Below are 461,373 nucleotides of genomic sequence, written 5' to 3'. Positions count from 1 at the left end.
ATTGCAACAGCAACACCGATGTTAATATTTCCGTGGTGAATGATTTTATCTGCTTTCCAACTAGAATTCACTTGCGGGTGTTTTCTTAAAGCCATTGCTGTTGCTTTAATAATCATATCGTTAAATGAGATCTTGGTATCTGGCAACGAGTTAATTTCTTTTCTGGCCATCATCGCTTTATCCATGTTGATTTCGACGATCAAATAATAATGCGGCGCTGTGAATTTACTTTCCGAAAGACGTTTTGCAATAATATTTCTTACTTGCGAATTCGGTGTTTCAGAATCTTCACCCTGAACGAAATTCGCAACTGGCGTTGGAGCTACCACTGCAGCAGAAGTTGAAACTTCTTGTTTCGGTTGTGAAGCCGCAGCAAAACTTGGCTGATAATTTTCAATGTCTTTCTTAACAATTCTGCCATTTTCACCAGTTCCTGTCAAGGAATTGACATCGATTCCTTTATCTTCAGCCATTTTTCTGGCTAAAGGTGAAATCCCTAATCTTTCAGTTGAAGCAGTTTGAACTGGAGCGGTTTCTTTTTCTGTACTTTCAGAAGCAGCGACTTTTTCTTCTGGATTTTCAGCCGTAGGTTTTGACTCTGCTTTTTTAGATCCACCTGATGTAAGACCAGAAACATCTGTTCCGGCAGGTCCGATGATTGCTAAAACCGTATCAACGGGACTTGCTTCACCCTCGTCAACGCTGGTGTGCAATAAAGTTCCATTGACTTCAGATTCGAAATCTTGTACGGCTTTATCGGTTTCAATTTCTGCTAAAATATCGCCCTCTTTTATCGTGTCACCAACTTTGAAATGCCATTTAGCTACTTTGCCTTCGGTCATGGTATCAGAAAGCCTCGGCATATTGATCACTTCAACATCGGCAGGAATTTCTGCAGAAGATTCTTCAACCGCTGTAGATTTTTCTTCTTTTGTATTTCCTTCGTCAGTTTTCTTTTCCTCTTTCTTTTCAGCAACCTCTTCTTTAGCTTCCCCACCTTTTAAAGCAGAAATATCTTCACCTTGCTCGCCGATAATTGCTAAAACAGAGTCAACAGGAGACGCTTCGCCTTCTTCTGTTCCGATATACAATAAGATTCCGTTTACTTCTGATTCGAAATCTTGGACGGCTTTATCAGTTTCGATTTCTGCCAAGATATCTCCTTCTTTTACCTCGTCTCCAACTTTCTTGTGCCATTTCGCCACCTTACCATCCGTCATCGTATCTGAAAGACGGGGCATTGTAATCACTTCTGCCATAATATTCTATTATTTTTAGATTCAATAAATGAAATCTGACTTTAATAAAAATCAGATTTCAATTGAATTATTTTAGTTATTTTCTAATTTATTGATGAAGGGATAATCTTCCTGAGCATAGACGTAGTCATAAACTTTATCCAAATCCGGGTACGGAGAATTTTCCATAAAGTCAACGCATTCTTCAACAAATTCTCTGGATTTTTCCTCCAGCGCATTTAATTCATCTTGGGTTGCCCAGTTATTTTCTAAAATTCTTCTTTTAACGATTTCAATAGGATCGTCTTTCTTATATTCAGCAACTTCTTCTTTTGTTCGATAAGCTTCTGCATCAGACATAGAGTGTCCTCTAAAACGATAAGTTCGCGCTTCGATGAAAGTGGGTCCGTCTCCTCTTCTTGCTCTTTCAATAGCTTCAAAAGCAGCTTCAGCAACTTTTTCTGGATCCATCGCATCTACGGCAAGACAAGGCATTTCATAACCCAGTCCTAGTTTGTAAATATCTTCGTGATTTGCAGTCCGTTTTACAGAAGTACCCATAGCATAGCCATTATTCTCAACTACAAAAACTACTGGAAGCTTCCAGTTCATAGCCATGTTAAAGGTTTCATGCAAGGATCCTTGGCGAGACGCACCATCACCGAAAAAGCAAATGTTCACGGCTTTTCGGTCGTAATATTTATCTGCGAAAGCAATCCCAGCTCCCAAAGGAATCTGGCCACCCACAATTCCGTGACCACCGTAGAAGCGGTGTTCTTTGCTGAAAATGTGCATTGAACCACCCATTCCGCCAGAAGTTCCTGTAGCTTTACCACACAATTCTGCCATAATTCTTTTCGGATCTACACCCATCGCCATAGGATGAATGTGACAACGGTAAGCGGTAATCATACTGTCTTTGGATAAATCCATGGCATGCGTAAATCCTGCTGGAATCGCTTCCTGGCCGTTATATAAATGTAAAAATCCTCTGATTTTTTGTTTAAGATAAAGAGAACGGCATTTGTCTTCAAACCTTCTCCACATTGTCATTTCTTCATACCACTTCAGGTAGATCTCTTTCGAAAATTCTTTCATGTGCTAACTATTGCTTTTTAATATCAGCATGCAACCGATCGGTTTCATGTTTGTTGGAAATATTTAGCAAAAATAATAAAAATCTTTGTCTTTATTGGTAGCATAAGAAAACAAAGTTCTTATTTTAGTCATTTAAAAATATTACTTTTGAAACCATAAATTATTTCATGCTAGAAAACCCCTCTCCGGTCGTTTTAAAAATTTCAAAATTTATCTCAAATTTTTTTAATCCAATGAATTCGTTGGTCATTTATTTCATCATTTTTAGTATCAGAAATTTCACATTGGTAGAAGCAGCAAATAATTTTTTACCTATTTTATTAATAACGATCATTCCTATATCGTCCTGGATCATCTACAACGTTCGGACAAAAAAATATACCGACATTGATGTTTCTGATCGTAAACAAAGAAAAAGCCTTTACTTTTTTATCGAGGGTGCGATGATTGTGTATTTGTTTTTTGTCTACTTAAGATATGAAAGAATAGATATTGTTTTACTTTTTTTATTAATACTTTTCATCGTTATGCAAATAAGTAATTATTTTATTAAAAGTTCGATGCATATGGCCTTTAACCTATTTATCGCCGCCTTATTTTTTACCTTAAGTCCCCTATTTGGTTTTGTTTGGTTAGGACTTTCGATTATTATTGGGCTTAGCAGAATTATTTTAAAAAGACATAGTCCTGCAGAAGTTCTGAGCGGCGCCCTACTGGCCAGCATTGTATCTTTTATTTATCTTTACGTACATATTCAATTTCAATAATACATTATGAAAATAAGTCATTTGACTCCGGGCGAAGAACTCTTAATGAATGTTTTATGGCGACTCGATTCCGCTTATATGCGAGAAATCATTGAACAATATCAGGAGCCGAAACCGCATCCAAATACCATTTCTACTTTTTTAAAAATACTCGTTGAAAAAAAGTTTCTGACGACCGAAAAAGAAGGTAGAATTTTTAGATACAGCGTTGCGATTCCTTTCGATGATTATAGGAAATATTTAGTACATCTTTTTTTAGAAGATTACTTTAACAACAATGCTGCAGAAATTGTCAAATTATTAGTGGAGGAAAATCTTTTAAATTCAGATGATCTTCAGCAATTTTTTGAGATAAGGGCTACCGTTGTTCCACATCAAATAAAGGAAGAGGAATCAGATTTGAGTGATTTTATTAAAGATATCACGGCGACAAAGAAGAAGAAAAAGAAAAAAGAAAAGGGCGAAAAGAAAAAGGATAAAAAAAAGAAGAAATAATTATCTCCTCCTCTTGTGCTACCAACCTCACTGGATTATTTACTTGGCAGAAAAACAACCATAATTTTAAAGACCAAATTAAATAGATGCTCAGTTAAAATTATAGAATAATAAACAAAAAAAAGCGATCTTAAAAAAGATCGCTTGCATTATTCAGGTAAATATTACCAGTTAGAACCGCCACGGCTTGAACCACCGTAACCACCTCCACTTCCACCACGGCTTGCACCGCCGCTTCCGTAACCTCCACCACTACCGCCTGAACGGTTGTTGTCAAAGCTTCTTCTTGGCTTGTCTTCTCTTGGCTTAGCTTCAGAAATGTTAAGTTCTTTACCGTCCAATTCTTTTCCGTTTAGAGCTTCGATAGCGTTCTTGCCATCTTCGTCGCTCATTTCTACGAAACCGAATCCTCTCGATCTTCCAGTTTCTCTGTCTGTGATAATTTTGGCAGACGATACGTCACCAAATTCTGAAAATAAATCTTGCAACGACTGTTCTTGAGTTGCATAGTTGATGTTTGAAACAAAAATGTTCATCTTAAAAAAAAATTAAATTAATTAATACTGTTGAAATTATAAATGAAATTCAACAATTGATGAACAAAAATTGATTTCAGGATATAAAAACAGGTCAAAGTTACAATTATAAATTAAACTTGCAACTTTTTGCTGAACAAATGTTAGAAATACCCCTTATGTAATTGTTATTGAGCATTTTAAATTTCAATTAATTAAATGACAGATTTATCAGAAACATCTAAATCGTTAACTAAACTTAGATTTTCATACGGATTATCATTAAATGCGTTCGAAAACTGTAACGTTTTTTATAAAAAAAAGCTATCATTTGCATAATATGTATAACTTTGATTCAAATCTTTAACTATGAAAAAAATAACTACTCTATGTTTTTCGCTACTATCAGCGTACTTACTATCACAATTTACAAGTCCTGGCACAGGGGTTACTTATAATTTGAATTCTCTCGCCGCAGCGGCACCCACCGTTTTGGTCAATAGCGGCACTGGATATCAAATGACCGCAAATATTACGATTGCCGCAGGTGACTTCTTATTAATGGATGAGAACACTATTTTAAAAATGGATGCTGGGGTTCAGCTAACGATTGGTGGCGTTTATAACACAACAGCTACCGATTTTTTGATCACTGCAACAAATCCTGCAGCCATATTTAAAGGAATTAGATTAGAAGAAGGTTCGGACGCAACTTTTAAAAACACCATCCTGGAATATGGTGGTGGCTTACAAGTTTTAACCACTACATTTTTAATGGATAATTGTACGGTAAGATATTTTAAATCAGGTTTAGTTTCAGGCGCTGCCGTTAATTTCTCCCGAGGAAATCCGGTTGTTACCAATTCTAAGTTTATTGAGAATGATTTACCAGCAGTCGGCTCAGGCGGAAATCAATCGGTTGCTTTAGAATTTACAAATAACTATTTGTCTGGAAATACAAAACTAAATTCAAACCGTCCGCAAATTAATATGGGTCCGAGCGGTTCTGCTGGAGTTACTAAAGTTTTGAACAATACCATTATTGGAAATCGAGCTTTAACCAAAGTAGGTGGAATTTCTGTTTCTTCTCTTTTAGGTGGAGTTAATAAAGTTTTAATTGACGGAAATACCGTGACTGATAACAGATATGGAATTACCGTTGCAGGGAATAATTCTACGGGAACGATTTCTAATAATATTTTGACCAACAATAATTCTGAAAATAATCCAGCAACGGGAGGAAGCGGAATTTCTATAAATGGAAGTGGCGCAGTTGGCACAGGACTTAAAATTGAAAAAAATCAAATCCGCGGTCACATCTGGGGAATTACGGTGATTGGGACTTTTAGTGCAGATTTGGGCGGCGGACCATTGGGAAGTGTGGGCGAGAATGTGTTCAAAGACAACGGAAATGGAGGAAATCTCTATGCGCTCTTTAATAATACTGCAAATCCAATCAGCGCAAAGAATAATTGCTGGAGAGAAGGTGAATTGTCTGATGATGGCATGGTAGAAGCAGTAATTTCGCACGTTGTTGATGATCCTGCTTTGGGAGAAGTAACGTTTACACCGTATTTGTGCGGAATTCCGTTAGCATCGGTAGAAACTAAAAATCTACAAGCGAGCATCTATCCCAATCCAAGCAATGGAATATTTACTTTAAGTGCAGAGAAAGCTGGAAGTGTAATGATTACTGATATTTCGGGGAAACTGATTTATTCGGGAATTGTCGTAAAAGGCAAAAATAGTATTTCTGTAAAATCTCCCGCTGGAGTTTATTTTATGGCTTATGAAGCTGAAGGAAAGAGACAATCGACCAAATTGATTATAAAATAGTTCCTCTATAAATAAGATATTAAACTCATTTTGTTTTAATACAGAGTGAGTTTTTTTATAACCAATAATTAATCTTCAATTTTGACCAACACCGCGACCCGGCTTGAGTGGAAATCCTTTTTTTCTGCTTTGGCATTGGCGCTGGCGGAAAAAAAGATTAGGAACGGAAGACGGAATTGTTCGCCCAAAGAAGAATATTTCACTTATTCGCAAAGTTTTGTAACCTTTTGATACTTGGTGTCGTATAATATAATGCAGTCCTAAAGTAGACTGTTTTACTAAATGAGACAATTAAAAATTACCAAACAGGTTACCAACAGAGAAACCGCCTCTCTCGACAAGTATTTGCAGGAGATTGGAAAAGTTGATTTAATTACGGCCGACGAAGAAGTTGACTTGGCCCAAAAAATCCGCGCAGGAGACACGATAGCGTTGGAAAAATTGATTAAAGCCAACCTGCGATTTGTGGTATCTGTTTCTAAACAATACCAAAACCAAGGACTTTCCCTACCCGATTTAATCAACGAAGGAAATTTAGGTTTAATGAAAGCGGCGAAAAGATATGATGAAACCAGAGGTTTTAAATTTATCTCGTACGCGGTTTGGTGGATTCGGCAGTCGATTTTACAGGCTTTGGCAGAACAGTCTAGAATTGTAAGATTGCCATTGAATAAAATTGGATCGATCAATAAAATTAACAAAGCCTACGCCCATTTGGAGCAGGAAAACGAAAGACCTCCGTCCCCAGAGGAGTTAGCGGAAGTTTTGGATATGAGCGAATCTGACATTAAGGAATCAATGAAAAACTCCGGAAGACACTTGTCGATGGATGCGCCGTTGGTTGAAGGTGAAGATTCTAACTTGTATGATGTTTTGCGTTCTGGTGAATCACCAAGTCCAGATAAGGATTTGATGTTGGAATCATTGCAAATTGAAATAGAAAGAGCACTACAAACTTTGACTCCACGTGAGGCAGATTTGGTACGTTTGTATTTCGGTTTGAACGGAAAACATCCGATGACTTTGGAAGAAATCGGTGAAACTTTTGATCTTACCAGAGAAAGAGTTCGTCAGATTAAAGAGAAAGCAATTAAAAGATTGAAACACAATACGAGAAGTAAAATTCTTAAATCGTATTTGGGTAAATAATATTTTTAAAGAAATATTTTGATAAATTTGAGCAGGTGTTTTTAACATCTGCTTTTTTTATTTAAAATTATGAAAGTTATTAAAACCTTCAAATTCGCCGCTAATTTAGAATATGTTCACTCCGTTTTGGAGGAGCAGAAAATAGCCCATTTGATAGATTTGGAAAACTTGAGTATTTCATCAAATGAATTTCAAGAACCAAAAATTATTAAAATTATTGAAAACTTAAAATTAGATGAAAACGAAGTTGAAATCGATGAGAATTTTCAGAATGATTATGATGACTGGCATAAAAACAGTCTAAATCCCGGACACTTTATGGGTGGAAGAATTCCCTTTTTTTATTGGAACAAAAAAAATTATCCCTTTCTATTATTCACCATATTTTTCGTGCCGATTGTTGCAATTATTTTACTGATTTTTTCAGAAGGCAAATGGGGTTTTAAATTTGATTTCGTAGGAATCTGCACTTTCTTATTTTTTGTGTTCGTCGCAGTATCTATGATTGCTCAATGGATTAAATATAGAAAAAATCTGAAGTAAAAAATTCTAAAAATTACAAAGTTTCAAAGTTTTTCTTCGCCAATTCTTTCCGAACTCTGCTCAAACTTTCTGGAGTAATTCCCAAATAGGAAGCGACCATCCACTGTGGCGCACGAAGTAAAATATCCGGATACATTTTGATGAAACTCATGTAGCGTTCTTCGGCCGTATCAGCTAGAAGGGAATTGACGCGGTTCTGCAAATTTCGGATGTGCTTTTGCAACAGTAAATCATTTTTTTCAACGGTATGTGGATAGTTCTCCATCAATCTTTTGAAAAATTCGTGGTTTAAAAGCAATACATTCGAATCTTCAACTGCTTCAATATAATAGCGGGATTTATGGCTAAAATAGGTAGAACTGCGATCCGAAATGAGCCAATTCTCTGGCGCAAACTGAATGATGTGCTCTTTTCCATTTCGATCCAAAGAATACATTCTCAACAAGCCTTTCTCCACAAAAAAAGTATCGTGGCAAATTTCACCTTCCTGCAGTAATAATTCTCCTTTAGTAACTTCTTTCACAGTATAATAAGTACTACACGTTGCGACGGAACCCATTGGCACTTCGAGAATTTCAGACAAATAGTTGGTAATATTTTCTAATGACTCCATTGAAAAAATTTAAATAAGATTTACAGAAATACTCTGATGGGAAGCATCATTCACTGCTACTCCGTTTTCTAAAACAATCATTTGGGGACTTTGATGATGGACGTTAAAATCTGCAGCAATTTTATTAGAAACATCTCGATGTTTAATAAGGTCCAGGAAGTAATATTCCACCTCTTTATCGGAACCGGCAACTTCTTTTTCAAAGTTTTTCAAGACCATCTTACTAATTTGACATCTGGTAGAATGCTTGAAAATAACCACTTTCTTTTCCTTTGACATTTCGGCCGCTTGCTCCAAATCTTCTTTCGATTCAAGATGTTTCCAGAATGTAGGCTCTACCGGTGATGATTCTGGCGAATCACTGCCACCAAATAATTTATTTAAAAAACTCATATTTATTTTTTTCTAATATTAGACAAAATGATAATTTCCTGCTTACCAGTTATGCTCCGCCTTCAAATTTTGAATATGCGCAAAATGATGGTTACAATGCCAGGCATAGAAAGCTAAACTTTCTCGCAACGTTATATTTCGATGCTGTTCAGGATGATGAAAGGTACTTTCAAATTCCCTATTCGTCAATGATTTTAATTCAAAAACCCATCTTTTGTGCAGACCTTTCAGGATTTGCAAAGCTGGTTTAATGTCCATATTAAAACTGTCTTGCAATTCAGCCCATTGGGTCTGATCCCAAGGTTTTACCGTCGGATTATTTTCAGTGAGCGCCAATTTAAAACGAATATAGCTATTCATATGACTGTCTGCTAGGTGATTTACTAACTGGCGAACGGTCCAGCCACTTTCTCGATATTGCGTGTCTAATTGTTCATTCGTCCAATTCCCAACAAGATTTTTCAACTTACTCGGGAATTCCGTAAGCGTGGTTATATGTTTGTCGATGTCTTGATCAGAAATCTTGGTTGGATCTTGAAATTTCCCAATCGGGAATTTTTTAAATTCTAAATTGTCCATTTTAATTATAAATTTTGACGATTTGGCGCATCCGTTTTTTTGGCTGAACTTTTGCGCTTTTGTTTTGTAAATTTACTAAAAAATAAGTTGAATTCGATACCCATCGAAAAATTTAAGAATATGAAAAAAGCCCTAATTATCGTCGATATGCAGAATGATTTTTGCGAAGGTGGTGCACTTGCCGTTCCTGGATCCAACGAAATTATTCCATACATCAATCTGTTGATGGAAGAAAATGAATACGAACAAATTATCCTCACCCAAGACTGGCATCCGGCTGATCACAAGAGTTTTGCCAGTAATAATGGCAAGAAGATCGGCGACAATATTATTCTGAACGGTATTCCGCAACATATGTGGCCAGATCACTGCGTTCAAGGCACTTTTGGTGCAGAATTTCATAAGGATCTTAACCGAGATAAGGTCACGCACATCATTCAGAAAGGAACCAATGTTGACTTTGACAGCTATAGCGGATTTCAAGATAATAATCATTTTGTGAAAACAGGTTTAGATGATTTCTTGAAATACCACGACATTCAGCTGGTTGAAATCGTTGGTTTAGCCTTAGATTTTTGCGTAAAATACACGTGTCTGGATGCCGCTAAATTAGGTTATGTAACTTGTTTGCACTTCAATGGAACGAGTGCAGTCAACGTAAAACCTGATGGTGGAAAAAATGCGATTTTTGAAATGGTCCAAAATACGGTGACCGTTTTAGGCTAGACTATTTTAACTCGTTACGATTCAACTTCTCATTTTTAATGAGAAGTTTTTTTGTTTGCCGATTCAGTTTAAAAATTTTATTTTTAGCAAAATATTTACTTTGAAAAATATCATTCTATTTTCGTTTCTATTCTTAATCTTTTCCTGCGTTTCGGTAAAAAAACACAACGAAAAATTAGAAGTTCCGATTTCTGTGAAGGATTTGAAAAATGATGTTGATTTCACTCAGCGAAAATTAGAGCAACTTCACCCAAATCTTTATTGGTTTATCACGAAAGAAGAACTGGATTATCAATTTGACAGTCTAAAAGTAACCATTCAAAAACCATTAAAACCCAATGAATTTTATCAGAAACTCGCACCCGTTATTGCAAAAATAAAAGAAGGACATTTGAGATTATATCCTTACGATAAACGCCTGACCAAAAAAGAAATCAAACATCTTAAAAATCAGAAAGGCTTATTGAACCGATATAATTTCATAGTTGAGGACAACAGAATTTTCGTGAAAAATAATGTGGATAAAATTCCCAATATGAACGTGGGAACTGAAATTCTGAAAATTAAAGATATTCCAATTCATGTATTACTTGTAAAATATAAACCACTTATTAATAGCGATGGAGACAACACGACGTTTCAGCGATATTCGATGGCGCGGCGCTGGCCTTCTTTTTTTACAGCTGAATATGGAATTTTGGATTCGGTGAAGATCGAAGCTCAATATAAAGATGTCGTAAAGACTTTTTATATCCAACGTGAAAAAATCACTAAAGAAGAAAAAGAAAAGACCAAAAAAGAAAATAAAAAATTGACGAAAAGCGAAAATGGGAAAACCAAAGACTATAATATTATTAGTAAAAGCTTTAATCGTGATCTACAATTTCCGACCAAAGACTCGACGATTGCGTACATGAAAATCAAGACATTTTCTGGAACTTATTCTCGTAAATTCTATAAGCAGAGTTTTGCCTTGTTAAAAAAGTCGCCCGCAAAATATTTAATTCTAGATGTTCGTGATAATTTGGGCGGATCACTTTCAGAAATTAATAATCTGTATTCTTATTTTGTTACAGAAGATTTCAAATTCATCAAAGACATGGAAGTTACGTCGCGAGCATCGATGTTTCATGCCACTTATTTTAATGGTGTTCCAGTTCTGGCGAAACCGATTGCGGCTTTAACTTATCCGCTTTATTTGGTCGCCACCGCTCTATCTGTTAAGAAAAAAGACGATAAATTTTATTTAAGGAACAACGGACTTTTCTCCCTAAAAAAAGCCAAGCCCAATCACTTTCAGGGAAAAATTTATGTTTTAATAAATGGAAGTAGTTTTTCCGCCTCGTCAATAATTTCTTCAAAATTAAAAGGCGACAACAGAGCATTTCTCGTCGGTGAAGAAACAGGCGGTACGAATGATGGAACCGTTGCGGGCAGATATTCAACAGAAAAGTTACCCAGTTCAAAACTCAGATTGCCAATTGGACTAATGCTGGTTCAGCCCAATATTGCATTTACAGAAACAAAAAAAGGAGTTGTTCCAGACAAAGAAATAATTCCAACTTTACAGGAAGTTTTGACGAAAAAAGACATTCAATTAGAATGGATTATGGAGGAAATTAAGAATGAATAGACGATTGACTATTTCTCGGCAATTTCTTTAATCGCATTAAGTGCTCTGGGGAAACTGTTCGTGAAATAAGTGATGTATTCTTCTTCTGTATTAATAGTTACCGTTAATTTTGTCCCGACCTCAGTTTCAGTCAAATCGTATTGTTCAATAGCGTTCTCATCATAAGTTCGTTCCTGACGTACACCATCCAAAACTTCGCCATAATGCTTAAAGTGCATCGATTTTAAAGGAGTCATCTTTTCAACCACCGCAAACATACCATGTTCTCCAGGGGACAGAAAAAGAATTTCATTTCCTTCCTGAAGTTCACCTTTATAATAAGAACCTTTAATAAAAGTGGACGTCCAATTTCTGTAATTTTCATCTTCCCAAAGAACATCCCAAAGCTTTTCTGCAGACGCATTGATCTCAATTGTAAACTCTAATTTTTTCATCACCTTTTTTTATTTATAAGTTAGTTGAAGAAAAACCGCTGATTGATGACTGAAGTTACGGTTCGTCGTTAGCTGAAACTTCGTAAACCATCTTTAATTTCATCAAAAATAAAACCAAAAACAAAGAAACCCTCGATTGGAGGGTTTCTTTATAAAATATTTAGAACGAATTAGTTCTGATGAACAACGCTTAAAATTTCAAGTTTTTTTGCACCTTCTTCGAAAGGCCACTCGATTACGTCACCAATTTTGTTTCCCACCATCGCTAAACCAATAGGCGAAAGAATTGAATATTTTCCTTTTTTTACTTTTTCTTTTGAAGCGTCTACTAAGAGATATTTCTGCTCTTCATTGGTTTCAACATCCTTCACATTAACTTCGCAATTGATGGTTACCACATCGGTTGGTAATTCTTTCCGCAAAACTTGCTGGGCAGATTTCAATTGATCCAGTAGAATTTGTTCTTCCTGTAGGGTTGTTTTTCTTCTTCTTAAATGTTCTTTAATAAGATCATAGATTCCGGTTGTTAAAACGATATTTTCAGACATAATGTATTGTTATAAAAATTGGTTAATGAATACTTTAAATAAAATTCAGCAAAGAATAGCAAACTCTAGATTAGTGTTTGTATTCTCAAAAGTGTGCGTATTCGTAAATTAAAATTGAGGAGTATTTGTGGCGGTCACTTACCCTGTCCTGAATCGCGACAGGGCAGATTAGATGAACTCTTTCGATCTTTTCAGAAAGTTGTCATCAAGACGATAAGCGAAGAACAGTGACTTTCCATCAGCGAAGTTATTCTCTAAAAAAAAGTAAATTGGTTTCATGCTTAACTTGGTAATCCACTAAAATACCACATATATATTGGCTTTCCAAAGACTTAACAATTATTAACCTTTGACTTTTATAAAAAGCGGTTTCAGCGAATTTTATGAAACGTAATCTGTTATTTGGTGGAAATTTTTCGGCTCAGCTATTGAAGCTTATTAGAATTCAAAGATAAATCCAAAGTAAGGAATCGGAGTTGACCGATCACTGTCACCCGTTTCTAAAAGATAATATTGTTGATCTTGCGGATCAGTTGGATTGGCGACAATTCCATTATTATTCGCATCACGTTGTAAATTAACCACCGGCAATCTGCTCGGATTTTTAGACCCGTAAGCATTAACAATATCTAAGTACGCAGTGAACTGCCATTTTTTGAAAACCCATTTTTTTTCAGCTCTCAAATCTAATTGATGTGAAAGATTTCCGCGCATTGAATTTAATAGACTAAAATCTTGCAGTGGTCCATTTGCAATATTCCAGATATTAACCAAAGAACTTCTTTGCAAATCGTAGGGAGTTTCTGGCAAGCCAGATTGCATTCTAAATCTGGCTCCCAAATTCCAGTTTCTGTTTAAATATTTTCCAGCTGTGATTGCCACGATATGTCTGGAATCCCAACTCGATGGCAGAAGAGTTCCCGCTGCATTCGAGAATTTTGAGTAGCCGAAAGTATAAGCCATAATTCCATAGAAATTATTAACTGTCCTTTTCTGAGCTAAAAATTCTATACCAAATGTTTCGCCGAAACCTCTGGAATCAACCGGTTCGTTCCCGACTACGCCAAAATTCGCACCCACATTTGCCAGTGAAATCTGGTTGCGTAAGGAGAAGGGATAGTTTTTATACTTCTTGTAATATCCTTCCACGGTCAAACGAAGATTATTTTTTCCATTATATTCTACTCCACCCACGAGGTGAGAATTGCGGACATAGCTCAAAGTATTTTTATTGCTTAAACTACCATTTTTCATAAATCCTAAAGCCGTGTAAGAAGGAAGTTGGTAATAAATTCCCGTATTAAAATTGACAGCAAACTGAGGATTTATTTTATAACTTAAAGAAAAACGAGGTGAGAATTGGTCTAAAGGATTTTGAGTATTTTCATTATAATCGCTTGCATCAAAACGGATTCCTGCCGAGAGCTGAAGTTGGTCTGCGAAAAACTTCTTGGCAGTTTGGGCGTAAACTCCATATTGAAAAACATTAATCTCGGATAAAACATCATCAAAATTGACCGCATTTTGCGTTACATTTTTGATTGTCGAATTATTATAATATTTGGAAAAATTAATATTAGTTCCGGTGCTGAACTGATAATCGGCCCAAGTAAAATTACGATCAAAACGAATTTTATTTTCACTCTCCTGCGATTTGTAATCGTACAGTAAATTCTGGGGAGTTTCTATATTTCGATAATATTTTACTGCTTGATTATCGAGCATGTTTCGGCTTAAAGTTAAAAGCCAGTTGCCATTTTCAGCTAAGTGTCGGTATCCTGCACCAACCGTGTAATTCCACTGCGGAGAAACTGGAAGTTGATCGATTAAAGTTAAATTCGCTAAGGTCGGATCTGCATTTTCATTAAATTTAAAACTGTCTTTAGCACCTAAACCCAGAAAAAACAACTCGTCACCAGAATTGAATTTTTTAGAAACCTTAAAAGTTCCATCATAGTAGCTGGGTAGAAAAGGCAACCCAATCGCTTTAAACAGCAATTGCAAATTTGATTTTCGAACACTAAAAAGTCCTGTCCAGGATTGATCTTTAGAAAGCGGGCCATCCGCCATCAACTGCATATCATCTAAGCCTACAACTGCTTTGTAACCCAGTTTATCTTTTCGAGCTTGCTTTAAATTAAATTCAAACAAAGAAGAAAGAGCACCATTTCGACTAGCTGGAAATGCGCCGCTGTAAAAATCAACATCTTTAATAAAGTCAATGGTGATAATTCCTCTAGGTCCACCAGAAGCGCCTTGAGTTTGAAAGTGATTGATAATTGGAACTTCTATTCCGTCGATATAAAATTTGTTTTCCGCAGAACTTCCTCCTCGGATGAAGAGATCATTTCTAAAAGTTGCGGTACTTCCAACTCCAGGAAAACTTAAAATCGCTTTGGAAACATCACGCGTCGAACCAGCATTTTTCTGCACTTCTTCGCTGGTAATATTTCTAAGAGACAAAGGACTTTCAGCCGTAGTTTTATATTGCTTTTTGGTAATAATTACTTCATCAATATTTTTTGCAATCTTTATTAAACCAATTGAAAAAGTAAGATTTTGATTGGGAACAATATTGAGGTCGTTTAGAAATCCAGATTCGTAGCCTTCTGATTCAATTTCTAAAGTATAAACTCCTGATTGTATTCCAGAAATAGTGATATTTCCAACTCCAGAAAACTCCTGTTGAGTCTTTTCAATTTTAATAATAGCCGTAAGTGATTTTTTAGTGAAATCATCGAAAACATTTACATTAATACTACCACTTTGCGCCGACATAAAGATTGAAAACAGTACTAGAAAAAAGGAAACTTTAGATTTCATAAAAATATTTGGGTAAAATTACAATAAGCGTCCCAATTGGGACGCTCATCATCTTAAAAAAAAAACTACTATGGTAATAAAACTTTGTCTATGGCGTGAATAATTCCGTTGCTACACTGAACATCTGTTAAGATGATATTTGAAACTCGGTTATTCGCATCAGTAATTTTTGCGCCTCCAGTGGTTGTGATGGTGAACATTCCTCCTTGGAACGTGGTTACCGGCATATTATTCGTTAAAGCAGTTGAAGCTACATTTGCTCCCGCTACAACGTGGTATTTTAAAGCATTTTCTAAAAGTGTTTGTGGCACGGCAGCTAAATTAGCTAAACCCGTTTCTGCAAGCAAAGAAGCAAAGGCAGCATTTGTAGGTGCGAAAACCGTAAATGGTGAACTCGCTGTTCCTCCTAAAATTGAAACAAAATTCGGCATATCACTTCTTGTTAAAGCCGCAACTAAACTTGTAAAATTTGGATTGGCTAAAGCATGAGTTACTATGGTTGGTAAACCAATAACTGCGTCTGTTTTATGGATAATACCATTAGTTGCTAAAATATCTGCAGCGGTAACGTTCACCATTCCATTAATTTTTACGCCTGAAGATTTGTTGATGAACATGCTTAAGTTTCTTGTTGCAGATGCGCCACCTTTCGCTAACGTGGAAACGTAGCCTGTCGCAATTTCACCAGAAGTAACTCTCGCAGCTAAGACATGGTTCAATAAGATTTCTTTCAAGGCTGCAACTGGAACATCATTTAGAGATGCAAAACCATTCGCCGTTAAGAAAGAAGTGAAAGCTGCGTTTGACGGAGCAAAAACAGTAAATGTTCCTGTTGCATCTAATGTTGCAGCAAGTCCTGCTTTATCAATGGCGGCTTTTAATGAGGTTAATTCTGCATCACGTGAAGCAATCGCATAAATAGTTTGACTCATTACTGGTTCGTCGTCGTTGTTTGAGCAACTAACGGTTGCAAATCCTATAGCAAACATTACCGAAAGGATTTTAATTAATTTTTTCATAATAATATTTTTTTTGTGTCATCAAATATAGAAAGTATTTTTACTAACTAATTAAATTTAGTATATTTATTTACCAATATATCTTATTTATGAAATCTATACAAGGTTTTTTAGGAGGATTTAAATGAAAAGCCCTACAAAATTTGTAAGGCTTATTTAAAAATATGATTTACAAATTTTAAAGCAGAAGATTTTCATCGACGATATTTGGCAATGTCACTTTTAGATTCGGTTCTATTTCCATCGCACGCTTAATTGCGAATATTGCGCCGTCATTTCTAGCCCAACTTCTTCTAGAAATTCCATTATTGACATCCCAGAAAAGCATTGATTTTAATCTGCGGTCGGCATCTTCACTGCCATCGAGTAGCATTCCGAAACCGCCGTTGATCACTTCGCCCCAACCAACGCCGCCGCCATTATGAATTGAAACCCAAGTCGCGCCGCGGAAACTGTCACCAATAACATTCTGAATCGCCATATCTGCCGTGAATCGAGAACCGTCATATATATTAGAGGTTTCCCGATACGGAGAATCAGTTCCTGAAACATCATGATGATCCCGGCCTAAAACGATTGGCCCAATTTCTCCTTTGTTAATAGCTTTATTAAAAGCTTCGGCAATTTTCATACGGCCTTCAGCATCGGCATAAAGGATTCTGGCTTGCGATCCAACGACCAAATTATTTTCTTGTGCTCCTTTAATCCAAGTAATATTATCCTGCATTTGTTGCTGAATTTCAACAGGAGAATTTTTCATTATTTCCTCTAAAACTGCGCAGGCGATTTCATCAGTTTTTTGAAGATCTTCTGGTTTTCCACTAGCACAAACCCAACGAAACGGCCCGAAACCGAAATCAAAACACATCGGTCCCATAATATCTTGGACATAACTAGGGAATTTAAATTCTCTACCTAAAGTTGGATGGTCCGACATTACATCGGCGCCTGCTCTACTCGCTTCCAGTAAAAACGCATTTCCGTAATCGAAAAAGTACGTTCCTTTTCCGGTATGTTTATTAATTGCTTTGGCATGTCGTCTTAATGTTTCCTGAACTTTTTCTTTAAATAAATCAGGATTTTCAGCCATCATTTTATTGGCTTCTTCAAAAGAAATCCCAACTGGATAATATCCGCCAGCCCACGGATTATGAAGGGAGGTTTGATCGGACCCAATGTCGATATGCAAATTTTCTTGGTCAAATTTTTCCCAGACATCAACGATGTTTCCGAGATAGGCCAGTGAAACCGTTTCTTTATTTTCTTTTGCTTTTTGAACTCTTGCAACCAAATGGTTTAAATCCTCATGAACTTCATCAATCCATTTTTGCTCGTGCCGAATTTTAGTAATCTTAGGATTTACTTCTGCACAAACCGTAATACAACCTGCGATATTTCCCGCTTTTGGTTGTGCACCGCTCATTCCACCCAAACCTGAAGTAACAAATAAGCCACCTTTAGTCTCTTTTTTGATTTTCCGAAAAGCATTTAAAACGGTGATGGTGGTTCCGTGCACAATTCCTTGTGGACCGATATACATATAACTTCCAGCAGTCATTTGTCCATATTGCGAAACTCCTAAAGCATTCATTTTTTCCCAGTCATCAGGTTTAGAATAATTTGGAATGACCATTCCATTAGTCACAACAACTCTCGGAGCTTCTTTATGGCTCGGAAATAATCCCATCGGATGTCCAGAATACATCGTTAAAGTTTGCTCATCGGTCATCTTTGACAAATATTTCATGGTCAAAAGATATTGTGCCCAATTTTGAAAAACCGCACCGTTTCCGCCATAGGTAATTAGTTCATGCGGATGTTGCGCCACCGCGTAATCCAGATTATTTTGAATCATCAACATAATCGATTTAGCTTGCTCCGAGTTGCCGGGATATTCGCCAATCGGTCGAGCTTTCATCTCATAATCCGGACGAAAACGGTACATGTAAATTCGTCCATATTCATTTAATTCTTTTCTAAATTCTGATATTAACTCAGCATGAAATTGAGGTTCAAAGTATCGCAGAGCATTTTTAAGCGCTAATATTTTTTCCTCGTCCGAAAGAATGTCTTTCCGTTTTGGAGCATGATTAATTTTTGTGTCGAAAGGTTTGAGAGCGGGAAGTTCACTAGGAATTCCTTGTTGGATTTGTTGTTGGAAGGTCATGATAAATTCAGATTTTTGAATTAATCTTGTCATAACTCTGAAGCTTGACAAGGTTTTTGGCTACGAAACTTTAAAGATATTCAAAATAGAAAATACAAAGCAAAGAAAAGCGGGAGGAAAGTTTTTTCAGCTTACACTTTCAAATTAAAAAACCTTACTCAAAAAGTAAGGTTGTATTCATTAGGATAAAAGATCTTCGTTGGTCTCCTCGTGATTATCCTCGTTATCACTCAGACTGTAAAAGTTATTTTCTTCGTCTTCAGACCCAATTTTTTCCATCGCATCATCGGCACTTGAGCCAGGAACATCTAAATTATCTCCCAATCTTTCAGGCTGAATGGCTTCGTTTTCAATGGGATTGCCGTCTCCATCTAGTGAAATATGTTCTTCCTGATTAAAAATATCTTGGTCAGAACTGTAGTTCATCTCTTTCAAATTTTCATTTTGCTCATTAAGGTTATTTTCTGGTGTCATAATATATGTATTTAGTGTTATTTTTATGCGACAAAAATGATTCCATTGCAATTGAACACAGTCATTTTTATAAAATATAACGTTCAATCATCGAGCAAAAAATCTATATTTGCAGGTGTTATTTCAATACTAAAGGTGAATCGTGTGAAAATCACGAACTGTCGCGCAACTGTAATCCATTTGGAAAGTCAGATCCCTTCGTTGAAATTCTAAAAATGCTTTCGCGATTTGAAGCAGAAAATTTATTGACTTATCTGTCAGTTTTTTCTGTTCATTTCAACTATTAATGTTTTAATTCAATTACAATGAACTACGAAGAAAAAATTCAAAATTCTGAAACCAAAGTTTTTAAAGTTGTTTTCCCGAATATTACCAATCATCACAACACCATGTTTGGCGGAACGGTGATGGAAATGATGGATGAAGTGGCTTTTATGACCGCTACCCGATTTGCCAAAAAATCTTTTGTGACCGTAAGTTGCGATCGTATTGATTTTAAAAAACCAATACCTGCCGACACGCTGATCGAATTAATTGGCAGAGTTAAATATGTCGGTAACTCTAGTTTAAAAGTGAATGTACAAGTTTTTGTTGAGCAGATGTATGATGAAGTAAGAGAGCGCGCGGTTTCTGGAGATTTTACCTTAGTTGCAATTGATGCATATAAGAAACCTGTGAGGATTTTCCCAAAAGATTAAAAAAAGTCATCAAAAAAATTCCACTTTACAGTGGAAATTTTATTTTAAAGATTTTTATAAATCGCCTTCGAGGGCTTGGTTCTTATTGTTTTCCCAGGCGTCATCATAGGCTTTCTTCTGATTTTCCCAAGCCTTGGGTGGAACTGCATTTTCAGCATCTAGCGGTCGATCGTTGATAATTACTTTATCACTCTCGTTGCTTTCATCTCGAATTACCCGATCGTTCACTCCTTCAATATTTATGATTCTGCTTTCATTTTCTTCTTTATTTTCCTTCTTATTTTCCATGATTTACTATTTTAAAGTTAATTCTAAAACTAAAACAAATAGTATTCCGCAGTCAGTCATCAACTTTATATAGTACTTTCGAATTTTTAAATTAGGTTCAAAAAATTTTAGTCTAACGCTCTTTTGCAAGCTGATAACTAATCTCCACTTCGTCCTAAAAAATCAATAACTTTCTTTATTATTCCCAAAAACTTCTTAAATATTATCATTAAATTTGCCCTGATTGATACTATGGAAAAAAATATAAAAAAGACTACGCCTAAAGCTGCTGAGCAGAATAAAACCCTTTCTAAACCCCGCATATTTTTCGGAATTTTGTTTCTGGTGACGTCGGTTGTGGGCACCCTTTCTTTCATTTCTTATTTAATGAACTGGAAAGCAGACCAAAGCCAAGCCGGAAATATGCTCGACAAAACAATAAATTCATCAAATATCTTTGGGAAAATCGGTGACTGGCTAGGCAACCTTTTTATTTTTGACAGTATCGGCGTTGCAGCATTCTTAGTCGCCTTTCTTTTCTTCGTTTTTGGTATGATGATTTTAAAGAAAAATTATTTTAAACCTTGGAAAACGATTGGTCATTCCCTCTTTTTCATCTGTTGGCTTCCTATTTTAATGGGTGCAATTACCCAAGGTGAAGGCGTATTGAGTGGCGTTTATGGATTTCAAATTATGGATTTCTTGAATTCTGTCATTGGATTTGCAGGCTTGTGGACAGTTATTTTAGTAAGTATCGGTTTATATTTTATTCTGGAATTTAATCTTCGACCAAGCAGTATTAAATCCAAACTGAATAATTTAAACGATAATACTGTTGGTAGAATTAAAGGAATGATGCCGCGTTCAGCCGAAAATTTTGACGCAGATGATGATCTGGAAGCTTTACCAAATGAAGAAAACCAAAACATTACTGTTTCTGAAACGGCGGTGAAGCAAACTTCCGTGATCAATGAAATCGAAACCATTAAAACTCCTAATCAAACATCATTTGAACAAGACGACCAAAAAATAGCAGTCAGTTTAAATCCCATTCCAACTGCTCCTGTGATTGCTCCCTCAATTGATGATATTGATTTCAAAGTTGAAGTTGCCAAAACAATTGACATTGTTGATGAAAGTGATCGGAAGTCACAGGAATTAGTTGATAAGCACGGATATTACGATCACAAACTAGAATTGGGCAAATTTCAAATGCCAACCATCGATTTATTACGTGATTACGGAAATGAAGAAATTTCGGTCAATAAAGACGAATTAGAAGAAAATAAAAATAAAATTGTTGGGTTGTTAAAGAACTTTAATGTCGGTATTGCTGAGATTAAAGCTACGATCGGACCCACGGTTACCCTTTACGAAATTGTTCCTGAAGCTGGAATTAGAGTTGCTTCCATCAAAAAATTACAAGATGATATTGCGTTAAATCTTTCTGCGTTAGGAATTAGAATTATAGCGCCCATGCCAGGTAAAGGTACAATCGGAATTGAAGTTCCAAGAAAAAATCCGTCGATGGTTTCAATGAGAAGTGTGATTGCTTCTCAGAAATTTCAAAATTCAGATATGGATTTGCCAGTGGTTTTTGGTAAAACAATCTCTAATGAAATCTTTATGGCCGACTTAGCAAAAATGCCTCACTTATTAATGGCTGGTGCAACCGGACAAGGGAAGTCTGTTGGGATAAATGCAATCTTAACTTCATTACTTTATAAAAAACATCCAAGTGAATTAAAATTCGTGATGGTCGATCCTAAGAAAGTGGAACTTTCTCTTTACTCAAAAATTGAAAGACATTATTTAGCAAAACTTCCCGATGGCGAAGATGCCATTATCACTGATACGCACAAAGTAATTAATACTTTGAATTCGCTTTGTATCGAAATGGATCAGCGTTACGATCTATTGAAAAATGCTTTCTGCAAGAACATTAAAGAATACAATAAAAAGTTCACAGAACGTAAATTAAATCCTGAAAACGGCCATCGTTATTTACCTTACATCGTTTTGGTAGTCGATGAGTTTGCAGATTTAATCATGACCGCCGGAAAAGAAGTTGAACTGCCAATCGCAAGATTGGCGCAGTTGGCAAGAGCAGTTGGAATCCATTTAATTGTAGCGACGCAAAGACCATCTGTTAATGTAATTACAGGAATGATTAAAGCTAACTTCCCTGCAAGAGCAGCGTTCAGAGTGATTTCCAGTGTAGATTCACGTACAATTTTAGATTCGCCTGGCGCCGATCAGTTGATTGGTAAAGGTGATATGCTTTACTTTAATGGAAATGAAATTATGCGTTTGCAGTGTGCTTTTGTAGATACCCCAGAAGTAGAAAAAATTGCCGACTACATTGGCGAACAAAAAGGATATGCCAGCGCGTACATGCTTCCTGAATATAAAGTTGATGAAACAACTACAACCGTTGGAGCTTTTGATCCTAATGAAAAAGATGTTCTCTTTGAAGATGCAGCGAGAATTTTAGTTTCTACCCAACAAGGATCTACTTCAATGCTTCAAAGACAATTGAAACTAGGATATAACCGTGCCGGCCGAATTATGGATCAGTTAGAAGCTAGCGGTGTTGTAGGTGGCTTCAATGGCGCAAAAGCGAGAGAGGTGTTAATCAGTGATTTAAATTCTTTGGAACAGTTTTTGGAAGAATTGCGGAAGTAGCTCAAACTTTAAACAATAGTTTAACTTTAAAGCTAATCAATCATCCAAAATAAAAAAAGAATGAAAACGATATTGAAAAAAATCTCCTTTGGACTGCTGGTTGTTGCGACAACTGCAAGTTTTTCGGCTCAGAAAATTGATGCGAAAGCAAAAACGATCTTAGATGGTGTTGCTAACCATTACAAAAGCAAAGACAATGTTTATTTTAAATTCGTCTACGGAACGGGGACTGGCAAGAAAGTGACCAAAACCGAACCTGGTATCTTCTACTCTGCCAAAGATCAGTATAAACTGAAAATAATGGGTACAGAGCAAATCTTTGACGGAAATAAAATCTATAATATTTCTGATGAAGACAAAGAAATCACCGTAGCAAAACCGACTGGAAACGAACAAATGTTTTCACCGCTTAATTACATTGAACAATACAAGAAAGGATACAATGTAAAATATGTTGGAAAGTTAATGGTGAACGGTGTTAATTCGGATTACATCAAATTAACTCCAACGACCAATAATGGCATTAAAGAAGTAAACCTTTTTGTCAATGCGGCGAAAAAGCAAGTCGTAAAAATTGAACAGTTTTCAAAAGATAATGCGGTCTCTGTGATTGGCATTAGTAATTATAAAGAAAATCAGCAATTAAATCCGACAATGTTTACGTTTGACAAAAATCAATATAAAGATTATTTTGTTACTGAACTTTAAACCACAATAAGTCCCTATAAAAAAAGTCACAAAGGAAATTATTCTTTTGTGGCTTTTTTGGTAAATTTGACCCATGATAAAAAAACTCGACGGTTACGTCATCAAAACTTTTTTCGGCCCGTTTCTTTTCATCTTCAGTGTGTTGTTCTTCATTTTTGTGGTGAATATCATCTGGATTCGATTAGCGCAATTTACCGGAAAAGGTTTGAGTTACTGGGAAATTCTAAGATTGCTTTCCTACCTTTCAGCAATTGTGGTGCAGTTGGTTTTACCGCTAACAATTTTGTTATCCTCGATCATGACCTTTGGCGATTTTGGGGAACGTTATGAGCTTGCGGCCATGAAAGCTGCCGGCATTTCGTTGACCCGAATTATGTTGCCGTTATTCTTCACTACCCTATTCTTTTCTGCTTTTCTCTTTTTCTTTTCCAATAATGTGGTGCCCGACTTTCAGCGGAAGGCAAAGAATATGCTATATAACATCGCTGCCACCAAGCCAGCCTTAAATTTTACACCTGGTCAATTTCTTCAACAACTTCCAGGATATAGTGTCAAATTTGATAAAATAACCGGTGAAAATGGTGAGAATTTAACGGGAGTTTTTGTCCACAAAATGGCGACTTCGTTTGAAGATCAACAGTCAATCGTTGCAGAAAGCGGAAAATTCGTCTCTGCTGATAATCCCAACTATTTGAAACTGGTTTTATTTAATGGCCATATTTATGAAGATCAGTTAGGAAATGTAGACTATAACGCCCGCTTAAAACAGCCTGATCAAGCGATAAAGTTTGATACTTTGGTTTCTCATTTCAATATTTCTGATATCATTGATAAAGCAATCGAAGCTGAAAGCATCACCGACGACTACTCTTTTCAAAATATTGTGCAGCTGAATTCAACAATTAAGGACACCAAGAAAAGCAACAACGACATTATGAATAATATGACTTACGAATTGGTGAGTCAAACCAATAGCTATGTTAGCTATGTTGATAAAACTAAAGTGAAAATTCCAATTGTGGTGCCTGTGAAAATAGACACTGTGAAAACTCAAAAGAAGCAGCAAATGCTTTATTCAGCTTATAATAAATTAGAAAACATCAAGCAATCAACTTTAGGAAAAAATTCCCAACTTAAAGATATGCACGCTTATTTTGCACGGGTGGTAATGCATCAACAAAGAATGGTTTCTTACTCTGTAACCTGTCTTATCTTCTTTTTGATTGGTGCCAGCTTAGGCTCAATTATTCGTAAAGGAGGTTTAGGATTACCAGTTGTGATTGCGATTGTGGTATTTATACTTTTCTATATTCTGAACCTCACTGCGGAAAATATCGCCTGGGCTGGAAAAATGGATCCGTATCTCGCGGCGTGGTTACCAAATATTATTCTGTTCCCCTTCGGAATTTGGTTGACTTATAAAGCCTTAACCGATTCGCAACTCTTTGATATCGAAAAATACAAATCGCTGTTCAAACCTTTAATCAATAGATTTTCTAAGAATAAAGAGCACGAAAGATACCGATAGTATTTTAGGACGACAATAATTAAAGGATGGGATTACTCATCCTTTCTTTTTGTTTAGAATTATTGCGAGAGATTCCCTTACTAGAAATAAATAGTTTATCTCAACATGTAGACAAAAAAAGTTTATTGATTCCATTCAATAAACTTTTTTAATTGGGGTTAATGATTCTTAAATCATTCTTTAAACTACTTCAAATACTTGGTAATTGATTCGCTCGTCGGTTTTGTTGTACTGATAAATGAGTCGATTAAATGTCCGTTTTCATCAATGAGGAACTTGGTGAAATTCCATAGAATTGCGGTGTTTTTAACGCCATTCAAATCTTTCTCTGTAAGATATTTAAAGATCGGCGCGGTATCATCACCTTTCACTGAAACCTTTGCGGCCATTGGAAAAGTAACTCCGAAATTTTTCTCACAAAATGCGCCTATTTCTGTATTACTACCTGGTTCTTGTCCACCAAAATTATTCGCTGGAAAGCCAATCACCACTAATTTATCTGAATAATCCTTTGACAATTTTTCTAGATCGGCATATTGTGGAGTAAATCCACATTCAGAAGCCGTATTAACCACCAAAATTTTCTTTCCCTTGAAATCTGCAAAGTTAATTTCTTGTCCTTCCAAGCTTTCTACTTTGTAATCGAAAATGGATTTTTCCATATTATTCTCTGTAGTTTTTGTTTTCGAAACATCGTTTTTCTGATTTTTACAACCTTGTAAAAATGCTCCTGCAGATAGAAGCAGTATAAATAATTTTTTCATAATTCTTAAAATTTAAAAGTACTTGCTGGAAACACTTTATTGGTTTCTATTTTGTTCAACATCATCACATAATCGCTGTCTTTCTTAGCGGAAGATGATTCAATCCTGTACGGCATCATCAAAGATCCGACCGTTCTAAAATCTGAATAAGCTAAAGTTTCGTCTTTCTTAAATTCTTTCAGAAGCATATAGGTTTTCGAATCGAAAAAGTAAAGGGTTTTATTCACATTCTTGGTCAGCTCAACTTTGTGGCAATAGATATCACCCATTTTTTCTTTACCCAGATATTTCGCTTCAAATCCCTTATTTTCCCAGTCGATGAAATCATTATCAAAACTCTCAGCTATGTAATTGGGATACTCCTGGGTTTTGTTGGTCGCGTAATTCATCGCATATCCTTTGCTTCCGTCATACCCTTCCACGGCAGTTTCCTTTTTGCCGATCGTAATCGTAGTTTTAGTAAGATTAGGTCTTTGCTGATAAATTTTAATGGGATATTCATCATTGATTCCTAGAGTGACTTGTCCTTGAAGTAAAACGGAATTCAAAAGTTTCCAGTTGTTTAATCCGCCTGTTAATTCTATGTTTTTATCAATAATTTCCTTGGCAGTTTGCGCTGAAACGATCGATCCTATTCCTATTAATAATACTAAAAATAATTTTCTCATATAATAAAATTACGCTTGTGAAGCGTTCTTTGTAAATTAATTTACCCTAAAAACACTGCTCTTTTTGAACAGGTTTCAAATATATACTTTTTGAAATGAAAAGTTTATGACTTTAGGATGGTTATTGATTTTTTAACCAATTTTAAGAATGTTTATCCTACTATTTGAACAAACACAGATTAAAAAGTAGAACTGTTTTTCAAAATCAAACGGGCTTTTTCTAAATCCGCAGGAACATCAATTCCAATGCCGACGAAATCGGTTTCAACCATCTTGATTTTCATTCCATATTCTAAATAGCGAATACATTCAATCTTTTCCGCAATTTCTAAAGGTTTCATTTTTAGATTTGCAAAATTCACTAAAGCCTTTTTCCTAAAAGCATAAACGCCGATATGTTTAAAATATTCTGCAGTAGAAGTTGTCTCTCGCGGATACGGAATCATCGATCGGCTGAAATAAAGGGCAAATCCTTGACTGTCAGTAATCACTTTCACGTTATTGGGATTTTCTATTTCCTCTATTTCAGTGATTTTTATCTTTAAAGATGCCAAGGAGATTTGTTCCTCTTTATCGTCATTGAAAACAGAAATCAATTGTTTCAAAGGTTCAGTTTTTAAAAAAGGTTCATCACCCTGAACATTCACTACAATATCGCACTCAATATTCGCAACTGCCTCTGCGATTCGGTCGCTGCCTGTTTCATGCTCGCCGGTCATGACTGCGTTACCACCAATAATCCGGATTTCATTAAAGATAATTTCGGAATCTGTGGCGACGAATACTTCATCAAATAAATTCGTATCAACGACATTTTGATAAGTGGTTGCGATGACGGATTTTTCACCCAAAATCTGCATCAGTTTTCCAGGAAATCGACTGGCCTCATATCGAGCGGGAATAACAGCAATAATTTTCATCTAATCTAACTAGGAAAGTTTGGTTAACGCGGCTTCTAATCTAGGCAACATATTTTTGATTTCTTCTAAAGAAACTCCGCCTGCCGAAGCGCGGAACCACGGCATATCGCGCGAATTTCCAAAAGCTGAGAAAGGAACTAAGGCGATTCCAGCTTCTTCAATTAAGTAAAAAACAAGATCAGAAGAATCTTTGATCACCACACCATCAGGTTTTGTTTTACCGATATAATCCAACTCTATGGTAAGATAAAGTGCGCCCATCGGCTGAATGCTTTCCACAGAAAAGCCTTTGTTTTTTAAATTCTGAATTCCATTATGAAGAACCGTCAGACTTTCAGCAATTTCTCCTTTAAAATGATTGACAAATTCATCAACTTTTTCAGGATGATTTAATAGAACCGAAACTGCTTCTTGTTCAGGTTTTGGCGCCCAAGCCCCGATATGGCCCAGCAAGGATTTCATTTTATTGATGATTAAAGCTGGTCCGAAACTCCAGCCTACTCGAATTCCAGTAGCTGCAAAACATTTAGAAGCGCCGTCAATATAAACGGTAAATTCTTTTAATTCAGGATATAAAGAAACGGGATCGAAGTGTTCATCCTTAAAAGTAAGCATGGCATAAATCTGATCATACATCAAATACAGAGGCTTTTCATCGTCACCACGAGTTTTGTTTTCCTCGATGATCATTTCGCAAATCTCGGCCAGTTGCTGTTTGCTAAACATGGTTCCAGTCGGATTTAGAGGGGAACAAAGCGCAATAAGCACGGCTCCTTTTAAATGAAGTTTTAAATCTGCTGCGGTTGGTAGAAAATTATTTTCCTGAGTTGTTTCAACTTCAATTTTCTGGGCTTCAGTCAGATAAGCGTAATGATTATTATTCCAAGATGGAACGGGGTAAATTACTTTATCATCGGGATCAACAATTGTTTTGAACGCGGCATAAATTAAGGGCCTGGAACCTCCAGCAACGAGAATATCATTTTCAGAGTAATCTAAATTCCAGCGATTTTGGATATCTGTTGAAATCGCTTTCCGCAAAGATAAAAGTCCGTTGGCGGGCGGATAATTGGTTAGATTATTTTGATAGGCTTTCTGAACTTCCTCCTTTAAAAAATCAGGAATCGGATAGATGTTAGAGTTTAAATCGCCAATAGTCAAGTTTGCAATTTCAGCACCTTGCGATTTCATGTCATTGACTTGATTTCCAATTTTGATGATTTCGGAGCCGATAAGATTGGCTGCTAATTTAGATACTTTCATAGATGAGTTTTAATGAAAAATATAAGACCTATAATTGGTCGATTTAGTTTGAATCAAATTTACAACTTTTAAACAAATTTCATTTGACTTTCCGACCCAAAAAACAGAGACCATTTAGTGACATATACTACAAGAAAGGTTTATGATCTAGTTCTTAAAAATAATTTCACCCAGTTTTATCTTAAACTTCTCACCTTCTTCATAAACTATTTGAAGTGTTTCATCACTTGAGATTTTAGTAAATTTAATATAGATAAAAATGAATTTAAAAATTTCGCTTAAAATTGAAAATTAAAACTTTTTTATTAGATTTGTATGCAGTACGTTTAAAATAATTGCAAAATAAATTCAAACTAGATAAATTAACATGATCGAAAATCAACCCTCGGATTTGCCATCAAATCAACCACCACTTCCTATTAAAAAATCTAGAAAGGGATTAATCATCACCTTAATAGTAGGCTTCATACTGCTTTTAATAATAGGATTTTTAGTTAAAGATAAATTTAACCAAACAACGGTTTCGAATGAGTATGTTGTTGCTGATGTTGAATCAATCTTTTCGGCGCCTGCTTATGATGAGATTCATTATAATTATAAAACCTTTATTTATCATTTCTTAGATGTAAATAATTATTTAGATGGTACTTATTTTATGACTAAAATCCCAGACCGGGCGAAGAAAGTTTTTGCGTTCGGTAATTTTACAGATGATGGCCAGGATATAGATGATATGGCGGTTATTTTAGAAAAAAATGATTTTAAAAGTTCTAAACTTGTTATTTTTAACCGAAAAGGTGAACTGTTGTTTATTGAAGATTACGATAATGAACTACCTGTAATCAATTCCTTTCCAGCTGGGTCAAAAATATTTTTAGAAGAATCTACCTTAATTAATGCACCAACCAGTGGTTTAATCGTTCAGAGAGAATCGAGCAAATACGTAGTTATTTACGATAAAAAATCTAAAAAATTTAATTCGTATTATCAGTATACCGAAAATGATATTAATAATCAAGAAGAAGAATATGTCGATCACGGCGATTATGACGACGAGGTAGAGGAAAGTCAACCAAAACCGCCCGCAGCAATAGTAGAACCAGTAAAAGTTAAAAAAGAAACAGCCCAAGAACCACCTGAAAATCCAGTTGAGACTGAGGAAACAGCACTTTAAGTTGAAAGGCTAAAACCATAAAAAAGTTCTGTACGAAAACGTGCAGAACTTTTATTTTTGTAAAGCGACCATCTGAAAATTATTTAATTTTATTTAAACCATCCCAAAATTTTAGAAAATGTTCTTTAACAGCAACAGGTAACTTAGAAAAATTAGCGCTGAAATGATTTTGGGAAAATTCGTCCTCGGCAGAAATCCAAACTTCGTAGGCTGTGTTTTGGTATAAAATCATTCCTATTACCTTCTCTACTTTACTTTCAGGTCCAGATTGGTGTTGATCGATGAGCGAAAGACTTTCGTAATTTCCATCTTTATCAACGTCGGAATAACTGGCTCGATTGTCAATGAATGCTAAAGATTTATTAATGGGATGCGTCAGTTTATATTGGAACGATTTAATAAACTCATTTCCTTTTTTGGTGAATTTCTCAATGAATAGCTCATCACGGTCTGCACCAGAGCGATTCTTCGAAACCACAAAATAATTTTCTGTGTTCTTGTCATCAATACCAACTGCATATAATTTCCGATCTCCTGAAAAAGGCAAATCTGATTTTGTTAAATTTTGCGAAAATTTCGATGTAATCATACTTACCTGCGCATTCACAAAATGAAAGATTGCAATAAAAAATAAAAATGACAAACTTTTTTTCATAATAAAATAGATTAATTTCAAGTTGTTGATATGCCTAAAATTCATTTCTTGGCAAATAAAAAAGCAGAGATAAATTATATCTCTGCCTTAAAGTTATCAAAATTATCTGAACCCTACAGTTTCAAATCTTCTTTTACTTGATTAATTTTTTGACCCAAAAGAGCCGCTTTTTCCTTGAATTCTTCTTTGGAAGCAATTTGATCTTTTACAGAAACGTAGAATTTAATTTTCGGTTCCGTTCCAGATGGACGCACGCAAACCTTTGTTCCATCTTCTGTGTAATAAATCAATACATTCGATTTTGGAATATCATCCATCACCGATTTCTGGTTTTTAGATAGATTTAAAGAAGTTTGTTCCTGGAAATCTTTTACGATGGCCACTTTAGAACCTGCGATTTCTGCTGGTGGATTTTCTCGGAAATCTTTCATCATCTGAATGATTTCTTCAGCCCCAGTTCTCCCCTTTCTCACTACGTTGACTAAACCTTCATAATACATTCCGAGGTCTTTGTAAATCTCGATCATATATTCAAACATGGTTGTGTTGTTCGCTTTACACCAAGCGGCAATCTCGCAAGCTAATAATATTGATCCACAAGAATCTTTATCGCGAACGAAATCTCCAGTCATAAAACCGAAACTTTCTTCGCCACCACAAACAAATTTTTCTTTGCCTTCGAAATCACGGATCATTTTTCCGATCCATTTAAAACCAGTCAAACCGATCTTACAGTCAACCCCGAATTTTTCAGCAATATCAATAAAGATGTCGGAGGTTACAATCGTAGACCCGATGAATTCTTTACCCGTAATTCTTCCGGCTTTTTTCCATTGATCTAAAATATAATAAGTTAAAATGGTATTGGTTTGATTTCCATTCAGTAACTGCATTTCTCCATCTAAATTTCTAACGGCAATTCCCAATCGATCTCCGTCTGGATCAGTTCCCAGAACGATATCACCGTTGGTAATTCTGGCTAAATCCATCGCCATTTCCAAAGCAGCTGGTTCCTCAGGATTCGGTGAAGCTACAGTAGGGAAATTTCCACTTGGAATCATTTGCTCTCTTACCAAATCAACTTTCTTAAAGCCTGCTTTTGCTAAAGCTTGCGGTACAGTTGCATACGTTGTTCCGTGGATAGAAGTAAAAACGATATTCAAATTATCTCTGCCAACATCTTGGTAAAGGGAATTTTTCATACAAGCATCGATGTAAACATCGTCTTGTTCTGGTCCGATCCATTCGATTAAATCATCGTTTCCATCAAATTTAATTTCATTGAATTTTACCGAATAAACTTCTTTGATAATATTCTCATCATCTGGTGGTACGATTTGCGCACCATCATTCCAATATACTTTGTAACCGTTATATTCAGGTGGATTATGAGAAGCAGTTAAAACAATTCCAGCGTTACAATTTTTATCTCTTACCGTGAAAGAAAGTTCCGGCGTTGGTCGGTGTTCTTTGAATAATAAAACTTTGATTCCGTTGGCAGTCAAAACATCTGCACACATTTTACCAAATTCTTTCGAATTGTGACGAACATCATAGGCAATCGCTACTTTAATTTCTTGATTAGGGAACGACTCATGAAGATAATTCGCCAAACCTTGCGTGGCTTGTCCTAAAGTATATTTATTTAAGCGATTGGTTCCGACGCCCATAATTCCACGCATTCCGCCAGTACCAAATTCTAGCTCTTTGTAGAAAGAATCTTCTAATTCATCAGAATTGGTATCGATCCATTCTTGAATCGTTTTCTGGGTTTCTTCGTCGAAAGTGTCTGTTAGCCAGAGTTTTGCTTTTTCTAAAGTTGTCATATCAATATTTTTTATTTCTAATTTAAATTTATAAAAACTGCTCTACTTTAAATTTTATTCTAATTCTTGGTGTTGAACAGTTGCGGTTTCTTCAATTTTAATTGCGCTGATCGGATCATTGTAATAGGTTAGTTTCGCTGTGTTTTTAACCGCTCCTTTTAAAGAATCCTTCACATTAACTTCTGCATAATTTCCGTTTTTAGACTCTATTTTTAAATGATCAATCATCCAATATGGAGCGATTAAACTGGCAGTGTCGGAGATTTTCAAAATAACGTCTTTTGTTTTACCTAAAAAATTCGCACGACTTTTTTCAGTCATATCAATTTCTGCCCTTCTGGAATTCACCGATCCTATAAATTTAGCGCTATTTTTTAGATTAAGTCGAAAGTTATCAGTCTTAATTTCGCTGGAGATGTTCAATTCCGACGTTTGCGTCATTGAGACTTTTTCTAAATTATACTTGGAATAAATAGTAACGTTATAGAAATCGACTCCTTCTGTTTCTCGGCTTTCCGTAATCGATAAAGTTTTATCTTTAACTTTAATTTTTAAATTATCACCAACATTTTTATAGGTTTCTACATTGACAAAACTGCTGTCACTTTTAATATAGAAAGCTCGGAATTTCCCATCCAAATTAAGGTTGACAAATTCTTCAACTTTAATATCCTTGCTTATAATTTCACCTTTTGGAGAAACTTTTCCGCAAGAGAACAAGCTGAAAATAAGTCCGACATATATTAAATTCCTCATTACTAAAATTTATCAAATATGAATTGTGTTGTTGCCAAAACTTTTACCAACCAATTAAATCACTTCCTCAATGTGGTAATTCTCATGTTGACGATTTGTTCTGATAATCATCTCTCCTAAAAATCCTGCGATGAAAAGTAAAGTTCCTAAAACCATCATGGTTAAGGCAATAAAAAACCAAGCGTTATTCGTTAATAAATGTCCGTAAATTCCTTTTGAAACATCGACCAATTTCGAAATTCCCAGCCAAATTGTTGATAAAAATCCGACGATAAACATAATGGTTCCCACGGCTCCAAAAAAATGCATCGGACGTCCACCAAACCTGCTTACAAACCAGAGGGTAATTAAATCTAAAAATCCACGCACGAAACGCTCGGTTCCGAATTTAGAAGTTCCGTAAGGTCGCGCCTGATGTTGAACTGGCTTTTCAGTAATCTTTCTAAAACCCGCATTCGCAGCTAAAACTGGAATATAACGATGCATATCTCCATAGACATCGATGGATTTTACGACTTGTTTTCTATAAGCTTTCAACCCACAATTAAAATCATGTAATTCTACTCCCGACAAATTTCTCGCAGCCGCATTGAATAATTTCGATGGAATATTTTTAGTCATTACATTATCAAAGCGTTTCTTTTTCCAACCTGAAACAATATCATAACCTTCGTTTTTGATCATGTCGTATAACTCTGGAATTTCTTCCGGAAAATCTTGTAAATCAGCGTCCATTGTGATAATTACGTCTCCACTTGCGCGCTCAAAGGCGGCGTGTAAAGCTTGTGATTTACCATAATTTCGGGGAAATTTGATGCCTCGAATTTGGTGATGCTGCACCTTTAAATTTTCGATGATACTCCAGGAAAGATCGGTGCTGCCATCATCTACAAACCAAATTTCATAGGAAAGATCATGATTAGAACAAACTTTGTCAATTCTTGAAAAAAGTTCTTCAAGAGATTCTTGCTCGTTGAGAAGTGGAATGATGATGGATAAATTCATTAATTGTAAAATGTTATTGAGACAAAATTAGGGGTTTATTCCTTGGAAGCACTATCTGATTTGATGATTAAAATCAAAGTTCCGTTCTACTTCTAAAGAAACTTGCAAAAAAAGTAGATAAAATAACGTAAAAAATAAGGATCGCCGCGAAATAATAACTAAACTGCCGAAAGCTGAATAAGTCTTTATCTTTAGTCATTTCAGGAGAAATACGCAGTTTATTTTGTGCATATTCCTTTTCTAATTCTGCTTTTTGCTCATCTGTTTTTAGGATTGGTTTAGTCGTATTGTACTCATTATCCATTTCGGTCTTCTGTCTTTCAAGATATTGGAAGTTTAATAAATCTTTTGCTGCCGGGTCTACAAAGTTTAAAAATAGGAACATGGTCATTATCGATAAAAAACCACCAACAAACATTGGTTTAAAAGCTCGTCCGAAAATTTCTGCAAATCCCATTCTCACGCCTGTTTTTCTAATTAAATGTACAGAATAGTAAGCACCCGCCAAATACACGGTTGGCATCATAAAGGAGTTCAAAAGCATAGTATTATCAAAATAATCGGTATTCATTCCGAAAAAATACATGGCGAAGAAGATAACCATTGTGGTGATAAACAGCGTAAAACCAATGGTGTAGACATTTTTGTTCATATTGAAAGTAATAATTTTTATAATTTTAAAGTTTAGAATTTTGAATTTTGAATTAAAGGCGTATATTTGCAACGGCAAGTCCTAAACAACCAGCTCCTGAGACTCCTCCAGGGTGGGAACGCAGCAAAGGTAATCGGTTGTAGCGGTGTGATTTAGGTAGCTTGCCATTTTTTGTGCCTTATAGTCTCGTATTTTCATATCACTTATCGTTTCTTCTTTTATTTAATCGTCTCCACTTTTTCAAAAACGATCCTCTCTATTAAACCTTTACATCGATCTCCTACTTAGAAAAGTTTCCTATTCTGCTCTATTCAATTTCGAATTCCTCTCCCAATTTTGGTAAAGTAAATTCAATATTTTTTTCTGCAAACAGTCGGTGTGCTTTTTCATGATTAATTGTAATCGGCGGAAAAGTGTCGAAATGACACCCAATCACTTTTTTTGCTTTCAGTAATTCCGCCGCCGCAAAACTTGCTTTGCGCGCACACATTGTATAATGTGAGCCTACCGGAAGTATGGCCAAATCAATTTTCCCAAATAACTTCGGAAACATTTCCATATCCGCCATTACTCCAGTATCACCAGAGAAATAGATATTTTTGCCCGGATATCTAAAAATATATCCGCACGGTTCGCCGCCATAAGTTCCATCAGGAAAAGAGCTGGTATGACTGGCCGGGACCATTGAAATTTTTAAATCCTCAACCTTCGCCGAACCTCCGAAATTTATATCAATAGAATTAGGATGAGCAAAATAACCACAAATCTCAGGTTGTCCAATCACCGAAGCTTCGGGATAATGTTGTAGAACTTCTTTCACATCAGCAATATGATCGCCGTGTGCGTGCGTGATCAGTACGTAATCAATCTTCTGTGCAACAATATCAAAACCAGATTTTTCTTTTTGAAAATTATAAAAAGGATCTGTTAAAATATTTTTTCCTTTATAAGTGAACAAAAAACAGTTTTGTCCGAGAAATTTTATTTTCATTTTCAATTCATTAAAAATTTAATTAAAATAATTTAAGCCAGCCGCTACTAAAACGGCCATGGTTAAAGTAATAATTCCAACTTGTTTCAAGAACGGATCTAATTCTTTTGGTTCTTTTACTTGCATAATTTTTCGTCGCAACCCAGTCATAGGAAGCATGAGAATGAAAAAGATAAAAGCATAATATTTTCCTTGAGTGTGTAGACCATTCATCATCATAAAGACCAACATCACCAATAAAGGCAGCTGCAATAGAACGATTTCATAAACCATCGCTTTTTTAAATCCCAAGCGTAACGCCAAGGTTTTCTTTCCGCTCGCTGCATCACTTTCGATGTCGCGCATATTGTTCAGATTTAAAACCGCTGCACTCAATAGACCTACTGCAGTTGCAGGTAAAAGCATATCCCAGTCGAAATGTTTGGTGAAAAGAAAATAACTTCCACAGACCGAAACCAAACCGAAAAAGATAAAGACCATCATATCGCCTAATCCTAAATAACCGTACGGTTTCTTCCCAATCGTATAGCCGATCGCAGCCAAAATACAGGCGATTCCTAAGCCCACAAAAATATAAAACTCGTTCATTAAGTTTTCTTTGAAGAAAGCCAGATAAAGCAAGGCAATCGTAGCAATTAACGATAAAATAGAAAAAAGAATTACAGCATTTCGCATTTGTATTGCGGTAATTCTCCCTGAAGCTACGGCTCTTTGTTCTGCTTCTGAAACGCGCAATTGGTCGGTTCCTCTAATTCCGTCGCCGTAATCATTAGCGAAATTTGAAAGGATTTGGTATAATAAAGTGACGACCAAAGCCATCGCGAAAATTCGCCAATCCCAAGTTCCATTATTTTCAAGAATTCTCCATCGTGCGATAAAAGAACCTAAAATAATTCCACTCATCGAAAGTGGTAATGTTCGCAGTCGAGCTGCTTTAATCCAATCAGTCATGTATTTTTTTAATGAGTAATGAGTAATCTATAATGAGTAATTTGGAGCGATGAATTATTATTCATTGCTCATTACCAATTACTTATTTTAAGATATCCAGTTATTATCTCCGAAGTCAGGTTTTCTTTTTTCAAGGAAAGCATTTCGCCCTTCTTTTGCCTCTTCGGTCATATAGGCTAAACGGGTTGCTTCACCAGCAAAAACTTGCTGACCAACCATTCCATCGTCGGTTAGATTCATGGCAAATTTCAACATTCGAATCGACATCGGTGACTTTCCTAGAATCTCTTCAGCCCATTCGTACGCCGCATCTTCTAATTCAGCGTGCGGAATTACAGCATTCACCATGCCCATATCAGCAGCTTCTTGAGCAGAATAATTTCGTCCAAGGAAGAAAATTTCTCTGGCTTTTTTCTGTCCAACCATTTTTGCCAAATAAGCCGAACCATAGCCACCATCAAAACTGGTCACATCGGCATCGGTTTGTTTGAAAATAGCGTGCTCTTTACTCGCTAAAGTTAGATCACAAACAACATGAAGAGAATGTCCGCCACCAACTGCCCAACCATTCACAACAGCAATTACCACTTTCGGCATAAAGCGAATTAATCGCTGAACTTCTAATATATTTAATCGGTGTCTGCCATCTTCGCCAACATAACCTTGCTCGCCACGTGCTCGCTGATCGCCACCGCTACAAAAAGCGTGACCCCCATCTTTCGGGCTTGGACCTTCACCAGTTAACAAAACAACGCCTACCGACGAATCTTCGGAAACGTGGTAAAAAGCATCGTATAATTCTGAGGTTGTTTTGGGGCGAAATGCATTGCGCACTTCCGGTCTGTTAAAGGCGATTCTTGCGACGCCACCTTTTTTCTGGTACGTAATATCTTCGTATTCTTTGACGGTTTTCCAGTCTGTCATTTTGCGTAAAATTTTGCGTAAAGATAGGTAATTTTAGCAGGGTTGACCAAATGAAAACGGGTCGAAATTGGGGAGATTTAGTGGTTTTGAGGAGCAAAAAGATTTTCGTTTTCATCAAGGACTCCACCCGCCTTCCGCTGTATCTTTTTTTCGTCGTGCCTCCTCAAAAAAGGATGTCGCTTCAGTCGGGGCTAAAAGACAAGAATTTTCTATTTCAAAGATTTTCGGAGAGTAACCTATTAATTAGAATTTGTGAAAGATTAGTCATCTTTCTAGTCTATGCGCTTATAAAAAAATCTTCTAGGAGGATAGCGTTCCTACGGAACGATTTAAAAACTACATTGCTATTTCCACAGAGATGTAATTTCTCTGGAATCAAGTTTATATCAACTGGAAAAATTTATAATAATATTTATCTTCAGAAAAAAGATAGAGGCTAATGGTGGTATGTTATTCAGTACGTTTCTGAGATCGATAAAAATCGCGCTTAAAGCAGATTCAGCTTTAGCAACTTGAATCTATGGTAATTTAAAATCGTCCTCTGAGATCTCATCATTTTCTTCCAGAACTTTTTCTGCGGCTTCAAAGTCGCGTTCACTTACCAATAGATAATAGTTTTGTGACATTGGAAATACTGCGATATTGTTCACGTATTCATTTTTGATATAGCTGGGAATTTCGCGGGAAGCGAGTTTGGTTTTGGCAACTTCAATTTCATACAAGTACGAAGATTGAAAAATTGGAACTAATTCTGACATATTTTCTTTTTTGGAAAGTTAGTTATTTTTTCCAAACCAGCAGATGCAGCAAGAAAAATGAGCATTAATTTTCTATTTCAACCAAAACAGTTTTTTCGTCAACTACAAACGCAACCGTAGTTATTTGCCGCAATAATATTTGCCAATATAATTTTGAAAGAAAGCTAGGAAGAAGTTTTAGCCACGATCGCAACGGCATCCTTTTTTGAGGAGGCACGACGAAAAAAAGATATAGTGGAGAGCGTGACTGGTTTTGAAAGAAGCAAAAATAAGGTTGCTCCCAGCAAAAAGCACTACTAGTTACTCCACTTTTTTCCTGTTGATGTACCAATACACGGGAACTCCCAATAAAATGAGGATGAATCCTGGCCAGGTATATTGAGGTTTGAAGATGATTAAAAGGGTGCAAAATGCAGCTCCGATGAGTAAATAAATAATTGGCGTGATTGGATATAGCCATGTTTTGTACGGTCGTTCTAAATTAGGCTGTTTGATTCTGAGCCAAATCACTCCGAAAACGGTGACCATATAAAATAATACGATGATGAACGAAATCATATCGAGTAAATCGCCATATTGCCCGGAAAGCGCAAGAACTGACGCCCAAAGTCCCTGCATCCAAAGGGATCTTCCCGGAACACCATTTTTATTATTTTCTGCGGCAGATTTAAAAAACAAATTTCCTTTGGCCATGGTTTGAAAAACTCGCGCTCCTGCTAACACCAATCCATTGATGCAGCCAAAAGTTGAAATCATGACTAAAACCGCCATAATGATTGTACCTGTGCTGCCGAATATAACTTCGGAAGCAGCTACGGCAGGACGGTTGGTATTGGCGAAAGCGATTCCGTCGCGATCGAGTGCGTGTAGGTAAACGAAATTGACAAAAAGATATAAAACCATTACCACAGAGGTCCCGAGAACCATTGCTTTTACGACATTTTTCTTAGGGTTTTCAATTTCGCCAGACATAAATGTTACGTTTTCCCAGGCCACAGAACTAAACACAGAACCGACCATGGCGGCGGCAATTCCGCCAAGGAGCGTAATACTTCCGATGGATTTCCAACCGCTTGATTCTAGAGAATTCCCATTTTCGACGCCAAAATCCTGAAAAGCATTCCAGCCAAAACTCATATTTGAAGCCCACTGGGAATCTTTCACCAGAATTACTCCGAAGATAATGATGGCTAGAAGAGCGATGATTTTCGAAGACGTGAAAACATCTTGCAGAATTTTTCCATTTTTTAATCCTTTAGAATTAATGTAGGTCAGCAACATGATAATAGCAATCGCTAAAATTTGAATCCAGGTGATTTTGAAACCACCATTTTGAAAAAGCGGCTGGGCATCATTGAGCGCTGGAACTAAATAGGCGGTAAATTTACCGAAAGCCATTGCCACGGCGGCAATCGTTCCCGTTTGGATGACGGTGAACAAACCCCAACCATACAAAAAACCTGGCATTTTTCCAAAAATCTCTCTAATGTAAGTGTACTGCCCACCCGCTTTTGGAAACATTGCGGAAAGTTCGCCGTATGAAATTGCGGCAGCGACCGTCATAATTCCGGTAATGACCCAAACTGCGATCAGCCAATAACCGGAACCTAAATTCCGCATCATATCTGAGCTGACGATAAAAATTCCACTCCCGATCATAGAACCCATGACCAACATCGTGGCGTCCCAAAGTTTGAGTTTTTTATGCATACCTTATTTAAGATTAATGAAGGGATAATACTTCCTAATTTATTTTTAAAAAATTATAAATACTACACTGTAAATTTTTAGTTTAGGAAATGAAACCTTATTCCGATTTTAAGTTTGAAAGCGGTAAATATATAAATTTTCTGCAAAGAATTTTAAAAATTAATAACAACAGTTAATCAATTAACATAAATTATTGATTCAGAAGCAATTCGCATTTAAAAATTTTATCTATTTTTGTAAAAATTAAATCAATGAAAAAATTAGGTCTTTTATTATCATTCCTATTTTGTACGGTAGCTTTTGCACAAAATTCGGAGGCTAAAAAAGTTGGTCCACCAGAAGGCATGGCAATGGTTGGCGAAAGTTATGGCGCCGGAGTATCTGCAAACTCGGAGAAATCTGCAATTAGCGTCAAGAAATTAGATCAGATATTAAAGAAATCTGCGAAAGTTGAAAATGTCGCCATTAAAGGAAAAGTAGTTAAAGTTTGCGACAAAAAAGGCTGCTGGCTAACGGTGGAAACAGCTAATAAGGAAAAGTTCTTTGTAAAGATGAAAGATTATGCTTTTTTTGTACCGACGGCCTTGGAAGGTAAAACGGTAATTTTGGAAGGAAATGCCGAAACAAAAGTTACTTCGGTTGACGAGCAAAAACATTACGCGGAAGACGCTAAAAAATCTCAAGCCGAAATAGATGCGATCACTAAACCACAACAAGAAACCAGATTTATGGCGAGTGGGATAAAAGTCATTGACTAAACCGCACACCCATAAAAATATAAAAGCGAAGTCGAGTGACTTCGCTTTTTCTTATTCTATTCTAAAATCTACTTCTTCATCTAGTTTAGGAAATTTCTTCTCTGAGACAAAATTTTTCCCAGTACAATTAATTTCTACCCAGCCTTTCTTTTTACCAATATCTCCCACTTCGACCACAATTGGAGTGAAAGAAATTTCATTCGCATCCGGCTTTATTTCTTCTTTGTATTGTACAGCGATATCTAAAATACACTCAAAATCAGTATTCAGCTTGACATTTCTGTAAATAACATCGAAATGTGATTCTATGTTTTCAGGGATTTCTTGATAGGTTTCCCAACCATCAGTGGCACCATTTAAGGTCGAAATCGCCAGCAATCCCTCGTACAATGCGAACGTATAGTATTTTCGAGTTCCAGTTCTTTGATAATCATTAGGGAAATGACCTCCTTCAAACAAAATTGTTGGAATGCCGATTTTGGTAAAATTATCTCCTGTCGAACTAGGATAATGCTCATCTGAATACCTCGCAATTTGATTGGGAATTTCGATCTTCAACTTTTGATATATTCTCGAAATTACGGCCATAGCTTTCTTTCTCGTTTCTGAAATAGTTCTTTCATGGTCCTGAGATGGCGCTAAAAAAGATAAGGTGGCAGGGTGGACTCCGTCCGTACTAAAAATTGTTCGCTGCTCATGCAGGTTCAAGGCATAATGATAAGTTCCATTTTTCGCCAGCTCTTTTAACAAAGGAAACTCTTTACTCGATTGTTTAAGGAAATCTCTGTTAAGATCAATATCTAGTCCGTTTCGTCTGGTCCATTTCTCTGAACCATCTGGATTAAGCATAAAAATAAAATCCAAACTTATTTTTGAGAATAAATGTTCTTTCAGATCTGGTTGTCTTTTAAAGATCTCCAGCAAATCCAACATCGCATGAGTCGAATTAGATTCATTTCCATGCATCTGAGACCAAGCGAGGACTTTTATCGGTCCATTTCCCAGACTCATTTTGTAAATCGGATTTTCAAGATAAGAAGATCCGACCTTTTCAATAACCTCACTGTAATTCGTCTGTAGGTAATAAAATAATTTCTCTGGGGAAATATAGCGGTTTGGGAAGTTAGGGTTCTGATGGTAAATTACGTTTGACGACATTCTTATTTATTTTACAATTTCCAAATTTAGAATTTTCTTTTCTAAAAACGCAATTAACTTTTGTAAATTGATTAAACAGTGTTGATTGCCAGAATGTCTGTTGATTAAATTGTGGATTGCGTTATTTTTAATTACTATTTACAACTTGTTATATTTCAGTGATTTAAAGTATTTAGCTCAATCTAAGGTTCGCACTTGGTTCAAGTGAAAAACATAAGCTTTTTCGCCATTTGGTGGTAATAAACACAAACACTGGTTTTTATTTTTGATAGACGCATCTTCTGTTATTCACAAATGTAAATTACTGAACAAGTACGTATTTTGATTATATTTGCGCTTTACTATTATATGACAAACGAGAGTATTTTCTTATTAGGTTTCATCCTCTTCATCTTTATTATCCTGGCGTTAGATTTAGGATTGTTAAATAAAAAATCTGACACTGTTTCGATGAAACAAGCTGGATTGATGAGTTTCTTCGTCGTGGCACTTTCTATGTGTTTCTATTTTGTTCTCACTAACTACGGTCACCTACTCCATGGTATAGACAGTATCGAGAAACTTCAACAGATCGTTTCTAAACATCATCATCCTGTAAAGATTATACCTGGCGATTTGGGAAGTAGTCTTTATTTATACAATCAAAATCTCGGACTTGAATATTTAACGGGGTACGTAGTAGAATACGCGCTATCAGTTGATAATATCTTTGTAATGGTTCTGGTCTTTACCGCGTTTGGCGTGGCTCCAAGAAATTATCACCGCGTGCTGTTCTGGGGAATCCTGGGAGCGATTGTAATGAGATTTATTTTCATTTTCGTAGGTGCAGCTCTTATTCAGAAGTTCGAATGGATTATGTATGTGTTCGGAGCTTTCTTAGTATTTACAGGGGTTAAGATGTTCTTCAGTAAAGACCACGACGAAAAAATTGATACTCAAAAACATCCCGTAGTAAAATTCGCCAATAAGTATTTTAAGGTACATAACCATTTTGTGGGTAATAAATTCTTTGTGAAAATCAATGGCGTTAATAAAATGACTCCTTTATTTCTGGTACTTGTGATCATAGAATTTACCGATTTAATATTTGCAGTTGATAGTATTCCGGCGATTTTCTCGGTGACTAAAGATCCTTATATCGTCTTCTTTTCTAATATTTTTGCCATCATCGGCCTACGATCTATGTTCTTTCTATTAGCTGGAGTTATCGACAAGTTCAGATTCCTACAGGTAGGATTGGCAATTCTTTTAACCTTTATCGGATTGAAGATGTTGTTCCATGAATATCTCGATCAATTAGGTTTTTCAACTACCGATTCACTTTTCATTATTGTCGGAATTCTAGGTGGAAGTATCTTCCTTTCCTTGGTATTACCAGAGCAGAAGAAAGATCGAAAATTAAAGTATGATCCTAAAAATGATGATCATTTACGAAAGTAATTTAGGAATGTAAATACTCAACAACATTATCTATCAATTAGTTATCACCTCATTTTACTTTTGTAATTGAGGTGATTTTATTTTAGTTTACTTATGTAATTTATATTTGTAAAATATTATTTACATTTGTAATATGGATTTAAAGGAAAGAATTTCTAAAGTAATCACCTACGCTGAATTATCACTGTCCGAATTTGCAGACGAAATCGAAGTACAGCGTTCGAGTATCTCTCATATTACTTCTGGGCGGAATAAACCATCACTGGATTTTTTAATGAAAATTAAAAGACGCTTCCCCGAACTCGCATGGGAATGGCTTATCGAAGGTGAAGGGGAAATGTTGAAAACAGCCGTTGAGCCTAATGAAATTAAGGTTGAGCCGGAAAAACCTAAACCAACATCACTACCCGATTTATTCTCGTTAATAAATGATGAAGCCTTTGGAATTACTGAATCTGAGGATACAATCATTAGTAACGTTCCACAGGAATCGAATTTGGCTGAACAAGTAGTTACAAAGGAGAAAATAATGGATTCTCAGCGATTAGAGGTTGCTGATTTAGAAAAGAAGATAGAGTCAATTGATAAACAGGAAGTTAAACTTAAAAGAATCGTTCTCTTCTATGAAAATGGTAAATTTGAATCTTTCGAACAGTGATTTGAGACTTCCGACATTAAAATCAAAAATAACAAAAAAATTTAATTTTGTATATTTGAGTCTACCCTTTTTAAACGGACTAATATGAAATTGGCTGACCTCGCAAAAGAACTTAAAATTCCTACGGATAGTTTTATCAAATTTATCCAGGATTTTGATTTAGAGCTTTCCGAATGTATAACCACAAATTTTGACGTTAAGGATGACTTCGCACGATTTGCAAGAGAAAATATTACTTTCTTAAAAAAGTATTCAGAAGATTTAAACCAAAACAAATCGATTGAAGAGATTGCCGAAAACATCGATCAACCGACCAATAAAGTTGCAGAGATTATTAAGAAAGATAAGCCAAAGGTATTTGATAACGGCAAATACAGATCTTCTGTTTCTAGTTTTGGTATTGATAACCAACTTGGTGGCAACTACAAATTTATTTATAACTATTTTGGTAAAAGTACGCCACTGGCAGAACGTGAATTTATCGGTTATCGGGATGTTTTTTTCTTTATTTCTCAAGCGTTAGAACCCTACCTCAATAGTGGTTCATTACAAGAATGGGGAATCCATAAACCAGCCGGCATTATTGTATATGGTCCGCCGGGAAGTGGTAAAATATTTTGGGCTAATAAAATTGCAGAAATCATCTCCTACGATTTCAAAGAAATTAAAAAACACTATTTAGGAACTACATTGGTCGATAATCAGAAAACAACCTTTAATGATTTTCTGATTCAGATGATGAAGTCGGACAACGTCCTTCTTTTATTAGAAGATTTCGATCAGTTAATGCGTGAACGCAATGAAGAGCAATCGGTAAAAAGTTGTGATGAAGAGAGCAAAGAATTAATCCTTCACTATATCAGCCATTTTGAAAGAGAAAAAATACTGATGGTTGGTGCTGCCAATTCATTGGCAAATATTGACAAAGAGCTACTCGCTCCGGGAAGGTTTGACGTTTTAATCCCCGTTTTTCCTCCGAATATCAAGGAACGTTCAGAAATGCTTCTACATCATATGACCGAAAATCTTGCAGATGAGGCTTTGTTAATGAAGATCTTAGAAAACAATAAAGCACATCGACTGCCCTTCTGGTTGGAGGTTTCTAAAAATATGCGCGCATTTTCTAATACCATGCTCATTGATTTTACCCAAAGCTTGAAGAAAAGAATTAGAAATGTCTATTTAAAAGATCAAACTCTGCCTATTGTAATTACCCAAAAAATGCAAGATGCTTCTTTACGAGACGCTTCAAAAAAATTAACAAGTACTTACTTAGAGCAAGTAGATCAGTTTCTGTTCGATGTTTCCCTGAATAATTATGATGATTTTAAGCAAAGAATTGACGCGCTGAGAACTGAATTAGAACATTATAAAATTGTGGATCTGCCAAAAAAACCAATCGGATTTACTCATACCGACGAAAAAAAGTCATAAAAATAACCCACTTAATTCAATGAGTTATATATTTAGATACTAGAATTTTTAATTCTTTTTACAATTCTAAAGGTTTTGAAACGCCTATCTCATAAACATTTGCTTGCTTTAGATATTTTGAGCGTTCGCGGGAAGTTATCGATTCGAATTCATTATTTTTCAAAACGATGATTGGATCTTCCGAGATTTCAATCTCAGCATTTGCGATATATTTTTCTTCTGGGCTGTCGTCATTCAAATCTGCTTTTCTCTCCTGCAGTTGATCCGCGTAGTCTCTAAATGCTGGATCTGCGGAATGAATAAATTTGTATTCTGGACCTGCTTCTACAAAATAATGCAGTTTTTGAGAAATCAAAGATGCTTCGTTGGTTAGTTGTGGATTATCATTTCCATCTTTAAATCCAACTTCTACTAAATCACCTAAACTTTGAGCAGCATAATTTTCTGCGTCTTGAAATGTTGCGAAACCTACAACGATCTCCTTTTCGTCCATTTGATATTTTACTAGTTTTTCCTCGTTAAAAGTTTCCATAATTTGTTATTTTTTTAATTAGGTAAAGGATATCAATAACATTGCCATTAAAACTGATTAATAGAAAGTTTAACGGTATTTTAAGAAATTTCCTATCTTTGAAATCTTATCAAATTTATTATGAAAAAAATCCTCTTCTCCATTTCTATTTTAACATCAGTCTTGTATTTCTCTCAGGAAATAACTTTAGATAAAATTTATTCCGGTTATTATCGAGGCAAAGGAATTTCAGGAATTTCATCACTTAAAAACGGCGAAAATTATGCGATCATCGAACCAGGTGGAATTGCAAAGTACTCCTATAAAACCACTCAAAAAGAAGGAAACATCGTTGATGGAAAATTCCAGTCTTATATTTTTAATGATGATGAGTCAAAAATCCTTTTGCTAAAAGAAAGTCAACCTATTTACAGACATTCTTTTTTAGGAAAGTTTGACGTTAAAGATTTAAAATCAGCAAAAGTTTTAACTCTTAATAATGGAAATTTTGTACAAGAGCCGACTTTCTCGCCAGATGGAAGTAAAGTAGCCTTTATTGCTGATAACAATTTATTTTATCAAGATATTAATTCGGGAAAAATTACTCAAATCACGACCGATGGTAAGAAAAACTTTATCCTTAATGGATTAGGTGATTGGGTGTATGAAGAAGAATTCGGACATGCTAAATTATACGAATGGACAAAAAATTCAGACGCCATCGTTTTTGTAAAATCAAACGAATCTGAAGTTCCTGAAATGTCGATTCCGATTTATGGAAAACAGCTCTACCCTTCTGAAATGCGTTTTAAATATCCTAAAGCGGGAGAAAAAAATTCAGTAGTTTCTGCTCAATTGTATCGTTTAGATTCGGCTAAAACGATGGTCTTAAATCTAAGCAACTATAAAAATTATTACATTCCTGACGTTTATAAAACTGCGAAACCTGATGAAATCATTTTGATTACGTCGGAAAGGTTGCAAAATGCTTCTGATGTTTTAAAGGTAAATACAAAAATGGGAACCGTTACCAAACTATTCACCGAATCTGATAAAAGATGGATCGATACTGATAACGTAACCTTGGAATTCTTAGCTGACAACTCATTTATTTGGGGCGCAGAACGAGATGGCAACCGTCATCTTTATTTATACGATCAAAACGGAAAACTGAAAAAACAAATCACCAAAGGAAATTGGGAAGTAACCAATTACTACGGTTATAATCCGAAAACCAAGGAAGTTTTCATTCAAACAACTCAAGAAGGAAGCATCAATAAAGTAGTTTCGAAAGTGAATATCGATACTGGAAAAACTACCTTACTTTCAAATGCTTCCGGCACCAACAGTGCCAACTTCAGCCAGAACTATAATTATTTCATTGAAACATCCTCTTCTGCCGCCAAACCTTTCACTTATGTTTTGAAAGATGGCTCAGGAAAAACGATGAAGGAATTACAAAATAATGAAGAGCAGCTGAAAAAACTTCAGGCTGATAATATGGTTGTTAAAGAATTTATGACCATTCCCAATGAAGTTGGAGATCAGATGAATGCTTGGGTAATGAAGCCAAAAGACTTTGACCCGACTAAGAAATATCCTTTATTTATGTTTCAATATTCTGGTCCAGGTTCTCAGCAGGTGACCAATTCCTGGGATCAAGGAAATGGTTTATGGTTCAACCATTTGGTTCAGCAGGGATATATCGTTGCTTGTGTTGATGGTCGTGGAACGGGTTATAAGGGAACTGAATACAAAAAAACAACTTATCTTAATTTAGGAAAATTCGAAATTGATGATCAAATTGCTGCTGCAAAGTGGTTTGGAAAACAATCATACATCAACAAAGACAGAATTGGGATTTTTGGTTGGAGTTACGGTGGATATATGGCGAGTTTGGCCTTGACAAAAGGAGCAGATGTTTTCAAAACCGGAATAGCGGTGGCACCAGTTACAAACTGGAGATATTACGACTCCATTTATACCGAAAGATTCATGAGAACTCCACAGGAAAATCCAGGTGGATATGATGATAATTCACCCACAACCTACGCAAATTTACTTAAGGGCAAATACCTTTTAATCCATGGAACTGCTGACGATAATGTTCATTTTCAGAACGCTATGGAATTTTCGGAAGCTTTAATTCAGAACAACAAGCAGTTTGAATTCATGGCTTATCCCGATAAAAACCACGGAATTTACGGCGGCCAAACCCGTCCGCAATTGTACCAGAAGATGACTAATTTTTTACTAGAAAATCTTTAAATAAAACAGCCATAAGGAGCTCTCAAACTACCAATTTGGGGGCTTTTTATATTTAAACTAAATAATATATATTTGCTCAACTTAAACTTTAAAAATGGAACAAAAATCAACCAGCAAACATCCTAAAGGTTTACCTTATCTGTTTTTTACAGAAATGTGGGAACGTTTTGGCTACTATCTAATCCTCGGAATCTTCGTTCTATATATGATCGACAGTGAAAAAGGAGGTCTTGCCTTTAATGATAAAAGTGCAGATGATATTTTCGGAACTTTTATCGCCCTTACTTATCTTACTCCTTTTCTTGGTGGTTTTTTAGCTGATAAAGTTTTAGGATATATCAAAGCAATTTATATCGGGGGAACCTTGATGGGTTTAGGATATTTGGGTGTTGGTTTATTCAAAGAATTACCATTATTCTACGCTTCATTAGGACTTGTAATTCTAGGAAATGGTTTCTTCAAACCAAGTATTTCTACCTTGTTAGGAAACCTTTATAATGAAGAACCATACATCGCAAATAAAGATGCGGGATACAATATTTTCTACATGGGAATTAATATTGGCGCCTTTATTTGTAATATTATTGCGGCCTTCATGCGTAATAAATATGGTTGGGGACCAGCCTTTATGACAGCAGGAGTCGGGATGTTTATTGGGTTATTGGTTTTCACCTTGGGTAGAAAGCACATTTTACAAGCTAATATTTTGAAACCATCTCAAGAAGGTGACACCAAAATATCTGACGTTTTATTAAAGGTTTTCTTACCAGCGATCGTTGCAGGGGTAATTGGCTGGATGATTCCCGGAAATGTTTTCGGAACCGATTCTACTGACGCCTTCATTTTTGCCTGTATTCCCGTGATCTACTTCTACATTATGCTTTATGTAAAAGCTAATGCAGAAGATAAAAGACCTATCGGGGCTTTGCTTGCTATTTTTGCAGTGAGTTTAATGTTCTGGGCAGTATTCAAACAAAACGGAACTGCACTGACTCGTTGGGCAAACAATTATACCGATCGCTCTATTCCAGCGCCTTTGATTGAACCATTAAGAGCCATTAATTTAATTGATGGAAAAGATGGCGTACAAGGTAAAACTTACGAAATGAAAGAGGTCTCAGCGTATGATGATCAATACCGTACCAAGAAAGATGAAGCCGGAAAACCAGTAAAAGAGCAAGGTCAGGATATTTATTTTAGAAATATTTCAGAAACTGAACGGGCTAAACTCGAAGCCAAGCCGAGTCAAGAGGTGGCTCTTTACAATACCGAATTATTCCAATCGATTAATCCAGCCTGGGTGATTATACTCACGCCAATTGTCGTCGGCTTCTTTATGTTCTTGCGGCGAAAAGGAAAAGAACCCACCACTCCGTCCAAAATTGTTTTAGGACTATTTATCTCCGCCTTATCCTGTTTGGTAATGGTAGGAGCCGTGTATGCCGGGGACAATGGATTGATTAAAGTATCTGCCATCTGGTTAATAGCGTCCTATGGAGTTATTACGTTGGGAGAATTAATGCTTTCGCCGATGGGACTATCGCTTGTGTCAAAACTTTCGCCACCGCGACTTACAGCTTTAATGATGGGAGGATTCTTCTTATCAACATCAATCGGTAATAAATTATCCGGTGTCTTAGCTAGTTTTTGGTATGAATACGACAACAAGGCGTATTTCTTTGTCGTCAATTTTGGTTTGTTGTTAATTGCAACCATTTTAGGACTTTCAATTTTGAAAAGGCTTAATAAAATTTTGAAAGAAAAAGGGATTAACTAAAACCTTTGATAACTAATTATCTTGAAAGTGCTGTTAAATTCAGCACTTTTCATGTTTAATTTGAGAATATCCTTTCTCCTAAAAAGAAAAAAAAACTATATTTGTTCCTTAATCAAAAACAACAATTAAAAAAAATGGATACAACACAGCCTCAACAGGGACATCCGAAAGGATTATACACTCTGTTCTTTACTGAAATGTGGGAGCGATTTTCCTATTATGGAATGCGTGCGCTACTTACAATTTTTCTAACCGCAGAGCTGGCAACGGGAGGTTTCGGCCTAGACCGTGCTGAATCTTTATCGGTTTATGGAGTTTTTACTGCTTTAGTTTATCTAACGCCTATTCTAGGAGGTTGGTTTGCAGATAAAATTTTAGGTCAAAGAAAATCGATCTTAGTTGGTGGTTTAGTGATGGCGATTGGTCAGTTTATGTTGGCAGCAGGTTCTTCCATTGAATTGTTACCAGATCTTGAAACCAGAAAAAACCTTTTTTATCTAGGTCTAGGAGTTTTGATTTTAGGTAATGGTTTCTTCAAACCAAATATTTCTACGATCGTTGGAGATTTATATGATAATGATGATCCTCGAAAAGATGGTGCTTTTACCATTTTCTACATGGGTATTAACATTGGAGCTTTTCTTTCTCCTTTCGTAGCGGGAACTTTAGGCGAAAAAGTGGGTTGGCCTTACGGTTATTTTGCGGCAGGTTTAGGAATGCTTTTAGGTGTTCTTTGGTTCTACGCACGTAGAGGAACTCTTGGCGACAAAGGACTTCCACCAGGATATAAAGAAAAAGGACTGACTGATCTGGTAGGAAAAGACTGGAGAGATGTAATTTTATACACCATCGGAAATGTCGCGTTCGTTATTCTAATTATGTTCATTTGGAACCACTCTTCCGAACTCATTCATACCATCATGGTTTGGGTCTTGGGAATTGCTGGAGTTGGATTTATTGGAATGTCCATTTTTAAAGGGACCAACGGTTCTACAGAATGGACCAGAGTATTTGTAATCTTAATTCTTGCCTTTTTCAACATCGTTTTCTGGGCAGGATTCGAACAGGCTGGAGGAACATTTAACCTTTTCGCACAAGAAAATACAGATAGAGTTGTTGGTGGATTTGAAATCCCAACGACTTGGTTTCAAAACATTAACCCTATTGTGATTGTGACCTTGGCTCCCCTATTTTCAATCTTATGGGTGAAATTAGCAGCTAAGAAACTAAATCCAAGAACTCCTGTTAAATTTGCAATGGCAATGTTTATTGGAGCGATTGCTTTCTTTATCATGACTCAAGCACAAAACAGTGCAGATGCAGGAAATATTGTTAGCCCAATGTGGTTGGTAGTTGTTTACGCACTCCTAACAGTGGGAGAATTAATGTTATCACCAATCGGACTTTCTATGGTGACTAAATTATCTCCAGGAAGCATCACGTCAATTATGATGGGTGTTTGGATGGCCAGTTTTGCTTTAGGTAACTATTTAGCGGCAACTTTAGAGCAAATCTTAACGACGTACGATTTTGCTTTATATCCTTTTATTACTTATTTAATGTTGGCTTCAGGAGCATGTTTATTATTGCTCTCACCAATTTTAAACAAGTTTATGAAGGGAATTCACTAAGAATTTTTCAAATAAAAATATACCAAAACCATCGATTATTCGGTGGTTTTTTTTAATTTCGTGTGGTCAAATTAATCTAAAGTCCATTCGCTACTTTGATTGATTACTTTTTATACTCATTTTCACAATTTAAAAATATGAATCTAACTCTCGAACAAATTCAGGATTTCAAAGGAAAATATCCGAAACAAATTTGGTCACTCTTCTTTTCTGAAATGTGGGAACGCTTCTGCTTCTACGGAATGCGGGGAATGCTGGTGTTTTTCATGATTTCCCAACTGAATCTTGCCGAAAAGGAGGCTAATTTACAATACGGAGCTACACAAGCTTTTGTATATGCGTTTACCTTTGTAGGTGGTTTGTTCGCAGATAAAATATTGGGTTTTAGAAAATCTTTATTTTGGGGAGGATTTTTAATGATCATTGGAAGTATGATTTTGGCCGCCAATCCACATGACTATTTTTTCCTTGGAATTTCATTTACGGTGGTAGGAACTGGTTTCTTTAAACCAAACATTTCTACCATGGTTGGAAAACTTTATAAATCAGGTGATAATAGAACCGATGCAGGTTTCTCTCTCTTTTATGCGGGTATCAATCTAGGAGCTTTGCTGGGAGGTTATCTTTGTATCGCCATTGGTAAAGGTGAATTATTCGCTCACTTAATTCCAGAAGGACTTCATTGGAATGTTGCGTTCGGGCTGGCTGCTGTGGTAATGGTGATCAGCTTAATTAATTTTGTTTTTACTCAGAGAAGTTTAGGTCCGATCGGACTTCAGCCTAAAAAAACATTAGCGAACGGCGAAGAAATAGATATGGAAAAATGGAAAGAATACGGGGTTTACGCCTTGTCTTTAATTTTCATTCCGATGATTATGGTGATGGTTGCTAAAACCGAATACACCGACTATTTTATGTATACCGTGGGACCTTTGACGTTAATTTATCTATTTTATGAAATGTCAAAAGTCAACAAGCCAGAGCGAAATAAACTTTTCGCGGCTTTAATTTTTATTCTTTTTTCGATTGTATTCTGGGGAATTTACGAACAAAGTGGTGGTTCCCTGAGTATTTTCGCTGCTCATAATTTAAATAATGATTTACTAGGATTAGATCCAAATGGAGTTAATAATTCTGGAGGTGCATTTTTCATTTTACTAGTTGCAGTTCCAATCGGTTTGCTTTGGATCTGGTTGAGTAAAAAGAAATTAGAACCTAATACCATTATTAAATTCGGTTTAGGATTCTTGTTCTTGGGCTTAGGATTTTATGCGATTTATGCGACTAAGTTTTTCGCCAGTATGGCTGGAGTGACGTCACTCAGTTTATTTACGATTGCACTCTTTATAATAACGCTGGGGGAAATGTGCCTCTCACCTATCGGTCTTTCAATTATGACAAAACTTTCTACCCAGAAATTACAGGGAATGATGATGGGAATGTGGTTCTTAGCATCTGCTTATGGCCAATATGTGGCGGGATTAATTGGTGCCAACATGGCCACCGCCCGCGACGGGTCTTCAAATCTTGAAAAACTGGAAGCATATACTTCAGGTTATAAGGATTTAGGTCTATATGCCGTGATTGCGGGAATCATTTTAATAATAATTTCTCCATTAGTTAAAAAACTGATGCAAGAAGTACGGTAATATTTAACTTGGTACGACTTTAGCCATTCACTCAAAATGAAAAAAATAATCCTTTTATTCTCAATATCCATAACATTTCTGGCTTCCTCTCAGGTGAAGTGGATGACCTTGGGAGAAGCAATGAATGCACAGAAATTAATTCCAAAAAAAATATTGGTCAATTTCTACACAGATTCTTGCACTACTTGTAAAACCATGGATAAAGGTACGTACAGCCAGCCAGCGATTGCGTCTTACATAAATGACAATTACTATCCTGTAAAATTTAATGCGGAAGGAAGCGAAGATTTAGAAGTATTCAACAGAACCTTCACCAATTCGAACTTTGCAGAGGGGAAGAAGAAAAATTCCATGCATGATTTTACCAAATACATGAATGTTAATGCAATTCCATCTGCCGTTTTTTTAGATGAAGCTGGCAATCCAATTACCATTTTGCAAGGTGCATTAAGTGCGAAAGAATTAGAACCTTATATCACATTCATTGGTAATGACGACCTAAAAAAGGTTACTACGCGAGCTGATTGGGAAAATTACCAGAAGAAATTTAAGTCAACCATTAAGGATTAATCGCCGAAATCTTAGAAGAAATCAGATGACTTTCAATTAACTTTGGAAGTCTTTTTTATTTTAACGAAATTCGCTGCATCCTACGATCAAACCATAAAATTAGATATTGACTTTAGAAACTTCCATAGAATTTTTAAAGGGAATCGGTCCCGAACGAGCTAAATTCATAAACAATGTTTTAGGATTTTCCACGGTCGAAGACTTTCTCACCTTCTACCCTTTGCGATATATTGACAGAAGTATCGTTCACAAGATTGGCGATTTAAAAACAGAAACCGTTGCTGAAATTCAGTTTAAAGGTAAGATTTCAGACATCAAGGAGGTTGCTTATGGCAAAGGTCAAAAGAGAATGGTAGCCAAGTTTCGCGACGATTCCGGAACGCTGGAATTAGTTTGGTTTCGCTATACAAAATGGATGAAAGAACAGATTCCGCTGAATCAAGAAATGTTCATCTTCGGAAAGATCAATGAATTCAACGGTCTTTTCTCAATGCCGCATCCAGAAATTGAAATCGATGAGAAGAAAGCTTTGTCAGGAACTCTTCTCCCGATTTATCCAGGCAGTGAAAAACTCGCCAAGAGAGGCTTGAACAATAAGTTTTTTCAAACGGTTACTGCAGAAATTGTGAAAAATCTACCAAGTTTAGTTTCTGAAAATCTTCCCGATTCTTTAATGAAAAAATTGAATTTAATCGGAAGAATTCCAGCTTTATACAATATTCATTTCCCAAAAGATTTCCTTCATTTTCAACACGCCGAAAATCGCGTAAAGTTTGAAGAGGCCTTTTTCTTTCAGCTAGGCTACGGTTTAAAAAAGCAGCATCATAAAGCATCTGTTGTCGGAAATCCATTTCCCAAAGTAGGCGAACATTTCAATCAATTTTACAATCATTGTATTCCGTTCGAACTGACCAATGCTCAGAAGAGAGTTTTAAAGGAAATTCGAAACGATATGAAAAAACCCATTCAAATGAACCGTCTTCTTCAGGGCGATGTTGGCTCGGGAAAAACAATGGTCGCGCTGCTTTCAATGCTGATCGCTTTGGATAATGGTTTTCAAAGTTGTCTGATGGCACCGACTGAAATATTAGCACAACAACATTTTAATTCAATTCAGGAACTTTTGGCGACAACAAAAATCAAAGTCCGATTGCTAACTGGTTCTTCAAAAACTTCAGCTAGGAAGATAATTCATCAGGAACTTTTGGATGGTGAACTCTCAATTTTGATTGGGACGCACGCCGTTTTAGAAGATATCGTTCAGTTTAAAAATTTAGGATTGGCAATCATTGATGAGCAGCATCGATTTGGTGTCGCCCAACGCGCAAAATTATGGGCGAAAAATAAAATTCCACCACATATTTTAGTCATGACCGCAACACCGATTCCAAGGACTTTAGCGATGAGTTTTTACAGCGATTTGGATGTTTCGATCATTGACGAATTACCAGTTGGCAGAAAACCCATTATCACGGCGCATCGAAGGGACAAAGATCGCTTATCGATTTTTAGATTTGCGAAAGATGAGATTGAAAAAGGCCGGCAAATTTATTTCGTCTATCCTTTAATTGAAGAGTCAGAAACTTTAGATTATAAAAACCTGCTGGAAAACTTTGATCATATTCTAGAATTTTACGAAGGATTTAACGTTACCATGCTTCACGGCAGAATGAAGCCCGCTGAAAAAGAAGCCGCTATGCAATATTTCGCTTCTGGAAAAGCGCATATCATGGTTGCTACCACGGTAATTGAAGTTGGCGTCAATGTTCCTAATGCTTCAGTAATGATTATTGAAAGTGCCGAGCGCTTTGGTTTGTCACAGCTTCATCAACTGCGTGGCAGAGTTGGTCGGGGCGCCGAACAGAGTTATTGTATTTTAGTAACTTCTGATAAGCTTTCCAGTGATAGCCGAATCCGAATGAAAACAATGGTGGAGACCAATGATGGTTTTAAAATATCAGAAGTTGATATGAAATTGCGTGGTCCTGGCGATATTTTAGGAACCCAACAAAGTGGCGTGGTCGATTTTAAAAAACTAGATTTAATTACGGACGGAAAAATTATTAAAATCGCCAAATCGACCGTTGAAAAAATACTTAAAAACGACCCGCATTTAGAAGATCCAGAAAATTTTGAATTGCGAACTTATTATTCCAAACAATACAAAGGAAAAAATAAATGGAGCCGGATTTCTTAGCAGCGTAAAATTACCATCTAAATAATCTGAAATGCATTGATTTTTAATTATTTTGAATACTTTTGTTCTCTATGAAAAAACACATTTCGCTACTCTTTCTATTTGTAGTTTTAAACCTATTTTCGCAGTCTACAATTACCGTTTTAAAAACAGGCGAAAGAACGCCTATTCCAAACGCAACGGTTTCTTGCAAGGGAAAACTTTTAGGGAAGACAAATGCCCAAGGAATTTTAAGCTTTCGAACAAAGTGCGAAAAAGTTGATGTCAAAGCGGCTGGTTTTTATGAAGATGAAGCGGTGGTCGATAAAGTGATGGAGCTGGGACTTTCTAAAACAGACCCCAAAACACAATCGATTGAAGGCGTGATTATATCAGACAAAAGTGATCCGCGCGCCTTGGCAATCTTGCAGAAGGTAAACGACAATTTTAAAAATAATTCACCTCATAGTTTAGATTCTTATTCGTTTAAATCCTACGAAAAAATATCTTTTGATTTTGATGAAGACAGTATTAAACAGTACAACCAATATCTGAGTCATCGATTGGATTCTTTGAAGTTGTTGCCGACACAGACTCAATCTGTGGATAAAAAGAAAGATTCGATAGAGAGTGTGAACGTGATGAAATTAATGACCACCAGTAAATTATTTCTCTGGGAACGCGCTGCGCAGTATTCATATTCAGAAAAATACGGTGAAAAGATTAATATTTTAGACAATCGTGTGGCTGGATTGAAAGAGCCCGTCTACGAAATGATGGCTTTGCGCTCTAACCGAAACAAAATTCCAAAAGAAATACAAGAAGAAAACCGTACGCTTTACCGCTATTTTTTAACGGATAGTATTGACATTGAAGGTCGTAAAAATTATGTAATTCGTTTTCGACAGGCAGATTACAAAAATCCGATTCAGAAAAGAAAATTCAACGGTTATATCTATGTTGATGCAGACACTTACGGTCTAAAAAAGATTGAAAGTAACAGCAAGAAAAAGAGCGAAGGTTCAATTACCAGTACGTGGAAACCAATCGATAATAAATGGTTTTTATTGAAAGAGAATTTTAAAATAAAGATGGGCGCCACCGTTTTTGATGGCAAGAAAAAGGACAAAAATAAAAAAGATGATGCCGAGGAAAAAATGAAGCAAAAGTTTGGCAACTATGTTTTCATCATGGCGGATTATTTCGATTTTAAAACTTCAATTGAGCAAAATAAAAAAGATTTCTCGGGTTATTCGATATCCGTAGAGAACTCCGATGGAGCAATCTTAGATCAATACCGCACCGATTCTTTAACTGATCGTGAGAAAATGACTTACGCCAAAATAGATAGTGTTGGAAAAAAATACAATCTCGATCAAAAATTGAATGTGGTTACGGGTTTTCTGAAAGGAAAAATAAGAGTTGGCAATGTAGATTTCGACGCTCTTGAGATCTTGAAATACAATCAGTATGAAGGATTTCGGCTAGGCGCAAATGCTAAATTAAATGAAAGATTCAATAAATATATTTCGCCTGATGCTTATGTCGCCTATGGCTTTAAAGACCGCGCTTGGAAATATGGTTTGGGCGTTGACCTCAAAACAACCTTAGCAAAGACATCTTTTTTTAGAGTAGAATATTACAATGACGTTGATGCCGCTGGCAGATTTAACGAGAATCTGTGGAACTTTAAAATGAAAATTAACAACTCGGGCGTTGATTTAAATAACGATCGATTTTATCATTTTGAAGGTTTCAAAGTTTCCTACGAAAATGATTTATCCAATACTTTAACGTTGCGAGGATCCGTAAAGAAAGACAAAGAAGAAGCTAAATTTGATTATAACTATAACAATCTTGGCAGCAGTTTTGAAAATTTCGCGACTCAATTAACATTGAAATATTCGCCGAATTCTAAAAGCATGATGACACCGTCTGGAAAATTGACTTATGAGCAGAACTATCCTGAGTTTTATTTCAATTATGAACAAGGTTTAAAATCACTGGGTGGAGATTTTAATTTCAGCAGTTTTGACGTTTTGGTTCAGCACAGTTTTAAAACAAAACTGGGTGTGACTGGCGCTCGTTTGTATGGGGGATTAGTTATTGGTAACGCTCCTATCTGGCATCAATTTGCAATTAATGGTTTAGGAAATGGAGAAAACTCGCTAAATTTCAACTTTACTTCTTACCTTGGTTTTGCAACGATGGAAGGTGGAAAATACTATAATGATAAATTTATAGGTTACTACTTAACGCACAGAATCCCTTATTACTTTAGCACCTTCGGAAAGAAAATTTCAAGCTTTGATATGGTTTACAGAGGAATTACAGGTGACATGAAAAATCCTGAAATTCATGATTTTGAATTTGAAAAACTTAATCATTTTTACCAGGAGATCGGCTTAGAAGCCAATAACTTCTTGGGAAGTCCTTTCAATCTAGGTTTCTTCTATCGCGTCGGATATTACTCCACTCCTATGTTCAAAGAAAATTTTGCCATTCAGCTAAAACTCAATTTTTTAGGATTTTAGGAATGAAAAATATTCAGATTAAAGCAAGCTCTTTTTTTGAATTGCTGAAGCTTAAAGATACTTCAATGTGGGAAATTTTCGCGCAGATGATTGATGGTGACCAAAAAGAAATTATCTTTCTGGATGAGGAAGAAAAACTTCTTTTCACTTATTTATTGCCAGATAATCTCGCTCGACTCGAGGAAGACAGAAAAGAGTTTGCCCAGGAATATTCTGAAAAACTTTCAGGATTGAACTAATTACTTATAAAGTGATCAATCGTTTTCTTAGTGGCGGCAACATCGTGAACGCGTAAAATCTTAGCGCCTTTTTCTAACATTTTTAGATGCAGTTTTTGCGTTTCTTCTTCCACATCTAAAGGTGATTTGCCTAAAGGTTTATAAATAAAAGACTTTCTGGAAATCCCTGCTAAAATCGGAAATTGGCCAAAACTTAGCTGATTGAATTCCTGAATGAGTTGATGGTTTTGCGCTACCGTTTTACCAAATCCAAACCCAGGATCAAGGATGATATCTTTAATTCCAAATCCTCTCAACAACTGAATTTTTTCGGAAAAGTAATGATTGAGCTTTAAGATAATATCGTCATCAATCAATTTTTCGTGCATTGAGTGGTAAGAGCCGTTCACATGCATTAACACGTACGGAAGTCCAGTATAGGCAACTGTTTCATACATTTCATCATCGTACATTCCGCCGGAAATATCATTCACCAAATTGATTCCTTCCTTAAAACCAAACTGCACCGTTTCTGAAAAAAAAGTATCTAACGAAATTAGAACGTGGGGGAATTCTTTTTTGAGGCTTGAAATGATCTTTCCGATTCTCAAAATTTCGTCTTTTGAATCTAAAAGTTGAGCGTTCGGTCTGGTCGATTGAGCGCCGATATCGATAATAGTCGCACCTTCACCAATCATTTTTTCTACCTGAACGAGCGCTGTTTTTTCAGTATTAAAACTTCCTCCATCTGAAAAAGAATCTGGGGTGACGTTAAGAATGCCCATCATTTTCGGTTGGGATAAATCGATCAATTGCCCACGACAATTCAGGGTTGAAAAGTGCAACGATTCAGGTTGTTGGGTATTAGCATTCATCTGACAAAAATACGATTTCTGACAAGTATCAACCGAAAACTCTCAATCGAAATTCTTATCTTTGAAAAGTTTAGAAATCTTATGCAAAAAACATCAAAACAGTTCGACGACGTTATAAAGAGCTGCCGAAATTTATTCAGCAATAAATTATCAGATTACGGAGCTTCGTTTCGGGTTTTACGAACTTCTTCATTAACCGACCAAATTTTTATAAAAGTTAAAAGCTTGCGTAACTTCCAAACAACGGCTGTTTCTAAAGTTGGAGAATCGGAAGAAGAAAATTTTATGGCAATTGTGAACTACTCGATTATTGGTTTAATTCAATTAGAGAAAGGTTTTGCAGACGATTTTAAACAAGATAGAAATGAAATCCTAGAGCTGTACGACAAATTTGCGCATGAAGCAAAAGAGTTGATGCTTCGGAAAAATCATGATTATGGAGAAGCTTGGCGCGAAATGAGGATCTCTTCCATCACAGATTTAATTTATCAGAAAGTTCTGAGAACAAAACAAATCGAAGACAATGCTGGAGCGACTTTAGTTTCGGAAGGAGTTGACGCCAATTATTTTGATATGCTGAATTACGCAGTCTTCTGTCTCATCAAGTTTTCCGAAGAAAAAGAAGTTTTTAAACCCACTATAATTTAATAACATGTTGAAAAATGTACTGAGGATTGTTATTGCTTTAATTTTTATTGCCTCTGGTTTTGTAAAAGCTGTGGACGCAGTTGGCTTCTCCTTTAAACTGGAAGAATATTTTTCTCCTGCCGTTTTCAACATGCCTTTCTTTGAAAAGCAGGCTCTGATTTTAGCAGTATTGGTGGTGGCTTTCGAATTGATATTTGGATTTTTCCTGTTGATCAAAAGTCAGTTAAAATTTACATTGTCAATGCTAATTGCCTTGTGCGTTTTCTTCGCGTTCCTCACTTTCTACTCCGCCTATTTCAATGTCGTAACCGATTGTGGATGTTTTGGAGATGCATTAAAAATGGAGCCTTGGCAAAGTTTCTGGAAAGACATTGTTTTACTAGTTGGTCTGTTAATTCTTTATTTTCTTTACCGAAATGAGTTTAATGAACCAGAAGAAAAAACACCCTTTAAAAAATACCTTTCTGCCTTTGCCTTTTTAACCATGGTTTTCGTGATCAATTGGGGAATAACGCACGAACCAATTATTGATTTTAGAGATTATAAAATAGGAACTGATTTAAATATTGAGAAACATAAAATAGCCAAAGATCCCTCGGAATTTAAAACCTATTATTCTCTCAAGAATGAAAAATCAGGTGAAGTTCTAGAAGTTAATCAGGATGATTACGTTAATGACAAAAAATATTGGGAAGAAGGTTCACCCTGGATTATTGATGAAGCGAAGACCAGTTCAAAATTAGTAAAGCAAGGTTATGAATCGGAAATATCAAAGTTTAAACCAGAAACTGCTGATGGAATTGACATGACCGAAGAAATTTTGAAAGCTCCAAAATCAGTCTTGATTTTTGCTTACGACCCCAAAAATGCGAACATCAATATTTTAGCTCAGGCAGAAGCGAAATTAAGTCAGCAAAAAGACGCGCTGATTCTAGGAGTCTCAACAGATCCAAATACGTTCAAAACCATTAATAATGCGATGATGGACGGAACTGCTATTAAAACAATTGCCAGAAGTAATCCTTTTGTTTTGACTTTGGAAAAAGGAAAAATTGTGGATAAACGTTCAGCAGAAGATTATATTAAACAAAAAAATTAAAAGATAATGAATCAAAACCAACACAAATCTAACAAGTCAATTGCCGGATATCATTTACTGATGATTCTTTCAGCAGTTGATGGTGAATTTGCACCAGCAGAAGGAATGCTTATTCAGGAATATCTTGCAGATGAATTTCCTTTTAAAATAAATTTAGACAACGAGCTCGATGCAATTGCGGTTTTACAGGCAGAAGAGTGGAAAGATCATTTTGAATTTCATGCGCATTGCTTTTTAGACGATTCGACTGAAGAGGAAAGAAAACACTTCTTGCAGTTTGCCAAAAGTCTGATAAAAGCAGATGCAGAAGTAACGGAGCGTGAACATATGTTCTACATGCTTCTTAAAAATATTTGGAAACTTAATTAAATAAATCATTTTAAAATGAGAAAAAATATCGTTGCAGGGAACTGGAAAATGAATAAGAATGTGATTGAAGCACAACAACTGATGTTTCAATTATTAGAGTATAAAAAGAAGAATACGACCAACTGCGAAGTTTGGATTGCGCCACCAGCAATGTATTTGATGATGGCGAAAGATGTATTTTCTCACAATGAAATCGGTGTTCTTGCGCAAGACATGAGCGAATATGAAAGTGGCGCTTATACGGGAGAAATTTCGGCAGATATGCTGGAATCCATCCACGCAACTGGAACCTTGATCGGACATAGTGAAAGAAGACAATATCACGGTGAGACCGATTCTCACTGTAACGTAAAAGTGAAATTAGCTTTGGATAAAGGGTTAACGCCAATTTACTGTAATGGTGAAACGCTGGAGCAGAGAAAATCTGGTCAACATTTAGAAGTGGTAAAATACCAAATTGAAGTTGCACTTTTCACTTTAACAGCTGAAGAAATTAAAAAGGTCGTTATTGCGTACGAACCAGTTTGGGCCATTGGAACGGGCGAAACTGCTTCTCCGGAACAAGCTCAAGAAATTCATAAACACATCAGAACTTTAATCGCTGATAAATATGGAAAAGATATTGCTGATGAAATTTCGATTTTATACGGTGGTTCTGTAAAGCCAGATAACGCGAAAGAAATATTTTCTCAACCAGATATCGACGGTGGTTTAATCGGCGGCGCTGCTTTGAAAGTGGAAGATTTTGCAAAAATTATTGAGGGATTTAACTCTTAATCCTCACCCAAACTTCCTCTCCAAAAGAGAAGATCTTTTACAAAAAATGCGTCTCAACTTTGAGACGCATTTTTCAGTTATATGTTTAAAAGAAACTTATTTCTTTTCCGGCTTTTCTACTTTTCTTTGCAGAACTTCGTCAATCATTCCGAATTCTTTGGCTTCTGGTGAAGTCATCCAATAATCTCTCTCAGAATTTCTTTCTACCCAGTCATAATCTTGTCCAGAATGTTCAGCGATGATATCGTATAATTCTTTCTTCAATTTCAACATTTCGCGCAAGTTGATTTCCATATCGGTTGCAACACCTTGCGAGCCGCCACTTGGCTGGTGAATCATCACCCTTGAATGTTTCAAGGCTGAACGTTTTCCTTTTTCACCTGCAACCAAAAGAACTGCACCCATTGAAGCTGCCATTCCTGTACAGATTGTCGCAACATCCGGCTTGATGATTTGCATGGTGTCATAAATTCCCAATCCAGCATAAACGCTTCCTCCAGGAGAGTTAATGTAAATCTGAATATCTTTCGACGCATCAGAACTTTCTAAGAACAGTAACTGTGCGGTTACGATATTCGCAACTTGATCGTCGATTCCGGTTCCTAAGAAGATAATTCGGTCCATCATCAAACGTGAAAAAACGTCCATTTGAGTCACGTTCAATCTTCGTTCTTCCATAATATAAGGCGTTAAATTGGTCGGTCCATACATTCCCATATATTGATCAGTCGCCAATCCACTGTTTCCTAAATGTTTCACAGAGAAATCTCTGAAATCTTTTTTAATATCCATTTATCTATTTTTTTCGTTTTGTAAATTACAATTTCTGTTCCTTAAAATAACTATGCCCTTTTGTCAGTTGTCGGTTTAATTTCATATTGATTTCATTTAAAAGACTTTTTAAAATCATGATTCTTTTAACCAGTTCATAATACTCATCTGGCTTTTCATCCCGCACTGCATCTAAATTTCTGACAATATCATAAATCATTTTTTCAATGAAATGACTTTTATGAATCAGAATATCATCCTCAATTTCTGCCTCTAATTTTTCACCGGGTTTAGGTGGGAAAATATTGCTTTTTTCCCAGTTACTCAGTTCTTCGTCTTCCAGAATGGCGCTTGAAACTTTAGAGACAATGGTTTCATCCATTAAAGTTAAGAAAAAATTGCTTTGTATAATCTCATTATTCGCCAAACCAATTTTTAATTCTTCGATTATTTTCTGATTAATAGGCGATTGTGGCTCGTAATCATCTTCATTAAAGTGACTTATAATCTCCTCAATAACCGTAATTTTAAAAGGCTGATTATCCGCATGCGATTTTTCTAAAATACGATCTCCGAAGTTGAGCATGTGTTTCACTAATTTCTCCTCCAGCTCCAATAATGGATTTACAGAAATGGTGCTTAATGGAACGATTTCAAGTTTCGTCTTTAGCTGCGGCTCGGCTCTTTGTTGCGGCGAGAATTGTTGACTTTGAAGTTGTTTCTGAACATTCAATTCATTAAAAAGCGATTGTTCTGAAATGCCAAATTTATTGGCAACTTCCTTTAAATAAACTTCCTGCTTTAAAGCATTCTTCACAAACGCCACCGACTTTACGATATCCCGAATAGATTCCGCTTTCTTAATGGGATCATCGCCCGCTTCTTTTAATAAAATTTCTGCTTTGAAATCGATGAAATCTTTAGCCTGCGTTTTTATAAAGTCTTCCACATAATCTTGCGGATGTTTTCTTGAAAAAGAATCAGGATCATCGCCATCTGGAAAAAGTAAAATCCGAATATTCATTTCTTCGGCGAGCAACAAATCGATACTTCTAAAACTCGCTTTAATTCCAGCTGGATCTCCATCGAAAAGAATGGTTACGTTTTCGGTTAATCTTTTAATCAACTTGATTTGATCGACGGTTAAAGCAGTCCCAGAACTGGCCACGACATTCTCAATTCCGCTTTGGTGCAGCGCAATAACATCCATATAACCTTCTACTAAAAGACAAAGGTTTGCTTTGGAGATGGCTTGCTTTCCCTGACTTAGACCATAAAGGACACTTGATTTATGATAAATTTCCGTTTCGGGAGAATTTAAATATTTGGCAGTTTTAATATTATTTTTCAGAATTCTCGCTCCAAATCCTAAAACCCGTCCTGAAAAACTATGGATCGGAAATAAAACCCTTTCCCGAAAACGATCGATTCCGTTTGGCGCATTTTCCGGAAAAATAGACAGTCCAGATTTCTCCAGAATATCGCTGGAATATCTTTTATTTAAAGCAAATTCTGTAAAAGCATTCCGCTGTTCTGGTGAATATCCCAACTGGAATTTCTTAATAATATCATCCCTAAGTTCGCGCTCTTTAAAATAAGAATAGGCGATTGTCCGTCCCTCTTCGGTTTCGAAAAGTTGTTCCTGGAAAAAATCGTTCGCGATCTCATGAATTTTGTAAAGCAGTTCTTTATCGGTCTGCGCTTGCTTTTGCTCTTCCGTAAGTTCCCGTTTGTCCTCTTCTATTTCTATTCCATACTTTTGAGCCGCATGCCGCAGTGCTTCAGGGTACGTGAAATTTTCAATTTCCATTAAAAATGAAATGGCAGTTCCACCTTTTCCAGATGAAAAATCTTTCCAAATTTGCTTACTTGGCGACACCACAAAACTCGGTGATTTCTCATCATGAAACGGACTTAACCCTTTAAAATTCGAGCCTGCTCTTTTAAGTTGCACATATTCGCCGACGATTTCCTCTACCCGAATGGCAGAAAATATTTTATCAATTGTTTGCTTAGAAATCATTTTGTAAAAATAGGGAATAAGTTTTTCTTTTCCTTACTATTTTGGGCGTATCCCTCGTTTCCATCGCTCAGCGCTGTTAGGGCTTCGAGCCCTAACAGCGCTTTCCAGCCACATATCGGGTCGGGCTCTTCATTACAAGTCCTCAGTCGCCGCGATCCGCCGAGGCGGATCGCGCCTCCTTCCGGGCTTTCCATTGCGATCCCTTACGCAGGGGAAGAGCTAGGTGGAACCCCAGTTTTAAATTTTGAATGCTGCATTTTGAATTACAAAATCGTAAACTAATTTTTAAAGTTAGTTATACATTCCTGCATTAAATTCCTTATTAAAAATTGCCGATTCAAAATTTAATAAAAAAGTTAATTTGCCAGTCGCTTGGCATGCCCCTACGAAAAAATTCAATAAATTTGACCAACCATTTCTTTAATAATGAAAAAACTTCTACTCGCCTCCATCGTCACTTTTTCACTGATGGTAACGGCCCAAAAAAATTACGTTCTCGTGATTCACGGTGGCGCCGGCACGATTCTTAAATCAAATATGACCGATGAAAAAGAAATCGCCTACAAAGCGAAATTGACTGAAGCCTTAAAAGCTGGATATGCAGAAATTCAAAAAGGAAATACGTCCATCGATGCCGTTGCGGCTTCCATTATGATCATGGAAGATTCACCATTATTCAATGCAGGAAAAGGAGCCGTTTTTACCGCTGAGGGAAAGAATGAACTCGATGCTTCTATTATGTATGGAAAAGATAAATCAGCCGGTGCGATTGCTGGTGTTCATACCATTAGAAATCCGATTAAAACTGCCATCGCCGTGATGCAAAAATCTGAACACGTCATGTTATCAGGACTTGGTGCCGAACAGTTTGCAAAAGATCAAAACCTAGAAATTGTTGATCCAAAATACTTCTGGACGAAAGAGCGTTGGGAAGGTTTGCAAAAACTCAAACAGAAAGAACAGTCGACTTCGACAAAAAAAGTCTCCCAAAACACCTTACCTAACTCTTACGAAATCGATCAGAAATTCGGGACTGTTGGTGCGGTTGCTTTAGATAAAAGCGGAAATATTACTGCCGGAACTTCAACAGGTGGAATGACCAATAAAAAATATGGTCGAATTGGCGATGCTCCAATTATCGGTGCTGGAACTTATGCCAATTCTCAAGTCGGCATTTCGGCCACAGGTTGGGGCGAATATTTCATAAGAGCAACGGCAGCCAGAACAATTGCGGCGAAAATGGAATTTCAAAATAAGGATATTAAAACTGCTACTCAAGAAACCATTGACGAAATCGAAAAAATGGGTGGCGATGGTGGCTTGATCGCTTTAGACAAGGACGGAAATATCGCAATGCCGTTTAACACTGCGGGAATGTATCGTGGCGCGATTACGGAAGCTGGCGAAATCATGATTGAAATTTACAAATAGTAATGGAATTCAAAATTGATCAATTGGAAGACTGGCAAAAAGTCATTGACGAAATTCTGCCCAAACTTGAGTATAACATTCTCTTGCTAAAAGGAAATCTAGGCGCTGGAAAAACTACTTTCACCCAATTCCTTTTAAAGAATCTTGGCAGCGACGATGATGTCTCCTCTCCTACTTATGCGATTGTAAATGAGTATGATACTCCAAAAGGAAACGTTTTTCATTTCGATTTATACCGCTTGAAAAGTGCAGATGAAGTGGAAGATATCGGCATGCATGAATATCTTAATAATGCTTTTCTGTCCATCATTGAATGGCCAGAAGTTTATGAAGACGAACTCGCTCATTTTCCCCATCACGAAATGACTATCGATAATAACGGTGAATATCGACGGGTTAAGTTCACTTCAATTTTACCCTTTTAATTATCAAATCATCGTATCTTTGCCTCCTGATTCTTTCGAATTAGCCGTCTTTTATCAAAACTTTTAAAATGAGTCACACCCACGTTTTTACGCCTTTTTCTGAGCAGGATTTATTGCCACAAGAAGAGAAATTAGAAATCGTCAAAAAAGGAAAACAATTCAGCATAGGAATTCCTAAAGAAACTTGCCTTAATGAACGTAGAACTTGCATCACTCCTGATGCCGTACAAGTTTTGGTAGCAAACGGACACCATATTATCGTGGAGGCTGGAGCTGGCGAAGGTTCTTTCTTTACCGATTTGCAATACTCTGAATCGGGTGCAAAAATCACTCAAAATCCGCAAGAAGCCTTCGAACAGGATTTAGTTTTAAAAATCAATCCGCCGACTACCGACGAGATTGAAATGCTGAAAATGAATAGCTACTTGGTTTCAGCCTTACAAATTAATCTTCGTGATAAAGAGTATTTTAAAAAACTGGGCGAGAAAAAAATAAATGCCATCGCTTTCGAATTTATCGCTGATGAATACAAGCAATTGTCCTTAGTCAGATTGATTGGCGAAATCGCAGGAAGTATTTCTGTACTTTATGCCGCAGAATTATTAGCACTTTCGAACGGTTTAATGTTAGGCGGAATTACAGGAGTTCGCCCAACGGAAGTGGTGATTATCGGTGCTGGAATCGTTGGTGAATTTGCGACCAAAGCCGCTTTAGGATTAGGGGCGACCGTAAAAGTATTTGATAATTCTTTATCGAAACTTAGGCGGTTACACATGATGGTTGATGGCCGCGTGCCAACTTCGATTATCGATCCGAAAGAACTGGCGAAAAGTTTAAAAAGAGCTGATGTAGTTATTGGCGCTCTTTCAAAGTTAAGTGCCGTTCCGATTGTGACCGAAGATATGGTCATTGGAATGAAAAAAGGAAGTGTCATTATTGACGTGACTATCGACAACAGAAAAATGATCGAGACTTCGGAAGTAACGGATATGGAAAATCCTTACACCATTAAACATGGCGTTATTCATTGCGGGTTGCCAAATCTAACGTCAAAAATGCCGCGTACGACGACGAAAGCCATTTCTAATTTCTTCCTTTCTTATCTGCTTCATAATGATGAAGAAGGCGGTTTTGAAAATATGCTCGTTCACAAAAGTGAAATGAAACAGTCTCTCTATATGTATAAAGGTCGGCATACCAAAAAAATAATCTGTGACCGTTTTGATCTGACGTATCATGATATCAATCTTTTAATTTTTTAAATGAGAAAAATCAAATTCTTCTTACTGGGATTAATTCCCGGACTTATTTTAGTGTTTTTTATTCTGAACAAAAAAGGAGCAAGCTGCAGTGGATATCTTCCTAATTCCAGAGTGATCGCAGAATCTTTATCAAAAGAATTTACCTACTCTGAAAATTTCAAAAAAGAAATGGACCTGTGGAAAATCGATGAAAAGTTTTTAAAAGACAGTATCATGACAAAAGGCTATGTTGATTTCGACAGAAGTGATGCGCAAAAAAAACCGTGTCCAAGTTATATTCTTTTTTATCCAAAGAAAAATCCGCGCTATGAAATTGGATTTGAAAAATGTAAAGAACAATCAAACTTTCAAAGTCTTCTTAAACTAAGATAATCTCTTTCTTCTAAAAAAATTCATATGAAATTAACCATCATCGGTACTGGTTTAATTGGTGGGTCCATCGCCTTAAAATTACGTGAGAAACACTTTGTTGATTGCGTTTATGGCGTTGACCAAAACGAGCAACATTTAGTTGAAGCAAAAGAATTGGGTATTATTGACGAAGGTTCGACTTTAGAAAATGCGATTCAAAATTCTGACTTAATTATTCTGGCCATTCCAGTTGATGGATCCAGAAAATTATTGCCAACAATATTGGATTTGGTCAATGACAATCAAACTGTGATGGATGTTGGTTCTACAAAAGGTGGAATCGTAAAGGGAGTAGAAAACCATCCAAATAGAAATCGTTTCGTGGCTTTTCACCCAATGTGGGGAACAGAAAACTCTGGGCCGAAATCGGCGATATCAGATAGTTTCGCGGGAAGAGCCGGCGTAATTTGCGATCAAGAAGATTCTGCACCAGATGCTTTGAAAATGGTGGAGGAAGTTGCAGAAACCTTAGGAATGAATCTGTTGTATATGGATGCAGAAGGTCATGATATTCATACGGCTTACATTTCTCATATCTCGCATATCACTTCTTACGCTTTGGCGAATACAGTTTTGGAAAAGGAACGCGAAGAAGATACCATCTTCCAATTGGCGAGTTCCGGTTTCTCGAGTACAGTTCGTTTGGCAAAATCTCATCCAGAAATGTGGGTCCCCATTTTCCGTCAGAATAAAGAAAATGTGTTGGATGTTTTAAATGAGCATATTACGCAACTTCGGAAATTTAAATCTGCGCTGGAAAAAGATAATTATGAATATTTGGAAGAGTTGATTCGGAATGCGAATAAGATTAGGGGGATTTTGAGGTAAACTTAAATCCAATTTTTTTCAGAACAAATCTGCATTCAACCTACCTTTTTTAAATCTTAAGTATCCAAATTTTACGATTTGATAGATGAGAAAGCCCAGTGGCCCCAACATGAAAGTAAAGAGCAAACATGGAATGATGGTCAAATGTGGAATACCCAATTTTTGTGCATCTTTCAAAATCCAGGATCCTACAAAAAGATCGAAGGCGAGAAAGTGATACCAAATGGCACTACTACCCCACGCATCACTGTTTTGGAGCATCTTAACAATCCCGTCTAGAGAACCGAAATCCATAAAGTCTACTTTGCCAAAACTGGTTATGATAATGGCGCCGTAAACGATACTTAGTATGATCGTAAGGGCAAAAGTAGCAGTGATTTTACGTGTTACTTTCCATTTCGGAGCAACAATCATTAAAATCCAAACTAATAAGACGAGATTATTTAGGATCTGGAAAAGGATTTCAGGTTTCATTGGTTTAGAATTTAAGTTTTTACTAATCTAGAAAAATTCCTATAATATTGACACTTCTTTCAAAGTTCTTTCGAAGAAAAGCAAATCTTTATTCTAGCCCGGATGGAAACGACATCCTTTTTATTTTTTCAGAAAAAAATAAAAAGATACAGTGGACAGCCGGACGGGTATTCGAGAAAGCTAAATTCTTGACGCTCCTAAAAATCAGAGCGGAAAATTTAACATTCAGCCACGTTAACCGCAATGGCCAGACCGCCTTCCGAGGTTTCTTTGAAGCGATCATTCATCCCTTGAGCGGTTTCCCACATCGATTGAATGACCTCGTCTAGAGTCACGCGCGCTTTGGCAGGATCAGATTCTAAAGCGATATTGGCTGCGGTAATTGCTTTCATGGCACCCATTGAATTTCGTTCGATACACGGAATTTGAACCAAGCCACCAATCGGATCGCAAGTCATGCCGAGATGATGTTCCATGGCAATCTCAGCCGCCATCTGAACCTGACCTGGAGTTCCGCCCATAATCTCTGTGAGACCAGCCGCAGCCATCGCAGAGGAAACGCCAATCTCAGCCTGACAACCGCCCATCGCTGCAGAAATGGTGGCATTCTTCTTAAAGAGTGTTCCAATTTCTCCAGCTACCAAAAGGAACCGGATGACATTTTCGTCACTTTTAAATTCGGTGAAACATTGAGAATACATTAGGACGGCGGGAATGACGCCACTTGCACCGTTGGTTGGAGCCGTAATAATTCGGCCAAAATTGGCATTTTCTTCGTTAACCGCTAAAGCAAAACAGGAAACCCATTTGTTGATATTGGTGAAACTCAAATCGGCATCGACCAAATATTGGTACCATTCATGAATATTTTTGTAGACATTTTTGCCCAATAATTTGGTATTTAAACCTGCTGCACGTCGGGTAACATTGAGCCCGCCAGGTAGAATGCCTTCTTTATTGACGCCTTTATAAATACATTCTTTAATTTGCTGCCAGATATAAAGAGCTTCTTTTTCGGTTTCTTCTTTGGTACGCCAGGATTCTTCATTCAGGAAGACGAGATCTGAAATCTTATCGAGCTTTAACTTCGCAATATTTTTATCGATGTCTTTCCCGTTATGGCAAGGATATAACGTTCTGGTGCAATTGTTTTCGTAAGAATGTTCGTCTTGTGTTGCAATAAAACCGCCGCCAACAGAATAGTAATCTTGTGTCATTTCTTCCCCATTTTCGAAAACGGCTTTGAAAATCATTCCGTTCGGATGAAAGTCAAGGGATTTCTGTTTATTTAAAATCAAATGATGTCCGTAAATAAAAGGGATTTGCTTTTCACCGTTGAGATTAAGTGTCTCTGAAAATTTGATGTAGGCTACTTTCTCATCTATTTTTGATGTGTCAATAAGTTTAAAATTTTCGCCAGAAAGCCCAAGCATTCCTGCGATATCAGTTCCGTGCCCGATGCCCGTTTTTGCCAGTGAGCCAAAAAACTCGACGAACACTTCTTTAACATCTTGAAGCTGGTGATCTACTTTAATTTTTCTAATAAAACTTTCAGCCGCATTCCACGGTCCCATCGTATGTGAACTCGAGGGTCCGATGCCGACTTTTATAATTTCAAAAACACTGATTGACTCCATTACTTTTTTTGTACGAAATGTTGATTTAACCTGATTGACTCAAAGACAAAGATAATTCTATTTTTGAGATTTGGTGAAGCGAATTATGAATGAAATAGGTTTTTTAGATTAACAATAATTTAATGAAAGGGCGAAGTGTTTTTTTTAAAAGGTGATGTTTTGAAGTCGTTTTCAGGTTCGTTATGATGTTAAACTTTGCATAGGATTTCTGCGCACGGATTCCACAGATTTACACGGATCAAAAACTTTCTGTTCATTTGAAATTCTCGAAATTAGATTGAGGAAATTCTAGCAAGAGAGAAATCTTGTAGGTTTTAGCTAAAGAAAATTGATTCTCGACTTATAAAGTTGCGTAATTAGATCGTTACATTTTTTATAATCTGTAAACATTCGTGAAGTCTGTGCTTCAAAAATATTATTTGAAAATTTCATTTAAAATTTTGGAGACCTGTTTTGGTTTGGTAGCCGGGAAAAGATGGGTTCCATTCTCGACCACGTAATCAGGTTTTGAATATTTAATCGGGAAAACGATGTCTCTGCTTCCTAGTATTTGAATCACTTTTGGATTTTCATCAAATTTCCAGGCGGAAACTTTTTCGATACTCCATTTTAAAAAGTGTGCATCTCTGACGGTAAAGTATTTCATCAGATTCGGATTTTTGGGATCAACGATATTTCTGGCTACTGAATAAACCGCGGCAGATTTCACATTAAACATGATCTCTGGTAGGAACCTTGGGATTTTAGAAATTTCGCCAAATTTAATGAACCGGGATTTCTCTTTGTCAGATTTAATGCTGCCCATAATTACGATTTTTTCGGCAGATTTTATTTTATCGATTTCCTGAACGATGATGCCACCAAAGGAATAGCCAAGTAAGGCAAAAGGTTCGGAGTCATCGATTCGATCAGCCATTCTTTGAACATATTCATAAAAATCTTCTTTAATTTCGGGCATCAACCAATCTAAAAAAACGACTTCTAATTCTTTGGGGAAAGTAATTTTTTCTAATACTTTAAAATCGGCTCCAAGTCCACTGATGACATACAATTTCATCCTTCAAAAATAGAAAAAAGAGCAGACAATGCTGCTCTTTCTGTGCTAATATTTTGTTAAACTTATTTAGCCGTAACATTAATAATCATATCGATATCATCATTGATAATAATGTCTTTTGCTGCAGAAGCAAAGGAAATTCCGAATTTCTTTCTGTCAAAACTAAACTTGTCTGAAACAATATTTAAAACGCCATTTTTCATAGTAATATTCGCTGGAAAAGCGACAGGATTTGTTTTATCTTTTGCCGTTAGATTTCCGTAAATCATGAAGGGAAATGCTTTATTATTATTCTTTTTAACGGAAGTAATTTTATAAGTCGCAGTGGGAAATTTCTCTGTATCAAAAAAATCGCCGATTTTCAACTGATTGTTTAGTCTCGCTTGATTTTCACCTGACAAATCAGTTGCATTAATACTGGTCATATCTAAATCAAAAGTTCCACCTACGATATTATTTCCTTTCATCATCACGTCGCCAGCGGTTAAATTAAGCACTCCGTTATGCGTAGATGCTTCGGTTTTTATCAGTTTATAACCAAACCACTGAACATTGGAATTGGAAACTTTCTTGGACTGACCAAACATCATTCCTCCAGCCAAAAGCGCCACTGCTACTAAATTTTTCATATTTTTTTAATTAAATTTTCAAGTGCAAAAATATCGAAACATTTAGCAGGATGCTCTTGATGTAAGATAAGAAATGCCTATTTCCAGGAAGTTTTCCATCATCTAGACTATTTATAGATAACTTTAAGCTTCAGTGTACTTTCAAATGACTGTGAAATTCTTAATTAAATTTTGGTTAAAAGAATTTTAATTGAAATATAAAAACTCCGCTGATTAGCGAAGTTTTTAAGTATCAGTAAGTTTAATTATTTTTTATAAAAAGCGGCGTATAAAGCCGCTCCATTGAGAATTGTTTTCTCATCCTTAACCAAATAAATTGGAATATCTTTTAGAATATTCTCCATTTTATCGCTGATGATGAAGTTCTTATAAAACTTTTTGTTATTAAGGAAATCTTCCAGCATAACTGGAATTTCTCCGCTTAAGTATAATCCGCCAGTTGCTTTCATCTTGAGCACTAAACTGTTTGCCTCGCGAGCAAGGAAAACTAAAAATGTTTCAATGGTCATGGTACAGATACGATCTCTTTTCTGGATTGCACCTTGAATAATGGCTTGTGTAAAATTACCGGCTTCTATTTCTTGTGTCAACCAATCGGGTTGTACTTGTCGTTTTACATCTCTTAGGAATCGGTAAACGTTAAACAGTCCACCTTTAGAAAGCACAGATTCCCAACTTACAATTCCGTATATTTTTTGAAGAAAAGAGTAAAATTCAACTTCGTCATTTGTACGTGGAGAGAATTCAGAATGCCCACCTTCTGTGGCGAAAGGTCTTAAAAAACTTCCGTCCCAAAATAAAGCTGCTTCACCCAATCCGTCTCCAGGTGCCAAAAGCACGGCATTGCCAGGCGTGAAATTGCCTGAATCGTGAATCGTAACCAAATTTTCGGCTGCGACCTGTTCTAATCCATACGCTGAAGCTTCCAAATCATTAATTAAAAACACTTCACTTACTGAGGTTTCATTTTTAATGTCCTCAGCATCTAATGCCCAAGACAAACGTTGTGGAGCACTTTTGCCAGCGAGGACTGGTCCCGGAACAGCCACTGCAATTTTTGAAATATTTTCTAGGGAATGTTCGGTAATAAATTGATTGACGATGGCCGAAAAAGAGCTGAATTCGTTGGTTGAATACGTATTTTCTATTTTGGAGAAAATCTTTTTATCTTCCGTTGCATAAAGGCCAATCACTGTTTTTTCATCCCTAAGATCGGCAGCGATCAAAGAGATGTTGTCATTTGTTTCAGTGCCAATTCCGGGTAAAAAAAGTTCGAATTTATTTTTAGTGTCCATGTTGTAATGTTATCAACCAAAGATAATAATTGTTTTTAAAAAACCGCTTAAAAACAAAAAAAAACCTCCTCTGTTGAAAGAGAAGGTTATGATATTTATGCAAAAATTATTTACCTAAAGGAATGTTGTAACCCACACCTACACCGACTGCGCCAGCGCTATATTTTTGATTAGTCAATTCTCCTTTATCTCCAGTGAAAGTCTTTTGATAATGTAAAGAGAAGTTCCAGTCTTTGTTATGATATCCTATTTCTGGTTTGATGTAAAGTCCACCATCTGGTCTTGCAGTATTGGTAATATCGTTTGCAGCAACTTTGTCATCACCAACGATAAATCCGTAACCAATATCAGTTCCTAAATAGAAACCCATTTGTTTCGGGTAAACTCTAATCAATGCAGCTACTGGAACTACACCAAAATCGTTGTTATCATAACCGTTGTTTTCTTTTCCGAAAAAATGGCTATAACCTGTTGCAATACCTAAACCGAAACCTGGTGTGATTAAATTTTGGTAAGAAAGGTCTACTCCTAAATTACCACCTGCGTTTTCTGCAGGAACGGCAAGTCCACCGTGGATTCCTACTTTAAGCATGTTCGTCATGTCTGCACTTTGTGCGCTTAATAATCCTGCGCTCATTACTCCTAAGGCAAGAATTGTTTTTTTGATTGATTTCATAATTCTAAATTTTTAATTTTACTTCGAGGTTACTTGTCAAAATCGTGCCAAAATGGATTTATTTTGTGCTTAAAATTCTTCCATTATTTGCAAATTATTGATAATCAAATAATTAGCGAATACAATTAATTAAACGCACATTTAGATTTTAAAAAGGATTATATCAATCCGTGTCATTGAAACATTATAAATTACACAAAAAAAGAGCTGATTTATAATCAACTCTTTTAACTTCACGACAAAATAATGTTAAATACTTTCCAGCGATTTCTGAACGTCAGCAAATCCGCCACCATTATAAATATCGGACATATTTTCAGATTTAAAGAACTCTAACGCTTTACCGCTTCTGTTTCCGCTTCTGCAGAAAAAGATTTTCGGACCTTCTAACTGCATCACCTCTTCTTTCCGGTCTTGAATTTCGCCTAAAGGAATGTTAAGGGCAGATTCTATCTCACCATCCATTTCCAGTTCCATTTGTTCACGAACATCGACTAAATGGTAGTTTCCTGTTTTTAAAACTTCTTCTATTGACATATTTTTTAATTTAATGGTTATAAATATTTAAGTCACAAATTTATAAAATATTGTTAGTTTTGCAATGCAATCTATGTTACAAAGTCCAGAATTTAATTCAAATTTAATTAAAGCCAAAGCAAAAAAGTTTGGTTTTCAAAATTGTGGAATATCACGAGCAGATTTTCTGGAAGAAGATGCTAGACCGTTTGAAAGTTGGCTGAAGCATAATTACCAGGGAGAAATGTCTTACATGGAAAATTACTTTGACAAAAGACTGGATCCACGACGGTTGGTTGAAGGTTCTAAATCAGTTATTTCACTCTCCTACAATTATTTTCCAGAAAAAAATTTGGCTAATCTGGGCAACCTAAAAATTTCTAAATACGCTTATGGTGAAGATTACCATGAAATTATAAAGGAGATTTTGCGTGAAATGGTAGCTGAGTTAAAGGATGAAATCGGAGATATTGAATGTCGGGTTTTCACCGATTCCGCCCCGATCTTAGAAAGAAGTTGGGCCAGAAAATCGGGAATTGGTTGGGTCGGGAAAAACGCCAATCTTATCACCAAACAAACTGGATCCTTTTATTTTTTAGCCGAAATCATTTGTGATTTAGAACTTGTGGAAGATTATGAAACGACTGATCATTGTGGTTCCTGCCGAAAATGCATCGACGCGTGTCCAACCGATGCAATTGTTGCTGACCGCGTGATCGATGGAAGCAAATGTATTTCTTACGCAACCATCGAATTGAAAAATGAAATTCCCGCTCACTTTAAAGGTAAGATGGAAGACTGGATGTTTGGCTGCGATATTTGCCAGGATGTTTGCCCTTGGAATCGTTTTTCAAAGCCGCATCAGCAGGAAAAATTTAAACCTAATTCTCTGCTTCAAAATCTAGAAAAATCTGATTGGCAAGAACTCTCACAGGAATTATTTTCAGAAATATTTCGAAAGTCTCCCGTAAAGAGAACGAAATTTGCAGGGCTGAAAAGAAATATAGAATTTTTGACTGATTCTAAAACCTCTAACTTTTAACAATCATTATTAAAGCAATGATGAAATCAAATTTAAAAAAAAACACATTTTGAAAAAAGCATTCTCAATTATTCTGAAAAGTTTAGCTGCAATTCTGGGCTTGGTTCTACTCTACGTAGTTCTTTCTTTGGTTATTCCGTATATTCCAATTCAAAAAAAGGCGACTACCGAAATCGCAAATATTCCTATTTATATTTATACGAACGGTGTCCATACTGATATTGTAATGCCGATCAAAACTGACCAAATTGATTGGAGCACCAAAATCCTATTTGATAATACGACTTCTAAAAGTTCGGATTTTAATTATGTCGGCATTGGTTGGGGCGACAAAGGATTCTATTTAGACACACCGACATGGGCAGAACTAAAAGTTTCCACAGCATTTTATGCAGCTTTTTGGCTGGGCGATTCGGCGATGCATACCACTTTTTACAAAACAATGAAAGAAGGAGCTGACTGTAAAAAAATGCTGCTTACCAAAAATCAGTATGCAGCATTGATTGAATTTGTAGATTCTAAATTTGACAAAGATAGTTCAGGACAAAATATCTTAATTCCTACAGACGCGGTATATTCTAAGGACGATGCGTTTTATGAAGCCAAAGGAAGTTACAGTTTTTTATACACTTGTAATACTTGGACCAACAACGCTTTAAAAGCAGCTGGCCAAAAAGCTGCACTTTGGACCCCGACTGATTTTGGAATATTTCAGCATTATAAATAACGTTTTTCACTTCTTTAATAAGGGAAGGATAATTATTTAAAGGTTATAAATACTGGCTAATTGGTCTAAAGAATAAATTTTTCTTATTTTAAAAACTTTGTAAATACATCTCTATTACATGCAGCGATCTCATTTCTACATTTTACTGATTTTAAATTTTCTGTTCGTTAATACAATTTCAGCACAGACCATCAATTCGAAAACTGATTCTTTAAGAGTTGGTGTGGCTGGGACTGCGCCATTTGTTTTTACGGAACGTGGAAATTCTGCGCCTCAAGGAATTTCGGTTAGTATTTGGGATGAAATTGCAACAGATCTTGACTGGACTTATCAATATAAATCTTACAAAACCGTTAATCTTGCCTTAGATGCTTTGAAAAAAGGAGACTTGGATTTGGTTGTTGGACCAGTAACCATTAACTCTCAGAGGTTAAACGATTTTAGATTTTCACAACCGTTTTATCAGTCAAGTTTAGCTATCGCTTATAAGCAAGGTGAATTTAGTATCTGGAATGTTTTCAAACTTTTATTTAGCTTTAAATTATTATTAGCAATAGGAATCTTTCTTGTTATTCTGGGAATCGTTGGTACTTTACTGTGGCTTGCAGAAAGGAAAGCATCGCCCGAACAGTTCTCCTCGAAACCTGCAAAAGGAATTGGCAGCGGAATGTGGTTAGCAATTGTAACCATGAGTACAACTGGTTATGGTGATAAAGCACCAGTAACATTGATGGGTAGAATAATTGCAGGAACTTGGATGGTTGTATCGATTATTTCAGCGACCTCGATGATTGCAGGAATTGCGAGTGTTCTTACCTTCTCTAATTTTCAGTCGGTTGACATTAAAAATATTGAGCAATTAAATGGAAAAAAAGTCGCAACCATTTCAGGTTCTCCTTCTGTTACTTTTTTAAAGGAATATAATATTAGAATAAAACCGACAGAGACTTTAGCTGAAGCGATAAAAATGCTGAATGCTGAACAAGTTGATGCTATTGTTTACGACCGGCCGCAGTTGATGCACTACATCAATACGCACAAAGATGATGATTTAGAGCTTGCCACCGCAGAATACTATCAACAAGGTTACGGCTTTGCTTTTCCCAAAGAAAGTAATTTAGTTTTCCAAGTCAATAGAACGCTGTTAGAATTATCGGAAGATCAGCAAATTTCAGAAATTATTGAAGAGTATTTGGGGAAACCAAAATAATTTAAATTAGATGTAGAAATAAAAAACCTCTGTGAATCAATGATTACAGAGGTTTGTAGTACCCGGCACCAGAATCGAACTGGTACATCTTGCGATACTAGAGTTTGAGTCTAGCGCGTCTACCAATTCCGCCAGCCGGGCGTTTAAATTGGAGTGCAAATATAGAATTAATTTTTTAAGAACAGGAAATTTATTTACTAAAATTTCAACAAAACCGTCGTGTTCATCACTAAAACTAACTAACTATTTGATTATCAAAACTGCAATTCTAAACCATCATAGGCGAGATGAACATTTTCTGGCAGTTCAAATTCTGTTTCATCATGCATTCCTAAGTGATGAGAAATATGAGTGAGGTACAATTTCTTTGGTTGAAGCTCTTCAAAGAGTTCTAAAACCTGCGGCAAAATAAAGTGCGCGGGATGCAATTCTTCTTTACGAATGCAGTTTAGAATAAGAACATCCAGATTTTTTAATTTTTCTTTTTCATCATTATTAATGAAGCTAGCATCGGTAATGTAAGCAAGCTTTTTAAATTTAAAACCAAGAACGGTAATTTTAGAATGCATCACCTCTATCGGATAAATATCATTGTCCAAAATATTAAAATCACCTGTGATTTCCTGTAAATTAAAAGAAGGCGCACCAGGATATTTAATATCCGCAAAAGCGTAAGGGAAACGGGATTTCACTTCGTCACCTACTCTTTTATTCGCATACAGATCGATGTTCTTTCTATTTTTAAAGATGAGCGGTCGCAAATCATCCAAACCAATCACATGATCGTTATGCTCATGTGTTAATAGCACCGCATCGATTTGCTCTTCTTTGTTATCGAGCATTTGCAACCTGAAGTCAGGTCCACAATCAATCAGAATTTTCTTACCGAAATCGGTCGTGATTAAAGCTGATGAACGGAATCGTTTATCTTTTAAATTTAATGACGAACAAACGTCGCAATGGCAGGCAATAACGGGAACTCCTTGAGAGGTACCCGTTCCTAAAAATTTCAACTTCATTTTTTTTGATGTTGGCTTTATTTTGGTAAATTTACAAAAAATTAGACTTCACTGTGATTCAACCGAAATTAACACCCAAGCAGAAAGCCTTAGCGATCAATCTGGACCAAAACATTTACGGCACCTTTGCCGAAATTGGAGCTGGTCAGGAAACGGTACGCTATTTTTTCCGAGCAGGAGGCGCCTCTCGAACCATCGCAAAGGCGATGTCTGCTTATGATAAAGACTTTAGTGATGCGATTTATGGTAGAGAAGCCAAAAATAGATACGTCACTCAAAATAGATTGCGCAAAATGTTGCGCTATGAAGTTTCGCTAATCGAAGAACGCGTCTCCCGCGAAACTTGTCCTGGTCGAAAATTTTTCTCTTACGCCAATACCGTCACCACGATCAACTTTGATAAAACAATGAAAGGTCATGGCTGGATTGGATTACGGTTTCAGTGTCATGAATCTGAAGATTATAATGAAATCGTTTTACATGTAAAGTTTAATGAAAACGATGCGACTTTACAACAAGAAACCTTAGGAAGTCTTGGCGTTAATCTTATATATGGAGCTTTTTACTATTTTGACAATCCACGAATTTTAATTAATTCTCTTTTTGATGATATTTCAAAAGATAACATAGAAATCGATATGATCGACTTCAGCGGACCAGCTTTCACCTATGTTGACAACAGATTAATGAGTCTGCAGTTGGTGAAAAGTGGCATGACGGACGCTGTTATTTTCAATTCAGAAGGAAACAATATGTTGCCCGCCGATATTTTGTATAGAAAAAATATTTTCGCCGTCCGTGGGAGCTTTAGACCAGTGACTTTGGTGAATATTGATATGTTTGAGAAAGGCCTCGATTTATTTAAAAAAGATTGGGGATGCAATGAAGCAGAAACCGAGGTTCTATTTGAAATCACGATTGCCAATCTAAGAGCAGCGGGCGATATCGACGAAAGAGATTTCCTAGACAGAGTCGATATTTTGGGTAAATTAGGATACACGGTGATCATCTCAAATTTCTCAGAATACTATCGTTTGATTGATTATTTCGCACCTTATACCAATGGAAAAATTGGCGTTGCGATGGGCGTTAATAATATGCTCGATGTTTTTGATGAAAATTATTATGAAAATCTTTCTGGCGGAATTTTGGAAGCGTTTGGTAAGTTTTTCAGAAAAGGGATGCGTGTTTATCTCTACCCGTATAAAGATCCAGAAACCCATGAACTACTGACTGCCAACAATCTAAAGGTTGCCGATAGTTTGAAAGAATTGTATAAATATTTTAAACTCAATAAAAGGATAGTCGATATTAAGGATTATAATCCCGATTATTCTGAAATCTACTCCAGAATTATCCTTGATAAGATTTCGAACCATATTCCAGGTTGGGAAAAAGAAGTTCCGGAAGGTGTTGCGGAATTGATTAAAGAACGCGGAATGTTCGGTTACAAAGAAGAATTAAAACTCAAAGAATTTATTTAAAAATAAAAAAATGTCTGAAATAAAAAAACGTCTTTCCATTATTTTAGAAAGCCCAAAAGATAATACGGAAGAAAAACTTCAAAAAATTTGTGCGTTGTTAGATCAGGAAATCTCCTACTTCAACTGGACAGGATTTTACTTTAAAAACGGTGATAAAGAAGAATTGATTTTAGGACCTTACGTCGGCGCACCGACAGATCACACGATTATTCCTTACGGAAAAGGAATTTGTGGACAGGTTGCTGTTTCCAATGAAACCTTCGTGGTTCCAGATGTTCATGAGCAAGACAATTATTTAAGCTGTTCTATCGATACCAAAGCAGAAATCGTAGTTCCGATTATGAAAGACGGTCAAAATCTTGGTCAGATTGATATTGACTCTCACAAAGTAGATCCGTTTACCGATGAAGATCGTGAAATGTTAGAATGGCTTTGTGCTGAAGTTGCAAAAATTATGTAATCAAATTTGATTTATAATAAAAAAAGTGTGGATTTTTAGAAGTCCACACTTTTTGTGTTTATAAGGAGTTTTTTATTCTGCTAAATCTACAATTCCTTTTCCATCTAGACGATAAACCGTCCATTCATTCATAGGTTTTGCCTGAAGAGATTCATAGAAATCGATAGCGGGTTGATTCCAATTGAGAACCGACCACTCCATTCTGCCGCAGTTTTCTGCATTTGCAATTTTCGTAAGTTCAATCAGCAAAGTTTTCCCATATCCTTTTCCGCGGTGTTCTGGCTCGACGTAAAGGTCTTCGAGATATAAACCGGGCTTTCCGACAAAAGTTGAAAAATTATAAAAATACAACGCAAATCCAGCCGGCATTCCATTTTCTTCACCAATAATGACGTGTGCGAATTTTTTCACAAATATATTTTCCTGAAGCTCTTCTACTGAAGTCACAACTTCATTTTCCATTTTTTCGTAAACGGCTAGTTTTTTAATAAGATCAAAAATTACTGGAGTATCTTCTGGAGTGGCTTTTCTAATCGTGAACATTTCTTTTAAATTTTAGAAATCAAAGTTAAGGTTTTTGAAAGAATTTAATTTGAAGATCCACTCGTAACTAGCCCAGATTGTAGCGACATCCTTTTCTGAGGAGGAATGACGAGGAAAAGATATAGCGGAAAGCGGGATTAAGCTCCTAAAAAAACCTCCGAAAAAAATTCGAAGGTTAAATTAATTATTGGTAATTACCTATTACTTATATTTCGGTATTCATATCCCAGTTTTGAAGATAATCGTGAACGTGTTTTAGGAACATTCCTCCCAAAGAACCGTCTACTACACGGTGATCGTAAGAATGTGACATGAACATCAAATTACGGATCGCAATCACATCGCCGTCTTTCGTTTCCAAAACTGCAGGTTTTTTCACAATCGCACCAACGGCCAGAATCGCAACTTGAGGTTGTGGAATAATCGGCGTACCCATTAGGTTTCCGAAGCCTCCAACGTTGGAAATCGTGTACGTTGCACCTTGCGTATCTTCGGGTCTCAATTTTTTATTTCTAGCACGGTAAGCCAAATCGTTGATCGCTTTTGCTAAACCTGAAAGAGAAAGTTGATCTGCGTTTTTAATAACAGGAACAATTAAATTTCCGTCTGGAAGTGCCGTTGCCATTCCGATATTGATGTTTTTCTTTTTGATGATTTTATCGCCATCTACAGAAACGTTGATCATAGGGAAATCCTGAATTGCTTTCACAATTGCGTGAACAAAAATTGGCATGTAGGTCAATTTCTCGCCTTCTCTCTTTTCGAAAATATCTTTGTGTTTCGTTCTCCATCGTACGACATTGGTAACGTCAGATTCGATGAACGACGTAACGTGCGGCGAAGTGTGTTTGCTTTTCACCATGGCATCAGCGATGATTTTACGAACGCGATCCATCTGGATTACTTCGTCACCCTCATTTAATTTAATTGTCGCAGAAACTGGAGCGGCGGCTTGTGGAGCCGGACTTGGAGTTGCTGCAACTGAAGGCGTAGAAACCGCTTGCGGCGCTACACGAGAAGCTCTGTTGGCAACAAATGATAATATATCTTCTTTGGTAATTCTTCCGTCTAAACCGCTTCCTTTAATAGATTGCAATTCGTTGTCAGAAATTTTTTCGTTTTGTGCGATTGATTTTACTAATGGTGATAAATATAAATCGGAACCTTCGAAACCGGTAGCAGCTTTTGCGCTTTCCATGGCTGCTTCCAAACCTTTTACAACGTCGGAATCTACATTTGGAATTTCAGTTTTCACTTCTTCCGCAGATTTTGGTTCTTGAGGCTGATCTGCAACTGCATCACCAGCGCCGGCAACTTCTAAAATTGCAATGGCTTCACCAATTTTTGCAACTTCATCTTTCTGTTTCAGGATTTTAATAATTTTCCCCGAAACTGGAGTCGGAACATCGGAATCAACTTTGTCGGTTGCAATTTCTACAACGGAGTCATCTTCCTTTACGGAATCTCCCTCATTGAACATCCAACTGATAATCGTCGCTTCCATCACGCCCTCTCCCATCGATGGAAGTAGTAATTTATATTCTGCCATTTTATATTTCGATTTTCACAAAGATAAAAAATTTTCCCATTAAGAAAAAACGAATTTTTAGGGCATTTTTTTGATTTTATTTCAATAATTAAGTTTTCTATTTTTACATTTGTCTAAATATTTATCTTAATGAAAAACCTGCATATCGTAGCCTTATTCCAATTCAAAGAAAGTGATTTAATGGACGCTTTGGAATTACTGAAAAAATTAGTTTTCGAAACCCGAAAAGAAGAAGGTTGTTTACAGTACGACTTGATTGAAGACAACACGAATAAAGGAGTTTTCTTTATTGTGGAACTTTGGGAAAGTGACGAACATCACCATCAACACAATGGCACAAATCATTTGATGAACTTCAGAAATCAATCTGCGTCGATGTTAGAGAAATCAGCACAGGTTTATAAAGGTTACAAAACGTTTTAAATCATGAAGAAGGTTTCCTTATTATTGGTCTTATTTTCTGTTTTCGCGTTTTCTCAAAAATATACCAAAGCAGAAATTTCACGTATTACGGAAGGGAATATCGATTCGGCCTTGACTATTTTTCAAACGTCAGATTCTTTGCAGCATAAAGTTTTACTTGATCAGTCAATGGATGCAAATCCAAAAGATAAATACACAAAGATTTTAGTCAACCGAATGAAACTCGCACTTCTTTCTACAGGAAGCGGAGTTGGAATTGCTGCACCACAAGTCGGAATCAATCGAAATATCACTTGGGCAAAAAGGTTTGATAAGGACGGAAAACCTTTGGAATATTTTATCAATCCAAAAATTCTCTGGCGTTCAGAAGTTTTGAATCTAGGTCCGGAAGGCGATTTATCCATCGAGGTTTTCAGAGATTATTTTTATAGAAGTCAAGTGATTCAATTAGAATATTTTGATTTAGACGGAAAGAAACATACTGAAATTGTGGAAGGTTTCACGGCAATTATCTTGCAGCACGAGATCGATCATCTTTCGGGGATTTTAATTTCTGATAAAATTGAAAATCAGAAAATGAAAAATTTCGAGAAAGTGGAATTCTATAAAGAGATAAAATAGAAACTAAATATTTCTTAAAACGCAAAATCTTTTAACCGCAAAAGAGGCAAAAGATTCTGAAACTTCCTACTAATAATTAATAACAAAAGGTTGCAAAAAGTAAAATTATTCACCTTTTGCAACCTTTTGAACATTCTATTAAAATGAAACTTTTGTGTCTTTTGCGGTAAAGAACTTTTCAAACACTAAATAATCTGCGCTTCAAAAACGTCACAGAAATATCTTTTGATTTTCTCTTTAATTTCAGCCAATTCGTCTGTTGAGAATTCTCTGTCTAATTCTCTTTGCAAAGAAGTCACGCCTTTATCCTTAATTCCACACGCAATAATATATTCGAAATAGCGCAAATCCGTACTTACATTCAACGCCAAACCGTGCATGGTTACCCATTTCGAAGTCTTCACGCCCATCGCGCAAATCTTTCGAGCATAAGGTTTTCCAACATCTAGCCAAACTCCCGTTTCACCTTCACTTCTCTCGCCAGTCAAACCATATTCAGCAATCGTGCGAATAATCACTTCCTCCAAATTCCGCATATACAAAAAAATGTCAGATTTGAAATTATCCAAATCCAAAATCGGATATCCTACAATCTGCCCGAAACCGTGATACGTAATATCTCCACCCCGATTCGTTTTTACAAAAGTCGCATTAATTTCTTCTAATTTTTTTGCATTCGCCAACATATTATGTTCGTCTCCCGATTTCCCTATCGTGTAAACATGTGGATGCTCTACAAACAATAAATAATTCGGAGTTTCTGACTGTTCATCATCAGTTCGGTTGCGATTCTCCAGTTTCAAATCGATGATTTCTTTCATCAATTTTTCCTGAAATTCAAAAGCCGGTTCATAGTCCATCAACCCTAAGTCCTGAAACAGCAAAGTTCTATTCTGTGTGCTTGTCATTTTATTTTCTATTTTTGGGCAGTCCCCTCTCCAACGCTTTTCCAGCCGCTTGGGTCGGGCTATTCGTTACAAAACGAGGTACAAGTTTCGACGATTCAAATAAAAAAAATATTAATTTGAGTCAATCTTTGGTTCGTTCCTCACCAAAGGATTTTCACTTCTATCCTTATTGCAGGATTCCGCTTCTAAATCCATTTTGTTTTTTTACAACGAATTTATTAAATTAGAAACTTCATATAAATCCTTAATGAATACTAAAAATATATTTCTTACTCCCTTTGCTAAGTGTAACGCCTTTGCGCCCTTAAAAAAGTACGAAGAACAGTAAATTTATAATCAAATCTTTGCGCCTTTGCGTTAAAAATTTTCATTTTAATTAATCGCTATATTCTATTGTGCTTTTAAGATTTCCACTCGCAAATTTATAAAATTAATTTATTATGCTACGAATAAAATTTTCTCCTTTTTTCGCCCAGTCATCATTATTCAGCAAAATATTCACCAAAGCAGTTCCGATAATTCCACCATCTGCTTTTTCGGTAACCTTATCAAAATCAGATTTATTTTTAATTCCAAACCCAATCATGACTGGATTTTTCAAACCTAAATTCGCCAGTCGATTCAGATATTCTTCATTGTTGATTTCTTTCGCCTCATTCCCTGTCGTAGAAGAACTTGAAACGGCATATAAAAATCCGGAACTTAAAGAATCCAGATATTTAATTCTTTCATCGGAAGTTTCCGGCGTCACCAAAAAGATAAAATTAAGATTGTATTTCTCTAAAGTAGAGCGGTAGTTTTTGTCAAATTCTACGGGGGGCAAATCCGGAATAATCAAGCCAGAAACTCCAGACTCTTTACATTCTTTACAGAAGGCTTCAAATCCAAAACTTAAAACCGGATTAATATAGCCCATCAAAATAATCGGAATTTTCATTTCTGATTTCACCGATTTCAATTGGATAAAAAGTTCCGCGATGGTCATTCCATTTTTTAAGGCAATTTCATGAGCTTTTTGGATAACAGGTCCATCTGCAACCGGATCAGAATACGGCATTCCGATTTCGATATAATCAGCCCCGGAATGTTGGATTATTTTTAAAATTTCAGTCGTGTCTTTCAATTGGGGAATTCCCGCGGTGAAATATATATTGAGTTTCTTTTTCATTTTGATTTTGATCATTTATAAATTAAATAAGTTTTCAATCAGAGCGCAGACTGCAGCCCGACTTGAACGAAGCTCTTTTTAATTGGTGGCTGAGCTTGTCGAAGCCAGCATTTAAAAAAGCGGAAGTGGAAGGCGGAAATGTCTGCCCAAATAATTATTCTATAATTTTGAAAGATACGTTTCCATATCCTTATCGCCTCTTCCACTCAAACAAATCACCACAACTTCGTCTTTTCCAAAACTTTTCTTTTCTAAAACCGCCAAAGCATGCGCAGATTCCAAGGCCGGAATAATTCCTTCGATTTGGGTTAGTTCAAATGCTGACTTCAAGGCTTCTTCATCGTTAATACTAAAGAATTCTGCTCTTTTATTAATGGATAAATTAGCGTGAAAAGGTCCAATTCCAGGATAATCTAACCCTGCAGAAATCGAGTGAGGTTCGATCACTTGTCCATCAGCAGTTTGCATCACCAAACTTTTACTGCCATGCAAAACACCCAATGTTCCTAAGAAAGTAGTCGCCGCAGATTTCCCAGAATGAATTCCAAAACCACCCGCTTCGGCCGCAATAATTTTCACACTCGGTTCATCTACAAAATGGTAGAAAGTACCGGCAGCATTACTTCCACCACCAACGCAAGCAATAACCACATCTGGATTTTCACGGCCACTCTTTTCCTTTAATTGCCATTTTATTTCTTCGGAAATAACACTTTGAAACCGCGCCACCAAATCCGGAAAAGGATGTGGACCGACCACACTTCCAATAATATAGTGCGTTGTCGTAGCATTGTTGATCCAATCTCTTAACGCTTCATTCACCGCATCTTTCAATGTTTTCGATCCAGAAGTTGCAGGGATAACTGTTGCGCCCAACATTTTCATTCGTCCAACATTTGGCGCTTGACGAGCAATGTCAACTTCGCCCATGTAAATAATGCATTCTAATCCGAGCAAAGCACAGGCGGTCGCAGTCGCAACGCCGTGTTGTCCAGCGCCAGTTTCTGCGATAATTCTTTGCTTTCCTAATTTTTTAGCAAGCAAGGCTTGACCTAAAGCATTGTTGATTTTATGTGCTCCAGTGTGATTTAAATCTTCTCTTTTCAGATAAATCTGAGTGTTGTATTTCTTGCTTAGATTTTTAGCGAAATATAATGGTGTTGCACGACCTACGTAATTCTTTAAAAGATCTTGATATTCCTCTTGGAATTCTTCCGACTCTATGATTTCTAAATAATTATGTTGTAGTTCCTCTACATTAGGATATAACATTTCCGGAACAAAGGCGCCACCAAATTCGCCGTAATAACCATCTTCATCTGGATTTCTGTATGTTTTCATCTTATCTTTTTTATCATTTCTCAACTTTTTAATCGAGAAGGTTTTTAAATTCTTTTATTTTTTCTATGTTTTTATTTCCAGGCTCTACTTCAAATTTTGAATTGATATCTAAGGCAAAAGGTTTTTGTTTCAATAATTTGAGATTTTCAATATTTTCTAGAGAAACTCCACCGCTTAAAAAGTATGGCTTGGTGATTTCTAAATTATTTAAAATTTGCCAGTCGAAAGATTTTCCTGTTCCACCAAATGCTTTTGAATCGGTATCAAATAATAAATAGTCGACGGTTGATGGTTGATGGTTGATGGTTTTTTGTAACACCTCAATATTGTGATTTCCAATTCTTATGACTTTTATAATTTCTATTTTCTCATTTAATTTTTTTCTTAATTCGCAAATAAAATCACTGCTTTCATCACCGTGAAGTTGAATATAGTTGAGTTTCGCTTTTTCAGATATTTTTATAATTTCACTTACACTTTCATTTACAAATACTCCGACTTTTCCTGGATGATTAATTGATTTCATTTCTTCCAAAGTCAAAGAATTTAAAACATAACGAGGGGATTTTTCATAAAAAATAAATCCCAAAAAATCTGTCTTTAAAGAAATTAATTCTTCTATTTGATCTATTCTTGTTAAACCGCAAACTTTTAATTTCATATTAAGTTTTGGCTAAAGCCGATTGAATTTGTAAATTTTGTAATCGGGCTAAAGCCCGTTCCTATTAAGAATATTTAATGTCAGTTTATATGCTGCTACTTATTCAATAATTATCTAAAATAATTCGTGAAATCGTGGCTTTTATTTTTTAATTATCTTTATAAACTCTTCAAAAGCAATTCCGGGATTCGCATTTCGCATAAAATATTCGCCCATCAAAAATCCATTAAACCCTTTTTCTTTTAAAAATTTGAAATCCTCTAATGAATAAATTCCACTTTCGGCAATTGCGAGAACTTCTTTTGGCAAAAGGTTTTTCAAATTAACAGAATGTTGCAAATCAACTTTGAAATCTTTGAGGTTTCTATTATTAATTCCTACTGAATCAATGTTTTTATTGCAGTGGTTTAATTCTTCTTCAGTGTGAATTTCCAATAAAACCTCTAATCCTAATTCATGAGATAATTGTGTAAATTCCTGAACTTGCGTTGGAGAAAGACAAGAAGCGATTAATAAAATAACATCTGCTCCATTTGCTTTCGCTTCATAAAACTGATATTCATCAATCATGAAATCTTTTCGCAAAATAGGAATCGAAATTTCATTTCTTACTTTCAAAATATCTTCTAATTTTCCTCCAAAAAACTCTGAATCTGTTAAAATTGAAATTCCACTCGCTCCACATTTTTGATATGATTTAACCACTTCTAAAACATCAGCCTTATCGTTAATAATTCCTTTACTGGGCGATTGTCTTTTAAATTCAGTAATGATTCCACTACCCGACTTCACTGATTCTTTTAAAGAAAAAGTCTTGCGGTTAAAAAGTGCTACATCTTTTAATTCTGGTAAAGAAATCTGCCTTTTCGCTTTCGAAACTTCCTGCTTTTTTTGTTTAATAATTTTATCGAGAATATTCATTTTTAAGCAATTAAAACATTTAGACAATTCAAGGCTTTTCCCTCCATTAAACTTTCTTTAGCCATCATTAGGCAATTTTCGTAATCACAATATTTCTCTGTATTCTTCAAAGCCATAGCAGCATTGGCTAAAACAACAGCGTTCTGTTCATACGTTCCTTTCCCCTCTAATATAGATTTAAAAATCTCCGCTGCTTCGTCAATACTGTTTCCTCCGAAAATAGTTTTTGGATCGATATTTTTAAACTGCAATTCTTCCGCTGAATAAATCTTCTCTCCGTATTTATCAATCATTTTTGTATCGCTGGTCAAACTGATTTCGTCGTAACCATCTAAAGCATTTACGAGCAAAAAATCAGCATTTTTCTTCTGTAATAAATATTGGTAAATCCGGGCGATTTCCAAATTCGCCACACCAATCATGGTATATTTTGGTTGAGCCGGATTAATCAATGGTCCCAATAAATTAAAGAAAGTTTTCAGTCCAATATTTTTACGCATTGGTGCGATTGATTTCAAGGAAGTATGGAAAATCGGTGCATGTAAATAGCAGAAATTACCATTTTCTAAATCACTTTTCAACTCTGCTTCAGTTTCTTTAAAGCGGTAACCGAGAGTTTCCAAAACATTTGACGCGCCACTAATTGTTGAAGCCGCATAATTTCCATGCTTGGCTACTTTTTGTCCAGTTCCTGCAACAACCAAACTCGCCAAAGTTGAAATATTAAACGTGTTTTTTCCATCTCCACCTGTTCCAACAATATCGACCAAATCATCCGTTCCTAAATCTATTTTCGGTGCCAATTGTTGCAGGGCTTCGGTAAAACCTTCCAATTCCGCCAACGTAATACTTCGCATCAGGAAAACGGTAACGAATGAAGTTACTTCAATTTCGTTAAAAATATTCTTTGAGATTTCCAAGAGAATCGATTTTGCCTGGGATTTGCTCAAAGTTTGGTGGTCGAATAAATATTGTAATATCTCTTTCATTTTAATTCTGTAAAAAATTTTGAATAATCTTTTTTCCGTGCGGAGTTAAAATACTTTCCGGATGATATTGAACTGCTTGAACATCGTATTTTTTGTGCTGTAAAGACATGATCATTCCGTTCTCATCAACTGACGTAATTTCTAATTCTTCGGGGAAATTTTCAGGATTGACAGCCCAACTATGATATCTTCCAACTTCTAAATTCTCGGGTAAATCTCTTAAAAGTCGAGCATCTTTTTTGATGGTTTGGGCATTGGTTGCAACGCCGTGATATATTTCTGTAAGATTAATTAAACTTCCACCGAATGCTTCTGCAATCGCCTGTTGACCAAGACAAACTCCCAATATCGATTTCGTTGGTGCGTATTTTTTAATCAGTTCAATTAAGATTCCGGCTTCACTTGGAATTCCCGGACCTGGAGAAAGCACGATCTTATCATACTTTTCGATTTCCTCTAAAGTGATTTCATCATTTCGGAAAACATCTACTTTTCCCCCACTAATTTGCTCAATCATTTGAACTAAATTATACGTAAAACTGTCGTAATTATCAAAGACTAATAATTTCATAATTGTATGTTCTTAAATTGATTCGGCTTTTCTAACAGCCATTTTCAAAGCATTCAGTTTATTATTCACTTCCTGCAACTCATTTTCCGCTGTAGATTTTGCCACGATTCCAGCACCGGCTTGATAATAAAGCGTATTATTTTTACTTAAAAAAGTTCGGATCATAATCGCCTGATTGCAACTTCCATCGAAACCGACAAAGCCGATACAACCGCCGTAAAACGAACGCGAAGTTTTCTCATACGAGTCGATTAATTCCATCGCTTTGTATTTTGGCGCACCGCTCAAAGTTCCCTGTGGAAAAGTAGTCGCAATCATTTCGTAAGGATTTTGATTTTCTTCAACATCGGCCGTAACTTCGCTTACCAAATGAATGACGTGAGAAAAAAACTGAACTTCTTTCAACTTGGTTACTGTTGTATTTTTACCGCAAATGCTTAAATCATTTCTCGCTAAATCAACGAGCATCGTATGTTCTGCATTTTCTTTCGCATCTTTCTTTAATTCTTCGGCGGCTTCTAAATCTTTTTGAACTTCACCTGTGCGTTTGAAAGTTCCCGCAATTGGATGAATAATCGCTTTTCCATCTTTAATAATCAATTGGCTTTCTGGACTGGAACCCATTAGTTTAAAATCTCCGTAATCGAAATAAAATAAATAAGGAGAAGGATTGATATGTCGCAAAGCACGGTAAACATTAAATTCATCGCCATTAAATTTCTGTTCAAATCTTCGACTCAAAACCAATTGGAAAACGTCACCACGGAAACAGTGCTTTCTTGCGGTTTCTACCAATTCTCGGTATTCTTGATCTTCAAGATTTGACGTTTCGTAATCGGTAATTTTAAAAGGAAAAATTGGTGCGTTTTTCTGATTGATGAGATTTTCAATTTCGATCGTGTTTGATTTTAAACCGTCAATTTTATTTTCGATAATAAACATTTCATCGTTGTAGTGGTTGATCGCAATTATATATTGATACAAACGATACCGCAACAACGGGATTTTATTTTCTTCCGAAAGTTCTTTAAATTGAATATTTTCAAAGAAAGGTATCGCGTCATAACTGGTATAACCAAAAAATCCCTGTGCAGATTTTCCAATTTCTTTGGAAGGCTCTCCACATACAAAACATTTTGAAAAATCATTCAGCAACTCACTTAACTTTTCTTTTTCTAACGCAATTTTTTGCGGATTGCCTAAAGGAAATTTGAGTTCTGCCTCGTCGTAATTTCTGATCTCGATTCCCGCAACAGCGTTGATGGCGATGAATGAAAAGTTATTGTCGGTATTTTGATTTCCGGCACTTTCCAACAAGATCGTGTCGCGAAATTTATCCCGCAGTCGAAGGTAAATTCCGACCGGTGTGAAAAGATCACTCATCACCGATTTGATGGTTGTTTTTATGTTGACAGTTTGATTAAATTGCATGATATTTTTTAAAAATTTAAATAAAAAAAAGACCTTAACGAGTCACGTCAAAGTCTTTTTATATGTTTTTACAAACAGAATACAAGATTTGCTTCAGACCCTTATGAAGTTTGAATGATGCCACCAAGTAATGTTTGTGATTGTTTTCATTTGAAAATAATTATTTTTCTTAAAGGTCAAATGCAACGCTTACTAATATGGTTTTTATTCTTGAAAAGATCGACCCAGCGTTTCATTAGGGCAAATATATAAATGTTTTTCTAATCTGCAAACATTATTTTTTAAATTTTTAAACCGTGGTTGTTTGAAAAAAAAACAAGAAGTTTGTATAAATAAATTATTATGAAAAAATTATTAGCAATTGCCTTTGTTGGCGGATTATTGATGGCAAGTTGTTCTAAAAAAGAAACAGCAGCAGAGACGAACACCATGTTAAGCGAACCAGAAACTCCAACCGTAGAAGCCCTGCCGACTCCTGATTCAGCAGCAGTAATAGAGCCAATGGCAGCAGATTCAACATTGATCAAACCCTAGTTAAAAAAATTAGCAGTCCGTTTGAGACTGCTAATTTTTTATATTTATTCTTCTACATTTTTCAGCGCCATTAATAATTGATAAGCGCCTTTGGTCACAAATTTCTTACTTTTATTTTCTTCTTTAAAGTTTAAAAGTTCCGTAAAACCATTCTCAGCATTTCCAATTTCGACCGGAAACATTTTAAAAGTTTTAGGTTTGATTTCTTCAAAAACATACTGCTTTTCTTCCCAAGTAACGATGGCATCGTCGGGAATTACAATTCCCTCTTCAGAGTCCGCTTCCATCTCTGCATTCATAAAAGTTCCCGGAATTAAAGAGGAATCTTTATTAACAAAACGACAATAAACCAAAACACTTCGGTCTGCAGAAAAGTCCTTACCGATGATGGAAACACGGGCTTCATATTTCTTTTTGGGATTTTGATTGGTGTAAGCGTACACTTTTTGCCCACCAGAAATCTTGTTTAAATCTTTTTCAAAAACTTTTAAAACCAAATGAATATCACCAGTATTAATGATATCAAACATTTTTTCCATCGGCGAAACGAATTGTCCAATATTGACATTTACCGTAGAAATATATCCTGAAATAGGCGAAGTCACCGCAAAAGTGCGGCGAATATTATTTGCGTTTAAGGAACCGGGATTTATTCCCATGGCAGTCAATTTCTGGGCGATTGCTTTCATCATAATGTTTTGATTTTGACTTTCATTAAAGGCTTTTTGGGTCACCTTATCAGAACTGGCTTTGTTTTCATTCAAATCTTTTTGTCGGGAATAATCCTGTTGTTCGAATTGCAGATTTGATTTGGCCAACAAATAATCCTGCTGAAGTTGCACCAATTCTGGATTTTCTAAAGTTGCCAAAGTCTGTCCTTTAGAAACATAATTTCCAGGCATAAATCTCGAAACTCGCACGTAACCTCCGCTTGGTGCGGAGACACTCGCCATTCCTTGTGGCGGAACATCGATCTGTCCGGTGAGCATAATTTTATGCGCGATATCAAGGTTGTTTAAAGTGTTGGTTTCAATACCCGAATTTTTGATTTGTAAATCAGTTAAAGAAACCTGATCTCCCACGACGGTTTCGACCTCTTCCTGAACTACTTCTTCTTTGGAACAAGAAAAAATCATAAGGCTAAAAAATATAATCAGTGTTTTTTTCATTTTAAAAATTTTGTTATTCAGAATCACCGCCAATCATTTTTGAAGTGATTCCTTTTCGATTTGTATTTTCTGAAATCGCAATTCCACCCAAGTGTAAAAGAACAAAAATTGGCATCCAATAGACGGCCAGTTTGTGGGTTGTTTCTGCTAAATCACTTAGCGATTCTGAGCCAAGTTCAAACTTCAGAAGGCTTCCGGTTATTATTTGGACAGCAATCATTGCATAGAATCCAAGATAAATAAATCCCTGAAATTTTTCTTTACCGGAAGTGATTTTTGAAAAAGGATTTGGAAATTTAATTCCTTTTACAATCATGTAAATAATTCTTATAATAAATGCTATGGTTACGACATAAGCAGCGTAAACATGCCACTCGAACATCGGATCCTGAACAGAATGAACGATGGTTCGAAGACTTTGTTTATCCAGATTTAAACTTTGAATTTGAGCATTTTTATTAACTGCTGCAGAAATTACGGTTTTGCTCATCCAAACAATTCGGAGAAATCCCGTGGTAAATAACACCAACATAAATATTGCGAAAACCCAGTGGAGAAGGCGATGTAAGACGGTATATGTTTTCATTTTGAAAATATTTAATTATTGTTGAGTTAAATTATTTAACTCAATTATTTTTGCATTCAGTATTTTTTGAGTGTCGATGAGTTTGTTTTGAATGTCTAAACTTTGATTGATTAAAATGGACCATTCCAGGTAATTAATTTCGCCTTCGTAGTATAAACGGTTGGCCGTTTTCATAATGGTTTCGGCATTTTTCAAACCTTTTGATTTGTAATAATCAGTTTCACTTTTTAGTTTTTCATATTCACCAAATAGCGATGCATATTGATTTTTAAGACTTCTAGATCCTAATTCATAATTATTTTCAGCAATCAACTGGTTGATCTTCTGGCCTTCAATTAATGATTTCTGTGCTCCATTAAAAAGTGGAATTCCAACGCCAATCATGCCGGAATGAAAACGTGCAGACCTTTCATAAAATTGGTCATCTGCGCCTGTTCCGTACATGCTGGAATTGTTATAACCAATATTAAACGTCGGCAAAAGTTTGGATTTCTCTGCATTTAATTTGGCCAGTTCTATCGCTTTCTGCTGTTCCAGTTGTTTTAAAACGATGTGATTTCCAGCATATTTTAAATCTTGATTCGGACTATTTATTTCATAGAAATTTGAATTTTCGTTTGAATACATTGTTTCATCATTGATCAGATAATTGAACTGATAAAGGGAAACTTCACGATCTTTCTTCAGATTTGCCAACTGAATTTCTGCTTGACTTCTATAATTTTCTGCCGTGGTTTTTTCCAGAATATTACTTTCTCCTTTTTTCAGTCGAAGTTCGGCGCGTTTATAATAATTAGTATAAATGGAATCGGCTCTTAACAAGAGTTTTTCCTTTTCATCCTGGTAATTGAGTTCGTTGTAGATCATAGCGACCTCGCGTTTCAAATGCCATCTTTGGACATCTAAAGTCAACATTGAGTTTTTCCATTCTTCCATCAAAACCTGTTTTTGACTGTTGTAAAAACCCGGCAATCTAAAAGTTTGATTTACTGAAAATTTATTATCGGTGTAAGCGGAAGCAAATTGGCCGATTTCTCCGGAAACATTTAAGGGATCAACCACGGCGTAAGACTTTTTAATCTTGTCTTGATATTCGATTCGAAGTTGTCCGCTTTTTAAATTGAGATTATTTTTAAAGGCTTTTTCGTACGCTGATTCCAGAGAAATCGGCGTTTGCGCTTTCAGTTGAATGGCGATCAAAACTGAAAAGGCTGTTATTATTTTTATTAGTTGTTTCATTCTTTTAATTTAAATTAAAGTCTGTTGATTATAGCGAGCCTTGCAGCCCGACTTGAGCGGAAATCCTTTTTGTGTAGCAAAGCGGAACAAAAAGATTGGGAGCGGAAGGCGGAAATGTCTGCCCCAAAAAAACTACTCGTTGTAACCATCTTCTTCGTCTGTTATTTCTTGAATATTTTTACGTCTGTCTGGGAAATGTTCTTCGAACCAAATATAGATTAAGGGCAATAAATAGAGCGTGAGGAACGTGGCCAAAAGCAATCCGCCGATGACGACTGTTGCTAAAGGTCGTTGCACTTCTGCGCCTTCACCCTGACTTAAAGCCATGGGTAAAAAACCAAGTGAGGCAACCAAAGCCGTCATTAATACTGGACGTAATCTGGTTCTTCCACCAATCTTTACGACGTCTTTTAGATCAGAATGTTTTAATTTTTGTCGATTAAATTCTGCAATTAAAACAATTCCATTTAAAACGGCAACTCCGAAAAGTGCGATGAAACCGACTCCGGCGGAAATACTAAAATTCATTCCGCGAATCCAAAGTGACAGAATTCCGCCAATCATTGAAAGTGGAATTGCGGAGAAAATGAGCAATCCATATTTTACAGAATTAAAGGCAAAATAAAGCATCAGTAGAATCAGCAATAAACTTAACGGAACTGCAATCATCAAACGAGATTTCGCATGTTGAAGATTTTCAAAAGTTCCACCATACGAAATTGAATATCCCGGTGGAAGTTTAAATTCTTTCTCAACAACTTGCTGCAAATCTTCGACAGTCGACTGAATATCTCGGTTCCTGACATTGAATCCAACGATGATTCTCCTCTGCGCATTTTCACGTTGAATTTGATTGACACTTTCTTTCAGTTCCACTGAAGCAACGGTGCTCAACGGAATTTCTGTTCCAGTTGGCGTCGCGATTAATAGATTATTGACATCATCGACATTCTTTCTTTTCTCGCCGTCTAAACGAACAACCAAATCGAATTTCTTCTCGCCTTCGAAAACCGAACCTGTCGATTGGCCCGCAAAGGCGGTGTTGACGATATCGTTGACGTCTTCTACATTTAAGCCGAATTGGGAGAGCGCTTCTCTTTTGTAAGAAATTACGATTTGCGGCATTCCAGAAATTGGTTCTACATAAATGTTTTGAGCGCCCTTGATCTTCTTGGAAATGTCGCCTAACTTTTCGGCGTATACTTTTAAAGTATCCAAATCTTCACCATAAATTTTACAAACAACATCTTGTCGGGCGCCCGTCATTAATTCGTTAAAACGCATAGCGACAGGATATTGGAAGGAATAGGTGACACCCACTAAATTTTTCTTTAATTCGGCGGACATTTTTTCAGAAAGTTCATCATAAGTTTTCGCGGAGGTCCATTCTTTTCTCGGTTTCAAAATGATCATAATATCACTCGCATCAATCGGCATCGGATCGGTTGGGATTTCACTACTTCCTGTTTTACCAACAATCTTTTCGATTTCTGGGAACTTCTTCATTAAAATTTTCGAAGACTGCATTACGGCGTCCGTGGAAGTTTTCAAATTACTTCCCGGCAAAACTCTGGTGTCTACGGCGAAATCTCCTTCTGGCAGTGACGGAATAAACTCGCCACCTAATCTCGACATGATGAAAAGCGAAACGAAGAACAAGCCAACCACGCTAAAGAATACCAAATTTGGAATTTTTAAAACAAAGTTTAAAGTTCGGTGATAAAACGATTCAAAAATGGACATCATTTTATCTGAAAAGTTTTTCTTCAGATTTATTTTTTTAGATAAAAATAAAGAACTCATCATCGGAATGTAAGTCAGGGATAGAATGAAAGCACCAATCAGAGCGAAGATTACGGTTTGTGCCATTGGTTTAAACATCTTTCCTTCGATACCTTGCAAAGTTAAAATGGGTAGGTAAACAATCAAAATTATGATCTGACCGAAGACCGCAGAATTCATCATCGAACTGGAAGAAGTATACACTTCGCGATCCATAAATTCCTGTGAAATCTTCTTGTCTTGAAACTTGGTTAAATGTTTGAATCGATGCAGAATGGCTTCAACAATAATCACCGCACCATCGACAATTAGTCCGAAATCCAGCGCACCTAAACTCATTAAATTCCCAGACACGCCGAAAATATTCATCATGATAATCGCAAAGAGCATTGCTAAAGGAATCACCGAGGCTACAATCAAACCGGCCCGCATATTTCCAAGGAACAAAACTAAAACGAATATGACGATGAGCGCTCCTTCTAATAAGTTTTTGCTTACGGTACTGATGGCGTTATTCACCATTTTTGTTCGATCGAGAAAGGCATCGATTTTCACTCCTTCCGGAAGCGTTTTCTGAATTTCGTCAATTCTGGTTTTCACGTCTTTAATGACTTCATTGGAATTTGCTCCTTTCATCATCATCACGACGGCACCAGCAACTTCACTTTCTCCATTGTACGTCATCGCACCGTAACGAATCGCTTTTCCGTATTGAACCGTTCCGATATTTTTAATAAGCACAGGTGTTCCATCACCTAGATTTTTAACAACGGTATTTTCAATGTCAGAGATTTGATTCATCAACCCTTCCGTTCTGATAAACAAAACGCTGGGCCCTTTTTCGATATAAGCGCCACCCGTGTTTTGATTGTTTTTTTGCAAGGCATTAAAAACTTCGGTAATCGTAACGCCCATGGATTGTAAAATGGCTGGATTTACCGCGACTTCATATTGTTTTAAATAGCCACCAAAACTGGCGACATCTGCCACTCCTGGCGTACCAAGCAATTGTCGGCGGACGATCCAATCCTGTATCGTCCGCAATTCCATGGGATCGTAACGGTGTTCAAATCCTTTTTTAGGCCGAACAACATATTGATAAATTTCACCTAAACCCGTGGAAATCGGCGCCATTTGGGGAACACCCAAACTGGTCGGAATATCTTTCGATACTTGCTGAAGTCGTTCGGCAACTTGTTGACGAGCCACCAATAAATCGATATCATCCTGAAAGACAATCGTAATTACCGATAAACCAAAGCGCGAAAAACTTCGCATTTCTTTGATTCCCTGGATATTATAATTGATCTGTTCTAAAGGAAAAGTAATAAACCGTTCCACATCTGGCGCGCCCAAACTTGGCGAAACCGTAATGATTTGAACCTGATTATCAGTGATATCAGGAACTGCATCGATGGGAAGATTTCTGAGTTCGAACAATCCATAAATAATTAAACCAAGCGTCATTAAAATAATGATCAGTTTATTCTTTATAGAAAATTCTATAATTTTATTAAGCATTTTCTTGAATTATGAGCGCTGTTAGCGCTTAAAGCCCTAACAGCGCTGTGGTTAATTATTCTCTTCATCACTTTTGGAAGTAGTACCATTCCCCTCAAAATTTCGATAGTCGAAATCTTGACCAGTTCTGATTTCAGTGTGTTTAATTTCCCCGCCTGTTGTTCCCACTTTCTGACCAAAGAAGAGACAAACTATCGCAAGTATTCCCACCACAAAGGGAGCATATTTAGAGATCACTGAATTTTTAAAACTAAGAATAAGAGCAGCCAATGAAATTCCTCCTAAAAAGTACGTTAGGATTGCAAAAATTTCAGAAATATCCGCATGTTTTTCAATAAGGCTTTCGGATAGACCAGCAATTTTTGTGGCAGAGTTTTCTGCGTTTTCACCAGTAACCATCGCTGCAATAGAAGTAATGGCTCCTACTATAAAAATGATGTAGGCGTTTCGTTTGGTAACTTCGGATTTTGTGAAAATTCCGATAAGGAGTATCATGAGTCCTACGATAGGAAATATGATTGGCAGATGGTTCACGACCAAATGCAAATGTAATTCATCCATTTTTTTTTGAATTTAAAATTAAAGTTTAGGTTACGTAAAATGAGTCAGAATCTTCAGATACGACACGATAATACTTTACTATAAGTAAGAATTAGATTTTAGGAGGTTCCCAAATCTGTTGAAATACGCAAGGATAGTATTTTTCAGAATAAGAAAAATTTTTGGAATCATCAACAAACACCAGATTGCGGTGCAAACTGATTGTCGCTTTTTCAGGCGGAATATTTAAAGTAATTGAAATTCCTGAAAAATCATGAGTTTTAAAAGGAAGTTTCATATCCTTAAGATAGTCGCTGTCCTTGATTTGCTCGTCGATATAATGCATTTTAAAAAAAGCAAAAACCGACATTTCTCCATCAAGAGCTTTATGAGAAATGTAATGTTCAATAAGGTTTGGTAATTTAGATAGCTGTCTAACCTCTGTAAAAGTGCAGAGATAAGTTAAAATAAATAAATAGATAAACCATTTTTTCACAGTTCAAATTTACTGAAAATTGTCCATAAAATCGATTTATTAAAAGATTTGGAATCAATACAAATAGAAATCATGTTTTTCAGCTACAAAAGCACTTAAAAATACGATCTCATTTAAAAATATAAAAATGGAGCTCATCATATTTCCACATGATTTCCAAGGTTCTTTTCTTCACTAAAAATTTACTAAATTCGCACTCTTAAAATAGCAAGAAAAATGCAGTTATCAGAACAGGAAATCATCAGAAGAGAAAAGTTACAATCCCTAGAAAAAATGGGTATTAATGCTTTTCCAGCCGAAGAATATAAAATTACAGATACTTCTAAAACCATCAAGCAAGATTTTGTTGAAGGTAAAAAAGTTACGATTGCAGGGCGATTGATGAGCCGTAGAATTCAGGGGAAAGCAAGTTTTGCTGAACTTCAGGATTCAGAAGGTAAGATCCAGGTTTATTTTAACCGTGACGAAATCTGCACTGGCGAAGATAAATCGCTTTACAACGATGTTTACAAACATCTTCTGGATATTGGTGATATCATCGGAATTGAAGGTGAGTTATTCAACACGCAAGTTGGAGAAATGACTGTTAAGGTGACCAACTTTAATCTTTTGAGTAAATCTTTGCGTCCATTACCTTTACCGAAAGTGGATGCAGAAGGAAATGTTTTTGACGGCTTTAATGATCCTGAACTTAGATATAGACAACGATATGTTGACATGATTGTGAATCCGCAAGTAAAAGAAGTTTTCATTAAAAGAACAAAATTGTTCAATGCGATGCGAACTTATTTTAATGAGGCAGGATACTTTGAAGTTGAAACTCCGATTTTACAGGCTATTCCAGGTGGTGCTGCGGCGAAACCTTTTATCACCCATCATAATGCTTTAGATATTCCTTTATACTTAAGAGTTGCCAATGAATTATATCTGAAAAGATTGATCGTAGGAGGATTTGACGGTGTTTATGAGTTCTCAAAAAACTTTAGAAATGAAGGAATGGACAGAACGCATAACCCAGAGTTTACGGCCATGGAAATTTACGTTGCTTATAAAGATTACAATTGGATGATGGATTTCACCGAGAAATTGTTGGAATTTTCAGCGATTCAAGTGAATGGATCTACAGATTCAACGTTTAACGAACATACGATTAACTGGAAAGCACCTTATCCACGAATTTCGATGACCGAATCGATTCAACATTTTACTGGATTTGATATTACCGGAAAGTCTGAACAAGAACTTTTTGATTTTGCAAGATCAATCGGGGTTGAAGTAGACGAAACGATGGGGAAAGGAAAATTGATTGATGAAATTTTTGGCGAGAAATGTGAAGGGAATTACATTCAACCAACTTTTATTACGGACTACCCTATTGAAATGTCGCCTTTGACAAAGAAACATAGAAGTAAAGAAGGATTAACGGAACGTTTTGAATTAATGGTTTGTGGAAAAGAAATCGCAAATGCTTATTCAGAATTGAATGATCCAATCGATCAAAGAGAACGTTTCGAAGCGCAGATGGAATTAGGTAAAAAAGGCGACGACGAAGCCATGTTTATCGATCAGGATTTCTTGCGTGCTTTGGAATACGGAATGCCACCAACATCAGGTTTAGGAATCGGTATGGACCGTTTAATTATGTATTTAACCAACAATCCATCCATTCAGGAAGTTTTGTTCTTCCCACAAATGAAACCTGAAAAAGCAACACCAACGTTCGAATTAGATGAAGATGAGAAATTGGTTTTGGAAATTTTGAATGCTTCAGATGAACCAATGACTTTAGGTTTAGTTAAAGTGAAAAGTGAACTTTCTGGCAAGAAATGGGACAAAGCGGCTAAAAATTTGACAAAATATAATTTGGTTAAAGTAGAGAAGATTGATGATGTGGTTTGGATAAAATTGGTCTAACAAATTTTAGAAATGATATATAGAAACCGTTATTTTCGAAATTATATTAATTTAAATTACACTTGTAGAAAATAATTAACTAAAATATTAAATTTTAGGTAGCTAATTCATAAAACTTTAGTAAATTTATTGTTAAAATAATGCCTCATGAAAAAATTATATTTTTTATTAATTTTAGTTTCTTTTATACCTTTTTTAAAAAGTCAAAAGATCAATATTGATCCAACCTATAATATTTCTTCAACTGCTACGGATATACCGCATTTTGGTAATGGTGGCGAAGTCTATAATTTTCCTGAACAATTTGAAAATAGAGTGATGCGATTTACACCAACTGGAAATTTTGATCCAAATTTTGGAGTAGATGGTTACCTCAGTCTTCTACCGCTATATACACATTCAAATATCGAGATAACTTCCTCAGGAATTTATACCTTACAATACGGCAGTCAAACCTCAAATACAATAGTGAAATACACTTTATTTGGTACTATAGATACTAGTTTTGGTATAAATGGTAGTGGACGAAGCGCGGAATTATTTACGCTTAATTCGGGAATTGTTGCTCAGAAATTGATTGTTAATAGTGATAATTCCATTTATGTACTAACAACTGGAAATCGTATAATAAAAATTTTGCCGACGGGATTAATAGATTCCGAATTTGGAACTAAAATTTTCAATTACAATGTGACATTATTACAATCGAATGACAATTCTTTGTTATTAAGATATAATAATCTCAATAAGGATATTATTACACGATATACTCCACAAGGGAATTTGGATATCAGTTTTGGAAATTCTGGAGAACTTATAATAGAAATACCAGTTGGTTTTGTAGATATTTTTACCAATAAACTTAACGAATTTTTTATTTTAAACAGATCTGAAGGTATTCACAATATTACTAAGTATACAGCAAATGGTAAAGATCTTAGCTTTGCAACTAACGGAACTTTAAGTCTTAATTATTCTTCGCTATTTCCTGGTAGCAACATTTTTGGATTAAGTAAAATAGATTTTGATTCAAATAATAAAATCCTCTTGTTTGGAACAATTAGTTATACATATGGTCAATTTGCGGGAATGATTTTACTTCAATACAATGTTGATGGTCTACCCAATAATACTTTTAATGATAACAAGAATTATTTTATGACACCGGAACAATCTAATCAGGTCCCATATCGCAATTTCAAAATTATTGACGACAACACATTTTTATTACTTTACCTACAAAGTTTTGCAGCACCTCGAAGTCTCCTTAACGTTTCTAAATACCTGAGAAGTGATGCACTAAATACATCGGAATCTAATGTGATAAATAAGGTAGAAATTTATCCTAATCCAGTGGCAGATTTTGTAAATGTAAAAGTGAGTCCTACTGAAAAATTAAAGAAAATAAATATATATTCGATAGATGGTCGGTTGATCTTCACATCTACAGAACTAAAAAATAATTTGGAATTTTTATCACCTGGAAATTACATCGTTGAAATAATTACGAATAGAAATAAATACAGTCAGAAACTTATTAAAAAATAAATTTCAAATTAACTACTTGAGTAGAAATTATAATGAAGCTAATTTGTACAAAATCGAAAACTAAAACTAGAAATATTATTTTAACAAAAACAGTCTAAATCCCTCCTCCATAAAAATAGAAATCCTCAAATTTTTGAGGATTTTTTTGTGTAATAATACCCTAATTTTATGACTTTATTAACTTTCGTAGTCGGGCCAAATTCAGTATATTTGTGGGTCTTTTGAATGGGAGACTCAACACTCCCTTTCCAGCAAAAATTTAATTAAAACAAATTGATAAATTCAAAGCCAACTGGCTTTGATGAATAACAAGATTATGAGTCAAAAAGAATATACAGCAAGTAGCATCCAGGCGTTAGAGGGAATGGAACACGTAAGGTTGCGACCTTCGATGTACATCGGGGATGTTGGTCTTAGAGGTCTCCATCATTTGGTGTACGAGGTAGTAGATAACTCTATTGATGAAGCTTTGGCAGGACATTGCGATACTATTTCAGTGATCATCCACAAAGGGGAAGCAATTACCGTAAAAGATAATGGTCGTGGTATTCCAGTAGATATGCACGAAAAAGAGCAAAAATCTGCCTTAGAAGTCGTCATGACGAAGATTGGTGCTGGTGGAAAATTCGATAAAGATTCTTATAAAGTTTCTGGTGGATTGCACGGTGTGGGTGTTTCGGTAGTGAATGCACTTTCTGTTTCGTTAATTGCCACTGTTAATAGAGACGGTAAAATATACCAGCAAAAATTTAGCAAAGGAGAGGCACTTGCGAGTGTTGAAGAAATTGGAACAACGGATGAAAGAGGAACAGAAGTTTTCTTTCAGCCCGATGGTACGATATTTCAGGAGTTAGTTTATAGTAACGATACTTTAGCAAGCAGACTTCGCGAATTATCTTATTTGAATAAGGGGATTACAATTACCTTAACAGACGAAAGAGTTGTTGAGGAAGATGGTTCCTTTATGCACGAACTTTTTCATTCCGAAGGCGGGTTAAAAGAGTTTGTAGAATATATCGACGGCAACCGTGAAAGCATTATGAATAACGTCATTTTCATGGAAGGTGAAAAAGATAATATTCCAGTGGAAGTTGCGATGAGATACAATACTTCTTACAATGAGAATTTGCACTCTTACGTCAACAATATTAATACACATGAAGGCGGAACTCACCTGGCAGGTTTTAGAAGAGCTTTAACAAGAACTTTGAAGAAATTTGCAGATGAGCTTGGACTTCCTGCAAAAGAAAAAGTCGAAGTTACGGGTGATGATTTCCGTGAAGGATTAACTGCCGTGATTTCTGTAAAAGTAATGGAACCTCAGTTTGAGGGACAAACCAAAACGAAATTAGGGAACTCCGAAGTTTCTGGTGCAGTTGATAAGATCGTAGGAGAAATGCTAACCAACTTCTTAGAAGAGCATCCTAACGAAGCAAAAATTATTGTACAAAAAGTAGTTCTTGCAGCAAAAGCCAGACAAGCAGCGAAAAAAGCAAGAGAGCTTGTTCAACGTAAATCGCCAATGGGAGGAAGTGGACTTCCCGGAAAACTTTCCGATTGTTCATCTAAAGATCCAGCGATTTCTGAACTATTCTTAGTCGAGGGAGATTCAGCAGGTGGAACGGCCAAGCAAGGAAGAGACCGACATTTCCAAGCAATCTTGCCTTTACGAGGTAAGATTTTGAATGTTGAAAAATCAATGCTTCATAAAGTTTACGATAACGAGGAGATTAAAAATATTTATACAGCTTTAGGAGTTTCGGTAGGAACTGAGGAAGACAGCAAAGCTTTGAATATCGCCAAATTAAGATATCATAAAATTGTAATCATGTGTGATGCCGATATTGACGGTGCTCACATTGCCACATTAATTATGACATTCTTCTTTAGATATATGAAGGAATTGATTGAGAACGGATATATTTATATCGCTCAGCCACCTTTATATTTACTGAAAAAAGGAAGTAAAAAGATTTATGCCTACAATGAAAAGGAGCGTGAAGAAATTACTTTGGAAATGGCTCCGGACGGAAAAGGCGTAGAAGTTCAACGTTATAAAGGTCTGGGGGAAATGAATCCAGAGCAACTTTGGGACACGACTTTGAATCCTGAACGCCGTACTTTGAAACAAATTAGAATCGAAAGTTTAGCAGAAGCTGACAACGTATTTTCTATGTTAATGGGAGACGAAGTTCCACCAAGACGAGCATTCATCGAGAAAAATGCAATCTACGCAAAAATTGATGTTTAATTTTAATTAAAATAAATACCAAAAGCTGTTCAATTAATTGAGCAGCTTTTTTTGTAGACTGTAGTTAATACCTTTATTTTGCAACAGAAAAATTTCCTTAAATTTACGCTATGAAAGAAATTGTCGGCCTATCCCTTATAATATCCCTAATCTTTGTTGGTTGCGACAAATCAAAACCCAATGCCGAAAACACCGAAAAAATTACGGTGAATAATGAGGCAACTTTTCAGCTAGATTCAATTAACGTTAAAGACTCTTTAAAAGTAGATCAGAATCTTACCGTAGTATTTGAGTCGAAAATATTGGTGTTCCCTACCCTAAAAAACAAAACGCTACTAGACTCTATTTATGCGCCAAAGCAAATTCAATTATCGGACTATTCTAAGGCAAATTTAGCGGAAGCGAGCAATAAGAAAAAGTCAGAATATTATGAAGAACAAAAATCATCTTTAAAAGATTATAAGCCTGAGTTCGCGCAAAGCTGGTTTACTCATAGCGATATGAAAATGTTCTCAAAAGACAATAATTTTCTGACTGTTCAGTACACAGGTGACGGTTATACAGGTGGAGCGCACGGCTATTATTATGAAAATTACAAAGTTTTTGATTTGAAAACCAACAAAACAATGCAGTTAGCCGATCTTATTACTGATCCAGGTGCTGCTATTTGGCAGAAAATATTAATGGATAATTTCATTCAAAATGATGGCGATAAAGGACAAGTCGATATGTTATTAGTTGATCAAATTCCGTTAAACTCCAATTTCTATTTTGATAAAGAGCATCTGTATTTCCTTTACAACCAATACGAAATTACGGCTTATGCTGCTGGCCCTGTTCTCATAAAAATCCCTTTGGCTGATATCAAACTACTATTAACAGATGATTTTATTAAAAGGCAATCATTATAAATTTTAATAAAGCAAGTTTAATCACTTGCTTTTTCTATTTTTACACTCCATGAAAAATGTAGCTTTTATTATTAATCCTTTCTCGGCCAATAAAAATTATCAGCCTTTTTTAGCTTCTCTTCAAAAACAGATTGAAGATCCTTGCTTTTATATCTCAGAATCAACAGCCGGAACTGAAAAATTCATCCAAGATAATTTTGACTCCACGGATATATTTGTGGCCGTTGGCGGTGATGGGACGATTTCTTCCGTCGCAAAACAGTTGATCAACACGGGTAAAGTTCTCGCCATATTTCCAGCTGGCTCGGGAAACGGCTTTTCAAATGAAACTAATTTTACCAAAAATTTAGATGAACTTTTGATAAAAATTAAAGCAAAAACTTTCCGAGAAATCGATACTTTTAAGGTGAATGACCGACTTTCAATTAATGTTTCCGGAACAGGATTCGACGGAAAAGTAGTCAAGCAGTTCGAGAAAACAAGCAGAGGTTTTAAAAATTACATCAAAATTTCGGTTGCAACTTTCTTTAACTACAAACCAATCAATGTAAAATTTTCCGCTGAAGAATTTAAAAGACACGACGGTGATTATCTCATGGTAAACATTGCTAATACCCGCCAGTTCGGCAACAACGCTTATATTGCGCCCCACGCTAGTACCGTAGACGGTTTGGTTGAAATGGTATTGGTGAAAAAATTTACCTTGATACAAGGCGCTGCTTTTGCATTCCGAATGTTTACCAAAACATTAAAAGAAAACGCCTACGTGACTTTTCTTTCTGTACCAGAAATTACTTTTACAGTGGATACAAAAGATTGGCATTTAGATGGAGAATACAATGAAATAGACTCTCCGATTCATATTAAAGTATTGCCGAAAAGTTTGAAGATTTTAATTTAGATTTAAGTAATCTACACTTAAGAAATCTGTTCTTGCAAACCCTTTTTATAAGTTTCCAAAGCCCTCACTCTGGCAAATTTATGGTCTACAATTGGTGCGGGATAATCCTTCGTTCCAAATTCTGCAACCCATTTTTTGATGTATTTAAAATCGGGATCAAACTTCTTCTGCTGCTCTGCTGGATTGAAAACTCTAAAATAAGGCGCCGAATCACAACCGCTCCCTGCACTCCACTGCCAGTTTCCGTTGTTGGCAGATAAATCATAGTCTAATAATTTCTCCGCAAAATAAGCTTCCCCAATTCGCCAATCCATTAATAAATGTTTGGTAAAAAAGCTGGCACAAACCATTCGCACGCGGTTATGCATAAAACCAGTTTCATTTAATTCACGCATTCCAGCATCTACAATTGGATATCCGGTTTTTCCGTCTTGCCATTTTTTGAGCAACTTGTCATCATACAACCAGTCGATATTATCATACTTTCTTTTGAAAGATTCATGCACTACTTTTGGAAAATGATAAAGGATTTGCATAAAAAATTCTCGCCAAATTAATTCCTTCAAATAGGTTTCATTGAGCAGCCTTCCCTCCGCAGCGAGTTTGCGAACGCTAATCGTGCCGAATCGAAGATGCACGCTCATTTCAGAAGTTGGCGTGGTGGGAAAATTACGGGTTTCGTGATAAGTTTTTAAGATGCTGCGATCAATTTTCGGAACTTCAAATTGATAACCAGTTTTCTTGAATCCAATTTTCTCCAGCGAAATATCTTGTTTTTCAACATCAATTAGATGTGACAATAATTTTTCACTGCTGTAAAATTCAGATTCTTTCGAATTGTATTTCAGCAACCATTGTTTCGAATAGGGCGTGTAGATTGTATAAGGCGTTCCATCAGACTTTAAAATATCATCTTTATGATAATGAACCTGATCCTTGAAAGTATAAAAGTCTATTTTTTTCTGATTTAAAAAATCCTTGATTTCAAGATCTCTCTTGATTGCCGAAGGTTCATAATCTTCATTACAGATAACGCTTTCCACGGAATATTTTTTAGCAAGTTCTTCAAAAACAGCTAATGGTTTTCCATGTAAAATTTTTATGGACTTTCCCGACTTCTCTAAATACTGATTTAAAACCTGCAAAGTTTGGATGATAAAATCCACTCTTTTATCTTCCTTATTTTCTAATTTTGAAAGAATCTCCGTATCAAAAATAAAAATAGGCAAAACGTTTTCAGAAGATTCCAAGGCTTTAAAAAGTCCATGGTTATCTGCCAATCGCAAATCTCTTCGAAACCAGAAAATAGTAACTTTATGCTTCATTATTAATCAACTTCAACAAAATGCTTGGACTTTCGTTACGCAAATTGGTATACAAGGTTTGATGAAAAGTGTTTAATTTCTTTAAAGAATCCAATAAATTTTCTTTCTCATATTCATCTAATTTTCCACACATAATCTTTGAAGCAACCGTGATGTCTTTCATTGATTCCTGAAACACTTTCTTTCCTTTTTCGGTTACTGAAATGCGCGTACTTCTTTTGTCTTCGGCATCAGGACTTTCAACGAACAATCCGTTTCGGACTAATCTCTTAATAATCTCAATGCCCGATTGTTTTTCATGCGCATTTTTTTCAATCAACTGCATTTTCGTCAAAGATGGATAATCCATTAACCTGAACAAATACGTAAAATCCTCGTTGATCAAATCGGGATGATTTTCGAGGGATTTTTTAATTAAATGTTTAGAATATCTGCCCAACATAATAACCTGTTTGGCGATTTCATTTTCAAGATCAAAAACTTCCAAATCAAATTTACCAGTTAAATTTCTAGGCGTTTCGTTTTCGTAAGCTTTCTCATTTAAATAAAGTCGAAAATCTTCCAAACTGGTTTGGGTGTTCGATTGTGATTTTTGAAAAGTATCTACTTCTGTTAAGATATCGATGATTAAATTTAATTCCATATTGGTTATTTTTTTATTAAAGTTTTATATTTCCTAAACCACCGTCAAGGCCAATAATTTGTCCCGTCATCCACGAACTTTTATCAGATAAGAGAAACTCAACTAATTGAGCACTATCGTCTGGAGTTCCAATTCTTTGCAGTGGATGTCTTTTTGCCGAAGCTATTCTTTTGTCATCAGTCGACAGTAATTGCGCGGCTAAAGAAGTATCAGAAAGCGAGGGTGCAATCACATTAACTCGAATATTTGCCGTCGCCAATTCTGCAGCTAAGCTTTTAGCAAATCCTTCAATGGCCCCTTTACTGGCCGCGATCGATGTATGAAATGGCATTCCTAATTTTGCAGCAACAGTTGAAAAGAGGACAATACTTGCTGATTTCGATTTTTTCAAAGCGGGCAAACATTTTTGAATCACTCGTACCGCACCCATAAAATTTTGATTAAAATCTGCCAGAAAATCTTCTTCTGTTAACCTGTTAAATGGTCTTAGATTAATAGAACCTGGACAAAACACCAACCCGTGTAATTCCTCTGGCAAATTAAGATCAGTCAAATCATCTTTAGATACATCCAATTCGAAAAACTGAGTTCCTAAAAGTTCTAATTCCGGCGTTAGATTTCGTGAAATCGTGAATAGATTTTCATCGCTCAGCAATTGAGCAGAATGCAAGCCGATTCCTTTTCCAGCTCCAACAATTAATATATTTCTCATACTATTTTAAACTATTATATTTTATTTCTTTTGCATCTTTCGCTACAATATTTAACACTTTCCCAATCTTTTTCCCATTTTTTTCGCCAGGAAAAAGGTCTGTCACAAACTGGGCAAATCTTCTGAGGAAGATGTTCTTTCTTACTATTTTTCAAATTGAATTATGGTTTTGCATACGGCAACTGATCTAAAAAATCACTATCGTAATACGCATCTAATCCACCGCTCAATAACAAATCTGTAGGATCAACTAATCCATCTTTAGCTAGTCGATCTTTCGGCAGATGCACACACTCAATCTGGCCTATAACCATAATGGTTTTATTGATTTCAATATTTAAAATTTGCTTCAATTTCAACTCTACTTTAATCGCTGACTCTTTCACAAAAGGTGCAAGACATTGTCCTAAATATTCTGGTTTCAAGCCAACTGCCTCAAATTCCGACTCCTCTTTCTGATATCTTGCTGATGTCTGATGCGCTTCTTTCAGCCATTTTTTATGCACAAAATTTAAGGTATAACTTTCCGATTCTTTGATATTTCGCAAGGTATCTCGTTCGACAGAATCGGGTCTCGAAATAAATCCCAACAATGGCGGATGGGCACCCAAATGAATTAACGAATTAAAAATGGCTACATTTTCCTGACCGTCATTCGACTTTGTACCAATCAAAACAACCTGACGAATTCCAGCTAAAGAATTAATGAACTTCGTTCGAAAAAGCTTTTCTGCTTTCGAAATTTCATCGGCTGTCATTGACACCATTTCTACCTCATTTTGCATTTATCTCTTACTAATTTTATTTCCTGAAATCATTTTTTGTCGGCTACATTTAAACCGGTCAATTTCATTATTTCTCTTAAACAAATGTTTTTGACTTACTCCCGAATTGACTCGAGCGCGCCATAAATTAAAAGAACTTCTTTTCAGTTCAGCCCTCATTAAAGCGATTACATCTTTTTCTGCCAAAGAAAACTGATATTTAATTGCTTCAAAAGGGGTTCGATCTTCCCAAGCCATTTCAATAACTCGGTCGATTTGTTCAATGGTTAAATCCACTTTTACTGAAATTTTTTATAGTTGTTAATGATAATATTATTCGCTTTAATGTCGTGCATTAAATTGTATAAGCCAAAAAATGTACGGTTCATATAAATAAAATGACGCGATCCACGATTGGCATTTCTACCTTTCATCTGCGTATTCTTCGCATATTTCTGGCCAAGTTCGGCAATGGCTGCAAAGAATTTCCCGTCAGAGAAATTAAAGTTTTCTTCTTGGAAAGGCGTTGTGAATAAGTACAACAATTCGTAAAATATTTCAGTAAAAAATTGTTTCTCATCTTCAGAATCATCTAAACGGATGATTTCTAATTCCAGCAATTTAGCATCTAAAAATTCTTTATTATCCAAGTTTTCACGAACCGCCAATTCAAAATAAGGAATGTAAAAATCTTGCGGAATGGTTTTCATGCATCCAAAATCAATCGCAATTAAAGTTCCTTCAGGAGAAACTAAGAAATTTCCGGGATGCGGATCAGCGTGCACTTTTTTCAAGTGATGAATTTGAAACATGTAGAAATCCCAAAGCGCCTGTCCGACTTGATTGGCTAATTCTGGATCCTTATTTTCTGCACAAAAAGTGGAGAGATGCTTGCCATGCATCCAATCCATGGTGATAATTCGATCATTTGAATATTCTGAATAGTAATCTGGAAAAGCCAGATTAGGCAAGTTTTCACAACTTTTTCTGATTTCTAAACTTTGGTTGATCTCTAAAACGTAATCTGTTTCTTCTAATAATTTATCCTCAACTTCTTTGAAATACTGATCAGAATTCTTTCCTTTAATATTAAACATCTTCATGGCAATCGGTTTTACCATCGCTAAGTCAGATGAAATAGAATCTGAAACTCCCGGATATTGAATCTTAACCGCCAACTCTTTTCCATCTTTCATCGCTTTGTGAACCTGACCAATACTGGCCGCGTTGGTAGAATTTGGTTCGAAATGATCGAAAAGTTCGGTCGGTTTTTTTCCGAAATAAGTTTTAAAAATCTTGGCTACCAACGGCGCTGACAAAGGGGGAACTTGAAACTGCGATAAAGAAAATTTCTCCACATACGCTGCTGGTAAAATATTTTTTTCCATGCTGAGCATTTGGGCAACTTTCAAGGCGCTTCCTTTCAGCTCTTTCAAACCGTCATAAATGTCAGTCGCATTATTTTCATTAAGCGTATTCTTGGCCTCTTCTTCGGTTTTCGTAATTTTATCTCCGTAATATTTCAAATAGTTGACGCCAACTTTAGCGCCTGTGGAGATTAATTTACTGGCTCTTTGGATTTTGCTTGTGGGTATTTTATCTAATGTTTTCATTATTTGTTTTTTACTTTTTCATTAAAAAGAAATTTTCCTAAATCGATTAACTTCTTTAATGGTTTTATTTCGAAAAGTTCAAAGCTTGTATCAACTGACTTCTCGATAAAAATATCTGTTTTTTCAAAGTTTGGACTGGTATCATCAAGCCAGAATTTTAAAGTAGCCATGAAGTGACCCCAATATAATTCCTCGATTCCCTTATTTTTATAGCGCTCCATCTTTTCCATTCGTTCATTAACATTATCCATTAATGGTTCGGAAATATTTAATGACTTAATAAACAGTTGGAACTCCTTTTTAAGAGACCACAATTTTTTCAAATTATCCAGATTATTTTTATCGGAAGCAATCAGATAGATTACGAGACTTCGATTCAGCGTTAATTGCTCAAAGAAAGTATAGTAAAAAGAAAGCAGTTTTGTTTTGGGATGCTCGTGGTAGTAATTTTCTTCAGCCGTGATCAAAAGCATACTTTGGTCCATAAAAAACTTTAAGTAATCTGCTTCCAGTTGATCGAAGTTGGCGTAGAACGAATAAAATTCGGCTTCACTAATTCCATGGTCATCGCAGAACGTAAAAACATTCAGCGGCTTCTTATTATTTCTTAAAACGTATTTTGAGTAAAGATCTAAGATTATCTCCTGTGTTAATTCAGTATTTTTCATATCTTGGTTTGTAATTAAAGTACAAATTTAGTAAAAAAACTTTCTATTTACAAAATAAAAGTATATTTTTGTACCATTATTTAAAACATGAAAAAAGTTGTCATTATCGGATCTGGATTTTCCTCACTTGCTTCTGCCTGTTACATGGCTAAGGCAGGCTATTCTGTTCAGGTTTTAGAAAAAAACGAACAGTTGGGCGGTCGGGCTTCTTTGCTCGAAATTGAGGGTTTCAAATTCGACATGGGCCCGAGTTGGTACTGGATGCCAGATATTTTTGAGCGTTTTTTCGCCGATTTTGGAAAAAAAGTTTCTGATTATTATGAGCTGAAAAAATTATCACCAGGTTACAGAGTAGTTTTTGGGAAAGATGATTACATCGATATCTCTGATGATCCCGAAAAAATCATCGCAAAATTTGAAGAAGTAGAGCCAGGAAGTGGCAAGCATCTTCGAAAATTCATGAAAGATGCGCGCGAAAATTATGAGATTGCCATGAAAGATTTGGTTTATAATCCCGGAAAATCGCTTTTAGAATTAGTAAGTATTGAAACAGCGACACGATTAAATCTATTTGTTCAAAATATTTCGCAGACCGTTCGTAAGAATATTAAGAATCCAAAACTGCAAAGCATTTTAGAATTCCCAGTTTTGTTTTTGGGTGCAAAACCTCAAAATACGCCAGCCTTTTATAATTTTATGAATCATGCCGATTTCGGTTTAGGAACTTGGTATCCGAAAGGTGGTTTCAATGCCGTTGCTTTAGGAATGGTAAAATTAGCGAAAGAGCTAGGTGTTGAATTTCACATTAATCAAAATGTAACCGAAATTCAAGCTGAAAATAATAGAGCAACGAGCGTAATTACCACAACTGATAGTTTTGAGGCTGACTTGGTTATTTCAGGAGCAGATTACGCGCACACTGAAAAGTTACTAAAGAAGGAGGAAAAAAACTACACTGACAATTATTGGCAAAAGAAAGTTTTTGCGCCATCGTCCTTCTTATATTATGTGGCATTTGATAAAAAAGTGCCAGAATTGCAACATCACAATTTGTTTTTCGATACCGATTTTGGGCAACACGCTGTAGATATTTATGATGAGCCAAAATTGCCCACCAAACCTTTGTTCTACGCAAATTTCTCTTCAAAAACAGATTTAGACCTTTGTCCAGAAGGAAAGGAAGTTGGTTTTTTCTTAATTCCGGTGGCCGTTGATTTAGAAGACAATCAGGAGATCCATGATCGATACTTCGATTTGATAATGGACCGCGTGCAAAAAAATATTGGCGTAGATTTACGCAGTTCAATTTTATTTAAGAAAAGTTTTGGCGTTCAGGATTTCAAAGAACGGTACAACTCTTGCCGCGGTAATGCTTACGGCCTTGCCAACACTTTATTGCAAACTTCTATTCTACGACCAAGCATCAGCAATAAAAAAATTAATAATCTATTCTACACGGGTCAATTAACCGTTCCAGGACCGGGTGTTCCACCAGCTTTAATCTCCGGAAAAGTAGTTACTGATTATATTCTTCAACATCAAAACAAAATATTCTAACCATGAATAATTTAGAAATTTTTAACTCGTTTTGCGGACAATCCTCCAAAATGGTTACTGAAAAATACAGCACCTCGTTCTACAAGGCGTCTTCCTTATTTAAACCAGAGATTCGCCAACACATCTATAATATTTACGGATTTGTGAGATTGGCAGATGAGATTGTAGATACTTTTCATGATTACGATAAAGCTGGTTTGATGGATGATTTTGAAAAAAATTATCATACAGCCAAAGAAAAAGGAATCTCGCTTAATCCCATTCTGCACTCGTTTTGTCTAACTCAGCGGGAACAAAAAATTCCGCAAGATTTGGTAGATGCTTTTTTGCATTCCATGAAGATGGATTTGAGTGAAATTAAAGATTTGAGCGACGATAAATACAACGAATATATTTATGGTTCAGCAGAAGTTGTTGGTTTGATGTGTCTTAAAGTTTTTGTTGACGGAAACGTTTTAGAATATGAAAAGTTAAAACCTTACGCTCAAAGTCTTGGTGCCGCTTTCCAAAAAATCAATTTTTTAAGAGATATCAGCGCAGATTTTAATGATCTGAATAGGACTTATTTTCCAGGCGTCGATTTTAAAAACTTTTCGGCTGAAGATAAGATCGGTATTGAAAGAGATATCGCGCAAGATTTTGCCCATGCAAAAATTGGTATTAAAATGTTACCGATTTCAAGTAAATTAGCGGTGTTTATGGCGTATAAATATTATTTTAATTTGTTTAAAAAAATTAGAAACACCAAACCAGAATTATTATTAACCAAAAGAATTCGTGTTTCTAACGCTCGAAAAATGTATCTTTTCGGCGAAATGATTCTAAACAAAAATTTGAACCTTCTTTAATGAAAAGACTCGGAATATTATTACTCATCTTAATCTCCAATGTGATGTTCGCTCAGGATTTACAAGAATATAGAAAATTGCTGCAAACTGGTGAGAAATCAGAACGTGCCGCAAAAACTTTGATTGACAAATCAAATACGGCTTACCAAACTACAAAAGAACCAATATTTGCGGGATTTCTGGCGGTTGGGAAATTCTTTATGGCAAAGCATGCTTTCAACCCGTTGAAGAAAATGTCCTATTTTAATGATGGTAAAAAAACCATGGATCAGGCTTTGAAAATGGATCCAAGTAATTTAGAAATTCGCTTGATGCGCTTAATTACGCAAGAAAGCGCTCCCGCAATTTTAGGCTACAACCATCAAATCAAAGAAGACCGAACTTATTTGACAAGAGAATACGTCAATGAAGAGGACAAATTTTTAAAATCATACATCAAAGATTACTTAAAATTATAAAATGGAAATTCTAGGATATATTGCACTTACAGCTGTTGTTGTTCTCCTGATGGAAGCAGCAACCTGGTTTACTCATAAATTTATAATGCACGGCTTTGGCTGGTACTTGCACGAAGATCATCATCAACCTGGTTACCCGCATGTATTTGAAAAAAATGACGCTTTCTTTATCGTTGGTGCTATTCCCAGCATTCTTCTTTTTTGGTTTGGAACCAGAGGTGGAATTAATTATTTATTTTTTATCGGTTTAGGAATTTTAATTTATGGAACTCTGTATTTTCTAGTTCATGATGTGCTAATACATCGCCGTTTTAAATGGTTTGATAAAACTTCAAACTGGTATTTAAAAGGTCTAAGAAAAGCCCACAAGATTCATCACAAACATTTAGGCAAAGAAGAAGGTGAATGTTTCGGAATGCTCTATGTCCCGATGAAATATTTCCAGGAAGCTAGAATGACAACTATTAAAAAATAAACCTGCCTTTCTTACGCGTTTGTTTTCTTGATACTTTAAATAAAAACTCAAAATCACTTAGAAGCATTTATTTTTAAAAAAATTGCTATAGACGATTATGTCTTCTAATTAAATAGATATTGACAAAATCACAAAATCTCTCCACGATAAATGAAAATTAATCTGACCAAACAATCCGGAATTTATACCTTGACTTCAGAGCAAGTCTTACCACTTTCATTAGAGAAAGCTTGGGAGTTTTTTACGTTCCCAGCGAACTTAGATAAGATTACGCCACCAGAAATGGAGTTTAGAATTACCAACAATCCACCAGCTAAAACATATAAGGGGCAAATTATCACTTATAAAATTGGAATTTTGCCCGGCATCAGTTCCAACTGGATTACAGAAATTACGCATTTGGAAGACAAAGAGTTTTTCGTGGATGAGCAGCGGTTCGGACCGTACGCAATGTGGCATCACGAACACCATTTTAAAGAAATTTCCGCCAATGAGGTCATGATGACAGATATTGTGAATTATAAACTACCGTTGGGGATGTTAGGAAATTTAGTTGCCGGAAAATTAGTAAACAATAAAGTTAAATTCATCTTTGAAAGTCGTTATAAAATCCTTAAAAAATTCCTGACCCCATGAAAATATTACTTACAGGCGTTACCGGTTACATTGGCAAAAGACTTCTGATACAGTTATTAGAAGAAGGTCATCATATCGTTTGTTCTGTAAGGGATAAAAATCGGTTTGGATTGAAATTATTTAAAGATAAAATAGATCAGATCGAAGTTATTGAAAATGATTTTTTAGATGAAGGAACTTTAAACAATATCCCGAAAGATATTGAGGTTGCCTATTACTTAATTCATTCCATGTCTTCTAGTGACGGTGACTTTAAAGAAAAGGAAAAAACTTCCGCGGATAATTTCAGAACAGCCTTAGAAAAAACCAATGTAAAACAAGTTATTTTTCTAACTGGAATTATTAACGAGGAAAAACTTTCAAAGCATTTAGAATCCCGGAAAGCAGTAGAAAAAGCTTTGGCTAGTTCAGTTTATGGATTAACAAGTCTTCGAGCTGGAATTATCGTTGGCTCCGGAAGTGCCTCCTTTGAAATCATCAGAGATTTGGTCGAAAAGTTACCAGTCATGGTAACACCGAAATGGCTGAATACCAAATGCCAACCGATTGCGATCAGAAATGTCATCCAGTTTTTAGTCGGCGTTCTGGGCAAAGAATTTACCTACAATGAGAATTATGATATCGCCGGAACCGACATTGTTACCTACAAACAAATGCTGCTTCAATATGCGGAAATTCGTGGATTGAAAAGAACTATTTTCATAGTGCCGATTATGACGCCCAGACTGTCTTCTTATTGGTTGTATTTCGTGACTTCCACCAGTTATTTTCTGGCTGTAAACTTAGTCGACAGTATGAAAGTTGATGTTGTGGCCACCAAAAATAATCTAGCAGAAAAATTAGATATTCATCTTTTTTCTTATCATGAAGCGATTCGTTTAGCCTTTGATAAAATCAAACAAAATGATGTTTTATCAAGTTGGTTCGATTCCTTTTCAAATCAGTTTCACAGTCGTAAAGTTTGGCAATATCTGGAAGTTCCCGAAGAAGGTTGTTTCAAAGATATTCGCAAAGAAAATGTAGATGATCCTGAAAAAGCCTTTGATCGCGTTTTTAGTATTGGTGGCAAAACTGGTTGGTATTACGCCGACTTTCTCTGGAGAATCAGAGGGTTTTTAGATAAACTTTTCGGAGGTGTTGGTCTAAGAAGAGGCCGCCGAAATATGAGTGATTTAGAAGCTGGAGATTCTGTTGATTTTTGGCGCGTTTTGTATGCCAACAGAGATGAAAAACGTCTATTGCTTTTTGCTGAAATGAAACTCCCCGGCGAAGCATGGTTAGAATTTACCATAAAGAATGGCGTATTGAAACAAGAAGCTACTTTTCGTCCGCTCGGATTATCTGGCAGATTATATTGGTATTCTGTTTTGCCTTTTCACGGCTTAATCTTTAACGGAATGCTGAAAAAACTGGCGGGGAAATAATTATTCTACCGCCACAGAGTCATCACCACGACCGTCTGCAACCGCCACTGCATTTCCATCTTCATCGATAATAATGAGTTCGGTTCGTCCGATTTTCGAAGTTCTTTCGATTTTATAATTATTTTTTTCTAAATCTTTAATGGTCGTTTCAGGGAAATTAGTTTCTACCAAAACGGATTCAGGCAACCATTGGTGATGAAATTTCGGCGTATTTACAGCCATATTCGGACTTAATTTAAAATCTACAATATTGACAATCGACTGATAAACCGAGGTTGGAATTGTTGTTCCGCCTGGAGTTCCCACAATAATATAGGGTTTAGAATTCTTCATCACAATCGTCGGCGTCATCGAACTCAACATTCTTTTTCCGGGTTGGATCGCATTTGCTTCTCCGCCAACGGCACCAAACATATTGGGAACGCCTGGCTTAACTGAAAAATCATCCATCTCATTATTTAATAAAAATCCACCGCCTGAAACCACAACTCTACTTCCATAAAGTCCGTTCAACGTCGTCGTAACTGCAACTGCATTTCCTTCTTTATCGATAACTGAAATATGCGTAGTTTCTGTCGATTCTTTGGGCTGAGCAATAATTTTCCCAACCGCAGAACTTGGAGTAGCGCGATTCATGGTGAAAGTCTTCCAGCGGTTTTTCAAATAATCATCAGAAATTAATAAGCTGGTTTGATCTTTAATAAAATCTGGATCGCCCATATATTCTGCCCGGTCAGCAAACGAACGACGTTCTGCTTCAACCATAATCTGAACGGCCTGTGTAGAATTTTGTTGGAACTGTTCTACCTTTTCGAAATTACTCATCTTCAGCATTTGGGCTAAAAGAATTCCACCACTTGAAGGCAATGGCATCGACACAATTTCGGTTTCTTTATAAGTAAATGAAAGAGGTTTTCTTTCGACAACTTTATAATTTTTTAAATCATTAAGAGTCACAATTCCGTTTCCACGTTTCATTTCATCTAAAATGAGCTGAGCTGTTTTTCCCTCATAAAATCCTTTCGCACCGTTCTTTTGAATTAATTTTAAAGTTCCAGCTAACTCTTTTTGAATTAAAAGATCGCCTTGTTTCCAAAGTGTTGATTTCTGAAATGCCGTGGTGTTTTTATTATGGAGCTGAAAATCTTTTTTAAATGTATTCAGTAAGCTGGCTTCTTTCTCGGTCACTGAAAAACCTTGTTCTGCCAAATCAATCGCCGGCTGAATCAATTTTTCCATCGGTAGTTTAGCATGTTTCAAAGTCGCATAAAATCCAGCTACTGATCCTGGAATTCCGACGGCTAAATGTCCATTTTGAGAAAGATCGGTATTCGGATTTCCTTTTTTATCCAAATACATATCTCGGAACGATTTCGCAGGTGCAGTTTCCCGAAAATCAATGGTGAATTTCTCACCCGAGTTTTTCACGCCAACTAAAAATCCGCCACCCGCAATATTTCCAGCTTGCGGATAAACTACTGCTAAAGCATATTGGGTTGCAATTACCGCATCGTAAGCGTTTCCACCCATTTTCATAATCTTTGCGCCCACTTCACTCGCCAAAGGATGTGCAGAAACAACCAGACCTTTATTCTTCGTGTGAATTTCTTTAACAATATTGATATCGGTGAACTGTGCAAAAGCAAATTGGGATAGTAATACGAAAGAGAGTAATAGCTTTTTCATGTATAAAAAATTTTATCAAAAATAAGAATTTAAAATTTATAGAATCAAAAAGAAATCTATTTATGTATTAAATAACAAATAGATGATTTTACTAATATTTATATACTGAATTTCTAAAAATATTATATATTTGACTAAGGATTTCCCCATTTAATGAATAAATAAAATAAAACCATGAGAAAAAATTACTATCAAGCCTTATTTTTAGGGAGTTTGTTAACATTTACTTCTTCCTATTCATTTGGTCAAGAGAAAGACTCTGTAAAAACCAAAAATATTGATGAAGTCAACTTGACAGTTGGGTCCAGAAATAAAAATCGCGTTGCAACTGATACACCAGTGCCCATCGATGTAATCAACATCGCCGCGCAGGGATACCTAAGCCCGCAGACGGATTTGAATCAAATACTAAATTTTGCTGCACCATCTTTTACTTCAAATACAACAACCGTTGCAGATGGAACAGATCATATCGATCCTGCTCAGTTGCGAGGTTTAGGACCTGATCAGGTTTTAGTTTTATTAAATGGAAAAAGAAGACACACCACGGCTTTAGTCAATATTAATGGAACGCCCGGCAGAGGATCGGTCGGAACTGATTTAAATGCAATCCCAGCTTTTGGCATTGAGCGATTAGAAGTCCTTCGAGATGGGGCTTCAGCACAATACGGCTCCGACGCAATTGCAGGAGTAATTAATGTCGTTATGAAAAAAGCAACTAATCAGTTAACGGCAGCGCTTACGGCCGGAAGCTTTAATTCAAAGGGATCGAACGATCACAATGGCGGTTGGGACGGCGGCAAGTACCAAGTGGATTTAAACTACGGGACAAAAATTGGTTCTGAAGGATTTATTAATTTCACGGGAAGTTTAATGACACGGGATGATACACGGCGGGCCAATCCCAGAACGGGAAACATATTTAATGCTTATAATGCCGTCGAGGAAAGAGCCTTGCAGGGCGGCGTTAATATTTCATCCTTATTTTCTAATATCAACAATACCCCTAATACTCAGCAAATTATTAGCGCAATTCATCAATATGCAGCGGGTATAGATTATTTTACGGCAGCGCAACAAACGGCAATTCAAAATGCCAATACCATCGCAGACTTACAGTCTAAACTTGGTTTTGATGTTACCGAAAATGAATTAGCCTACAGAGGTATGTCAAGAGAAGATTACAACATGAGAGTTGGCCAATCTAAATTGAAAAGCGGACAATTGTATATGAACTCAGAATTTGCACTAACGGATGGCATAAAAGGGTATGCCTTTGGAGGATATTCTTATCGAGATGGAAATGCAGCCGGTTTTTATAGATTGCCCAATCAATCTAGAACGGCAACATCAATATATCCCAATGGCTTCTTGCCAGAAATTGCCTCAGATGTTATTGATCTTTCCTTGGCTGGCGGAATCAAGGGTAATTTGGGAAAATTCAATTACGATTTGAGTAATACCTTTGGCAGAAACTCCTTCGATTACACCATTAAGAACACTGCGAATACGAGCATGGCTTACCCGAGTAAAACAGAATTTGATGCTGGCGCACTCGCCTTTTCTCAAAATACCATTAATGCCGATTTCGATACCAAGGTCGATGTTATGCAAGGCCTAAACTTAGCTTTTGGGGCGGAAGGTAGATTTGAAAATTTTAAAATCACGCAAGGTGAAAGAGATTCTTATGCATTGTATGATATAAATGGACTGATCCAAAGCCCTAGCACCGCAGGGAATTTAAAACCAACTGATTTTTTTGGAAGCACGAGGCCAGGAGGTGCGCAGGTTTTCCCTGGCTTTCGACCAGAAAATGCAGTGAGCAAAGATAGAAATTCGTTTGCAGTATATTCGGACAATGAGCTTGACATCACGGATAAATGGTTATTAAGTGCAGCGTTAAGATTTGAGAATTTCTCTGATTTTGGATCCACTTTCAATTATAAGTTAGCTACCAGATATAAAATTACGAACAACATCAATTTGCGAGGTGCGCATTCTACAGGATTTAGAGCGCCATCTTTACATCAGATTTCTTTCAATTCCACGTCCACGCAGTTTGTAGGTGGGACTGCTTTTGAAGTTGGAATTTTCACTAATGACTCGGAGCTTGCTAACTTATTGGGAATTACAAAACTAAAACAGGAAAAATCTGCGAGTTACTCTGCAGGATTTACCGCTAAAATTCCGCAGGCAAACTTGTCATTAACCGTCGATGGATATTATATTAAAATTAAAGATCGAATCACTTTAACCGATCAGTTCTCACCTACTCCAGTTACTCAAGCTGAGTTTACGAAAGCGGGAGCTACTGCGGCTGCTTTTTTTGCAAACGCAATTGATACTCAAACAAGAGGTATTGAAGGAGTTATTTCCCAAAAACTTAATTTTTCTAAATTCAAATTAAATAATGATTTTGCTTTAACGGTTTCAAAAACAAATAGAATTGGCGACATTCATTCTTCTGCTAAATTAAAAGCCTCTGGTCAGGAATCCCGTTACTACTCGGAAACCAGTCGCGTTTATTTGCAGGAATCGATTCCAAGATTTAAAGCCTCTTTGATCAATACAGTAGAATTTGACAAATTGAGTTTTTTAGTAAAGAATGTTTATTTTGGAAAAGTAACCGATCCTAATACTGTCGATGTGAATGGAAACGGACAGATTGATGCTATCGTCATCAATGGTCAAGCCATAGAAAATGAACATCCAGTTTGGGGAGGAAAAGTGATTACTGATTTATCGGTAGCGTACAAGTTTACGAAACAAATCAGCTTGACTCTTGGGGCAAATAATATTTTTGATATTTATCCGGATTTAAATTACGGACCAGTTTCTGCAAAAAGACCGGCAAGCGTTGATGCCAATGGAAATGTTGTTTATTCTGCAAATGCAAGCAGCGTTGATCTATCAAATGCCAACCAATTTGTCTATTCCCGAAACACTTCTCAGTTTGGTCAAAATGGAAGATATCTTTTTTTGAGAGCTAATTTAAGTTTTTAGGAAAATAAATAATAGGTAAAACTGCTTTGCAATTTGTGAAGCAGTTTTTTATTACGCTCACAATTGATTTAGAAACCAGGTCTTGCGACCCGACTTGAATGAAGCTCATTTTTTTAGCGTGGGAAATGCAAAGGCAAAAAATAGCGGGAATGGAAGGCGGAAATAGTCGCCCAAAAATTATTTGTGATTACTATTTCTTTTGAGAGTCGATTTTCTTAAATTTGCGTCAATCTAAAATCTAAAAATGAAATCCCAAACTGAAAAAATTCTTATCACCGGAGCCCTCGGACAGATTGGCACCGAACTTACCAATCGATTAGTTGAAATTCATGGCGCCGAAAATGTAGTCGCTTCAGGATTGGATCGTTGGGATAAAAATCTTACTACGGCAGGATTTTATGAGAGAATGGATGTTACCAATACGCAGCTAGTTCGCCAAGTCATCAAAGATTATGAAATTACAACGGTGTATCATTTGGCTTCATTACTTTCTGGCACCTCGGAAAAACAGCCGCTTTTTGCCTGGAAATTGAATATTGAACCATTGCTACAATTTTGTGAAATGGCTAAAGAAGGCTTGCTTCAGAAAATATTCTGGCCGAGTTCGATTGCTGTTTTTGGAACTGGGATTCCGAAAGAAAATGTAGGACAAGAAGTTGTTTTGAACCCAACAACCGTTTATGGAATTTCTAAAATGGCGGGCGAAAAATGGTGTGAATATTACCATACGAAATTTGGTGTTGATGTAAGAAGTATTCGTTATCCTGGGTTGATTTCCTGGAAAACGCCCGCTGGTGGTGGAACAACAGATTATGCCGTAGAAATTTTTTATGAAGCTGTGGAAGAGGGAAAATACACTAGTTTTATTTCTGAAAATACGGGAATGCCGATGTTATACATGAATGACGCGATTAAAGCAACGCTTGATTTGATGGCTGCTCCGAAAGAAAACCTAACGGTTCATACTGCTTATAATCTGGGTGGAATGTCTTTCACACCAAAGCAATTAGCAGAAGAAATCAAGAAAGAAATGCCTGATTTCACCATCGATTATAAACCAGATTTCCGTCAGGAAATTGCCGATTCTTGGCCAGCCTCGATTGATGATTCGGTTGCAAAAAAAGATTGGGGACTTTCTTACGATTATGGGATCACCGAAATGACGGAAGATATGTTGAAAAATCTTAAAATAAAGTTGGCGAAATAATCAACTCAACAAAATTTAATACCATCTGCAATATCAAAGGAATTACACCCAGTGATATTGCAGATTTTTTTTTATAATTTCACATCCTAACTTTCACTATGATTTTATTAACGTTTAATATTTTTAATACAGATCGTGTTTTTAAAAACACCTCCGCGCTGAGTGGTGATGAAATGTTGGAAATAACGATTCAAAATACCAAAGCTATTTTGAGAAGTTTGGAAAGTCAAGGAATTCTAGCGACGTTTTTCATAGAAATTTCTATCATTCCGAACATGCAGAAATTGATTAAAAAAATAATTAATGAAGGACATGAAATCTCCTTCTACAATATCGACTCAAGTTTAGAAACGATTGAACTTCATAAAAAGAACACCGAAGATTTAATTGGCAAACAAATTCGCGGAATCCGCATGAGATTAAATGACTTTGACTTAAACGACCTTCATCATTTGCGTTTTACTTATATCACTCTTGAGGAAGACACCACACTGATTTTTCCCTTTAAAAGGTTTGAGCGAAAAGCACCGTTCACAGAAGAAAATGGCTTGAGTATGCTGCATGAAAGTATTTCTCCCTATTCACAAATTCCCTACAGTGATTTTATTTTCCAGGTAATGCCAAATTCATTTTACCAAAGCATGGTGATTGAAACCATTAAAAAAGATGAATTTGTTTTGGTTTATGTAAACTCTTGGCAATTTTCAGATTTTGAAAAATATCGATTTGAAGTTCCTTTCTACAAAAAATATAATTCCGGTCAAAAACTACACGATAAACTGGATCATTTCCTTCGATGGATTAATGAAGAAGCGCTCGCTTTTTCGCGGGTAAAAGATTTTATTTTCTAAAATTTAGTTCTAAAATTACAATTTTTTACAATCCTTACTTTATTCATAAGTATTTATCAACAGTGTAGATCCATGCAACGAAGGCTTCTTCAAACAAGTTGAAGACTAAACTTTGGATGTTGAAAGCTTAACTGTTTCTAATGCGAATAAATTTCAGGTCAAAGTAAATTGGCTTCTGGAGTTTATGTTGTTAACATACAAACTGAAGAAGGAATTCATCTGTGAAAGTTGTTAAAAAATAATTACAATTGATTTTTACAAAAGAAGGTTTGCTCATTGCAGACCTTTTGTTTGGTTTAAATTAATGACCGTTTAAGTTAAAAGAACCGTTGAAAAATTATATTTTTGCAGGATGCGAAGTCTCTTTATCCTTGTTCGCCAATCCATCAAAAAATCTTTTGATAACATTCACAACGAAAAATTGAAGCACAATTTGCTTCAGGCCATTCCGTTTTGGATTGGTTCATTTATCACTGGAATCTTCGCCGTCTTCTATGCCCAGCTTTTTCAATGGGGAGAAAATCTGATGCATGCCATGATGAACTGGCACAGTTGGCTCATCTTCATTGTTGCGCCAGTTGCTTTTGTATCGTCGTGGTGGTTGGTCAAGAGATTTGCGCCGTATGCCAAAGGAAGCGGAATTCCACAAGTGATGGCCGCCGTGGAATTAGCCAATCCGAAGGAACATTACAAAATTTCTCGATTACTTAGTATTAAAATTATTTTGTTCAAAGTTCTTTCTTCTATTATTTTAGTGATAGGTGGTGGCGCGGTTGGGCGGGAAGGTCCGACCATACAAATTGCTGGATCAGTCTTTCGAAAAGTCAACGAATATCTGCCGGACTGGTGGCCAAAGATTTCTAAGAAAAACATGATTATGACTGGCGCCGCAGCTGGACTTTCCGCAGCCTTCAATACCCCACTTGGCGGAATTGTGTTTGCGGTAGAAGAACTTTCAAAAACGCATATTAATTATTTCAAAACGGCATTATTCACCGCGGTAATTATTGCGGGTTTAACCGCTCAAACTTTTGCCGGTTCGTATTTATATTTGGGATATCCTAAAACCAGCGACATCAGCATGATGATTATATTTCCAGTGATTTTGGTCTCTGGAATTTCGGGAGTTTTTGCCAGTCAACTTTCTCGACTTATGCTTGGAATCAGCAATTGGAAAAAAAGATTAAAAACAGATCTTTCCAATGTTATTTTCTTAGTTATTTCGGCATTAATCATCGCATCACTAGCTTACTTCATCAACCAGGAAATTCTGGGTTCAGGGAAAGGAATTATGCAACGGGTTCTTTTTACGGAAAATAAAAATGAAGCTTGGTATATGCCGCTGTTTAGAATGCTTGGTCCTGCTTTATCATTTACTTCTGGTGGCGCGGGTGGAATTTTCGCGCCAGCTTTAGCAGCCGGAGCAAGTATGGGCGCGGTCGTAGCGGGTTGGATTAATTTAACACCGCACGAAACCAATGTAGTTATCCTAGCAGGAATGGTTGCTTTTCTGACTGGAATCACTCGTGCACCATTTACTTCTTCAATTATTGTTTTGGAAATGACCGACCGCCACAGTTTGATTTTCTATCTCATGCTCGCCGGTATGGTTTCGTCGCTCATCTCTGTCTTGGTAAGCAAACACTCGCTCTATGACCAATTAAAAGTGATGTATCTCCACGAATTACGCAAATAATCAGGAGCCACAAAACCGTTTTTTCTTACCCATTCACACCCGCTCTCCACTATACCTGTGTGCCGACAGGCAGGTCTTTTTTTCATCGTTCCTCCTTAAAAAAGCATGTCGTTTCGATCGGGACCAGAATTAGGACAGTGCTTCCTAGTTTTCAGACGATACTATTTAAGCAGTAAAACATGTTTTAAAATACTAAAATATCCAGTCAAATATTTATGTTTCTTTTGTATTTTGTTTTTAGAATGTCAAGGTTTTGTATCTTTATTCGCTGTTGAAAAATTGAAGTTTTTGCTATTCAACACAAGAATCATGACGAAGGTTTAATATTAATTTTATGCTATGAAATCTAAAAAACATTTCCTAACCGTCCTCGGAATATTTCTGATTTTACCGTTGATGAAGGCACAGAGTTTATTGCCAAAACTTCAAAAATTATTTGGGCAAGAAAATGTCATTTATGTAGACTCAAGTGCTTACAGAGAATATTATAGAATTAATATTCCACAGCTGATCGATCACAATGATCCTACAAAAGGAACTTTTTTAAATAGAATTTTATTAGGTTTCAATGATGACTCAGCTCCCGTGGTCATGGAATCTGGTCCTTATGGCTTTTATCCTTTTCAGGAAAAGATCACCTATAAAACTGAACTTACCCAACTGCTCGATGCCAATCAAATTATCGTGGAGCATCGCTATTTTGGTAAATCAATTCCAGATTCTACGTCCCTCAAATATTTGACTTATAAGCAAACCAGTGATGACTTTCATTATATCAGGAAAAAACTTAATACTATATTTCCAAAGAAATGGATAGCAACTGGACACAGCAAAGGTGGTGATGCTGTTTTCGCCTACAAATATTATTATCCAAATGATGTAGAGGCAACTGTTGCGTATGGTATTTCGACGACACTTGCGGCAGAAGACATCCGTTTTCAGAATTATATCGCTACACAAAGAAGTACAGAAGATGGAAAAAAAATATTTCAGGATCAACTCTATCTTTTAAAGAATAAGAAGCGATTATTACCTGCTTTTATCAAATTCAATGAAAAGGTGCAAAAATTATTCAATATAGATTATGGAACTTATGATGCAGAAACAATGTTTGACTATGCTGTTCTGGATTTGGATGCTTGGTTATGGCAAACCTTTGGCAATTATGATTCATTAACAAAACAGCTGACGACAAACGATAAAGAGCTTCGGGAAATGGGCATCCAGCCAGAAACTTCGTTAATAACATTACAGGATAAGCTCGTTTATTTTTTAGATTTAAGCGCTTTGGAACAGAGAAGTAAAACGCATCTCTATCAAGCTTTTTCTGAAGGCGGATATTATGGTTATGATGAAAGACCATTCGCGAAATATTTAAAAAACAAAGATTATCCACTTTCATTTTTTGCGGACGAGAAAACGAATTTTGACCCAACTTTTCGTCAGGGACAACAGCAGTGGGCAGCCACGGACATGGAGCATTTTATGTTAATTATAGGTGATACCGATCCTTGGGGAATTTGCTGTCCTATTCCTTTTCCCAAAGATAAAGACAATTTGAAATTAGTATTGAAAAATTCCAGTCATTCTACCAAATTAAAAGATTTTGATTCAGCTACCCGAGAAGCGGCTTTACAAAAATTAAAAAGTTGGTTAAAGTCAGAATGATGTAATGAATTTAGTAAGGGAAAAGTTTATTTAACAATTAAATATTTCCAAAATCGACAATAAGTAATTCATGATAACGGCAACTTTCTGTAATGGGAAAGATAAGCGATCATTGGCAGAATTGAATCTGAGTTCAAAATATAAGTTAATCTATAATAACTTACTGTCTAAATAAGTAATTTCTTAGGCTCTATCGTATAAAAATCAGGTTTAATCCATTCGTTTTCTTGCATGTTAAGAAAAGAAGTTATATTTTTGCACCTCGAAATAATTAACAATATTAATTAACATTATGAACAATTACGAAACTGTTTTCATTTTAACTCCCGTTCTATCTGACGCACAGGTGGAGGAAGCAGTAAAAAAATTCGAAGACTTATTGACTTCAAACAATTGCGAAATCGTTGCCAAAGAAAACTGGGGACTAAAAAAATTGGCGTATCCAATTCAATTAAAAAAGAATGGATTCTACACTTTGATCGAATTCAAAGGTGAAGGAACTGTAGTAGCAGATTTAGAACTTGCGTACAAACGTGACGAAAGAGTAATCCGTTACCTTACTACAAAACTTGACAAACACGCGATCGAGTATGCGGTAACAAGAAGAACGAAAGTGAAAACTGCGAAAGTTTAATTTTAACCCTTAAAACAAGAAAAGACATGGCAATAGATGATATGGCTAAACAAGCCTCAGCAGGAGGAGAATCTGAAGTGAGATTTTTAACTCCGCTTGACATTAATACAAAATCTGATAAGAAATACTGTAGATTCAAAAAATTCGGAATCAAACATGTTGATTATAAAGATCCTAACTTCCTTCTTCAGTTTGTGAACGAACAAGGTAAAATTTTACCAAGAAGATATACAGGAACTTCTTTGAAATACCAAAGAAAAGTATCTGCAGCGATCAAAAGAGCTAGACACTTGTCAATGATGCCTTACGTGGCGGATCTTTTGAAATAAGACCAATAGATAAAAGAATAAAGAGAGAAACTTAATTTCGATTAAGTTTCTTTTTTAAAACTTTTGTTGCTGATTTATAAAATTAATTCTAACGATTTTTAGATATAAGAAATTCTCTTTTTCTAAAACAAAAACGGACAACAACAATGGACATTATCCTAAAAAAAGACGTAGAAAACTTAGGACTTGAGTTTGATACAGTAAGTGTAAAGCCTGGTTATGCAAGAAACTTCTTGTTACCACAAGGTTTAGCGCTTTTGGCTACGCCAAAAAACAAAGCCTCTTTAGCAGAAACTCTTGAAGCTAGAAAAGACGAAGAAGCTAAATTAGTTGCGGCTGCAAATGCAATCGTAGAACAATTGAAGAAAACAAATATCACTATTGCAACCAAAGTTGGTTCAGGTGACAAATTGTTTGGTTCAATCAACAATGCTAATCTTTCTGAAGAATTATCTAAAGTAGGGGTGCAAGTTGACAAAAAATACATCAAGATTCCAGGGAACAACATTAAGAGAACTGGTAAATCTACTGCCGTAATTAGACTTCACAGAGATGTAGAGTACAGTTATGAATTCGAAATTGTTTCTGATGCTCCACCAGTGGTAGAAGCTCCGAAACCAGTTGCGAAACCTAAAGCAGTTGCTACGGAAGAAGAAACTCCAGCTGAAGAAGCCTAAGAGTTTTTGAAATATTTAAAATCCGTTATCATTTAGTTGATAGCGGATTTTTTTTGGTTTAAAGGGAAGGGGAATTTTGAATGGTGAATGGTGAATGGTGAATGGTGAATGGTGAATGGTGAAATTTAAAACATAAAGAATCCTGAGAAAGTAATCTTGCCTAACCTTGTCAAGGTTTTAAACCTTGACAAGGTTGATTTTAATTAGAGTTTAACAGAAGGCCAATACCACTTCAAAAAGACCCTAATTAGAAAGAGATACTCCACTCGCTGATGGTGTCGTTTCAATCATTTCATTCTTTAAGTTCTTCTAAGCCAAAATACTTTATAAATCCAATCGATAAATTAATCATAAAAAAACTTCAGAAATTAATCTGAAGTTTTCTATTTATAGAATTGCGTTCTATTAAGAAATATTAATATTTCGCAACTGGTGTTTTTACATTTCCTAAAATATCCGGGAAGTAGTAATCGGCCAGATGTTCGAATTCATCTCCGCGCATAAACATGCTTGCATCAACTTGATTGTAAGACGATTTACCAGCAGCTCCAATAAGCTCATTACAGGTACGCAAGGTGTTTTTGTGGAAGTGATATACTCTTTCACTCTTATCGGTAACGTCTAATCCCTTAATCAACATTTTATCTTGAGTGGCTACTCCAGTCGGACAAGTATTGGTATTACATCTTAAAGCCTGAATACAACCTAAAGCGAACATAAATCCACGTGCGTTATTACACATATCGGCTCCCATCGCAATGGCTCGTAGAATATCAAGCGATGTCAATACTTTACCACTTGCAATAACTTTCAATTTATCTCTAACGTTGAAATTATTTAAAGTTCTATTAACGAAAATTAAAGCAGGTTCTAATGGCATCCCAACTCCATCAGAGAATTCTGGCGGCGCAGCTCCTGTGCCACCTTCGGCTCCATCGATGGTAATAAAATCTGGATAGATTTTAAGGACATTCATCTGAGCACAAATTTCTTCGAACTCTCTGGTATCACCGATACATAATTTGAAACCAACTGGTTTCCCACCTGACAAATCTCTCAGTTCTTTTACAAATTTTAATAAGCCTGCAGCATCAGCAAAAGCAGAATGCGAGGGCGGAGAAATTATGGTCATTCCAGGTTGTACGTGGCGAATAGCCGCAATTTCTGGCGTATTCTTAGAACCTGGTAAAACACCACCGTGTCCTGGTTTTGCACCTTGAGACAGTTTTATTTCAATCAATTTTACTGCAGGAATAGAAACATTTTTGGTAAATATTTCCGGTGAAAATCGACCGTTATCATCTCTACAACCGAAATATCCGGTTCCAATCTGCCAGCATAAATCACCACCTTCTAAGTGGTAAGGCGAAATTCCACCTTCTCCCGTATTATGGAAGAAACCTCCCTTTTTTGCGCCACGATTAAGTGCCATCTGAGCACGATCACTTAAAGATCCAAAACTCATTGCTGAGATATTAAAAATAGAAGCGTGATACTTTTGGGTACATTGGTCGCCACCCAACCATACTGTTGGTAATTCTTCGGAAGCTGACTTCGCATAGATGGAATGTTTTATTCCTTCGTATTTTCTATTATTAATTTCGAGTTGTGTCCCGAAAGGCACTGTATCACTAATGTTTTTAGCTCTTCTGTAGGCCGCAGAACGTTCGTTCCGTGGGAAAGGTTTTCCGTCGGTCTCTCTCTCAATGAAATATTGTTGCATTTCTGGTGAGATTTCTTCGAAGAAATATCTGAAATAACCTAATACCGGGAAGTTACGAAGAATAGCATGTTTGGTCTGGTAACTATTATACAGTCCCAAAGCGTAAATACAAGTAAGCAGAATCGGAATCCAATAGTGCGTTTTTATCAATATTGATATTACCCACGTTATCACCAGAAGTACTAGGCCCCACCTAATGAATTTTTCTCTCATTATAAATTTTTTATTTAGTGCCCCAAAAATAATAATAATAAACGGACTAAAAAAACCACTTTCACTATTTTGGATGAACCTTCAATGGATACTTTCTATATTACTTATTCCACTGAATTTTTTGCGTTTTTACCTGTTCAGAATCGGTCCCAATCATGATATCAAACTCCCCTGCTTCCCAGTCATATTTCAAAGCATTATTATAAAATTTTAAATCTTCGGGAGAAATTGCAAAGATGATTTTCTTGGTTTCCCCTTTCTTTAAAAAAACTTTCTGAAAGCCTTTTAATTCTTTTACAGGTCGCGTGATACTTCCGACAATGTCTCTGATGTACAACTGAACCACTTCTGCTCCATCATAATTACCAGTATTGGTAAGATTAATAGAAGCTTGAATCTTTTGATTTCCTTTTGGATTCAAATTGGAAACTTGGATCTCTGAATAATTAAACTGGGTATAACTTAAACCAAAACCGAACTGATAAAGCGGCGTGTTGCACTCATCCATAAAGTTGGAACGAAACCTTTCATATTCACATTTATCTGTGTTTTCTTTGCTTAAAGGTCGACCCGTATTTTTATGATTATAGTACAAAGGAACTTGTCCCAAACTTCTTGGGAAGGTCATTGGCAATTTTCCGGACGGATTTACTTTACCAAAAAGCACATCGGCGATAGCATTCCCGGCTTCACTTCCAGAAAACCAAACATTTAAAATGGCATCCGGCGTGTCTTTAATATTGGTTAGAGCTAGAGGTCTTCCCGTAAATAATACGACAGCAATTGGTTTTCCAGTTTTCTTTAATTCATTTAACAAATCAACTTGGGATACCGGAATATCAATTTCAGTTCTTGAGGAAGATTCGCCACTCATTTCAGCACTTTCACCAATCGCTAAAACAATTACGTCTGATTTTTTAGCAATATCAATGGCTTCTTTTAACAACACTTCTTTTGAACGATTATCACGGTCGGTCAATTTACCGTGAGCCGCGTAAATATTTTCTAGTTTTTCGCTGTAATCGATGTTTGATCCTTTCGCTGAAAGAAACTTGACCTCTTTTCCGAAATTATCCTGCAATCCTTTCATCAAAGAAATTGCTTTCGCATGGTCAGCACCAACGCTCCAGGTTCCAGTCATATTAAGAGAATTATTAACCAACGGCCCAATAACGGCAACGGTTCCTCCTTTTTTCAATGGTAAAACCTGATTATCATTTTTCATTAGTACCATCGATTGGGCGGCAGTATTTCTGGCAGCAGCTCTATTTTCTGCGCTAAAAACTTCCTTCTTCGCCAACGCTACATTTCCATATCGGTAAGGATCTTCAAAAAGTCCTAAATCATATTTGGCATCTAGAATCCTTTTAGCTGCAAGTGTAATTTCGGCTTCTGTTACTTTGCCTTCTTTTAAAGATTTTTTTAGCGTTGTTAAAAAACCTTCGCCGACCATATCCATATCGACTCCAGCTTTTAAAGCTAAAGCAGAAACTTGCTGCAAATCTCCCATTCCATGATCGATCATTTCATTGATCCCAGTGTAATCACTTACGACAAAACCATCGAAACCCCACATTCCCCGTAATACATCGGTTTGTAACCATCTGTTTCCCGTGGCTGGAATTCCATCGACTTCATTGAAGGAAGCCATCACGGTGCCTACTCCTGCGTCTATTGCTGCTTTGTATGGAGCAAAATACTCATTGAACATTCTGAGGTGACTCATGTCGACCGTATTATAATCTCTACCCGCTTCTCCAGCTCCGTATAAAGCGAAATGTTTCACACACGCCAATATGGTATTGCTTAAAGACAAATCCTTGCCTTGATATCCGTAAACCATGGCTTTTGCGATTTCACTCCCGAGGTAGGGATCTTCACCAGAACCTTCGGAAACACGTCCCCATCTTGGTTCGCGAGAAATATCAGTCATCGGAGAAAAAGTCCAAGAAATACCATCAGCGGTAGCTTCTCGAGCGGCAATTCTAGCGGATTGCTGAATTAAATCCATGTCAAACGAGGCTGATAATCCCAACGGAATTGGAAAGGTCGTTTCATAACCGTGAATGACATCCATTCCGAATAGGAGTGGAATTTTTAAACGGCTTTTTTCGACTGCAACTTTTTGAACGGCTCTGATTTTTTCAGCTCCTTTGATATTGAAAAGTCCACCGACCAATCCTTGTTCTATTTTTTTACCAATATCAGAGCTTTGGGCCAAACCAGTCGTAAAATCTCCAGCACTTGGAAGATTGAGTTGTCCGATTTTTTCATCTAAAGTCATTTTCGCCAGCAGTGATTCTACAAAAGCTTTTTTGTTGGCTTTATATTGACTGGTCTGGAAAGACTGCACTGGCTTATTGACCATATCTTGCCCGATGACCAGACTCGATAAAGCTATGGCGGCGAGTAAAACTAATTTTTTCATTTTAATTAAATTTCGTTTATTTCTTTTCTTTATTTTTCTTTTGAGCAAGCATCCATTCGTACAACTTCGGATTCGAGTACGTGGAATCCCAAGAATTGTGATTATCATCTGGAAAAATGGTAAGCTCTATATTTTTATTTACTTTTTTAATTTCCTGATAAATTTCGATAGAATTCATGGGCGACACAATATCATCATTTCCACCGTGAAAAATCTTCATCGGCAAATCTTTGTACTGTGAAGCACGAACTTTCATCAACCGATCGACTGGAGGACAGACTGCAACGACTGCAGAAAAAAGTTCGGGATGTTCCATGGCTAATTTCAAGGTTCCCCAACCACCCATGGATAAGCCTGTGAGCATAATTCGGGAATCATCAATTTGATATTTCTGCTGAATTTCTTTGATTAAATAATAAACTGCTTCGGTATCCCACCAAACATCTTTCGGACATTGAGGTGCTAAAATAGCGACTGGTTCTGGAAATAAATTTTTGTAGGTAAAAGGACTGTGTGCTTTTACCAAATATAAATTGTCTCCTCGTTCCCCTGACCCATGCAGAAAAACCATCAAAGGAACTTTTCCCTTCCTATTTTCTGGATAGTCCAAAATATAGGAAATCTTTTGTTCCTTTTTTATTTCCTTTTTGAAATCAGCTTTAATTTCTTGGGCTGTCGTATTGAGAAACAGTCCGAAGAGAAAAAAGAATATATATTTTAATTGGTGTTTCATATTTTAATATTTAAAATAAATCTCTAGCCCCGATTGCAACGGCATCCTTTTTCTTTTTAGCAGTGGGAAAAGCTTTGGCAAAAGAAAAAGATAAAGTGGAAAGCGGGATTTAGCTCCTAAAAATTATTACACTAGGTTCTATTTAATGTTATATTTTGTCGATTTGAAATTCAATTTTTTTAATCCCTCTTGAATTTCGGGCGCATTCATAAAAAGATTCCAAAGCAATCCTGTTCGATAATTTTCGATCATCGGTGAAATTGTTCCCTGATCGATGGCCAAATATCTCGGGGTAAACCAATTGTCATAATGAATAGAAGTAGCATCGTACGGACCCGCAGAGCCGATAAATTCTGGTTTCTCTGTATACAGAAATCTTAAAAAAGCCATCGATTCTTTTGGTGTATAAGGAAAACTACTTAGCGCCGCAGTGGGATTAATAACTCCATTATCATTGATGGGTGTATGAGCGGTATAGCCCACGGAACCGTCTTTATTTCTGGTATATCCAGCAGAAAGTCCCCAATAATTGGAACCATATCCTGCCCAATTATTAGGATTTTCAACGCAATATTTATAATCAATCAGCACGTGATTTTTATTAAGATCGAAATAATTGGACACGTATTGATCAGACAAACCTGTAGGATCCAGACCAAGATAAGAATATTGCGCCCAAAAAAGTGGCCCGCCATATTCCTCTGCACCATTGTGCTTGACGTACATTGATAATTTATACTTTGTTTGATTAGTGGTGTACGTTCCGTTTCTGGTCCAACCTTGATCGTACGTTTCAGCATCGATTGAATAGGTTGGCGAAGATGCTGCTAAAATATAAGTTACTAAAGTTTCATCATATCCTTTTAAAGGGAAATTCATATCCCAGCCATAAGTTGGCGACCAGTGCCAATAGAGCGTTTTCTCACCGCCTTTGGTGTACCAATTCCACTCCACTCCTTTCCAGAGGTTGTCCATTTTTTGGGCAAGAATTTTCTCTTCTTGATTTCCATTTTTAAAGTATTCTCGCACTGAAATAATTCCTTGGACTAAAAAGGCGGTTTCGACGAGATCACCGCCATTATCTTTTTTACCAAAAGGAACTGTTTTGCCAGTTTCGCCATTAATCCAATGCGACCAAGCGCCATGATGTCGATCTGAATTTTCCAGAAAATCTGCCATGGTTGTCAAGCGCTGCACCGCTTCTTTTCGGGGAACAAATTTTCTTTCAATTCCAACAATAATGCTCATCATACCAAATCCTGAGCCTCCAGTTGTAATGATATTTTTATTATTTTGTGGATAAATATTGTCTTCATGATAGCGTTCTCTAGCCAGCTTAGAAGTTGGTTCGGCATAATCCCAAAAGTACTTCAAAGCGTCTTGCTGTACTTTTGTCATTAGTTGTTCGTCAGTCGCCTTTCTTAAATCACCTTTAAATGTTACTGGTCGTACACTTTCACATGATAGTAAAGGTAATAAGAAGAGGATGACAATTAGAACTGCTTTTTTCATAGATACTTTTTATCGTTTTAAACTTTGATTTTTAAATCCTTAAAAAATTAAAATCCGTGTTGGGTAGAATGAAAACCCAGTTTTACTAATCCTGCTTTTACATCAGGAGCATTCATAAATAAATTCCACAAAAAAGCTGATTTATGATTTTCGATCATGGGGGAAATTGGTCCCTGATCGATGGCCAAATATCTTGGGGTCAGCCAATTGTAATGAACTGAATACGCATCATAGGGTCCAGCTACACCAACATATTTAGAATAATTTTCATTATAAAGAAAACGTAAATAATTCATACTTTCTGTAGGAGTGTAAGGCAAACTTGAAATGGCAGCTGTGGGAGTAATTAAACCTAAATCATTGCTTGGCTGATGCGCTGAGTAACCAGTTGTCCCATCTAAATTACGGCTATAACTCGCAGTTAAACCCCAGTTTTTGGCGCTGTAACCAGCCCAGTTTTTCGGATTCTCGATAGCGTATTGATGCATTATTTTAGCGTGATTCGCTGTAGCGACTCCGTAATTTACATAGTCATCTGTCAATCCGCGAGGATCTAATCCCAGGAAAGAATAATGCGAGAAAAACATGGGACCTACAGTTCCCGAAGCTCCATTATGATTGACAACTAACGGTATCCCGTATTTTGAGGCAGAAGTTTTAATGGTTCCATTTCGAGCCCAACCTTGTTGGTAAACCGATTTATCAATAGTATAAGTTGGTGAAGCTGCAGCTAAAACATAAGTGATTAAGGTTTCGTCGTACCCTTGCAATTTTAGATTCATTTGAAAATCATAATTCGGGGACCAATGCCAATGTAAAACGTTTTGATTTTGGGTGTACCAGTTCCATTCTACCCCTTCCCAAAGCGCATCTGCCTTTTGCGAAAGTGCAATTTCAGAACTAGTCATAGAATTTTTAAAGTATTCGCGGATGCAAATTAAACCTTGCACCAGAAATGCAGTTTCGACTAAATCTCCACCATTGTCCATGGTACTAAATGGGAGAACGCTTCCAGTATTTCCATTAATCCAATGAGGCCAAGCGCCATGAAAACGGTCGGCGGTTTGCAGAAAATTCAGTGAGGTTGTCAAGCGAGAAACCGCTTCCGCCCGGGAAATATATCCATTTTTAATACCCACCAAAATAGTCATCAAGCCAAAGCCAGAGCCTCCCGTGGTAACCACCGATGCATCGAGACCAGGATTATCGGTATGGTAACGTTCTCTTGCTAATTTCGAATTTACCTCAGCATAATCCCAAAAATATCTGGTGACTTCTTTCTGAGTAATGTCGATAATTTGGGGATCGGTGTAAACGGTAGCTGTTGGAGGTTCAACTGTTGGCGGTGCAATAACTAATTCTCTATCTCCACTAGAACAACTGCCACAGCTTAATGCTATGGCAGTTGCTAGATAGATATTTAGATTACTAAATTTCATCTATTTCTTTTTGGTAAACAAAGTCTGAACTTCTGCTGCAGACAATGGTGTAGTGTACATTCTAAACTGGTCGATTCCGCCAGTCCAAGAATTTTTTAACCAATCATCTCCATTACTTGCGATTTCGTCTGGCGTAAATTCCTGAGGTCCCGCCCCAATTTTCAAACCTGTGATTTTCGAAGGTTCTAAGACAACGTTGCCGTGACCTGCCCATTCCGATGTTGTTTTTGGTTGACCATCTACATATAAGGTCATTACAGAAGTGCTACCATTATAAACAAATGCTAAATGATGCCAGTTTCCATCAAAAATTCCGGCGACAAATCCTGTTGGAGCCCATGGAACCCATTCGAACCATTTTTCATCTGTTTTGTCCTTAACAAAAAATTTAACAATAGGTTCAGCTACCGAACCTTCAGTTAGTAAAAACATTGAGCCACCAGACCAGTGGTAATTATCAACGGCAGGCATGCTGAAAACATGATCTGTTTTCATCACACTTTTTTTTGTCCAGACAGAAACGGTAAAACTTCCGGCATTTTGTGCAAAGTCGTTGGCATTCGAGTACTTGATATATTTATAATTCGCACCTTGTACGCCTTTACCTTTTGCTCCATCCATTGAAGCTAAAGGATTATCATTTGGAAATTTCGCTTTGACACTGTCCACGGCATTCATCAAAGGATTGTTTGTAGTTCCGTCAAAAGCGACGTAAAACTTCAAGGGTCCGCCCGGAGCGTTAATATCCTTCGGATAATCAGCATCTAATTCAGGTCGATCTAAATTTTGACATGAGATTGCCAAAACAGATAAACTGAATAGACTTATTATTTTTATTAATTTATTTTTCATTGTAGTCGTAATTAATAGTTAGGATTTTGAATAAGTACTCCTTGAGATTTATCAATCGCCCCTTGAGGAATCGGGAAATATTTATTTCTGTCCGTATACCCAAGTGACGCTAAAACAGTGTTGGCATCTTGCCATCTTACAAGATCATAAAATCTTTCGAACTCCATTCCAAACTCGACACGTCTTTCTTGCTTGATTGCATTTCGCAGGCTTCCCTGATCGGCAGCGGTGGTGTTAGACAATCCAGCTCTTGCCCGTATTTTGTTCAAATGCATTGCAGCAGTCGCAGATTGTCCCAATTCATTTGATGCTTCGGCTGCAATTAGTAAAACATCCGCATATCTAATGAATTTAATATTTTCCCAATAATTCTTACCAGTTGCATATTTCACTCTTTCTGCAGGTCTCGTATATGCTTTTCCGTTCCAATACTTCTGGGCCAAGGGAGGTGAATCAGGTAATACGAGATTTGGTGAGTTATAGATATCTGGTCCGCCTGACACTAATATGCTTGTTTTTTTACGTAGATCACCAGGTTCATAAGCTCCAACTAATCCAAGAGAAGGAACATTGAATCCCCAGCCTAAGTCCCATTCACCAGATCCTCTCACTCCTTGTGACTCGAAGAAATTGTTGGTGTATTTCTTAGGAAAGTCATAAGTCATCTGAACTTCAAAGATTGATTCCTTAGAATTGTTTCCATCTAAAGTGAACTCTGTATCATATGAAGGATTTAGCATATAAACATTTGAATTAATGACTGCATCCGCAAACTGTAACGATTTAGTATAGTCCTTCTGATAAAGATATAATTTTGCTAACAGCGTGTTGGCTAGCCCAGAAGTTGCTCTTCCTAGATAAGCACTTGGCCACTGTCCTGGCAATATATCTTTGGATTCCAGTAAATCTTTAATAATCTGTGCATCAACTTGGGCGATGGTATTCTTAGCTGCAACCTCATCTGCCGGCACATCAATTGTTTTTAAATTAAGGGGCACTTCACCATAATCTCTTCTCAATTCAAAGAAACAATATGCACGAATTACCTTGGCTTCAGCGACGTTGATCGCAGTTCCAGCTGAAGTATCACCCGATTCTGCAGCATCGTTAATGAGTTCGTTTGCATCGTAAATAATTTTATAATGACCATTCCAGTTTCCACCGATATGTCCATTGGAGGCGCTGTAGGCAAAATTATTAAACACATTTCCGTCTGCAGCTGCGTCCGAAGCGGTGCTTCCCTTTTCATTATCATCAGCACGAATAGCGTGCGTCCAAACATATGTAAAATCACTTACCCCTCCTTGTTCTCTTAAGCCGGCATATAAACCGAAAGCTTGCGCTTCAAATCCACCAACTGTTACCTCATCACCAACAGGTCTTCCCTCAGGTTTTAAATCTAACCAGTCATCTCCACAACTTTGAAAAGAAATGGCCGCAACAGATAGCGCTCCTGTCAGCATTATATTTTTTAATATTTTATAATTCATTTTGTAATTTTTTAAAAGGTTGCATTGATACCTACACTTGCAATTCTTGGATTCGGATATCCACTGTTATTGTATCCATATTCCACTGCGCTACCACCAAACTCTGGCGTAAAACTGTTGACGTGATCCCATGTTTTAAGATTTTGCACGTTGACATACAGCTTAAGAGCCTGTAACTTCAAGCCAGAAATTAAATCTTTATTAAAATTATATCCTGCCTGAACATTTCTGATTCTGAAGAAACTTCCGTCTTCAATCATGTAGTCAGAAGGAAGAGCGTTATAGCCAGATCCTGTATAACTTCTCGGTTCCCAGTTTGATGTTCCTGGTCCGGTCCAACGATCCATTCTTTCCTCTCTATAATTGAAAGGTGCGAAGGAACTTCCATTGCCCCAGCTTCGATATACTTCATTTCCATAAACACCGTAGAAATCTGCATTTAAAAACCAGCCTTTATAATCTCCACCTAGACTGAATCCGTAAGTGAAATCAGGAGTCGGATCTCCAATTATTGTTCGGTCATCTGCTGAGATTTTACCGTCTCCATTAAGATCACGGTATTTAAAATCACCTGGAGCAACATCACCAATTGTAGAAGGTGCATGTCCTAAGATATCCGCGTAAGATTGGTAAATTCCTTCAACCTGATAGCCGTAGAAAGATCCAATCGGCGAACCTTGCTGATAAATAGATGAACCAAAATAACCGATATATCCATCATTAAGTGTTTTTAAAACTTCAGTTTTAGTGGTCGTAAGATTCCCATTAAAATAATAGGTGAAGTTTTCTGCAATACGATCTTTCCAACCTGCGGTAAATTCAAAACCTTTGGCCTCAATGGATCCTGCGTTTAAAAAGTAATCTGGATTACCATCAACTCGATTTAACAAATCTTGCGTTTGTTTATTATAGTATGCAGCATCCAAGGATAGTCTCCTATTGAGCATCATCGATTCGAAACCGAATTCGTAGGATTTTAAATGTTCCCATTTCAAATCAGAAGCTTCTTCAAATTCTTTAATGAAAGCAGGATACAAGTTGCCGTTGAAAACTCCCGTTCCACCTTCTACATAAACAGGATACCCAAAGTAATTGTAGAAAGAATTCTGATTTCCTAAATCACCATAAGAACCTTTCACTTTTAAGTAATTAAGAAAAGTAACATTCTCCATGAAAGATTCTTTTGTCACTTCCCAAGCTCCACCGACTGCCCAAAAGGTATCAAATCTATTGCCTGGAGCTAAAGCTGAGGATCCATCTCTTCTCAATGAAGCATTTAATAAATATTTATTTTGAAAACTGTATAGCGCACGTCCAAAGTAAGATACATTTCTTCTTTTGCTCTGCCCGGTGTTTAAAGTCTTGGTCGTAGAATCTACAAAATCACTATTCAAATACCAAAAACGTGGATTGTTTGGAATTTGCCCCAAAGGATTTGATAGTCCTCCTTTCGCACTACCTGACATTGAGTTGGTGTCTAAACTGATGGTTTCAAATCCTGCCATCAAAGTTAAATCATGGGAGCCAAATTTGTTTTTGTACGTTAATAGTTGATTTTGTTGAAACTCAATAAGTCTATTTTCATACTGACTTACGCTTGTTAAAGCCTGTCCGTCGGCGAGAGCCTTCGTATTAGTCTCTGGTATATAAATATTGAAAACTGGTTGATATCCGCGACCGAAACCGCTTGCATAATTCACGAAGAAATTAGATCGAAACGTAAAATTATTAAAGAAATCAAATTCCACATACATATTAGGATTGAATTGTAAATTCCTATTAAGTTGCGTATATCTTCTTCCTTCCACTTGTGCTAAAGGATTTGCAATTTGGGCAGCACCGATTTCCTGTGGTAAAGAATTATAAAGTCCATAAAACTCGCCAGGTATCATATTAATAGGCGATACAACTGGTGTTGCATTTAACGCTCCGCTAAAGCCACTAAGTTGTGGCAATTTGGCATATGATCCAGTTAAACCAAACCCAGCACGAAGTTTATCGCTAATCTTTAAATCATCATTAAATTTAAGCGTCATTCGGCTGTAATCTTCAAATTTAATCGAACCTTCTTCTTCGTGATAACCAAAAGAGAAACTGACCCTATTTTTATCGCTTCCATTCGAAATCGTTACGTTATGCTGACTGATGATCCCACCTTTTTTTGCGATCTGATCGATCCAATTGGTATCTGCATTAAAAATATTGAATTTGTCGTAAGCTGGTAACCCTTGATTAGCTAAATCTTCATTATAAAGAATTTTGAATTGTTCAGCATTTGTAATATCTGGTCTGTTATCCATCGACTTCACACCAAGAGATGAACTTAAGTTGACCGTCGTGCGTCCTGTTTTTCCTCTTTTTGTAGTCACAATAATGGCTCCGTTTGCGCCTTTATTACCAAAAATTGCCAAAGACGATGGATCCTTCAAGATTTCCATTGATTCAATATCCGCTGGATTTAAAAAATCAATGTTGTTGGCAAATACTCCATCTACGATATAGACAGGTTGTGTCTGTCCGATTGTGACGGTACCTCTAATTCTAACATCTGCTTGCGAACCAGGCTGACCCGAATTTACAATTGATAGACCAGCTACTTTCCCTTGTAATGAGTTTACGGGATTTGCGGCAGGTTTATCATTAATCTCTTCTCCACTAACCTTTGCGATGGTCCCAGTAAGATCCCTCTTTTTTGCAGATCCATACCCAATAACAATCACTTCCTCAATTTTTTGTTCTTTGAGCGTAGTGTCTTGTCTCACCTCTTGTCCACTCACGCTGATACCGAAGTACATCGCTGCGATTAAACAAGGAAACCTTAAATTACTGTGTTTCATATATTAAGTTTTATTTTTTTCTGAGCATTGCGGCCTCTAACACTTTGTCCTTCATCTCTTTCAAAGTTATAAATTAATTTTTACAATGTTAAGAATAATATAATTTTTTATAAAAAATGTTAATAAACTTAATAACCTCAGTTCTAACTTTTATGGCGTGCTATTTGACTGTCGTAAAACTAAAATCATTTGAAATGAGAAGAAATACAATATTATTGGCAACTATGGCCATTGCAACCATAGGGACAACTACCCAATCTTGTTTGGCAATAGCGACATCCAGCGTCGGACTAACTGTTATAAAACAAATTCTTTTAGGCGGAATTAATAAAGGTTTAAATATCTTCAGTAATAAAGACAGTTTTCTCGCCAATCAATTAATTGATGCTGCGCTACCACAACAATTAAAGGATATTAACAGTACTTTGCAAAAAGTAGGGTTGAACAGCTTGGTTCAAAAGGAGAAAGATTACATCGCGAGAGCGGCCGCCTTCACTGTTGATACGTCTAGACCAATTTTAAACAATGCGGTAAATTCTTTAACTGCCGAAGACGCGACCAGAATTATACAAGGAGGAAGCGGTGCTGCAACAAAGATTCTAAGAGAGAGAACCTCTGAGCAATTAATGGCTGCAATCGCACCAAAAGTAGATGCGAAACTGAATGAATTCGGATTGGTGCAGACTTTAAATTCGGCTTTGGCAGGAACCAATATCTTAGGAAGTATTTTTGGTGGTCAGAACAGTAATAATTTAGCGACGAACGCAGTAAGCAGATTCGCCGCTCAGCAAATGGTGAACGGACTTTTTAATATTATTGAGAACCATGAGCAACAAAATTCAACCACTATTCTGAACTCCCTTGGTGGAATGAAATAATAAATAAGTATCTTTACTATCTTTAAAATCCGGTTGAATCCGGATTTTTTTTAACCAAAAAAAAAAGAAAATGGCTAACATCATTGAAAACGAAGATCATAAAAGCCCTGAGGACTTCTACGTTTCTTTACAAGAAAAATTAACAGTTAATCATAATTTTCCAGAGGATTATCTTTTCAAATTCATCATCACCAATGAAGAAAAAAAGATCACTGAGATTTATCGAGTTTTCGACGATATGAAATTTACACTCTCTACCAAAGAAAGTAAAAATGCAAAATATGTCTCTTTAAGTATCAGCGCTTTTGTTTTAGATGCTCAACAAGTTATTTCAATCTACAAGAAAGTGGGCGAAATAGAAGGCGTAATGTCCCTTTAATATCATGAATATATTAATCACTGGCGGAACAGGCTTGGTCGGAAGATCATTAGTTGAAAAGCTTAAAAGTAATCACCACAATGTAAGAATTTTGACGCGCTCAAAAAGCGAACGGGAAAACGAATCTTACTGGAATGTTGCTGAAAAAGAAATCGACGACAAAGCTTTCGACAATTTAGACTGCATCATTCATTTAGCGGGCGCTAACATCAGCGAGCGATGGACTGATGACTATAAAAAAGAACTATACTCGAGTAGAATCGATTCTGCAAATTTACTGCTTGAATATTGTCAAAAAAAAGAGATTCATTTAAAATCGTTCATCTCTGCGTCGGGTATGAATTATTACGGAACTTTTACTTCTGATCAAATTTTAACCGAAGAATCTGGCGTTGTAAAAAATGATTTTCTTGCAAAACTGTGTGTGGAATGGGAAAAGGCTGCAGATCAATTTTCACAAATTGCGGATCGTGTTGTTTGTTTAAGAACATCTGTCGTTTTATCTAATGAAGGTGGCGCGTTTCCACTATTGAAAAAAACAGTCGATTATAATATCGGTTCGGGAGTTGGAAGTGGTGAGCAATGGATGAATTGGATTCATATTCATGACTTAGTCGATATGTTTGTAATGGCAGCTGAAAACTCAAAACTCAACGGGAAGTTCAATGCTGTTTCTGATGAAATCCCGACGAACAAAACCTTTATGCAAAAACTGGCGAGAGCTTCGGGTAAAATTTTTCTGCCTATCAACGTGCCTAGTTTTGTGTTGAAACTGGTTTTTGGGGAAATGAGTTCGATTATTTTGGAAGGCACTCGCGCAGATAACAAAAAAATCAAATCGCAGGGATTTGATTTTAAATATTCGAACCTTGATGAAGCGTTAACTGATTTGGTAAAAGATAAAAAATAAATTTATTAGAAATATTCAACACTTTACTTTTCAATAAAGAACTTTACATTTTCTAGCGGACGGCCAATCATAGCGACTGATCCTTTAATGATGATCGGTCTTTGTATAAGCGATGGATTTTCCAGTAACATTTGAATCAATTCATCATCACCCAGATCTTTACCGGAAAATTGATCTTTGTAAATTTTCTCATTCGTTCTCACCATATCTTTCACTGGCAAGTGAAGCTTTTTCACAACCGTGCGAAGTTCCATTTCACTCAACGGCTCATTAATAAAATCGATGATTTCGAAAGCCACGCCGTTTTCATCTAAATATTCTAAAATACCGCGACTTTTCGAGCAGGAATTATTATGAAGAATTTTAATCATTGTAATTAATTTTAGAAGGTTAAACCTAAAAATTAGGAATTATTCAAAAAAACATGATTGTTAATTCTTCCTTTACAAAAAAGCGAATTAGAACAATCCGTGCAATTCAGTTTCAATTCTTTCCAGAATTAAACCGAAATCTTCAGGTCTTTCTACGAAATCTAAATCATCAACTTCTATGATTAATAGCTTTCCTTCGTGATATTCAGAAATCCATTTTTCGTACTTCTGATTGAGTTTAGAAAGGTATTCGATGGAGATCGAAGCTTCATATTCACGACCTCTTTTGTAAATTTTCTTAACTAAATTAGGAACGTCAGATTTCAAATAAATCAGCAAATCGGGTGCCGAAACAAAACTCTTCATCAATTCAAAAACAGAAGAATAGTTCTTAAAATCGCGATCTGTCAACAAGTTCATATCGTTTAAGTTTTCAGCGAAAATATGAGCGTCTTCATAAATGGTGCGATCTTGAATAATGTTTTTCCCACTATCACGAATTTCCTTAACTTGACGGAATCTACTTCCTAAAAAATAAATTTGAAGGGCAAAACTCCATTTGCTCATATCGGCATAAAAATCTTCCAAATAAGGATTATGATCTACATCTTCAAACTGCGCTTGCCAACCATAATGTTTTGCCAACATGGTGGTTAATGTAGTTTTACCAGCGCCAATATTTCCTGTAACAGCAATATGCATTTCTAAATTTTATTTAAGGGATCAGTAATTTGTATTCTTTACTTCGTAATAACCTTTCTGAATTAGAAGAATTATTATTTAAGCTCAGACTCTTTTGCGATTGGGTAAAGATAAAGTTTGTTCTCTTTGATAACAAAATAAGCAGCAGAGTTTTTATCCACAATTTGAGAATTCTCCTTACTAAAAATTGTTTCTAAAGTGTCGGCGTTTAATTCCTGAACGGTAGTTTTAGAAATAATTAAAATTCGATCGTTCTGCCGACGTAGTTTTCTGCCCTCCTGTAAAGGAAAATCAGCAATTTTTTCTGCTTTCAAGGTGTAAACTGCCAATCGATCTTTAAATAAAAAATAAATCTTTTTTTCGAAAACCAGAAAATCAAGTATTGGATCAAAATCGATATTAAAGGAATAGCTGTTGACAACGCGATCATCTCGAAAATTAAACTGAACAAGTCGTTTGGTGCTTTCATCAAGCAACCAAGCCTGTTGCAAATCTTCTACATAAGCTTTGTTAATAAATCCAAATTCCTGACGAAAATTAATGGTTTGGATTTCATTTAAATTTTGATCGAAAAACTTCAGCTCCTGCGCGTTTTCAGAAAATGAGGAAATGTTCAGAGGATTTTGAACCGACTGAATTCGGAACGGTAAGGTCAGCATCAACTTGGCTTTTTGCAGGCCAAGCGAATCGTATTTGGTAAAACTGAAATCTTGATTTTTGTAGAGATAGATATTGCCGTAATCATCGGCGAACAGATCTTTGGCAGCACTTAATCTTAAAGTATCAAACGCCATCTTTTTCTGCGCAGAAAGGGTGCAAAATAAAAATAAAGATAATATTTTACAAACTTTCACCATTTAATTATTTTATAGCAACCTCATAAATTGTCGACCATAACTTTCCTGTCACCAACATGTTTTCTCCTTTGAAAGCGATTCCGTTTAGTGTATTTTCACTATCCACATCGGTGTATTTTTTGGCAATGTCGGTAAAATCAAATTTTCCTACCACTTCGCCATTCGCTGGATTTATTTTTAAAATAATCGGTTTGTGCCACACATTAGCATAAAGGAAACCTTGGTGATATTCCAGCTCGTTGAGTTGGTCAAAAGCTTCCGTATTTCCAGCTACAGAAATGTATCTTACCATTTTAGTAGGATCAGAAACATCCAGAAAATAAATATTTTTTGTTCCATCTGAAGCAATGAGATTTTTACCGTCGTAAGTCAGGCCCCAACCTTCGCCCATTACGTTTGGATAAGGAAATTCGCTTAATAGTTTTAAAGTGCTTTTATCGTAAATAAAACCTTTTTTATTTCTCCAAGTCAATTGGTAGATTTTATCACCTACAATTGCACAACCTTCCGAAAAAACATCGGCTGCCTGAGCCGTCTGTGCAATCGGAGTCGTTGTTCCTAGATTATATTTCCAAATTCTAGACTCCCCTAGCTGGCCATCTGATTCATAAACTGTATTGCCTTCTATCTGAAAACCTTGTGTAAAACTACCAGGATTGTGTGGATATTCTTTTATGATTTCATACGTCAATTGAGCTTCTGGATTTTTCGCAAAAACATTGATTGTCGCATCTTGATTCAGGATTTCGCCACCTTTTTTCTTAATATTAAAAGTGACCGGATTATCACCTAAAGTGAAAAATGCTGGATCTACTATTAAATTCGAAGTTTCTTTATCGCCGAAACTAATGGAAATGCTCTCCGCATTTTCAGTCACTTCTTTCGGAAGTTCTAAAGCGTCACCGAAGTGATATCCTTTGCTTTCCATTGATAGGTTATAGTCATTCAAGGTATTGAGAATCTCCTTGTCCTTATTACAAGACGCAAGAAAGAGAAGTGCAAAAAGGAGTGAAATAATTCTAAGTTTCATTACGTAAATTTTTCCAAAAATACTGAAATTTACTAACATTGACGGAGCCAACTACTAAAATCGAAAAGGAAGGACATAAAATAATAATTACATTTGCTTTACTTATATCGATTAAAATGAAAAATATATCTGCTTTCCTCTTATTTATTTCTGGAGTTTTATCGGCTCAGCAATTTACCAAACAAGATACCTTAAAAGGTTCTAATACTGAATTTAGAAATTTCTGGGATGTCAAAAAATATGAAATTACGGTAGAGCCGAAGTTTGAAACTAAAGCAGTTTCGGGGACAAATAAAATTACCTTCGAAATCATTAAAGATGTGACCAATCCTGTATTTCAAATCGATTTACAGCAACCGATGAATTATAAAGTCATTGATTCTGACGAAAAATTATGTTCTTCAAAAAGGGAAGGCGACTTTATCTTCATTGAAACAAAAAAAGAATATAAGAGAGGCGAAACACATTCTTTTACCATCCAGTTTTTTGGAAATCCAATCGTTGCTAAAAAAGCTCCGTGGGACGGTGGCTGGGTTTTTCAGAAAGATAACCAAGGAAACCCCTGGATGTCGGTTGCACAAGAAGGAATTGGCGCCTCGGTTTGGTTGCCGATAAAAGATATCTGGAGTGATGAACCTGATCAGGGAATGACTATGAAAATCATTACGCCTAAGGATTTGGTTGGGGTCGCCAACGGAAGGTTGATTTCTCAGACCTCCGAAAAAGATAAAAACACCTTCACTTGGGAAGTTAAGAATCCCATTAACGCCTACTCTATTGTTCCTAATGTCGGTAAATACGTCAATTTTAAAGATACTTATGACGGCGAAAAAGGAACGCTCGACTTAGACTATTGGGTTCTAGATTATAATCTCGAAAAAGCAAAAAAACAATTTCAACAAGTAAAACCGATGATGAAAGCCTTTGAATATTGGTTCGGGCCTTATCCTTTTTACGAAGATTCTTACAAATTAGTCGAAAGCCCTTACCTCGGCATGGAGCATCAAAGTTCCGTTGCGTATGGAAACAATTATGAAAATGGTTATTTAGGGAATGATGTTTCTGGCAGCGGGGTTGGCTTGAACTGGGATTTTATTATCATTCATGAAACGGGTCACGAATGGTTTGCCAACAACATTACCGCAAAGGATAAAGCAGATATGTGGCTTCATGAGAGCTTCACCAGTTACTCAGAAACTTTGTTCGTCGAAAAGTATATGGATAAAAATTCCGCAGAGAAATATGTAACTGGAATTCGGAAAAACATCAACAACGACGAACCGATAATTGGCAAGTATGGAGTCGGAAAATCTGGAGGTGGCGACATGTATTATAAAGGCGCCAATATGCTGCACACCATTCGCCAGATCATTAATAATGATGAAAAGTTCAGACAAATATTGCGAGGTTTAAATAAAGATTTCTACCACAAGTTGGTGACGACAAAAGAGATTGAAGATTATATTTCCAAAAAATCAAGCATTGATTTCTCGTCTGTTTTTGATCAATATTTAAGAACGACTCAAATCCCAACTTTAGAATATTCACAAACTGGAAACCTCTTTAAATTCAGATATGATGCGGGCGTGAAGAATTTAAAATTACCAATCAGAATTAATGGAAATCAAGAAATCAACCCAACGGAAAAATGGCAGACAATAAAATTGAAATCAGCGAATCCTGTTCAGTTTGATGTCAATTATTATATATATTATTCTGAAGAAAAATAAATTTTACTGTCGATTTAAAAACTTTAATAATACAAAAAATGCCGCTATTTTTAAAAGCGGCATTTTCTATATCAATCAATTATTATCTGGCATTACAGTTTAGAACATCTGAAACCATCAACCGTTGACTACCCGTATTTGCGGGAACGCCAACATCATCTGAAGGAATATAATTAACCGAACTTAGTGTCGCTGGAACATATATTCTTACGGTCATTTGGCGGTATCCATTTGGTTGGTAAGAAGTCCAGTAACCATTTGGATGAAGTCCCCAACTTCCACGATCAACTTCTGATGTTATCGGATTGACGCCTGTAAGCAAAGCCAATCTTTCTAATTCCGAATAACTCGACGAAGAAGAGCTGAAGAAGTTTCTTATTTTATTTTCAGCCTCTAAAATCACCTGAATCGGTTGAGGCAGATTGCTTTTTGCTTTAGACATTACACTTGCGGGTATAAAATCTAATCCCATTTTTGATAGTTTCAGCAAATCCCCTTTGCTCAAAAGTCGGGTCGCAACCAATTGCAAATCTGGACTCATATTTTTGAAACTTGATTTTGCAATGACTCCCCAAACCAAAGCCTGCACTTTTTCTTGCGGAATATCCTGATTTTGATACCAGTTCTTTACTAAGGAATTAATGAGCTCTTTCCGCGGCCCCTTCAAAGGTGCATACAAATAGCCATCGCCTTTGCTGGGTGCGTAGGTTCCCGCATGCATACAGAAACTTTTAAGTTCGATGGTGTAAAAGCCAGGTTTCAAAACATAGCCTTCGGCTGCGGAAAAATTAACATTACAAAGATTAGTGTATTTTTCATTTTTACCGAAGTCGGTCTTTTTAACATCGATTTTATTACAATCTTTAAAATTTGTGGTGATCGCTTCTGTGGTAATCGCACCGATTACTTTTTCACCGACTAAATTAGCGGCTTTGTCTTTTACTTTATCTTTTAAAAGATCAAAAATTTGAGCATTCCCGAGGATCGATCCGGCCAGGAAAAAAGAAAGGATTAACTTTTTCATAATCAATTAGTTTTTAGGTTATTCCTACGAATTTATACAATTTAGATTGAAATTGTTAAGAATAACGGAGGGTCTTTTAACCCTAATTGATTGAAAATATTTCTTTGAAAATAAAATTTAAGGATTTTTCATACTTATTCTAAAAGTAGTCCCGACACCTACTTCAGTTAAGGCGATTTTAATATCCCCACGGTGGTATTCTTTAATAACTCTTTTCGCTAACGATAATCCTAAGCCCCAACCTCTCTTTTTTGTGGAATATCCTGCTTTGAAAACATTTCGAGCCTGATTTCTCGTCAGCCCCGAGCCAGAATCTTTAATATCAATAACAATGTTTTTGGCTTTTTCGTAGAGTTCGATTTCCAGGCGACCTTCTCCTCGCATGGCATCCACCGCATTTTTCACAATATTTTCAATCACCCAGCTTAGTAGAATTCGATTATGTGGAATCAGCAATTGTTCTTTGGGAAGAATCAGCATGAAACTTACTTTCCTGGAAATTCTCGATTTCAGATAATCGTAATTTTGTTGAATGGTTTCGTTGATATTAAGATCATTAAGTTCGGGAACAGATCCAATTTTAGAAAACCTTTCCGAAATAGTTTTCAGGCGATTGATGTCGTTTTCAATTTCCTTTACACCAACACTGTTTTCGTTTTCCATGCGCAGAATTTCAATCCAACCAATCATTGACGATAATGGTGTCCCAATCTGATGGGCCGTTTCTTTAGCCAAACCCGCCCAAACATAACCTTCATCAGTTTTTTTAATGGTTCGCAAAAACCAAAATGAAAAGAAAATATAAGCCAAGATTAATGAACCTAATATATAAGGTGAGTACCGCAAATTATTGAGTAAATCTGAGTTGGTATAATAAACATATTGGTTATTTCCATCTGGCATTTGTAATTCAATTGGTCTATATGAACTCGCCATTCTATTAACCAGCGCCACCATTTTCTTCGGATCATTCTGAATGTTCATTGGAATATTTCTCTGAAAATCCACACCCAGCGGTTTTTTATCCTTGTCCGTAACAATTACAGGAATGGTATTATTGGTTTTATTAATCTGTAAAATTAATTCCAAGGTCATCGGATCTTCGATGATTTCATTTTGCTGATATTTAATCGTCGTTGCAAAAAGCTCAATTCTTTTAATTTCTTCTTTACGCAAATAATCGATTAGAACCACCGAAGCCACAACAACTGCTGCGACCGCGACAGTAAGTAGAATATAAATAATCCAGTTATTGAGTTTGGAAAAAATTCCTCTTTTCTTCATTAAAATTTTATTTTAAAACATTCAGAACCTGATACAAAGCATCACTGCTATTCCCGCCTTGATAATTATTGATAATGATCGCGAATACGTATTTTTTACCGTCCTTAGAAGTATGATAACCCGCGAAAGTTTTGGTGTTTTTCATCGTTCCACTTTTCATTTTCATGCCGTTTCCTTGCGTTGGGAATCCATCAAAAAACTCATTAAACCAAGGTTGTTTTTTACTGTATAATAAAGACTGAACTTCCGCTCTGGCAGATACATAATTTTGCGGTGAAAGTCCGCTTCCATCAGCAAAATTAATCATTGCCGAGTTAATTCCTTTCGCTTTCCAAAAATCTTTCAAGTAAGAGATTCCAGCATTAAAACTGCCTTCATTTTTTTTTTCTTTTCCTAAAGTTTTAATTAAAGTCTCTCCATAAAAGTTCACACTTTTTCGCATAAACCAAAAAATTATTTTATCTAAAGTCGGCGATTGATACTCTAGCAAAAGATTACTTTTAGGCGCAGAAGAGATTTTCTCACCAGTAATTTTCTGCTGCGACGTTGACGTCACTTTTCCCATAAATTCAATTCCAGCTTCCTGAAACCAGTTTTTTATTTCGTGCCCTAAAGTAAAAGGTGGATTAGGCGTTGCACCCGAAACAGTCATCGCTTTAGCCGGCAATATACCATTGATATAGGCAACATCCGAGTGAGGCGCAGTGAATATCAGACTTTGATCCGAACTTCCACCAGTTTTAATTTCATTCACCCAAGTCACATTCGGTAAGTCAATATTTAAATTTTTAATTTCGCCGCCGGCCATTTGCATATCAAACTGATTTTCGCGCCAGTTGACGCCCCAAACTCCGGCGCCATAATAATTTCCTAAATCGTTCCACGCCCAGCCGCCAGGTATGGTTTGAAAATCGAAGTACGAATCATCGATGATTAAATCGCCAACTATTTTTGAAATACCTTTTTCCTTGATAGACTGAATTAATTTTTGCTTAAAATTTTCAGGTTTGTAACCGTCATATCTCCAGCTTCCCAAAGTGGGATCACCTGTAGAAGTGATGAAAAGATTTCCCTCTAAATTTCCGCCAGAAACTTTTCCTGAATAAGAAGCAGTGGTGACATATTGAAAATCGTTACCCAAAGTTTCCAAAGCCGCCGCGGCCGTAAATATCTTTTGCGTCGATGCGCTGGATAATCCTTTATTTCCATTATTTTCGTAAATGAAATTGCCATTTTCATCAGCCACATAAATCGAAACATTTGCGGAATAGGCTGGCGCAGATGCTAATAATTTCTTTGTCGCCGCATCTAAATTCTGCGCAACGTTCTGCGTAAAATATAATTGAGAAATCAATAGAATGAAAGGCATCAACTTCTTCATAATCACTTTTTTATTTTCAAATATAAAGAAATAAAAAATTTAATGTTTGAAAAATTGAAGAGTGAATTGAATTACGTTTTAGAATAACACAACAACCATCAGATTAACTTGCATAATTCACATTAATTTCGTAAACTTTGTACCATAACTTTAAATATAAAACCAATGGCATCAATTATCACTGGCTTATTTAAAAGCCAAAGTCAAGCGGGAAACCTTTCCACCGATTTACAAAATGCAGGTTTTCAAGATTCAGATTTCATCATCTACCTGCATGATGAGGAAGTTACCAAAGAAATAAAAACTTCCATCTGGCAGTATTTTTTTAAAGACAAAACCAAACTTGAAGATGACAGTTTAGTCGTTAGCGTAAAAGTAAAAACTGCCGACCAGATTGAGAAGGCTAAGAAAGTATTTGCCTTTCATCATTGCATTCATCAGAACTATTTTGAGAATATTAAATTCAGTGATGCTCTGTCACTAGATTACTTAAAGAGAATTGTTTCTCTTCGGGCGAAAGCAGAAATTTACAAATCGCCGCGTCTTCATTATCGCGGACAATCTACCGGGATGAATGCCGAAGTCCTCTTTGGAAATTCTAAAGTCGACTAGAGATCCTCATTATAGCGGTATTATTTCAACCAAAAATGTCCCTCTAAAGTCTAAAAATCTTTACACGATTTTTTTGATTTAACCCGTGGTATTGCACTTTTTTTCCTTATTTTCGTGACCTAATTGGCTCTAACAAATGGTTTACGATTTAGAACAGGAAAATAAAGAAATTCTCGCACGGTATAAAGATCTGATCACAAATACCTACCGCAATTTGGATGAAGAAAAAAATAAACTCATCCGAAAAGCTTTTGATATTGCCTTAGATGCTCACAAAGACCAGCGAAGAAAAACGGGCGAACCTTATATCTATCATCCGATTGAGGTTGCAAAAATCGTGGCCAACGAAATCGGTTTGGGCGCAACGTCCATTGCCTGTGCGCTCCTTCACGATGTGATTGAAGATTCTGATTACACCTACGAAGATCTCAACAAAATATTCGGCAAAAAAATCGCCGACATTGTAAATGGTCTGACCAAGATTTCGGTCATGAACCATCAAAACATTTCTATACAATCTGAAAATTACCGTAAACTTTTATTAACCCTGTCGGAAGATTTCCGTGTTATTTTAATTAAAATTGCGGACAGGCTTCACAATATGCGCACGCTGGAAAGCATGACGCCCGAGAAGCAAAAAAAAATAGCTTCAGAAACGGTTTACATTTATGCGCCTCTTGCCCATCGTTTGGGTTTATACAACATCAAATCTGAACTAGAGGATTTATCTTTAAAATTTAATAATTCCGAAGTTTATCTGGATATTTCTGGGAAGTTAGAAGTGGCCAAAGAAAGTCGCGAAAAATATATTGAAGAATTTAGAAACGAAGTTTTCGAACAGTTAGAAGATGAAAACCTTAATGTTTCGATCAAAGGTCGCGCAAAAGCCATTTCCTCCATCTATCGGAAAATGCTTAAACAAGGCGTTTCCTTTGATGAAGTTTTCGATAATTACGCCATTAGAATTATTTATAAATCAGACGCAAAGAACGAGAAATTTCTTGCCTGGAAAATATATTCTATCGTTACCGACCTTTATCACAGCAATCCTCAGCGAATGCGTGACTGGATTTCGCAACCGCGTTCTACCGGTTATGAAAGTTTGCATCTTACGATTTTGGGTCCCGACAAAAAATGGATCGAAGTTCAAATCCGCTCCGAAAGAATGGACGATATCGCTGAAAAAGGTGTGGCGGCTCATTACAAATATAAAGAAGGATTTCGCCAAAGTTCTGATGAAAAAAACTTTGAATTATGGGTAACCGAAATTCGCGAAGTTTTAGAAAATCAAGAATCCCTTTCTACTACAGAACTTCTGGATGACATTAAACTTAATTTATACTCAAAAGAGGTTTTCGTCTTTACGCCAAAAGGAGAAGTCAAGATTTTACCAATCGGCTCCACGGCGCTCGACTTCGCTTTTTCTGTTCACTCAGATTTAGGCACAAAATGTTTGGGCGCGAAAGTCAACGGAAAATTAGTTCCCATTTCTTATGTTTTGTTAAATGGCGATCAAGTCGATATTTTATCTTCTCAAAATCAGAAACCAAAATTAGACTGGTTAGATTTTGTGGTAACGTCAAAAGCCAAATCAAAAATAAAAGCCATTCTGAATTCAGAAAAAAACTTTTTGGTTGATGAAGGCAAGGAAACTTTGCAAAGGAAAATGCGTCATGCGAAACTTCAATTTAATGATGAGGAGCTGAACAAAATGCAGAAGTTTTTTGATTTGAAAAGTTCACAGGAGTTATTTCTGAAATTTCAAAACGGCGATTTAGATATCGGTGATATTAAAAAATATACCGAAGGCAAAGGGATCTTCAGTAATATTATGCAACGGTTCCGCAAGTCGCCGACTAAAAATGATGTGTTTACAGAAGCTCCTCAAACCAATCTAGACATGATTGTTTTTGGCAAGGACGAAGAAAAACTCGATTATTCTTATGCAAAATGCTGTACCGTAATTCCTGGCGATCGTATCTTCGGCTTCATCACGATTTCAGATGGAATTAAAGTTCATAATGATGGTTGTCCCAATGCCATCAACCTGCGTGCTCAGTACGATTATAGAGTCCTATCGGCAAAATGGGTGAATGAAGAAAGCTTTAAGAACAGAATCAAAATCGAAATTGAAGGTCTCGATCGAATGGGAATGATCAACGATATAACCGCCGTCATCAGCAACAATATGAACATGGATATGAAAAGCATGTCGATTGAATCGAACAATGGCGTCTTCTTAGGAAGCATCAATCTGGAAGTCAGAAATAGAAGCCAGCTCGATGAAACTTTCAAACAACTCAAAAACATTAATGGTGTTTCTCGTGTAAAACGAATGTAATCACACCTCTAAATAATCTTTATGCTTATAACGACCTATTTCAGAAAATTCCTACACAGTTCCCAATCCTCAGGATTTCTACTCATACTTTGCGTGCTCATCTCGCTATTTGTCGCAAATTCTTCGCTCGGAGTTGCCTTTCAAAATTTACTCGATACTAAAATCGGTACCGATATCTTTCAACTTAATTACTCGCTAAGCGTTTGGATAAATGATGGCTTGATGGCCATTTTCTTTTTGCTCGTCGGTTTAGAAATTAAGAGAGAGATTGTTGAAGGTGAACTTTCCACTTTCAAATCAGCTTCTCTACCAATTATCGCGGCAGTCGGCGGAATGGTTGTACCAGGCTTAATTTATTATTTCTTTAATAAAGGAACTGAATATGCAGATGGCTGGGCAATCCCGATGGCAACTGACATTGCGTTCTCGCTCGCGATTATCTCGATGTTGGGGAAACGCGCGCCGTTATCTTTAAAAATATTTCTTGCCGCCCTCGCCATTGTAGATGATTTGGGTGCAATTATGGTTATCGCGATCTTCTATACCGACCAGCTTCATTGGGATTATTTAGGACTGAGTGCTTTAATGGTGGTGATCCTAATCTTACTCAATGTCTTCAAATTCAAGAAACATATTTTCTACATCATCCCCGGACTTTTCTTGTGGTATTTCATGCATCATTCGGGCATCCACGCTACGATTGCGGGAGTCTTACTTGCCTTCACAGTTCCGACAAATGTTTCGGTGACAGAAATTTCACCTTTAGAGAAAATGGAGCAGAAATTACATTTGCCCGTCAACTTTCTCATCATGCCGATTTTCGCTTTATCCAATACCAATATCACCTTTAAAGAAGGCATGGTCGATGGTCTTTTTACCAACTTCGGCTACGGAATTATTTTCGGATTGGTCTTTGGGAAAATCATTGGCATCAATCTATTTTCCTGGATTTTCATTAAACTAAAAATCAGCGATCTGCCCGATAAAAGTTCCTGGTCTCAAATGCTGGGTGCTGGTTTATTGGCAGGGATTGGATTTACCATGTCGATATTCATCGCTCTACTTTCCTTTAAAGGCCATGCCGAAATTCAAGATGAAGCCAAGTTTGCCATCCTGGTAGCGTCCATTATTTCTGGAATAGCAGGTTTTACTTTGTTAAAGTATATCGGCAAGAAGAAAGAAGTTTTAGCAGAATTGGAAGATTAAGAATTAGTCTTTTCTTCCTCTTTAAAATAAAACACCCTTAATTATTTCTAATCAAGGGTGTTTTTTTTGTTTTAAAGTTACTTATTCGACCTTAATATGATGGCGTTCATCAAGCTCATCAGCATTAATAATCAAATCAGAATCGAACTTTAAATCATTAGCTGTCATTTCTTCCGCGATCATTTTATCAACCCGAACTTTCTTGATGGCAATATTCAATTCGTTTCCTAAAAGAATCAAAATGATATTGATATTCACCCAAACCATCACCAAAATAATCGTTCCGATCGATCCGTAAAGAACATTATACCTAGCAAAATTTCTTACATAAATTGCAAAGAAATACGTCAGCAATACAAATAAAATGGTAGTTAAAATTGCTCCTGGAACGGCTTGTTTGAAAGTCGTAATCTTCAAACAACCTACCCAGTAAAAAAGCGCCAGTAAAATAAAATAGAAGATAGGAAAAGAAATAAATCCAATTATTTTCGACATATTATTCACCAGCCAGGAAATATTAATTTCTGGCGTAAATAGTTTCAGCACCACTTCACTGTAGTAAACTCCTAATAAGGAAGCCAGAATCAGCAAGATAAAAGCAATCGTAATCAGGAAAGCCACAAAAAATTCCTTAACAAGGCCTCGCTGTAAGTTGGTGTTAATATTAAATCCGTTAATCAACGAATGTGTTCCATTAACCGCAAAAACCATGGCAAACACAATGGTCATATTGCTAATGTTTTTAATATTCGGCATAATGAAACCCTGAATATATTCGCTCACATCGCTTTGCATATTCGCAGGTAAGATGTTCTGCATGGCCACTTCGAAAATATAAAACTGCAATTTATCGTAATGCGGAAGATATGGTAGCAGTGAAAGTAAAAAGAGAATAAAAGGAAATAAACTTAAAAAGAAACTCCAGGAAATACTTGCGGCACTTCGTCCGATTTGCATTTTGAAGACACCTTGCCCATAAATTTCAAACATTTTCCAAAGAGAAATCCCTAAAAAGGGAATATGAATCTCATCCAGAAAGTCTTTTATTTTGATGATGAAGTGTGGAGTTTTAATGCCCATTAATTTATATTTGCAAAACAAAGATAACAAATGCGAATTAATTTAGTGTGCATGGGCAAGACCGATGATAAAGAAATAGCCAATCTGGTTAAATATTATCAAAATCGCCTGCCCAAATATTGGAATTTTGAAGTCCTCGAAATCGCAGATGTCAAAAACGCCAAAAACCTCAGCCCCGATTTACTTAAAAAAGAAGAAGGGAAATTGTTTTTAAATCTAATAGAAAATTCAGACATCGTTGTCCTCCTTGACGAAAAAGGCAAACAGTTTAGCAGCCGGGAATTCGCCACCAAAATTGATGCTTGGATGAGCTCTTCCGTAAAAAAAGCAATGATTATCGTGGGTGGCGCTTATGGTTTTTCCGCTGAAATGTACGAACGCGCCAATGAAAAAATGTCGCTGTCAAAAATGACTTTCACCCATCAAATGATCCGCTTATTTTTTGTGGAACAAATCTATCGCGCCGACCAAATTCTGCAAGGCAAACCATATCACAACGATTGATGCAGGGGTCATTGGTGATGTTTGATTAATGATAATTGATAGCTGATAGTTGATCGATAATCGATGATAGGTAATTCGCTTATTTTCAAATGTTCAACTTTAAATTTTAAAATCTAAAATTTAAATACGACCACCCGCAACTTTGATACGACCACCCGCAAAGCTGATACGACCACCCGCAACTCTGGTACTGCCACCCGCAAAGCTGATACGACCACCCGCAAAGTAGATACGACCACCCGCAACTCTGATACTGCCACCCGCAAACCTGATACTGCCACCCGCAAACCTGATACGACCACCCGCAAACCTGATACGGTCGCCTGCAAGTCTGATACGACCACCTGCAAACCTGATACTACCACCTGCAAATAGAATACTACTACCTGCAAACTAGAAACTCCTACCTGCAACGCTGAAACTACCACCTGCAAACAGAATACTACCACCTGCAAACTAGAAACTCCTACCTGCAAAAACAAAACGCGAATCTCGCACCTCGCATTTCGCTCCCCGCACCTCGCAAATCAAACGTCATCATAATGCTTAATGGAAAGTATTTTTATTCGTTATCAAATCAACACATAATCAAATTATCACATTAATTTTTTCGTATTTTTGTCTCATGAGTTTAGATTTATCGCTTCGAACAGTTACGGTCATGCGCTACATTCTGCCTTTGCGAGAAGGTGGTTCTTTGCCCGCACTTGCCGAGGCTGATGACGATTTCAAATATGTTTTAAAATTTCGGGGCGCCGGTCACGGTGTCAAGATGTTGATTTCCGAATTGTTGGGTGGGAAAATCGCTCAGGTTCTCGGTTTACCAATCCCCGAATTGGTTTTCGCCAACCTCGATGTAGATTTCGGCCGCACTGAAGCTGATGAAGAAATCCAGGATCTACTCAAGTTCTCCGAAGGATTAAATTTAGGATTGCATTTTCTCTCCGGCGCCATCGCTTACGACCCTTCTATTAAAGTCGATCCGCTCTTAGCTTCCAAAATTGTTTGGTTAGATGGCTACATTACCAATATCGACCGCACTTTTAAGAATACCAATCTCTTAATGTGGCACAAAGAATTGTGGGTGATTGATAACGGCGCTTCCTTATATTTTCACCATTCCTGGATGAATTTTGACAAGAGCGCGCTCACTCCTTTCACCTATGTAAAAGACCATGTTCTTCTTTCGCAAGCGACCCTTCTTGATGAAGCAGATCAAATTGCCCACTCGGTTTTGACTGATGATATATTACACGAAATTGTAGAGTTAATTCCCCTAGAATGGCTCGACTGGAAAGATACCGACGATTCGCCGGCTCAAATAAAAGAAGTGTATTTCAATTTTCTGAAAACACGCCGCGATTATTCTGTCAACTTTTTAAACGAAGCCAAAAATGCAAGAGTCTAAAATTTACGAATACGCAGTAATCCGGCTCGTACCGAAAGTGGAGAGAGAAGAATTTTTCAATATCGGACTCCTCATGTTTTCTAAACGCGAAAAATACATCCGCTTTGAATTCCATCTCTGCACCGAAAAATTCAAGTCGATGAACCCTGAAATAGACTATCATGATATTTCTCAAAATCTAGAAAATTTTAAACACGTGGCAAGTGGACAAAAGGAAGGCGGCCCAATCGCCCTACTCGATATTCCCGAAAGATTCCGCTGGTTGACGGCGGTTAGAAGTTCGGTCATACAAACTTCTCGTCCCCATCCTGGTAAAACACAGGATTTAGACAAAACTTTTGAGCGATTGTTTCAGGAATTGGTCAAGTAAAATGTAAGCTTGCTTTAAATTTCCACCTTCTTCGAAATCATATCTTTATTACTTTAAAATCGATATGAGTATAATCTCTTTATTATTATATAACTGAGATCTATTTCTGGTTACACTCCAGCTCAATATCCTTATCGCGTCCCAAAAAGGACGAGTTGCTCTACCATTCCGCTTCTATAAATCTTATTTCTGACGTGAATTACATAAATAATAGTTCAAGTAAAATTCTCATTTCATCAATCAACTTTTAAACTCCAACTCGATCACATTGATAGTCAAAAGATCAGTTCCTTTTATTCTCCCTTTTTTTCTCTCACCTAACTATTTATCATCTGAAACCAAATTACGGTGAATTCACCCTACGAAAAACCGTGTTTAAACCCATGTTTTCTATTTTTAAAACCCCAATTTTTGTAGTGGGAGAAATTACTGTTCTGTAAAATGCTTAAACCCATACAGAAAAGATGACGGACATTCATCACTAATATTTAAAAATAATAACACAATGAAAAAACATTCTTTACTCTTAAAAATTAATCTGGTATTTTTTCTCTGCTGTGCAGGAATTTACCAAGCGCAACAAACAACCCTGGCAGCAGGCGGAACCGTGCATTCTACGGCAGGCTCGCTTTCTTATTCTGTGGGCCAAATATTCTACGAACCCCAAAAGACAGCAACCGGAGAAGTAAATCCCGGTGTTCAGCAACCCTATGAAATTTATGTATTAGCAACTAGCGAATCTTCAGTAAATAAGAACATCACGATTTACCCTAATCCGGTGAAGGATTTTCTAATTGTTGATTTTAACGCTGAAAAGTTAGAAAAATCCTCTTACCAACTATTTGATGGTACTGGCAGAATAATCAGCAAAGGAGAATTGAAAAATTTGAAAACTGAAATTAACACTTCCACTCTTTCTTCAGGACTATATATCCTCTCCATTTCGAGTGATGAAAAAAATATAAAAACCTTTAAAATAATTAAAAACAAATAACCATGAAAAAATCATTACAACTCTTCGCATTGCTTTTCTGCATGATCATTTTTGCACAAGCACCAGAAAAATTTTCTTACCAAGCTGTTATCAGAAATGGATCTGGCGTTCTAATACAGAATGCTCCAGTTGGCTTGAAGATCAGCATTCTTAAAACTTCCGTCACAGGAACAGTAGTTTATTCAGAATCACAAACTGCCACAACCAATTTAAATGGACTAATATCTATTCAGGTTGGATCAGGCACCCTAATTAGTGGAACAATTGCTGGAATCGACTGGTCTGCCGATTCCTATTACATTAAAACAGAAGTCGATCCAAGTGGAGGAACAACTTATTCGATTGCAGGAACTACACAATTGTTGAGTGTTCCATATGCCTTGTATTCAAAAAATTCTGGAAGCGGCTCAAGTTTCACTTTGCCTTATGTTGGAACAGCTAATAATGCAGCATCACTTCTTCAAGTAACAAACACTGGAGCAGGAAGTTCCTTGGAAGGCATCAATAATTCAGTAACTGATCAAATTTCTGCTGTGAAAGGGGTAATAAATTCTACAACTCCGGGAGCTTACTCTACAGCGGTACGAGGCGTTAATAATGGAACAAGTTCTTTAGGCATCGGTGTTTGGGGGTCCCAAGAAGGTAGCGGGTTTGGCGTCTATGGGGTTACTCCGGCTGGTTATTCTGTATTAGGCTCTACCCAAACAGGAACCGCTGGTTACTTTACGTCCAATGATACCGGTAAAGCTTTGGTAACTGAAGGACCTATACGATTCAGTAATATAGGAGCAGGTGCTGGCAAAGTGTTAACCAGCGACGCTTCAGGAAATGCAACGTGGCAAAATGGAGGTGCGGCAAAAGTGCATTTAAGTTCAACGGGCGGAAGTTCACAATCAACACCAAGTGGTATTGTTACAGTTGTCAACACGTGGTTAGGTCTAGACGAGAGCGGTGGCGCAAATTATAATGCGACAACCGGAGAATATACCATTCCTGTTACAGGATATTACGCTGTAAAAGCACAGATTAGCTTTTCATCTTCAAACACAATAGCAGGAGCTCAATCCAATGTTAGAATACAAGTAGATGGAAATACCGCAAAACAAACTTATACAAATAATGCGGTAATAGGACAATTTCACACTGATGCTTCGGTTAATTTAGAAAAAACTTTTACTGTGGGACAAAAGGTACGCATCGCAGTAGTACAAAATGGCTCCGCAACTAATAATTTATTTCCACCCGCAACTAATTTCAGCATTCATTTAATTCATCAATAAATATTTTAAAATTAGACATCATGAAAAAAATAATAATCACCACAACACTTTTGCTAGGAACAGTTTTCATCTACGCTCAAAAGGCTGAGCCTGTAAGACAGGTAAAAGAATATACCACAAGTACCGAGGATCCTCATAATCCTCTGGTAAATGGTATTCCGTACAACCAATACAAAGCCCAAGTACAGACAGAGGAGAAAAATAGTGCTGCAGCAGAAGTAAAAGCACGAAAAGAAGCAGTTACGAAAAAATTAGAAATTCAGAGAAAAATTGAAAATGCTACCAGCGAACAAAGCGTGCAAGAAAAAAAATAATCATTAAAACTAATAATCAGAAGAGCTTTCCAATAGAAAGCTCTTTTTTTTATTTTAAATTTTAGTCAACTTCGCAAATTTCAGAATCAAATTCTTCTCGCCTTCATGCTGAAATTTAACTTTTGCTTTAATGTTTTGTGCATCAGTACCATCAAGGAAAATAACTTCTCCCACGCCGAAACGGTCATGACGAACACGATCACCCACTTCAATATCTTGGGAAGAATTTCCGCTTGGATTTATAATTCTTGCCGTAGCTACCGGTTTTAAATTCTGCGGGATCGGAGCTGGTTCATTTTTCTCGATGGTTTTCTTGGGATCTTTCTTTTTAAAGAACCGAGGTTCACTATTATCATCGTCAAAAATGCTCGATTTCAAACCTGAATTATTCATGAAACGACTTTCGGTGGCCGGATTGATGAACTCTAAATATTGCTCATCAACTTCACTTAAAAACCTCGATGGTTCTGCGCTCGTAATTTTCCCCCATTGAAAACGGGAAACGGCGTAGGTAAAAAAGACCTGCTTTTCGGCTCTGGTTAAAGCAACATAAAAAAGCCTTCTCTCCTCTTCCAACTCTTCTCGTGTTGAGGAACTCATAAAACTCGGAAACAAGTTTTCCTCCAGACCAACAACGTGCACCACTGGAAACTCCAGCCCTTTGGATAGATGAATGGTCATCAAAGAAACCTGGTCGCCATCTTGATTTTTATCCGTTTGCGTATCGGCGGAAAGCGCAATGTTCTCCAAAAAGCTCGAGAGTGACGCGTCGCCATCTTCTAACTGTTGCTGTTCTTCGATAAAACCTTGCATCGAGTTCATCAACTCCTGAATGTTTTCTACTCGCGAAATTCCTTCCGGAGTTTGATCGTCTTTTAGAAATTTTATGACTCCACTTCGCTTGGCAACTTCCATAGCGACATTGTACGCATTTTCAGTTTTTAACATGACCTGAAATGCTTTAATCATTGACCAGAAATCAGAAAGCTTGGTTAAGATTCCATTATTCAATTTTAAGTTGGGCGCATAAAAACCGAGATTGTCTAAGACTTGAGTAACTGCAATATTCTGAGAGTCTGCAAAAACAATCAGTTTATTTTGGGTTGTTTCTCCAATTCCACGTACGGGATAATTGATAATTCTAGACAATGCTTCAGAATCATTTTCATTGACCAACAGACGCAAATACGCGATAAGATCTTTTACCTCTTTTCTTTGGTAAAAAGATAATCCACCGAAAACACGATACGGAATATTCTTTCTCCTCAGCGCATCTTCAAAGGCACGGGTTTGAGAATTGGTACGGTATAGAATAGCGAAATCAGTAAATTTTTTCTGGTCAGAATTGTGCTGTTCCCAAATATTAGAAGCTACAAAATTAGCCTCATCAGCATCGGAAAGAGAACGGTAGACTTTTATTTTCTCGCCTTCTTCATTATCACTGAAGACATTTTTTTTAAACTGCTGTAAGTTTTTAGAAATAACAACATTAGCAGCATTAACGATATTTTGAGTCGAACGGTAATTTTGTTCCAAGGAAACGGTTACGGCATCAGGGTAATCTTTTTTAAAGTTTAAGATATTGTAGATATTCGCACCACGGAAAGAGTAAATAGATTGCGCATCGTCTCCCACTACACAAATATTTTCAAATTTTGAAGCTAATGCTTTCACAATTAAATATTGGGAATGGTTGGTATCTTGGTACTCATCGACTAAAATATACCTGAAACGATCTTGATATTTGGCAAGAACTTCGGGAAACCTCGTTAACAGTTCATTGGTTCTTAGCAATAAATCATCAAAATCCATAGCTCCATTTCGGAAACAAACATCCACATATTTTTGATAAATTGCACCGATGCTTTTCATATTGGCACGCTCATCAGCTTCGATAAGTTCGGGATTATTGAAATAGGCTTTTACGGTAATAAGATTATTTTTGTAAGAAGATATTCTTGCCTGAACTTTTTTCGGTTTGTATAAGTCACCATCGATATTCAATTCTTTTAAAACCTTTCTGATTACATTTAGAGAATCTTGGGAATCGTAAATCGTAAAGTTGGACGGAAACCCAATATAGTGCGCCTCAGATCGTAAAATCCTGGCAAAGACAGAGTGGAAAGTTCCCATCCAGAGAGATCGCGCTTCACTTTGACCCACAACTTTTGCAATCCTTTCCTTCATTTCTTTAGCGGCTTTGTTGGTGAAAGTTAAAGCCAGAATATTAAAAGGATCTACCAAATTGGTTATCAAATGGGCGATACGCATGGTGAGCACGCGCGTTTTACCAGAACCTGCTCCAGCAAGCACCATCAAAGGTCCTTCAAGAGATGTTACAGCTTCATATTGAGGTTTATTGAGTCCTTTTAAATAATCCATTTGCATAATAAATTGAGTTTCAAATTTACGGAAATTTTAGAGAATTACCTTATAAACGCAGTGTTGACGGAAACGCTAATAATACTTATAGAAAAATTAGAATGTACAAAGGAAAAGGCACAAAAATTGAAGAACTGTTAATTACAAATCAACAAAACTAAATTCCATGTCAGAAAATATACTATCTCTTGAGGATGTAAAATTCCTCGAAATTCTACATACTAAATTCGGTTTACAATTCATTCGATGTGATGATTCTGGAGTGAAGATTAATAATGAGCAATTGATTGCAAAAGCTACCTCGAATCAATCATTTGATAATATGTTTTATCTCTCTGAAATTACTAAAAAATTAAAATATAGACTTAATTCCAATTTCCAATTAAACTTCTCGACGGGACTTAATTTCCATGTCGAAAGAATTTAAAAACGGACTAAAACTAAAAAAGACAATCTGATTAAGTTGTCTTTTATTTTTCAAGAACTGAGGTAATTAAGTTTAGTTATAATATCTTCAATCTCAAATGGTTTCGCAATAAAGTCATTGGCGCCCGATTGAATGGCCGTTTGTTCTAAGCCTCGGCTCGCAGACATCATCAAGACTGGAATGTTTTTAGTGTCGATATTATCTTTTAGTTTTTTACAAATGTCTCGTCCATCCTCACCCGACAACCACATATCTAAGATAATGATATTTGGCTTATTGCTTCTTTGAACGTATTTTAAAATTTCGGAGCCGCGTTCAAAAGTATTTACTTCATAACCTTCAAAATCTAACATTGTTCCCAAAGAATCCAGAATGGCAATATCATCATCAACTATAAATATTTTTTTTGAGTTCATTTTTTCTATTTTAAGATTTTACCTGAGGCAAAGAAAAACTAAAGGTTGACCCTTTTTCAAGAACACTCTCTACCCAAATTTTACCATTTGACCTCTCTACAATTTCCGCAGAGATAAACAGGCCCAACCCAATTCCAGGAAAAGTGTTTCCATCATCTCCACTTACCCGATAATATTGCTCAAAAACCCTGTCTTTTTTATCTGCCGGCATTCCGATTCCAAAATCTTCCACAGAAAACTCTACATTCCCATTAGCTTCAATAATTTGGACGATGATTTTATCCGTATTCGGAGCGTATTTAATTGCATTCGAAATCAAATTGGTCATTACCTGACCCACCCTGTCCCTGTCAGCAAAAACCATACCCACAGATTTTGTTTTAAATTCAATTTGGTAAGAGGTAGACATTTGCTGATCTTCAATTATTTCTAATGCCAATTTTTCAAAGTCAAAATCTTCTTTATTTAAATGGATTTTGCCCGAATTAATTTTTGTTACATCTAATAAGTCACCGATTAAAGAAGTCAGTTTTACGATCTGTATATCCATTTTTTTGGCAACTTCTGCATTTTTCTCATCGCCAGTTTTTCGCAACATACGTTCTAACACTTGTGCATAAAGCTTTAATGAAGTTAAAGGAGTCTTCAATTCATGGCTTGCAATACCTAAAAAAGTATCTTTCTGCGCAGACAGTTTTTTAAATTCATCAATGTTCGTACTGGCTCCAATCCATTGGAAGATATTTCCCTCATCATCAAGAACTGGTGTAGCTCTATTTAAATACCAAACAAATTTTTCTCCTCTGCCATCATAAATCCGGAATTCCAACTCAAATATTTTTTTCTCTACTTCAGCAAGAGCCCAAATTCGCTTTAAATTTTGGAAATCTTCTTTATGAATAACTTGTTCAAAATCGAGATCTGCGATTTGTGCTCGACTTCTATTTAATAAAATCTCTAAATTTTCATTAAAATAAATAAGTCGTCCATCAGTTCCCGTCGTCCAGACAATATGAGGCATGGCTTCTGCCAAATCTCTATATTCTTTTACTGCTCTCTGGGCTTTCAAGCGCGCTTCAACCAACTCAGTCACATTCATCGCCATATTCCAAATTGCGTAAATCTCGCCACTCGCATTATGGAGAGGACGATAGGAAATACTGTAATAATAACTCTGCAGCATATCATCTACAACTAAATCTACCTTATCTTCAGTAGCAATGTAGGGTTTGCCAGTCGTAAGAACATCTCTAAGAATTTGCGCGAATGGCTGTCCATCTAACTCGGGTATTGCATCTTCTAATTTTTGACCGATGACCGCCCTGGTTTTTCCCCAGCTTTTTAACATTTGATCATTGGCGAAGGTGACAATCAAATCCTGTCCTGTGTAAATTGCTGTGGAATAATCTGAAATCTCCATCAGTTCGCGAAACAGCAATTCATTTTCCTTCAATTTAAGCTCAGTAGAAACCTGTTCCGTAACATCGATTGCGACGACCGAAATTCCTGTAATTCTTTCTGTATCAAATATCGGCGTATATATAAAATCGAAATAGTAAGTCTGAAGAACACTATCTTTTTCAATTAGTGTCTTTATTTTAGAACCTTTAAAAGTAGTTCCAGTTTGGTAAACTTCTCTCAGAATTTTCGGAAATTCTTGATTGGCTATTTCTGGTAGCGCTTCCAAAATGGGTAAGCCAATAACTTCTGATCCTTTCTGCCAAAATTCTAAACACAGCACATTTGCAGTTAGAACAACGTGATCTTCCCCCATGAGCATCGCTAGACCAACAGGAGCCTGACTGAAAAGAATAGACAAAGATTCCAAATTAATGGCATTATCAAAGAAATTTTTCATAACCACAAACTTAAATAAATTTAAGCTGATATCAGATTTTTTTGCTTTAGCTCAACTGCTTATTAGTAATAAAATAGAATTGCAAAAAGTAAAATTGGGATTTACGTCTCATTTTAGATTTTTAAGATGATGTTTCTGGTAAATATTAAAAAAATACGTTATATTTGCACACTAAAATTCAGAACAAAAAATGGGCACAATATTTACATTATTCATGGTTCTTATCATGATTGCGAGTATCTTACTAATCATTATGGTAATGGCGCAAAATCCAAAAGGTGGCGGTCTTTCAGGAACTTTCGGCGGAACTTCTTCTGCTCAGTTTGGGGTTCAACGGACCAATGACTTTATGGAAAAAGCGACCTGGACTTTAGGAGTTATTATTGTAGTAATGATATTGTTAAGTGTTATTTTAACAGCAAAACCTACTAAAAGTTTCCAAAACGCACCAGCGAGAAAAGAAGCGCCAGCGCCGCAAACTGCTCCTGGAGCAAACTCTGTAACAATGCCAATTCCAACTCCTGCGCCAGCAGATAAATAGAAGAACAATTTTTATTAAATAAAAAAGAGATATTTAGTTGAATATCTCTTTTTGTTTGCTCTAAAAAGCATCAATCATTAACTTTTCTGAAATGTTAAATGGTGTTTCTTCCAGTAATCATCTTGATCTTTGAAAAATAAACATGCTATCCAAGAATCTAAAGTCATCATTTCTAAAGGTTTGGAATTAATATCTTTAAAATTTGATTTGAAAAATTCTGCGTCAACTTTTAATTGATTCCGATCTAAAATCATAACATTAGCTTCAGAATAAAAAGGATAATTGCGTATATCTGAATTGGTTGTTAAGAGTTTTTTGCCAGATGCTAAGGTTTCAAAAGTACGCATAGTTAACCCAGCTTGAAACGGCTTATTGATATCTAAAACGGAGCAAGACTCTGCATAAATAGCGGCAATCTCGGAGTGTTTCAACTTTTTAAAACTCAATTTCTTTAAATTGAATTTTTTTAAATTTTGGTCAAACACTTTCTTTAATAAAAACGCTGCTTTGCTTGGTGCGTAATAGTAAAAATAAGTTTTTAGATTTTGCGCATCACACATTTTTCTGAGTTTCTCACCTATCAAATATCGATCGGTATGCGCGCTGCCGATAAATACAACATCATATTTCAATTCAACATTTTCAGCAACTTTATGATAATCATTAATAAAGAATAAGGGTCTAAAATGCAAATCATACTGTTTAGCATCTTGGGGTTCGAAAGTGAAATTTTTATTAAAATAGGGAAATAGTTTCAAGAATTTAGGATACTCTTGTGCTGTATCGTAAGAATAAAAAATCATTTCTGCTGAACGATGCAAGACTTTAAATTTATCTAAAAAAATTAATGGGATTGTTTCGCCTTTTATTAAGAGAAAAAAATCATAATCTCGACTAGCAGTTTGCTTTAAGATTTTTTGATAATAGGATTTTATTTTTTTAAAATAAAAATTTTTGTTAACTCGAATAATCCCTTTTGACAATATAGAATCAGACGGTCGTTCATTAAAAAAATCAACTTCAGCGCCTAATTCTTGGAGTCGATTTGTTATTGCTTTCTCATACCCAAAAAAGTTGGCGGATAGAAATAGTATTTTTTTACCGCTTAAATTCATGATTTTAAAAATCCTTTATTCTTTAGTTCTTCAAGAGATTGGTCAAAATGATTGTCAGTCCGTGGTTGCTGAAGAACCCAGTTTGTAAATTCCCGAATTCCTGTTTTAAAATCCACTTTTGGCTGGAAATTTAAAAGTTGTTTTGCTTTTTCTAAATCCGCAAAATTATGTCGAATATCGCCGATTCTAAAATCACCTGAAATTTTCACAACTGTATCTTTTTCATAATTAGTAACCAACTGGTTTGCAACCGACAAAACAGTAGTTGCAACGCTTGTTCCCACGTTAATTATTTCATTATTAGCTGTTTCCATTTCTAAACTCCTGATCGTTGCATCAACCGTATCATTAATATTGATGAAATCTCGAGTCATTAATCCATCTTCGAATATATTTAGCGCTTGGTCATTTAGAATCTGTGTCGAAAAAATCGATAAAATGCCTGTGTAGGGATTAAGCAATGACTGGCCGACACCGAAAACGTTTTGGTAGCGGAGAATGACATAACTAATGCCGATGGATTCACAAACAAATTTTACCATCTGTTCTTGCTGAAGTTTTGTTAGACCGTAGAAAGAAGTCGGATGTAACGTTGTATTTTCGTCTGTGGCTGAAGGTTTTAGAAAACCTCCCTTTTCATCAATCATTTCAAAATTCCCCTTCTCCATCATTGCAACAGATCGGCTTTTGGGATAAACGGCTTCTGATTTGGAATCTATATATTTTCCTTCGCCATAAACCGCTCGGGAAGAGGCCAAGATTAACTTTTTAACAGAATTCTTTTGATTCACTAAAACATCTAACAACAATGCGGTTCCCGAAACATTAACTTCATTGTATTTTTCAAGGGAATACATTGATTGTCCGGTCCCCGTTTCTGCGGCTAAATGAATGATGGCATCCTGTCCTTTTATTCCTTTTTCGAGATCCGTTTTGTTGGTTACATCACCTTTGATAAAAATAACTTTGTCTTTAATACTTTGATACAAAGCAGAATTATCCGGATTTGGACCATGGATTTGTTCTGACAAATTATCTAAAACCGTGACGGTATAACCAAGATCATTAAGTTTCAACGCGAGGTTACTGCCAATAAATCCGGCGCCACCGGTGATTAATATATTTTTCAAACTTAATAGTTTACTTTTTCCCAAGTTTGGGTTTCTAAATTATACTTTTTTACAATTTTTGCAGGAACACCTACGATCACGCAATAGTCTGGGAAATTTCCTCTTACAACAGCGTTTGCGCCGACGATACATTGTTTTCCTAAATTTGTTCCTGCCATGATTGCTGCCCCCATTCCAATAAAACAGTTCTCTCCTATTGTCGTATTCTTAACAGTAATTTTCTGATTGACAACATGTTTCCCTATTTCAAAATATTCGTGGTCGATATTGGTAATGAATACATTTGCTAATATTAATGAACTTTTTCCAATTTCTAATTTTCCAGCAGAAGTGATATGAACATTCTGAGAAATTACGACATCATCCTGAATTACGACACTTCCACCATCTTGGGTTTCTATTCGTAAATGGGGAAAAATTCTAACTTTTTTTCCTATAAACACATTTTTAATTCCTTTCAAAAAAATAGGCTTACCAAGATACGAGGGCATTCCCATTTTTCCGAAAAAAGGACTATATAAAAATGCCCTTAAACCCCAAAATAATTTATAGATCATAATTTCACTCTTAAGGGGCGTACCCAATATTTCATTTTTGAAATTACAAAATAAAACAGATATTCCCCAAAGTTAATCCGTTTCGTTTGATACATTTCCGAAATATTTTTCTGAATCCCGTTTTCCATTTCCTTTAAGTTCGCAGAAAGTCCTGAAACTCCAAATGATTTCTTACCAGCACCAGCAATAGCTAATTTTTGAGGCAACAAGTACATTACGTTATTCTCTGAAATTCGCATCCAATAATTGGCATCTTCAGAATATTTTTGCGAGTCGTCGAAAAAGCCGGTATTGTCAAGGATTTTTCTTTTGAAAACTGCTGTAGAAGTATGGCCAGTAACTTTTAGTAAAAGTTTGTTCAGATTTATTTTAACAAGCTCAACTTCTAATTCAATTTTATAAGGAAATTTTATTTTCTCATCATTCCATAAAGATGTGATAAAATCGATACCTAAATTATCATCAAGCAAATATTTCATTTGTAGTTCAATTTTTGTCGGTAACCATTCGTCATCAGAATCCAGTAAAGCAATATAATCACCCTTGGCTAATTTTAACGCAGCATTTCTGGCGTTAGATACTCCACCGTTTTTTTGATTAATTAATTGAATATTTAAAGTTGGATTTTTTTCAATATAAGATTTTACAACCTTTAAACTATTATCTGTCGAACCATCATTCACAACAATAATCTCAAATTTTTCTAGCGGAAAAGTTTGATTTTTTACAGAATCTAACGCCTTACAGATAACGTTTTCTGCATTGTACATGGGAATAATTACTGAAATCAAGATTGGTGAATCATTAAATTAAGATAAAGTTTTGAACGGTCTAAAGTAAAAAATTTAGAACTTATAATTATTGTTGCTCATTGTAAGGCAAGCGATTTTGAATGGATCTACCTAAAGAGATTTCATCGGCATATTCTAATTCATCGCCCACGGAAATTCCACGGGCAATAGTTGAAAAACGAACCGGTGAACTTTTGAATTTTTTATAGATATAGTAGGCCGTTGTATCGCCTTCCATCGTTGCACTTAAGGCAAATATCAATTCTTTAACAATTCCATTTTCTAGTTTTTTTTCTATGGAAGAAATATTAAGTTTGTTAGGACCAATTCCTTCCATGGGTGAAATTTTACCGCCGAGAACTAAATATTTGCCACGAAATTTTCCGGTGTTTTCAATGGCCATTACGTCGCGAACGTCTTCTACCACGCAAAGTAATTCTTCCGTTCGCTTGGGATTAGAGCAGATTTCACAAACTTCGGCATCAGAAAAATTATGGCAATCTTTGCAATACAGAATTTCGGTGACCAACTTTTTCAGTGAATCACCCAAAGTGATCGCTTGACTCTCTGGTTGTTTGAGCAGATGTAAAGCCAAACGCAAGGCTGACTTCTTGCCAATTCCCGGTAACCCTGATATTTCATCTACGGCTTTTGCTAACACTTTACTCGGATAATCCATTTCACAAAAATAAAGTTTAATAAGTGAAGGTACAAGTTTCGGAGATTGTATTACCTTTAAAAAAAATACTAAATGGTTTTAAAAAATCTAAATTATCCGCTTGATTTTAAGTTCAAAATCACTACTCTATCAAGTGATTTTAACATTACAGATAATACTGGAAATTATGTTGCTTATGTGCGTCAGAAGATGTTTAAACTTAAAGAAGATGTAATTGTTTTTAATGACGAATCAAAGTCGGAAGAACTTTTTAGAATTAAGGCCGATCGCTGGTTAGATTTTAATGCAAGTTATTCCATTAACGATCTCATTAATAACAAAAACTTCGGTCGATTATCTAGAAAGGGTATGCGCTCATTTTGGAAATCTCATTATGAAGTTTTAGATGAAAACGATCAACATAAATTTAATATTAGTGAAGATAACGCTTGGGTAAAAATCATGGACGGCATGGTTGGCGAAATCCCAATTGTTGGCATGTTTAGCGGTTATTTTCTAAATCCTTCTTACACTGTAAAAGATGCACAGGGAACAGAATATTTTAGATTAAAGAAAATGCCTTCTTTATTTGGTAGAAGATTTCAGTTAGACCGATTGAAAGATATTGATGATCAAGATGAATCGTTAGTAGTTCTATCATTTCTGATGATGGTTTTGCTAGAAAGATCACGTGGTTAGAGTAAACAAAATTTAAAGATAAAAAATGAAAAATATAATAATGGTCGCTTCAATGCTGATGTTATTTTCGTGTCAAAAAGAAGGACAAATTGCCGAAGCAATTGGTGTGAGTAAAGATTCAACTTATGTAGAAGTCGATTCAGCAAACATTCAGACCCCAGAAAATTTAAATCAAATCAAGCTCGAAACGTTTGGTTTCCCAGCCGAAGTGAATGGTTGCTCTTGCTATTTTGCAAAAAACAAAGAGGATTTTGAAAACGAAAAATACATCTACATTGATGATTACGGCAACAATGCATTTTTAAAAGTTGCTGGAAATACCGTAAAAATTAAAATGAAAGAAGGCGATTTTGATCCCGATAACTTTAGCAAATTCATTAAGAACGATGACTTTTCGGTCACTATTCAAGGGAAAAAAGTAAACGAATTGGAAGAAGTCATGATGTTTCAAGGAACGATGACAGTTGAAAATAAAAAGGGAGAAAAAACCATCACGCCAATTTATGGCGAATGCGGCTGTTAAATAGTCTTAAAATTAAAACATAGCGCTTTTGAAAATTTCAAAAGCGTTTTTTTATTTGTATTTTTGAATTAAATAAATTTGAAAAATGGAATTATCACAACTCGAACCACAAATCATCTGGAAAAATTTTTCAGCCTTGAATGCAGTTCCGCGTCCCTCAAAAAAAGAAGAGCAAGTAATTGCTTTCATCAAACACTTTGGAGAAAAATTAAACTTAGAAACTACGGTTGATGAAGTCGGAAATGTCATCATCAAAAAACCAGCAACGGCAGGAATGGAAAATAGAAAGCCTATCGTTTTGCAATCTCACCTCGATATGGTTTGCCAGAAGAATAGTGATGTGAACTTCGATTTTGAAACACAGGGAATTCAGATGGAAGTTGATGGAGATTGGGTAAAAGCGAAAGGTACAACTTTGGGTGCGGATAACGGATTAGGCGTTGCTTCTATTATGAGTATTTTAGAAAGTAACGATCTTGCACATCCCGCTTTGGAAGCACTTTTCACCATCGATGAAGAAACAGGAATGACGGGAGCTATCGGTTTAAAACCAGGACAATTGCAAGGCGAAATTCTGCTAAATTTAGATACGGAGGAAGACGACGAAATCGATATCGGCTGTGCTGGTGGCGTTGATGTAACCGCTTCACAAAATTATGCATTAGAAGATTCCACTGGTCAAATCGTGAAAATTATCGTTAAAGGTTTGCAAGGCGGGCACTCAGGCATGGATATCCACAAAGGTTTTGGAAATGCCAACGTGCTTTTAGGTAGACTTTTATATACGGGACTTTACAATCAAAATATTCAGTTAATCTCAATCGATAGTGGTGGATTGCGCAATGCGATTCCACGAGAAGGAAACGTGATTTTATCCGTAAGAAATTCTGTAGAATTCATTGATGGAGCGAACACTCTGAAAGCGGCGATCATGGAAGAATTTGCTTCTGTTGAAAAAGATTTACAAATTAATATAGAAACTTTTTCAACTCCCGAAAAAGCAATTTCTGTAGAAGATTCGAAAAAAGTAATACTTGCTTTGAAATCTGCCCATAACGGCGTTTACAGAATGTCACCAGATGTGGCTGACTTGGTAGAAACCTCCAATAATATTGCGCGGGTAGAATTAAAAAATGGAGAGCTGAAGATTTTAAATCTTTCAAGATCGTCGGTTGATTCTAACAAATATGCCGTGGCCGAACAGTTGAAATCGGTGTACGAATTAGCTGGAATGGAAGTTGAATTTGGCGGATCCTATCCGGGTTGGAAACCAAAACCTGGTTCTGCCATCGTACAAGTTATGGAGAAAATTTACGAAAAGAGTTTCGGCGCAAAACCGCAAGTCGTGGCCTGTCACGCTGGTTTAGAGTGTGGAATCATCGGCGCTAATTATCCGGACATGGAAATGGTAAGTTTCGGACCTACCATTCGCGGGGCACACTCGCCAGATGAGAGAGCAAATATTCCGTCTGTTCAAAAATTCTGGGGATTTCTAAAAGAAATTTTAGCAAATATTCCAGCAAAATAGATATTTAAATAATATATTCTTAAAAACAAAATACGCTTGTCGTGTTTTGTTTTTTTTATCTTTAAAGTCAATCATTCAAAAGAAAAATTATGGAACTGAACTTTTACATGTTCAACATGCAGAAACTGCTGTTCATCGTTCAGGAATTGCATCATCGAGGTTATGAAAAAGTTAGAGTTATTCCATCTTTATCAAATACAGGTCTAGCTTGGCGTTGTTCGCTGATTTGTACAGATGATGATAGGAAAGAGAGCATACCTGCCTCAACTTGGATTCAGAAGGTTTTAAAAATTGGAGAGGAATCGGACGAATCAATCAAAGATTTAACGGATGTCATGGAACGTGATTATCCCAAGTTTTTTAAAAAGTGCCTCGGTAAAAATTCGCTTTATACAGAATGGTATAGTCAAATGCTGAAATCTTTAGAGAAAGATGAATTGCCGTATGCATTTGCAGATTATTTCGGACCAACGAATTATTGGAAAACTTCTAACAACAAGAAAATTTATACGCTACCTAATGAAGAACAATATTATTAATGAATAGTAAAAAATAACTCATTTTAAGCCATAAATATTATTGTACAACTTTTGCTGATAAGTCTAATTTTTAAAGAGAGAAAATAATGAAAGGTGATTTTTTACTACGGTACTTTTATGAGCGAACTTTTCCATTTCGCATATTCTTCAATTTAGTTTTTTCGATTAAAATCTGGTCATTACCCAAAATATTAATACCACCAATTTTTCGGTCGATCAGTGATTTAACTCCTGTGTGAAAGGTAATGGTCTTTGCGATAATTGCCGCTTGTTTTTTATTTTTCATGATTTTATATTTTTTGTTTAAAAATTCTTATTGGTCGCCAAAAATTTCTTTCTAAAACTATTAGGACTTTCTTGAGTGATTTTTTTAAAGTATTTCCCAAAGTGTGATTTATCTGAAAAACCCAGTTCAAAAGAGATCTCTGTAACCGATAAATCAGTGTTTAGTAAAAATCTTTCTGCTTCTAAGATCACGCGGTTTTGAATCACATTTTCTGCAGAAATATCTAATTTTTCTTTGATTAAAGCGTTCAGATAATTGGCTGAGATCGTCAGTTTTTCGGAATAGTCAGATGTTCTCTTCAGTTCTTTAAAATGCGTTTCAACCAAGCTTTTGAACTGCTCGATGTAAGTACTTTTTCTACTCGTTTTAAAATTAATAAAATCTGCATTATCGGTTTTTCGAATGTACTTCAGCATTGACGCCTTTAATAATAGACAGATAATTTCTTTGCTCAAAACTTTCGGATCGCTAAATTCTTTCTTTATATCGGTGATTCCAGTTATAAAGTTAGTCAGGTCATTTTTGGCGAAATCTGTTAATGTCGGCAATTGCGAAAAAGCCGTATCGTCTTTTATTTTTCTATTTCCGGTATAAATCAAATTATAAAATGAACGGGTGAAAAGCACAGCTTCTCCAGTTAAGTTTTCAACATCGGCAAATCGAAATACCTGATTGTAATTGACAAAAAAAACCCGTCGTTTTTTGAGTTGATGCACTTCATGATCAATCATTAAATTCCCGGAACCACTTTCTATTATTAATAAAGTGTAGAATTTTGTTTTAAAGAAATCCTGTCTGTTGATAAGGTCTGCTAAAGTTGAAAGTGGCGAGAAGACAAATTCTCCCTCGAAAGAAAACGGACGTTTCAACGAATTAATCGTCATCGTTTTGATTAATGAACTGGCCATAAAGAAGTCTGTTTTATTATTTAAACAAAGATAAAACAAACCATTTTAAGAGGAATTAATTAATTAGTAGTACTTTAATTCAGACAAATAAATTCATCAGCTCTGCTATCGAAAGGCACGATTTCAGAATCTACCATTTTGTCGACATAATTAGAATTCATAGCTCGAAGAACTGCCATATAGTTCATACTAAAATCAATGGTATGGCCAACTTCAAGGTTTTCTGTATTTTCTCCGAGATCCAAAATTAACATATCCGAACTGGCTCCTATAATCTCAATTCCGGGAATAAGCGAGGCGATATCTCGAAGATCGATATCAAGTAAACCAACATCTACAATAGCTCGGAGCGAAGATTTCCCTTTCTCGTCATCTGAAAAAGTTGGAGTTTCACCTGTTAAATTAGTGCCAGCGGTTCCAGACGGAATTGTTGGTTTTTGCTGCATTTCTATAATTTCTGCGGTCAAGGTAAAAACATCTTGGTACATTCCCGTCAACACCGAATCTTTATAAACATTCGTTCCGAAAAACAAGGTTTCGCCAATTCGGAAATGGTTGATTCCCAAAGGAATTTCTTTTTTAAAAATCAAAGGAATAGTCACCGAGGAACCACCTGAAATATAAGGAATCTTGTGCCCAGAGTTTTCTTCGATTATCTCTTTGAAACGGTTCAGCTTATAGAGTTTTTTCTCATCGGGCAAAATACCATTTAAGCAATTCAAGTTCGTTCCTAAGCCCACCACTTCGATATTGGGTAAAGCCAAAACCTCATCATAAAACTGCATTAGATTGAGCGCCATGATTCCTTCCCGAAGCTCGCCCATTTCTACCATGAGCACGACTTTATGAACTTTATTTTGTTGAACCGCTTCATCAGAAAGCACTTGTAAAGTGGCCATTTCGGTATTAAAACTTACATCTGCAAACTTTACGATACTTTTTGCCAATCTTTTTGCCGGAGGTTTAATATAGATGGTTTGCGTTTTAGGCGAAAGCTTTTTAATCGTTTTCAGATTGCTCAATCTGGAATCACAAATTTCTTTGTCAGACAAATTCAACAAAACCTGTAAAAAATTTTCGTTTCCGCATAAGAGTTTAGCTACGATGGCCCACTCGATTTCATTTTCTGCAAAAAGCTGATTCAGCACTTTGTAGTTATGGCGGAGTTTTGTGGAATGTAAGGTAATGTATGACATTTTATTTTTTTAATCTCATCTCGAGATATTTACTGGTAAAGCCCAGTTTTTCATATAAGAATTTCGCAGGATTATCGGGTTCGCAATGCAACGCCATATCGCCCTCTGAAAGATCAATTGCAGTTTGCATCAACTGTTTTCCAACGCCTTTGCCTCTCATATTTTTATCGGTCGCGATATATACCAAGATATTTTCTGGAATATAGCCGTCCATGCCGGTTTTGTTAATAATTACGGCGCCGACCATTTTTTGATTTTCAGAATGAATGGCCGAAATCACCATGCCGCCAGGTTTATTATTTTTACCAAAGGCGTAATCAAGGCATTTCTCGATGTCTTTTTTAGGATCGCCATATTGTTCTAAACTTTCAAAAAGAAAGTTGATAACATCACTTTTAATTTCGTCGGTGGCAATATGATCTTGAGAATAAGTATTTATGGTAATCATGTTTTAATTTTATCCGGGAATCGGCATGGTTAAGTCATAGCCCATATCCCGATCGGTATTATTTTTAAGTCTATCTAATTTTGATTTAACGATTAGTAAAGGAATATCAGTACTGTTAATCATTTTTTTAAAGAAATTATCGGCCATAAATGATTTCCAGGAATCTTCGTCTTCATCAGCCAAAATGATAATGTCACTTTGTTTCTCTATTGCTGCCTTTGCGATAATTTCAGCATTATCATGAGACAGTTGAAATTCCGATTCATACTCTGCTGAATTCAGGCTTAAAGTATTCTTCATTTCAATATAATCCTTTTTGCATTCTACCATTTGATCGATATCTCCCACGCCTAAAAGATTGATATCCCCATTGTTCTTGTCAGCGAGCAATATAGAAAGATCAGCTTTCTGATCAAGTTCATGCTTCACTCTTACGGGGAAAAGAATTCTTTTAAAGGACGTTTTTTTAAAGCTCTCTGGAATTAAAAGAATGGAACAATTGGCATTTAGAAGAACGTTGTAAGAATTTGATCCTAAAATAAATCGCTTAACATTTTGTTCACCCGAAGTTCCCATTACCACCAAATCTACCTGATCGGTTAAAATCAAATCATTAATGCTGTCTACAATGCTTTCTGTGCTAATTTTAGTTTCTAGGTCTAAATTATATTTCTCGTTTAGATTTGTTTGCAGTTCATCTAATTTAGTTTTCGCGAGATCCATATTTTCCTGAATCAACTCTGACCCAATGACTTGTTTGCCACCGCGACCCACCATATAATAAGTATTTATGGTATGCACTACAATCAGCTTTGCCTGATGTCGTTTTGCCATTTCTGCTGCAACATTCAAAGCGTTGTTTGCTAAGTTGGAAAAGTCGGTCGGCAGTACTATAGTTTTGATTTCGGTTTTCATCTTCATGGTTTTAACTATTCATAAAATTTCTCAGTGCAAAACTACAAAGAGCAAACTGAAAAGAGTGTGCGTTATACTCCCAAAGGTGGTATTAATTACTTATTGCTAAAAAGTATTTCGTACAATATTACAGATTTTTGAGGCAAATTTAGATTTTACGTGCAAAACTTTAAAATTAAAAAAGCCGGAAAAAAACTTTCCCGACTTTTATCTTGTAAGTAATTGAGGATCACTTAAATTTTTTTAAAGGTTATACTTTAAGTCCGCCTTCTCTTCCGCCGTCATCATTTTTGCTTCCAGTTACGGCCGCAAAAACCATCTTTGCCATGGCAAAAACTTTATTATCTTTCGTTTCGTAGTAATAGCCATCCTGCGGACTGACGCCGATAACGGTTACGCGTGGATCATCTTTTCCGTCAAACCACGCATCGGCAAACTCGCTGTAATACTCATCGATAAGAGCGCGATCTTGCGAGATCTTCGCTGTTCCTTTAAGGAAAACATATTCGTAAGACGAATTATTCTGAAAGTACAATTGAACGGTCGGATCTTCCAGAATGTTTTGGTTATGCGTGCTGTCAATAGCGCTGATGAACCATAAAGTTCCATCTTCATCAGCTGCCTGCAAAGACATCGGGATGCTGTGCGCGTCTTTTCCAACCTTAGTAGTGAAAAAACAGATTCCTGCTTTCTCTGTTAGTTTTTTAATTTTTTCGATAGCTTCTTGTCCGCCTAAATCTTTGTGTGGTGATTGTGCTTGTCCCATAATTTGTAAATTTTAATGTTTTGGTTTTTATTGAAGGTTTCTTTACTTCATGATCTTTTAAAATCATCCAAGTAGATTCTTAAAATTAATATCAATTTTTAGTCCAAAATCTTACCAATAATTAAATTTACACTTATTTTAATACCATTAAACGTCTATTTAGACTCTTAAAAGATTCAAATAAAAAGGCCGAAAGAATAGTCCTTCGGCCTTAGTTTCATTAGTAATAACAAATCTTACTCTACAATAATTTTCGCAGATTGTGTTTTAGTGGTCACAAAATAAACACCTTTCGATAATTTATTCAGATTTACCTTTTCCTTGTTATTAACGTTGTTAATGGTTTGTAACAATTGTCCACTCAAACTATAAATCTTCACCGTTTCATTTTTATCAATTCCGCTCATGAAGAATTGATTGTTTTTCACAGGATTTGGATAAATAATTAATTTTTCAACTGGCTTCACTACTGCATCTGTTGCTAAACCAGAATAGCAAGTCCAAGTAAGGTTATCGAACGATACACGATTGCTCGTCGTTTCGTCAATCAATTCAATGATGATATTTCCTTCTACATTGATATTCTCAATCGTTTGGGTTTTGGCTGTTTTAGAATAAGGAATTAAACCTTTTGCAACCCCATTAATTTTCAGAATATAATTGCCAGCATTATCGGCAAACGGTAAATAAGTTTTCACTGAAAGATTACCAATACCGCCTGAAATAGTAGATGATGTTAATGAACCTTTTTTAAGACAAATTGCTTTGTTAGTTTCACCATCAATAAAGATCTGCTTATCTGTTCTAGCCATGGTAGCATTCCAGACAATTCCGTTGCCAGACCAAGTTCTGTCACCGTAAGAAGATGCTGGTGGCGTTCCTCCTGTAGATTGTACGTTTTCAAAATCTTCTGTTCCACAAGTAGTTGTGGGACCGACCGGACCTGCGTCTGTAGTGGCAACAATCGAAACACTATTGGCTGATCTATTTCCCGCAGCATCTTTTGCAACTACGTAAAATAGGTAAGCGGTTTCAGGAGTTAAACCTGTTACAGTTGTTGAAGGTGAACTTACATTTCCGAAAAGAACACCATCTTTATAAACATCATATCCAGAAACGGCAATATTGTCTGTAGAAGCAGTCCAAGTTAGAGAAACGCTCGAAGTCGTAATTCCTGTAACAGCAAGGTTAGTAGGAACGGTTGGTGCTTCAATATCAGTCGTGCCTCCACCATTGAAAGTGTCTGGCCAAGTGTTTACGGCAGCAGGACCGCCCCAAATTACGGTTGCCAAATACGGATTGTCGATAAATGGATTTCTGTTTTTCTGAACGCCTGCGACCACATTTTGTCTTTGCATTTCAAAAGCGGAGACCGGATCTTCAACATTCCATTTTAGTAAGATATCTGAGAAATCTGCGGAATAAGTGTAGGGACTCATTGCCACATTTTTTGGCAAACAGCGGTTATTATATCTAACGTACATATACATAATAATTCTCGCTACATCACCCTTCCACTCGTCACCTGGATACCAACCTCCACGAGAGGTTTTGTACGCCATAGGCCCTTCTCCATCATCAAACGAAAAACTCGATCTGTTACCATTTAAAGTTATATCAGCCGGACGAAGATGGTGGCCATCAGCTCCGGGACCAGAAGTTCCTAGTTTCGGAGTTCCTTTTGAATTCGGATAAACGTGTTCCCGATTCCAAGATCCACCTTTGCTTCTACTTCTCGTGTGAATTCCGGAATCTTGCGATCCGTAAACCAAAAGAATGTTTCCAACTACATCTGGATCTGCATCGCTGGTCTCCATCAAAGTTTTCAACTCACCATAGGTAATAACCTTGGTATGAGTTGCTGTAATTAATGTTGCTAAATCCTGTTTCAGTTCGTTTTGGGTTTTAGTAAAATCAACGTTAGCATAATAAGCCGGAGCAGATTGTGCGAACACGAAAAACGAAATGATACTCGCTAAAAAAGAAATTTTTAATTTCATGTTATAATTATTTAAATGTATTTGCTATATTTTTATTTTGATAAAATAGATGAAGTGGATTTTCCTTTAAGATCATTAAAGCCGGTTTTTCAAACTCAAAAAAAACGATCTCGTCAAAAATATAAAGGGTTGCCGAGATATTTTCTTCTAAGACTGAAGATGAAATCTCAATTGCGATTCCTTTTTCTAATTCTTCAGCGGTGAAATTGTTTTCCTGGTTCCAGTCAAAATGATTTGCGGTAAAGGACAAGACGCTTGTCCACAATCCGGGATGGTCTTCACCTGCACCCACAAAAAGCCGATTATTCTCGGGATCAATTTCAATCACATAAAGTGGTTTCTTTTTTCCGCCGACATTAATTCCTCTTCGTTGGCCTAATTTGTAGTTTTCTAAACCTGAGTGACCGCCGACTAGAAAACCATCAAAAAGAGAATAACAATCTAACCGAGCTTCCCAAATCAACTTTTCTCTCTTCGTCAAAAACACATGTCTCTTTACACTGTAAAGTGGAGAATTGTTTGGGATTTCTACGATTTGTCCTTGGGTCGTCATTCTAAAAAGCTAGTTATTTTTTTCCTTTACAGAACCTGCTACACTACTTCTATCGCTTAGGGTCGGCTAAAGTAATTATTATAATTGAAGTTTAAAGTAATAAAAGTCAGTTTTCTAACAATACCGTAACGAAGCCTACTCACAGCAATATTATCAGCAACGTTTTATTTAAAAATTATTATTAATGCTAATTCTACACAATATTTTGTAACTTACTAAGTCTCCGATTTGGACAGGAACTTTTTACAATCCATCAAGCTTAATGAGTCTTTTTTAAAGAAAATGTTTTTCTGATATGATTAATTCATGACGTAACTGCCCGTATTTTTAACCCATGACCTTCCAAATTTTAAATATTAAAATAAAAAAACGATGCATGAGTAAACATGCATCGTAATTTCTAAGTTTTAAAAGACGGTTGTTTTGTGAACGAAATTATTAAAGAATAAATCGCTTCGTCAGCTTTTCACCTTTCGGAGTTGTAATCATTAAAATGTAAACTCCTTTTGGTAACCCAACCGTAGATACTTGGTCTGACTTGCCACCTTGACGTACTAAACTTCCCGTCATGCTGTACACGGCAAAACTGTTTGAAGTTTCATTCCAACGCACTGCTTGATTAGCGTTATCCACATAAACCATCAAACTATTTTTAATCGTAGTTGATTGCGTACTCAATATGGAGAATGGTAAATCATAAAAATCAATTGTTAAATTATAATCACCCGTGGTGTATAACAAAGCCAAATTCTTAATTTCATCATTGATATTGGTCATATAACGGCTTCCAACTAAATCACCTTTGGCAGCATCGCCTTGTACTTCAAAGATAATATCTGTTTCACTTTTTGCAACACGTAAAATATTGTACCCTTTTCCTGAAACTAAATGTTTACTGACATAAGTATAAGTTGGCTGACCATCATTTAAGTAAAGATTAGGAGTTAAAGCTTCACCATAAAGCAAAGGCGTAAAATTCACCACATTTTCTCCTAAAGAAAGTTTGGTTGCTTTTTTAAACTGTCCTAACTTATCGTAGTGATTAATTTTTCCATAAGAAAGATCGTTTACTACTTCTAATTCTGGCATTCCGAAAAGGTAATCGTAAGAATCACCTGCTGGAATACGGTTGAAGTTTAAAGAAAGTAATTCTTCGTTATAGAACGCTGGAAATTCATAAACAGACGCCCAATTCTTAACATCGAACATTTTGATGCTTCCAACTTGCTCATCAGCGCCAATGTAAAGTCCAATTTGATCATCATGTCCTGGCAGTGGCTGCAATTCAGTACGTCCGATAACATTATCTTCTAAGCTTCTGATTCTTGCTCCACTCTCATTTCCGACAAAATAATGATTCCATTCACTGTCGCCCAGTAAGTCAAAATAAGAGATGCTGTATAAAACTTCAATTTCATCATCATCATTAAAGGTATGATCCGTAATATCATATTTTCCGTAGCCGTAAAACATTCCAAACTGAGCCGCCGGAATAGTGTATGGTTCGTCTGGATAAGAAGTTCTGATATCTAAAGAAATGTTTTTCTTTAAATTCAAATCAAAATCATAAATACCAACAATCAAATGATTGTCTGGAAAAACTTCAAAAGTATCATTGTCGATAAATAGTTTTTCATAATGAGCTAAAACCAACGACGGTACTCCTTTTACATCCATAAAATTAACTGGCGAGCCGGACATAAAGTTTAAGAGATCAAACGAAATCCCCATGCTTTTGTCTAAAGTGAAATCGTCTAAGTTGTAATTCGTAACCAGCATTTCTTCCTCCGCGTCATGAAAAGTCATTATTTTTACGCCACTTGCAGCCGAAACTACTTTCGCACCGTAGCCATCAAGTGTTGCACGTTTAACTCCGTCTTCAGTTACCACGAAAATTTCGTCCAGCTGACTTTCCGGTCCGCCGTTATTTTCAAAGTGGTGAACATAAATAAAGAAATTTCTTTTGCCTTCTGCGTCATAAAAATAATCTTTGAGTAGGGAAAAATTATTCGTCGATTCCGGCAGAGCGATGGTGAACGTTTTTAATACATTGATTTCAGCATCGAGCAACTTTACAGTCGCCTTAGCATCAGCTCCGTAATTGTAATTGATTTGAAAAAGCTGCTTTTCTTCCTGAGAAACAGATTGTACCTCGCCCCAAAGTTCCGTATAAATACTGGCCGACGGAGTGGCGCCCTTAGAATTTGGATTGGCATTTACAACCGCTCCTTTTTCTGATGGGTTCCCCATAAAAAGTGTGGCACGGTTAATTTCACGATTGCGTTTAAAATCCTTAAGCGATTTTTTCTTTTGAATTAAAGACGTCTGCGAATCTTTAAGGGCGATTGTTGTTTGAGCGGTAGTGAAGAAAAAACTTCCCACAACCAAAACAGAACATAATAATTTTTTCATAAATAATTTTTAATGGCCTAAAACTAGGCAAATCAGCTGAGGTACGGAAGGCTTAGACTTTCAAAATGCACGAATTTTACAATACCTTAATTAAATGTAACACCCTGACTTTATAGCTTTTTCATCAAACCGCTCTGGTATTTTAAGAGTTTAATCATTTAAAGTAAAAAACAACATTATCGTATCAATTTTATTAAAGTTATTTTAGTTTGTCCCTATTTTTTAAATGCTTTCTTGGTCGTCAACTTGAAAGTTTAATATGATAAGGCCGAAATCGCTTCCATTAAAAATCATAATGACAAATAAATTTATACTCACCTTAACCCTATTATCGAAATTAAAGAAGCCGCGTACACCTTTAAAATTTACCGTAAATTGCACCTAAAATAAATATGATGATGAAATTAAATAAAGTTGTGCTGTTACTGGCGCTGAGTTTTGTACTGACATCCTGCATCATTTCTACGGCTGCGAAAATTGTAACCACCACCGCGAAAATAGGAATCGGCGCAGTGAAGGGAACGGTAAAAGGAGTAAGTTGGGCGGTTCGAAAAGCAGAAGGGAAAATAAACGAAAACCTCTTAAACGGAACTTGGAAAGTAGTGGGTGTTTATAATGGAAGCTTCGACCAATATGCACAGGATGCCGATCCAGCAAATAATTTCACTCCGGAATGTGGTGATTCTATGGAAGTGATCGAGTTTAAATCTAAACGGGGAAAGTTTCTTCCTATTCATTGCCAGACTGAAAAGGTAGATTGGATCAAATACAAATTCGACTTTGGTCGTAATCCACAGACCAAAAACAAAGAAAACTATTTCAAGTATAATTCCAGCAATTATATTTCCATCATTGATGTGAATAGTAAAACGATGGTATTGGAAGGTAACCTGATGCAAAATTATGCTCTCACAGGTGGTAAATTATATCTTTTTGAAAAAGTAAAATAAATAGCGGATTACTTTTCTCGCGGAAACAACTCTGTAATCAGTCTTACAACAACAATCTTTGTATATTTTAGGGGGCTGTAAATCGTTAATTTATTTAACAATTTAATGGCCTCTATCACGATATTTTAGTAATCTTTGTGATTTTTCTTGCGAGAGATTATTTAATTTCGTACCTTTTCAGATAATCTCAAAATAAAACAAAGTATATGGCGGATTCTTTCACAAAAAAAGAAAACATTAAGAAAAAACTTCAAAAGAAAAAAGAAAAGGCGATGCGTCGTGAAGAACGCAAAGAAATTAATGACAAAGGAAAAGAGCTTGATGACATGATTATGTATGTAGATGCAAACGGTCAATTAACAAGCACTCCTCCAGACAGAAGCAATGATGAAGGTGTTGATCTTAGCAACATTCAGTTGGGTGCAGCGCCAATTGAAGCGGAAGAAATTATAAAAAGAGGGACCGTTACTTTTTTCAATGAAAAAGGATATGGGTTCATTACTGAAGAAAAAAGCAAAGAGAACATTTTCTTCCACAGCAACAACTGTACAGAATTGGTTAAGAAAGGAAACAGAGTTTCATTTGAAATAGAAAAATCTCCCAAAGGATTTTCTGCGTTTGATATCAAAGTAATCAAATAGTCAACTAAAAAAATAATAGAAGCTTCGCGAGAAGCTTTTTTTGTTTCTACTTTTAGGGAATACCAAGTATTTTACTGCCTATTCTCTTATTTTTGAAAAGTTAAGGGTCCATTTATTTTTCGCTATTTCAACTTGAAATTCATTTGCTCACATTTACATTGAGAGATAAACGGTCGGAAATAGCCTGTTCCAATTTCAACTAAAAACATTTTTTCTAGCGCTTGCCGCTTATACATCCAAGCAACTTCACCTTATGTTTAAAACAACTCTGAATAAAGGAATATTTATACCCAGTATTCTGTTTATTTTACTCGTATCCCTTGTATCCGTTCTATATCCGGAGATGGCTGATAAAATTCTGAACCTCATTAAGAATTTTATTTTTGTCAACTTTAACTGGGTTTATGTCTGGGCAGTAACTTGTTTCGTCATCTTTTTGATTTACCTCATGTTCAGCAAATACGGTAAAATACGGCTGGGTGACAATGACAGCCGGCCAGAACATTCTTTCTTTTCTTGGGTTGCGATGTTATTTTCAGCCGGAATGGGAATCGGACTCATGTATTTCGGAGTCGCCGAACCTATGCAACATTACACCGCTGAAGTTTTTGGATTAGAGCATTATGTCAATCGGGCAAAAAACGCCCAACTCTATACTTTTTTTCACTGGGGAATTCACGCCTGGGCCATATACGGTTTGGTTGGCTTGGCACTCTCCTACTTTGCCTACCGTCTTAAACTTCCTTTATCCCTACGAAGCTGTTTTTATCCTTTATTAAAAAACAAAACCGACGGAGCCTGGGGAAATTTAATTGATGTCTTTGCCCTCTGCAGTACTTTTTTCGGAATTACCACCACTCTAGGTTTTGGCGTTGTGCAGATTAACTCAGGTTTACAGATTTTAAATATCGTTCCCGACACCAACTTTTTGTATCAAATTATGATCGTTGGAGTTCTAATTTCACTAGCCATCATATCCGCGCTTACGGGGGTGGACAAAGGAATTAAAATATTAAGTAAAATTAATGTAATGATGGTTGCCGGTCTTTTACTGTTTGTTCTTTTATTAGGTCCAACTGTTTTCCTGATTGGTAGCTTTACCGAAGGATTGGGAAATTACATCAACAATTTTTTTAATCTTACTTTTGCCACTCATGCCTACGATCCCGCAGAATTACCCTGGTTTTATGACTGGACGATTCTCTATTGGGCTTGGTGGATTTCCTGGTCGCCGTATGTAGGACTATTTATCGCCAAAATATCCAAAGGCAGAACCATCCGCGAGTTTGTGGTTGCCGTTTTACTTCTTCCTTCTTTATTCAATTTTATCTGGATGACCGTTTTTGGCAACAGTGCCATCTGGTTTGATGTCAATGTTGGCAATGGCGCTCTGAGTGCGCTAGCTGGCGATCCTGATGCCCTCATGTTTCGGTTTTTAGAATACCTGCCTTTTTCCACCGTTGCTAGTTTTATGACCATCCTTATTGTCATTATCTTTTTTGTGACCTCTGCAGATTCGGGCATCTTTGTAATGAATAATATCGCCACTAAAAATGCCGTTAAATCTCCGAAATGGCAAACCATTTTATGGGGAAGTTTACTGGCTGTCTTATCATTACTGCTTTTAAATGCTGGCGGTTTAAAAGCCCTTCAAAGCATGACGCTCATTACGGCGTTACCTTTTTCGGTGATCTTAATTTTGTTTATTATCAGTTTGGTCAAAGCGCTGACCATTGATCAGGAATATTACGACCGCAGTTTTTCCAAAGCCACGGTGCCATGGTCTGGTCGATTATGGAAAGAGCGTTTGAAACAGATTGTGGCTACCAAAGATCGAGCATCGATTGACCATTTTGTCAATACCGTAGTTAAAGAAGCCTTCACTGAACTTCAAGTTGAATTCGCCGACAACAACATTTTGGCCAGCCTGAATCAACAGAGCAATCCAGCTAAGATGGAACTTGAGATTAAGTACGATCAAATCAACAATTTCGTCTACGGTGTAGAAACAACCGCCAAAAAAGTCTCTCACTTTTTAGTCGATGAAGACAACCTGCCCGAAGTTCAGGAAAAAGGAGCCTTTTATCCAAAAGCTTATTTTGGCGATACGCGCGAAAGTTATGACGTGCAGTATTTTACCAAAAATGAATTGATCTCTGATGTCCTTAAGCATTACGACCGCTTCCTGGATATTGTGTCTGAAGAAAGAAACGAAATGTTTATTCGCACTGATTCGAATGAGAAGGCTGGGTAATGGGCATGGCTGTTTAACTGTTTCCAGTTTGCCTAAGTTTACAATTAAATAGTATTAAAAGTTTTAAATCTACTTTAGGTTTGTTAATAAGATGATTGAATTCTTATTAATGTGTTCACCTAAGGTTCATTTATCACGAAAAATTCACTATTTTTAAGGTGACGCAAAGCACAAGATATCGAAAACATCAACTTAAAAATAAACACGCCCATTATGAAAAAACAAACAGTACACAACCTTATTATTTTAGACGAAAGTGGTTCAATGGAAAGTATCAAAACCCTTATCATTTCTGGCTTCAACGAAACGGTTCAGTCGATTAAAGGTTCTCAAAAGAAATTCCCCGAGCAAGAACATTTTATCTCGGTGGTAAGTTTTAATAATCTTGCTAATAAATTGCTTCACTTTATAGATCCTGTTGACAGACTTAATGAAATTGATGGCGAGCAGTATCAGCCAAACGCAGCTACTCCACTTTTTGATGCCATCGGATTTGCAGTCACGAAATTACACCAAGTCGTAAAAGATCAGCCGAACTGCAATGTCCTGGTGACCATAATGACGGACGGTGAAGAAAATGCCTCCAGAGAATATTCCGGCAAGCAGATTAAAGAACTCATCGAAAAGTTAAAAAATGAAAAATGGACCTTCACTTATATCGGCACCGATCATGATGTGGACAAGATTGCACTTAATCTTTCCATTACCAATACTTTGATCTTCGAGAAAAACGAAGCCGGCATTAAAGATATGTTTGTGAAAGAAAGAAAATCACGCGATATGTATTATTCGAAAGTTCAAAAAAATGAAGACACCAAAGATAATTTCTTTGAGGAATAGAAAGTGAGGTAAGCGTATAGATTACAGCCCGGATTTTGAATCTGGGCTTTTTTATTGATTTTAAAATAAATATATTTGTGTAAATAAAGATTATGAAAAGATCCAAAATAACTCTTCTTGCGCTCGCATCTGTACTTCTATTCTCTTGTACAACGCAGCAAAAGACCGCGTCTCAATCAACTCCACAAGAACAGAGCGCTCAGACCAAAGGAAACAGCATCGACCGTTTTGCCGACATCGAAGTGCTAAAATATCAAGTTCCAAGCTGGCCTGACTTAACATTGAAAGAAAAAGAATATGTGTATTACCTCAGCCAGGCGGGTTACGCCGGTCGAGATATTAGCTATGATCAGAATTACAAACACAATCTGAAGATCCGCCGCGCCCTGGAAAACATCTATCAGAATTACAATGGTAATAAAGATACCGAAGATTGGCGCAATTTCGAAATTTACCTTAAACGCATATGGTTTTCTAATGGTATCCATCACCATTACTCCAACGAAAAAATCAAACCTACGTTTTCGAAAACCTACTTTGAACAGCTCTTAAAAGCGAGCAACACCAAATTGGATGTAAACGTGGCTGATATCATTTTTAATACTATAGATACCAAAAAGGTGAACTTGGATTTGAGCAAAGGTTTACTCCGCGGGTCAGCTGTTAATTTTTACGGAGACGGTGTCACCTCTGATGAAGCTGAACAATTTTATGCCAATATGAAAAGCCCTGATGTCAATCGGCCGCTTTCGACCGGATTAAATTCCAAGTTGGTTAAAGAAAATGGCAAACTCGTTGAAAAAGTTTGGAAGAGCGGTGGCATGTATGGTGCGGCTATCGACCAGATCGTCTATTGGTTAGAAAAAGCCAGAACAGTTATCGAAAATCAAAAACAGGCGGATGCTTTAGCATTGCTTATTAAATATTATAAAACTGGTGATTTAAAAGCTTGGGATGATTACAACATCGCTTGGGTGGGAGCCACAGATGGTAATATCGATTATAACAACGGCTTTATCGAAGTATACAGCGATCCTCTCGGTCACAAAGGTTCCTATGAAAGTGTAGTTCAGATTAAAGACTTTGACATGTCACGAAAAATGGAAGTTCTTTCTAAAGAAGCACAATGGTTTGAAGATCATACGCCGCTAATGCCGCAACACAAGAAAAAGAATGTCGTCGGCGTCAGTTATAAAACAGTGATTGTTGCCTCAGAATCGGGCGACTCCTCACCGAGCACACCAATTGGTGTTAACCTTCCGAATGCCGACTGGATCAGAGCAGAACACGGCTCAAAATCCATCTCTTTGGGGAATATTATTGATGCTTACAACATGGCTGGCGGGTCAGGTCGTTTAAAGGAATTCGTCCATGATGAGGAAGAACTTCGTTTGTCTGAAAAATATGGCGAACTCGCAAGTAAGCTGCACACTGCCTTGCATGAAGTAGTCGGTCACGCTTCGGGCCAAATCAATCCGGGTGTGGGAACGCCGAAGGAAACATTGAAAAGCTACGCCTCTACCATGGAAGAAGGTCGCGCTGATCTCGTAGGTCTATATTTTCTCTATGATCCCAAGCAGCAGGAACTTGGTTTAGTAGACGACTGGAAAGCGTTGGGAAAATCAGCCTACGATAATTATATCCGAAATGGCTTGATGATGCAGCTGGTCCGTTTAGATCCCGGTGCCGAGATTGAAGAATCCCACATGCGAAACCGCCAGTGGGTTAGCGCCTGGGTTTTTGAGAAAGGTCAAAAGAACAATGTCATTGAAAAAGTAGTGCGCAACGGAAAAACTTATTTCAACATCACCAATTACGAAAAGCTACATGATTTATTTGGTCAGCTCCTGCGCGAAACGCAACGCATCAAGTCAGAAGGTGATTATAACGCGGCAAAAAACCTGGTTGAAAACTATGGCGTAAAAGTAGATCAAGCCATTCACAAAGAAGTGCTGGCGCGAAATGCCAAATACGACGAAGCGCCGTACCGTGGATTTGTCAATCCTTACATTACGCCCGTAAAAAATACGAGTGGTAAAGTCACCGATTATGTTTTAAAATATCCTAAAACCTTTTCGGAGCAGATGTTACAGTACGCTAAGGACTACAGTTTCTTACCGGATAATAATTAGCTTCGATAAGCTCAGCTACCTCGACAAGCTCAGCTACCACGACAAGCTCAGCTACCACAACAAAAAAGCCACTGAGAAGTGGCTTTTTTGCTTGGCTTGGTTTCGATATTTATTCATCCGTGGCTTCGACAGGCTCAGCCACCGACGGGATCTCAGCCATCGAAAAAAGAAAATAACTCCTGGGTAGAAATCTAGCGCGGTGCCTGAGCTTGTCGAAGGCATAGCAACACTGGCTTCGACAGGGATTTCAGCAGTGGTTTCGACAGGCTCAACCACCAATAGTATATCAGCCATCACAAAACAAGCAAATGTTTCCTGGTGCCTGAGCTTGTCGAAGGCACATCTATAATGGTTTTCAACAGAAAATATATCTGTGGTTTCGACAGGCTCACCACCGAGAGGATCTTATTCATTATACAATAAGAAAATATTCCCTGGTGCCTGAGCCTGTCGAAGGCACATTACTATTTACCACTTTCTTTATTTTTAGACAGCAGCGGCAAATCATCAGGTCTATTCTCAATCAGCGCTTCCTTCTTTTTACGGCTCCAACCCTGCACTTGTTTTTCCCTATAAAATGCCTCCGCAATATTTTGATATTCTTCATAATAGACCAACACGACTGGGAGTCTTTTTCTCGTGTGATTAGCACCTTCGCCGTTTTGATGTTGTGCTAATCGCAATTCAAGATTTATGGTACTACCGGTATAGTAACTATCATCAACACATTTTAAAATATACATATATCCTTTAGCCATAATAACGTGGTGTTTAATAATAGTGTGGTTTCGACAGGCTCAACCACCGAGAAAGTCACAATATAATATAGGTCCCAATAGTCGCGGCGATTAAACCCATCGCGGTGCCTGAGCCTGTCGAAGGCACATCAATCGTGGTTTCGACAGGCTCAACCACCGCGAAGCACCTCACCCACCACCTCACTTTCTCCGAAGATAGTTCTCATGCAAGAATTCTTTAAAGCCACGCACTTCATCTTCCAAGGCATAGCCGCCGCACCAATGAGTGTACCGATTATAGAGTAAAGCTTTTAAAGAAAGTGGAATTCCATCTTCCTCATCATAATAGGGCAAGACATCTCGCTTATACTCAAGTAAGCGCGGAATGTCCTCTGCTCTCTCTGCTGCATTTTCGACCCACATTTTTTCGTAAGACCAGAAATTAGGCTGCGCACAGGATTTCGGACAGTCTGCTTCCCCTTTAAAGTATTGGGTCAATTGAAGGAGTGGATTTGTATCAGACATAAGGATTTGAAAGCTAAGGTGTTAAAATAAGGTAGTAGGTTCTAGCGATTGATCTAAATTGACCGCCACCAGGTCTGCCTCATGATTCGGAAAAGCAAAATCCTGAATAGCTCGATCGGTCAGCCATTCTTTTTCCATGGCTTTGGTTAAGACGATGGGCATTCGGCGTTTGATGTTGTGAATCTCCGTCATTAATTCATTGGCTGCCGTGGTCACGATCGAAAAAGTGGTTAATTGTTCGCCACTTTCCTGATCGGTCCAAGTTCCATAGATGCCACCCAAGGCAATGAGCTTCGTATTGGGTAAGGTTAAAAAATGCTTCTGTTTTACTTTTCCTTTGCCGTCCAGCCATTTCCATTCGTAAAAACCTTTTACTAAAACCAGACAGCGCTTTTGATAATTATTCCGATAGCTAGGTTTTTCTGCAATGGTTTCTATTCTGGCATTTAAAGTTTGTTTCTGGATGGATCTGTCTCTAGCCCAAGACGGAATTAAACCCCAATTTGCCGCCGTAGCCACCGCAGGGTTTTCATCTAAAATAACAGCAACCAAGGGATGACTGTAGCCATTCAAAAAAGGTTGGGCTTCAAAGTCTTTTCCTTCATAGCCAATGTTGTACACGTCTTTAATTTCTTTTTTAGTGAGGGTGGAATCTACGTAATAACACATAAGTGAATCTATTTTATGAATAATTAAAGATAATTAAATCCCACCTTTTTATAACAAGTTTTCTTTGAACTTATTTTTCATTATCCTCTTTTCGCAATTTGCCGGATAAACATGCAGGTTGACGCGGTTTAGTAAATCTTTACATAAAATATCCTAAAGGTATTTTGGAATAAATTTAACAATATAATATAAATTTTAGTTTTTTAATTGACAAAAATTAAAGAGAGAGAGAGAGAGAGAGAGAGAGAGTCAGGGAATAGTTAAGCGCGACTAATAATTTAAACACCTTGTGACATTTCTCCGTCTTATGCAAGAATAATAGTTGAAATTTTAGATTCCACATTTTTGAAATTTTTGTAAAGACTTTACAAACTGCCTCACCATATACAAATAGTGCAAGTCAATTATTATTTATATTTATATAGATATCTCTAATGGCAATGTTAATTTCAAAACTTTATCTAATAGTAATTCTCTCTAAAAGATTTATTTTCCTTCTTTTAATTTTTAACTTTCCTTTTTTGTCATTAAGTTTTAAACCGTATTTAAGCATATTGTCAATTAACAAATTTCATCTTTCGCAACAAATAATTACTTATTTTTATATCTTTAGAAATAATTGATATTCATCTTAAAATATATGTCCACAAAATTTTTCACCAATGTAGATCATAACACTTTATTCAATAAATTTAAAGGAGTTTTTGATAATAATAAAGATATAGAATACTTTGATGCCTTGGTTGGTTACTTCCGCTCATCGGGCTATTTTAAAATAAGACCGCTCCTTAATGATGTTCCAAATATTAGAATTTTGGTAGGTATTAATGTAGATCATATTTTATCGAAGTTTCAGTCTAAAGGTCTGCTGTTTCAAGAAGATGCTGATCAAACTTTAAAGGAGTTTTTATCAGATATAAAAAAAGACATTCAAGAAGCCAACTATTTCGCAGATGTTGAAAATGGTATTCTACAGTTCATAGAAGATATATGCAATAAAAAGATAGAAGTTCGCGCACATCCTTCCAAAAAATTACACGCTAAGATATATATTTTTAAACCCGAAAATTGGAGTGAGCACAAAACAGGATCTGTAATTACTGGCTCTTCTAATCTTACAGATGCTGGTTTAGGTGGTAGTGGAGAAAAAGATTTTAATTACGAATTTAACGTAAAATTGCAGGATTTTGATGATGTGAAATTTGCGAGTGATGAATTCGAAAGTCTCTGGTTAGAAGGTATTTCTATTCTTCCATATGACATTCAAAAAGTAAAAGAAGAAACTTATCTGAATGATGATTTTACACCTTTTGAAATTTATATCAAATTTTTAATAGAATATTTTGGTAAAAGTGTGGAATTTGATCCCAATTCTATTACTGATTTACCGGAAGGTTTTAAGCGGTTGTCTTATCAAATAGACGCAGTAAATCAAGGATTTCAATTATTAGAGCAGCATAATGGCTTTTTTTTAAGTGATGTTGTAGGCTTAGGAAAAACTGTTGTAGGAACGTTGATTGCTAAAAAGTTTTTTTATAGTAACGGATTTCCGACGCATATTTCTAATATTTTAATCATAGTTCCACCTGCATTAAAGAATAACTGGGTAGAAACTCTTGATAAATTTGGACTTCAAAACTACCGTATAATTACCAACGGAAGTTTGCATAAAATCACCAATCCTACAAAATATGATCTCATAATTGTAGATGAGGCACATAAATTTCGGAATGATACTGCAGACGCTTATAACGAATTACAAAAAATTTGCAAAGCGACCACCAATCGCCGTTTGAAAGATGGCTCTTTTGCCAAGAAAAAAGTAATGCTAATTTCTGCGACTCCGCTTAACAATAGACCTGCAGATATTGCCAACCAGATTTATCTTTTCCAGGATTCTAAAGACAGCACGCTGGAAGTTTCCAATTTGCAGCATTTCTTTAGACTTCGTATCGACCAGTACGACAGATTAAAACAAGAGACAGACGTTAAAAAAGTGCAGGATGGCGTGAAATTAATTTATGAAGATATTCGGGAAAAAGTAATAAAACCGCTGACTATTCGGAGAACAAGAACTGATTTAAAAATTCACGATTTGTATTCCGAAGATCTCCAAAAACAAGGCATTGCATTTCCAGATATTGAAAAACCACGGAAAATTTTTTACCAATTGGACGAAGATTTAGATCAATTATATGATCATACAATGAGGCTTTTAAGCCATCCGGAAGAAGGAATTAAATATTATCGGTATCAAGCGATTCGATATTTAAGAGAGCCACAACGTAGTAAATACAAAAATGCTGATGTTGCCTCTTTTGCCCTCGCAAAATTAATGCGTACTATGCTTGTAAAGAGAATAGACAGTAGTTTCTACGCATTCAAGAAATCTTTGCAGAGATTTACTGATGCTACAGAGATGATGCTGCAGATGTTTGAAAATGGGAGAATTTACATAGCCCCAAATCAGAATGTAAATGAATATATGATGGAGGGCAAAGAAGAAGAACTAATTGCAAAATTGACAAATCTTCAATTCACAGATCCTACGATAACTATTTGTACACCAGAAGATTTTGATCCGGAATTTTTAAGAGGTTTACAAAAAGATTTTTCTTTAATGAAACCTTTGAATGACAAATGGCAAAAAGTAAATGAAGACCCAAAATTTGATGAATTTCTTCTTCGTATAAAGACGGAATTAATGAGCAAAGAAATTAACCACAGCAAAAAACTGGTTATTTTTTCTGAAGCAAAGGATACTACTAATCATTTAAAAGCCAAATTGGATGAAGCGGGAATTGAAGGCGTACTCGAAGTAACAAGTGAAAATCGAAACAAAGTGGATCACATTGTTAAAGAAAATTTTGATGCTAACATTCCCACAAGTCAGTACAAAAGTGATTATAACATCATTATTGCTACAGAAGTTTTAGCCGAAGGTATTAATCTGCACCGCTCCAATGTAATTGTAAATTATGATACACCCTGGAATTCTACAAGACTGATGCAGAGAATTGGTAGAGTAAACCGTATTGGCTCTGTTGCGCCGAAAGTCTATATCTACAACTTCTACCCGACTGCAAAAGTAAATGACGACATAGAACTGGAGAAAAAAGCAATTATGAAATTGCAGGCTTTCCATTCTGCTTTGGGCGAAGACAGCGAAATTTATTCACCAGATGAAGAAACCCAATCTTTTGGTCTTTTTGAAAAAGATGTAGATGAGCAGAAAGATGAACGCTTGGCTTTCCTTATGGAATTAAGAAAATTCAAGAGTGAAAGTCCTGAAGAATTTCGAAGGATAAAAAATATTCCTGTACGGGCAAGAGTTGGGAGAAACAGAAAAATATTAGATAATACAACTCTCTGCTTTATGCGTAACCATCGCAGAGATGCATTCTACTGGATCAAGGCTAATAACAAAATAGAAGAACTGTCATTTGTTGAAACGGCACATGAATTTAAAACCGATCCACCAGAAAAAGCAATTCCACTTCCTGATTTCCACCATGAGCAAGTACAAATTGCTCACCAGGATTTTGAAGAAAAAGTAATGGCAGATATCAGTACCAACCAAACAGTAGATGCTACACAAGGTCCAAATGAAAAGCGTGCCAAACATTATCTTGGAGGCTTTCTTTCAATCCCCTTTCTTACAGAAGACGAAAAAATAAAAATCAGGACTGCACAGAAGGCAATATCAATGGGCAAGTTTCAAAATTTACAACGGGAAATAAATAAACTGAAGAGAGATACCACAAAAATTAGAATGAAACCTGTAGAACTAGTTGATGCTCTATTCATAATCATCAACGCTTATCCGTTGGAAACTATTTTACAGGAAGAAGAAACTGTGATAACCATCAATGCTTACGACCAATACAAACCCGAAATCATTATCTCGGAATCTTTTGCTCACAAAAAATAATCTATGGAAATTAAAGAACTAAAAAAACTGCTGCAAGAGCCGTATTCAAATGCCAATTGGAAAATTTTATTGACCCACGTTTTTACAAATGTTGATTTTTTGGCAAGACCAAAAATAATTCCCACCACTGATTCCCGTGTGAAGGAACTGAAACAATACGGAACTGTAAGATTATCTGATGGTAAAAACCTGGCGCTTTTTGAGTTGACTTTAAATGATAATGTAAATCTTATCAACAACCGTGTTGGCTTAAATGAGCTGGTCAATAAACACATTGACCAGTATAATCATCATGGAATACTTTCTATTTTTGAGCAAGGGAAAGAAGACTACAGATTTACCTTTACCGCAAAAAATACCGAGTTTGATGAAGAACAAGGCTTTGTAAATACTTTTACAGATACGAAACGTTTCACCTATATTCTGGGAGCCAATGAAAGTTGCAGAACTGCTGCGGAACGCTTTGATACTTTGAGCAAGATTCCGAAAAAAACCATTGAGGAAGTAGAAGACGCTTTCAACGTGGAAAAATTGAGCAAAAAATTCTTTAAAGAATATATTGAACAATTTGACAAAATGGTCGATTTTCTTAAAAGTAAACCTACCTATTTTCAAGCAGTTTTTAATGGTAATGAAAGTACTGCCAGAAATTATGTGAAGCGTTTTATGGGAAGACTGGTCTTTCTAAAGTTTATCCAGAAAAAAGGTTGGCTTGGTGTTCCTACATCAGAAAGTGGTTGGGAAAATGGAGATTTTCAGTTTTTAGAAAATCAGTTTAAAAATTTTAAGCATAAAGAAGTTTTTGTCAGTCAGTTTCTAAATCCGCTTTTCTATGAAGCTTTAGATGTAGGCGATAGAACAAATGACGAATTTCAAAACCGCGGTTACAAAATACCGTATTTGAGCGGTGGTCTTTTTGATAATGATTATCCTGTTGAAAATCGCGTAGATTTTGAGGTGAAATATCTTACTAATTTATTTGATTTTTTTGAACGATACAATTTCACCATCGATGAAAATGATCTGCACGACAAAGAAGTAGGAATTGACCCTGAAATGCTCGGTCATATTTTTGAAAATTTGCTGGAAGACAATAAAGACAAAGGTGCATTCTACACACCGAAAGAAATAGTTCGCTATATGTGTCAGGAATCTCTGAAAGAATACCTGAAGACGCATTTAGAAAAAGTAAAACTCTGGCCGAAATCTGAAGAAAAAAGCAGAGAACTCACGGAAAGTATTGCCAATTTTGTAGAGAAAAAAGAAACTTCTGCGCTCTTAAAATTTGATCGAGAAATTGCCATTGCTTTGCGGGATGTTAAAATCTGTGATCCAGCAATTGGTTCTGGTGCGTTCCCGATGGGATTGCTGAATGAGATCTTTACGATGATGAAAAACCTTCACGAAGCAAGCCCGGACATAGTGGGAAAGGTCTGGAACATGAAGGATGAAAAATGGCAACCGAATGTGGTAAAAGAAAACATTATAAAAAATTCTATCTATGGTGTTGATATAGAAGCCGGCGCTGTAGATATTGCGCGTCTGCGTTTTTGGCTGTCTTTGGTTTTAGAAGAGCAGGAGCCGAAACCATTGCCGCATTTAGATTACAAAATAGTGGTGGGTAATAGTTTGGTAAGCAAACTGGGAGATACCATTATAGATATAGATTGGGATGCAGATGAAAGAACAAAAGGTCTCTTTGAATCTGACTTTCTGGAAAACCAAAAAAATATTTTAAATAAAATTACAGAGAAGCAGATAAAAGCCTTTGATCCCAATAGTGATGATGAAAAATTGAGTATAGAAATTAAAAATTTAAAAATAGATCTGCTCATAAACCAACTATCATTACTTATTGAAAATACCGTACTTCATAAACCGCCAAATCCTGCAGATAAAAAATTTAAAGAATTGAATGCTATTTGGCTTGATGTGCAAGGATGGAAAAAGCAGATTAAGGAACTAGAATATTTGAAAAAGCAAAAAGATAAAGACTTACAATTTTTTGACTGGCGTTTAGATTTTGCTGAAGTGATGAACCCAAAAATTAATGAAAATGCGGGTTTTGATATTGTGATTGGAAATCCGCCATACTTAGGAGATAAGGGACATAAGGAAGTTTTCAGACCAGTTATGCAATGTCAATTTGGTTTTAAATATTACAAAGGACAGATGGATTTGTTTTATTATTTTTTTCACAAAGGAATAGATTTACTTAAATCTAAAGCGAATCTACACTTCATTACTACTAATTATTTTATAACTGCAAATGGAGCGATTAAATTAAGAAAAGATTTTAAGGAGAGAACATCTATCAAAAAAATTATCAATTTCAATGAACTTCGAATTTTTGAAACTGCTCTTGGTCAACATAATATGATAACTTTTTTAACAAAAGAATTTGCACCTAAGTCAATTGCAGAAGTATATGTCTCGAATGGTAAGCAATTATTTAACTTGAAAACAATACGCAAATTCATTAATAAAGAATTAGAAACTGCAAATTATTATTCAGAAAAAAATGAAAATTTATATGAAACAGAGCAGAATTATATAAGGTTAATTGCCAATAATGCAACAGAAAATATAAATGAAATATTCTATAAAATTAAATTAAATACATACAATCTTTCTGACAAATTTTTTATAAACGCGGGAATTGGTGTAACAATCGGAAAATTATCATCAAAATATATTATAGATTATCCAGATTTAGATATAGAAGCAGGTGATGGTGTTTTCGTGGTAAATCATAAAGAAAGTAAATTTATAGAAAAAGACATTTTAAAACCTTTCATTAAAAATAGTGACATTGAACATTATTTTTACAATTTAAATGAGGATAAATTAATTTATCTTACAAGACTCGATAATATTGATGATTTTAATGAAACAAAAAAACATCTTTTAAAATTTATAAAAATTTTAAAAGATCAAGTTATTTCTTATGAGGAAAAATTTCCGTGGTATGCTTTAAATAGACCAAGGACAAGAGATATATTTGATGATACAGATAAGATTGTTTTACCCTATCGAGCAAAAAATAATTATTTTGCATATTCAAATGAGCCAGTTTATGGAAGCCGTGATGTACTTTATATTCGGAAAAAAGAAAAATCACAAAACATAAAGAGTTTATTGGCATTATTAAATTCCAAATTAATTTACTTTTGGCTTTATCACAAAGGAAAAAGAAAAGGTGAAATTCTAGAGATGGTTCAAACGCCGATTTCTGAAATTCCAATTCCAAAATTTAATTTGAAAACTGAAAAGATATTAGAGGAAACAATTAATCTTATACTAAGTGAAAGAAAAAATTCTCAAAAAATTTGCAATTTTAAATCAAATATTGACAATCTTGTTTACAAAATCTACAATCTTACTTTTGAAGAAGCGCTTATAATAGAACCGGAACTAGAAGAGCGTTTGAGCGAAGCAGAATATAACGCGTTAGTAATTTAAAAATGGTAGAGAACACAGACTTCAGTTGGGTAAAAACGCACCGTGAAATTGTACGATATCTTAAAGAAAATCAGCACAACCAACTTGAATTAATAGAACTTCTAAAATTTACGGGCATCGGTCCGTTCGATAATGATGTAGATGACAAAGGCAATAAAACTGAACTTATAGAAATTGATCCTTTCACGTTTTTCTTTTTCATTTATAAATATGGGCAACCCAAAAGATTAGAATTTTTACAGAAAATTGCAGCAGAGTTAAACTTAGAAAAGCCTACTGGAGATTTTGGTATTCCCTCCGCAAACGCGCAAAAACTATGGTTGTTTCCTTATGAACGAAACAGAAATAATAATGAGATTGAAAGACTTTGGATCTTTTTCTTCGCCGCACTAGAAAGTAAAATCACGAATGAACTTTTTGCCGATGTGATTACAATTGCAGGTGTTGGATTGGCAAAAATTACAGAAGGTTTATTTGATGTAGATCCAGAAATTTATTTCCCCATCAATGCGCCGACAAAATCATATTTAAAAGAAATTTTAAAAATTGATCCAGAGTTTAAAACTTTTATAGAATACGAAAACATTTTAAACCAGATTAAATTAATAACGGACAAATCATTCTACGAATTATCCTACGACGCTTGGTTATGGAACAGCACACAAAGCAAAGATGAGAAAATATTCAAAAAAACAGTAGCGAAATTCAGCCCAAAAGAAATCAATTTCTATTTTCAGTTTTTAGAAAAGATTGTCACGGAACTGAATTTAGAAAGTGGTGATAGCAGAATTGTTTTTAGTTGTGGGAAAAATTATTTAAATTTTAATATCGGTCAGCGTTTTGTGTGGCGATTGGAACCAAAAAAAGGTTTAAAATACCATATCATCACCGATAAAAAAATGGCTGAAAATTCAGGTAACTTTGATGGCAAACCAGAACATTACTATTATGTTTTCAGGGAAGAAGACAAACTAGCAGAAGTAAAAGAATCTTGCTTAGCAGCAAGTAGTATAGAATTAGCAAGAACTCAGAAATCTGGCTATAGAGATCATAACAATAGTAGTTTTGAGCAAGCCGTTTTTAATAAAATTTTCAGCTCGCAGTTTTTAGAATCAAAACCTATGAAAGAAGAAACATTAAACCAGATTTTTTATGGTCCACCCGGAACAGGTAAAACCTACAACACCATTTCCGAAGCTTTAAAAATTGCCGTACCACAATTTTATAAAGTTCATAAAGACAACAGAAAAAATCTGACGGAGCAATTTAAAAATTTACTAATTACAGATTGGAAAAATACAAATGGTCAAATTGCGTTTTGTACTTTTCACCAATCTTTTACTTATGAAGATTTTGTAGAAGGTATTAAACCGGTAACTACTATTGACAAAAATATAAACTACGAAATAGAACCCGGTATTTTTAAAAAAATCTGTGATTTGGCTGAAGCCAGTAAAAGCACAAAAAAGATTAAAACTGAGGGTAAAATAGATTGGACAGACGACCATTTCCGGCAAGCATCATTTTTCAAAATGAGTTTGGGCGAATCTACCAAAAAAGAAGATACCGAAATTTATGAATTTTGTAAAACAGAAAATTACGTAGCCATCGGTTTCACAGAATCAGATCTCACCGGAAAAACCGAAACGGAAATTAAGGAAATCTGTACCGACGAAGATTTGCAATCTACAGCGGGAAGCCAATTGAGCACCTTCATTCACGGGATGAAAAAAGGCGATTACGTGCTCATAGGAAATGGAAATTCTTTTGTGCGCGCATTAGGAAAAATAGTTGGAGATTATGAATTTCATGAAGATTATCCAACTTCATACAAACATTATAGAGCAGTAGAATGGGTTTTTAAAGACGAAAGCATCCCAATAGAAGAAATTTATGATAAACAACTTCGCCAGCAAACCATTTATAGAATAGACCACGAAAAAGTAAAAAGAGACTTTTTCGTAAAAGACGGCGCGTCAAAACCTAGTGAAGACGAAGAAGTAAAACCTTATGTTTTAATAATTGATGAAATCAACCGCGGAAATGTAAGTGCTATTTTTGGTGAGTTAATAACTCTGATAGAAAAGGATAAACGTTCAGGTTCCGATGAAGAATTGCAAGTAGTACTTCCCTACTCCAAAAAAGTTTTTAGCGTGCCTGATAACGTTTATATCATAGGTACAATGAATACAGCAGACAGAAGTATAGAAGCATTAGACAGTGCATTAAGAAGACGTTTTAATTTTACTGAAATTCAACCAAAAACATATTTAATAAAAGAAATTTTACAAGATCGATCGACTTGGAATTTTATTGATCTTCAGGAAGTTTTGGAAACCATTAATAAAAGAATTACTGTTTTAATTGATAGAGAGCATCGTATCGGACATTCCTATTTTTTAAAATTAAAAGATGCATCTTCTGAAGATTTTGGAGGAATGCTGAAAGCGGTATTTTTTGAAAACATTATTCCGCTAATGCAGGAATATTTCTTTAATGATTATGTAAAAATAGGTATGGTTCTCGGAACAGGTTTTTTTGAAGAAAGTGTTCCCGAGCAACAACTGTTTGCAGAAATAGAAGATAGTCTAGAAGATGATTACAGCGACGTAAAGATTTATAATTTCAAAGATTTAACTTCAATTTCTGATACAGATTTTATAGTTATTTTAAATAAATTACTTAATAAATAAAATTGAAAGCGCCTCTCCAATTTTTCGAATATGATAAAGTATCCTGGAAAGGAAAATGGGAAAGAGATGTTTTTTCCAAAGATCTGTTTCTTGCTTTTGAAAAATACTACACTGCAAATCCGGAAACTCCTTTCTTTGAATTAATACCCTATGGCGTAAGATTTAAACAATACGTTGGTGCCATCCAAATTGGAAAGACTACTATAGAAATTTTGCCAAAAGTAGGAAAGGAAGGAAACGAAAAAGTCTGGCAAAGTATTCTTCTCGATATGCTGAAAACCTGCAATCTGATGCAGGCTAAGCAAACCGGAGAAGCACACTTAAAATTGAAATCTAATTCTGTACTTGAATTGTATTATGAACTCTACCTCAATGAAATAGAAACTCTTATAAGAAATGGATTTATAAAAAAATACCAACCAATATCTGGACAGATGAAAACGCTTAAAGGCGCCATAAAGTTTTCAGAAAACATTGCTAAAAATACTATTCATAAAGAGCGGTTTTACATCAGACATTCTATTTATACCAAAGATCATCTATTACATCAGATTTTATTTGAAGCATTACTTATAATAGAATTGCTATCTAATTCATCTTTGTTAAAAGATAGAATTGGCAGATTAAAAACAATTTTTCCAGATGTAAAAACTTTGAAAGTAAATCCTACTCATTTTGGAAAAATAGAAATTTCCAGAAAGCATATTCCTTACCAGCAAGCCTTGACTATTGCCAAACTGATTTTACTAAATTATAAGCCAGATATACAATCAGGAAGAGAAAATTTGCTGGCTATTATGTTTGATATGAACGTCCTTTGGGAAGAATACATTTTCAAAATTTTGAAAAAAAACCATTCTAATGAATTTCAAGTTTTGGGCCAGAGTAAAAAATTATTCTGGGGAAAAAATCAGAAAATAAAACCAGATATTGTTCTTGTAAATAAAATTTCTAATAAAGTATATGTGATAGACACCAAGTGGAAAGTGCTTAAAAACAGCAGACCAAGTGATGAAGATTTAAAACAAATGTATGTTTACAATCACCACTGGGCAAGTCATCAAAGTATTTTATTATACCCACAATCTGTAAATCAACAAAACAGAACAGGAAGCTTTGCGTTACCTATGGATTCTCAAGAACATCACTGCCAATTGGCTTTCGCTGAGATATTAAAAAATGGAAAATTAAATAAAAATTTATCAAAAGAAATTATTGATTGTGTAAAATTGTATTGAAATCAATTGCAGTACGAACACTACAAAAAAACTCCACTTTCACAAGAGGAATTTACTTTTAAAAAAATAATCAATTCCAGATCTTAACTGTTTTAATCTATACTTCACTGTGCTCTTTACCGCAGCACTTTATATTTCACTTTCAAAATCCCCTCTTTCAAATTCCCTATTTTTTTAAAAGCACCCTGACTCAGATCAAAAGCTCTACCCGCTTTTAAGGGACCTCGGTCATTGATCGTTACCATTACTTTCTGTGAATTTTCGATATTGATGATTTCTACTTGGGTACCGAACGACAGGCTTTTGTGGGCGGCGGTCATTTTAGCATGTTTGTACACCTCGCCGCTGGCCGTTTTGTTACCATTAAATTTGTTGGCGTAATACGAAACCGTAGTCGTTTGATAAGAAGAGCCAATGTTGCCTCTGTTGGCGCCACATGAATATAACGTAAGACTCAGCAGGACTACAAATAAAATCTTGAGGGTTTTGTTAAAGGCAGATGGGTTGATCATTTTTCTTTTTTCCAGTAAGGGGTGAAGATGAAAGTTCGTTTGATTATCTTAAAGCTTGCAAAAATACTTATTTAAAATTCAGTAGGAAACATGCTTGGCAAAGTTGATTGCCCTCTTGTTTACTAATGGTAAGACTTAGTTTAAACTTACTTTTTTATTTTTAGAGGCTTGTTTTAAACCAGTGAAAACACGAGTTACCCCACAAAAAAACTCCACTTTCGCAAGTGGAGTTTCGTGTTACAATAGAGTAATCAAGCCGAGATAGGGACTGTTGCACGCAACCTTTTGGGCGACGTTGTTAAAGTACATCCAGACATGAACGTCTAAGCCAGCTAAATAAGGCGGCAAAATGATTTGCGCGGCCAAATCTGCGCGGGTTGCTATCGCTTGGTACATTTCGAAAGTGCCCGCAATTTCATTGTAACAAACCACATTGGCCACATCCGTAGCACTGGCGTTTCCCTGCAAACTGTTGTCTTCCCAGGTGAAATGTAAAATTCTACCCACGGCCGGCGTCGCCTCCAAATTCTGGAACCCTGCCAATTCTCCCTTGGTGATCAGGATTTTGTTGTAAACCAAAGAAGGTTCGTCTGCCACCACCACCAAAGCGTTGTTCAGCATGTAAGAGGCCGCCAGATTCACTTTAGATTTTACACCACTGCTCACCCCAAAATATTGGTTCTGGATGGCTTTGAGCGGTTGCAGAAAACTAATCACCAGGGTGAACTTTTTTTGTTGCAACACTTGAGCCTCGGTTGGTTTGCGGTCGCTTTTTTTGGGTCTGCTCCGAATGATGTCTTTGCCCCGAAAGTTGGCGCCCACAACGGTGCCTACTGTTCCACTGAATCCTCCTAGGATTCCTTTTGTAATTGTAGCCATAATACTATTTTTTATGATTATTAGAACGAAGATAAATCAGAAACTTCCTCTTTTCCAAGGACTTGCGAAACCTGACCGCTTTTGACAGGTTTTGACAGATTCTGACCGACTAGTCGCCACTTCCTTCGACACTTGTTCGGGTCTTCTTCGAGTATTCTTCGGAAAAAAGATGTTTTTGTCGAAGGATGGTCGAAGAAAGGTGGGAGGAAGATGGGTAATCAATTATCATTGATGATTGATAAATGATGATTGATCAATCATCATTAATAATTTGGGGAGGTGATTTTGTGGTCAATAAAAAAGCCCTCAATACTTGAAGGCTTTGTTGAAATAAGAGCGGGGATAAAATACTTTCCCACCTATTTTTCAGAAGGGAATCTTTTTAGATTTCCGCAAACGGTGCAGAGCGCTGTCGCTCAGATTAAGGAGTCTTTTTAAATCGGCATTGTCGTAAAACGTTTCCTCTTTTGGCTGAGGATTGTTAAGATGCTCTAAAATGTGGGTTAAAAGGTTCAGCGTTTTTAGGAGCGTTACCTCATTTTCTTGGAAAGGGTCATCATTTGTTTTCATGAGTTCAGTTTTTTAATAAAGGTTAATGGTTGTGTTTTTTTAGCAGTTGAAATGATGCTGCATTTAGAGGTTACAAGGTGCAAATAAATTGAAATAAGTTCTTCAGCGTTTTCACGGTATTTTATAAGGTGAATAGACCTTAATTTTAATTTTGTTTGGTACTGGGGTTTTAGTTGTCTGTAGCTCGGGTAAATGCCTGGTTTACAATGCTTTTTTAACGCAAAGGCGCAAAGATTTCTTTACAATTGCGATGTTTTGCGGGTGTTTTTAAGGGCGCAAAGGCGTTTCACTCAGCAATGGTTGTGAAGGATTTTTGACATGGTTGAAAGTTGAGAAGTTCTGAATAATGGGATGTTTCTTAACGCAATGTCGCAAAGATTTCTTTACAATTGTGATGTTTTGCGGGTGTTTTTAAAGGCGCAGAGGCGTTTCACTCAGCAATGGTTGTGAAGGATTTTTGACATGGTTGAAAGTTGAAAAGTTCTGAATAATGGGATGTTTCTTAACGCAAATATTTCTTTACAATTGTGATGTTTTGCGGGTGTTTTTAAAGGCGCAAAGGCGTTTCACTCAGCAATGTTCGCAACTGGTAAAAAAACTTACCCAGTAATAGTAGTTTTGAGTCAGAAAAAGAATCAGCTTGGTGTGCTAGAATTTAAAAATGAAAAATAGGAATGTAAAAAGGTTTTAGTGGAATTTAAAAAAAAGATTATAATTGAACGCTTACTATAATTTCATTTTTCCAATTCATTAATTTATCGGGCGAACTGTAGCCAAGGAAACGAAAGTTGGCAAAATACGCAATGCCGTTTCCTTTTAAAGTAGGTATTTACTTTAATTGTTTCAATCCCGCCGTAAGAAAATGTTTAATGGGTAACACGCTGACAATTTTAAGGTCATCGATCAGGGAACTTTCATTGGCCAAAAATTTTAAAATCCTTTCTGGCGAACGCTTTGAAAACATCATGGCGAAAATTTCTTTTCCTTCCATTTTATCAGAGAGAAGCACTTCCAGTAAAGTGCGGTCATACCATTCATACCTTTTGTCATTAAACGTTTTTTGAGGACTCGGATTAATTTCCGCTCTTAAATTGCTAACGATTTGTGCCGTATTCTTCTGAACAAACTGAAAAGTATAGCCACTACTCGCCTTGGTGTAGCCGCCGGCGGTGCCAATATTGATAATGCGATTAAAAGCATCACTGTTCCGCTCAAACTTGGCCAGCGACATCGGGATGATTCCAAACTCAGTATGGGTAATTTCGTAGTCGCTGATTTGAAGATTATTATTAATATAATGCGTCAAAGCCGTTTGATAGTCTTCTTTGGGCAAAACACTTTTGCTGAATAAGGTGTACTCTACCAACGCTTCTGTAGAACTCGTGGGCAGCACATACATGAAGGTTGCGCCATGTTTTTGATCTAAAGTAAAGTCCATTAACGTCCCAACCTTTGAATCAAAAGTGTCTTCTTTCGTTTTAATAACCCAACCCGTAAAATGTTGAAGTAATGAATTTTCTTCGGTAATCTTTGGATTAAATAAAGACGTTGAATTGAATAAATATTCTGATTGATAAATATGCTCCTCCGTTTCTACAGTTGCCTCAGTTTGGTCTGCTGTAATCCCTTTTATATTTTCATTTTTAAAAGTCACATTTTCATAACCTGTTGCATACGAAAGGACAAAGTCATAAAAATCTTTTCCCTGTATCATTTTGTAGCGATACTTTTCTAACTCAAATTGTCGGGTAAAGTTTTCATTTTTAAAAATCAAAGATTTCCATTCGTGCATAACCACCGATTCAAAAAGACCTTTCCCTTCTTCCCAAAAACACCAGGTTCGATCGTTTTCATTTTTCTGAACTCGATCAATCACCAGGATTTTTTTAGATTGTAAAACCGGATCAACGAGCAATCGGTAAAGCAAACTTAACCCAGCACACCCAGCGCCAGCAATGATATAATCGTATTTGAGGTCGTTGTTCTTCATGTAAAATTTTGATCTGAGCTGCTATTCATTAAGAGAATTTTCGAAAATAATTGGCTATGGTTGAAGATAGACTTTTGCGGGTTTGAAACTGTAATAATTGTTTTAGAGTGCGTCATTTATTTGCCGATGCAAAATTTTGAGAAGATATTTCCCAAAACCTCATCATTCGTAAACTCCCCAGAGATCTCACCCAACTGCTCCAGCGCATTTCTCAACTCATACGCCAACAATTCGGTATGAATCCCAGAACTCACCGCTTCCTCCACCTGCAAAACAGATTGCAATGATTTCTGCAACGCATCAAAATGCCTTTGATTCGTAATGATCACGTTGCTTTCCTGATCTTTCAAGTTCTCCACGTAATCAACCAAAACGGTTTTTACGGCTTCAATTCCTGTTTGATCTTTCGCGGAAATCCTCAACAATTCATCACCATAAGCTGGAAACAATTCTTGGGTTAAAGCGGTGTCAAATTCGTTAAAAGCTTCGGTCTTAGCCAAATCCACTTTATTATGAACCAAGACGATTTTCAAATCTTCGCGGTGAAATTCCTTCACAAAAGCAATCACTTCTTCCGTCGTAGAATCCCGCTCATCGTAAAGATACAACAGCACTTTCGCCGAAGCAATTTTCTCCTTCGCTTTCGTTACGCCAATTTTCTCAATGATATCGGTTGTTTCCCGAAGTCCCGCCGTATCCACAAACCGAAAAGCCGTTCCTTTCAAATGAATCACTTCCTCAATCGTATCGCGTGTCGTACCGGCAATTTCAGAAACAATGGCTCTTTCCTCTTTCAACAACGCATTCAAAAGCGTTGATTTTCCCGCATTCGGTTTCCCGATAATGGCGACTTCTACTCCATTTTTCAGCGCATTTCCGTATTGGAAACTCTCAATCAAAGCGCTCAGTTTATGGCGCAGGTTGAGCAGCAGTTTATTCATAGCGGTCCGGTCCGCAAATTCCACATCCTCCTCCCCGAAATCCAGTTCCAGTTCAATCAGCGACGTAAAATTCAGCAAGTCATTTCTAAGGATCGAAATCTCATTCGTAATTCCCCCTTTCAACTGATTCAAAGCCACTTTCCGCGACGCCTCATTTTCCGAAGCGATCAAATCAGCAATCGATTCCGCCTGCGCCAGATCAATTCTGCCGTTCATAAAAGCACGCATGGTAAATTCCCCGGCTTTCGCCAGTCGCGCCCCATTCTTCACCAAAACTTCCAGAATTTTCTTGGCAATATGCGGCGAACCATGAAAAGAAATCTCCACAGAATCTTCTGCCGTAAAGGTTTTCGGCGCTTTAAAAACCGAAACCATCACCTCGTCAATTACTTCATCGTTGATGGTTGATCGTTGATGGTCGATTGATCCTTGTTCATCATTCATCAATGATCGATCATCATTCATAGTTACCTCTTGGCTCTTATCCACGATATATCCATAATGAATGGTGTGCGTTTTCACCTCCTCCAGATTCTTACCTTCAAAAATTTTAGCTGCAATTTGAAAAGCTTCGTTACCCGAAATTCTTATAATTCCAATAGCTCCAACTCCGTTTGCCGTGGCGATTGCACAAATAGTATCTTGATTTAAATTCACGTTCATGTTGCAAAATTACGGAATTATTCCTGTCGCGATAGCTATCGGGATTAGGAGCTCCAAGATTTCGTCTCTTTTGAAGACCCGTCTCGCTGGTAATTTATCGTGAGCTTGTCGAAGGACTATATCTTTTTTGTTCCGCCTGTCGGCGCAACAAAAAAGGATGCCGTTTCCATCGGGGCTAGAATGAAAGATGGATTTTCCTTTGGAGAACTAAATTCCCGCTTAATTAAAAATAAATCAATCATTTAAGTCTTTGAAAGCCATTATTTTGTAAATTAGTTTGACGAAACAGAGGATGATTTAATTTAACTAAAAGGTTAATGATTTTCTGTTTTTAGTTTTGACAAATCTCCGCAGATGGTCAAAACCTCCCTTTAATAAAAACTAAAAACCGAAATCATGAAAACAACTAATTTATTTATTTGCTTGCTCTTCTTTGCAAGTTTTTCATTCGCACAGGATGTCAACATTCAAAACAAAATGAAGAAGTTTGACAAAGAAATGGAGAAAAACCTCAAAGACTGGAATATTCCAGGAGTTGGGGTCGGGATTGTCAAAGATGGAAAACTGGTTTTTGTAAAAGGCTATGGCTATCGGGATTACGAAAAAAAATTACCGATCACCGCCAATACTTTATTTCAATTAGCCTCCAACACCAAATTATTTACGGCAACAGCCCTCGGATTTTTGGTCAATGAAGGAAAATTAGACTGGGACAAACCCATCAAAACTTTTGTCCCCGCTATTGAATTCTATAACAATGATCTTAATAACACTATTACCCTTAGAGATATGCTTTCCCATCGCACGGGAGTCACAAGACATGACATGATCTGGTATAAATCTGATTTTACACGAAAAGAATTTTTTGAGAAATTAAAGTATTTAGAACCCTCCCAACCGTTACGTCAGGGATATCTTTACAATAATTTAATGTATGCTTCGGCTGGGCATCTTATTGAACTGGTAGAAAATAAAACGTGGGAGCACTATGTTCAGGAGAAAATTTTGAAACCTTTGAAAATGAACAGCACCGTTTTTAGTATTCCCGAAATGGAAAAGCAGAGCGATATTTTTGTTCCCTACAATGAAAAAAGAGACACCACTATCCTCTACAAAATAAATTATCTCAGCGAAACTGAAGGTTTGGGTCCAGCCGCCTCCATCATTTCTAACATCAACGATCTGTCGCACTGGCTTTCTGCATTGATGAATAAAGGAATTTATGAAGGAAAACAAGTTATTCCGGAAGCGATTGTTAAAGAAACCATGGAACCTTCAATTGCCTTGCACAACTACAGTTTGGATCAAGGATTCACAGAAGTTTTGAATCCGGTTTATGGAATGGGACGACAAACAGAAGCTTATAGAGGTCATCAGTTAGTGCTTCATGGAGGACATTTAAATGGAATCTTTTCTCAAATATCCTATATGCCACAGGATAATATTGGCGTCATTCTTTTTGTAATCGGCGAACACAGCATGAGTTATAATTCCATCAATTACAATATTTACGAACATTTATTGGGACTTTCAACTACACCCTGGAGTGAAAGAGGTTTAAAAAGCCGAGATGCGCGTAAAAAAATAGCAAAAGAAGGAAGAGCAAAAGCAACAGTCGGGCAAATTCCTAATACAAAACCTTCGCACCCACTCAATGATTATTTAGGAAATTTTGAAAATAAAGCCTATGGTATTATCAACGTCTCTCAAAAAGACGCAAAGATGATGTTTACCTTCCATAATATAAAACTTGCCCTTAATCATTTTCATTACGACCGTTTCGACACCATTAATGATGAAGAAGACGGTCTTTATTCACTTAATTACCAAACCAGTCCCCAGGGTGACATTGATCGTTTTATTATTTCACTAGATGAGGGAGAAGTTACTTTTACAAAAAAACCAGATGAAACTTTAAATACCGTTGAGATCCTAAGTAAATACGCGGGAAAATATAAAATAGCGACCAGTACTTTAGAAGTTATTTTAAAAGATAAAAATCATTTGTTCATGAAAGGTGCGCCGGATATTGAGCTGATTCCCTACCAACCGAACATTTTTAAAATTAAAGAATCTGCAGAGATCACCATAGAATTTATTATGGAGAACGGCAAAGTGAAATCGATGGTGCAAAAGGACGCTTCAGGCCAATATGAGATAATGAGAGATAACAGTCAGTAATTGATGTATTTTAGCAGGACAAGAATTAATTCAGACAATGAAATCAAATCTTTTATTAATATTTTTTCTAACCTTCACTTCTTTCCTTTTTGGACAAGATGCCGAAAGAATCGCTGCTGTTCGCAAAAAGGTTGAAGCCATCAATACGGAAAAAAGTTATCAGATCAAAAAATTAGATAACGACTATTTTGTGAACGTAAAAAACGAAGCCACTGATGGCGGACAAGAACTTTCCGGTTATTATAAAAATGGAAAACTGAAAAAAATTGTTTACAGTGTCGGTCTATCTTACGGATTGAAAACCTCCGAATATTTCTTTTCCGACGATGAATTAATTTTCGTTTTTGAAAAGCAAGATCAATTTGCAGCTATAAAAGATAAATCAAATCAAGTAACTGGCTTGAATCACACAAAACCCGAACCGGTCTACACAGCTCGATTTTATTTTGAAAACTCCAAATTATTTTCAATCAAGCAAACTGGAAAAGAGATCTTCACCAAAATGGATAAGAAAAGTAAAGAGGCAGAACTTTTAAAAGACTGTAAAATTTTCCGTCTTGAATTACAGAAAGCAAAAAGCAGGTAAAAGCGTATAATTAAAAAGCTAAATCAATATGAATATATTTAAATCCATCATCAACAGCATCAAAACGTTTGGTAAAAATACCGGCACTGAAAAACGCAGAGATCGATTTACTGCAAAGCAAATTCAACTGGAAGATTTAGCTCAAGAACTCAACCTGGTCCTGGAGGGAAAAACCGACTTTAATTTTATTGGAATCACTGCAAATGCATACGACAGTCTCTTTTTCGTCCGGAATGATCAGAATTTTAATGTAGAGTTTAGGGCACTTAAAAAGATTCAGCGTCCTTACTTAGAACCATTAGAAAAATTTGCTTCGAAACATAATATCAATTTTGAAACAGAAAAATTAGATAAAATCCCCTATTTAAGTCTAAAAACAAACACGAGTATCACAGAAACGGTCGATTTAGCAAAACGGATTCAAAAAAAAGTTTTTGGAAATACGGATAGTACAAAATACAAAGTGATTCCTTAACGATAACTTATGCTGACAGACCTTATCTAACTTTCTGAAACGACGCTCACGCTGCAACTACACAAATATTTATGTTTAAGCGGAACTGTTGACACCAATATTTACTTTGTGAAAAGTGGCAGTTTAAGAATCTTTGTTTCGGATGACAAATACGAAGATCAAATCATTAGGTTCGGCTATACCAACCATCTAGTGGTTTCGCTGGATTCTTATCTCACCGGAAAACCGTCCGTATTTTCTATTCAGGCTTTAAAGAAAACCGACCTCGAGTCATTACCAAAAAGCAACTGCAGGATTATTTGAACCGCGATCATCATTCGGTGATATGGAATAATATCCTAGAAAATCTCGTCTTGCAACAAATGGAAGGGAGCTTGATTTGCTGACGAGTTCACCAGAAGAAAGATACCAGCGCGTTTTGAAGAGAAGTCCGCAGCTTTTTCAGGAAATTCCACACCGATATATTGCAAATTATTTGCGGATGAGTGCCGAAACATTATCTAGGCTCCAAAAACATTGACTTCAATCAAGATTTAAAATGTTCTTTTTACCCACCTTTGTCTTAAACTAGTTTGATATGGACTCGGAAAAATTACTTGATCACCTTTCTGAAAGAGCGAACGGCTTTCGAGCGGTTGCAAAAAAACTAAGCCACTATGATTTACCGCAATTGAATTGGCGACCAAGCCCAAATTCGTGGACGATCTTAGAATGTTTGGAACACCTCAATCTTTACGGCGAATTTTATCTGCCTCAAATCGAACGAAAAATAAACACTTCCAAAACTAAAAGTGAACTCCATTTTAAACCCGGTCTCTTAGGGAACTATTTTGCCCAAAGTATGTTACCCAAAAAGAATGCAAAGAAGATAAAGACCTTCAAAGCCAACAATCCTATGCACCAAAAAATCGACAAATCTACGATTGAAAAATTTATTATACAGCAGAATCAATTATTAAATCTTCTCCAGGATTCTAGGCAAGTGAGCTTAAATAAAATAAAAATTACAACCTCTATTTCATCCTTAATCAGCTTAAAATTGGGAGATACTTTCCTGTTTTTAACCAATCATATTGAAAGACATTTAAACCAGATCGACAAGCTGGAGTTGGAATTTAAAAACAACGAACACCGTTTTAGCGAGCAAAAGAAATAAAATTAGCAATTCCATTTCTCTCTAATCGCTTTGAAATTTTTTATCTTTAAGCCAGAAGAATAAAGAATGAAAGCAATCCATATCACAAAATCCGGTGGACCGGAAGTTTTACAATTACAGGAAACTCCAAAACCAATACCTGCAGAAAACCAAGTTTTAATTAAAGTAAAAGCTGCCGGAGTCAATCGGAGCGATATTATCACGAGAAAAAACACCGACACTTACGGTAAAGGTTCGCCAACCACTTTAATTCCGGGCTTAGAAGTTTCCGGCGAAATCACAGAAATCGGTTCAGCCGTAACTGATAAAAAAGTCGGAGATAAAGTCTGCGCACTCATTGCAGACGGCGGTTATGCAGAATATGTGGCGGTTTATAGTTCTCACTGTCTTCCTATCCCAGAAGGTATCAGTTTAACCGACGCAGCGGCAATTCCGGAAACGGTTTTTACGGTTTGGTTCAACGTCTTTCATTTGGGCAAACTTCAACCTGGTGAAAAATTATTGATCCACGGCGGAACGAGCGGCATCGGAACCATGGGTTTGCAAATGGCAAAAGCGTGGGGTTGCAAAACTTACACCACTGCCGGAAGCGAAGACAAGATCGATTTCCTTCAGAAAATGGGCGTTGACAAAGTCATCAACTACAAAAAAGAGTCATTCGAAGAAATCCTCAAAGACGAGAATATCGATGTCATTTTAGACATGGTCGGTGGAGATTACACCCAAAAGAATCTCGAAATTCTGAATAAAAAAGGCCGCCTTTGTTACATCAACGGTATGAAAAGCATGGACGTCAATATTAATCTGCGCACCATTATGGCAAAGAATCTCACCCTCACCGGAAGTTTTCTAAAACCCCAAACCGCCGAAGTAAAAACCCAGATCGCCAAAGATGTCGAAAAAAATATCTGGCCAATGTTTCATTCAAAACAGATTCTTCCAATCATATACAAAACATTCCCCCTCGCAGAAGCTGCTGAAGCACATCGCCTGATGGAAGGCAGTGAACATATTGGGAAGATCTTGTTGACGGTGGGTTGATGTGATGATTTGGTGATGTGCTGATTTGATGATTTGCTGATGTAGCGATAAGTTGACGTGCCGATGTGATGATGGTGCAATTGAAAATGAGACTCTTACTAAAACTCTCTAGTTAAAGAAACGATTTTATTTCAACTCAAGTTTCCTATTGAGGACAAGATAAATACGAAAGTTTAGGATTAAATTTTTAAATAAGTTTTTAGTCTAGATTTTTTGATTCACTTATGTTTTCAAGAGTTAAAATATCATTTACTTTGGAGAATAAAGCTAATAAATAGATGAAATATATTGGTCCAGATTATTAGATTTCAACCGTAAAAAGAAATATTCCTTGTCTTCAAGTTTCTCCGAATCTAAACAATACTTAGGAAGTTTTACGGCAGAAGATAACAATAATCGCTTGTGCAAGAAAATTATTAATCTTAATGTATATTCTATAGATAAATAAGGAAGTATTGAATACAAATTATGAGTAAAAAAAAGTAGACAGGGTTGCGCCTACCTACAAGGAATAAACATAAAACTCTGCTTACAATAGTTCAGACAAATATTTAATAGTATTTTGAAATTAACATAGTGTCTTTCGTTTCAAGACAAAAGAATAAGATAAAACTTATCTCTTCTTAATCAAATCAATCTCTTTCTTTAAACTCAAAAACATATCCTTCACCGTCATCATATCCAAAGTCTCCGTCTCGAATTCTGCCGTGTTAATACTACACGCATATTCCCAAATTTCCACCAACTCAGCAAGTTTAATATCATAAGGTTTGTACAGTGGATTATCAGAACTCACCATTATGTTTCTTGATGTTTTCTTTTTAAACCTTTTATAAACCACCCCTTCATTTTGGGTAATGAAAATATAAGTTTTATTACTTTTCAAATCACTCACATTTTCCACATATTTCCCCACGATAAACGTTCCGTTTTTAAATGGCGGCATCGAATCTCCACTTGCCGGAAAAGCCCTGAATTTCCCGTTGCGCAAAAAGGGTAAGGAAATCGTTTGCAACTTTTCAATATATCCTGGATCGCTGTAACCTTGCAGATAACCCATTTGGGCTTTTTCTGGAATAATTTCTATTTTATTTTCCCCTTTTTCATCTACCGTTATGGGAAAAATCGTCCGGTTATCTGGAAGTTTCATCATCTTTTCTAATGAGTATTTACTCAAGTCCAAACCGACCAATAAATCAATGCTGATTCGGTAATATTTAGACAGACGAATCAGAATTTCGATGGGTGGTTCACTGGAGCCATCTTCATATTTTGCGTACCGTCCGCGCGTGATGAGAAGGTCGTCGGCAATTTTTTGCTGGGCATATTTTTGCTGACCTCTCAGATGGCGCATGTTTTCTGATAAAACTGACATTGCTATAAATTATAGCAACAAATATACAAATTTTTGATATAAAACGTACTAAGTTTGTACCCATGAATCGAGCAATTGCACATATGGATTTAGACACTTTTTTTGTGTCTTGTGAAAGGTTACAAGAATCAAAACTAGAGGGTATTCCTGTCATCATTGGTGGTGGTGATCGAGGAGTAGTGGCTTCTTGTTCTTATGAAGCACGTCGCTTTGGGGTGCGTTCAGCGATGCCAATTAAGATGGCCTTGAGGTTATGTCCAGAAGCCAAAGTAATTCGTGGAGATTACGAAAAATATTCAAAATTCTCCAAAGAAGTCACCAAAATTATTCAGGAAAAAGTTCCGATTTTAGAAAAAGCCAGCATCGATGAATTTTATATGGATTTATCTGGCATGGATCAGTTTTTTGGGTGTTATCAATGGACGAAGGAAATTGCAGATTCCGTTACGAAAAATACAGGTTTGCCAATCAGTTTTGCTTTGTCCACAAATAAAACGGTTTCAAAAATTGGTACCGGAGAATCGAAACCTGTCGGAAGATTAGATATTCCGGCTCAAAATATCAAGCCATTTTTAAATCCTCTTTCCGTTCGAAAAATCCCAATGGTTGGCGATGTTACTTTTCAATTGCTTTCCCGTGTTGGAATTCGAACCATTCAGACTTTAGCCGATATGCCCGTTTTAGTCTTGCAGCAAATGATAGGTAAAAACGGTGGCGAACTTTGGAAGAAAGCCAACGGAATTGATTTAACTCCAGTGGTTCCTTATTCCGAAAGAAAATCACTCTCCAGCGAACATACTTTTACCAATGACACCATGGATATTTTAGAATTGAAAAGACTGATTTCCAGCATGGCTGAATCATTGGCTTATCAATTAAGAAAAGAAAAATGGCTGACTTCTACCGTGGTTTTAAAAATCCGATATGCAAATTTCGATACCGAAACCAAACAGTGTAAAATCTCTTACACTTCTATTGATCATACTTTAGCCAGAGTTGCATTAGATTTATTTGAAAAACTCTACACGCGAAGAATGCGACTGCGATTGATTGGTTTGAGATTTACGAATCTCGTTCACGGAAATTATCAAATGAATTTATTTGAAGACAGCGAAGAACTGATGAATCTTTACCAAGCCATGGATCGCATGAAAAATCGTTTTGGCAAGAATGCTTTGGGAAGAGCCTCGGGGTTTGAATTAGTATCTTAAAAAGTAAAATTTTTTTTTAACCATAAAAAATATGGAGTTTATTTTCCCAGACAGATTTTGCTGAATATCTAAGTTTGCATAACTGGCAAATTGTCTAATGTTAGCTATTAGAGTGAAATCATTCATTCCAGCTATGATGGAAAGTACACGGATAAACTGCAATCATTTTCGCTTAAAAAATAAGCCAGATGATCATAATAATCTTCTGTTAATTTTGTCCATTTTAACAGTTTTTTTTTAACCCTTCTGATTATTACCAAACTTTTTACTCTTTGTAATTTTTTGTTTAAGGATTTAAGGTTCATTAAGATTTCCTACGATAATTGGAAACTAATGTTTGCTTTTGAGCATGTGCTTCTCATCTTAAGCTAGTGTGGTTAAAAATCAAATAGTGAAGTAGTAAAATAAAACTTTTATTACTTTGTGGTAAAATTTTTTACTACATTTAAATAAAAAATTGAAGAATTCAAATTGCGATACCGAAGTCATCATCATTGGCGGTGGTTTAGCAGGTTTAACAAGCGCGATACATCTCACAAAAATGGGTTGTAAAGTAATTGTTATTGAAAAGAATTCTTATCCAAAACATAAAGTTTGCGGCGAATATATTTCCAATGAAGTCCTTCCCTATTTCGATTGGCTTCAGGTGAATATTGAAGAATTAAAACCGACGCATATTTCAACATTACAGTTTTCATCAGAGTCTGGACGAACGATTGAAACTAAACTTCCGCTCGGCGGATTTGGAATTAGTCGCTATGCTTTGGATTATGCACTTTATTTAAAAGCCATTTCACAAAACTGTGAAATTACAGAAGATCAGGTAAATGAGTTGATTTTTAAAGATGATATTTTCGAAGTTTATTTGGCTTCAGGAAAAACTTTGACCTCGAAAGTAGTTTTAGGTGGATTTGGAAAAAGATCCAACTTAGATTTGAAAATGGAACGCCCTTTCTTGAAGAATAAATCGCCGTGGTTGGCGGTGAAATCTCATTATCAGGGAGAATTTGCAAATGACGTTGTGGGATTGCATAATTTTAAAGGTGGTTATTGCGGCGTGTCAAAAGTTGAAAACAATTTGCTCAACATTTGTTATTTGACTAATTTTAAATCGTTCAAGAAATATAAAAATATTGAAGAGTTTCAGGAAACGGTCGTTTCGCAGAATCCGCATTTAAAAAATATTTTAGAAAATTCTCAATCGGTTTTTGAAAAACCTTTGACCATCAGTCAGATTTGTTTTGAGAAAAAAGAAAACGTAGAAAATCATATTTTAATGATGGGCGACACCGCAGGACTAATTCATCCTTTATGTGGAAATGGAATGGCGATGGCGATTCACAGCGCTAAATTGGCTTCAGATCAAACGATAAAATTTTTGTCAGACAAAATTTCACGCGAAGAAATGGAACAAAACTATTCTTCAAACTGGAATAAAAATTTCAAACAAAGATTATGGTATGGCCGAATTTTAGGCAGCACTTTTGAACATTCAAAACTCTCGGAAGTTTTGACTAATTTAATAACCTATCTTCCCTTTCTACTTCCTATCATTATTAGAAAAACACACGGAAAAGAAATCAATATGACTCAAAACTAATGGCTTTAGATACGACTTACAGGACAGATTTAGAAGAATCGATGGACGATTTTTCGATGGACAACGATGGATTGGTAACCGCTTTGGATGATATTGCGCGAATCAATCAATTATTAGGTGGAAACGCAGTGACCTTAGACGGAATTAAAAAACTGATCGAAAATATTCCCTCAAATGAAACCATTACGATCATGGATTTCGGTTGCGGCGGCGGCGATATGTTGCGAATGCTTTCTAAGTATGGCACTCAAAACAATTTAAAATTTAACCTGATTGGTATTGATGCCAATGAAGCCACGATTCGACACGCGGAAAAATGCTCGACCGAGTTTGACAATTTCACCTATCTCGCCGAAGATATATTTCTTTACGATTTTTCAAAATATAGTATAGATATCGCCCTAATTACGCTTACTTTACATCACTTTAAAGATGATGAAATTCTAAAGATCCTTCGAACTATTTTGAGTTTGGTAAAAAAAGGAATCGTTGTAAATGATTTGCAAAGGAGCAAACTGGCTTACCGTCTTTTTCAAGCCATTATTTTCGTTTTCCGCCTGGAGAAAATGACCGCAAACGATGGCCTGATTTCCATCCTTCGTGGTTTCAAAAGAGTGGATCTAGAGAAATTTTCATCACAATTAAGTTTAAAAAAACACAGCATCAAATGGAAATGGGCCTTCCGTTACCAATGGATTATTGAAAAATTATGAGTGTAAAAATAGTTACGGTTGCCAAGCAACTCCCAAAATATTCCCGGAAAACTTCCGAAGTTTTACCTTTCCTAGATCAATGGTTGGTCAATCAGGATAGCCGTTTTGTGCGTAAAGTCAAAAAGATTTTTGAAGGTGCCGCTGTTGATGAAAGGTATTCCATTATGGATCCAATCGAAGTTTTCACGGCAACATCTTTTGAAGATAAAAATGATATTTACGCCCGTGAAGTAGTTTTATTAGGTGAACAGGTTTTAGATAAATCTTTAAAAAAAGCCAATTGGGATCCGCAATCTTTGGATTATATTATCACCGTAAGTTGCACCGGAATTATGATTCCGTCTCTCGATGCTTATCTCATTAATAAATTAAATTTACGTCAGGACATTGTTCGTTTGCCCGTTACCGAAATGGGTTGCGCTGCGGGTGTTTCAGGAATTATCTATGCAAAGAATTTCCTTCAAGCTAATCCCGGAAAACGTGCCGCGGTGATTGCAGTTGAAAGTCCGACTGCGACTTTTCAATTGGAAGATTTTTCCATGGCAAACATTGTGAGCGGTGCGATTTTCGGTGACGGTGCTGCTTGTGTTCTTTTATCATCAGAAGAAAATGCGGAAGGTCCAGAAATCTTAGCCGAAGAAATGTATCATTTTTATAATAATGAGCATATGATGGGTTTCAAACTGACCAACTCTGGGTTGCAAATGATTTTAGATATTGAAGTTCCAGATACGATTGGCGAACATTTCCCAAATATTATCCACCCGTTTTTAGCAAAACAAAATTTAGAAATTAAAGATGTAGATTACCTTATTTTCCATCCTGGTGGAAAAAAAATTGTGCAAATGGTTGAAGGTTTGTTTTCAGAATTGGGGAAGAATATCGATACCACGAAAGAAATTTTAAGACTTTATGGAAATATGTCGAGTGCAACCGTACTTTATGTTTTAGAAGAAATTATGAATCAAAAACCGCAGAAAGGCGAGAAAGGTTTAATGTTAAGTTTCGGTCCCGGTTTTTCTGCACAGCGAGTTTTATTGCAATGGTAAGAAGATTTGAAAATACTAATTATTGGGCTTTAATCTTGGGCGGAAGTTCAGGATTAGGTTTAGCTTCTGCCAAAAAATTAGCTTCGGAAGGAATGAATATTTGCATTATTCACCGGAATTCTCGGGCTGAAATGGAAAAAATTAATAAAGAATTTGATTTATTTAAAAATGAAAATATAAAGTATTTCACTTTAAATAAAGATCTACTAAACTCTAATATACAACAAGATATATTATTTCAACTAAAAAACACTTTAGGTATAGACGGAAAAATAAAATGTCTCTTACACAGCATCGCTAAAGGAAATTTAAAACCAATGATAGGGAATGAGGGCGAAAGTTTATCAACAGATGATTTCTCGATTACTCTTCAAGCGATGGCGACCAGTTTATACGACTGGACGAAACTAATTTTCAATGAAAATCTGTTTGCTGAGGATGCAAGAGTTCTCGCGTTTACCAGCGAAGGTAGCTCGAAACCAATCAATAACTACGGTGCAGTATCCGCGGCAAAAGCTGCATTGGAAGCGATCTCTAGAAATATCGCTTTAGAATTTGCGCCTTTTGGTTTAAGATCAAATTGTATTCAAGCTGGAGTGACGGATACGCGTTCTTTACAGATGATTCCGGGAAGTGAGGAAATAAAAGAACAAACCAAAAAACGAAATCCTTTTAAGAGATTGACCACACCCGAAGATGTGGCAAACGTCGTCAGTTTATTGTGTTCAGACGAAGCTGCGTGGATTAATGGTTGTGTGATTCCTGTTGATGGTGGCGAACATTTGAGTTAAATGAATATCGCAGAAATTTTAGAAAAATTACCGTACACTACTCCATTTTTATTTGTGGATGATTTGGTGAACGTTGACGAAAATGGCGTGACGGGAAATTTCACTTTTAAAGAAGATTTAGATTTTTACAAAGGTCATTTTAAAAATAATCCGATTACACCGGGAGTTATTCTAACCGAAACCATGGCTCAAATTGGATTAGTTTGTTTAGGGATTTTTCTGATTGGAAACGATTTGACTGAAAAAAGTCAGATTGGTTTAACATCAACTGATATTGAATTTCTGAAACCCGTTTTTCCGGGAGAAAAAGTTACTGTGATTTCGGAGAAAATTTATTTTAGGTTTAATAAATTAAAATGCAAAGTGAAGATGCTGAATGAAATATCAGAAATCGTTTGTGAAGGAACGATTGCCGGAATTATTAAAGTCAATTAGAATGGAAAGAAGAGTTGTCATCACAGGTTTAGGAGTCGTTGCACCCAATGGTGTTGGTTTGGAGAACTTTCGTTCTGCTTTGAAGGAAGGTCGCTCTGGAATTCAGTTTGATCAGCAATTAGCCGACTTGCAATTTTCCTGTCAGGTTTCTGGAACTCCACCAATTGATAAAGAAAATTTAAACGAATATTTCACCGATTTAGAATTACGGAATTTTAATTCCACTGGAATTATGTACGGCGTAATTGCTGGTTTAGATGCCTGGAAAGATGCTGGATTAGAGCCTTCACAAGACGAAAATCCAGATTGGGACAGCGGAACCATTTTCGGTGCCGGGACATCGGGAATTGAAAAATTCCGCGAAAGCATTTATAAAATCGATGCGCTTCAGACCCGAAGATTAGGAAGCACCGCCGTTTCGCAAACCATGAACAGCGGAATATCTGCATATCTCGGTGGGAAATTAGGTTTAGGAAATCAAGTGACCACCAATTCTTCTGCTTGTACCACAGGAACCGAAAGTATTTTAATGGCGTTTGATCGTATAAAATCTGGAAAAGCAAAACGTATTTTAGCCGGAAGTACTAGTGATTCCGGTCCGTATATTTGGGCAGGTTTTGACGCGATTAAAGTTTGTAATTATAAATCGAATGACGATCCAGAAAAAGCCTCTCGACCGATGAGTGCTTCTGCAGCGGGATTTGTTCCTGGAAGTGGCGCTGGTGCTTTAGTGATTGAAGATTTGGAATCTGCTTTGGCAAGAAATGCAAAAATTTATTGTGAGATTTTAGGTGGAAATCTCAATTCTGGAGGTCAACGCGGCGGTGGAAGTATGACGGCTCCAAACTCTGTGGCCGTTCAGAAATGTGTGAAAGATGCTATTAATGATTCCGGAATTGAGGCCAAAGACATCGATTATATCAGTGGACATTTAACTGCAACTTCAAAAGATGCTACCGAAATTCAAAATTTATCAACTGCTTTAAATCGTTCCAGAAAAGATTTTCCTTATATCAATTCATTAAAAGCGTTAACTGGTCATTGTCTTTCTGCGGCGGCAAGTGTGGAATGTGTGGCGACGGTTTTGCAACTGTCTGGGAATTTCATAGCTCCCAATATTAACTGCAAAGATTTAAATCCAGAAATTTCCGCAATCATTGATGCTGAATGTATTCCACACCATTTAATCAAAAAGGAAATTAATATTGCTGCAAAAGTAAGTTTTGGTTTTGGCGATGTGAACGGATGTATTATCTTTAAAAAATATTCTTAATAAATTTCAATATAAAACATGGACAAGGACGAAGCTATTCAAAAATTAAAAGAAATTGTAAAACCTTACGTTAAAGAGGCGAACCTTTTAGATAACATCAATGAAGACACCGATTTCATCAATGATTTAAATATCAATTCTGCTAATTTGGTCGATGTCGTTTTAGATGTGGAAGAAGTTTTTGATATTGAAATTGATGCGGATTCTATGGAGAAAATGCGCGACGTAAAATCTGCTTTGGCCGTAATTGAAGAGAAATTAGCTCTAAAGTAATTTGTAAAATTCCTTTTTATCTGTTTTTTGCGCAGCTCTTTATTTATTAATTTTAAGATTAAAATATAACGGTAAATTAATGCTAATTTTAGTTTAATTAAAAGTTATCCACATTTCCACAAGGAACAAATAAACTTGTATAAGCAATAACTTTTCTTTATTTTCGTTGATTAAATGTGGAAAGCATTATCGGAATTCTTACTCTGATTAATCTTCCTAAAACTCTCCGAAAATAAGGATTAAATGAATTCAAAAAAAATATTAATTGCTACGGCAATTTTCTATTTCGGCTTATCCGAGGCGCAACAATCTCAATACTTTAGCGACCGCGAAAACTACCGGTTCAACCTCGCAGAAAACCTTTACCAAAATAAAATTTACAACGCTTCTCAATTTGAATATGCAAGACAGTATTTCTATAATGAAACGCTATCAAATTCAAAAAAAGAAGCAGCACAGTTTTTCGATAATGTGATCGGCGTTATTTTGCGCAAGAATCATGCGGAACAAGGCCTCGATGCATTCATCAAAGAATATCCTAACTCGGCGTATTTTGCTCAGGCTAACTTACCGTTGGCTGATTTTTATCTGTCTCAAAAAGATTTTGATAAAGCCTTGGTGACTTTACAAAGCGTTAATCAATATCAGCTTTCAAAGGAAGAAAACACGCAGTATATCATGAAACTTGGTTATGCCAAATTCATGACGGGTGATTCTCAAGGCGCGATCGAAGCTTTAGATGAAGCTTATAAATCTGCAGAAGGTTCCGACAAAAATGATATCGGTTATATGTTGGGACATTTGTATTACGCTGATGGACAAAACGATAAAGCCTTTAATTATTTTGATGAAATTAAAGATAACGAGAAATATGCACGCGTTGTAAAACCGTATTATGTTCAGTTATACTTCAATGATAAAGACTATGACAAGGCAATCGTAAAAGGAAATTCATTGTTGAATGAAAATATTTCTACCGATTATAAAGCGGAAGTTCACAAGATGATTGGCGAAAGTTATTTCATGAAGGGCGATTACGATTCTGCCTATCCACACTTGAAAATATATTTGGACAGTAAAGCCAATCCGTCAGAAAGTGATTTGTATGAAATGGGATTTGTTTCGGCACATTTAAAAAAATATGACGAAGCGGTTTCTTACTATAATCAGTTATTAAACAGTAATTCAGCAACGTCTCAAAATGCTTATTATCAATTAGGTAACGCTTATTTGGAAGTTGGAAAGAAGCAGGAAGCGCTTTCTGCGTTTCGGTCTGCTTATCAAATGACTTATGATGCGAAAGTTCAGCAACTTGCTCATTTACAATACGCTAAACTAAGTTATGAATTAGGAAATCCGTTTGAATCGGCTTCAAATGTTATTCAAAATTATATTTCAAAATATCCTAATAGCCCGGATACGAAGGAAATGAAATCACTTTTGGTGAAATCTTATTTATATTCAGGAGATTATAAAGGAACGTTAGCGGCGATTGATAAAATGCCGAATTCTACACCTGAAACTGATAAAGTTGATCAGGAAGTTTCTTATTTAATTGGAACGGAAGAATTTAACAAAGGAAATTTAGATGCTGCTGAAAAGTACTTTCTGCGAAGTTTAGAATTCAATATTAATAAAGAATTTAATTCAAGAGCGTTGTATTGGTTGGCACAAACCTATTATTTAAAGTCGAATTACCCTTCTGCGATTGTGCGTTTCGAGAAATTACAATCTGAAAATTTCCCGGAAAAGCAACAGTTGAATTATGATTTAGGATACGCGTATTTTAAATCGAAGAAATTTGACAAAGCAAAACAATACTTTTTAGCCTATTTAAAAGATCCTAAACCAGAATTTAAAAATGATGCAGAACTTCGTTTGGCAGATACTTATTACGCCAATAATGAACTGAATGAAGCAATTGCAATTTACGATAAATCGGATAGTGCTGATGATTACACCATGTTCCAGAAAGCAATGGCTTTAGGTTTTAAAGGAGATACGGTAGCGAAGATTTCAGAATTGAAAAAGTTATTGACGCAATATAAAAATTCAGAGTATTTTGATGATGCTCAATACGAGATTGGAACTGCTTATGCGGCAAACGATGATTATAAAAACTCTAATGATTATTTCGGTCAAGTTATTAAAACAAGCAATGACAAAGATTTAGTCGCAAATGCCCAGATTTATCGCGCTCAGAATTACATCGATCAAAATGAAGATGCAAAAGCTTTAACTGAATTAAAGTCTCTTGGAAATCAATATAAAAACACCGCTTTTGCAAGTAAAATCGTTCTAGCAGCTAAACCTATTTTCATTAAAAAAGGAGATGTTTCGGGTTACGAAAATTTTGCCCAAAGTTTAGGCGTACGAATCGACGCTTCTGAAATTGATGAAATTAACGTGAATCGCGCGAAAACTTTCTACGCCAGTAAAGATTACAAAAATGCCATTCCACTTTATGAGAAATATTTAACACAGAATCCAACGGGTGATGGCTTGTATCAAGCGCAATATGAATTGGGTGAAAGTTACTTCCAAACTCAGAATTTGACGAAAGCGTTATTGGTTTTACAGGAAGTTGCGCAGGTTCAGAACGATTATCAGGAAGATGCACAAACGAGAATTACGCAGATTTATTTGGCACAAAATAACTCCAACGAAGCGAAAAAATATTTGATCTCCCTTTCAAATTCAACAAACATCAACGTAAAGAACTTCGCTAATGTAGAATTAATGAAGATTTACGCTGACGAAAAAGATTTCAGAAAAGCAGAAACGTTGGCAGATTTGGTGATTCAAAATCCAAAAAATTCAGCTTCAGTTAATGAATTGGCAAGAGTGATTAAAGCCAGAAGTTTAATGAACAATGGAAAAGAAACGGAAGCAAAAACTGCTTACACAGCTTTAGAAAAATCATCAAATACGGAAGTGGCCGCCGAAGCTTTGTATGCAAAAGCCTTTTATCAGAATAAAGGTAAAGCCTTTAAATCATCCAATGAAACGATTTTTAAACTGGCCAACAATTATGCTTCCGAAGAATATTGGGGCGCAAAATCTTTGGTCTTAATGGTTAGAAATTATATCGGCTTGAAAGATAATTACCAGGCGAGTTATACCGCTGACCAGATTATCGCCAACTATGGTGATTTCCCAGAAATTGTTTCAGAAGCAAAGGATTTAAAAAAGCAGATTAAGAAATAGATTTTTAAATAGCCTACTTCGAATTTTAATAATTAGTAAAGAATGCCAGCAATTGGCAAAACTCATCAACATGAATAAGAGAATTCAACATATATTTTTAATCGGTCTGCTATTTTCCTCGACCGCAGTTTTTTCACAAATCAAAGATGAAACATTGATTCTGGATCGTAAACGCGAACCAGAAGTGAAGAAAATCGAGAAGAAAAAAACCTCGATCGAAGCAGAAAAAAATTATCCGCCCGAAGAAAAGTCTGCAAATCCGCCAGCTTACAACATCACGAATGTTCCTGCTTCGTCAGATTTCAAAACCTCTTTAATTCAAGGAGAAGATATTTCGCCCAAGTTTGAAGCAGAAAATCAGAACAACTATTTCCAGTTGGGAATGGGAAATTACGGGAAAATTCTAGCTGATGGATTAATCTCAACCACTTTAGAAAACGATATGGAAGTTGGTGCAGATGTCCATTTCTTGTCAACTAATGGTTTGAAAAAAGTATATGACTGGAATTCAAAACAAAGTTCTGCTAACGTTGGTGCATTTTTAAACTCTTATGGAGAATTAGGAAAGTTCAGTGTTAATGCTGATTACGGTTTAAACGATTATAATTATTACGGGATTTATGCCTTAACGCCAGCATCTTCAAATGTAGATTTACGGCAAAAGACTAATCGTTTTAAAGTCAATGGATACTACGATTTCTACTCCAATGAAATATTGAATGATGTTCGACTTAAATCTTCTTTCTTGAGTGACCATTTTGGTGCAAAGGAAAGTCAGGCTGAAGTTTTGGTAAACCTTTCAAAACATGGTGTAGAATTTCCAAGTTTTGATGATGTTCGTTTTAATGCTGATTTCGGAATAAAACTAGAAACGGTAAAATCGGATTTCGATTTGCTCGAGAAAAATTCTTCCCAATTTTTAAATGCGACTTTAGCACCGAAAATGACTTTCTTTAAAGGAGACTCTTACTTAATGATCGGGTCAGACTTTTCATTTTTAAATGCTAAGAACTCCAATGTACTTTTAGGTGACCAAGTGAAAAATAATAAAACGTACTGGTTTCCAAAAGCTGAAGTACAGTTTGCAGCTGCCGATGAATTCAAATTCTACGGCGGAATTACGGGAGGTTTACATTTGAATTCTTACGCTGATTTGCTGGAGCAGAATCCATATTTGGTTTCAGATCAGGAATTACGTGCGACCGAAACGAAATATAAATTCTACTTTGGATTGCGTGGTGATATTGATCAGCAAATTAAATATGATTTCAGTGCAGGTTTTGGAAAGATGAATGACATCCTTTTCTTTAAGGCCAACGATTTATTTAATTACGATGTTGATTATAACCGTCCAGCATATGATTTTGCCAATACTTTTTCTTCCGTTTACGACAATGGAACGGTGAGTGAAGCCAAAGCGAGTATTCAGTATTTCCCTTTAGCGAATCTATCTTTGGATGCGGAAGTTAATTTTGAAAAATATAATTTGGATAACAATGACAACATCTACTACAAACCTTTAATTAAAGCGAGTTTAGGTGGTAAATATTCGATGTTGGATAAAAAATTGAACTTGGGTGCGAAAGCAATTTTTGGATCCGATCAAACCACCAATTCATTTGAGTTGAATAATGATGGCATCAATCCGAACAGTTATATCTCAACCCAGAACATAAATAACAAAGTTGGTGGATTTGCTGATTTAAATTTGTCTGCAGAGTACAAAGTTCACAAAAATTTCAGTATTTTCGCACTCGGAAACAACTTACTCAATACCCAGTATCAAACTTACAAAGGTTATAAAGTTTTGGGAGCACAGATTGTGGGAGGAGTGAAGATTTCTTTTTAGATATAAGCAATGAGTAATAACTAATGAGTAATCTAAGATTGCTTACTACTTATCATCCATTACTCATCTAGAAAATGGCTGCGTAGTTCAACTGGATAGAATATCAGATTTCGGCTCTGATGGTTGCAGGTTCGAACCCTGCCGCGGTCACAAAGAAAGGATAAAATTAATTTTTTATCCTTTTTTTATTTGAGAATAATTGATTATAATATTTCGCTAGTTTCAAACAGAACAATAAAAAACGGCAAACCTTATTAAAGATTTGCCGTTTTTGCCTGTAATTAAATCTCAGAATTGATTTAATTTTCTATATAATTGATGTGTTTCTATTTAATCCGAAATTAGTTGTTGGTCACAGCAAGCTGAACTTCAATATTATTTCGGGTTGCGTTGGAATAAGGACAAACTTGATGCGCCTGGTATACTAATGACTGAGCTTCTTCTAAAGTAACGCCAGGAACATTTACGTCTAATTCAACAGCCAGACCGAAACCGCCGTTTTCAATTTGACCGATGCTCACTTTTGCTTGGACTGTAGTTTCGCCAGTTGACATCTTTGCTCTTTTGATAACCAAATTCAAAGCGCTGTCGAAACAAGCTGAATAACCTGCTGCAAAAAGCATTTCTGGGTTTGCAAAGTCATCGCTTCCTCCACCTAAAGCTTTTGGAGTTCTCACATCCAATTCAAGAATTCCGTTTTCACTTTTAACGTGTCCGTCTCTTCCACCTTTTGCTGTTACGCTTGTAGTATATAATGTTTTCATTTTTTGTTTTCTATAATGTTTAAAATTTTGTCGACCGTAGCTTTGAGTCCCAGAAGATCATCTTCTGAAAGACTCAGTTTTTCTGCCATTTTACCTGGAATTGAGCAAGCTAATTTCTGCAAATCTCTTCCCACTTCAGTTAAAAAGACTTCCACTACGCGTTCATCTTCTTTTTTTCTTTTTCTTTCTAAGTAGGATTTTAACTCTAACCTTTTTAGTAAAGGAGTCAAAGTTCCACTGTCCAGAAATAATTTTTCACCAATTTGATTAACGGTCAATCCTTCATTTTCCCAAAGCACCATCATCACCAAATACTGCGGATACGTAATATCCAGCTCTTCTAAAAAAGGCCGATACATTCCCGTAACTTCTTTTGAAATTACATACAGGGGAAAACATATTTGGTTTTCTAATTTTGGGGTATCTTGATTTTCCATTATTTAAAATCAAATCATTAATTGAAATAATTATTTACTGATAATAAATTCCTCCATCGGAATTCTTACTTTTTTCATGTGAGACAAATAATCTTTTTCAAGATCTCTGTAGCCAAGATATAATAAGGTTACACTTTTCAAACCCAATTCTTTCAAGCCTAACATCTCATCTACAACATCGTTGCTAAAACCTTCAGCTGGTGTACTGTCAATTTTCAATTCAGCAGCTTGAGCCATGGCTAAACCTAATGCAATATATGTTTGACGAGCGGTGTGTGCGAAATGTTCTTCTGCAGTCTGACCGTTGTACAACGTTTTAATTTGATCGGTATAACTTCCGAATCTTCCTCTTGGCAACTCTCTTACGTCGGTATGATGATCGTAAACTTTGTCAATTTTCTCATCTGAATAACTATCCCAAGCGGCAAAAACCAAAACTTGCGAACAGTCTTTCATCACTTCTGGATTCAAAGCTCCTTTAACCATCTTCTCCTTTAACGCCTGATCTTCGACTACAATAACTCTGAAAGGTTGTAATCCTGAAGAAGTCGGTGCTAATCGTGCTACTTCTAAAATTTTATTTAAATCTTCTTGTGAAACTTTTTTAGAAGAATCATAAGCCTTTACAGCATGTCTCCAGTTTAAATTTTCTATTAATGACATTTCTTTTTATTTTGAACTGCAAAGATAGTAAATAATTATATTGTGCGCAATTAAATTTTGCATTATTTATTTTATTGAGTTTTAGAGAACATTTTTATTAAAATTGATTCTACTTTTAGAATATATTTTTTAAATTTGTGTACACACAAATGACTGATATGAAAAGATTTACCTTTTTTCTGCTTGCCCTATGCGGTATTCAGATATTTCCCCAAATTACGATCACAAAGGATTTTACCTTTGGAAACAATAGCATCTTCGAGACGAGTTTTGACCCAAATCAAACAATACTTAGCAACAATACGATTATCCTGCCCGATCATTCTATTTTGCAAATTGTAAGTGTTATAAATAACGACTACATTTTAAAACTTAGTCCGAGCGGTAATTTGGACCCTGGCTTTGGAAACAATGGCAGACTTGCTTTAGGTGTTAACAATTTCGTCAATGCTGTTGTACAAGGTGATAAAATCATTGTCTATTTCGGACCAAAGTCTTTGGATCACAGCAATTATTTGGATTCAAAAATTGTAAGATTACACAGTAACGGAAGCTTAGATATAACCTTTGGGAACAATGGAGTTTTGAATGAAATTACTGAGAGTACGCATCCGCAAGCATTGAGTGTTTTGGTTTTACAAGATCTTAGTTTAGTAGTCACCAACTCTGCCGAAACGTATCCCAAAAAATTTACGATGAATGGAGAATTAGATACCAGTTTTGGTAATAATGGTGAAATCAATTACAGCTATCACTTTCCAATCGGGCAGTTTTCAAATGGAAAAATTGCAACCTGCAACGTGAATTCTCTCTCTTCCTCTTTGTTTTCATTTTTTGATCTGAACTCACTCTCCTCAAATACTGTTTTAGATTTAAATAACTATTCCTGCCACCAAAACAATGGTTTTCCTATTCAGAATAAAACCAACAATTCTACCAGGATAACTTCAGATGGAATGGCCTATTCTGTATTTGAGTATCAAAACTACCCGCTTCCAGATTTTAGCAGATTGATTGTAATGAGAGATGGACAATTAGATTCCAGCTTTAATGGTGCTGGTTTTATAACTTCACAAAATGATGAGCAGTTTTTAGATGCCAGTTCTGCAAATAGTTTATTTTTGACGTTAAATCAAAAAGCGAATCAGCAATCATTGACCGCCTACTCTGCTTCGGGAGTATCTTTGAAAATCAACAACCAAAGTGAGTTCTCACTTTCGTCTGGAAATGAAATTGAAATGAAAGACAATTATATTCTGGTGAATTCAATAGTTCCCGATGCTAATCAAAACCTGGTGAAAATGAAAATTGAAAAATTTATCATGGTTGATGAAAGACTTTCTGTCGCAAACAATTCCCTTAAAAATATAACAGTTGAGAATCCGGTAAAAGATTTTTTAAGAATCAGCAACGCTGAAAACGCCGACCGTTTTGAAATTTATGATATGCAGGGTAGAATGATTTTAGCCTGTAAAACGCCGGAAAACATGAACACCGCAAACCTTACTAAAGGTCTTTATCTCCTTAAAATTTATTTTAAAAGCGGGGAACATTTTTCCCAAAAAATAATTAAAAATTGATAGCTTGTATTTTGCTCCACAAAAAAACCGTCTGAACATTCAGACGGTTTTAATATTTTAGAGGAAAAATTTTTAGCTCATTTTCTTAGCATCAGCTACGAATTGCGCTAAACCTTTATCTGTTAAAGGGTGATTCAATAAATTAAGAATAGAATCTAAAGGCGACGTAATGACGTCAGCACCGATTTTCGCACAATTGATAATGTGCATCGGCGAGCGGATTGACGCTGCAAGAATTTCTGTTTCAAACATGTAGTTATCAAAAATAATTCTGATTTCTTCAATCAGATTCATTCCGTCAACTGAAATATCATCTAATCTTCCTAAGAACGGAGATACATAATTTGCTCCCGCTTTCGCAGCCAATAAAGCTTGACCAGCAGAGAAAATCAAAGTACAGTTGGTTTTAATTCCTTTGTTAGAAAAATATTTAAGGGCTTTTATACCGTCTTTGATCATCGGAATTTTTACCACAATGTTCGGGTGAATCGCAGCTAATTCGTCGCCTTCCTTAATCATTTCCTCGTAAGTAGTGCTTAGAACTTCGGCAGAAATATCACCGTCAGCAATTTCGCAAATGGTTTTGTAATGGTTTAAAATTGCTTCTTTTCCACTGATTCCTTCTTTGGCCATTAACGATGGATTGGTGGTAACTCCATCCAAAATTCCTAAATCCTGTGCTTCTCTAATTTGATCCAGATTAGCCGTGTCGATAAAAAATTTCATATTACTTTTTGTTTTAGCAAAGATAAGATTTTCGGCTTCAACTAAAAAGTTTTCTAAAAGACAAAAAGTGAATACTGATATAATTCAATTATCAAATTCTCAGAGATAGAAATCGATTCTAGTTTCTATTCTTCAACAAAATCCAACCTTGTCGCTGCTCCGTAATTTGCCTTACGGCGTCAAACCAGGAAACCACATACCAATATGTAGAAGTTGGCAAGGCTTGACCATTGTGCTTCCCATCCCACTCACTTTTACTGGGATTAGTTGACTCGAAAACCTTGGTCCCAGTACGATCCACAATCACAATAGACACCTGTTCCATTTTATCTAAATTTTCAATTTTCCAAACATCATTTTTCCCATCACCATTGGGCGTGAAAGCATTATTGATTTTGATAAAATAAACGGTTTTAGGCGGACCAAAGCAGCCGTTTTCAGATTCAACTTTAATAATATATTTCGGCTCTGTAGGATTCTGCAAAATAGGAGAACGTTGCCTGATTTTGTTAAAATGATACCAATATTCTTTGTCACCACCTTCTGCAATGACTTCTATGGAATTATTAGTCTGATTAATTTTCACGATTTTAGGTTGATTACTATCAGATGGTGTAAAAATATATTCTGTGATACAACCATTTGCATTGGTAGCTTTTATTTTATAAACCTGTCCAAATAATACGTCTTTATATTGAACCGAAATTGAATTCCCACTTCCTAGTAAAATTCCTTTCGGATCCAGCCATTCTATTGAGCTGAAATCTGCAAGATTATCAATCTTCAATATTAAGTCATCATTATAACAAAGGTCTACTTTTCCTGAAAATTCAATTGGTGTTGAATTGTTAATTTTGAAACTTATCGAAGATTGATTTTCACAAAACAAGTCACTGAAAACTTTTACAGTAATGGTTTTACCATCAGTAATTTCATATTCAAAATTATCACTTGAAATAGTACTTGTATAAATTAAATTGGATCCATCAAAATAACTAAATGTTGCACCAGTCTGGTTCGTAGTAAATTTATCCTTGAAAGAATTGGAAGCTAGATTTACCTTTATCTTTCCGTCAGAATTTTCATCAAGATCATCACATAAGATTTCGAGCGGTGGACTCAAAAGGACAAATTTATTTGAGATTATTTCGTAATCAAGTTTCAGTGGAGGAGAACAAGTTCCATTCTGTATTTCTATGTAAGGAATACCTCTGGAAATATCGTAATTCATAATGTCTGGACCCAAAATCTCAGCGCGATTCCTATCAAAATATTTAACGGTTGGAATTTGACCGAATGTATTACTTTCGATAATATCAAAAACGTCTCTTATTTCTAAATTGACCAGTGAGCTGCCGCAAGCCCTTCTTCTTAACTTTGACTGATAACCAGCTATTGTTGCGGGACTTACGTTTACTCGCAAGACAATATATTCAGATGGAGAAAAACAGGAAGGATCAGCTCTATTAATTAATTTAGCATAGATGAAATAGTCGCCTGTTTTAGCAGTCCAGAAATATCCACTTAAATTTAAATTGGGATTCGTAATTGGCGATGACTCTACAGGACGAATTTCACTATCATCCGATTTATTGTAAAATTTAATATCATATAAATTGAGAGGGTCTAAAAGTGTTTTAATATAATTAAAATCAAACCTGTTGGAATTTGTATAGGAACCTTGACACCTTTGCTGCATAGGAACTGGCGGAACATCAATAGTTGACCCGAGATTAAAAGTAACACTGGTATTTGTTGAACACGCAGGTGAAGGAAGCACAGATGTTTTTACATTTACCACTCTAGTGACATTCACAGCAGTACCATCTTCCACTGGACTTCCATCGCTATATGTAAAGGTGTAATTATATGCAGCATCAGGAAATCTAGCTTCAAAATTATTTTTGAGATCAAAGCTTGTTGTAGAAAAACAAACAGGAATAGTAAGTGTACTTGGAATTGACACAAAGTTTATTTTTACAACAATATCTGTTTCGCAATAGGGAGGTGGTTGCGATTTTAATTTTCTTCGTATCGTTATTGAAACAATCTTATTTTTAGGTACTTCATAATTCGCCGGGTTAGTAACTAAACCATTACTATCAAAAAAATCAACATCATATTCTTCAAAAGAAGACGGTGCGGAATATTGTGGATAAAATTCGGTGTAAAGATTAACAAATTTAGAACTGGCTGGGCTGGCTGTATTGTCACAGACAACTAATTGATTTTTTATTCTAGGAGGAAAGAACTCTTTAATTTCGATTTTGTTACTGCCGGTGCAGCTTGTACCGTCTGGCTTGATAGGAACTGCGTAATATCTATCAGGAGTAGATAAAGAATTTAAAATCCATTGTGTCACTGGAAATAATGATAATGATGAAGGGTCTCCCTCACGATACCATTTATAAGTTAAGCCTGGATCAGGTGAAAGGATATTAAGAATTATATTACAACCTCGTATACTTTTTTCGATGACAGGAGTACGAACTTTTCTAAAAATAATTTGACCTGAAACAACTCCGCCATCTTGGTTACCATCATCATCCAGATAGGTTACTTCTAATTTTAAAATATCGCCATCAGAAGGAACAAAATCGTTTAAACTATCAGAATTAGTTCCAACCGGCACACCATTATTTGTCCATGTAAAAACGGGTGTTAGATTTTGATTGGGTGTAAATAAGGTTGCAGTTCCTTCACTTTTCCAAGGACCATTGTTATAATTATATACGGTATTCGGATGTTCAGGAACCTTAAATCTTGATGCATCATCATTTTGAATTCCGAGAATTGCATTATAAGTAATTTCACTTTTATTATTCACGTATATTACTACTTTACCATCTTCTAATAGTAAAACATAACTGTAATATCCTGCGCTCGAAATACCGCCTGTACCATTCGTTCTAATTTGATTTTGAAATGAAATCATCAGTCCATTAGTATCTATGATCTCAGGTCCCGTTTCTGACTTTATTGGAACAACAACATTTTTGTATAAATAAACAACGGAACCATTGGCAGATTTAGGAACCAAGTCGGTATAACCAAAAAATATTTGAGCTAGATTTAATTCTTGTGCTGGATTGGCCTTGAAAACTTTATTGTAATCCGTTGATGGTAAATTACTGTATGTATTATAACCAGCAACTCCGCTAAAAGTACGATCAGTATAAACAGTATTATTTTTTAGATTTTCTAAATCTACGTCACTCGTGAAAACCAGTCGACCATTACTTCCCATGACCACTTTCGTATATGTTTTGCCATAGAAACTAAAACTAAATCCAATCGGAACTGATTCACTGAATTTGTCTGCACCTGAGGAAGGAAAGTTAATTGGAATCGACCCCGCTGAAAGATCAAAATCACTCGCATAAACTCTGGTCATCTTATAATCTCCCGTTGAACTTGCAACCGCATCAACTTTTAAATTAAATTTTTCTCCATTGCAAAAATATTGTTCGTTTGGATATACCACATCGTCCGCCGGATTATATAACTGAACCGCCTGTCCAAATCCAAGCATGGATAAACAAAAAAACAATAAAAAATAAAACTTCTTCATCAAATCAAATTTTGTCAAAAATACGTTATTTATTAAAACATCATTTTAACCTATTTTAGTATAAAACTGATGAAAAATAATCCTTTTTAAAATTTTCTGCTACATTTGTGCAAACTTACCATTAATGATTAACCAACTATTTCGAAGAAAACAATATAAAGCAAGTAATCACTCCTCTGGACTAGTACGCGTTTTAGGGGTCTGGGACATTGTCTTCTTTGGTATCGCCGCCATTATCGGGGCCGGAAGTTTCAGCTCTTTGGGTGAAGCGGTCTTCCGTGGCGGACCTGGTGTCATCATTTTGTATATCATTTGTGGTTTTGCCTGTGGCTTTACCGCTTTATGTTATGCAGAATTTGCAAGTCGTATTCCGACCGCGGGATCCGCTTACACGTACGCTTACGCAAGTTTTGGCGAATTGATCGCTTGGATTATTGGATGGGCTTTAATCATGGAATATTCATTTGGAAATATTTACGTCGCGTTTTCCTGGTCAGATTATTTTTCAAGTTTCATGGGCAGAATCGGCGTTTTTATTCCGGAATATTTAACGACCAGTTATCCAGAAGCAAAGAAAGCTTTCGAAGCTGGCTCTGGAAATCTAGGCTTGGTCAATGCCTGGAAAAACGCACCCCTTGTTGGCAATTTAAAAATTATACTTGATGTTCCTGCTTTGGTCATTAATGGACTTATAACCTGGCTGGTTTATCGTGGAGTTCGAGATAGCAAAAACTTTAATAATGTTTTAGTTATAATGAAATTGGCAGTTATTGTTTTGATTATTCTAGTTGGAGTCGCCTATGTAAATGTTGACAACTGGATGCCTACAAACCCAGCAACCCAAGTTGCTTCCTTCATGCCAAATGGTTTTACTGGCGTGATGACCGCAGTTTCTGGCGTTTTCTTTGCCTACATCGGCTTCGATGCGTTGAGCGTCTTATCTGAAGAAACCAAAGATCCCCAGAAAAATCTACCGCGTGGAATGATTATCTCGCTCGTTTTATGTACCGTAATTTATATTATTTTGACTCTAGTTTTGACTGGAATGGTTGATTATAGAAAATTTGAAGGCGTCGGTGATCCACTCGCTTTCATCTTTGAAAAATCAAACGCCAATCTTCCCTGGATGGAATTAACGGTTTCGTTTGTCGCGATTATTGCGATTACCACTGTGTTATTGGTCTTCCAAATGGGACAGCCGAGAATCTGGTACGCCATGAGTCGCGATGGATTAATGCCGAAAAAATTCATGACCATTCATCCAAAATACAACACGCCGTCGTATGCTACGATTGTAACTGGAATCGTGGTCGGCGTGCCCATCTTGTTTACGGACAAATCGTTTATCTTAGATTTTACAAGCATCGGAACCATCTTCGCCTTCGTGTTGGTTTGTGGCGGAGTTTTACTATTGCCAGCCAAAGAAAAATTACCAGGACGATTTCACATGCCTTATTATAATTCCAAAATTATATTTCCCATTTTATTTTTAGGAGGATTGACCTTCTTCTATTTTTGGCAACCTTCCTTTTTCCAGAACTTAATGGATTGGAGTGATCCTGTAGAAGGTGAATTTAGAATTTCAATGTTCTTTTATATCATCCTCAACTTGGGACTTTGTATTTTAGCTTTTATTAAAAACTTATCGCTGATTCCATTAATGGGTTTAAGTTCTTGTCTCTATCTTTTAACTGGAATGACGCACGACAATTGGTTCTGGTTCGGAATTTGGTTCGGAATTGGCTTGGTCATCTATTTTTCATATGGATATCGAAACAGCCAGATTCATAAGGAAATGAACGGTGATTTAAATTAAGGAAGAATGCAAAACAGAATCAAATCATTTAGCGAATTTTATCAATTTTACTTGTCAGAACATTCCAAGCAATGGACCAGAATTTTCCATTTTGTCGGAACATTTTTAGTGTTTGCTGTTATTTTCTATGTTGTAAAATCAGGCAAAGAAAGATTCTTCTGGTATCTCCCCATTTTTGGTTACGGTTTCGCATGGTTCAGCCACGCCGCGTTCGAAAAGAATCGACCGTCAACATTTAAATATCCGTTATGGAGTCTTATTTCCGACTTTAGAATGTTCTTTGAATTATTGATCGGAAAGCAAAAATTTAAGTCGTAATTCTTAATAAACCGCTTTAAAATAAAGTCATAAAAAAATCCGTCTCGCATTAAACGAGACGGATTTCTATTGAGTTTTAAATTTACTTTTCGTAAATCTGTTTGTAATATTCGTCGGCCATACGGTCAGAATTAAAGGCGTGTTGCACATCATCCATAGCATTATGCTGCACTTTTCTCCATTCATCCGGACGGTCGTAATACATTGGAATAATTTCGTTTTCTAAGATTTCATACAACTTATTAAGGTCATAATTATCTTGGTCATAAACGCTCATATTCTCATAGTCTGCTTTTGGAACCGTGAAAGAGTTAATACCGTGTTTCGTAAACTCAGGAATCCAACCATCGTCGGTTGATAAGTTAACAGAACCATTCATCGCCGCACTCATACCAGATGTTCCAGACGCTTCTCTTGGAACTCTTGGATTGTTTAACCAAAGATCTGATCCTTGCTTCATCGACTTACTCAAAGCCAATTCGTATCCAGTAAGCACTGCTACGTTTTTGTAATTTTTGCTCGCCTCGACCAAACCATTAAAAGTAGAAATCGCTGCGTAATCCATTGGATAGGGTTTTCCTGCCCAAATAATCTGCACCGGATATTTCGGATTATTCAATAATCTTTCAAATCTTTCTTTATCGCTTAGCAATAAATCGGCTCTTTTATAACCAGCAAATCTTCTAGCCCAAACAATGGTGAAAACATTCGGATCATATAAATTTCCGGTCTGATCAGCTACAATTTTGAAAAATCTTTTCTTTAAATGTTTCTTTCTGAAATCGAACAAAGTCGCATCGTCTTCGTCTTTTGACTGGTACAAAGGTTTATCGGCCCAGTATTTAAATTCCTGTGCATTGGTAATTGCTTTAATCTCGCAGATTTTAGAATATTTACTCCACATCTGATTCGAAACAACCCCATGAAGTTGAGAAACTCCATTAGCAACTCTTGCCATACGCAAAGCACAAAGGGAATGATTAAAACGATCATCTTCCACGCCTTCAATTGATTTCACCTCATCAATCGATAAGCCTGAAAAGTAAGACATATCGTGACACATGGAAATATTATGTTTTTCATTTCCAGCTTCTTCTGGAGTGTGCGTCGTAAAGACTAATTTCTCTTTCACTTTCGCTAAATCACCACCGAATTTTTTCAACAAATAAAATGCTGCTGGCAATCCGTGCGCTTCATTCAAGTGATACACATCGCGTTCGATATTCATCATATCTAAAAGTTTCGCGCCTCCTTTTCCTAGTAAAACATATTGAGCAAGTTTCGTTGATTCATTGGCATCGTACAAACGGTGCGTAATGGTTTTCGAAATATGGTCGTTTTCGGCTACGTCAGTCGATAGTAAAAACATCGGTGCAGTATGGAAAGTTTCGGGAGCTAAGTAATAGACCTTTACCCAAACTGGCGCAGAGTGAATTTCTATCTGAAATTTAATGCCTGTATCTTCCAAGAAAGAATACATTTTACGCGTCCAAGTTGGCTGTAACGTTTGATCGTGATTTCTGGCTTGGTCATAATAACCGAATTTCCAAAGAATTCCTATACCGACAAGGTCTTGTTTTAAATTATAAGCACTTCTCATGTGCGAACCCGCTAAAAATCCTAACCCACCAGAATAAATCTTAAGGGCTTGATCAATTGCAAATTCCATCGAAAAGTAAGCTACTTTTTTGGAGTAATCTGGGTTGATGCTATATGGCATCGTAAAGTTTTTAAAGTCCATTCTATTTTTTTAAAAGTCAACTGCAAATGTATTGATTTTAAGCTTTGTAGAAAATTTATACGCTTTAATATATCAAAAGACTGTCTTATCTCATTAGGTTTAAAATAATTCTGCGCTTATTTATGTTATTTCCTATTTTATATTGACTTCTCACTTTTTAAATAATTGATACAAACGTTTTTGTTAAAAGTAAAAATCCAATATTTAATGTTCCTGCATATTTTTGTAAATTTGATTGTCTCTTTTTTATTTAAAAATTTCAAAATGAAAGATTTATTCATTAACCGATTTCAATACTATAAAGAGTTGGGCGAAAAAACTTTCAATCAAGTTTCCGACGATCAGTTATTTTGGAAATACAATGAAGAAAGCAATTCCATCGCAATTTTAATGCAACATCTTTCCGGAAACATGGTTTCCCGCTGGACTAATTTTTTAACAGAAGATGGCGAAAAGCGTTGGCGAAACCGAGATTCAGAATTTAAGAATAGAATCTATTCCAAGATCGAAATGCTGGAAATCTGGGCTAAGGGTTGGCAAGTCTTATTTAAAGCTTTAAATCAAATAGAAGAAGAAACCTGGACCGAAACCACAATAATTCGTGGAGAAAAACACACCGTCTTGGATGCGGTTCTAAGACAACTTGCGCACTATTCTTATCATGTAGGTCAAATCGTATTTATCGGAAAGATGGTCAAAGATGACGAGTGGAAAACATTATTCATAGAGAAGAACGATTCCGAAAATTTTAAAATTGAAGTATTGAAAAATCAAAATCAGTTTGAAATTCAGGAAAATTCTTCGCCAGTTTGTTACGCAAAAAGCGATGAAGTTCGCGACGATTATAAAATTTAAGATTTCTGACATAAGTCACTTCTGACATAAGTCACCACCGTTTTTTAAAACATACTGTTCGATGTTCCTAATTTTATCTCATTAAATTTTAGAACATGAAAACAAGTGGACCTCAGAATCTCGACCAGGTTTTATCGGATTTAAAAACGAAACAAAATCTAAGTTTCGAAGATGTTTGTGACCTGCTTTTTACTTTTCAGTTCAAAGATTTCGAAGAACTTTTTCAAATCTCTACCGTAGAAATTCCTGAGGGAACTTTTGTACGAATTCCCGTTTATCATGACGAATTCGTGGCCGCACTTAAAATTTGGGGCGTCAATACCTACTCCGCAATACGCGATCACAGTAATTACGACGCAAAAATTAAAGTTTTGAAAGGAAGCTTAACTGAAGTAACGTATCGCGAAAATTCAAACTTTATTGAGTACGATTCCAAAGCCACGGCCAGAACGGGAGATTTATTAATGGATGAACAGATTGATATCAATTCCATCATTAACAATTCGGACGAAATCTCAATCAGCATTCACGTTTACAGAACACCAAAATTGCAATTGGACGGCGTTCGGATTTTTGACACTGAAAACCGTAGAATCGCTTACTTATCTAGCGAAGCAACAGCTTGTTCCTGGAACTTACCGGAAAATAATTATCAGAAAATAATACAGATATAGAATTAGCTTATTTCATTTTTAAATTGAATTGTTTGGAAAAAATCGCATCGCAGTGCGGTTTTTTTCATTTCTAAAGAATCAATTCGGCTAGAAAAAAAATAATCTTAAATTTGCACCAGTCAATTATGGAAAATTTACAATTAAAAACCGCCGCTTTTCATACTCTTGGTTGCAAACTTAACTTTGCAGAAACCTCCACCATTGCCCGCCAGCTTACTGGCGCTGGTTATGAGAAGGTCAGTTTTGATGAGCCCGCAAATGTTTATATCATCAACACCTGTTCGGTTACGGAAAATGCGGACCGTGAATGTAAGTTTCATGTAAAGCGTGCAATGAAAGCCAATCCAGAAGGCTTAGTCGTTATTCTAGGTTGTTACGCCCAATTAAAACCAGAAGAAATTTCGAAAATTACCGGCGTGGATTTAGTCTTAGGTGCAAAAGAAAAATTCAATATTTTGAGTTATCTCGATGATTTACAGAAATCTGAAAGTCAGGGAATTATTCATTCCTGTGAAATTGATGAAGCCGATTTCTTTATCGGAAGTTATTCCATTGGCGATCGAACCCGCGCTTTTCTGAAAGTTCAAGATGGCTGCGATTATAAATGTACCTACTGTACAATTCCTTTAGCAAGAGGAATCTCTCGTTCTGACACCATAGAAAGCGTCGTAAAGAATGCGACAGAAATTGCCGCAAAAGGAATTAAAGAAATTGTACTTACTGGTGTAAATATCGGAGATTATGGCAAAGGTGAATTCGGAAATAAAAAACACGAACATACTTTTCTGGATCTTATTTCTGAATTAGATCAAGTGGAAGGTATTGAAAGAATTCGGATTTCTTCGATTGAACCGAATTTGTTGAAAAATGAAAGTATTGATTTAGTAGCGAAAAGCAAGCGATTTGTGCCGCATTTCCATATCCCCTTACAAAGTGGAAGCGATGATTTATTAAAAATCATGAAGCGACGATATATGAGTGGTTTGTACGCTGATCGTGTCGCAAAAATCCGGGAAGTGATGCCTGATTCCTGCATTGGTGTTGATGTTATTGTTGGATTTCCTGGCGAAACAGAAGAGAAGTTTTTAGAAACCTATAACTTTCTGAATGAGCTGCCGATTTCTTATCTGCATGTTTTCACTTATTCTGAACGAGAAAATACCGAAGCCGTAGATATGGAAGGTATCATTCCAATTCCTGAAAGAAAAAGACGAAATAAAATGTTGCGGATTCTGTCGGAAAAAAAGAAAATGGCTTTTTATCAAACGCAAATAGGCAAAACGCTACCGGCACTTTGGGAACACGAAAACAAAAATGAAATGATGTATGGATTCACAGAGAATTATGTTCGCGTTAAAAAACCATTCGACATCAACTCCGTCAATCAAATTGAATTCCTGGAACTTAAAAAAATAGAAAGCGACGGGACCGTTTCAGTCCTCGCCGCTTTCGAAAATTTCTTAACTAAAGTGTAATTAGTTGGTTACTGGTTGAGCCTCACCCGTTGGTAAACTTTGAAATAATTCCGGGAAAAACATCAGCAGGATAAAATAAGAAATAATGGCGATAACAACAGCAGCAATTCCAATGATGACAACGGGTCCAGGTTTATTTTTCTTAGAGGTTTCCATAATTTTAAGATTTAATGTTTGTTATTTGCCATCAACTTTCACACCAGCCTTCTTTGGTGTTTCGGTCTGCGCTTGTACCAGCTTCATTTCTTGAAAGCGTGGTTGCAGAATTTTTGCAATGAGACCTGTCCAGCCAGTTTGGTGTGACGATCCTACTCCACGGCCAGTGTCGCCGTGAAAATATTCATAAAATAAAATATAATCCTTAAAATCTTCATCTTCTTGAAACCTTGGATATTGTCCATTGAAAGCGCGTTTTCCATTTTCATCTTTCAGGAAAATATTAGATAATCGTTTTCCCAAAAACTCTGCAATTTCATTTAAATTCAAATAGATGCCGCTACCAGTCGGACATTCAATTTTAAAATCTGGACTATAATAAAAAAAGAAACGTTGCAGACTTTCTATAATCAGAAAATTAACCGGAAACCAAATAGGACCACGCCAATTGCTGTTGCCGCCAAACATATAACTGTCACTTTCTGCCGGCAGATATTTCACCTTATAATCAGTTCCATCTAAATTAATATGAAAAGGATTTTCTTCATATTCCTTTGATAAAGCACGAACGCCATAATCGCTCAAAAACTCTTTTTCATTGAGCATTCTCTCTAGAAGTTTCTTCAACCGATGACCTCTCAACAAAGAAAGCAAATGTTTAGAATCCTCGCCTTTTACTTCCCAATGGGAAACTAATGCTGCCAGTTCTGGTTTGTTTTTTAAAAACCAGTCCATTCGCTCTTTAAATTTTGGAAGTTTGTCCAGCATTTCATCATCAATAACTTCTACAGCATACATGGGAATTAAACCAACAATAGTCCGGATTTTCAAAAGTTTATTTGTTCCATCTTTTAAAGAAATTGCGTCGTAAAAAAATTGATCTTCTTCATCCCAAAGTCCAAATTCACTTTCGCACATGCAATCTAAAGCATGGGCGATATGCAGGAAATGTTCAAAGAACTTTGTCGCCATATCTTCATAGACTTCATTATACAAAGCCAGTTCCATGGCGATTCTCATCATGTTGAGCGAGAACATGGCCATCCAACTTGTGGCGTCGGCTTGTTCTAAATCTTCACCAAAGGGTAAATTTTCGCTGCGATCAAAAATACCGATATTGTCTAAACCTAAAAATCCACCAGAGAAAACGCTGTTGCCGTTGTGGTCTTTTTTATTGACCCACCAAGTGAAGTTCATCAGGAGTTTTTGAAAGACTCCCTCTAAAAACAGTAAATCTGGTTTGCCGTTTTTAACTTCATCAATTTTAAAAACGCGAAATGCTGCCCAAGCATGAACGGGCGGATTTACATCACTGAAATTCCATTCATACGCAGGAAGTTGGCCATTCGGATGCATAAACCATTCGAGCGTTAGCAGTTTCAATTGTTGTTTGGCGAAATCAGAATCGATGATGGCAAAACTTAAGGTATGAAAAGCCAGATCCCAAGTCGCAAACCAAGGATATTCCCACTTATCCGGCATCGAAATAATATTCATAGAATTGAAATTCTCCCATTCTGTGTTTCGGATATTCCTGCGGGATTTCGGTGGCGGAATCTCGGCAGGATCACCTTTTAACCACTTCTCAACACTGTAATGATAGAATTGCTTACTCCACAACATTCCCGCAAATGCTTGTCTTTGAACCAGCTTTTCATCATCGTTTAAAATTCCTTTTTGCAAATCTTTGTAATAATCATCAGCTTCGGTTTTTCTTTCGGAAAATATTTCTTCAAAATCCTGAAAAGGTTTTGCTAAATCTTGATCGCATAATCTGAATTCGAAAACCTGAGTGGTTTTTCCAGCGATTACTTCATCAATAACGAAGGAGGCCTTCGTTCCCGTTTTTCCCGAATTGACTGCTTTATTATTTCCATTAATTATAAAATCATTAATTCCATCTTTGCAAAACTTTCCAGCATTTGCAGAATTGAATAATCGTTTATTGTTGGTTTCATTGTCGCAAAACAAAACATCAGAAGATTGTTTTGCATAGAAATTTTTTACAGCTAATTCCTTGTGATCAATGGCAATTTGCGAAGAATTATTGGCGTTCAATTGAGGGCGGTAATAATCATAACCCCAACTCCAGGAATTCCGAAACCAAATCGTCGGCAATAAAATTAAAGGTGCATCTATAGCTGATTTATTGGTAACCGTAACTTTAATTAAAATATCTTCAGGTGAAGATTTCGCGTATTCTATAAATATATCAAAGTATTCATTTTGGTCAAAAACCCCCGTATCGATTAGTTCATATTCAGGATTTTCTTTCCCAGCCTCTGCATTTTTTTCTAATAATTCTTCATATGGAAAAGCATTCTGTGGATACTTGTAGAGCATCTTCATATAAGAATGAGTCGGCGTATTGTCTAAATAATAGTAATATTCCTTTACGTCTTCGCCGTGATTTCCCTGCCCGTTGGTCAAACCGAAAAATCGCTCTTTGACCATCTTGTCTTTTTTATTCCAAAGACCTAAAGAGAAAACCAACAGCTGCATATCATCGGATATTCCGCAAATCCCTTCTTCTCCCCAACGATAAGTTTTTGCTTCGGCAGTATCGTGATTGGTATAATTCCAGGCGTCACCATTGGCGCTATAATCCTCGCGAACCAAGCCCCATTCGCGATTGCTAACGTAGGGACCCCACTTTTTCCAAGCGATATCGGGTAATCTTTTATTCTCTTCAATCATCTTATTTGAATTTAAAGGGATTTATTATTTACGAAAACTTCTACTAAAAAAAGTTTGCGAGTCTAGCTAAAATCCGCGCCCCGGCTTGAATGAAGCTCTTTTTAGTATTGCCTTACAAAATCTTCAATTACAAAAACAGTCTTTTGCAATACTAAAAAAGCGGGAATGGAAGATGGAGATTGGCGCCCAAAAAGAATTAGCCATTTTCAGAAAAACTTTCAAAAGTCGTCATTCCACCATCGATAAAAATACTGGCGCCCGTAATATAATCAGCCATATCGCTGGCTAAAAAAACCGCTAAATTGCCAATATCTTGCGGTTGACCAATCCGATTATACGGAATTAAAGTTAGCAAAGAATTCAGTTCCTCAGTTGTTTGCCAGGCATTTTTATTAATAGAAGTTTGAATCGCGCCGGGACAAATGGAATTCACCCTGATCTTATCGGCTCCATATTCTTGCGCTAAAGTCTGCATTAGCATTTTGATCGCACCTTTACTCGAGGCGTAATTGGCATGACCTGCCCAGGGAATAAGCTCATGAACAGAAGAAATATGAATGATTTTGCCGCAAGCTACGGATCGAGTTAGATCGATTCCTCTCCTTAGAAATTCCTTAATTGCTTCTCGCGCACACAAAAACTGTCCTGTTAAATTAACGCCGATCACGGCATTCCACTGATCCAAAGTCATCTCAGTAAATTTAGAATCTTTTTGGATTCCGGCATTATTAACCAAAATATCGACAGTTCCGAACTTCTTGATCACGCTCTGAAACATGATAATAACTTCATCTTCTTTGGAAACATCGCATTGGCAAACCATTCCCATTCCACCATTATCAGTGATTTCTTTTAAAACCGCAGTTGCTTTATCCAAAGAACTTTCCGACGGATAATTGATCACCACGGTTGCACCAGATTCCGCCATTGATTGCGCAATTCCGGCTCCTATTCCACTGGACGAACCTGTGATGATGGCGACTTGATTTTTAAGAGAAATTTCCATAACATGACTTTAATTGTTACAAAAAAGAAAGGAAGTATCGAGCCAAACCTAAAATTTACCGTGAGATTTTACTACCTATTTTAGTCATGGTACACGTCTTCATACATTACGCCTGCTTCAATTCTTACTGGCAGAAAATTCTCAGCGGGAACAATCGGACAACTGTAATCGTAGGCATTATACGCACAAAGTGGATGATAGGATTTGTTGAAATCTAAAATAATGGTATCACCTTTAGGAATTTTTAAGTCCATGTATTTACCGCCGCCGTACGTTTCTATTTCATTGGTGGCATCTCGAAAAAGGAGAAAAAGATAATCTTCGTAACCGGCTTGCTTCATTAAACCCAGACTTTGATAAATTGTTAAAGTTAATTCCTGACCATCTAAAATAAATCTGGCTTTCCCGTACTCTTGGTAAGGTTTTGTCCTGCCGGAAGAAGTCTCAATTTCAAAGGGAACTGCATTTTCAGTTTTGGTCAGTTTTGCAGAAACCCGATATTTTAAATTCGCGGGGAAGAACGGATGCTCTGTGAATTTGGTGAAATTATCTCCTCGTAAAGGCGTTTTTTTCGGATTGGTGAACTCGGCGTTCAAATCTTTCTGAAATTTTTGAATCTCAGAAATCAGGGCTGTTTTTGACTGTGACGCACAGGAAGTCAACAACAGACCAACCATTAAAATAAAGAACTTTTTCATTTTTTAATATATTTCTTTCTGACGGATTCATAATGGCTTTCATCAGCAGAAACATAAAAAGGCATCTCTATAAAATTTTGATCACGGTACATGCCGAGGTGCAAATAAACTGGTGTTGTACTTTTTTCTGTGGTAATTTTAAAATTTAAAACATCCAAAAAATCTTTAGGAGATTTAGTAGTGTGAGCAGAAACCAATTTTTCAACTTTTATTTTACCATTTTTGTAATGAAGATAATTACAACTTCTCTTCAAAGAGTCTGCTGATAGTTTTGCCTGAAATTTCTTGGAAATATTGAAACCTTCAAATTCAGAATAGTCTTTATTATCGCATTTATTTATATAGGCTTCAACAAAATCCATGGCAACCGCTTTTCTTTCTACGCTCATTTTGCTTAACGGAACGGCTGTATAGCGAGACTTATAACGCGTATCACAACTTCCAAATAAAAAAGGAATCAGCAGGAGAAAATAAATATTTTTCATTTTAATTAATTTTTACTTTATAAACATCAGTGGTATTTCTCTTAATGTTCTTGACCCAAAATCCACCATCTTCCGGAATCTCTTCTTTTAAATCGAAAGTCTTGCATTCTTTGGGCAACCCAGAAAAAACCAACGTAAACCAATAATCCTTCATGGGTGGAACTTCCGTCCAATATGGGAATAGTGAAATATTCTCGTGGTGAATTAAAGTGCTCTTATGCTGCAAACTTTCATCAAGTAAAAAAGTAGAGGACCAAATCCGAATCAGCATATCTGAAAACATTGTTCTGGGGAAACAACAGTGCACGATCACCTGCTTTTCAATCTCCACTTTGGGTTGAAGAGCTTCCAGAAGTTCTTGCGAAATTTTGGGTTTGGTAATGGTTGTCATTTTAAACAATGTTGCGTCGGTATATTTTAATAATCGAGTTCGAGTTTCTCTTTGGTGTACTTTCTACTCTGCTCTGTAAGGTCGGGATTTTCAGATAGCTTTTGACCATAGGTCGGAATGATTTCAATCAACTTTTCTTTCCACTCGTTCTCAACTTTATCTGGAAAACATTTTTCTAAAACCTGAAGCATGGCAAATGCTGCGGTAGAAGCTCCCGGCGAAGCACCCAAGAGAGAAGCAATGGTTCCACTTTTATTCACCACGACTTCTGTCCCGAATTCTAATTTACCACCTTCTTCGGCGTTTTTTTTGATGATTTGAACTCTTTGTCCTGCAATCTTTAATTGCCAGTCTTCTTCTTTAGCATCTTTTACAAACTCCCTTAAATGCTGCATTCGCTGCACTTTGGTCATCGCGACTTGTTGTACCAGATATTTGGTTAAAGGTAAATTGTGCCACCAAGCGCCAAACAGCGATCTGATGTTTTTCATATTCACACTTTCGGGTAAATCGAGGTAACTGCCTTCTTTTAAAAACTTGGTTGAAAAACCGGCAAATGGTCCAAACAACAAAGCTTTCTGACCGTCAATAATCCTTAAATCTAAATGGGGAACGCTCATCGGCGGCGCATCTACGCCAGCTAGCGTGTAAACTTTTGTCTGGTGCTTTGCAATCAACTCTGGGTTGTGCGTTACGAGCCATTCGCCAGAAACCGGAAACCCACCATAGCCTTCACTCTCGGGAATATCAGTACTGTCGAGCAAGGGAAGTGCATAACCACCAGCTCCAATAAAAACAAAATCGGCGGTGATTTCAGACGATTTTTGATGCAAGCGGTCTTTCACTTTCAACCACCATTTATCATCTGGTCGTGGATCAATATCTTTCACATCGTGATATAAGTAAACATCAACATTAGAATCTTCGGCTAAAAAGCGACCCATTTTTCGGGTTAATGTGCCGAAATTCACATCGGTTCCTAAATCCATTTTAGTGGCTGCGAGAACTTCTGTCTCTTTTCTTTTGCTCATTATTAAAGGAATCCATTCTCGAAGTTGGTCGTGATCAACCGAAAATTCCATTCCTTTAAACAAATGTGACTGAATCATTTTTGCATGGCGCTTTCGTAAAAACTCAGAATCTCCTTTGCCAAAAACCAAACTCATGTGCGGACAGGAATTAATAAAATCTTTGGGATTATCGATATAATTTTTAGAAATCAAATAAGACCAAAACTGTTTTGAAATTTCAAACTGTTCTGCAATAACTTCTGCTTTAGAAATATCGATGGAGCCATCTTCTCTTTGGGGCGTATAATTAAGTTCACAAAAAGCAGAATGCCCTGTCCCAGCATTATTCCAGGCGGCCGAACTTTCACGGGCAAATCGACCGAGTCGTTCGAAAATAATAATTTTGAGATTGGGATCTAGTTCGTGAAGCAATGTTCCGAGTGTGGCACTCATAATTCCACCACCGATTAAGACGACATCGTAGTGAGCTTGAAGAGGTTTATGATTGGCTGAGGTAGGCATATTTCTATATTTTATAATGACGAATTTCGGGAAAACTTTTATTCTAGAACGAATAAGGTTTGTTAAAATTAACTTCAACTAAAGATTCAACCACGCTTTAAACATGATTAGTACAATATAAAGAAGATAATTGAAAGCCTAGTCTTAAAGAGCAGAATTCGGGATTACATAAAAATAAACCGAAATAAAATGACAGAAAGTTCCGAGTAAAACGAAGAGGTGAAAAATGGCGTGGTTCAGTTTCAGTTTATTAATACTGTATAAAATTGCACCGATGGTGTAGGCTATTCCGCCCGAGATTAACCAAAGCAACCCATTAAAATCAAGACTCTGCAGTAAACTTTTGGAACTGAAAATAATCAGCCAACCCATGGCGAGGTAAAGAATGGTCGATAGAATATCAAACCGACCCGTGTAGAAAATTTTGAAAATAATTCCGACTAAGGCGATGCTCCAAACAATTGAGAAGATGACATACCCTTCTGTTCCATTTAATGAAACCAACACAAATGGCGTATAACTGCCCGCAATCAAGACATAAATCGCAGCATGATCGAAGATATTAAGTCGATATCTTATTATAGGATTTTCAGAATAGTGGTAAAGCGTGGAGGCTAAATAAAGAATAATCATACTCAACCCAAAAATTGGAAAGCTTATTATTGCCCAGATATTCTCCAGCTCGAGCGCTCTGAAAATCAACAATACCAAGCCGATTACACTCAGTATTAAACCTAAAAAATGAGACCACACGTTCAATTTTTCTTCTAAATTAGAATAAGTATGAATGGGATATTTAGTCTCGGGCTTCATTAGCTGAGGAGTAAAGTCAATTTTTTAAATTCAGTTTCTGCATTTTTTTCTTCGTACAGAATACGGTAAATCGTATCAATTATTGGTGTTTCCAATTTCTTCTTTTTCGCTGTATGATAGACTGAATCTGCAGCGTAATATCCCTCTGCAACCATATTCATCGACTGAATGGCTGATTTCACCGTATATCCTTTTCCGATGAGATTTCCTAAATTTCGATTTCTGGAAAACAATGAATAAGCGGTTACCAATAAATCGCCGAGATAGGCGCTTTCATTAACATCACGCGGAACTTCATAAACTGCTTCTAGGAAAATTTCCATTTCACGAACAGCGTTAGAAACGAAAACGGCGGTGAAGTTATCACCGTACCCTAACCCACTGGAAATCCCGGCTCCGACGGCGTAAATATTCTTTAAAATGGCACTGTATTCATTGCCTAAAATATCTTTGGTAGAATGCACATTAATAAAATCAGAAGAAAATAAATCGTGTAATATTTTTGCAACATCGTCTTCTGCCACAGCAATTGTAAGATAAGATAGTCGTTCCATGGCAACTTCCTCTGCGTGACACGGCCCAGCGATGACGGCCTGATTACGGAAGCCAATTTTGAATTCATCCCGAAGATAATGCGCCACGACATCATTTACTTTCGGCACGATTCCTTTAATTGCCGAGACAAAAATTTTATTCTCATAGTTGCACGTCATTTTATCCATGGCATCAGACAAATAGATGGACGGCGTTGCTAATACAACTACTTCACAAGCCGAAACCAATTCGTTGATATCCGTCGTTACCTTGAGTTTTTTTTGATCAAAAGAAATGGAAGTTAAATAATTAGGATTGTGTCCGCGCTGCTCGATTGCCCCTTTTACATATTCATTTCTCACACACCAGTGAACCACTTCGCAATTTTCGACCAACATTTTCACAATTGCAGTGGCAAAACTACCACTTCCCACTACGCCAACTGAGGTTTTGTTCGTTTGCAATTTTGGGGCTTTCTTTTTTGTCATAATTAAAAACTTAAATGCTGTTCGAAAGTATCTGAACAGGTGAGAATCATTACTACAAATATATTAAAGCTTTCTGAATCCTGCGAACAATAATTTTGCAATAAATGTCAGGCGGAGTTTGAATACTTTTATTTGGAAAAAATCGTTTTTAAAAATATTTAATACATTTGCACTCGTAATTTTTTAAAAACCAAGCCTTTAATAATGAAAAATTTCTTAAGCAGTAAAAAGAATATCAATTTAATTCTAGGGATATTAGCCATGGTTATTTTTGGCCAGTCCTTATTCATTGGTAAATTATACGCTGAAAAAGACGATAAATCTTATCAAGTCAACTTAGTTCCCATTAAAACCGAAAAAGACAGCATCGATTATTTGGAGATGAAAAACAATCTGATGTTAGTTGACAACACCGTCAGAGAGTTAAATTCTTTCTTAGCTTCCAAAAATCTATCGGATGGCAAAATTGAAATGCTCGCCAAAGACAGTATTTCCAATGTTGTTTATTTAGCAAAACAAACCAATCGTTACAGCCAGTATTTAATGGATTTACAAACCAAATTGCAGCAAGTTCCTTTGGGAATCCCTACAGATGGTTACATCTCTTCGCAATTTGGAAAAAGAAAGAATCCGTTCCCTGAAAAAGTAATGCTTGCTTCGATAAGTCCTTTGAAAGCAGAACCACAATACATTGAGATAAAAGATAGTTTAGGAAATGTGATTAAAAAACCTGCTACATCTACTGTAAACACAGCAACTCTTAGTCAAAATAATGCTCCTGCAGAAAAAGATCAATATAAATTTCACAAAGGTTTAGACATCGCTGTTGCTCACGGGTCAGCGGTGAGAAGTGCAGCCTCAGGAAAGGTAATTTTCGCTGGCGTAAAAGGTGGTTACGGAAATTGTGTCATCATTTCACACGGAAACGGTTTAGATACACTTTACGGACATCTTTCTGCGATTTTGGTCAAAGCAAATGATGTTGTAAAAGTAAACGACGTGATTGCTAAATCTGGAAATACAGGTCGTTCTACGGGACCTCATCTTCATTATGAAGTTCACAAAAACAACACGCCGGTTAATCCGAAACTGTTTATGAATTTATAAAAAAGACCGCTTAAAATATTGAAACGCTTCCGAATTATTGGGAGCGTTTTTTTTACGACGATTTTGCAATACTACTTGGAGGTTTAAAGAAGCTTAATTTAAGATATCGCAGATTGAATTTAAAAAATCACTTATTTTTTATGTGCTAAAATTTACTCAAATTTGCAGCTCGCCCAAAAAATGAAGTTGACCTATGATTTTATGTATTGCTGAAAAGCCAAGTGTTGCTAGAGATATTGCCAAAGTTTTAGGAGCAGATGTTCCCAAGCAAGGCTATTTCGAAGGCAATGGTTATTGGGTTACCTGGACGTTTGGACATCTCTGTACGCTGAAAGAACCGCATGATTACAGTGCGCACCTTAAATCCTGGAATTTATTTACCCTTCCGATTATTCCCGATCCGTTCGGAATTAAGCTAATAGAAAACTCAGGTGTTGAACGACAGTTTAAAATCATTGAGAAATTGGTTTTGGATTGTGCTGAAGTTATTAACTGCGGTGATGCGGGGCAAGAAGGAGAAGTCATTCAGCGCTGGGTTTTGCATAAGGCGAAATGTAAAAAACCAATGAAAAGATTGTGGATTTCGTCATTGACGGAAGAAGCCATTAAAGAAGGATTTGCTAATTTAAAACCTGCTGAAGACTATCAAAATCTCTATCTGGCCGGAAATGCGCGCGCGATTGGTGACTGGCTCTTGGGAATCAATGCTACCCGATTATTCACCCGAAAATTTGGCGGAAATAAAAGCGTGCTTTCAATTGGCAGAGTTCAAACGCCGACGCTGGCAATGATAGTTTTGAGACAGAAAGAAATCGACGCATTTACAACGGAAGAATATTGGGAACTGAAAACCAAATACAGAGATGTTATTTTTAATGCAGCCATCGACCGTTTAAAAACGAAAGAAAAAGCAGAGAAAGGATTAGAATATCTAAAACAAAATCTTTTTGAAATTATCTCTTTTGAAATTAAAGAAGGAAAAGAAAAGAATCCACGGCTCTTTGATTTGACGGCTTTGCAAGTTGAAGCCAACCGAAAATTTGGTTTTTCCGCCGAGAATACCTTAAAGTATATTCAAAGTTTGTACGAAAAAAAACATACGACTTATCCGCGTGTTGATACGACTTACCTTTCCGAAAGTTTGCATTCAAAGATTAGTGGTATTCTGCAATCAATGAATTTTTATTCTGAGTTGACCGCGCCACTTTTGACGCAAGCGATTCCCAAATCGAAAACCGTTTTTGATGATGCTAAAGTCACCGATCACCACGCCATTATTCCGACGGAAATTCCACCTTCGTCCAATTTAAGTCGCGAAGAAAAACTGATTTATGATTTGGTGGCGAAACGTTTTATCGCTGTTTTTTATCCGGAATGTAAAATCTCCAATACTTTAGTAGAAGGTCAAGTTGGGACGATTCCCTTTAAAACAACTGGGCGACAAATCCTGGAATTAGGTTGGCGAGAAGTTTACCTTAAAGACAAAAAAGAAGACAGCGAAAAAAAGGAGAAGGAGGAAGAGCAGACGATTCCGGAATTTAAAGCGGGTGAAAAAGGGCCACACAAACCTTTAATTCATCAAGGAAAAACAAGTGCTCCGAAAGCTTATACGGAAGCTACTTTATTGCGCGCCATGGAAACCGCGGGGAAACAAGTGGAAGACGAAGAACTGCGCGAGATGATGAAAAGCAACGGCATTGGCCGACCATCTACCCGAGCCAATATTATTGAAACCCTTTTCCGAAGAAAATATATCGAGCGGAAAAAGAAAAACATTTTTGCAACTTCAACTGGTGTAGAATTGATTGACACCATTCAAGATGAATTATTAAAAAGTCCTGAATTAACAGGAGAATGGGAATCTAAACTTAGAAAGATTGAGCGTGGAGAATATGATGCGACTCAATTTAAAGAAGAATTGATAGCGATGGTAACCAACTTAACCAGAACAGTCATTAACGAAAAAGCGAAAGTGATTTCTTTTCAGGAAGAAGTAAAACCGAAAGAGAAGAAAGAGACAGCGCCCCGGAAAATTGTAGCGATTGTTTGGGAGGAAGAAGACTGCCCAAAATGCAAACAAACCAAGTTGATGAAAGGCAAAACCGCTATTGGTTGTTCCAATTATAAAGGCTGTGGATTTAAAGTTCCTTTCCTTTTGTTTGGAAAGAAACTCACTGAAAAGCAAATTCAGGACATCATTACCAAAGGAAAATCTTCAAAACTGAAAGGATTTACAGAACATCCCGAGGGTTTAACGGAAGGAGTTTTACATTTAACTGACGAATCCGATGTTGAATTAAAAGCAGATTAGTAATCGCATTCGTAGTTTTAAATTTCAGTTTATTTGAATTTATTACCTTTGCACCCAATAGGTTTAACCTAAGCGTTACCCATTAAAACATACAATTTTAATAAGAGGATTTGAAATCCTTGATAACAATTATCTCATGACAATAGACAAAAATCAAGTCGTAGCATTACATTACACGTTGAACGCCCTGGAAGAAAATGGTGAAAAAACTTTCATCGAAACTACAGAGGCTGAAAATCCTTTTACCTTTTTATACGGTGTCGGCATGATGTTGCCCAAGTTTGAAGAAGAACTTCAAGGTATGGTTGCAGGCGACAAGAAATCATTTACCATCGTTCCAGAGGAAGGATATGGCGAAAAAATTGAAGAAGCAACAACGCAATTGCCCGTAGAAATGTTTGCTGACTCAGGAATGCCACCAATTGGTGCGATGTTACCTCTTCAAGACGCTCAGGGAAATCATGTGAGCGGTATTGTTTTAGAAGTTTCTGAAGAAACGGTAACTGTAGATCTAAACCATCCAATGGCTGGAAAAACGTTGCATTTTGATATTGAATTAGAGTCTACCCGACCAGCAACAGAAGATGAATTGGCTCACGGCCACGTTCATGGAGCTGATGGGACGGAAGTTCATTAATCACCAAATTTTTTTATAATAGCTGCGATTATTTCGCAGCTATTTTTGTTTATCAAAATGAGTTTAAAACAAAACTCAACTCTATGGTTTGCATAATATCTAAAATTATCAGGATATTTTTATAAAATTTACAATAAATAACATTTCATTTTTAAAGATAATTTAAGTTGAAACCTTACCACTTCCTCTCATTAATTCGATGTTATTAATTAATTTTCAAAGTAAAACCCTTTAAATATCAAAAAATGATATTTACATCAATATCGTTAAAATATTTTCGGACTGACATTTGCAACGCTAACTATTAACTATAGAGATCATTACTTTTTTCTTTACCAGAAACTTAAACGATGATTTTCAATCTTTAGAATTAAATTTTAACTACTAAAATAAAACAATATGAAGACAGTACTAGCCTTAGCTCTTGCAGCAATCGTAACAAGTTGTGCACCCGTGTCGAACACCGTAACTCCTACGGCAGAAACCATTAATAAGAAATGGGAATTAATCTCCTTAGAAGGAAGAGAAATTACGACCAGCAAACCAGTGTTCATCGATTTCGACGCCAATAATAAAATTACTGGATTCGCTGGATGTAATACTTTGAACGGAAATTACATGGTAAAAAATGGAACTCAAATTAACTTTACCCAAGTTGCGAGTACCAGAATGATGTGCGCACCGTATGATATGAACGTTGAAAAAGAGGTAATGGACGTATTGAAAACTGCTGATAACTTTACGCTAAATAACGGTCAACTAATGCTGAACGTAGGAAGAAGAGCACCTCTTGCTGTCTTTGCTGAGATGAGTAAAGATCCGGCCTTAAATACTTATTGGAGCTTGAAAGAGTTGAACGGAAAAAAAGTAACGATGGTTCCTAACCAAGAAAAAGAGCAAGGATTTATGTTGAGAAGCGGTGGTAAAATCACTGGTTTCGCAGGCTGTAACTCTTTCAGTGGTAACTATACGCTTTCTGGTAAAAACACCATTACCTTTAATCCTAACATGGCAATGACGAAAATGGCTTGTCCGGATGTTAAACTGAATGAGCAAACCTTTGCTAACATCTTTAAAAATGCCAACAATTATCAAGTGAAAGATAAAATGTTGATTTTGAAAGACGCTGGAAATAAAGTTTTTGCCGTTTTCGAAACGAACTAATTTGAACAGAATCTTCACTAGGCAGAACCAATATAGAAACCTTGAACATTCCTGTTCGAGGTTTTTTTAGTTTAATTTATAGCGGGAAATGATTCGAATTAAAGTTAAGCATAGCAGTTTCATCAAAAATGCAAAACCGCTTCCACTAAAATCTCGTATTTTTAAGTATGCAAAAAATTATTTATCTCCTGCTCGGGTCTTTTCTCATGATGAGTTGGCAGTCTCAAAAATATAAAGATATCGTTTACAGTTCTTCCAAAAATGCGGAAGATTTGAAACTCAACATCTTCGTTCCTAATAATCCTACAAAGAAAAAATTACCCGTGCTTATTTTTGTTCACGGTGGCAATTGGAACAGCGGCAATAAAGATCAGTACGGTTTCTTTGGCAGAAATTTTGCCAAGAAAGGCGTGATTACAGTAATGCCGGAATATACTCTAAGTCCGAAAGCGAATGTAGATCAAATGACAACACAAATTGCAGCTGCCGTAAAATGGGTGCAGCAAAACATTTCAACTTACCAAGGAAATCCTGATCAGCTTTTCGTGACTGGACATTCCGCGGGCGCGCAATTGGGTGCTTCCGCCGTTTTGAACCCAAAATTTGGGATTGACTCTAACTCCATCTCAGGAATCATTTTAAATGATGGCGCTGGGATTGACATGAAAGATTATCTAGAAAAAATTCCACCAACATCCGAAGATGACTATCTGGCGACTTGGAGCAACAAGCCAGAAAACTGGTATCAAGCGTCTCCCATTAATTTTCTGGATGAGAAATCGCCGCCCTTTTTAATTTACGTCGGTTCAAAAACGCACGAATCTATAACTACGGCCAACAAACATTTTGTAACGAAACTGAACAAATTTCAACCTGATGTTAAACCGATCATGGTCAACAAAAGTCATATTCCTATGATTTTGCAATATTTTTTTCCGTGGAGCAATCGTTTTGATGAAACCGTTAATTTCATGAAAAAGAACAGCAAATAAAACTTTCTTACAAAGTCATCCAGAAAATACTTCCGCCGTTTTCTTCACTATCCAAACCGATTGAACCTCCTTGTTTTTCAATAAAATTCTTGCTGATGGCTAAACCCAAACCAGTTCCGGTCTGATGATCTTCTGGAATTTGAAAGTACCGGTCAAAAACTTTGGAATGGTATTTCTGATCGATTCCTTTACCAAAATCCTGTACAGAAAACTTGACTTTATCTCCAATTTGATCGGTGACGATAATCACTTTTTGCCCGACTTCAGAATGTTTGATCGCGTTCGTTAGGAAATTATTTAAAACCCAAACGGTTTTATCAAAATCGGCTTTTATCGCGTCCTCACTCTTAGTCTTCAGGTTAGAGATCAGTTTAATTTCTTTGTTCTCCGCAATAATCAAGTTATTACTGACCGCGGTTTTCACCAAATCAGAAACGTTGCAATCTTTAATATTAAACCGGATATTTCCACTTTCGGCTTGAGATAAATTCAACAGCTCACCCGTAATATTCAGCAATCTTTCGCCATCTTCTTCAATGCTTTTCAACAATTCTTTCTGCTGCTCATTCAAATTTCCGAATTTTTCATTCTTCAATAATTGCGTGCCCATTTTCATCGAAGAAATCGGTGTTTTTAATTCATGAGAAACGGTCGCGATAAAATTCGTTTTCGCAAAATCCAGTTCTTTGTAAGCCGTAATATTTCTTAGTAAAATTACTTTACCCGCATCTTTCTTCTCAGTTTCACCGGTCGGAATAATACTGATCGGAATGATTTCCTGTTCAAAATAACTTTCTTTGTTGTCGGCGAAAATTTTCATCGGTACTTCTAATTTCTCTTCCGCTCCAGCATTACGCAACAATTCCCTCAGCAAATCATTATTCACAGCAATGTCTGCGGCAGATTTCCCAACGACATCTTCCCGAAATAAGCCAGAAATTTTCAGCGCTTCTTCATTAATAAAGTTGATTTGATTATTTTCATCCAACCCAATTACAGGATCATGCATATTGGAAATCAACATTTCGACGCGTTTTTTATCCATCAACTGTTTCGACAAACTGCTGCTTTGATATTCTTCCAACTTTTCTGCCATCGAATTAAAGGAGTTGGCTAAGTCTTCAAACTCTTCACTTCCTTCGAAGTTAACACGTTCATGATAGTTTTTATTGGCAATCTGCTTGATACTTTCCGTTAATTCTTTAATCGGCCGCGCGATGTTATCCGGAAGATTAAAGAGCAACGTAAAGGCGATAATGAAACAAATGGTTCCGAGAGAAATTACCCAAGTCGTGGCAGTCTCCGCGGTTTCAATCGCCGTATCACTTTTCTGCACAATGGCCGTCATATTCAGACGCATAATATCCACCAAATCATTTCTGATCAATTTTTCACTTTCAATATTGGGTAATTGCTGATAATTTTGAAAGTGGGAAACTAAACTTTGATAAGAATCTTTTTCACCCTTTTCGGTCAGATTTTTACTTTCCAGGACGAGATTATTCTTGAAGATTTCAGTTTGCGTACTGTCTGTATCGATGCGATCCAAAGCCAATATCATATTTTTAGAATATTCCAATGAGTTATAATTGGCAATCAGAATTTTTTCTGTGTCAGATTTTTGCTTGTAGATGTTCAACGCACTTACAACGGATAACAGGACAATCATTAGAAATAATAATCCTACACCGAGCGTGAGTTTGGTTTTAATTTTCATTTGATGAAAGAAATTATATTTTTAAAATCGTATTGCGACCTTCTTCAGGAAAGAATGATGATATCCACTTTTTCATTCATCATCTTGGTGACAAAGTTATGAAACCAATTGAGGCGAAAAACCTGTTGAAAAAAATTATGATGTGGTTTCCCAATGCAAACCGTGGTGATTTTATTTTCTTGCACATATTCCAGAATCGTGTCCGAGATTGAGGCGCCGTTTTTCTTCACCACTTGAGCACCCATTTCTTGGGCGAAATTTAAGTTGTGAATCAAATATCTTTGTTTGTCTAAAGCAATTTTATCTGCACTTTCCTTCGGTAATTGAACGTATAGAACCGTCCAGCGACTGTTGTAATAACTGGCCAATCGTGCCGTTTTCCGAATTACCGCTTTGGCCGTTTTTTCATTGCTGCTAATGCAAGCTAAGAATTTTTCCGGTCGTGTATTGACCGATTTGGTGACTTCTGTTTCAACTTTTTTCTCAACGTGCGTGGCGACTTCCTTTAAAGCCAATTCCCGAAGCTGCAGAATATGATCACTTTTAAAAAAATTATTCAGGGACACTTCAATTTTGTCTGCAGGGTAAATTTTCCCTTCTTTTAGTCTAGCAATTAATTCGTCACCCGTCAAATCGATATTCACAACCTCATCCGCCAATGCGAGAACTTTATCGGGAACCCTTTCTGTGACTTCGATGCCGATTATATTTTTTACGCTTTCATTTAAACTTTCGATATGCTGAATATTCACGGCACTGATGACGTTAATTCCTGCCTCCAAAATTTCTAAAACATCCTGCCATCTTTTCTTGTTCGCGCTTCCTTCTACGTTCGTGTGCGCCAATTCATCAACAATTACAATATCGGGATGGTCATTAATAATCGCTTGAACATCCATTTCCTCTAAATATTTTCCTTTATAAAAAATAGATTTTCGTGGAATTATAGGAACACCTTCTACCAAAGCAATCGTTTCAGCTCGAAGATGCGGCTCGATATACCCAATTTTAATATCAATTCCATGCTTCAGCAACGAGTGTGCTTCCTGTAACATTCGATAAGTTTTCCCCACGCCGGCGCTCATTCCGATATAAATCTTGAATTTGCCGCGTTTGGATCTTTGGATAAGTTCTAGAAAATGTTCAGCTGAAGACATTGATGATTTGTTACTATTATATATGAGTTGAAGCTTTTTCAGTTTCAAAACCAGGCTGAAAGACTTGTGGTGATAAAGAAGTTCGTGCTTTCCGGCAGATTATCTTTCATAAAGATAGCGTCTTTGGAAGAAAATCCACGCGCTTCTGTTCGCCACAATATATTTTTATGAATTTCATGATCGATGTTTATGGAATATCCGAAAGTTTGAAAGCCATTAGGAGTCGAGGTTCCGATAATTATGCCTTTTTCATCATTAAAATATTCTACTCTTCCACCAATTTTCGTCTGATCGGTAATCGCATATCGCAGCAATAAATTCGGAGAATACCAGGAATTGTATTTCTCGCTTCCTTTTGCATTTTGCTCTGCACCGAGGTCAAGACCTGCGATACCAGACCATTTTTCGCCGAGCGTAAAGTTTGCATACAAATCGTGGAAATAGCGCATTCTTTTATCATCGGTCGGTTTATCATTTCCGACAAATGAACTGCTGTTCAAACTGAAATTATCAGAGAATTTATACGACAACTGATGTCCGAAAGCTAAAGTCTGATTTCCTTCTGGTCGAGCGATTCTTTGCCAGCCATTTAAAACCAAGCCACTTAAGAAAAATCTACCGTTATCTGAAGTGTAAGAAATCTTCGCTCCCGTCTCAAAGTACGGAGAATTTTCAGCGGCAATACTTCTGGTTAAAGTCAAATTATCTTTTCCGATCGCACTTTCCCACCCGATGTGTGAAGGCATTATTCCAGCATCAATCCAGATATTTTTCGTTTTAGAAACCTTGAAACCAATGTTAGCTTCATTAATGTGTTTCAACAAATCCTGTTCTGCAGCCAGATTATCCTGCGGATAAGCTCCCGCCATTAAAGCCAAATTAGCGCGCATATTCTCTGTCGCATAATTCGCTTTCACCAAACCTAAATTCAGATTAAATTCGTTGTGGCGATTGTAGGTATAAAGAAAAGGTTGGCGAATATGATTATCCGGTTGATGGAAATCGTAGGTGTAAAATATTTCGGCGTAACCGGAAAAAGTAACTTTTGGAACTGCAGTTTCTATTTGTTCCTGCGCATTGAAAATTCCAAAAACCAATAAAGATGCTGATAAAATTAATTTTTTCATTATTTATTTTTTAGATGTTAGAGTTTAGATTTTAGATTTTAGAGCTTAAATTTTAAGGTGATCTATTAAAGTGAATTACAGTTTTTAAAATTATTGTTAACTATTTCTGTTAATTACGTCACATCTTTTATCTTTCATCTATTTTCTTTCTCTACTTGTATTATTTAAGATTCTCCAGAGCTGCATTCAATTTCAGCACATTCACCTTTTGAGGAGCAAAGAATACAATGTTCTCCGCTGCTGAATTTTCAGCAATTAAATCCTTCACTTTTTCAGTGGATAAATTTCTGGCTTTGGCTACTCTATCGATTTGAAATTCGGCTGCCGCTACAGAAATATTAGGATCTAAACCACTTCCACTTGCGGTAATTAAGTCAACAGGAATTTTAACTTCGGTCATCGTTGGATTAACCATTAGTAAAGTGTCGATTCTCTTTTGAACCTGCTCCAGATATTCCGGATTGTTTGGTCCTTTGTTACTCGCACCACTTCCGGCAGCGTTGTAATCTACAGCTGACGGACGACCATGAAAATACTGTGGAAGCGTAAATTGCTGTCCGATATTGGCGTATTGTTTTTGACCCTTCACCGTGATCTGATTTCCGAGTCCTTTATTCGGAACTACTTTTCCGATTCCAAAAACGACTAACGTATAAACTCCGATTACTGCGACCATTCCTAAAGTAAGGACTAAAGCTGGTCTGATATATTTTTTCATTTTTTAAAGTTTTATTTTAAAATTTACATAAAGACGGTCACCACCATATCGATCAGTTTAATACCGATAAATGGGACGATAATTCCGCCGAGGCCGTAGATAAAAAGATTTCTTCTCAACAACGCACTTGCACCGATTGGTTTGTATTCAACGCCTTTCAACGCCAACGGAATTAAAAAAGGAATAATGATCGCATTAAATATTACCGCTGATAAAATGGCACTTTGTGGACTGTGCAAATTCATAATATTTAAAAATTGCAAAGCCGGAATAAACGTGATAAACAAAGCTGGAATAATGGCAAAATATTTGGCAACATCATTCGCGATGGAGAACGTGGTTAAAGTTCCACGCGTCATTAAAAGTTGTTTACCGATCTCAACGATCTCAATTAATTTGGTTGGATCATTATCTAAATCCACCATATTTCCAGCTTCTTTTGCAGCTTGAGTTCCACTATTCATCGCCACACCTACATCTGCTTGCGCTAAAGCCGGTGCGTCATTTGTTCCATCGCCCATCATGGCAACGAGTTTTCCACTTTCCTGTTCGCGTTTGATGTAGTTCATTTTATCTTCTGGTTTCGCTTCGGCAATGAAATCATCAACACCCGCTTTTTCGGCGATATATTTAGCAGTTAAAGGATTATCTCCTGTAACCATCACGGTTTTCACCCCCATTTTACGCAACCTTTGGAAACGTTCGTTCATTCCGGTCTTGATGATATCCTGCAATTCGATTACGCCCAGTACTTTATTATTTTTGATAACAACTAACGGAGTTCCGCCATTCCCAGCAATCATTTTAACGGATTCTTCAATCTCTGCGGGAAAGTCATTTCCCGCCTTTTCAGCAATCTGCTTGATAGAATCGAACGCACCTTTTCTGATTTGGGTGTCCCCGAAATCTACTCCAGAACTTCTGGTTTCAGCCGTAAATTCTATAAAAGTTGGATTCTCTACAATCAGATTTTCCGGCTTTAATGCAGCCAACTCCAAAATAGATTTTCCTTCCGGGGTTTCATCTGCGAGTGAACTTAATGCCGCCGCTTTCACAAACTCGTCCATTAAAAGTCCATTGGCAGGATAAAACTGAGTGGCTTTTCTATTCCCTATTGTTATTGTTCCTGTTTTATCTAAAAGTAAAACATCGATATCGCCCGCAGTTTCTACGGCTTTCCCTGATTTTGTAATCACATTGGCACGCAAGGCTCTATCCATTCCGGCAATCCCAATCGCTGAAAGTAAACCGCCAATAGTTGTTGGAATTAAGCAGACGAAAAGGGAAATAAAAGCGGCAATCGTAATTGGAGTTTGAGAATAATCTGCAAATGGTTTCAGCGTTACGGTTACGATGATAAATACCAAAGTAAATCCGGCTAATAGAATAGTTAAAGCAATTTCGTTGGGTGTTTTCTGACGCGATGCACCTTCGACCAAAGCAATCATTTTATCTAAAAAACTTTCACCAGGTTTGGTATTGACTTTCACTTTAATTCGATCCGACAGAACTTTTGTTCCACCCGTAACTGAAGATTTATCTCCACCCGCTTCGCGAATTACCGGTGCACTTTCTCCTGTGATAGCACTTTCATCGATGGTTGCTAAACCTTCAATAATTTCTCCATCCATTGGGATTTGATCGCCGGCCACACAAAGGAAGATATCGCCGAGTTGCATTTGAGCAGACATTTTCTGAACCGTTTCTACGTCGAAACCGCGTTTATTTTCTACAATTAATTTGGCCGGCGTTTCTTCTCTTGTTTTTCTCAAGGTATCTGCTTGTGCTTTTCCACGTGCTTCAGCGATGGCTTCTGCAAAATTTGCAAATAAAACCGTGAGAAAGAGCGTAATAAATATGGTGAAATTGTAGCCGAAACTTCCCTGACTTTTTTCTCCCATTAAGGTCCATAGCGAAACTACGAACATTACAACTGTTCCGACTTCCACCAAAAACATAATTGGGTTTTTGATCATCACGCGTGGATCCAGCTTGATAAAAGACTGTTTCAGCGCTTCATTGACTAAATCCTTTTGAAAAAGATTTTGCGTATTTTTTGTATTCATTTTTTATAATTATCAAAAATTATTTGGTGATCGAAGTCAAATATTCAGCGATCGGGCCTAAGGTTAATGCTGGGAAGAAAGCCAATGCTGCGATCAATAAAATCACGCCCAAAGTCATTAAACCAAAAGTTGGCGTATCTGTTTTTAAAGTTCCGGCACTTTCTGGTATAAACTTTTTCTGAGCAAGGAATCCAGCAATGGCAACCGGTCCGATGATCGGTAAGAATCTTGCGAGAATCAATACGACTCCAGTTGAAATATTCCACCAAGGTGTATTATCGCCCAATCCTTCGAACCCTGATCCATTATTCGCGGAAGCTGAAGTAAATTCGTAAAGCATTTCACTAAAACCATGAAAGGAAGGATTATTTAAAGTCGCCGTTCCGAGCTCCGGTTGATAAGCGGTCAAAGCCGTTCCAGCCAATATTAAAAAGGGATGAAGTAAAGCAATCATCATCGCGATTTTCATTTCTTTAGCTTCGATTTTTTTACCTAAAAACTCTGGAGTTCTTCCCACCATCAAACCACTGATAAATACAGCTAGAATAATGAAAACGAGGTAATTTAAAATCCCAACACCGACTCCACCATAGAAACTATTAATCATCATCGCCAGCAACATATTCATTCCTGAAAGCGGCATATAACTATCGTGCATAGAATTTACGGATCCTGTTGAGATCACCGTTGTTGCAATACTCCAATAAGCGGAAGCTGATGAACCGAACCGAATCTCTTTACCTTCCATATTCCCTAAAGAAATATTAGCGCCCATTTCCTGAATTGCAGGATTTCCGGCATTTTCAAAGGCAACGTTCATGGCCATTAAGGATAAAAATCCAATTGACATAACCGCAAAAATAGTCCAGCTTAATTTTCTTCTTTTTATAAAAAATCCAAAAGCGAAAACCAGAGCGAAAGGAATCAACATTTGCGAAACCATTTCTGTAAAGTTGGTAATGTAAGTCGGGTTTTCTAAAGGATGAGCTCCGTTGGTTCCGAAAAATCCACCACCGTTTGTTCCCAAATGTTTGATCGGCACAAAAGCCGCAACTGGACCCGTGGAAACATCCACACTTTGACCTTCCATATTGGTAATTGTGTCTTTACCATTGAAAGTCATGGGCGTTCCATTAATCAATAAAATAGAACCGACTACAATTGAAAGTGGTATTAAAATTCTGGTAACCGATTTCACGAAAAAGTTAAAGAAGTTTCCTAAAGTTTCACTCGTTTTTTCTCTGAAGGCGACAAAAACATGCGCTACCGCAGCCATTCCAGTTGCAGCGGTGGTAAACTGTAGAAACATTAAGTACAATTGTCCCAAATAACTTACGCCCGATTCCCCGGAATAGTGCTGCAAGTTACAGTTCACTAAAAAGGAAATTACCGTATTAAAAGCTAAATCAGCACTTTGACTTGCGTTATTGTCTGGGTTTAAAGGCAACCAACTTTGATTCATGAAAATTAACATTCCTAATAAGAACCAAACAAAATTGATCGCCAATAAAGCCATCATATTTTTTTTCCAGGTCCAGCCTTCTAAAGGATTGATGCCCGAAAGACGAAATAAAAATTTTTCAATTGGATGAAAGATAAAATCCAAAAAGGTTTTTTCGTTACCGTACACTTTAGCAATATATTTCCCGAGCGGAATTGCTAAAACCAAGGTGACAACGAACATGAGGACGAGTCCCAGTAATTCTATATTCATTTTGTATTAATTTAAAATTTTTCGGGTTTGATTAAGACGTAGCAGATGTAACCAAATGCTGCGAGGGAAAGCACAAATAGGATCCACATAGTTTTAAATTTTATCAAAAAAGTTAATAGATTTTGCCAGCAGGAAAAAGATTCCGATTCCAACAGAGAGTAAAATGACGGTCAACATTGTTTAATTTTTTAAGGGTTTAGTGGCTTTATGCCAAAAAGGAATCCACCACTTATCAGACAATTGATAGTCAGTCCGTTAGGATACTTTTGACTGTTTTTTAAACAAGAAAAGCCTATCATTTTGATAGGCTGATTTCTCAAATTGAGAATTTATTTGGTTGGAAAAGCGCGGAATTTCTTAGACGCAAAGACGCAAAGGATCTTTGCAATGCTATAAAGGTTATGAATAATTTAGTGCGAAAAAGCATTTGACTTCGTCGAATCTGCGATTTCACTAAGCAAGGTTCGCTATTGCTTTAGAGTGAATTTTTTAGAAAATGAAAAGAAAGAAATTACTATTTCATTTGGTATTCCTCCAGTTTCCGATACAATGTCGCAATGCCGATGTCCAGGAGGCGCGCTGCCTCGGCTTTGTTCCCTTTCGTATAACTCAGCACTTTCAGAATATGATCTTTCTCCACAGAAGACATAGCGAAAGTATTCGCACTTTCGGCGGTCGGTAAATTTTCGGCAGAAAGTTGATTATTTTCCATTAAAATCAGACTTCTTTCAAGCGTATTCTTTAATTCTCGAATATTTCCTTTCCAGGAATTGTTCTCTAATTTTTTGTAAAAATCTTCGGAGACACTGATATTTTTCAAATTCATTTTTGTGGAAAATTTATCGATGTAAAATCGGGTTAGATCTCGAATATCCGCTTTTCGTTCGCGCAACGGCGGAAGGTGAATTTCAAAAATATTTAATCGAAAATAAAGATCTTCGCGGAAATTTCCAAGGCGACTTTCTTCTTTCAAATCACGGTTAGTCGCCGCAATCAAACGAAAATTAGAATTGGAGATTTTGATATCTCCCATTTTGATGAACTCTCCACTTTCTAAAACGCGCAACATTTTAGATTGCAGTTCCAAAGGCATTTCTCCAATTTCATCTAAGAATAAAGTTCCATTCTGTGCTTCTTCGATCAATCCTTTTTTATCGGAAATCGCGCCAGTAAAAGCTCCTTTTTTATGGCCAAAGAGTTCACTTTCCAAAACATCTTTCCCAAAAGCCGAACAGTTGACCGCCATGAACTTCCCGTTTTTTCGGGAACTTTCATGATGAATAGCATGGGCAAAAACTTCTTTTCCCGTTCCTGTTTCGCCCGTTAATAAAACAGCAGTTTCAGTAGTCGCTACTTTTTCTGCGAGCATCTTGGAATACAAAAAACTTTGCGATTTCCCAATAATATTCGAAAAATCGGTTTTGGAATTCGCCTTTTCAAGCTGCATATTTTTGACGTTGTCTTTTACTTTTTCCAAAGCTTTAGCAACCAGCGGAATGATTTTTTCGTTATCGTCGCCCTTCACAATATAATCGTACGCCCCGTTTCTCATCGCTTGAACGCCATCGGGAATATTACCATAAGCCGTCATCAAAATAATTTCAATATGCGGATATTTGGTTTTAATTTCTTTCACCAGATCAACGCCGAAACCGTCTGGCAATCGAACATCACACAAAACCAAATCGATTGGGTTATTCGCCAACATATTCATTCCCGAACGCGCGGAAGAAGCTTGAAAAACTTCGTAGCCCTCGTTGGTGATAATCATTCCCAAAAGTTTGAGGAGTTTTAATTCGTCGTCGATGATTAATATTCTTGCGGTCAAGGTTGGATGAATTTTAAATTTGAATACAAAAGTAGGTAAAGATTTGTATGATTCTCTCAAGTATTGTTTCTCGAACATTTTGTTTCGTAAAAATAATCCTCATCAAGTATTCGGTGGCATATGCAGAAAAATGTAAATTTGAACAAGCGCTCCTTTTAACAATCAAAAAAATGAAAGATAATCCCATCAGTTTTACCCAAGGTTTACAAGATTCTATATTTAAATATTGGAATAATTTTGTCGAATCTCTACCGCGTATCGCTTTAGCAGTACTCATTTTATTCATCTTTTATTACGTTGCAAAATATATGTCTGCGTTGATAAAACGGAGATTTTTAAATGCGGAGCACGACCCTCTTTTTGTTAACTTCCTCAGCAAGACTGCAAAGGTCGTTCTTATCATTGTCGGAATTATTTTCGCTATGCAAACAATGGGTTTAAGTGGAATTGCCAAAGGTTTACTGGCTGGTGCCGGAATTTCTGCTTTTATTTTTGGGTTCGCCTTTAAAGACATTGCCGAGAATTTTTTGGGTGGATTAATATTAGCCTTCAACAGACCTTTCAGTTTAGATGACACCATCCAAATTCGAGATTTTACCGGTCATGTTAAAGCCTTAAACTTTCGAACAACCCACATTAAAACTTTTGATGAGAAAGATGTTTTCTTGCCCAATTCAATTGTCGTTAAAGAACCCGTAACTAACTTTACGCGGGATGGTCAAATTCGATTAGACTTTGTTGTTGGGATTGCGTATGAAGATAATATCACGGAAGCAATTTCGCTAATCTTTAAAACTATTAAACCGACGGCGACTATGATTAAAGAGAAAGAGCCTTTTACAGTAGTAGAAGAATTGGCGACAAGTACCGTCAATCTGCGCACCTATTTCTGGGCCGACACCTTGGATTATAAAAAAGGAGTTTTGGAAATTAAAAGTGAAATCATCAGACTGGTCAAAGAAGTGTTGATGCAAGAAGGCTTTTCACTTCCGTCTGATATTCAGGAAATTAAATGGTACGATTCAGCCAAACCTTTTCCGATTGATATTTTAAATACGAAAAGCGATTTCCCTCTTAACCCATAAACAGCATCAAATGAGTTTCAGCAAGTGGCTTAGAATTTATTACCATAAAATGATTGAGAGTATCGCTTTCTATCCGGCACTTATCGCGGTGGGATTTTTGGTGCTTTCGTGGGGAATGTTAATTTTCGATTTTTCTGATTACGGCAAAGAAATAAAATCAAACCTCAGCTGGTTAAGTTTAAAAGATGCAAGCACAGCCCGAACGATTATTTCAACGGTCGCGGGCGCTATTATTTCGCTTACGGTTTTCAGTTTTTCAATGGTGATGATTGTCTTAAATCAGGCCGCATCGCAAATGAGCAATCGCGTGCTGAACAGCATGATTGAAAATCGGTTTCAGCAAGTAATTCTGGGGATTTATATCGGAACCATTGTCTATGCTTTATTTTTATTGAGTACGATTCGGGATATTTCGAGTGGGATTTATGTGCCCGCTTTCAGTATTTATCTGCTTCTTTTGTTGACCGTTATCGATATTTTCTTATTTATTTATTTTTTAGATTATGTCACCCAAACGGTGAAATATGAAACGGTTATTGATCGCGTTCGTAAACAAACATTTAAAACAATGGAAGCTGATTTTAAAGAAATAAAGCAGGAAGAAAATCCTTGGCAAAATCGAAATTCCGTTCAAATATTAGCTCAGAAATCAGATTATTTTCAAGGTTTTAATCACAAAAAGTTGCTGGAATTAGCAGATCAACATCAATTTAAAATTAGCTTTCTTTTTCCGCAAGGACAGTTTATTTTAAAAGGAACGCCATGTATGAAAGTATATAGTGATGAAGTAATTGATTCCGAAATAACGAAAGAAATAGCAGATTGTGCTGATTTTTTCACGGGTCAACCGATTGACCGAAATGCAGAATACGGATTTCGGCAATTAGCAGAAATCGCATTGAAAGCTTTGAGTCCGGGAATTAATGATCCAGGAACTGCAGTTTTATCCATGCATGCGCTCTTTGCTCTTTTTGAATTTAAAATGTATAATCAACTACCTCAATTTATTTTTACTGCGGAAGGTGACCAAGTGATTCAAATTCCCTCCGCTGATTTTGCGACGCTGTTTGAACAATGCCTGCAACCGATTTGGAACTACGGAAAAGACGACGATTATATTCAGACCACTTTTTTAAATATGTTGGAGCAGTTGAAAATTCAAGATCATCAGAACAAATATGTGAATTTACTCGATTCGTGGACGATTAAAGTTCAAAACCGCCGTGATCAGATTTCAAATTAAAGAAAGAGAAATTTACCTTAAGATTTCTCAACCTTGACGAATGTATTTTATTACCATTAAAGTCAATTCCTAAGAACTCTACTGAGTTTTCATCAACGACTTTTCAGGAAAAGCTCCCTTCTTTTAATCTTAAAAGTTCTATTTTAGCGCTTCCAAAAACGCTTTATGACGCACGCTGATTTTATTAAAAGAACCCTCAACATTTCCGACCAAAGCATTACTGCCACGCTAAAACTATTGGCGGAAGACTGCACCATTCCTTTTATTTCGAGATATCGAAAAGATGCCACGGGAAACCTTGATGAAGTTCAAATTGAAGCTATTTTCAAATTGAATAAACAGTTTGAAGAAATCAAAAAGCGAAAAGAAAGCATCTTAAAAACAATTGAGGACCAAGGAGCTCTATCTTCAGATTTGCGACAAAAAATTGAAAAAAGTTTTGATCTTCAAGAGTTGGAAGATTTGTACTTGCCTTACAAGAAAAAGCGAAAGACCAAAGCAGATGCCGCAAAAGAAAAAGGCTTAGAACCTTTGGCAAAGATGATCATGAGTCAGAATATTCAAGATCTTCAGCATTTAGCATCCAGATATTTTAACGATCAGGTTTCTACTGAAGAGGAAGCATTGCAAGGTGCGCGCGATATTTTGGCGGAATGGATTAATGAAAATGGGTATGTCCGGAAAAATCTTCGCCGGTTATTTCAAAGAAAAGCGCTGATCACTTCAAAAGTGGTCAAAGCTAATAAGGAGGAAGCAGCCGCTCAGAAATTTTCACAATATTTTGACTGGGAAGAAAGTTTGAACAGAATTCCATCGCACCGATTGTTGGCGATGCTGCGTGCAGAAACAGAAGGTTTTGTAAAAACAAAAATAGAAATCGATAAAGAAGAAGCACTTGACTTTATTGAAAACGCCCTCATTACTTCCAATAATGAATGCGCTGATCAGATTTCTTTAGCTATTAAAAACAGTTATAAAAGGTTGCTGGAGCCTGCCATTTCAAACGAAGCATTGCAAGAAGCTAAAGAAAAAGCAGATCAAAAGGCCATTGAAATTTTCGCCGAAAATCTGCGTCAACTTTTACTCGCGCCACCTTTGGGTGAGAAAAGAATTCTGGCCATTGATCCCGGATTTAAAAGCGGCTGCAAAATCGTTTGTCTGGATGAGAAAGGAGATTTACTGCACAACGAAACCATTTACCCACACGCTCCTCAAAATGATGCGGGCATGGCGATGAAGAAAATTCGGTCGATGGTCAATGCCTATCAAATTGAGGCAATTTCGATTGGGAACGGAACGGCCAGTCGCGAAACGGAATTTTTCATTAAAAAAATTGGATTTGAAAATCCACCGCAGGTTTTTGTAGTTTCAGAAGCTGGAGCTTCCGTGTATTCGGCGAGTAAAATTGCGCGCGATGAATTTCCCAGTTTTGATGTGACGGTTCGTGGCGCGATTTCAATCGGACGACGATTGTCGGATCCGTTGGCAGAACTGGTAAAGATTGATGCGAAGTCCATTGGCGTCGGACAATATCAACATGATGTCGATCAATCGCAACTCAAAAACGAACTGGATTCTACGGTGATGAAATGTGTGAATTCAGTCGGAATTAATTTGAACACGGCGAGTAAATCTTTATTGAGTTATGTGTCTGGAATCGGTGAAAAGATGGCGGAAAACATCGTGACTTATCGTGCTGAAAATGGAGCATTTGAAGATCGTAAACAATTAAAGAAAGTGCCACGGTTGGGAGAAAAAGCCTATCAACAAGCCGCAGCTTTTATTCGAATTACGCAGGGTAAAAATCCTTTAGATAATTCAGCGGTTCATCCGGAAGCGTATGCGATTGTCGAAAAGATGGCGAAAGATTTGGAACTGAAAACAGAAAACCTCATCGCCAATAAAGAACAGATTAAAACCATTAATCCAGAAAATTATATTACCGAAACAATCGGTATTTTAGGAATCAAAGATATTTTAAAAGAGCTGGAAAAACCGGGATTAGATCCACGAAAATCGGCTAAAGTATTTGAGTTTGATCCTTCTGTAAAATCCATTAAAAATTTAAAACCCGGAATGATTCTACCTGGAATCGTGAATAACATTACGGCTTTTGGTTGTTTCGTAGATGTTGGAATTAAGGAAAGCGGCCTCGTTCATATTTCGCAACTCAAAGAAGGTTTTGTGTCGGATGTGAATGAAGTGGTGAAACTGCATCAGCACGTTCAAGTGAGAATTGTAGAAGTTGATGAAGATCGAAAAAGAGTGCAGTTGAGTATGATTTTGTGAAGCTTTTCTATTTACTTTTCAGTTGATCTGGGATGTCGGTGGTGACAAAATCAATACCTTGCTTTGTTAGTTTTTCGAATGTTTCAACATCGTTGACCGTCCAGGAATTGGTTTTTAATCCAAAAGTTTTTGCCTCAGAAATCCAAGTCGGATTGTTCAGGAAAACTGAATAATGATAATCTATACCGTCTAATTTTTTTGCTTTTATCTCTGAAGGAGAAAGATCTCCATTCAAATAGTGAACTTTAAATGTTGGTTCCAATTCTTTGATCCGTTCACAAATATTTAAACTGAAAGAAATAAATTCGGTCTGTGATTCCAAGTTCAGGTCTTTAACTGTTTGAATTGTTTTGTAGACCAACTCATTTTCCTTCTCTGTGGAATTAGCTGGTTTCAGTTCTACGAAGAGTTTTAAAGATGGTTTCTTCTTCCCTTTTTCTAAATATTCCTTCAAAGTTGGAATATTCTCACCATTTTTTAATTTTTGGTTTATCAATTCCTCAAAATTGGTTTCCGAAATTCCCATATCGAAATGATGCTCGTCGTGATTGATTATCAACACGCCATCTTTCGACATTTGAACGTCAAACTCCGTCCCATAAATCTTTAAATTTTGCGCATTATCTAAAGCTTGAATCGAATTTTGTACGGTTGGAGGATTCGTTTGCCAATATCCCCGGTGTGCGATGAGTTGAGGTTTTACTTGCATAGTACACATTTGAAATAAAAAGCAACAAAAACAGGCAAAACCTACTTTTGTTGCTCTTAAAAGAAAATTAATTTTTCTCGAGTATTTCACAGGAATTTCAGTTACGGATTTGTGGAGAAGATGGAACCGTTGGCGATTAACGCTCTTCTATTCATTTTTAAAATATCTCGCACCCATTCTGCAAAATCTTCGGGTTGAAGTACAGTGTCTGGATTTCCATCGGTCAAGCCACCTTGAATTGACATATCAGAAGCGATGGTACTTGGCGTTAAAGTAATGACGCGGATATTCTGTTTTCTCCATTCCGCCATCATTGATTGTGATAAAGAAACGACGGCCGCTTTCGAAGCTGCGTATGCTGACATATTGGGTCCACCTTTTAAACCAGCTGTTGAAGCTACATTGACAATGTCTCCCGCTCCTTTTTCTTTTAAAAATGGATAGACTGCTTTTGCCGCATAATAAACCCCGAAAAGATTGGTCTTAATGACTTGTTCCCAAGTTTCCGTCGGCATTTCTTCGATGCTTCCGAAGTCACCGATCCCGGCGTTATTGATTAGGATATCTACTCCACTTAAATCCTTAGCTAAATCTGCAATTCCTTTTTGTACGGCAGATTCTTCGTCCATGCTGAAGATGGCATATGAAGCTTTAACTCCTATCGCTTTCAATTCTGCCACGGTCGCCTTTAGATTTTCTTCATTTCTACCAGTAATGCCAATATTCACGCCTTCTTTAGCTAGAAGTAAAGCCACGGCTTTTCCCAGTCCTCTGCCTCCACCGGTTACGATGGCGTTTTTTCCTTTTAGATTCATATTCCTTATTTTTTAGAAGACAAATTTACGGAATCGGATTTTGGTTGGTTGTTGAGAGGTTAAAAAATTCCTGATTAATTGAAATTTTTTTTAACGCAAAGGCGCTAAGAATTAATTTAAATGCTTCTAAATAATTACGAGCGCAAACCTGCCTGCCGGCAGGCAGGGGCGTTTCATTCAGCAAAGGTTAATTGTTCTTAGCTGTGGTCAAAGTTGATTTTATTATAAGAACTTATGGAAATTTGTGCAAGCTATAATTACTATTAAAGTGAAAATATTTATTCCTTGTTTTTATATTTTGCGCGGGAAATAATTTTTTCTAATTCACGGTCGATGAGCATTTGGGCAATGATTCGGGAAGAATATTGTTGGTCTTTATTTTCTGCCAGGTTTAATTTTAATTTTTCTTCTGAAATATCCACGCGATAGAGAATTACAAGTAAACGGTTGAAATCCGTTTGGATCAACTGATTGATAAACTGACTCAATAACTCAAATTGAGCCTCATAAGATTGTTCCTGAACATTCTTATTTGAAAGCTCGAGTTTGGTGACAACAGTTGATAGTGCGAGTTCTTTTTCCATTTAGCCAGATTTTAAAATTACTGTCATCAATTTAAGCAACATTTTAAGAAAGAGAAAGCGCGGAATTTTTTAGACTCCCGCGCCTTAAATTAAGTTTTAATTGAAGTCAATAAATAAAATTCGCATCAATTATTGAAACTTTTATTTACATTTATTTTTAATAAAATCATACACCAATCGCACGGCCACGCCAGTTGCACCACTTTGACGATAGCCTTTTGCCTCTTTCACAAAAGCGGCGCCGGCAATATCTAAATGAATCCAAGGATAATCGGTGAAATGCTCCAGAAATTTTCCCGCCGTCGACGCACCACCAATCGGTCCCCCAATATTTTTCAAATCGGCAATATCTGATTTCAATAATTCTTCAAACTCTGTCCAGAACGGTAATTGTAATAATCGCTCGTAAGTAGTTTCTCCGGAAGATTTCAGCTGCGTAATATTTTCTTCATTATTTCCAGCCATAGCAATTCCCAAGGAACCCGTAATGGCCGCCGAAGCTCCGGTTAAAGTCGCCATATCAATAACCAGTTCAGGGTCAAAGCGTTTTGCATAAGTTAGCGCATCAGCCAAAACCAGACGTCCTTCTGCGTCGGTATTTTGTACTTCAACCGTAGTTCCATCCATCATGGTGATGATATCGTCGACCACCAAAGCATCAGACGAAATTTTGTTGTCCGTTGCTGGCACCAAACCGATGATATGATAAGGTAATTTGTTTGCTGCGGCGGCGGAAATAATCCCGACCACCGCGGCGCCACCCGCCATATCGGATTTCATGGACGTCATATTTCCACCGACCTTAATGGAATAACCACCCGTATCGAACGTAACGCCTTTGCCCACTAAGACCAAGGGATTTTCATTCAATGCATTTTCTGGTTTGTAATGAAAAGTGTTAAAAGTTGGCGGCGTGCTAGAACCTTGATTGACGGCTAAAAGTCCGCCCATTTTCAAGGCTCCAATTTCTGCCTTTCCTAATATTTCTGTTTCAAAACCGAATTGTTTTCCTGCTTTTATGGCGTATTCTGAGAATTTCAGCGCATCCATAAATTGGGGCGGTTCATTCACCATCGTTTTTGTAATCGAGACGGCTTGTGCAAGTTTTTGTAATTCAGTCAAAGACTTTTGATCGATGAATTTCGGAGAACAGAAAATTTTAATCTGAAGTTCTGATTTCTCTTTTTTATACTTAGAAAAACTGTAGCTGCTCAGAAGCAAACCTTCAAGAAGAGCGACTCTTTGATTTTCATCTAAATCCTTTACATCATTAATGTTGACCTCTTTACAATTCTCATTTTTCAAAGCCTGAAAAGCCGAAGCTCCCGCCAATCTTAAACTTTCAAGATCTGTTTTTGGAAGAGCGATTAAAAAATTTTGAACCTCGCCATTGGTGATGATTACTTTATTTTTCTTTTTTTCGAAGGCTTCTGTAATCGATTCGCCCACCGTTTTTGGATATTGGTTTGAAACCTCATCATTTTGATTAACAAGTAATTCTAACTGATTAGTTTTTATATTATCGTTTTGTGAGTTCGATATTAACTCTGCGTTTAAATAATTATTTATCATTTTTAATTCTTTATTTTATAATTTAAAAGGTGCTGCGTCGCAACAATTATCAGTCTTCAGTAAATCAAAAACATACTAATTTAACTGGATGCTCAATATAATTGATAAACTTTTTAAATCAAAGTTTTTGCGCAAGTGTTTTCTAACGGTTCTTGTTTTCTTAAATCCGTAATGAAAATAAAAAAGGTCAGTAAATAATCACCAATCTTTTTCTAATGTTATTTTAGATAAAGCATTCTGAAACAATTATCCTTTCAATAATTGTGAAATCTGTTCAACCACGGCAGTTGGATGCGCCCCTTGATGTAAAGAATCAGAGGCAACTTTAAAGACTAGAATCTCCAATCCCAGTTCTTTTCCTTTCTGTTCAATCGTAGTGATGAGGTCGTTCATTTCAATTTGATAACCACTCATCACGAAATTTGAATGAATTTTTCCCGCGATTTCAATATCGGTTTCTCCAAATGCTTTTCCGACAATGATGGGAAAAAGAAACTGTTCCTCTACCAATTCTTCATCAGCAATTGGAAATGATTTTAAAAACTCAGGATAATTAAATCTTGTTTTTGCGCTTGCCAGAATATATTCGGGTACGAGATCTATTTCTTCATCTGATAAATGGCTTAAAGTGTCGGTATTCTCTTCATCGTCTTCATCTTCTTCTAAATCTTTTTCATCTTGTATTTCAAAATCTTCATTGATTTCGTCAAATTCATCTTCGTCTTTCTCTTCAAAAGTTTCATCTCCTGAATCGAATTCATCCTCTTCCGAATTATTAAGATTTGAAGTTGACTGAATTTTCTTCATCTCTTGCTGAACTAATTTGTAAAAATCATCAAAACGGAAATTATATTTTTCATCGAGTTCTTTTAGTTCCTCTTCTACTTCTTCCAAAAGCTCAGCATCTTCTTCAAAGATTTCTTCCTCCGTTGCGATGTCTCGAAGCCAAATTTTATCGCGTTGCAAAATGCTGTATACTCTAAAAATAACTTCCTCAGCTTGTTTGCGATCTTCATCCTGAATGAGAATATCAAAGGCTGAGAGGTTTTCGAGATAGAAGTTTTTATCGATCATGGTTGGATATTTCTTCATTAAAATTGAAGAGGCAAATTTAAAGAAATGAGTTGGAAAAGTTGATCTTAAAAGTATTTTTATAAAATTTTAATATTCTTTATTATGAGGAATAACCCCTCTAATTCCACCTCGTGGATTTTCAACATCGCCTTTATACCTCGGAATTACATGAATATGAGAATGCCAAATTGTTTGTCCCGCATCTTCATTTATATTTATTCCAATATTAAAACCCGTAGAATCATATTTTTCTTGTAGAATTTTCTTAACCTTATTGACAACAATCCAACAAGCAGTTTGCTCCTTAAACGTTAAGTCGAAATAATTGGAAACCAGTCTTTTCGGAACAATCAAAGCATGTCCCTTTGAAACTGGGAATTTATCATAGAAAGAAAAAACAGTCGCAGTTTCAACGAGTAATTCTCTGGTTTCCTCTCCTATCAAAAATGGACTTAAATCTGTATTTCCTTTATTTAAAGTGGTGTAGGATTCATATTCGTAGATTTCACAATTCTCATTCTTAAATATTGTGAAATATGGAAGTTTAATAATACATTGAAATGTTTCTTTCTTATGAATTTTATGAACTCTAAAACCTTCATATTGAATATCTCTTCTGACCGAGTAATACGCCTTTCCATTTGGTTTAAGTAAACTTGAAACATTCATTAAAACTTCGGCTTGTTCTTCTGGAAGCAGAACATTTAGAACATAAAAACATAAAATGGTGTCAAATTTTTCGGTCGGGAAATTTGGAAAATAAAAAGGATCGTAACCAATAATATCAAAATCTTTCTCTTTTAAAAGTTCTACATCTTTACCAATACCACATCCGAAGTCAAGAATTTTTCCCAGTAATTTGTCTTGTTTTTGGAGAATGCGAGCAGGGTACGAAAGTGATGTTCTTTCAATTGCGGTTAGGTGACTATTTAAATTACGTTTTATATATTCCATGGCTCATAACCTCTTGTTTCAATAAAATATTTTGATGTTCTCAAAAGTTGGTTAAATGCATTATTTTGCCAATTACTGGTAAGACTATTCCCTAACAGTGTAATTTGAATTTCCTCCAAAAATCTTTGTTCTTCTGCATTATGTATAATTTCCCAATAATGAATAATTACCTCTTTCTGTTTTGTAATTAATTCAGATGATGGAATTTTGTCTCTTTTCTTATTATTGATTGTTGATTTTGCTGGCAGTAAATTCCAAAGGTCATTGTTTTTCCAAATTGAAAATGGAATAACATGGTCAATATCGTAATTACTAATTTTAATTCCTGTCCAAACGCACGCTACAACTCCTGATTCTCTTAAAATGGACTTATATAATTGTTTAGAACTAGAAATTTCTCTTTCTGTAATTGGACTTTTAAGAATTTCTGATATTATTTTTTCAGAACTTAATGTTTTACCACTTGCATTCACCGAAAATTCAGCCCATTTAAATAATACATTATCCGATCCACTAATAAAACTTCCAAGAATTTTAAATGCTTCAAAATATTTAGTAGGAATTGAAAAAGTGCCGCAACCTTTAACAAGCCAATTAGAATTCTGAACTTCTGTGTTTCTTAATGTTGAGTTTGTTTGGTAATTGTATATGGAATAATAACTTTTATTAATCGAATTCCCAATGAACTTCATTGGATTTATCACGATATTCCTTCTCAATTCTTTGACTAATTCATAAAATTCGGAATTAACTTCTTTACTAATACCTTTAACTCTAAGATCATTATAAAAGGCAGATAAACCACCATATCTGTTGTAATAATTTATTATCGGAAGAAATTTATCTTGAAAAGCGAGTTTTGAATTCTTACCATTTATTTGAGGAAGTAAAATAGAACTATCCAAAAGTGGATAATAGTAGATCATCCATTTTATAATTAGTAAACCTAATGGAATTTCTACCGTTTCCGTCTTGACTTTAATGAAAGGAGAATTTTCTTGAATTATGTCTATAGTTCCTCTTAATAAAGCAAATTTATACGTAGTCGATTTACTATCTCTTTCAATTATTTTACTGATGTTGATAAAAGTTTCTTTCATTTAGTAGAATTCATTATAATAATATAAAACATTCAAGCTTCATGTGTTCTCACAACAATATTACAATTAAAATGTTAAAATAAATTTGTCACTCATAAATGTTCACAAGAATATTTTTAGTACGAGTCAGAAGTTACAGTAATGTATAAAAAAAAAACACCTACCTCACGGTAAGTGCTTCTGTTCCAATCTTGTGGCCCCACCTGGGCTCGAACCAGGGACTTGCTGATTATGAGTCAGCTACTCTAACCAGCTGAGTTATAGGGCCTAACTTTATTTCCGAAGAAATACCGTCTCAATTGGTTTGCAAAAATAGCGTTTTTTTGAAATAATCAAAATTTATTTGGGGTTTTTCCTGAGAAAGTTGTGGAAAAAATTGGTTTTAGGTTTTGTTTGAAGGAATATTAGAATAATGCAAATTCCTATTTAGCGCAAAGTTCGCGAAGTATCTTACCATTATGATGAAAATATTATGACTATTTAGGACGCAAAGGCGTTTCACTCAGCAAAGATCACAAGAGATTTAAGGTACATTGTTTACTTGAGCAAGCAGTTGATAAATAGACTGACTAAAAAATTCACTATTCACTATTGACCATTCACACTACTTGACTATTCTTACTATTTACTTGGCTCTTCCCCTTTCTCTTGACACAACTCGATTAAAATTCCGTTGGTGGATTTTGGGTGTAAGAAAACGATGAGTTTATTGTCGGCGCCGTCTTTCGGTTCTTCGGAGATGAAAATAAATCCGGCGGCTTTTAATCTTTCGATTTCTGCGTAAATGTCTTCGACACCAAAAGCGAGGTGGTGAATTCCTTCCCCGCGTTTGTCTAAAAATTTGGCGATGGGACTTTCTGGATTGGTGGCTTCGAGCAGTTCAATTTTAGATTCTCCGAGTTCGTAAAAGGAAGTGGTGACTCCTTCTCTTTCTACTGATTCTTGTTTGTAGTTTTCTTTGCCTAATAGTTTAGCGAATAAGTCGTCGGAAGTTGATAGTGATTTTACGGCGATACCGAGGTGTTCTAGTTTCATGATTGATGGATGATGAGTGATGAGTAATGAGTAATGAGTAATGAGTAATGAGTAATATTAAAATTTATTTGGTAGAATGAAAAATCGAAATATAAAAACTTTAGATATGATCAATTTTTGAGTTAATAAATGGTTTTCATTTTAGATCGGGTTTGCGTGAGGGCGGAGGGCATTGTTGGAGCTCTTTTTCGGCGGCTGGTTTGGCGGGGGCAGAAAAAAGCGACTGCCCGTAGACCGACCATTTTTCGGAGCTGGATAAGAGCGTTGGCAAAAAATGGGCACGCCCAAAATAATTCAAACAAAAGTAGTAAATTTGCGGCATGAACGAAAGCAACAGACAAAGAAAAGTCGCCCAAGTTATTCAAGAAGATTTTGCTGAATATTTCCGTAAACAAGCTTCGGAAAGCAAACAGTCTTTTTTAATCTCGGTTTCTGATGTGAAAGTAACGGCAGATTTGAGCATTGCCAAAATTTACCTGAGTATTTTTCCAACAGAATACCGTAAAGATATTATGAAAGAAATTCTGGTTAATAAAGCGCAGTACCGCAATTTTATCGGACAGAAAATGGGCAAGCAGGTTCGGATTATTCCAGAACTGAATTTCTACCTGGATACGACTTTGGACGACGTGGAAAAAATTGAAAAAGAATTGAGAGGCGAAGGCGATAATCCAATCCTTTAATCTTTAGTAAAACGTTATTTTCTTTTGAAAAACACCTCATTTTATATCGCTACCCGCTATTTGCTGGCTCGAAAAGGAAGCACGGCCGTCACTTTCATTACGTGGCTGGCAGCTTTGGCGATGTTGGTTGCCGTAGCCGCAATGTTTATCATCATCTCTGTTTTTTCGGGACTTGAAGATCTGAATCAAGATTTAATTGCCAATCTGCACTCTGATCTTACGGTGAAAAATAAATCGGGAAAAGTATTGCAGAATATCGACAAAGCCACTAAAATCATCGGTGGAAATAAGGAGATTGCTCACTATTCGAAAGTGATTGAAGAGAAAGCCTACTTGCGTTTTCGCGAGAATGGCGATATTGCCAATTTGCGCGGCGTAGATTCGGCCTATATTTTCGTCAACCCCATTAATCAAAATATTTTATACGGAACCTATCCAAGTTTTAAATTTTCCAACGAAGTGCTGATGGAAAATAAACTCAACAACCGACTAACGATTCCCGTAGGTGAAGGAGCGGATTATGCCACGATTTTGATGCCGAAACCGGGCGTCGGAATGATCAGCAAGGAAGAAGATATTTTCACAAAACGCGAAATATTTGTGTCGGGTATTTTTCCTGGAAACGATCAACTTGATAATACGATCATCGCGCCGATTGAGTTGGCTCGGGAACTTTTGAATCTGCCCAAAGATGCTGCGTATCAAATCGTAATCAAATTAAAGGACGCCAATAAAGCAGATGAAGTAAAAGCAGATCTTTCCAAATTGCTCGGCAAAACCTACGAACTAAAAACCAAGAAGGAGGAAAATGCTGCTTTCTGGAAAATGATCAATACTGAAAAACTATTTATTTATTTAATTTTTGCGCTCGTAATTTTCATTACCACGTTTAATCTGGCCGGAGCAATTACCATTTTGCAACTCGATAAAAAAGAGCAGGCGAAATCATTGATGTCAATGGGAATGAATTTAAAATCTCTGCGAAATGTTTATTTCTACACGGGACTTTTGATCGTATTCTTTGGGATCATCAGTGGATTGATTGTAGGAACCATCATGTGTTATGTTCAAATCAACACTGGCTTCTTTAAGGCCGGAAGCAATACCGACTTGGCTTTTCCGGTTCGGATTATCCCACTTAATTATGTGATTGTAAGTGCAACGGCAGGAGTTTTCGGACTCTTTGTCTCCAGACTTTTCTCGAAAGTTAACAAAAGTCACTTCAAAGCCAATTGATCTTCCAAACTTATTTGGGTAACTTTGTGCTTCGAATTAAATGACTCCAGAGCAGCGGTTTACTGGACCTTATTATTTTCTAAATTATCATTAAAAACTTCAATTTAAAATGAAAAAAATATTTACTTTATTTATTTCCCTTACAATTTCAACCTCTTCTTTCGCTCAAATTCCTGCGGGATACTATGACAGTGCTGCGGGTTTAAGTGGCTACGAACTAAAATCTGAACTCTACGGAATCATCAGTGCTGGTGCTTTGGATTTGGGCTATGGAAGTGGCTCAGGTGGATTATGGCAAACTTACTTCACCTCTGATGTTGATAAATATTACGAGAATAACGGATCAGTGTTAGATATGTATTCTGAAAATCCAAGCGGCCCAGATCCTTACGAATACAGGCTAGGGCAATCCTATAATGGCGGAAATCAGTGTAGTACCGTGGATTTCACTGCTGAAGGAAAATGCTATAATAGGGAGCACAGTTTGCCTAAATCTTATTTTGGTAATGCGACTCCAATGGCCAATGATGCGCATTTCGTTGTTCCTGCTGACTTTTTTGTCAATCAACAACGGTCGAATTATCCGTATGGAGAAACTGATTCTCCTACCTGGACTTCAAAGAATGGCAGTAAACTTGGCGCGTCGAGCTTTCCTGGATATTATGGAACGGTCTTCGAACCGATCAATGAATTTAAAGGTGATTTCGCCAGAATGCATCTTTATTTTATAACGAGATATCAAGACAAATTACAGAATTTCGATCGATTTTTTCCACAGCTTAATCCTATAGATGGAACTACGGATCGTGGCTACAAGCAATGGTACATTAACTTGATGTTAAAGTGGGCGGCCCAAGATCCAGTTTCCCAGAAAGAAATTGACCGAAACAACGCCATCTACGACAGGCAAAATAATAGAAATCCCTTTATCGATCATCCAGAATGGGTGAATATGATTTGGACATCTACCCTTTCCAGTCAAGAAACCGCTGCTTTAAATAAAACTATTTCTATTTATCCGAATCCAGTTAGAAATGGGGAATTGCATCTGGCTGGTTATGGGTTAGACACGACTACTTCGGTTCAGATTTATTCAATGGAAGGGAAATTAGTTCAAACTGTTAATCAAAACTTTAAAAATTCTAAAAAGATTATTCTTCAGAATTTACCGAAAGGAGTTTACTTCCTGAAAGTGAATGCTCAAACTTTAAAATTTATCGTTCAATAAGCCGATCTAAATTTTCAATGGTTGAATCTTCGAAAAGGTTCTACTGTTGAGCTTTTCAAAGGTTATGCTCTGAGTTTTATAGTCACTCAAAACCGTCCAATTATATTTTGGCTAACTTTGCTATTTACGTAAAACTGCTTGTAATACAGCAGTTTTGCTATATACGCTATTTTCTAATCTTACTAAAAATTATTATTCGACAATGAGAAAATTTTTTACTTTACTACTTGCAGTCGGCATTACCAGTTCTTTGGTTGCCCAAATTCCAGCTGGATATTATAACGGAACAAATGGATTATCTGGTTACGAATTGAAAACAAAATTAAATACGATCATTTCTAACGGTTCTAAAGATTTGGGCTACGGTGCTCTGTGGAAGACTTATGCTACCTCAGACGTTGATAAATACTATGAAAACAACGGAACTTTGCTCGATATGTATTCTGAAAACCCAACTGGTCCAGATGCTTATGAATACATCATTGGATCGGTCGCAAATGGTGGAAACCAGTGTGGGTCTGCGAATCAGAATGTTGAAGGGTTTTGCTATAATCGCGAACATTCTTTACCACAAAGCTTTTACGGAAAATTAGCCCCTATGGTTAACGATGCGCACTTTGTGATTCCGTCTGATTACTATGTGAACAGCAGAAGAGAAACCTATTCTTTTGGCGAAACCGTGGCACCAAGCTGGACGACTACTAATGGAACTAAAGTGGGACCTTCTAATTTCCCAGGATATAGCGGAACGATTTTCGAACCAATCGATGAATTTAAAGGCGATTTGGCCAGAATGCACCTTTTCTTTATCACGCGTTATGAAGATAAACTTCAATCGTTTTCAGAATATCATAATGCGCAGAATCCCTTGGATGGTACGGTAAATAGAGGTTATAAGCAATGGTATATTAATTTAATGCTCAAATGGGCAGCGCAAGATCCAGTTTCGCAGCGAGAAATTGACCGTAATAACGCTATTTTTGCCAGACAGAAAAACAGAAATCCTTTTATCGATCATCCAGAATGGGTGAATATGATTTGGACTTCTACCCTTTCAACAACTGAAGTATCTTCGTTTAAGAAATCACTTTCGGTTTATCCGAATCCGGTAAGAAATGGACAGTTGCATTTGTCAGGATATGGTCTGGAGGACATTTTTCAGGTTCAAATTTATTCAATGGACGGGAAATTAATTCAAACGGTTCAGCAGAATTTTAAAAATTTAAATAAGATCATTCTTAAAGATCAATCAAAAGGAGTATATATTTTAAAAACAGAAAATCAGTCAGTGAAATTTATTGTTCAATAACTTTTACAAATCATACTACACACACCGGCGCTTAGAAAAGTGGCCGGTTTTTTTAATGGATTCTGAAACTATCTCAATCGATAATTTAATTGATTTTTACTTTAGAAATGATTTTTCAGTCTAATACTTATCATACTGCTTCGCTTTCTAATGAATAAATTTTATCTAAATTTGTTGACCTAATTCAATTAAGATTATGAAAAAGATTACTACTTTATTGCTTGGACTCTTGTTTACACTAACATTAGCACAAGCCCCCGCAAATTATTATAATGGCACCGCTGGTCTCGAGGGCCCTGCTCTAAAAACAAAACTCAGCCAAATTATCACGGCCGGCGCCCAGGATAAAGGGTACGCTGGACTTTACAATGCATACCCAACCACAGACACCGATAGTTTCTATGAGAATGACGGCTCTGTCCTCGATATGTATTCGGAAGACCCCACCGGTCCAGATCCTTACAATTATCAACACGGGGTGAAAAAGTGCGGCGATATTGGAGCAAATGAAGGTGGTTGCTATAACAGAGAACATATTATTCCACAAAGTCTTTTCAGTCAAAATGCACCTATGGTCTCAGATATTCATCATATTCGTCCAGCTGATGGAAAAGTTAATGGTTACCGAAGTAATTATCCTTTCGGTGTAGTGAGCAATCCTTCAAGAATATCATTAAATGGAAGCAAAGTCGGGACTTCAGGTTCTGCAGGTTACGGTGGTACTGTGTTTGAGCCGATTGATGAGTTTAAAGGTGATATTGCAAGAATGGTTTTATACTTCGTAACTAGATATGAAAGTAAACTTTCAACATTTAATACCGGTAATTTATTAGGTGGTTCACCGTTCCCAGGTTTGCAAAGTTGGGAATTAGAAGTAATGAAAACTTGGGCCGCTAATGATCCTGTTTCCGATTGGGAAATCGTACGCAACAACGGGTCTTATGCTTTTCAAAAAAACCGTAATCCATTTATCGACAATCCACAGTGGATTACAGACATTTGGGGTGCAGCTCTAGCGACCAGTGAAAGTAATGCTGCAAAAACATCTTTAATTTTATATCCTAATCCTGTGAAAAACGGAGAATTAAATGTGAAAGGAAACGATTTGAATAAAATTGAAACTGCTAAAATCTTTGACGCCACAGGAAAACTAGTTCAAACGATTTCGCAACCTTTTAAAAACGGAAATAAATTAAATCTTAAAAATTTACCAAAAGGCGTTTACATTCTGTATACAGAACAAGCAACTTCTAAATTTATGGTAGACTAAATTTTTAGCTCACTAGTCCTGAAAAATCGATACAGATTATAGGGCAAAAATAAATAATTAAACCAAAGCAAAAACATTTTTGCTTTGGTTTTTGTTTTTATAGGTTTTCATTTTTATTGTTTCTTGGTCGTGCATTTGATTAGGTGTTAGGTAGTGATTAGAAAAATGAGGACGTACTTCATTTTAAATTTCAATTGATTCATCTACAATTCTTCTTCTTAATTTGGTCTCTACATTATATTTATCGATGTCAAATTCTTGTTTTAAAATTCCATTAATTCTTTCTGCCACTGCATTTTCATAAGGATCTGAGTTCTGGGTCATACTGCACTTAATATTGTTCTTCTCCAGTAATTTTTGATTCATTTGAACAATATTGAAGAGCACGATCTGAATGGTGAATGAGTAATCCTAAATTCACTTTTTTGTTTTTTAAAGCATTCTTCAATGCCAGTAAACTACTTTGCGTATTCAGTTTATCAGCAACATGATGGACGACTATTTTCTTGGAATAAGCATCTGCTATTAGACTTAAATAAGTCGGATTTGATCTGCTTCCAATATAAGTAATGTCTGCAACCCAGACCTGATTAGGTTTGTTAATCTGATAATCCAATATTAGGTTTTTATGTTTTCTAAATCGATGATGCGAGTTGGTGGTGATGTGATAACTTCTCTTTGGAATGATCAATAAATTATTTGCACGCAGAATATCAAAGAATTTATCTCTACCTACTTTCAATGATTTCAGTGGCTTCTTTAACATGAAGTTTAATTTCCTGCCTCCAAGATGAGGCTGCTTAAATCTGAGTTCTTCAACCATCTCAACTACTTTTACAGCAGTATCAGTGCGCTCTACACTACGTTTCTCACTTCGGTAATAGACTTGTCTATTAATACCGGACAATCCACAGATAAAGACTAAAGTTTCTTTTTCTGTTCTGCGGAAGTTATTGATTGTACGGCTGCGGAGTTTTTTCGTACGTCAATCTGGTATTCACTTTCCGCGATATTAATCATCATATCGAAGAAAATAACCTTCTTATCGGCAATGTAGGCTTCTCTTTCCAGTAATGCTTTTTGTTTTTCAAGCAGTTTTACTTCGACCTCCAATTCCATAATTCGTTGTTCAGGAGTTTTTTGCATAGAATGAGGTATTTGATTGTCCCAATCAAAGTTACCATATTTTCGGAGCCAAATTAATACGGTGGAGTGAGATTGAATTCCATATTTCTTGGTACACTCTTTAATCTCCAATCTACCAGCTTCAATTTCTTGTACAATCTGGAGTTTTAAACTTAAACTGTAATCTTTCTGTGTACGCTTTACATAAACGCTTTGTGATAATTCTTCCATAACGATTGTTTTTTGTATATCGCTATTTCAGGACGGGACAAGCTATTAAATTAAACCGGCACTTTTTGAAGTTGTCGGTTTTTTTTATTTTAAATTTGAATTGACAAGGAATATTTCCCAGAGTTTATCCTTTTTTTGATTCTGAAAAAGTCAGCAATCTAATACTTATCATGCCTCTACAATTTCTGGTGGATAAATATGGCCTAACTTTACTTTTCCAATTTTAATACTATTATGAGAAAATTTAGCATTTTATTGCTTGGCTTATTGTTTTCAATAACATTAGCGCAAGCACCTGCCACTTATTATGATGGCACCACAGGCTTAACTGGAGCCGCTTTAAAAACAAAACTCAGCCAAATTATTACCGCCGGAGCACTAGATAAAGGTTATGATGGTCTCTGGGATGCGTATGCTACCACAGACACTGATAGTTTTTACGAAAACGACGGTTCTGTTTTAGACATGTATTCTGAAAATCCGACTGGTGCCGATCCATACAATTACAGACACGGCATCAAGAAATGTGGAAATTACAAAAATGAAGGTGACTGTTATAACCGCGAACACGTTGTGCCGCAAAGTTATTTTGGCAAAAGCAGACCTATGGTTTCCGATCTTCATCATATCCGACCAACTGATGGAAAAGTAAACGGCATGCGAAGCAATTATCCGTTCGGAATGGTTGCCAATGCTTCTTACACTTCCGCTAATGGTGGGAAAGTAGGATCTTCTGTTTCACCTGGTTTTGGTGGAACGGTCTTCGAACCAATCGATGAATTCAAAGGAGATATCGCCAGAATGGTCTTGTATTTCGTCACCCGTTACGAATCAAAACTTTCTGGATTTGGTGGACAAAACATGTTAGGAAACACTCCTTATCCTGGATTACAAGAATGGGAAAAAGTGGTGTTGATGACTTGGGCTGCTCAAGATCCTGTGTCAGCCGCTGAAATTGTAAGAAATAATGCGTCCTACGTATTCCAAAAAAATAGAAATCCTTTTATTGATCATCCAGAATGGGTGGAGCAAATTTGGGGAACGCAGGTTGTTGACAACGAAGCTCCTTCTACCCCAACGAATTTGGCGTTAATTTCTACGTCTACTTCGTCAGCAAAATTATCTTGGACGGCTTCTACAGATAATATTGCGGTAACATACTATAAGATTTTCGTAGATGGAACTTTTCACAGTAACGCTCCAACTGCCACAGCAACTGTTTCAGGTTTAGCCCAAGGCACAACTTATACTTTCAATGTTGCAGCTGCAGATGGTGCTGGAAATTTTTCGTCGCAAAGTAATACCGTAACCGGAACAACGCTTATTGATAATGAAGCACCGTCTAATCCAACCAATTTGAGCGTTCTTTCCGTAGGAACAAACAGTATCGAAATTCAATGGACTGCTTCAACGGACAATATTGGTGTAGAATCTTATGACATCAATGTGAATGGACAATTAATGGGCTCCACCAATTCCACAACGACCAATGTTGCCAATTTAAATCCTTCGACCACGTACTCTATTTATGTTGTAGCAAAAGATGCTGGCGCAAATATGTCGGGACCGAGTAATACAGTAACTGCAACAACCAATTCGATTGGTTTAAACTGTGGTGAGGAAAATTTTGAGACCATGCCAATCGGACCATCCACCTACTCCACGTATAACTGGACAAGCAATGGAATTTCTTGGACTTCTGAAGATTCTAGAACCGACGAAACATTGAACGGCAGAGCAATTATGATCAGAGATGGATTCTTGACGGCGTTATCTGCACCGAATGGAATTGGGAATCTAACAGTAACTACTCAACGTAAATTCAAGGGTGGAACTGGAACTTTCAAAATTTTCATTGATGATGTTGATACTGGTAAAACTATTCCATACGGAGATGCAATAACTACTACAACTGTTACGGGAATTAATATTTCTGGGACCGTAGAAATTAGTTTGGTCAATAGCAGCACTTCTAACAGAGTGATGATCGATGATATGAAATGGACTTGCTACGATGATGGTTTAGCCACGGGAGAAACTGCGGTATCAAATTCTAAATTAAGTGTTTATCCGAATCCGGTTAAGAATGGTGAATTGAACGTTAGCGGAAAAGATTTAACGAACATTGCAACTGCTCAGATTTTTGATTATAGTGGGAAACTGGTTCAATCCATTTCACAACCATTCAGAAACAGCAACAAGATTATGCTTAAAAGCTTACCAAAAGGAGTTTACATTTTGAAAGCAGGCACTCAATCTGCGAAATTCATTATCCAATAAAAATTAATATTATAATTGTAAAGACTGGTGGTTTTCATCAGTCTTTTTTTTAATTTTGAACCATGGATCAGCAAATCAAATTAGGCCTTATCGGGAAAAATATTTCCTACTCTTTTTCTAAAAATTATTTTGAAAACAAGTTTAAAAAACTATTTCTTAAAAATCACACTTATGAGGTTTTTGATTTAAATGATATTGCTGATGTTGAGCAAGTGTTCAATAACCAAAATCTGACTGGACTAAATGTGACCATTCCATTTAAAGAAAAAATAATTCCTTACCTCGATGAACTAAGCAATGAAGCTGAAAAAATTGGCGCGGTCAACACGATTCTCATTAAAGACGACATTAAGAAAGGATTTAATACGGACGCTTTCGGGTTTGAAAAAACCTTGCTCCTACATCAAAAAGATATTCATCAATCTGCTTTAATTTTAGGCAATGGTGGCGCAGCAAAAGCGGTAAAGTACGTTCTGGAGAAACACGACATTCCCTACCAAATTGTTAGCAGAACTGGCGATTTAAATTTTGAGAATCTTACCAAAGAAATGGTTGCTGATAATCTTTTGATCATCCAATGTACACCCGTTGGAACATTTCCCAATGTGGAGGATAGTCTTGATTTTCCCTTCTCTGACTTGACTTCCAAACATCTCATCATCGACCTCATTTACAATCCTGAGTATACCTCTTTTATAAAAATGGCTGCTCAAAATGGATCAAAAACCGTGAATGGCTTTTATATGCTTGAACAACAAGCAGAAAAAGCCTGGGAAATTTGGAATGTTCAAAAAAAATAAGTTAATTTAGTGCACGGTTTATCATCAAAAATAGACTACCGATCAATTTAATAAAAAGACTGCTATGATTACAGAAGATTCACTTTCTGAGAACCACGAAAAAAAACCTGAACAAGAAAATATTTTGGATCAAAACCCCTTAGAAATTCCAAGTTCAAAAGAAGATGCGCCACCTGCAGAAATGGAAGAACCTGCGGTAGAAGAACCGCAAGAGATCCCAGAACCACAGACAGATCCAGAGGACGAGATTCCGGTTTTGGGAGAAGTACTTTTAGAAACAAGCGCAGAAACAGGTGAACCGAAAATTGAGGAACATCACGATGAAAATAAGTTGATCCTCGAAGAGGTTGCTCTGGAATTAAGTCCAGATGAAGAACTTCCTCAAGATAATGTATCGGCTACTCCAGAAACTACAATTGAGCAAGAGGTAGTAACTGAACAGGATGTAGTAGAAAACAATACACCAAAGCAGGATGATCCAGAAACCATTAATCAGCCTGAGCAAGAATTAGGATCGCCAACAGAGGAATCAAAATCTTCTGATAATTTAGAAAAGTCAGAAATTCACACTGCTGCTTCCGATAAAAAACCTGAAAGCCACCAAAATCGTCACGAAGATGAATTAGAAAGCATCGACTCACTGTCGTTGGCAGAAGTTCTTGCAGCGATGGAAACCATCGTAAATAAAGAGGATGCTGGAGCGCACTTCAGAAAATTCAATCAGTTAAAGGAACAGGCGAATCACTTGATCCACGACCAGACGGAGGATTTAAAGAACAAATTTGTAGCCGCCGGAAATCCAGTCGAGCTTTTCAGCAATCAACATCCTTCGCAAGCTAAACTTTCGGGCATCTTGCATATCTATCGAGAAAAGAACGATGAATACCACAAGAAGCAAGAAGAAAATCATCATAAAAATTTAGAACACCGTCAGTCGATTATTGACAGTTTAAAAAACCTCTATACCAATACTGAAGCAGGAACCAATCTTTTCAAAGCGATTCGCGAAATTAAGGAAGACTGGAAAAACGCGGGGCAAGTTGCAAAATCGGAATTCAAATTACTCAATAATAATTATTTCCATCATCTCAATCAGTTCTATCAAATGCTTGATATGAACAAAGAATATATGGAGCAGGAATTTGCGCATAATTTAGAAAAGAGACAACACATTATTGAAAGAGCCAAAGAGTTGCAATTAGAACCGTCCGTGCAGAAAGCGCTGAACGAATTGCAATATTTACATAAACTTTGGAAAGAAGAGGCAGAACCAGTTGCAGAAGAATTTAGAGAAAAAACCTGGGATGAATTTAAAGAAATTTCGAATAAAATTCACGACAGAAAATCAGAACTGACCGAGCAAATCGAAAAGGAACAAGCTGAAAATCTGATTCGCAAGAATGAGATCATCGAAGAAATTAAAAAGATGGCTGGTGGGGAAAAAGAAACCAACCACAATTATTGGCAAAACTCAATTAAAAAGGTGGAAGCTTTGCGGACTGAATTTCTCAGATTAGGAAATGTTCCGAGAAAAGTCTCCAATCAAAACTGGAATGATTTTAAAGATCATCTTCGTAATTTCAATGTTAAGAAAAATGAATTTTACAAAGGTTTAAAGAATTCTCAGCAGACCAATCTTGATGAGAAATTAAATTTAATTCAAACGGCAAAAGACAATATGCTGTCTGAAGATTGGGAAACGATTGTTCCGCTCTTTAAAAAATTACAGGAAGACTGGAAGAAAGTAGGACACGTACCAAGAAGCATGACCAACAAAGTTTGGGACGATTTCCGCGAGGCTTGCAACACTTTCTTTAATAATTACAGAGAAAAAAATAATACGGCAAACGATAACTGGAAAGAAAATTTCAAAAATAAAAAACAACTTCTAGACGAATTAAAAGAAATCGGTGACGAAGAAGGAAGTGTTGAAAAAATCGAGCAGATTAAATCGAAATGGAATAGCATCGGTAAAGTACCGAGAGAGAAAATCAATATCAATACAGAGTTCAATAAAACGTTGCGTGATAAATTGAAACTGAACAAAATTCATGAGTACGATCTAAGAGAAGAAGGACTTTCTGAAGATCAGGTGACTGACAAGGCGCGCAAAATTAAAAATCAAATCGCCGACTTAGAAGCGGAAATCGTGAAGATGGAAAATAATCTTGGCTTCTTCAGCAACTCATCAAGAGACAATCCATTGTTAAAAGAAACTTTTCAGAAGATTGATGATAAAAAATCACAACTCGAAAGCATGAAACAAAGTTTGCACAGTATTCTTATCGGAGATAATCAATAAATATCATGTTAAAAAAAATATTCGTACTCCTATTTATAAGTACTTTATCAATTGTTAAAGCACAGGACAACGTGCCAGATTTACTTTCTATTCCTGGACCGATTGAATATGATGGAACCGAATATTTTTTGTCTTGGAGCAAACCAATGTCGAAGACTTTGTTTCGGCAGCAATATTTACCTATTGATGAACGAATTGAAGACTTCACCCAACTCCTCGACTTCTCTTTTTTTAATAAAGAAATCGAGATGGAATTGGCTGTTCGTCAAAAAGTAGAAGGAATTCAAGAAAGAGGGAAAAAAGATAAATTTGCGAAAGTCAATGTTATTGAAAGTCCAGATGGTGCAGAATATATCGTCGATTATTTTATTTCTGAAAGTCCTGAGAAAGGCGATTCTTACATTGAGTATAATGTGTATCGTTTCAAGAATTATACAAACGGAACCGATAAAAGCTTCCTTATTTTGGCTCATGCAAAAAGAATGTATGGCGATTTGAAATCGTCTGCGAAATCTCTGGCCAGACAGCGAGATCATCTCATTACGACAATGATTGAGTTTAAAATTCCAGAGATCAAGATTGCACCACAAAATTAATATTAAACCTTAAAAATTAAACACTCGGCAACTTGTTGGGTGTTTTTTAATTCAGATGAACTACGAAAATTACATCCAACGCTGTCTTGACCTCGCTCACAAAGCCTTAGGTAAAACTTATCCGAATCCTTTGGTGGGCTGTGTTATCGTTCATAATAATGTCATTATCGGCGAAGGTTTTCATGAAAAATCAGGTCAAGCTCACGCTGAAATCAACGCGATCAATAGCGTGAAAAATCCTGACCTGTTAAAAGAATCTACAATTTATGTTTCATTAGAACCTTGCGCGCATTTTGGAAAAACACCGCCCTGCGCTGATAAAATTGTGGAAATCGGTTTTAAGAAAGTGGTCATCGGAACTTTGGATTCTCACGACAAAGTGAATGGTAAAGGAAAACAGATCCTAGAAGATGCAGGAATTGAATTCTTTTCAGGAGTTTTAGAAAAAGAATGTCGGGAATTAAACAAACGGTTTTTCACCTTTCATCAAAAACGAAGACCATTCATCATTTTAAAATGGGCCGAATCAGGCGATAGTTTTTTAGATAAAGATTTTAAACCAACTCAGATTGGCAATCCCTTGACCAAGCAATTCGTTCATCAATTAAGAAGTCAGGAACATGCTATTTTAGTGGGAACTCAGACTGCTTTAACAGATAATCCCAGTTTAACAACGAGAGAGATTGTTGGCCGAAATCCGATTCGGATTTTGATTGACTTTGATTTAAAAGTTCCTATAGATTTTAACTTATATAATGATGAAGCGGTAACAGTCATTTTTAATTCAAAGAAAGAAACAATCGAAGAAAATATCACTTTTATTAAACTAGAAAAAGAAAATTTCCTGGAAAACTTAATGGCGAAATTATTTGAAAATCAGATTCAGTCGGTGATCGTCGAAGGTGGCAGTTTTACCTTGCAACAGTTTATTGACCAAAATCTTTGGGATGAAGCCATCATCATTAAAAACGATAAACTTCATTTGATGCATGGAACGAAAGCTCCAATATTGAGTTCTGATATTTTTGAAACCAAGCAGTTTAGCGATAACAAGATTGAATTCTATAAAAATTCTCACTAATGGAATTTTCCTTTGACACCATAAAGTCACCTGTCGAAAACATACATCTTAAGGAAAAAGGCAGCAAGTTTATTGGCTTTTCCTTTCCCGTAGAAAACGAAAGCGAAGTGAAGGAGGCGTTGGGAAAAGTTAAGGAAGAACATCCAAAAGCGACGCATCACTGCTACGCTTTTCGTTTAGGAATTACGGGTGAAAACTATCGGGCGAATGATGATGGCGAACCTTCAGGAAGTGCGGGCTTGCCGATTTACAATCAGTTACTGGCGAACAATGTTACCCAAATTCTGCTCATCGTAGTTAGGTATTATGGCGGAACAAAACTGGGAGTTTCCGGTTTGGTGAAAGCCTATAAAGAAACTGCAAAATTGATTTTAGAATCCTGCGAAATTATCACCAAAGAATTACAATCTGAGATTGAAATTCAATTCGACTTTAATCAGCAAAATGTCATTTTTACTTTACTAAATAAGTTTGAGGCAAAAATAATCGATTTTAAAACCGAGGAAACCTGCACCATTTCAGCAAAATTAAAAACTTCTGAAAAAGAAAACATCTCAGATCAATTATCTGAGATGCAAATTATTTCGTTCGAATTCTTGTCATAAAGTTGAAAACTACCAATCCGTCTTTCATCTTTATTCTATCATCTTTTATCTTTTTCTAATCTCTTCTTCCCATCAACATCGACGCCCAATAAAGAAGTTGCGCCAATGATCCAAGCGCTGCGACCACATAGGTTCTAGCCGCCCAAGTTAAGGAATCCTTCACACCAACATATTCTTCAGTTGTTACTGTTCCAGTATCTTTCAACCATTTCATGGCGCGATTACTTGCATCGTATTCTACGGGTAAAGTAACAAAAGCGAAAAGTGTCGTAACAGCAAAAAGAGCAACACCAATCGCAAGGACCGTTGTGTTTCCGTTTGGATTTTCAATTGTTCTGGTAGCTCCCATTAAAACGATACCACCGATCAGCACGAACTGCATTAAATTAGAACTGATGTTGACCATCGGAACTAATTTTGACCGAAGTTTTAACATTGAATAACCTACAGCGTGTTGAACGGCGTGCCCGCATTCGTGTGCTGCAACTGCCGCTGCGGCTGCGTTTCTCTGCATATAGACACCCTCTGATAAATTTACAGTTTTATTTGCAGGATTATAATGGTCAGTTAATTGGCCAGGAACTGAAATTACTTGTACATCATTAATATTGTTGTCTCGTAACATTTTTTCTGCGACCTCTTTACCCGACATTCCATTTCGCAAATGAACTTGCGAATAATGTTCGAATTTTGCTTTCAATCTGGACGAGACTAACCAGCTGACGAGCATTGAAACCCCGATAATTACATAATAACCAATCATTTTTTTATTTTTTTCTAAATTAAATATCTGCAAAGTATCAATAAAAAACGTGCCAAAGTTTTTAGTTTTGGCCGAATGAATTATCTTTGTTTTTTCAAACTAATATTGATGAATGTGATTACGATTCTTGAAGTAAAAACCGATAATGATTTAAAAAATTTCATCAAGTTTCCGATGAAACTTTACAAAAGTAACAAAAATTATGTCCCGCCCTTAATCAATGATGAAAAAAACATTTGGGATCGTAAGGAAAACGCGGCTTTAGACTATGCTGAATTCAAAAGATATCTGGCTTATAAAGACGGAAAAATCGCTGGTAGAATCGCGGTAATGATTAATCACAAAGAGGTTAATGAATTGAACATTAAAAAGATTCGTTTCGGTTGGTTCGATTTCATTGATGATTTGGAGGTAACAAAAGCTTTAATCGGAAAAGCCATTGACTACGCGAAAGAAAAAAACATGTCGAAAATTGAAGGACCGATGGGTTTCACCAATTTAGATAAATCTGGAATGCTGACTTTAGGTTTTGATAAAATCGCAACCATGATTGGATTGTACAACTTTGAATACTATCCTGAGCATTTGGAAAAATTAGGTTTAGTTAAAGAAAAAGAATGGGTAGAATTCGAATTGGATTTCCCCGTAGTTTTATCTGAAAAGGTCCAGAAATTTAGCAGTTTGATTGCTGAAAAATACAAATTGAAAGTCTTAGAATTCAATAATAAAAAAGAAATTTTACCATATGTAGAACCGATGTTTAGGTTGTTGGATGAAACTTATAAAACCCTCTCAACCTACACTCCGATCACCGACGAACAAATTAAAACTTACAGAGATAAATATTTTAATTTTATTGATAAAGATTATATCGTTTGCATTGTGGATGAACATGATGAACTAATTTCATTTGCTATCACGATGCCTTCTTACTCGAAAGCACTTCAGAAGGCGAATGGCAAGCTGTTTCCGTTTGGATGGTATCATTTTTTACAGGCCGGAAAGAAGAATCTGCGCGCTAATTTTTATCTGATCGGAATTCACCCAGATTATCAAAGACGTGGGGTAACTTCTTTGATTTTTAAAGAGATTTGGCGTAATTTCAGTAAAAAAGGCGTGAAAATTTTGGAAACAAACCCCGAACTGGAGGAAAACAAAAGCGTACAAGTTCTTTGGCAAGATTATAATCCCGTTAATCATAAACGGCGCCGCACCTATTCGATGGAAATTTCAACCGATACTAATTTATAGGCTAATGAAAAAGCAACTTTATATTTACGCAGCGATGATTGTCGCATTCATCTTGTATAACCAGTTTTTTCAAGTGGAAGATGCGCGAATAAATGAAGGCATCAACATATTATTTGCCAGTATTTTATTTCTTTACATCGGTTATCTGGCCTACTTGCTTCTGAAAAGAATAAAAGATACCACCAATAAGTAAGCACTTAAATATTTTCATCTTAAACTTTCTGTGCAAACAGAGATATTTACGGGTTATAATTTTTTCTATATTACATAATTCCTTAAATTTGCAAGATTAAGAAAATAATGTTAAGATGAATCTTCCCGAAAATTATATCCCGATTATTATTCAGATTGCAGTCGCTGCAGGCTTCGTTTTACTCTCCATTTTAGGAACTCATTTTTTAGGACCGCAACAAAAAGCGACGTCTTTGAAAAAGAATGAAGCTTTCGAATGTGGTGTAGAAGTAGAAGGAAATGCACGTACGCCGTTTTCTGTAAAGTACTTTCTAACAGCGGTGCTTTTTGTTCTGTTTGATATCGAGATTGTCTTTTTCTACCCTTACGCGGTGAACATCCGTGAATTTGGAGTCGAAGGTTTCTTCGCAGTTCTTACCTTTATCTCGGTCTTTTTCCTCGCTTTCATCTATGTTTGGAAACGTGGCGCACTTGATTGGGATAAATAGTTTTTGAGTCTTTAGTAACTTTAAGAAAATTAAAATGTCTGATAATAAACCAGTAATTAGAATGGACGGTGAAGCGCCCGAAGGTTTTGAAGGAGAAGGATTTTTCGCCACCAAACTCAGCAGTGTGATTGGGATGGCAAGAAAGTTCTCGCTTTGGCCTTTACCATTTGCCACTTCATGCTGTGGAATTGAATTCATGGCGACGCTTAATCCTACTTTCGATGCCTCTAGATTTGGAATGGAAAAGAACTCTTTTTCTCCCAGACAAGCAGATATGTTAATGGTTTGCGGAACCATCTCGAAAAAATTGGGTCCTGTTTTAAAACAAGTTTATACCCAAATGGCAGAACCAAAATGGGTAGTTGCAGTTGGCGCTTGCGCTTCTAGCGGTGGAATTTTCGATACCTATTCTGTGTTGCAGGGAATTGATAAAATAATTCCCGTTGACGTTTACGTTCCTGGTTGTCCGCCAAGACCAGAGCAAATTATTGAAGGCGTGATGCAGGTTCAAGCTCTTTGTGAAGGCGAAAGCATCCGCAGAAGAGATTTACCAGAGTATCAGCAATTATTAGCATCTTACGATATAGATTAGTACAAATGACGAATGAATTTGTTTTAGAAGCCATTAGCAGAGAATTTCCCGATAGCGTAATTTCGAATGAAACCTCTTACGATTTTTTAACTTTAGAAATAAAGAAAGAAGATATTAAAAAGGTAATTCATCATTTGAGAGATTCTTCGCTGCAATTTAATTTCCTGACGGATATTTGTGGAATTCACTATCCTGAAACTCCAGAAAAAGAACTAGGCGTTATTTATCATCTTCATAATATGATGGATAATTTCAGAATTCGCCTGAAAGTATTTATGCCAAGAGAAAATGCGGAAGTTGATTCTATGACAGAACTTTTCGCTGGTGCAAACTGGATGGAAAGAGAAACTTTTGATTTTTACGGAATTAAATTTAAAGGTCATCCTGATTTAAGAGTCATCTTGAATATGGAAGATTTAGGCTATCACCCAATGTTGAAAGAATATCGTTTAGAAGATGGTTCTAGAACCGATAAGGACGATAAAATGTTCGGAAGATAAAAATATAGATGATGAATGATCATTGATTATTGCAATCAACTGTCACCAATTAATTATCAATTATGAAAGACAACGCACTCTCCAATATACTCAACCAACACGATGCTAAGGAACAGATTGACGGTCAATTATACACCTTAAATCTTGGACCGACGCACCCTGCGACACACGGAATTTTCCAGAACGTCCTGACCATGGACGGTGAGAGAATTTTGCATGCAGAGCAAACTGTGGGTTACATTCACCGTGCTTTTGAAAAGATTTCTGAAAGAAGAAACTTTACTCAGATTACAACTCTAACTGATCGAATGAACTACTGCTCAGCGCCCATTAATAATTTGGGATGGCACATGACTGTAGAAAAGCTGATTGGTTGCAAAGTTCCTAAGCGTGTAGATTACATGCGCGTCATAATGATGGAATTAGCACGAATCACCGACCATTTAATTTGCAACGGAGTTACCGCAATGGATGCCGGAGCGATTACAGGTTTAACTTACCTTTTCTCGGAAAGAGAGAAAGTCTATGAAATGTATGAGGAAATTTGCGGAGCGAGGTTGACGACCAACATGGGTAGAATTGGAGGATTTGAACGAGACTTCAGTCCAAAATTCCATGAGTTATTGACTAGTTGGTTAAAGACATTCCCTGTCGTATGGCAAGATTTCTGTGATTTAAATGAGAGAAACAGAATCTTTATGGATAGAACTATAAAATCTGGACCAATTTCCGCCGAACGTGCTTTAAGTTATGGATTTACAGGTCCAAATCTAAGAGCTGCAGGCGTTGATTACGATGTTCGAGTTGCTTCTCCTTATTCTTCGTATGAAGATTTTGATTTCATTATTCCCGTAGGAACTTCAGGCGATACTTACGACCGTTTTATGGTTCGTCAGCAGGAAGTTTGGGAAAGTTTAAAAATCATCGAACAAGCCTACACCAATTTACCAGAAGGACCTTTCCACGCAGATCTTCCAGATTTCTATCTGCCAGAAAAAGCGGATGTTTACAACAATATGGAAGCTTTAATTTATCACTTTAAGATTGTAATGGGTGAAACGGAAGTTCCCAAAGGCGAAGTCTATCACAGTGTTGAAGGTGGGAATGGTGAATTAGGATTTTATTTAGTGAGCGATGGTGGAAGAACTCCTTACCGATTACACTTTAGAAGACCTTGCTTTATTTATTACCAGGCTTACCCAGAAATGATTCAAGGTGCACCAATCTCAGATGCGATTTTGACTTTGTGCAGTATGAATGTGATTGCAGGTGAATTAGACGCCTAATTAGAATTATAAATTTCGGATGATCATTTTTAAAATAATCCGAATTCCTAAGATAATATTTAAAGTTTTAGAATTCAAAATTCTAAGATTTAAAATTTAAAATTTAAAAAAACGTGAGCGAAACGATTGCTTTTACACCTGAAACATTAACTCAGGTTCATAAAATTACCGCAAGATATCCGGCTGAAAGAAAAAAATCAGCTTTGATTCCAGTTCTTCATTTAGCCCAAAAAGAATTTGGTGGTTGGCTGCAGGTTCCAGTAATGGATTACGTAGCTGAACTGTTGGAAATAAAACCAATTGAGGTTTACGAAGTAGCAACTTTCTACAGCATGTTCAACATGAAACCGATGGGAAAATTCGTGTTGGAAGTTTGCCAAACGGGCCCTTGTATGCTGAATGGTAGCGATGAAATCATCCAACACATTAAAGAAACCTTGAATATCACTGCGGGTGGAACTTCTGCTGATGGCTTATTTTCACTGAAGACCGTAGAATGTCTTGGCGCTTGTGGCTACGCTCCGATGATGCAAGTCGGGAAATTTTATCATGAACATTTAACAAAAGAAAAAGTAAACGAGATCCTGGAACTTTGCAGACAGGGAACGCTTGCTTTGGATTAATTTTTAAGAATAATGAGTAAAAAACTTTTACTTAAAGACGCCCATATACAAGGAATTCGCACCTACGAAGTTTACCGCAAACAAGGTGGTTACGACGCGGTGGAAAAAGCCTTCAAAATGACTCCTGACGAAATTACGGAAGAAGTGAAAACTTCTGGGCTAAGAGGTCGTGGTGGTGCTGGATTTCCGACTGGAATGAAATGGAGTTTCCTGGCAAAACCTGAAGGCGTGCCCAGATATTTAGTCGTAAATGCCGACGAATCTGAACCGGGAACTTTTAAAGACCGCTACTTGATGGAATTTATTCCTCACCTTTTAATTGAAGGAATGATCGTTTCCTCATTTGCTTTGGGTGCAAACACTGGTTATATTTATATTCGTGGCGAATATGCTTGGATTGTGGCGATTTTAGAGGAAGCCATAGACGAAGCGAAAGCTGCCGGATTTTTAGGGAAAAACATTTTAGGAACTGGTTTCGATTTAGAAATTTACGTTCATCGTGGCGCCGGCGCCTATATTTGTGGTGAAGAAACTGCCCTTCTAGAATCTCTGGAAGGTAAAAGAGGAAACCCTCGTTTGAAACCACCCTTCCCTGCTGTGAAAGGTCTTTGGGAATGTCCGACTGTTGTAAACAACGTAGAAACCATTGCTGCTGTTGTCCCAATTATCAATATCACTGGTGCTGAATATGCGAAGATTGGCGTTGGTCGTTCAACAGGTACTAAATTAATTTCGGCTTGTGGAAACATCAACAAACCTGGCGTTTACGAAATAGACATGACCATTACGGTTGAAGAATTTATTTATTCTGATGAATACTGTGGCGGAATTCCGAATGGTAAAAAACTGAAAGCCTGTATTCCAGGTGGTAGTTCTGTACCGATTGTTCCTGCAAATTTATTGTTGAGAACCATTAATGGTGAACCTCGAATCATGAATTACGAATCCCTTTCTGATGGTGGTTTTGCTACCGGAACGATGATGGGATCGGGTGGATTTATCGTTTTAGATGAAGATCAATCCGTTGTGAAACATACCATGACCTTGGCCCATTTCTACGCACACGAAAGTTGCGGACAGTGTACTCCTTGTCGTGAAGGAACGCCTTGGTTGTATAAGATTTTGAAAAAAATTCATAGTGGTGAAGGAACTTTAAATGATATTGATTTGTTGTGGGACGTTCAGAGAAAGATTGAAGGAAATACGATTTGTCCACTAGGTGACGCGGCTGCTTGGCCCGTTGCTGCAGCGATTCGTCATTTCCGTGATGAGTTCGAATGGTACATTGACAATCCAGAAAGCCAAACAAGAAATTATGGTTTAGCAAATTACGCTGATCCAATTCCGGTGGCTGTAAAAGCAGAGTAAGAAAGAAGTTTTATTTAGAAGATATAAGGAGTAATATGCTCTTTTGGACATGAAGAAAGTAGTATTTTTAGTAGCATTAGTTTTAGGATTTAGTTTTGGCTTTGGTCAAGATGTAAAACTTAAAAAAGAGCCTTTAACGAAAAAAGGGCAAATGCTTATTTTTTGGGGATGGAATCGAGCGGCCTTCAGCAATTCAGATATTCATTTTAAAGGAGATGGTTATGATTTCATTTTGCATAAAGTAGTTGCGCACGATCGCCCTTCTGACTTTTCTTATTATAACTATTTTAAGTTAGATCGAGTAACCATACCGCAAACCAATCAGCGATTTGCTTATTTTATTAAAGATAATCTAGCAATTGTTGCCGGTGTTGATCATATGAAATATGTAATGGATCAGGATCAAACGGTAAAGTTCTCAGGAAAAATTTCAGATCCTGCTTACGCGACGATGATACAGAACGGACAAGTTAATTTGGCAGATGAAAAATTCTTACTTTTTGAGCACACCGATGGATTAAATTACATCAGTTTTGGTTTAGAAAAATATAAGAACATTTATAATAAAAAAAACTTTGATATTGTTTGGAGTTACGGTGGCGGTTTAGGGCCCATGTTTCCCAAAAGCAATGTCCAGTTATTTGGTAATGAAAGAAGCGACCGCTTCCATGTTGCAGGGTTTGGTTTAGACGGTAGAACGAGTTTGAACTTTGTTTTCTGGAAACATGTTGTAGCGAGAGTAGAAGCAAAAGGCGGGTACATCAATATGTTTGACATTAAAACCACTGTAAATAACAAACCCGATAAAGCAGAACAAGATTTCGTTTTCGGACAAGTTACTTTTGGAATTGGATATACCTTTAATACAAAAAAATAATAAATTCATTTTTGAATTCATCTATAATGAGCGAAGAAATTAAAAAATTCAAAATAACCATCGACGGACAGACGACTGAAGTTGTGCCGGGAACTTCTATTTTGGAAGCAGCCAGACAAATCGGTGGTAAATCAGTTCCGCCGGCAATGTGTTATTACAAACCGTTGGAAAATAGTGGCGGTAGATGCAGAACTTGTTTGGTAGAAGTATCTAAAGGTTCTGATGCTGATACGCGACCAATGCCAAAATTAGCAGCAAGTTGCAGAACAGCCGTGATGGACGGAATGGAAGTTAAAAATTTGACTTCTGAAAAAACGCAAGAAGCAAGACATGCCGTAACCGAATTTTTATTAATCAATCACCCTCTGGACTGCCCTATTTGTGATCAAGCTGGAGAATGTCATTTGCAAGATTTAAGTTACGAGCACGGTTTAGAAAAGACAAGAACAGAATTCGAAAGAAGAACGTTTGAGCCTGAAGATATTGGTCCTAATATTAAATTGAATATGAACCGGTGCATCCTTTGTGCAAGGTGTGTTCTCGTGGCAAATCAGTTGACAGAAGGTAGAGAACATGGAATTTTATTCCGTGGCGAACATGCTGAAATCTCGACTAATTTAAATAAAGCCTTAGAAAGTGATTTCATCGGAAACGTTATTGATGTTTGTCCAGTTGGAGCTTTAACAGATAGAACGGCAAGATTTGCGAGCAGAGTTTGGTTTACAAAGCCAATGAACGGAACTTGCGAATGTACCAAATGTGCAGGAAAAGCCGTAGTTTGGATGAAAGGTGAAGAAGTTATTAGAGTAACTGCCAGAAAAAATCAGTACGACGAAGTTCAGGATTGGATCTGCGACGACTGTAGATTTCATAAAAAAGATTTAAAGTTATGGACGATTGAAGGACCACGTCATATCGATCGCCATTCAGTGATTTCCTTGAATCACTACCAAAAACCTAAAAACATGATTAGTCTTTTGGATAATCCAGATGCAAAAGAACTGAGCGATAAAGACGAGAATTAATTATGGAGTTACTTACTTTTAAGATTATATTAGTCGTTGTACTTTTCACCGTATCATTAGGTATTGCCGCCTATTCGACGTGGGGTGAAAGAAAAGTAGCAGCGATTCTTCAGGATAGAATTGGTCCGAACAGAGCTGGTCCTTTTGGGATTTTGCAACCGTTAGCAGATGGCGGTAAACTCTTTTTCAAAGAGGGATTCGTGCCACAAGGTGCTGACCGTTTTCTGTTTTATGTCGGTCCTGCCCTAACCATGTTTATTTCCTTAATCACAGGAGCCGTTATTCCTTGGGGAAAATCATTAAACATCGGTGGAAATTCTTTTGATGTTCAAGTTGCCAATATTGATGTTGGTGTTTTGTACTTAATAGGAATGGTTTCTATTGGCGTGTACGGAATGATGATCGGCGGTTGGGCTTCTAATAATAAGTATTCATTGATTGGAGCCATCCGTGCTTCATCGCAAATGATTTCTTACGAATTGGCAATGGGGCTTTCGCTTCTTTCTATTATTTTAATGTCAGGAAGTTTAGATTTACATTTCATTACGAGTTCTCAGGGAACTGGGAAACTCTGGGGTTTCATTCCAGCAGACGGAATGAACTGGAATATTTTCTATCAACCCTTAGCTTTCATTATCTTTTTCATCGCTGCCATGGCCGAAACCAACCGTCACCCTTTTGATTTACCAGAATGTGAATCGGAATTGGTTAACGGTTATATGACCGAATATTCTTCAATGAATTACGGACAATATATGTTTGGTGAGTATGTGAATATGTTTATCTCTAATGCCTTAATTGTAACTTTATTTTTCGGTGGATTTAATTATCCCGGGATTAGCTGGGTTGCTGAAAACTGGGGAGAAAACATTGCCGGCACCTTAAGTATCGTTGCGATGTTAGGGAAAACCGTTTTAGGAATTTTAATCTTCATGTGGATCCGTTGGACCATCCCAAGATTTAGATATGATCAATTAATGCATTTGGGTTGGAAAACCTTGATTCCATTAGCTTTAGTGAACTTAGTAATTACGGCCGCCGTAATTGTTTTCTTCGCAAATTAATTAAAAAAGAAGTTTTAATGCAATACTGAAAAGTGGCGCTAAAACCCATCAATATGAAACTGACAAACAGATCAAAAGTAGTCTCGAACAAAGAGATGACTTTTATGGAAAAATTATACCTCCCGGAAATCTTTAAGGGAATGGCGATTACTTTAAAACATGCGATAGCGGGCCCAAAAGGAAAAGTTTATTCTTATCCTGAAGTCAAAAAGCCGATCGCAAAAGTTTGGCGCGGGCAACACGTTTTGAAGCGTGATGAAGAAGGCAGAGAAAGATGTACTTCTTGTGGCTTATGCGCCGTGGCTTGTCCTGCAGAAGCAATTACCATGATTTCGGCCGAAAGAACCAAAGATGAAAAACATCTTTACCGAGAAGAAAAATATGCCGAGGTTTATGAGATCAACATGCTCCGTTGTATTTTCTGTGGAATGTGCGAAGAAGCTTGCCCGAAATCAGCGATTTACATGACTGACCGTTTGGTGGATGTAGAAACCAACCGTGGAAGTTTTATTTACGGCAAAGATAAATTGGTTGAAAAAATCAATGAGAGAATTGACATTACCGCTCGTCAAAGTGAATTGCAAAAAAAATCAGTGAAATAATATGGAACAAATTATCTTCTTCTTCGTTTCATTTTTGGCGCTGGTCAGTGCGTTCTATTTTGTCTTTGCACGAAACGCGATGTACGCTATTTTATCACTGATCGTGACGTTCTTTTCAATCGCAGCTCTTTATATTTTGTTGAATGCGCAGTTCCTTGGGATTGTTCAAATCATCGTATATGCTGGAGCCATCATGGTTTTATTCCTTTACATCTTAATGATGTTGAATTTGAATAAAGAAGATGAAAGCAAAAAGAAAAACCTTTCGAAATTTATCGGCGTATTTACGTCTGGATTATTATTGGTCGGAATTTTAGGCGCTTTTAAAGGTTTGAATCAAAAAACATTTGCCGGCGATGTAGATACTTCAGTTGGGTTGACGAAAAACCTCGGGAGATTATTGTTTAACGAATATGTTTTGCCGTTTGAGTTGGCTTCCATCCTTATTCTTGCGGGAATTGTTGGAGCAGTTTTAATTGGTAAAAAAGATTTATAGAATTATGGGAGAAGTAAATTCATTTATACAAGTAGTTCCGCTGGAATATTTTATTATTCTAAGTTCTGTATTGTTTTGCCTTGGTGTTTTAGGCGTGTTGATTCGCAAAAATGCCATCATCATTTTAGGTTGTGTAGAACTGATGCTGAATTCTGTAAACCTTTTGCTCGCTGCGTTCTCTTCTTATAAAGGAGATGGAAACGGGCAGATCCTGGTTTTCTTTATCATGGTTGTGGCAGCGGCAGAAGTTGCAGTTGGTTTAGCAATTATTGCCATGTTGTACAGAAATACCAAATCGGTAGACATTAGTATTTTTAATAAATTAAGAGGATAATATAGGATGGAAAATTTAGTTTACGCGATTATACTTTTGCCACTTGCAGGATTTCTGTTCAACGGATTATTTGGAAAAAAACTTCCGAAAATGTTGGTCGGAACTGTTGCCACGGCGGTGGTATTTGCCTCATTTATTATTGCTTTGAGTTTATTCTTCAAATTTGAGGCAGATTCGCAACCCTTAATTGTACGAGCTTTCGAATGGTTTAGGATTAGTGGAATTCAAGTGAATTTTGGGTTTCAAATCGATCAGCTTTCCTTAATGATGGTGATGATTATCACTGGAATTGGTTCTTTAATCCACCTCTACTCTATTGGCTACATGGCCACTGACGAAGGTTTTCATAAATTCTTTTCTTACCTGAACCTCTTCATTTTTATGATGTTGCTGCTGGTCATGGGAAGCAATTATTTAATTCTTTTCATCGGTTGGGAAGGTGTTGGACTTTGTTCTTACTTACTGATTGGATTCTGGTACAAAAACAAAGAATACGGTGCAGCAGCTAGAAAAGCTTTCATCATGAACCGTATTGGTGACTTGGGAATGATCATCGGAATTCTGATGATTGCAGCTCAAACCAACGCCATCGATTATCTTTCCGTTGCTCAAATTTCAGGAAAATTCGAATTAGATTCAACAATAATTATTTTTATCACTGCCAGTTTATTTATTGGAGCAGTTGGTAAATCTGCCCAGATTCCACTATTCACTTGGCTTCCTGATGCGATGGCTGGACCAACTCCGGTTTCAGCATTGATCCACGCGGCTACAATGGTAACTGCTGGAATTTACCTGATTGTTCGTTCGAACTTTCTGTTCTCGCTGGCGCCAACGACTATGGACGCGATTCTGTTCATCGGATTATTAACCGCTTTGGTTGCTGCGTTTATCGGTCTTCGACAAAATGACATTAAAAAAGTTTTAGCCTATTCTACCGTTTCGCAATTAGGATTTATGTTTGTTGCAGTCGGTATTGGAGCCTATACGGTGGCCATGTTCCACCTGTTAACTCACGCCTTTTTCAAAGCTTTATTATTCTTAGGTTCAGGTTCTGTAATTCACGCCATGAGTGGCGAACAGGATATGAGATTCATGGGTGGTTTAAAGAAAAAAATTCCAATTACGCATATTACATTCTTTATCGGAACATTGGCGATTTCAGGATTTCCCTTCTTTTCCGGAATGATTTCTAAAGATGAAATATTAGCGAATGCTTTTGGTAAAAGTCCTTATGTCTGGGTAATTCTTTTCATAATTGCAGCCATGACAGCTATTTATATGTTCAGAGCCTATTACTTAACCTTCCATGGTGAGTTTAGAGGAACTGATGAACAAAAAAGTCACCTGCATGAAAGTCCTTTAAGCATGACGATTCCGTTAATGGTTCTTGCTGGATTATCAATTATCGGAGGTTTCATTAACCTTCCGCATTTTATTGGTCAAGGCAATTATGCAAAATTGGCAGATTGGCTCCAAATCATTTACGTTTATGATGTTGAATTGGCTGAAGTGCCTTTCATGACCGAGATGATTCTTTTAGGATTAACTGTTTTAATGTTTTTCGTAGTTTGGTTCGTTGTTAAAAACATCTACGTCGATAAGAAAAAAATGGCTTCTCCAGATGAAAATTATACCGGTTGGGAAAAACTGTCTAACAGAAAATTATATATCGACGAATTGAACAACGCAACTTTTGTGAAGTTTATCGAAGGTTTGGGAGTTGGTGGAAACATGTTCGACAAAGGCGTTCTGAAAAGATTTGTGGATTACATTGGTACCGGTGCAGAAGATTCTGGAAGAGCTGCCAAGAAGCTGCAGAATGGAAATGTAGAGAATTACGTTCTCATCATGTCTTTGGCCATCGGAATTATCTTATTTGTTAACTTTATATTACAATAGTAAATGTCATACCTATTATTAACATTGCTGCTATTACCTCTCGTAGGTTCAGTCTTGGTGTTCGCGTGGAAAAATCCCGCCAGTAAATATCTCGCATTAGGAATTGCATTTGCACAAATGTTCTTGACCTTTTACATGCTTTCGAATTTCGACTATAAACCTACCGTTGATGGTGTTTTACAATACGAAATCAATTATCCTTGGTCCAGTTATATTAAGAGCAACCTTCATTTCGGGATTGATGGAATGAGTATGTTGATGTTATTATTAACCAACATTTTATCACCGCTTATTATTCTGTCTGCGTTTAATGAAAAACCAGGTTATAGAAATACCTTCTACGGTTTAATATTATTAATGCAGTTTGGTTTAGTCGGAGTTTTCACTTCTTTAGATGGATTATTATTCTATATCTTTTGGGAAGTAACCTTAATTCCAATCTGGTTAATCGCCGGAATTTGGGGTCAGGAAAACAAAAAAATTCAATTTACGACGAGGTTCTTTGTGTACACCTTTGTAGGTTCCCTATTTATGTTGATTGGTTTAATCTACGTTTACAATCACTCCGCTTCATTTGCGTTGACTGATTTGTATAATGCCGATTTAACTTCAGGTGCGCAGACGGTGATTTTCTGGTTTATCTTCTTTGCCTTTGCCGTGAAGTTACCGATTTTCCCTTTCCATTCTTGGCAAGCTGATACGTACACCTATTCACCAACACAAGGCTCTATGCTACTTTCGGGGATTATGTTGAAGATGGCAGTGTACGGTTTACTCAGATGGTTACTACCGATTACGCCAGAACCCATTTTAGGAATTTCCGGACAGATTGTTTTGGTCCTCGCAATTATCGGCGTGGTTCATGGTGCTTTAATAGCCATTATTCAAAATGACTCCAAACGACTGATTGCTTATTCTTCTTTATCTCACGTTGGATTAATGACCGCCGGAATTATGGCTTCAGCAATCCTGACGATGAAAGGAACTTTAATGATTCAAGGTGGTGAAGGAGCTTTAGTGCAAGCTTTCGCTCACGGGATTAACGTTGTTGGTTTATTTTACTGTGCTGATATTCTTTATAAAAGATTTAAAACCAGAGACATTCGTCAAATGGGAGGTTTGGCCAGAGTTGCTCCGAAATTTGCAGTTTTATTCATGATTATCTTATTAGGATCAATCGCAATGCCTTTGACTAATGGCTTTGTAGGAGAGTTTATTTTAATAAAATCAATTTTCGATTACAGTATTCCTGCAGCCGTAATTGGTGGGACAACTATGATTTTCTCGTCCGTTTATCTTTTCAGATTCTACGGTAAAGCCATGTTTGGCGAAGGTGATGACGAAGTTTTAGCAACAGCAGGTGATGTAACCGGCGTTGAGTTTACCGTTTTGGCGAGTTTGGTTGTTTTTGTAATCCTCTTGGGAATCTTCCCGCAACCGATTATCGACATGGTGAACAGTTCATTGAAGTTTATTTTTACTTCAATGATGAATTAAGAAAAATTAATAATTAAGAAATAAAGAGATCGAGACCAAGGGTGAAAATCTGAAATCTCAAATCTATCAATCTCAAATCTAAACTAAATGAGCGTTTTAATAATTATATTCCTTACCGCAGTTGCCGCATTGTTTGCAGGTGTTTTTGAACAAGGAAAATTCTCCAGATACATTGGGATCTTGGGACTGATGATTGCTTTTTACGTTAGTTTCTTACCGGAGCTTTCGTTCTTCAACCAATTTCAGCACATGTATGAGTTTGGAGCAAATGCAGCTTTGTTTACTAAAATTGCCATCGTAACCACCATCCTTATTTTCTTTATCGCTGGGTTTGCCTTTAGCAATCACCGAAATCACCAGTCAGAATTGTACGCCTTAATGCTGTTCTCTTTGTGTGGAGGTGTTATTTTATTTGGTTTCCAAAACTTAGTAACTTTATTTTTAGGAATTGAAATCCTATCTATTCCGCTTTACGTTTTAGCAGGAAGTAACAAAACAGACCTACGTTCCAACGAAGCTTCAATCAAGTATTTCCTAATGGGAGCTTTCGCCACAGGATTCCTTCTATTCGGAGTTGCCCTAATTTACGGAAGCAGTGGAAGTTTTGATTTATACACGATTCATGAATTTGCGATAAACAATCCAAAAAACTTGATGTTCAACTTAGGAGCAATCTTAATGTTGGTAGCTTTAGCTTTTAAAGTTTCTCTGGCGCCTTTCCACATGTGGAGTCCAGATGTTTACCAAGGTTCGCCTTCACTGATCACCGCATTTATGATGTCAGTGGTGAAAATTTCTGCCTTCTTCGCTTTCTTTAAATTGATGACGATTGGATTTATCGGTATTAATGGAGAATGGATTAATATCATAGGCGTTTTAATCATCATCACTTTATTTTTGGCAAACGTTATGGGATTGGCACAAAGCAACGCCAAGCGAATGTTGGCCTACTCTTCCGTTTCTCACGTTGGTTATTTAACATTGATTTTTTACGGAATGAATAGCCTTTCAAGTTATAACTTGGCTTTCTATTTATTTGCTTATTCACTAGCGACCGTTGGTGTCATGATGTGTTTAATCTGGGTAGAAAAATTGAAAAGAGAAACTTCTTACAATGCCTTCAAAGGCTTGGCGCATACCGAACCAATTTTGGCCGTAGTTGCAACGGTCTCCTTATTATCAATGGCCGGGATTCCACTAACAGCAGGATTCATGGGGAAATTTGCCATCTTCGCTCAAGCCATCGACAAATCTCCATTCTTGGTTTTGGTCGCGGTTTTAGGCTCCGCAATTTCAATTGCTTACTATCTTCGTTTGATCATGGTGATGTTCTTTCCGAAAGAAAGCAGTTTCAAAACTTCAGAAAAAGTTTCGATGACTTACAATATAGTAGCGGTTTTCATCATCTTCGCGCTAGTTGCGATGGGTGTTTTCCCAGATTTGTTTGCAAAGCAATTCGGTTTATAACATAACTATAAATAATATCAAAACGCAATTCTTAGGAGTTGCGTTTTTCTTTGTTAAAGGAATAGGATCATATTAATATCAGCAATACAATAGCATTTTTCTTAAGTATATTATTCTAATTTGAATAAAAAATTGGTTTTATAATTTTTACCTAAATTTGTTTTCAACCAAATAAATTATTAATTATGAAAACAAAAATTACTTTTTACAAAAACCGAAATCATTTTACAAAAACCATTTCGGAGCGGATGTTAACCAAAAGAATCTTCTCCGTACTATTAGGAATAATAATGATGTTTGGCTTCAGCATTAAGACCAAGGCACAATCAACATTAGTCGTTCCAAACAGCAATGAAGGCAGCGCATTCATCGGACCTTTTGGAAATGCTGCACGACAATTACAATTTATCATCGACGATTCTTTGTTAACTTCCCTGCTTGGGAAAAACCTGACATCTATTTCATTTCGCTTGCCTGCCAGTACTGCCGACGCATGGCCAGCAACAGCTTTGACTATGGCTGCATTTGATATTTATTTAAGTAACAGTGTCGAACCAGCTAATCGGCAACTTGATTTTGCTGCCAATGTTGTGGGTACCCAAACAAAAGTAAGATCGGGAAGTTTGCCTATTGCTGCAGGTGCTTTAACAGTCGGATCTAATCCGAACGACTTCAGCTTTAAAATTACATTCAGCAGTGCTTGGCAATATAACGGTGGAAATCTATTGATTGAAGTACGGCACAGCGGAACTGGTATATCTTCGAGAAGTGTTCACGCTGTTTCTACAAGTTCAGCAGGTTATGGCACGTTGTATTCTGCGCTTTGGCAATCTACGGGAAACGTTAACCAAGGGAACTTTATCTATGTGGAAATTACGGCAGACGGTCAATTGGGTGCAAGTTCAGTGAAAGTTGGAGCCAGTCCAGTTATTTACCCTAATCCTGTAAAAGATACGATGTATGTAAAATCTGACAAAGAATATACGTCTTATTCAATCTATAATATGACTGGACAAATGATTGCTTCAGAAAAAGCTTCCGGAAAGTCACCGATGAACGTGGCACGTCTTCCAGTTGGTCAATATTTATTAAAGTTGACTGATAAGAGTGGAAATACAGAAGTTACTCAGTTCATCAAAAAATAGCTTTTCTACTTTTCTATAAGATGCCACCTGATCTAAGATTTTGGTGGTATTTTTCTTATTTAAAAATACGCAGCAAACAATATTTAATCATTTGATTAATTCATTTGTTTAAATCAAAATTTTAATTCTATCTTTGTTAAAGAATTATTAATGATGACCACAACAGAACTTTCCACGGAAGACAAAATCTTACTTGCTGCCTCCAAGGTTTTTACTGAAAAAGGATTCTCGGGCGCGCGAACCCGTGACATAGCAGAAGAGGCTGGAATTAACTTGGCGCTTCTGAATTACTATTTTCGAACCAAAGAAAAATTATTTGAACAAGTGATGAAAGTAAAAATCGTTTTGCTCTTCGGACAAATTATTCCCATCGTGACGAATGAAAAAACTTCCTTGGATGAAAAGATAGATTTAGCAAGTGCAAAATATTTTGATATTCTAACCAAAAATCCGAACCTTCCTATTTTCGTCTTAAGTGAAATTCAGAAGAAAACTTCTGACGTAAAATCAATTCTTCCTTTTGAAAAAGTTTTGAATAATTCTTATTTGATGCAGCAGATTAAAGAAAGAAAATCAGAGGTGAATCCTTTTCATTTCCTACTAAATTTCCTGAGTATGACTGTTTTCCCTTTTTTAGGAAAACCAATTCTACAATCTTTCGACTTAATGAATGACGCTGAATTTCAACAATTCGTGGAAGAACGAAAAACGATGGTTCCGATGTGGATCAAGATGATGTTGAATTCCTAGCGAACCTCGCTGAGTTTAACGCCCTTGCGTTCGTAATTAGTTTAATAATAATTAAAGAAGATTGCGCTCCTTGCGCTTAAAAAATTAAAATGAAAATTTTAAAACTCATATTCCTCCTACTTTTCTTCTCTAGCAATGCCCAAACATTGACTTTAGAAGAATGTTACGATTTGGCCAAACAAAATTATCCGCTCATTAAAAGACACGATTTAATTGCGAAAACCAAAGAATACAACATTCAAAATGCAGCAAAAGGTTGGCTTCCACAAATCCAAATCGTGGGACAGGCAACTTATCAAAACGATGTCATTCAGTTTCCTATTCAACTGCCCAATATGAACATCGAACCTTTAAGCAAGGATCAGTATAAAGTCTATGCTGACGTTCAGCAAAACATTTACGACGGTGGAATGATTGCCAATCAAAAGAAAATGGCAAATATTAGTTCTGAAATAGAATTACAAAAAACAGAAGTCGAAACCGATCAATTAGAAATGAGAATCAACCAGATCTATTTTGGAATTCTTCAAACCGATGAGCAACTTCAACAAACAGAACTAACCAAATCTGACTTATCAAGCGGACTAAAAAAAGCCGAAGCGCAATTAGAAAACGGCGTCATTTTCAGAAGTAATGTTGATGTGTTGAAAGCACAAATCATTAATCTCGACCAGAAACAATTGGAACTTCAATCCACGAAAAAAAGTTTCTTGCAGATGCTTTCTCTTTTCATTAATAAAAATATTGAGGAAAATACCACTCTCGAAAAACCAGATAAAATTCTGATTCAAGATGAAAGTAAACGCGCAGAACTAAAACTATTTGATTTACAAAAACAAGGTTTAGAACAGCAGAAGGCAAATATCAATTCCAAAAACCTTCCAAAACTCGGAGCATTTTTTCAAGGTGGTTACGGGAAGCCGGGATTCAATATGTTGAAAAATGAATTCGATTTATTCTACATCGGTGGCGTTCGTTTAAACATTCCCATCTCTGGATTTTACACCAAGAAAAATGATTTGGCTTTGGTTGGACTTCAACAACAGGAAATCGAGGTACAGAAAGAAAACTTTCTTTTCAATCAGCAGTTTCAAACCATTCAAAACAACAACGACCTCGATAAAATCCAGCAGTTGATTAATAAGGACAATGAACTCATCGAATTACGTGAAAGCATTAAAAACGCTTCGTTAGCACAACTGGAAAACGGCGTTATTACAAGCAATGATTATTTACGTGAAGTGAATGAACTTGACCGCGCCAAAAATCAAAAAATAACCCACGAGATCCAATATCTGTTAACCCAGTATAATCTCAAAGCACAACTTAATCAGTAGTTGGTAGTTGAAAGTTGAAAGTTGAAGGTTGAAGGTTGAAAATTAAATAAAGAACTCTTTTAAAAAAAATACGATGAAAAAATATATTTTATTTGCAGCCCTATTTTCTCTCGCTGCCTGCAATAATTCCGATAATAACTACGATGCTTCCGGCACTTTCGAAGCGGATGAATTGATGGTTACTGCCAAAGCGAATGGAACGATTCTACAACTCAATGTAGAAGAAGGTCAGCAATTAACACTCAATGAAAAAGTCGGAGAAATCGATCCAAAGAATGTGGAACTGCAAAAAGAACAAATCATCGCCAGCATTGATGCCATTGAGCAAAAAACCAATTCTGCCCTTCCGCAAATTCAGGTTTTACAATCCCAGATTTCTGGACAATCTGCCAATGTTTCTATTTTACAGGAACAACTTCAAAATGCCGTAAGAGAAAGAAACAGGACGGCAAATTTGGTGGCTAAAGATGCCGCCACAAAAAAACAACTCGATGATGCCAACGGACAAATAAAAGTGCTTCAGAAACAGATTGCTGCCTCCCAAAGTCAGTTAAATATTTTGCAACAGCAGATTTCCACCACCAAAGAAAATGTCTCCATTCAAAACCGCGCCATCTTGAGCGAAAGAAAACCAACTCAGAAAAAGGTGGAACAAATCGATGGACAGTTGAAAAACAATACGATTGAAAGTCCAATCTCTGGAATGGTTTTAACCAAATATTTGAACCAAGGCGAGTTTGCGACGGTTGGGAAACCAATTTTCAAAATGGCTGCTTTGGATATCATGACTTTAAAAACATTTATCACTGGAGATCAGTTGCCCCAAATAAAAGTGGGTCAAAAAGTAACAATCCTAATAGACGCAGGCGAAGGAAAAACCAAAGAACTTCCTGGCGAAGTTTATTGGATAAGTTCAAAAGCCGAGTTTACCCCAAAAACCATCCAAACCAAAAATGAAAGAGCCAATTTAGTGTACGCCGTAAAAATCCACGTAAAAAACGATGGCTATTTAAAAATAGGAATGTACGGCGACGTGAAATTTTAATATTTAAACCACAAAAGTCACAAAAGATAAATGCTTTAATAGATATAACAATAACTTTTTAAAGCCCACAAAATATTTTCGAAGTTATCTTTTTAAAACTTTAAGCGTAATAAGTTCCAACTATAAAAAAAACTTTTGTGACTTTTGTGGTAAAAAAAAATTTCAGTTAAAACAGAACCAAAATGAAATCAATTATCGTCAACAATCTCACCAAGACTTACGGTAAAGCAAAAGAAAAAGTCCTCGCGGTAGACGACGTGAGTTTCGACGTCAACCCTGGCGAAATATTCGGATTGATTGGTCCCGACGGATCCGGAAAGACTTCCATTTTCAGAATGTTGACCACGGTTCTTCTACCCAATTCTGGCTCTGCTTCAATTGAAGGTTTTGATATGATCAAAGATTATAAAGAAATCCGGAAAATTTTGGGATACATGCCTGGACGATTCTCACTCTATCAGGATTTAACGATTGAAGAAAATTTGGAGTTTTTCGCCAGCGTTTTTAATACCACCATTGCAGAGAATTATGATTTAATCAAAGATATTTATATTCAAATCGAACCTCTTAAAGATCGCAGAGCCGGAAAATTATCGGGTGGAATGAAACAGAAACTGGCTTTATGTTGCGCTTTAATTCATAAACCGAAAGTCTTATTTCTGGACGAACCAACTACAGGTGTAGATCCCGTTTCAAGAAAAGAATTCTGGGAAATGCTACAACGTTTAAAAAAGCAAGGCATAACGATTGTCGTAGCCACACCTTACATGGATGAAGCTGCTTTGTGCGATCGAATCGCCTTAATTCAAAATGGTAAAATACTTTCGATAGAAACTCCAGCTACTATAAGCAATTCCTATCCTGATTTACTTTTTGAAGTGAAGGCAGGACGAACAGCCAATGTATTGCGCGCTTTGGAAAAGTTTGACCAAAAGAAAAATGTTTACGCCTACGGAGAATTCGTGCATTTAAGTTTGGAGAAAAATGAAAATTTCAACACAACAACCGTCATTGAATATTTAAAAAAAGAAGGATTTGAAAATATAGAAATCAATCCTATAAAGGCCAGTATCGAAGATAGTTTCATCCGTTTATTATCCAACCATTAAAATGACTTCCAACCATCCAAATATTGCCATAAATGCAGAAAACATCACTAAAACTTTTGGGGATTTCACTGCGGTGGATCACATCAGCTTCGAGGTCAAAAAAGGAGAAATATTTGGTTTTCTTGGTGCTAATGGTGCTGGAAAAACTACGGCGATGAGAATGTTAAGCGGACTTTCTATTCCCAGTTCTGGCACAGCTACGGTTGCAGGTTTTGACGTTTATAAAGAAACGGAGAAGATTAAAAAGAGTATCGGTTATATGAGTCAGAAATTTTCTTTGTACGGTAATTTGACCGTTAAAGAAAACCTCAACTTCTTCGGTGGAATTTATGGAATCCCACGAAAAGATTTAAAAATAAAAAGGGACGAACTTATCAAAGAACTGGGTTTAGATAATGAAAAAAACAAACTTGTTTCCCAATTGCCTTTGGGCTGGAAACAGAAACTCGCTTTCTCTGTTGCAATTTTTCATGAGCCGCAAATCGTATTTTTAGATGAACCAACGGGCGGCGTTGATCCTGTTACCAGAAGGCAGTTCTGGAATATGATTTATGATGCGTCCGATCGCGGTATTACCATTTTCGTAACCACGCATTATATGGATGAAGCCGAATACTGCGACCGGGTTTCAATCATGGTAGACGGAAAAATCGCTTCTTTAGATACACCTGCGAATTTGAAACAACAATTCAATGCAAAAAGCATGGACGATGTTTTTTATGAATTAGCACGCGGAGCGAAAAGATCTGATTAGTTGAGAGTTAATAGTGGAAAGTTGAAAGTGAAAACCAAAATGATTAAAAGTAGAAATTATGGAAAATAATACGGTAGCAGAGAAATCGATAGTTTTTTCAATTCGGCTGATTAAAATTTATAAAATATTGACGCAAGAAAGGAAAGAATATATCTTATCAAAACAACTATTAAGAAGTGGAACTGCGATTGGTGCAATGATTAGAGAAGCAGAACACGGACAATCAAAAGCAGATTTTCTAAACAAAATGAATATTGCATTAAAAGAAGCCAATGAAACTGATTACTGGTTGCTCCTACTCTACAAAGGCGAATACCTTAATGAAAAAGAATATAATTCAATAACAGAAGACTGTACAGAAATTTTAAAAATGCTCATAAAAATAGTAAAAACGACAAAAGAAAATTTAGGCCGGCATTAATTGTCAACCTTCAACTTTCAATTGTCAACTAAATAAATGAAACAGTTAATCACTTTTGTAAAAAAAGAATTCTGGCACGTGCTGCGTGACAAGAGAACTTTGCTGGTCCTTTTCGGAATGCCGATTGTGCAGGTTTTGCTCTTTGGTTTTGCTTTAAGTACGGAAGTGAAAGACACCAAAATTGGCGTCATCGATCAGGATAAATCCCAAGCCTCCATCGAACTGATTTCAAAAATCGCCGCTAATCAATACTTTGATATCGACCAAGATTTGAAATCCATCAATGAAGCAGAAGATGCTTTTAAAGGTGGAAAAACAAAAATGATATTGGTCATTCCAGCGAAGTTTTCTCAAAATATGAGTAGTGGTAAAAAAGCCCAACTCCAACTCATCACCGACGGAACCGACCTTAATATGGCAAACCAAGTTTATAGTTTCATGTCGAATATTATTATGGATTTTTATGGACAACAAGCGATTCAATCGAATTCCGGCGTCCAGCCAGAGATCCGAATGCTCTACAATCCGCAACTCAAAGGCGCACCCAATTTTGTTCCTGGTGTGATGGCTTTAATTCTTTTAATCATTTGCGTCTTGATGACCGCCATCGCAATTGTCCGCGAAAAAGAAATGGGCACCATGGAAGTCCTACTGGTATCACCAATGAAACCGTACATTATTATTTTAGCCAAGGCAATTCCCTACTTTATTTTATCGATTATTATTTTGATTTCGATTCTGATTTTAAGTGTGACCGTCCTCGATTTACCCATCAAAGGAAGCCTGCTTTTACTATTTTCGATCAGCATCATTTTCATCATCACCAATCTTTTACTGGGAATCGTAATATCAATCGTCACCGATAGCCAGCAAACCGCGATGTTGATTGCTTTAGTCGGAACCATGCTTCCCACAATTATGCTCAGTGGCTTTATGTTCCCGGTCGAAAATATGCCAATGCCTCTACAAATCATCGGCAACGTCATTCCCGCAAAATGGTATTATGAAATTGTCAAAAACATCATGATCAAAGGAACTGGCTGGGAGGTGGTCTGGAAACACGTGTTGGTTCTCATCGGAATGATGCTCGTGTTATTCTTTATATCGGTCAAAAGATTTAAAATAAGATTAGAGTAGATAAAAGATAATGGACCGCTTCGCTGATAGATAAAAGATGATAGGCAGTATTCGAAAATGTAGAAAAATGAGAATAATTTTTTGGGCAGACAATTCCGCCTGAGTTTACCCTGAGCTTGCCGAAGGGCTCCCGCTTTTTTTATTGTTGGCTTAGTTTCGACAGGCTCAGCCACCAATAAAAAAGAGCTCTCTCGTCCTTAAAGACGAGAGGCTGCAGGTCTGTTATAAATTGAAAAGTACGATCAACATACGAAAGGCACAAAAAGCCTTTGATAAGCGAAGCGCCTTTGCGCCCATAAAAAAAGAGTACAAAAAGTATAAAACCCTTTGCGGCCTTTGCGTTTAAATAGATTTAAAAAAAAATGTTTAGAACATTATTCATATTGATCAAAAAAGAATTCCTTCAAATATTCAGGAACAAATCGATATTGGCTATGATTTTCGTGATGCCAGTGATTCAATTGGTCATTCTTCCGCTAGCAGCAAACTATGAAATAAAAGACATTAAAATTGCCGTCGTTGATCACGATAAATCGACTGAATCCCGAGAATTGATTCGGAAAATTACCGCTTCAGGATATTTTAAAATCATGCATTATGGTGAGAATTACAATGATGCTTACCAAGAAGTGGAAAAAGATAAGATTGATTTAATTTTGGAAATCCCAAATAACTTCGAGAAAAATTTAGTTGTTGAAAACAAAGAAAAAGTTTTGATCGCCATCAACGCGATTAACGGAACAAAAGCTGGACTTTCCGCTAGTTATTTGGCTCAAATTCTGCAAAGTTATAATCAACAAGTGCAATTAGAAATGAATCCCGATCTGGAAAGTGCGCAACAAATTTCAGGCTTAGAAATCGTACCGAAATTTTTGTTCAATGAAACCTATAACTATCGACTTTCTTTGGTTCCAGGAATTTTAGCTTTTTTAGTCACTCTGATCGGCGGCTATTTAACCGCCTTAAATATCGTAGAAGAAAAAGAAATCGGTACCATCGAACAGATCAACGTTTCACCAATTAAAAAGCGAGATTTTATTTTAGGGAAACTAATACCGTTCTGGATTTTGTCCATGGTTGCTTTTTCCATAGGACTTTTGGTCACCATCTTCGTCTATAAAGTTCAAATGCAGGGCAGTTATCTGCTACTCTACGCGTTCATTTCTGTTTACCTTATCGCGATTTTAGGCATGGGACTTTTGGCCTCGGTTTACAGCGACACGCAACAGCAATCGATGTTCATGGTCTTTTTCTTTATGATGATTTTCATCTTAATGAGCGGATTATTTACCCCAACCGAAAGCATGACCGATTGGGCAAAATATATCGCCTATTTAAATCCTGTAACTTATGGCGTAGATGGCGTGCGCTTAATAATGTTGAAAAACAGCGGCTTCACGGATTTATTACCGCACTTCGGATTCATAACAGCTTTAGCTTTTATCGTGATTACTTGGTCTGTTTTACGTTATCAAAAGACGAGTTAGAGATTAGATTTTAAAAGCAAATTATTGTTTCTGCCTTCAGACCGAATTAAATAAAAGTATTCGTTTAAAAATAGTGAGACTGATCCAAATCATAAGAAATTGAATTTTATAAACCTTATATTTAAATACTTATAATTATGAAAAAAACAATACTTCTGGTCTTTCTCATCCTCTTTGGATTGGTGACGCTTTTTATGAGCAGTTCAGTGCTTTTTGATTGGTTCGGAATTCGAGCAAAAGAAGGAAATTATGTTCCGCTGGTTGTCTGGGCAAACTGGATTTGTGGAATTCTTTATTTAACAACTGCATTTGCAATTTTAGCCAATAAGTCTTGGGTGAAAATACCGCTTGTAGTTTCTTTAATCGTTCTCGTTCTCGCTTACATGAATTTATTTACTCACATTACTACTGGAGGATTGTACGAAACAAAAACCATCGTAGCAATGGCTTTCCGAATCGGCGTAACCTCCCTATTTTTATATATAACAACAAAAATTTTTAAAAAATGAAAAAGATTATTTTATCAGCGCTATTGGGTTTAGCAATCGTAGTTTCTTGCGATAAAAAACAGGAATCAAAAACTGAACTTTCAAGTACGGAGCAAATCGCAGTGGAAGATAACGCGAAACATGATGAGGAAGAAAAATCTGATGACCATGATGAATCTGTGAAATTGCAGCTCAATGACGGCGCAAAATGGGCGATGAATGCAGAAATGAAACCGTTCATCAATGAAATGGAAAGTCAAGTGAAAGCTTATGATCCCGTCAACGGCGATTTTAAAATGCTGGGGAAAAACCTGAGCGACACCAATGACAATTTGATAAAAAGTTGCACTATCAAAGGAACGCCGCACGATGTTTTGCACGCCTGGCTAATGCCTCACATGCAGGAAATTGACAAATTGAAAAAGGCAGAAAACAGAGATGATGCGAATCATATCGTGGAAGAATTAAATGAATCAATGGAGAAATACCACAAGTATTTTAACTAAATAATTAATTCATAAATCTTAATAAACCTTCAGAAATCTGGAGGTTTATTCATTTTTCTTAGCTTCTTCCCAAAGTTCATCCATCTGCTCTAAACTTAAATCGGCTAAATTTAGATTTTTAGCGAAAGCCAGATTTTCCATTTTCTGAAATCTGTTGATAAATTTATTATTGGTTCGTTCTAAGGCTGTGTCGGGATTTATGCCAGAAATTCTGGCGTAATTAACAAGTGAGAAAAAGACATCACCTAATTCCTGTTCTTTTTTATCCAAATCAGTTTCGGCGTGAAATTCTGCCAGTTCTTCATCCACTTTTTTCCAGGCATCTTCAGCGTTGGCAAATTCAAACCCGATTCCTTTTACTTTATCTTGAATGCGATAGGCTTTTATTAAACTCGGCGTTCCTTTGGTCACTCCAGAAAGCACTGATTTGTTGCCTTCTTTCAATTTCAGTTTTTCCCAGTTTTGTTTTACTTCTTCTTCATCCTTAACCTCTACATCGCCATAAATATGCGGATGACGGAAAATCAATTTTTCATTTAATGAATTGATGACATCTGCAATATCAAAACTTCCCTTCTCAGACCCAATTTTCGCATAGAAAACCAGATGTAATAAAACATCGCCCAACTCTTTTTTAATCTCCGGCAAGTCTTCATTAAGCAAAGCATCCGAAAGTTCATACACTTCTTCCAAAGTCAAATGACGCAGTGTTTGTAAAGTCTGCTTTTGATCCCAGGGGCATTTCTGCCGTAAATCGTTCATGATATCGAGTAAGCGATTGAACGCGTCGAGTTGGTCTTGTCTGGAGTTCATAAGTGATAGATGATTGGTGATGGATGATGGATGATAGAACGTAACGCATTGCTAACAATGGCGGTAGGTCTTAAAACAAAAAACTTTGTCAAAGATTTAAACTTTGACAAAGTAAATTTAAAAAGAAAAAGGAAATTATCCCATTTTTCTATGCGTACTCTTCTGTGCTGATTTAGCAGCTGAAGTTGATGCTTTTGCTTTTGGAGTCGTTGTTTTATCAGCTTTCGTCGCCCCTTTTTTAGAATCGATCGAATCGGTAATTGAAGGTTCTTCCGCCGCTGATTCTTCTGATTTTACAAAACTTTCTGGAGTAATATAGCCTGCTTTGTGAAGGATGTTATACCATTGTGCTAATTTTTTGATGTCGGAAACATACACTCTTTCATTGTCATAATCTGGCAATGATTTGGTCATAAATTCTCTTAATTCTGCATCAGTCGATTTGTGAGAAATAGTTTCTTTGTAGTCAAAATCTTTAGCTACGTTTTCGAAAACTTCAAACAAAGGAACTTCTTTGTCAAACGTAAACATCGCGATATTATCAAGCAAACTTACTTGCGAGGAATTAGAAATACTTACTTTTTTCTTGGTTAATACATCTTCGATGATGAAACCATTTTTCAACTGCGAAATCAATTTGTAAAGTCCTGGTTTCCCGGAAATTGAGATTATCTTTTCTAACTGCATGTTTTTATTATTTGTTTGAATTTAATATTTATTTTATTCCAATCTTAAATTGGATTTATTTCGGAAAACGCATTTTGTAAGTCACCGAAACATCGCCCTGTGAAATCTTCATTAATTTTCCTTTGACTAATTTTTTCTTTAAAGAACTCAAATGATCCGTAAACAAAATCCCTTCGATATGATCGTATTCATGCTGAATTACACGCGCTCTCATATCAGAAAAAGTGTCGGTATGTTTAACGAAATTTTCGTCATAATATTCGATTACAATTGTTTCTTTTCTTTTTACATCTTCGCGAACATCGGGAATGGACAGACAACCTTCATTAAATTTCCATTCTTCACCCGATTCTTCTAACATTTTTGCGTTAATGAAAACCTTCTTGAAATCTTTCAGTTCATCGGCGATATCTTCATAATCTTCATCTTCTGCCAAGGGCGAAACGTCTACGATAAACAGACGAATATCCAAGCCGATTTGGGGAGCTGCCAAACCAATGCCATTTGCACTGTTCATGGTATCGAACATATTTTCCACCAAAGTTTTTAACTCGGGATAATCCTTGTTAATTTCATGGCAATGCTTTCTTAACATCGCATCTCCAAATGCTCTTATCGGTAATATCATCTTTGTATTTGCTCTAAATAATTTTGCAATATGATGGTTGCACTCACTTTATCAATCAATCCTTTTTCTTCGCGCTTCTTCTTACTCTTACCACTTTGGGAGATAAAGAAAGAAGCCATTTTCGAGGTAAATCGTTCATCAAAACGGGCGACCTCAACTGTTGGAAATTCAGTTTTAAACTTTTCTATAAATTTTAAAATATGAACTTCTACTTCATTTAAATTTCCTTTTAAATCGGTAGGAAGTCCGACTACAATCTGCTCCACTTTATTTAAACTGAAGTAATTTTTTAAAAATATAAAAATTTCTTTGGTGGGAACGGTTTCCAAACCACTTGCAATGATCTGCATATCATCGGTGACTGCAATTCCGCACCGCGCTCTTCCATAATCAATTGCTAATATTTGTGACATCGTGTGCAAATTTAATAAAATTTTGTTGAAATGATTTTGTGAAGGTTTACATTTTTTTTACAAGGTCTTATCAAAATAATTTATAATTTTAATGTTTTAAAAAACAGAGCGCATGAAAACTTTAATTCTCATCAGGCACGCAAAAAGCGATTGGCCAGAAAACACTGAAGATTTTGACAGACCTTTGGCGGAGAAAGGATTTCACGATGCTGAGAAAATGTCCCACTTTCTGAAAAACCAGAACATCGCCATTGATAAATTCTTTTCAAGTCCCGCTTTACGCGCTCTTACGACTTGTGAAATATTTAATAAAAAATATGAAATCGAGATCGAGACGATCGCAAAACTTTACAATGCATCGGATACTAATTTCGAAAATATCACCCTTGGCTTAGATGATAATTTAAATCATGTCGCTATGTTTTCTCATAATAATGGAATCTCCAATTTTGCCAATAGCATGTCGGAAGATATGTTTATGTTCCCAACTTGCGGCGTGGCCGGATTTCAAATTGAGTGTGAATCCTGGGCAGACTTTCACGACGCCAAGAAGAAATTAATTTATTTTCATGAACCGAAGAAGATTTAAACATATTTTAAAAACATAAAAAAAACCTCATCAAAATAATTTGGTGAGGTTTTTCATTTTCTAAAAAATTCGTTTATTTCGTTCTCTGTAAATCCAGATCTTCAAAATCAAAACTAAAATCAGTGATATCGGAAATTGGTTTCAATCTCATTCCTTCTGCTTTTCCGTTTTCATCTAAATTAAAATTTACAAAAGCATCGGCATCATAACTTCTATCATCCCATTTTGCAATCATTACGTTAGGAGAATATGGTAACAACTCTCCTTTTAATCTTGGCGAATTCTTACAGAAAATTCTGAAACTATTTCCTTCTTTTGAAACCATTACATCACCAAACCATGGATCAGTATAAGTTCCGGCGATCTGTTCACTTTTAATTTGGCTATTTTTATCTTTTTTAAAGGTGTCAGATTTTGCGAAAACTTCTTTCTTTCCTTTGGCATATTCCGCTTCTATTTTTGCCATTCTTTCGCCATACAATTTCAGCCAGTTTCGATCTGCAACTCCTAAATACGCATCTTTCACAGTATTAGTAATGGCACTGAAAGCTGCGCCACTTTGTTGATTGGTCAATACGACAATCCCTAATTTCAGGTCTGGAATTAAAGTAAATTGCGTTACCGTTCCAATCAAACCGCCAGTATGATAAACCTGTTTGTGACCTTTCACATCGGTTACAAACCAACCTAATCCATACCCGTTAAAATTGGTATCGTACGGATTTTTTAAAGCCACTGGCGTAGAAATCTGGAGATTCCACAATTGCTGAATCTGTTTATCGGTGACAAGTTTCTTTCCGTCTTTCGTGGTAAAACCATTTACTAAAAACTCTGCCCAAATGTTCATGTCTTTAATATTGCTCATAATTCCACCCGCTGCATTTCCGGTTTCATTCCAGTCATGAGGAACTTGAATCACCTTGCCATCAACTGGCGCGTGCGCATCGATAATGTTCGGAACATTGGCTGCTTTTGCTCTGTTGTAACTTCCGTAACTAGACGTCATACCAACTGGTTTCAAAATTCTTTGTTCAATAAATTCTGCCCACGAGAGTCCAGAAACTCTATGAATCACTTCACCTGCAACAATGAACATGATATTGTTATAATCCAAAGTACTTCTAAAAGAATTTTCGGGTTTTAAATATCGAACGTTGTGAATAATATCATTGACAGTCAGCGGCCCACCTTCCGGAAAAAACATTAAATCACCTTGTCCTAAACCAAGGCCAGCACGGTGCGTTATCAGATCTTTGATGGTTACTTCCTGAGAAACATAAGCATCATTCATTTGAAATTCGGGAATATATTTGGACACTTTATCATCAAATTTTAATTTTCCTTCATCGGCTAACATTGCCAAAGCAGTCGCTGTGAAACCTTTCGAATTAGAGGCAATCCCTACTAAAGTTTCATCGGTCATCTTTTGATTATTGGTAATTGATCTTACGCCAAACCCTTTGGAATAAACCACTTTCCCATCTTTTATAATTCCTACGGAAATTCCTGGAACGTCGAATGTTTTTAAAGTATTTTGGATAAGTTCGTCGAGTTTCTTTTCTTCAATCTGCGAGAATGCGAAGACTGATATCAGAATAAAAAGTAAGCTGAATTTTGTTTTCATTAGATTTTGATTTGCACGAAGATAGAAAATTCTGGAAATATTTCATAATCATTAAGTCGAATAGATTACCTTCTATTACATAATTACTACTCGCCTCCTAGCTCATTATTGTTGTCAGCATTTCTAAATATGTTATATTTGTTAACTTTTGTGGTTAAATTTAAATATAGCTAATGATTTTAATTGTCGATGATTCTCCGGAAAACATTATATCCTTGAAAAAGGTTCTTGAGAAAAATGATTTCGAAGTAGATACCGCTTCGTCTGGAGAAGAGGCTTTGAAAAAAATTCTGAAAAAGTCGTACGTTCTAATTATCCTAGATGTTCAAATGCCCGGCATGGATGGTTTTGAAGTCGCAGAAGCGATTTCTGGCTACAGTAAAGCCAAAGAAACAGCCATCATCTTTCTTTCTGCCGCAACTGCAGATGTAACGTTAATCACGCGTGGTTATTCCTCCGGTGGTTTAGATTATATCAGCAAACCGGTTGATATGAACATTCTTCTTTTAAAAGTGAAAACCTTCTATCGAATTTATGAGCAAAGTCGCGCCCTGAATGAGATGCAAATAACATTGCGACAGGAAATTGAATTCCGAAAAGAAGCAGAGCGCAAGAAAGATGAGTTTATAAGTATTGCCAGTCATGAACTGAAAACTCCGATGACAAGTATCAAAGGATACATTCAGTTATTAGAAAGGAGTTTGGATAAAAACGATAAGGAAACCATACGAACGCGTCTGCATAAGGTACAGAACCAAATTGAAAAATTAAATTTACTCATCGCCGACCTCTTAGATATTTCTAAAATTGAAAGCGGAAAATTAAAGTTCAACAAACAGTATTTTTCTTTTGACGAAACGCTGGACCACATTATTGAAATAATGCAGCAATCTAATCCTCAAGTTAAAATTGTGAAAAACGGTTGCCTCTCGCGTGAGGTTTTTGGTGATGAAATGCGGATCGAACAAGTCATTATTAATTTTATAACCAACGCGATCAAGTATGGTCCCGATGGTGAAGAAATTCATATCAGTTCAGAAGTGCGTGACCAGGAAATTCATTTCTCAGTAAGAGATTTTGGAATTGGCATGTCTGAAGAACATCAGCACAAGGTTTTTGAAAAATTTTATCGGATTGAGGAAACCTCTGAACGTTTTCAGGGACTGGGAATCGGACTCTATATTTGCCAGGAAATCATTGACCGCCATAATGGAAAAATAGGCGTTAAAAGTACAGCTGGCAAAGGATCTGAATTTTATTTTAATTTACCATTATCTCCTGAAAAGGAAGCAATCAAAATATTATCATGAGTTTTAAAAGAAATCTACTATTTGGACTCGGCTTATCACTCGGCCTCTTACTTATAAGTTCCTTCGCGTCATTCTTTAGCATCAAAAATTTAATTGAAAGCTCACAGATGGTGCGAAAAAGCAATACCATTATTAAAGATCTCGACCATCTTTTTTCTTTAGTTAAAGATGCTGAAACTGGCCAACGTGGCTATCTTTTGACGGAAGACATTGCTTTTCTTGATCCTTACACCAAAGCAAAGGAAAAAATTTCGGGAGCCGTAAGTGTTTTATCCTCTGAAATTTCTGGTACACAAGCGCAAAATCAAAATTTTGATTTATTAAAAACGAATGTTGAAGCACGCGTGGAAATATTAGATCGGAATTTAAATGAGAAAAAGCAGAAAAATGCAGTAACAACTGCGCAACTTTTAGCGGGGAAAAAGCATATGGATCAAATCCGTACCTCGATTGAAAGTATGCAAGCTGAAGAAAAAGCTATTCTGCAAACCCGTACGGAATCCTTGAATAAACTTGCTTCTTATACTCCATTACTGATTATCTTTTCAGCCTTGCTGGCGATTACGATAACGCTTGTGTTTTTCCGCAAAGTTTCTCAGGATTATAATGAGAAGAACAACCTTACGGATGAACTTAAAGATAAAAATGAAGAAAGTGAAAATAGACTTGCTGCCATTGGACAAGTAGCCGCTCAGATTTCTGCTGGTGATTATAACATTCTACTGGATCGGAATGCTAAAAAAAACCTTGGCAGTATTGCCGAACCGCTTAATAAAATGGCTCAATCACTTCAAAATTCTTTTAATTCATTAGCGGAAAAAGAATGGCTAAGTTCAGCTATTGCGCAAGTGAATGACCGTACGATTGGCGATAAAAACACGGCGAAATTGGCAACAGATATTTTGGCGAGTATCATCGAACACACCAACGGTAACGTCGCGGCAATTTATCTGCAGAAAGAAGATAATCATTTACATCTCAAAGGTAGTTTTGCCATGGAAGGCAACGGCACGAAAAAAGTGTTAAAAGTTGGTCAAGGTATTGTGGGTGAGGCTTTTCGTTCTGGTAAAAAAATATTGGTTGAAGACATTGCCGATAATGAATCAACCATCAGTTATGCCACGGGAAATACCAAACCGAAAAATATTATTGCGATTCCAATTACCAGATACAATATGCCGTTGGGCGTTATTGAAGTGGGATCAACCACTGAATTTACGCCACTTCATTTAGAATTTCTCCAGGCGACCGCTGGTAATATCGGTTTGGCATTTTACAGTGCACAAAGCAGAATTAAAATGCAGGAATTGTTAGAAGAAACTCAGGCACAGTCGGAAGAACTTCAAACGCAGCATGCAGAATTGGAAAACATCAACGCAGAATTGGAAGCGCAGTCGCAGAAACTACTCGCTTCAGAAGAAGAACTTCGGGTTCAGCAGGAAGAATTAATGCAAAGCAATCAAGAGCTTGAGGAGAGAACGAGTTTATTGGAAGAAAAAAATGTTTTGATTGAAGAACGAAACATCGATATTCAACAAAAATCAATTGAGCTGCAGCAAAGCACCAGATACAAATCTGAGTTTTTAGCGAACATGTCTCACGAACTACGTACTCCTCTTAATTCAATTTTATTGTTATCAAAATTGATGACCGAAAGTGATGATCTAGATGAACAATATGTGGAGTACGGAACGGTAATGCAAAGTTCTGGTCAAGGATTATTAACTTTAATCGACGAAATTTTAGACCTTTCTAAAATCGAATCCGGTAAAATGACCTTAGAAATAAATGAAGTTCCTTTAGAAATAATAACTTCAGATCTGCGAATGTTGTTTAAACCAATGGCCAAAGAAAAAAACCTGGATTTAATTATAACAATTGAGCCTGAAACTTTAGCAACGATAAATACGGATAAACTACGATTAGAACAAATTCTAAAAAATCTTTTGTCCAACGCCATTAAATTTACCTCGGAAGGAAGCATCAAACTACAGATCTCGAATGATGACTTGAAACAGAAAGTTTTATTTACGGTAATCGATACTGGAATTGGGATTGCCGAGGACAAGTTGATGATGGTTTTCGAAGCCTTTCAACAAGCAGATGGTTCTACACAACGCAAATATGGCGGAACGGGATTGGGACTTTCTATCAGTCGCGAACTCGCAAGATTGCTCGGTGGAGAAATCAATTTAAAAAGTACAGAAGGCGTAGGAAGCCAGTTCACCCTAATCGTACCTGTAGATTTTGAAGACGCAGAAATTGAAGAACCTCACCTGGAATTAGAAAAAGTAATTTATCCTGTCGTAGAAGTAGAAAAGCAACCAGAACGATATATTTCTAAATTTATTCCAGAAGCAATTGATGATGACCGAGAAAATATCGAAGAAGGAGACAAGATTATTTTGATCATCGAAGACGATACGGCTTTTGCAAAAATATTATTGAATTTTGCGAGATCTCGAAATTACAAAGTGATTGCTACCGTGCGCGGTGATATCGGTATTGAATTGGCGCAACACTATAAACCGCTGGCGATTTTACTCGATATTCAATTGCCAATTATGGACGGTTGGCAGGTGATGGAAGCCCTGAAATCAAATCCGGTTACCAAACCGATTCCGGTTCATATTATGTCCTCCATGAAATTTAAGCAAGAAAGTTTATTGAGAGGCGCAGTGGATTTCATCAATAAGCCATTTGCTTTGGAACAAATGCAGGAAGTTTTCAAAAAATTAGAAAACGCTTTAGTCCGTTCGCCTAAAAAAGTGTTGATTGTAGAAGAAAATGAACAGCACGCCAAAGCTTTAAGTTACTTCCTAAGCGTTAATAATATCAATACCGATATTGTCAATAATGTGGCAGAAAGTATCGACGCACTTCACAACCAAGAAATCGATTGCGTAATTCTGGATATGGGAATGCCAGATAAAAATGCCTATGAAACCTTAGAAACCATTAAACAAAATAAAGGATTAGAGCATCTGCCTATTATTGTGTTTACTGGGAAAAGTCTTTCTAAAGGAGAGGAAAATCGCATAAAAAAATATGCAGATTCTATTGTAGTAAAAACAGCCTATTCTTACCAACGTATTTTGGATGAAGCCGGTTTATTCCTTCACATCGTAGAAGAAAAAAATAAGAAAAAACAAGATCAAGTAAGAGGTTTCGAAAACTCGGGAGAATTAAGAAATATTCTAAAAGATAAAACCGTATTATTGGCTGATGACGATGTTAGGAATATTTTCTCATTAACAAAAGCGCTCGAATTGCACGGCATGAAAGTACTTCCCGCCATGGATGGAAAAGAAGCCTTAAAAGTTTTAAATTCAGATTCGTCAATTGATATTGTTTTGATGGATATGATGATGCCAGAAATGGATGGTTATGAATCCATCCGTGAAATTCGAACTTTACCTCAATTTAAAAACTTACCAGTGCTAGCCGTTACATCAAAAGCGATGATGGGTGACCGTGAGAAATGTATCGCAGTTGGTGCCTCAGATTATATTTCAAAACCTGTCGACATTGATCAATTGGTTTCTTTATTAAGAGTTTGGTTATACGATAAAATGTAAAATTCACATTATGAATAACGAAAGAGAAATTCTCATCATCGATGATGACAGCAGAAATATTTTCGCGCTAAGTGCCGTTTTAAAGTCGAAAAAATTCCGCTGCGTTTCCGCTATTAGTGCTCATCAAGGTTTAAAAATGCTTTCCGAAAACAAAAACGTGGGTATCGTTTTGATGGATATGATGATGCCCGAAATGGACGGCTATGAAGCGATTGAGAAAATGAAAAACGACACAGACTTGAAAGACATTCCCATCATTGCGATCACCGCCCAGGCAATGACTGGCGACCGTGAAAAATGCATTGAAGCTGGCGCTGACGGCTATATTTCTAAACCAGTTGATGTGGATGAACTCGTTTTGTTACTCAACCAATTAATTGATTAATAGTGCATTCTACAGATCATATTGACGAACATATCGAAACGCTTCTTTCTGATGTTTTGGAAATTTACGGTTACGACTTTACGGGATATTCACGTGCATCGCTGAAACGAAGAATTGTTCGGCTTTATGAATTAGATAATTTTGTGAGCTTCGCAGAATTTCAATATAAGATCCGCTCAGAACCATCCTATTTCAAAAGGTTTTTGGAACAAGTAACCATCAATGTTACTGAGATGTTCAGGGATCCCGAATTCTATAAAACTTTAAAAACGGAGATTCTACCAAGACTTGGAACCTATCCTTTTATCAGAATTTGGATTGCTGGTTGCAGTACGGGTGAAGAGGCCTACTCTGTAGCAATCTTTTTAAAAGAACTCAATCTTTTGCACAAATCGCTTATTTATGCGACAGACATTAACAGCGCAGTTTTAGAAAACGCAGCGCAGCAAATGATTCCTTTAAGTAAAATAAAATTATATACGGAGAATTATATTGCGGCTGGTGGACGAGAGCAGTTTTCTGATTATTATACCGCCAATTATTCTTTGGGTAAACTCAACGATGATTTGAAAACAAAGATTATTTTTTCCACCCACAACTTGGTTTCTGACAATTCATTTAATGAGTTTCAGCTTATTTTATGTCGGAATGTAATCATTTATTTTGACCGAGAATTGCAAACAAAGGTCTTCCAGTTATTCGATAACAGTCTGGAAAAATTTGGCTATCTCGCTTTAGGAACAAAAGAAAGCTTAGATTTTTCTGCTGTTTCGAAAAACTTTGAGCGACTTAACTCCGATAAAATCTGGCGAAAAATTCATTAAATGAAACACTGTGAAGCATTGGTTATAGGTGGATCTGCCGGCAGTTTGGATGTTCTTTTAAAAGTACTTCCGGACATCGACCCTGTTTTACCATTTCCAATTATCGTCGTACTTCACCGTAAATCTGGGCAAGAAAGTTTACTGACGGATCTGTTAAGCAGTAAAACCAAATTGACGGTCAAAGAAGTAGAGGAAAAAGAAAAACTAGTTGGGACGACTTTATATATCGCACCGCCCGATTACCACTTACTCATCGAAAACGACAAAACTTTTTCGTTAGATGCCTCCGAAAAAATTAACTTTTCCCGTCCGTCTATTGATGTCAGTTTTGAGAGCGCTTCCCAAGTATTTAAAGAAAATCTTGTATGTTTGTTACTTTCTGGAGCCAATAGTGATGGCACGAAAGGTTTACAAAAAGTGAACGAAAAGGGTGGCAGTGTGATTATTCAAGATCCCAGCACTGCAATTGTACCGTTTATGCCCGAATATGCAATCGAACACGTCGCCAATGACGCAATACTAAATCCAAAAGAAATGGCCAATTATATAAATCAATTACCACGATGACTGAAACTATAGCATTAAAAAAGTCTAAAAAGATATTTATTTTTGATGACAACTTAGAGATTCTAGAGTTGTGTACAGAAATTTTAGAAGATCTCGGCTGTCAAGTCAACACTTCTGCGACCACCAATTCAATTGAAAAACAAGTGACGGAATTTATGCCTGATCTTATTTTTATGGACAATTGGCTCCCCGATATGAGTGGAATTGAAGCGACCAGATTGTTAAAAGCAAATTACGATTTAAAAAACATTCCAGTTATTTACTTTTCCGCCAATAGCAATATTAGTGAACTGGCAGCGGAAGCCGGTGCCGATGATTTTATTGCCAAACCTTTTGACATCGATCAGTTTGAGAATATTGTTCAGAAATATGTTGGGGGAATATATTAGTCGCAAAAGATATTTTTATTTTTAAATCCACTATTTAATTTCAACTATTTAAAGGAATTGCAGTTTAAATAAAAACGCCCAATCTTAAAGATTGAGCGCTTCTTTTAACCAATTACTTTATCAACTACTATTTCTCTAACAATTCCAATCTTTTTTGAAGTTTTTGAATTATTTCTTCCTGTGCTGTTAACTTAGCATCTAACGCTTTCAGCACAATTACAGTCAATCCAGCCATGTCGGAAAGATTATATCCAATCATCGGTTCACCCAATTTTGACGGACTTTGGTCGATTGTCATTTGAATTGAATTAGGAAGAGTTTGCGATATAAACCCTAAATGAGATTCAGGTCTGCTTTGTTTATTCTCCCAATTGTAACGGTAAGTCGCGGAAGAGATTTTACGTAAATCTTTAAGATAAGTATCGTAATCTGTTTCAGTAAGATATTTAACCTCCTTTTTGGTTCTAATATCACTGGAAACAGTGAAGGCTGAAGCGAACACAGGTCCATAACCGATACCGTTTGAGTCCGACACATTTAATCCACCGGTTGACCTGCCATAAAGTCCTGCTCCGGCAGATCCTAAGGCGGAAGAATTTAACATAATTCCAGGATAAGTTCCAGAACTTGCATTGGTTATGGTAAAATTTGCCTTCATTGTGCCTCGCTCACCAGAAATTTGTAAAAAAGAATCTGGAGTAATCGTCCCGATTCCGACTTGACCATCGTTATCGATGGTCATTTTAGGCACTGCCATAATGGTTAGATGAAGACTTCCTGCTGCATTACCAGCACCCGTTCCGAAATCAACGTCCTCATTTGCACCAGAATAGGAACCAAAATATCCTCTATAATTATTACCTTCATAAATTGCATTAAATGCCTGGCTACTAGGACCGAAAAAACTTGTATAGCTAGGGGTTGCAGGATTTCCAATATTTACAGACCCTGTTGATTCTGAAATTATAGAATTTCCCCCGGTTTTGGGACCGGTAAATTTAATTAGATTATCAGTCGTACCAGAGATTGTGCCTCCACCTGAATTTAAAGCATAAGGAACGCTTAATAATTGACTTGTTCCTGCAATACTATAGCTCGTGCCTCCAGCAGGATCAATTTCTGCTTTAAGAAAGTAAGAATCTGCATTCCAGTCTATAGCTGCGATAGTTCCGCTTATAACGGAGCCATTACCAATTTGCACCGAAACCAACCCATTCGAATTAGTGAGTGCCGTTTGCGTTTCAGCATAAACTACAGTTCCGGTATTGGTTGTTTTCAGAATACTGATTTTCATCCCAACATTCGCATTGGTAATTAAGGCATTAGAAGCGTTTCTGATAACTGCCTGATAAGAAAATTTCTGTGGCGCTTGTGCGTTCAAAATAACGATGCACAGCAAAGCTAGAAGTTGTAAAGACTTTTTCATGATTTTAATTTTTAATGATTTTATAATTTTTAATGATTGTTCCATTATCTAAGATGGACAGAATATAGGCTCCAGCGGAAAATGAAGAAGTATTAATTTCGTTTTTGAGATCTTTCAATTCTCCCCTTTTAATTGATTTACCACTTATATCAAAAAATTGATAACTGCCTTTTTGTAGTTTTTCAGAATTAAAGTCTACAATCAAAAAATCTTTCACCGGATTAGGGTAAACTGTAATTTTTTTATTAGTTGCATTTTCAGTGGTACTTAATACAAAAATCTCATAAGGTTGTTGTATCCCTTCCGTAACTTTCACCGCCGCATTTTCGTAACTTTGATAGGCAACTTGTCCCACAGAATACGACATAGATCCCGCGGCAGATTGTGCAGTATCGCCTGTAGATAAAGTTGTTTGTTGCGCATAACTACAAACAGCACTTGTAAATAGTAGCAATACAAAACTGTGTAGCAATTTACTTTGTAATAATTTTTCCATAATTTTTTGTATTTATAATTAATGGTAAAATTAAAAAGTAACTGTCGGATTTTTAGTAGCGATATAACCCTAATTTTTTGCGGAAAACACCTATTTTTCAATTTGAAATAATGGAGTCTATGATCTTTAAAAATTAACAGGTAGACGAAAAAGTTTTAAAAAGACGCCCATCAGGGAAAATGTGGAGCAGCAAAAATAGTTTGATAGATTTTTTAGGATATAATTCTTAAATTTGTTTCAAAGTAAAAAAGTACATGGAAACTAAGAAAGAATTTTTCCTCGAGTGTTATAAACTCGGCATCATCAAATTTGGTAGGTTTACGCTGAAATCGGGCATTGAAAGTCCTTTTTATGTGGATTTACGTCCACTTGCGTCGGATCCTAAAATACTAAAACTACTCGCCAATTATCTGTTAGACATGCTTCCACTGGATAATTTCGATTTGATATGTGGTGTTCCATATGCAGCTCTTCCGATGGCGACGGCCATGTCGCTGGAAAGTTATCTCCCGTTGATTATCAAACGAAAAGAAGCCAAAGAGTATGGTACTAAAAAAATACTGGAAGGCATCTATACGCCTGGCCAAAACTGCTTGTTAGTCGAAGATGTAGTTACCTCAGGAACTTCTTTACTGGAAACCATTCCGGAAATTGAAAATGAAGGAATTATAGTTTCGGATATTGTAGTGGTATTGGATCGCCAACAAGGTGGGAAAGAACTTTTAGAGAGCAAAGGTTTCCGTGTTCATACCCTTTTCACCATTTCTGACGTCTGTACCATGTTAAAAGACGAAGGTCACCTAACTGATGATGAAGTGGGAAGAATCAACGATTTTCTTGCTGGCAATGTCGTTAAATTCGAAGAAGAAAAACGACTTTCTTACGAACAGAAACTAGAGATTTGTGATCATTCCGTTGCGCAAAAGTTATTGGAAATTGCCATTGAAAAAAAATCGAATCTAATCGTTTCCGCAGATGTTACTTCCACGCAGGAATTATTGACGCTGGCTGAAAAAGTTGGTCCACACATCGTTGCTTTAAAAACTCACATGGATATTATTCTTGATTTTGACTCTGACGCAACCATCTTACCATTAAAAGATTTAGCGACCAAATATAACTTTCTGCTAATGGAAGACCGCAAATTTGCAGACATCGGAAACACACAGGAATTACAATTCTCTTACGGACTTTATAAGATTTCAAACTGGGCAGATCTTGTGACTGCGCAAGTAATCGCTGGCTACGAATCGCTAGACTGTTTCAGAAATGTTGGCGTTGTTGCCATTTTGGGAATGTCGTCTAAAGGGACTTTGACCAATACGAATTACCGCGAAGAAGCAACTAAAATTGCACTCTCGCATCCCAATGTTTTTGGTGGAGTGTCTCAAAATAAAATTCCAAACGAATTGCTTTTGTTTACACCAGGAATTAACGTTGCCGAAGCTGGCGATGGGAAAGGTCAGCAATACAATACGCCAGAACACGCTTTCAACGAATTGGAAACTGATTTCATTATCGTAGGACGTGGAATTTACAAATCATTTGACGCCGAAAAGTCTGCCTTGAGTTACAAAATTGCTGGCTGGAATGCTTATGAAGGAAGTTTGTAGATTACATTCTCTTAAATAAAATATGCTCTCGCAGATTTTGCAGATGGCGCAGATTAATACTGTAAAAACCTGTAAAATCTGCGGGAGTTTTTAAAATCTCTCTAATCACCTTTCTCGTTATTTATTGAATAATGAATTACTTAAATAAAATTAAAATTTGTCTAATTTAATTTTACTGTTTCTGTGTTTATTTCTAGGATTCATTCTCAGAAAAACAAAACTCTTCCCAGAAAATGGACATCTTGCGTTGAATTCTTTTGTGATCAATATTTCACTTTCGGCGCTTTCTCTCTATTACATTCCAAAAATCACCCTAAATCTGCAGGTGATCTTTCCGGTGATGGTTCCCTGGCTTAACATTATTTTAGCGGTATTATTTTTTGGTTTTCTTGGTAAGAAAATGAAATGGTCGAAAACGTTGATTGGTTGTCTAATTTTGTGTGCAGGGTTCGGAAATACCTCTTTTGTCGGCATACCCGTAATTCAATCATTGTACGGCGAAAGTGGTTTACAAACCGTGATGCTCGTGGATCAGCCTGGTTCTTTCGTAGCACTTTCAACCTTGGGAATTACCATCGCTAATTTCTATTCGGGTGAGAAAAATTCATTCTTAGAAATACTTAAAAAGATATTTAAATTCCCACCCTTTATCGCTTTTTTAATTGCGGTCATTCTGAATTTATTAAATGTTAATGTTCCCGTAGTCATTGATGAAGTTTTTGAAAAATTGGGAGCCACAACCGTTCCACTTGCTTTGGTTTCGGTCGGCAGTCAATTGAAATGGCAAAAATTAGATCATGATGCAAAACCTCTGTTCTGGGCGTTATTATTTAAATTGATTTTATTTCCGGCCTCTATTTTCATTCTTTACTTTATAATTTTAAAACAAAGAGGCGAGGTCATCGAAATTTCTTTTTTAGAATCTGCCATGGGTTCCATGGTGACTGCAGCCATCATCGCCGCGGCTCATCGGTTAGAACCTAAACTTTGCAACCTCATCTTGGGCGTTGGGATTCCATTATCGTTTATCACCTTAACCATCTGGTATTTGGTCATGAAATATTCTGGTTTTTTGGGAATTTAAAACACATCGTAAACATTCACAAAATTGCACTTTATTACCATAGCTCAAGATTCATCATTTTGAACTTTCTTATCTTTGGTACTTAATAAAAAGAAAAAGTTATGAAAGTAGATATTTGGAGTGACATTCGTTGTCCGTTTTGTTATGTTGGTAAAAAGAATTTTGAGAAAGCCTTAGCGCAGTTTCCAGATAAAGACAAGGTAGAAGTCACTTGGCATAGTTTTCAACTCGATCCGGAATTAAAAACACAACCAGACATCAGTTCTTTAGACTATTTTAAAGAGGCAAAAGGAATTACTGAAGCAGAAGCCAAAGGCATGTACGAAAACGTTTACAGAGCTGGAAAGGAAGCAGGAATTGAGTTCAACTTTGATCATCAAAAAGTAGCCAATTCTTATCGGGCCCATCTTTTATTACAATTAGCTGCGACAAAAAACTTAGCTAATGAAGCAGAAGAAGCGCTGTTTAAAGCCCAATTAATTGAGGGAAAAAACATTGATGATGAAGCTATTTTAATTGAAATCGGGAAATCGATTTCTTTAGAGGAAAATGAAATCAAAGAAGCGCTAATTTCTGATGATTTCGGGATGGATGTAACGCGAGATATGATGTTGGCTCGACAAATGGGAATTAGCGGCGTACCGTTTTTTGTCATTAATGATAAATATGGCGTTTCTGGCGCGCAACCTCCAGCAGCATTTTCAGAGGTTTTAGAAAGTTCTTGGAAAGAGTTTTCAGCTGGAGATAAAGGCTTGCAGATCATTCACACCGGTGATAGTTGTGATGTTGATGGCAACTGTGATTAATCACTTTTAGATATAATTCAAAAACTTCCGGATCTGCTGATTTCGGAAGTTTTTTTTTAATAACGATGAAAAAGGAGGTCTGAAAATTGCATCAAGAACCCTTAAATCAAAACAATTATGAGTAGAGGATTTGTAAAAGAAGATGATCAGGAAGAGATTCCACTGGTTCCGCCCCGAGCAGACTTACCAGCAGGAACAGAAAACTTTGTGACTCAAAATGGAATGGATTCTTTAATGGGAGAAAAGGATAACTTATTGCGCGACCAAGAAAGTCTAGATTCTTCGCAAGAGAAAGAATACCGAATTTCCTTTAACTATATCAATGCGAAACTTCAATTGTTGAATGAAAGAATCAGCTCCGCGAAAATAATTGATCCTACCAAATTACCTCAAGACGAAATTCACATCGGCGCCACTATTACCTTTAAAAATGTAGAAAATAAGGCAACTCAAACTTTTCAATTGGTTGGTGTGGATGAAGCTAATATTTCCCAAAAGAAAATCTCGTTTATTACGCCTTTAGCAAAAGCTTTGATGCACAAAAAAGTGGGGGAAAAAGCCGAATTAAATTTAGGAGATCGAAAAAATATTTTTGAAATTTTAAAGATTGAATATTAAATAACCCGTTATCAAATCGTCTTCTTACTCGTCAATAGTTGTACAATCAAAATAATTCCAGAGAATAACAAACCTACAACTGAAACTCCGGTCCAACCAAAGTACGTCCAAGCGAGGGAACCGAAACTTGTCCCAGCCGCCCCACCTATAAAAAAGCCAACCATGTAAATCGTATTTACTCGATTTCTAGCTTCTGTATTTTTAGAGAAAACGATATTTTGATTAGTAATATGAACGCCTTGAGCTCCCAAGTCAATCAATACAACGCCAATGATTAATCCAATGATGGAATGTGGCGAAACTAAAAATATCAACCAAGAAGCAATAATTAAAATTGCTCCGAAGATGATCAATTTGCTTTTCTTCACTCGATTATTTAATTTTCCCACCACAGTTGCTCCCAGTGCGCCCGCAATTCCGAATAACCCAAATCCACCCGCAATCGCGCTTCCATAACCGAAAGAATCTTCCATCAGAAAAACAAAAGTAGTCCAGAAAGCACTTAAACTTCCGAAAGCTAAAGCTCCACGCAAAGTTGCGAGTCTCAACGTAGGTTCGGTCTTTAAATAAAACCAAAGCGACTTCATTAATTTCACGTAACTCTCGCCAAACTTGGGCTGAATCACAGGCAATTTCGCATTCAACAAAAAGAAAAGCATCGTCATCAACCCAGCTGCGCCATAGAAAACGCTGCGCCAGCCAAAATATTCGCCAACCAATCCACTCAACACGCGACTTCCTAAAATACCGATTAATAACCCACTCATGACAATTCCAATCGCTCGTCCGCGACCTTCATCATTGCTAAGATGCGCAACCATTGGTACAAATAATTGCGGAAGTGTAGACGTAAACCCAATGAGAAAACTGCTGATAATTAATAAGGATAAAGACTGCGAAAGTGCGGCTCCTAAAAGGGAAAGCACGAGAATTAAAAAATTTAATCTGATGATTTTCAAGTTACTTACTTTGTCGCCAAGCGGGATAATAAACAGCAAACCCATGGCATAACCAATCTGCGTAGAAAGGGCAACGTTGCTCACCTCAGAATTTGTTACCTTCAAACTGGTCGCAATATCGTGCAGCAAAGGTTGGTTATAGTATAAGTTGGCCACGACCAAACCAGCCGAAATGCTCAAAAGATAGAGCAAGGAATTGGGTAATTTATTATTCATGAAATGTTGAGCACAACTATTTTTTAACAGAGACTGCAAAACTAAAACTTCTCAACAAATAAGCGACCTATTTTTTTATCGTATTCTTTAATGAAATAAGATGACGCAGTCTATTGCTAATTCTACAAAGGCAGATTTGCGTGTTATTGCAAAGCATGAAATCTTTTAATGGACGTTGGTTTAAAAATATATTTTGCGGTAACTGTTTGCGGCGCATCTATGTCAAGTTCATACCATGGTGATATCTGAGGACTTTTATGATTGACCAATATATGAACATCCTGCGCGGGCATATAACTTTCAGCCAAAATATATAATTTTTTTCCAGCTTGGTTTCGAGCTACACCCACGATAATAACCGAATGGCCGGGACTTCCAGGTTTGATCAGAAAATCACCGGACCGAATGTCCGCATTATTTGTCACTGGAACAGATTCCTCATTTAAAGAAATCGTACCCGCATATCTGAAAATTACTTCCAGATATTTCTGAAAACCCTCATAGGAATCATCTGAGATTTTAGTTTTGACAAAACTCACTTTTTTTCTCACTTCCTTTGTTCGAAATCCTATTTTATAATCGTCCCAGGCGAAAAACTGTCCGTCGGTAAATTCAAATCCGATATCATCAAACTTTTTATGGAGCCAAAGATATTCCGCGTAGAGCCGAATCCAGGCATCAGCGCATTGCTGCAAATCTTTTTCACCTACCGTAATTTTCAGGAGCGCAGCATGATGATTCTGCTGATCCACGGGGATTTTTGTAAAATCTCTGACGGGAAGATTCGGTGGATGAAGTGGGAAATTAGAAAGAAATTCGCTGAAGCTCCCAGGTTGCTCGTTTACCCAGGAGAAACCCTTTGGTGGCTGAAAGCGCGTGCGAATGGTCGATTTAGCTGGATCAATATTCAACACTCGTGTAGTTTCAATAACTTGGGAATAAGTATTTTGAAAAAAGAGCACCAGCATTAACAATCCAAATCGTTTCAAATGGGAAAAATATTTAATAATTTATCAAAAATAGTTAATATTTCTAAATTGCGAGTATTAGCATTACTTTTTAAAAAACATCATTATATTTGAGCCACGTTTGCAAATGAAAAGATTCTCTACTGTCCTCCTCTTTCTCTTATTTTTTGTTGGGGTTTCTGCCCAACAGGACACCATTAATATTTCTGCTAAAATTACCGAAAATAGTAATATAGTTTCCGTAAGTCAAGAAATAATTTACTACAATAACACCGATTTACATTTAGAAAAAGTAAAGCTACTTAATTGGATTTCGGCCTACAAAAATAGAAATACTCCACTCCTTTCCCGAACCCTACAAGATCGTAGTAATGAACTTTATTTCGCGGACAGTGCAGAATTAGGTAGCACTACGGATTTACTGATTAAAATTGGCCAAAAAGACTGGCAAAGTTTTTCTGGCTCCGAGGAAAATATTTACGTTCCTCTACCGAAAAAATTAGAACCTGGCGAAAGCGTTAAAATTTCTTTACAATATCATTTGCAATTGCCGCAGAAAAAATTCACTGGATATGGAATTGAGACAGATAAATTATCACTTAAATATTTCTTTCTCGTTCCTGATTCGTTTGAAGATGGAAATCAAAAACCTAAGTATTTTCGCAATATAGAAGAAAACCAAAGTCCTGGAAATTATTGGACGATCAATTTCGACTTGCCTGAAAACTATTTCGTAGAAAGCAACCTGGTACGAACGGAATTCAATTCTTTTGAAGGAATTATTAGTAAAGATCCTGAATTTTTAATTTCATCCAAAAATGGTGATCAAATAATTACCCACGTTGACGGTGAAAAAATTGAAATCGATTTCGGTTATCCTTTAACCGTAACTGAAAGACAAAGACTTGAGTTTTATCTTCCTTTGCAACTTCATTTCATCAAAAATAAAATTGGAGAGCTGCCAACTAAAATTTTTATTACCGAAAAGTTTCGGAAAGATGAAGATTTTATTGGTATCGATGATGTGCAATTTTGGATTTTTAATTACAAACTTTTTAGGAATAATGAGCAAACCGATCTTAATTATTTCAGTATTTTGTCAAAAGCGATTATTCAAAGAAAAGTAATTTTTGAAAAAAGTGACGATCATTGGTTGGTGAACGGATTAAAAACTTATTTAGAAATTCAATATCTCGATCGGTATTATAAAGACCGAAAACTCTTGGGAGATTTACCAGATAATCTTAAAGTATTTGGTTTAAAGCCATTGAAGTTTTTCCGACTTTCAAAGCTGGAATTGAGCGAAAGATACGGACTTGCTTACCAATATATGGTGACGCAAAACTTGGATCAAAAAATTGGCGAACCTTTCCAAAACTTAAGCAACTTCAATGCTACAGCGATTAGTCATTTTGAAACGGGAAGTCTCTTCTCCTTCATCGCCGAAAAAATGGGTAGTGAAAATTTTGATGATTTTTTAAAGAATTATTTGACTCAATATTCTGGAAAACCTGTTGATCAAAAGAAATTTTTAGATGAATTGACTTTGGCGTCTGATTATTCGTCCGACTTTTTAGAAAATTTTATTCAAAAAAAGAATCGGGTCAACTTTCGCTTAAAACGGTATAAAAAAACCAGAGATGATTTTCAGGTGAAGGTCATAAAAAACACCACTGAAAGAATTCCCTTCAAAATTGAAACTGAAGAAAAATCAGGTGAAAAGCAGACTTTTTGGTTTGATACCGACGCCTCCACAAAAACAGTTGAGTATAACATACCGCAATCTAATGCAGAAAAAATAATCATCAACGACGGTTATATTTTTCCAGAAAAAAACTTTCGTGACAATTATTTATATACAAAAGGCGTTTTCTCAAATACCAAAAAAATAAAGTTTAAAGTTTTTAAAGATATCCCGAATCCTGAGTACAACGAGATTTATTTGAATCCGCGGGTAAGTTTCAATGCTTATGATAAATTTCTGATCGGACTAAATTTTAAGAATGCGTCTTTATTTGAGCAAAAATTCAGCTATTCCTTTACGCCTTATTATAGTTCTGGAACAGGCAAACTCGCTGGTTCTGGTGGGGTTTCCTACTCGTTCCAACCAGCGAATAGTTTTTACCGGAGTTTAGACTTGGGAGTTTCCGGTTCTCATTTTCATTATGATTACGATTTAACGTATCGGAAACTTGGAGCTTTTGTTGGGCTTAGTTTTGCTAAAAACCCAAGATCAGACATAGGTAGAAGCCTCGTTTTTTCTTATAATTTTTTAGAAAAAGACTTAGATCCGAAAATGATTGATCAAACGGAATATCGAAAATATAATTTATGGAATGTAGGTTATGGTTATTCAGATCGGTCCATCATTCACGAAAAATCGTACAATGCTAATGTTCAGTGGATGGAAGATTTTCAGAAAATTTCTACCGAATGGGCGTACCGATGGGAATTTGCGAAAGATAAAAAAGTTAGTCTTAGATTTTTCGGAGGTTACTTTATTACCAATAAAACCAAAAACAATCTGTTTGATTATGGAATTTCAAAAGTTTCTAATTATGCCTTTTCTTACGGATTATTAGGACAGAGCGCAACTTCGGGCGTTCTTGCACAGCAGTTAATTTTAGCTGAAGGTGGCTTCAAATCTTATTTGGGATCGACCGCCAATCAATGGATCACGTCGGTAAATGCTGATACACACGTTTGGCGTTGGTTTAATGTTTATGCAGATGCAGGAGTTTACAAAAACAAAAATCAAAGCGCCGACTTTATTTGGGATTCTGGCGTGAAAGTAAAAGTGATTCCTGATTTTCTGGAAGTCTATTTTCCCATCCAAAGCTCTTTAGGATTTGAACCCGCGTTTAAAGATTACGGGCAAAGAATTCGTTTTACTTTAAACTTAAACTTCTCTGCCATTACAAGCTATTTCAGAAGAGGTTGGTTTTAAAGCTGTTCTAATTACTTTTATAAATTACCATATTAAGCTTCGTTTCAGATGAATTTGCCTGCTCTAGGTGGTTGTGTTCGCCGTAGAATGATAGCTGACTTAAATCCTTCAGAACGCGAAGTTCTTAAATGAAAAGTCGATTTGTTATATCACAAAAAAAGCGACTCCAAATTGGAGTCGCTTTCACTTTTTATTATGAAGAAGTATTAGTTCTTCATTACTTTTCTACTCACTTTTGCAGATCCGTTGTCAACAGTTACAATGTACATTCCTTTTGTTAATTTAGAAGTATTGATTGATTGTCCGCTATCGATTCTGTTTGAACTTACTAATTTACCTTCAGCAGTAAAAATGTTTACCGTTGCTCTTGCTGGAAGAATAATAGTTAAAGCATCACCTACGTTAGTATTCATTTTGATTTGTTTATCAAAAGAAGTTACATCAGTTACCGCCATATTTGCTTTGTCCATCAATGAGAAATCATCGAATTGCGCCACAGTAGCAAGTTTATATGCTCTAACCGCAACATCAAGAGTTGTAACATCTGGTCCTGCGATCATTTCAGCAGTGTATTTAGTCCACGCTGCTGCATTAGGCAAGTACCCATTATTCGTACGGAAGGCATCTCCCGTTCCGTCTTGCGGAGTTCCAGCAGTATAAACTACAGCGTTAGCAGCATCTTTGTAAACACTCCATAATCTGGTATCAGTGTCATCACCAGCTGATTTGTACCAGAAAGAAATAACATAAGTTTTACCAGCAGTAACTGCTACATTTTGATAAAATCCTGTTGTCGCTGCCGGCATCGAATAACCAACTGAATTGCTTCCAGTGTGAGCATCAGTTGCAGATAATGTTGGCGCCGTATAAGCAGGACTGCCTCCAGCTGCCCAAGGTGCTAAACCAGCTTCAAATCCTGGATTAGTCAATAATTCTTGAGAAAATGCAGTTGAGGTAATTGCAACAACTCCTAAAATAGTAAATAATTTTTTCATTGTAATAAAATTTAAATGTTTATAAATGTTTTAATACTTCAAATTTACGAAATTGTTTATCAAATAAAAAATTTCATAAGTTAAATCATGTTTTATAAAAAAAAGATTACCGTTTCCAGTAATCTTCTATTATTATGATTTCTAAAAAATTATTTTTTGATAATTTTCTGAGAAACTGCTTTTCCGTTTACGGTAGCAGTTACAACATACATTCCTTTAGCTAAAGAAGAAACTTCTAAAGAAGTATTTTCAGTAACTGATTCAGTTCTAACAACTTGCCCATTCATGTTTAAGATTTGAATGTCTGCTTTTGCAGAGAACATCAATGTATTTCCTACTACGGTGTTTTTAACCAAGCTTGCATTCTTAGCGTTTACGTTACCAACAGCAAGAACACCTGCTTCTGTCCAAGAGAAGTTATCCAACGTAGTTTGTGCACCTGTAACTTTAATTTCAATAGTAGTACTTTCTGATTTATTAATGTCAAAGCTATAATCATAAATAGTAGTGCTTGCTCCACTAGTACCACCAAATCCTGCAGTGGTGTTAACTAAAACTCCATCGACAGAAACCTCTATTTTTCTAACAGTTGCTCCTGTAAAGGCTTTCCTATATTGGAATTTTAAATTCCCAACTCCATTAGGAAACAATATAGAAATTGTTCCATTTTTATTCAAAAGAGCGCTTTGTCCAGTAATTGCATCACCATTTCCAGCAGCAAGAATTTTACTAGTAGTTAAAGACCAAGTGGTAAGATCTTGCCCAACAAAATTTATTGCTTCGTAAGCTGTACCTGCCGTTGGAGTTCTAGTTTCGAAATTTTCTGCTCCTTGCGCATTAATTGAAGCAGCCAAAATAACAGCTGCGAATAAAGAATAAAATTTTCTCATGTTTATAAAATTTAATTATTAATAATTTCTAGCGCAAAAATACGGCGTTTTTTACTAATTCCCTAATTTTAAGATTAATTAAATGTTAAATCTGCACCAACAATTTTAAAATAAGTTTTTCGTTACTTTTACACAAAGGTTTCGCAAGCGTTTTGATTAAAAAGATACTATCCTTATTTATCTATCTATTTGTATTAAGTTTATTTAATGCTCAGATCTTCACGTGGCAAAATCCCAATATCGCGAAAGATTCTCTTAAAAAGGATTCCATCCTTACAGCCAAAATAAATCAAGATGTTTTTACTAAAGACACTCTTGATTTTATCAGAATGCCGAACAAGGTTATTATTGATGAAGGAGTTCTAGTTAAGAATACCCGATCGCAAATTCTTGGTGATCTAAATTCCAAAGGTTCTATTATAAGAGGAATTACGTTTGGTAATAATCAAGGACAAAGTGTTCAAAGTTCGATGGACTTGCAGGTAACGGGGAAACTTTCAAAAGACGTTTCTATTCTCGCCTCTATTTCCGATCATAATCTGCCCATTCAAGCAGATGGTTATACGCAAACGCTGGAAGAATTTGATAAAATTTATCTTCAACTCAACATTAAAGACCACTCAATTCTGCGCGCCGGACATTTAGATTTGATTGATGAGAAAACTTACTTCGGTCGTTACCAAAGGCGAAGTATGGGTTTAGAATATCAAACGCAATTTGGAAAAGAAAATAAAACCTTTGCCAATGTTTCTGCTGGCGTAGCAAGAAGTGAATTTCATCGCATACGTTTTCAAGGCGTGGAAGGCAATCAAGGCCCTTATCGCTTAAATGGCAAAAATGGAGAACAGTTTATCACCATTATTTCTGGGTCTGAGCAGGTTTTTATCGACGGGATTTTAATGAAGCGCGGCGAAAGTCAGGATTACGTCATTAATTACAATACGGGCGAAATTACCTTTACCAGTTTTCGGCCGATTTTCAAACAAAACTTTATTACCATTTCTTATAATTACACCAACCGAAATTACACCCGATTTTTAGTCACGGGCGGCGTTCAACATGAAAGAGAGAAAGTAAAATTTGGTTTCAATTGGTTTATGGAAAACGATAATAAGAACGCGCCACTTTCTTTAAATCTATCCAAAGAAGATGAACTCATTTTGGCCAATGCCGGCAACAATACCGATTTAATGTATGCACCATCTGGAACAGTTTCCGAATATGATGTGAATAAAATCCTGTATCAACTCATTCAAAATCAAAATGGAAATTACTACGAATTCTCCAACGACCAGACTCAAACATTATATCAAGTTGCGTTTACTTATTTCGGCGATAATTTAGGCGATTACCGTTTGAAGCAAACCACCAATAACGGACGGGTTTTCGAATATGTTGGTCCAAATGCGGGAACTTATAAAGCGGTGCGGAAATTACCTCCGCCTCAAAAAGCCCAAGTTTTTTCTACTAATGGAGAATTTCTTTTAAAGGAGGGAAAAATCGGAGCAGACTTTTCTTTGAGCAATTACGACATCAATCTTTTCTCCTCCAAAGATGCCAACCAAAATATCGGTTACGCCGGGCGCGTTTTTGGGAACAAAACCTTTACTAAAAACAACTGGAAAGGAACGCCGAGTTTTGAATATCAACATATCAATTCCCAGTTTCATATTTTAGATCGAATCAATGATGTGGAATTTTCACGGGATTTTAATTTGGCTCAAGAGTTTAATCAAATTACGCAAAACCGCCTCATTTTTAGTTTTTTGAATCAATGGAAAAACGCTTCCTTCTTGAATTATAAAATCAACTATTTAGATGAGAAAGATTCTTACACAGGAATAAAAAATGATATGGATTTTGGCTGGCTTAAAGGAAAATTTGCTACTAAAGGAAACTTATCCTATCTCAACACCAAATCTACTTTTCAAAACACTAGATTTATTAGAGGTGGTGTCTCTACAGAATATGCCGGAAAAAAGGGAACCTGGGCCGTCGGTGCGAGTATGGAAGAGAATTTGAAAAATTACAACCAAACCGATTTGCTTGATGTCACGAGTTACCGTTGGAAAGAAGTTTTCGTTCAGAGAAAAATTGGCGATTCTACCCGAACAAAACTTTTGGCGAAAATGTATCTGCGAGATAATGATTCAGTTCGGAATAACACCTTACAAAATAGAAATCAAATCCTAGGTTTCATGGCGGAAAGTCAAATTATTAAAACAGAGAAAACTACTTTATCTGCCCTACTTCACTATCGAAAATTCTTTGAGAAAACCGACGATTTAATGGAAACTTATAATCAGGATTTCATCGTTGGAAACATGACGTATCAGCAACAGCTCTTTAATAATGGAATGCGTTTGCAAGCATTTTATGAACTAGGAAATGGACAGGAAGCGCAACGGGAATTTCAATACATTAAAGTTACAGATGGACAAGGAGTTTACAAATGGACCGATTATAACGGCGACGGAATTCAGCAAATCGATGAATTTGAAATCGCAGAATACGCAGATTTGGCACAGTTCATACGAATTTACACCAATACAGTAAATTATATTCCATCTAATAAAAATAAAATGCAGTTGGCTTTGTTTGTTAATCCTTCCGTCATTTTCAATTCTGAAAATCAATTTCTAAAAAGGTGGAATTTCAATGTTTCCATAAATTCTCAAAATTCTTACTTTAAAAAAGAAAAAGTTTTTGTGCTCAATCCGTTTGAAAAGAATGAAGATCAAATTCTGAAAAACCAAAACATTTTGGCTTCGGCACAATTTAATCCTACCGACAAATCGGGATGGAATGGTAATTACCGTTTCATCGCCAATAACAATCTAATCAATGCCAATTTTAGCAATGAGGAACGCACGCAAGTTTCCCACTTTCTTAATGTCGGACATTTTTTTAGCAAAGATTTCCGCATTGATTGGGAGAATTCGTTTCATGATATTCATAATTCATCTCAACTTTTTAACAGCAGAGATTATCAACTGCAAAACGTAGAAACCAAACCAAAAGCTACTTATAAATTCACCGAAGCGATTCAGACAGAGCTTTCATCGGCATTTCGTCAGAAAAAGAGAATTGATGGTGAAGAGTATTTAAAGACGTTTAACCTTACCGGAAGTTTGCAATGGGATTGGCGAAAAACATCCGTGCGCGGAAATTTCTCTTTTATTAATAATGATTTTACGGGAAACAATTTCTCAATTGTGGGAAATCAAATGCTCGATGGTTTGAAGCCAGGGAAAAATCAAGTCTGGTCCCTATTTTTGCAGCAAGCCATCAACTCATTTATTCAACTGAATGTGAATTACGAAGGAAGAAATTCGGGTGAGCGAACGATTCACATGGGTTCGATGCAGGTGAAAGCAAGTTTTTAGAAATATTAATATTTTGCCACGAATGCACGTATATTTTTAAACTTTTTTTTTAAAACTTTCAAAAAATTCACTCTTACGTTTGAGGCAGAAATTGCACAAATTAAAATTTAACCATTAAGGCTCATTGAGGAATTAAGAGAATTAAGATTTCCTTCGGAAATTGAACTGCACAAAAATTTTATGACTTTTTAGATTACAAAAAACCAGTTTAAAAATTCACCATTCACTATTGACCATTCACTTTCTTTCTTGGCTCTTTTTACTTTTTACTTGGCTCTTCTCAATCTTCATAGATCACATAGTTCGCTCTGATTTTCTGGAAATTTTCTAAATCATCTTTCCAAGAATCTTTAATTTGAGACGCAGATTTACCTGCTATGATTTGCTTTCTCAATTCATCGGTTCCCGCTAATTTATCGAAGAACAAATTCTTTAAAAAGAAATCCTGCTGAGGATTTTTATAGTCTTTATAAGCTTTCAAAAGCCAGTCTAAATTCAAAGCTTTTAAATCTTCTGGATGCTCTGAGAGATTCTCGCCGTAACATAATTTTCCATTTAAAAAAGGATCCTTCGCGCCAGCAGAAGGTTTTGGTGTAAATTGATACGGCAAGTTTTTAGTCCACGGAGAACCATAGATCTGAAAAGGCAAACTCGTGCCGCGACCGACAGAAACCTGCGTGCCTTCAAAGAAACATAAACTCGGATAAAGGTTGATAGCTATGTCATTTGGTAAATTAGGCGATGGTTTATCTGACATCTCGTAGCGTTGCTTTTTGTGATATCCCAACATTGTAATCAACGTATATTTAGCTTGAATTCCTTTATTTAACCACTTTTCACCGTTGACCATTTTTCCATATTCGCCCATCGTCAAACCGTATACGACAGGAATATTGTGCATTCCGACAAAGCTTTTCCACTGGTTTTTTAAAACCGGTCCATCAATATATCCGTCGTGTGGATTTGGACGATCGAGAACAATGACTTCCACATTATTCTCTGCAGCTGCTTCCATGACGTAAGTCAAGGTAGAAATATACGTGTAAAAACGCACACCGACATCCTGAATATCAAACAGCACAATATCAATTCCTTTTAATTGCTCGGGTTTTGGTTTTTTATTGGATCCATAAAGTGAGACAATCGGAATTCCAGTTTTGGTGTCTACGCCATTTTTCACATGTTCGCCTGCATCTGCATCTCCGCGGAATCCATGTTCAGGAGCGAATATTGATTTTATTTTAATGTTATTTTTAACCAAAAAGTCAACCAGAAAAGTTTTATCTTTCATCAATCCAGTCTGATTAGTGACGATTCCAATAGTCTTATTTTTTAATAAGGGAAGATAGAGTTCCGGACGGTCAGCGCCTGTTTTAAAACAGTTTTTATCGAGGTTTTGCGCAAAACTCATTTGGCAAAAACCAAAATAAATTAGCACAATCAGAAGTAAATCTTTATTTTTGAGCTTTAAAATCATACGATTGAATTTTCCGTTATATTTTTCCAAAAAAATTGCATTTTCCAAAGATAATAAAAATAATCTCTCACGGATTATTGTCTTTATTGGTCGGCTATCCGTCGCCCTCGGCGTCATTGTTTCGCTCATTACGGTTTCTACCGGAGTTGGTTCGAAAAAAGCCATAAAAGAAAGAATGGCCGATTTCTCGGGGCATATTTCTATTAAATCTAAAGCCTCCAACAATTCTTACAACTCGTCAGTTTTGAGCAATGATGGCCTTCAACTTCAAAAAATAAAAGCCCTACCCGATGTCGCTACGACTCAAAACTATATTGCCGTAAGTGGTATTTTACGAAATGAGCATAATTTCGCGGGCATCATTTTTAAAGGAGTCGATCAGGATTTTGATTCTGCTCGATTTCAAAAATTTTTGGTAGAAGGACATTCGCCAAAAATAACAGAAAAAGGATATACGAGTGGAATCGCCATTTCGAAAAAACTGGCCAAAGATCTTCACTTGGGAATTAAAGACAGCATCGTTGCGATCTTTTCAAAGGAAAACCAAAGTCCGCTCTACCGAAAATTTGAAGTTGTTGGGATTTATAAAACCGACATCAAAATGATTGATGACGTATTCATCATCGGTGGAATGAATCACGCTCGCAAAATTCAGGGCATGAATGATACGGAAGTTGGTGGAATCGATGTTTTTTTAAAGAACATCAATTACATCGACGAAGATGCGCCAAAAATCGATCAACTTGCTGGTTATAAAAATTACACCGTTAAAGCCACCGATGAATATCCGCAGATCATGGATTTCATTGCGATTTTCGACACTAATATTGCGCTTATTATTACCATTATGTTAATCGTCGTTATCATTAATATCATCATGGTTTTATTGATTTTAATTATCGAAAGAACAAATTCAATCGGAATGCTAAAAACCTTGGGAGCGACCAATGGACAAATTCGCGCAATCTTCATCAACTACACTTTGCTGATCATGATTCCCGGCTTAATTATCGGAAACATAATAGGTTTAGCGTTTTTATTCCTTCAGAAATATTTCGGCATCATCACTTTAAATCCAGAAAATTACTATCTGAGTGTGGTTCCAGTTGAAATCAACTTCTTGCACATTTTATTAATCTCTGGCGGAATCCTGATTGTCTCAGGAATCTCACTAGTTCTGCCGAGTTATTTGATTAGTAAAATTTCTCCTGTAAAAGCCATCAAATACAACTAAGGTACCGTCAAAAAAAGGCAGTAAGAAATTCTAGCCTCGATTGCAGTGATATCTTTTTCTTTGCAAAGGCATTTGGCGAGGAAAGAAAAACATATAACGGAAAGCGGGACTGAGTCTAAAAGAATTCCTACTTTTGTGGCTCTAAAATTTACTTTAATGAAATACGCACAAAATATTCTTGAAACCATTGGAAATACGCCACTTGTGAAACTTAATAAAGTTTTGGGTGAAGATTTTCCAGCGTTGGTTTTGGCAAAAGTAGAAACCTTCAATCCAGGAAATTCTGTAAAAGACAGAATGGCTTTGAAAATGATTGAAGACGCAGAAAAAGATGGACGTTTGAAACCGGGTGGAACCATTATTGAAGGAACTTCCGGGAATACTGGGATGGGCTTGGCTTTGGCTGCAATCGTGAAAGGTTACAAATGTATTTTCGTGACCAATGCAAAGCAATCCAAAGAAAAAAATGATATTTTAAGAGCGGTTGGTGCAGAAGTAATCGTTTGTCCGACAGATGTTACACCAGATGATCCGCGTTCTTATTACTCTGTTTCTAAACGTTTGGGTGAAGAAACTGAAAATGGTTGGTATGTGAATCAATATGATAATTTATCTAACCGTACAGCACATTACGAATCTACCGCGCCGGAAATCTGGGAGCAAACGGAAGGTAAATTAACACATTTCATGGTTGGTGCGGGAACGGGAGGAACGATTACGGGTTGTGGAAAGTTTTTCAAGGAAAAGAATCCGGAAATTCAAGTCATTGGTGTTGATACTTATGGTTCAATTTTGAAAGAATTTCACGAAACTGGTGAATATCATCCAGACAACGCCTATTCCTATATTACAGAAGGAATTGGCGAGGATATTATTCCTCAAAACTTTGATATGTCAGTCATTAATCATTTTGAAAAAGTAACTGATAAAGACGGTGCAGTTTACGCTCGAAAACTGGCAAAAGAAGAAGGGATTTTCTGTGGCTATTCCGCCGGAAGTGCGATTGCTGCATTGATCCAAATGAAAGATCAGTTCACCAAAGATGATGTGATTGTAGTTTTGCTACACGATCACGGTTCCCGATATGTGGGGAAAATCTACAATGATGAATGGATGAACGAAATGGGTTGGTTGTAAAATTTTAGGGGCGTGCCCTTTATAAAAATATCCGTAAAAGTAAACTTTTACGGCTATTTTTATAAAGGTCGGTATCCGGTTCCCAATCTTTTTTTTGCCTTCGCTTCTGCCCTTGCTAAAAAAGGATTTCCACCTCCTCCCTCACGCAAGGTGGATCACAAAAGTTCCGTCAGTTTTTTGGTCAAATTTCTGCGGGAGAACTGTTTAATATTTTGAGTTTGCGAATGTGTAGTTCCAGATTTCCATTCTTCAAATTTCTGCAATAAAAACATTTTTAATTCTGATTCATCATCATAGGCAAAATGCTTTCCAGCGTTCGTTTCTTCTAAAATTTTCTTGACATCGCTTTCTTTCGGACCGAAGGAAATAATCTGTTTTCCGGTGGCTAAATATTCAAATATTTTTCCGGGAATAATTCCTTTTGAACTGTCATCAGGAAAATTGGTTATTAAAAGTAAATCAGAATTCGCCATTTCCAGATTCGCCTCTGAGTGAGAAAGATAACCTAAGTTATTCATCGAATTTCTTAATGAAGTTTGTTCAATTTCATTTAAAATTTTATCATCAATTCTACCGACAAACTTTAACTGAAAATCATTTTTAAAGTCTTCATTTTCAGAAACCAGTTCATTTAAAACGTTCCATAAAGCTTTAGGATTTCGCAACTGTTCCAAAACTCCAATATAACTTAGGGTAAATGTCGAACTCTTTTGCTCGATCTTTTCGTCAACCACATATTGATCAAAACCATTAGTTATACAAAAAGCATTTGCTCGTTTCTTTCTGAAATTTTCAGCATCGGCGAAACTTGTGGCTAAAGTAATATCAGCAGTTTCAAAAACTTTCTGCTCAAGATTTCCGTGTTTTTGATCTGCAGATTTCGTCAGTTTCAAATGTTTATAATAAGAAATCTCAGTCCACGGATCTCTGAAATCGGCAATCCATTTTAAACTAGGAAACTCTTTCTTTAATTCCAAACCAATCAAATGCATTGAATGTGGTGGACCAGTTGTGACAAAAGCATCAAACTGGTTTTCCTTTAAATACGTTTTTAAATATTCTACGGAAGGTTTCACCCAAAAAACGCGGGCGTCAGGAATGAAGAAATTTCCACGCACCCAAATCGAAAGTTTTGATTTCCAGGATTGATTCTTACCGACATCAAATTGTCCGGCTTTGAATTTCTTATTGTCTTTACCGAATATTTCGGCTAATTGATACGGCTCCCAAATCTTGGTTTTAATAATATCTAAATCATCAGAAACTTCCTTTGTCAAAGTTTCATCAATAATCGGATAACTCGGATTTTCAGGAATAAAAACAGTGGGGTTCCAACCAAAGTCGGGTAAATATTTCACAAACTTCAACCAACGCTGAACACCCGGACCACCCGCAGGCGGCCAATAATAGGTGATGATTAATATTTTTTTTTTTGGTTTCATCTATTATTTGATGGGAATTGAAAACCGTAAAATTACTTTCAAAAATTACAATTTAAATCATTGTAAATGCATAATTGAAATTAAAACCATTAAGAGATTAAGAATAATTAAGACTTCATAATTAAGTTCTTAATGGTTTATTTTAAAGATAAGTTGAATGTTTATTTTGCAGTAAAAAATCAATCCTAACAATCTGAATTTCTCACTGGTTCGTTTTCTGCCGCAACAGATTTTCTATTTTTCCACATCCACCAAATTCCCAAACCACTCAACAGCAAAAATAACCCAAACGAAATCATCGAAATAATTTTCCCTTTTGCAATAACCTCTGGGGCAAAAATCATTTTTATCGAATGTTTTCCGGCCGGAACATAAACAGCTCTTAACAAATAATCTGCTTTGATGTAAGGAACTTCCTGGTCGTCAATAAACATCTTCCACCCTTTTGGATAATAAATTTCCGAGAATACTGCTAATTGTGGCGTTTTCGATTCAGACGTGAATTCCAGTTCGTCGGCTTGGTATTTTTTTAAATCTAAAAAGGCGGTAGAGTCTCTCTGCAATGGTTTTCCTTCAAAATATTTTTGATCCTCTTTCGCAATGACGGCAACTCTTTTATTATCAATCATTCCAATCTGATCCAATTCTTCATTGGGAGAATTCACGAATTTCAATTCAGAAACAAACCAAGCATTTCCGTTCGCATCCGCATTCGTAGCACCTTCTGGGTTTTCTGGATTTCCAAAAATCATATACTTGGTGTTCAGCATATTCAGAATTCGTGGAACTTTCACGGTATCCATTTTACCAAAATATTCATTAATCAAATCATCATATCTCCTCAATTTCACAGCGTGATAACCACCAACAGACGATTTAAAATAAGAAGTATTGGTCTCATTGAAAGCGCCTAAAGTTTGGTTATAAATACGATAATGACCTTTGTCTTTTTCAGCAATAGTTTCCAACGTCTTATTCATGTTGGCGTTGTCTAGCAAAGATTTTAAATTCGCATTATCACCGACTTTCTGCATCAACAGTTCTGAATTTTCCGTTTGGAAAGGATTTTCTGTAAATGATTTATCAATGAAATTATCATTGTTTAGATATCTTTTATTAACGCTCCACAAATCAAAGAAACTGACCAAACCAATAATGATAATCGCTATATTTTGAGTGACTTTATTCTTTAAACTTAAAAATAAAACTCCAGCCGTAATCGCTACAAAAACAATCGCCTTTATTGCATCAATGCTGAACATCTTAAATCTTTCATCTACCAAAAACTCCAATAAAAATGGCGGAAGATAAGTCTTTTCTGTAGAGGTATAAAACCCTAAAATGGATTTCCCAAAAACCAGTAGTAAGACCGTAATTCCTAAAACTGCAGAACTTACATAGATCAAAATTTTCTTCTTATAATCTTCGGTCAATATATTTTGCGTCGATGTTTCTGTCTTTTCATTTGAATTAAAGAAACGGTATAATCCAACAATCGCTATTAGCGGAAACAATAATTCAACAACAACTAAAATAGAACTTGGCGCTCTAAATTTATTATAAAAAGGAAGGTAATCAATGAACAAATCAGACAGTGGTAAAAAGTTACTTCCCCAAGCTAAAAGAATGGTCAAAATGGAGGCTCCTAAAATCCAGTATCGATACTTCTTCCAACCAAAGAAAAATCCTAAAATTGCCAGAAAGCAAACGACCGCACCTTGGTAAGCAGGCCCAGAAGTTCCCGGCTGTTCGCCCCAATACGTAAGTGATCCGAAACCTTTGGAAATTCGATCCATTTCTTGCTGTGAACCTACATTCTCTTGAACCAACTCCTGAACTTTCGCCATCATTTCTTGCGAACCTTCTTCATTACTAGATCCACCCATTAATCGGGGAATAAACAAATTCAGAGTTTCTAATTTCCCATAACTCCACATCAACATGCTTTCTTTATCCATACCAGATTGGTCGGCGGAATGCTTTTCATTATCCAGAATTTGTTTCCCCCGAACCGTTTCTCCTATGTATTCTGAATTCGCCATAATCCGTTGAGAATTCATTCCAACTCCCAAGACAAATGCCAGAGCCAAAACTCCCGTTGAAATACCAAAATGTTTCCAATCGGTCTTTCCCTTAAACGCGCGAATTAATTCTGATAAGAATAAAAAGCCCAACGCAATGAATAGATAATAGGTCATTTGTGGATGATTTGCCGCAACCTGCAAGCCCATAAAAAGAGCCGTTACAATAAATCCAATCACGTATTTTTTGCGGATATACACCAAAAGTATTCCGGCTAAAAGTAGTGCGAAATAAGCAACCGTGTGTATTTTACCATTATGTCCGGCAGCAAGTGCGATATAAAAATAAGTAGAAAGTCCAAAAAAGGTGGCGCCTAAAAGTGCGTATTTCCAATTTCTAACGGCGACTAAACCTAATAGAAAAAAACCTGAAAAAAGAAGGAAAATATAATTCGCCGGCTTCGGTAAAAAGTTAAGTAGATTATCAATATTTTTAATAACATCACCTCGAAACTGCGCGCCCATTTGGTAAGTTGGCATTCCACCAAACATCGAATCGCTCCAATACGTTTCTTTACCATGTTCAGCACGGTAATCCAAAAGTTCTTTGGCTCCTCCCTTATACTGCACAATATCATGCTGGAAAAGTTGCTTACCGGTCAACACAGGATTGGCATAAATCACCGCCAATAAAATGAAAACCACCAGGCTTCCGATAATGAAAATTAAGTTTTTGTTTTTTAACATCTTTAGGTTTATTATTGAGAAAAACCCTTTGACATCGTCAAAGGATTTACTTATCTTTATTTTTCTTTGGGTTCTTTAACCTCTTCGTAATCGACGGTTTCTGCATCCCAATGGATTTTGGAATCCAAATTTTTACTGGTTTTCTGCTGCGTTACATTCTCGTCATTTCTCGGCTGTGGAAATTTAAAAATCTTCTTAAAAAACATTCTTTTTAAAAAATTCCAAACAAAAAAAATGATTACCGTGGTTAGAATTAATTCTAATATATATTTCATTTCTTACTTTTGATAACAGATCAAGTTGGTGTCTAAATTAATTATTCCAATCTACTTTTTTGGGTTGACAACCACTGTTGAATTCGAAACTGACTTCATGGTTTGAGATTGTTTGCCATCTGAAAGCGTTTCTGTCTGAGTCGTTTTCACAGAGATGTTCTGGTTCTTCACCCAACCTGTTTTTTGGTCCAATATAATTGTTCCATTTTGCGACAGTTCAGAACTCATTGATCTGGTGACGCCTTCTTTCGTCTGTTTATCCGTTTTTTTAGGAATTCCACCTGCGACAGAGATTTGTGCGATTCCATCACCCACACTTTTCAACGTATAAGTAGTGGTGAGCTTAATTTTTCCATCTGGAGTTGCATTTTCACTTTCAGACCATTTATCACCAATCTTGGCTCCTTTTGCTGGAATTAAAACCAGATTTTTGGAGAATTGGTCCTTCAACATCTTCTCGTTAAAACTCTGTTTGAAACTATTGATAAAGCCAGCTTTGTCTTTCTGATCTTTAATTACGGTTCCAACAGAAGCCGCAATTTTATTATAAATCGTATCGAAACCAGTAATCGAGATCACTTTTCCGGTTTCAGTCATTTTCAAATTTAATTTATTTCCAACCAGAGCCTTATTGACTTTCCACATCATTTTCAACTGCTCATCTTTCGGTTCTGCTTGCTTGGTATCAACAGCAGCCGTTTTTCCGTTGGCTGACTGAGAATTTCTTTTTCCGGTTAAGTTGATGGTAATATCATAAACGCCATCTTTGAAATCATTTACGGTAAACGACATTTCGTCGGTCATTTCGCTGGTTCCACTTTGCGATTTCCCATCAGGCGCAGTCATCGTTTGAACGTCTTTTTGATACGTCACTAAAGGATAGGTTTCCCCCTTCTCTAATTTAAAAGTTTGCTTATAAACTCCCAAAGAATCTTTAATTGCAAAAATTTCTGCTTGCGGCGTTTCTACTTTTAATGAATCAGTACTGGTTACAGGAACTTCTACGGTGATTGTTTTCCCAGTTTCGGGATCTACTTTGGTTACTGTTTTGGTGTCTTTTTTACAAGCTACCAAGGTTATAGAAAGGAGCGCAATGGCTGTGAATTTTTTCATTTACTGATTTTTCTGAATTTTAATTAAAGTAGATTTTTAAAGATTTTCATTTTTAAAAACGATTGACAAATTTAAGTTAATTATTTCTGATGGTTTCAAACATTATCTATTTTTAACATCCTTTTAGAAATAAGCCAATCAGATGAATTGGTAAGGATTTCCTCTAATAAAACTTGAAAATTATTTTTACTTAAATTTGCACTTCATCTTTCAAATAACGAATAGTATTAATAGAAATAATATGCAAAATCCACTTCTTGAATCTTTTTCAACACCTTACCAATCGGCACCATTTACTGAAATTAAAGAGGACCATTTTCTCCCGGCATTTCAGGAATTAATAAAAGTTTCTGAAATGGAAATTGATGAAATCGTTGGAAATCAAGAAGAACCAACTTTTAAAAACGTGATTGAAGCCTTGGCTTTTTCAGGTGAAAAACTAGAAGTTGTTTCGGGTATTTTCTTTAATTTAAATTCTGCGGAAACCAATGACGAAATTCAGAAAATTGCTCAGGAAGTTTCGCCACTTTTAACTGAATTCTCCGCCAAGATTTCTCAAAACTTACCTCTTTTTGAAAAGATAAAAAAAGTCTTTGACGAAAAAGAAAAATACAATCTGAATGAAGAACAGAAAATGCTTTTGAACGAAACTTATAAAGGCTTTGTAAGAAGCGGTGCGCTGCTGGATGACTCTGACAAAGAAAAATTCAAAAATATCAGCATTGAATTATCCAAGAAATCACTTCAGTTCGGACAAAATGTTTTAGCGGAAACCAATAACTATTTCAAACATATTACCGATGAAAAAGAATTAGCCGGAATTCCAGACGCCATTTTGGAACAATATAAAGAAGAAGCGAAAGAGAGAAATCTCGAAGGTTTTGTGGTGACTTTACAATATCCAAGTTTTCTTCCTTTAATGACTTACGCTGAAAACCGGGAATTGAGAAAAAAACTCGCTTTAGCAAACGGCAAAAAATCTTTTCAAAACAATGAATTCGACAACCAGAATTTAATTAAAGAAATCATCTCTTTAAAACAGGAGAAAGCAAAATTATTAGGTTACGAAAATTATGCAGATTATGTGTTGGAAGAAAGAATGGCAAAATCTCCTGTACAGGTAAAATCATTTTTAAATGAACTTTTAGAAAAGGCAAAACCTTACGCCGAAAAAGAAGTAGACGAATTGAAAAAACTCGCCAAGGAAGATGGAATCGAAGAAATGGAGAGTTACGACCATACATTTTACGCTGAAAGATTACGCAAGCAGAAATTCGATATCGATGATGAAGAACTGAAACCTTTCTTTCAATTAGAAAAAGTTCAGGACGCCGTTTTCGGATTAGCAAAAACATTATTTGGGTTAGAATTTAAAGAAACAACTAAAGTTCAAAAATACCACGACGAAGTAAAAACCTACGAAATTTTCGAAGACGGAAAATTTAAAGCCCTACTCTACGCTGACTATTTCCCCAGGAAAGGAAAAAGAGCAGGCGCCTGGATGACGAGTTTTAAAAGTCAATCCATTAAGAATGGAGAGAATAACCGTCCGCATATTTCTGTAGTTTGCAACTTTTCGAAGCCAACTTCTGATACGCCAAGTTTGTTGACTTTCCAGGAAGTGACGACCCTTTTCCACGAATTTGGTCACGCTTTGCATGGTGTTTTAGCAGACACCACTTATCCGAACCTGTCGGGAACGTCTGTGAAATGGGATTTTGTAGAACTTCCGTCACAGTTTTTAGAAAACTATTGTTATGAACCTGAATTCTTAAAAACCTTTGCGAAACATTATCAAACCGGCGAAGTTTTACCTGATGAGAAAATTCAGAAAATTTCAGATTCCAAGAATTTTATGGAAGGTTATCAAACTTTAAGACAAATCGGATTTGGACTTTTAGATATTTCTTATCATTCTGACTCCGAAAAAGTTGGTGATGTGAAAACCTTTGAAGTGGAAGAAACCAAAGCAACCAATCTTTATCCAAGTAATCCCGAAACGATGATGAGTACCAGTTTCTCCCACATTTTCCAAGGTGGATATTCGGCGGGATATTATTCGTACAAATGGGCGGAAGTTCTTGATGCTGATGCTTTTCAATACTTTAAAGAAAACGGAATTTTTAATCCAGAAATCGCGGCGAAATATAAAGTTTTGCTTTCTTCAGGCGGCACTAAAGATCCAATGGAATTGTATAAAAACTTCAGAGGAAGTGAGCCGAAAGTAGAAAGTTTATTAAAAAGAGCTTTCGGATAAGATGGACAAAAAAGAGAACAGCATTCCCGCGATTCGATTAATGCGAGATTCAGCAGGAGAAAGCTTTTTTGAAACTGGAAAAGTACGTACGCACGAAAAAATACAGTCAGCTGAATTTTGGTTCGCCAATGAGATCGATTCCTGGCAAGTGGGAACTCACCTTGCACCGCGTAAACAATTCGTTGTCACTTTGAGTGGCAAGTTAGAATTCACAACCAGCGATGATAAAAACCTTTATCATAGAACCCGGAATCGTTTTGTTGGCAGAAGATATCGATGGCGAAGGTCATACTTGGAAAATGATTGACGGTCACGAGACGTGGCATCGAATTTACATTCCCATCATCGAAGACGATGAAACTTATTTTGTGAAGGATTAAATTTAAAAAATAAAAGAAGGGTTTACTTTAACAGTAAACCCTTCTTTATTGATTTATAATATAGTTTAAACGTTAGATTTTTTCATAGCAGCATTTCGAGCCTTCGCTAAAATCGGAATTGAAATCGCACCCAAAACCAACATGATTACGAGTTGCATGGTGTGTGAGATGAAGGCGTATGATAGACCTACTTCGCCACCTTCTGCAGGATCTTTACCCATCGACAGGAACAATGCCATGATTCCGAACTTTAAAGCTAAATGAAACGCGCCAATACCGCCCGAAGCGGGAACCATCATCCCGAGCGTTCCGACAACGATGATAAAGAAACCATCAGCGAAAGTGAACTGCGAAGTTTCAGGTAGCGCGAAACAGACTAAATAAGCCGCCAGATAATAGCAGATCCAAATCGCTAAAGAATAGGCGATGAATTTTCCCTTCTGTTTCATTTTAAAAATGGAAGTCAAACCATGGAAAATTCCCTTCCCGAAATCAACCACCTTCTTATAGATAGCGAACTGCTCTAATTTTTTTCTAAGAAGGAAAAACAGCACGGAAATCACCACAACTACGCCGGCAACAATGTATAGGTTTGAATTGGACGATTCTGTAACAGTCTTTTCTTTTTGGGCCGTGATATAATTGTAGAATTCGAGAATCGCTTTGTATTTAAAAATTAAAGTCAAACCCAAAAATAACATCATACACATCAGATCGACAACTCTTTCTAAAATAATGGTTCCAAAAGATTTCTCGACTGGAACTTTTTCAACGCTGAACAAAGCGGTTGAGCGAGCTAATTCGCCACTTCTAGGTATGGTTAAATTCATTAAATATCCAAAGGCAATGGTCCAGAATGAGTTAGCATTTGAAATCTGATATCCCATCGGTTCTAATAAAAGATTCCATCGAATAGCGCGGAACCAGTAAGCCAGTATTCCAAATATCGAAGCTATGAAAACCCAGAGGTAATTGGCTTTTGCAAAATAGCTGGCAATCTTTTCAAACTCCATTCCCTTTAAGGCAAACCACATGAAAAGAGCAGCAATTGCCAATGAAATTGCAACGGTTAAAAAAGTTTTAAAAGGATTTGATTTTTTGATCTGTTCCAAAGTCAAAAATTTTTAGATAATTAGGTAAGAAGATTGGTTTGCTCATTCGGGAATATAATTTTCGGCTGAAAAGTTTTGGCTTCTTCAGGAGTCATTTGAGCATAGGACATAATAATGATGATGTCATTTTTCTGTACGCGTCTGGCCGCGGGTCCATTCAAACAGATTTCACCCGACTTTCGTTTACCTTTAATTGCATACGTATCGAACCGTTCACCATTGTTAACATTAACAATATAGACTCTCTCGCCGACAATAATTCCCGAAGCATCCAACAAATCTTCGTCGATAGTGATGCTACCGATATAATTAAGGTCGGATTCGGTCACCCGAACGCGGTGTATTTTTGATTTAAATATTTCAATTAACATGGCGCAAATTTAATTATTTTAATCAAAGGTGTGAAATTAATTTTACCTTATCCTATGTAGTAGCAAATGTCATTACAAATTTTACAAAAAAAGGATATTTAAAATCCGTTTTTTTTAACGATATTCAAATACCAACTTGAAATTATTATAAAATTCAATAATTCGCAATTACAAATCCTAAAATTTTATTCGTGTCAAATAACGATAAATATTGAGTTTGGTAAGATTGTGATACTTGCAAACCTTGATTAAAGAAGTATTAAAGAATTATTTTTTTCTTGAAAAAGAAGGAATTTCATTGAATATTGATTAAATATATGTAAAAAATTTGCTCAATATGAAAAATGTTTTATATTTGCTTGTATAATCGAACTAACCTTAATTAATAAATATTATGAACAAGTCTGAATTAATCGACGCTATCGCAAAAGATGCGAGCATTACTAAAGTTGCGGCTAAAGCTGCTCTTGAATCTTTCATTTCTAACGTTACTACAACATTATCACAAAAAGATGGTAAAGTTTCTCTAGTAGGTTTCGGAACTTTCTCTGTAGCTGAAAGAGCTGCTAGACAAGGGATCAACCCTGCTACTAAAAAACCTATTAGCATCGCTGCTAAGACCGTTGCAAAATTCAAAGCAGGATCTGAATTATCTGACGCTGTAATGGGCGGTATGAAAAAATAATCTACTGATTATATTAAAATTAAAGTCCCGATTATTCGGGACTTTTTTTTATGGAGCTAAACGGGAAATCTTCCAGTCAAAATCGGCTTGCAATTCATAGATGATTCTATCGTGCAGGCGATTCGGACGACCTTGCCAAAATTCTATCTCGTAAGGTTTTGCTAAATAACCACCCCAATTTTCGGGTCTGGGAACTTCTCGGTTTTCAAATTCTGTTTCAAGATCTGTCAATTTTTCTTCAAGAAATTCTCGGTTCGGAATTACTTGGCTTTGGGGCGAAACCAAAGCTCCTAACTGACTTCCTTTCGGACGCGAATGAAAATAACCATCGCTTAGATTAGATGCCTGTTTTTCTAAATCTGCTTTAATGATAATTTGACGTTCTAAATCGGGCCAAAAAAAATGTAGACAGGCTTTGTGATTGCTCTCAATCGCTTTTCCTTTTCTGCTGTCGTAATTGGTATAGAAAATAAAACCTTCCCAAGTAAAAGATTTCAGCAGAACCATCCTTGATCTTGGACACCCATCTTCCTCAAGCGTCGAAATTGCCATCGCATTCGCTTCAGATATTTTGGAATTCTGCTCAGCATCTAAAAACCAGTCTCGAAATTGTTCCATCGGGTTTTCTTTAATTTGGTTCTCCAAAAGTTCGCTTCGGTCGTAGATTTTTCTTTTGTCGTGCAAGTTTTCCATTAAATTTTTGTTACATTTGGTCAAAGGTTGTTCAATAAAACTGATCTATCAGATGAATTATTCATACAAAGGTAAAATTTTAATTTCCACTCCCGATATTTCAGGGGATATATTTTCTCGCTCGGTTGTTTTAATAGTAGAACATAATGAAGAAGGAGCGTTTGGCTTAATTCTGAATAAAAAGAATGATAACATGAGTTCCAAATTGCTGGAGCTCTTCGGCTTTCAAGTCGCTGTTTATGATGGCGGTCCAGTTGAAAACGATAAGACCTTTTTTATCTGCAAAGGCCAAAAAGTATCGGAAGAATATTTAAAAATTGACGATGAATTTTATTTAACCGAAGATATTGAAAACGTGGTTTCATTTATCTTAGAGCATCAGATGTCGGTTAATGATATGAAAGTTTTTTCCGGCTATTCTGGCTGGTCGGCTCAGCAATTAGAGGGAGAAATTCTGAGAAAGATGTGGACTCCGGTTGATGTTTATAACCTGGATTACACTTCGCCTAATGACCAATTTCTGTGGAAAAACATTATGCAAAATCTTGGCGGCGAATATCTTTTGTGGGCAAATGCACCGGAAGATGTCTCTATGAATTAAATTTCAGGTTGTTGATTTTAGGCTATAGGTAGTGGTTATGCAACCTCTTCAGCTATCTATGAAACTTACTAATTTGTTAAGTTCTATTACATTTTTCTTATACCAACATTTTATTTAGCGCTCATTTTGCTCGAGCACATGCACCTGTAAAACTTTAACAAAACTTTAATATTTCACCGTATAATTTAAGCCAAACTGAACCGTTATAACAGTAAGTAAAAAAACTAAAAAACCTGGTCAAGGGCTTTATTTAAAGGCTGTTGACTGGGTTTGTCAATTTAGGTCGAAACTCCTTTTCCACTGTTCCACCATTTCTGAGAACCGTTCCTTGCCAAAAGATTTATTTCGAATCTTGGTCACAGAAAATATTCCTTTTAAATCAGAAATCATCAGAATCTCCTCTGCTTTCTGGGATTCAAAAGCTATCATCTCTGACTCCTGAATTTGGGCTAAATTATTTTTATGAACGAAGGTCACAAAGTTCTCTAGCAATGGCGAAATATAGGCACCCTCGCTTGTCTTGGGGATCTTAATTACCTTCTTTTCCAAAAACAACAGGTTACCGTAAATGCTTCTGGCAATTCTTTTATTGGGATTCAGAAAAATCACATCATCCAAATCGTTTTCTTTCGCATAAATTTCAGCATAGATATTTTCGGGACAGTGAACATGAATACCACTTAACACATTGCTGTTCACGCTGATTTCCTTCAATAAATCAATTTCAAAATCACCCTGAATATTTAGTAGATTCTTTATTGGTTCGACTTCGAAATAATAGGAAATTCCACTTTTTGAAAGTACGCTTTGATCCGTATTTCTATAGACGTAAAAATGAATAATACCCTCTTCTACTCCTTCGTTCAAAACTTTTTCCGCAAATAAATTCTCGAAAAATTCCAGGGTGTAAGACAAAGGAATCGCCATTCTCATTTTACGCATCGAAGCCATTAAATAAAAATAGCATTCTTCCGCCATAATCAAATGAGATTTACGTACAAAAAAAGAAACCCGCACTGAATCACCATATAGAAAAGCGCGGTTATAAGGCTGGAACTGGTCTGAAGCAAAAGATAATTTCACAATAGGATGGATTTTTATAACAAAAAATGAACGATAAATCGTTCATTTTATATTTAGATTAAAAAAATTAGGATGCGCCTAATTTCAATTTCAAATTTTCTACTAAGTTTTCCCAATACAGGCGGTTTTCTTCCTCGTCGCCAGCATCGCAGAAATCGGTAACATTAAGAGCCAAATCATCGGTAATATCATCAATTACGATCGTCATTTCGAAATAGTTTTTCGTGCCTTCATCTTCTTCCCAACGAAAACGCACAAAGCTTTCTGGCTTGTAACGAATAAGCGTCGCTTTCTCTTCGGGACCGTTGCTCCAACTAAAATAAAAGTCATCTCCTTTTTCCACCACATCGTCTGCAAACCACTCAGCAAGTCCTTCTGCGCTCGCCATATATTCGTACAAAATCTCTGACTGACAGTGCATTGGAAACTCATATTGCACTTTCGCTTTCGCCATATTATTACTATTTTTTAATGAGTCGCAATATATAAATTAATTTCTAATATACGCTATATATTCAATGAAATCCTCTTTGTCAGTAAGGAGCAACAAAATTATATTTTTTCGCCAAACCCGTCCCGCTGTCCGCTCTATCAGCGATTGAGAAAAACTTGCATAAAATTCATGACATATATCATCGCGGGGTGCCGCTTCCATCGGGGATAGAAGAAAAGTTAGTTGATATGTTCAAGGAATTACCGGCGCAAGTCTTAGGTGGAAATCTTTACAATCAACGATCGTAATTTGAATATTTTAAATTCATAAAGAATATTGTAAAAGTTGATTTTATCTAAGGTAATATTGATTTAAAATTAGGAGAAGTTATGTATATTTGAGAATTAGTGCCAATTTTACACACTTGCAAATAAAAGAATTAAGAACCTTTAAGAATGAGAAAAATAGATGAACTGTAAAAATTGTGACACTGAACTACATTCAAAATTTTGTCCTGACTGCGGAAATCCCTCAAATCTTAAAAGAATAGACGGACATTACATCATTCACGAGATTGAACATGTGTTGCATTTTGAACGTGGAATTTTATATACCATAAAAGAATTGGTCTTGAACCCAGGACAAAATATAAGAAACTACTTGTCTGAAAATAGAAGTAGACTTGTGAAACCAATTATCTTTATTATTCTCACTTCATTAATTTATTCCTTTACCATTAACATTTTTCATATTGAAAAACAATATATCCAATTTGATGGTTCAGGTACTGACTTGTCAACATCAAAGAAAATTTTGGTGTGGGTACAGGGTCACTATGGATATGCAAACATTATAATAGGTATACTCATCGCCTTTTATACAAAGATGTTTTTCAAAAAATATAAATATAATTTTTTTGAGATCTTAATTGTTATGTGCTTCGTTTTGGGTATTTCTATGTTAATTTACTCATTCTTTGCTCTGGCTGAAGGCATTACCCATTTTGAAATTTCTCAAATAGGTGGGATAATGGGTGTGATTTATTCTACATGGGCAATTGGTCAATTCTTCGGAAAAGGCAAATTGCTTAATTACGTTAAAGCGCTATTTGCTTATATATTAGGATTGATAACCTTTACAATTTTGGTAGTAATTATAGATGTATATTAATTGACTTGGTAATTAAAAATTAGAAAATGAGTAAGAAAAAAAATCCTAATATCACAACATGAAAGTACTTATTCTATCCTGCTTAATTGCAATCTGTAATCTGGGGAATGCACAAGATAAAAGTCCTCAGCTTATTAAAAAAGGAGATTTTCCCGAGGGAATTTACATGACCATGAATGATGTGATTAACAAAAAGCCCTCTTCGACGGAGGAAATAACGCTCAAAATTTCAGATAAGTTTGATTTTATCAAGCACCTACCAGACAAAGCATTTTTCTATTTCAAAGCAACCGATAAAAAGGTAAAACTACCCTTAGCCCTTTCCTACAAGGGAGAAATGTATTTTCAAACCTATAGAAAATACACCAACAAAAAAGACAAAGGCTATGATCCTGATGAATACTCACGATATTGCAAAGTCACCAGTTATGGTAGATTTTTATATTTTGAAGAAAGCATGCGAGGACTTTGGTCTAAAGCATTTTTGGGTAATTTGAGTCCTTTAACCTATTCAATGGCGGGAAACGTAAAAGGAATTGTTCTAGATTTTGATAATAAAGAACTTAACATTTTAAGAGACTGCGCGGATCTCAATGACTTTTTAAAACAACATAATATTTTAGATAAAAAATGTACTTCAGACGAATTTACAATTGGAGATTTAAGAACGGTCATTGATGAAATTAACAACTCGCATTGAGTAAAAATAGTTTGTTGCAGTTTTAGCTGCTCCAATCATAGAAGTAAAAGAACAAGCATTTTAAATTATATGAAAGAAAACATTAAAGCATTCATTAAAGATATCATCCCTATCGTGGTAGGGATTTTAGTTGCGTTGTGGATTAACAACTGGAATGAAAATAGAAAAGATAAAAATTACCTTGATCAAATAAGCTCAGCAAGTAATAAAGAATTAACAGATACCAACCAGGATATCAAAGAAAATTTATTATTACAAAAGTCTTATATTGACAGTATTGACGCCTACTTAATAGATGATAAAATATCTTTACTTGATATAACCCTGAAAAACAAGGGGATTTATGTGCCAACCATAAAAATCAATTCTTGGAAAGCGATTTCCAACTCAAAGATTGAATTGCTGGATTACAAAAAAATATCAGCTTTGGCAATGATTGAAGAACAAAAGGAAATGCTGAAAATGAAAAGTATGCGATTGGTCGATTTTCTTTATGCGAATCCCAAGGAAACTGGAAAAGATAAAAAAGAGTTTCTGAAAATACTGATGTTAGATATTATCGGCACAGAAGAAAGTATTCAAAAAGATATATCGAACATTATAACCAACTAAATGCGATTTCACTTATGAGTTCCAACAAAGTTGAAATCATTAATTTTTCTGAAGAGCAAAAAGAGGCAATAAAAGTTCTCAATTACGAATGGCTGGAAAAATATTTTAAAGTAGAGAAGAATGATATTATTTCCCTTTCAAATCCCAAGGAAGAAATTATCGACAAAGGCGGATTTATTTTTTACGCCAAACTCAATAATAAAATCATTGGCACTGCTTCCTTATTAAAGAAGAGCGCAACTGTTTTTGAATTAGGAAAAATGGCGGTTTCACAAAAAGCGCAGGGTCATAAGATCGGCACTCTTCTGCTGGAACGCTGCTTGACTTTTGCAAAACAAAAACAAATCAAAACACTCGTTCTTTATTCAAATACCCAATTGAAATCTGCACTTCATCTTTATCGCAAATACGGTTTTTCTGAAGTCGACCTAGAAGAAGGACTTTACGAGAGAGCGAATATTAAAATGGAGAAACATTTATAAACAAAATCTCTTTTAAATTAATTTAAAAGAGATTTTACATTTGGCTAAACTAAATTTAATTCCCGTTTAATACATCAATTATAATGTCACAGCCTTCTTTGATTTCCTCCAAAGAAATGGTGAGTGGCGGTGAAATACGTAAATATTCATTTCGATACAATTGCCAAAAAACAATCAATCCTTTTTCCATGCAGCGTTTTGCAACTTCCAAAGTAAAATCGGGTGAACCGAGATTTACGGCTAGCATCAACCCTTTGCCATTGACATTTTTTATTTTAGGATGAACCAAGAGTTCTCGGAACAAATTTTCTTTTTCTTGGATTTCATTCATTAAATTACTTTCAACAACTTCATGCAAAGTCGCATGACTTGCTGCAGCAATCAAGGGATTCCCACCGAAAGTCGTGATGTGTCCCAACTTTGGCGAATGTGACAATGAATGCATAATTTCCTTGGAACTCATAAAGGCACCAACTGGAACTCCGCCACCCATTCCTTTTCCCATTACTAAAATATCTGGAACCATTCCGAAATGTTCGAACGCAAAAAGTTTTCCTGTTCGTCCAAAGCCTGGCTGAATTTCATCCAAAATTAATAAAGCACCAACTTCTTCACATCTCTTTTTCAGATTAAAAAAATAGTCTGATTCAGGAACTAAAAATCCAGCTGCGCCCTGAATTGTTTCTGCCAGAACACAAGCTGTCTTTTCGGTAATTTTAGAAAAATGATCTTGGTTATTAAACTCAATAAAACTCACCATCGGCAAAAGCGGACGAAACTCCCGCTTGTGATATTCATTCCCAGAAACAGACAAAGCGCCGTGTGTATTTCCGTGATAAGAATCGGTCATCGAAATAATTTCTTCTCGACCGGTGAAACGTTTGGCTAACTTCAAAGCACCATCAATCGCTTCCGCGCCAGAATTGACGAGATAGGTAACTTCTAAAGGTTCAGGTGTCGAATCTGCCAAAAGCTTGCACAATTTCACGGGCATTTCCTGAGCGTACTCACCATAAACCATTACATGCAGATATTTCTCAGCCTGAGTTTTAATAGCTTCCACAATTTTAGGATGAGAATGTCCCAAAGTATTGGCAGAAACTCCGGCTACGAAATCTAGATATCCGTGACCGTTTTTTCCATAGATATAAGAACCTGAAGCTTTTTCTACTTCGAAACCGGCGGCGAATTGAGTAGTTTGTGCTTGATATTTAAAAAAATCTGTTTGCATTTTAAATCAATGTTTGTTAAAATCTGGTGTTGCGCCCCGGCTTGAGTGGAGCTCTTTTTGCGAAACGAAGTGGAGCAAAAAAGCGGGAACGGTAGACGGATTAAGGCGCCCAAATAAAGCAATTACTTACGCGTACGCTTTGGTTTCTTGGCTTCCTCCTTGGCTTTTTCATCATCAATGGATTTCTGAGCAGCGTTGTATAATGTGTCGTCAGATTCGTATTTGGTCTCTTCGTAATCGGGGGAATCGCTGAAAATATCTCGCCAGGTTCGGAGTCGATCTTTGGTATTCCAGTTGAAATCTGGAAAAAATCGTTTTTCGCGTGAAATTAAACTCATCGGATAAGTATCGATATCTGCCCCAATATTACAGGAAATGATCTGAACTTTTCGCTCTTCAAATTCAGCTTCAATGGTGCCACATGTGGAAAGCGAAACCCCGAACCTTTCCAGTTCTTTGGTCTTTTCGTTCTGATCGTCGGCGTAAGTAATTGCCTGGGCATTGCCGATCACTTTGGCGAGCGAGATTTCGTTGTTGGTGTAATATACCGTCATCAACTTTCCTTTGACTTGGTTGAACTCATCTTTCAAATTCAAAGAATCTGCTTTACTGATGGCGAACGCATTTCCGATAACGCGTAACGAGTCGATAAATTCTTTTTCGGTATCAAAATAGGCTTCAATTTTATCGCCGTTGATTTGTTTTTCGCCACTCCAGGCAATTGGTTTCCCATCAAGATGCATAATTCCATCGGTTTCATTAAAACTTAAAGAATCGGCTCGTAGCTGAATATTGGTCTTAAACATTCTTGCCTTTTTATAAGCTCGCAGAAAACTTTTTTTCTTGAGAGGATTGGTAGCATCAATTTTCTGATAAGCCAAAATTCTCTGGGCTGAAAAGTACATCGAATCTTTCTCCAATATCTTTACGGCGTAGGGTTTATCCGTCATCATGGCTGAATCTTTTTTCTCGTAGATCTCACCGTAACCGCCTTTCATATATCGCTTTTCTAAAGGATCGCGCAAAGTTACATTGCCCTTTCCTGTACCGAAACCAGTGATTTGGTTAAAGTATAAATCGTCGCCAGTCAATATTTTTCCATTATAATGAATGCGGGAATTTTTCTTCAAATAAACTTCCTTGGAGTTCATGTTATAAGTTCCTTTCTCGGTATAAATTAAATTGCTGGGATTTTTTTTATTGGTGATAGTTGTAGCGCCATTAAAAGTTGCCGTATTGGTATTTTGATTTTGAATGATGTTAACTCCATCCACAATATATTCCGCGTTGTCAATCTTCACATTACCTGTAAAGTCGATTATCCGGCTGTTTAAATCGTAGGTTGCTGCTTTGGTATACATCACATTACCATCTTTCTTGATGGTTCCGCCTGTGTTAAAATAGGCTTTATTGGAAAGTCGGTCGTAATAAAGAATTTCTGTCTCAATGGTTTGGCCTGGATCGACCAGCAGAACTTTCTTTCGGGCAATTCCTTTTTGGGTATTGCCATCATATTCCATTTCACCGGAAGTAATGACTGAACCATCTGCATTCTGCAATTTTACGTTGCCGATCGCTTTTACAAAATTCTGATCTCGGTAAAATATAACCTCATCAGCGGTTAGAATTGAACCTTGATGGGAGAATTGTACATTTCCCGAAAAGAATGGATTATCATTATACTTTCCGGTTACAATACCAAACTCATCGGAGTGAATTAATTTTACTTTTTCACCTGCCGGAGCTTTTTCAGTTTGATTAAAAAAAGGATCTTTTACAGTAGGTGATTGAGGTTGCGTAGGAATTTGCGCAAAAAATTTAAGGCTGATAAAGAGAAAAAAAACGAGGAGTTTTTTCATTAATTCTTTTTGGTTCCGTAAAAATAAAGTGAATGCGAATCAATATTTACGCCAAATGTTTCCTCAATTGAATCTTTAATTCCTTGAATTCTGGGATCACAAAACTCGATGATTTCCTGAATAACTTTATCTGAATCCTTACGGTAAATCACTAAATGATCGTGTTGTTTATCGAAATACGATTTTTCGTAAGAGGAAGAAGTTAATGTTTTTTCACCAAACTGATGTTTTCTAATTAACCCTGCATCTAGAAAAATTTCGATGGTGTTGTAAATGGTCGCTTTGGAAACGTGGTATTTTTTCTGCATCATTAATAAATACAAATCATCAACATTAAAGTGATGTTCCATATTATAGATTTCTTCCAAAATCGTGTAGCGTTCTGGTGTATTTCTAAAACCTTTCTGCTGAAGATATTGCCTTAAAACCTCTTTGATTGTTGAAATGTTGAGTTCCCTTTGTTTAGCGTCCATTAAAAATAATTATATGCAAATTTATCGAATTTTTAATTAATGTCAGTTAGCCAGAATTCCTCCTGTTCTTTGTACATTAAGAGTCATACCGATGGAAATCTACCTGCTTAATTTTATTGGTTATGATTTTTTGATCTAACAGCGGCGCAGATTCTACGACCACGTTATGAGAAGAAATTCCCCAAGCTTTAAAGTCATCACTGCCAATATATTTAACGAAATTATAAATATTGAGCGTGATTTTTTCTTTAACGGTTAACAAAGTGTCATTGATATACGTATTGTCAATAATCACATATTTCAAATCAGGCGGCACATTATAATGACGTAGTGACGGGTGACTGCTGCGGGATGGAATGCTTCCCTCCTGCATCATGTCTTCCAAAACCTGATCAAAGTAGTCGTTGATTCGGCGATCTATTTTAAATCCTAGCATAAAATTAATCCGATAAATGGTTCCCGGCATAATTTCATCAATGGTATATTTAAAAGTGTAGGGATCCTCTTGATTGCTGATATTAAGAATGAAATAATGATCCGCGCGTTTCGGTTGCTTCCGCATGATTGAGTAGATAATCTTGGCTTCAACTTCATCTGGTCTTTTTGCGCGACTTAAGAAAGCAAGATTGGTCGCATATTTCGGGATTGTTTCATCCAATTTTAATTCTTTAATAACGGGAACGTATTTATCTAACTTTACAAATTTGATAAACTTGGCTTTTATCAATCTTCCGTTGTACCAAGCGTACATACACACGGCGATAAATCCTCCCAAAACCATTGTTAGCCAACCACCATCGAAAAATTTAATCACGTTGGCGTAGAAAAATCCTAATTCAATAAATAAGTATACGGTTACAAATCCGATGGCAAAAACTTTGGTTGCTTTGTTTCTACTCAGCCAGAAAAACAATAATGTCGTGGTCATTAACATCGTTATGGTAATGGTTAATCCATAGGCAGCTTCCATCGCTTCTGACTTTTGGAAATAGATGACGACAATAAAACAGAGGAACATCAAGCCCCAGTTGATTCTGGGAATGTACATCTGACCTTTGACTCCTGATGGATAATCGATTTGCTGATTCGGCCAAAAGGTAACCGACATGGCTTCTGAAAACATGGTAAAGGAACCTGTAATCACAGACTGACTCGCAATAATCGCAGCCGCTGTGGCTAAAATAACGCCGGGAAGAATTGCCCATTCCGGCATAATTCCGAAAATGGGATTGACTCCTTGGGAAACAGAATTAGGATTATCTAATAACCAAGCACCTTGACCCAAATAATTTAAAATCAGCATCACTTTCACAAAAATCCAGCTGACTCGGATATTCTGTTTGCCACAATGTCCCAAATCAGAATATAGAGCTTCCGCCCCAGTTGTACAAAGGAACACAGCGCCCATGATGACAATCGCACTTGGCGAATGCGTAATCAATTGATAAGCGTAGTAGGGATTAAAAGCCTTTAAAATTTCGAAATGATCAACAATATGGATAGATCCGAATATTCCTAAAACCAAAAACCAAAGGACCATCACGGGTCCAAATAATTTACCAATAGAGGCCGTCCCAAACTGTTGAACAATGAATACAATTGCTAAGATCACAATGGTAATGGCAACGACTGGCGTGTTCGGTGAAAATATCTTAAGCCCCTCTACGGCGGACATAACTGTTAAAGATGGTGTAATAATACTATCTGCCACCAAGGTTGAGGCGCCAATAATCGCAACTACATACAACCACTTTTTCTTGAGCTTTTTGACCAATGAATATAATGATAAAATTCCGCCTTCCCCTTTATTGTCAGCTCTCAAAGCAATGATCACATATTTAAAGGTGGTTTGCATGGTGAGAGTCCAGATGATACAAGAAAGAGCACCTTCAATATATTCGTCGAACGGTAAATTTCCAGTTCCATGTCGGGCGTTCACAATCGCTTTCATTACGTACAGAGGCGAAGTTCCGATATCGCCGAAAACGATTCCCAGAGAAACTAAAACACCTACTGCGGTGAGTTTCTTGGTATCAAAATTTGATGAAATAGTCTGTGACATTAATTGTAGAAAATTTTGTCAAAGGTAAATCATTATTGAACTTTTTATGAAAGTATTTATAAATGAAAAAACTCCCTTTCGAGAGTTTTTATCTATTATGCTTTGATGTATAAGGCGTTTTTAATTTCCTCTTTTACTTTTTCTAATTTCGGGAACCATTCGGCAAAGAGTGGCGCTGAATAAGGCGCAGGAGCATCTGGCGTGGTGATTCTTTTAATTGGTGCATCTAAATAATCAAATGCTTTTTGCTGAACCATATAAGTGATTTCAGTTGAAATAGAACCAAGTGGCCAAGCCTCTTCCAGAATAACCAATCTGTTGGTTTTTTTCACGGATTTCAAAATGGTATCATAATCTAAAGGACGCACGGTTCTTAGATCAATTACTTCTACAGAAATTCCTTCTTTTTCTAAATCCTCGGCAGCTTGCATTGCCATCTTCATAATCTTACCGAAGGAAACCAAAGTTACATCAGTACCTTCTCTTTTAATGTCGGCTTTCCCGATTGGGATATAATATTCCTCTTCTGGAATTTCCATTTTGTCACCATACATTTGCTCAGACTCCATGAAAATTACAGGATCATTGTCTTGTATCGCACTTTTCAATAAACCTTTTGCATCATAAGGGTTAGATGGAACTACTACTTTCAAACCTGGACAGTTCGCAAACCAAGATTCTAAAGCTTGGGAGTGTGTTGCTCCTAATTGTCCGGCTGACCCAGTTGGACCACGAAAAACAATCGGGCAATTCCATTGGCCACCGCTCATTTGACGGATCTTAGCAGCATTGTTAATAATCTGATCGATTCCGACTAAGGCGAAGTTAAAAGTCATATATTCTACAATCGGCCTGTTTCCGTTCATGGCTGCACCGATAGCGATTCCAGAAAAACCCAGCTCCGCAATCGGAGTATCGATTACTCTTTTGGCTCCGAATTCATCCAGCATTCCTTTAGAAGCTTTGTAGGCACCATTGTATTCTGCTACCTCCTCGCCCATTAAGAAAATGGATTCGTCTTTTCGCATTTCTTCACTCATTGCCTGTGCAATCACCTCTCTAAAAGTATATTCCTTCATGATTTATTAAAAAATTAAAGTACAAAAGTAAAGATTTTTTCGCTAATTATGGCACATCATTGCATTAAAAAAGCATCTCCGAAAAGATGCTTTGTTATAAATTAATAGTCAAAAACTATTTAACTGCTTGCCAAGTCTGTGTTCTTCCGATTAAGGCAAATCCCACATAACCTCTTACATTCAGTTTATCGCCATCACGGCTGATGTTACATTTGTAAGTTTTTCCAGTTTTAGGGTCAGTGATTGTTCCACCGGAATATTCAGAACCATCTTTCTTCATTCCACGCACAACCTCCATTCCCAAGATTGGTTTGTTTTTCCGATCGTCTTTACAATCCGTACAATTGGCATTGGCAGGTTTGATCAAAAGCTGAATCACTTTACCATAGTATTTACCATCTGCTTTTTTGGTAATTTCTACAATTGATTTAGCTTGTCCCGTTTCATCATCGATGGTTTTCCATTTTCCTTCGATTTGGGCATAAGAAAGTGTTGCGAATAATAAGGCAACGAAACTGAAAAGTATTTTTTTCATTTTAAAATTGTTTTAATTTTTGGTTTGATAAAAGTAATTAAAAAAAGTTAAACAACAAATATTTAACTATTCACTTCATAATACACAAAAGTATTGCCAAAGTACTAAAAGTTAAACAAAAGTTTAAGTATAAAATTGATTTTATTGTAATTGCCGATTGATCACGCGGTTCATATAATCTTGATACCAAGCTTTGCTCAAAAGAATTCCCCTCTCGATTTCAGGGTTTTTTACTTTGTTAATAAGGTTTTGTTCTAACCCTTTATCATCAATTTTATAAATTGCCGTCACCTCTTTTCCATTAAATAAATAAATGTAATTACCAATCATAAATTGTTCGTTGATGGAATCGGAATTAATGATCATATAATCCTCTTTCTTTTCCGACACTAAACTTCGTCCCCAACTTCTAATTTTTTTATTATAACCCATTAAATCTGCTAAAGTTGGATAAATATCTATTTGCTGAGCAGGTTCTGTAATTTCTCCAGTTAATTGATATTTTGGATTAGGTGAATAAAACATAATCGGAATCGCAGACCGATTCACTGCCTTTTCATATTCTGGATAGCCAACCTGATTAGTGTGATCAGCTACAAAAACAAAAATCGTATTCTTAAACCAAGGCATTTTCTCGGCTGTTTTAAAAAATTGCTTCAAAGCAAAATCAGTGTAGCCAATCGGTTCATGAATTTCAAGTGGTCCTTTTTTAAATTTACCTTGATACTTTTCTGGAATTATAAAGGGATGGTGAGAAGAAACAGAAAATAAAGTTGCCATAAAAGGAGACTTTTTGGTATCCAATGTTTTCGCAAAATATTGGAAGAAGGGTTCATCCCATATTCCCCAAATTCCATCGAACTCGGCGTCGTTATTAAATTCTGTTTTTCCGTAATAATGTTTAAAGCCTAAAATATTTCCGAAACCTAAAAAACCCATTGATCCATTTGGCGCGCCATGAAAGAAAGACGTATCGTAACCCATATCATTCGAAACCGAAACAATCGACTGAATTTTCTGATTAGAAAAAGGCGAACTCGTAAAAGCATCTTTCAAGGTTGGAATACCTGCTAAAATAGAACTCATGCCGTGAATAGACTGTCTGCCATTCGCATAAGCATTGGTCGCAATTAAACTTTTCGTGGCTAAACTATCAAAGAATGGCGTGTATGAAACGAAGTTTTTAATTTTAGAATCTTTATTAAAAGCACCCGAATATTCTTTTCCAAAACTTTCTAGGATAAAAATAACCACGTTTGGTTTCGGCTCAACTTCGTCGCGATTGTATAATTTATAAGGATGAAGGTTTTCATCAATGAACTTTTCCTCCACAAAATGAACTTCCTGAAAATTATTGGTATTCAAAGTTCTGAAAAATGAAAAGACACTGTTCAGCACCACATTCGCTTGAGCCGGTTTGGTCACATGCCGATTCGCATCAACCAAATTAATTGGACGTGTTGAATGTTTGAAATCTCCGCGAATTCCACCTACAACGAGTAAGGCAGTCAAACATAAAGTTAAGATCGAAAAAATAAAGTAAGGAATTAATTTTACGGGCTTTTTAAATTGAACGCGAACTTTTAAATAAAGAAAAATCCACAATATCATTAAACCTACAAAAGAAACAATCACAAAAGGATGTTCCATAACAGAAGTAATAAACACTTTGCCAATATTGCTTTCATGTTGTGCCACGTTCATGGCAGCGGTGGTCAGTCTAGCTTGTGAAAATTTGAAATAAACAAAATCGCCGAAATTCATTCCGTACGAAATCCCGTTGATAATGAAGTAGAGATAAAACAAAAATTTCTGATAAACTTTCTTCGTATTAATCACAATCGGAATAATACTCAACAAAATGAAAAGCGAATTCACGTACAAAATCGCAGTCGTATCAAAGGCAATTCCACGATAAGCCAAATTCAGATATTCTGAAACACTGTCAATTGGAATTAAATTTTTATTGAAAATCCAAAAGAGCAATCGCGCAATTTGATAGAAAAAAAAGGCGAGGAATATCCGATACAACAAAGCAATAATTTCCTGTATTCTAAATTCTTTCATTAATCACTGGTTCAAATTAGAGATGCAAATTTACAATATTTTAGAACTTTAAGAAATAAGCTATTCTCTTCGAAAACCGTTCGACTTCATTTTAATAAAAACCTTACTTTTGTCCTTATGAACTTTATCAAAAACAATTTGGCAAACGCTTTCACGCTGGGAAATTTATTCTCGGGAAGCATTGGAGTTATCCATTTAATTAATGGTGATTATCAAACCACTGCGATCTGTATTGTCATTTCTTTAATCTTGGATTTCTTTGATGGATTTATAGCACGAGCCATGAAATCGAATTCTGAACTCGGTGTTCAACTGGATTCTCTGGCCGATATGGTAAGTTTCGGTTTGCTGCCTGGAATTGTAATGTATAAAGCTTTAGAGCCATTCGGAAATCAGTTGTTGGGACTGGAACTTCCTTTTGAAATTAAATATCTTGGCCTTTTAGTTACTTTATTTTCATGTTTAAGATTGGCCATTTTCAATTTAGATGATGAGCAAACTTATTATTTTAAAGGCTTAAATACGCCATCAAACACCATTCTCCTTTTCGGTTTGTACTACGCTTTTTTAGAAACCGAAAGTTTTAAAATTCTATTTGAAAATCCATTGATATTGCTATTGATTACTATTGTTTCATCCTGGCTTCTGGTAAGTCCGATTAAAATGATTTCCTTAAAATTCAAATCGATGGAGCTAAAAGATAACTATCCGAAAGTCGCTTTGTTAATCGGTGTTATATTGCTTCTAATCATCTTTAAAACGGTCGGAATTCCCTTAGCGATGTTGTACTATATGGTGGTTTCAGTGGTTTTTCAAAAACAATTGTCGAAATAAAAATATAAAATTAAATGAATTTAAAATTACATAAACCGCTCTGTGTCTTCGATTTAGAAACCACTGGCGTTCAAGTTGCGAAGGACCGAATCGTAGAAATTTCTATTTTAAAAGTTAATCCTGATGCTTCCCGAGAAAGCAAAACCTGGTTGGTGAATCCCGAAATGCCGATTCCACCAGACTCTTCTGCGATCCACGGAATTACGGATGAGAAAGTAAAAGACGCGCCAACTTTCAAAGATATCGCCTCGAAAGTTTTGGATATGATTTCGGGTTCAGACTTGGGTGGATTTAATTCAAATCGTTTTGATGTTCCGCTTTTGGCTGAAGAATTATTACGAGCAGGATTAGATTTCGATTTAGGCAAATTCAAACTAGTCGATGCCCAAACCATTTTCCATAAAATGGAACCGAGAAATTTGACCGCAGCTTATCAATTTTATTGCAAAAAAGATTTAGAAAATGCCCATTCAGCAGAAGCGGATGTTCTAGCGACGTTCGAAGTTTTAGATGCACAAGTTGGACATTACGATGATTTGCCAAACGACATCGCTGGCTTAAGTGAGATTTCTTCGCACCATAAATTTGCGGACTTAGCTGGATTTATCGCTTTTGATAAAGAAGATCACGAATGTTTCACTTTCGGGAAATATAAAGGTAAAAGAGTGAAAGAAGTTTTCCAGAAAGATTTGGGTTACTATGGCTGGATTCAGAACGCTGATTTCCCTTTGTATACTAAGAAAGTTTTGACGGGAATTCAATTAAAAAGTAAGTTCTAATTCTCCATCAATAAAAACGCTCACTTAACCTTGTCAAGGTTTTGGATCTTGACAAGGTTACTTTAATAAAATTAAAACTACCAAAATGAAAATCATTTGCATAGGCCGTAATTACGCAGAACACGCTCAAGAATTAGGAAATGAAATTCCGGAAAGTCCCGTTATTTTTATGAAGCCTGATACGGCAGTTTTAAAAAAAGGAAGTGATTTTTATATTCCGGAATTTTCCCGTGATATCCATTACGAACTAGAATTGATTTTGAGAATATCTAAAGGTGGAAAATATATTCAGGAAGAAAATGCCGATAAACATTATGATGAAATTGGCTTAGGAATCGATTTTACGGCGAGAGATTTACAAAGCCAATTAAAAGCGAAAGGTCTTCCTTGGGAATTAGCGAAAGCTTTTGATGGCAGCGCGGTTGTTTCAGAATTTTATAAAAAAGAAGATTTTGACATGAAAAATATCAATTTCTCTTTACTTAAAAATAAGCAGGAAGTTCAAAACGGAAATACGTCCTTAATGCTGTTCACGCCAGAGAAAATTATCACATTTGTTTCTCAGTACTTTACGCTGCGAGTCGGCGATTTAATTTTTACAGGAACGCCAAAAGGCGTGGGTAAAGTTGCAGAAAACGACGTATTGGAAGCCTATCTGGAAGACCAAAAAGTTTTTAAATTAAGAATTCAATAAACGCTTTCTTGACGGTCTCAGTTAATAATTGTAACTTTCATCAACAAAATTAAACATCATGACAAATATTATTTTACCTGTAGATTTTTCGGAAGATGCGACCGAAAAATTAGTTCAAGGAGCACTGAAATTCGCAAGGGAAATCAGCGGAAAAATATGCCTCATTCACGTAGCTCCGACCGATATCGGTTTCGCTATTGGCGATATGGGCTTTCAATATTTCCCTGAAATTGAGCAAAACGAAATCAAACATGAATTGGTTCAGCTGAACACATTGGAGCAACGCATTATCGCACAAGGTGTAGATTGTGAGCATTTGCTTAAACAAGGTATTGCAGGAGATGTTATTTTAGAATACGCCAAAGAAAAATCGGCTGGGTATATCGTAATGGGTTCTCACGGACGTAGCAATATGTACGATGTTTTCGTGGGCAGTTTAACCAAAGAGTTGACGCGAAGATCGCCGATTCCCGTATTGGTTATCCCAATTCACTAACTGAATTATAGATACACAAAATCCCGAAATTGTAGAAATTTCGGGATTTTTATTGTAAATCAGCTATCAATTATTTACTTTCTTTCTCATAAATTTTCGGATCGTAATAAGGATGATTACCTTCTGTTGGCGAAAAATACTCCTTATCTTTATTACCGCCTAAAGTTGTTACCAAAATGTAACACCAATACGTAAATAAAGCAGAGGCAATTAGAAACAAAACCCAGTTTACAACGTTTCCGGCGGCTTCAAAAAAACCGAAAGACCACGTAAACACATCACTTAAGAATAACCAGAAAGACGTCATTATTTTCCTTTTTTAAATTAACTTTGCACAAATTTATAAAAAATGTTTCGATTACTTTCAAAAGAAAGCAACATATTTTCAGTCCCGGTGTATATTGGGATTCTTCTTTTAATTGTAATTAGCTTTAACTTTTTAGAATTCAACAGCTTAGAGGTTATCTCAGCGTCAATAACTTTTGCTGGTGTGGCCTTAGGGTATTTTTGTTTTAGTGCAATTGCTCTGAATTATCAGACTCATTTGCCTCTTTTTTTATATACCGCCTTTATTTTCGCTCTTTATCCTGGTGATTTAGATATCGGCATTGCTGTTTCGCTTTTCACCAATTCAATTATTCTTTTGCTTCTGACGAATGATAATGTATCTAGTCGAAACTTTTCTTACATTTTGGTGGGTTCCATTTTGGCTTTCAACTTTATCTTTCTTCCGACGACCTGGCCAATGTCTATTTTTGTGATTTTTCATATTATCGGAACTTCAGACCGAATTGGCTTGCATGTTTTCAGATTATTTTTCGGAATGCTTTTGATTGTGCTCTCCTACTTTGGGATTGCTTATTTCCTAGCTATGAATTCTTGGAATCCCGCTTATTTTCCTTTTACCGGGTTTAAGCCGCAGCCTCATTTAGATAATCTTTTGTGGCTGAGTCCGATTGCTGTTTTATTGATTCATTCTGTGATGGATCATTTCCGGAACTATAATAAGAAAAGTCCGACCAGCAGATTCAAATACACTTTTTTAATGGTTTTTTCTTTAGCTCAATTGATAACAATTGTACTTTATATGGGGAAAACTTTTGAATATTTACTTTTACTAGCTTTACCCACTTCCATTATCATCAGCCGAATGCTGCGGTTTTCTAAAAAATACTGGATGCAGGAATTTGGTTTATGGCTGATCATTATTTCACTATTTATTTTTAAGATGACCACTTATTTTAATTTTTTTTAATACAACGACATGATTCAAATTGACGATAAATTAATTTCTGAAGATATCTTTTCTGAAGAATTTGTATGTAACCTCAGCAAATGCAAAGGCGCTTGCTGCGTAGAGGGCGACGTGGGCGCACCTTTAGATGAAAATGAGACTTTGATCCTTGAAAGAATTTTCGATCAGGTAAAACCCTATCTTAGACCTGAAGGCGTTAAAGCAATTGAAGAGCAGGGAACCTGGGTTCGCGATCCTAATGACAATGATTACGTAACTCCAATGGTGGAAGGCAAAGAATGCGCGTATGTAATCTTTGATGAAAAAGGAATTACGAAATGCGGTATTGAAAAAGCCTATGAAGATGGCGCAGTAGATTGGCAAAAACCAATTTCGTGTCACCTCTATCCTATTCGTGTTGATGAGTATAGAACTTTTACCGCCCTGAATTATCACAAATGGGAAATCTGCAGCGATGCCTGTGCTTTAGGAAAAGAATTGAAAGTCCCGATTTACAAATTCGTGAAAACGCCTCTTATCCGAAAATATGGTGAAGAATGGTACCAAACTTTATGTGATGCTGCCGACGAATATAAACTGGAATACGGTTCTTAGAAAATTAATACCTTTAAATAAAAATGCAGGAACATTTTGAAGTTTTAGATATTTACAAAGCCATTATCTCTTTAATTGCGGGATTAATCCTGGGCTTCGAGCGCGAAATGAAAGATAAATCAGCAGGTCTGAAAACGATTACGATCATCTGTTTGGGTTCTACCCTATTTTCAATTATTTCCTACAAATTAGCCGGAACTGGTGACCCAACCAGAGTTGCTTCCTACATTGTAAGTGGAATTGGATTCTTGGGAGCCGGAGTTATTTTTAAAGAAGGGTTCAGTGTTTATGGATTAACTACCGCAGGAATTATCTGGATTGCCGCCGCGATCGGAATGTCAATTGGTTTTGGTGAAATTTATATTGCGTTTACTTTCCTGATTGCCGCGTTGATCGTTATTTACGTGGCGAAACTCTTAACGAAATATTTTTTGGCTTATCATCACAATAAAATTTTAAAGTTTACCATTGCGCAAGATTCTTTCGCTTTAAAAAAAGCAATCCTCACCGACATTAAAAAAATATCCAAAGTAGCTTATCAAATCGCTTTCGAGAAGAAAGAGGATGTTTTATTGGTCACGCTGGATTTGCATATTACAACACGACAAATTGAAGTCCTAGAATCGTATCTCATTAATAATGAAAATATCGAATCGTTTAATTATTAATTATTTTTTAAACACAGATGACACAAATGATTTCACAAATGTCACTATAATTCAATAAGAAAAACACTGTGTAGATTTGTGTGATTGGTGTAGAATATTTGTGCAATTAGTGTTTAGAATTTAAACCAAAAAAATCCGTCTCACATTACTGCGAGACGGATTCTCTTTTATGAGAAACTTTAATTATTTAAAGTCAGCATCTGAAACATCTTTGTTCAAAACGAATTCAGTAACGGTCATATCGATATTTTGTCCCATGGCAGAAATCTTCATCGCTTTGGGAACTTTGATTCCATCAACGGTCATATAATCTGTAATGGTCATGTCACCTTGCGGTGTAGTCGACTTCATCAACAAACCTGTCTGCGTATCGAAATAAGATTTACCTTCTTTCCCAGTAAGAACATAAAAATCCTTTCCGTTTTCAGCAACTTTTTCCACGCTTGTGTAATCTGCAGCATCCATTGATAATGCGGTAAACAATTTTGCAGTTTTCATTTTATCAGTTGCCGCAGCTGGAAGATCCATTTTTTGGCCACCTTGCATTGCATATCCTTTTTCACCATCAAAAACAGTCATGGATTCTTGACCCATCACGCTTTGAGTTGCTTTGGATTTGTTGCCCATTTTCTTTTCAGAAACTTTAATTTCCATTCCACCCATCATCATGGTAGAATTTGATTTAATAGATTTCACCGCTTCTAATTTCGCTTTTCCACCAATCGCAGCAACATAAGTATCGATTACTTGTTGAGGAGAAACGGCAGCTTTAACAGCTGGAGCAGCATCTTCTTTTTTCACATTCGCTTCCCAACCATCTTCTGGCATTAAGGTCGCTACAATTCTATCTTTAGACAAATATTTCTTGGCAACATCCTGAAGATCTTTAACGGTCAACGCTTTTAATTTCGCATCGTAATTTAAGATTTCATAACGGTCACCACCTTCTAGTTGGTAGTTAGAAATATTGGATAACCAATAACCATTGTCTTTCAGGTTTCCTCTATCGTCATTCAATTCTCCTTCTTTAAATTTGTCAAGATCTTTTTGTTCTGGACCTTTATCAATAAATTTCTGAAGTTCAGCAATTGCACTTTTCGTCAATTTGTCAGCATTCTCTGGACCACATGGGAACTGAAGACTGAACTGATACATTCCATAAGGAACTTTCACCATTCCACCTCTGGCGCCACCACCATAAATTCCGCTTTCTTCTTCACGTAATTTTTCAATTACTTTAATGGTTGCTACTTCACCTAAAGCGCTTAACGCTAAACTTTCTTTTTCAGAATAAGGCGCTTCCCCGGCGTAGCTGATCACCACTAAACTTTTCGGATCTTTTCCTTTTTTATACACTTTATTAAAGCTTCCGGTCATCGCACGATATCCATTGTCTTTAAATGAGGTCGCTTTTCCTTTTGAGGGAAGACTTCCTAAATATTGAGTTGCATATTCTTTCAACTTATTTTCATCCAGATTTCCAACAAAATAGAAATGGAAATTTCCAGCGTTGGCGAATCTTTCTTTATAAATGTCGTAAGCTTTCTTGTAATCAGCTTTTGCCCAATCTTCAGTTAACGGAACAACGTTCGTAAACCTTGGATTTTTCTGCTGTAAGAATTTCGAATATTCATTAGAAAAATAAAATTGTGGATTAGAAAGTAAATTCGCCGTCATGGCAGATTGCTTGTCTTTGTACGCTGTAAACGACGCTGGATCATTGTTCAAACCTGTGAAGTAAGAATAAATCAATTCCATCGCGGTTTCCAGATCTTTCGCGGTTGTTTTCCCATTTACTCCTTCTGTTAAATTTCCGATGAAAGGCGCAACTGTTACTTGTTTTCCAGCTAAATAATTACCGATGTCTGTTTTCGAATACCCATTAACTCCGGCTTCTGCTAAAGCAGGAAACACGAATTGAGATTTTACATAATCAGCATCAGAAACCAATGAACTTCCACCTAAACTTCTACCAGTGAATACGATTTCGTCTTCTTTGAAATCGGTTTTCTTGTAGGTTACTTTTACGCCATTATTTAAAGTTAACGTCGTAGTTCCTAATTTAGAATCAGTTTCCGTTTTAACAATTTTACCAGTCGATTTGAAAGGTTTCAACAAATTAGCAATATTCGCTTTCTCTTCATAAGGAGTCAGTTTCGCCAATTTAACTTCTTGCATTGCTTTTAAAACTTGGCTTTCCGTTGGCTGAACTAAACCATCTTTCTTCGGACCTGTAATCACGATAACTTGACTGTCATCTTTCACATATCCTTTAACAATCGCATTTACTTGCGCTAAATTAATGGAAGGTAAAAATGATTTCGCTTGATTGTATTCCCATGTGATTCCTGGAATCGGTTCGTTTTCTAAGAAACTTTTTACATACTCACCAACCAACGCATCACTTTCTGTTTTATCACGATTGTTATACGTTTTTTCCATATTTGAAAGGATCTGAGCTTTCGCTCTTTCCAATTCAACTGCGGTAAATCCAAATTTACTGGCTCTTTCAACTTCTTCTAAAAGAACTTTTAAACCATCTAATTGTTTTCCATCTTTGGTTAAAGCCATTCCTTGGAACGCTTCTTTCCCTCTTGCATAAGTTCCACCATGATAAACAACTCCGTAAGTGAAAGGTGGGTTATTAGAGTTCACCATCTCCATCAAACGATTATTAATCATCGTAGCCGCAAGGTTCTTCACCATACTTTCATTGTACTGAGGAATAGTAACATCTGGTTCTGCTTTCCCAGCATCTTTCATGATGAACTGCACGCGAGAATTCGTCGCATCTGGATCGCTTTCGATCGCTACTAAAGTTTCCTTGTGATTGGGCAAGTCAAAATTTTGTCTTGCTCTTTCGTTCGTTGGGTTTTTGTAAGAACTAAAGTTGGCTTTGATCTTTTTTTCAACCTCATCAACATTAATATCTCCAACAACCACCAAAGCCATTAAGTTTGGACGATACCAATCTTTATGGAATTTACGGATGACCTCTGGTTTAAAGTTTTCCAGAATATCTTTTTTACCGATCGGCAAACGATCAGCGTAATGAGATTTGTATAAATACTTCGGTAAATACTGATCCATCATTCTTTTATCTGGACCCAAACCGATTCTTAATTCTTCTAAAACAACGCCTCTTTCTTTATTGATTTCGGCATCGCTTAAAGTGGCGTTAAAAGCCCAATCTTCCATTACCTTCAATCCTGCATCAAGATTTCCGGGTTTGTCCAAAGGAACTGGCAACATATAAACCGTTTCGTCAAAACTGGTGTAGGCATTTAAATGCTGACCAAATTTAACTCCGATTGACTGTAAAAAGTCAACGAGTTTATTGTCTGGAAAATTCTTTGTTCCATTGAAGTTCATATGCTCCATAAAGTGAGCAAGACCTCTCTGATTGTCATCTTCTAAAATAGAACCCACGTTGATCGCTAGTCTAAATTCGACTTTCTTTTCTGGTTTCGTATTTTTCTTGATGTAGTACTTCATTCCATTGGCGAGCGTTCCTGTCCTAACGGCGGGATCTACCGGAATGTTTTGTGCGAAGGTGGTTCCCAATGTCATCATCAACACGGTAAAACCTAATAAAACTTTCTTCATATTATTTTTTTCAATGGCTAAAAATAAAATTATTTATTTAAAATGTTCTTAAGTAGTCGTTGATATTATTAAAAGGTTACAATTAATAATGATAATATGTCTAAAATTTCCGCTTCTGCGTAAGAAAAACCTAAATGAATAAAAAAATCCGTCTCGTAATTAAACGAAACGGATTTTGTATTTATAAAGAGAAAACTACTTTTTCAATTCTTCCAAAAACTCATCGTGAGAAATTTTGGTTTCTTTCTTAGTTGCTTTTTCTAAAATAACATCTTTCAATTTTGCCATTCCAACTTCCGAAGAAATCTGTCGAACTTGCTCTTGATCTTTCAACATATCAGCAGCATACTTCTGTACTTCTTCATCTGGTAAATGGTGAATTCCATACATAGCCAATTGATTTCTTACCAATTGCTCAGCTTGTCCTAAAACATCAGCGTAGTCCAAAGTAATCTCGTTGTCGTTCATCAATTTCCCTTCAAGGATTTGATATTTCAACTGATTTTTTTCTGTTTCTAAAATTTCTTTTGCTTGCTCTTCAGTTTTCACGTTTTCATTGCTGAAAACCAACCATTTGATCAAGAAAGTCTCAGGAAGTTTCACTTCTTCTTTCTCGTTGATTTGAGCCAATACTTTATTTACGAAATGAACATCAGCATTTTGTTGGAAGTATTCATCCAATTCAGCTTTTACTTTCGCTTTCAATTCTTCTTCAGTCTTGATGGTTCCTTCGCCATAAACTTTATCAAAAAGTTCTTGGTTTAGTTCTGCTAAGTTTAGTTTGAAGAATTCTTTCACCGTAACCTCGATTTGATCGTGGTGTAACTGCTCCACTTCTTCTTTGCTGAAACTTAATTCTTTCGCCAATTCTTCGTTTTTCTCTAAATCTGCTTTAGATACTTTCAAAGACTCGTCTTTTTTCAAACCTTTAATCAAGTCGAAAGCAACTTTTTTAGCAATATCAACACTGATTTGCTTTGGCGCGTGGTTGTGCTCACCTTCTGCTCCTTCTTCAACAACTTGCGTAATTTCTACAGCGACAGTCGTATCATCACCGATTTCCTCCTGAGGAACTTGCTCAGCGAAACGCTTCTGCATATTTTCGATGCTCTGGTTAATTTCTTTATCAGAAGCTTCTACTTTATAATGAGGTGCTTCATATTTTGCCAAATCAATAGTGAAATCTGGCTCGTAGCCAACTTCGAATCCAACTGAAAGTTGTTCTGCGTTGTGATCCATTTCCTCAACTGGTTGTGGAACCGGCTGACCTACCAATCTCAATTTCTTTTCAGTCACGTAGTTGTTCAAACCTTCAGAAACCTGTTTGTTGATTTCTTCAAAAGCGATTCCTGCTTCATATTGCTTTCTTACCATGCTCAATGGCACTTTCCCTTTTCTAAATCCAGGAACTTGTGCATTTTTTGCATAGTTGATTAGTTGTTTTTCAACTTTCTCTTTGTAATCTGACTTATCTAAAGTAACGGTAAGTAACGCACTTACTTCGTCATGGTTGGTCGCTGTAACGTTCATTGTAATGTATTGAAAATTTAGGTTGCAAAAATAGCAATTTTTTTTTGATTATTTTTAAAGGATCAAAAAGTTAACTTTCCTTAACTTTTTTTGAGTTAACTGGAAATTAATTAGAAATACCATAAGTCGCCATCGCATCGGTTTCACCACCGATTACAGAACCGAACTCGCTGTCGTTTTTTACTTCACTAACCGAGACAGGGTCGTGAATTACGGTTAGAACCAATTGCGGATTTATTCCGTTTTTGGCTTTGATGACCGTCCAATTTGTTGAAAGTCCCACTTTGTTTCCATCAGTTCGGGTCGAAGACTCATCGTCGATTCTTTCCAAATTAATATTGGAATTCTGAAAATTGAATAAGATGAAATGTTCATCTTTCGCTTCTTTAATGCTTTCGGTTTCATCTTCGTTTCCATTCAAGAAAACTGCATTGACGGTATAAATTTTTCCATCAGTCAGTTTAATTTCCGGATTTGTTGTTGAATTAACGGTGTAATTGTACGTTTGAGTTATTCCCGTTGTCTCGTCTTTAACATTGAGAATAATATTTGAAATATCTTCTTGGGAAAGAACATCTTCATCTTCATCAGCGCGGCTGCAGCTGATTGCAAACACAGTAATTAATAAAAAGAAGATATATTTTAGGTTAATTAATGATTTCATTTTTAAAGAATTTTAGAAGTTATATTTAATATTGAAAATAATATTACGGCCCGTTTCGTAAGAGAAATAGCGCATTCTGTTTAGGTAATCTTTGTAATTGGTATCAAAAAGATTGGTCACATTTAATCCTGCAGAAAAATGTTTATTAAAGTTGAAACCAGTTTGTACACTCCACAAAGTATAAGTCGGCGGCGGCGTAGAAAGATCTAAAGTCTTTTCAACCTCTACTCCGTTTTCGAAAATATTAATGGTTGGATTGTAAACGGGAAATCGTTTTTGCTGTAAGAACGTTTGCTGCTGAACTTTAAAATAGAAATTTTTCCATTCTTCATTTTTGAATTCCAGACTGTTTGCAAAATTCGTTGGAACCATCATTATTAATGGTTGATTGTTGGTTTGATCTTCACCGTTGATGTAAGAGAAATTTCCTCGATATTCAAAATAGTCATTCAATTTCAACTGCGCGTCAACATCTAATCCATACATTTTTGCATCGATTTGCTGATAAGACCACACCGGGAAAACGCCACGTATCGTATTCTGAATTCCGGTCGGAACTTCAGTAATGAAATTTTTAGTGACGAATAAATAAGGATTCACAGTCACTCTTAGACCATCAAGAATATTCAGTTTTCCATCGATATTTAAATTGAATTGGTTTCCATCTTCATTCTTAATGCCCATATTTCCAACTTCAATAATCGCCGCAGAATGATGCAATCCATCTGCAAAAAGTTCTGCAACATTCGGTGTTCTTCCAACTTTCGCATAATTCAATTTGATATCTAAATTTTTCGAAGGCTGATAATCTATTCCTGCATTAAATGACAAATTCTTGAAAGTTAAATGGGGTTTGGTAAAAACGCGGTTGCCGTCAGTTTTCACATAGAACTCAGAAAAGTCTTCGGCGTACAGATTTTCCCAGTCGCTTAAATCATACCATTTCTTGACTTCATATTTTGCAACATCATATCTCAATCCAGCTTCTGCATTTAACTTCGGGGTCAACTTATATTTGAAAACAGAATAAAGTCCGCCGGCATATTGATCATAATTTGGAACCAATCTTCTGGCTTGCGTCTCCGGTGTCGAATAATTAAACTGGTATTTTAAATCGATGCCTGTTTCTAAACTCCAGAACTGTCGCTCGATAAAATCATTGATATTCATTTGATTCGTAAATAATTCCAAATCCAAAGATGGGATCTGCGCCAATTCGCCTCTTCTCACATCGTATTCATTTCTATGATTGTATTGAAAGTTATAATCGAACGACAGTTTTCCCAGATTTTCAAACCTTTTAAAAGCAGAAATCTTGGCGATATGATGCTGAACATCTTGCTTCGGATTATTTATCTTGTAAGAAAAGTCTCGTTGGTAAATCGGAATATTCGACGTTAAAGCTTTATAAAAATCTTCTAAATTCCCTAAGTCAGAACCTCTGTAAATTCCAATTTCAGAATCAGTCACGCTGTAATCAAAAGAAATCCCCTGTAAGAAAGTGTTATTCTGAACCGTAAAACTGAAGGATTGATTTTGCAAACCAGTATTCATTAAATGGTAATCAGGCGTTTTCAGGTCACCTAATTTTTTAAAGCCACCCGTCGTTTTTATGGCCCAACCATTTTCCCAGGTTTTTAATAAATTGATTCCAAGTCCGATTCCTTGACCATTTGAGATTCCTGAAAGATTAGCACTTCCCTGAATGGTATCTTTTCTTTTAAAAATGTGAGGTTCCAAAACCACCACGCCGCCGATGGCGTCACTTCCATATTTTAAAGCTGAGGCTCCCTTAATCACATCAATATGATCAAATTGGTTAACGTCAATATTGGGCGCATGTTCAACGCCCCATTCCTGTTCGGCCATTTTTACGCCGTTATTAATAATCGGAACACGACTCCCGTACAGTCCGTGTATAATAGGTTTCGCGATGTTATTTCCACTTTTCAAAGCGCCAACACCCGAAATACTGGATAAGATGTTTCCTAAATTCTCCGTCGAATTTCGGTCAATTGCACTTCTATCCAACGATTTTACGATTAAAGAATTAGCATTTTTATGCGTTCCGTGCAGCGTAATGGTTTCAATCTCTTCAATGTGATGTTCCAGTTGTAATGTAATCTCTAAATCTTTATTAACATTGAGATCTTCCGTAACGGCATCACAATCTGGGTGGTTTGCGATAAGCGTGTAGTTTCCTTTTGGAACGGCTTTGAAAATAAAATTCCCTTTGGAATCTGAAATCTGAGTTAATGTTCCGATGGTAATTTTGGCCTCTTTCAAAGGAACTTTGTCGTGGAAATCAATCACTTTTCCTTCGACTGTAAACGTTGTTTGTGCGTTTGTGAATAGCAACCCAAATAAGATTGCGATGATATTTAAGGTAAATTTCATTTATATTTAGTTTAAGAATAAAAAACAAGAATATTTTAAAAACTGAAAATCAATTCTTTAATATTCCTTTCGAAAAAATAGAGCTGTTTTTAAATGAAAAGTGCAGGCGGACCGCGTAAATGAAAATTGAAGAGTGAAAGTTTGACAAAGGCCTTTTCATTCGTAAAAATTTCTAAGTGAGAACCTTTAAGTGAAATAGCGGAAAAGGAAAACTCCTGAGAACCTGCATATTTTCCTTCATGCAAAATATGACAGGAAAGACAATCTGCGTAATGACCAAGTTCGGAAGAATTACTAAACGTTTTTTCAACTTTTGTAAAATGAAAATCTTTAAAAACTTCTGCACTTCCATGATCGTGGAAACTTTGAGAAAATAAAGCAACGAAAAGATAGACCGCTGCAAAAAGCGATGCTAAAAATTTCTGACTTTCTCTGTTCCTCAACATTTTGCAAATTTAGGAATTTTAAACCAAAAGCAAAATGAACTTTTATTAATGAAAAGACGTTATTCCTGGAAATCCTAATACCCATTAAATCTCATATCATAAAGCCTTACATAATTGATAGAGATTTCGTAATTTTGTGCTGAAATTTTTAACTATGGAAGAAAGTGCAGTGAAAAAGATTGTGGTTCTCACGTCAGGCGGAGATGCGCCCGGAATGAATGCAGCTTTGAGAGCGGTCGTAAGAACAGCTAGTCACTACAAAATAGAATGTTACGGAGTAAGAGAGGGGTTCAATGGTCTAATCAATGACGACTTTACCAGAATGGGACCTCGATCCGTTAAAAATATAATTACCGCAGGAGGTACGATTCTAAAATCAGCCCGATCCCTGGATTTCAAAACAGCCGCGGGAAGAAGAAAAGCTTTTGACAATTGTATCAAGCATGAAATCGATGGAATGGTTTGTATCGGTGGAGACGGAACTTTCAAAGGTGCCCAAACTTTTTGCGAAGAATACGGAATCAGCGTTATTGGAGTTCCAGCAACGGTTGACAATGATATTTTCGGTACTGATAATACGATTGGATACGACACTGCTTTGAATACCGCGATGGAAGCCATCGATAAAATCAGAGATACTGCAACTTCGCACAACAGAATATTTTTTGTGGAAGTAATGGGACGTGATGCGGGATTCATCGCTTTAAACAGTGGCTTAGCTACAGGAGCAATCGGTATTTTAATTCCAGAAAAAAAAGACAGTATTGAAGAACTTTTTGCCACGTTCGAAAGAGCCGAGAAAGCTGGCAAAGCTTCAAGTATCGTAGTTGTCGCAGAAGGGGAGAAATTGGGAAGCATTTACGATATTGCAAAAGCAACCCAAAATGGTTTTCCAAGTTATGATATCCGCGTGGCCGTTTTAGGTCACATCCAAAGAGGTGGCTCGCCAAGTTGCGCAGATCGAGTCTTAGCCAGCAGATTAGGATATAGTGCAGTGATTGGATTAATGGAAGGCAGAACCAATGTTATGGTCGGAATGCAGTCCAACACAATCGTTTACACTTTAATAGAAGAAGCGGTAAAAAAACACAATGAACTCAATCAGGATTTACTTAAAATTTCAGAAATTCTGTCAATCTAATTTAAAAATAAATTTAATTTTAAAATAAAAATTATGTCAACAATCAAAGTAGGAATCAACGGATTCGGTAGAATTGGTCGTCTTGTTTTCAGAGCAATGACCGAGAGAGAAAACATCGAAGTGGTAGGAATCAACGACCTTATCAATGCTGAATATATGGCTTACATGCTAAAGTATGATTCAGTACACGGTCAATTTAACGGTGAGGTTTCTGTAGAAGGAAATGATCTTATCGTCAACGGAAAAAGAATTAGAGTAACTGCAGAAAGAGATCCTAGCAACCTAAAATGGAATGAAGTAGGTGCAGAATATATCGTAGAATCAACCGGTTTATTTTTAACCAAAGAAACTGCCCAAGCGCACATCACTGCTGGAGCAAAAAAAGTTGTTCTTTCAGCGCCCTCAAAAGATGATACTCCAATGTATGTAATGGGTGTAAACCATAAAGAATTGACAGACGACGTTACCATTTTCTCTAACGCTTCTTGTACCACTAACTGTTTGGCGCCGATTGCAAAAGTAATGCACGACAACTTCGGAATTGTTGAAGGTTTAATGACCACTGTTCACGCAACAACTGCGACTCAAAAAACAGTTGACGGACCATCAATGAAAGACTGGAGAGGTGGACGTTCTGCTTTGAACAACATCATCCCTTCTTCTACAGGTGCTGCAAAAGCAGTCGGAAAAGTAATTCCTTCCCTAAACGGAAAATTAACTGGAATGTCTTTCAGAGTACCCACAGCAGACGTTTCTGTAGTTGACTTAACCGTAAGATTAGAAAAACCAACTTCTTACGAAGAGATCTGTCAAGCAATGAAAGCGGCTTCAGAAGGTGAATTAAAAGGAATTTTAGGATACACGGAAGATGCGGTAGTTTCTCAGGATTTCGTAGGTGAAAAAAGAACTTCAGTATTCGATAAAGACGCTGGAATCATGTTGTCTCCACAATTCGTGAAAATCGTTTCATGGTATGACAACGAAATGGGATACTCTAACAAATTAGCTGATTTGTTGGTACATTCTGCTTCGCTATAGGAAATAAGCAATTAGTAATAGCTAATGAGCAATATTAACCTCTCGAATTTTCGGGAGGTTTTTTGTACGATATTTTGGGCAATCCCCTCGCCTTGCTTTTCCAGCCGCTCGGGTCGGGCTATCCGTTGCAATCTTTTTTTTACAAAAAAAAGGATTTCCACTCCTATCCCTATTGCAAGGCAGCTATACGAAGAACATTGGTTTAGAAATTGATAAAAGAAATGAGTATCTTAATAAAGTGAAATTCAGATTAAATTCATGAATTAAATAAGTTTCCCATTGCTGAGCGAAGCGCCTTTGCGAACGTAATTTGAAAAGAATGATGTTTAAACCCTTTGCGTTCCTTGCGTTAAAAATCACAAGATATTTATAGAGATTAATAAACTATGACACCAAAATTCCAAAACGCCACTCATTTCAAAAACTTCTGGGAACGTGGAAACGGAAAAGAATTGCTGGATTGGGCAGACATAAATCCAAACTCTGATACTTTTCAAAAGTTCGCTCCACTCTACCATCAAGTCGATGAGTTGGGTGATGAAGTGGTGAAAGAAACGTATCTAAAACTCCCTTATAAGGAAGCGAGTGTAATGATTCAAAAATATTCAGCACAACCCATTTCCGAAAATGATGACGCACCTGAAATTGTTAAAAAACTCTTTCTTCAACTTCAAGAAGTTCCGCATTGGTTTGATAAAGATTTAGCCAACAAAGGCGCAAGATTTTGCATGAGAACTGGCGCCAATGGATTAATGATTCTTCGCGATTTCACCTTAATGGGCGGCTATGATTTCGCATATATCAGCAAACCATTAATCTTCACCGAAGCTTTAAAGAAAGGTGCTGTAAAACGCTTGAAAGACACTTTAGAATTTTGGGTACACGTTACAAGAGAAGATGCTTTAACTCCAAATTCGGAAGCCTATCAATTGATGGTGCGAACCAGATTGATGCATTCGTACGCCCGTTTAAAAATTAAACAAAAAACCGAAAAATGGGATTATGAGAATTGGGGCGAACCGATTAATTCCTGGGATATGATTGCAACCTATACTGGATTCTCTTTGGTATTTATGCAAGGTTTAAAAAAACTAGGAATTATCATTTCGGACGAGGAAGAAAAAGGACTCTTTCATCTGTGGAAATATATTGGATATCTACTGGGAATTCCTGTGGACTATTTACCCAATAACCGCCAGCAAGCTGTTGAACAATTTTATTGGTGGACTACAATTCAGGATGAAGGCGATGATGATTCGGCTCAACTGGCCAAAGCGTTGCTGCAGGAAAATTTAGATAATACGATTTACAAACGTTCCTTCCAACGTAAAATGTTGAAGAATTTGCATCAAAGTATGAATTGGTTTTTATTAGATGAGGAAATTAATAAGCGACTTCAAATTCCAAAGCCAGCAAAAGCCTTTTTAGTTTTTCCAAAAATTGTGATTAGAGGAAATAAAATCTTTCAGAAAATTTATTTGCGCAATTCTAGCCAATATCAAAAATTGGTAGAGATGGGAAGTGAGCAACAGAAAAAAGTTTTGGCAGATTATATTGAACATACGCCGAAAGATTTTCATTATTGATAAAGTGATTCGTCTGTTTACAAATAATCAAAATAAGTTTTGGCTAAAGCCAATAGAATTCTACCATTTTCGCAAACGGGCTAAAGCCCGTTTCTATTGATTTATGAATGAAAGCGTAAATTATAATAACAAAAAAAACGGTTCGCATATCCTGCGAACCGTTCTTCATTATATTTCGAAAGTAATTACTTCACAATCATTTTTGTAACTGCAACTCCTTTTTCAGATTTCAGTTGAATTAAATAAACTCCAGCTTTCAGCCCGTTGATTGAAATGGTATCATCACCGCTATCTTTAGAAACTTTAGATGATTTTACTAAAGATCCGGCAAGATCGTAAATTGCAACTGTTCCGTTCTTTGCATTGGTGTAGCGAATGTTTGCTGATCCGTTCGTAATAGGATTTTGAGTTAATTTCAAGGTAACTTCATTTTTGCTTCCTAAAACTTCATCAGTTCCTAAAGCCGCTGCATTTCCGAAAATTCTGAACCCACCTGGTTCAATGGTAATCGGTGTAGTAGTACTTGTTACTGAGAGAGAGCTATTATCCATCAAGTTCACCCAGTTTCCGGTATAAGGGAAATCAGGAACAATGTTTTGAGAAGTCAAAGTAAAGTTAGCCAGAACGACTACATTTTTTAAAGCACTTGAAGTAGAATTTTTATAAATATACAATCTTGGCATTAAGTTACCAGACTCCACCGTGAATGTTGTCGTGTTGAAAACGTCGTTTGCTAATCTCAAAGCAAGGATTTTCGACCAAGTTTCACGCACTGATATTCTTGCAGCATCAGCATTATAACCCAACCCAAACGCCGATGGTTTTTTATCTAGTTTACAATCACCCGCGATCGAATCATCTTCGGTATTTACGGTTCCATTCTCACAGGTATAAATACTTTTATCGAAGCCTAATTCTGCAAACTGCCAAATCATTTTCGGTCCCGGAACCGTTAAGAAAACTGCACCATAAGCTTTTTGTCTCTCCAATGAAGTTGCCAAATCTCTTACGTTATAACTTCCAGCTGAGCCACCGAAATTAATGTTTTTGTACATCAATCGTTCTTCGTCATGGCTTTCACCATAACCAATCGCTCTTCTTTCAGCAAAGCCATGCACCTTATAATCAATTTTATTAAAGTTGCTATTAGGAGCAAAACCCATGGTATTTTCATTGTAAGGGCCTGTTAATTTATCCCACATCATAACGCCTTTTCCTGCACCAACTTTGTAGTTCGCCCATTGCGCTTCCTCAGAATCAGTTCCTAAGTGTTCGAAAATGATCAATGAAGTAGGATCATAACTCCACTGATTATCAGCATATGCTTTCAAAATATTTACACGGTCCTGCTGATATTTGTTGGTACAAGCATCATCTCCAGCCGTACAGTTTTGGGTAAATCCTTTGGTTAAATCCCAACGGAAACCATCGATTTTATATTCTTTAATCCACTGCTCCAAAACTCTGCTGACGTAATATTTCGTTTCTGGTTTTGAGTGGTTGAAATCATTAAATACACTGTAAGAATGTTTTGCAACTTGGTTGAAATAAGGATTGTTAGCTGCAGGATCTCCGTAACCATCTCCATCTGGATCGTTCATCCACATTCTGGTGAGTGGACTTCTACCTGTCGCGTGATTTAAAGCAATATCTAAAATTACGGCAATACCGTTCTGGTGATAAACATCGATGAATTCTTTAAATTTCTCCGGAGTTCCGTACGCTTTATCTAAAGCATAGTGAAATCCTGTGTTGTAACCCCAAGAATTATTACCATCAAATTCCATTACCGGCATTAATTCTACAGCGTTAATATTTAATGATTTTAAATAAGAAACTTTATCAATAAGCGACTGCCAAGTTCTTTCAGCCGTAAAGTCTCGCACCAATAATTCATATACGATTAAGTTTTCTTTGGCGGGTTTCGTAAAGTTAGAAATCGTCCAGTTATAAGCTGGTTTCGCGGTTTGAATAACAGATACATCATATTTTTGTCCGGCTGGATAAACCGGAAGATTCGGGTAAACATTTGCAAATTCGTTAATCCAGGGATCATCATCTGGCGATAAAACTAAAGTAGAAAAAGGATCGGCAACTTTAATTCCGTCGGCCGTTCTATATTGAAAAGTATAAACTTGCTGAGGCGTTAAACCGGTAACTTCCAACCAATACAGATCAGGATTGGTGGAATCTCTTTTCATTAAATAATTAGCACTTACCGCCCAGTTATTAAAACTTCCGATTACGTGTACAGATGCTTTCAAAGGGGCATAAATTGCTAACCCAACTTTCGTTGCATCAGCTGGATCATACGTAATTCCCTGTCTCATATAAGCCGGGATTGCCGCAACCGTAACAGGAATCGAAAGGGCAACTGTAAAAGTTTTACTCACAACCGTCCCATCGCCAGGGTTGGTTGCCACAACTTCCATCGAAGCATCTTGAGTTACAGTATAAGGAAAATTTAAATTTGTAGAAGCAGCGGGACTTGTATAAACTGGAGTTCCATTTGCTTTAACCACAAAATTTGCAGGTAAAGTGGCCGTTCCCGTAATATTAATAACCGTTCCAGCTGAAACGACATTGGTACTTCCCTGTAATGGATTGGTGAGGTTAAATTGAAATTTGCCAACATTAACAATAATGTCTTGTGACTGAACACTGCCATTGACAGTTTTTACCAACATCCCGATTTTAGACAGCGGGTTTGGTCTGTTTCCGTAAAAAGATTTCACGTTGTTCATCGTAAAAGTGTAGGTTCCCTGACCACCTGCGCTCGACACATAAGTCAATTTATTAGCAGGATTTGAAGCGGTCCAAGTTCCGTTCGTTGGACAATCTGCGCTTACAGTATTGGAGTCAATCGACCAAGCCCAGAGATAAAGTGCGTGCGAACTTGCCACGCCAAAATTAGTTTCGTTTACGGTAAAAGTTACCGTAATTGGGTCGGTCTCATCAAAAGCGACGGGGTTGATAGAATAAGGAATAACCTGTTGTGCCAACGCAAAGATCGGAAGCACCAAGGCCAAAAATAGCGTGTAAAAATATTTCATGTTCAAATTATTTAAGACTGTAAAAATAGCGAAACTTAATCAGCATCCACCATTTATTCTGAATGTTTATAAACTGATTCGTAAAGAGATAGTGATTATAAAGTAGGGATTGTCTGCGAAGTGTCCGTAATATTTAATGTGTTGTATTCAATTTGATTTTTGCTTTCCGAAATTACATTGGCGTTTTCTAAAAAGAAGTTTTTCCCTGCTAAAAGTTCGGTCAACAAAGTTCGCATTTGCTCTGCAGCGACTTCAGGAAGATGAGATTTCTTGGCAGCTTCAATCACCTGTCGTTTTCCATTTTGTTGAATTTTCGCTAAGTCATCTTTACTGAAAAGGTTGAAAAACTGCTCTTCAATATTGTAATATTTATAATCGGTTTCGGTAGATAGGATTTGCGGTGCCGGGAAATTTAGCAACTTTACCTTTCGGTTGACTTCATCAACTTCCCATTGAAATTTTTCGAAATCATAGCCAACCAATACTTTAGCCTGAACAATCACCAAAGCTTTCTTTTTCGATGGTATAAAATTAAAAATTTTAGTCGTTTCCTCGTAATTGTAGATTTCATTGAAATGACCTTCCGCCGAAACTACCTTGAAAACCTTGCGCATACTTTCCGCAATCGTGTGGGAACTTTCCGTTATCACGACTGGAGCCGCGCTCATTTTATTGGAAACTAAGAAAGCAATAATACCGCCCAGAACCAATCCTAGCAATAACATTATTAACGTCATCATCGAATTGATAGATTCACTCTGAGTCATTTGATAAAGAAAGTAGGCAAGGAAGAGAACAATCAATATTCCGGCAGACCAGAACATGATTTTATATTTTTTAAAGTTCATACGATTTGAATTTAGGTAAAGGTATGAATTTTCAAAAAATTATGGAACCACTTCTGACCAAAGTATTGTAGCAGAAACCGTTCGTAAATATTTCTATTTCCTAGAGAGAAACTTTGGTGGCAGAATTAATTCCTCAAATTTACCTTTGACTTCTAACTTTTTATAATAAAGATTTCGGGCCATTATTTTTAGCATCAAATCTTTGTCAAAGAATTTCCAAAATGGCTCTTGGTGAACTTTTGTTGGTTTTCTGATTTCATCAAAAGTAGTCACCCACGAATCTGGATTATGATAAAATTCTATAATTCCGCAATGTTCAGGAATTTGATCGGCTTCAATCATTCCCTGTGGTAGTAGAAAACTAAACTGATTACAGGGATAATCGCCACAAGAAATTTTGTCGTGTTTTAGAAACTTCTCTTTTGTTTTCTGATTTTGATATTGCTTTTTGAAATCATTTTTAAAGTCGGCTTTTGAAAATTTAATTTCCAGTTCATGACTGAATCCATCTTCATTAATAATTAAAAGGTCGGCCTCCCAATCAGAATGAAAATGATTGGTCAAAACTAAATCTTTTTCAAAATCACAAAATTTTGAAATATAATTATAGGTGAGTTCTTCTACTTTAAGCATGAAAATTTTAATTAAGAGACCAGCAAACTACAACCACGAATATCGGAATGATCGATTCGTCCTAACACTTGAAATAAATTTGTCCTAATCGCATTGTCATTCCGAACGTAGTGAGGAACCTCAAAATCTGTCAAGATTTTGCCCAAATCCTGCGTCGCAATAAAACTGCAAGAGTGACGATTCGCCAAGTCGATGATGGTAATAGCGCCATTTCTTCCCTCTTCCAAATAAGAAAAAGGATCTTCGGTATTTCTAATGAGAACGCGCATCCAGTTTGGAGTTTGATAAATATTTTGACCTAAAGAATAGGCTTGAGAAAGCAATTCGGTCATCGAATATTCGGAGTAAATTTTATCAGTTCCAAAGCCTTCATGGAAAATTGCGAGCAACTCATCTTTGGTCATTTCCTGTTTACGACCTTTCATACCGCCAGTTTCAATAATGATGAGTTGATCTGATGATTCGATGTTTTGATCATTTGTTTTCGCGAAATCGATAAAATCCAATAAGGCAAAAGCAACTCCGAATAAAATGACTTTTTTATTTTGCGTTGAAAGTTCCCGTAATACTTTGAAAAGCTCTTCATGATTGTAGAGGAAATAGCCATTCTCTGGTTTCCCAGATTTCTTCATCAGAAAATCAACCATGTAAATCAAAGAAGAATTTTGCTTTTCCAAGTAACTTGGCAACAATCCGAGGAAAATATAATCTTCAGCTTTTCCGATAAACTGCTCGAAACTTTTCTCAATGCTTTCCTGATATAATTTCTCATCAGAAATCCAATGTTTAGAAAGATTCATCTGCGTCGTCCCAGAACTTTGAAAATATAAATCGGTCTTTTTATTTTGATCTAAAATCGTGTGGTTTTTAAACATCTCAATCGGTAAAAAAGGAATTTTTTCTACTTCTTTAATATCGTTTGGATCAATGTTCAAATAGTCTACAAATTTTCTGTAGACTTCAATGTTATGGTATTGAAAATGGAAAGTTTCCAGGCATTTCTGCTGGAATTCTTCTTCGGTTTGGATGTTGAAAATATCAGTCATTTTATTTGAAAGCACAAAAGTCAAAAAAGAAAAGCGGAATTCAAAATATAAATTTTGAATTCCGCTAAAAAATTTATGATATAAAAGCTCGTCTTAGTTTCCTCTGTAAGTGGAGTAACCGTAAGCAGAAAGCGTAATTGGTACGTGATAATGTTCCCCGTTTGTAATTTCGAAAACTACTTCAACCCAAGGATAAAAACTTTCAGTTCCATTTTTTTGGAAATAATCTTTGGTATAATAAGTCAGTTTATAAATCCCGTTGTTTGCAGCACTGCTATCTAAAAAATTAGGAACACGACCATTTTTGTCCGTTATTTTTTCGTCTGCAAACGACCACATTTTGGTTGCAGGAATATATTTTTCCAATTTAATAGTTACACCTGCCGCCGGCATTCCTTTCGACACATCTAAAATATGACTTGATAATTGGTAGGTTGCTTCTTTGGTTTGTCCGAAAGAGAAAGCAGAAATAAGCACAGCGAAAAGCGCGATAAATGAATTTTTCATGATGATAATTTAAATAATTGTTTTGAGTGATTTCGACGGCGAAAATTATATTTTTCACGTCGATTCCTCCTCGTCAACAATAATGCCGATAATTTTTAGTTTTCGAATGTTTTCAATTCAAAATCATCTGAAAACTCACCATAGGTAAAGTAAGAAATCCAGTCACCTAGGTTGATGTACTTGGCTTTGCCATTTTCTAAATCCAGAACCATTGGCAAATGCCTATGACCATAAACGAAAAAATCTATATTTTCAGTTTTCAATTTCTCTTTAGAATAAATGATGAGAAACTCTTTGTCTTCGCCTAAAAAAGCTTTGTCTTCTTCCCCCGAAATCATCTTGTTTTTAGTGGAAGCATATATGGCAATTTTCATAGCGATATCAGGATGCAACCATCGGAACGCCCATTGTGCTAAGGGATTGGTAAAGACTTTTTTCATTCTCTTGTATCCTTTGTCGCCAGGTCCTAATCCATCGCCGTGCGCCAGTAGAAAGTTCTTACCATTGATTTCAAAATACTGTTTATCGAAAAAAACCTTGCACCCAATTTCTTCTTCAAAATAATTCTTCATCCACAAATCATGATTGCCAACGAACATGAACAATTCAATACCAGAATCTTTTAATTCTGCCAATTTGCCCAAAACCCTCACATATCCTTTTGGAATAACGTGGTTCCATTCATGCCAGAAATCGAACAAGTCGCCCATCAAAAACAAAACCTGAGCATCAGCTTTGATTTCATCCAGCCAACGGATGAATTTCTCTTCCCGAACTTTACTTTCTTTCGGCGTTGGTGCACCAAAATGTTGATCGGAAGCGAAATAAACTTTTTTATTAGGTTCTAAGTTGATTTTCATATTGAAAGGCAAAAGGTAGAAAGTCTTAGGTTTTAGGTTTTGGATGGCAAATTTTCAAATTAAACTTGGTCTTCGGCAAACCATTCTCCGTAAGAGTTTTCGGTTTCGTGAAGCTTAAGATAAGCCAGAGATACTTTTGCAGAAAGTTGACTTTTTATTTTAGCAGCAATATCGTACAGCATATTTTCACATGTTGGTTGGTAATCGCAATAAATCACCTTATGACCTTGTTGTTCTAAATTTTCTCCGAATTGTTTGTGCGGTGAAATGCCGTTCAACATAACAGCATGATCCCAAACATTGAGGATTTCTGATTTTACAATTTTTTTGATATCGCCAAAATCTAGAACCATTCCATTTTTCGGATGATCCAAATCATTGATCGGAGTTCCTTTTACAGTGACAAATAATTTATAGGAATGTCCGTGCATATTTTTACATTTGCCATCATAATTGTAAAGAACGTGGGCAGTTTCGAAGGTGAAAATTTTGGTGATTCGTATCATGGGGCAAAGATAAAGAAAGTTTAATCTTTCATGAAACAATTAATGATCATGTAAAAAGCTGATTTAATGCAAAGACGCAAAAGTCTTATAAAAAATGCTTCTTAAAATTTCGATTGCAACGGCGCCTCACTCAATAAAGGGAATACAAATATTGAAGTAACCTTGTCACGGTTTAGAACCGTGACAAGGTTTTGTGAGAATCAATACTGTTTTGAAAGATTTAAGGTTGAAAATTATGCAGAAAAAAGAGATTGTTAATTTTCTAAGATTGGTAATAAAACGGAGAACTCGTTTGAGCGATTGAAGTGGAAATCCTTTTTTGTTTCAAAAAAGATTGACTCCAATATCTATTTTTTAATCTGAATCATCGAAATTCGCTCCTCGTTCTGGAACGGAAAGTGCGATCTCTTGCGGAGCGAAATGCGGTGGAGAAAGACACGCCCAAAAAAAATCCTTTCCAAAAAAGGAAAGGACTTCAAACAATTCAAAAATTTATGGAAATTTAGAATTTTAATTAATGAAACTGTTCAGCTTCTGTAGAACCAGCTAATGCCGTGGTAGAAGACTTTCCAGCTGTTACAACCGTTTGAACTTCATCGAAATAAGAAGTTCCAACAAAACTCTGGTGTTTCACCGCGCGGAAACCTTTGGATTGTAAGGCAAATTCTCTTTCCTGTAATTCGCTGTACCCTGCCATTCCTCTTTCTTTGTAAGCCAAAGCCAACTCGAACATAGAAGTATTTAATGCGTGGAATCCGGCCAAAGTGATGAACTGGAATTTGTAACCCATCGCTGCTAATTCTTCGCGGAAGGTTTCCATTTCCGGAACTGATAATTTTGCAGCCCAGTTGAAAGAGGGTGAACAATTATATGCCAACATTTTTCCCGGGAATTTTGCGTGGATTCCTTCTGCGAATTTTCTGGCATAATCCAAATCAGGATTTGAAGTTTCCATCCAGATTAAATCAGCGTAAGGTGCATAGGCCAAACCTCTGTCAATTCCCTGCTCTACTCCATTTTTTACTTCGTAGAAACCTTCAGTTGTTCTTTTTCCAGTCACAAATCTTTTATCTCTATCGTCAATATCTGAAGTTAATAAATCTGCCGCATCAGCATCGGTTCTTGCTACCAAGACCGTTGGAACTCCGCAAACATCGGCTGCCAAACGTGCGGCAACTAATTTATTGATCGCTTCTTGAGTCGGAACCAAAACCTTTCCACCTAAATGTCCACATTTTTTAGCAGATGATAATTGATCTTCAAAGTGAACTCCAGCTGCGCCAGCTTCTATCATTTGCTTCATCAATTCAAAAGCATTTAAGTTTCCACCAAAACCTGCTTCTGCATCTGCAACGATTGGAACTAAATAATCTTTACAATTGACTTCGTCTACTCCATTTACAGTCTGAATTTGATCTGCACGCAACAAGGCATTATTGATTCTTTTCACCACCGACGGAACTGAATTCGCAGGATACAAACTTTGGTCAGGATACATTTCTCCGCTCAAATTCGCATCGGCGGCAACTTGCCAACCTGAAAGATAAATTGCTTCTAAACCTGCGTCAACTTCTTGTACCGCTTGGTTTCCGGTTAAGGCTCCTAAGCCCGCCACAAAATCCTGGTTGTTTAATTGCTCCCATAATTTTTCTGACATTAATTTGGCGATGGTATAATCGAGTTTATAAGATCCTCGAAGTTTCAATACTTTCTCAGCGGAATACGGTCTTTTGATACCATTCCATCTTGGGCTTTCTAACCATTCTTTTTCCAGTTGCTGGATCTGTTCTTGCTTTTTCATATTTTTAAGTTTTAGGTTGTGGGTTTTAAATTTTAGGACATAATTTAACGCAATGGACGCAAAGAATTTAAAATTATATTCTGCAAAAATTACGGGCGCAAAGCCGTTTCACTCAGCAATGGCTTTGATATTATTTCTTTTTCATTTAATGAAAGTGAAAATTCACCATTCACGTTTCTTGGCTCTTTTTCCTTTTTCCTTGGCTCTTTTTCCCTGGCACTTAAATAAACTGATACGCTTTTAAAGTCAGAAATTCTGCGAAGTTGTCGTTGAGAATGAGGTCATCAAAAAGTTCGGTTGCTAATTCGAATTTTCCATTGTCGAATCTTTCTTCACCAACATAATTTTTGATTTTTTCCAGTTCTTCTTCTTGCCAATGCAAAACCATTTCAGGCATTAAGGTTCGTCCGTCCTCCAGTTTTGCTTCGTTTTTTAGCCATTGCCAGATTTGCGTTCTGGAGATTTCTGCAGTTGCTGCATCTTCCATTAAATTATATAAAGCGGCAGCTCCAACTCCCATTAACCAAGATTCTATATATAAGATTCCGACATTGATGTTTTTTCTCACGCCATTTTCAGTGATGGTTCCTTTTGGAATTTCAAGGAGATTTTCCTCTGAAATATGATACTCTTCGAATTTTTTATCGATTTGATTTGGAGTTGGCATGAATTCATCGAAGATTTTCTTCGCCACAGAAACCAATCCTGGATGAGCGACCCAAGTTCCGTCGTGGCCGTTTTTTACTTCTCGTTCCTTATCTGCACGAACTTTTGCATAAGCGATTTCATTTTCTTCATAGTTATTTTTTACGGGAATCTGAGCGGCCATTCCGCCCATCGCGTGCACATTCCTTTTATGGCAAACCTGAATAACTCTTTTCGAATAAGCACTCATAAATGGTGATACCATGGTCACTTGATCTCGGTCTGGAACTAAAAATTCGGGAAGATTTCTAAACTTTTTGATATAGGAAAAAATATAATCCCACCGTCCGCAGTTCAAACCGGAGCTGTGTTCTTTTAATTCAAATAAAATTTCGTCGAGTTGAAAAGCAGCGGTGATGGTTTCAATCAAAACCGTGGCTTTAATGGTTCCTTGTGGAATTTCTAAATAATCTTGAGAGAATTTGAAAACGTCATTCCACCATTTTGCTTCTTGGTACTGTTCTAATTTTGGTAAATAAAAATAAGGTCCACTGCCATTTTCAATTAACTGTTTAGCATTTCTAAAAAAGTAAATTCCAAAATCAATTAAAGAAGCAGAAGCTTTCTCACCATTAAATTTTATATTTTTCTCTTCTAAATGCAAACCTCTCGGACGAACCAAAAGTGTAGCTAAATTTTCACCTAATTCATATTTCTTTCCATTTTCATTTTCAAAATTGATGGTTCTATTGACTGCATCTGAAAGGTTTCGTTGACCATCCATGCAATTTTGCCAAGTCGGAGAATTACTGTCTTCAAAATCTGCCATAAAAGTGGATGAGCCAGAATTCAAAGCATTGATGACCATTTTTCTTTCAACAGGTCCGGTAATTTCTACACGACGATCAAGCAAATCTTTCGGAAGTGGATTACACACCCAATTGCCATTTCTAACCTCTTCAGTTTCAGGACAGAATTTTGGAAGTTGGCCATGATCAAACTCGATTTGTTTCATGGTCCGAGCATGCAAAAGCGCAATTCTGTCATCATTAAATTTCGAATGAAGCGCCGATAAAAAAGTCACTAATTCCGAGGTGAAAATATCGTTGTATTGTTCTTGAGTAAGAATTTGAAATTGTGTTGCCGTTTCCATTTTGTTTAAACTTTGATGATTTAATATTACAAACATAAACAAAAAACTTTCACTAACAGCGAACGTTCGCCAAATTTATATAAGAATTATTATGCGAACAATCGCTTATTTTTATTTATCTTTGTATTCATCGGATTTTACAATCTATTTAGATATATTATAAATTAATTTTAATTAATGGCAAGCGATAGTGATTTCATAAAAACAGTTTTCGGATTGAAGATGAGGCAGTTCCGACAAAAGAAAAGCTTTTCTTTGCAGGATCTGGCTAATTTAACTGGCGTTTCTAAATCTTATTTAAATGAGATTGAGAACGGTAAGAAATATCCGAAACATGATAAAATCGCCAACCTGGCCATCGCTCTTAACTGCACTTATGACGATTTGGTTTCTACAAAACTGGACAAAAGTTTAGCTCCAATTGCAGAAATTATACAGTCCGATTTCTTCAAAGAAATTCCGCTTGAACTTTTTGGAATTAATAAAACAAACCTCATCAGTATTATCAGTGATGCGCCTAAAAAAGTCACCGCTTTTATCAATACTTTAATTGAGATTTCGAAAAATTACAATTTAAGCAAAGAGCAGTTTTACTTTGCCGTGATCAGAAGCTTTCAGGAATTGTATGATAATTATTTTCCAGAAATCGAAGAGAAAGCGATCAATTACATTGTAGAAAATGAACTGTTGAATAAACCTCATTCATCGGAATTCGAAGCGATATTAAAATCACAATTTGATTATGAAATTAAATCGTTGGATTTGGAACAATATGGTGCTTCAGGAAAATTAAGGTCGCTTTATATTCCGGAGACGAAATTGCTTTTACTGAATGAACTTTTAGATGAAGATCAAAAGACCTTTATTCTCGCAAAAGAAATTGGATTTAATGTCATGAATCTGAATCCTCGTCCAAACACTTATTCGTGGTTGGATTTCACCAGTTTTGAAGAGTTGCTGAATAATTATTATGCCTCATATTTTGCTGGTTGCTTATTGATTCGAAAAGATCTTTTGTCTAATGAAATCAATGCGTTTTTTCAAAATTCCGAATGGGATCCAAAACTATTTGAAAATCTTATCGAAGAATTTACCAATTCACCGGAAACCTTCTACTATCGCCTAACGAATATTTTACCACAGGAATTGGGGATTAAAGATTTATTCTATCTCTGTTTTACGAAGAAAAAGAATTCAGATAAAATTCAGATCTTAAAAGAATTGCACCTGAACCAGCAACAGGCGCCACACGCCAATGCGACGAACGAACATTATTGCAGACGCTGGATTGCGGTAAAAAACTTAAAGGATTTGAAAGAAAACGAACAAGTAACGGAAGCTCAAATCTCTCATTACAAAGACAGCGGCTTAACTTATTTGGTGATATCCACCTCGCAAAAGAATCCTTTTTCCGATGGAACGAATAGAAGTTATTGTATCGGTATTTTATTGAATTCCAATTCTTTAAAGAAAATTAAATTCGCAAAAAGTGACCAACTTAAAACCGTCAATGTTGGCGTAACCTGCGAATTCTGCAGTATTCCGGATTGCGAAGTTCGACAAGCGCCACCTTTAAGACTGGAGAAGGAAATTTTTAATGAAAATATGAAGAAGTCGATTCAAAAGATTCGGAAGGATATTTTACGATAGGAATTAATTTCATTTAAAACTAAATTGTAACTTTCAATAAACTAACAGAGTATGTTTTTAGTAGACTTACTTTTTCCGAATCGATGTCTGCAATGCAATCGAATTATCCATCACGATGAAGTGGTATGCGAATTGTGTTTTAACCAGATTCATTTTACGCACCATCATTTTTTAGAAAGCAATCTTTTACTGGAAAAATGCCGTTTGCTCTTCCCACTAGAAAATGCGCTTGCCTTGATGCACTTTGAAGATGAAAGTGTGGGTCAAAAGATTATCCATCAACTCAAATATGGCAGTCGCAAGAAAATCGGAGCGATTCTCGCCAACTGGACCGCTGAAAAATTAGATTTTAATTCTTTAGGAGTTGATCTTTTGGTAACGGTTCCACTTCACCCAAAGAAACAGAAAGAGCGCGGATACAACCAACTGCATCTCTTTGCCGACCATCTTTCTAAACAGTTAAAAATTCCATGTGACCACACCTTAATAAAGAGGAATTTTTACAAAAAAGCACAAGCGAAAAAAAATCGCGAACAACGGATTTTCAACGAAAATTTATTTTCAATCACCAAACAAATTTCAAATCAACATGTTTTATTGGTCGATGATGTTTTCACCACCGGAAATACCATGAGCGCTGTGGCGTGGCAAATACTGAAAGAAGGAAATAATAAAGTGAGTGTTCTGGTAATGGCAATGGATTAAAAAAGTCCCTCTCAAAAAGACAAGGACTTTCAACAGTATATAATTATCTATGTAAATCTGTGACATCCGTGTGCGTAAATCAGCGCACAGATTCTCACAGATTTTCACAGATTTTTTTAAATAAAAAATAAAAGTGAAGATTATTATCTCTGTAGTTTTTCACCGTAAGATAAATCTCCAGCGTCACCTAAACCGGGAGTGATATACCCTTTGGAAGTTAAGCCTTCATCAATTACTCCAACCCAAATTTTTGCTTCGGGATAGGCTTTTCGAATCGTATCAACTCCTTGCTGAGAAGCAATTGCGGCAACGATATGAAGTTGCGAAGGTTTCCCGTGGTTTAACAAATCCTTGATGGCTTCAATTAAACTCGCTCCGGTTGCCAACATTGGATCTGCCACGATTAAAGGTCTGCCATCAATACTAGGACAAGTTAAATAATCCTGTTTGATAGAAAAATAATCGTTGGCATCGTGTTTTCTGTAAGCGGCAACAAATCCACAATCTGCTTTATCCAAATAATTTAAAATCCCTTGGAACAAAGGAACTCCTGCTCTAAGGATAGTTGTAATAACTGGTTGAACGGACACTTCCTTTACTTTTATTTGGTCTAAAGGCGTCGTAATTTCAATCTCTTCCGTTTCTAATCCTTTGCTGATTTCGAAGGCAGCAATCTCCCCAATACGTTCCATATTACGACGGAATCGCAAACGGTCATGTTGAATATCGACATTTCGAAGTTCATTAATCCAAGTATTGACAAGAGAAAAGTGGTCTGAAAGAATTGTTATCATAATATTGATGTGATGATTTTTGATGTGATGATGTGACGATGCTAAAAATACCTTTTAGCTTATTTATTAATTTTTGAAGTCGCTATAATTTTTGACAAAAGCTTTTGAATACTAAGCAATGCAATTTTTAAATCTTCGTTAAAAGGATAACTTGAAGATTTCTCACACAGTAAAAGCCAATACTCAGATTCCTTTGCTTCCTTATCCGCAATTTTTAATTTATAGATAAAATCTGCTCTACTTTCCGCGCTTTGAGCTTCAAAAATATTTGCACCTACAGATGTCCCAGATTTTAGCAATTGATTAGCAATAATAAATTTTCTTTTACTTTCAAGAATTTCGGTAAATTCTATGATGTTTAATGCAAATTGAATACTCAATTCCAAAATTTCATTCCTTTTTTCCATTTGTTTAAGTTTCTTATTTAAATCAGCAAATTAACAAATCGACACATCATCAATCAACTTTATTTTTGTCTGAAATAAATTTCAATCGGCACACCGGTGAATCCGAACTCCTTTCGAAGTTGATTTTCAGTAAATCTTTTGTAGGCTTCTTTTACGTATTGAGGTAAGTTGCAGAAAAATACGAACTGCGGACTTGGCGTTGGCAGTTGTACGCAATATTTAATTTTCACGTATTTTCCTTTCAATGCTGGTGGCGGCGTTTTTTCAAAAATGGGAAGCATAATTTCATTCAGCTTAGAAGTCTTAATTTTCTTCGCTCTATTGGCATAAACTTCCATCGCAACTTCTACTGTTTTCAGAATTCTCTGTTTCGTTAAAGCAGATACAAAAAGAATTGGAATGTCGGTAAACTGACCAATTTTATCCTTAATTCTCGCTTCAAAATCACGAGTGGTATTGGTTTCTTTTTCCACCAAATCCCATTTATTAACAACAATTACGATTCCTTTTCTATTTTTCTGAGCCAATCCGAAAATGTTCATATCCTGAGATTCCCAACCTAAAGTCGCATCAACCATGATAATCACAATATCAGAATACTCGATGGAACGCACAGAACGCATTACAGAATAAAATTCTAAATCTTCTTTTACTTTCGCTTTACGACGCATTCCAGCGGTATCAACCAGAACAAATTCATGTCCGAATTTATTATATAAAGTTTGGATAGAATCACGGGTTGTTCCGGCAACATCGGTTACAATATTTTGTTCTTTATCTAAAAGCGCATTGGTTAAGGTAGATTTTCCAACGTTTGGTCTTCCTGCGATGGTAATTTTTGGTAAACCTTCGAATGGATCTTTGTAGTCGGTAGTGGGGAAATCTTTTACGATATCATCCAACAACTCTCCTGTACCAGAACCTGTTGCAGAAGACATGGTGTAATATTTTGAAATTCCCAGCTGATAAAATTCGGTTGCAGCTAATTCTTCTTTTGCAGAATCGGCTTTGTTCACTACGATGTAAACTGGCTTATTGGCACGGCGTAACATTTCGTGAATTTCGATATCTGTATCGGTTAAACCTTCAGCTACATTCAGCATGAAGATAATTGAAGTTGCTTCATCAACAGCTAATTCAACCTGTTTGATAATTTCTCCTTGAAAGGCATCTTCAGTATCTACTTCATAACCTCCGGTGTCGATAACGGTGAATTCAACTCCGTTCCAGTCAGATTTTCCGTAATGACGGTCTCTGGTAACTCCGGCGGTTGAATCTACAATGGCTTCTCTACGTTCTAGAAAACGATTAAAAAGGGTGGATTTCCCAACGTTGGGACGTCCTACTATGGCGACAATATTCGACATAAAATTTTGTTTAATAATGACATTATTAATGGGTTACTCGAACTTTTCGAGCCCAAAAATTTTTGCAAAGATAGTTTTTTTTACCTGCTTTAATATTAATGTTAAAATTTGTAACTTTCCAAGTTGTTTATTTACTTATCATAAGTATTAAGTATTTAACTTCATTAAAAAATAACCATTAAAAACTTTAATCATGACAATCCTATTAATTATTCTAGCGGCAGTTGCCATCTTTTTCTTTTATGGAATTTCAATCTACAATCGATTGGTAAAATTGAAAACCATGGTTCAGGAGGCCTGGAGCAGTATCGATGTGATGCTGAAGAAGCGACACGATTTGATTCCTAATTTAGTAGAAACGGTAAAAGGATACGCCACGCATGAGAGAGAAACTTTCGAAAGTGTAACCAGAGCCAGAACTGCAGCAATGAATGCAGAAGGAATTCCAGCCAAGGAAGCGGCAGAGAAAAACCTGAATCAAGCGATGATGAACTTGAACGCCGTTGCCGAACAATATCCAGATTTAAAAGCAAATACAAATTTCTTACAACTTCAAGGAGAGCTTTCTAACCTAGAAGGTGATATCGAAAAATCCAGAAGATATTATAATGGAACCGTACGTGAAAATAACATTCTCGTAGAAACGTTCCCAAGTAATATTATTGCGAATATGTTCAAATTTGTAAAATCTGCTTTCTTTGAATTAGATAATATCGCAGAAAGAGCCGTTCCGAGCATTAAATTCTAAGACCATGAAACGTTTATTAATAGGTTTATTCCTGCTGATATTCAGTTTTGGATTTACACAGGACGTTACCTCCACTGGTGTGGAGAATCTTAGTTATGAACACATTCTGGCGTTTGATTCCGATATTGTAATTTCTAAAGATGCTGAAACAACCATTACAGAAAAAATCAAAGTGTATGCGGAAGGAAACATCATCAAGCGTGGAATTTTCCGATCGCTTCCCCTTTGGCGGAATATTAATGGAAAAAAAATCAGAATTAAATATGATATAATTTCCGTTAAAAAAAATGGGTTTAAAGAAAATTATCATACTGAAAACACGGATTCTGATTATGGAATCTACTTTGGTAATAAAGAAATTATTTTATCTCCGGGAGTTTACGAATATGAATTAAAATATAAAACTTCGGATCAGATTGGCTTCTTTGATAAGTACGATGAGTTCTACTGGAATGTCAATGGAACTTTGTGGGATTTTGCAGTTGATCAAATTTCGGCCAAAGTTACTTTACCTGAAGGAGCAGAAATCATCCAAAACTCTTGTTACACTGGCGGATATAAATCAAATGAATCCAATTGTATTGGGAAACAACTGTCAACAAACACCATTGAATGGTTGGCAAAAAACTTGGGCTCTAATGAAGGTTTGACGATTGCCGTTGGTTTTAATAAAGGAATTTTCACACCTCCACCTCCACCGGGAATGTTAGAGAAATATGGAGTGTTAGGGGCGCTCCTGGCTGCAGCATTAGGATTGCTTGGTTACTTTTTTACGAGCTGGCAAAAATATGGAGTTGATCCACAGAAGCCAATTGTTTATCCCCAATTTAATGCGCCCCAAAATCTTTCACCTGCTTCTCTTGGTTATTTGGAAAATGAATATTATTCTGAGCAAATGATTACCGCAGCGATTGTAAGTTTAGCCGTAAAAGGTTTTATTAAAATTATTGAGGACGACAAAAGAGTTTTGGGAATTTTCGGTAGCAGAGAATATACTTTAGAAAAAATAAGAGAGCAGGATCAAACTTTACCGAAAGAAGAAATCAACTTGATGAATAAATTGTTTTCGGGCGAGTCAAATACAATTTCTTTTGATGGAAAGTACAATTCCAAAATTGAATATGCCGTCAATGATTTTAAAGCAAGTCTGAAATTTCAACATGATGCTTTTTTATCCAAAGGAAATAATGCTCGCAAATTAATTTTACCAATCATTATTATTGCAGCATTATATGGACTTGGTCTGTATTTCAGTTATAAGGTGAGTTACAGCGATGTCCATTTAGGCGCTGGAATCCCAATGATTGCCGCAGCTTTATTTGTTGGAATTTTCATCTCCATATTTTTTGAAAGATCAAACGTCGTAAAAATTCTATTTGGATTATTATCAATTGGCTTGATCGTAATTTTCGTCTCCATATTTTCAATCGATAGTAATCGTTCAGAAAATCTAGGGTTCTATGCGAGTTACGGTTTTTTAATATTTGGTTTTATCGGAATGGTTCTTTTTCAATATTTAATTAAGCAACCGACTCCACAAAAATTGGAAACGCAATCACTTATTGAAGGTTTTAAAATGTACCTAGGCACAGCCGAAGAAAAAACGTTGCAGTTTCATAATCCACCAGAAATGACGCCGACGGTTTTTGAAACAATGTTGCCGTATGCAATGGTTTTAGGCGTTGACAAAATTTGGGGTCAAAAATTTCAAAATATGTTAAAGACCTCATCTTTAGGCAATCAACAATATAACTCCAGTTGGTATGTGGGCGCTTCGATGATGAATATGAACTTTGCCAATACCCTGACTTCTTCCTTATCGCAATCGATCGCGAGTTCTTCTACGCAACCCTCCAGTTCAGGAAGTGGTTCTGGCGGCGGTGGATTCTCCGGCGGTGGCGGCGGTGGCGGTGGTGGCGGTGGCTGGTAAAAGTAAAAACGTTCTGAGAATCTCAGAACGTTTTTTATTTTTAAGCGTTTGGCTTATTGAATGTAGTAAAAGTGTGTTATACTTTTCCTCTGGTAAAAAGGTTTACAATTGCCAATAATACAATAGCACCAATTGTTCCTGTTAAGATTTCTCCAACAATACCTTCACCTAATCTACCTCCTAATAGAAAGTAACCGATGAAACCACCGACAATACCAACTACGATATTTCCGATTAATCCTAGACTTCCGCCTTTAAAGATTTGTGATCCTAACCAACCTGCAATTGCACCGATAATTAATGTCCATAGAATTCCCATAATGTTAAATTTTTAATGTTTATAATTCGTTTATACAATTTCAATATCCAAAGTTGTGCCGTAATTATTTTTTTTAACATTTTCTTTAAAATTCTTAATATTCACGAAAGCCAATCACCCGCTCATTTCCCACCTCGATAACTTTAGAAAACCCGATAGATTCCAGTTCAAATTCCCAATTTTGTCCTTGTATAACGGTCGCCAAAAATTCCGTATCTTCGCACACGAAAATTTAAATAGATTAAATACTAACGCACTCAATACGGAGTGCCAAAGACGAACAAATTTTATGAATGCTCCACAAGCAATTATTGAAACAATTCAATTAGAAGATGGTAGAGAAATCACCATCGAAACAGGAAGATTAGCGAAACAGGCCAATGGCGCTGTTGTAGTAAGAATGGGCGGAACAATGCTTTTAGCAACCGTTGTCGCCAGTAAAGACGCAAAACCAGGGGTAGATTTCCTTCCCTTAACTGTAGATTACAGAGAGAAATTTTATTCTGCTGGGAAAATTCCAGGAAACTTTTTCAGAAGAGAAGCAAGACCATCCGATGAAGAAATTTTAACAATGAGATTGGTAGATAGAGTTCTACGTCCCTTGTTCCCTTCAGATTTCCATGCAGAAGTTCAGGTGATGATTTCCCTGATTTCTTATGATAAAGAATGTATGCCAGAATCTTTGGCAGGATTAGCCGCTTCTGCTGCAATCGCAATTACTGATATTCCTTTCAACGGACCAATGTCTGAAGTGACTGTTGCAAGAATCGACGGTAAATTAGTGGTGAACCCAAGTATGGAAAATTTAGCGAAAGCGGATTTAAACATTATGGTTGGTGCAACAAAAGATTCAATCGTAATGGTAGAAGGTGAAATGGAAGAAATTTCTGAACAAGAAATGATCGAAGCCATTAAATTCGCACATGAAGTAGTAAAAATTCAAGTTGCAGCTCAGGAAAGATTAGCCGAAAGAGTTGGCAAATCGCTTCCAAAAAGAGAATATACGCACGAAGATCACAACGAAGAAATTCGTGAAAAAATCTGGGCAGCGACTTACGATAAAGTTTATGAAGTTGCAAAAACTCCTTCTGCTAAAGAGGAAAGACATGACAACTTCCAGGCAATTTTAGAAGAATTCTTAACTCAGTATTCTGAAGAAGAATTAGAAGTTGCTAAACCTTACGCAAAAATCTATTTCCACGATGTAGAAAAAGAAGCAATGCGTCAATTAATCTTGAACGAAAAAATTCGTTTGGATGGAAGAAGTCCAGAAACGATTCGTCCAATCTGGTCAGAAGTTGATTATTTACCAGGAGCTCACGGTTCTGCAATCTTTACAAGAGGAGAAACTCAGTCATTGACTGCCGTAACTTTAGGATCGGTAAAAGATGCAAACATGGTAGACACGGTTGCCATCAACTACGATCAAAAATTCTTCTTGCATTACAACTTCCCACCATTCTCAACAGGTGAGGCTAGACCTTTAAGAGGAACTTCAAGAAGAGAAGTAGGTCACGGAAATCTCGCGCAACGCGCGCTGGCGAAAATGATCCCGACAGAAAACCCTTACACCATCCGTATCGTTTCTGATATTTTAGAATCAAACGGTTCGTCTTCAATGGCAACTGTTTGTGCTGGAACTTTAGCATTAATGGATGCCGGTGTACAAATTTCAAAACCAGTTTCTGGGATTGCAATGGGCTTAGTAACTGATCCAAAATCAGGAAAATTCACTGTTCTTTCTGATATCTTAGGAGACGAAGATCACTTAGGTGACATGGACTTCAAAGTAACAGGAACTGCAGACGGAATCACGGCTTGTCAAATGGACATTAAGGTTGAAGGATTGACCATGGACATTATGGAAAAAGCTTTGATCCAAGCTAAAGAAGGAAGATTGCATATTCTGAACGAATTGTTGAAAACCCTTTCTAAACCAAATGCTGATGTGAAAGCACACGCACCGAAAATGGAAGTATTGGAAATTTCCAAAGACTTTATCGGAGCAATCATCGGACCTGGAGGAAAAATCATTCAGCAAATGCAGAAAGATTTCGAAACGGTTATCGCGATTGAAGAAATCGGTGACATCGGAAGAATCGAAATTTCTGGAGTGAACAGAGAAAATATCAACAGAACCATTGCAGCCATTAACGAAATTTGTTTCGTCCCTGTAGTTGGTGATGTTTATAACGGTAGAGTTGTGAAAGTAATGGATTTCGGTGCATTCGTAGCGATTGCAAAAGGTACAGAAGGTTTACTTCACATCTCAGAAATCGAATGGGCTCGTTTAGACAAAGTTCCATACAACGAAGGCGATATGGTAGAAGTGAAATTCATGGGTTACGACGATCGTAAGAAAATGAAACTTTCCCGTAAAGTTTTGTTGGATAGACCAGCTCGTGAAGAAAGACCACAAGGTGATCGTCCGCAAGGTGATCGTCCACAACATGGCGGACAGAATCGTGATAACCGCGATAATGGACCAAGAGGTGACAGAAGAGAAGGCAACTTCAATCCTGGAAACAACAGACCTCAACACGGTGCAGCCAGTAATACACGTCCTGGTGATGGTGATCAATTCAAACCTCTGAACGAAGGCGAAAATCCAGTTGACGACAAACCGGAAGGTTTTTAAGCACCAAAACCGAATATTTTTAAATACAGAAACCACCTCAATTTGAGGTGGTTTTTTTTATGTCCTGCAAACTCCTGCAATTTTTTCAAAAGTTCTTGTTTAAAGTAAATCGAGAGTAAATTATCTCAACGGTTTAATTAAAATCTTCAAAATATCATATCTGGAGTAAGGCCAATTGTACGATCCTTTCAACAGCCACGAAATTCCAAACGGTAATAAAGTGGTGGATTCAAAAAGCAGGGTGGAATACGGAAAATCGAATTCCTTAAAAATCGAAAGAAAGGCAATTGCAAGAATACTGAAAATCATGACATAAGCACATATTCGATAAATTCGATTGCGTCTCCTACTCTTTTCATTGAATCCTTCATTTCTTTCGGGCCGGGGAAAAACGACATAACAAAAGATCGCAAAACAAATAAAAAGTACGGTCGCAAAACTATAGTGAAGAATCTTACTTATTTCCGAAGTCTCCGCTGAAATCGGAATACTGATAAATTTAGAACCAATGAAACCTTTTGCGTTGGTCGGAAATAGAGCAACTCCTGCTGCACAAAATCCCGCAATATTGGCTAGCCAGTTTTCAAGTCGAAAGTTCCCCTTATACGTAATTAGAAAAGTTGATAGCGCCGCTAAGGTTCCGATGAATATGGTATGAGAAAAACTGTAGTAATAATGGCTGAGCGACGGTTGAAGTCGCCCACCGAACAGAATTAAAGCAAAGGGCAACAGAATTCCGAGGATGCCAATCAACTGCCTCAGTAAGAAATAAGAAATCGTGGTTGAATCATTTCTTTCGGTTCTTAATTCTTTAACAGTAGGAATTTCCATGGTGATTTGTTTAAGGTCGGCTTAACAAATATAGTTTTTTTGAGGGCTATTTTATCAGGGTGTTTTTACGGTTTATGGTCAAAATAAGTTACGCACCATTACATAGGAAGACAGACCGACTTTGATTGAAGTATTTATGAATTCAAGTTTCAGGATTTTTCTTCAAAACTTTTTTTGTATCTTTTTTTCAAATTAAAATGCATGTCAAACTTATTTTCCAAAGTCAGAAACGCTATTGAAATATTTAAATCCATTGATTTGGATGAACTTTCCAAAATATCCGGAAAAGTAGATCTTCCCAAAATGATGGAAGGTTTTTCTAAAATGAATGATAAGCAGATCAAAATGCTCATGCGTGCGATTGATCCGGAAAAAAAGAAAAAAGATCTTCCACCCGTTGATGGGGATTTCTACGATGTTTTCGAAACATTGACGCCGGAGCAAAAGGAAATTCAACTTAAAGTTCGAACTTTTATGGAAACCGAAGTCAAACCATTGGTGAATGATCATTGGCTGCACGATTCTTTTCCTTTTGAAATTATTGAAAAGTTTAAAAAACTTAATGTCTGCGGCGTCACTTACGAAGGTTACGGTTGTCCCGGCCTACCCTTTTTAATGGAAGGTGTTTTGGCCATGGAAATGGCACGAGTTGACGCGTCGATCGCAACCTTCTTTGGCGTACAATCAGGACTTTCAATGGGCTCGATCTATCTCTGCGGCTCCGAAGCACAAAAACAAAAATGGTTGCCTGCAATGCAGAATTTTGATAAAATTGGGGCCTTTGGTTTAACCGAACCGGAAGTTGGATCCGGCGCAGCAGGCGGCTTAACCACCACTTGTAAAAAAACTCCTCAAGGATATATTCTGAACGGTCAGAAAAAATGGATCGGCAACGCCACGTTCGCAGATGTCATTATTATCTGGGCGAGAAGTTTAGACGATGGCGAAGTGAAAGGTTTCATTTTAGAAAAAGACAATCCCGGGTTTAAAGTAGAAAAGATTAAAGGAAAAATGGCGCTTCGAATTGTGCAAAACGGTTTGATCACTTTAACCGACTGTTTTATTTCTGACGAAAATAAACTGGAACACGCCAATTCTTTCAAAGACACCGGAAATGTTTTGCGCATGACCAGAGCCGGCGTGGCCTGGATGGCGACGGGTTGCGCGAGAGGCGCCTACGAAAGTGCTTTAGCCTACACCAAAACGCGCGAACAGTTTGGAAAACCCATTGCATCTTTCCAGATGATCCAGGGACATTTGGTAGAAATGCTTTCTAATTTGACAGCGATGCAAACCATGGTTTTCCGTCTCTCCGAAATGCAGGATGAAGGAATTTTAAAAGACGAACACGCGTCTCTCGCCAAAGTATTCTGCACCATGCGAACCCGTGATATTGTTTCCCGCGCCCGCGAAGTTCTAGGTGGCAACGGCATTTTACTGGAATACGACGTCGCCAGATTTGTCGCCGATGCTGAAGCGATTTATTCTTATGAAGGAACGAAGGAGATTAATTCTTTGATTGTTGGACGGAGTATTACTGGGTTTAGTGCTTTTGTTTAAATTTCAATAAAATTCCGAAGTCGTGAGACTTTTGGGAGCATAGGAAATAACAGTCCTTAATCAGATTCCCAAAATAACAATTAATCTGACGGCGGTGAAAATCTTAAACATTTTATTCAAGGTGAAAACCACCCAATGACAAGCCGAAGGTTTTTAATTAGAAACTGACCGCGCAATATATAAACCACCTCGATTTGAGGTGGTTTTTTTGTGGGCAAATGGTTTGGAGAAATCACCTTTAGAAGGGTGCTTTATTTAGAACTATATTTTGTTAAAATAACTTTGATCTAAGACTTCAATTTTCAACAAGCTTTCTTCCTTGAAACGGAAATGCCGTTCGTTTCCATCGCGCAAAAGACAATCCGCTATTATTATTGTTTTAGCAATTACCTTTTTTATGAATATAATCCTAACTGTTATTGTATTGTGAGTGTCACGGTAAGTAATTCTGTAGAAATTTCCAATTGTAAAAGTATAATCTTCAACATTTGACATTGTTTGCGTCTCATCATCATATTCAGGAATTTTGTTTACTATTAAATCTTTTAATTTTAAGCTATCATCATCGACCATAAATTCAGACAAACTGGCTTCGTACATTTGTGAATGAAAAAGGTCATAGTATTTAACCAAATACTTGTGATGCTTAAATATAAGTTTTATAGGTTGGGCGTATGTGTATTTTATGTTTTTCCCGCTTTCAAGTTCAATTTGCTCCTTTAAAGGTTGTTTGATAAATTCCTTGCTGATTATCAATCGGGATACGTGGTCCACCGTATCTATGTTCTCTACAATATCTACTGTTTCTATTGGTATAAAATCTTCTGAAAAAGATCCGGATAAAGGATTGTACCATTTGCATTTTAATAAATATACCGATGATATTTTCTTAAGATTCCCAGATTTAGGATTGTGGGTAATCTTTTCCTCATTAGGCTTAATATCAATTACAGTTAAAACTGGTGGTAAAAAATCTAAATGTGCAGTAATTTTGTCATTAGGCTTATTTTCAGCTGTCTGACTAAATGTCGTTTTTAACTTTCCCAATTCAAGGTCACATGATTTTAGTATAACCTGCTTATGTAAAAACAATTCTTTAATATGCTCTAATGAAATTGATTTAGGATATTTCTGCCAAACATATCCCTTAGTTAGAAATTCTTCGCCGTCCGTCGTTACATTATTATTGTTGCTTTCAGTCTCCGAACGTGTATTTACTTGGATTACCTTAAGCTCCTTAACATTCACCCAAAGTGTTTCGAATTTGTGATTTTTATGACAATAATAGATTCCTTTTATTTGCCTGGACTTGGCTATACCAGTTTCGGCATCGTGTTCTTTTGGGGGATTAAGAATTTCGGAAACCACGAGAATTGGTGGAGTCATTGATGCATATCCAGCAATTTGGACATTCTTAACTTCTTTTTCATAGGGGTGGTTTTGTAGAGAATATAAATCTCCTAGTCTAATATTCATCATTTATAATTATGTTTTTGTAAATCTAATAATTATAATGTTATATTTGCTAGGCTTGTGCAGAAAGTTGATTTCTTACAACTAGTTAGGACTGAAGGGCTTTAAGCTTTACTGAATGTGTAGATATTCAGGCGTAATATTTATCAACAGTAGTTCACCCATCAGGGAAAGTCCAGCTGTAAAGATAACATATAATTTGATATATGATGCCATATCTATTGGTATTTCAGTTAAATTGTAATTTACGAAAAACACGATGACTCAGCAAATGGGTACTGGTCCGATCCTTCGGGATGTATGTAAGATAAATGTCGTTATCGCTAGAACTTATGCACAGGTTTTTTTTTATGAATCGATACGATGAAATTCCCGATTGGTTAAAATCGAAAGGTTACCTCCATCTTTCACCAAGTTTAAAAATTGGTGAGAATTGGCGAGCCTTTAAAAGACAGATTGAAAATAAGGAATTCGTTTCTAAATTTGCGTTTTATCCGCTTATGCACACTTTAATAAAAGAAAGGAAATATAAAAAAGCTGATGAAGTAAAGCACATGACGCTTGGTCGCGCTCATAAACATATTGCAGTAAAAAACAATAAAACAGAACAAACGTACAAACTTAGGCCTTTGCATTACGCAAGTCATTATGACGCTCTAGTATATGGATTCTACGCTCATATTTTAAATGAGAAATATTTGGAAAAGCTTTCTTTGCTACCAGAACTTTTGAGTTGTATTACCGCTTATAGAAAAATAAAATTAGAAGAAAATTCCGATAAAGGGAAAAGTACCATTCATTTTGCCAAAGAAGTTTTTGACGAGATAAAACGTAGAACTTCTAATGACAAAAAAATTGCTGTGCTCACTTTTGATATTAAAGGATTTTTCTCCTCACTTGATCATAAAATTTTAAAGCAAAAGTGGTCTTTCATGATTGATGAAAAATCACTTCCGTCGGACCACTACAACGTTTTTAAATCTTGTACTAATTTTAGTTATGTTCTTAAAGATGATCTTCGCAAATTAAATAATAAAAATGGCCGAAAGTCTGGTTTTGATGAAAGAAAATTAGCGAAAATTAGAAGAGAAAAAGGCTTTAAATGTTTTTTCGAGTCAAATGAAGATTTTAGAAATCATATTAAACAAGGGAAATTAAGGGTTTTCAAAAATCCATTTAGAAGACAGGATTCTGATAATAAAAAACAGATTGTTGGAATACCTCAAGGATTGCCTATTAGTGCAACGTTAGCAAATATTTATTTATATGATTTCGACAAAGCAATTATTGAAAATCTAGTAGAGAAGGAAAATGCATATTACAGAAGATATTCAGATGACATCGTCGTGATTTGTGATGTTGAAAAAATTTCTTCTACAAAGCAGTTCGTTGAGAATTTAATTAAAGAAAGCAAAGTTGAAATAAGCACTTCAAAAACTGAAACTTTTATTTTTGAAAATATTGAATTTAACGATCTAAAAGAACGAAGATTAACATCAATAAAAATTAATAATGATGGTTCAAAATCGACTGATTCACCTCTAATTTATTTAGGTTTCGAATTTAGAGGTTATAATGTTTTAATTAAATCAACTAACCTTGCAAAATACTACAGAAGATTAATTAGTATTATAAAGCGCAGAGCAAATAGAGCGAAAAAGGGAATTAATAAATATCCTTTTCAGAAAAAAGCAATATTTCTTAACCAAGTAAAGAAACTTTACAACAGGCCTTTAAGAGAAATAGACTCTGAAACAGGCGAATTAAAACAAAAATTAAGAACTAAATCTGTTTTGGAGTTAAATGAAAGAGGTGAATATTCGATGATTAGTTCAGAAGTGCAATCGCAAAGGAAAAACTCAAACTATATGGGTTATGTTAGAAGATGTTCAGAAATATTTGAAACAGAAGATTTTGAGCATCAACTGAGAAAAAGAAAGCACATAGTTTTCACAGCAATTTATAAGCATTTAAAATAATTTAACATAAAATTTTCTCGTAATTTCGCTACAAATACAAAACAGAACTGTGTATAATTACCCACCAAAAGTTAGCGAAAAAAGTATCTGGAAAACTTTACTGAAGTTGAACAGCGATCCGGTTGCGATTATTTCTCAAAATTTTCAGGAACTAGGAAATACGTACACCTTAAGTTCTTTTTTAGTGAAAAAGCGGTTTGTCTTTAGTCGCGATCCGGAACTGTTTGATTTTGTGTTGCGGAAAAATCAAAAAAATTATGAGAAATCTGCCATTCAAACGCATGTTTTAGGCAAATATTTGGGTAAAGGTTTACTGACAAATACCGGAAAAGATTGGCTGAAACAACGCCGGCTTATTCAGCCCAATTTTAGCAATAAAAATATAGAACTGCTGCATCAAACGATGGTAGATGAAATAAACGCCGTGATTGAAGATCAGATTAAAAATGAAACGATCGATCTTTATAAGATGACCAATACGCTCACTTTTAATATCATCGCGAAAACTTTATTCGGAAATTCTATCGACTACAATCAGATCCTGAGAATTTCAGATTCCATTACGGAGATTCAGAAAATGTTCATCAAAGAAGTTCGTAAACCATTTTTGATATCTTGGTATAAAGTCTCCGGACAACTGAAAAAACACCTTCAACTGTCGGATGAAATGCGCGATGTTTTCCGGGAAATTATCCTGAAAAGACAAAGTGAAACGGGAGAATATAACGATATTCTGCAAAATCTACTGGAGTCCAGATACGAAGACACCGGCGAACCCATGACGATGGACCAGCTGATCGACGAAATCATCATCCTCTTCGTTGCCGGTCATGAAACTTCTGCCAATGCGCTGGCTTTTACCTTGTTTTTAATTGAAAATAATGAGAATGAAAAGCAATTATTAGTAAAGGAAATCAACGATCTGGGCGACGATTTTTTATCTTTAAAAACACTTTTCGGAAATTCTAAAACAATGACCATCATCAAAGAATCATTGCGATTATATCCACCCGCGTGGATTATCGACAGAGTGGCTTTGGAAGATGATACTTATAAAGACTTCTCCTGGGAAAAAGGGACGATCGTAGAATTTTTGCTTTATGATATGCACAGAAATCCAGTTTTTTGGGAGCAACCGAATTCTTTTCTTCCTGAAAGATTTGAAGATAAGAATATTAAAAGTAAACCTTATTTCCCTTTCGGAAATGGAGCGAGACACTGTATCGGCGAACATTTTGCCTATATGGAAATGATCCTTTTTTTACGGTTATTTTATAAAAAATACCACCTGGAACTGGAGACGAAAGAAATGAAAACCATCGCCTTAATCACTTTGCGACCCGTAGAATTAAGAGGAAAGATCATTTCAAATTCTGTGGGTAATTAAATTTATGCGTAAAAAGTGACGAAGGAAGTGCATTAATATAAAGATTGTTGCTAAATATTTAATTTCATTGCATTCCAACTAAAATTCCTATTTTTAATCCACAACAATTTTCCTTCAAAATCCAATGCTTAACCTCACCCCAGAAATCTTCGAAGCTTTTCAAAATAAACTGAAAACCGGTAACCGTCGCGGCGTTCATCTCAATGCGATTCCAGGGAATTCGCGGTATAAACTGGATCTTGCGCAGCTTTCGGAAATTCATAAAAGTTTACCCGAACATTTTATTGTCAATCTTTTGACGCAGAAAAATGTTTCTTTTAAATTTTCTATTCACGACCAAATTATGGAGGAAGATTCTGCTGATTCATCAAGACGAACCCTTTCTTTCGAAGATGAAAATGAGGAAACTGAAGAAGTTGAAAATAGAGAAAGTCCTGCAGCAGCGGAACTTTCAAAAGACGAAACAAAAGATAAGAACAAGGAAAAACTTTCGCGAAGTCTAGAAAATCTGATTTTTCAGAATGAGGTGATCTACTCCGAAAAGGGCGTCAATTCTTTGGGATTTGGTTTTCCGATATTGATCCGGAAAGATGTGTCCGACGGACAGATTTCGGCGTCTCCCCTTTTGATCTGGTCCCTCAACATCAAGCCGACGAACGAAATGAACACCTGGGAAATCAGTCGTGCGGAAGATGATCCGATTTATCTGAACGAAGTTCTCATCAACCATTTGCAAAGTGATTCCGGAGTTATTTTAGACCAGCTTTCAGAAGAAATGCTTGCGGATGGAAAGATCGATAAACCCGAACTGTTTAATATTTGCGAAACCATTTTAAGTCAGTTAAAAGTCACGCAGAACCTGGATTTCATCATGAATAATTATGCTGAAATTCCGGCCATTAAAACGAAGGCGGTTTATGAAACGTTGCTGCCAAAGAAAGGCGACGCTTTCATTATAAAATCCGGAATCTTTTCCATTTTTGAAGTTCAGAAGCAGAATATCATTAATGATTATGAGGTTTTAAAAAGCAACTTTAAACCTTTAGAAGATCCGGCAAAACTTCCTTTTCAATCCATCACTTCCATCGAAACCGATCCTTCTCAACAGGGAATTCTGGAGTCGCTGAAATCTCAAAATAAAATTCTGATTCAAGGTCCGCCCGGAACGGGGAAAAGCCAGACTTTGACGGCAGTTTTGGTGAATGCTTTAGAAAATAAACAAAAGACGATCGTGGTTTGCGAAAAACAAACGGCACTGGAAGTTTTGTATAATGCGCTTCATAAAATGGGTTACGCGCGATACTGCACGATGATCAAAGACAGTATTTCCGATCGAAAACTGGTCGTAAATTCTGTACGAAATCTCATTGATCCTGCTGATTTTAAAAAACCGATGCAACTTTATTCTGCACAATCTTTAAATGATCAGATTACGGAAATAACAGGTCATCAAGAGAACGTCAACTCCGTACACCGCTTGTTAAATACCGAATTACTGCCGGAGAAAAACTGGTCGGAGATTGTAGGAAATCTGCTGGAATTTAAAGATTCTCACGAAACGCTGGACCTGCAGGATTCGATTTTTTCGTTTTCAAAAGAAGAGTTTACTGAAATTGAAATCTTGCTCAATGTAGGAGAATCCCTTTATAAAGAATATGAACCTTTTATTGCTGCGTCTTTTCTGAATACAGAGAAATTAATTCAGGAAAATTTTCACAGCAGTTTGCAAAACTTAGATCAATCTTTTCAAGGCTACAAAAAATCCTGGGAGGAAGTTCAACTGTTGATACGGGATTTTCAACCCATTTATATCGAAAAGAAAAAGCAGGAGTTTGGGCAGAATTTGCAGAAACTGACTTCTTTAATCAATGAAACAGAAATTATGACTTCGACTTTAAATTCCAGTTCTGAGGAGTTTTTACCGGAAGTTACGGAAGGTTTCTTTTATAAATTGGGCGCTTTATTTTCCTCAACGAAGAAAAGGAAAATTCAGAATCAAAAAAGATTAATCGAAATTTCTTCTTCCATTAAAGAGATTAGTTTAAATCCGCTTTTCCCTGGCATTGAGATTTCCGGAAATCTTTGGAATAATAAAAATGAAATTCTTAATTACCGTCAGAAATCAGAATTAGCCCAAACTCAGTTTTTATTTAATATCGAACAAAATTATGAGTCGCTGGATTTTCTGAACCTTTTTGATCCAGCTATTTCGGGGCGAGAAACGGAGAATATTTCACAAAAAATTCAAAATCTGAAAAAGTCCATTTTGAATGACCGCTGGATTAAAAATACTGATTTCGGAAATATGTTTTCGCAAACTAAAGAATGGTTAACCAGTCTCTTTTTTACCTATTCAGAACTTCGCAATCATCCTTCGAATCCTTTCTTGGCGGAATACAACTGGTTTTCATTTCATCACAATCTGTCGGTTTTCCAGAAAGATCTGCTAGAGAAATTGTATCCACTTCAAAACTGGAAATCTTCTTTTCTCTCGGCTTATTTTTCTCTTTTGCTAAAGTATCACAGCGATGAGAAACTTAATTTTAATGAACAGCAATATGCAGAAATCATTAAAAAATTAAAAATATTCGGTTTTACCCAAAAAAGTTTCATCGAGCAATTTTGGAATACAGCACAACAGGAAGCGGTGAAAACTTTTGAGAAAAACAACAAAGATATTACGGTTGCGAATCTTTACAACAAACGCAGCAGCATCAATCATACGCGATTAACATTGCGTCAAATTGCCCAGAAAGACACCGATCTGTTCACGACTTTCTTCCCTATTATTTTGACGACGCCAGATGTTTGCAGCAATCTTTTTCAGAATAAAAATTTCTATTTTGATTACGTTGTTTTTGATGAAGCGAGCCAATTGAAACTGGAAGATAATCTGCCGGCTTTGCTGAAAGGAAAAAATATTATCATCGCGGGAGACGAACATCAAATGCCACCGTCGAATTATTTCAGTAAAGTTTTTGACGGTTCCACCGATGATGAATATGAGTTGGAAGGTGAAAGCGAAATTATCACCTACAAAAACGCCATGCTTAATATCGAATCTTTACTGGATTTCGCCATGGAAAATAATTTTGAAAAGAATCATTTGGATTTCCATTATCGATCCAGACATCCTTATCTCATTGACTTTTCAAACCACGCCTTTTACAATTCGAGACTAAAACCGCTGCCGACGCAAACGCAACATAAACCGATTGAATTTTTTCAGGTTGATGGTATTTTCAATGATCATATCAACACCGAAGAAGCGGATAAAGTGCTTGAAATTTTAGGAACCATTGAACCTAACAAAGACGGGAAATATCCGTCTGTGGGAATTGCTACTTTTAATATTACGCAGCGGAATTACATCAAACGAAAGATCGTTCATCAAATTAATCTTCCGGAAAACGAACTGTTTAAAGAGAAAATTCAAGGTTTGGAAGAAGCTGGAATGTTCATTAAAAACCTAGAGAACATTCAAGGAGACGAACGTGATATTATCATTATTTCTACGACGTACGGACGAAAACCAAGCGGTAAATTTGTTCAAAGTTTTGGTCCCGTGAATCATTCGAAAGGTTATAAATTATTGAATGTGATCATCACCCGAGCAAAGGAGAAAATTTACATTTGCAATTCCATTCCCGAAGAATTTTTCATGAACTATAAAGATGCGATTGAACAGGAAGGCGCGAACAACCGAAAGGCGGTTTTCTATGCGTATTTGGGTTATTGCAAAGCGGTGAGTGATCAAAATGAGACGCAAAGAAATGAAGTTTTAAATGTTCTGGATGTTTATGGACATAAATCTTCCACAGAAAAAAATGCGGAAACCACTTTATTCATCAATCAGATTGAGGAACATTTAAAGGAGAATTTTCCTGACCTGAAAATTTCTAAAAACCATCACTTTGTCGGCTATATTTTAGATTTGTTTATTGAAAAAGCTGATCACCGCTCCATTATTGTGGAATGCATGAGTAAGGAGATATATGATGGTGAGCTGGGTTATTTGGAAGATCTTCACAAGGCAAAAATTCTGCAGAATTCGGGGTTTGAATATGCGCGCATCTGGAGTCAGAATTGCTGGCAAAACTTAGATTCGGAAATTCAAAAAATAGTAAAAAAATTAAAATGATTTTAGAACAAGTAAAACAGAAACCAGAAGATATTGGCTTTAAAGAAGTCATCGCTTACATTGATGAACAATATGATTTCACCCCAACTAAATTTAAGAACGGAAATACCATTAATGAGGCGAACGAAAATAACGGTTCTTGCAAAATTTTCAGTTTTGCGAAGTTGAATGATTTATCTAAAGAAGATACCTTATCTCTTTTTGGCGCATTTTACAGAGACGATGTTTTGGGGAACCCAGAAGGAACTGATCATCAAAATATCCGGAATTTTATGGAATTTGGTTGGCAAGGAATTTCTTTTGAAGGTGAAGCTTTGAGGAAGAGAAGCTAGATTTTACATCTTAGAGCTTAGAAAAGAATTTTTACTAGTTAACAGCTTTTGTGAAAATAAGCGTAATCAACCTTGTCAAGGTTCAGAACCTTGACAAGGTTTTTCGGGAAGAATTGTTTAGAATTCGAGTTGACAAGATGAAGTCTATAAACTTAAATGTCAAAAGGCAAACAGATTTATCTTAAAAATACTAATCTCGCAGCCCAACTTGATGGGAGGTCTTTTGTTCATTAATAAATGGCGACTAAACAAAAATGCAGGAACCATTCTACTAGCTCAGGATTAATTCAGGTTGAAAAAGCTGCCCAAATAAGAGGTCTTACTGTTTGGCAAATTATTTGCAAACTAACTTTTAACAAAAAATAAATTATTATGGGAACACTATTTAGAAGAGTTTTAATCTTCGCAGCACCAATGTTATTAGGTTACGTGATGAAGAAAATCAACGGAAAAAAACAAAGCTCGGTAAGAACGAGATAAATTAAAGTACAAAACCTCACTACGACGTGAGGTTTTTTTACGTTTAAAATTTACGATCAGACAAAATCATAAAGGCCGTTTTTCCAACCGAGAATTTTATTGGAATCTGCACCCAACCAGTTTTTCAAAACCGTGGCATAGACTTTTCGAAAATCTTCGGTGTAGATTAAATCACCATCATTCAATTTTTCCAGATCTGGCAAAGCATTTAGTATTCCTTTCTTCTTTAAATTGCTCGACACAAAAAACATTTGATTCGCCGTGCCGTGATCGGTTCCTTTACTTGCATTCTGGGAAACTCGTCGACCAAATTCGGAGAATGTCATCATCAAAGTATCTTTAAATCTGCCGGAACCTTTTAAATCCTGTACGAAAGCCTTTACAGCATCATTAATTTCTGTAAAAAGTTGCGCCTGTTTTTGATTTTGATTCACATGCGTATCAAAACTTCCCACGGACAAATAGTAAACTTTCGTATTAATATCAGAATTGATGAGGGACGCAATATTCTTAAAATCTTTTCCTAAAGCCGTATTCGGATAAATGACGTTGCTGGATTTCGCTTTGCTTTTTTCAAAAATATATCCTGCATTATTAATGGTGGAACCCATTGTCTGATACAGATAATCGACGGTTTCTTCTTCGTGATGGTGATTGTCAGCAAGCGTTTTGAAGAACTTTTCCTGCGAAGTTTGAAACAACCTTTGGGGATCTTTGAAGGCAAAAGCTTTCTGCTCTTCGCCCTTCAAAGCCAAACTCAACATATCGTCAATTTCCAAAGCTTGGGTTGGATGATCGCATTTGTAACAGGCTTCATCCAAATATCTACCCACCCAACCGGTTTCTAAAAACTCATCGCTCCTGCTGGCCGACTGCCAAATATCCATGCTTCGGAAGTGGGATTTATCAGGATTCGGGTAACCGACATTATTTAGAACAGCGAGCTCTCCTTTATCAAAGAGTTCTTTAAAATAACTTAAACTCGGATTAATGCCGGCGTCATCGGTTAGGCGTAAAGAATCTTTCACCGCGATGGCTTCTCTTTCCCTAAAATAAATATCGTTGCGGGTCGGAATAATGGTATTCAAGCCATCATTTCCACCGCTGAACTGGAGAATAACCAGAATTCTGTTTTCTTTATCTAAAGCGTCCGGAACCGCCATCGCCTGCAGGAAATTAGGAATCATCAGGGAAGCGGTGGCTAGGGAAGATATTTTGAGGAAGTCGCGTCGTTTGAGTAACATATTTTTATGATTAGCAATGAGTAATGAGTAATGAGTAATGAGTAATTTAGCACAATTGAAATTCGGGCGTGGACATCACGTTAATGATCTGCGATTGTAATGATGAGCCGGAATATTGTTGAATGGTTTTTGCCAAAGCTGGAGATTTTCTCTGCAACAAATAATTTTCGATATTCTTTGATTTAAAAACGTCTTCCACTTGTTTCCAGTCGATCACGATCTTGGGATTTTTGAATCCTTTGGTCTGCTTCTGTGTGCTTTTCATGCCCATTTCAACATCATCATCAGACTTTGGTTCTACTTCCAAAGGTTTTAAACCCGACCAGATTTGCGGCATTTGCAACCTCAACATCAATGTAGAACTGTCGATCCAGGATTTCCCCGACGGCCAGCCAGCGACGTTTGGCGGATAAAGCAACATTTGTCCTAAGAGTTTTTGATAAGCAATTAAATTCTCCGGATTCTGAATTTCCATGGGAAGAATTCTTCGCATTCCCGCCATTAATTCAATGGGTGATTTTATTTTGGTGCCAATATTTTCTTCCCTAAAAAACCAGTCTGCACTGAAAATGTTTTGCAAAAGCTCTTTAATATTATAATTAGAAGCAAAAAATTGTTTGCTTAAATCTTCAATGATTTCAGTATTCAGTTTTTCATTAACGAAGAATCTGTAAATTTTTGTGGTGATGAATTTTGCGGTTGTTTTTTGAGCTAAAATTATTTGTAAAACTTCATTGCCGTTGAAGTTTCCCGTTTTACCCAAAAATGTTTTGCTGCCGAAATCATGCAGTTTAGGTCGTTCGAAAAAAGTGCCGTCGGGTAAAAAACTCCAGCCTGTAAAAGCGCGTGCGGCTTCCTGCACATCTTTCTCCGAATAATTACCGCGACCTAAAGTAAAAAGCTCCATGACTTCCCGTGCAAAATTTTCGTTGGGATGGTCTTTTTTATTTTGCTGATTATTGAGAAACTGCAGCATTGCCGGAGATTGGGAAACCGAAATCAATAAATCGCCGAAATTACCCAAAGCATTTTCGCGAATGGTGTTGAGCAGCTGAAGATTAAAGGATGCATTATTAGTCCGTGTGGCGAAATGACCATGCCAGAAAAAGGCCATTTTTTCCCGCAACTGATCCTCTGAAAAAACCATTTGATCCAAAAAGGATAGGTTAAGCTGATAAATCTGTTTCCGATTTTTCTGCAGCGCCATTTTTTTGGTGACGGAATCCATCTTTTTGATGTTCTGATAATCGATACCGATGGGCTTTTCTTTCAAAGCCAGGGGTTGGAAAGGATAATTTTTAAATAAAACACCTCGTATTTCACTTTCCTTCCAATTGTCTAATTTTTCAAATTGCGAAAGTTGCGGTCCAAAACCTGCACGCAGAAGGAGGTGATTATTTTTCTGAAGTTGCGATATGCTCATACATCCTATTTGCAACTTTGATGTCATGTTTTATAGGAGGTTAAATAAAAGCTTTCTTTTTCATGCTAAGCCTTTATAAATCAAAGAACTTCACTTCCCGATATTCTTTCAATAAATTTTCAAAAACCTCTTCTACCGAAAGAATGTCATCAATTAAAGCGGAAACTTGACCAATCTCCAATTCGCCCTCTTCCAGATCACCTTCAAACATTCCGCGTTTAGACCGTGCTCTGCCGAGGGTTTCTTTTAAAGCTTCAACGTTTCGTCCGGAGTCATATAGCTTTTCTAAATCATGAAAAAATTTATTTTTGACCATCCTTACCGGCGCTAACTCTTTTAAAGTTAAATGAGTGTCGCCTTCATTTAGGGAGATGATTTTATTTTTCCAGATCTCATGGGAACTAGCCTCAACCGTGGCTGCGAAACGAGAGCCTATTTGAACACCGTCCGCTCCCAGAATCATGGCTGCTTTCATTTGGGAACCTAAAGCGATTCCACCCGCGGCAATGAGCGGTTTTGAGATATGTTTTTTTACGTTTGGAATCAGACAGAAAGTGGTGGTTTCATCGCGCCCATTATGTCCGCCCGCTTCGAAACCTTCTGCCACAATTGCATCAACGCCAGCATCTTCACATTTCATGGCGAACTTGGTGGAGGAAACTACGTGAGCGACTTTTAAACCTTCTTTTTGTAATGTTTCTGTATACGTTCTGGGATTTCCCGCAGAAGTGAAAATAATTTTTACGCCTTCTTCTAAAATAATCTGAATGACTTCATCTAAATTGGGATAAAGCATGGGAACATTGACGCCAAATGGTTTGTCGGTGGCTGCTTTGCATTTCTGAATATTTTCGCGCAGAATGTCTGGATACATGCTTCCGGCACCGATCAATCCTAAACCTCCGTTATTGGAAACCGCAGAAGCTAAACGCCAGCCAGAATGCCAAATCATGCCACCCTGAATAATGGGATATTTGATCTGGAAAAGTTGGGTGACTTTGTTTTGATATTCGCTCATTTCTTTCAACTTTTTGGCGGCGCCAAAATCTAAAAAATTACTCATGAGGTAAATTTAATTAAATCAATGAAGAGGAAAAAATGAAAAAGAGGAAATTTAGATTGAATGCTGTTTTTACACACTGAATTCGTCAATTTATTAAAAGGAATAACGAAGACTTGAAAACTTAACCGAAAATATCATTAGCATAGGTATACAGAAAGTAGAGTAAAATCACAAGTATGGTGATCGAAGTGAAGCGATATTTCTTTACCGAAGACCAAAGGGCAGTAGAAAAGTCACTTCCTGCGCCTGATTGTTTCTGTTCATTATTTTGACTACCGTTAGATAAGTTAGAATTTTTATTTGCCATGATGAATGTACTGTGTAATTAAGATGATATTTTGGATTTATAAATCATCTAAAAATAACGTTTTTAATTTGAAAAAATAATTAGACAATAGAGACCATGTCTAGTGACTAAAAGTTAATCTTTAACAATTTTAAAATCTCCAATCTTACCGTTCCAGGTTTCACCATACGTGGTAAATTCGATGTACAAGATTTTACCATCAGTAATGTCAATGACATATCCTAAACCATGTTTTAAACCTTTGATCTCTATGTTTTCTTCACCGCTAAATAAGGCATTGATATCATCAAGCTGCAAATCGTCTGCTGCAGAGGAATAGTCAAAATTGACCAGCAATCCAGCGCCAGTACTTTTCCGTTCGGTAATAATTAAACAGGAAATGTGAGATTTTAAAGAAGGATATTTTTGAATCAGACCGTCTAATAGTGTTGATTCAAGTTTGTTTAATTGTTCCATAATTTAAGTGATTTTAGAATTTACGGTTTGGTCCATTTAATTTTTACGGCTGAAATTTTTTCCAGTTCAATCCGTTGGTCAGCGAGAATGTTGAAATCACATTTTACGTAAAATTTTAAAGGGGATTTGTAAAATTCCCCGTTCTTTTTTATATCATTATCGTGATCGATTACCCAACCATTTAAAACCGGTTCGTGCTGTTTGAGCTCGTCGAGCATTTTTCGTCCAAAACCTTTTCCTTGTAACGTTTCAGTTAAAATGATGGCGAACCATTTTTCATCATCTCTGGTGAACGTAGAAGCCCAACCTAAAATATTACTTTCATTATCTTTCCATAAATAATAGGTGAGGTCAGTAAGATTTTGTAGATAAACGTCGAAATAAGCCAAACTGTGGTAAGCCAGTTTTACTGGATATTGACTGTTCCACAAAGCAAGAACTTGTGACCTTTCTTCTGTGCTGAGTTTAGTAGTTCGTGTTATTTTCAAAACGTGGATTATGTTCCGTGAATTTTGGCGCGTACCATGATGCTAAAATAGTAATATTTAGGTCTCAATGATTGAATGAGGAATTATTTATTTTTAAGCCGTTGGGATTTCTGGAAATGGTACCTACCTGAACTCTTAGCCCAGATCGCAGTGGAAATCCCGGAATGAGGCGCGAGCCGCAAAGCGGAGAGTGCCGAATGAGGAATTGAAGCGGAGAGCTGGATGGGTTTTCTAAGAAGCAAAAATCTTGTTGCTCCTTATTCAAAGCATTTTGAATTTGAAAAAAATAAGCAAAAAAAATCTCCGCAAGAGCAGAGATTTAATTTTTTATTGTGGATCAACGGTCTTACGCCAGTCGGTTTTGAACGTACAATCTTTGTATCGATCGTTGATGGAAATAAATATATTGGGCAGTTTTTCTTTGACCCATTTTTCGACCATTTCGTTTTTCTTTTTGTTGAGCGCCATCTGCTTGATTCGGTTGTAATCGGTAGAGATATCTAGTTTGTGCGCTGCGATTACGTCATCGATTTTGATGATGGTAACTGTTTTGCGCTCTTGGTCAGCCTCGTCCTGAAACACGTCTGTAATATCGCCTTTGTTATGTCCGGCAATCTGGTAAGACACCGTTGGTGGAAGGTTCAATTTCTCAATTTTATCTGAACCATCTTCTGGCGAAGTTACGATACCCGCATTAAACTTGGTTTTTTTATCATCTGAAAATCGGAACGCTGCGTCTTTAAAACTCATTTTCCCGTCAATGATTAAGGTTCGGATACTATCTAATTCTTTTTTTGCTGCGCTCAATTCTGCCTCGTTCGGTTCAGCTTTTAAAAGGATATGTCTGGCGTCATATTGCTTTCCGCTTTTCTTCACGAGTTGAATTAAGTGATACCCAAAATCTGATTCTACAGGATCAGACATTTCGCCTTCCTGTAAATTTAGTGCTGCTGCTTCGAAAGGTTTTACCATTTTACCTTTGGAAATATTAGTATATAAACCACCTTTCGCAGCTGAGCCTGGATCGTCTGAATAAATTCGAGCTTGGCTTTCAAAACTTTCGCCACCCAGAATATCCTGCTTTATTTTATTGAGTCGCGCAATGATTTCATCCTTATGCTCATTGGTCAATTTAGGAAACATGGTGATTTGAGAAAGTGAAACTTCATCTTTCACTTCAGGAAGTTGGTATTGAAACGTGGTGAAGAAATCGGTTACTTCATTCGGAGTAACATCGGCTTTCTCCGTGATTCTTGCGTATTTACTTTGTCCGTAATAGTTGTCGCTGTCAATTTTTTCGATGGCATTTTTCATCTCGAAAGACGTTCGGAATTTGTAGGTCGTCAACATGGCACGTTCATCTGGGAATTGTCCTAAAATCTGCGCATATTTTTGATTCGCATTATCCTTAATCGCCGCAGAACGATTTTCGATCAGCGTGTCTCTTTTCGCTTCATAGATTAACAATTTATTATTGATGATACTTTCAACAAATTCACATTTGTCTGCAACCGTGGCTCCTTGCTGCTTTGCGAAGTTTGCCTGATCTTCTATATCGGATTCCAAAATAATTTCATCACCTACCACTACTGCAATCCCATCGATTAAATCTCCTTTTTTCAGTTGGGTTTGCGCATTGCCTAAATTGCTGAAAAACACAAGCAGTAAGCTAAAGAGCAGGGTGAATTTTACATTCTTGTTCATATCTATTTTTTATCAATCTGCAAAATTATCATTCTAAACGAAATAACTTGCATTTTTTGTTATAATTATTTCTTAAAATTCTTTTCTAAATCCTTTAAAAACTCTGGTTGAACTACAATTTTTGTTTTTGCTTTTTGTAGCGCGATGATTTCGTTTAGTTTTTTCTCATTCACTGCATCTTTCAATTCTTCGATGGCTTCTGCCTGAGTCATCTGCGACGGCGCGAGAATTTTATCAATTGAAATCACCAAAGATTTATCACCCATTTTTGTTTGATGAACTCCAGGTTTGAAAGGGACGTTGTATTTGGTGAAAACTTCAGCATCTTTCGACATTTCTCCTTTTTCAAAATTAACAAGAACTTGCTTTTTGTCATTCAACTTTCCGGCGAATTTCGATTTCAAAGCTTCCCAACCTTTAGCATCTTTTATTTCTTTTGAAATTTCCTTGGCTAATTTTGGATCGTCCATAATAGCTACTCTACCTTCTGCTCTTTCATCCCAAAAATATTTTGCTTTATTTTGATTGTAATGCTCAGTCAACCATTCTGGGTGTTTTGTAATTTCTTCTGTTAAATATTTTGAAAAGATATAATCTGAGAAAAGTGATTTTTTAAAGGCCAACATTTCCTCTTTAACATTTTTAAGCTTGGTGAAGTTTTTACTGTACACTCTCAAAACTTCTTGTGCATTAATATTCTCAATCGCATCTGCCCAAACGGCTGGAGTTAATTTCGCGGCGTCTTCTTTTTTGTCACCAATGAGTTCTTTAAGGAATCCAGCAGTTACTTTTTCATTCTGATATTGAAAAAGAACTTCGCTGTCCTTGGCTGCCATTAAATTTGCAAACGATTTCTTGATTTGTTGAAATGCTGGAAACTCTTTGTAAGAAGGATCTGTTTTTAAATATGCCGTCATTTTATCCTGTAAAACTTCAGCGTAAAGAGAATTGTTCATCTCTCGTAAATAGAATGCTCGATTCTTATCAGTTAAAATGTAAGGTTCTACATTATAGATATTAAAAATAAAATAACTCTCGCCAAAAAGGATTGGTTCAGGAGTATAATAACCTGATTTCTTTCCTTTAAAGGATTCATAAACTTCGTTTGGCAAAGTCGGCGAACCCATTATTACACCACCATTATCTTTCTCATTTTCGTTCGATCCGTATAATTTGGCAACTTCCTGAAAGGTTTTTCCTGCTTTTAAATCCTTGTAAATTTTATCTTTAACGGAATCAGAATTAGCATCTTTAGGAAAAGAAATGGTGCCGAAAATCATATATCCCAAACTAGGTCTGGAATTAAGAACTTTCGCAAACCCGACATAAGAGGCAGTGTCGAAAAATTTGGTCATCGTATTATTTGGCAACGTCTTGATCTCTGAATACATGTCATTGTCAAGCGAGCCTGGCTTAATATAAATCGCTTCTGGTTTCGCTTTCGTGTATTTTGAAATTGCCTCATCCATTGTCAATTTACCCGATTTTACGTCGTTGTAAACTTGTCGGTAGTCAACGGTATCTCCAGCTGTTTTTTCCAAAATAAAGATCTGAACTTCTTTTTCGAGTTGATTATCTTTAACGTAACTGCTTAAAACAGGATCAATAATCTGGGAAGGAAAAAAATATTTGGTTCGCAGCTCTACTTCTCTGTCAGACATTTTTTCTCGGAAATAAGTCAAGGTATCTGCTTTCTTTTCTGCGGCAAATTGCTGAAACAAATAGAAATTCTGCGTGGTTTTAATGGTGTTTTCAACTCCCGCATTTTCTAACCCGTACACATTCTCTTTCTTGAATTGGTCCAGGGAAATACTGTCTTTCCCGACAATCATATATTGGGCAGACATTCCACCACCGAAAACCATTATCATCAATGCTCCAACTATTTTTCTCATATTTTTATCTGTCATTTTTTAAAAATTATTGTATTTCCCGTGCTTTAATTTCATCGTTGACTGCTTTATAACTCATCCATTTGGTCACTAAGGTAGGTGCGAAAAATAAAGGAAAGAAGGTGAAAAAGCTAAAACCTTTTTTTATGGTTGTTAATATCGCAACACAGACCATCAACGCAATAAGAATAGCAAAAACCATTAATAATGATTTCCTTGATCGCTGCTCTTTCGCCAGTTCTAAGGCGGTCATCAAAGATAGTTTTCCGTTTTTAGCTTGGTTAGGTTTCATCGCTATTTTATTATTATCACTCATCTATTTCGATTCAATCGAATACGAAATAGTAAGACTGTTTAGGCTGAGGAAAGTTAAACGTTAACTTCAAAGGTGGTCAATTCCTTAAAGCTTTGGATTCTGGCGAGCATTTCACTTTCTGTAACTTCTTCCAAACGCTGGGTTCCGAATTTTTCTACGGTAAACGAAGCCATGGCAGAACCGACAGTTAGTGCAGATTTCATGGTTTCAAAGGAGAAATCTTTTTTTCGTGCTAAATAGGAAGCAAATCCTCCGGCAAAAGTATCTCCCGCTCCTGTTGGATCGAAGACGTCCTCTAACGGTAAGGCTGGGATGGCAAATACTTTACCTTCGTGAAATAATAAAGCTCCGTGTTCTCCCTTTTTGATAATCACGAATTTTGGACCCATTTTGTGGATCTTCTGGGCTGCTTTTACTAAAGAATATTCTCCCGAAAGCTGTCGTGCTTCTTCGTCATTAATTGAAATAACATCGGTCTTGCCAATCATTTGTTGTAGAAGATCCATCGCCGTGTCCATCCAGAAATTCATGGTGTCCAGAATGATCAGTTTCGGACGATTGCGCATTTTTTCTAAAACGGAAAGTTGAACGCCAGGATGAAGATTACCTAAGAGTAAAATCTCGGCATCTTGCATTGATTCTGGGATTTTAGGATCGAAGTTTTCTAAAACATTCACTTCCGTAACCAAAGTATCTCTTGAATTTAAATCGTTGTGGTATTTACCGCTCCAGAAAAAAGTTTTCCCTTCTTTGATGATTTCGATACCTTCGATATTGATACCTCGATTGGTGAGCATATCTAAATTACTCTGTGGAAAATCACCACCAACTACGGAAACAATTCCAGATTCGATACCTAAAATAGAAGAAGCTATACTAATATAGGTTGCAGCGCCACCTAGAATTTTATCTGTTTTTCCAAAAGGAGTTTCAATCGCATCGAAGGCAACTGAACCTACAACTAATAATTTCATATCTAATTGTTTATTATGTCTTATAAAAACGGACTTTGTACTCATAGGATCACCTCCTATTCCTTGTTAAATCGCCACTTGGTGCCGCTTGTTGTTTAATAATTAAATCTAATCTAATTTTTCCACTCAAAAGTTTCGATTAAATGGAGCATATCATTTTTAATATAATCCACAGCCGGAGCCAGCGAATCGGGTTTTGGTCTCGTACTGAAATACAGATTTGCAGTAAGATAATGTCGCGTAGAATCGGTTACAAAAAACTGCAGATTCGAGGCACTTTGACCTTTTAATTCATAGAAATTACCAAAAACTCTCCGCTCGGGGAAACTGAAAGATTTGGTGTCGATGGAACTGGCTTTGATGGTATGTTCGTAGACCATTTTCTCAGATTCTTTCACGTGTAAATCAAAATCATTTTTGATGGGAAAATAGGTGATAAAAACTTTGGCTTTCATCTCTGGATACTCAATATAGTACCAGCACGGATTTTTCGCCTCCTTTACGTTTGCGAAATCGGAGTACTCAAAGCCAAAATTACACGGAGAAGTAAATCTTTGATATTTCGCGACCGGATATTCTAAACGAAGTTCACCAGAAGGTTTTGGCTGTGCCTCGTCTGAACAAGAAAGCAGTGCAAATCCTAAAAAAGTGAAAATGAGTTTTTTAAACATTGCGCAAAAATACGAATTAGTTTTAAATTCTTGGTAAAGATAATTTGGTTAGAATTCAGTTCTGCAAAAGGAACCTTTTCTTCTTTTCAAGATGATGCTGTTCAGCAAATTTAAGATTTTAAACTCGCGCTGATTTTGGGAATTGAGCGGGTTTTATAATTATGCTTATTAAAAACTGGTGGGAACTGCACAAACTGCTTGGAAACTTTTTAGTCAACAATGAAAGAATTTAAACCATTAAGTTTTCAATTAAGAAGTTAATGTTCATTAAGATTTCCGCCGGAAATTGAAGTCTGCTTACATGATATTAATTTTTCTGCATTCTATTTAAAATTTAGTAGTACATCAAAAAGCGTCGGGATTTTAGGGTGTAAGACTTCAGCTTTCAATTAAACATTTGAGGTGTTTTTAAATAGGTTAGTCAGATAGTTTTCCAAAGGTTTAGGGAAGGATTTAAGATGCGATTCTTCTTCATTAATGATCGTAAAACCATTTTCGCTCGCAAATTCGGTGAAAACATCCTGTGACTCTAATCTTATATGACTGATCTGAATGGTTAAGTTTTTATGCGTCAATTTGTGGGCAATGGTTTTCTGCTTAGTGATGAACTGCTCCCACTCTACCGGAAATTCAATCGGAAATTCGTACAGTTTTTTCCAGATGAAATCGTCTTTTCTTTGTCGGATTAAAAATTGCCCTTCAAATTCAACAAAAGAATAATGCAGTTCTAAATCTGTGGCTTTTACCTTCTTAGTTTTCACCGGGAAATTTGGAATTTTTCCTAAATTAAAAGCGAGACATTCTTTATTTAAAGGACAGGATTCGCACAGCGGATTTCGGGGTTTACAGATTTCGGAACCTAAATCCATCATCGCCTCGTTGAAATGTCCAGCTTCGTTTTCCGGCATCATCTTTAAGGCTAATTCAGAAAAATAGTGAAAAGCTTTTGAATTTGATATATCAAAATCATCCGCAAAAACACGAGATAAAACTCTGTAAAAATTACCATCAACGGCCGCGATATGTTTTCCGAAACAAATGCTCGAAACCGCTGCAGCAGTATATTTGCCAACGCCTTTTAACTTTAAAATATCATCATGTTCGGTTGGGAAAACGCCATCGAAATCATTAATGATTTGTAAGGCTGCCTTGTGTAAATTTAAAGCTCTGGAATAATAGCCGAGACCTTTCCAATACAGTAGAACATCATCAGTTTGGGAAGAGGCTAAAGTCTGAACATCGGGAAATCGCTCTATAAAATTGCGATAATGATTTAAACCTTGTTCAATACGCGTTTGCTGAAAAATGATTTCGCAGATCCAAATCTTGTATGGATCGCTGGTTTTTCTAAAGGGTAAATCTCTGCCATGGATTTGATACCAATCGAGCAGTTTCCTACCAACATAAAGAAAATCAGCATTTTGTTTTTTTGTTTTCAAAAATTCTTATTATATTTGCACACCAAAAATATAAATAAAAAAAGGAAATGACAAAGGCAGAATTGGTAAACACCATCTCAAATAAATTGGGAACTGAAAAGAATGAGACCCAGAAAGTTATAGAAGCTTTTATGCAGGAGATCAGAACATCAATGTACAACGGAGATAATGTATATCTAAGAGGATTCGGTTCATTTATCATCAAAACCAGAGCAGCAAAAACAGGAAGAAACATTTCGAAAAACATCGCAATTGAAATCCCTGCTCACAATATCCCAGCCTTTAAGCCTTCAAAAACTTTCGTAGAGAAAATCAAAGTGAAGGTGCCAGTTACACAATTAACTAAAGAAAAAATATAAGTTACACACAAAAAATTTAAATTATGCCAAGCGGAAAGAAAAGAAAGAGACACAAGGTAGCGACCCACAAAAGAAAGAAAAGAAGAAGAGCAAACAGACACAAGAAAAAATAATCTCTTTGCGATTTACAATATAACAATATAGTTGGTGTATTTATAGGTATAAATTTCACCGGCTATATTTTTGTTTTAATCATCCTCACCAAACTGTAGTGCAAAAGTTTTAAATCAAAACATTAAATTTGCGCAAAATGATAAAACAAAACCCAGAAACTATTAAAAAATTAAGCAGCTAGAATTGATTTTTTCAGAATTTCTTAACCGCTTATTATTTTTAATCCCTTATCAACAGAATGAAGAAAGAACTGATTATATCACATGAAGATGAGCAATCGAAGATTGCCTTGCTGGAAGACGGACGGCTTCTTGAACTCCACGAACAGGAGGACAAAAGTGATTTCGTAGTCGGCGACTTATTTATCGGTAAAGTTAAAAAACTCGCACCTAACTTAAATGCGGCATTCGTTAGCATTGGTTATGAAAAAGATGCCTTTTTGCATTATCAGGATCTAGGTCCACAATTTCTTACCTACAAAAAATTTCTACAAGACACGGTTTCCAAGAAACAACAAAACTCATCGTTAAAGAATTTCGAAATTCAAAAAGAGATTAACAAAAACGGTGTGATTGATAAAGTCTTGGCAAAAGACGACAGCGTAATTCTTCAAATTACTAAAGAACCAATTTCTACCAAAGGTCCGAGAATTTCTACCCAGATTTCTTTAACCGGACGGTTTTTAGTTTTAATTCCTTTTGACAAAAGTGTTTCGATTTCGAAAAAAATCAACAATTATGAAGAAAAAGAAAGACTTAAAACATTAATTGAAAGCATTAAGCCTGAAGGTTTCGGTGTAATCATCAGAACTGTAGCGGAAGGTAAAAAAGTTGCTGAACTTCACAACGATATGAATCAATTGATTCAGAAATGGGAAACAACCTTCAAGAATCTTCAGAGAAATAAAGTACCGAGTAAAGTGTTGAGCGAAGAAGATAAAGCTTCCTCGATTTTGCGTGACAATTTTAACGCAGATTTCGTTTCTATTATTTGTGATGATGAGCAAATGGTTGATGACATGCGTAATTATATCGAAGTCATCGCGCCAGAAAGAAAAAACATTGTTCAGTTTTACGACAAGCCAATTCCGTTAATGGAATACTACAACGTAGAAAAGCAACTGAAGCAAAGTTTTGGTAAACATGTTAACATCCCTAGTTCTAAAGGGGCTTATTTGGTGATTGAACACACCGAAGCGCTTCATGTTATCGATGTCAACTCGGGAAATAATCTTTCCTCGGGAGCAGGTTCATCCAACAAGGAACATGCTTTAACGGTGAACAAAATGGCAGCCACGGAAATCGCTCGTCAGCTCCGATTGCGAGATATGGGCGGAATTATCGTGATTGATTTTATCGACATGATAAATGCCGATCACCGACGAGATTTATATGAACATTTCAAAGAAGAAATGAGTCGTGATAAAGCGAGACACAAGATTTTGCCACCAAGCAAATTCGGTTTGATTCAATTGACCAGACAAAGAACACGTCCAGAAAAAGTCATCAAAACCAAGGAAGACAATCCTAATATCGATGGTGAAATATTAGCACCAATCGTGGTCGTAGAAAGAATGGAAGAAGTCATTCGAAATTTAATTCAGACCGAGAAAGGAAAACTATTTTTGCACGTACATCCTTTTGTAGAGGCTTATTTGACTAAAGGTTTGATGAGCGTACAAACAAAATGGTACTTGAAATACAAAAAATGGGTAACGATTATCCCGAGAGATTCCTTTAAATATTTAGAATACAAAATGGTGAATTCTAAGAAAGAAGAATTGATGAGTTATTCGAATTAAGAAGACCATCAACATCAAACAACATATCACTTCCGAGTCGTTTCGGAAGTTTTTTTTTGTTCTAAATTAAAAGTTTTTTGAGTCAAGAATATTACTATATTTGATTAATTAATCATCATTAAAATTAATCACATGAAAATAAAAGTCCTTCTTATCGTTGCCCTCTTTTCCTTTTTAAATTCTTACGGACAAAGTTTCGAAAAATTACTTTATTCGAAAAAAGATAAGCCAACGGTGCTCATTAATAAAAACATTATTGCCAATTTTGAATTGATTGAGCAGATTCCCGACAGTAAAATCATCAAGATGGAAGTAATGAAAACTGCTCAAAAAGAATTGGATCAATATGCGAAAACTTATCCCAACCTTGGTGAGTACGGCTTAATACTCGTCGAAATGACTTTCGGAAAATTAGACACCAAAACTCAAAATGAAATTAGAAAATTTCTGGACGCAGATACAAAAACAAAAATCTACATTGATGGTTTTTTATTAATGAATGAGGATTACGTAATTGCCACAAAAAGCATCAAAGAAATTGAATTCATCAGTCCAAACGAGCAAAACCTGAATGAAGAAAAAGTGATTAATATCTGGACTTTAGAGAAAGATAGACGATTAGGCGATTTAAAAATTGACAGCAAGCGACTGCAAAAAGCTCTTTAATCAAAACTCATAACAATTGAAAAAATGCCATTTGTTTTACTTTTCTTTGCTTTAGCACTTTTACTCGTAAATTCCTGCAGTAAAGAAGAATCAATTGAAAAAACCGCGATGAACACAGCCAACGAAAAAATAGTACAACAGTATTTTGACCACTTCAACAAACACGAATGGGAAAAAATGGCGAATCTATATTCCGAAACCGTCGAGTTCAAAGATCCATCACTCGGAGCTGGAATTGTAAAACAAACAAGGCAAGAAATTATCACCAAGTATTCCGAATTATAACAGACTTTTCCAGACTTGCATGATGAAGTGATTCAAATCTATCCATCTGGAAACCAACACATCATTGTGGAATTTATCTCCCGCGGAACTGCGCCTGATAATACTAAATTTGAGTTGCCCATCTGCACGATCTTCACCATCGAAAATGGGTTGATCACTAAAGATTTCACCTATTACGATAACTTGGATTAGGAGGAAGAAAAGTAATTGCAAAACGATAATCTTTAAGACGATTAATAATGCGGAAACCATTATATTTAGACTTTAAAGATTGAAATGAAAAACTTCGAAAACATTAAAAACCTTTTGCCACTCGGCTATCTTTATCTGGTCGTGCTGGGCGTTATAAAAGAGAGCATCGTATTTTACCAGTTAGGGATCAACATTATAAAATATTCGTCGGTGATGGATATTTTACTAAGCCCCATTGCGGTGATTACGTCTCACCCACTCATCATTTTTACTTTCTTACTTTTTTCCGTGTACCCCTTTTTTGTGGCGCGGATGTTTACAAAACACAGCGAAAAAAAATGGGTTCGCCTTACCTTTGGCATTAAAAAAAACAGACTTGAAATGAATGAGGTGGAAATTGAGAAGTATAAAAATACGCTTGTTATTTTTATGTTCGTTTTTATATATTTATCTCTGTTTTTGGGAATGGCTTTTCAACAGGGTTATATGACTTCTCAAGAGATTAAAAATGATCAATTAAAATACAAACATGAATTGTATTTTGTAACGGGAGAATCACAAACTGTAAAAATTATTGATAATAACAGCGAATATTTCTTCTACGTTGCCAAAGGAAATAAAAACATCAACATCATTCCGAAATTGTCCATTAAAAAGATCGAAATGATTGAAAATAAGATGCTGAACAATAAAAGAGATTAGTGGAAACTAGCATCTTAAATATTAAAAAACTGAGTAACATTCCCAGCGGTTCTGGGATTGCGAAATATGCTGAAGGTTATTATGTCATCAGTGACGATTCGCCGCATTTATTTTTGTTGAATAAGGAGTTTGATGTTGTTTCTAAAATCCTTATTTCGGATACAGAACATTTCAACGGAGATCGAATTATCAAATCAGAAAAGGCAGATTTTGAAACGCTGGAGATGATAGATGACAAGGAATTGGTTGTGTTTGGCTCTGGGTCAAAAATACCGCAACGAGATGTTTTTGTTCGCATACTACTGAACGATCCAGTCATCGTTGAAAAATACGATATTTCAAAATTCTACAATCATTTAAGAAGTTTACCGATTTTTGAGAATTCCGAATTAAATATTGAAGCCACGGCTTTTCGAGATGGGCAACTTTATCTTTTCAATCGCCGCAAGAATATCATTATTAAAGTTGACTATTCGCTTTTTTTAGAATTCATTAAAGGTGAAACGAGAGTTCCAGATTTAGAAATTCACGAATTTTCTCTGCCTAAAATTAAGGGAATAGAGGCCGGTTTTTCTGGCGCAACCACTTTACAAAATCAACCTACGATCGTTTTCACAGCTTCAGTAGAAGATAATATTAACGCCTATGAAGACGGCGAAATCCTGGGAAGCTTTATTGGAACGATTGATATTTCGAACAATATGATATCCGATCGATTCGATCACTGCGAAATCCCAATCGTCAATGAGAGCTTCAAAGTGGAATCGGTAACCATTGAAGAAGAAATTGCCGTCGGAAAAATAAAAGTTGTTTTGATTACTGACGATGATCAGGGCAGTTCAGCCATTATCGAGAGTATTATGTCCTGGTAAAATGACTTACCTAATTTCAGCAATATTGAAGAACACAGCATGAAAAATAAAATAATAGCCCTACTCCTTTTAATAAATTTTATTTCTTGCAAGACCGATGATCCTCATTTAAACCAGAAAATAAGTGCAGAAATTACCCAAACAAAACACTTAAATTTATCTAATGAAAAAAGCTTCGTCTGGGATGAATTGATTATTTTACATCCTTATTCCTCGATTGAGATGACTGAGAATAAGCATACAATTTCTCTTAGAAATGTCAGTAAAAACATTGAGCATTCGGATGACTTCAATTTGCTGGTCTTTTTAAAAAAGAAAAAAGCCGTAAAAAGCATTGAGTTAAAAAGGAATTTAGGGGATTTCGAGAATATCTATGATACCTTAATCCTTCAGAAAGACGCCAATTTCATACTGGTAGGCGAGATTTTTTCAGACAACCCAGCTCTATTTAAATTAAATAAAAAGTAAATCGACACCTAAAAAATGAAAAGCATCTGGACAGCGAATTACGAAAACAACGCGATTAAAATTATTAACACCTGGTTTGATGGCGAACCACTTTATGTAAATAACGACCTGCAGGATAAAAAGTTCGGACTAGTTTCCTCAAATTTAACTGGACATATTATCAACTCCAAAAACGAGAAAGAGCATATAAAAGCAACGATTTTCGGTTGGTTTAAAGTGGATTGTATTCTTTTTATCAGTGATAAAAAAATTGAATTAACAAAGGAGAAATAGATCAAAACTGATTTGAAACTTATCGTATGAAAAAAATATTAATACTAACTTTTACCACATTGATCTTAGTCTCCTGTGGAAAAAAAGAAAAATTAAACGAGGAAACTTTGACCCAAAAAGTCAAAGTTTTAAATGTGGGAACTTTCCACATGGGTTACACGACTGATCAGTATAAAAGTGAGTTTGATCCTAAACTAAAGGCGAATAAAGATCAGCTCGCAAATTTAAATCAATTACTGGCCGAATTTAAACCGACCATTATTCTGGTAGAAGCTGAGCCGAAAGAACAGGATGCACTTGAAAAAAACTATGCTGGATATTTAGTTGATCCCACAAAAGAAACGGCTTTTCAAAACGAAACGCAATTTATCGCTTTTGAGATCGGACGATTATCGCAGACCAAAAAGATGATTGGAATCGATAAACAGTTAGGCTATAATTATATGGGAATCGATGAACTTGCGCATGAAATTGAGGCGAAAACCTATTTAAACGGTCAGAAAGCAATTAAGAAAATATTAGAAAGTCTATATACAGAGCCTTTAATTAATCGGTTTATCAAAATGAATGAGCAAAGTTATTATGATGCGATGATTAATTTAAATGCCGATCTATTAACCTATGTCAACACGGAAGACAATTTCGAGGGCGCCGATGCGGCAGGAGATTTTTACTTGAGGAATTTGAAAATGTTTGCCAATATCAACCGGGTTAAAGTGAATGATAGCGACCGTATTTTAATTTTGTCGGGTAGTACGCACGCGGCGTTTTTCGATATGTTTATGAAAAGAAGTCCGAAATATGAATTGGTTCCCATTACGAATTATCTGAAATAACCTTTGATGTTGGAGACCACAATGGAATAATCTAAGAACTATTGAAGAATAGCATGAAGCTTGTCGAAATGAAAATTAGCATTGGTATTATTTGGAATATTTTTCATCTATGTTCCAAGCAAAGTTGTTGATTAAGGGCTATCTTCGGTAAACAAAATCGGCAATTTATTAATGAATCGCACTTCAACCAAATAAATAAGAGAAATGGATCAGAGAAAATTTTATGAAAAAAAAGAATATTATATTCCAATAGCAATCGCCGTCGGAATAGTGGTTGTCGGTTTACTCAAAACAATTTCAGGGTGATTCTTAAATTTTAGAAACTTTTCAACTTAGCGCAGGTACGAAGAATCAGCTAAATTCTATACATTCTCCAAGAGTTTGCAAATCGCTCTGATTTCATTAAAAATTATTTTTCTTAAAAGGCTAAATTTTCGATATATTTGTTTTCGAGTGACTGATTTGCCAACCGTTTAATATTGTTAAAATATCAAACGAACCTAAAATAAAATATCATAGACATGAATATAAAATTGAATTTAATCAGGCCACTATTTAACTTTGGAGTATTGGTTTTTTTATTGCTGACAAGTTTAAAATTAACAGGTCAAGAAAAGAAACCAGTCGATCTGAAGGACTTTAAAATAATCATTGAAAACACGGAAAAAGGAATTAAAATGCAGAGTTTGCAAGGAACTGCCTGGCTTAATTTAGAGTTCAGCATTCTCAACAATCAACCACAAGCAATCGACGAATATGGGATGACGAAACTCACTGACCTCTCTGCAGTCAAAGACGCCAAGCGGGCAGATTTCTTATTCACAATTAGCAAAATTAAAAATACGATTATCCTAAAAGGAATCGAAGGAACGGCTTGGACCGATCTGCGTTTTTCTTTGTCCGAAAATGGGAAACAAGAGATTAACCAATTCGGAATGCTGCCCTGAAAAAGCTCGTACCAACTGACATCAAAAATCATCGGGCTTAAAAACTCAGCAAAAAAACATCATTAACACCAGAATAACCCAACGTTGAGAGTAATTAAAATTACAGGAATAATAGTCTTAAGTTCGCTTGCAATCCTGGCTGGAGTTTATCTTTTTATAAAGTTCAAATCGGCCAACATTGAAGACAAAAAAAATCTCGAGCGATCTATAGACATTCAGGTCAATCAATTTATTGCTAAAGGAAATGCGTATGGAGTTGTTGTTGGCGTGGTAAAGGGTGACAAAGTATATCTAAAAGGATTCGGCACTGCTGAAAAAGGAAAAGGCATTTTACCTGATAGCACGACGATTTTCGAACTGGCTTCGACGAGCAAACTTTTTACAACCTCAACCTTGCAATTGCTGATTGATGAAGGTAAATTAAAGTTGGATGACCCCATTAAAATTCTCTTAAACGATAAAGTGATACTTCCAGCAAATGCCCAGAAAACTACATTGCGCCATTTAGCAACTCATCGGTCTGGCTTTCCCTCACTCCCAAACTCTTTTATAGCAAAAATGACGGACGATTCCAATCCTTATAAAGATTTGGTTACGCAAGATATTTATGATTACCTAAAGTCTTGCGAAGGAAAAAAGGCTGAAGGGATTTTTGACTATTCAAATTTTGGAATGGGTTTATTGGGTCATTTATTAGAACTAAAAACTGACGTGAAATATGAGCAACTGGTTAAAGAAAAACTACTTAAGCCACTTGGCATGACCCAAACTTTTGTAACGGTTAAGCCTGTTCATCAATCAAAAATTATTCAGGGATATGATGAAAATGGAAGCCCAACTCCAGTTTGGACTGATCATGTTTTAACGGGCGCTGGGTCTTTTTTATCGAATGGTAACGATATGGTGAAATTTGTAAAAGCCAATTTGAACGAGCGCGCTTCACCAATTTCTAAATCTTTATTGGCAACTCATCAGCAACAGTTCGACGGAGAAACGGGACTTGGCTGGATCTTGCCTTCGCAGGTTGATAAAATGTTAGGAAATGAAAATATGGTTTGGCACAGTGGCATGTCAGGCGGATATTCAAGTTTCATCGCCATCGACAAGGTCAACAACTACGGACTTTTTGTTTTAACCAACAAGTCGATTGATGTGACAAAGTTAGGAATGAAATTAACAGTTAAAGTGAGAACGCAATCCTGGAAAAAATAAATAAGTTTAGTTTTGCCCCCGCACTTTTAAAAACTTATCACCACAATTAAATTCTAAAAAAAACTTAAATGAAGGAAGAAGAACTATCGCAATTGACGGACAAAATACTGCTATTAGAACTAAAGAAAATAAAATCAACCAATATTGTTCACGCGGTATTATTTGGCGTTATGATCGGAGTTGCCACGTACAGTACCATTAAAAATGGATTTGGGATTTTAACGTTTTTTCCTTTCTTCTTCATTCCAATGCTCGCAAAAAACAGAACCAAGAAAAAAGCCTTGGAAGCGGAGGTGAAAAATCGAAACTTAACACTCTAAATTTCGGAGAATTTCAATTTCGCTCTTTCTTTGAGGTTTATCAAGTAGGTCTTTTTCAAATTGGTGCAGAGTCAAAGTACATTATTGGAAAGATTTAATTAACTTGAAGCTTATAATAAAAATCGAACTTATGAAAACAGCATCTTTAAGAAACGACCTTAATTACAATGAAGATAAAGTAGCCGTCACCGTAATGATGGAGACCGAATCATCCAAAGAAATTCGAATTCTTTTCAGGAAAGGCCAAACCATGAAAGAACACAAAGCGGGCTTTCCAATTACGGTGGAAATTCACGAAGGCGCTATTGAATTCGGCGTGAAGGGCGAAAAAATGTCTTTAAGGACGGGTGATTTAATTTCGCTGGAAGCCAATGTTCCGCACGATTTACTAGCTCAGGAAGATAGCATTGTCCGATTGACTTTATCAAAATTCGACAGTGTAGCGAGAGTGGAAAAAGTTATTGAATAAAATCAAAAGCATTCTTAAAATAAACGCTGCTCTAAAAACAGTCGATGAAGAGAATGAATCAACTTAGAGCATCAAAAATATAAAGCAGTTTTAATCTAAAATTAAAACTGCTTTTTTTGTTTAAAATGCAGCTGCAACATTTTTACTCAAATTTTTCATTTCATGTCTGTGCTTTTCGTACTTTAACATTCTTAAAATTTCACATCTGATCTGTTGGCCTGATATCTAAAATGGATAATTTTTTAGTAAAGATCGAAATTAAATTAAACTAGAAGTAATCATTTCATGAAAGATATTCAACGGCAAGACCTGGAAATCATCAGTCGACATAGCAATATCGATAAACCAGGAATTGCAAAAATCTTTACCGACGAAATTTACAACACCAGGGAAACCTGGCAGCATTTTTTGCGTTTGTTTTACATTACACTCGGGATTGGATTTACGGTCTCCGGAATAATTTTCTTTTTCGCCTATAATTGGGCTGACCTCAACAAATTTGTCAAAATCGGTCTGACAGAATTATTAATCGTTGCGACAACTTGCGTTGTACTTTTTGCGAAGCTGAGTAAAACTATTCGGAATATCATTCTCACTGGAGCTGCAGCTTTAGTCGGTGCTTTGTTTGCCGTTTACGGACAGATTTATCAGACTGGAGCGAACGCTTATGATTTCTTTCTAGGCTGGACGGTCTTCATTGCATTGTGGGTATTCATTTCAGGGTTTGCACCGTTGTGGCTGCTCTTTTTATTATTGGTCAACACTACTTTTTATTTTTATTCGCAACAGGTTGCTAAAGATTGGTCGCCCGTCTTCATTTGCACAGTGCTCTTTCTACTCAACGCTTCAGCAGTTATTGCAGCCGTTTTAGTTTCGAAATTTAAAAAAGATGTTGAAGTTCCAAAGTGGTTTTTAAACATCGTTTCCTTAGCCGCAATCACTTTTGCGACCATAGGAATGGTGCTTGGGATTTCTATTCCTGACAGCCCCAGTTTCCCTTTTTTAATTGGGATGGTGGTCATTATTTACGCCCTAGGAATATGGTATTCCTGGACTGAAAAGGCCGTTTTCTATTTTGCGGTGATTCCTTTTAGTATTATTATAATCATCTCTGCGATTATGTTGAAAAACTCACTGGATGAAGGAACGATCTTGCTTTTAGGTATTTTTATAATTGTCAGCATTACTTTGGTGATCAAGAATTTGCTAACCTTACAAAAGAAATGGAAAAATGAGAAATAAAGAAAACGTCCAAGAACTTCTTCAATATCTTCAAAGTAAAAGTCAAGCAAACCTAACTTTTGATGAAGACGCTATCGTAAAAGACTACGAGAAAAAAGAAGACAATCAGTCTTTAGCCATTAAAATATTATCGGTTCTCGGCGGATTGCTGGCGAGTATAGCCTTTATCGCTTTTCTGTTTGTCTCAAATCTTTTTGACTCGAAAACTGCCATGCTTATATTTGGAGGGATTTGTATCGCCGGCGCCTTGTTCTTAAATAGAATATCTGATAAAATAATTACCGATACCTTAAGTGTTTCTTCCTACCTCATCGGTTTTGTTTTAGTCGGAATTTCACTTGTAGATCAGGAAGCATCTAAAAGTGTCATTTGCATTATCTTTCTAGTCATTGCAGTACTAGCGCTCTTTATCGTTGATAATTACATGATGTCATTCGTGTCTCTTCTTATTATAAATGGTTCTATTCTGGCCCTAATTACTTTAAATGAATGGCATTTCCTTATTAATCTATATACTGCAATAATCGCTATTGTCCTTACTTTTATTTTCCTGACTGAAGCCAAATTCATGATGCAGAAAAACAGAATATCGCAATTGTATGAACCGCTCCGTTCCGCCTTGGTTTTCACCTTTTTAGGACTGTTAATCTACATTAGTAAATTCGGAATTGTGGAACTTTCGCCCGTCTTTAAAATTATTGTTTCCCTTGTCATTTTGTTTGCAATCCTTTATATCGTTTCTATTCTTTTTTCGATTTTAAAAATTACAAATATTAAACATAAAATAATGATCGCGGTTGCTACAGTACTTCTGTTGGCTCCGACCATCTATTCGCCGGCAATATCTGGTACCATCTTGATTATTCTGCTGAGTTTTCTGGTTAATTATAGGACGGGTTTCGCCTTGGGAATTATTGGATTTATTTATTCCATTTCCATGTATTACTACGATCTTCATTTCACCTTGCTTACCAAATCAATTATTCTTTTTTCTTCGGGAATTCTTTTTCTGATGATTTACCTGTTCACGCATAAAAAACTGATGTCTAATGAAAAAGTATAAATGGTATCTGATTCTTCTAAATTTGGTTGTTTTACTGGTCTACTTCAACTTTACTGTCTACAAAAAAGAAGAATTATTAAAGAATGGAAAACTGGTATTACTTGAGCTAGCGCCAGTTGATCCACGCTCCTTAATGCAGGGCGATTACATGATTTTACGGTATGAAATTTCCGAAAACTTCGATGCAGAAAAGTCACCAAAACGTGGCTATTGCATTGTTAAAATTGGATCCGACGGAATTGCTAGAAAAGTAAGATTTCAAAAAAACCTTACACCTTTAAAACCTGAGGAACATGCCATAGAATACAGTTCCTCCGACCCTTGGAACATGAATATTGGCGCCGAATCATTCTTCTTTCAAGAAGGCCAGGGCAAAAAATATGAGCAAGCAAAATATGGAGGTTTAAAAATAGATGACCGCGGAAACAGCCTTTTGTTTGGTCTTTATGATGAAAAAGCAAACCAGATTAAATAACCGTAAAATCCGCATTGCTTAAAAATTTTCCTCTTTAAATTAATAACAAAAGCGCGAATTCAATTTCGCGCTTTTCAATTTTTTATCAAAGATAATTCTAATTATCTATGAAGCCGTAGTCTTTTGCGTCTGCTCTGCCAAATAGTTAGAAATCACTTTATCAACCAATTCTTCTTTCGTCAAATGATGAAAAATCGTTTTCACCTGCTGCTTCACCTCTTCTGGAATCTCGCGATTTGGTTTTGTTTTAAAGACTTTTTTAGCCCAAACCAAAGTGTTGTTCCATTCAATTGCTTCTGCATTTGCTTTTTTTACAGGATGAAATTTAATTCCAAGTTCCCGTTCAAAATCGGCAATTTCCTTCACTTCTTCCTGCTGAATAATCGTCATCGAAAGTCCCTTCGCTCCTGCTCTACCTGTTCGTCCGCTTCGGTGAACATAGGCTTCATGCGTATCTGGCAAATGATAATTGACGACGTAAGCCAATTCTTTCACGTCAATTCCTCTGGCAACCAAATCTGTGGCAACCAAAATATCGATATAGCCTTCCCGAAACTGATCCATAATACGATCCCGAATTCCTTGCGTCAAACTTCCGTGCAAAGCTCCAGAAGAAATTTTACGAATTGCCAAATTTTTCGCCAGTTTATTCACAGCCGCTTTGGTTTTACAAAAAATAATTCCTCTGCCGCCCTCCTGAGAATTCAAGAAGTGCAAAAGCACATCTAATTTCTCAATCGGTTCTACCACGATATATTGGTGATCAATCCCTTCATGTCCGACAGTCGCCATATCAGCACTGATAGAAACGGCATTTTTCGACATATAATTATGAACAACATCTTTCAGTTCACCCGGCATGGTAGCACTGAATAAAAAGGTGCGTCTATTTTTCGGCATCGCTTTTAGGATCGGCATCAAGTCTTCTTTTAAAGCTTGAAACATTTCATCAGCTTCGTCTAAAACCAAATGTTTTACAGCTTTGATATCGACAGCTTCTTTCTCTAATAAATCTAAAAATCGACCTGGCGTCGCCACGATAATTTGCGGACTCGCTTTCAGTTCTTCCACTTGTGATTTCACCGTATTTCCGCCCGTGAGCAAAACCATAGTAACCTCTGGCAGATATTTCGCAAACTCAGTTAGGTTGGTATAAATCTGCTGGCTCAATTCTCGCGTTGGCGCTAAAATGACAGTTTGCACATTCTTGTTTTCCGCTTCTATAAGCTGTATTAGCGGCAATCCAAACGCGGCAGTTTTACCTGTGCCCGTTTTGGCAAGTGCCACCATATCTTCCGTTTCATTCAGAATTAAGGGAATCACTTGCTCCTGAATTTCAGTGGCAACCGTAATTTCTAAATCCTTTAAGGCGTTTTGAAGGGAATGAATAATTCCTAAATCAGAGATATGTGTAGACATGAACAATTTTTTGCAAAGATAACCACAGATTTCGGTAATCGCCTGAACTCCTGTTATAATTAAAAAAATTTTTCAAGTTGTAAGAAGAATAGTTATTTTAGGAGCAACCAGGTTTTCGCTTCTTTGAAAACACCAACCTGCTCTCCACTATATCTTTTTCTTTTGCCGCCGCATTTTCCCTTGGCAAAAAGAAAAAGGATGTCGTTTCGATGGTAAGTTTGTATTAAGAAAAATAATTAATAATTTGGTTAATAATATTAACCAAAGAGTAAAAGCAGCAGGATAAAGGCCGACGCTTCGTTGA

Annotated in this window: 419 protein-coding genes, 3 tRNA genes, 1 other RNA gene and 1 riboswitch (1 of these 424 only partly in view); of the genes, 218 read left to right on the top strand and 205 right to left on the bottom strand. The window is 36.3% G+C overall.

Annotation, left to right across the window (positions count from 1 at the left end; genetic code table 11):
- Together BMX49_RS10690 and pdhA are read right to left on the bottom strand one after the other, a co-directional pair.
- A protein-coding gene (locus BMX49_RS10690; RefSeq protein ID WP_034720620.1) for a dihydrolipoyl dehydrogenase family protein crosses the window boundary here: on the bottom strand, positions 1–1,259 show its 5' portion. It extends 388 nt beyond the left edge of the window; 1,259 of the gene's 1,647 nt are visible here — the first part of the coding sequence; the start codon lies at positions 1,257–1,259; the stop codon falls past the left edge of the window.
- A gap of 72 nt (positions 1,260–1,331) precedes the next feature.
- On the bottom strand, positions 1,332–2,336 hold the full coding sequence (pdhA, locus tag BMX49_RS10685; RefSeq protein WP_034720618.1) for a pyruvate dehydrogenase (acetyl-transferring) E1 component subunit alpha: 1,005 nt from the start codon (positions 2,334–2,336) through the stop codon (positions 1,332–1,334).
- A gap of 233 nt (positions 2,337–2,569) precedes the next feature.
- Between pdhA and BMX49_RS10680 the strand changes: the two genes are divergently transcribed.
- Positions 2,570–3,103 carry a phosphatase PAP2 family protein gene (locus tag BMX49_RS10680; RefSeq protein ID WP_246005123.1) on the top strand — a complete coding sequence of 178 codons (534 nt, stop codon included), beginning with the start codon at positions 2,570–2,572 and terminating at the stop codon, positions 3,101–3,103.
- Between the two features lie 6 nt (positions 3,104–3,109).
- On the top strand, positions 3,110–3,598 hold the full coding sequence (locus BMX49_RS10675; protein WP_034720613.1) for a BlaI/MecI/CopY family transcriptional regulator: 489 nt from the start codon (positions 3,110–3,112) through the stop codon (positions 3,596–3,598).
- Between the two features lie 164 nt (positions 3,599–3,762).
- On the opposite strand, the gene rbp is transcribed toward BMX49_RS10675, so the two are convergent.
- Positions 3,763–4,134, bottom strand: a complete 372-nt coding sequence (gene rbp, locus BMX49_RS10670; RefSeq protein ID WP_034720612.1) for an RNA-binding regulator — start codon at positions 4,132–4,134, stop codon at positions 3,763–3,765.
- Between the two features lie 348 nt (positions 4,135–4,482).
- On the opposite strand from rbp, the gene BMX49_RS10665 reads away from it, so the two are divergent.
- The 3 genes from BMX49_RS10665 to BMX49_RS10655 all read left to right on the top strand — a co-directional run bounded on the left by BMX49_RS10665 (position 4,483) and on the right by BMX49_RS10655 (position 7,641).
- Positions 4,483–5,949: a T9SS type A sorting domain-containing protein gene (locus BMX49_RS10665; RefSeq protein ID WP_034720610.1), complete on the top strand. Its 1,467-nt coding sequence runs from the start codon at positions 4,483–4,485 to the stop codon at positions 5,947–5,949.
- A 282-nt stretch (positions 5,950–6,231) separates the two neighbouring features.
- The gene (locus BMX49_RS10660) at positions 6,232–7,098 is read left to right on the top strand and encodes a sigma-70 family RNA polymerase sigma factor (protein ID WP_034720608.1); all 867 of its coding nucleotides are present in this window, start codon (positions 6,232–6,234) and stop codon (positions 7,096–7,098) included.
- Positions 7,099–7,167: 69 nt separating this feature from the next.
- Positions 7,168–7,641 (top strand): hypothetical protein, encoded by a 474-nt coding sequence (locus tag BMX49_RS10655; protein WP_051803834.1) that lies wholly within the window; start codon positions 7,168–7,170, stop codon positions 7,639–7,641.
- Between the two features lie 13 nt (positions 7,642–7,654).
- Here the strand turns inward: BMX49_RS10655 and BMX49_RS10650 are convergent, their stop codons facing one another.
- The 3 genes from BMX49_RS10650 to BMX49_RS10640 are packed head-to-tail and all read right to left on the bottom strand — an operon-like array spanning position 7,655 to position 9,226.
- Positions 7,655–8,254, bottom strand: coding sequence for a Crp/Fnr family transcriptional regulator (locus BMX49_RS10650; protein WP_034720605.1), 600 nt, complete (start codon positions 8,252–8,254; stop codon positions 7,655–7,657).
- A 9-nt stretch (positions 8,255–8,263) separates the two neighbouring features.
- A complete protein-coding gene (gene ytxJ, locus BMX49_RS10645; protein WP_034720603.1) occupies positions 8,264–8,647 on the bottom strand; it encodes a bacillithiol system redox-active protein YtxJ in 384 nt (127 codons plus the stop codon).
- Between the two features lie 42 nt (positions 8,648–8,689).
- A complete protein-coding gene (locus BMX49_RS10640) occupies positions 8,690–9,226 on the bottom strand; it encodes a YfiT family bacillithiol transferase (RefSeq protein WP_034720600.1) in 537 nt (178 codons plus the stop codon).
- Positions 9,227–9,346: 120 nt separating this feature from the next.
- On the opposite strand from BMX49_RS10640, the gene pncA reads away from it, so the two are divergent.
- Both pncA and BMX49_RS10630 read left to right on the top strand, forming a co-directional pair.
- A complete protein-coding gene (gene pncA, locus BMX49_RS10635; RefSeq protein WP_034721528.1) occupies positions 9,347–9,952 on the top strand; it encodes a bifunctional nicotinamidase/pyrazinamidase in 606 nt (201 codons plus the stop codon).
- 100 nt (positions 9,953–10,052) lie between these two features.
- Positions 10,053–11,585, top strand: coding sequence for a S41 family peptidase (locus BMX49_RS10630; RefSeq protein WP_034721525.1), 1,533 nt, complete (start codon positions 10,053–10,055; stop codon positions 11,583–11,585).
- A gap of 8 nt (positions 11,586–11,593) precedes the next feature.
- Here the strand turns inward: BMX49_RS10630 and BMX49_RS10625 are convergent, their stop codons facing one another.
- From BMX49_RS10625 to BMX49_RS10600, 6 genes are all read right to left on the bottom strand, one after another.
- Positions 11,594–12,019: an SRPBCC domain-containing protein gene (locus tag BMX49_RS10625; RefSeq protein ID WP_034720599.1), complete on the bottom strand. Its 426-nt coding sequence runs from the start codon at positions 12,017–12,019 to the stop codon at positions 11,594–11,596.
- Positions 12,020–12,189: 170 nt separating this feature from the next.
- A complete protein-coding gene (locus tag BMX49_RS10620) occupies positions 12,190–12,567 on the bottom strand; it encodes a GreA/GreB family elongation factor (RefSeq protein ID WP_034720596.1) in 378 nt (125 codons plus the stop codon).
- Positions 12,568–13,005: 438 nt separating this feature from the next.
- Positions 13,006–15,390, bottom strand: a complete 2,385-nt coding sequence (locus tag BMX49_RS10615; protein WP_034720594.1) for a TonB-dependent receptor plug domain-containing protein — start codon at positions 15,388–15,390, stop codon at positions 13,006–13,008.
- Between the two features lie 68 nt (positions 15,391–15,458).
- Entirely contained in the window at positions 15,459–16,409 is a 951-nt protein-coding gene (locus tag BMX49_RS10610) for a fasciclin domain-containing protein (protein ID WP_034720593.1), read from the bottom strand.
- Positions 16,410–16,587: 178 nt separating this feature from the next.
- Positions 16,588–18,576: a urocanate hydratase gene (hutU, locus tag BMX49_RS10605; protein WP_034721522.1), complete on the bottom strand. Its 1,989-nt coding sequence runs from the start codon at positions 18,574–18,576 to the stop codon at positions 16,588–16,590.
- Positions 18,577–18,756: 180 nt separating this feature from the next.
- Complete coding sequence (locus BMX49_RS10600; protein ID WP_034720591.1) at positions 18,757–19,050, bottom strand: hypothetical protein; 294 nt, start codon at positions 19,048–19,050, stop codon at positions 18,757–18,759.
- A 122-nt stretch (positions 19,051–19,172) separates the two neighbouring features.
- A riboswitch (adenosylcobalamin-variant (AdoCbl-variant) riboswitch) is annotated at positions 19,173–19,256 on the top strand.
- Between the two features lie 99 nt (positions 19,257–19,355).
- Here BMX49_RS10600 and BMX49_RS10595 point away from each other — a divergent pair.
- Entirely contained in the window at positions 19,356–19,748 is a 393-nt protein-coding gene (locus tag BMX49_RS10595; RefSeq protein WP_034720589.1) for an acyl-CoA thioesterase, read from the top strand.
- 54 nt (positions 19,749–19,802) lie between these two features.
- Here the strand turns inward: BMX49_RS10595 and BMX49_RS10590 are convergent, their stop codons facing one another.
- Complete coding sequence (locus BMX49_RS10590) at positions 19,803–20,036, bottom strand: hypothetical protein (RefSeq protein WP_034720588.1); 234 nt, start codon at positions 20,034–20,036, stop codon at positions 19,803–19,805.
- Between the two features lie 231 nt (positions 20,037–20,267).
- Here BMX49_RS10590 and BMX49_RS10585 point away from each other — a divergent pair, with 231 nt between their 5' ends.
- From BMX49_RS10585 to BMX49_RS10575, 3 genes are all read left to right on the top strand, one after another.
- Complete coding sequence (locus BMX49_RS10585; protein ID WP_034720585.1) at positions 20,268–22,700, top strand: FtsK/SpoIIIE family DNA translocase; 2,433 nt, start codon at positions 20,268–20,270, stop codon at positions 22,698–22,700.
- Between the two features lie 60 nt (positions 22,701–22,760).
- Entirely contained in the window at positions 22,761–23,408 is a 648-nt protein-coding gene (lolA1, locus tag BMX49_RS10580) for an outer membrane lipoprotein periplasmic chaperone LolA1 (RefSeq protein WP_034720584.1), read from the top strand.
- Positions 23,409–23,481: 73 nt separating this feature from the next.
- On the top strand, positions 23,482–24,936 hold the full coding sequence (locus tag BMX49_RS10575; RefSeq protein ID WP_034720582.1) for an LptF/LptG family permease: 1,455 nt from the start codon (positions 23,482–23,484) through the stop codon (positions 24,934–24,936).
- A 185-nt stretch (positions 24,937–25,121) separates the two neighbouring features.
- Here the strand turns inward: BMX49_RS10575 and BMX49_RS10570 are convergent, their stop codons facing one another.
- From BMX49_RS10570 to BMX49_RS10555, 4 genes are all read right to left on the bottom strand, one after another.
- On the bottom strand, positions 25,122–25,598 hold the full coding sequence (locus BMX49_RS10570; RefSeq protein WP_375600477.1) for a glutathione peroxidase: 477 nt from the start codon (positions 25,596–25,598) through the stop codon (positions 25,122–25,124).
- A 107-nt stretch (positions 25,599–25,705) separates the two neighbouring features.
- Positions 25,706–26,368 (bottom strand): histidine kinase, encoded by a 663-nt coding sequence (locus BMX49_RS10565; protein WP_034720577.1) that lies wholly within the window; start codon positions 26,366–26,368, stop codon positions 25,706–25,708.
- 179 nt (positions 26,369–26,547) lie between these two features.
- Positions 26,548–27,288 (bottom strand): 3-deoxy-manno-octulosonate cytidylyltransferase, encoded by a 741-nt coding sequence (kdsB, locus tag BMX49_RS10560; RefSeq protein ID WP_034720575.1) that lies wholly within the window; start codon positions 27,286–27,288, stop codon positions 26,548–26,550.
- Between the two features lie 9 nt (positions 27,289–27,297).
- Positions 27,298–28,551, bottom strand: coding sequence for a pyridoxal phosphate-dependent aminotransferase (locus BMX49_RS10555; RefSeq protein WP_034720573.1), 1,254 nt, complete (start codon positions 28,549–28,551; stop codon positions 27,298–27,300).
- 367 nt (positions 28,552–28,918) lie between these two features.
- Between BMX49_RS10555 and BMX49_RS10550 the strand changes: the two genes are divergently transcribed.
- Positions 28,919–29,725: a hypothetical protein gene (locus BMX49_RS10550; protein ID WP_051803833.1), complete on the top strand. Its 807-nt coding sequence runs from the start codon at positions 28,919–28,921 to the stop codon at positions 29,723–29,725.
- A gap of 79 nt (positions 29,726–29,804) precedes the next feature.
- Here the strand turns inward: BMX49_RS10550 and BMX49_RS10545 are convergent, their stop codons facing one another.
- The 5 genes from BMX49_RS10545 to BMX49_RS10525 all read right to left on the bottom strand — a co-directional run bounded on the left by BMX49_RS10545 (position 29,805) and on the right by BMX49_RS10525 (position 34,619).
- Positions 29,805–30,380, bottom strand: coding sequence for a hypothetical protein (locus BMX49_RS10545; RefSeq protein WP_126337109.1), 576 nt, complete (start codon positions 30,378–30,380; stop codon positions 29,805–29,807).
- Between the two features lie 113 nt (positions 30,381–30,493).
- Positions 30,494–32,206, bottom strand: a complete 1,713-nt coding sequence (locus tag BMX49_RS10540; RefSeq protein ID WP_034720570.1) for a phospho-sugar mutase — start codon at positions 32,204–32,206, stop codon at positions 30,494–30,496.
- A gap of 54 nt (positions 32,207–32,260) precedes the next feature.
- Positions 32,261–32,962, bottom strand: a complete 702-nt coding sequence (locus BMX49_RS10535) for a GIN domain-containing protein (protein WP_034720568.1) — start codon at positions 32,960–32,962, stop codon at positions 32,261–32,263.
- Between the two features lie 54 nt (positions 32,963–33,016).
- On the bottom strand, positions 33,017–33,967 hold the full coding sequence (locus BMX49_RS10530; protein WP_034720565.1) for a glycosyltransferase family 2 protein: 951 nt from the start codon (positions 33,965–33,967) through the stop codon (positions 33,017–33,019).
- A gap of 73 nt (positions 33,968–34,040) precedes the next feature.
- Positions 34,041–34,619, bottom strand: coding sequence for a DUF4199 family protein (locus BMX49_RS10525; RefSeq protein ID WP_034720562.1), 579 nt, complete (start codon positions 34,617–34,619; stop codon positions 34,041–34,043).
- Between the two features lie 72 nt (positions 34,620–34,691).
- Between BMX49_RS10525 and ffs the strand changes: the two genes are divergently transcribed.
- An RNA gene (gene ffs / locus BMX49_RS10520) (signal recognition particle sRNA small type) lies at positions 34,692–34,789 on the top strand.
- Positions 34,790–34,926: 137 nt separating this feature from the next.
- Here ffs and BMX49_RS10515 read toward each other — a convergent pair.
- The 5 genes from BMX49_RS10515 to BMX49_RS10490 all read right to left on the bottom strand — a co-directional run bounded on the left by BMX49_RS10515 (position 34,927) and on the right by BMX49_RS10490 (position 39,953).
- Positions 34,927–35,610 carry a metal-dependent hydrolase gene (locus tag BMX49_RS10515; RefSeq protein WP_034720559.1) on the bottom strand — a complete coding sequence of 228 codons (684 nt, stop codon included), beginning with the start codon at positions 35,608–35,610 and terminating at the stop codon, positions 34,927–34,929.
- A gap of 18 nt (positions 35,611–35,628) precedes the next feature.
- The gene (gene menA, locus BMX49_RS10510) at positions 35,629–36,561 is read right to left on the bottom strand and encodes a 1,4-dihydroxy-2-naphthoate octaprenyltransferase (protein WP_034720557.1); all 933 of its coding nucleotides are present in this window, start codon (positions 36,559–36,561) and stop codon (positions 35,629–35,631) included.
- 87 nt (positions 36,562–36,648) lie between these two features.
- Complete coding sequence (locus BMX49_RS10505) at positions 36,649–37,485, bottom strand: 1,4-dihydroxy-2-naphthoyl-CoA synthase (RefSeq protein WP_034720555.1); 837 nt, start codon at positions 37,483–37,485, stop codon at positions 36,649–36,651.
- A 518-nt stretch (positions 37,486–38,003) separates the two neighbouring features.
- Positions 38,004–38,243 carry a putative signal transducing protein gene (locus tag BMX49_RS10495; RefSeq protein ID WP_034720551.1) on the bottom strand — a complete coding sequence of 80 codons (240 nt, stop codon included), beginning with the start codon at positions 38,241–38,243 and terminating at the stop codon, positions 38,004–38,006.
- Between the two features lie 300 nt (positions 38,244–38,543).
- On the bottom strand, positions 38,544–39,953 hold the full coding sequence (locus BMX49_RS10490; protein WP_034720549.1) for an APC family permease: 1,410 nt from the start codon (positions 39,951–39,953) through the stop codon (positions 38,544–38,546).
- Between the two features lie 251 nt (positions 39,954–40,204).
- On the opposite strand from BMX49_RS10490, the gene BMX49_RS10485 reads away from it, so the two are divergent.
- Positions 40,205–40,711 carry a DUF4920 domain-containing protein gene (locus tag BMX49_RS10485; RefSeq protein WP_034720547.1) on the top strand — a complete coding sequence of 169 codons (507 nt, stop codon included), beginning with the start codon at positions 40,205–40,207 and terminating at the stop codon, positions 40,709–40,711.
- 51 nt (positions 40,712–40,762) lie between these two features.
- Here BMX49_RS10485 and BMX49_RS10480 read toward each other — a convergent pair whose 3' ends face one another.
- A complete protein-coding gene (locus BMX49_RS10480) occupies positions 40,763–41,869 on the bottom strand; it encodes a M14 family zinc carboxypeptidase (protein ID WP_034720546.1) in 1,107 nt (368 codons plus the stop codon).
- A gap of 348 nt (positions 41,870–42,217) precedes the next feature.
- Between BMX49_RS10480 and BMX49_RS10475 the strand changes: the two genes are divergently transcribed.
- The 3 genes from BMX49_RS10475 (at position 42,218) to BMX49_RS10465 (ending at position 45,401) form a co-directional block, all read left to right on the top strand.
- On the top strand, positions 42,218–43,309 hold the full coding sequence (locus BMX49_RS10475) for a TerC/Alx family metal homeostasis membrane protein (RefSeq protein ID WP_034720543.1): 1,092 nt from the start codon (positions 42,218–42,220) through the stop codon (positions 43,307–43,309).
- A gap of 133 nt (positions 43,310–43,442) precedes the next feature.
- A complete protein-coding gene (locus BMX49_RS10470; protein WP_034720541.1) occupies positions 43,443–43,967 on the top strand; it encodes a helix-turn-helix transcriptional regulator in 525 nt (174 codons plus the stop codon).
- 84 nt (positions 43,968–44,051) lie between these two features.
- Positions 44,052–45,401: an AAA family ATPase gene (locus BMX49_RS10465; protein WP_034720538.1), complete on the top strand. Its 1,350-nt coding sequence runs from the start codon at positions 44,052–44,054 to the stop codon at positions 45,399–45,401.
- Positions 45,402–45,459: 58 nt separating this feature from the next.
- On the opposite strand, the gene BMX49_RS10460 is transcribed toward BMX49_RS10465, so the two are convergent.
- On the bottom strand, positions 45,460–45,933 hold the full coding sequence (locus BMX49_RS10460; RefSeq protein ID WP_034720536.1) for a hypothetical protein: 474 nt from the start codon (positions 45,931–45,933) through the stop codon (positions 45,460–45,462).
- A 120-nt stretch (positions 45,934–46,053) separates the two neighbouring features.
- Between BMX49_RS10460 and BMX49_RS10455 the strand changes: the two genes are divergently transcribed.
- From BMX49_RS10455 to BMX49_RS10420, 8 genes are all read left to right on the top strand, one after another.
- Positions 46,054–48,180 carry a S9 family peptidase gene (locus BMX49_RS10455; RefSeq protein ID WP_034720534.1) on the top strand — a complete coding sequence of 709 codons (2,127 nt, stop codon included), beginning with the start codon at positions 46,054–46,056 and terminating at the stop codon, positions 48,178–48,180.
- A gap of 94 nt (positions 48,181–48,274) precedes the next feature.
- Positions 48,275–49,957 carry a peptide MFS transporter gene (locus BMX49_RS10450; protein ID WP_034720531.1) on the top strand — a complete coding sequence of 561 codons (1,683 nt, stop codon included), beginning with the start codon at positions 48,275–48,277 and terminating at the stop codon, positions 49,955–49,957.
- A 134-nt stretch (positions 49,958–50,091) separates the two neighbouring features.
- Positions 50,092–51,588 carry a peptide MFS transporter gene (locus BMX49_RS10445; protein ID WP_034720529.1) on the top strand — a complete coding sequence of 499 codons (1,497 nt, stop codon included), beginning with the start codon at positions 50,092–50,094 and terminating at the stop codon, positions 51,586–51,588.
- Positions 51,589–51,725: 137 nt separating this feature from the next.
- Complete coding sequence (locus tag BMX49_RS10440) at positions 51,726–53,237, top strand: peptide MFS transporter (protein ID WP_034720528.1); 1,512 nt, start codon at positions 51,726–51,728, stop codon at positions 53,235–53,237.
- Between the two features lie 36 nt (positions 53,238–53,273).
- Positions 53,274–53,807 carry a thioredoxin family protein gene (locus BMX49_RS10435; RefSeq protein ID WP_034720527.1) on the top strand — a complete coding sequence of 178 codons (534 nt, stop codon included), beginning with the start codon at positions 53,274–53,276 and terminating at the stop codon, positions 53,805–53,807.
- A gap of 106 nt (positions 53,808–53,913) precedes the next feature.
- Complete coding sequence (recG, locus tag BMX49_RS10430; RefSeq protein WP_034720524.1) at positions 53,914–56,004, top strand: ATP-dependent DNA helicase RecG; 2,091 nt, start codon at positions 53,914–53,916, stop codon at positions 56,002–56,004.
- Positions 56,005–56,075: 71 nt separating this feature from the next.
- A complete protein-coding gene (locus BMX49_RS10425) occupies positions 56,076–58,517 on the top strand; it encodes a DUF5686 family protein (protein ID WP_034720523.1) in 2,442 nt (813 codons plus the stop codon).
- A 2-nt stretch (positions 58,518–58,519) separates the two neighbouring features.
- The gene (locus BMX49_RS10420; RefSeq protein ID WP_034720520.1) at positions 58,520–58,756 is read left to right on the top strand and encodes a hypothetical protein; all 237 of its coding nucleotides are present in this window, start codon (positions 58,520–58,522) and stop codon (positions 58,754–58,756) included.
- Here BMX49_RS10420 and folP read toward each other — a convergent pair.
- Positions 58,753–59,610 (bottom strand): dihydropteroate synthase, encoded by an 858-nt coding sequence (folP, locus tag BMX49_RS10415; RefSeq protein ID WP_051803832.1) that lies wholly within the window; start codon positions 59,608–59,610, stop codon positions 58,753–58,755. The two genes, BMX49_RS10420 and folP, sit on opposite strands and share 4 nt — an antisense overlap.
- 81 nt (positions 59,611–59,691) lie before the next feature.
- On the opposite strand from folP, the gene BMX49_RS10410 reads away from it, so the two are divergent.
- The 4 genes from BMX49_RS10410 to tpiA are packed head-to-tail and all read left to right on the top strand — an operon-like array spanning position 59,692 to position 62,503.
- Complete coding sequence (locus tag BMX49_RS10410; RefSeq protein WP_034720518.1) at positions 59,692–60,258, top strand: DUF1599 domain-containing protein; 567 nt, start codon at positions 59,692–59,694, stop codon at positions 60,256–60,258.
- Between the two features lie 4 nt (positions 60,259–60,262).
- Positions 60,263–61,357, top strand: coding sequence for a BT_3928 family protein (locus tag BMX49_RS10405; RefSeq protein WP_034720516.1), 1,095 nt, complete (start codon positions 60,263–60,265; stop codon positions 61,355–61,357).
- 6 nt (positions 61,358–61,363) lie between these two features.
- Positions 61,364–61,726 carry a tellurite resistance TerB family protein gene (locus BMX49_RS10400; protein WP_034720513.1) on the top strand — a complete coding sequence of 121 codons (363 nt, stop codon included), beginning with the start codon at positions 61,364–61,366 and terminating at the stop codon, positions 61,724–61,726.
- Between the two features lie 15 nt (positions 61,727–61,741).
- Positions 61,742–62,503 carry a triose-phosphate isomerase gene (gene tpiA / locus BMX49_RS10395; protein ID WP_034720511.1) on the top strand — a complete coding sequence of 254 codons (762 nt, stop codon included), beginning with the start codon at positions 61,742–61,744 and terminating at the stop codon, positions 62,501–62,503.
- A 96-nt stretch (positions 62,504–62,599) separates the two neighbouring features.
- On the opposite strand, the gene clpP is transcribed toward tpiA, so the two are convergent.
- Both clpP and dnaG read right to left on the bottom strand, forming a co-directional pair.
- Positions 62,600–63,295, bottom strand: a complete 696-nt coding sequence (clpP, locus tag BMX49_RS10390; RefSeq protein ID WP_034720510.1) for an ATP-dependent Clp endopeptidase proteolytic subunit ClpP — start codon at positions 63,293–63,295, stop codon at positions 62,600–62,602.
- A 25-nt stretch (positions 63,296–63,320) separates the two neighbouring features.
- Positions 63,321–65,297 (bottom strand): DNA primase, encoded by a 1,977-nt coding sequence (gene dnaG, locus BMX49_RS10385; RefSeq protein WP_051803831.1) that lies wholly within the window; start codon positions 65,295–65,297, stop codon positions 63,321–63,323.
- 426 nt (positions 65,298–65,723) lie between these two features.
- On the opposite strand from dnaG, the gene BMX49_RS10375 reads away from it, so the two are divergent.
- The 5 genes from BMX49_RS10375 (at position 65,724) to BMX49_RS10355 (ending at position 69,654) form a co-directional block, all read left to right on the top strand.
- On the top strand, positions 65,724–66,728 hold the full coding sequence (locus BMX49_RS10375) for an isoaspartyl peptidase/L-asparaginase family protein (RefSeq protein WP_034720506.1): 1,005 nt from the start codon (positions 65,724–65,726) through the stop codon (positions 66,726–66,728).
- A 2-nt stretch (positions 66,729–66,730) separates the two neighbouring features.
- A complete protein-coding gene (gene tsaE / locus BMX49_RS10370; protein WP_034720503.1) occupies positions 66,731–67,153 on the top strand; it encodes a tRNA (adenosine(37)-N6)-threonylcarbamoyltransferase complex ATPase subunit type 1 TsaE in 423 nt (140 codons plus the stop codon).
- A gap of 68 nt (positions 67,154–67,221) precedes the next feature.
- On the top strand, positions 67,222–68,415 hold the full coding sequence (locus BMX49_RS10365; RefSeq protein ID WP_034720502.1) for an alanine dehydrogenase: 1,194 nt from the start codon (positions 67,222–67,224) through the stop codon (positions 68,413–68,415).
- Positions 68,416–68,787, top strand: coding sequence for a hypothetical protein (locus BMX49_RS10360; RefSeq protein ID WP_034720501.1), 372 nt, complete (start codon positions 68,416–68,418; stop codon positions 68,785–68,787).
- Between the two features lie 24 nt (positions 68,788–68,811).
- Positions 68,812–69,654 carry a prephenate dehydrogenase gene (locus tag BMX49_RS10355; protein ID WP_034720500.1) on the top strand — a complete coding sequence of 281 codons (843 nt, stop codon included), beginning with the start codon at positions 68,812–68,814 and terminating at the stop codon, positions 69,652–69,654.
- Between the two features lie 18 nt (positions 69,655–69,672).
- Here BMX49_RS10355 and BMX49_RS10350 read toward each other — a convergent pair whose 3' ends face one another.
- The 7 genes from BMX49_RS10350 to BMX49_RS10320 all read right to left on the bottom strand — a co-directional run bounded on the left by BMX49_RS10350 (position 69,673) and on the right by BMX49_RS10320 (position 75,959).
- Positions 69,673–70,128 carry an ABA4-like family protein gene (locus BMX49_RS10350; protein ID WP_034720498.1) on the bottom strand — a complete coding sequence of 152 codons (456 nt, stop codon included), beginning with the start codon at positions 70,126–70,128 and terminating at the stop codon, positions 69,673–69,675.
- A 218-nt stretch (positions 70,129–70,346) separates the two neighbouring features.
- The gene (locus BMX49_RS10345) at positions 70,347–71,765 is read right to left on the bottom strand and encodes an L-serine ammonia-lyase (protein ID WP_034720496.1); all 1,419 of its coding nucleotides are present in this window, start codon (positions 71,763–71,765) and stop codon (positions 70,347–70,349) included.
- 415 nt (positions 71,766–72,180) lie between these two features.
- On the bottom strand, positions 72,181–72,822 hold the full coding sequence (locus BMX49_RS10340; protein ID WP_034720495.1) for a hypothetical protein: 642 nt from the start codon (positions 72,820–72,822) through the stop codon (positions 72,181–72,183).
- A gap of 62 nt (positions 72,823–72,884) precedes the next feature.
- Positions 72,885–73,451, bottom strand: a complete 567-nt coding sequence (locus BMX49_RS10335) for a YceI family protein (protein WP_034720492.1) — start codon at positions 73,449–73,451, stop codon at positions 72,885–72,887.
- 245 nt (positions 73,452–73,696) lie between these two features.
- Entirely contained in the window at positions 73,697–74,746 is a 1,050-nt protein-coding gene (locus BMX49_RS10330) for a glucokinase (RefSeq protein ID WP_034720489.1), read from the bottom strand.
- A gap of 106 nt (positions 74,747–74,852) precedes the next feature.
- Positions 74,853–75,422, bottom strand: coding sequence for a hypothetical protein (locus BMX49_RS10325; RefSeq protein WP_034720487.1), 570 nt, complete (start codon positions 75,420–75,422; stop codon positions 74,853–74,855).
- Positions 75,423–75,671: 249 nt separating this feature from the next.
- On the bottom strand, positions 75,672–75,959 hold the full coding sequence (locus tag BMX49_RS10320) for a rhodanese-like domain-containing protein (protein ID WP_034720483.1): 288 nt from the start codon (positions 75,957–75,959) through the stop codon (positions 75,672–75,674).
- Positions 75,960–76,032: 73 nt separating this feature from the next.
- Between BMX49_RS10320 and queG the strand changes: the two genes are divergently transcribed.
- The 3 genes from queG (at position 76,033) to BMX49_RS10305 (ending at position 78,917) form a co-directional block, all read left to right on the top strand.
- Complete coding sequence (queG, locus tag BMX49_RS10315; RefSeq protein ID WP_034720481.1) at positions 76,033–76,980, top strand: tRNA epoxyqueuosine(34) reductase QueG; 948 nt, start codon at positions 76,033–76,035, stop codon at positions 76,978–76,980.
- 49 nt (positions 76,981–77,029) lie between these two features.
- Complete coding sequence (locus tag BMX49_RS10310) at positions 77,030–77,707, top strand: TIGR02117 family protein (protein WP_034720480.1); 678 nt, start codon at positions 77,030–77,032, stop codon at positions 77,705–77,707.
- A gap of 118 nt (positions 77,708–77,825) precedes the next feature.
- Positions 77,826–78,917: a transporter substrate-binding domain-containing protein gene (locus BMX49_RS10305; protein WP_034720479.1), complete on the top strand. Its 1,092-nt coding sequence runs from the start codon at positions 77,826–77,828 to the stop codon at positions 78,915–78,917.
- Between the two features lie 59 nt (positions 78,918–78,976).
- On the opposite strand, the gene BMX49_RS10300 is transcribed toward BMX49_RS10305, so the two are convergent.
- Together BMX49_RS10300 and BMX49_RS10295 are read right to left on the bottom strand one after the other, a co-directional pair.
- A tRNA-Leu gene (locus tag BMX49_RS10300) sits at positions 78,977–79,058 on the bottom strand.
- 113 nt (positions 79,059–79,171) lie between these two features.
- A complete protein-coding gene (locus BMX49_RS10295; RefSeq protein WP_034720477.1) occupies positions 79,172–79,936 on the bottom strand; it encodes an MBL fold metallo-hydrolase in 765 nt (254 codons plus the stop codon).
- A 56-nt stretch (positions 79,937–79,992) separates the two neighbouring features.
- Here BMX49_RS10295 and BMX49_RS10290 point away from each other — a divergent pair, with 56 nt between their 5' ends.
- Positions 79,993–81,420, top strand: a complete 1,428-nt coding sequence (locus BMX49_RS10290; RefSeq protein WP_034721515.1) for a hypothetical protein — start codon at positions 79,993–79,995, stop codon at positions 81,418–81,420.
- Between the two features lie 10 nt (positions 81,421–81,430).
- Positions 81,431–81,880, top strand: coding sequence for an XrtF-associated fRMsr-like GAF protein (locus BMX49_RS10285; protein WP_034720475.1), 450 nt, complete (start codon positions 81,431–81,433; stop codon positions 81,878–81,880).
- A gap of 72 nt (positions 81,881–81,952) precedes the next feature.
- Here BMX49_RS10285 and BMX49_RS10280 read toward each other — a convergent pair whose 3' ends face one another.
- Together BMX49_RS10280 and BMX49_RS10275 are read right to left on the bottom strand one after the other, a co-directional pair.
- Positions 81,953–82,423, bottom strand: a complete 471-nt coding sequence (locus BMX49_RS10280) for a GNAT family N-acetyltransferase (RefSeq protein WP_034720473.1) — start codon at positions 82,421–82,423, stop codon at positions 81,953–81,955.
- 205 nt (positions 82,424–82,628) lie between these two features.
- A complete protein-coding gene (locus BMX49_RS10275) occupies positions 82,629–83,972 on the bottom strand; it encodes a dihydrolipoamide acetyltransferase family protein (protein WP_034720470.1) in 1,344 nt (447 codons plus the stop codon).
- Positions 83,973–84,101: 129 nt separating this feature from the next.
- Here BMX49_RS10275 and BMX49_RS10270 point away from each other — a divergent pair, with 129 nt between their 5' ends.
- Together BMX49_RS10270 and BMX49_RS10265 are read left to right on the top strand one after the other, a co-directional pair.
- Entirely contained in the window at positions 84,102–84,395 is a 294-nt protein-coding gene (locus tag BMX49_RS10270) for a putative quinol monooxygenase (protein WP_034720467.1), read from the top strand.
- Positions 84,396–84,398: 3 nt separating this feature from the next.
- On the top strand, positions 84,399–85,016 hold the full coding sequence (locus tag BMX49_RS10265; RefSeq protein ID WP_051803830.1) for a peptide deformylase: 618 nt from the start codon (positions 84,399–84,401) through the stop codon (positions 85,014–85,016).
- 185 nt (positions 85,017–85,201) lie between these two features.
- Here the strand turns inward: BMX49_RS10265 and lipB are convergent, their stop codons facing one another.
- The 8 genes from lipB to BMX49_RS10225 form a co-directional block, all read right to left on the bottom strand.
- A complete protein-coding gene (lipB, locus tag BMX49_RS10260; protein WP_034720465.1) occupies positions 85,202–85,924 on the bottom strand; it encodes a lipoyl(octanoyl) transferase LipB in 723 nt (240 codons plus the stop codon).
- Positions 85,925–86,354: 430 nt separating this feature from the next.
- Positions 86,355–87,092, bottom strand: coding sequence for a tryptophan synthase subunit alpha (gene trpA / locus BMX49_RS10255; protein WP_034721512.1), 738 nt, complete (start codon positions 87,090–87,092; stop codon positions 86,355–86,357).
- A gap of 159 nt (positions 87,093–87,251) precedes the next feature.
- Positions 87,252–88,433, bottom strand: coding sequence for a tryptophan synthase subunit beta (gene trpB / locus BMX49_RS10250; RefSeq protein ID WP_034721510.1), 1,182 nt, complete (start codon positions 88,431–88,433; stop codon positions 87,252–87,254).
- 28 nt (positions 88,434–88,461) lie between these two features.
- The gene (locus BMX49_RS10245) at positions 88,462–89,094 is read right to left on the bottom strand and encodes a phosphoribosylanthranilate isomerase (protein ID WP_034720464.1); all 633 of its coding nucleotides are present in this window, start codon (positions 89,092–89,094) and stop codon (positions 88,462–88,464) included.
- A 141-nt stretch (positions 89,095–89,235) separates the two neighbouring features.
- The gene (gene trpC, locus BMX49_RS10240) at positions 89,236–90,015 is read right to left on the bottom strand and encodes an indole-3-glycerol phosphate synthase TrpC (RefSeq protein WP_034720462.1); all 780 of its coding nucleotides are present in this window, start codon (positions 90,013–90,015) and stop codon (positions 89,236–89,238) included.
- Between the two features lie 2 nt (positions 90,016–90,017).
- Positions 90,018–91,004, bottom strand: a complete 987-nt coding sequence (gene trpD / locus BMX49_RS10235) for an anthranilate phosphoribosyltransferase (protein ID WP_034720459.1) — start codon at positions 91,002–91,004, stop codon at positions 90,018–90,020.
- Between the two features lies 1 nt (position 91,005).
- Positions 91,006–91,575: an anthranilate synthase component II gene (locus BMX49_RS10230; RefSeq protein ID WP_034720457.1), complete on the bottom strand. Its 570-nt coding sequence runs from the start codon at positions 91,573–91,575 to the stop codon at positions 91,006–91,008.
- Between the two features lie 12 nt (positions 91,576–91,587).
- A complete protein-coding gene (locus BMX49_RS10225) occupies positions 91,588–93,006 on the bottom strand; it encodes an anthranilate synthase component I family protein (RefSeq protein WP_034720454.1) in 1,419 nt (472 codons plus the stop codon).
- A gap of 342 nt (positions 93,007–93,348) precedes the next feature.
- Between BMX49_RS10225 and BMX49_RS10220 the strand changes: the two genes are divergently transcribed.
- Positions 93,349–93,540, top strand: a complete 192-nt coding sequence (locus BMX49_RS10220) for a hypothetical protein (RefSeq protein ID WP_034720451.1) — start codon at positions 93,349–93,351, stop codon at positions 93,538–93,540.
- Between the two features lie 44 nt (positions 93,541–93,584).
- On the opposite strand, the gene BMX49_RS10215 is transcribed toward BMX49_RS10220, so the two are convergent.
- The 6 genes from BMX49_RS10215 to BMX49_RS10190 all read right to left on the bottom strand — a co-directional run bounded on the left by BMX49_RS10215 (position 93,585) and on the right by BMX49_RS10190 (position 100,873).
- Positions 93,585–94,709, bottom strand: coding sequence for an efflux RND transporter periplasmic adaptor subunit (locus BMX49_RS10215; RefSeq protein WP_034720449.1), 1,125 nt, complete (start codon positions 94,707–94,709; stop codon positions 93,585–93,587).
- A gap of 13 nt (positions 94,710–94,722) precedes the next feature.
- Positions 94,723–95,295, bottom strand: coding sequence for a cytochrome b/b6 domain-containing protein (locus BMX49_RS10210; RefSeq protein ID WP_034720447.1), 573 nt, complete (start codon positions 95,293–95,295; stop codon positions 94,723–94,725).
- Positions 95,296–95,310: 15 nt separating this feature from the next.
- Positions 95,311–96,534 carry a TolC family protein gene (locus tag BMX49_RS10205; protein ID WP_034720445.1) on the bottom strand — a complete coding sequence of 408 codons (1,224 nt, stop codon included), beginning with the start codon at positions 96,532–96,534 and terminating at the stop codon, positions 95,311–95,313.
- A gap of 132 nt (positions 96,535–96,666) precedes the next feature.
- Positions 96,667–99,837, bottom strand: a complete 3,171-nt coding sequence (locus BMX49_RS10200; RefSeq protein WP_074726728.1) for an efflux RND transporter permease subunit — start codon at positions 99,835–99,837, stop codon at positions 96,667–96,669.
- Between the two features lie 51 nt (positions 99,838–99,888).
- Positions 99,889–100,398: a DUF2231 domain-containing protein gene (locus BMX49_RS10195; protein WP_051803826.1), complete on the bottom strand. Its 510-nt coding sequence runs from the start codon at positions 100,396–100,398 to the stop codon at positions 99,889–99,891.
- Between the two features lie 91 nt (positions 100,399–100,489).
- Positions 100,490–100,873, bottom strand: coding sequence for a hypothetical protein (locus BMX49_RS10190; protein WP_051803825.1), 384 nt, complete (start codon positions 100,871–100,873; stop codon positions 100,490–100,492).
- A 216-nt stretch (positions 100,874–101,089) separates the two neighbouring features.
- Here BMX49_RS10190 and lysS point away from each other — a divergent pair, with 216 nt between their 5' ends.
- From lysS to BMX49_RS10165, 5 genes are all read left to right on the top strand, one after another.
- On the top strand, positions 101,090–102,787 hold the full coding sequence (gene lysS, locus BMX49_RS10185) for a lysine--tRNA ligase (protein ID WP_034720443.1): 1,698 nt from the start codon (positions 101,090–101,092) through the stop codon (positions 102,785–102,787).
- A 147-nt stretch (positions 102,788–102,934) separates the two neighbouring features.
- Positions 102,935–104,335, top strand: coding sequence for a T9SS type A sorting domain-containing protein (locus BMX49_RS10180; protein ID WP_034720441.1), 1,401 nt, complete (start codon positions 102,935–102,937; stop codon positions 104,333–104,335).
- 316 nt (positions 104,336–104,651) lie between these two features.
- Positions 104,652–106,586, top strand: coding sequence for a DNA topoisomerase (ATP-hydrolyzing) subunit B (gyrB, locus tag BMX49_RS10175; protein ID WP_034720439.1), 1,935 nt, complete (start codon positions 104,652–104,654; stop codon positions 106,584–106,586).
- A 110-nt stretch (positions 106,587–106,696) separates the two neighbouring features.
- Complete coding sequence (locus BMX49_RS10170) at positions 106,697–107,497, top strand: PdaC/RsiV family protein (protein WP_034720437.1); 801 nt, start codon at positions 106,697–106,699, stop codon at positions 107,495–107,497.
- Positions 107,498–107,546: 49 nt separating this feature from the next.
- Positions 107,547–108,398: a diacylglycerol/lipid kinase family protein gene (locus tag BMX49_RS10165; protein WP_034720434.1), complete on the top strand. Its 852-nt coding sequence runs from the start codon at positions 107,547–107,549 to the stop codon at positions 108,396–108,398.
- Positions 108,399–108,415: 17 nt separating this feature from the next.
- On the opposite strand, the gene BMX49_RS10160 is transcribed toward BMX49_RS10165, so the two are convergent.
- From BMX49_RS10160 to BMX49_RS10125, 8 genes are read right to left on the bottom strand one after another with little or no spacing between them, the layout of a single operon-like run.
- Positions 108,416–109,723: a cryptochrome/photolyase family protein gene (locus BMX49_RS10160; RefSeq protein WP_034720433.1), complete on the bottom strand. Its 1,308-nt coding sequence runs from the start codon at positions 109,721–109,723 to the stop codon at positions 108,416–108,418.
- Positions 109,713–110,366 carry a MarR family winged helix-turn-helix transcriptional regulator gene (locus tag BMX49_RS10155; protein WP_034720432.1) on the bottom strand — a complete coding sequence of 218 codons (654 nt, stop codon included), beginning with the start codon at positions 110,364–110,366 and terminating at the stop codon, positions 109,713–109,715. Before BMX49_RS10155 ends, BMX49_RS10160 begins: the two co-directional genes overlap by 11 nt.
- A 16-nt stretch (positions 110,367–110,382) precedes the next feature.
- On the bottom strand, positions 110,383–111,078 hold the full coding sequence (locus BMX49_RS10150) for an SDR family NAD(P)-dependent oxidoreductase (protein WP_034720429.1): 696 nt from the start codon (positions 111,076–111,078) through the stop codon (positions 110,383–110,385).
- A gap of 14 nt (positions 111,079–111,092) precedes the next feature.
- Positions 111,093–111,233, bottom strand: coding sequence for a DUF2256 domain-containing protein (locus BMX49_RS10145; RefSeq protein WP_074726727.1), 141 nt, complete (start codon positions 111,231–111,233; stop codon positions 111,093–111,095).
- Positions 111,234–111,239: 6 nt separating this feature from the next.
- Entirely contained in the window at positions 111,240–111,836 is a 597-nt protein-coding gene (locus BMX49_RS10140) for a flavin reductase family protein (RefSeq protein WP_126337111.1), read from the bottom strand.
- A 27-nt stretch (positions 111,837–111,863) separates the two neighbouring features.
- Positions 111,864–112,139, bottom strand: a complete 276-nt coding sequence (locus BMX49_RS10135) for a TIGR03643 family protein (RefSeq protein WP_034720425.1) — start codon at positions 112,137–112,139, stop codon at positions 111,864–111,866.
- A 2-nt stretch (positions 112,140–112,141) separates the two neighbouring features.
- Positions 112,142–113,455 (bottom strand): ABC1 kinase family protein, encoded by a 1,314-nt coding sequence (locus tag BMX49_RS10130; protein ID WP_034720423.1) that lies wholly within the window; start codon positions 113,453–113,455, stop codon positions 112,142–112,144.
- Positions 113,455–114,123 (bottom strand): TetR family transcriptional regulator C-terminal domain-containing protein, encoded by a 669-nt coding sequence (locus tag BMX49_RS10125; RefSeq protein WP_034720420.1) that lies wholly within the window; start codon positions 114,121–114,123, stop codon positions 113,455–113,457. The genes BMX49_RS10130 and BMX49_RS10125 overlap by 1 nt, the downstream gene beginning before the upstream one ends.
- An 87-nt stretch (positions 114,124–114,210) precedes the next feature.
- Here BMX49_RS10125 and crtID point away from each other — a divergent pair, with 87 nt between their 5' ends.
- From crtID to BMX49_RS10095, 6 genes are all read left to right on the top strand, one after another.
- A complete protein-coding gene (gene crtID / locus BMX49_RS10120) occupies positions 114,211–115,680 on the top strand; it encodes a bifunctional phytoene desaturase/3,4-desaturase (protein WP_034720418.1) in 1,470 nt (489 codons plus the stop codon).
- 2 nt (positions 115,681–115,682) lie between these two features.
- Entirely contained in the window at positions 115,683–116,528 is an 846-nt protein-coding gene (locus tag BMX49_RS10115) for a phytoene/squalene synthase family protein (RefSeq protein ID WP_034720415.1), read from the top strand.
- Complete coding sequence (locus BMX49_RS10110) at positions 116,528–116,986, top strand: hypothetical protein (RefSeq protein ID WP_051803824.1); 459 nt, start codon at positions 116,528–116,530, stop codon at positions 116,984–116,986. The genes BMX49_RS10115 and BMX49_RS10110 overlap by 1 nt, the downstream gene beginning before the upstream one ends.
- Before the next feature lies 1 nt (position 116,987).
- A complete protein-coding gene (locus tag BMX49_RS10105; protein ID WP_177169191.1) occupies positions 116,988–117,461 on the top strand; it encodes a sterol desaturase family protein in 474 nt (157 codons plus the stop codon).
- Between the two features lie 150 nt (positions 117,462–117,611).
- A complete protein-coding gene (locus BMX49_RS10100; protein WP_034720414.1) occupies positions 117,612–118,097 on the top strand; it encodes an SRPBCC family protein in 486 nt (161 codons plus the stop codon).
- Positions 118,094–119,521 (top strand): SDR family oxidoreductase, encoded by a 1,428-nt coding sequence (locus BMX49_RS10095; protein WP_034720412.1) that lies wholly within the window; start codon positions 118,094–118,096, stop codon positions 119,519–119,521. Before BMX49_RS10100 ends, BMX49_RS10095 begins: the two co-directional genes overlap by 4 nt.
- On the opposite strand, the gene ggt is transcribed toward BMX49_RS10095, so the two are convergent.
- On the bottom strand, positions 119,522–121,207 hold the full coding sequence (gene ggt / locus BMX49_RS10090) for a gamma-glutamyltransferase (protein WP_034720411.1): 1,686 nt from the start codon (positions 121,205–121,207) through the stop codon (positions 119,522–119,524).
- Positions 121,208–121,381: 174 nt separating this feature from the next.
- On the opposite strand from ggt, the gene BMX49_RS10085 reads away from it, so the two are divergent.
- From BMX49_RS10085 to rplI, 8 genes are all read left to right on the top strand, one after another.
- Positions 121,382–124,210 carry a TonB-dependent receptor plug domain-containing protein gene (locus BMX49_RS10085; protein ID WP_034720409.1) on the top strand — a complete coding sequence of 943 codons (2,829 nt, stop codon included), beginning with the start codon at positions 121,382–121,384 and terminating at the stop codon, positions 124,208–124,210.
- 244 nt (positions 124,211–124,454) lie between these two features.
- A complete protein-coding gene (locus BMX49_RS10080) occupies positions 124,455–125,417 on the top strand; it encodes an NAD-dependent epimerase/dehydratase family protein (RefSeq protein ID WP_034720406.1) in 963 nt (320 codons plus the stop codon).
- A 98-nt stretch (positions 125,418–125,515) separates the two neighbouring features.
- Positions 125,516–126,268 (top strand): polysaccharide deacetylase family protein, encoded by a 753-nt coding sequence (locus BMX49_RS10075; protein WP_034720404.1) that lies wholly within the window; start codon positions 125,516–125,518, stop codon positions 126,266–126,268.
- A 352-nt stretch (positions 126,269–126,620) separates the two neighbouring features.
- Positions 126,621–127,964, top strand: coding sequence for a chloride channel protein (locus tag BMX49_RS10070; RefSeq protein ID WP_034720402.1), 1,344 nt, complete (start codon positions 126,621–126,623; stop codon positions 127,962–127,964).
- A 339-nt stretch (positions 127,965–128,303) separates the two neighbouring features.
- Complete coding sequence (locus tag BMX49_RS10065) at positions 128,304–129,632, top strand: S28 family serine protease (protein ID WP_034720401.1); 1,329 nt, start codon at positions 128,304–128,306, stop codon at positions 129,630–129,632.
- A gap of 292 nt (positions 129,633–129,924) precedes the next feature.
- Complete coding sequence (gene rpsF / locus BMX49_RS10060; protein ID WP_034720398.1) at positions 129,925–130,266, top strand: 30S ribosomal protein S6; 342 nt, start codon at positions 129,925–129,927, stop codon at positions 130,264–130,266.
- Positions 130,267–130,292: 26 nt separating this feature from the next.
- Complete coding sequence (rpsR, locus tag BMX49_RS10055; protein WP_034720397.1) at positions 130,293–130,595, top strand: 30S ribosomal protein S18; 303 nt, start codon at positions 130,293–130,295, stop codon at positions 130,593–130,595.
- A gap of 146 nt (positions 130,596–130,741) precedes the next feature.
- Entirely contained in the window at positions 130,742–131,272 is a 531-nt protein-coding gene (rplI, locus tag BMX49_RS10050; RefSeq protein WP_034720395.1) for a 50S ribosomal protein L9, read from the top strand.
- A 415-nt stretch (positions 131,273–131,687) separates the two neighbouring features.
- Here the strand turns inward: rplI and BMX49_RS10045 are convergent, their stop codons facing one another.
- From BMX49_RS10045 to BMX49_RS10010, 8 genes are all read right to left on the bottom strand, one after another.
- Positions 131,688–133,208: an FMN-binding glutamate synthase family protein gene (locus tag BMX49_RS10045; RefSeq protein ID WP_034720393.1), complete on the bottom strand. Its 1,521-nt coding sequence runs from the start codon at positions 133,206–133,208 to the stop codon at positions 131,688–131,690.
- A gap of 100 nt (positions 133,209–133,308) precedes the next feature.
- Complete coding sequence (bglX, locus tag BMX49_RS10040) at positions 133,309–135,636, bottom strand: beta-glucosidase BglX (RefSeq protein WP_034721498.1); 2,328 nt, start codon at positions 135,634–135,636, stop codon at positions 133,309–133,311.
- 16 nt (positions 135,637–135,652) lie between these two features.
- On the bottom strand, positions 135,653–136,369 hold the full coding sequence (locus tag BMX49_RS10035; RefSeq protein ID WP_034720392.1) for a carboxylesterase family protein: 717 nt from the start codon (positions 136,367–136,369) through the stop codon (positions 135,653–135,655).
- Positions 136,370–136,507: 138 nt separating this feature from the next.
- Entirely contained in the window at positions 136,508–137,881 is a 1,374-nt protein-coding gene (locus BMX49_RS10030; protein WP_034720391.1) for a glucoamylase family protein, read from the bottom strand.
- A 47-nt stretch (positions 137,882–137,928) separates the two neighbouring features.
- The gene (locus tag BMX49_RS10025; protein WP_034720389.1) at positions 137,929–139,320 is read right to left on the bottom strand and encodes a glucoamylase family protein; all 1,392 of its coding nucleotides are present in this window, start codon (positions 139,318–139,320) and stop codon (positions 137,929–137,931) included.
- Positions 139,321–140,172, bottom strand: a complete 852-nt coding sequence (locus BMX49_RS10020; RefSeq protein ID WP_034720387.1) for a LamG domain-containing protein — start codon at positions 140,170–140,172, stop codon at positions 139,321–139,323.
- A gap of 11 nt (positions 140,173–140,183) precedes the next feature.
- Entirely contained in the window at positions 140,184–141,662 is a 1,479-nt protein-coding gene (locus tag BMX49_RS10015; RefSeq protein ID WP_051803823.1) for a RagB/SusD family nutrient uptake outer membrane protein, read from the bottom strand.
- Positions 141,663–141,673: 11 nt separating this feature from the next.
- Positions 141,674–144,499, bottom strand: coding sequence for a SusC/RagA family TonB-linked outer membrane protein (locus BMX49_RS10010; RefSeq protein ID WP_034720385.1), 2,826 nt, complete (start codon positions 144,497–144,499; stop codon positions 141,674–141,676).
- A gap of 194 nt (positions 144,500–144,693) precedes the next feature.
- Between BMX49_RS10010 and BMX49_RS10005 the strand changes: the two genes are divergently transcribed.
- The 3 genes from BMX49_RS10005 (at position 144,694) to BMX49_RS09995 (ending at position 146,666) form a co-directional block, all read left to right on the top strand.
- Positions 144,694–145,377: a DUF4197 family protein gene (locus BMX49_RS10005; RefSeq protein WP_051803822.1), complete on the top strand. Its 684-nt coding sequence runs from the start codon at positions 144,694–144,696 to the stop codon at positions 145,375–145,377.
- A 70-nt stretch (positions 145,378–145,447) separates the two neighbouring features.
- Positions 145,448–145,756, top strand: coding sequence for a DUF493 family protein (locus BMX49_RS10000; protein WP_034720383.1), 309 nt, complete (start codon positions 145,448–145,450; stop codon positions 145,754–145,756).
- Between the two features lie 4 nt (positions 145,757–145,760).
- A complete protein-coding gene (locus BMX49_RS09995) occupies positions 145,761–146,666 on the top strand; it encodes a TIGR01777 family oxidoreductase (protein WP_034720381.1) in 906 nt (301 codons plus the stop codon).
- Positions 146,667–146,689: 23 nt separating this feature from the next.
- Here BMX49_RS09995 and BMX49_RS09990 read toward each other — a convergent pair whose 3' ends face one another.
- The 4 genes from BMX49_RS09990 to BMX49_RS09975 form a co-directional block, all read right to left on the bottom strand.
- Positions 146,690–147,037 (bottom strand): ArsC/Spx/MgsR family protein, encoded by a 348-nt coding sequence (locus BMX49_RS09990; RefSeq protein ID WP_034720380.1) that lies wholly within the window; start codon positions 147,035–147,037, stop codon positions 146,690–146,692.
- Positions 147,038–147,124: 87 nt separating this feature from the next.
- Positions 147,125–147,739 carry a deoxynucleoside kinase gene (locus tag BMX49_RS09985; RefSeq protein ID WP_034720379.1) on the bottom strand — a complete coding sequence of 205 codons (615 nt, stop codon included), beginning with the start codon at positions 147,737–147,739 and terminating at the stop codon, positions 147,125–147,127.
- A gap of 74 nt (positions 147,740–147,813) precedes the next feature.
- Positions 147,814–148,596 (bottom strand): hypothetical protein, encoded by a 783-nt coding sequence (locus BMX49_RS09980; RefSeq protein ID WP_074726726.1) that lies wholly within the window; start codon positions 148,594–148,596, stop codon positions 147,814–147,816.
- 4 nt (positions 148,597–148,600) lie between these two features.
- Positions 148,601–149,626 (bottom strand): glutaminyl-peptide cyclotransferase, encoded by a 1,026-nt coding sequence (locus BMX49_RS09975; RefSeq protein ID WP_034721488.1) that lies wholly within the window; start codon positions 149,624–149,626, stop codon positions 148,601–148,603.
- A gap of 116 nt (positions 149,627–149,742) precedes the next feature.
- On the opposite strand from BMX49_RS09975, the gene BMX49_RS09970 reads away from it, so the two are divergent.
- Positions 149,743–151,356, top strand: coding sequence for a M1 family metallopeptidase (locus BMX49_RS09970; RefSeq protein WP_034720376.1), 1,614 nt, complete (start codon positions 149,743–149,745; stop codon positions 151,354–151,356).
- 82 nt (positions 151,357–151,438) lie between these two features.
- Here BMX49_RS09970 and BMX49_RS09965 read toward each other — a convergent pair whose 3' ends face one another.
- From BMX49_RS09965 to dacB, 3 genes are all read right to left on the bottom strand, one after another.
- A complete protein-coding gene (locus tag BMX49_RS09965) occupies positions 151,439–152,380 on the bottom strand; it encodes a hypothetical protein (RefSeq protein ID WP_034720374.1) in 942 nt (313 codons plus the stop codon).
- 117 nt (positions 152,381–152,497) lie between these two features.
- Positions 152,498–153,664 carry a sensor histidine kinase gene (locus BMX49_RS09960; protein ID WP_034720372.1) on the bottom strand — a complete coding sequence of 389 codons (1,167 nt, stop codon included), beginning with the start codon at positions 153,662–153,664 and terminating at the stop codon, positions 152,498–152,500.
- A 7-nt stretch (positions 153,665–153,671) separates the two neighbouring features.
- Positions 153,672–155,045, bottom strand: a complete 1,374-nt coding sequence (gene dacB, locus BMX49_RS09955) for a D-alanyl-D-alanine carboxypeptidase/D-alanyl-D-alanine endopeptidase (protein WP_034720369.1) — start codon at positions 155,043–155,045, stop codon at positions 153,672–153,674.
- A gap of 165 nt (positions 155,046–155,210) precedes the next feature.
- Between dacB and BMX49_RS09950 the strand changes: the two genes are divergently transcribed.
- The 3 genes from BMX49_RS09950 (at position 155,211) to nhaA (ending at position 159,204) form a co-directional block, all read left to right on the top strand.
- Positions 155,211–155,657: a hypothetical protein gene (locus tag BMX49_RS09950; RefSeq protein WP_034720366.1), complete on the top strand. Its 447-nt coding sequence runs from the start codon at positions 155,211–155,213 to the stop codon at positions 155,655–155,657.
- 136 nt (positions 155,658–155,793) lie between these two features.
- Entirely contained in the window at positions 155,794–157,998 is a 2,205-nt protein-coding gene (locus BMX49_RS09945; protein ID WP_034720365.1) for a RelA/SpoT family protein, read from the top strand.
- Positions 157,999–158,019: 21 nt separating this feature from the next.
- The gene (nhaA, locus tag BMX49_RS09940) at positions 158,020–159,204 is read left to right on the top strand and encodes a Na+/H+ antiporter NhaA (protein WP_034720363.1); all 1,185 of its coding nucleotides are present in this window, start codon (positions 158,020–158,022) and stop codon (positions 159,202–159,204) included.
- 81 nt (positions 159,205–159,285) lie between these two features.
- Here the strand turns inward: nhaA and BMX49_RS09935 are convergent, their stop codons facing one another.
- The gene (locus tag BMX49_RS09935) at positions 159,286–160,284 is read right to left on the bottom strand and encodes a YihY/virulence factor BrkB family protein (protein ID WP_034720362.1); all 999 of its coding nucleotides are present in this window, start codon (positions 160,282–160,284) and stop codon (positions 159,286–159,288) included.
- Positions 160,285–160,314: 30 nt separating this feature from the next.
- On the opposite strand from BMX49_RS09935, the gene BMX49_RS09930 reads away from it, so the two are divergent.
- The 6 genes from BMX49_RS09930 to BMX49_RS09900 all read left to right on the top strand — a co-directional run bounded on the left by BMX49_RS09930 (position 160,315) and on the right by BMX49_RS09900 (position 165,154).
- Positions 160,315–160,788, top strand: a complete 474-nt coding sequence (locus tag BMX49_RS09930) for a 23S rRNA (pseudouridine(1915)-N(3))-methyltransferase RlmH (RefSeq protein WP_034720359.1) — start codon at positions 160,315–160,317, stop codon at positions 160,786–160,788.
- A gap of 625 nt (positions 160,789–161,413) precedes the next feature.
- Positions 161,414–162,196: a HipA family kinase gene (locus BMX49_RS09920; protein ID WP_034720355.1), complete on the top strand. Its 783-nt coding sequence runs from the start codon at positions 161,414–161,416 to the stop codon at positions 162,194–162,196.
- Positions 162,183–162,566, top strand: coding sequence for a DUF3037 domain-containing protein (locus BMX49_RS09915; RefSeq protein WP_034720352.1), 384 nt, complete (start codon positions 162,183–162,185; stop codon positions 162,564–162,566). The genes BMX49_RS09920 and BMX49_RS09915 overlap by 14 nt, the downstream gene beginning before the upstream one ends.
- Positions 162,567–163,071: 505 nt before the next feature.
- Positions 163,072–163,560, top strand: coding sequence for a T9SS type A sorting domain-containing protein (locus BMX49_RS09910; RefSeq protein WP_034720350.1), 489 nt, complete (start codon positions 163,072–163,074; stop codon positions 163,558–163,560).
- Positions 163,561–163,562: 2 nt separating this feature from the next.
- Positions 163,563–164,840 (top strand): DUF8740 domain-containing protein, encoded by a 1,278-nt coding sequence (locus BMX49_RS09905; protein WP_126337119.1) that lies wholly within the window; start codon positions 163,563–163,565, stop codon positions 164,838–164,840.
- Positions 164,841–164,860: 20 nt separating this feature from the next.
- Complete coding sequence (locus tag BMX49_RS09900; protein ID WP_034720348.1) at positions 164,861–165,154, top strand: hypothetical protein; 294 nt, start codon at positions 164,861–164,863, stop codon at positions 165,152–165,154.
- Between the two features lie 54 nt (positions 165,155–165,208).
- On the opposite strand, the gene BMX49_RS09895 is transcribed toward BMX49_RS09900, so the two are convergent.
- Positions 165,209–167,536, bottom strand: coding sequence for an ATP-dependent helicase (locus tag BMX49_RS09895; protein ID WP_034721485.1), 2,328 nt, complete (start codon positions 167,534–167,536; stop codon positions 165,209–165,211).
- 166 nt (positions 167,537–167,702) lie between these two features.
- Between BMX49_RS09895 and BMX49_RS09890 the strand changes: the two genes are divergently transcribed.
- A complete protein-coding gene (locus BMX49_RS09890; protein ID WP_034720346.1) occupies positions 167,703–167,963 on the top strand; it encodes a hypothetical protein in 261 nt (86 codons plus the stop codon).
- Between the two features lie 50 nt (positions 167,964–168,013).
- Here the strand turns inward: BMX49_RS09890 and BMX49_RS09885 are convergent, their stop codons facing one another.
- A complete protein-coding gene (locus BMX49_RS09885) occupies positions 168,014–168,379 on the bottom strand; it encodes a response regulator (protein ID WP_034720343.1) in 366 nt (121 codons plus the stop codon).
- A gap of 10 nt (positions 168,380–168,389) precedes the next feature.
- Positions 168,390–170,237, bottom strand: coding sequence for a PAS domain-containing sensor histidine kinase (locus tag BMX49_RS09880; RefSeq protein WP_051803820.1), 1,848 nt, complete (start codon positions 170,235–170,237; stop codon positions 168,390–168,392).
- A gap of 190 nt (positions 170,238–170,427) precedes the next feature.
- Here BMX49_RS09880 and secG point away from each other — a divergent pair, with 190 nt between their 5' ends.
- Positions 170,428–170,778: a preprotein translocase subunit SecG gene (secG, locus tag BMX49_RS09875; protein WP_034720341.1), complete on the top strand. Its 351-nt coding sequence runs from the start codon at positions 170,428–170,430 to the stop codon at positions 170,776–170,778.
- A 77-nt stretch (positions 170,779–170,855) separates the two neighbouring features.
- Here secG and BMX49_RS09870 read toward each other — a convergent pair whose 3' ends face one another.
- The 5 genes from BMX49_RS09870 to recR form a co-directional block, all read right to left on the bottom strand.
- Entirely contained in the window at positions 170,856–171,893 is a 1,038-nt protein-coding gene (locus BMX49_RS09870; protein WP_034720340.1) for a WaaS/CpsH family glycosyltransferase, read from the bottom strand.
- Positions 171,890–173,023, bottom strand: a complete 1,134-nt coding sequence (locus BMX49_RS09865; RefSeq protein ID WP_034721481.1) for an NAD-dependent epimerase/dehydratase family protein — start codon at positions 173,021–173,023, stop codon at positions 171,890–171,892. The genes BMX49_RS09870 and BMX49_RS09865 overlap by 4 nt, the downstream gene beginning before the upstream one ends.
- Before the next feature lie 2 nt (positions 173,024–173,025).
- A complete protein-coding gene (locus BMX49_RS09860; RefSeq protein ID WP_034720338.1) occupies positions 173,026–173,580 on the bottom strand; it encodes an acyltransferase in 555 nt (184 codons plus the stop codon).
- Complete coding sequence (locus tag BMX49_RS09855) at positions 173,577–174,371, bottom strand: glycosyltransferase family 2 protein (RefSeq protein WP_198412570.1); 795 nt, start codon at positions 174,369–174,371, stop codon at positions 173,577–173,579. The genes BMX49_RS09860 and BMX49_RS09855 overlap by 4 nt, the downstream gene beginning before the upstream one ends.
- A gap of 67 nt (positions 174,372–174,438) precedes the next feature.
- On the bottom strand, positions 174,439–175,050 hold the full coding sequence (gene recR / locus BMX49_RS09850) for a recombination mediator RecR (protein WP_034720334.1): 612 nt from the start codon (positions 175,048–175,050) through the stop codon (positions 174,439–174,441).
- 72 nt (positions 175,051–175,122) lie between these two features.
- Here recR and BMX49_RS09845 point away from each other — a divergent pair, with 72 nt between their 5' ends.
- The 4 genes from BMX49_RS09845 (at position 175,123) to BMX49_RS09830 (ending at position 178,318) form a co-directional block, all read left to right on the top strand.
- Positions 175,123–175,728, top strand: a complete 606-nt coding sequence (locus BMX49_RS09845; protein ID WP_034720330.1) for an LURP-one-related/scramblase family protein — start codon at positions 175,123–175,125, stop codon at positions 175,726–175,728.
- A gap of 25 nt (positions 175,729–175,753) precedes the next feature.
- Entirely contained in the window at positions 175,754–176,251 is a 498-nt protein-coding gene (locus BMX49_RS09840) for a hypothetical protein (RefSeq protein WP_074726725.1), read from the top strand.
- A gap of 85 nt (positions 176,252–176,336) precedes the next feature.
- Positions 176,337–177,779 carry an aminoacyl-histidine dipeptidase gene (locus BMX49_RS09835; RefSeq protein WP_034720326.1) on the top strand — a complete coding sequence of 481 codons (1,443 nt, stop codon included), beginning with the start codon at positions 176,337–176,339 and terminating at the stop codon, positions 177,777–177,779.
- 89 nt (positions 177,780–177,868) lie between these two features.
- Positions 177,869–178,318, top strand: coding sequence for a hypothetical protein (locus BMX49_RS09830; protein ID WP_034720325.1), 450 nt, complete (start codon positions 177,869–177,871; stop codon positions 178,316–178,318).
- 115 nt (positions 178,319–178,433) lie between these two features.
- Here the strand turns inward: BMX49_RS09830 and BMX49_RS14730 are convergent, their stop codons facing one another.
- The 9 genes from BMX49_RS14730 to BMX49_RS09790 all read right to left on the bottom strand — a co-directional run bounded on the left by BMX49_RS14730 (position 178,434) and on the right by BMX49_RS09790 (position 187,802).
- Positions 178,434–178,604 carry a hypothetical protein gene (locus BMX49_RS14730; protein ID WP_156030692.1) on the bottom strand — a complete coding sequence of 57 codons (171 nt, stop codon included), beginning with the start codon at positions 178,602–178,604 and terminating at the stop codon, positions 178,434–178,436.
- A gap of 17 nt (positions 178,605–178,621) precedes the next feature.
- The gene (locus tag BMX49_RS09825) at positions 178,622–179,512 is read right to left on the bottom strand and encodes an AraC family transcriptional regulator (RefSeq protein ID WP_051803817.1); all 891 of its coding nucleotides are present in this window, start codon (positions 179,510–179,512) and stop codon (positions 178,622–178,624) included.
- 74 nt (positions 179,513–179,586) lie between these two features.
- A complete protein-coding gene (locus BMX49_RS09820; RefSeq protein ID WP_051803816.1) occupies positions 179,587–180,708 on the bottom strand; it encodes an alanine racemase in 1,122 nt (373 codons plus the stop codon).
- Between the two features lies 1 nt (position 180,709).
- On the bottom strand, positions 180,710–181,156 hold the full coding sequence (locus tag BMX49_RS09815) for a GNAT family N-acetyltransferase (protein WP_034720323.1): 447 nt from the start codon (positions 181,154–181,156) through the stop codon (positions 180,710–180,712).
- 9 nt (positions 181,157–181,165) lie between these two features.
- Positions 181,166–182,071 carry a universal stress protein gene (locus BMX49_RS09810; RefSeq protein ID WP_170166235.1) on the bottom strand — a complete coding sequence of 302 codons (906 nt, stop codon included), beginning with the start codon at positions 182,069–182,071 and terminating at the stop codon, positions 181,166–181,168.
- A 250-nt stretch (positions 182,072–182,321) separates the two neighbouring features.
- Positions 182,322–182,837, bottom strand: a complete 516-nt coding sequence (locus BMX49_RS09805; RefSeq protein WP_034720320.1) for a pyridoxamine 5'-phosphate oxidase family protein — start codon at positions 182,835–182,837, stop codon at positions 182,322–182,324.
- A gap of 236 nt (positions 182,838–183,073) precedes the next feature.
- Positions 183,074–184,837 carry an endonuclease gene (locus tag BMX49_RS09800; RefSeq protein ID WP_034720319.1) on the bottom strand — a complete coding sequence of 588 codons (1,764 nt, stop codon included), beginning with the start codon at positions 184,835–184,837 and terminating at the stop codon, positions 183,074–183,076.
- Between the two features lie 7 nt (positions 184,838–184,844).
- The gene (locus BMX49_RS09795) at positions 184,845–185,390 is read right to left on the bottom strand and encodes a tRNA methyl transferase PRC-barrel domain-containing protein (RefSeq protein WP_051803815.1); all 546 of its coding nucleotides are present in this window, start codon (positions 185,388–185,390) and stop codon (positions 184,845–184,847) included.
- A 438-nt stretch (positions 185,391–185,828) separates the two neighbouring features.
- A complete protein-coding gene (locus BMX49_RS09790) occupies positions 185,829–187,802 on the bottom strand; it encodes a T9SS type A sorting domain-containing protein (protein WP_034720316.1) in 1,974 nt (657 codons plus the stop codon).
- Between the two features lie 395 nt (positions 187,803–188,197).
- Here BMX49_RS09790 and BMX49_RS09785 point away from each other — a divergent pair, with 395 nt between their 5' ends.
- The 5 genes from BMX49_RS09785 to BMX49_RS09765 all read left to right on the top strand — a co-directional run bounded on the left by BMX49_RS09785 (position 188,198) and on the right by BMX49_RS09765 (position 194,619).
- Positions 188,198–188,752: a hypothetical protein gene (locus BMX49_RS09785; RefSeq protein ID WP_246005124.1), complete on the top strand. Its 555-nt coding sequence runs from the start codon at positions 188,198–188,200 to the stop codon at positions 188,750–188,752.
- 206 nt (positions 188,753–188,958) lie between these two features.
- Complete coding sequence (locus tag BMX49_RS09780) at positions 188,959–189,393, top strand: cold shock domain-containing protein (protein WP_034720313.1); 435 nt, start codon at positions 188,959–188,961, stop codon at positions 189,391–189,393.
- 253 nt (positions 189,394–189,646) lie between these two features.
- Positions 189,647–191,647: a BCCT family transporter gene (locus BMX49_RS09775; protein WP_034720312.1), complete on the top strand. Its 2,001-nt coding sequence runs from the start codon at positions 189,647–189,649 to the stop codon at positions 191,645–191,647.
- Positions 191,648–191,860: 213 nt separating this feature from the next.
- Entirely contained in the window at positions 191,861–192,487 is a 627-nt protein-coding gene (locus BMX49_RS09770; RefSeq protein WP_034720311.1) for a vWA domain-containing protein, read from the top strand.
- Positions 192,488–192,579: 92 nt separating this feature from the next.
- Positions 192,580–194,619, top strand: coding sequence for a dipeptidyl-peptidase 3 family protein (locus BMX49_RS09765; protein WP_034720310.1), 2,040 nt, complete (start codon positions 192,580–192,582; stop codon positions 194,617–194,619).
- Positions 194,620–195,083: 464 nt separating this feature from the next.
- Here the strand turns inward: BMX49_RS09765 and BMX49_RS09755 are convergent, their stop codons facing one another.
- The 3 genes from BMX49_RS09755 to BMX49_RS09745 all read right to left on the bottom strand — a co-directional run bounded on the left by BMX49_RS09755 (position 195,084) and on the right by BMX49_RS09745 (position 196,550).
- Positions 195,084–195,377 carry a GIY-YIG nuclease family protein gene (locus tag BMX49_RS09755; protein WP_034720307.1) on the bottom strand — a complete coding sequence of 98 codons (294 nt, stop codon included), beginning with the start codon at positions 195,375–195,377 and terminating at the stop codon, positions 195,084–195,086.
- Between the two features lie 180 nt (positions 195,378–195,557).
- Complete coding sequence (locus BMX49_RS09750) at positions 195,558–195,881, bottom strand: hypothetical protein (protein ID WP_051803814.1); 324 nt, start codon at positions 195,879–195,881, stop codon at positions 195,558–195,560.
- 21 nt (positions 195,882–195,902) lie between these two features.
- Positions 195,903–196,550 (bottom strand): SOS response-associated peptidase, encoded by a 648-nt coding sequence (locus BMX49_RS09745; protein WP_051803813.1) that lies wholly within the window; start codon positions 196,548–196,550, stop codon positions 195,903–195,905.
- Between the two features lie 640 nt (positions 196,551–197,190).
- Between BMX49_RS09745 and BMX49_RS09740 the strand changes: the two genes are divergently transcribed.
- Genes BMX49_RS09740 through BMX49_RS09725 form a run of 4 tightly spaced genes read left to right on the top strand, consistent with a single transcriptional unit; the run spans position 197,191 to position 207,874 of the window.
- Entirely contained in the window at positions 197,191–200,481 is a 3,291-nt protein-coding gene (locus BMX49_RS09740) for a helicase-related protein (protein WP_034720306.1), read from the top strand.
- A 3-nt stretch (positions 200,482–200,484) separates the two neighbouring features.
- Positions 200,485–203,943: an Eco57I restriction-modification methylase domain-containing protein gene (locus BMX49_RS09735; RefSeq protein ID WP_034720304.1), complete on the top strand. Its 3,459-nt coding sequence runs from the start codon at positions 200,485–200,487 to the stop codon at positions 203,941–203,943.
- Between the two features lie 2 nt (positions 203,944–203,945).
- Positions 203,946–206,636, top strand: coding sequence for a DUF8426 domain-containing protein (locus BMX49_RS09730; protein WP_051803812.1), 2,691 nt, complete (start codon positions 203,946–203,948; stop codon positions 206,634–206,636).
- Between the two features lie 2 nt (positions 206,637–206,638).
- Positions 206,639–207,874, top strand: coding sequence for an McrC family protein (locus tag BMX49_RS09725; protein WP_051803811.1), 1,236 nt, complete (start codon positions 206,639–206,641; stop codon positions 207,872–207,874).
- A gap of 116 nt (positions 207,875–207,990) precedes the next feature.
- Here BMX49_RS09725 and BMX49_RS09720 read toward each other — a convergent pair whose 3' ends face one another.
- The 5 genes from BMX49_RS09720 to mnmE form a co-directional block, all read right to left on the bottom strand.
- Positions 207,991–208,386, bottom strand: coding sequence for a septal ring lytic transglycosylase RlpA family protein (locus BMX49_RS09720; RefSeq protein WP_034720302.1), 396 nt, complete (start codon positions 208,384–208,386; stop codon positions 207,991–207,993).
- Between the two features lie 237 nt (positions 208,387–208,623).
- Positions 208,624–209,265 (bottom strand): DUF6266 family protein, encoded by a 642-nt coding sequence (locus tag BMX49_RS09715; protein WP_034720301.1) that lies wholly within the window; start codon positions 209,263–209,265, stop codon positions 208,624–208,626.
- A gap of 366 nt (positions 209,266–209,631) precedes the next feature.
- Positions 209,632–209,835, bottom strand: a complete 204-nt coding sequence (locus BMX49_RS09710; RefSeq protein ID WP_051803810.1) for a hypothetical protein — start codon at positions 209,833–209,835, stop codon at positions 209,632–209,634.
- A gap of 829 nt (positions 209,836–210,664) precedes the next feature.
- On the bottom strand, positions 210,665–211,825 hold the full coding sequence (locus tag BMX49_RS09705; RefSeq protein ID WP_034720298.1) for a lycopene cyclase family protein: 1,161 nt from the start codon (positions 211,823–211,825) through the stop codon (positions 210,665–210,667).
- A 116-nt stretch (positions 211,826–211,941) separates the two neighbouring features.
- Positions 211,942–213,429, bottom strand: coding sequence for a tRNA uridine-5-carboxymethylaminomethyl(34) synthesis GTPase MnmE (gene mnmE, locus BMX49_RS09700; RefSeq protein WP_034720296.1), 1,488 nt, complete (start codon positions 213,427–213,429; stop codon positions 211,942–211,944).
- A gap of 396 nt (positions 213,430–213,825) precedes the next feature.
- Between mnmE and BMX49_RS09695 the strand changes: the two genes are divergently transcribed.
- From BMX49_RS09695 to BMX49_RS09670, 5 genes are all read left to right on the top strand, one after another.
- Entirely contained in the window at positions 213,826–215,610 is a 1,785-nt protein-coding gene (locus tag BMX49_RS09695) for a serine hydrolase (protein ID WP_051803809.1), read from the top strand.
- Between the two features lie 37 nt (positions 215,611–215,647).
- Complete coding sequence (locus tag BMX49_RS09690) at positions 215,648–216,196, top strand: hypothetical protein (protein ID WP_034720294.1); 549 nt, start codon at positions 215,648–215,650, stop codon at positions 216,194–216,196.
- A gap of 28 nt (positions 216,197–216,224) precedes the next feature.
- Positions 216,225–216,671 (top strand): hypothetical protein, encoded by a 447-nt coding sequence (locus BMX49_RS09685; RefSeq protein WP_034720288.1) that lies wholly within the window; start codon positions 216,225–216,227, stop codon positions 216,669–216,671.
- A gap of 577 nt (positions 216,672–217,248) precedes the next feature.
- Complete coding sequence (locus tag BMX49_RS09675; RefSeq protein WP_034720285.1) at positions 217,249–217,827, top strand: DinB family protein; 579 nt, start codon at positions 217,249–217,251, stop codon at positions 217,825–217,827.
- Between the two features lie 66 nt (positions 217,828–217,893).
- The gene (locus BMX49_RS09670; RefSeq protein ID WP_034720283.1) at positions 217,894–218,868 is read left to right on the top strand and encodes an NAD(P)H-quinone oxidoreductase; all 975 of its coding nucleotides are present in this window, start codon (positions 217,894–217,896) and stop codon (positions 218,866–218,868) included.
- A 613-nt stretch (positions 218,869–219,481) separates the two neighbouring features.
- Here the strand turns inward: BMX49_RS09670 and BMX49_RS09665 are convergent.
- The gene (locus tag BMX49_RS09665; RefSeq protein WP_034720280.1) at positions 219,482–220,243 is read right to left on the bottom strand and encodes an XRE family transcriptional regulator; all 762 of its coding nucleotides are present in this window, start codon (positions 220,241–220,243) and stop codon (positions 219,482–219,484) included.
- A gap of 62 nt (positions 220,244–220,305) precedes the next feature.
- On the opposite strand from BMX49_RS09665, the gene dinB reads away from it, so the two are divergent.
- The 11 genes from dinB (at position 220,306) to BMX49_RS09610 (ending at position 232,794) form a co-directional block, all read left to right on the top strand.
- Positions 220,306–221,454, top strand: coding sequence for a DNA polymerase IV (gene dinB / locus BMX49_RS09660; protein WP_034720278.1), 1,149 nt, complete (start codon positions 220,306–220,308; stop codon positions 221,452–221,454).
- 457 nt (positions 221,455–221,911) lie between these two features.
- Positions 221,912–223,054 carry an NAD(P)/FAD-dependent oxidoreductase gene (locus BMX49_RS09655; protein ID WP_034720275.1) on the top strand — a complete coding sequence of 381 codons (1,143 nt, stop codon included), beginning with the start codon at positions 221,912–221,914 and terminating at the stop codon, positions 223,052–223,054.
- Positions 223,054–223,767, top strand: coding sequence for a methyltransferase domain-containing protein (locus tag BMX49_RS09650; protein WP_034720272.1), 714 nt, complete (start codon positions 223,054–223,056; stop codon positions 223,765–223,767). Before BMX49_RS09655 ends, BMX49_RS09650 begins: the two co-directional genes overlap by 1 nt.
- Positions 223,764–224,816: a type III polyketide synthase gene (locus tag BMX49_RS09645; protein ID WP_034720269.1), complete on the top strand. Its 1,053-nt coding sequence runs from the start codon at positions 223,764–223,766 to the stop codon at positions 224,814–224,816. Before BMX49_RS09650 ends, BMX49_RS09645 begins: the two co-directional genes overlap by 4 nt.
- Positions 224,810–225,607 (top strand): enoyl-ACP reductase FabI, encoded by a 798-nt coding sequence (locus BMX49_RS09640; RefSeq protein WP_034720267.1) that lies wholly within the window; start codon positions 224,810–224,812, stop codon positions 225,605–225,607. Before BMX49_RS09645 ends, BMX49_RS09640 begins: the two co-directional genes overlap by 7 nt.
- Positions 225,608–226,042 carry a 3-hydroxyacyl-ACP dehydratase FabZ family protein gene (locus BMX49_RS09635; RefSeq protein ID WP_034720266.1) on the top strand — a complete coding sequence of 145 codons (435 nt, stop codon included), beginning with the start codon at positions 225,608–225,610 and terminating at the stop codon, positions 226,040–226,042.
- Between the two features lies 1 nt (position 226,043).
- A complete protein-coding gene (locus BMX49_RS09630; protein ID WP_034720265.1) occupies positions 226,044–227,315 on the top strand; it encodes a beta-ketoacyl-[acyl-carrier-protein] synthase family protein in 1,272 nt (423 codons plus the stop codon).
- A gap of 18 nt (positions 227,316–227,333) precedes the next feature.
- Positions 227,334–227,588, top strand: a complete 255-nt coding sequence (locus BMX49_RS09625) for an acyl carrier protein (RefSeq protein ID WP_034720264.1) — start codon at positions 227,334–227,336, stop codon at positions 227,586–227,588.
- 243 nt (positions 227,589–227,831) lie between these two features.
- Positions 227,832–230,795, top strand: a complete 2,964-nt coding sequence (locus BMX49_RS09620; protein ID WP_034720263.1) for a tetratricopeptide repeat protein — start codon at positions 227,832–227,834, stop codon at positions 230,793–230,795.
- Positions 230,796–230,865: 70 nt separating this feature from the next.
- Complete coding sequence (locus BMX49_RS09615) at positions 230,866–232,644, top strand: TonB-dependent receptor (protein WP_034720261.1); 1,779 nt, start codon at positions 230,866–230,868, stop codon at positions 232,642–232,644.
- Between the two features lie 76 nt (positions 232,645–232,720).
- Positions 232,721–232,794 (top strand) — tRNA-Arg (locus BMX49_RS09610).
- 191 nt (positions 232,795–232,985) lie between these two features.
- Here BMX49_RS09610 and BMX49_RS09605 read toward each other — a convergent pair.
- From BMX49_RS09605 to BMX49_RS09595, 3 genes are read right to left on the bottom strand one after another with little or no spacing between them, the layout of a single operon-like run.
- Positions 232,986–233,408 carry an organic hydroperoxide resistance protein gene (locus tag BMX49_RS09605; protein WP_034720260.1) on the bottom strand — a complete coding sequence of 141 codons (423 nt, stop codon included), beginning with the start codon at positions 233,406–233,408 and terminating at the stop codon, positions 232,986–232,988.
- Complete coding sequence (locus BMX49_RS09600) at positions 233,405–233,845, bottom strand: MarR family winged helix-turn-helix transcriptional regulator (protein ID WP_034720258.1); 441 nt, start codon at positions 233,843–233,845, stop codon at positions 233,405–233,407. The genes BMX49_RS09605 and BMX49_RS09600 overlap by 4 nt, the downstream gene beginning before the upstream one ends.
- A 30-nt stretch (positions 233,846–233,875) precedes the next feature.
- Positions 233,876–234,508 carry an NAD(P)H-dependent oxidoreductase gene (locus BMX49_RS09595; protein ID WP_034720254.1) on the bottom strand — a complete coding sequence of 211 codons (633 nt, stop codon included), beginning with the start codon at positions 234,506–234,508 and terminating at the stop codon, positions 233,876–233,878.
- 158 nt (positions 234,509–234,666) lie between these two features.
- Between BMX49_RS09595 and BMX49_RS09590 the strand changes: the two genes are divergently transcribed.
- Positions 234,667–236,088, top strand: coding sequence for a T9SS type A sorting domain-containing protein (locus tag BMX49_RS09590; RefSeq protein WP_170166236.1), 1,422 nt, complete (start codon positions 234,667–234,669; stop codon positions 236,086–236,088).
- Positions 236,089–236,160: 72 nt separating this feature from the next.
- Here BMX49_RS09590 and fsa read toward each other — a convergent pair whose 3' ends face one another.
- Together fsa and BMX49_RS09580 are read right to left on the bottom strand one after the other, a co-directional pair.
- The gene (fsa, locus tag BMX49_RS09585; RefSeq protein WP_034720250.1) at positions 236,161–236,814 is read right to left on the bottom strand and encodes a fructose-6-phosphate aldolase; all 654 of its coding nucleotides are present in this window, start codon (positions 236,812–236,814) and stop codon (positions 236,161–236,163) included.
- Between the two features lie 118 nt (positions 236,815–236,932).
- Positions 236,933–240,385, bottom strand: a complete 3,453-nt coding sequence (locus BMX49_RS09580) for a T9SS type B sorting domain-containing protein (RefSeq protein ID WP_081864374.1) — start codon at positions 240,383–240,385, stop codon at positions 236,933–236,935.
- A 127-nt stretch (positions 240,386–240,512) separates the two neighbouring features.
- Between BMX49_RS09580 and BMX49_RS09575 the strand changes: the two genes are divergently transcribed.
- Both BMX49_RS09575 and BMX49_RS09570 read left to right on the top strand, forming a co-directional pair.
- Positions 240,513–242,201, top strand: a complete 1,689-nt coding sequence (locus BMX49_RS09575; protein WP_034721460.1) for an APC family permease — start codon at positions 240,513–240,515, stop codon at positions 242,199–242,201.
- A 6-nt stretch (positions 242,202–242,207) separates the two neighbouring features.
- Positions 242,208–242,519: an Mpo1-like protein gene (locus tag BMX49_RS09570; protein WP_034720247.1), complete on the top strand. Its 312-nt coding sequence runs from the start codon at positions 242,208–242,210 to the stop codon at positions 242,517–242,519.
- A gap of 82 nt (positions 242,520–242,601) precedes the next feature.
- Here BMX49_RS09570 and glgP read toward each other — a convergent pair whose 3' ends face one another.
- Positions 242,602–244,260 (bottom strand): alpha-glucan family phosphorylase, encoded by a 1,659-nt coding sequence (gene glgP / locus BMX49_RS09565; protein ID WP_034720245.1) that lies wholly within the window; start codon positions 244,258–244,260, stop codon positions 242,602–242,604.
- 264 nt (positions 244,261–244,524) lie between these two features.
- On the opposite strand from glgP, the gene BMX49_RS09560 reads away from it, so the two are divergent.
- From BMX49_RS09560 to mtaB, 3 genes are all read left to right on the top strand, one after another.
- Positions 244,525–245,115 (top strand): DUF1572 family protein, encoded by a 591-nt coding sequence (locus BMX49_RS09560; RefSeq protein WP_034721459.1) that lies wholly within the window; start codon positions 244,525–244,527, stop codon positions 245,113–245,115.
- A gap of 95 nt (positions 245,116–245,210) precedes the next feature.
- Positions 245,211–245,789 (top strand): cysteine dioxygenase, encoded by a 579-nt coding sequence (locus tag BMX49_RS09555; RefSeq protein WP_034720243.1) that lies wholly within the window; start codon positions 245,211–245,213, stop codon positions 245,787–245,789.
- A gap of 125 nt (positions 245,790–245,914) precedes the next feature.
- The gene (mtaB, locus tag BMX49_RS09550; protein ID WP_034720240.1) at positions 245,915–247,264 is read left to right on the top strand and encodes a tRNA (N(6)-L-threonylcarbamoyladenosine(37)-C(2))-methylthiotransferase MtaB; all 1,350 of its coding nucleotides are present in this window, start codon (positions 245,915–245,917) and stop codon (positions 247,262–247,264) included.
- Here mtaB and BMX49_RS14725 read toward each other — a convergent pair whose 3' ends face one another.
- From BMX49_RS14725 to BMX49_RS09510, 9 genes are all read right to left on the bottom strand, one after another.
- Positions 247,265–247,420: a hypothetical protein gene (locus BMX49_RS14725; RefSeq protein ID WP_156030690.1), complete on the bottom strand. Its 156-nt coding sequence runs from the start codon at positions 247,418–247,420 to the stop codon at positions 247,265–247,267.
- A gap of 21 nt (positions 247,421–247,441) precedes the next feature.
- Positions 247,442–250,117, bottom strand: a complete 2,676-nt coding sequence (locus BMX49_RS09545) for an MGH1-like glycoside hydrolase domain-containing protein (RefSeq protein ID WP_034720238.1) — start codon at positions 250,115–250,117, stop codon at positions 247,442–247,444.
- Positions 250,118–250,313: 196 nt separating this feature from the next.
- Positions 250,314–251,123: a glucose 1-dehydrogenase gene (locus BMX49_RS09540; protein WP_034720235.1), complete on the bottom strand. Its 810-nt coding sequence runs from the start codon at positions 251,121–251,123 to the stop codon at positions 250,314–250,316.
- Positions 251,124–251,203: 80 nt separating this feature from the next.
- Complete coding sequence (locus BMX49_RS09535; RefSeq protein ID WP_034720234.1) at positions 251,204–251,821, bottom strand: DUF1684 domain-containing protein; 618 nt, start codon at positions 251,819–251,821, stop codon at positions 251,204–251,206.
- Entirely contained in the window at positions 251,818–252,306 is a 489-nt protein-coding gene (locus BMX49_RS09530) for a hypothetical protein (protein ID WP_034720232.1), read from the bottom strand. The genes BMX49_RS09535 and BMX49_RS09530 overlap by 4 nt, the downstream gene beginning before the upstream one ends.
- Before the next feature lies 1 nt (position 252,307).
- Positions 252,308–252,697: a hypothetical protein gene (locus BMX49_RS09525; protein ID WP_034720229.1), complete on the bottom strand. Its 390-nt coding sequence runs from the start codon at positions 252,695–252,697 to the stop codon at positions 252,308–252,310.
- Positions 252,698–252,723: 26 nt separating this feature from the next.
- Positions 252,724–254,229, bottom strand: coding sequence for a malate dehydrogenase (quinone) (gene mqo / locus BMX49_RS09520; protein WP_051803808.1), 1,506 nt, complete (start codon positions 254,227–254,229; stop codon positions 252,724–252,726).
- Between the two features lie 144 nt (positions 254,230–254,373).
- Positions 254,374–255,042, bottom strand: coding sequence for a PAQR family membrane homeostasis protein TrhA (gene trhA / locus BMX49_RS09515; protein ID WP_034720227.1), 669 nt, complete (start codon positions 255,040–255,042; stop codon positions 254,374–254,376).
- Positions 255,042–256,064, bottom strand: a complete 1,023-nt coding sequence (locus tag BMX49_RS09510; RefSeq protein ID WP_034720225.1) for an NAD(P)H-dependent glycerol-3-phosphate dehydrogenase — start codon at positions 256,062–256,064, stop codon at positions 255,042–255,044. The genes trhA and BMX49_RS09510 overlap by 1 nt, the downstream gene beginning before the upstream one ends.
- Positions 256,065–256,268: 204 nt before the next feature.
- Between BMX49_RS09510 and BMX49_RS09505 the strand changes: the two genes are divergently transcribed.
- The 5 genes from BMX49_RS09505 (at position 256,269) to BMX49_RS09485 (ending at position 262,275) form a co-directional block, all read left to right on the top strand.
- Positions 256,269–257,171, top strand: a complete 903-nt coding sequence (locus BMX49_RS09505; RefSeq protein WP_034720223.1) for a M23 family metallopeptidase — start codon at positions 256,269–256,271, stop codon at positions 257,169–257,171.
- A 193-nt stretch (positions 257,172–257,364) separates the two neighbouring features.
- Positions 257,365–259,482: a type IA DNA topoisomerase gene (locus tag BMX49_RS09500; RefSeq protein ID WP_034720218.1), complete on the top strand. Its 2,118-nt coding sequence runs from the start codon at positions 257,365–257,367 to the stop codon at positions 259,480–259,482.
- A 136-nt stretch (positions 259,483–259,618) separates the two neighbouring features.
- Positions 259,619–260,119 (top strand): FKBP-type peptidyl-prolyl cis-trans isomerase, encoded by a 501-nt coding sequence (locus BMX49_RS09495; protein ID WP_034720216.1) that lies wholly within the window; start codon positions 259,619–259,621, stop codon positions 260,117–260,119.
- Between the two features lie 399 nt (positions 260,120–260,518).
- On the top strand, positions 260,519–261,283 hold the full coding sequence (locus BMX49_RS09490) for an META domain-containing protein (RefSeq protein WP_051803807.1): 765 nt from the start codon (positions 260,519–260,521) through the stop codon (positions 261,281–261,283).
- Between the two features lie 167 nt (positions 261,284–261,450).
- Positions 261,451–262,275, top strand: a complete 825-nt coding sequence (locus tag BMX49_RS09485) for an alpha/beta hydrolase (protein ID WP_034720214.1) — start codon at positions 261,451–261,453, stop codon at positions 262,273–262,275.
- A 7-nt stretch (positions 262,276–262,282) separates the two neighbouring features.
- Here the strand turns inward: BMX49_RS09485 and BMX49_RS09480 are convergent, their stop codons facing one another.
- The 8 genes from BMX49_RS09480 to BMX49_RS09445 all read right to left on the bottom strand — a co-directional run bounded on the left by BMX49_RS09480 (position 262,283) and on the right by BMX49_RS09445 (position 272,602).
- On the bottom strand, positions 262,283–263,992 hold the full coding sequence (locus tag BMX49_RS09480; RefSeq protein ID WP_034720212.1) for an ATP-binding protein: 1,710 nt from the start codon (positions 263,990–263,992) through the stop codon (positions 262,283–262,285).
- Between the two features lie 44 nt (positions 263,993–264,036).
- On the bottom strand, positions 264,037–265,149 hold the full coding sequence (locus BMX49_RS09475) for a histidine kinase (protein WP_034720210.1): 1,113 nt from the start codon (positions 265,147–265,149) through the stop codon (positions 264,037–264,039).
- 44 nt (positions 265,150–265,193) lie between these two features.
- On the bottom strand, positions 265,194–266,276 hold the full coding sequence (locus BMX49_RS09470; protein WP_034720208.1) for a porin: 1,083 nt from the start codon (positions 266,274–266,276) through the stop codon (positions 265,194–265,196).
- Between the two features lie 160 nt (positions 266,277–266,436).
- Positions 266,437–266,994 carry a potassium-transporting ATPase subunit KdpC gene (kdpC, locus tag BMX49_RS09465; protein WP_034720205.1) on the bottom strand — a complete coding sequence of 186 codons (558 nt, stop codon included), beginning with the start codon at positions 266,992–266,994 and terminating at the stop codon, positions 266,437–266,439.
- A gap of 23 nt (positions 266,995–267,017) precedes the next feature.
- Positions 267,018–269,060: a potassium-transporting ATPase subunit KdpB gene (gene kdpB, locus BMX49_RS09460; protein ID WP_034720203.1), complete on the bottom strand. Its 2,043-nt coding sequence runs from the start codon at positions 269,058–269,060 to the stop codon at positions 267,018–267,020.
- A gap of 19 nt (positions 269,061–269,079) precedes the next feature.
- On the bottom strand, positions 269,080–270,774 hold the full coding sequence (kdpA, locus tag BMX49_RS09455) for a potassium-transporting ATPase subunit KdpA (protein WP_034720201.1): 1,695 nt from the start codon (positions 270,772–270,774) through the stop codon (positions 269,080–269,082).
- Between the two features lie 11 nt (positions 270,775–270,785).
- Positions 270,786–270,863: a K(+)-transporting ATPase subunit F gene (kdpF, locus tag BMX49_RS14940; RefSeq protein ID WP_126337198.1), complete on the bottom strand. Its 78-nt coding sequence runs from the start codon at positions 270,861–270,863 to the stop codon at positions 270,786–270,788.
- A 425-nt stretch (positions 270,864–271,288) separates the two neighbouring features.
- Positions 271,289–272,602, bottom strand: a complete 1,314-nt coding sequence (locus tag BMX49_RS09445; RefSeq protein ID WP_034721451.1) for a sigma-54-dependent transcriptional regulator — start codon at positions 272,600–272,602, stop codon at positions 271,289–271,291.
- Between the two features lie 170 nt (positions 272,603–272,772).
- On the opposite strand from BMX49_RS09445, the gene BMX49_RS09440 reads away from it, so the two are divergent.
- The 3 genes from BMX49_RS09440 (at position 272,773) to BMX49_RS09430 (ending at position 277,219) form a co-directional block, all read left to right on the top strand.
- Positions 272,773–273,687, top strand: coding sequence for a mechanosensitive ion channel family protein (locus tag BMX49_RS09440; RefSeq protein WP_034721450.1), 915 nt, complete (start codon positions 272,773–272,775; stop codon positions 273,685–273,687).
- Between the two features lie 10 nt (positions 273,688–273,697).
- Positions 273,698–274,930 (top strand): DUF2254 domain-containing protein, encoded by a 1,233-nt coding sequence (locus BMX49_RS09435; RefSeq protein ID WP_034720198.1) that lies wholly within the window; start codon positions 273,698–273,700, stop codon positions 274,928–274,930.
- Between the two features lie 165 nt (positions 274,931–275,095).
- Positions 275,096–277,219, top strand: coding sequence for a Tex family protein (locus tag BMX49_RS09430; protein WP_034720196.1), 2,124 nt, complete (start codon positions 275,096–275,098; stop codon positions 277,217–277,219).
- Positions 277,220–277,226: 7 nt separating this feature from the next.
- Here the strand turns inward: BMX49_RS09430 and BMX49_RS09425 are convergent, their stop codons facing one another.
- The 9 genes from BMX49_RS09425 to mce form a co-directional block, all read right to left on the bottom strand.
- A complete protein-coding gene (locus BMX49_RS09425; protein ID WP_034720194.1) occupies positions 277,227–277,928 on the bottom strand; it encodes a glycerophosphodiester phosphodiesterase family protein in 702 nt (233 codons plus the stop codon).
- 101 nt (positions 277,929–278,029) lie between these two features.
- Entirely contained in the window at positions 278,030–278,743 is a 714-nt protein-coding gene (locus BMX49_RS09420) for a 3-ketoacyl-ACP reductase (protein ID WP_034720192.1), read from the bottom strand.
- 278 nt (positions 278,744–279,021) lie between these two features.
- Positions 279,022–279,327, bottom strand: coding sequence for a hypothetical protein (locus tag BMX49_RS09415; protein ID WP_034720189.1), 306 nt, complete (start codon positions 279,325–279,327; stop codon positions 279,022–279,024).
- A 141-nt stretch (positions 279,328–279,468) separates the two neighbouring features.
- A complete protein-coding gene (locus tag BMX49_RS09410; protein WP_034720188.1) occupies positions 279,469–280,899 on the bottom strand; it encodes a leucyl aminopeptidase family protein in 1,431 nt (476 codons plus the stop codon).
- Positions 280,900–281,145: 246 nt separating this feature from the next.
- On the bottom strand, positions 281,146–281,991 hold the full coding sequence (locus BMX49_RS09405; RefSeq protein ID WP_051803805.1) for a hypothetical protein: 846 nt from the start codon (positions 281,989–281,991) through the stop codon (positions 281,146–281,148).
- 69 nt (positions 281,992–282,060) lie between these two features.
- Positions 282,061–282,927 carry an HIT family protein gene (locus tag BMX49_RS09400; protein ID WP_034720187.1) on the bottom strand — a complete coding sequence of 289 codons (867 nt, stop codon included), beginning with the start codon at positions 282,925–282,927 and terminating at the stop codon, positions 282,061–282,063.
- Complete coding sequence (locus BMX49_RS09395; protein WP_034720185.1) at positions 282,915–284,027, bottom strand: DUF8808 domain-containing protein; 1,113 nt, start codon at positions 284,025–284,027, stop codon at positions 282,915–282,917. Before BMX49_RS09395 ends, BMX49_RS09400 begins: the two co-directional genes overlap by 13 nt.
- 194 nt (positions 284,028–284,221) lie before the next feature.
- Positions 284,222–284,295 (bottom strand) — tRNA-Ile (locus tag BMX49_RS09390).
- A 353-nt stretch (positions 284,296–284,648) separates the two neighbouring features.
- Positions 284,649–285,062, bottom strand: coding sequence for a methylmalonyl-CoA epimerase (gene mce / locus BMX49_RS09385; RefSeq protein ID WP_034720182.1), 414 nt, complete (start codon positions 285,060–285,062; stop codon positions 284,649–284,651).
- A 320-nt stretch (positions 285,063–285,382) separates the two neighbouring features.
- Here mce and rbfA point away from each other — a divergent pair, with 320 nt between their 5' ends.
- The 5 genes from rbfA (at position 285,383) to BMX49_RS09355 (ending at position 290,788) form a co-directional block, all read left to right on the top strand.
- Positions 285,383–285,745, top strand: a complete 363-nt coding sequence (gene rbfA / locus BMX49_RS09375; protein WP_034720178.1) for a 30S ribosome-binding factor RbfA — start codon at positions 285,383–285,385, stop codon at positions 285,743–285,745.
- A 24-nt stretch (positions 285,746–285,769) separates the two neighbouring features.
- Positions 285,770–286,981: an ABC transporter permease gene (locus tag BMX49_RS09370; RefSeq protein ID WP_034720175.1), complete on the top strand. Its 1,212-nt coding sequence runs from the start codon at positions 285,770–285,772 to the stop codon at positions 286,979–286,981.
- Between the two features lie 109 nt (positions 286,982–287,090).
- Positions 287,091–288,209 carry an endonuclease gene (locus tag BMX49_RS09365; protein WP_034720173.1) on the top strand — a complete coding sequence of 373 codons (1,119 nt, stop codon included), beginning with the start codon at positions 287,091–287,093 and terminating at the stop codon, positions 288,207–288,209.
- 202 nt (positions 288,210–288,411) lie between these two features.
- The gene (locus BMX49_RS09360; RefSeq protein ID WP_034720171.1) at positions 288,412–289,518 is read left to right on the top strand and encodes an endonuclease; all 1,107 of its coding nucleotides are present in this window, start codon (positions 288,412–288,414) and stop codon (positions 289,516–289,518) included.
- Positions 289,519–289,714: 196 nt separating this feature from the next.
- Entirely contained in the window at positions 289,715–290,788 is a 1,074-nt protein-coding gene (locus tag BMX49_RS09355) for an endonuclease (protein WP_034720170.1), read from the top strand.
- A gap of 183 nt (positions 290,789–290,971) precedes the next feature.
- Here BMX49_RS09355 and BMX49_RS14800 read toward each other — a convergent pair whose 3' ends face one another.
- From BMX49_RS14800 to BMX49_RS14790, 3 genes are all read right to left on the bottom strand, one after another.
- Complete coding sequence (locus BMX49_RS14800) at positions 290,972–291,112, bottom strand: hypothetical protein (RefSeq protein ID WP_198412572.1); 141 nt, start codon at positions 291,110–291,112, stop codon at positions 290,972–290,974.
- A 7-nt stretch (positions 291,113–291,119) separates the two neighbouring features.
- A complete protein-coding gene (locus BMX49_RS14795; RefSeq protein WP_221404522.1) occupies positions 291,120–291,554 on the bottom strand; it encodes a DDE-type integrase/transposase/recombinase in 435 nt (144 codons plus the stop codon).
- A gap of 155 nt (positions 291,555–291,709) precedes the next feature.
- The gene (locus tag BMX49_RS14790; protein ID WP_034720167.1) at positions 291,710–292,144 is read right to left on the bottom strand and encodes a hypothetical protein; all 435 of its coding nucleotides are present in this window, start codon (positions 292,142–292,144) and stop codon (positions 291,710–291,712) included.
- A 234-nt stretch (positions 292,145–292,378) separates the two neighbouring features.
- Here BMX49_RS14790 and BMX49_RS09340 point away from each other — a divergent pair, with 234 nt between their 5' ends.
- The 6 genes from BMX49_RS09340 (at position 292,379) to BMX49_RS09315 (ending at position 299,808) form a co-directional block, all read left to right on the top strand.
- The gene (locus BMX49_RS09340) at positions 292,379–294,424 is read left to right on the top strand and encodes an endonuclease (protein WP_051803804.1); all 2,046 of its coding nucleotides are present in this window, start codon (positions 292,379–292,381) and stop codon (positions 294,422–294,424) included.
- A 62-nt stretch (positions 294,425–294,486) separates the two neighbouring features.
- The gene (locus tag BMX49_RS09335) at positions 294,487–295,224 is read left to right on the top strand and encodes a shikimate dehydrogenase family protein (RefSeq protein ID WP_034720164.1); all 738 of its coding nucleotides are present in this window, start codon (positions 294,487–294,489) and stop codon (positions 295,222–295,224) included.
- 64 nt (positions 295,225–295,288) lie between these two features.
- Positions 295,289–297,526, top strand: coding sequence for a DUF349 domain-containing protein (locus BMX49_RS09330; RefSeq protein WP_081864373.1), 2,238 nt, complete (start codon positions 295,289–295,291; stop codon positions 297,524–297,526).
- Positions 297,527–297,531: 5 nt separating this feature from the next.
- Positions 297,532–298,122, top strand: coding sequence for an HI_0983 family protein (locus BMX49_RS09325; RefSeq protein WP_034720161.1), 591 nt, complete (start codon positions 297,532–297,534; stop codon positions 298,120–298,122).
- 55 nt (positions 298,123–298,177) lie between these two features.
- Positions 298,178–299,203, top strand: a complete 1,026-nt coding sequence (gene ribD / locus BMX49_RS09320; protein WP_034720160.1) for a bifunctional diaminohydroxyphosphoribosylaminopyrimidine deaminase/5-amino-6-(5-phosphoribosylamino)uracil reductase RibD — start codon at positions 298,178–298,180, stop codon at positions 299,201–299,203.
- Positions 299,203–299,808, top strand: a complete 606-nt coding sequence (locus BMX49_RS09315) for an IMPACT family protein (protein WP_034720158.1) — start codon at positions 299,203–299,205, stop codon at positions 299,806–299,808. The genes ribD and BMX49_RS09315 overlap by 1 nt, the downstream gene beginning before the upstream one ends.
- A 55-nt stretch (positions 299,809–299,863) precedes the next feature.
- Here BMX49_RS09315 and BMX49_RS09310 read toward each other — a convergent pair whose 3' ends face one another.
- The gene (locus BMX49_RS09310) at positions 299,864–300,571 is read right to left on the bottom strand and encodes a zinc metallopeptidase (RefSeq protein ID WP_177169190.1); all 708 of its coding nucleotides are present in this window, start codon (positions 300,569–300,571) and stop codon (positions 299,864–299,866) included.
- Between the two features lie 108 nt (positions 300,572–300,679).
- On the opposite strand from BMX49_RS09310, the gene BMX49_RS09305 reads away from it, so the two are divergent.
- The 28 genes from BMX49_RS09305 (at position 300,680) to BMX49_RS09170 (ending at position 326,314) form a co-directional block, all read left to right on the top strand.
- Positions 300,680–301,822: a hypothetical protein gene (locus BMX49_RS09305; RefSeq protein WP_034720155.1), complete on the top strand. Its 1,143-nt coding sequence runs from the start codon at positions 300,680–300,682 to the stop codon at positions 301,820–301,822.
- 4 nt (positions 301,823–301,826) lie between these two features.
- Positions 301,827–302,015 (top strand): hypothetical protein, encoded by a 189-nt coding sequence (locus BMX49_RS09300; protein WP_034720152.1) that lies wholly within the window; start codon positions 301,827–301,829, stop codon positions 302,013–302,015.
- 115 nt (positions 302,016–302,130) lie between these two features.
- Entirely contained in the window at positions 302,131–302,502 is a 372-nt protein-coding gene (locus BMX49_RS09295) for an NADH-quinone oxidoreductase subunit A (protein WP_034720150.1), read from the top strand.
- A 34-nt stretch (positions 302,503–302,536) separates the two neighbouring features.
- Positions 302,537–303,094, top strand: coding sequence for an NADH-quinone oxidoreductase subunit B (locus tag BMX49_RS09290; protein WP_034720146.1), 558 nt, complete (start codon positions 302,537–302,539; stop codon positions 303,092–303,094).
- Between the two features lie 5 nt (positions 303,095–303,099).
- Positions 303,100–303,594: an NADH-quinone oxidoreductase subunit C gene (locus tag BMX49_RS09285; RefSeq protein WP_034720142.1), complete on the top strand. Its 495-nt coding sequence runs from the start codon at positions 303,100–303,102 to the stop codon at positions 303,592–303,594.
- Positions 303,595–303,656: 62 nt separating this feature from the next.
- On the top strand, positions 303,657–304,880 hold the full coding sequence (locus BMX49_RS09280) for an NADH-quinone oxidoreductase subunit D (RefSeq protein ID WP_034720140.1): 1,224 nt from the start codon (positions 303,657–303,659) through the stop codon (positions 304,878–304,880).
- 113 nt (positions 304,881–304,993) lie between these two features.
- Positions 304,994–305,503, top strand: coding sequence for an NADH-quinone oxidoreductase subunit NuoE family protein (locus BMX49_RS09275; protein ID WP_034720137.1), 510 nt, complete (start codon positions 304,994–304,996; stop codon positions 305,501–305,503).
- Positions 305,504–305,515: 12 nt separating this feature from the next.
- A complete protein-coding gene (gene nuoF, locus BMX49_RS09270; RefSeq protein WP_034720136.1) occupies positions 305,516–306,871 on the top strand; it encodes an NADH-quinone oxidoreductase subunit NuoF in 1,356 nt (451 codons plus the stop codon).
- Positions 306,872–306,920: 49 nt separating this feature from the next.
- Positions 306,921–307,748 carry a hypothetical protein gene (locus tag BMX49_RS09265; protein WP_034720133.1) on the top strand — a complete coding sequence of 276 codons (828 nt, stop codon included), beginning with the start codon at positions 306,921–306,923 and terminating at the stop codon, positions 307,746–307,748.
- 26 nt (positions 307,749–307,774) lie between these two features.
- Entirely contained in the window at positions 307,775–308,773 is a 999-nt protein-coding gene (locus BMX49_RS09260) for an NADH-quinone oxidoreductase subunit G (protein ID WP_034720132.1), read from the top strand.
- Between the two features lie 2 nt (positions 308,774–308,775).
- Positions 308,776–309,837 carry an NADH-quinone oxidoreductase subunit NuoH gene (nuoH, locus tag BMX49_RS09255; protein WP_034720130.1) on the top strand — a complete coding sequence of 354 codons (1,062 nt, stop codon included), beginning with the start codon at positions 308,776–308,778 and terminating at the stop codon, positions 309,835–309,837.
- Positions 309,838–309,890: 53 nt separating this feature from the next.
- Positions 309,891–310,439 (top strand): NuoI/complex I 23 kDa subunit family protein, encoded by a 549-nt coding sequence (locus tag BMX49_RS09250; protein WP_034721440.1) that lies wholly within the window; start codon positions 309,891–309,893, stop codon positions 310,437–310,439.
- A gap of 1 nt (position 310,440) precedes the next feature.
- The gene (locus tag BMX49_RS09245; RefSeq protein WP_034720127.1) at positions 310,441–310,935 is read left to right on the top strand and encodes an NADH-quinone oxidoreductase subunit J family protein; all 495 of its coding nucleotides are present in this window, start codon (positions 310,441–310,443) and stop codon (positions 310,933–310,935) included.
- A 4-nt stretch (positions 310,936–310,939) separates the two neighbouring features.
- A complete protein-coding gene (nuoK, locus tag BMX49_RS09240) occupies positions 310,940–311,269 on the top strand; it encodes an NADH-quinone oxidoreductase subunit NuoK (RefSeq protein WP_034720124.1) in 330 nt (109 codons plus the stop codon).
- A 6-nt stretch (positions 311,270–311,275) separates the two neighbouring features.
- Positions 311,276–313,171 (top strand): NADH-quinone oxidoreductase subunit L, encoded by a 1,896-nt coding sequence (gene nuoL, locus BMX49_RS09235; RefSeq protein WP_034720122.1) that lies wholly within the window; start codon positions 311,276–311,278, stop codon positions 313,169–313,171.
- Between the two features lie 3 nt (positions 313,172–313,174).
- The gene (locus BMX49_RS09230; RefSeq protein ID WP_034720121.1) at positions 313,175–314,668 is read left to right on the top strand and encodes a complex I subunit 4 family protein; all 1,494 of its coding nucleotides are present in this window, start codon (positions 313,175–313,177) and stop codon (positions 314,666–314,668) included.
- An 87-nt stretch (positions 314,669–314,755) separates the two neighbouring features.
- Positions 314,756–316,135: an NADH-quinone oxidoreductase subunit N gene (locus tag BMX49_RS09225; RefSeq protein WP_034720120.1), complete on the top strand. Its 1,380-nt coding sequence runs from the start codon at positions 314,756–314,758 to the stop codon at positions 316,133–316,135.
- Between the two features lie 185 nt (positions 316,136–316,320).
- Positions 316,321–317,280 carry a T9SS type A sorting domain-containing protein gene (locus tag BMX49_RS09220; protein ID WP_034720117.1) on the top strand — a complete coding sequence of 320 codons (960 nt, stop codon included), beginning with the start codon at positions 316,321–316,323 and terminating at the stop codon, positions 317,278–317,280.
- Between the two features lie 150 nt (positions 317,281–317,430).
- The gene (locus BMX49_RS09215; RefSeq protein WP_034720116.1) at positions 317,431–318,030 is read left to right on the top strand and encodes a TetR/AcrR family transcriptional regulator; all 600 of its coding nucleotides are present in this window, start codon (positions 317,431–317,433) and stop codon (positions 318,028–318,030) included.
- A gap of 89 nt (positions 318,031–318,119) precedes the next feature.
- Positions 318,120–319,367 carry a TolC family protein gene (locus BMX49_RS09210; RefSeq protein WP_034720114.1) on the top strand — a complete coding sequence of 416 codons (1,248 nt, stop codon included), beginning with the start codon at positions 318,120–318,122 and terminating at the stop codon, positions 319,365–319,367.
- 73 nt (positions 319,368–319,440) lie between these two features.
- Entirely contained in the window at positions 319,441–320,412 is a 972-nt protein-coding gene (locus tag BMX49_RS09205) for an HlyD family secretion protein (RefSeq protein ID WP_034720113.1), read from the top strand.
- A gap of 182 nt (positions 320,413–320,594) precedes the next feature.
- Positions 320,595–321,521 carry an ABC transporter ATP-binding protein gene (locus BMX49_RS09200; RefSeq protein WP_034720110.1) on the top strand — a complete coding sequence of 309 codons (927 nt, stop codon included), beginning with the start codon at positions 320,595–320,597 and terminating at the stop codon, positions 321,519–321,521.
- Between the two features lies 1 nt (position 321,522).
- Positions 321,523–322,275, top strand: a complete 753-nt coding sequence (locus BMX49_RS09195) for an ABC transporter ATP-binding protein (RefSeq protein ID WP_051803802.1) — start codon at positions 321,523–321,525, stop codon at positions 322,273–322,275.
- Between the two features lie 58 nt (positions 322,276–322,333).
- Positions 322,334–322,696, top strand: coding sequence for a four helix bundle protein (locus BMX49_RS09190; protein WP_034720108.1), 363 nt, complete (start codon positions 322,334–322,336; stop codon positions 322,694–322,696).
- Between the two features lie 36 nt (positions 322,697–322,732).
- A complete protein-coding gene (locus BMX49_RS09185) occupies positions 322,733–323,833 on the top strand; it encodes an ABC transporter permease (protein ID WP_034720106.1) in 1,101 nt (366 codons plus the stop codon).
- A gap of 362 nt (positions 323,834–324,195) precedes the next feature.
- A complete protein-coding gene (locus BMX49_RS09180; protein ID WP_034720104.1) occupies positions 324,196–325,320 on the top strand; it encodes an ABC transporter permease in 1,125 nt (374 codons plus the stop codon).
- Between the two features lie 137 nt (positions 325,321–325,457).
- Positions 325,458–325,829 carry a hypothetical protein gene (locus tag BMX49_RS09175; RefSeq protein ID WP_034720102.1) on the top strand — a complete coding sequence of 124 codons (372 nt, stop codon included), beginning with the start codon at positions 325,458–325,460 and terminating at the stop codon, positions 325,827–325,829.
- On the top strand, positions 325,826–326,314 hold the full coding sequence (locus BMX49_RS09170; RefSeq protein WP_034720099.1) for a hypothetical protein: 489 nt from the start codon (positions 325,826–325,828) through the stop codon (positions 326,312–326,314). The genes BMX49_RS09175 and BMX49_RS09170 overlap by 4 nt, the downstream gene beginning before the upstream one ends.
- Positions 326,315–326,359: 45 nt before the next feature.
- Here the strand turns inward: BMX49_RS09170 and mazG are convergent, their stop codons facing one another.
- The 4 genes from mazG to ruvX all read right to left on the bottom strand — a co-directional run bounded on the left by mazG (position 326,360) and on the right by ruvX (position 328,855).
- Complete coding sequence (gene mazG, locus BMX49_RS09165) at positions 326,360–327,127, bottom strand: nucleoside triphosphate pyrophosphohydrolase (protein WP_034720096.1); 768 nt, start codon at positions 327,125–327,127, stop codon at positions 326,360–326,362.
- Positions 327,128–327,262: 135 nt separating this feature from the next.
- Positions 327,263–327,814, bottom strand: a complete 552-nt coding sequence (locus tag BMX49_RS09160; RefSeq protein ID WP_034720094.1) for a DUF5606 family protein — start codon at positions 327,812–327,814, stop codon at positions 327,263–327,265.
- 55 nt (positions 327,815–327,869) lie between these two features.
- A complete protein-coding gene (gene def / locus BMX49_RS09155) occupies positions 327,870–328,442 on the bottom strand; it encodes a peptide deformylase (RefSeq protein ID WP_034720092.1) in 573 nt (190 codons plus the stop codon).
- The gene (ruvX, locus tag BMX49_RS09150) at positions 328,439–328,855 is read right to left on the bottom strand and encodes a Holliday junction resolvase RuvX (protein WP_034720089.1); all 417 of its coding nucleotides are present in this window, start codon (positions 328,853–328,855) and stop codon (positions 328,439–328,441) included. Before ruvX ends, def begins: the two co-directional genes overlap by 4 nt.
- A gap of 112 nt (positions 328,856–328,967) precedes the next feature.
- Here ruvX and BMX49_RS09145 point away from each other — a divergent pair, with 112 nt between their 5' ends.
- Positions 328,968–329,444, top strand: coding sequence for a SixA phosphatase family protein (locus BMX49_RS09145; protein ID WP_034720086.1), 477 nt, complete (start codon positions 328,968–328,970; stop codon positions 329,442–329,444).
- 73 nt (positions 329,445–329,517) lie between these two features.
- Here BMX49_RS09145 and BMX49_RS09140 read toward each other — a convergent pair whose 3' ends face one another.
- Entirely contained in the window at positions 329,518–331,068 is a 1,551-nt protein-coding gene (locus BMX49_RS09140) for a serine hydrolase (RefSeq protein ID WP_034720084.1), read from the bottom strand.
- A 173-nt stretch (positions 331,069–331,241) separates the two neighbouring features.
- On the opposite strand from BMX49_RS09140, the gene BMX49_RS09135 reads away from it, so the two are divergent.
- Genes BMX49_RS09135 through BMX49_RS09110 form a run of 6 tightly spaced genes read left to right on the top strand, consistent with a single transcriptional unit; the run spans position 331,242 to position 338,121 of the window.
- Positions 331,242–332,378: a hybrid sensor histidine kinase/response regulator gene (locus BMX49_RS09135; RefSeq protein WP_034720081.1), complete on the top strand. Its 1,137-nt coding sequence runs from the start codon at positions 331,242–331,244 to the stop codon at positions 332,376–332,378.
- Complete coding sequence (locus tag BMX49_RS09130; RefSeq protein WP_034720079.1) at positions 332,375–335,956, top strand: response regulator; 3,582 nt, start codon at positions 332,375–332,377, stop codon at positions 335,954–335,956. The genes BMX49_RS09135 and BMX49_RS09130 overlap by 4 nt, the downstream gene beginning before the upstream one ends.
- Before the next feature lie 10 nt (positions 335,957–335,966).
- Positions 335,967–336,341, top strand: a complete 375-nt coding sequence (locus BMX49_RS09125; RefSeq protein WP_034720076.1) for a response regulator — start codon at positions 335,967–335,969, stop codon at positions 336,339–336,341.
- Positions 336,342–336,343: 2 nt separating this feature from the next.
- A complete protein-coding gene (locus BMX49_RS09120) occupies positions 336,344–337,165 on the top strand; it encodes a CheR family methyltransferase (RefSeq protein WP_034720075.1) in 822 nt (273 codons plus the stop codon).
- Entirely contained in the window at positions 337,166–337,732 is a 567-nt protein-coding gene (locus BMX49_RS09115; protein WP_034720074.1) for a chemotaxis protein CheB, read from the top strand. It begins immediately after the preceding gene.
- Positions 337,729–338,121 (top strand): response regulator, encoded by a 393-nt coding sequence (locus tag BMX49_RS09110; protein WP_034720073.1) that lies wholly within the window; start codon positions 337,729–337,731, stop codon positions 338,119–338,121. The genes BMX49_RS09115 and BMX49_RS09110 overlap by 4 nt, the downstream gene beginning before the upstream one ends.
- Positions 338,122–338,248: 127 nt before the next feature.
- Here BMX49_RS09110 and BMX49_RS09105 read toward each other — a convergent pair whose 3' ends face one another.
- Positions 338,249–339,547 (bottom strand): tail fiber domain-containing protein, encoded by a 1,299-nt coding sequence (locus BMX49_RS09105; RefSeq protein ID WP_126337122.1) that lies wholly within the window; start codon positions 339,545–339,547, stop codon positions 338,249–338,251.
- A 4-nt stretch (positions 339,548–339,551) separates the two neighbouring features.
- Positions 339,552–340,043 carry a T9SS type A sorting domain-containing protein gene (locus BMX49_RS09100; RefSeq protein ID WP_051803799.1) on the bottom strand — a complete coding sequence of 164 codons (492 nt, stop codon included), beginning with the start codon at positions 340,041–340,043 and terminating at the stop codon, positions 339,552–339,554.
- Positions 340,044–340,297: 254 nt separating this feature from the next.
- On the opposite strand from BMX49_RS09100, the gene pyrF reads away from it, so the two are divergent.
- The 4 genes from pyrF (at position 340,298) to BMX49_RS09080 (ending at position 344,164) form a co-directional block, all read left to right on the top strand.
- The gene (gene pyrF / locus BMX49_RS09095; protein WP_034720072.1) at positions 340,298–341,656 is read left to right on the top strand and encodes an orotidine-5'-phosphate decarboxylase; all 1,359 of its coding nucleotides are present in this window, start codon (positions 340,298–340,300) and stop codon (positions 341,654–341,656) included.
- A gap of 157 nt (positions 341,657–341,813) precedes the next feature.
- Positions 341,814–342,740: an AEC family transporter gene (locus BMX49_RS09090; protein ID WP_034720070.1), complete on the top strand. Its 927-nt coding sequence runs from the start codon at positions 341,814–341,816 to the stop codon at positions 342,738–342,740.
- A gap of 101 nt (positions 342,741–342,841) precedes the next feature.
- Positions 342,842–343,546: a DsbA family oxidoreductase gene (locus BMX49_RS09085; RefSeq protein WP_034720068.1), complete on the top strand. Its 705-nt coding sequence runs from the start codon at positions 342,842–342,844 to the stop codon at positions 343,544–343,546.
- Positions 343,547–343,663: 117 nt separating this feature from the next.
- Entirely contained in the window at positions 343,664–344,164 is a 501-nt protein-coding gene (locus BMX49_RS09080) for a GreA/GreB family elongation factor (RefSeq protein WP_034720066.1), read from the top strand.
- An 11-nt stretch (positions 344,165–344,175) separates the two neighbouring features.
- On the opposite strand, the gene BMX49_RS09075 is transcribed toward BMX49_RS09080, so the two are convergent.
- Complete coding sequence (locus BMX49_RS09075) at positions 344,176–345,339, bottom strand: MFS transporter (protein ID WP_034720065.1); 1,164 nt, start codon at positions 345,337–345,339, stop codon at positions 344,176–344,178.
- A 143-nt stretch (positions 345,340–345,482) separates the two neighbouring features.
- Complete coding sequence (locus tag BMX49_RS09070) at positions 345,483–346,328, bottom strand: DUF4846 domain-containing protein (RefSeq protein WP_246005126.1); 846 nt, start codon at positions 346,326–346,328, stop codon at positions 345,483–345,485.
- A 106-nt stretch (positions 346,329–346,434) separates the two neighbouring features.
- Between BMX49_RS09070 and BMX49_RS09065 the strand changes: the two genes are divergently transcribed.
- Complete coding sequence (locus BMX49_RS09065; protein WP_034720061.1) at positions 346,435–349,254, top strand: gluzincin family metallopeptidase; 2,820 nt, start codon at positions 346,435–346,437, stop codon at positions 349,252–349,254.
- Between the two features lie 206 nt (positions 349,255–349,460).
- On the opposite strand, the gene BMX49_RS09060 is transcribed toward BMX49_RS09065, so the two are convergent.
- Both BMX49_RS09060 and BMX49_RS09055 read right to left on the bottom strand, forming a co-directional pair.
- Positions 349,461–350,249 (bottom strand): T9SS type A sorting domain-containing protein, encoded by a 789-nt coding sequence (locus tag BMX49_RS09060; protein ID WP_034720059.1) that lies wholly within the window; start codon positions 350,247–350,249, stop codon positions 349,461–349,463.
- 149 nt (positions 350,250–350,398) lie between these two features.
- Entirely contained in the window at positions 350,399–351,139 is a 741-nt protein-coding gene (locus BMX49_RS09055; RefSeq protein ID WP_051803797.1) for a T9SS type A sorting domain-containing protein, read from the bottom strand.
- A 329-nt stretch (positions 351,140–351,468) separates the two neighbouring features.
- On the opposite strand from BMX49_RS09055, the gene BMX49_RS09050 reads away from it, so the two are divergent.
- A complete protein-coding gene (locus BMX49_RS09050) occupies positions 351,469–354,525 on the top strand; it encodes a DUF8818 domain-containing protein (RefSeq protein WP_375600476.1) in 3,057 nt (1,018 codons plus the stop codon).
- Positions 354,526–354,805: 280 nt separating this feature from the next.
- Here BMX49_RS09050 and BMX49_RS09045 read toward each other — a convergent pair whose 3' ends face one another.
- On the bottom strand, positions 354,806–356,002 hold the full coding sequence (locus BMX49_RS09045) for an exo-beta-N-acetylmuramidase NamZ family protein (RefSeq protein ID WP_034721425.1): 1,197 nt from the start codon (positions 356,000–356,002) through the stop codon (positions 354,806–354,808).
- Positions 356,003–356,006: 4 nt separating this feature from the next.
- Here BMX49_RS09045 and BMX49_RS09040 point away from each other — a divergent pair, with 4 nt between their 5' ends.
- Complete coding sequence (locus BMX49_RS09040) at positions 356,007–357,236, top strand: ABC transporter permease (protein WP_034720057.1); 1,230 nt, start codon at positions 356,007–356,009, stop codon at positions 357,234–357,236.
- A gap of 156 nt (positions 357,237–357,392) precedes the next feature.
- Positions 357,393–358,373, top strand: a complete 981-nt coding sequence (locus tag BMX49_RS09035) for a PLP-dependent cysteine synthase family protein (protein WP_034721422.1) — start codon at positions 357,393–357,395, stop codon at positions 358,371–358,373.
- A gap of 155 nt (positions 358,374–358,528) precedes the next feature.
- Here BMX49_RS09035 and BMX49_RS09030 read toward each other — a convergent pair whose 3' ends face one another.
- The 4 genes from BMX49_RS09030 to BMX49_RS09015 all read right to left on the bottom strand — a co-directional run bounded on the left by BMX49_RS09030 (position 358,529) and on the right by BMX49_RS09015 (position 363,971).
- Complete coding sequence (locus tag BMX49_RS09030; RefSeq protein ID WP_034720055.1) at positions 358,529–359,815, bottom strand: glycosyltransferase family protein; 1,287 nt, start codon at positions 359,813–359,815, stop codon at positions 358,529–358,531.
- A gap of 185 nt (positions 359,816–360,000) precedes the next feature.
- On the bottom strand, positions 360,001–362,583 hold the full coding sequence (locus BMX49_RS09025) for a YfhO family protein (RefSeq protein WP_034720053.1): 2,583 nt from the start codon (positions 362,581–362,583) through the stop codon (positions 360,001–360,003).
- A gap of 56 nt (positions 362,584–362,639) precedes the next feature.
- On the bottom strand, positions 362,640–362,858 hold the full coding sequence (locus BMX49_RS09020) for a hypothetical protein (RefSeq protein WP_034720051.1): 219 nt from the start codon (positions 362,856–362,858) through the stop codon (positions 362,640–362,642).
- Positions 362,859–362,909: 51 nt separating this feature from the next.
- Positions 362,910–363,971: a DUF6263 family protein gene (locus BMX49_RS09015; protein ID WP_034720050.1), complete on the bottom strand. Its 1,062-nt coding sequence runs from the start codon at positions 363,969–363,971 to the stop codon at positions 362,910–362,912.
- Between the two features lie 241 nt (positions 363,972–364,212).
- Here BMX49_RS09015 and BMX49_RS09010 point away from each other — a divergent pair, with 241 nt between their 5' ends.
- On the top strand, positions 364,213–366,228 hold the full coding sequence (locus BMX49_RS09010) for a M3 family metallopeptidase (protein WP_034720048.1): 2,016 nt from the start codon (positions 364,213–364,215) through the stop codon (positions 366,226–366,228).
- 221 nt (positions 366,229–366,449) lie between these two features.
- The gene (locus tag BMX49_RS14720) at positions 366,450–366,608 is read left to right on the top strand and encodes a hypothetical protein (RefSeq protein ID WP_156030687.1); all 159 of its coding nucleotides are present in this window, start codon (positions 366,450–366,452) and stop codon (positions 366,606–366,608) included.
- 65 nt (positions 366,609–366,673) lie between these two features.
- On the opposite strand, the gene BMX49_RS09000 is transcribed toward BMX49_RS14720, so the two are convergent.
- Entirely contained in the window at positions 366,674–367,720 is a 1,047-nt protein-coding gene (locus BMX49_RS09000) for a lysylphosphatidylglycerol synthase transmembrane domain-containing protein (protein WP_034720046.1), read from the bottom strand.
- Between the two features lie 20 nt (positions 367,721–367,740).
- Positions 367,741–368,091: an aspartate 1-decarboxylase gene (gene panD / locus BMX49_RS08995; RefSeq protein ID WP_034720044.1), complete on the bottom strand. Its 351-nt coding sequence runs from the start codon at positions 368,089–368,091 to the stop codon at positions 367,741–367,743.
- A 394-nt stretch (positions 368,092–368,485) separates the two neighbouring features.
- On the opposite strand from panD, the gene BMX49_RS08990 reads away from it, so the two are divergent.
- Positions 368,486–368,776 carry an HU family DNA-binding protein gene (locus tag BMX49_RS08990; RefSeq protein ID WP_034720042.1) on the top strand — a complete coding sequence of 97 codons (291 nt, stop codon included), beginning with the start codon at positions 368,486–368,488 and terminating at the stop codon, positions 368,774–368,776.
- 48 nt (positions 368,777–368,824) lie between these two features.
- Here the strand turns inward: BMX49_RS08990 and pdxH are convergent, their stop codons facing one another.
- Positions 368,825–369,469 carry a pyridoxamine 5'-phosphate oxidase gene (pdxH, locus tag BMX49_RS08985; RefSeq protein WP_034720041.1) on the bottom strand — a complete coding sequence of 215 codons (645 nt, stop codon included), beginning with the start codon at positions 369,467–369,469 and terminating at the stop codon, positions 368,825–368,827.
- Between the two features lie 52 nt (positions 369,470–369,521).
- Between pdxH and BMX49_RS08980 the strand changes: the two genes are divergently transcribed.
- Positions 369,522–370,070 carry a YqgE/AlgH family protein gene (locus BMX49_RS08980; protein ID WP_034720040.1) on the top strand — a complete coding sequence of 183 codons (549 nt, stop codon included), beginning with the start codon at positions 369,522–369,524 and terminating at the stop codon, positions 370,068–370,070.
- Between the two features lie 273 nt (positions 370,071–370,343).
- Here BMX49_RS08980 and BMX49_RS08975 read toward each other — a convergent pair whose 3' ends face one another.
- Together BMX49_RS08975 and BMX49_RS08970 are read right to left on the bottom strand one after the other, a co-directional pair.
- A complete protein-coding gene (locus BMX49_RS08975; RefSeq protein WP_246005127.1) occupies positions 370,344–371,153 on the bottom strand; it encodes an aminotransferase class IV in 810 nt (269 codons plus the stop codon).
- A 67-nt stretch (positions 371,154–371,220) separates the two neighbouring features.
- Positions 371,221–371,607: an START-like domain-containing protein gene (locus BMX49_RS08970; protein WP_034720037.1), complete on the bottom strand. Its 387-nt coding sequence runs from the start codon at positions 371,605–371,607 to the stop codon at positions 371,221–371,223.
- Positions 371,608–372,054: 447 nt separating this feature from the next.
- Here BMX49_RS08970 and BMX49_RS08965 point away from each other — a divergent pair, with 447 nt between their 5' ends.
- The 4 genes from BMX49_RS08965 to BMX49_RS08950 all read left to right on the top strand — a co-directional run bounded on the left by BMX49_RS08965 (position 372,055) and on the right by BMX49_RS08950 (position 374,550).
- On the top strand, positions 372,055–372,756 hold the full coding sequence (locus tag BMX49_RS08965; protein WP_034720033.1) for a DUF3667 domain-containing protein: 702 nt from the start codon (positions 372,055–372,057) through the stop codon (positions 372,754–372,756).
- A gap of 58 nt (positions 372,757–372,814) precedes the next feature.
- Entirely contained in the window at positions 372,815–373,456 is a 642-nt protein-coding gene (locus BMX49_RS08960) for a hypothetical protein (RefSeq protein ID WP_034720030.1), read from the top strand.
- 69 nt (positions 373,457–373,525) lie between these two features.
- A complete protein-coding gene (locus tag BMX49_RS08955; protein WP_034720028.1) occupies positions 373,526–374,068 on the top strand; it encodes a hypothetical protein in 543 nt (180 codons plus the stop codon).
- Positions 374,069–374,082: 14 nt separating this feature from the next.
- A complete protein-coding gene (locus BMX49_RS08950) occupies positions 374,083–374,550 on the top strand; it encodes a GNAT family N-acetyltransferase (RefSeq protein WP_034720025.1) in 468 nt (155 codons plus the stop codon).
- Between the two features lie 55 nt (positions 374,551–374,605).
- On the opposite strand, the gene BMX49_RS08945 is transcribed toward BMX49_RS08950, so the two are convergent.
- The 7 genes from BMX49_RS08945 to BMX49_RS08915 form a co-directional block, all read right to left on the bottom strand.
- Positions 374,606–375,781, bottom strand: a complete 1,176-nt coding sequence (locus BMX49_RS08945) for an aspartate aminotransferase family protein (protein ID WP_034720023.1) — start codon at positions 375,779–375,781, stop codon at positions 374,606–374,608.
- Between the two features lie 122 nt (positions 375,782–375,903).
- Entirely contained in the window at positions 375,904–377,640 is a 1,737-nt protein-coding gene (locus BMX49_RS08940; protein WP_034720021.1) for an OstA-like protein, read from the bottom strand.
- Entirely contained in the window at positions 377,640–378,113 is a 474-nt protein-coding gene (locus BMX49_RS08935) for a Fur family transcriptional regulator (RefSeq protein ID WP_034720020.1), read from the bottom strand. Before BMX49_RS08935 ends, BMX49_RS08940 begins: the two co-directional genes overlap by 1 nt.
- 76 nt (positions 378,114–378,189) lie before the next feature.
- Positions 378,190–380,175, bottom strand: coding sequence for a KUP/HAK/KT family potassium transporter (locus tag BMX49_RS08930; RefSeq protein ID WP_034720019.1), 1,986 nt, complete (start codon positions 380,173–380,175; stop codon positions 378,190–378,192).
- 95 nt (positions 380,176–380,270) lie between these two features.
- Positions 380,271–381,254, bottom strand: coding sequence for a pyruvate dehydrogenase complex E1 component subunit beta (locus BMX49_RS08925; protein ID WP_034720017.1), 984 nt, complete (start codon positions 381,252–381,254; stop codon positions 380,271–380,273).
- 115 nt (positions 381,255–381,369) lie between these two features.
- Positions 381,370–381,789: a DUF2147 domain-containing protein gene (locus BMX49_RS08920; protein WP_034720014.1), complete on the bottom strand. Its 420-nt coding sequence runs from the start codon at positions 381,787–381,789 to the stop codon at positions 381,370–381,372.
- A gap of 141 nt (positions 381,790–381,930) precedes the next feature.
- The gene (locus BMX49_RS08915) at positions 381,931–383,856 is read right to left on the bottom strand and encodes an LTA synthase family protein (RefSeq protein WP_034720013.1); all 1,926 of its coding nucleotides are present in this window, start codon (positions 383,854–383,856) and stop codon (positions 381,931–381,933) included.
- Positions 383,857–383,973: 117 nt separating this feature from the next.
- Here BMX49_RS08915 and BMX49_RS08910 point away from each other — a divergent pair, with 117 nt between their 5' ends.
- The 4 genes from BMX49_RS08910 to BMX49_RS08895 all read left to right on the top strand — a co-directional run bounded on the left by BMX49_RS08910 (position 383,974) and on the right by BMX49_RS08895 (position 386,659).
- Positions 383,974–384,690, top strand: a complete 717-nt coding sequence (locus tag BMX49_RS08910; RefSeq protein ID WP_034720011.1) for a CDP-alcohol phosphatidyltransferase family protein — start codon at positions 383,974–383,976, stop codon at positions 384,688–384,690.
- 14 nt (positions 384,691–384,704) lie between these two features.
- On the top strand, positions 384,705–385,469 hold the full coding sequence (locus BMX49_RS08905) for a 3'-5' exonuclease (protein ID WP_034720008.1): 765 nt from the start codon (positions 384,705–384,707) through the stop codon (positions 385,467–385,469).
- An 85-nt stretch (positions 385,470–385,554) separates the two neighbouring features.
- Positions 385,555–386,163 (top strand): fumarylacetoacetate hydrolase family protein, encoded by a 609-nt coding sequence (locus tag BMX49_RS08900; RefSeq protein WP_034720006.1) that lies wholly within the window; start codon positions 385,555–385,557, stop codon positions 386,161–386,163.
- Between the two features lie 58 nt (positions 386,164–386,221).
- The gene (locus BMX49_RS08895; RefSeq protein ID WP_034720005.1) at positions 386,222–386,659 is read left to right on the top strand and encodes a universal stress protein; all 438 of its coding nucleotides are present in this window, start codon (positions 386,222–386,224) and stop codon (positions 386,657–386,659) included.
- A 70-nt stretch (positions 386,660–386,729) separates the two neighbouring features.
- On the opposite strand, the gene BMX49_RS08890 is transcribed toward BMX49_RS08895, so the two are convergent.
- The gene (locus BMX49_RS08890; RefSeq protein WP_034720003.1) at positions 386,730–386,966 is read right to left on the bottom strand and encodes a hypothetical protein; all 237 of its coding nucleotides are present in this window, start codon (positions 386,964–386,966) and stop codon (positions 386,730–386,732) included.
- A 42-nt stretch (positions 386,967–387,008) separates the two neighbouring features.
- On the opposite strand from BMX49_RS08890, the gene BMX49_RS08885 reads away from it, so the two are divergent.
- From BMX49_RS08885 to BMX49_RS08875, 3 genes are read left to right on the top strand one after another with little or no spacing between them, the layout of a single operon-like run.
- Positions 387,009–387,914 carry a DUF6427 family protein gene (locus tag BMX49_RS08885; RefSeq protein WP_034719999.1) on the top strand — a complete coding sequence of 302 codons (906 nt, stop codon included), beginning with the start codon at positions 387,009–387,011 and terminating at the stop codon, positions 387,912–387,914.
- A 9-nt stretch (positions 387,915–387,923) separates the two neighbouring features.
- Positions 387,924–388,508: a DUF3109 family protein gene (locus tag BMX49_RS08880; RefSeq protein ID WP_034719997.1), complete on the top strand. Its 585-nt coding sequence runs from the start codon at positions 387,924–387,926 to the stop codon at positions 388,506–388,508.
- A gap of 23 nt (positions 388,509–388,531) precedes the next feature.
- The gene (locus BMX49_RS08875; RefSeq protein ID WP_051803793.1) at positions 388,532–389,176 is read left to right on the top strand and encodes an MgtC/SapB family protein; all 645 of its coding nucleotides are present in this window, start codon (positions 388,532–388,534) and stop codon (positions 389,174–389,176) included.
- A 183-nt stretch (positions 389,177–389,359) separates the two neighbouring features.
- On the opposite strand, the gene BMX49_RS08870 is transcribed toward BMX49_RS08875, so the two are convergent.
- The 5 genes from BMX49_RS08870 to BMX49_RS08850 form a co-directional block, all read right to left on the bottom strand.
- Positions 389,360–392,782, bottom strand: coding sequence for a M16 family metallopeptidase (locus BMX49_RS08870; protein WP_081864371.1), 3,423 nt, complete (start codon positions 392,780–392,782; stop codon positions 389,360–389,362).
- Between the two features lie 195 nt (positions 392,783–392,977).
- Positions 392,978–394,312 carry a trigger factor gene (locus BMX49_RS08865; RefSeq protein WP_034719996.1) on the bottom strand — a complete coding sequence of 445 codons (1,335 nt, stop codon included), beginning with the start codon at positions 394,310–394,312 and terminating at the stop codon, positions 392,978–392,980.
- Between the two features lie 106 nt (positions 394,313–394,418).
- On the bottom strand, positions 394,419–394,976 hold the full coding sequence (locus BMX49_RS08860; RefSeq protein WP_034719995.1) for a hypothetical protein: 558 nt from the start codon (positions 394,974–394,976) through the stop codon (positions 394,419–394,421).
- Between the two features lie 12 nt (positions 394,977–394,988).
- Entirely contained in the window at positions 394,989–397,373 is a 2,385-nt protein-coding gene (locus tag BMX49_RS08855) for a TonB-dependent receptor (RefSeq protein WP_051803791.1), read from the bottom strand.
- An 89-nt stretch (positions 397,374–397,462) separates the two neighbouring features.
- On the bottom strand, positions 397,463–397,819 hold the full coding sequence (locus tag BMX49_RS08850; RefSeq protein WP_051803789.1) for a hypothetical protein: 357 nt from the start codon (positions 397,817–397,819) through the stop codon (positions 397,463–397,465).
- 154 nt (positions 397,820–397,973) lie between these two features.
- Between BMX49_RS08850 and pfkA the strand changes: the two genes are divergently transcribed.
- From pfkA to BMX49_RS08835, 3 genes are all read left to right on the top strand, one after another.
- Positions 397,974–398,960: a 6-phosphofructokinase gene (pfkA, locus tag BMX49_RS08845; RefSeq protein ID WP_034719993.1), complete on the top strand. Its 987-nt coding sequence runs from the start codon at positions 397,974–397,976 to the stop codon at positions 398,958–398,960.
- Between the two features lie 33 nt (positions 398,961–398,993).
- A complete protein-coding gene (gene gap / locus BMX49_RS08840; protein ID WP_034719992.1) occupies positions 398,994–399,998 on the top strand; it encodes a type I glyceraldehyde-3-phosphate dehydrogenase in 1,005 nt (334 codons plus the stop codon).
- A 752-nt stretch (positions 399,999–400,750) separates the two neighbouring features.
- A complete protein-coding gene (locus tag BMX49_RS08835; protein ID WP_375600475.1) occupies positions 400,751–401,584 on the top strand; it encodes an oxygenase MpaB family protein in 834 nt (277 codons plus the stop codon).
- A 185-nt stretch (positions 401,585–401,769) separates the two neighbouring features.
- Here BMX49_RS08835 and BMX49_RS08830 read toward each other — a convergent pair whose 3' ends face one another.
- From BMX49_RS08830 to aceB, 9 genes are all read right to left on the bottom strand, one after another.
- Positions 401,770–404,637, bottom strand: coding sequence for an alpha-amylase family glycosyl hydrolase (locus BMX49_RS08830; RefSeq protein ID WP_034719987.1), 2,868 nt, complete (start codon positions 404,635–404,637; stop codon positions 401,770–401,772).
- Positions 404,638–404,732: 95 nt separating this feature from the next.
- Positions 404,733–405,485 carry a DUF4230 domain-containing protein gene (locus BMX49_RS08825; protein ID WP_051803787.1) on the bottom strand — a complete coding sequence of 251 codons (753 nt, stop codon included), beginning with the start codon at positions 405,483–405,485 and terminating at the stop codon, positions 404,733–404,735.
- A 93-nt stretch (positions 405,486–405,578) separates the two neighbouring features.
- Positions 405,579–406,118: a hypothetical protein gene (locus tag BMX49_RS08820; protein ID WP_034719985.1), complete on the bottom strand. Its 540-nt coding sequence runs from the start codon at positions 406,116–406,118 to the stop codon at positions 405,579–405,581.
- Between the two features lie 11 nt (positions 406,119–406,129).
- Positions 406,130–407,164: a LuxE/PaaK family acyltransferase gene (locus tag BMX49_RS08815; RefSeq protein ID WP_034719982.1), complete on the bottom strand. Its 1,035-nt coding sequence runs from the start codon at positions 407,162–407,164 to the stop codon at positions 406,130–406,132.
- A gap of 93 nt (positions 407,165–407,257) precedes the next feature.
- Complete coding sequence (gene uraH / locus BMX49_RS08810) at positions 407,258–407,671, bottom strand: hydroxyisourate hydrolase (protein ID WP_034719981.1); 414 nt, start codon at positions 407,669–407,671, stop codon at positions 407,258–407,260.
- Positions 407,672–407,766: 95 nt separating this feature from the next.
- Entirely contained in the window at positions 407,767–408,531 is a 765-nt protein-coding gene (locus tag BMX49_RS08805) for a UDP-2,3-diacylglucosamine diphosphatase (protein WP_034719979.1), read from the bottom strand.
- 59 nt (positions 408,532–408,590) lie between these two features.
- Complete coding sequence (locus tag BMX49_RS08800; protein WP_034719977.1) at positions 408,591–409,037, bottom strand: 6-pyruvoyl trahydropterin synthase family protein; 447 nt, start codon at positions 409,035–409,037, stop codon at positions 408,591–408,593.
- A gap of 514 nt (positions 409,038–409,551) precedes the next feature.
- Positions 409,552–410,838 carry an isocitrate lyase gene (gene aceA, locus BMX49_RS08795; protein ID WP_034719975.1) on the bottom strand — a complete coding sequence of 429 codons (1,287 nt, stop codon included), beginning with the start codon at positions 410,836–410,838 and terminating at the stop codon, positions 409,552–409,554.
- 220 nt (positions 410,839–411,058) lie between these two features.
- Complete coding sequence (aceB, locus tag BMX49_RS08785) at positions 411,059–412,636, bottom strand: malate synthase A (protein WP_034719969.1); 1,578 nt, start codon at positions 412,634–412,636, stop codon at positions 411,059–411,061.
- Positions 412,637–412,813: 177 nt separating this feature from the next.
- On the opposite strand from aceB, the gene BMX49_RS08780 reads away from it, so the two are divergent.
- Both BMX49_RS08780 and BMX49_RS08775 read left to right on the top strand, forming a co-directional pair.
- Positions 412,814–414,286 (top strand): helix-turn-helix domain-containing protein, encoded by a 1,473-nt coding sequence (locus BMX49_RS08780; RefSeq protein WP_034719967.1) that lies wholly within the window; start codon positions 412,814–412,816, stop codon positions 414,284–414,286.
- Between the two features lie 51 nt (positions 414,287–414,337).
- Positions 414,338–414,991, top strand: a complete 654-nt coding sequence (locus tag BMX49_RS08775) for a ComF family protein (protein ID WP_034719964.1) — start codon at positions 414,338–414,340, stop codon at positions 414,989–414,991.
- Positions 414,992–415,134: 143 nt separating this feature from the next.
- Here BMX49_RS08775 and upp read toward each other — a convergent pair whose 3' ends face one another.
- From upp to der, 3 genes are read right to left on the bottom strand one after another with little or no spacing between them, the layout of a single operon-like run.
- Positions 415,135–415,785 carry a uracil phosphoribosyltransferase gene (gene upp / locus BMX49_RS08770; RefSeq protein WP_034719963.1) on the bottom strand — a complete coding sequence of 217 codons (651 nt, stop codon included), beginning with the start codon at positions 415,783–415,785 and terminating at the stop codon, positions 415,135–415,137.
- Between the two features lie 59 nt (positions 415,786–415,844).
- The gene (locus BMX49_RS08765) at positions 415,845–416,192 is read right to left on the bottom strand and encodes a four helix bundle protein (protein WP_034719962.1); all 348 of its coding nucleotides are present in this window, start codon (positions 416,190–416,192) and stop codon (positions 415,845–415,847) included.
- Positions 416,193–416,251: 59 nt separating this feature from the next.
- Positions 416,252–417,559: a ribosome biogenesis GTPase Der gene (gene der, locus BMX49_RS08760; RefSeq protein ID WP_034719960.1), complete on the bottom strand. Its 1,308-nt coding sequence runs from the start codon at positions 417,557–417,559 to the stop codon at positions 416,252–416,254.
- Between the two features lie 193 nt (positions 417,560–417,752).
- On the opposite strand from der, the gene BMX49_RS08755 reads away from it, so the two are divergent.
- Positions 417,753–418,307 (top strand): LemA family protein, encoded by a 555-nt coding sequence (locus tag BMX49_RS08755; RefSeq protein ID WP_034719958.1) that lies wholly within the window; start codon positions 417,753–417,755, stop codon positions 418,305–418,307.
- Positions 418,308–418,311: 4 nt separating this feature from the next.
- On the top strand, positions 418,312–420,237 hold the full coding sequence (locus tag BMX49_RS08750) for a DUF2207 domain-containing protein (protein ID WP_051803785.1): 1,926 nt from the start codon (positions 418,312–418,314) through the stop codon (positions 420,235–420,237).
- Between the two features lie 76 nt (positions 420,238–420,313).
- Here BMX49_RS08750 and BMX49_RS08745 read toward each other — a convergent pair whose 3' ends face one another.
- Positions 420,314–420,556: a GlsB/YeaQ/YmgE family stress response membrane protein gene (locus BMX49_RS08745; protein ID WP_034719955.1), complete on the bottom strand. Its 243-nt coding sequence runs from the start codon at positions 420,554–420,556 to the stop codon at positions 420,314–420,316.
- Positions 420,557–420,845: 289 nt separating this feature from the next.
- Here BMX49_RS08745 and BMX49_RS08740 point away from each other — a divergent pair, with 289 nt between their 5' ends.
- Positions 420,846–423,194: a polyribonucleotide nucleotidyltransferase gene (locus tag BMX49_RS08740; RefSeq protein ID WP_034721401.1), complete on the top strand. Its 2,349-nt coding sequence runs from the start codon at positions 420,846–420,848 to the stop codon at positions 423,192–423,194.
- 120 nt (positions 423,195–423,314) lie between these two features.
- On the opposite strand, the gene BMX49_RS08735 is transcribed toward BMX49_RS08740, so the two are convergent.
- Positions 423,315–424,025, bottom strand: a complete 711-nt coding sequence (locus tag BMX49_RS08735; protein WP_034719952.1) for a hypothetical protein — start codon at positions 424,023–424,025, stop codon at positions 423,315–423,317.
- A 201-nt stretch (positions 424,026–424,226) separates the two neighbouring features.
- Here BMX49_RS08735 and BMX49_RS08730 point away from each other — a divergent pair, with 201 nt between their 5' ends.
- Positions 424,227–425,585 (top strand): acyl-CoA dehydrogenase family protein, encoded by a 1,359-nt coding sequence (locus tag BMX49_RS08730; protein ID WP_034719949.1) that lies wholly within the window; start codon positions 424,227–424,229, stop codon positions 425,583–425,585.
- Positions 425,586–425,846: 261 nt separating this feature from the next.
- Here BMX49_RS08730 and BMX49_RS08725 read toward each other — a convergent pair whose 3' ends face one another.
- Positions 425,847–427,064, bottom strand: a complete 1,218-nt coding sequence (locus tag BMX49_RS08725; RefSeq protein ID WP_034719948.1) for a hypothetical protein — start codon at positions 427,062–427,064, stop codon at positions 425,847–425,849.
- A gap of 344 nt (positions 427,065–427,408) precedes the next feature.
- Here BMX49_RS08725 and BMX49_RS08720 point away from each other — a divergent pair, with 344 nt between their 5' ends.
- The 4 genes from BMX49_RS08720 to BMX49_RS08705 all read left to right on the top strand — a co-directional run bounded on the left by BMX49_RS08720 (position 427,409) and on the right by BMX49_RS08705 (position 434,897).
- Complete coding sequence (locus BMX49_RS08720) at positions 427,409–429,037, top strand: reverse transcriptase domain-containing protein (protein WP_034719946.1); 1,629 nt, start codon at positions 427,409–427,411, stop codon at positions 429,035–429,037.
- A 49-nt stretch (positions 429,038–429,086) separates the two neighbouring features.
- A complete protein-coding gene (locus BMX49_RS08715) occupies positions 429,087–430,424 on the top strand; it encodes a cytochrome P450 (RefSeq protein WP_051803783.1) in 1,338 nt (445 codons plus the stop codon).
- A gap of 124 nt (positions 430,425–430,548) precedes the next feature.
- On the top strand, positions 430,549–434,565 hold the full coding sequence (locus BMX49_RS08710) for an AAA domain-containing protein (RefSeq protein ID WP_034719943.1): 4,017 nt from the start codon (positions 430,549–430,551) through the stop codon (positions 434,563–434,565).
- Positions 434,562–434,897 (top strand): HopJ type III effector protein, encoded by a 336-nt coding sequence (locus BMX49_RS08705; protein WP_034721397.1) that lies wholly within the window; start codon positions 434,562–434,564, stop codon positions 434,895–434,897. The genes BMX49_RS08710 and BMX49_RS08705 overlap by 4 nt, the downstream gene beginning before the upstream one ends.
- Before the next feature lie 536 nt (positions 434,898–435,433).
- Here BMX49_RS08705 and BMX49_RS08700 read toward each other — a convergent pair.
- The 11 genes from BMX49_RS08700 to mutY all read right to left on the bottom strand — a co-directional run bounded on the left by BMX49_RS08700 (position 435,434) and on the right by mutY (position 447,354).
- Complete coding sequence (locus tag BMX49_RS08700) at positions 435,434–436,621, bottom strand: DUF1501 domain-containing protein (protein ID WP_051803781.1); 1,188 nt, start codon at positions 436,619–436,621, stop codon at positions 435,434–435,436.
- A 46-nt stretch (positions 436,622–436,667) separates the two neighbouring features.
- Positions 436,668–438,044: a DUF1800 domain-containing protein gene (locus tag BMX49_RS08695; protein WP_034719940.1), complete on the bottom strand. Its 1,377-nt coding sequence runs from the start codon at positions 438,042–438,044 to the stop codon at positions 436,668–436,670.
- Positions 438,045–438,117: 73 nt separating this feature from the next.
- Complete coding sequence (locus BMX49_RS08690) at positions 438,118–439,062, bottom strand: NAD(P)H-dependent flavin oxidoreductase (protein ID WP_034721394.1); 945 nt, start codon at positions 439,060–439,062, stop codon at positions 438,118–438,120.
- A 466-nt stretch (positions 439,063–439,528) separates the two neighbouring features.
- Positions 439,529–439,870 (bottom strand): hypothetical protein, encoded by a 342-nt coding sequence (locus tag BMX49_RS08680; protein ID WP_034719938.1) that lies wholly within the window; start codon positions 439,868–439,870, stop codon positions 439,529–439,531.
- A gap of 20 nt (positions 439,871–439,890) precedes the next feature.
- On the bottom strand, positions 439,891–440,358 hold the full coding sequence (locus tag BMX49_RS08675; RefSeq protein WP_034719936.1) for a GNAT family N-acetyltransferase: 468 nt from the start codon (positions 440,356–440,358) through the stop codon (positions 439,891–439,893).
- Between the two features lie 327 nt (positions 440,359–440,685).
- Complete coding sequence (locus BMX49_RS08670) at positions 440,686–442,062, bottom strand: peptidylprolyl isomerase (protein ID WP_034719934.1); 1,377 nt, start codon at positions 442,060–442,062, stop codon at positions 440,686–440,688.
- A 65-nt stretch (positions 442,063–442,127) separates the two neighbouring features.
- Complete coding sequence (locus BMX49_RS08665) at positions 442,128–443,957, bottom strand: hypothetical protein (protein WP_074726730.1); 1,830 nt, start codon at positions 443,955–443,957, stop codon at positions 442,128–442,130.
- Positions 443,958–443,982: 25 nt separating this feature from the next.
- Positions 443,983–444,270 (bottom strand): hypothetical protein, encoded by a 288-nt coding sequence (locus tag BMX49_RS08660; protein WP_034719932.1) that lies wholly within the window; start codon positions 444,268–444,270, stop codon positions 443,983–443,985.
- A gap of 53 nt (positions 444,271–444,323) precedes the next feature.
- Positions 444,324–445,244: a PfkB family carbohydrate kinase gene (locus BMX49_RS08655; RefSeq protein ID WP_034719930.1), complete on the bottom strand. Its 921-nt coding sequence runs from the start codon at positions 445,242–445,244 to the stop codon at positions 444,324–444,326.
- Positions 445,245–445,357: 113 nt separating this feature from the next.
- On the bottom strand, positions 445,358–445,915 hold the full coding sequence (gldD, locus tag BMX49_RS08650; protein WP_034719928.1) for a gliding motility lipoprotein GldD: 558 nt from the start codon (positions 445,913–445,915) through the stop codon (positions 445,358–445,360).
- A 389-nt stretch (positions 445,916–446,304) separates the two neighbouring features.
- Complete coding sequence (mutY, locus tag BMX49_RS08645; protein WP_034719926.1) at positions 446,305–447,354, bottom strand: A/G-specific adenine glycosylase; 1,050 nt, start codon at positions 447,352–447,354, stop codon at positions 446,305–446,307.
- A 47-nt stretch (positions 447,355–447,401) separates the two neighbouring features.
- On the opposite strand from mutY, the gene BMX49_RS08640 reads away from it, so the two are divergent.
- From BMX49_RS08640 to BMX49_RS08565, 17 genes are all read left to right on the top strand, one after another.
- Complete coding sequence (locus BMX49_RS08640; protein ID WP_034719925.1) at positions 447,402–447,713, top strand: HU family DNA-binding protein; 312 nt, start codon at positions 447,402–447,404, stop codon at positions 447,711–447,713.
- A gap of 352 nt (positions 447,714–448,065) precedes the next feature.
- Positions 448,066–449,628: an Rne/Rng family ribonuclease gene (locus BMX49_RS08635; protein ID WP_034719924.1), complete on the top strand. Its 1,563-nt coding sequence runs from the start codon at positions 448,066–448,068 to the stop codon at positions 449,626–449,628.
- A gap of 132 nt (positions 449,629–449,760) precedes the next feature.
- Positions 449,761–450,294, top strand: a complete 534-nt coding sequence (locus BMX49_RS08630; protein WP_034719922.1) for a hypothetical protein — start codon at positions 449,761–449,763, stop codon at positions 450,292–450,294.
- Between the two features lie 24 nt (positions 450,295–450,318).
- The gene (locus BMX49_RS14785) at positions 450,319–450,579 is read left to right on the top strand and encodes a nuclear transport factor 2 family protein (protein ID WP_198412576.1); all 261 of its coding nucleotides are present in this window, start codon (positions 450,319–450,321) and stop codon (positions 450,577–450,579) included.
- Between the two features lie 27 nt (positions 450,580–450,606).
- Entirely contained in the window at positions 450,607–450,771 is a 165-nt protein-coding gene (locus tag BMX49_RS14780; RefSeq protein WP_198412578.1) for a nuclear transport factor 2 family protein, read from the top strand.
- An 84-nt stretch (positions 450,772–450,855) separates the two neighbouring features.
- Positions 450,856–451,473 carry a hypothetical protein gene (locus tag BMX49_RS08620; protein ID WP_034719919.1) on the top strand — a complete coding sequence of 206 codons (618 nt, stop codon included), beginning with the start codon at positions 450,856–450,858 and terminating at the stop codon, positions 451,471–451,473.
- The gene (locus BMX49_RS08615) at positions 451,473–452,345 is read left to right on the top strand and encodes a DUF6929 family protein (RefSeq protein ID WP_034719918.1); all 873 of its coding nucleotides are present in this window, start codon (positions 451,473–451,475) and stop codon (positions 452,343–452,345) included. The genes BMX49_RS08620 and BMX49_RS08615 overlap by 1 nt, the downstream gene beginning before the upstream one ends.
- Positions 452,346–452,384: 39 nt before the next feature.
- Positions 452,385–452,813, top strand: coding sequence for a hypothetical protein (locus BMX49_RS08610; RefSeq protein ID WP_034719916.1), 429 nt, complete (start codon positions 452,385–452,387; stop codon positions 452,811–452,813).
- A 15-nt stretch (positions 452,814–452,828) separates the two neighbouring features.
- A complete protein-coding gene (locus BMX49_RS08605) occupies positions 452,829–453,086 on the top strand; it encodes a hypothetical protein (RefSeq protein WP_034719914.1) in 258 nt (85 codons plus the stop codon).
- A gap of 26 nt (positions 453,087–453,112) precedes the next feature.
- Complete coding sequence (locus tag BMX49_RS08600; RefSeq protein ID WP_051803777.1) at positions 453,113–453,922, top strand: DUF5694 domain-containing protein; 810 nt, start codon at positions 453,113–453,115, stop codon at positions 453,920–453,922.
- Positions 453,923–454,443: 521 nt separating this feature from the next.
- On the top strand, positions 454,444–454,869 hold the full coding sequence (locus BMX49_RS08595) for a hypothetical protein (protein ID WP_034719910.1): 426 nt from the start codon (positions 454,444–454,446) through the stop codon (positions 454,867–454,869).
- An 84-nt stretch (positions 454,870–454,953) separates the two neighbouring features.
- Positions 454,954–456,081 (top strand): serine hydrolase domain-containing protein, encoded by a 1,128-nt coding sequence (locus tag BMX49_RS08590; RefSeq protein WP_034719907.1) that lies wholly within the window; start codon positions 454,954–454,956, stop codon positions 456,079–456,081.
- A 68-nt stretch (positions 456,082–456,149) separates the two neighbouring features.
- Positions 456,150–456,401, top strand: coding sequence for a hypothetical protein (locus BMX49_RS08585; protein ID WP_034719905.1), 252 nt, complete (start codon positions 456,150–456,152; stop codon positions 456,399–456,401).
- A 130-nt stretch (positions 456,402–456,531) separates the two neighbouring features.
- On the top strand, positions 456,532–456,870 hold the full coding sequence (locus tag BMX49_RS08580) for a cupin domain-containing protein (RefSeq protein WP_034719902.1): 339 nt from the start codon (positions 456,532–456,534) through the stop codon (positions 456,868–456,870).
- A gap of 285 nt (positions 456,871–457,155) precedes the next feature.
- Complete coding sequence (locus BMX49_RS08575; protein WP_051803775.1) at positions 457,156–458,112, top strand: DUF2157 domain-containing protein; 957 nt, start codon at positions 457,156–457,158, stop codon at positions 458,110–458,112.
- On the top strand, positions 458,102–459,175 hold the full coding sequence (locus BMX49_RS08570) for a DUF4401 domain-containing protein (RefSeq protein ID WP_034719900.1): 1,074 nt from the start codon (positions 458,102–458,104) through the stop codon (positions 459,173–459,175). The genes BMX49_RS08575 and BMX49_RS08570 overlap by 11 nt, the downstream gene beginning before the upstream one ends.
- Positions 459,162–459,650 (top strand): GDYXXLXY domain-containing protein, encoded by a 489-nt coding sequence (locus BMX49_RS08565; RefSeq protein WP_034719897.1) that lies wholly within the window; start codon positions 459,162–459,164, stop codon positions 459,648–459,650. The genes BMX49_RS08570 and BMX49_RS08565 overlap by 14 nt, the downstream gene beginning before the upstream one ends.
- Before the next feature lie 105 nt (positions 459,651–459,755).
- Here BMX49_RS08565 and BMX49_RS08560 read toward each other — a convergent pair whose 3' ends face one another.
- A complete protein-coding gene (locus tag BMX49_RS08560) occupies positions 459,756–461,069 on the bottom strand; it encodes a DEAD/DEAH box helicase (protein ID WP_034719896.1) in 1,314 nt (437 codons plus the stop codon).
- Between the last annotated feature and the right edge of the window lie 304 nt (positions 461,070–461,373).

Origin of the sequence: Kaistella antarctica, assembly GCF_900109615.1 — a bacterium.
Classification (GTDB): domain Bacteria; phylum Bacteroidota; class Bacteroidia; order Flavobacteriales; family Weeksellaceae; genus Kaistella; species Kaistella antarctica.
The sequence above is the reverse complement of the archived record's forward strand: the minus strand, read 5'-3'. Positions and strand labels throughout refer to the sequence as shown.

Coding starts and splice junctions, on each gene's coding strand:
- BMX49_RS09920 (WP_034720355.1), top strand. CDS start 161,414: ATGAGTTTAGATTTATCGCTTCGAACAGTTACGGTCATGCGCTACATT.
- BMX49_RS10320 (WP_034720483.1), bottom strand. CDS start 75,959: ATGTCAATAGAAGAAGTTTTAAAAACAGGAAACTACCATTTAGTCGAT.
- BMX49_RS09905 (WP_126337119.1), top strand. CDS start 163,563: ATGAAAAAATCATTACAACTCTTCGCATTGCTTTTCTGCATGATCATT.
- BMX49_RS09960 (WP_034720372.1), bottom strand. CDS start 153,664: ATGAAGAAAAGAGGAATTTTTTCCAAACTCAATAACTGGATTATTTAT.
- BMX49_RS10330 (WP_034720489.1), bottom strand. CDS start 74,746: ATGGACACTAAAAATAAATTCGAACTTTTTTTACCCGGAATTGGCACT.
- trpD (WP_034720459.1), bottom strand. CDS start 91,004: ATGAAAGAGATATTACAATATTTATTCGACCACCAAACTTTGAGCAAA.
- BMX49_RS09880 (WP_051803820.1), bottom strand. CDS start 170,237: ATGAAAAATTTCTTTGATAATGCCATTAATTTGGAATCTTTGTCTATT.
- BMX49_RS09670 (WP_034720283.1), top strand. CDS start 217,894: ATGAAAGCAATCCATATCACAAAATCCGGTGGACCGGAAGTTTTACAA.
- BMX49_RS09540 (WP_034720235.1), bottom strand. CDS start 251,123: ATGGAAATTTCTCTTAAAAATCAAGTCGCCATCATCACAGGTTCGTCC.
- kdpF (WP_126337198.1), bottom strand. CDS start 270,863: ATGTGGATCCTATTTGTGCTTTCCCTCGCAGCATTTGGTTACATCTGC.
- kdpC (WP_034720205.1), bottom strand. CDS start 266,994: ATGAAAAAATATATCAGACCAGCTTTAGTCCTTACTTTAGGAATGGTC.
- BMX49_RS10460 (WP_034720536.1), bottom strand. CDS start 45,933: ATGGAAACTTTTAACGAGGAAAAACTAGTAAAATATCAAATGGACGAA.
- BMX49_RS09245 (WP_034720127.1), top strand. CDS start 310,441: ATGGAACAAATTATCTTCTTCTTCGTTTCATTTTTGGCGCTGGTCAGT.
- BMX49_RS09330 (WP_081864373.1), top strand. CDS start 295,289: ATGATTACAGAAGATTCACTTTCTGAGAACCACGAAAAAAAACCTGAA.
- BMX49_RS10675 (WP_034720613.1), top strand. CDS start 3,110: ATGAAAATAAGTCATTTGACTCCGGGCGAAGAACTCTTAATGAATGTT.
- recR (WP_034720334.1), bottom strand. CDS start 175,050: ATGGATTATCCGAGTAAAGTGTTAGCAAAAGCCGTAGATGAAATATCA.
- BMX49_RS10440 (WP_034720528.1), top strand. CDS start 51,726: ATGAATCTAACTCTCGAACAAATTCAGGATTTCAAAGGAAAATATCCG.
- BMX49_RS10625 (WP_034720599.1), bottom strand. CDS start 12,019: ATGAAAAAATTAGAGTTTACAATTGAGATCAATGCGTCTGCAGAAAAG.
- BMX49_RS08900 (WP_034720006.1), top strand. CDS start 385,555: ATGAAAATCATTTGCATAGGCCGTAATTACGCAGAACACGCTCAAGAA.
- BMX49_RS10650 (WP_034720605.1), bottom strand. CDS start 8,254: ATGGAGTCATTAGAAAATATTACCAACTATTTGTCTGAAATTCTCGAA.
- BMX49_RS08910 (WP_034720011.1), top strand. CDS start 383,974: ATGAACTTTATCAAAAACAATTTGGCAAACGCTTTCACGCTGGGAAAT.
- BMX49_RS10005 (WP_051803822.1), top strand. CDS start 144,694: ATGAGAAGAAATACAATATTATTGGCAACTATGGCCATTGCAACCATA.
- BMX49_RS08820 (WP_034719985.1), bottom strand. CDS start 406,118: ATGCTTAAAGTAGAAGAACTCACCTATAATTATATTTCAAAATTTTGT.
- BMX49_RS08950 (WP_034720025.1), top strand. CDS start 374,083: ATGAGTTCCAACAAAGTTGAAATCATTAATTTTTCTGAAGAGCAAAAA.
- BMX49_RS10350 (WP_034720498.1), bottom strand. CDS start 70,128: ATGAAACCTGAAATCCTTTTCCAGATCCTAAATAATCTCGTCTTATTA.
- BMX49_RS09560 (WP_034721459.1), top strand. CDS start 244,525: ATGAAAGATTTATTCATTAACCGATTTCAATACTATAAAGAGTTGGGC.
- BMX49_RS09190 (WP_034720108.1), top strand. CDS start 322,334: ATGGAAAATAATACGGTAGCAGAGAAATCGATAGTTTTTTCAATTCGG.
- mtaB (WP_034720240.1), top strand. CDS start 245,915: ATGGAAAATTTACAATTAAAAACCGCCGCTTTTCATACTCTTGGTTGC.
- BMX49_RS09745 (WP_051803813.1), bottom strand. CDS start 196,550: ATGTGTTATTACGTAGATTCCACCCTCACTAAAAAAGAAATTAAAGAC.
- BMX49_RS09100 (WP_051803799.1), bottom strand. CDS start 340,043: ATGGAAAAATTATTACAAAGTAAATTGCTACACAGTTTTGTATTGCTA.
- BMX49_RS08875 (WP_051803793.1), top strand. CDS start 388,532: ATGCAGGAACATTTTGAAGTTTTAGATATTTACAAAGCCATTATCTCT.
- BMX49_RS09650 (WP_034720272.1), top strand. CDS start 223,054: ATGGCTTTAGATACGACTTACAGGACAGATTTAGAAGAATCGATGGAC.
- BMX49_RS14790 (WP_034720167.1), bottom strand. CDS start 292,144: ATGGAAGAATTATCACAAAGCGTTTATGTAAAGCGTACACAGAAAGAT.
- BMX49_RS08730 (WP_034719949.1), top strand. CDS start 424,227: ATGTCAAACTTATTTTCCAAAGTCAGAAACGCTATTGAAATATTTAAA.
- BMX49_RS10340 (WP_034720495.1), bottom strand. CDS start 72,822: ATGAAATTGTATGTCATCAGTGGACTTGGAGCCGATTTTAAAGTATTA.
- BMX49_RS09045 (WP_034721425.1), bottom strand. CDS start 356,002: ATGATTTTAAAGCTCAAAAATAAAGATTTACTTCTGATTGTGCTAATT.
- BMX49_RS10200 (WP_074726728.1), bottom strand. CDS start 99,837: ATGCTTAATAAAATTATAGAATTTTCTATAAAGAATAAACTGATCATT.
- BMX49_RS08830 (WP_034719987.1), bottom strand. CDS start 404,637: ATGAAATATTTTTACACGCTATTTTTGGCCTTGGTGCTTCCGATCTTT.
- BMX49_RS08855 (WP_051803791.1), bottom strand. CDS start 397,373: ATGAAATTTACCTTAAATATCATCGCAATCTTATTTGGGTTGCTATTC.
- BMX49_RS10115 (WP_034720415.1), top strand. CDS start 115,683: ATGAATAATTTAGAAATTTTTAACTCGTTTTGCGGACAATCCTCCAAA.
- BMX49_RS09605 (WP_034720260.1), bottom strand. CDS start 233,408: ATGAAAACATTATATACTACAAGCGTAACAGCAAAAGGTGGAAGAGAC.
- BMX49_RS08920 (WP_034720014.1), bottom strand. CDS start 381,789: ATGAAAAAAATACTTTTCAGTTTCGTTGCCTTATTATTCGCAACACTT.
- BMX49_RS09430 (WP_034720196.1), top strand. CDS start 275,096: ATGACGCACGCTGATTTTATTAAAAGAACCCTCAACATTTCCGACCAA.
- BMX49_RS08665 (WP_074726730.1), bottom strand. CDS start 443,957: ATGAGAAAAATAGTTGGAGCATTGATGATAATGGTTTTCGGTGGTGGA.
- BMX49_RS09545 (WP_034720238.1), bottom strand. CDS start 250,117: ATGATTGAAGAGAATAAAAGATTACCCGATATCGCTTGGAAAAAGTGG.
- BMX49_RS10475 (WP_034720543.1), top strand. CDS start 42,218: ATGACAAACGAGAGTATTTTCTTATTAGGTTTCATCCTCTTCATCTTT.
- tpiA (WP_034720511.1), top strand. CDS start 61,742: ATGAGAAAAAATATCGTTGCAGGGAACTGGAAAATGAATAAGAATGTG.
- BMX49_RS09895 (WP_034721485.1), bottom strand. CDS start 167,536: ATGGATTATTTAAAAGGACTCAATAAACCTCAATATGAAGCTGTAACA.
- BMX49_RS09050 (WP_375600476.1), top strand. CDS start 351,469: ATGCCGAACAAGGTTATTATTGATGAAGGAGTTCTAGTTAAGAATACC.
- ytxJ (WP_034720603.1), bottom strand. CDS start 8,647: ATGAGTTTTTTAAATAAATTATTTGGTGGCAGTGATTCGCCAGAATCA.
- BMX49_RS10020 (WP_034720387.1), bottom strand. CDS start 140,172: ATGAAAAATAAATTAATAAAAATAATAAGTCTATTCAGTTTATCTGTT.
- BMX49_RS08605 (WP_034719914.1), top strand. CDS start 452,829: ATGAAAAGCATCTGGACAGCGAATTACGAAAACAACGCGATTAAAATT.
- BMX49_RS08620 (WP_034719919.1), top strand. CDS start 450,856: ATGAAAAACTTCGAAAACATTAAAAACCTTTTGCCACTCGGCTATCTT.
- BMX49_RS08870 (WP_081864371.1), bottom strand. CDS start 392,782: ATGAAGAAAGTTTTATTAGGTTTTACCGTGTTGATGATGACATTGGGA.
- BMX49_RS09060 (WP_034720059.1), bottom strand. CDS start 350,249: ATGAAAAAATTATTTACTATTTTAGGAGTTGTTGCAATTACCTCAACT.
- BMX49_RS09645 (WP_034720269.1), top strand. CDS start 223,764: ATGAGTGTAAAAATAGTTACGGTTGCCAAGCAACTCCCAAAATATTCC.
- BMX49_RS10195 (WP_051803826.1), bottom strand. CDS start 100,398: ATGGATGAATTACATTTGCATTTGGTCGTGAACCATCTGCCAATCATA.
- BMX49_RS09510 (WP_034720225.1), bottom strand. CDS start 256,064: ATGACAAAAAAGAAAGCCCCAAAATTGCAAACGAACAAAACCTCAGTT.
- BMX49_RS08635 (WP_034719924.1), top strand. CDS start 448,066: ATGAAGAAAGAACTGATTATATCACATGAAGATGAGCAATCGAAGATT.
- upp (WP_034719963.1), bottom strand. CDS start 415,785: ATGATAACAATTCTTTCAGACCACTTTTCTCTTGTCAATACTTGGATT.
- BMX49_RS09590 (WP_170166236.1), top strand. CDS start 234,667: ATGAAAAGATTTACCTTTTTTCTGCTTGCCCTATGCGGTATTCAGATA.
- BMX49_RS10225 (WP_034720454.1), bottom strand. CDS start 93,006: ATGCAATTTAATCAAACTGTCAACATAAAAACAACCATCAAATCGGTG.
- BMX49_RS09175 (WP_034720102.1), top strand. CDS start 325,458: ATGAAAAAAACAATACTTCTGGTCTTTCTCATCCTCTTTGGATTGGTG.
- BMX49_RS09405 (WP_051803805.1), bottom strand. CDS start 281,991: ATGAAGAAATATCCAACCATGATCGATAAAAACTTCTATCTCGAAAAC.
- BMX49_RS10555 (WP_034720573.1), bottom strand. CDS start 28,551: ATGAAAGTATCTAAATTAGCAGCCAATCTTATCGGCTCCGAAATCATC.
- BMX49_RS10080 (WP_034720406.1), top strand. CDS start 124,455: ATGAAATCCCAAACTGAAAAAATTCTTATCACCGGAGCCCTCGGACAG.
- BMX49_RS10375 (WP_034720506.1), top strand. CDS start 65,724: ATGAAAAAACTTCTACTCGCCTCCATCGTCACTTTTTCACTGATGGTA.
- BMX49_RS09285 (WP_034720142.1), top strand. CDS start 303,100: ATGACGAATGAATTTGTTTTAGAAGCCATTAGCAGAGAATTTCCCGAT.
- mqo (WP_051803808.1), bottom strand. CDS start 254,229: ATGCCTACCTCAGCCAATCATAAACCTCTTCAAGCTCACTACGATGTC.
- kdpB (WP_034720203.1), bottom strand. CDS start 269,060: ATGAATACAAAAAATACGCAAAATCTTTTTCAAAAGGATTTAGTCAAT.
- BMX49_RS09280 (WP_034720140.1), top strand. CDS start 303,657: ATGAAAGACAACGCACTCTCCAATATACTCAACCAACACGATGCTAAG.
- BMX49_RS09640 (WP_034720267.1), top strand. CDS start 224,810: ATGGTAAGAAGATTTGAAAATACTAATTATTGGGCTTTAATCTTGGGC.
- BMX49_RS09030 (WP_034720055.1), bottom strand. CDS start 359,815: ATGAAACCAAAAAAAAAAATATTAATCATCACCTATTATTGGCCGCCT.
- BMX49_RS10245 (WP_034720464.1), bottom strand. CDS start 89,094: ATGAAATTAAAAGTTTGCGGTTTAACAAGAATAGATCAAATAGAAGAA.
- BMX49_RS10665 (WP_034720610.1), top strand. CDS start 4,483: ATGAAAAAAATAACTACTCTATGTTTTTCGCTACTATCAGCGTACTTA.
- BMX49_RS08915 (WP_034720013.1), bottom strand. CDS start 383,856: ATGAAAGAATTTAGAATACAGGAAATTATTGCTTTGTTGTATCGGATA.
- trpA (WP_034721512.1), bottom strand. CDS start 87,092: ATGAAAAAGAAACTCAATATATATTTCACCGCGGGAATTCCCCAATTG.
- BMX49_RS10010 (WP_034720385.1), bottom strand. CDS start 144,499: ATGAAACACAGTAATTTAAGGTTTCCTTGTTTAATCGCAGCGATGTAC.
- BMX49_RS09490 (WP_051803807.1), top strand. CDS start 260,519: ATGAAGACAGTACTAGCCTTAGCTCTTGCAGCAATCGTAACAAGTTGT.
- ruvX (WP_034720089.1), bottom strand. CDS start 328,855: ATGTCACAAATATTAGCAATTGATTATGGAAGAGCGCGGTGCGGAATT.
- BMX49_RS09740 (WP_034720306.1), top strand. CDS start 197,191: ATGTCCACAAAATTTTTCACCAATGTAGATCATAACACTTTATTCAAT.
- kdpA (WP_034720201.1), bottom strand. CDS start 270,774: ATGAATATAGAATTACTGGGACTCGTCCTCATGTTCGTTGTCACCTTG.
- BMX49_RS09400 (WP_034720187.1), bottom strand. CDS start 282,927: ATGGAATATATAAAACGTAATTTAAATAGTCACCTAACCGCAATTGAA.
- BMX49_RS09810 (WP_170166235.1), bottom strand. CDS start 182,071: ATGAAAACCGAAATCAAAACTATAGTACTGCCGACCGACTTTTCCAAC.
- panD (WP_034720044.1), bottom strand. CDS start 368,091: ATGTTAATTGAAATATTTAAATCAAAAATACACCGCGTTCGGGTGACC.
- BMX49_RS08895 (WP_034720005.1), top strand. CDS start 386,222: ATGACAAATATTATTTTACCTGTAGATTTTTCGGAAGATGCGACCGAA.
- BMX49_RS09885 (WP_034720343.1), bottom strand. CDS start 168,379: ATGAACTCAAAAAAAATATTTATAGTTGATGATGATATTGCCATTCTG.
- ribD (WP_034720160.1), top strand. CDS start 298,178: ATGAACTACGAAAATTACATCCAACGCTGTCTTGACCTCGCTCACAAA.
- BMX49_RS14720 (WP_156030687.1), top strand. CDS start 366,450: ATGATAAAAACCTTTATCATAGAACCCGGAATCGTTTTGTTGGCAGAA.
- BMX49_RS09185 (WP_034720106.1), top strand. CDS start 322,733: ATGAAACAGTTAATCACTTTTGTAAAAAAAGAATTCTGGCACGTGCTG.
- BMX49_RS08755 (WP_034719958.1), top strand. CDS start 417,753: ATGACAATCCTATTAATTATTCTAGCGGCAGTTGCCATCTTTTTCTTT.
- BMX49_RS09115 (WP_034720074.1), top strand. CDS start 337,166: ATGAAACACTGTGAAGCATTGGTTATAGGTGGATCTGCCGGCAGTTTG.
- BMX49_RS10470 (WP_034720541.1), top strand. CDS start 43,443: ATGGATTTAAAGGAAAGAATTTCTAAAGTAATCACCTACGCTGAATTA.
- BMX49_RS08680 (WP_034719938.1), bottom strand. CDS start 439,870: ATGGAACAATTAAACAAACTTGAATCAACACTATTAGACGGTCTGATT.
- BMX49_RS08600 (WP_051803777.1), top strand. CDS start 453,113: ATGAAAAAAATATTAATACTAACTTTTACCACATTGATCTTAGTCTCC.
- BMX49_RS09580 (WP_081864374.1), bottom strand. CDS start 240,385: ATGAAGAAGTTTTATTTTTTATTGTTTTTTTGTTTATCCATGCTTGGA.
- lolA1 (WP_034720584.1), top strand. CDS start 22,761: ATGAAAACGATATTGAAAAAAATCTCCTTTGGACTGCTGGTTGTTGCG.
- BMX49_RS09065 (WP_034720061.1), top strand. CDS start 346,435: ATGAAAAGATTCTCTACTGTCCTCCTCTTTCTCTTATTTTTTGTTGGG.
- BMX49_RS09125 (WP_034720076.1), top strand. CDS start 335,967: ATGAATAACGAAAGAGAAATTCTCATCATCGATGATGACAGCAGAAAT.
- BMX49_RS08960 (WP_034720030.1), top strand. CDS start 372,815: ATGAAAGTACTTATTCTATCCTGCTTAATTGCAATCTGTAATCTGGGG.
- BMX49_RS09675 (WP_034720285.1), top strand. CDS start 217,249: ATGGACTCGGAAAAATTACTTGATCACCTTTCTGAAAGAGCGAACGGC.
- BMX49_RS08925 (WP_034720017.1), bottom strand. CDS start 381,254: ATGAAGGAATATACTTTTAGAGAGGTGATTGCACAGGCAATGAGTGAA.
- BMX49_RS09105 (WP_126337122.1), bottom strand. CDS start 339,547: ATGAAAAAGTCTTTACAACTTCTAGCTTTGCTGTGCATCGTTATTTTG.
- BMX49_RS09830 (WP_034720325.1), top strand. CDS start 177,869: ATGGAACTGAACTTTTACATGTTCAACATGCAGAAACTGCTGTTCATC.
- BMX49_RS10130 (WP_034720423.1), bottom strand. CDS start 113,455: ATGAAAACATTAGATAAAATACCCACAAGCAAAATCCAAAGAGCCAGT.
- BMX49_RS08575 (WP_051803775.1), top strand. CDS start 457,156: ATGAAAGATATTCAACGGCAAGACCTGGAAATCATCAGTCGACATAGC.
- BMX49_RS08630 (WP_034719922.1), top strand. CDS start 449,761: ATGAAAATAAAAGTCCTTCTTATCGTTGCCCTCTTTTCCTTTTTAAAT.
- BMX49_RS10435 (WP_034720527.1), top strand. CDS start 53,274: ATGAAAAAAATAATCCTTTTATTCTCAATATCCATAACATTTCTGGCT.
- BMX49_RS09055 (WP_051803797.1), bottom strand. CDS start 351,139: ATGAGAAAATTTTATTCTTTATTCGCAGCTGTTATTTTGGCTGCTTCA.
- BMX49_RS09485 (WP_034720214.1), top strand. CDS start 261,451: ATGCAAAAAATTATTTATCTCCTGCTCGGGTCTTTTCTCATGATGAGT.
- BMX49_RS08660 (WP_034719932.1), bottom strand. CDS start 444,270: ATGAGTGATAATAATAAAATAGCGATGAAACCTAACCAAGCTAAAAAC.
- BMX49_RS09615 (WP_034720261.1), top strand. CDS start 230,866: ATGAATAAGAGAATTCAACATATATTTTTAATCGGTCTGCTATTTTCC.
- BMX49_RS09535 (WP_034720234.1), bottom strand. CDS start 251,821: ATGAAAAAGTTCTTTATTTTAATGGTTGGTCTGTTGTTGACTTCCTGT.
- BMX49_RS10070 (WP_034720402.1), top strand. CDS start 126,621: ATGCGAAGTCTCTTTATCCTTGTTCGCCAATCCATCAAAAAATCTTTT.
- BMX49_RS10550 (WP_051803833.1), top strand. CDS start 28,919: ATGATCGAAAATCAACCCTCGGATTTGCCATCAAATCAACCACCACTT.
- BMX49_RS09765 (WP_034720310.1), top strand. CDS start 192,580: ATGAAAAGATCCAAAATAACTCTTCTTGCGCTCGCATCTGTACTTCTA.
- BMX49_RS09985 (WP_034720379.1), bottom strand. CDS start 147,739: ATGCATATTGCTGTTACAGGAAATATTGGCGCTGGTAAAACTACATTA.
- BMX49_RS10035 (WP_034720392.1), bottom strand. CDS start 136,369: ATGAAACACCAATTAAAATATATATTCTTTTTTCTCTTCGGACTGTTT.
- BMX49_RS10365 (WP_034720502.1), top strand. CDS start 67,222: ATGAGTCACACCCACGTTTTTACGCCTTTTTCTGAGCAGGATTTATTG.
- BMX49_RS08930 (WP_034720019.1), bottom strand. CDS start 380,175: ATGTCACAGACTATTTCATCAAATTTTGATACCAAGAAACTCACCGCA.
- aceA (WP_034719975.1), bottom strand. CDS start 410,838: ATGAAAAAGCAAGAACAGATCCAGCAACTGGAAAAAGAATGGTTAGAA.
- BMX49_RS10495 (WP_034720551.1), bottom strand. CDS start 38,243: ATGTCAGAATTAGTTCCAATTTTTCAATCTTCGTACTTGTATGAAATT.
- BMX49_RS09415 (WP_034720189.1), bottom strand. CDS start 279,327: ATGGAAAAAGAACTCGCACTATCAACTGTTGTCACCAAACTCGAGCTT.
- def (WP_034720092.1), bottom strand. CDS start 328,442: ATGATATTACCGATAAGAGCATTTGGAGATGCGATGTTAAGAAAGCAT.
- BMX49_RS09685 (WP_034720288.1), top strand. CDS start 216,225: ATGAATATATTTAAATCCATCATCAACAGCATCAAAACGTTTGGTAAA.
- BMX49_RS09970 (WP_034720376.1), top strand. CDS start 149,743: ATGAAAAATATATCTGCTTTCCTCTTATTTATTTCTGGAGTTTTATCG.
- clpP (WP_034720510.1), bottom strand. CDS start 63,295: ATGGATATTAAAAAAGATTTCAGAGATTTCTCTGTGAAACATTTAGGA.
- BMX49_RS09635 (WP_034720266.1), top strand. CDS start 225,608: ATGAATATCGCAGAAATTTTAGAAAAATTACCGTACACTACTCCATTT.
- BMX49_RS09130 (WP_034720079.1), top strand. CDS start 332,375: ATGAGTTTTAAAAGAAATCTACTATTTGGACTCGGCTTATCACTCGGC.
- BMX49_RS08955 (WP_034720028.1), top strand. CDS start 373,526: ATGAAAGAAAACATTAAAGCATTCATTAAAGATATCATCCCTATCGTG.
- BMX49_RS10075 (WP_034720404.1), top strand. CDS start 125,516: ATGATTTTATTAACGTTTAATATTTTTAATACAGATCGTGTTTTTAAA.
- BMX49_RS09600 (WP_034720258.1), bottom strand. CDS start 233,845: ATGGAAAATCAAGATACCCCAAAATTAGAAAACCAAATATGTTTTCCC.
- BMX49_RS10455 (WP_034720534.1), top strand. CDS start 46,054: ATGAAAAAAATCCTCTTCTCCATTTCTATTTTAACATCAGTCTTGTAT.
- trhA (WP_034720227.1), bottom strand. CDS start 255,042: ATGAAGCCCGAGACTAAATATCCCATTCATACTTATTCTAATTTAGAA.
- BMX49_RS08565 (WP_034719897.1), top strand. CDS start 459,162: ATGAAAAAGTATAAATGGTATCTGATTCTTCTAAATTTGGTTGTTTTA.
- BMX49_RS09530 (WP_034720232.1), bottom strand. CDS start 252,306: ATGAAAAATATTTATTTTCTCCTGCTGATTCCTTTTTTATTTGGAAGT.
- BMX49_RS08850 (WP_051803789.1), bottom strand. CDS start 397,819: ATGTTGAGGAACAGAGAAAGTCAGAAATTTTTAGCATCGCTTTTTGCA.
- BMX49_RS09110 (WP_034720073.1), top strand. CDS start 337,729: ATGACTGAAACTATAGCATTAAAAAAGTCTAAAAAGATATTTATTTTT.
- BMX49_RS09335 (WP_034720164.1), top strand. CDS start 294,487: ATGGATCAGCAAATCAAATTAGGCCTTATCGGGAAAAATATTTCCTAC.
- BMX49_RS08825 (WP_051803787.1), bottom strand. CDS start 405,485: ATGAACTTTAAAAAATATAAAATCATGTTCTGGTCTGCCGGAATATTG.
- BMX49_RS10445 (WP_034720529.1), top strand. CDS start 50,092: ATGGATACAACACAGCCTCAACAGGGACATCCGAAAGGATTATACACT.
- BMX49_RS08780 (WP_034719967.1), top strand. CDS start 412,814: ATGGCAAGCGATAGTGATTTCATAAAAACAGTTTTCGGATTGAAGATG.
- menA (WP_034720557.1), bottom strand. CDS start 36,561: ATGACTGATTGGATTAAAGCAGCTCGACTGCGAACATTACCACTTTCG.
- BMX49_RS10210 (WP_034720447.1), bottom strand. CDS start 95,295: ATGAAAACATATACCGTCTTACATCGCCTTCTCCACTGGGTTTTCGCA.
- BMX49_RS09975 (WP_034721488.1), bottom strand. CDS start 149,626: ATGAAACTTAGAATTATTTCACTCCTTTTTGCACTTCTCTTTCTTGCG.
- BMX49_RS09890 (WP_034720346.1), top strand. CDS start 167,703: ATGTCAGAAAATATACTATCTCTTGAGGATGTAAAATTCCTCGAAATT.
- BMX49_RS09695 (WP_051803809.1), top strand. CDS start 213,826: ATGAAAACAACTAATTTATTTATTTGCTTGCTCTTCTTTGCAAGTTTT.
- BMX49_RS10325 (WP_034720487.1), bottom strand. CDS start 75,422: ATGAAATCAATCAAAAAAACAATTCTTGCCTTAGGAGTAATGAGCGCA.
- BMX49_RS09260 (WP_034720132.1), top strand. CDS start 307,775: ATGAGCGAAGAAATTAAAAAATTCAAAATAACCATCGACGGACAGACG.
- BMX49_RS09365 (WP_034720173.1), top strand. CDS start 287,091: ATGAAAAAAATATTTACTTTATTTATTTCCCTTACAATTTCAACCTCT.
- BMX49_RS10680 (WP_246005123.1), top strand. CDS start 2,570: ATGAATTCGTTGGTCATTTATTTCATCATTTTTAGTATCAGAAATTTC.
- trpB (WP_034721510.1), bottom strand. CDS start 88,433: ATGAAAACATACAGAAATCCAGATGAAGATGGTTATTACGGCGAATTT.
- BMX49_RS10480 (WP_034720546.1), bottom strand. CDS start 41,869: ATGTCGTCAAACGTAATTTACCATCAGAACCCTAACTTCCCAAACCGC.
- BMX49_RS10270 (WP_034720467.1), top strand. CDS start 84,102: ATGAAAAACCTGCATATCGTAGCCTTATTCCAATTCAAAGAAAGTGAT.
- BMX49_RS09035 (WP_034721422.1), top strand. CDS start 357,393: ATGAAATACGCACAAAATATTCTTGAAACCATTGGAAATACGCCACTT.
- BMX49_RS08740 (WP_034721401.1), top strand. CDS start 420,846: ATGAATGCTCCACAAGCAATTATTGAAACAATTCAATTAGAAGATGGT.
- rbp (WP_034720612.1), bottom strand. CDS start 4,134: ATGAACATTTTTGTTTCAAACATCAACTATGCAACTCAAGAACAGTCG.
- mnmE (WP_034720296.1), bottom strand. CDS start 213,429: ATGAACGTGAATTTAAATCAAGATACTATTTGTGCAATCGCCACGGCA.
- BMX49_RS09630 (WP_034720265.1), top strand. CDS start 226,044: ATGGAAAGAAGAGTTGTCATCACAGGTTTAGGAGTCGTTGCACCCAAT.
- dacB (WP_034720369.1), bottom strand. CDS start 155,045: ATGAAGAAGTTGATGCCTTTCATTCTATTGATTTCTCAATTATATTTT.
- BMX49_RS10265 (WP_051803830.1), top strand. CDS start 84,399: ATGAAGAAGGTTTCCTTATTATTGGTCTTATTTTCTGTTTTCGCGTTT.
- BMX49_RS09195 (WP_051803802.1), top strand. CDS start 321,523: ATGACTTCCAACCATCCAAATATTGCCATAAATGCAGAAAACATCACT.
- BMX49_RS09495 (WP_034720216.1), top strand. CDS start 259,619: ATGACAATAGACAAAAATCAAGTCGTAGCATTACATTACACGTTGAAC.
- BMX49_RS10490 (WP_034720549.1), bottom strand. CDS start 39,953: ATGCATAAAAAACTCAAACTTTGGGACGCCACGATGTTGGTCATGGGT.
- BMX49_RS09220 (WP_034720117.1), top strand. CDS start 316,321: ATGAAAACAAAAATTACTTTTTACAAAAACCGAAATCATTTTACAAAA.
- BMX49_RS09710 (WP_051803810.1), bottom strand. CDS start 209,835: ATGAAAACAAATGATGACCCTTTCCAAGAAAATGAGGTAACGCTCCTA.
- BMX49_RS10515 (WP_034720559.1), bottom strand. CDS start 35,610: ATGAAAATAAAATTTCTCGGACAAAACTGTTTTTTGTTCACTTATAAA.
- BMX49_RS10585 (WP_034720585.1), top strand. CDS start 20,268: ATGGAAAAAAATATAAAAAAGACTACGCCTAAAGCTGCTGAGCAGAAT.
- BMX49_RS09770 (WP_034720311.1), top strand. CDS start 191,861: ATGAAAAAACAAACAGTACACAACCTTATTATTTTAGACGAAAGTGGT.
- BMX49_RS08970 (WP_034720037.1), bottom strand. CDS start 371,607: ATGGCGAAAGCGAAAGTGCAATATGAGTTTCCAATGCACTGTCAGTCA.
- BMX49_RS09250 (WP_034721440.1), top strand. CDS start 309,891: ATGAAACTGACAAACAGATCAAAAGTAGTCTCGAACAAAGAGATGACT.
- BMX49_RS08940 (WP_034720021.1), bottom strand. CDS start 377,640: ATGAAAAAACTCCTCGTTTTTTTTCTCTTTATCAGCCTTAAATTTTTT.
- BMX49_RS09075 (WP_034720065.1), bottom strand. CDS start 345,339: ATGAATAATAAATTACCCAATTCCTTGCTCTATCTTTTGAGCATTTCG.
- BMX49_RS09225 (WP_034720120.1), top strand. CDS start 314,756: ATGAGCGTTTTAATAATTATATTCCTTACCGCAGTTGCCGCATTGTTT.
- BMX49_RS09170 (WP_034720099.1), top strand. CDS start 325,826: ATGAAAAAGATTATTTTATCAGCGCTATTGGGTTTAGCAATCGTAGTT.
- BMX49_RS14785 (WP_198412576.1), top strand. CDS start 450,319: ATGCCATTTGTTTTACTTTTCTTTGCTTTAGCACTTTTACTCGTAAAT.
- BMX49_RS08775 (WP_034719964.1), top strand. CDS start 414,338: ATGTTTTTAGTAGACTTACTTTTTCCGAATCGATGTCTGCAATGCAAT.
- BMX49_RS14725 (WP_156030690.1), bottom strand. CDS start 247,420: ATGGAAACCTCTAAGAAAAATAAACCTGGACCCGTTGTCATCATTGGA.
- rpsR (WP_034720397.1), top strand. CDS start 130,293: ATGGCAATAGATGATATGGCTAAACAAGCCTCAGCAGGAGGAGAATCT.
- BMX49_RS09025 (WP_034720053.1), bottom strand. CDS start 362,583: ATGTTAAAAAACAAAAACTTAATTTTCATTATCGGAAGCCTGGTGGTT.
- BMX49_RS10640 (WP_034720600.1), bottom strand. CDS start 9,226: ATGGACAATTTAGAATTTAAAAAATTCCCGATTGGGAAATTTCAAGAT.
- crtID (WP_034720418.1), top strand. CDS start 114,211: ATGAAAAAAGTTGTCATTATCGGATCTGGATTTTCCTCACTTGCTTCT.
- BMX49_RS10575 (WP_034720582.1), top strand. CDS start 23,482: ATGATAAAAAAACTCGACGGTTACGTCATCAAAACTTTTTTCGGCCCG.
- BMX49_RS09340 (WP_051803804.1), top strand. CDS start 292,379: ATGAGAAAATTTAGCATTTTATTGCTTGGCTTATTGTTTTCAATAACA.
- BMX49_RS10215 (WP_034720449.1), bottom strand. CDS start 94,709: ATGAAAAAAACACTGATTATATTTTTTAGCCTTATGATTTTTTCTTGT.
- dinB (WP_034720278.1), top strand. CDS start 220,306: ATGAATCGAGCAATTGCACATATGGATTTAGACACTTTTTTTGTGTCT.
- BMX49_RS09690 (WP_034720294.1), top strand. CDS start 215,648: ATGAAATCAAATCTTTTATTAATATTTTTTCTAACCTTCACTTCTTTC.
- uraH (WP_034719981.1), bottom strand. CDS start 407,671: ATGAAAAATTCATTTATCGCGCTTTTCGCTGTGCTTATTTCTGCTTTC.
- BMX49_RS10660 (WP_034720608.1), top strand. CDS start 6,232: ATGAGACAATTAAAAATTACCAAACAGGTTACCAACAGAGAAACCGCC.
- BMX49_RS10530 (WP_034720565.1), bottom strand. CDS start 33,967: ATGAATTTATCCATCATCATTCCACTTCTCAACGAGCAAGAATCTCTT.
- BMX49_RS09825 (WP_051803817.1), bottom strand. CDS start 179,512: ATGGCCAGTTCATTAATCAAAACGATGACGATTAATTCGTTGAAACGT.
- BMX49_RS10205 (WP_034720445.1), bottom strand. CDS start 96,534: ATGAAACAACTAATAAAAATAATAACAGCCTTTTCAGTTTTGATCGCC.
- BMX49_RS09780 (WP_034720313.1), top strand. CDS start 188,959: ATGGCGGATTCTTTCACAAAAAAAGAAAACATTAAGAAAAAACTTCAA.
- BMX49_RS09860 (WP_034720338.1), bottom strand. CDS start 173,580: ATGATCTATAAATTATTTTGGGGTTTAAGGGCATTTTTATATAGTCCT.
- BMX49_RS08905 (WP_034720008.1), top strand. CDS start 384,705: ATGAATTTAAAATTACATAAACCGCTCTGTGTCTTCGATTTAGAAACC.
- kdsB (WP_034720575.1), bottom strand. CDS start 27,288: ATGAAAATTATTGCTGTTATTCCCGCTCGATATGAGGCCAGTCGATTT.
- BMX49_RS08655 (WP_034719930.1), bottom strand. CDS start 445,244: ATGAAATTATTAGTTGTAGGTTCAGTTGCCTTCGATGCGATTGAAACT.
- BMX49_RS14795 (WP_221404522.1), bottom strand. CDS start 291,554: ATGTTAAAGAAGCCACTGAAATCATTGAAAGTAGGTAGAGATAAATTC.
- BMX49_RS09395 (WP_034720185.1), bottom strand. CDS start 284,027: ATGAAAGAAACTTTTATCAACATCAGTAAAATAATTGAAAGAGATAGT.
- BMX49_RS10165 (WP_034720434.1), top strand. CDS start 107,547: ATGAAAAATGTAGCTTTTATTATTAATCCTTTCTCGGCCAATAAAAAT.
- BMX49_RS09500 (WP_034720218.1), top strand. CDS start 257,365: ATGATTTTATGTATTGCTGAAAAGCCAAGTGTTGCTAGAGATATTGCC.
- BMX49_RS09310 (WP_177169190.1), bottom strand. CDS start 300,571: ATGATTGGTTATTATGTAATTATCGGGGTTTCAATGCTCGTCAGCTGG.
- BMX49_RS08570 (WP_034719900.1), top strand. CDS start 458,102: ATGAGAAATAAAGAAAACGTCCAAGAACTTCTTCAATATCTTCAAAGT.
- hutU (WP_034721522.1), bottom strand. CDS start 18,576: ATGACCTTCCAACAACAAATCCAACAAGGAATTCCTAGTGAACTTCCC.
- BMX49_RS09015 (WP_034720050.1), bottom strand. CDS start 363,971: ATGAAAAAATTCACAGCCATTGCGCTCCTTTCTATAACCTTGGTAGCT.
- BMX49_RS08765 (WP_034719962.1), bottom strand. CDS start 416,192: ATGGAAAAAAGGAATGAAATTTTGGAATTGAGTATTCAATTTGCATTA.
- BMX49_RS10425 (WP_034720523.1), top strand. CDS start 56,076: ATGAAAAAACACATTTCGCTACTCTTTCTATTTGTAGTTTTAAACCTA.
- BMX49_RS10345 (WP_034720496.1), bottom strand. CDS start 71,765: ATGGAGTCAATCAGTGTTTTTGAAATTATAAAAGTCGGCATCGGACCC.
- BMX49_RS09935 (WP_034720362.1), bottom strand. CDS start 160,284: ATGGGCATTAAAACTCCACACTTCATCATCAAAATAAAAGACTTTCTG.
- BMX49_RS10280 (WP_034720473.1), bottom strand. CDS start 82,423: ATGTTCACGATTAGAAAAGCCACTCCAGAAGATACTCCAGTAATTTTT.
- BMX49_RS09950 (WP_034720366.1), top strand. CDS start 155,211: ATGGCATCAATTATCACTGGCTTATTTAAAAGCCAAAGTCAAGCGGGA.
- BMX49_RS08880 (WP_034719997.1), top strand. CDS start 387,924: ATGATTCAAATTGACGATAAATTAATTTCTGAAGATATCTTTTCTGAA.
- BMX49_RS09735 (WP_034720304.1), top strand. CDS start 200,485: ATGGAAATTAAAGAACTAAAAAAACTGCTGCAAGAGCCGTATTCAAAT.
- BMX49_RS09470 (WP_034720208.1), bottom strand. CDS start 266,276: ATGAAAAAATTAATTTTATCAGCATCTTTATTGGTTTTTGGAATTTTC.
- BMX49_RS10285 (WP_034720475.1), top strand. CDS start 81,431: ATGTCTGAAATAAAAAAACGTCTTTCCATTATTTTAGAAAGCCCAAAA.
- BMX49_RS08595 (WP_034719910.1), top strand. CDS start 454,444: ATGAATATAAAATTGAATTTAATCAGGCCACTATTTAACTTTGGAGTA.
- BMX49_RS10505 (WP_034720555.1), bottom strand. CDS start 37,485: ATGACAGACTGGAAAACCGTCAAAGAATACGAAGATATTACGTACCAG.
- BMX49_RS10170 (WP_034720437.1), top strand. CDS start 106,697: ATGAAAGAAATTGTCGGCCTATCCCTTATAATATCCCTAATCTTTGTT.
- BMX49_RS10360 (WP_034720501.1), top strand. CDS start 68,416: ATGAGAAAAATCAAATTCTTCTTACTGGGATTAATTCCCGGACTTATT.
- BMX49_RS10615 (WP_034720594.1), bottom strand. CDS start 15,390: ATGAAATCTAAAGTTTCCTTTTTTCTAGTACTGTTTTCAATCTTTATG.
- BMX49_RS10545 (WP_126337109.1), bottom strand. CDS start 30,380: ATGAAAAAAAGTTTGTCATTTTTATTTTTTATTGCAATCTTTCATTTT.
- BMX49_RS09805 (WP_034720320.1), bottom strand. CDS start 182,837: ATGGGACAAGCACAATCACCACACAAAGATTTAGGCGGACAAGAAGCT.
- BMX49_RS08745 (WP_034719955.1), bottom strand. CDS start 420,556: ATGGGAATTCTATGGACATTAATTATCGGTGCAATTGCAGGTTGGTTA.
- BMX49_RS10465 (WP_034720538.1), top strand. CDS start 44,052: ATGAAATTGGCTGACCTCGCAAAAGAACTTAAAATTCCTACGGATAGT.
- BMX49_RS10610 (WP_034720593.1), bottom strand. CDS start 16,409: ATGAAAAAATTAATTAAAATCCTTTCGGTAATGTTTGCTATAGGATTT.
- BMX49_RS08805 (WP_034719979.1), bottom strand. CDS start 408,531: ATGAAAATCAACTTAGAACCTAATAAAAAAGTTTATTTCGCTTCCGAT.
- BMX49_RS09505 (WP_034720223.1), top strand. CDS start 256,269: ATGAAAAATTTCTTAAGCAGTAAAAAGAATATCAATTTAATTCTAGGG.
- BMX49_RS09295 (WP_034720150.1), top strand. CDS start 302,131: ATGAATCTTCCCGAAAATTATATCCCGATTATTATTCAGATTGCAGTC.
- BMX49_RS10305 (WP_034720479.1), top strand. CDS start 77,826: ATGCAGCGATCTCATTTCTACATTTTACTGATTTTAAATTTTCTGTTC.
- pyrF (WP_034720072.1), top strand. CDS start 340,298: ATGGAAACTAAGAAAGAATTTTTCCTCGAGTGTTATAAACTCGGCATC.
- BMX49_RS10535 (WP_034720568.1), bottom strand. CDS start 32,962: ATGAGGAATTTAATATATGTCGGACTTATTTTCAGCTTGTTCTCTTGC.
- gldD (WP_034719928.1), bottom strand. CDS start 445,915: ATGTTTAAAAAACTCATTTTCACTTTTTTAGGATTTGCACTGCTTTCT.
- BMX49_RS08580 (WP_034719902.1), top strand. CDS start 456,532: ATGAAAACAGCATCTTTAAGAAACGACCTTAATTACAATGAAGATAAA.
- nuoL (WP_034720122.1), top strand. CDS start 311,276: ATGGAAAATTTAGTTTACGCGATTATACTTTTGCCACTTGCAGGATTT.
- BMX49_RS09715 (WP_034720301.1), bottom strand. CDS start 209,265: ATGGCTACAATTACAAAAGGAATCCTAGGAGGATTCAGTGGAACAGTA.
- der (WP_034719960.1), bottom strand. CDS start 417,559: ATGTCGAATATTGTCGCCATAGTAGGACGTCCCAACGTTGGGAAATCC.
- BMX49_RS10655 (WP_051803834.1), top strand. CDS start 7,168: ATGAAAGTTATTAAAACCTTCAAATTCGCCGCTAATTTAGAATATGTT.
- BMX49_RS08695 (WP_034719940.1), bottom strand. CDS start 438,044: ATGAGCATATCGCAACTTCAGAAAAATAATCACCTCCTTCTGCGTGCA.
- BMX49_RS08725 (WP_034719948.1), bottom strand. CDS start 427,064: ATGATGAATATTAGACTAGGAGATTTATATTCTCTACAAAACCACCCC.
- queG (WP_034720481.1), top strand. CDS start 76,033: ATGTTACAAAGTCCAGAATTTAATTCAAATTTAATTAAAGCCAAAGCA.
- BMX49_RS10015 (WP_051803823.1), bottom strand. CDS start 141,662: ATGAATTATAAAATATTAAAAAATATAATGCTGACAGGAGCGCTATCT.
- BMX49_RS09305 (WP_034720155.1), top strand. CDS start 300,680: ATGAATGTGATTACGATTCTTGAAGTAAAAACCGATAATGATTTAAAA.
- BMX49_RS09915 (WP_034720352.1), top strand. CDS start 162,183: ATGCAAGAGTCTAAAATTTACGAATACGCAGTAATCCGGCTCGTACCG.
- BMX49_RS08945 (WP_034720023.1), bottom strand. CDS start 375,781: ATGCAAACAGATTTTTTTAAATATCAAGCACAAACTACTCAATTCGCC.
- BMX49_RS09410 (WP_034720188.1), bottom strand. CDS start 280,899: ATGATAAATAATTATTTAAACGCAGAGTTAATATCGAACTCACAAAAC.
- rbfA (WP_034720178.1), top strand. CDS start 285,383: ATGAACGAAAGCAACAGACAAAGAAAAGTCGCCCAAGTTATTCAAGAA.
- BMX49_RS09900 (WP_034720348.1), top strand. CDS start 164,861: ATGAAAAAAATAATAATCACCACAACACTTTTGCTAGGAACAGTTTTC.
- BMX49_RS09785 (WP_246005124.1), top strand. CDS start 188,198: ATGATGAAATTAAATAAAGTTGTGCTGTTACTGGCGCTGAGTTTTGTA.
- BMX49_RS09980 (WP_074726726.1), bottom strand. CDS start 148,596: ATGGTGAAAGTTTGTAAAATATTATCTTTATTTTTATTTTGCACCCTT.
- BMX49_RS10450 (WP_034720531.1), top strand. CDS start 48,275: ATGGAACAAAAATCAACCAGCAAACATCCTAAAGGTTTACCTTATCTG.
- BMX49_RS10025 (WP_034720389.1), bottom strand. CDS start 139,320: ATGAAATTTAGTAATCTAAATATCTATCTAGCAACTGCCATAGCATTA.
- mazG (WP_034720096.1), bottom strand. CDS start 327,127: ATGAACTCCAGACAAGACCAACTCGACGCGTTCAATCGCTTACTCGAT.
- BMX49_RS10065 (WP_034720401.1), top strand. CDS start 128,304: ATGAAATCTAAAAAACATTTCCTAACCGTCCTCGGAATATTTCTGATT.
- BMX49_RS08750 (WP_051803785.1), top strand. CDS start 418,312: ATGAAACGTTTATTAATAGGTTTATTCCTGCTGATATTCAGTTTTGGA.
- BMX49_RS09475 (WP_034720210.1), bottom strand. CDS start 265,149: ATGTCTTCAGCTGAACATTTTCTAGAACTTATCCAAAGATCCAAACGC.
- BMX49_RS09755 (WP_034720307.1), bottom strand. CDS start 195,377: ATGGCTAAAGGATATATGTATATTTTAAAATGTGTTGATGATAGTTAC.
- pdxH (WP_034720041.1), bottom strand. CDS start 369,469: ATGGAAAACTTGCACGACAAAAGAAAAATCTACGACCGAAGCGAACTT.
- BMX49_RS08640 (WP_034719925.1), top strand. CDS start 447,402: ATGACAAAGGCAGAATTGGTAAACACCATCTCAAATAAATTGGGAACT.
- BMX49_RS09020 (WP_034720051.1), bottom strand. CDS start 362,858: ATGAAATATATATTAGAATTAATTCTAACCACGGTAATCATTTTTTTT.
- BMX49_RS10105 (WP_177169191.1), top strand. CDS start 116,988: ATGGAAATTCTAGGATATATTGCACTTACAGCTGTTGTTGTTCTCCTG.
- BMX49_RS09140 (WP_034720084.1), bottom strand. CDS start 331,068: ATGAAAACAAAATTCAGCTTACTTTTTATTCTGATATCAGTCTTCGCA.
- BMX49_RS09200 (WP_034720110.1), top strand. CDS start 320,595: ATGAAATCAATTATCGTCAACAATCTCACCAAGACTTACGGTAAAGCA.
- BMX49_RS09205 (WP_034720113.1), top strand. CDS start 319,441: ATGAAAAAATATATTTTATTTGCAGCCCTATTTTCTCTCGCTGCCTGC.
- BMX49_RS10180 (WP_034720441.1), top strand. CDS start 102,935: ATGAAAAAATTATATTTTTTATTAATTTTAGTTTCTTTTATACCTTTT.
- BMX49_RS08890 (WP_034720003.1), bottom strand. CDS start 386,966: ATGACGTCTTTCTGGTTATTCTTAAGTGATGTGTTTACGTGGTCTTTC.
- BMX49_RS08835 (WP_375600475.1), top strand. CDS start 400,751: ATGATTCTTCGCGATTTCACCTTAATGGGCGGCTATGATTTCGCATAT.
- BMX49_RS09800 (WP_034720319.1), bottom strand. CDS start 184,837: ATGAAATTAAAAATTTCTTTTTTAGCGAGTATCATTTCGTTTTTCGTG.
- BMX49_RS09995 (WP_034720381.1), top strand. CDS start 145,761: ATGAATATATTAATCACTGGCGGAACAGGCTTGGTCGGAAGATCATTA.
- BMX49_RS10565 (WP_034720577.1), bottom strand. CDS start 26,368: ATGAGAAAATTATTTTTAGTATTATTAATAGGAATAGGATCGATCGTT.
- BMX49_RS09845 (WP_034720330.1), top strand. CDS start 175,123: ATGGTTTTAAAAAATCTAAATTATCCGCTTGATTTTAAGTTCAAAATC.
- BMX49_RS09080 (WP_034720066.1), top strand. CDS start 343,664: ATGAGTAGAGGATTTGTAAAAGAAGATGATCAGGAAGAGATTCCACTG.
- BMX49_RS10000 (WP_034720383.1), top strand. CDS start 145,448: ATGGCTAACATCATTGAAAACGAAGATCATAAAAGCCCTGAGGACTTC.
- BMX49_RS09325 (WP_034720161.1), top strand. CDS start 297,532: ATGTTAAAAAAAATATTCGTACTCCTATTTATAAGTACTTTATCAATT.
- BMX49_RS09910 (WP_034720350.1), top strand. CDS start 163,072: ATGAAAAAACATTCTTTACTCTTAAAAATTAATCTGGTATTTTTTCTC.
- BMX49_RS09010 (WP_034720048.1), top strand. CDS start 364,213: ATGCAAAATCCACTTCTTGAATCTTTTTCAACACCTTACCAATCGGCA.
- gap (WP_034719992.1), top strand. CDS start 398,994: ATGTCAACAATCAAAGTAGGAATCAACGGATTCGGTAGAATTGGTCGT.
- BMX49_RS09930 (WP_034720359.1), top strand. CDS start 160,315: ATGCGAATTAATTTAGTGTGCATGGGCAAGACCGATGATAAAGAAATA.
- BMX49_RS10335 (WP_034720492.1), bottom strand. CDS start 73,451: ATGAAAAATTTAGTAGCAGTGGCGCTTTTGGCTGGAGGAATGATGTTT.
- nuoH (WP_034720130.1), top strand. CDS start 308,776: ATGGAGTTACTTACTTTTAAGATTATATTAGTCGTTGTACTTTTCACC.
- BMX49_RS09625 (WP_034720264.1), top strand. CDS start 227,334: ATGGACAAGGACGAAGCTATTCAAAAATTAAAAGAAATTGTAAAACCT.
- BMX49_RS09815 (WP_034720323.1), bottom strand. CDS start 181,156: ATGATTACCATAAATACTTATTCTCAAGATCATATTGCCACCGACGAA.
- rplI (WP_034720395.1), top strand. CDS start 130,742: ATGGACATTATCCTAAAAAAAGACGTAGAAAACTTAGGACTTGAGTTT.
- BMX49_RS09945 (WP_034720365.1), top strand. CDS start 155,794: ATGGTTTACGATTTAGAACAGGAAAATAAAGAAATTCTCGCACGGTAT.
- BMX49_RS10155 (WP_034720432.1), bottom strand. CDS start 110,366: ATGGAATTAAATTTAATCATCGATATCTTAACAGAAGTAGATACTTTT.
- BMX49_RS09790 (WP_034720316.1), bottom strand. CDS start 187,802: ATGAAAAAATTATTATGTTCTGTTTTGGTTGTGGGAAGTTTTTTCTTC.
- BMX49_RS09145 (WP_034720086.1), top strand. CDS start 328,968: ATGAAAACTTTAATTCTCATCAGGCACGCAAAAAGCGATTGGCCAGAA.
- BMX49_RS10295 (WP_034720477.1), bottom strand. CDS start 79,936: ATGAAGTTGAAATTTTTAGGAACGGGTACCTCTCAAGGAGTTCCCGTT.
- BMX49_RS09180 (WP_034720104.1), top strand. CDS start 324,196: ATGTTTAGAACATTATTCATATTGATCAAAAAAGAATTCCTTCAAATA.
- BMX49_RS14730 (WP_156030692.1), bottom strand. CDS start 178,604: ATGAAAAATAAAAAACAAGCGGCAATTATCGCAAAGACCATTACCTTT.
- BMX49_RS10275 (WP_034720470.1), bottom strand. CDS start 83,972: ATGGCAGAATATAAATTACTACTTCCATCGATGGGAGAGGGCGTGATG.
- BMX49_RS09440 (WP_034721450.1), top strand. CDS start 272,773: ATGAAAGATAATCCCATCAGTTTTACCCAAGGTTTACAAGATTCTATA.
- BMX49_RS10125 (WP_034720420.1), bottom strand. CDS start 114,123: ATGAAAAATACTGAATTAACACAGGAGATAATCTTAGATCTTTACTCA.
- BMX49_RS09425 (WP_034720194.1), bottom strand. CDS start 277,928: ATGCAAGTAAAACCTCAACTCATCGCACACCGGGGATATTGGCAAACG.
- ggt (WP_034720411.1), bottom strand. CDS start 121,207: ATGAAAAAGCTATTACTCTCTTTCGTATTACTATCCCAATTTGCTTTT.
- nuoF (WP_034720136.1), top strand. CDS start 305,516: ATGAGTAAAAAACTTTTACTTAAAGACGCCCATATACAAGGAATTCGC.
- nhaA (WP_034720363.1), top strand. CDS start 158,020: ATGCTTATAACGACCTATTTCAGAAAATTCCTACACAGTTCCCAATCC.
- BMX49_RS08585 (WP_034719905.1), top strand. CDS start 456,150: ATGAAGGAAGAAGAACTATCGCAATTGACGGACAAAATACTGCTATTA.
- BMX49_RS08735 (WP_034719952.1), bottom strand. CDS start 424,025: ATGGAAATTCCTACTGTTAAAGAATTAAGAACCGAAAGAAATGATTCA.
- BMX49_RS09525 (WP_034720229.1), bottom strand. CDS start 252,697: ATGACAACCATTACCAAACCCAAAATTTCGCAAGAACTTCTGGAAGCT.
- fsa (WP_034720250.1), bottom strand. CDS start 236,814: ATGAAATTTTTTATCGACACGGCTAATCTGGATCAAATTAGAGAAGCA.
- BMX49_RS08720 (WP_034719946.1), top strand. CDS start 427,409: ATGAATCGATACGATGAAATTCCCGATTGGTTAAAATCGAAAGGTTAC.
- BMX49_RS09570 (WP_034720247.1), top strand. CDS start 242,208: ATGCAAAACAGAATCAAATCATTTAGCGAATTTTATCAATTTTACTTG.
- BMX49_RS08705 (WP_034721397.1), top strand. CDS start 434,562: ATGATTTTAGAACAAGTAAAACAGAAACCAGAAGATATTGGCTTTAAA.
- BMX49_RS08690 (WP_034721394.1), bottom strand. CDS start 439,062: ATGAGCGAATATCAAAACAAAGTCACCCAACTTTTCCAGATCAAATAT.
- BMX49_RS10400 (WP_034720513.1), top strand. CDS start 61,364: ATGAATCAAAACCAACACAAATCTAACAAGTCAATTGCCGGATATCAT.
- BMX49_RS08965 (WP_034720033.1), top strand. CDS start 372,055: ATGAACTGTAAAAATTGTGACACTGAACTACATTCAAAATTTTGTCCT.
- BMX49_RS10140 (WP_126337111.1), bottom strand. CDS start 111,836: ATGACAGCCGATGAAATTTCGAAAGCAGAAAAGCTTTTTCGAACGAAG.
- BMX49_RS08710 (WP_034719943.1), top strand. CDS start 430,549: ATGCTTAACCTCACCCCAGAAATCTTCGAAGCTTTTCAAAATAAACTG.
- BMX49_RS08800 (WP_034719977.1), bottom strand. CDS start 409,037: ATGATACGAATCACCAAAATTTTCACCTTCGAAACTGCCCACGTTCTT.
- BMX49_RS09135 (WP_034720081.1), top strand. CDS start 331,242: ATGATTTTAATTGTCGATGATTCTCCGGAAAACATTATATCCTTGAAA.
- bglX (WP_034721498.1), bottom strand. CDS start 135,636: ATGAAAAAATTAGTTTTACTCGCCGCCATAGCTTTATCGAGTCTGGTC.
- BMX49_RS09750 (WP_051803814.1), bottom strand. CDS start 195,881: ATGTCTGATACAAATCCACTCCTTCAATTGACCCAATACTTTAAAGGG.
- BMX49_RS10110 (WP_051803824.1), top strand. CDS start 116,528: ATGAAAAGACTCGGAATATTATTACTCATCTTAATCTCCAATGTGATG.
- BMX49_RS09720 (WP_034720302.1), bottom strand. CDS start 208,386: ATGATCAACCCATCTGCCTTTAACAAAACCCTCAAGATTTTATTTGTA.
- BMX49_RS10085 (WP_034720409.1), top strand. CDS start 121,382: ATGAGAAAAAATTACTATCAAGCCTTATTTTTAGGGAGTTTGTTAACA.
- BMX49_RS10485 (WP_034720547.1), top strand. CDS start 40,205: ATGAAAAAATTAGGTCTTTTATTATCATTCCTATTTTGTACGGTAGCT.
- BMX49_RS08815 (WP_034719982.1), bottom strand. CDS start 407,164: ATGACTGATATTTTCAACATCCAAACCGAAGAAGAATTCCAGCAGAAA.
- BMX49_RS09420 (WP_034720192.1), bottom strand. CDS start 278,743: ATGAATCTAAAAGGAAAAAACGCCATCGTAACCGGTGGAGGCAGAGGA.
- BMX49_RS10150 (WP_034720429.1), bottom strand. CDS start 111,078: ATGAGAAATATATTAATTGTTGGAGCTGGAAAAGGAATCGGCTTGCAT.
- BMX49_RS10590 (WP_034720588.1), bottom strand. CDS start 20,036: ATGGAAAATAAGAAGGAAAATAAAGAAGAAAATGAAAGCAGAATCATA.
- trpC (WP_034720462.1), bottom strand. CDS start 90,015: ATGAATATTCTCGATAAAATTATTAAACAAAAAAAGCAGGAAGTTTCG.
- dnaG (WP_051803831.1), bottom strand. CDS start 65,297: ATGATTTCTAAGCAAACAATTGATAAAATATTTTCTGCCATTCGGGTA.
- BMX49_RS09480 (WP_034720212.1), bottom strand. CDS start 263,992: ATGAAAATTAAAACCAAACTCACGCTCGGTGTAGGATTATTATTTCTA.
- BMX49_RS09160 (WP_034720094.1), bottom strand. CDS start 327,814: ATGCAGTTAGAAAAGATAATCTCAATTTCCGGGAAACCAGGACTTTAC.
- BMX49_RS09555 (WP_034720243.1), top strand. CDS start 245,211: ATGAAAACAAGTGGACCTCAGAATCTCGACCAGGTTTTATCGGATTTA.
- BMX49_RS09990 (WP_034720380.1), bottom strand. CDS start 147,037: ATGATTAAAATTCTTCATAATAATTCCTGCTCGAAAAGTCGCGGTATT.
- BMX49_RS09265 (WP_034720133.1), top strand. CDS start 306,921: ATGAAGAAAGTAGTATTTTTAGTAGCATTAGTTTTAGGATTTAGTTTT.
- BMX49_RS08670 (WP_034719934.1), bottom strand. CDS start 442,062: ATGAACAAGAATGTAAAATTCACCCTGCTCTTTAGCTTACTGCTTGTG.
- BMX49_RS10030 (WP_034720391.1), bottom strand. CDS start 137,881: ATGAAAAAAGCAGTTCTAATTGTCATCCTCTTCTTATTACCTTTACTA.
- BMX49_RS10160 (WP_034720433.1), bottom strand. CDS start 109,723: ATGAAGCATAAAGTTACTATTTTCTGGTTTCGAAGAGATTTGCGATTG.
- BMX49_RS10620 (WP_034720596.1), bottom strand. CDS start 12,567: ATGTCTGAAAATATCGTTTTAACAACCGGAATCTATGATCTTATTAAA.
- BMX49_RS09085 (WP_034720068.1), top strand. CDS start 342,842: ATGAAAGTAGATATTTGGAGTGACATTCGTTGTCCGTTTTGTTATGTT.
- BMX49_RS08990 (WP_034720042.1), top strand. CDS start 368,486: ATGAACAAGTCTGAATTAATCGACGCTATCGCAAAAGATGCGAGCATT.
- BMX49_RS09840 (WP_074726725.1), top strand. CDS start 175,754: ATGAAAAATATAATAATGGTCGCTTCAATGCTGATGTTATTTTCGTGT.
- BMX49_RS10570 (WP_375600477.1), bottom strand. CDS start 25,598: ATGGAAAAATCCATTTTCGATTACAAAGTAGAAAGCTTGGAAGGACAA.
- BMX49_RS09870 (WP_034720340.1), bottom strand. CDS start 171,893: ATGAATTTAAGCGGTAAAAAAATACTATTTCTATCCGCCAACTTTTTT.
- BMX49_RS10045 (WP_034720393.1), bottom strand. CDS start 133,208: ATGAGAGAAAAATTCATTAGGTGGGGCCTAGTACTTCTGGTGATAACG.
- BMX49_RS10230 (WP_034720457.1), bottom strand. CDS start 91,575: ATGAAATTATTAGTCTTTGATAATTACGACAGTTTTACGTATAATTTA.
- BMX49_RS09215 (WP_034720116.1), top strand. CDS start 317,431: ATGATGACCACAACAGAACTTTCCACGGAAGACAAAATCTTACTTGCT.
- mce (WP_034720182.1), bottom strand. CDS start 285,062: ATGAAACTAGAACACCTCGGTATCGCCGTAAAATCACTATCAACTTCC.
- pfkA (WP_034719993.1), top strand. CDS start 397,974: ATGGAAGAAAGTGCAGTGAAAAAGATTGTGGTTCTCACGTCAGGCGGA.
- BMX49_RS08865 (WP_034719996.1), bottom strand. CDS start 394,312: ATGAACGTTACAGCGACCAACCATGACGAAGTAAGTGCGTTACTTACC.
- BMX49_RS10405 (WP_034720516.1), top strand. CDS start 60,263: ATGTTGAAAAATGTACTGAGGATTGTTATTGCTTTAATTTTTATTGCC.
- BMX49_RS09795 (WP_051803815.1), bottom strand. CDS start 185,390: ATGACGACCCAAGGACAAATCGTAGAAATCCCAAACAATTCTCCACTT.
- BMX49_RS09360 (WP_034720171.1), top strand. CDS start 288,412: ATGAGAAAATTTTTTACTTTACTACTTGCAGTCGGCATTACCAGTTCT.
- BMX49_RS10600 (WP_034720591.1), bottom strand. CDS start 19,050: ATGACACCAGAAAATAACCTTAATGAGCAAAATGAAAATTTGAAAGAG.
- BMX49_RS10595 (WP_034720589.1), top strand. CDS start 19,356: ATGAACTACGAAGAAAAAATTCAAAATTCTGAAACCAAAGTTTTTAAA.
- BMX49_RS09315 (WP_034720158.1), top strand. CDS start 299,203: ATGGAATTTTCCTTTGACACCATAAAGTCACCTGTCGAAAACATACAT.
- pdhA (WP_034720618.1), bottom strand. CDS start 2,336: ATGAAAGAATTTTCGAAAGAGATCTACCTGAAGTGGTATGAAGAAATG.
- folP (WP_051803832.1), bottom strand. CDS start 59,610: ATGAATGCTAATACCCAACAACCTGAATCGTTGCACTTTTCAACCCTG.
- nuoK (WP_034720124.1), top strand. CDS start 310,940: ATGGGAGAAGTAAATTCATTTATACAAGTAGTTCCGCTGGAATATTTT.
- BMX49_RS10540 (WP_034720570.1), bottom strand. CDS start 32,206: ATGACAACTTTAGAAAAAGCAAAACTCTGGCTAACAGACACTTTCGAC.
- BMX49_RS09665 (WP_034720280.1), bottom strand. CDS start 220,243: ATGTCAGTTTTATCAGAAAACATGCGCCATCTGAGAGGTCAGCAAAAA.
- BMX49_RS09300 (WP_034720152.1), top strand. CDS start 301,827: ATGAAAAAGCAACTTTATATTTACGCAGCGATGATTGTCGCATTCATC.
- BMX49_RS09210 (WP_034720114.1), top strand. CDS start 318,120: ATGAAAATTTTAAAACTCATATTCCTCCTACTTTTCTTCTCTAGCAAT.
- secG (WP_034720341.1), top strand. CDS start 170,428: ATGGGCACAATATTTACATTATTCATGGTTCTTATCATGATTGCGAGT.
- BMX49_RS09820 (WP_051803816.1), bottom strand. CDS start 180,708: ATGTCATACATTACCTTACATTCCACAAAACTCCGCCATAACTACAAA.
- rpsF (WP_034720398.1), top strand. CDS start 129,925: ATGAACAATTACGAAACTGTTTTCATTTTAACTCCCGTTCTATCTGAC.
- BMX49_RS10410 (WP_034720518.1), top strand. CDS start 59,692: ATGCAAAAAACATCAAAACAGTTCGACGACGTTATAAAGAGCTGCCGA.
- BMX49_RS09730 (WP_051803812.1), top strand. CDS start 203,946: ATGGTAGAGAACACAGACTTCAGTTGGGTAAAAACGCACCGTGAAATT.
- BMX49_RS09775 (WP_034720312.1), top strand. CDS start 189,647: ATGTTTAAAACAACTCTGAATAAAGGAATATTTATACCCAGTATTCTG.
- BMX49_RS09705 (WP_034720298.1), bottom strand. CDS start 211,825: ATGAAGAACAACGACCTCAAATACGATTATATCATTGCTGGCGCTGGG.
- BMX49_RS08980 (WP_034720040.1), top strand. CDS start 369,522: ATGAATTATTCATACAAAGGTAAAATTTTAATTTCCACTCCCGATATT.
- BMX49_RS08935 (WP_034720020.1), bottom strand. CDS start 378,113: ATGGACGCTAAACAAAGGGAACTCAACATTTCAACAATCAAAGAGGTT.
- BMX49_RS09835 (WP_034720326.1), top strand. CDS start 176,337: ATGGAATTATCACAACTCGAACCACAAATCATCTGGAAAAATTTTTCA.
- BMX49_RS09620 (WP_034720263.1), top strand. CDS start 227,832: ATGAATTCAAAAAAAATATTAATTGCTACGGCAATTTTCTATTTCGGC.
- gyrB (WP_034720439.1), top strand. CDS start 104,652: ATGAGTCAAAAAGAATATACAGCAAGTAGCATCCAGGCGTTAGAGGGA.
- BMX49_RS10420 (WP_034720520.1), top strand. CDS start 58,520: ATGAAAAATATTCAGATTAAAGCAAGCTCTTTTTTTGAATTGCTGAAG.
- BMX49_RS09290 (WP_034720146.1), top strand. CDS start 302,537: ATGTCTGATAATAAACCAGTAATTAGAATGGACGGTGAAGCGCCCGAA.
- BMX49_RS08860 (WP_034719995.1), bottom strand. CDS start 394,976: ATGAAATCATTAATTAACCTAAAATATATCTTCTTTTTATTAATTACT.
- BMX49_RS08700 (WP_051803781.1), bottom strand. CDS start 436,621: ATGTTACTCAAACGACGCGACTTCCTCAAAATATCTTCCCTAGCCACC.
- BMX49_RS08560 (WP_034719896.1), bottom strand. CDS start 461,069: ATGTCTACACATATCTCTGATTTAGGAATTATTCATTCCCTTCAAAAC.
- BMX49_RS09435 (WP_034720198.1), top strand. CDS start 273,698: ATGAGTTTCAGCAAGTGGCTTAGAATTTATTACCATAAAATGATTGAG.
- lysS (WP_034720443.1), top strand. CDS start 101,090: ATGCAGTTATCAGAACAGGAAATCATCAGAAGAGAAAAGTTACAATCC.
- tsaE (WP_034720503.1), top strand. CDS start 66,731: ATGGAATTCAAAATTGATCAATTGGAAGACTGGCAAAAAGTCATTGAC.
- BMX49_RS08885 (WP_034719999.1), top strand. CDS start 387,009: ATGTTTCGATTACTTTCAAAAGAAAGCAACATATTTTCAGTCCCGGTG.
- glgP (WP_034720245.1), bottom strand. CDS start 244,260: ATGGACTTTAAAAACTTTACGATGCCATATAGCATCAACCCAGATTAC.
- BMX49_RS14800 (WP_198412572.1), bottom strand. CDS start 291,112: ATGACCCAGAACTCAGATCCTTATGAAAATGCAGTGGCAGAAAGAATT.
- BMX49_RS10355 (WP_034720500.1), top strand. CDS start 68,812: ATGAAATTAACCATCATCGGTACTGGTTTAATTGGTGGGTCCATCGCC.
- BMX49_RS09230 (WP_034720121.1), top strand. CDS start 313,175: ATGTCATACCTATTATTAACATTGCTGCTATTACCTCTCGTAGGTTCA.
- BMX49_RS10220 (WP_034720451.1), top strand. CDS start 93,349: ATGAAAAAATTATTAGCAATTGCCTTTGTTGGCGGATTATTGATGGCA.
- aceB (WP_034719969.1), bottom strand. CDS start 412,636: ATGGAAACGGCAACACAATTTCAAATTCTTACTCAAGAACAATACAAC.
- pncA (WP_034721528.1), top strand. CDS start 9,347: ATGAAAAAAGCCCTAATTATCGTCGATATGCAGAATGATTTTTGCGAA.
- BMX49_RS09595 (WP_034720254.1), bottom strand. CDS start 234,508: ATGTCATTAATAGAAAATTTAAACTGGAGACATGCTGTAAAGGCTTAT.
- BMX49_RS10525 (WP_034720562.1), bottom strand. CDS start 34,619: ATGAACAAAAATGTCTACACCATTGGTTTTACGCTGTTTATCACCACA.
- BMX49_RS10100 (WP_034720414.1), top strand. CDS start 117,612: ATGAAAATTAATCTGACCAAACAATCCGGAATTTATACCTTGACTTCA.
- BMX49_RS09965 (WP_034720374.1), bottom strand. CDS start 152,380: ATGAAAAAGTTAATCCTTTCTTTTTTCCTGGCCGGATCGATCCTCGGG.
- BMX49_RS08610 (WP_034719916.1), top strand. CDS start 452,385: ATGAAAAATAAAATAATAGCCCTACTCCTTTTAATAAATTTTATTTCT.
- BMX49_RS10095 (WP_034720412.1), top strand. CDS start 118,094: ATGAAAATATTACTTACAGGCGTTACCGGTTACATTGGCAAAAGACTT.
- lipB (WP_034720465.1), bottom strand. CDS start 85,924: ATGACAAGCACACAGAATAGAACTTTGCTGTTTCAGGACTTAGGGTTG.
- BMX49_RS09355 (WP_034720170.1), top strand. CDS start 289,715: ATGAAAAAGATTACTACTTTATTGCTTGGACTCTTGTTTACACTAACA.